Below are 461,373 nucleotides of genomic sequence, written 5' to 3'. Positions count from 1 at the left end.
CAAAAATATATGAAGATAAATTAATACTATTAAATGTTTTGCTTGAAGCAATTTTTAACTCACCTTTTAATAAATCATCACTAAAACTATCTTTTAAATTTTTAAGTTCTAAATAAGGCTTTATAGCCTTATTTTTAAAAAATCTTCCTCTTTCATTTAATACTAACTTCTTTCCTACTCTATCAAAAAGATTTTCTCCAATTTTTTTTTCTAAGCTATTTAATGAAATTGAGATTGCTGATTGTGTTAAGTTGACTTGTTTTGCAAGATTTGAAATATGAGAGTTTTCACAAAGTTTAAAAAATATATCTAACTCTTTTAAAGTAAACATAATATTCCTTATTAAAAATATTTATGATTATAACAAAAATAATTAATTTTACAAATTAAAAAATAAATTATATACTTTCACAAATATTAAGGAAACTTATAATGAAAAATAATTTTAATAATAAAAATTTCTATATTGGACTTGCTTTTTTAGCACTGCTTACTACTTTGGCAAAATATATTTCAAGTTTACAAATAGTTCAAAATTTGGGATTTTCTTTTTTGATTGTTGCAATATTGATTGGAATGATTTTTACAAATATCTTTAAAGTAAAAATTAGTCCAAAATTTGAAAATTCATTTTCATTTGCTACAAAGACATTACTTCGTACAGCAATTGTTTTTTATGGATTTAGATTAACATTTACAGAAATATATGATGTTGGATTTCAAGCAATTATTGTTGCAGTTATAGTAGTATTTTCAACTTTTGTATTGGGATATTTTATTGGAATAAAGATATTAAAACTAGATAAAGAAATAACAATTTTGACAAGTGCAGGAAGTGCTATTTGTGGAGCAGCAGCAGTTTTAGCAACAGAAGCTGTTTTAAAAAACAAAGCTTATAAAAGTTCAATTGCAGTTTCAACTGTAGTTTTATTTGGAACAGTTGCAATGTTTTTATATCCATATTTGTATAGTATTGATTTTATAAACTTTTTACCAAAAAGTATGGCTATGTATATAGGAGGAACTTTACATGAAGTTGCTCATGTAGTTGGTGCAGCAAATAGTATTTCAAATGATATTATTGCAAAAGATGCTGTTGTTGTTAAGATGATAAGAGTTATGTTAATAGCTCCTTTTTTGATTATATTAATGTTTTTTTTAGCAAAAACATCAACATCAAAAGAAAAAACAAAAATTACAATTCCTTGGTTTGCCATATTTTTTATATTAGTTGCATTATTTAATTCATTTAATTTTATTGATAGTTCAATCATAAATAAAATAAACTATATTGATACTTTTTGTTTAGCAATGGCTATGATGGCATTGGGAATAAATACAGACTTTAAGTCTTTTTTTAAAGTGGGATTAAAACCTGTTATTTTAGCTTCTATACTATTTATTTGGTTAAGTGTAGGTGGATATTTTATAGTAAATTTTGTTATAACACTTTAATACACATATTATAAACAAAATTTGTATAAAATATGTTTTTTAAAGGAAGAGGCGTTATGAAAGTTTTATTATTAGAAGATGATAGTGCTTTAAGTGATTTACTTAGTTTTCATCTTGAAGATAAAGGCTATGAAGTTATTGCAAAAACAAATGGGCAAGATGCTTTGGAATATTTAATTGATAATAAAGTAGATTTTGCACTTTTTGATATAAATACTCCTTTAATGTCAGGTTTAGAAGTTTTAAAAGCATTAAGAGAAGATTACAAAAATAGAACACCAATAATTGTATTAACTGCATATCAAGATACTAAGCATTTAAAAGAGTCTTTTGAAAATGGAGTTGATGATTATATTAAAAAGCCTTTTGATTTAGAAGAGCTTGACCAAAGAATTATGAAACTTTGCAAGGTATTTTTTATTAATCAAGATGAAGAGTTAAAACTTTGTGAAAATATAAGTTTTTTCCCTAATTCTTGTGAACTTAAAATTGATAATAGTATAAAAAAAATAGCCTTAAAAGAAAGAGATATTTTAAAATATTTTTGTGCACATAAAAATAGAGTTATTTCAAGTGAAGAGTTGCTTCAAAATGTTTGGACTTATGAAGATATGCCAACAGATGCAACAATAAGAGTTTATATAAAAAACTTAAGAGAGTTGCTTGGAAAAGATAGAATAAAAACAATTAGAGCAGTAGGATATAAATTTGAATAAAGATGAAAGAAAAGCACTTATTAGTTTTTTATCTATTTACGTGGGTTCTGTAATACTTCTTGTTGGATTATTATTGTATTTTTATTATAAAAATGAATTAAAATCAGTTGCAGAACATTGTAATATGCAAATGTCAAATGCAGCAAATGAAATAAAATCACAAATATTAAACTCATACATGAATAAAGAAAAGCTAAAACCAATAAAATTAAAACATAAAGATATACAATATGCACTTTTTGATGAAAATAAAAAATTAATTTTTTCAAATATGCACAAAGAACAAGAGCTTACTTTGAAAAAAGATTTATATGAAACTCAAGAGTATACATATTATGTGACATATCTTTATGAAAAGAATATTCCTATTAGATATATTGCAATACAAACTTGTACAGGAGTACAAGATAAAAATAAATTAAAAATTATTATGGGTTTAATACTTATTTTTAGTTCTATATTTGTAGGTTGTATAGCTTATTTATTAGCAAAACTTCTTTTAAAGCCAGTACGTGAAAAAGTTGAATCTATGGATAAATTTATAAAAGATTCAGCGCATGAACTAAACACACCTATTTTAGTGCTTATGACTTCTGTTTCTATGCTTAAAAAAGGTAAAAATCCTGAAAAAATGATGAAATATATAATAAGTAGTTCAAAACAAATCTCACAGCTTTATAATGATATACATTTTTCAACTTTTGAAAAAAATGATGAAAGTTTAGAAGAAGAGTTTTGTTTAAGTGAACTTATAAGTCATAGTGTTGAGTATTTTAATGATATATCTATCACAAAAAATATTACTATAAAAGCAAGTGTTGAGCCTTGTAAAATAAAAGTAGATAAAAATAAAATGCAAAAAGTAGTGAATAATCTAATTTCAAATGCAATTAAATATAGTCATAATAACTCTAATATAATTGTTACATTAAAAGATGCAGTTTTAACTGTTCAAGATTTTGGAATAGGAATAAGTAAAGAAGAACAGGCTCAAATTTTTAAAAGATATAAAAGAGGTAATAATAATGAAGGTGGTTTTGGAATAGGACTTGATATCGTAAAAGGAATTGTAAAAGAGTACAATTTAAACTTGAGTTTAAAATCTATAGAAAACGAAGGTTCATTATTTTCTATAGATTTTACTAAGGTTTTAGTATAAATCAATTAAAAGCATTGCTTTTAATTGTTCATTACTCCTACTTATTTTTAAGTCACTTCTGATTTTATGTTTATTTAAAGCTCCTTCTAAAGTTTGAAAAATATGCCAAAATCTTTCATTAAAAGGTGCATCTATCTCTTTTATTTCTCTTTTTAGTATAACTTCTACAATTGTTTCAATACAATGAAAATAAAAAATCTTATTTTTTGCCCTTTGGATTTTGTATTCTCTCATTATTTTAAGATTATTAATAAATGTTTCTCTTTCTATATTGCTTAATACAAGATTATGTTCTATACTATCTTCTTCATTGTCTAAGTGAATTAAATAGTTATTTATCTCTTTGTTCATTGTTTCTTCTAAATCTGGATGATACTTTATTAAAATATCTATGATTTCTTGAGGAGAGATTCTTTGTTCTTTTAATTCATGGGAGTACTTTCTTTTTTTTTCATGTTCATGGTCAATTGCTAATAAAATATCAATTGCATATTCTAAGTAAGCAAATTTATCTTCTTTGCCATCTTTAAAACATACTCCATGCTCATTTATCATAGGTTTTAAACCTGCATACTCTAGTTTCATAACTAGTGTCTCCTTTTATGGTATGATTAATTGTAACATATCTATTTTTATTTTAAAATGTTTTTTAGAAAAAAGTATATAAAATAGATAAAACCCTAAAAAGAAGAGACATGAATACAAAAATCACCAACTTTAAAACTCAAATATTAAATGAGACAAAATTTGTACATCCTGTAAAGATAACCTTTGAACAAGATGGAAAAAGTAGAAGTTGGGAAGCCGTAAAATGCTTTGACTCTGTTGCTATTTTACTATATCATGAAGAAAAACATGCTTTTTTACTTGTAAAACAGTTTAGACCTCCTGTGTATTTAAATGATAAATCAAAAACTTTTACATATGAACTTTGTGCTGGCTTAGTTGATAAAAATAAAGATTTAAATCAAATAGTAAAAGAAGAAATAGATGAAGAGTGTGGATATGATGTACCTTTGAAAAATATAGAAAAAGTCACTTCTTTTTATACAAATGTTGGTATAAGTGGAGGTTGCCAAAACTTATATTTTGCAGAAATTAATGAATCTATGAAAGTTCATGGTGGTGGAGGAATAAATGATGAACAAATTGAACTTATTTTTATACCATTTGATGATTTTAAAGATTTTATTTACGATGAATCAAAAGCAAAAACTCCAGGATTGATGTTTTCTTATTATTGGTTTTTAGATACGAAAATATCAAAAATTACTACTTAATAAAAATAATAAAGTTAAAAATTACTCTAATACTGTAAAATTTGAACTTTTTGTATCTAAAATTTGTAAAATTTCAGAAAAAAATTGATAACTTTTATCAGAAATAAATTAATAAAATATTAAGATAATAATAATTTATTTCTTATAAAATAATAATAAATAATACCTACAAATAATAAAGATATGGAAAGGAAATTTTATGTCATTTTTTAAAAAGTTTTTAAACATGAATTCAAATCCCACTGATAATGAATTAGTTGAAGCGATAAAACAAGATAATGTAAAAAAAGTTGAAAAGCTACTTGATATTGAGGATATAAACAAAGAAGATGAGGACTTTAAAAGACCAATTGATTTTGCATTGGAGTATTCAAGTGTAAAAGTTATGAAATATTTGATTGAAAATAATGCTATCTTAGAAGATACTATCCAAGGTGATAATATCATGTCTTATCTTATAAAAAAAGATGCATCTTTGGAAATGCTTGAATATATGCATAGTATAAATAGTAGTGATAGTACTGTTAATGGAAAAGTTTTGATAGAACTTGCTTTAAATAATACAAATAGTTTCGATACTTTTAAATTTATTTTTGAAAACTTTGGTGTAGAAAGAGAAGAGGGTAAAAGATATCTTATTCATGATATTGTTGATTCTAAAAAGTTTGATTTAAATTTAAAAGTTAAACTTTTAAAACTACTAATTGAAGAGTATGATTTTGATATAAATCATAGCCAAAATGAACTTCCTGCTTCTTCTAGAGTTTTTAACCAAAGAGATATGGAGCTTTTAAAAGAATTAATAAAATTAGGTGTGTGTATAAACGCTATAGCAAAACAGCTTTCTAGCTTTTTAGAACAAAAAGAGATAAAAAAATTAAGTCCTTATGTTTTGAAAAATAAACTTAACAAACCTGAGTATATTTTAGGCTTATTGGATTTTGATTCATTTAAAGAGTATATAGAGCTTTTAGAAGATGTAAAAGATAAAGAGTTATTAATAAATATTAGTAAAAGTATGATGCTTCATGATAAAGAAAAAGTTAAATTAGCTCAACTTGCATTACAAAAGGGTGCAAATATAAATGAGTTAAATAATGATGGACACAGAGTCAATGCTTTATATACATATACAGCTTATTTTTCAGTGCAATCAAATACAACTTTTATAGATTTTTTATTGGAAAATGGTGCACAAATAGAGTGCAATGGACACTCTGCATTTTTTAATGTAGTAAATGACAATGATATAAAATGTACTAAGTATCTTATAAGTAAAGGTGCAAATATAAACTTTGTTAACTATTTTGATAATACAGTTATGAATTTTATTATTCATCCAAAAGCTAATTTTAAAAATGCACAAGAAAGAGTGCAAATGTTTGATTTATTGCTTGAAAATGGTTTAGATATAAATTTACCAATATCTCACTATCAAGATTCAAGTAGTAATACTACACCAATTTTAGAAGCTGTTGCTGATGTAGCACCTAGTGAACTTCTTGAACATATTATTGATAAATTCTCTTCATTGGAAGTTAATTCTTTGACAATGGAATATGTAATAAAAAGAAAAGATATACCTTTAGAAGTAAAAAAAAGAGTAATTGCAAAAAATCCTTATGTAGTATTTGAAAATGAAGAGTATTGTAAAGTTAGAAGTGAAAGTTTTGCTTCAAATATTTTAGGTATGGCTCTTTTTGAAAAAGATGAAGAGCTTGTAAATTATATATTAGATACATATATTGATATAAAAGCTTACTCAGAAGCAAACTCTTATATTATGAAAGCTGTTTATTATCAATTTGATATTCAAACAATTAAAAAACTTATAAAAGCAGACCCTGATTTAAATAGAGTATATTATATCTTTCCAGATGAACCAGAAACACAAACAGTTGTTTCAAGTTTAATACGAGGTTATGATAATTTTGAAATTGATGAAGATTTTAAAGTTGAGATTTTACAATGTTTAAAAGATAATGGTGCAATTATTGATACTTATCTTGAGCGTATTAATAAAACTAAAACACATCTTGATAGTGTTGGAATATTAATAAACCAAGTTGTAAATAGATTAAAATTTGAACCAAAAGTTTTAGACTTTCTTTTAGATAATGGAGTTGACCCATATAAACCAGTAGCTAACTTAAATGAGTCTCAAATGCATTCAATAGTTAATAGATTTAGATTAGCTTCTGATGAGCTTTGTTTACAACATTTGGAATATTTTGAAAGCAAAGGTTATAAAGTAGATTTAGAACATAAAAATAGCTTTGATACAGATATTTTCCTTGGTGCTTGTATGATGAATAGACCAAAAGTTTTAAAATGGCTAATAAACAAAGGTGCAAATATACATGTAATTGGAGGTTTTGATAATTCACCTGCATTACATAAAGCTATATCAAACTACAATGACAATGATAATATTGCAAGAGCAGAGAGTGTAAGAGTATTAGTTGAAGCAGGTTGTGATATAGAGCAAATTGATGTTGAACAATTTACTCCTTTAATGAGTGCTGCAAATTATGGATGTTTTGAAGCTTTACGAGTTTTACTTGAGTTAAATGCAAATGCAGACTTTTTCAATGAAGAGGGGCAAAGTGCAGCTCATAGAGCAATTTTAGGAAATGAAACATATGAGGATGAAGAAAACCCTGAATTAATAAGAGCAAAAATGTTAGCTGCATTAAAAGATGCAGGTGCAAACTTAGATAAAGGTTCAAAAAATATAGTACCTGTTTTACATATGAGTATTTTAGAAAATAAACAACAAATATTTAATACTTTATTAAAACTAGAACTAGATTTAAATGCACAAGATATGAATGGAAGAACACCTATTATGATAGCAATTGCTTATGGTGATATGTATTATGTAAATAGACTTATGAATAATAAAGAAATAGATTTTAAAGTTATTGATTTTAATAATGAATCTATTCACTTTAGTGCTGTTATGCGATCTGATAAAACTAGTGCAAAAATGTTGAAATTCTTCTTACAGCAAGGTATTGAAATTACAAGTGGAAGAGATGGATTATCACTACTTCATGTAGTTGGATACTATGCAAATGAGTATGTTTTAGATATTGTAAAAGAGTTTTTTGAAGATATGAATATTAAAGATTCACAAGGTTTTACACCTTTAATGTGGGCTTCTTATAGTAACTTAGATATTGAACAAGATAAAAGAGTTGAGGTTATTAAGCAGTTCTTAGAAAATGGTGCAAATATAAATGAAAGATTAGATAATGGAATGAATGCTTTAGCATTAAGTGTTTTAGCTGGTTTTGTTGATGTAACAGATGAACTTATATCACAAGGTTGTGATATTCAAGTTGCTTTAAATAGTTTAAATCAAATAGAAGAAGTTCCAACAGACGCTTTAGAGTATTTAAAAAGTAGATTATAATGTCATTTTTAGATAAGCTGTTTAATGACAATAAAAAAGAAGAGGAATCTTCTTTTTTTGATGATTCATCTTCTTTTTTACATGAAGATAGTTTAGAAGATATCATAAAAAATAAGAGTATTGATTTTATAAAAACAAAAATAGATAGTTCAAACTTTGCAAAAGAAGATGAAGATAATAAAAAAGCATTATATTATGCAACAATACACAAAAGAGTTGATGTATTAAACTACTTATTTGAACTTGGAAGTGATTTCCAAGATGCAAAGGAAACTAAAGGTAGTAGTGCAATAAGTACTATTATCCAATCAAAAAGTATTGATGTTTTAAGTACATTTATAAACTATGGATATAAAATAGAAGTAGAATCTTTAAGTGTTTTAGCAATTGCTTCAAAACTGGCACCTTTAGAATTTATCAAGTTTTTAATAAAACTTGATGTTCCTATGATTAGTTATGAAGATGGTTTTGATAAATTTACTCCTTTAGAGTGTGCTTTGATGAATAAAAGAGAGTATCATATTTTTGAAGCGCTTATACAAGCTGGATGCCCTTTAAATGAAGAAGATAACACCTCTTTTGTATGTCAATTAATATATTCAACTCTTGAGCCAAATACAAAAGCAAAAGTTTTACATCTACTTCATAATCTAAATAAACTTGATTTAAACCAAGTAGATAAAGACAACAATAGCTTATTAAAACTTGCTATACGAAGTGGAGATACTAGATCTTTAAAAGAGTTGATTCTTTTAGGAGCTGATTATAAAGATTTTCACCATGAAATAAAAAGAATGCTTTGTGTGAAAGATTTAGAAGACATAGCCATAGAGTTTGAGAAAAAAGCACAAAGCATTGAAGAGTTTTTATCTTTATTACCAAAATCAAGTGTGGAAAACTATATTGATAAAACTAAAGATTTAAGTAATAAAACAACTGTTTATCAAATAGTTACAAATGCAAGATTAACTGAAGTTGAAAAACTCTACCTTTTACAAAAAGCAGTAAGTAAAAATGCAAGTATAGAATTGACTGAAAAAAAAGATACAAATGTACTTTATGAAGTTTGTAAAAGTTTAGATATTTCAAAAGATATTTGTGTTGCTAGGTTTTTACTTGAAAAAGGTGCAAAAATAGAAACTAGTGAACATAGTGCTCTTTTTTATGCAGTCTATAATTATCATCTACCTTTAATAAACCTTCTTTTAGAGTTTAAAGCTAATGTAAACTTTATAGATAAGAATAATGAAGGAGTAATAAAATATTTTTATAAAGAAAATAGTGTTGTAAATAGTATTAGTAAAAAAAGAGAAGTTTTAAAGCTTTTAGTTGATTATGGTTTAAATATCAATACAAAGTGTTCTTGTGAAGATTTTTTTAAAGAAACAAAAAAAGAAGAGGAAGAGTATAAAGAGGATTTTATCTCTTTTTTTACTCTTTTTATAATACACAATGAGCATAAAGTATTGGAGTATATTTTAGATGATTTAAGATTAGAAATAACAGATGATGATTCTATATTTTATGCAATTGTTTATCTAAGAAAAGATGAAATATTAAAAAAAATCATAAAAATAAATCCATACTATATAAAAAAAGATTTTTATAAATATGAAGAAAAAACAGAAGATGCAAATATAATACTTTTAGGTTCAATATATTTATCTTTAAAATCCCTTGAATACCTTGTGGATACATATAGCAATTTAAAAGCTTATAGTGAAATAAAACCAATTATTTTAGAGTTTTATGAGCATAGATTTTTTACTTTAGAGTTTATTGAAAAAATGATAAAAAAAGATTCTAATATAAATAGATACTATACTTTTAAAGATGAATATGGCAATTTACAAAAGCAAACAATATTATCTTATATAGTAAAAAAAGCTGCAACTGCAAATAGTGAACATAAAAGTTTTAAAGTAGTTGAACTACTTTTAAAAAATGGTGCAGATGTAAATTGTCATACAATTTGTGCAAATAATATTAACTCTATTAAAAATATATCTATTTTTATTGAAGCTTTTAATAAAGAAAAGTTTAATAAACATCTTTTAGATTTACTTTATGAGTATGGTGCTAGTTTAGCTACTCCTATAAAAGAAAGCCTAAATGAGATGCCTATTCAATCACTTATTCAAAGATACATTACAAATGATGATTTAGCTTTTGAGTATTTAGAATATTGTTTTAATAAAGATACTTTTGATTTAGAACATAAAAATAGTCATGATACAACTATTTTCTTATCAGCTTCAATGTCTTGTTTGCCTAAAACATTAACATATTTGGCAAATAAAGGTGCAAATATAAAAATAACTGGTGGAGTTGATAATTTAGATGCTTTACATAAAGCTATTGTAACTTATCCTCATGTTGCAACTCTTCAAAGAGCAAAAGCAGTTGTTACTTTAGTAAAACTTGGTTTAGATATTGAGAAATTTAGTGCAGAACAAAAAACTGCATTAATGGCAGCTTGTAATGTAGGTGCAAGGGAAGTTGTAAAAGAGTTGATTCTTTTAGGTGCAAATGTAAATGCTATAAATGATAGTAATCAAAATGCAGTACATCATGCAGTAATTGGTCAAGATAGCTATGATTTTTCTTTTAGATTTGAGACTAATAAAAGTAAAATCATAATTGACTTAGCAAAAGCTGGTGCAAATATAAATCTTTGTGAATATGCTGGTGCTACACCACTTATTTATGCAATAAAATCAAATTGTAAAGAGATATTTGATACTTTACTTAATCTAAATGTAGATATAAATACTTTTGATTATACTGATACTTTACCTTTATATTATGCACTTTTAATTAAAGACTTATACTTTATAAATATGCTTTATAAAACTAAAAAACTTGAGGTAAATAAAGCAAATAAATTTAACTATACAGTCTTACATCAACTTCTAGTTTTAGATTTTCATAATAAAATTTTTGAAGAGATTTTAGAAACTTTGATTAATATGGATTTTGATATAAACTATCATCAAGGTATTGAACCAGCTCTTTTGATGTATGTAAAAACTATGAATTTTGTAAGTCAACGTAGTGTTGGTTTTGTAAAAAGTGAAAAAAAACCAAAAGAGAACGAAGATAAAATAGCAAAACTATTTGTAAAATATAAAGCAGATGTTCAACTTTGTATTGATATTGCAAACAAGCAAAATGAATCAGATGATATAATAAACTACTTGCAAACTTTAATAAACTTATAAAACTTTTTGTGTTGGTTTGTAACCAACACAATTTGTATTTGATACTTTAATTATGTTAAAATAATTTATCTTTTATTTTTGATGGAGAAAATGTGAAAAATAATATTATTAAAGTATTAATACTTACACTATTTTTTAGTATTAGTTTATTTGCACAAGAAAAAATAACCTTACAGTTAAAGTGGTTTCATCAGTTTCAATTTGCTGGATATTATGCTGCAAAAGAGAAAGGCTTTTATAAAGAAGTCGGTTTAGATGTAGAGATAAAACAAAGAGATTTAAGCAAAAATTACATTGAAGAAGTATTAAATAATGATTCATATTATGGAATTGCAGATTCAATACTTTTATTATACAAATCAAGAAAAAAATCAGTAGTATTAGTAAGTCCTATTTTTCAGCACTCTGCTAGTGTTTTACTATCTTTAAAAAATAATAAAATAGATTCTCCTTATAAACTTGATAATAAAGATATGCTCTTTTATGAAAATGATACAGATGGTTTTACTCTTTTAGCATTGTTAAAAAAACTTAATGTAAAACCAAATTTAATTAGAAAAAGAGAAAAAGATGATTATAAAAAAATAATTGATGGTAAAGTAGATGTTATGCCTGCATATATTTCAAATGAACCTTATTATTTTAAAAAGAAAAATTTAGATATAAATATTATAAACCCTGCAAACTATGGTTTTGATTTTTATGGAGATATGATTTTTACAAGTAAAAAAGAGGTGCAAAATAATCCATCTCGTGTAGAAAAGTTCAAAGAAGCAACTTTAAGGGGTTGGAAATATGCTTTAGAGAATAAAGAAGAGGTTATAAAACTAATAATTCAAAAGTATTCAAAAAGAAAAAGTGTAGAGCATTTAAGATTAGAAGCAGCTGCCATTGATAGGTTGATTTCAAAAGATATTATTCCTTTGGGTAGCTTAGATAAGGGCCGATTAAAATATATAAATGATATTTTTAAAGAGTATTCAAAAGAAAAAATAAATGATTTAGACTTTGAAAGTTTTGTATTTGAAAAAGATTTTGATAAATTTAATTTTACTAAAGAAGAGTTAGAATTTATAAAAAATAATCCAGTTTTAAAAGTTCAAAATCTTAGCTTTTTCCCTCCTTACAATTTTGTTGAAAATGGCAAACCCAAAGGTTTTATTGTGGATTATTTAAACTATATAAGTAGTTTAACTAATATGAAGTTTCAATTTGTAAATAGTTCATCTTGGAGTAGTTATGAAAAGATGCTTAAGAATAAAGAAATTGATATAATCCCAAATATTGCAATAACTGAAAATAGAAAAAAATATGTTTTATATAGCAATTTTAATTACATTTCTTATTCACCTGCAATAGTTGGAGATAAAAATATAAATTTTAATAATAAACTTGAAGATTTAGAAGATAAAATCATAGCTGTTTTAAATAACTCATTTTTACATAATCTTATTAAGAAAAATTATCCAAATTTAACTTTACTAGCTGTACCTTCATCAAGTAAGGCAGTCGAAATGGTTTTAGAAAATAAGGCTGATTTAGCTTTAGGTAATTTATCTACATTACAATATATTGTTCAAAAAAATTGGTACACGAATCTTAAAACCTTGAAACTTTCATCTAATATTATTCCTACAAAAGTAAATTTACATATGGGATATTTAAAAGATAATATTTTATTAAAATCAATATTTGAAAAAATAAATAGTACAATTTCTATTTCAACAATTGATAAAATACAAGACAAATGGTCTAAACTTGAAATAGAGAAAAATAACTTAGTTTTAACTGAAAAAGAAAAAAACTATTTGGATAACAAAAAAGAAATAAAAGTATGTGTTGATCCTGAATGGATGCCTTTTGAAAAAATTAAAGATAATAAACTACTTGGTATGTCTTCTGATTATCTTAAAATCTTTGAAAATAAATTAGATATACCTTTTACTTTGGTTTCTACAAAAAGTTGGACAAAAACACTAAATAATCTAGAAAATAGAAGTTGTGATTTAATTCCAATGATTTCTGAAGAAGAAAAAAGAAAACAATATTTAGATTTTTCGAAAGCATATTTAAGCTTTCCTTTGGTATTAGCTACAAGGTTAGAAGAGCCGTTTATAAGTAATGTATCTGACACTTATGGAGAAAAGCTAGGATATATTAAAGATTATGCATATGTAAGTATACTAGAAAAAAAATATCCAAAAATTCAACTTGTTGAAGTTGAGTCAATGAAAGTTGGATTAGAAAAAGTAAAAAATAAAGAGCTTTTTGGTTTAGTAGGGATTCTTCCTAGTATTGGTTACTATGTACAAAAAGACTATTTTGGAGATTTGAAAGTTTCTGGTAAGTTTGATGATGACTGGAGTTTTTCTGTTGGAAGTAGAAATGATGAAACTGATTTAAATTCAATAATGAATAAAGTTCTTGAAACTATAACTGTTCAAGAGCATAAAAAGATTTATGAAAATTGGGTAGCTGTAAAATATGAAGAGAATATTGATTATAGAAAAATAATTGCAATAAGTAGTTTTTTAATGTTGATTATATTTATAATTTTATACAAAAATAGAACAATTAACAGTATAAATAGAAAAATGAGAAAGTATCTAGATATTATAGATAAAAATGTTTTGACAACAAGTACAGATACAAAAGGAAATATAACATATGTTTCAAAAGCATTCTTAAATATAAGTCAATTTAAAAAAGAAGAACTTATTGGTAAAAATCACAATATAGTAAGACATAAAGATATGAACAATATAGTTTTCAAAGATTTATGGGATACAATTGAATCAGGGAAAGAGTGGAAAGGTGAAATCAAAAATAAGAAAAAAGATGGTGGATATTTTTGGACAAATACTGTAATTACTCCTGAGTTTAATAAGGGTAAACTTGTATCTTATACAGCAATAAGAGAAGATATAACAGATAAAAAAATAATCGAAGAGATATCTATTACTGATGGTTTGACAGATATTTACAATAGACGACACTTTGATAAGATATTGCCAGATTATATAAATAATGCAAAAAGAAATAATGAGATTATAACTTTTGTGATGATGGATATTGATCACTTTAAACAGTACAATGATAATTATGGGCATCAAAAAGGAGATGAAGTTCTTATTGATGTTGCAAAAGTATTAACAGAGTATATGAAAAGAGCAGATGATTATTGTTTTAGACTAGGTGGAGAAGAGTTTGGATTATTGTATAAGTCAAATGATATTTCAAAATCAAAAGAGTTTGCACTAAAAATCTTAAATGGTATTGAAAAAATGAAAATTAAACATAAATATAACAGTGTAAGTGACTATATTACTGTCTCTATGGGTGTATCTTGTCAAGAAGCATCAAGTATAAGTAATGTAGATAATTTGTATAAAACTACTGATGATTTACTTTATAAATCAAAAAAAGAAGGAAGAAATAGAGTTTCTTTTAATACTTGATATATTTTATAGACTTTTATAATTACATAAAAACTGTTCGTGCTTAGCTACTCTAAAACACTTAGTGCAGTAAAACTTGGGTTTTTTTATCTCTTTTAAAATTTGTTTTTTTAAAGACTCAAGTTCTGCTTTTTTTATCTTGCATAACTTCTTCATTTTAAATCCTTTAGTTTAATATTAAGACAATAAAAATATAAAGAAAATAAAGATAGAAAACTAATTTTTCATGTAATAAAAAAATAGTGTTAAATTTGCTAAAATATTCAATCTTAAAAAAAGGGTAACTTTGCCAAGAAAAAAGTTGAAAAAATTACTACCATCACATGAAAAAGTAAAACAACAAAAATACTTAAAAGTTTTTGGAAAACTTTTGCATAAAACTGAAATTTGGGGATTATCAAGAAGAAAAGTATCAACTGGTGTTTTTATTGGTGTTTTTGTAGCTTGTTTACCCATGCCTTTTCAAATGATTTTAGCTTGTCTTTTAGCAATTGTGTTAAATGCAAATTTACCCATAAGTTTTGCTTTAATATTTATAAGTAATCCTATTACAATGCCACCACTTTTTTATTTTGAGTATCAAATAGGAAAACTAATCTTCCAGCCTGAAAATCCTGTTGAGTTTAACTTTGATTCTATGTACGACAATTTTGAGCAAATAGCTTTGTGTTTATGGAGTGGAGCAATAATATTAGGAGTAATAAGTGCTTCTATATCAATGTACTTAATTAGTTTTATATGGATTAAAACAGTTAGAAAAAATAGAAAAAATAAAGGCTCTTCTAGTTAGAAGAGCTTTGTTTTATTTTTTTTAGTAAGTTTAACTTTGTCGTCCAAAGTTTTTGGGATAAATCAACATAATATTTGTGAGGATTCTCAAATCTTAACATCTCATCCCATAAGTGATTTAACTCATTTTTTGTATGTTCTTTTATTTCTTCTATTGAAGGTATTTTATATACTAACTCTCCATTTTTATAAATAGGTAGTTTTAAATCTTTTAAAATATAGTTTTCAAAAGTTTTTGTTTTCCAAGTATGCACAGGATCAAAAATAGTCAATGGCTCTTTTTCATCATATACTTCATCATGCACAGTAATTAAATCAGCTTTTGCTTTGTTTGTTTCTTTGTCATAGATTCTATATAGTTTTTTAAAGTGTGGAGTTGTTATTTTTACTGGATTATCACTTATTTTTATTTTAGGAATAATCTTTTCATTCTCTTCTATTGCAGCAAGTTTATAAACACCTCCAAAAACTGGATTGCTTTTTGCTGTTACAAGTCTTTCTCCTACTCCAAAGATATCTATTGGAGCACCTTGATTTAGTAATGTTTCAATTAAAATCTCATCAAGTGCATTACTTACAACAATCTTACAGTTTTCAAGTCCTGCTTCATCTAGCATTTTTCTTGACTCTTTTGATAAGTATGTTAAATCTCCTGAGTCTATACGAACTGCAAAATCTTTGATACCCTTTGGCAATAACTCCTCTTTGATTACTTTTATTGCATTTGGTATTCCACTTCTTAAAGTATCATATGTGTCAACTAGTAAAGTTGTATTATTTGGATAAGTTTTAGCATAAACTCTAAAAGCTTCTTCTTCACTTTCAAACATTTGAATCCAAGAGTGAGCCATAGTTCCACTACATGGAATACCATATAAACAACTAGCCAAAGTATTACTTGTAGCATCAATCCCTGCAATATATGCTGCCCTTGAGCCACTATTTGCACTACTAATTCCATGGGCTCTTCTTGCTCCCATCTCTAGTACAGTTCTACCTTTTGCTGCATTTTTAATTCTACTAGCCTTTGTTGCAATTAAAGATTGGTGATTAAAGCTAAGAAGTAAAAAAGTCTCTAATATTTGTGCTTGGACAATATTTGCCCGTACAGTTAAAACAGGTTCATTTGGAAAAATTACAGTACCTTCTTTTACACTATAAATATCTCCTGTAAATTTAAAATCTTCTAAGTAGTTGATAAATTCATCACTAAAAAGATTGTAGCTTTTTAAATACTCTAAATCCTCTTGTGAAAATTTTATATTCTCAATATAATTTATAATACTTTCAAGTCCTGCAAATATAGCATAACCACCATTGTCAGGTACTCTTCTAAAGGATAAATCAAAATAGACAATTTTATCTTTTAGTTCTGAATTAAAATACCCATTTGCCATTGTAAACTCATAAAAATCTATTAACATTGTTTCATTTTTGTTATTCATTATTCTCTTTCTTGGTTATTTTATTTTATGCATTATATTAAAATAAGTATAAATTGCTTCTAGTAAAAATATATTTGTATAGAAAATAATTTTAGATTAAACTGTTACTTTTGAAATAAAACTTAAAAAATAAATCTAATTTAGAGTAAAATTAAGACTACTTAAAGACAAAAAACACTTTAATTTTATATAAAAATTCAGATTTCTTATAAAATTATTATTTATAATGAATAATAAAAGAGTTTATCTTATAGAATTATTTTTTCTAATAGATGATTTGTGGGAAGGTTAGGTTTTAGTAGAGTTTATGTAAAAGAAGTAAGATGATAAGAGAATTAAAAGATAAAATTAAAATTGATTATATGAGTTTGATATTTAACTTAATAGATATTGATACAGTAGATTTAAATACAAACATTGCTTTACTTGCATCAAAAGAATCAGATATCCAAGACGGATATTATGATATAACACACTTTACTACAAATGATGGAAATAAAAATCAAGCATATTATGAGAAAAATTCAAATGATTCTATGAATGTTGCTTTTACAAATACAGATGAAAATCTATTATTAAGTACTCTTTTTTGTCCAACTTCTTTATTACAAAGAGAAAATCTTTACTCACTTAGTTTATTAAGCTCCCACAAGATTTTATCTTCAAGCCTTGAATTAGAAAAAAATAAAATACTTAATAATAGATTTTATGAAAGAATTGAACGGAGAGTTGCATAAATGGAAAAAGCAATAGATAATAAAGATGAAGTAGTTTTTGAAATACTTGACTATAGTTATATTTTTACAGAATTAGGACTTTTTAGTGTGGGGATATTTTCAGCTATTGTTATATGTATATATAATGGATCAATTCATGAAGCATATTCAAGTTTAACTCCATTTGGACAGTTTGTATTTGCTTATTTGATTTTAAGAGGATTGAGTATCTCTTATTTAGCTTTTGTATCTAAAAACTATAAAATAATATTTTATCAAAATAGAATAAAAAGGACAAAAACAAATGAGATAAGAGATTTAGATAACTTTAAAAATGCTTATAATGTTTTTTGGCAAATTGCAACAGATAAAACGGCATATTGGAATCCTTTTAAAGTTATTTTTTTAATAATAGCAATACCAGGACAAATTTTTATTATGTTTTTAGTTATAACAAAATGGATAGGAACAATGATATATTCAAAAAGGTTTTTAGCAAATCAATATTCATTAGTAGTTGTATTTAATGATGAAAAGTTAATTAATCTTTCATATGGATTTTTAAATAATGAAGAGAAGAAATTTATTGAAGAGTATTTTTCTAAATATTTTAATATAAAAAATTTAGAAAAAGGATTTTTAATGCTTCCATCTGAACAAGGAGAAGAAAATGAGTGATGGAAAATTAGGGTCAGGTGATAACGATAACTTGAAAGTAGAATAGAAATTTTTTATAATAGCATTACAAAATATAATCAAGATAATTATTAATAAGAAAGTTCATTAAAATAATACTCTTGCTATAATTATTTGAAAATAGGGCTCAGTTGCCAAATTAGGTTTAGGGTTATTGTTATCACCTGACCCTTTTACTTTTTTACTTTGATAATTGTTATCAAATATATAATTATCTTTATTGTGACTTTTTAATAACTTATGAGGGAAGATGAGAATGACAAATAATATAACGACAGATAAATTAACAAGGTTAAAGTAGATGAGATTTTTATTTAGGAAATTAAAATTAAAATATATAATTTCTATTATAATAAAAATTAGGGTCAGGTGATAACGATAACTAAAATGTAGAAGAGAAATTTTTTTATAATAGCGTTATAAAATATAATTAAGGTAATTATTAATAAGAAAGTTTCTTAAAATAATACTCTTGCTATAATCATTTGGGAATAGGGCTCAGTTGCCAAATTAGGTTTAGGGTTATTGTTACTTAAATTCTGACTCTTAAATTCCATCTATTGCATCTATTGCAAAGATAAATATTATGTAAATAATATTTATCTTAACTAAGCAATATAAAAAGTAATTCTATAAATTAGAATTTATACTTAAAAGACAAAGTGAAAGCTTTTTCAGTTAAATCTTCATATTCTGTTTTATCTTCCACTATAAATGATACCTCATCATACTTTATGTATCTAAAATCTATTTGAATTGAAAGATTATTCTCTAGAAAATGTTCAAGACCAAGACCATATAAATTTCCATCTACATTGTCATTTAATTCTTTGAGTAATGTTGTACCATTAGTATTATACATTTTTCTTGTGATATCTGCTTTTGCTTTACCAATAGAAATATAAAATAAATTTTCTTCATTTATTAAATACCCCAGCCGTAACTTTAAAGAAGTAACTTTATTAATTTCTGATGTGTAGTGCCAAGGATTTGCACCTCCTGCTTGAATATCTCTTTTTTCATCTGAATCAACTTTATAACCATCAAATTCTAATCCAATTAAGAAATTATCAAAATAATGATCATATCCAAGTAATCCACCATAAATCAAATCAATTTCCTCAATGCTTTGGCTATAACCACTATCTATATTTGTAGCAGTAAAAGTCTCTTTTCCATAATCTTTTGTTTTAGATTTACCAATCAAACCACCTATGTAGAACCCAGAATCTTTTGCATAAAGGGATGCTGTTAAACTAAAACCTAACACAAACAAAATAATTTTATTTTTCATATAATCTCCTCAATATTATAATTATATAAATTATATCATAATAATAATATGTTGATTTACTAAGTCCTCTAAAAATAAGAAAATAAGGGTCAGGTGATAACGATAACTAGATAACTAAAAGAGTTATTAATAATATTGCAAAATGTAATTAATTTAATTATAAAGAAATAATTGGGTTAAAATACTCTTATCTTATTGTAAGAGGTGTGAGTATGGCAAGAAGACCTAGAATAGAAATATCAGGATATTATCATATAGTAAATAGAGGAGTAGAAAGAAGAGTTGTTTTTTATGATAAAGATGACTTTGAATATTTTCTAAGTTTATTATCAGATTGTTGCGAAAAGTTTAATATAACTTTGCATAACTACTGTCTAATGAATAATCATTACCATCTACTTATTGAAGTAAAAGAAGGAAACCTTTCAAAATTCATGAGATATCTAAATTCTATATATGCAATATACTTTAATAAAAAGTATAAAAGAAGTGGGCATTTGTGGCAAGGAAGATTTAAATCATGGTATGTGGCAAATGAAGCTTACCTTTATATCCTGATGAGATATATTGAACAAAACCCATTAAAAGCAAAAATAGTTGAAAAAATAGAATATTATCCATATAGTTCAAGTTACTATTTTTATAAAGAAGAAAAAGTTCCTGTATGTTTGCAAAATTCATGGATAATAAAAACATATGGAAAAAATATTAAAGAGATAAAAGACTTTTTTACTTTAGAAATAGATAGTGCAGATTTAAAAGAATTAATAAAAGCTTCAAGTTTAGTAGATGCACCAGATATTGATAAAAAAGTCAATAGAGGCAAATTAATAAAATTTTTTGACGGAATTAAAGATAAGCAAACAAGAAATAAATATATAGTAAAAGCATATGAGCAAGGGTATTCCCAATATATAATTGCTAAAATAATTGGTATATCTCAACCCGCAGTCAATAAAATAATTAAGAGAAGTAGTTGATAAAGTTATCGTTATCACCTGACCCTCTTAAAACCTATCTTGAAAAGGCGATACCTATACCTATTTTATTTATATCTTCATCATAATCAATCAAGCTATCTGCGTATCCACTAAATACTTGAAAGTATCCAAAGCTATTTGGTAGATTTAAAAAGCTTGGTAGTGGGAAAGTCCAGTTGAACTCTACTGCGCCTTTATTATCTTCACTAAGTCTTAGGTTGTTTCTTAGTTTTAATTCAAATGTGTGTTTTTTGTATGGAAAAAATAGGGTTAAATCTCCATATCCTAGATATTTTTGAATATCTTTATTGTCATCATTTCTTTCTTGTTCTGGTATTCTATACCAAACTCTTGGAATTACAAAGAGATTGGAAAACTGAAAGAAACTCTCTAAATACAATCTATTCCATGACCTTGATTTTTCACCATCTTGCCCATTTGATTCATGAAGTAAAGATATTTTATATGCTTTTAAAGATGAGTTTTCTTCTTTATAGGGAAATGTTAAAAATACTTCTGGTTGATAGTTTGATTCTCTAAAGGGTGCAGATTCTCTTGAGGTTTGCCAATAAGATTTTTGTGTATATGCAAAAGATAGTGTTTCATCTAAACCAAATATATTATAAGTTAGTGGTTTTTCAAAACTTAATTGAAATTTTGTTTCATATTGATTTCTTCCATCTTTATTTTTTGTATCATAAGTTACAGGAAGTAGATAGTTTGTTTTATATGTATATAGACCAAAGTCTTTGACAATCAACTGTTCTATTGTATTTGCTGTCTCTTTATCCTTTATCTTATCAATATTTCTTTTGAAAAAATTACCTCTTAAAGCTTTGAATTTTTCTTCTTTTTGTAAAAGCTCTTTTTTCACCAATGTTTCTTCTAATGAAGTTTTTTCAGTGTTTGAATTTTCATCTTTTAAATTCTTTTTTGCAAGTTGTTTATAGATTTGCATAGCTTTTTTAAACTCACCATTTTTTTCATAAATAGAAGCTTTTTTATAAAGTTCTTGTATGTTATTGCCATAAAGTGTAGTTACAAAAAATGTAATTACAAAAAAACTATATTTTTTCATGTATAGTTCCAATTGTATAGTTTAAGTTTGCCAAGTTTGTTAAGTATGCATAGTAGATATTTACAAGTGAACTTTTTGCTTGTGTGTATTCAAGTTTTGCATCATTTAACTCAATTAAGTCATTTAATCCTGCTTTATATCTTTCATCAGCTAAGCTTAGATTTTCTGTTGCTAGTTTTACATTTAAAAGTCCAATATTTAAACTATCAATGCTCTCTTTTACATTTAAATAAGCAGATGTCACTTCTTGTTTTATATCAAGGATTTGTTGTTGAAGTTGTTTTTTTGCGCTACTTAAATTTGAAAGGGCTATTTTATTATCTGCAACTGTTGAAAGACCTGTAAAGAAGTTCCATTTTAGATTTAATGCAACTGATGATTGTTCTATATCTTGTGTTGCTATTTTATCTGATTGGCTATTTGTATATGAAGCATCTACATCTATTCTTGGAAGATAATCAGCACTTGCTACATTTTTTTGTTCTTTTGCTGTTTGGATTTTTGCTTTGTATTTTTTTATTTCATCTCTTTTTTCTAAGCCTAATGTTATTAGTTTTTCTAAAGAGTAGTTTTTATATTCTGTATTTCTTACAAGTGTTGTGATATCTTTGTTGTGAAATTTGATATTTATGCTACTTCCTAAATCTTTACCTAAAAGTGATACAAGTTTTGTTTCTGTTGTTTTTAAATTGTACTTTGCTTGTATAAGTTTTAATTTTGAGTTTGATAATCTAAGCTTTGCATTTGTTACATCAATTTTTGTTCTAACACCTGCTTTAAAGTACTCATTTGCTTGATTTAATTGTAGCTCATCAAGTTTTACAGACTCTTTTGCAACTTCTATTTGTTGATACTTATTTAAAATATCATAATATGTAGAGGTAACTTGAAAAATAGTTTTTGAAATAGTTGCTTTTACATCACTTTTTGATTCATCATAACTATATTTTGATGAGTCAATGTTACTTGTAGTTTTTCCAAAATCATAGATTAATTGATTTGCATTAACTGCCACACTATTCACATCATCATCTATTTTATTTCCTTGTTGTTCTATATCTTTCCTTGCTGTTGAAGCATTTAGTGATAAGTTTGGTAAATAAGTTGAAGTAGCTTTGTTTATTTGCTCTTTTTTTATATTTGATTGTTCTTTTGATAATTCAATATTTGTATTGTTTTTTAAAGCAATTATTATTAAATCTTCAAGGTTTAAATCATTTGCAAAACTTGATGAAACAACTAGGCTAAAAGAAGCAATAATTGATAGTTTTTTTAATAATCTATTATTCATTGATTTTTCCTTTTTTCTCTCTTAATCTTTGAAGTACTACAAAAAGTACAGGTGTTAAAAGAAGTGTTAAAAATGTTGACATTACCATTCCTCCAAATACTGCTGTACCTAAAGATTGTCTTGAAACTGCACCTGCGCCACTTGCAAAAACTAAAGGTAATATACCAAGTAAAAATGAGAAAATAGTCATTAATATAGCTCTTAGTCTTAATAGTGAAGCATTTATAGCAGCTTCTACTATACTTTGTCCTTGTTCTCTTAAATCTTTTGCAAACTCTACAATTAAGATTGCATTTTTTGAACTCATTCCAATTAAAAGTACAAGTCCTATTTGGGTATAAGTATTATTTAAAAGCCCTGCAAGCATATTTGCTCCTAAAGCTCCAAACATAACAGTTGGAATTGGAAGCATAATCATAAAAGGCATCATCCAAGATTCATATTGAGCTGATAGAAATAAAAATACCATCAAAATAGATAAAAGGAAAATATACATTGCTGCATTTCCTGCTTCTTTTTCTTGTAAACTCATACCTGCAAATTCATAGCCTACTTCACTACCTAAAGTCTCTTTTGCAATTTGTTCAATTGCACTTATAGCATCACCTGAACTATATCCACCTTTTACATTATGAACACCATTTATTGCAATACTTTGATATGAGTTAAAGTGTGTAATAGTACTTACTCCACTTGTTCTTTTTATATCAACTATTGCACTTAATGGAACAATATCTCCTTTTGTGCTTTTTACAAAAAAGTTATTGATAGAGTTTTTTTCAGTTCTATAGTCTTGATCTGCTTGTAAAAACACTCTGTATGTTTTTCCATATTTATTAAAATCATTTACATAAAGTGAACCAAGATATGTTTGAAGTACTGAAAATACTTCATTTAGTTTTAGGTCTAAGGTTGCGACTTTATCTCTATTTATATCAATATAGTATTGAGGATAACTACTATTAAAACTAGTATATGCCATCATAATAGCTTCGTGTTCATTTAATTTTTGAATAAAATCTTTTGCTTTTTTCTCAAAATCTTTTATATTTATTGCTTGAAGATTTTGAAGTTTTACTTCAAATCCACCAACAGCTGAAATTCCAGGAATTGATGGCATATTAAATACTCTAACACTTGCAGTTTTAATTTGCTCATTTGCTTTTTGATTTACTATATTAGTTATTGCATCAATAGATGTATCTTTTGTTGTTCTTTTTTCCCAATCTTCTAAAACTAAAAAAACTGTAGCACGAGAAGAGTCTAAAGCACCACTAATTAAATCAAATCCAGCAACTGAAATAACATCTCTTACACCTTTTGTCTCTTTTATAAGTTGCACAATTTTTTCTGTTGTATCTTCTGTTTTATTTAGAGTTGTTCCAGCTTGTAATGATACAGAAGCTACAAGGGTACCTTGGTCTTCATTTGGTATAAAACCAGTTGGAAGAGTCTGAAATGCATAATAAGTTGCTCCTAAAAGTAAAGCATACACAAGTGCTGCTATATACCAAAATTTGATAAGTTTTTCTAAAGTTTTTTTATAGACTTTTTTAAAACTCTCTAGGGCATTGTCAAATTTTTCAAAAATAATGCCTTTTTTATCTTCTTGTTTATTTTTTTGTTTCCTTTTTAAAAGTGTTGCACAAAGTGCTGGTGAAAGTGTAAGTGCATTTATTGAAGATATAATAACTGCAAAAGCAATTGTTGTTGCAAATTGTTGATATAAAGCACCAGAAATTCCAGGAATAAATGTAACTGGTACAAATACAGCTAATAGAACCAAGGTTGTTGAAATAACAGGTGCAAAAACCTCTTTCATCGCTATTTTTGTTGCTTCTTTTACACTTAAATCAGGATTCTTTTCCAAATTACTTTCTACATTTTCAACAACAATAATAGCATCATCAACAACAATTCCAATAGCAAGTATAAGACCAAATAAAGTTAAAGTATTAATTGAAAAGTCCATTGCTAAAAGTAGGGCAAATGTACCTATTAAAGATACAGGAATAGCAATTGCTGGAATAATTGTTGTTCTAAATGATTGTAAGAAAAAATAAACTACAAATAGTACTAAAAGTAAAGCTTCAAATAGTGTTACAATAACTTCTTTAATAGAAATTTCCACAAATTTAGTTGTATCATATGTTTGATTTACTTCAACTCCATCTGGGAATCTTTGTTTTAACTCATCTATTTTTTTAGCAACTTCTTGGGCTACTTCAAGTGCATTTGCACCTGGAAGTTGATAAATACCTAAAAGTGCAGTTGCTTGATTGTTTAGTTTTGCTGACCAACTATAGTTTTCAGCTCCTAATTCAACTCTTGCTATGTCTTTGATTCTTACTTTGCTTCCATCACTATTTTGTTTTATAATAATATCTTCAAACTCTTTTGCTGATTCTAGTTTTGTTTTCGATGTAAGAGTATATTGGAATTTATTTGATGAAGAGTTTGGACTTGAACCAATAGAACCAAGAGCTGCTTGAGTATTTTGCTCTTTAATTGCTGCTATTATTTCATTGATACTTAGATTTAAGTTTGATAGTTTATCTGGGTTTATCCAAATTCTCATAGAGTATTTTCTCTCTCCTAAGTTTTGAACATCTCCCACTCCATCAATTCTTTTTAACTCTTCTGCAATATTTATGCTTGCAAAGTTTGACAAAAATAAAGCATCATGTTGTGGATTTGTTGATTCAACTGTTAAGATTTGTACCATTGAAGTAGATTTTTTCTTTGTTGTTACTCCAATTTGTTTTACACTATCAGGTAAAATAGGTGTTGCAAGAGATACTCTATTTTGAACATCAATAGCTGCAACATCTAAATCATATCCTGACTCAAAATACAAATTTATAGTAGATTTTCCATCTGATGAGGAAGTTGAATCCATATAAATCATACCCTCAATACCATTTAACTGCTCTTCAATAGGTGTAGTAACAGAAGTTTCAACAACTTGTGCACTTCCTCCTGTATATGTAGCACTTACTTGAATTGTTGGAGGTGTGATTTGTGGAAATTGAGCAATAGGAAGTAAATAAAGAGCAATAACTCCAACTATTACTATAAAAATAGAAATAACTTTTGCAAAAATAGGACGGTTTATAAAAAATATTGAAAACATAAAAAATCCTATAATTTTATTGGGTTTGCAACTTCTGTAGTTTCAGCCGTTACACCATTTTTAAGTTTAGTTATATCACTTACAATTACCTTATCACCTTCTTTTAAGCCTTTTGAGATGATTATTAAATCTTTATTACTATAATTTAGTTTAAGTTGTCTTGTCTCTATTTTATTGTTTTCATTTACAACTAGTACATATGAACCTAATTGGTTTTGACCAATATTATTTGGGCTTACTGCAATTACTGGTATTTCATCAGTAATAAATAGATTTATTTCAACAAAAGTTCCAGGAAGTAAAAGATTCTCATCATTGTTTATTATAGCTCTCATTGCAACTGTACCTGTTGTTTCACTTGTCACATTATCAATAAAATCAACATGTCCTGTTGTTTTTACTGTATTGTACTCATTTTGTGATTGTATTACTTCAACTTTTGGTTTATTTTCTGATTTATACTTCTTAATTAGTGAAACTTCATCTGTACTTGGATTAAAGTTTACATATAAAGGGTTTGATTGAACTATTTTAGCTAATTTTGTAGAAGAGGCATTTATCATATTTCCAATATCAACTAAAGGTTTTCCTATAACTCCATCAATTGTAGCTTTTATTAGGGTATATTCCACATCAAGTTTTGCTTGTTTAAGTGCTGCAAAATCTGCATCAACTACTGCTTTTAACTGTTTTTGTTCTGCTATTAGTTGGTCCAATTTTTCTTTTGGTGCAAGACCTTTTTTTACTAAGGGTGTATATCTTTTTACATTTGCTATTGCTAGATTTAAACTTGCTTTATCTTTTTCTAAAGTAGCTTGTTTTTGTTCTACAATATTTTTGTATTTGGTATCATCTATTTTAAATAATAGTTGATCTTTTTTTACAAAATCTCCTGCTTCAAAATGCCTATTTTCAAGTTCACCTGTTACTCTTGAAGTAATAGCTACATTTTTGTAAGCTTGTGTTTTCCCTGAAAAATTAACCCAAATAGGATAAGTTTGTTTTTTTAATGTATGAACATCAACTTTTACTGTTTTTACTTTTTCTTCAGTATTTTCATTTTGTTTTTTATCTTGGCATGCTGTAGTAAATATAGCTAAGATAAAAGTAAAAATAAGCACAGTGATTCTTTTTGATAAATACATAAATAAACCTTTTTTATATTTTTAATTATTATTTGTATATTATAATAGTATAGTTTTGTTGAAAAAGGAAATAAATATTGCAAAATAAATTGAAGAATATAGTAGTTTGTAAAGATTGTGCCTTAGTTTTAAATAAACCACAAACAGATTACAAACATCAGTTTCATTGCCCAAGATGTAACGCACTCATTTATAAGTTTGGTCAAGATTATCAAACTGTACTATTACTTGCAATTACTTCTATTATACTATTTTTCCCTGCAATACTTTTACCAATACTTACACTTGAAGTTTTAGATTTAAAACAAACAACAACATTAGTTGAAACTTTATTGATTTTTTTTAAAAGTGGATATGTGGCTATTTCTATTTTTATCACATTTATTGGTATAGTCGTGCCTTTTTTTATGCTTTTGCTTATTTTATCTATTTTAACTCCTTTGAAATTTGGAAAAAATTCAAAGTATGTATCAAAATTTTTGAAATTATATGAACACTTATTAGAGTGGCAAATGGCTGAAGTTTATATGATAAGTATTGTTGTGGCTATTATCAAACTTCAAAAAATGGCAACTTTACATATTGGTTTGGGATTGTATTTTTTCTTCGGATTTTTAATTATGATGTTTTTAACAATGTCTTTATTTAATCCACAAGATATTTGGAATGAAGAATGAAATATAAAAATGATAAAGATTTAGGCTTAGTTCTTTGTATGCATTGTATGAAGGTTTTAGAAAGTAAGCAAAAAGTATGTCCTAAATGTAATAGTAAATTAAAGCAAAGAGATGAGTATTCATATTTAAAAACACTTAGTTTTAGCCTTGTTGCTATCATATTTCTTTTTCCTGCAAATTTATTGCCAATGATGGAAGTTACAACCTTGGGTGTAGTGGAAAAAAGTACTATTTTTGATGGGATTTTATATTTTTTTCAAACAAAATCTTATTTTATTGCAATAGTCATTTTTATAGCTAGTATTGCAGTTCCTATATTTAAGCTTGCTGTACTTTTATATCTTTTGTATGTTACAAGATATAATAAAATTTCACTTGCTAAAAATGCTACAAAATATTATCGAATTATAAAATTTATAGGAAAATGGTCAATGCTTGATATTTTTGTAGTGGCTTTAATGATTGTAATGGTGCAGTTTGGAAATCTTACTAATATAAGTGCAGGTTTAGCAGCAATTGCATTTACTGTTGTTGTAATTTCAACTATGTTAGCAACACAAAGTTTTGATACTAGATTATTATGGGATAAGGATTAATATGATTGAACAAGTAGAACACAATAGTGTTAAAAAAAGTAGTAAGTTTGTATTTATTATTTGGCTTTTGCCTTTTATTGCCTTGCTTATTTCATCTTGGATGTTATATAAACATTTTGATGACCAAGGAGAAAAGATTAGTGTTTATTTCAATAATGCAGAGGGTTTTGTAGCTGGAAAAACACCTTTGAAATATAAAGGCATAAAAATAGGTATTATTTCAAGTATTGAAGTTGATGAAAAAAATATAAATAGATTTTTAGTAAAAATAGAAGTACATAAAAAAGCCTTACCTTTAGTTGCTACAAAAGGAGCTAAGTTTTGGAAAGTTGAACCAAAAGCTACAATTACAGAAATTTCAGGACTTGATACAATTCTTAGTGGAGTATATATAGAAGCAATGCCAATGGTTCAAAATATACAAGAGATAAAAAAATTAAAATCCCAATATACCTTTGAAGCTGTTAGTGAAAAACCAATAAACTATTTTGATGATGGAGTATTTTTGACATTGAAGTCTGAAAAAGGAACTTTAGAAGTTGGTTCTTCAGTCTTATACAAAAGTTTTATTGTAGGTAAAATAGTAAAGAAAAACCTTATTAAAAATGATATATTCTATACAATATTTATAGAAAATGATTATAAGGATTTAGTAAAAGAAGATAGTAACTTTTGGAATATTAGTGGTGTTGAATTAAAAGCTTCATTAAGTGGTATAAAATTTAAAATAGATACATTAGCCTCACTAGTTGCAGGCGGAATAGAGTTTGATTCAGATGACTTTAGTCCTACTTTAAAAGATAAAACAAAAGTGTTTAATTTATATGATAATAAAGAAGAAATAGAATACTTAAAAGATTATGTGATTTTAGAGACTAAAAAAGAGCATGGCTTACAAAAAGAGTTTAGTAAAGTTTATTATAATGGCATAGAAGTAGCTTATGTAGATGATATGAGCTATATGTTAAATGATAATAAAGGCTATTTATTTATAAAATTCAAAAAACAGTTTGCTTCTTTATTGGAACATAATCCATACTTTCAATTAATCTCACCAGAAATTTCCCTTGAAAAGTTAGAAAATATCTCTTCTTTGATAAAAGGAAATCATATAAAAGTTTTTAAAACTTCAAGTAAAAAACAAAATAAAAAAGAGATTTATAGCTTACATTCATTGCCAATGGCAAAAGAGGTTTATACTATTGTTTTAAAAAGTGATGAAGGAATAAAAGTATCAAAAAATGCACCTGTTTATTTTAAAGATATAAAAGTTGGAAGAGTTAAAAGTAAAAAACTTCATAAAAATTCAGATGAATTAAGACTTGAAGTAGAGATTTTTAAAAAGTATCAATATTTAGTAAATCAAACTACAAATTTTTATATGCAATCACCAGTTGAGTTTAAGGCTTCACTAGAAAATATTAGTTTTAAAACAGCTCCTTTAAGTGGTTTTATTAACTCATCTATTGCCTTTGAAACTAGTGATGTAAAAGCTAAAAAACTTTCAAATAGATTTTATTTATTTGAAAGTTATGACAAGATGTTAAAAGATAAATATCTTCAACAAAAAGGTGAAAGATTTACAATAAATATAGATGATGCTTCAAAAATATCTCAAAAAAGTAGTGTTTACTATAAGGGTGTAGAAGCTGGAAAAATAATTGATAAAAAATATAATGAAAAAAGTAATAGTGTAGATGTTGAGGTTTTTATATTTGATAAATTTGCAAAACATATAAATGAGTCTACTAAGTTTTATTCAATTGGAGGAATTGATGTTGATTTTTCATTGAAAAAAATAGATATAAAGACAACTTCTTTAAATACTTTAATAAAAGGTGGAGTATCTTTTGTGACTTTAAATGAAAAAGCAAAAAGTGTAAATAGGTATTTTAATTTTAGTTTTTATGATAGTTTAAAAGATATTTATAAAGAACAAAACTTTAATAATGATGGTTTAAGAGTTATTGTAAAAGCAAAAAGAAAAAGTTCTTTAAAAGTTAATTCTCCTGTTTATTATAGACAATTTAAAATAGGGCTTGTTGAAAAGTTTGAACTTTCAAATGATGGAACACATGTGAAACTTCAACTTTATATAAATAAAAAGTTTAAACATCTAGTTAGAGAAAACTCTATTTTTTATAATGCAACAGCTTTTGGTATGGATATTAGTCTGTTTGGAGTAAAAGTTACAACTGAAACTTTAGAAACTTTAATTTCAGGAGGAATCTCTCTTGTAACACCTACAAAATATGAGAAAAAAGCACAAAATTTACAAGAGTTTATTTTGTATGATGATGTAAAAAATGAGTGGTTAGAGTGGAATCCTAAGTTTGAAAAGCTATAAAAGATTAAAATAGCTTTTCAAGAAAAACAATGGTATAATTTCCTTAAAAATTTTATTAAAGGTATTATTTATGCTTGTTGCACCCTCTATATTATCAGCAGATTTTGGGAAATTAGATGAAGAAATAAAAGCAATTTGTGATGGTGGATGTGATTTGATTCATGTTGATGTAATGGATGGACATTTTGTTCCAAATATGACAATAGGCCCTGTTGTAGTTACTCCTGTAGCAAAGGTTGCTACTAAACCACTTGATGTTCATCTTATGGTTGAAAATAACACATTTTTTGTAGATTTATTTGCACCATTAAAACCAGAATATATATCTTTTCATATAGAAAGTGAAAAGCATCCCCATAGACTTATTCAAAAAATTAGAAGCTATGGTATAAAACCGGCAATTGTTTTAAATCCCCATTCAACTCCTGAAAGTATAGAGTATTTGCTTGAAGACTTAGATATGGTTTTACTAATGTCTGTAAATCCAGGTTTTGGTGGACAAAAATTTATTTCAAGTGTTATAGAAAAAACACAAAAGTTAAAACAACTTATCAATAAAAGAAATCCAAACTGTCTTATTCAAGTTGATGGAGGAGTAAATGATAAAAATATCCATGAACTTAAAGATGCTGGTGTTGATGTAGTTGTTGCTGGAAGTTATGTATTTGGAAATGGTGATTATTCAAAAGCTATAAAAAGTTTACAAATTTAGTAAGATAGTTTAAATTAAATAAAAAATGATATAATCCAAAAAAATCAATGAGAGTTTAGAAACATGAGAGTGAAAATTTGTGGTATAACAAACTTAGAAGATGCCTTAGAAGCTATCAAAGCAGGTGCAAATGCACTTGGATTTGTTTTTTATGAAAAAAGCCCAAGATATATCTCTGCACTAGAAGCAAAGAAAATAGTTGATAAACTTCCTCCTTTTATACAAACTGTAGGTCTTTTTGTAAATGAATCCTCAAAACATATAAATGATATATGTTTTCTTGCTGGAATGCAATTAGCTCAAATAATTGATGATGAAGATAAAACTGAGTTTGATAATTTAAATGTTAAATATATTGAAGTAATAAGAGCAAAATCAAAAGAAGATTTAGAAAATTTAGAAGAATCTTATTATTTAATTGATGCTTTTGTTGAAGAGTTTGGAGGGGCTGGTAAAAGGGTCGCTTTAGAGTGGTTTGACAAAATAGATTGTTCAAAAATTATTTTAGCAGGTGGATTAAAAGCTTCAAATTTAAAAGAGTTAAAAAACTATAATTTTTTTGCTGTTGATGTTAGTAGTGGAGTTGAATCATCAAAAGGTAAAAAAGATAAAGAAAAAATGAAAGAGTTTATACAAAAAGCACATGAGATCTAAAAATAGAAAAAATAGAAATAGAAAAAGTACTCACGTTTCAAATATCGATAAATTAATAGCAAAATTAAATAAAAAAGATATGCCATTAGATGAGTTTTTAGCTACATTAGATAGTTTTAAAGATACTTTTTATGAAAATGCAGAATTAGAAATGGAATTACTATTATCAAATGGTTTACCAATAGAACTTGAGGGTGAAAATATCTTTTTAAAGACAAATAAAACACCTTTTAAAGAGCAGACTTTTTGTATAGTTGATATAGAAACAAATGGTTCTGATGTAAATAAAGGGCAAATAATTGAACTTGGTGCTGTTAAGTATAAAAATGGAAAAATAATTGATAGTTTTGATTCTTTGGTTTTTGCAAAAAGTATACCAAGATATATTCAAGAAGTTACAAATATCACACCTAAAATGTTAGAAAATGCACCCGTTGTTGAAAAAGTATTAAAAGAGTTTAAACTTTTTTTAGAAGATGATGTTTTTGTTGCTCATGATATAAAATTTGATTACAATTTTATATCTGATTCTTTAAAAAAATATCATTTGGGTCAATTAGAAAATAGAAAGCTTTGTACTATTGCTCTTGCACGAAGAACAATTGATGCTCAAAGGTATGGTTTAGATTTTTTAAAGGAACTTTTACATATAAAAATAGATAATTTACATAGAGCTTACAGTGATGCTTTAAGTACAACATATATATTAAAAGAGTCTTTAAAAAGTTTACCAAATAATGTTTTGACAACAGAAGAGTTAATAAACTTTTCAAAATCTGATAACATTATAAATAAAGGAAGATAATATGTTTTCTCAAGAAGAGTATTTAAAAGCTTTAAGATTTGCAGCAAAAGCACATAAAGAGCAAAAAACACCTTATGATTTGCCGTATTTAACACATGTTACAAGTGTAGCAATGGAAGTGATTCATGCAAGTATAGAGTCAAAACTTGATGATGATAAAGCAAATAAAGCAATATCATGTGCACTTTTACATGATGTACTTGAAGATACATCTTTTACTTTTGATGATATTTTTGATGAGTTTGGTTTAGATATAGCTGAGGGGGTAGAAGCTTTAAGTAAAAACTCTGATTTACCTAAAAAAGAGCAAATGCAAGATAGTTTAAATAGAATTTTAGAACAACCATATGAAGTACAATTAGTAAAACTTGCAGATAGAATAACAAACTTACAAAAGCCACCAAAACATTGGGATAATGAAAAGAAAAAAGCTTATTTAAAAGAGGCTAAATTTATTCTTTCATGTTTAAAAAATTCAAACCTTTATTTATCAGCAAGATTAGAAAAGAAAATAGAAGATTATAATCAATATATTGATTAAGATTTAAGATAAAGCTTTTAAAAGTAGTTTATTTAAAAGCTTTTGTTCTTCCTTGTCTAATTTATCAAAATATTTATCTTCAAGTTCTACTATTTGTTTTAAAGATTTTTTTGTTATGTCTTTACCCAGATTTGTTAGTTGTACAAGTTTACTTCTTTTATCTAATATATTATCAATTCTTTTAATATACTCTTTTTGTTCAAGTTTTTTTAGTACTTTTGTCATTCCACCTGAAGAAAAAAACATTACATCATATAAATCTGTAGGACTCATAGTAAAGTTATTTTCAGCCTTATAATAAAGCGTTGATAATATATCAAGTTCACTTTGATTTAATAAAAAGTTTTTCTTTAAAAACTTATCTCCATGTTCAAATATTTTTCTATGTAAAATAAAAAATGGAATAGTAATATTCATACTGTCTTTATAAACTTCTGGTGTTAATTTTTTTACATTTTCAAGATTGGTTTCAAAGGATTTTAAATTCATAAAGAGATTATAACATAAATAAATTTATCTTTCCTAGAAAGGTAAAATTAAGTAAAAATATAATATCTTTCCAAGAAAGATAGATATTTAAAGGAGAATCTATGTCAGCATGGATTTATTTGATTTTAGCAGGTGTTTTAGAAATAGGTTTTGCCTCAATGCTAAAACTAACAGAAAATTTTACAAAACTTATACCAACTTTGATTTTTGTACTCTTTGCCTTAGGAAGTTTTATTAGTCTAACAAAAGCATTAGAGTCTATTCCAATAGGAACAGCTTATGCAATTTGGACAGGAATAGGTGCATTTGGTACTATTATAATAGGAATTTTATTTTATAAAGAACCAGCTAGTATGATGAGACTATTTTTTTTATTTACACTTATTTCATCAATTATTGGTTTAAAATTAGTAACAAATTAATTTAGAAGCTAATTGCTTCTAAATTAACTATCTTTTATTGCTTCTTCTGCGTATTTTAAGCCTAAATCAAAAGCTTTATTATTTATATCATGTACTTTTGCTGGAACTTTAGAAAGCATTGTTTTTCTTAATATTTCATTATCAACTGTATTATTTGTCATGTAGTTTGCAATTGATAAAGCTATTACTGATTGTGTAATTACATTGCCTACTTCTTCTTTTGCAATTGTAATAATTGGAATTTCATATATTTTGAATATTTTTTTATCTTCTGGTGTTGGTTTTACAAGATTTGGTTCAATTACTATAATTCCACCAGGTTTTACTCCATTTTTAAATTGATCATAAGAGATTTGTGCAACTGAAAGCATAAAATCAATCTCACCATCATTTGCATATGGAAATAAAATAGGTTCATTTTCTAATGTAATATCAACAACTGTTGGACCACCTCTTACTTGTGATGTATAAGTTGCTGTTTTTAATCCATAGCCTCCAGCTTCAATTTTAGCAGCAGCAAAAATTTCTCCTGCTAGTAAAACGCCTTGCCCACCAACTCCTGTAAATCTCATTAATGTTCTAGCCATTTTATCTCCTAAAGCTCAACTTTTGTATTGTTTTGATGTGCTAGTTTTACTTTTTCATAAGAGTCACAATACTCTAAAGCTTCTGTATTTTGTTTTAGCACACCTGTTGGAAATTTTCCTACTTTATCTTCATCTTCTAGTTTATCAAACTTTGTTTTTGCAAGAGAAATAGAATCAATCCACTCCAAGTTTTGCATTGCAGTACCCATTTTGTTTTTTCTTCCTAAATTTATATGACAATTAGAGAATATATCAAAAAATGAATAACCTTTATGTTGAAAACCTTTTACAAAAATTCTTTCAAGTTTTTTTGGATCAAGCATTGTTTCTCTTGCTACAAAACTAGCTCCTGCACCAATTGCTAAATTACATGCATCAAAAGTAGGATCTATATTACCTCTTTTTGCTGTAACTGTCCACATACCTTGTGGAGTTGTTGGGCTTGTTTGTGAATTTGTAAGTCCATAAATAAAATTATTTACAACTATGTGATTTAAATCAATATTTCTTCTACACCCATGAATAGTATGATTCCCACCAATTGCTAATCCATCTCCATCACCAGTAACACAAATTACATGTTTATCAGGGTTTGCAAGTTTTATTCCTGTTGCATAAGCAATAGTTCTTCCATGTGTGGTATGAACTGTATTACAGTTTATATATGATGAAAATCTACCAGAACATCCAATTCCTGATACAACACATACATCATTCATATCCCAACCAATTTTTTCAATGGCTCTAATTAGTGCTTTTAAAATAACACCATCACCACAACCCCAGCACCAAAGTGTTGGCATTTTATCTACTCTTAGGTATTTATCATAATTAAAAGCCATATTACATTCCTTTGATTTTTTCGATTATTTCAATTGGAGCTATTGGTCTTCCATTTGCTTTAAATAAAGTAGCAAAATCTTTTCTTTGACTTGCTCTTTGTATTTCTTGAAAATATTGACCTTTATTTAGCTCTGTTACTAAAACTTTGTCTATTTTTTGACAATACTCATATATTTTTTCTTCAGGACTTGGCCAAAGAGTAATTGGTCTAAATAGTCCTATTTTTATACCTTCTTTTCTAAGCCTTTTTATAGCTTCTTTTGCAGAAAGTGCCACTGAACCATATGCTATAATCATAATTTGTGCATCATCAAGCATATACTCTTCATATTGATTAACTTCATCTAAATGTAAATTAACTTTATCAAAAAGCCTATCTATTAGTTTTTGACAAGTATCACCATCTTCTGTTGGGTGACCTGTTGGTCCATGATGCAATCCTGTAAAGTGATATTTGTATCCTTTAAACATTGGATTTAATATAGCAGGTTCATCATGTGGTACATCATAAGGTTTATACTCTTTTGGATCACCCTCATAAACTCTTCTTGGTTTAATTGAAGCTTGAATCTCTTCTAAATCTGGGATTACAGCTTTTCCACTCATATGTCCAATAGTTTCATCAAGTAGTAAAAAAACAGGTTGCATAAATCTATCTGCTAAATCAAAAGCTTTAATTGTTTGTGTATAACACTCTTCAAGTGTAGAAGCACAAAGTGTAATAGAGTTATAATCTCCATGAGTTGGTGCTTTTGCTTGAAGAATATCACCTTGTTGAACTCTTGTTGGAAGACCAGTTGATGGGCCTCCTCTCATAACATTTATAATTACAAGTGGAACTTCAGCAATATAACCTAATCCAATATTTTCAGCTTTTAGTGAAATTCCTGGACCACTTGTTGCTGTAAGTGCTCTTTTCCCACTCATTGCTGCACCTAGTGCTGCACATACTCCTGCTATTTCATCTTCCATTTGGATAGCAGCTCCACCATTTGCAGGTAATAAATCTGAAATTGTATGCATTACTTCACTTGATGGAGTAATTGGATAACCTGCAAAAAATTCACATTTTGCATCAACTGCTGCCATTGCAGCTAAATTATTTCCCGTTGATATTATTTCTCTTGCCATTTAATAAATCCTTGTATTAGCTAAGTATTCTATAGTTGTTATTTTTTATTGCAATACTTCTTTGTTTTGCTTCATCTGTTAATTTTGCAAATTTAAACTCTTTTTTATCTGCTACAAAAATCGCAAAATCAGGACAAGACAATTCACAGTCCATACATCCAATACATGAATCTTTATTCTCAACACTAACCATTGAGCCTAGTGTAGAGCCAGGCTCAAGTCTCATTGCCAATACTCCAGCAGGGCAAACAGATACACAAACATCACATGCTTTGCATCTACTTTCATCTACCCAAACAGGTGTATTTTCTGGCGCCTGTATAGTTTCCATATTATTTTCCTCTTTTGTAATAATTAATTGTAATTATTTCTAAATTTTATAAAAGTATAATAACTTAAACCAATTATAAATAATAATTAAACTTTAGACAATACATACTTAAAAGATACTTTACTAGAGCCATTTTTAGCCAATAGTTTTACTCAAGATTAAGTAAATATTTACTTTTTTTATCCTTCTTTAGTTCTTTAAATCTATTATTTGGTTTATTTGCTATAATACAAAAAAATTTAAAGGTTAAATATTGCTTCTTTATCAGCCAAAAGATGGTTATTGTTACAATAGTGACACTCATTTTTTATATGACTTTATAATAAGAAATTTAAATCAATTTAAAAATATTAATGGTGAAATTTTGGATATTGGTAGTGGTAGTGGGATACTTGGTCTTTTAGTTGCAAGAGATAATCCAAAGCTTAGTTTAAATCAGTCTGAAATTCAAGAGGAGTTTCAGTTTTTAAGTCAAATAAATAGCAAATGCAATAAAATAGAAGCTAAAATGTATAAAGGTTCATTTTTACAGTTAGAGTTTGATAAAAAATTTGATATTTGTATTTCAAATCCGCCTTTTTATCATAGTAATGTAATAAAAAGCGAAAATGAAAACTTGAAAATTGCAAGATATAATGATTCTATGCCTTTAGAAGATTTCATATCAAAAACAAACAGAGTTTTAAAGCCAAAAGGGAAGTTTTTCTTTTGTTATGATGTAAAACAAATAAATGAGATATTGTTACTTTTAAAAAAATATAAATTCAATGTTGAAAGTATGCAGTTTGTTCATCCTAAAAAAGACAAAGACGCAACTTTGGTTTTGGTTTATGCAAGAAAAGATTCAAAATCTTTAACAAAAGTTTTATCTGCAATGACTGTTTTTGAAAAAGATGAGTTTTCAAAAGAGGTTTTAAAGATTTATGAAAAATCTTTAACTCATAGTATAAAAGTAGAAATATGATATTAAAAGAAAAAGGTTATAATTATTGCTTTGACGCAAATGTTTGTTCAAGTTGTCAAGGTAATTGCTGTATTGGTGAAAGTGGTTATATTTGGATAACTAAGGAAGAAATAGATAATCTAAGTAAATATTTAGATATAAGCTTAGAAGAATTAAGACTAAAGTATTTAAAAAAAATAACATATAAATATAGTTTAAAAGAGATAAAACTAGAAGAGAATAATTATGCATGTGTTTTTTTTGATTTAGAAAAAAGACAATGTTCTATTTATGAAGCAAGACCAACACAATGTAGAACTTTCCCTTTTTGGGACTATTTTAAAAATAATGAAAAAGAGGTGTATGAAGAGTGCCCAGCTATAAAACCCTTGTAATAATAATCTTATCACTGTTTTTTGTATCTTGTGTAGGAAATAATAATTTACAAAGAAAAGATATCAAACTATTTGAAGCAGAAGATCAGTATATACTTTTTGCATTAGAATATGAAAAAAATAGAGATTTTTATAAAGCAAGACAAGTATATTTTGAACTATTTGATAAAACAAATAGATATGAGTATTTATTGAGATTTTTAACTATAAGTATGCAACTTTCAAGATTTGAAGATGTAAAAGAGTATAGTTATAAATACTTAGATGAAGATACACCTTATTATGAAGATGTATTAAGATTTTATGCAATATCTTTATTGAAATTAGGTGAATTAGATGAAGCTTTAAAGGTATCACTACAACTTCTTGAAAAATTTAATAATTCTGATAATTATGAATTAACTGCAAATGTCTATTTTGAAAAAGAACAATATAAACAAGCAGAAGAGTATTTCGAAAGTGCCTATATTTCAAATGTTAGTGGAGATACACTTACAAATCTTGTAGATGTTTTATACTCATATTTAAATAAAAAAGAGAAAGCAATATCATATTTAGAAACACATATTAGGCTTTATGGTTGCCAAGGTGGAGTTTGCACAAAACTTTTTTCTTTTTATTCAGAACAAAAAAATATTGATGGAATTATTTCTGTTCTTAAAAAATCATATTTTGAAAATAAAGCAAAAGGTGATTTGTTTTCTATGAATAGAACTTATAAGTATTTAATCGCTTATTTAGAACAAAAAAATATTGATGAAGCAATAAGATTTTTAGAAGAGAATAGAGTAGATGATTTTAAACTATTAACTTTATATCAAAAAAAAGATGATAAAAAAAATGCACTTAAACTTTTAAAGGAACTTTATAAAAGCACTGGAAATATAGACCTTTTAGCACAAATTGCTATTTTTGAATTTGAAGTTGCAAAAGATAAAAGAAAAGTACTAAAAGAGGTTATTGAAAACTTTGAGAGTGCATTAATGATTTTAGATAATCATATTTATCAAAACTATTTAGGCTATTTACTAATAGATTATGAAGTTGATATAAAAAAAGGTGTTTTATTAATTGAAAAAGCATTAAAGAAAGCTCCTAACAATGTAGCATATATTGACTCATATGCATGGGGTTTATATAAAGAAAAAAGATGCAAAGAAGCTTATATTCAAATGAAAAAAGTAGTAGATGCAATAGGACTTGATGAACCAGAAATTAAAATGCATTGGAATAAAATTAAGGAGTGTAAATAAGTGATTTTAGATGAAATTATTGAAAAAACAAAAGAGGATTTAGAAAGAAGAAAAGTTGAAATTCCTCTTGATTTACTTGGTAGAAGTTTAGCTTCAAATCCTTATGCCCCAAGAGATGTAAAAAAGTATCTTGCATCTACAAAAGATGAACCCATAAGAGTAATAGCTGAAGTTAAAAAAGCAAGTCCTAGTAAAGGTATAATAAAAGAGGATTTTGATCCACTTGCAATTGCACAAGAGTATAGTGCAAATGGTGCAAATGCAATTTCAGTTTTGACTGAACCTCACTATTTTAAAGGTGATTTGGAGTATTTAACTCAAATAAGAAGATATGTTTCAACACCACTTTTAAGAAAAGATTTTATTGTAGATAAATATCAAATTGTTGAAGCTTTAGTTTATGGAGCTGATTTTATATTACTTATAGCAAAAGCTTTAAGTACAAAAGAGCTTAAAGAGTTATATGAGTATGCTTTATATATAGGACTTGAGGTTTTAGTTGAAATTCATGATAAAGAAGATTTAACAAAAGCTATGAAATGTGGTGCAAATATAGTAGGAATTAATCATAGAAATTTAGATACTTTTGAAATGGATATGCAACTTTGTGATAAATTAATTCCAATGATACCAAATGGAAAAATTATAGTTGCAGAAAGTGGAGTAAGTAACACTGAAACTATCAAAAGACTTAGCTCAATTGGAGCAGATGCTTTTTTAATTGGGGAACACTTTATGAAAGTTCCATCTATTAAAGATGAGCTTGAAACTTTTAAAAATGCTACTAAATAAAGAAGAGAGTTATTCTTTCTTCTTTTTATTAAATAATCTACAAATATATACTACAAATACCTTTTTTTACATTATAATTATAAAAAAGAGTTTATTACAAAATCATTTTTCAAAAAATTTCTTTATTTTGTAAAACTTGAAAAAAGGTCAAATAGTTAAATCTAAATTTGATGAATATAATAGGAGTAGGAACAAGACAAAGTTTAACTACATATATAAGTAAAAGAGGGATGGTTTGTCAAAAGTTTATAGGACATAAAAATTGAATTTAGATGAATTGGCTAAGTTAGCTTTGGAGTGCTCAAATTATAATATTACTTATGAAGAGAGTATTTTTTAAAGTAAAAAAATTGAGAAATCATCTTAATAAAGTGAGTAAGAAAATATTACTAACATTCAAACTGAGATAATAAATTTCTTAAAGTGTTACTAAAATACTCATGTAATAAGAAATTTCAAACTTTGTAAAAATAAAACCTATAAAAATGCCGATTTAGTCCCATATATAAATAGAGGGAAATTTGATTTATATTTATAAGTTTTATAATGTGTAAGGTTGAAGTTGACAAAAGATGATGTTTTATATAAAATAAATATGTTTAATAGATATGTTAAAAAATAATATAAAAATTAAAGCAAAGATTAAGATTATATTTGTTATAATTTTATGTTAATATGTATGAAAGGTAAATTATGAAAAAATGTATTGTTAAAAGGAGTTTGGAAAAAAAGTAATTAAAGACATACTTTATACAAAATCTACTTATTGAAATTCTCTCAAAAATCAATCATTTAAATTACAATGTTAAAATCAAGCAAACAAAGCTTTTAAATTGTCTTAGGGCAAGGCTTAACTATGTTTGAAAAAGTGTTATTGCACTAGTTGCAAGAATAAAGTATATCTAAAAAAAGGAGGTATTATTATGTAAAATTTAACTTGACAAAAGAGTCAAGATTTTGAAAGTGTTTAATAAATTGTTAATAGAATGATACTTACATTCTTCTAAATACTTTCTTAAACCCACTCTTTTTAATGCTACTTGTGCAGTAGAACGGCTTTAAAAAATCAAAAGTCTTATCATTGTTAAAACAGTTGTTAGTAGGGCATTAGTATTGCCTGAAAATATAAGTTAATTGGTACTAATATAGTTATAAACTGTAGTAGTAATTAAATGATTTTAAATAAGGATATAAATGGAAAATCAAGAAAAAAATGAAGTATTTAATAAACAATGTGAGTATTATACTGAGGTAAAGAAAGAAAGAAATTTAATGGGGTTAAATAGTTTTATAAAACCTATGCCTATTATAATAGAAAAATGTACACATCCTGAGGTAGTACAAAGAACTAGATTTTTCTATTGTGAACCTGATATACACGAATGGTGTCCATATTATAATAGTGGATTAACAAATAAAGATAGGGATTAGCCCTATCTTTATATAAGTAAAGGAAAAAAATGGAAATTATAGAAAAAATTAAACTAAATGATGAGGTTATTGATTCAGTTTTTGCTTTTTATAAAGGTGCTGAGGTATTACTTAATGATGATAAATCAAACTTTGATACAATCTATGCTTATTTATTACTTCAAGCTACTTTAATAGAAAGGTTACAAAAAATTGTATATATGGTTGATTTTTATGATAAAAATAAAAAACAAGTAACTGATAAAGAATTAAAAAATAGTTTAGGACATAATATATCAGATATTCATAAAAAATTTTTTGTTAACTATATTGAAAAAAAGGATAGTATATATATTGAAAAATCGTTAGATATTTTAACTAAAATAGTAACAGTAAAAGGAGGATATCGATATATAAACTTTAATCTTCAAAATAATGAAATGTTTGATATGGGGGAATATATAGGAAGTATTTTTGATGTGGTATCTTTAATTAATATAAAAAATTGCAGTATAAATGATCTTAAAAAACATAGTATAGCATCTTTAAATATTATACATATAATATTAAAAAAGTATACTGCAATTTTAATAAACTTACTTTGGAATAGAAAAATAGGAAATGGTGAAGTAACTCTTATTCCTTTTCAAGAGCTTGTAACAAAAGGTTTTTATCAAATTAATTTAGAAATTGAAATAAGGGATATTTTATTAAAATATAAATTTTACGATTAATTCTCTTTTTATTCAAAATATTTGCATTTATTTTCTGCAAATCCATTTTTTTTGAATATAATTGCATTTTAGATTAAATAAGGAAAAATTTTATGAGATTATACATCCTATCAAGAAACGAAGAACTTTACTCAACAAAAAGACTTGTAGAAGCTGGTAAACAAAGAGGTTGGGAAGTTAGAGTTATTGATTATTTAAAGTGTAGTATTGAGATTATGAAAGGTGAACTAAAAATTAGCTATTTTGGAGAAGAGTTGCCTAAACCTGATGCTATTATTCCAAGAATTGGAGCAAGTAGGACATTTTATGGAACTGCAATGGTAAGGCACTTTGAGATGATGGATGTGTTTACAGTTACAGGAAGTTTAGCTATTAAAAGAAGTAGAGATAAATTAAGAAGTTTACAAATACTTTCAAAAAAGTCAATAGATATGCCAAAAACAGTTTTTGCTTCAAATGAATCAAGTGCAAAAGATGTAATAGCCTTAAGTGGTGGAGCACCTCTTGTTTTGAAAATACTTGAAGGAACTCAAGGCGTAGGTGTTGTATTAGTTGAGAGTGAAAAAGCAGCAAAATCAGTACTTGATGCTTTTTATGGGATGGATGTAAACTTACTTGTACAAGAGTTTATAGAAGAGGCAAATGGTTCTGATATAAGAGTTTTAGTAGTAGGTGGTGAAGTTGTAGGAGCTATGAAAAGACAAGGTGCTGAAGGTGATTTTAGGTCAAACTTACATCAAGGTGGAACAGCAATGGCACATAAACTTACAAGAAAAGAAAAAGCAACTGCAATTGCAGCAGCAAAAGCTATGGGATTGGGTGTTTGTGGAGTTGATATGATTCCCTCAAAAAGAGGACCTCTTGTAATGGAAGTAAACTCTTCTCCTGGTTTAGAAGGAATTGAAACATCAACAAACCTTGATATCGCAGGTAAAATTATGGATTATATTGGTCAAAATGTAACACCAAATGATGATTTACTTAGAAAAAGAAAATTAAAAAAAGATAATATTGGAGCATAATAAAATGGATAAAGATTTTATAACTTTAGGAGAACAAAATATTCCTAAAGGGGTAAACATCACAATAAATATAGAGCTTCCAAAACTTTATAATACTCCAACAAAACTTCCTATACATGTAATTAGGGGCAAAAAAGATGGTCCAGTTGTATTTGTAAGTGCTGCTGTACATGGTGATGAATTAAATGGTATAGAAATAATTAGAAGATTAAGAAAATTAAATATTTTAAAAAGATTAAAAGGTACACTTATTCTTGTTCCAATTGTAAATGTTTATGGAACTATGACTTTATCTAGATATATGCCAGATAGAAGAGATTTAAATAGAAGTTTCCCAGGTTCTGTTAAAGGTTCACTTGCAAGTAGGGTGGCTAATATATTTTTTAAAGAGATTGTTTCAAAATGCGATTTGGGTATTGATTTGCATACTGCTTCTATTCACAAATCAAACTTGCCTCAAATTAGAACAAATACAAAAGATGAGTTTACTTATAAACTTGCAAAAGCTTTTGAAGCACCTGTTGTTTTGCACTCAGAATTAAGAGATGGTTCTTTAAGACAAGTGGCACAAGAAGATGGTATCCCTATTTTATTATATGAAGCAGGGGAAGCTTTGAGATTTGATGAAACATGTATTAGAATAGGTGTAAAGGGCATTGTAAATGTATTAAGAGAATTAAACATGCTTCCTATTTCAAAAAGAAAATCTAAAAGATTACCAGTTATTACAAGAAGTAGTCAATGGATAAGAGCAAGTGAAAGTGGAGTTTTAAGAACAATCAAAGCCTTAGGAGATATTGTAAAAAAAGATGAAATCATTGCTTTTATAGATGAACCATTTGGTGATGCTTCTTTTGAAATAAAATCAATATTTGATGGAATAATCATTGGAAAATCAGAAATACCTTTAGTTCAAGAAGGTGATGCAATTTTTCATATAGCTAAGTTTAAAAATCTAGAAGCTGCTGAAACAAAAATAGAGTATTTTAATGAAGAAATTTTAAATGAAAGTGAGTTTTTTGAACTTAATAATGAAGAGATAATCGAAGAGTAAAGATAGGGAGTGTTAGAAATTTTGTGTCAGTCTGATAGAATTTATTCTAGAGGATTTAACAGGTGCATTTGAACAATTAAAATCTGATGCAAAAGATACTAAATATGTAGTTTCAGCTCCTCTTATTAAACAGCTTACAAAAGTGATTTTTGTTATTCAAAAAGTCTTAAGGGTTTAAAAGAATCTATAAATTCTACTTATTGAACACTTTTTGGAACAAATTATATCTCTATATAAAGGTTGTAAAGCCAGTAAGTAAGATTTTCTAATATAAGAAGTTGTAGAGTGAACCAAAAATATTGTTTACGGGAGATTTCCAGTGGTGGTATATATTTACCATAGTTTGACACATATTATCCCCCCCCTTTATATATTGATGTTTAAGGTAAATAATTATACCTAAAATCACCTATATATGGATTTACTTATGATTTTCTATGTGTAAAAGTTGAGATTTATAATTAATGTTGATTTAACATATATTATATTATAAAATAATTCCAACATAGTTTGTTAAATAAATTTATATATAGAGTATAGTAGTTATGAAGATTTTAATAATTGAAGATGATAAAGATATTGCAAATTTCCTAAAAAGAGGATTTGAAGAATTACATTATACTATTGAAATTTCAAATGATGGGGAAGAAGGAGAGTATCTTTCTATCATTAACAAATATGACGTAATTATATTAGACTGGATGCTACCTAAAAAAAATGGTATCGAAATCTTAAACAATTTAAGACAAAAGAACATTTTTACACCGATATTAATGTTAACAGCAAAAGATGCAGTTGAAGATAAGATAACAGGTTTAAAAACAGGTTGTGATGATTATCTATCTAAACCTTTTTCATTTGAAGAATTAGAGGCTAGAGTAACTTCACTGTATAGAAGAAGTTCACAAATGAGTAATATAATGGAATTTTCTAATCTAAAAGTAAATTTAGATACCAAAGAGGTTTTAAAAGATAATTCTATTATTAATTTATCTATAAGAGAATATGAACTTTTGTTATTGTTAATTAAAAACAAAAACTCCTATATTTCAAAAGATACTATTGAGGAAATGCTATATAGTAATGAGGAGTTTCTCAATAGCAATGTGATTCAAGTTACAATATATAATTTAAGAAAGAAAGTAGGTAAAGAACTTATTAAAAGTTTTAGAGGCATAGGGTATAAAATTGAGATTTAAAAGTATTAAACATAAAATTCTTTTTTGGTTTTCAAGTGTAATTTTTATTATACTTTTTATTTTTAGTTATGCTTTATATTATTTACTTGAAGAAAGTATTAACAAGCGCATACTTGAACAACTAGAGCAATATGCAATTTCATTACATCTTGATTTAAAAGAAAATAAATTTAATACAAACATAATTATTGATGAAACACTAAAAGACGTAGAAGTTGCTATTCTAAAAAAAAATAAATTAATATATCAAACGAAAAAATTTACATTAAAGAATTATGAAACATTATATCAAGAGCCTCAGTTATATATTAATGAAATCAATAACTTTGAAGTAGATGCAATATATTCATATAAATTTACAAATCCCTTTGTAGGAAATATTCTTTTATATAAAAAAAATATACATAATCAAGCAGAAGACATTGAGCATATTTTACTCGGCACAATTCCTATATTATTGATAGTATTAATGTTTCTTGCAAATAAGATTATTGATAAAATATTAATACCAATTAAAAACATTACAAGAGATGCTAAAAATATTACAGTTTCAGATTTATCAACTTCAATTGAAAACCCATCTAATAAAGATGAAATATCTGAATTAATTTCATCATTTAATAGTATGATTTCTCGTCTAAAAGAAGGAGTTTCCAAATTAGATACCTTTAATAAAAATGTTTCTCATGAATTTAGAACTCCATTGACTATCATAAAAGGTGAAGCTGAAGTTACATTGAAAAATATTCGAGAACCTGATTACTATATTAAAAGTTTAGAAGTTATATTAAAAGCGGTAAACCAATTATCAAACATTACTGATGAAATGCTGTTCTACACAAAATATACAAAATATAATGTAAAAAACTCTTTTAGTTGGTGTCAATTAGATTCTATTATTATGAATATAATTGAACAGTATAACAATGATTTAAAAAATAAGAATATCAATTTAACTTTGAAAGAGTTTCATTCATTAAAATATTTGGGCAATCATAATCTTCTTCATACCATTTTTAAGAACTTAGTTGATAATGCAATTAAATATAGTCATAACAATTCTAATATCAATATTGAACTTTATTTAGAAGAAAACTATGCTATTTTCAAAATTCAAGATGAAGGGATTGGTATTCCAAAAGACAAAATAGAAAAAGTTACAGATGAATTTTTTAGAGTTGAAGAATCAAGAAATAAAAATATACAAGGAGTTGGATTAGGATTATTCATTGTTAAATCTTGTATTGACCTTCATAAAGGAATATTACAAATCAATTCTACTAATCAAGGTACCTTAGTAACCGTTAAACTCCCATTATAAATTAGTAAAACTATATACACTGGGAGTGTAAATAAAACTGTGTAAATTCCAAATTAGATAAAATCTAAGAAGGAGATTTACATGATAGATAAAGAAGCAATCAAAGAGGCTTACAAGAGTGGACAGATAAAGTCCTTAGATGATGTCAATGATGTTATGAAGTCGATGGTTAAAGATGTTATTGAAGTTTTAACCGAACAAGAAATAACACACCATTTGGGCTATGAGAAGCATCAAAGTTCTCAAATTGACAATTACCGTAATGGTCATAATGATAAATCACTGAACTCCAAGTTTGGTGTTATAGATGTCTCAATTCCAAGAGATAGAAACTCTGATTTTCACCCTGAAATCATTAAAAAAAGACAAACAGATATTCATGGTATTGAAGATGCTGTAATATCACTTTATGCTAAAGAAATGAGTACCAGAGATATTCAATCCCATATTGAAGAACTCTATGATCATAATATCTCTCATGAATCCATTTCCAATATCACTGATGCAGTTATTGAAAAAGCCAAAGAGTGGCAAATAAGACCATTAGAATCAATCTATGCCATTATCTTTATGGATGCCACATTTTTAAAAGTAAGACTTGAAGGACAAGTCAGAAATGTAGCTGCTTATTTGATGATTGGAATTACCCTTGATGGACATAAAGATGTCTTAGGTGTTTGGATTGCTAAGACTGAATCATCCAAGTATTGGTTAGGTGTTTTAAATGAACTGAAGAATAGAGGTGTAAATGATGTTCTTATCTTTGCAGTAGATGGATTAAATGGATTCTCTAATGCTATTCAAGTAGTTTATCCTCACTCTGAAGTTCAAAGATGTATTGTACATCAAATTAGAAACTCTTTGAAGTTTGTCTCATGGAAAGATAGAAAAGAGCTTGCAGATGATTTAAAATTCATCTATAAAGCAGTAAATGAAAAATCAGCATTAAATGCTTTAAAAGAGTTTGAAGATAAGTGGGCTAAAACTTATCCTCATATTATCACTATACACTATACACTATACCCTTTTCATTTTCATTTCATTTTCATAATTTAATATTCTACTTTATTTTAATTGGAGAAGAGTATTGATGAGAATCTTTAAAACATTGGCAATACATTATTTAATAATGATAGGTATACTTTTTATTGGACGTTTATGTCTGTTTATTATGTACTTTGATAATTTTAGTAATCACACAGATGTTAATTACTGGCTGACTTTTATTTATGGATTGAGAATGGATACTATTAGTGTCTCTATCATTCTAATTATTCCTTTATTTATGATGACTTTATTACCTAAATATGCATCTAAGTTTTATGAATCCACATTAAAATATTACTTTGTCATTACAATATCTTGTATGATATATATTGAAGTTGCCACTTTTCCTTTTATCTTAGAATATGATGTTCGTCCAAATTATTTATTTGTGGAATACTTAGTATATCCACAAGAAGTTTTCTCTATGATTTTTGCAGAATATAAATTAGAACTATTTTTTGCAGTCTTATTAATTTCTATATTTATTATAGGATATTTAAAACTTTTCAAATTTTATTTTAAAGGACTCTTTGACATTCATTATATAAAAAGACTTGCATTATTTTTGCCATTATCAATACTTTTATTTATAGGTATTCGTTCATCATTTGGACATCGACCTGCAAATCAATCTGATGCAATGTATTCATCAAATAGAATACTAAATGAGATTACAAAAAATTCATTGTACAGTATAGGATATGCTATTTATATCAATAAAAAGAATAATAACAAAGCTTTATTAAAGCAGTACGGTAATATGCCTATAGATGAAGCATTGAATCGAGTTCAAAAAAGATTAAATATAAGTAGTAACAATGTAAAATTGCCTTTTTCAAGAGTTCAACCAACGAATTTTCATGATGTTTCATCAAAAAATCTGGTTATTTTTATACAAGAGAGTTTAGGTGCACAATTTGTAGAAGCTGTAGGTGGTGAAAAAGGAATTACTCCCAATATAAATCGTTTAAGTAAAGAGGGTATTTTATTTACAGATTTATATTCAAATGGTACACGAAGTGTACGAGGAATAGCTGGGTGTATGGCTGGAAACTTTGCAATTCCAGGTAAAGGGGTAATCAAAAGAAATAAATCTCAAAGAGATTTCTTTACCATCGCTTCTTTATTAAAACCGTATGGTTATCATACTTCTTTTATTTATGGTGGTGAAAGTCGATTTGATAATATGAGAGGATGGTTTTTAGGAAATGGTTTTGATGAAATTATTGACCAACCACGTTTTAATAATCCTTCTTTTACTGGCACGTGGGGTGTTAGTGATGAAGATATGGTTATTAGAGCTAATAATGAATTTGCTAAACATTATAAAAATAATCAAAAGTTTGCTAGTGTAATGTTCTCAACTTCAAATCATTCACCTTTTGATTTCCCAAATAATAAAATAGAACTTATTGATAATGTACCTAAAAAAAGTGTCAAAAATGCAATTAAATATGCAGATTTTGCAATTGGAAAGTTTTTTGAATTAGCAAAACAAGAATCTTATTATAAAGACACCGTTTTTGTTGTCGTAGCAGATCATAACATACGTGTGTATGGAGAAGATGTAATTCCTGTAAATATGTTTCATATACCAGGATTTATAATTTCAGAAAGCGTGAAGCCAATGAAGTATGACAAGATAACAACACAGCCAGATATCTTAGCAACAGCACTTGATTTAATCGGTATTGACTTGAATTTCCCTATTCTTGGACATTCAATTTTTAGTGATAAAAAACAGAATCTCTCTTTTATGCAGTTTCATAACTCTTATGCTTTACGAGTAAATGATAGTATTGCTATAATTCAACCTGGGAAAAAACCGGTAACGTATAAATATAAAAATAAGCATCTTTTAGAAACTGTTTCTGATACAGAATTAGAACAAGATGCATTGGCATTTATTATTACACTGGATTATTTATATCAAAATAAGCTTTATAAATAAAATAAATATATTTTCATTAAGGAAAAAACTTGAGAAATCAACCAAAATATAATTTTCTAAAAAATACTATGTATGCAATAAAAGGTTTATTAGATTTAGTAAAAACTGAAACATCTTTTAAAATTGAACTAATTATTACATTAATTTTATTTCCATATATAATAATAATTGATACTACTTTAATATATAAACTAATTATGTTTATTACCTTATTTGGGATGTTACTTGCAGAAGCAACAAATAGTGCCATAGAAAGAGTTGTTGACTTAGTTACATTAGAACACCATCATATGGCAGGAAGAGCAAAAGATGTTGGAAGTGCTATTGTATTTATTAGTATTATAGTCTTTATTTTTTCGTGGGGATCTATAATATTAGATCTTTATTTATAATTTACTGTTACTTTATAAGGAATCATATTTTGAAAATACGACAACAAACCCTACTTATATTTTTGGTTGCACTTTGGATTGGACTATTTAGTAATAATGCGTTTTTTAAACACTTATTTGAAATCTATCCATTCTCAGATAACATTATATTTGATATAACAGTCATTATAAACTCCATTTTGTTTATGAACTTAGTATTTCTACTGTTCTCTTCAAAATATACAACGAAACCTCTATTGATTTTGATGTTGCTTACAGCTGCTTTTAGTAATTACTTTATGACAACGTATGATGTAGTTATTGACCATAGTATGATTGAAAACGCAGTTGAAACAAGTATGAAAGAATCTCTTGATTTATTCAGTTTAAACATGGTGCTATATATTCTATTCTTATTTGTTCTCCCATCTATTTTTATCTATTTTACACCACTGCAATTTGGTAGTTTAAAAATGGAACTCAAAAGAAAAGCACAATCATTTATTTTAAGTTTATTGGTGATTGTTATTACCATTGTATCTCAAGGGGATTACTATGCAACGTTCTTTAGAGAACACAAACAAATACGATATTATGCCACGCCAACTTTTCAAATCTATAGCGTAAAAAAATTTATCAAAGAGAAGTATTTTCATAAAAGTGTTGAGTTTCAACATGTCGCCATGGATGCTAAAATTGATGAACCAATTCCTGAGAGAGAATTGATTGTCATGGTTGTAGGAGAGACTGCACGAGCAGATAGATTCTCACTTAATGGATATGCAAAGCAAACCAACCCTTTACTGGAGCAAGAAGATATTATCAATTTTCCACAAGTCAGTTCATGTGGTACTGCCACTGCTAAATCCGTACCTTGTATGTTCTCCCTGACACAAAAGAAAGACTACGATTCAACAGCAGTTAGAAATACAGATAATGTTTTGGACATTTTAAAACGATCTGGTGTCAATGTCTTATGGAGAGATAATAATTCTGATTCAAAGGGTGTTGCCCTACGAGTTGATTATGAAGATTTCCAAAGCTCTGACACAAACCCTATTTGTGATATAGAGTGTAGAGATGAAGGAATGTTATCTGGATTACAAGAGTATATCAATACTCATCCCAAAGGTGATATCATGATTGTTTTACATCAAATGGGAAATCATGGGCCAGCTTATTATAAGCGATATCCAAAACGATTTGAGAAATTTACCCCTGTATGTACAACCAATCAACTTGAAGAGTGTAGTAAAGAAGAGATTGATAATGCCTATGATAATGCGATTTTATATACCGATTACTTTTTGAAAAAAGTCATTGACCTTCTAAAACGGAATAATGATTTTGAAACAGCAATGGTCTATATGAGTGATCATGGGGAATCATTAGGAGAGCATGGAATTTATTTACATGGAATGCCTGACTTATTAGCTCCTATTGAGCAAACACACGTGCCATCAGTTTTATGGTTTGGAGATAAAGTCAAGGGTGAATTAAAAGTTGATGAACTCAAAGCCAATAGCAAAAACAGCTATTCACAAGATAATCTTTCTCATACCCTTTTAGGATTATTTGAAGTGCAGAGTGAATATTATAAAAAAGAGTTAGACATTTTAGAACCATTTAGAAAAGAAGAGGATTAGTTTTCTGTCAACACTAAATAGGGTATCAAACAAGTTATAAAAACAAATTCCAAAACCTGTAATATTTGGAACAATTTGACTAAGTAAGTTTAACATGCTAAATTTTAAGATTATCAAACTTTGACACAAAATTCTGAACAGTCTCTAAAGATACAACTATTTAGTTGTATCTTTTTTTCTATTTTTAAGTAAAACAATTATTCCAAATAATCCAAGTAAAAGACCTAATACACTTAAAATTTTCATGTATCTTTCATAAGGTGTTTTTTCAAACTCTTTAACTTTTTGGTTCTCATCTATAGTGATTTTAAAATCTTTAATATGTGCTCCATGATCACTTCCTACATTTATAACTACTCTCCATTGACCATGGCTATCAGGCATAAATGCAAAGTTTCCATTTACATCTGTTTTACCTTTTGTAAATGGAAGTGAAGCTTCTGGTGCATAAATAGTAATATCTGCATCACTAATTGCTATATTATTAGGTGCAGTTACTCTAACTCCAATTGCCCCATCAACTAGTTCATAAAATACACCATGTGCAAATGCACTTAGGTTTAATAATAATGCTGTAATTATAGCTCTTATAATCATACTATTTTACTTCAAACGAAATACTACTTTGAATAGTAATACTATTTACATTTATATCACTTACTTCATCACCTACAAAAACAGCTGCAATAATTTGTAAACCTTTGTTTTTTACTGGGATATTAGCAATTCCATACTTATTTGTTTTAACATTTAAATCACCATAATCAGAAGTTTCAAATGATGCATTTTCAAAAGCTTTTCCATCTTTTAATACTAATACTGGAAGTTTTTCTCCTACTTTGATATTTAGTGGATTAATTAAAGGAATTACTTCAAGTTTCATTCCAATTGGATTTAAGAAACTATCACTCCATTGAAAATATCTTTTTCCGTATTTAATACTTTTTAAACTATTATAAACAATACCTTTATATTTTGATGGGTTTTTTATAGCTTCATAGCCATTATCTCCCTCAACCCAATAACCAGCATCAAAAGTTAAACTAATCATTGCAGGTTTTTTAGCAGTTAAAAGTGTAGTACCTTTTGAGTAATCAATTCCTGTTTTAATAATATTATTGTTTAAATCATAAGCAGTTGCACCTTTTAGTTGCTTTGCTTCAAATTTTTGATATTTCCCATGTGCCCAAAATTGAGCTTGGTAAGTGTTGTTCTCAGCTTTTTTTGCAGTAATTTGGTGAGCAAACATTGTAGATGTTGCAAGAACTAAAGCTAACGTGAACTTTTTCATAAAATCTCCTTAATTTATTTTTATAAGTAGATTTTAATCTATAAAACATAAACTATTCATAATAAAAGTTAACTCTTATGTATTTTTAGCACAAAATAATAAAAAAATATAAGAGAAAAAATTTCTCTTATTTAAAAAGGCTTGAACCAACTCTTATCATATTTGAGCCACACTTTATTGCAAGTTTAAAATCATTGCTCATACCCATTGAACAATATTTTGCTCCAAGTGGTTTTAATTCATCAAAAATAATTTTTGTTGTATTAAAACTTTTTTCAATAATTTCTTCATCTTGTACATGTGCTCCAATACTCATAACACCTTTTAGTGTGATATTTGAACAAGTTTGTATAATTTGCTTGTAAATTTCTATTGCATCTTCTGGCATAACACCTGCTTTACTATCTTCTTTAGCAGAGTTTATTTGAAGTAAGCAGTTCATCTTTTTATCTTTTGCTTCAAGTTTTTTGTTTAATTCTTCTGCTAATTCAATTGAATCTAGACTTTGCATAAGTGTTGGCTTTAAATCAATAAGATTATTGATTTTATTTTTTTGTAATCTTCCTACAAAGTGCCATTCAAGAGGAAAATCTTCTAAATCAATCATTTTTTGTTTTAGATCTTGTACTTTATTTTCTCCAAAAGCTCTTTGCCCAGCTTTATATAAACTAGAAACATCTTCGCTTGAATTATATTTACTAATTCCAACTATCTTAACAATATGGTGTTCAGAAAGTTGAAGTCTTGCATCTTCAACATCTGCAATTAGCTTATCTAAGTTATCAATTGCTTTTTGTATTTGCATAATATTAACCTTTTAAAAATATTCTATTTATGTCGTTATATATACCTAATAACATCAGTGAGCCTAATATAAACCATCCTAAAAGTGTTAAGTACATAAATACTTTATCACTTGGCTTTCTTCTTGTAATTATTTCATATAAATTAAACATTATATGCCCACCATCAAGTGCAGGAATTGGAAGAAGATTTAATACACCAAGATTAACTGAAATCAATGCACTTATTGCTAAAAGCGCAATAAAACTTGATTCACTAGCATCTGATATTACTTTACCAATAGTTATAACTCCACCAATTTCACTACTTGGGATTATTCCTTGAATTAATTTTTGAACACCTTTAAAAATCATTGTCGATGATTCGATTGTTTTATCATATGCATATGAAATAGCTTCAATAGGTGAGTGATAAATAGTTACAAGTTTAGGTGCTGGAGCAATTCCAATCATTCTTTTTTTGATTTTTTCTCTAAAAATATTTTCTGAATCATTTATTTCAGGATTTATTACAAAAGTTCTAAGCTCATTATTTCTTTGAACATAAAACTTCAAGGCTGTTTTTGTTTGTGTTATTGTTTCACCAATTTGTTTCCAAGTTTTTATATCAGTATCATTTATTCTAACTATTTTATCTTCAGTTTGAAGTCCAGCTCTTTGAGCAGGAGAATCTTTAATGATTTTTCCAATTGTTGGAGATAAAGAGTTTGCTCCTAAGATTGCTATTGAAAAGTATAATACTGCCGCTAATAAAAAGTTTGCTAAAGGTCCAGCAAAAAGAATAATAATTCTTTGCCAAGGTTTTTTGTTATTATATGAATCATTTCCATTTTCTACAAGACCTGGTTTTGTATCATCTTGACCTTTCATCTTTACATAACCACCAAGTGGCACTAATGCAAACTGCCATTCAGTTCCCATCCATTGTTTTGAATAAAGTTTTTTCCCAAATCCAATAGAAAATACATGAACTGTCACTCCAAAATATCTTGCTGCTAAAAAATGTCCTAATTCATGTATAAATACAAGAATTGATAGAACAATTAAAAAAGTAATAGTACCCAATATAATCTCCAATTAATCTTTATAATAATCTCTTAAATATTCATATCCAGAATATAAAGTTAGTATAACAGCCAACCATAAAAGCTGTGTTGCATATGGCCAATTCATAAGTAAAAATCCAATTGCAATCATTTGAACAACTGTTTTTATTTTACCTATCATCGTCGAAGCTACATTTCTTCCCTCATCAGCTGCTACAACTCTAAGTCCTGTAATGAAAAATTCTCTTGAAAGTATTAAAAAAACTGCCCATGCAGAGGCTCTATCTATTACCATAAGTCCTAGAAAACCTGCAAGAATAAGCATCTTATCTGCAAGTGGATCAAGAATAGCTCCAAGTTTAGTCATTTGATTCCAGCTTCTTGCTATATATCCATCAAAAAAATCTGTAACAGAAGCAATAACAAAAATTAAACCAGCAAAATAGTCTAACCATGTTGGATGCCAAGAAGAGAAAATTATATTTTCTCTATCTACTAAAAACCATAGCATTAGTGGGGCTAATGCTATTCTAAAAAGTGCTAATATATTTGGTAAATTAAACATAAACTATTTAAATGTAGTCCCACCATCTACAATTAACGTATGTCCTGTTACCCATGATGCTTCTTTTGTACATAAGAAGTAACAAGCACTTGCTAAGTCAGTTGGTTGTCCCATTCTATTTAGTGGAGATAATTCTGCTGTTTTTTCTCTAACTTCTTCATAGTTTGTAAATGCTTTAAGTGCATCTGTATCAATTGGACCACCACTTACAGCATTTACTCGAATTCCCATATCTCCTAGTTCTGTTGCTGCATATTTAACCATTGCTTCTACTGCTGCTTTATTTGTTCCATGTCCAGCATAGTTTTCAATATATACTAAGTTTCCAGTACTACTTAAACTAACAATTGAACCACCACCTGTTTTTTCCATTCTTTTTGCAGCTTGTTGTGCTCCACAAACAAAGGCATTAACAGTTGCAGTGTAGATATTATTTAGTCCTCTTGGTTTAAGTTTCATAAATCTACCATATCCACCAACAACTGCTCTTCCATAAATCATAGCATTTGAAATAAAAAAATCAATTCTATCAAAATCTTTGTCAATTTCTAAAAATAGTTCTTTATATTTTTCAGGCTCAAGTATATTAAAAGGGTAACATCTACACTTTACCCCAAATTTTGATTCTACATCATCAGCTATTTCTTGTGCTACTTGAGCATTTGAATTATAAGTAAAAGCTACATTTGCTCCCTCTTGTGCAAATCTATAAACGCATGCTTTCCCTATACCTTTTGTTCCTCCAGAAATTACTAGAGTTTTACCTTTTTTGTTTTCTTTCATTATTTAATTACCTCATAACCTTTTAATACATCTTCTAATTTATTCATTGTCTCTCTACTTGGAGGAGTTAATGGTAATCTATACTCTAATGTATCAATCAGCCCAGCAAGATACATAGCAGCTTTTATTGGAATAGGATTACTTTCAACAAAAAGTGCTTTATTTATAGAGTATAAATCATCATTTATTTTTTTTGCAGTGTCAAAATCTTTATTAAATACACTATCAACTAATTTACTTTTATAGTTTGGTAAAAGATTTGCTGTAACAGAGATAATACCTTTACCTCCATTTGCAAGCATTGCATAATCAATTGAGTCTTCACCTGAGATTACACAAAAATCTGGTCTTTTTGAACTTAATTCAATAGCTCTTTCAAGTGATCCAGTAGCTTCTTTTATAGCATAGATATTTGATACATCATCAAATAATCTAATAGCTGTATCAGCTTCTATATCAACACCTGTTCTACCTGGTACATTATAAATCATAAATGGTATTTCTACTGAACTTGCAATAGTTTTGTAGTGTTGATATAAACCTTCTTGACTTGGTTTATTATAATATGGCGCAACAGATAAAAGTCCATCAGCTCCAACTTTTTGAGCATGTTGTGCAATACCTACTGCTTCATGTGTTGCATTTGAACCAGCACCTGCTATTACTTTTACATCTGTATTTTTACATGCAGCAACTGCTATTTCAATACATAATCTATGCTCTTCATGTGATAAAGTTGCACTCTCTCCTGTTGTTCCAACTGGAACAACTACATCTATACCTTGAGCTATTTGTCTTTTGATAAGTTCTTCATATTTTGCTGTATCTACTTTTCCATTTTTAAATGGTGTTATAAGTGCGGTCATCGCACCAATAATATTTTCCATTGAACGATCCTTTATATATTTGCTTTTTTTCTATTTTTAGTTGTAATCTTAAAGCTCTTTTTTTTCATCTTTCTCTCCCTTTTTTAAAATCACTGTTGTAGAGTTATCTTTTATAAGATATTTTTTAGCAACTTCAATAATATCACTTTTTTTCAGTTTTTCTATATCTTCTTCATATTCAAAAAGTGGTTTTATATTATCTCTTACAAAGTAACTTCCTAAAAGAGAAGCAACTGAACTTGAGTTTTCAAGTGAGAAAATAAAATCTGCTTTTGTATTGATTTTTATTTTTTCAATATCTTTTTTAGAAATATTTCCTTTTTTAATATCTTTTATTATTTTTAATATCTCTTTTTCTACAGTCTTTGTTTTAACATCTTGATTACAAACAGCAAAGAATAAAAATAATCCAGGGTCTTTAAGTTCAATATTATATGCATATATAGAATTAACTAATTTCTTTTCATTCACTAAAACTTTATGTAAAATTGAACTTTTACCTGAACTTAGTAATTCACTTAAGGCACTAAGTGCAACTTGATCTTTATGTTCAAAGCTTGGAATATGATAAGCCATAGCAAGCATTTCAACTTGACTATCTTTTTTTACAATTAATCTTTTTGCACCATCTTGTTTTGGCTCAACTGTATATGATTGTCTTACTATTTCTTTATCATTTTTAATATTGTTAAAATATTTTTTTGTTTGTTCAAAAACTTCATCTTTATTAATATCTCCAGCAACTACAACTATTGCATTTTTTGGTTGATAAAATGTACTATGGAAGTTTTTAATATCTTTTATATCCCAATTTTTAATATCATTCATAAATCCAATTGGAGTCCAATGATATGGATGGTATATATAAGCATTATTAAAAAGCCTAAACTGCATATATCCCATAGGGTTATTGTCTGTTCTCCATCTTCTTTCTTCTGCTACAACATCTCTTTCTGGTTGAAATTCTTCATCTTTTAAAGTAAGATTCTCCATAAGTTCAGCAAACAGTTCAAGAGATTTAGCCATATTTTTTGAACTTGATTTTATATAATAATGAGTGTAATCAAAACTTGTACTAGCATTGTTTACCCCTCCAAAACCTTTTACAATCTCATCAAACTCACCAGACTTTAGGTTTTTTGTTGATTTGAAATTTAAATGTTCTAGCATATGAGCAATTCCACTTTTGCCCATTTTCTCATCTTTGCTTCCAACTTTATAGAAAATATCAGTTGATACAACATTTGAGCCATTGTCCATAGGAATAGCTACAATTTGTAGTCCATTTTCTAGGCTTTTTGTATAATATTTTGGTAAGCTATTACTACTCATAAGTTCCCCCATAAATATAGTGAAAAACAGTAGATATAAAATAGAACTATTCGTTCTTTTTATAACATTTTTAAGTTTCATTTTTTTCACCTTTTAGTTATTTTTTAAATCTGCTCCAATAGCTTCACTAATGTGGCTATATCCATCTTTTTCCATAAGTTCTAAAATACCTTCATTTATATTTTTTACAGCCGAAGGTCCCTCAAAAATCATTCCAGTATATATTTGTACTAAACTAGCACCTGCTTTAATTCTTTTGTAGGCTTCTTGTGCTGAGCTTATACCACCAACTGAAATTAAAACAGTTTTATCAAATAGCTCATTTGCTATTTCTTTAAATAGTTCGTATGATTTTTGTGTTAATACTTCTCCACTTAACCCACCAAAATCTTTGCATCCTGGAAGTAAATCATAATCAATAGTTGTATTTGTTGCAATAATTCCAGCAGCACCAGCATTAACAGCTGTTTTACATAAGTTTATAGCTGCTTGTGCTTGCATATCTGGAGCTATTTTTAATAAAATCGGTTTATTTGTAAGCTCTTTTGCCATTTCAAATAATGCAGTGATAAACTCTTCATTTTGTAAATCTCTAAGATTTGGTGTATTTGGACTAGAGATATTAATTGCTATATAATCACTTGTTTTTTCAAATTTTTTAATTAATGTTTTATAATCACTTAAAGCATACTCTTCAGGTGTTGTTTTATTTTTTCCAATATTTACTCCAATTGGTAAAACAAAAGGATAAACTTTTTCAAGATTTTTAAGTACTGCATGTGCACCTTCATTATTGAATCCCATTGCATTTTGTACTGAATTATTTTTTGGATATCTAAACATTCTAGGTTTTGGATTTCCATCTTGTGGTCTTGGTGTCATTGTTCCAATTTCAGTATATCCAAAGCCAAGTGCTGGCATTGATTTTACCATAGTACAATTTTTATCAAAACCTGCTGCTAGTCCTACTGGGTTTATAAATTTTACATTGAAAACTTCTTGTGTAAGTTTTGGATCACTTACAAAATTTCTTTTTGTCAAGTAATTTGTTATAATTCTGCATTTTGGAAGTGCTCTTAATCCAAGCTCTGCAATATTGTGGGCTGTTTCTGGTTGAAATAAAAATAGTACTTTTTTTAAATTTTTATAATTAAACACTATATTACCTTTTTGAAAATTTCATTATTTTATCCAAATTAGATTAAAAAGTCGTTTTAATATCATAGCAAGCCTCAAGATGAGGCTTGAAAGTTAGAAATTTGCTAAATTATATAGTCTTTTATACTCTTTACACTCTTCTTTTAGTTTTGATTCGTTACCAATACACACAATTTTACCTTTACTGAAAACTGCTATATTTGTTGCATGTTTTACTGTGCTTAATCTATGCGCAATTACAAAAGTGATTTTATCTTTACTTATTTCATCTATTACTTCTGAAATTATAGATTCGCTCTCATTATCAAGTGCTGATGTTGCTTCATCAAGTATAAGTATTTGTGGGTTTTTATACAAAGCTCTAGCAATTGCAATTCTTTGTCTTTGTCCACCACTTAAATTTGTACCAAACTCATCTAACTTAGTATAAATTCCATCTTCCATATCTTTTATAAAATCATATGCATGGGATTGTTTTAATGCTTTTATTACTCTTTGTTCATCTATTTCTTGTCCATAGGCAATATTAGCACAAACAGTATCATTAAAAATATAAACTCTTTGTGTAACTATTGAGATATTATCTCTTAGTGATTTTATATCAAACCCTTTAATATTTTTATTATTGAACTTAATTTCACCACTGTGTGTTTCATAAAATCTAACTATTAAATTTACTAAAGAAGATTTTCCTCCTCCACTATCACCAACAAGTGCAAGAGTTTCTCCTTGGTTGACTTCAAGATTGATATTTTTAAGTGCAGGAATATCATCATATTTTAAATTTACATTTTCTAAAGTTATTTTCTTTATCTCTTCATTTAGTATTTCATTACCAGATGGAATATTACTTTTTATGTCAAATAGTGAATTGATTCTATCATTTGCAGCAAGGGCAGCTTGCATTTTATTATATAAAGATGATAACTTTTTAATAGGTGTATAAAGCATAAATAATGCAGTCATAAAAGAGAAAAATTCACCAACAGTTAAATCCCCATCAATAACTTTAGTACCACCAAGCACAATAACAGTAGCAATTGCTAAAGCCCCAAGAGTTTCCATTATTGGAGATACTAACTCATTGGTTTTTACACTTTTTATTGAAATATCAAAATATTTTTTATTGTGTTTTTGAAATTTGTCTGTTTCCGTTTTTTCTGTTGAATTTGCTTTTATTATTTCTATATTGTTAAAAATCTCACTTAAATGACTTGTAATATCAGAAATACTTTCTTGCGAAGCATAAGATAGTTTTTTCATTTTTTTAGCAAGTCTTGAAAGAGGAATAACTGCAATTGGCATAATAACTAAACCATAAAAAGCAAGTTCTGGACTTTGGTAAATTACAACAAAAATTAAAGCAAAAATAGTTAGTGATTCTCTAATTAGTTCAGCAATTTGACTAGATACAGCTGATTGGATTTTGTTTATATCATTTGTAATTCTTGATATAAGTTCTCCACCTTGTTTTTTTTGAAAAAAATCAATATCCAAAGTCAAAGTATGACCAAGTAATTTATCTCTGATTTTTCTAATTATATCTTGTCCTATATATGAAATATAATAAGATTGAATATATTTCCCAAAACCTTTTGCAAAATATAATAAGATAACTAAAGCAGGTATTGTATAAAGTAAATCTAAATCTTTAGCTATAAAGATTTCATCAAGTAATGGCTTAACCACATAAGCAGAACCAGCAGTCCCTCCAGCAGCCAATGCCATACCTATAAATGCGTAAAAAAATTTAAGTTTATAGTCCTTGTAATATGGTATGTATTGTTTTAAAAATTGTTTCATAAAAATCCTAATCTAAAAATTAAAGCTGTAATTATAGCAAAGATTTGTTTGTAAAAAGATTGAGGAATTTACTTAGTCCAAACTCTTTAATAGTTAAATAAAATAAAATAAACCCACTAAGTGTACTTGCTAATGCAAGTCCAGCTGCTTCATAAGGAATAATTAAAGCTAGTGAAAATACAATATTCCAAGCTAATGCTTTCATTGATATTTTTGCTGCTAAAAACTGTTTTTCATGGGAATATAACCAAAGTGAAAAAATTTTAGCTATTCCAAAAGGTAAAAGACCTATTAAATACATAATTAAAATTAGGGCTGTATTTTGTGTATCTATTTGTGTAAAAGCACCTCTTTGAAAAAGTAACCATATTATAAATTCATTGAATATTATTCCAATTATTGTTGCAATACTTAATAAAATAAAAAGTATAAAAGTTGATTTTTTTAAAAGTCGCAGTGCTTTTTGTTCATCTTTATTTTTTATAGCTTTTGAAATCATTGGAAAAAGTGCAATTGATGTAGCAATTGCAAAAAGAGCTAATGGTAGTTGAAAAACTCTATTTGCATAATAAAGATAAGAAATAGATCCACTAACTAAAAATGAAGCTAACCAAGTATCTAAAAATGCTGAAATATGCGCTGTTGAGCTTCCTATTGTTGCACCTAAGAAACTTTTATAAAATCTGTTTTCTTCTTTTTTCTTTCTATCAAAAGTGAAAATTTTTAATAAATTTTTCTTTTTAATTGCAATTATATGAGCTATAACTTGTAAAAAACCACCAATTAAAACACCATAAGATAAATAGTATGTTATTTGGTACTTATCTAAATCTTTTGAGACTAATAAAGCTGCTATTAATGCTAAATTTAAAAGAGCCGTTGAAAATGCAGTTGTAGCAAAATGATTTTTATATTGTAATAAAGCAGCCATAAATGTAACTATGAATATTAAAGGTAAATAGTAAAAATTGATAGCTACAAGTGGTGCTGCTAGTTTTACAGTTTTTTCATCAAATCCTAATGCAATTGCTTTTGTTATTAATTCTGAAAAAAGTGTAACAAATAAAGATAAAATCAATAAAAAACCAATAAGTTGTAAAAAAATAATTGATGAAAATCTAATTTTATGTTTTGCTTTTGCATATGCTGGGATAAAGGCTTGTGTAAATGCACCTTCTGCAAAAATTCTTCTAAAAAGGTTAGGTAATTTAAAAGCAACAAAAAATATATCACTATAAATATTTGCTCCCAAAATTGAGGCAGTTAGTAAATCTCTTATAAAACCTAAAATTCTTGAAAATAAAATACCACTACTATTTGTAAAAATTGATTTAATTAACATTTTGATATATTAGCCAAATCTTGCTTTAGAGGTTCAAAGAAATTATTGTATAATTATATAAAATTTAAATAAGGAATGTTTTGTTTTGAGTTATGAAGAGATTTTTATTTTAGGTTGGTTAGCAAATATTTTTATGATATTTGCAAATATTCTAGTTGTTTTAATGGTTGTGAAGACAAATGATACTGAAAAATTAAAAGAGCAAAGTATTCAATTAAATGAATTAAAAAAAGAGTACGATATATATTATCCATATCATAAACAAATGACATTGTTGGCTTATATGCTTCCTTTTACAGGCTTTTTCAAAGTAGGCTTTAAGTTATTTGAAATGTTTTTATTTTTATCAAAAAATAAAGAAGCAAATGTTTATAATTTTATTGAATATAAATATACAAAAGAGATACAAAAAGCTAAAGATGCTTAATAAGTATCTTTTGTTTATTTATAATTATGGTAATCCTAACTGACCTTTATATTTTATTGGAAATTCATCTGAATTTAATTGTAGTTCGTAGCCTTTTTGGATTATATTGTTTGGGATTTTCCATTCATCTTGTAATACTTTTAAAACTGAACTTTTTGTATACTTTGTATCTATTAATGCTATAGAATAAGCACTTGCTTTAATATCTTCTTTTAAATCTTCATGGTAAAAAGTTGCAAAACTTTGATAAGTAGATTGATGATTTAATCTAATTGCTTTTTTATACCATTTTTCAGCTTCTTTATAATCTTTAATTTTTGAAGAATATAAATATCCTAAATTATTTGCAGATAAACCATCTTTAGTTTTATTATATGATTGTTTATAATATTTAATTGCTTCATAATATCTTTTATTATCTTCATAAACTGTTGCTAATAATGGCAATGCTTTATCCCATTTTAAATCAATAGCTTTTTTACACCAACTAATTGCTTCATCATATCTTTTTAACTTTTGCAATGCATAACATGCAAAATATGAATTCTCTTCTAAAGGTATCATCGAATCAGCATATTTATACCACTCTAAGGCTTTTTCATAATCTTTTAGTTCTTCTGAATATGCATATCCTATTTTCATCGCTGGGATTGGGTCTTTTTTTGCATCATGCCAATTATTATAATAATTATGAATGATTTTATCTGCTTTTTTATCCCATTCTGGCATAGGCAAAGATGCTTTATACTTAACTTCTTTTTTATTTGTTGTTTCATTATTTTCACAAGATATAAAACTTAATGCTACTATTCCTATTAGTACTATTTTTATTAATCTACTCATCTAAATCTAATTTACCTTTATATTTTATTGGAAATTCATCTGAATTTAGTTGTAACTCATAGCCTTTTTGGATTATATCATTTGGTATTTTCATGTCATTCTGTAGAACCCTTAGAACTGAAGCTTTTGTATATTTTGTATCTATTACTGCTATTGCATAAGCTGAAGCTTTTATATCATTTTTTAATTTTTCATGATATAAACTCGAAATATTTTTATATGATTCATAATTATTTAATTTTATTGCTTCTTTATACCATTTTTCAGCTTTTTGATAATTATTTAATTTTTTAGAAAAAATAAATCCTAAATTATTTGCAGACATTTTATCTTTTGTTTTTTCAAATGATTGTTTATAATAAAATACTGCCTTATCATAATCATTTAGTTCCTTATAAATATCTCCTATTCTAAATAAAGCTTTATCCCATTTTAAATCAATAGCTTTTTTACACCAACTAATTGCTTCATCATATCTTTTTAACTTTTGCAATGCATAACATGCAAAATATGAATTCTCTCCTAATGCAATCATCGAATCAGCATATTTATACCACTCTAAGGCTTTTTCATAATCATGTAACTTTTCTGAATATGCATATCCTATCTTCATAGCTGGGACTGGGTCTTTTTTTGCATTAGATAATTGACTTAATTTAAAATATTTATTTATATATTCTTCTTTAACATCAGGCATAGGTAAAGAAGGAGTAAATTTAATTTCCTTTTCTTTTGTATTATTTGAACTTTTATTATCTTCACATGCAGTTAAGTTTAGACTTATTATTGCTATTATTAATATATTTATTATTGTTTTTACTTTCATTTAATTCCTCTTTTTTTATATTATTCTAAGTATTTTATATCTTTAGGTATAAAACTTATCTGTTCTAATGATTCTATTTCTATTTTGCAATTCATTTTTGGTAGAAAATCTGATGAAGTTTCTATTTTATTTAAATCTTTAAATACTACTTTATATTTTAAATCTATTAAAGAGCTTGTAACTATTATATATGAGCTATGATTTTCTTTTTTTATTTTATTTGTAAAATTATTTAAAATAAAATAAGAATTTTCTTTTGGGAAAAAATTAAATATACCATTAGTATCAATTAATGCTGCTTTATTTATTTCTAAATACTCATCTCCATAGGGAGAAAAGAAAAGTTTAAACTCTTTATCATCTGCAATTATTTTTGGTATCTTTAATCCTTCATAAGCATAAAAATCTATTTCATAACCATTTACTGTTTTTACTTTTTGATGACTTTTTATTTCTTCTTTATCTAATTTGAATCCATACATAACAGACTGTAAAAAGCTTAATTCATTTTTTAGTGCTATATCAAAATACGACTCATTTGTTTTATAATTTTCTCCTATAAAATTTGTTATATTTTTAGCACTTCTAAATCCTTCACTATTTATAGTTTTTAGTTCTTCTTTTCTATTTGTTGTTTCTAATAGATATTTTGAAGGAAAGCCTTTTATATTTTTATCTTTACTTTCTAGATATATATCATCTTTATAAAACAATGACTTTTTTAAATAGCTTTCAAATGCACTATCAACAAACTTTAACATTACAATTGCATATGCAATTGAACTTATTGATACAAACGTAATTAAAGGTGTTCCACTAGTTACTAAAAATGCCACTACATTTAAAGTTATCATCCCAACACTTACAGCTAAAGCATCATAATCTTCATTTTTCTCATATTTTATTGCATCTACTATAGCAATAATTATTACTGTGTATGCTGATACTTTTGCAAAGAATTTGCCACTTGCTGTTAAAAAGTCATTATTTGCAAGGTTTATTTTTATTAGATTTTTACCAGCTGATTTTTTATTCATTTTATTTAAAAAAGTTTGTGCTATATTTTCAAACTTTTCATTTTGCAATATTCCTATTAAAGCACTATTTAATCCTGCGAAATCATTTACAAAGCCTATTGTTGATTTTATATCTTTATTTTTATTATCGTAGATATACTCTTTTATTGATGCTATTGCTAACATAGAAGCGTAGGCTTTAAATGCTAAACCTAATTGCAAAGCTCTTGTTTTTGACACTCCTTTTACTTGATATGTTTCATCATTTGAGTATTCTTCCAAAAACTTATCCAAACTTTTATCAATTAAATCTGTTATTCCACACATAAATTTTAAAACAAAATGTACCTCTTTTTCTGATTTTTTAATATCATTATCTAAATCTAAAGGTTCTATTTTTTCATTTTCATCTTCATTATTTTTATCTTTTTTTACTGTTTTTTCATCTTTTTTCTTTTTTTCTTTTTTTGCTAAGTTATGATATTTATCAAAAAACTTTTGAGCTTTTTCTTTTGCTATATTACTTGATTTTAGAAAAAGTAGTTCATTTAAAAGTTGTTTTATAAGATACTCATCAAAATGTTCTGATATTTGATAATTTCCTAAAATAAGCTCTTTTTTAGTATCTTCTAATTTAATTTTTTTGTCTACTATATCATCTGTAAAATTTAAAAGGTATTTAATATCTTCACTAGCAAATATTCCATTTACTAATACTTCTTCATCTAAAGGAATTTTACAAGAACAAAGAGAATAGATAATATTCATACCTCCCACTACATATTCAAAACTGTCTATATTACAACTTTGATATTTTAAAAGTAACTTTTCTAATTTTCCTTCTAAAAACTTTGTTTTAATAGTTTTTAAAATAGTTTTAGGCGATTTGACTGCTTTTTCTTGATAATACTTTATATCTTTTGGAATATAAAGTAAATCGCTTTTATAGCTTATTTTATATGAGTAATCAAAAGATTTCATAATGTGATGATTATCCAATTGTTTATAATCTTTTAAGAAGTGATTATTTTTTTCATTATTTGAAAAAATCTTTTTAATAAAGTTTTTCTTATTTCTTGTTGTTTGACTATTTTTAAATACTGTTTCATTATAGAATTCTTGATTTTCTACAACTGATTTTACATTTGAAATTTTTCCATATCCTATATTTGGTAAAGGAATAATTCTTCTATATGCGATTAAAAAATCATTTCTTATTTTTATAAATTTTTGATAATCTATTAAAGGTTTAATATCATCTTTAAAATCATCTAAAAAAAACAAACAAAAAACAATATGAGCCAAAACTTGTTCTGCATCTTCTTTGACTAGTGTATAATCATCATTTCCTGTAAATCTCATCAATGATTCTTTTTTAACATTTGTAGAGTAAAAAAATTTGATATTATCTAACATAATAAATTCATTATTAAAATAAATGTTTTTTTTTAAATAATGTTTTTTTATTTTTGATTTATTTTCATCTTCAAAATATATAAAGCTATGATCAAAAAATCCTTTTGAATAGTTTGTTAGCATCTTTATGTACGAAAATGCTTTTTTCTTTACATCTTTATGAACAATATTTTCAATATCTTTAAATTTTAAAACATAGTTATATAGTTCTTTATTAAGAAATATCATCTCAATAAATTCTTTATAACAATCTCTTAATGTAAATAAATTTTTTCTATATTTTTCCTCTTCAAAGTCAGAAACATAAAAATAATCTACAAGATTTGCAATAGTATATGCATATGAGTTTCTCTTTTTTATATCATCAAAAATATTTTGATTATAACTATATGCTAATTTATAATTTGTATAATACTCTTCATATAAATCTTCTATTTCTCCTATAGGATCTTCTATAAATCCAACTATAATATTTAAATTTTTTTCTTCATTTTTACTTTTTTGTACATCTAGAAGTTTTTGTTCAATTTTATTTTTATTGATACTATCTATATCTTTTATATAAATTCCACTTTTACTATCTAGGGATTTGGTATCTATTTTTAGTTCAGAAAGTTTTTGTATATCGCTTAGGTTATTTAATTTGAAATTACTATAATAAATTTGATATGAACTTTTTTCTTTAAGTGGAATAAATTTTCTTATTATTTCAGTTTTTGTATCTTGATACCTTATATCTTTTAATTCTTCTGCATTTATTCCGCCATTATTATAAATTTTATATTCTGAATATTCACTTCCTTTTACAACATATACAAAAGCTAAGGTATGAGAATATATATTATCAAATTCTGATTCTTCTTTATTAGTTACATAGGTTTCATCTGCTTTTCTAAATCCTCTTGAAGGTCTTATTGGTTTATATATTTTTTGTGATTTTCTTATTAAATAAAGTTCATAATTTTCTATAGTTTTATCTTCTTGTTTTACATATTCTTCTTCAATCATTTTTTTATTTGCAATTACATCTTCATTTTCTATACTTGGTGGGGCAATTATTTTTGAAGTTGTTTGTCCTGGACTTACTAATACAACTGCTCTTCCTTTATCTGTTTTAAATCATCTGTTCTTAATAAAAAATGATTAGCAGTTGATTTTACATTTGTTTCTGTCCCTGCTGTTGATATTGAAGCTACTTTTGTACATTTATTTTTACTTCTTGGGCAAGCTACTGGGGCTCCTATTATATCTTTTAGGTATAAAGGCTTTGCTCCTGCTATTCGTTCTACTTTTGCTGTTGAAGTTAATGTTACTTTACCTCCACAAGCGCATTGTATAACCCCTGCTTCTATTACATTATATGTATTGCCCATTTTTATAACCTAATTGTAATTTATGGTATTTTAGTTTAAAATAATTTAATTTGTTATTAAAGGAGCTAGTTTTTTGGAAACTTATTTAATATTTATTTTAATTCTCCATCAAGTTCATATTTATTTAAGTATCTCAAAATCGCTTTTTTTATAAATTACAAGTTGTGGTTTTTGTCTAAAATAGCCAATATGAGCTTTTTTTAAAAGAAGTTTCGTATTGTCTTTTGGAATTAGTTCTTTATTTTTGAAGTATATGCTAATTTTATTTTTATTGAAATATGCATATCTTTTTTTATAAGTAACTTTTAACCCTTTTATTATTTCATTTTGAAATTTTATATTAGTTAAATCTTTTGTATTATTTAAATAATATTCATCAATATTATCAAGTTTATTTTTTTCATTAATAATAGCAAGGCTTTTTATCTCTTTTAATCCATGAAAACTCTCAATTGAAAAGATTTTTAAGTCATAATTATAAAACGCTTTTAAATTTTTAGCATTATAAACAAAAATTGCACGATTATTTTTTTGTTTTATAATAGCACTTTTCCCATTTTTATATATTACTACCGCATCTTTTATGATTAAAGGTTTATTTATATTATTTACTTTATACAAATCTTTTATTGAAGTTACATTTTGAGCTTCAGTTTTATATGCATTTACATTAAAACTTGCAATTATAGGAAGGTGATCTGAATAACCTTTATTTTGATGTACTCCTCTTTTTACTTTCCAATTATTTATTTGTTTATTTTTATATAAATAATTTGGTTTAAAAACTTTAAAACTTCCATTTATGTAAGATATTTTTTTTCCATCAAATAAAGAGTAGGGTAGAAGTATATTATCAGGTGTTGTATTTCTTCCTCTATATTTATAAGAGAATCTTTTTTGATATGCTAACTCTAACCAAAGATTATAATGAACTCTTTTTTCTTCTGTTTTAATAGATGTTTTATTTATAAATGTATTATCTTCTTTTATAGTATTTAAAATATCGTTTATTCCAGTGATATTTAAACTATCATCAAGATTTTTATTTAAGTAAAGTGTTTGTTTTTCATCATAATTTGAATTTAAGTCACCTAAGATTATATAATCATAATCTTTTGGTAGTTCTTTTATTCTATTTAAAAGTGTGTAAGCATATTTTATTCTATAACTCTCTTGTGCTTTTTTTGAAGGCCAATGATTATTAAAAATCTTAAATTTTATATTTTCATAATAAAAAGTTGTTTCCATTATAGGCCGAAAGATTTTATTATTAAATTTTACAGAAATTTTTTTATTGTGCAAGATTTTTATATCACTTAAAAAGCCAAGACCAACCGCACCATTTTTATATTTTAAAAGTGATGTATATCTATATCTTGGAAGTTGTTTTTTTAAATCTTTTAAAACTTGTATTGATTCAATTTCTTGTAATGCAATAATATTTGCATCCAAATCTTTTAGAACTTTTGCTAGATTTTTTATTTTGGTATTATATGTATTTTTATTCCAATTTGATTTTGTATTTGGTATGTATTGTTTGTATTCAGTTTTATCATATTTTAAATCAAAAAGGTTTTGAACATTATATGATGCAACTTTAAATTCATTTGCAAAAGAAAAAGATAATAAAAATGTAAATAAAAATAGATATTTTTTCATGTTTAGTTTATTGATAATAAAGTAGAGAGTTCTCTACTTTATTTTTTTGTATTTTGTCTTGATTGATATTCTTGAGGGTGTTTGCATACTGGGCACATTTTTAAAGCTTTTTTACCTCTGTGTACATGTCCACATACTTCACAAATCCACTCTTCCTCATCATCTTCACTTTCAAACTCTTTTCCTGCTTCTAATCTTTCAAGAAGTTCTTTATACATGTTCTCATGTTCAATTTCGATTTTTCCAATCATTTCAAGCATTTTAGAGATTTGTCTATGTCCTTCTTCTTTTGCAATTTCTGCAAAATCTGGATACATAGTTTCATTTTCATAATTTTCACCTGCAATTGCAATTTTTAAATTACCAATAGTATCTTCAAACTCTTTGCCAGTTAGCAATTCATTACAGGCTTTAAGTTCAAGTTTTGCATGCATTTTTTCATTGTTTGCAGCTCTTTGGAAGTGTTCTGCAATATCTCTAAATCCCTCTTTTTGAGCAATCTTCGCAAAGTATTCATATTTGTTTCTTGCCATTGATTCGCCAGCAAAAGCTTTCATAAGATTAACAGCAGTTAAATTCTGCGTAATCATCTCCATTTTTTCGCCACAGCAGTGTAGTTCACCTCCACCTACTGTTTGTACTTCAACAACATTTCCACATTTATTACACTTATAAGATTCATACTGTCTCATTTTAACTCCTGGTATATTTTATATAATGTTTAGATGAATATTCATCATTAGTGATTATAATTCATCTAAACTTAAAAAAGACAATATGATTAAGATATAGAGGCTTTAATCATCCAAATATTTTTTTCTAAATGTGCAATATTATCATCAGCAAATGCCACTGTTGTATTATCACCATTTTCATCTGCAAGTTCTGAAAGTTTTTTAAACTCTTTTAAAAATTTTTCAAAATCTTCTAATATATTTGATAATACATATTTTGCATCAAAATCTGTTTTTTTATCTTCTTTAATAAATGAGTTTTCAGTTATTTCACTTATTAATATTAGAGGTTTTTCATTTAATTGAAGCAATCTTTCTGCTGCATCATCATAAATTGTACTAAATTCACCATATATTTTTTCAGTCATTTCATGAATTGCAAAGAATTGCAAACCTTTTATATTCCAGTGGTAATTGTGAACTTTAGTGTACATTACTAAAGAACTTCCTTGTATTAATTTTAGTTGTTTTAACAATTTTTTCATTTTGATCTCCTTTGGATAATTTTTTTCTTTAGAGAAATTATATCAATAAAAACTTAAAGGAAAATTATTTTCCTTTAATAGTTTTTAATACTTATCTAATTTTTTTATTTTTTTAAATAAACTTATAATAACAAAAAAATTAGGAAATTAAAAGATATATATAGTAATATTTCACGAAAGGTATAAAAGGGTACAAAAATGATTAATTATACAATTTTACTAAAAGAGTATGATTTAAAAGTTACTCCTCAAAGAGTAGCAATAGTTGAAGAGCTTTATTCAAACGGTCATATGAATATTGATGACTTATATAAAAAATTATTAGAAAAGTTTCCATCTATTTCTTTAGCAACTATTTATAAAAATATAAATGCAATGATAGAAAAAGTATTTTTAAATGAAGTTAAAATACCAAATGCAAAATCAGTTTATGAATTAGTAAAAGATGAGCATTCACATTTAGTGTGTTCATCTTGTGGAAAAATAGAAGATGTAGATTTAGATATTTCTAATTTAGTGAAAGAAGCAAGTTCTTCAAAAAATTATACTATAAATCAAGCAAGTATTATTTTTGCTGGAGTTTGTCCAGATTGTTCAAAGTAGTTTAGTTTAAACTAAACTATTTTGAATTACAAGAGCTAATACTACAAGTAGTGCAATACCAGCAGATTTATTATAAAGTTTATTTGCTGTTATAAACACAAGCATTAATGATACTATAAATGCAGCTGCTATATCAAAAAAGTTTTTAGATAAATCTACATTTAATACACTTACAATAGAACTAACACCTAAAACCATAGTAAAATTTGCTACATTTGAACCAATAATATTACCAATTGCTAAATCAGCATTGTTTTTTAGTGCAGATTTAATAGAAATTGTAAGTTCAGGTAAACTTGTCCCAAATGCGATTAAGAATAATCCAATAGCCCATTCACTAATTCCAAATGTTCTTGCAATATTTGATGCACTATCAATTGCAAAATCAGCACCTACTACAACAAAAACAAATCCTATTAATAAAAGCACAATACTTTTTTTCCAATCAAATTTCTCTTTAGCAAGTTCTTCATCTATTTGTTCAACTTGATTTGAACCAATTAAGAATATAACATATCCTGCCATTAATAATAAAAATAAAATTCCATCAATAGCATTTAATTTTCCATCAATTGCCATAAGAATAAAAATTAATATTGGAAATAGTGACCAAGCAGAATCTTTTGCAAATAAATCTCTATCTGGAGATATTTTTTTAGCAACTAAAAATACTGCACCTAAAACAAGGGAAATATTAAATATTGTACTTCCAATTACATTTGCAACAGCTATATCTGCATTACCTTTAATAGCAGCAGACATTGATACTGCCATTTCAGGTAAACTTGTTCCTACTGCTACTAAAGTTGCTCCAATAACAAAATGTGAAATATTATAGTGAAGTGCGATTTTTTCACTTTGTTGTATAATAAAATCAGCACCATAAATAAGTGCAGCCATAGAGATAGTGAAAATTAAAAAATCCATTTTTACGAGTTCCTTACAATTAAACTATTTGGTAAATTATACTTTTTGATTAGTTCTTCTTCTTTTAATCTATGTTCACCATTATCAATTTCATGGTCATATCCTAAAAGGTGAAGAAGACCGTGTATAAATAAAAGAGTAAACTCATCTTGTATTGAATGATTATACTCTTTTGCTTTTTCTTGAACGAATTCATTTGATATAACAATAGAACCTAAAGGCATATTTGGCATATCAAACTCCAGTGGAAAACTTAAAACATCAGTTGGCATATCTTTTTGTCTATGCTCTTTGTTTATTTCTTGAATTTCATCATTATTTGTGATGATTAATTCAATATCTTTATTTGTTAAATCTAAAGTAATCTCTTCAATTTTTTTTGTATCTACTTCAAATTCTACACGATTGTCTAAATCAACCATTAATTGTCCTATTTTTTTTGAAATAATATCTAAAATAGATTGAAATAAGATTAAAAAAATATTTAAGCAGGATTTAACTTGATAAGCATTAGGCTTAGAAAGTTGTCCAAAAAAATAAAAACTAAAAAAGGAGAACATTATGACTAAAAAAGAACTTTATCAAAAAAAAATTGAGGGTAGACTTGAAGAGTTAAAAGACGAGATAGTTATTTTAAAAACAAGAGTTGATAATGCAAAAAACGATGTGCAACTTGAGTATATAAATCAAATAGAAAAACTTAAAAAATTAGAAAAAGAAGCAGAAGAGAAACTTAGTGAATTCAAACAAAAGGGTGATGATTCTTGGGAGAGTTTTAAAGAATCAGTTGAACACAATTGGGATAAACTAAGTGATGAAATAACAAATTTAAAGAAAAAATTCAAAGATGAGGAGTCTTCAAAATGAGAATATTAAAACTATTTTATTTTTTAGTTGTTAGTTTTGTTGTGATTGCTATTCCTTTAAGTGCAAATGATATTACTATTAAGGATATTAAGCAAGATACAAAAGAGTTGGTAAGTACAATTAAAAACTACTCTTTTGATAAAAAAGAACAATTAGTAAAAAAGAGTGAAAAAAGTTTAGAAAAACTAGATAAAAGAATAGATAACTTAGAAAGTAAAGTTGATAAAAACTTTACAAAAATGAGTACAAAAGCAAAAGAAAAATCTAGAGAAACTTTAAAAGAGTTACGAAAACAAAGAGTTGAATTAGCTGAAAATTTAGGACAATTAAAATCTAGTTCTTTAGATGCTTGGCAAACTATTAAAAATGGTTTTGAACAAGCTTATAAAAGAGTTGAGCTTTCTTGGCAAAAAGCTGAAAAAGAGTTGGAAAATATAGATAAATAAAATTAAAAGCTCTTTTGAGCTTTTAATTATTAAAATAGTTCTAACATTTTTGTAACTTCATCAACAGCAAAAACTTTTATTTCAAGTTTTGTTGATGGCTTTTGTGCACATATTGCTTTTTTTATTCCTTGTGCTTGAGCCTCTTTTAATCTCATATCAATTGAATATACATCTTTTATCTCACCAGTTAATGAAACTTCACCAATAAATGCAGACTCTTTTGATAATGGTCTATCTCTAAAAGAGCTTATAATACTTGCAATTACTGCTAAATCAGCAGAACTCTCTTTTATTCTTATTCCTCCACTTATATTTACAAATACATCATAATGGTTTAAAGGTAAATCAATTTTTTTCTCAAGTAGTGCTAAAAGCATATTTAATCTATTTGCATCAAAGCCTGTGGCACTTCTTTTTGGATTTGGATGGGTACTTTCTGTAACTAAAGCTTGAACTTCAAGAATAAGTGCACGACTTCCTTCCATAGCAACTGTCAAAGCAGAACCACTTTGTGGTTTAGATTTATCAAAAAATTTTGAAGCTATATCTTTTGCACTAACTAATCCCTCATTTGTCATTTCAAAAATACCTATTTCTGATGTTGAGCCAAATCTATTTTTAAAACCTCTTAGCATTCGTATTTCTTTACTTGCATCACCTTCAAAATATAAAACAGTATCAACCATATGCTCTAATACTCTTGGACCTGCAATTGCACCATCTTTAGTAATATGTCCAATAATAAACATAGCAATATCAGTATCTTTTGCTTTTCTCATAAGTTCAAAAGTTATCTCTCTTACTTGTGAAACTGAACCAGGAGCTGAAGTTAAAGCTGCTGAATAAATTGTTTGTATAGAGTCAATAATTACTACTTCATAATTTTCTCTTAATAATTCATCCATTATCTCTTCAAGTTTAATTTCACTTAATAAATATAAGTCATCATGATTTGCTTCAAGTCTATTTGCTCTTAGTTTTATTTGTCCCGCACTCTCTTCTCCTGAAACATATAAAACTTTTTTATTACTTTGTGCGATATTTCCAGCTACTTTTAAAAGTAAAGTTGATTTTCCAACACCTGGACTTCCTCCAATTAATGTTAAGCTTCCAGGAACTATACCTCCTCCTAAAACTAAGTCAAATTCACTGTTATTTGAACTAAATCTTGTGATATCATCTTGCTTGACTTGAGTGATTGATTTTGCTTTTGATGTTGTAGATACTAGTTTTGTTGTTTTTTTTAAAACTTCTTGTTGTTCTTCATTTAATTCTATAAAGCTATCCCAAGCACCACAATTAGGACATTTTCCTAACCACTTTGTTGCTTGTTCTCCACAGTGTTGACATTCAAATAAAGATCTTTTCTTTTTCGCCATTTTATATTACCTTTAGCTTTTCTATATGAAATAATACACAAAAAAATCTTATTAGAAATAAAATATTTCAAATTGCAATAAAATGATATGGTCAAAAAAAAGTTACACTTTTGTTACAAACTGAAGCACAACTTATAAAATACTATTAAATTTTATAATTTAAACTAAAATTTAATTTCAATATATATATGATACTCAAGCTAGGAGGAAAGAGATGGCGATGTTTAATAGTATAAAAAGTAAATTGTTAACACTTGTAGTATTACCTGTATTTTTTGCAATACTGATTACTACAATTATTACAGTAAACTTAACATATAAAAATAGTGAGGAGACAGTTAATGATTTTGAAAGCTCTGTTGTAAATGAAAAAAAAGAGTTACTTAAAAATCAAATAATGACTATACATACAATAGTCCAAGGTGTCATAAATAGTAGTGATACAAAAAAAGAAGCAAAAGAAAAGGTTATAGAGCTTATATCAAAAGCAAGATTTCTAGATGGTAGTGGATATTTTTTTGCATATGAAAAAAAACAAGATGGATACTATTTTGGATTTCATGGTGCAAAGCCTGAACTAAACGGTACAAAAACTGATTTATCAAAGACTGATATTAAAGGTTTTGCCTTTAGAGAAGCATTAGTTGAAAATGCAAAAGATGATAATCATTTTGTTGAATATTTTTATAAGAAACCAAATACCAATAAACTTATAAAAAAGATGGCTTTTTCAAAAAATATAGATAAATTTAATTGGACTTTAGTTACTGGAATTTATCTTGATGATGTTCAAGAAAAAGTAATTAAAATTGAAAAAAGAGTTGATGATAATGTAAGTAGTTTGATTATTACGCTTATTTCAATTATTGTTGTTATATTAATAATTTTAGTTTTAATAGTTTCATATATTTCAAAGGTATCATTAATACAGCCTTTAGAAGTTTTTGAAAAAGGTTTACTTTCATTTTTATCTTTTTTAAATAAAGAGAAAAAAAGTGTTGAACTTATTGAAGTTACAACAAAAGATGAAATAGGGAAAATGACAAAACAAATAAATGAAAATATCAAAAAAATCAAGCAAACAATTGAACAAGATGATATCGTTTTACAAGATGTATCAAAAGTTGTTAGTGATGTAAGTTCAGGTATTTTATCAAATAGAGTTAAAGCAACAACATCAAATGCTGTTATAAATGAGCTAACACATGATTTAAATATAATGATTACTAATTTAGAAACTACAATTATGCATACAATTGAAGTGTTAAAATCATATGAACAAAGAGATTTCACAAAAGTTACTAATATGTCATGTGAGGGACACCTTTGTACTTTGATGAGTGGGGTTAATAATTTAGGTATTGAAATTTCAAAGATGTTAAATATAAACTTACACAATGGAGAGACATTACGTGAAAGTTCAGACACCTTATCTTCAAATATGAATAGATTATCAACAAGTGCAAATGAAGAAGCAGTTTCTCTAGAGGAAAGTGCTGCAAATCTTGAAGAAATAACACAAACTATGAGAGAAAATAGTAAATATACAAATGAACTTGCAAAAAATTCAAATACTTTAAAAGATGAAGTATCAAAAGGTAAAGAATTATCAAGAAAAACAACAAATTCAATGGAAGATATAAATAATCATGTTCAAGCAATTATTGAATCAATTACAATAATTGACCAAATATCTTTTCAAACAAATATTCTTTCTCTAAACGCAGCAGTAGAGGCAGCAACTGCAGGGGAAGCTGGAAAAGGTTTTGCAGTTGTAGCTGCTGAAGTTAGAAACTTAGCAAATAGAAGTGCTCAAGCTGCAAGTAAAATTAAAGAGCTAGTTGAAAGTGCAACAATTAGTACAACTAGTGGTAAAGAAGTTGTTGAGCAAATGTATAAAGGCTTTGAAAGTTTAAATGATAATATTATACATACAACAAAAATAGTTGAAACAGTAACAACTAATTCAAGTGAACAAATGAAAGGTTTAGAACAAATTAATAGTGCAATTTCCCAGTTAGACAAAACTACACAAGAGAATGCTTTGATTGCAACACAAACAAATGAAGTAGTAAAAACTGTTGAGGGTATGTCTAAAGAGATTGAAAATGAAGTTAAAAAGAATAAATTCATTCAAAAATAGTATCTTTTTTTAAGATACTATTTTAATTTTTATTTAAAATCTAACTTATAAATAAATCAAAAGTACTCTCTTATTATAATTTTGTTAATATTTAATATTTAATGGAGATTATTATTGAATAAAAACAATTATTTTATGCAACTTCATAAAGCGCTTAATAGTTACTCCACTATTAGTGATGAAACCTTTAATGAATTTAAAAAGTTTTGCACATTAAATGTGATAAAAAAAGGTGAAACATTACTTTACTTAGGTGATAAAGCAAAATATATTCATTTTATATGTAAAGGTTTATTAAGAACTTATTTTTTAGATGAAAATGGTGCTTTATATAATAAAAATCTTTTTTTTGAAAACTTCTTTTCTGCATCTGTTGTATCCTTATTAACAAAACAAGAGTCTTACTTAGGTATTGAAAGTTTAGAAGATAGTATTGTTATTGATATTGATTTTGAATTGTATAAAGAATTGATAAATAAAAACAATGAATTAAAAGATTTTTATATTGCATATATTGAAAAAAATTGGATTATTGAAAAAGAAAATATCGAAATATCTTTAGTTATAGATGATGCAAAAAAAAGATATTTGAATTTTATTAATAAACACCCCAATATTGAAAGTAGGGTTGCACAACACCATATCGCTTCTCATATTGGTATATCAGCTACGCAATTAAGTAGAATTAGAAAAAGCATCAACATATGTAAATGACAAAAACTTTTTTATTTACTAAAATTTCAAAAAAATCAAGGATTATTATTGAAAAATACTTCAACTTTACAAGCACATATGTATGTATTATTTGCTACTTTTTTAGTAGCAGGTTCATTTTTAGCTTCACAAAGACTAGCAAATGTTGTTAACCCTTTGTCTTTAACTTTTCTTAGATTTATTGGAGCTATAATTATAATGGCACCATTTATTTTATTTAGAAAATCATTAAGAGATGGTATCTTGAAAACTTTACCAAGAGCACTTGTTATTAGTCTTTTTTATTCTTTGTATTTTATGGGAATGTTTGAGGCTTTAAAATTAACAACTGTATTAAATACTGGAACTTTATATACACTTGTTCCTTTAATGACTGCAATTTTAGCACTGTTTATATTTAAAGAAAAAATTAGTTTTAATAAATTACTTGTATATCTTATTGGTTTAATTGGAACCTTATGGGTTATTTTTAAAGGAAATCTTGAATTACTTTTATCTTTTTCTTTAAATGATGGTGATTATATATTTATAATAGGTTCTTTTTGTATGTGTTGTTACTCAATTTCTATTAAACTTTTATATAGAAATGATAATCCTTTAGTTCTTGTATTTTGTACATTAATTGGTGGGGCAATTTGGATGGCACTTGGAATGATGATTTTTCAAAAGCCACTAAATTGGGAATTAATTGAAGGTAACTTGATTTATCATATGCTTTATTTAATAATTGGAACAACAATTATAACTTTGTTTTTATATCAAAAAAGTACTGTGATTTTAGGACCTACAAAAGTTATGTCATATATATATTTAAATCCTGTTGCTGTTGCTATTTTACTTTTAATTATTGATCATAAAAGTATTGAAACTATAGTTATCCCAGGTATTATAATTACTTCTATTGCAACATTTTTATTACAAAAAAACAAAAGGCTTAAAAAATGATAATTTATATACATGGTTTTGGAAGTAGTGGACATGGAGGAAAAGCCACTTTATTTAAAGAGTTTTTTAAAAATGATATTATAACTCCTTCTTTATCTTATGTTCCTACTTTAGCAATTGATACTTTAGAACAATTAATAAAAGCTTTTCAATTAAAAGGTGAAACAATAAATCTTATTGGTTCATCTTTAGGTGGATATTACTCTATTTATTTAGCAAATAAGTATAACTTAAAAGCAGTATTAATAAATCCAGCAATCTTTCCATATAAAATATTAGGTAAAATTGGTATGGCAAAGAACTATTTTGATGAAACATCTTTTGAAGTAACTTTAATACATATGCAACAATTAAAACAAATAGAAGTTAAAAGTATAGAAAATGAAAAGAATTTTTTAACATTGCTTCAAACTGGTGATGAAATTTTAGATTATAAACAAGCTATTAAAAAACTTCCAAATAGCTATTTGGAAGTTTATGAAGGAGGGAATCACTCTTTTTGTAATATAGAAAACTATTTTTTTAAAATTGATTCTTTTTTTAATAAATAGTAAGCGCTTGCTTACTATTTACCATTTTTGATTTTATTTAAGTCAAGTCCTAAAGCTTTAAAATTGCTTTCAACTGTGTGTTTTTCTTCAAATACTTTAGAGTTATAATAGCCCATTTCTTCTTTTGGTAGAAGTCTTTTCTTAAGATCAAATGAGTCTCTTTCTTGTGCATTCATATATAAAACAACATCTGCTACATCTTGATCACTCATGCTATTTCCTTGTCCTAAAGGCATATTTGATTTAACCCATGCTGCTGCTTTATCTAGTTTACTCATTCCTGCACCTGTATTATAACTTAACCAATTTCCATTTGCATCTTTACCCCATAATGGTGGAAATGTTGCAAGACCTTCCCCATTTACTCCATGACATGATGCACATTGATTTTTATAAATCTCTTTTCCTGCAAGATAATTTTCATGTGTGGCATTTTTTTGTATTTTTTTGAAATGTTTTACAGCTTTTGGATATAACTTAGTATTATGTTCACTCCAAGGACCTTTTGCATTCATTTTGATTTTACTACCTTCTGATAACCAAGTTATATAAGCAGCAATAGCAATACTTGCTTCTGTATCAATAATTGGTCTTTTCCCATTCATACTTCTCATAAAACAGTTATTTGATCTATCTTGTAATGTTTGAACTGTTTTTTCTCTTTTTGACCATGCTGGGAATGTTGCTGCTGTACCAATCCAACTAGATATACCTTTTCCTGTACCCACTTTGCCATCTGCACCTTTTAAGTGACAACTTTTACATTGTAGTTTATTTCCTACAAAATCTTTTGTTAAAGGATGTGTATCTGTGTTATTTACAATATCTTCACCTAATTTAACAATTTTACCAATTTCTCCTTTTGGATAAGTCTTTGGTGCAGCCATTTCTTGTGCTGCATATGCAAATGATGAAAGTAAAGTAATTAATGCTGTTGTAACAACTAATTTTTTCTTATTCATGGTAGCTCCTTTTATTTATAAGTTATTATATAAATATAAAGTTACTTTTATGTTTACTTTTAATAGTATAAATTAAGTATTAGTTAAGAATGTGTAGGTAAAACTTGTACCAATTTCTTTTGTTGAACTTAGTTTTATTTTAATATTATTTAATTTGCAAATATTTTCTACAATATTCAAACCTATACCAAAGCCCCCCTTTATATGGTTTTCTTTATAGTATCTATTAAAAACTGTTTTAGTATCTTTTATGGGATTTGAGAAGTTATGTACACTAAAAATGGTATTATTTTTATCATCACTTTTTAAAGTTATTGTTATATTTGTATCTTTATAAGAGTATTTTATTGCATTTGAGATTGTATTATCTATGATTCTTTGTAGATGAGTTCTATTTATATAAATATTAATATTATCTTTTATATTTAAGATAAATTTTAAATTTTTTGTAACACTTAAACTTTCAAATTGATCAATTCTTTGTTTCAAAATATAGCTAAAGTCAACTTCTTCTTTATTGTACTTTACGCTTTTTTGTTTAATTAAGTATTCTATATCTTCATAAACTAAAAAAAGATTTTTGACAGCATTAATTGAGCGATTTATCTCTTTTGTATTTGCTTGTTTTTCATCCAATATCTCTAAGTTTAACTGTATTACACCCAAAGGAGTTTTTAACTCATGCATGGCATCATTGAAAAAAGCGTCTAAATATTCATTTGCTTTTTTATATGGCTCAATACTTGCTTTTATAATTAAATATATAGATATGAATACAAATAATCCAATACATAAAATAAGTACTAAAATCTTTAAATATATTTCTTCATAAGAGAGTTGTTTTTCAACTTTTAGATATTTTGCATTTAATCTATTTTTTGCTAATTCTATTTTTATACTTAATTTAGAGTTTTTATTAATATTTATATTTCTTGTTTTATATATATTTTCTTTTTCTTTTGAGATTAATGTCGCTTCAAATTTAAAAGATTTAGGAAAATTAAATGTATTACTTTTTGAACTTGAAAAATCATATATTGCTCTTTGTATTTTTTGTGCATGTTCTATTAGAAGTCTATCTTGATTGTTTTTGTAATTTTCTAACTCTAAGTTTGTATAAAAATATATAGGAATGGCAATAAATATAAAAAATATTGTTGTATAAAAAAACGATATTTTAAATATAAAATGTTTATTCTTCTCTATCAATTTTATATCCTATTCCCCTTTGATTTATTATAAAATCTTTTGAGGTTTTATCTCTTATCTTCTTGATACAAACTCTAATATCTGCTTCACAAATATATCTATCATCCCAAACTTCACTTCTTAGTTTATCTATGCTTACAAATTGATTTTTATTCGTAATCAAACAAAAAACAACTTCAGATTCTTTTTTTGTTAACTGTATTAATTCTGAATTTTGAAAGAGTTGTTTTTTTAAAATATCATATGTAAATTCTAATTTTAATTTTATTTTATCACTGTTTTCATTTGTATAAAAAAGTTTTAAAAGTTGTTCAACTCTATATTTTAACTCTTTAGGTGAAAAAGGTTTTTTAATATAATCATTGCAACCAAGCTCATATCCTAAACTTAGATTATTTATATCAGTAAGCGAGGTAATATAGATAACAGGTGTATTATCACCATTTTCTCTTATGTTTTTTACTACTTCATAGCCATTTATATTTGGAACTCTAATATCTAAAATTAACAAATGATATTTGTTTTCATATATTGCACTTAAGGCATCTTCTCCATCATCAAAATCATCAATTTCATATCCTAAAGATTCCAAATAGTCTTTTATGCTAAGTTTGTATTCTAAGTCATCTTCAAGTAATAAAAGTCTCATTTTATCTGCACCTTTGTGTTGCTATTAATCTCTTCATAATCAAAAGAGTTATTTAGATTTATTTTATTTTTATTTAGAATTGATGTAAATATATAACCTAAATGTTTATTGTCTAAGTCATAATATGAAAAGTATGCAAAGGAGTGTTTTTTTGTTGAAACGTATCCATAATCTTTTAAGTTATTCAAATCCAAGTCTTTTAAATCTTCTATATCTACACTGTTTACTAAAAGATAATTATCTATTTTGGGATTATCTTTTAAGTTAGTAGCAATATTCAAATATTTTTTATTTAATAATACATAAAGAGTAGAACCTTTTTGTTTTAGTTGCTTTGTCAAATATTTAAACCCAACAATAACTTCAAGCGAACCAATATATTTTCCATTATTTTTTATAGGAGATATGGCTTTTATATTTAATCTTTTACCAAGTTCTATTGAAACAATAGGTTTTTTTTCTTCTTTTACTTTTACAAGTCCTTTTCTAAAACTTGAAAGAGGTATATCTTTTATGCTTAAATCCCAACTTCTTAAATATGTACTTAAATCTTTGTTATGAATTTGAACTTCTAAATTACTATTTTGAAGTTTTTTCAGTGTTTTTATTTTTCTATTTACTACATTAAAAGTTTCAACTCTATTGTTATTTAAAAAGCTGTTTACAATCTCTTTATCTTCTGATAATAAAATAGATAATGATAAAGCATATCTTTTCTGTTCTTCAAAGAGATTTTTAGTAGTATTTAAAGAGTTTTCTAGATTATTTAATAAATCATCACTATTATTTAAATGTTTTAAAAAATAAAATGTTAGTAAGATAAAAAATGAGGTTACAAATACAATTATTATTAAGTATTTATTTGCTTTAAAAAATTGCAATATTCACCTCATGTTTTATGTTTTATTGTTCTTTTGTATAGATTTCATCCAATAAACTATCAACAAATTCATCAGGACTAAACTCTATTAAATCATCTTGTTTTTCCCCAACCCCCACATAAAATATTGGTAGTTCAAGTCTGTTTGAGATAGAAAATAAAGCTCCACCTTTTGCTGTTCCATCAAGTTTTGTTACAATAATTCCATCAACTTGAACCATCTCATTAAAAGCTTGTGCTTGAGAAATTGCACTATTTCCTTGTGTTCCATCTATTATAAGTAATTTTTGATGAGGAGCACCCTCATATGCTTTATTACAAACTTTTACAATTTTCTTAAGTTCATTATTTAGATTTGTTTGAGTTTGCAATCTTCCTGCTGTATCAATAATAACATTATCAATTCCTCTTGCAACAGCAGATGAAATTGTATCAAATGCAACAGCACTTGGATCATGTCCTTGTTTTGTTTTTATAATTGGAACATCAATTTTATCAGCCCAAGATGAAAGCTGTTCAATAGCAGCCGCTCTAAATGTATCTCCTGCACCTAAAATAACACTTTTATTCTCTTTTTTTGATTTTGTAGCAAGTTTTGCTATTGTTGTTGTTTTACCTGCACCATTTACTCCAATTATCAGTCTTACAAATGGTTTTGGAAGGTTTGATAAATCTACATCAGGAGCATGTTCAAAAAGCATCACAAGTCTGTGTCTTAATTGTTTTCTTGTAATCATCTCAGGAAGTCCATCCATAGCTTTTTCTATTATTTCGTATTCAACATCTGCTTCAATTAAAAGTTCTTCAATGTCATCAAAACTTATCTTCTCTTTTTTATGGGGAACTACAGTTTTAATATTTGCAAAAGTTTTTTCTAAAGCTTTTGAGAAAAAACCTTTGTGTTCTTCTTCATTATTATCTTGAATTTTTTCTTCATCTAAAGCTTTTTGAGTAGTTTGTTCAACTTCTTCTTTTGGTATTTCTTCTTTAATCTCTTCATTTTTTTTCTTAAAAAAACTAAACATTATTTGTCCTCAAGCTCTTTTTTTATATCTGTTTCTATCATCTCTTCTGGAATAATACCTGTGTATTTTTGTTTAATGTTACCTTTTTTATCAATTAAAAACATTGTAGGAATAGTTTTTATCTCTCCTAATGCACTTGCAAGGTTGTATTTTTCTTCACTATTTACTATTTTATATTGAATATTGTATTTATTTTTAAATGATTCTAAAGCTTCATTTGTAGTTTGTTTTTCATTTTTTTTCTCCAAACTTACAGCAACAATTTCTAAATCTTCTTGATATTTTTTTATCAAATTATTAAAGTGAGGTATCTCTGCTATACAAGGATTGCACCATGTTCCAAAAAAGTTTAATAATACTATCTTTTTTTTAGGCCAATCAAATATAACCTTTTCACCTTCTTTATTTATTGTAAAAGTAGTTCCGTCAATATTGCTTAATTGAAATTTAGTTTGTATTTTAGCTTCAGTTTTACCATCTTCATTTACTTTTGAATCACCACAACCTGTGAAAAAAAGTATAGATAAAATTGCTATAAATGCTATATTCTTAAACTGCATTTTAATTCCTTTTGGTAAAATAATTTGCTGGGTAAGAATTTTATCCAAGTAAGGCTTAAATATGGAAGAGAGTCACAAGCGTGATTTTAGAAAATCGTGTATTAAAAGATTAGAATTTGAGAGTCGTTTTTCAAAGATTTATAAAGATAAAAAAGTAGTAAGAAATTTACATATATTAATAAAACAATATAAAGCAAAAAGTGTACTTTTATATATTCCAATGGGAATTGAAGTTGATGTTTTACCACTAATAAATAAACTCCGCAAAGAGAGGGTGTGTGAAGTTTATGTTCCTTATATGATAGGTGATAGTTTTAAAGCAGTCAAATATAGATTACCATTGAAGAAAAAAAAGTTTGGTATAAAAGAACCACCAAATTCTAACTTCAAAGCAAAAAAGATTGATTTAGCAATAGTTCCTGTAGTGGGAGTAGATGGACTATGTAAAAGAATTGGCTTTGGAAAAGGAATGTATGATAGGTTCTTTTATCGTTTAGGCTATACTCCATGTATGGTTTTTACACAACTGAAACTTTGTAAAACGCCAAAAATATTATCTAATGATTACGATATTCAAGCTAATTATATAATTACAAATTAAGGTTTTGAATATGGATTTAATAATGATGGAATCAATTGTTGTAGGTGTTATAACAGCACTTCTTACAGCTTTGATTAGTGTATTAATAGTAAAAAAGTTTTATAGTGCTAAGTTTGATATTTTAATCGAACAAGCAAAAGCAAAAGCAAAAGTTATTGAGCATGAAGCAGAAGTAATATTAAAAGATGCTCAAGTTAAAGCAAAAAGAGATTATGACAAAGAGTTTAGAGCAGCAAAGAAAGAGTATGATGATATGCTTTTTCAAATTGAAAAAAAAGAAAAAGAGCTAAATAAACATTTAGAATCTGAACTTAAAGTTATAAAAGAACAAAAAGCTGAAATTGTGGAAAAAAATAAAAAAATAACTACAATTAAAGAAGGCTTAAAAAAACAACAAAAAACTTATGATGAAAAAATAAGTAAAGCAATAAAAGTTCTAGAAAATGCCTCTGGACTTACTCTTGAAGAGGCAAAAAAACTTATGCTTGAAAAAGTTAAAGAAGATAGTAGAGCTCAAATAGCTTCTATTTTTAGAAGACAATACAAAGCAGCAGAAACTAACGCAAAAGATGAGATAAATAATATGTTATCTCAAGCAGTTACAAGATATGCAGGTGAGTTTGCTGCTGAGAGGCTGATTAATAATTTACCATTAAGTGATGAAGAAACTAAAGGTAAAATTATTGGTAAAGAAGGAAGAAATATAAAAGCTTTAGAGATGCTTTTAGGTGTAGATATTATTATTGATGATACTCCAAATACAATTACTATTTCTTCTTTTAATCTATACAGAAGAGCAATAGCTACAAGAACGATAGAAGAGTTGCTAGAAGATGGAAGAATTCAACCAGCAAGAATAGAAGAGATTTATAAAAAAGTAAAACATGAGTTTGATAAAAATATCTTAAAAGAGGGTGAAGATGTTATTTTAGAACTTGGAATTACTTCTATGCACCCAGAACTTGTGAAACTAGTAGGAAGACTAAGATATAGAGCTTCATATGGTCAAAACGCTTTAAAACATACTTTAGAAGTTGCAAATTTAGCTGGATTATTAGCTGCACAAATGGGTGGAGATACAATCCTAGCAAGAAGAGCAGGACTTTTACATGATATAGGAAAAGCTTTAACTCATGATATGCCAGGTTCACATGTACATTTAGGTGCAGAAATGTGTAAACGATATGATGAAAATGAAACTGTAATCAATGCAATTTATGCTCATCATGGACATGAAGAACCAATAAATGTAGAAAGTGCAGCAGTATGTGCAGCTGATGCTTTAAGTGCTGCAAGACCTGGGGCTAGAAGAGAAGTATTAGAAAGCTTTTTAAGAAGAGTAGAAGAGGTTGAAAATATTTCAACTAGTAAAACAGGTGTGTTAAATGCATTTGCAATTAACGCAGGAAGGGAAGTGAGAGTTATCGTAAAAGCAGAATTGATAAATGATGATGAAGCGGTACTTCTTGCAAATGAAATTGCACAAGATATTGAAACAAAAGTTCAATATCCTGGCGAAATTAAAGTTAATGTTATTAGAGAATCACGAGCAGAAAGTTATGCTAGATAAATAACTTAAAAATATAATCTTATGCAAAATGCATAAGATTATATATATAAAAATAAAGCTATTAAAATAATTCCTAAAAGAGTTAAATAAACTCCCCTTTGTCTAAATCCATTTTTTCCTTTAACCATAAAAATAGCAGATATTGCTAAGAAAAAAAGTATTACTGAATATGTCAATGAAAGGTATAACCATTTGTCTTGTGATGATGATTTATGGGCATCAATAAAAGGCTTAATAAAAGTAGGGTAAGCGCTAATAGAGTATATTACCTCTCCACTATTTTTATAATAAGTTATGGTTTTCAAATCTTTTTTTCTAGAAATTTGATATTTTATATATGTATCTGTATTTTCTATTTGTTTTAGTGAATCAATAACTGATTTTTTAACTACATGACTTGGTAAATTTGATTTTTCTTCATTTTTTATAAAACTATCTATGAAACTATCTTCTGGATTTTTTAGATTTTTTTCAATTTTACTTGTAAGCATATACTCTTTTTCAAAAATATGTAGATCTCTAAATGATAACATAATCCCTGAAAGAGAATATACAATTGTAATTCCTATAACTAAATAACCTAAATCTCTATGCCACTTTCTAAATGTTTGTGATAAATTAAATTTTTTTTTCACTTCTTTTTTACTCCTTGTTTTTTTTAATTGTACATTTTTTTTCTTAATGAATATTTATTCATTTATTAACAAAGTTTAAACAGAAGCCATTTTATCTTGGGTGAACAACTTTTAAAGAAGGACTTGATATAATATAGTACTAAATGACAATTTACTAACTTAAAATGCTTGGTGCTATTTTTTAATAGCAAAAATTTATATGGAGAAATTATTAATGGATAAAAACTTTAACTATTCAAGGTTAAAATTAGGAATTATAGGTGGGGGACAATTAGGTAGAATAATGTCTCAAAAAGCAAAAAAAATGGGTTTTCATGTGACAATTTTAGATCCAACACCTAATTGTCCTGCTGCTCAAGTTTCAGATAAACAAATTATTGCTGGATTTTATGATAAAGAAAAACTAACAAAAATAGTAGAAGAGAGTGATGTTACTACATTTGAATTAGAGCATATTGATACATCTGTTTTAAAAGAGTTATTTGATAAAGGGCATAATATTCATCCTTCTCCTTATGTAATGGAGTTAATACAAAATAAATATGAACAAAAAAAACTTCTTAATGATAAAGGTATTGCTGTTCCTGCATATAAAGATGTAAAAACTCAAGAGGACTTAGCTTCTTTTGGTTTCCCTGTAATCCAAAAAACTAAATTTGGTGGTTATGATGGAAAAGGTGTTCAAATGTTAAAAACACCAGAAGATATGAAAAATTGTATAAAAACTGAATCATTTATTGAAGAATTAGTTGATATTGATAAAGAGTTGGCAATTATTGTTGCTAGAAATATTGAGGGTGAGATTAAATGTTATCCAGTAGTTGAAATGTTATTTGATGAAAGAGTAAATATTTGTGATAGTGTGATGGCTCCTGCTAGAATTTCAAAAGAGATTGAAGAAAAAGCCATTGAAATATCTACACAATCAATTAAAGCACTTGATGGTGTTGGTATTTTTGGAGTTGAGTTATTTTTAACTAAAAAAGGCGAGGTTTTAGTAAATGAGATAGCTCCAAGACCTCATAATTCAGGTCATTATACAGTTGAATCATGTGCTACATCTCAGTTTGAACAGATAATTAGAGCTGTTACAAACTTACCTTTAGGTTCAACAAAACTTATATCTGCTTCTGTGATGGTTAATTTACTTGGAGAAGAGGGATATGAGGGTGAGCCATTTATTGAAGGAATTCATGAAGCACTTGCTATTCCTGAGTTATCTTTTCATTTTTATGGAAAAAGTGTAACAAAGCCATTTAGAAAAATGGGACATATTACTGTTTTAGATGATGATATAAATAAAGCTTTAGAAAAAGCAAATAAAGCAAAAAATATTTTAAAGATTAAAGGGAGCAAAAAAATATGAGTAAGCCATTAGTTGGAATTATTATGGGAAGTGATTCTGATCTTCCAGTTATGAAAGCAGCTGCACAAATGTGTGAAGAGTTTGGTATTGAGTATGAAGTTACAATAGTATCAGCACATAGAACACCAAAAAGATTAGTGAAATATTCAGAAAGTGCAGAAAAAAGAGGACTTCGAGTAATTATTGCTGGTGCTGGTGGTGCTGCACATTTACCTGGTATGGTTGCTTCACTTACACCACTTCCTGTAATTGGTGTACCTGTGAAAGGTTCTTCTTTAGAGGGTATGGATTCACTTTTATCTATTGTTCAAATGCCAGGAGGAGTTCCTGTTGCAACAGTTGCAATCAATGGTGCAAAAAATGCAGGAATATTAGCTGCCCAAATACTTGGTGTAAAAAGCAAAGATACTAGAAAAAAAATCAAAGAGTATAAAGAAAAAATGCTTGATGAGGTACAAACAAAGATTGATAAACTAGAAGATGTTAAATACGAACAGTATTTAAAAACAATGTAATTTTAAAGATAAGTTTTAGGAAATATGAAAAATAACAATATATTAACAACACAAATAATAGCAGGAAAATATAAGGGTAAAAAGATTGAACTTCCATCTCTTGATGTTACAAGAAGTTCAAAAGCAAGATTAAAAGAGTCATTTTTTAATGTATTGCAGTTTGATATAATAGATAAGATTTTTATAGAAGCATTTGCTGGAAGTGGAAGTATAGGCTTAGAAGCAATAAGTAGAGATGCTAAAAGAGCATATTTTGTAGAAAAAGATAAAAACTCTTATTCAACATTAGTTAGAAATTGTAACTTAATAGAAGCAAGTAAGTGTCAAACAATGCATGCAGATACTTTTATTCAATTACCATCAATACTTAATAGTCTAAAAAATTCAAGTGATGAATTAATTGTTTATATTGATCCTCCATTTGATTTTAGAGATGGGATGGATGATATTTATGAAAACTCTTTTGAAATTGTAAGAAATATAAAAAATGAAAATATTTATATGATTACTTTTGAACATGTAACAAGCTTAGAAATGCCAGAAGAATTAGGGCTTTTTAAACTTAAGAAAACAAAAAAATTTGGTAAAAGTTCATTATCATATTATATTTATAAATAAGAGTTAGTCAATGTTTAAAATTGCAGTTGTTATACTTGTATCACTGATATTAATGGTATTTTTTCTTCCATATATTTATACTACATCTGCATATGCATTAAATCCAAGTGAGATTTTGTCTTCACCTTCTCTTTCTCATCCTTTAGGAACTGATAGATTAGGAAGGGATATTCTAGCAAGGGTTCTTCAAGGTGGACAAACATCACTAATTATAGGGTTTTTATCTGCAATTATTACTTCATTGATTGGACTTTTTATTGGAATAAATGCTGGATACTTTAAAGGTAAAATAGATAAATCAATAATAATTTTGATTGATTTATTTTTAACTTTTCCTACATTTTTTTTACTTTTAGCATTGGTTTCATATATTCAAGCTTCAACAATAATCTTAATTATTGTTATTTCAATAACAGGATGGATGGGAATGGCAAGACTTATTAGAAGTGAAAGTTTTGCTATTTCCAATAAGCCATATATTAAAATATTAAAATTAGCAAAGGTATCAAATAGTAAGATAATATTTAAATATTTTGCTCCACTTTTAGCACCACTTTTTTTAATATCTTTTACTTTTACAGTAGGCGGTGCAATTTTAGCAGAGTCTGGACTTTCATTTTTAGGACTTGGTATTAATCCTCCAAATATGTCTTGGGGTAGTTTATTAAGTGATGGAAAAGCTGTAATTGATATAGCTTGGTGGGTTAGTTTTTTCCCTGGTCTTATGATATTTCTTGTTACTTTTTCTTTAATTCAAATTTCAGATTTTTTACAACAAAAAGCAAATACCAAAGATATTTTATAATAATCATAGCTTTTATTTAAAGTAATTGAAACTTACAAATAACAATTAAATGATTTTTATGTTAAAATAGCAAAATTTTTTAAACGGAGATTTTAATTTGAATAGATTAACAAAAAGCGTGTTGTTAGTAGCATTTTTACCCGTAATGCTATTAGCTGATAAGAATGCTAATGCTGAATTGTTTGGAGTGTGGACCTTACTTCCTCCTTTGGTTGCAATTGTATTAGCTTTTATTACTAGAAATGTGATTTTTTCACTATTTATGGGTATTTTTGTGGGAACATTTATGGTAAATGTAGTGGATGGAAATATTTTTCAAGCATTTGCAGGTGCGTTTGTGGATCTAGTTAGAAAGATGATTGGATCAATGGCTGACTCATGGAATGCAGGAATTATTCTACAAGTTCTTACTATTGGTGGACTAATTGCAGTAATTACTAAAATGGGTGGCCCAAGAGCAATTGCACAAAAACTTGCAAAAAAAGCAAAAACACCTGCTAGTGCTCAAATATATACTTGGTTAATGGGGTTTTTTATCTTTTTTGATGATTATGCAAACTCTTTAATTATTGGTCCAATTATGAGACCTGTTACAGATAAGTTAAAAATTGCAAGGGAAAAGTTAGCATTTGTTATTGATGCAACTGCTGCGCCAATTGCTGGTATTGCACTTATTTCTACATGGATAGGATATGAAATTTCACTTATAAAAGATGCTTATGTAATGATTGGACAACCTAATATAAATGCTTATGCTATTTTTGTTGAAACTATTCCATATAGATTTTACAATATTTTAATGCTAGCATTTGTTTTCTTCTCTGCATATTTTTTAAGAGAGTTTGGACCTATGAGAACAGCTGCAATTAGAGCTGCTAATACAGGTAAGGTTTCAAGACATAAAAGACAAGAAGAACACTTAAATCAAGAATCATCAACTCTTGCTCCTAAAGAAGATGTTGAATATTCAATGTGGAATGCTATAATTCCTATTTTTTCATTGATTATTGTTGCATTTTTAGGATTTTATTTTAATGGAATGAGTTCTTTAGAGGGTGAAACATTAAAAGCTGTTCAAGCTAATCCATATGCATTTAGTTCAATTAGAGATTGTTTTGGTGCTGCTGATGCTTCTATTGTACTTTTTGAAGCTGCACTTTTTGCTTCAATTGTGGCTATTGCAATGGGGATGCAACAGAAAATATTTAATTTAAGTGAAGCACTTGAAACATGGGTATTAGGAGTAAAGGCTTTAGTTATTACTGCTGTTATTTTAATTTTAGCTTGGTCAATCTCTGCTATTATTAAAGATCTTGGAACATCAGTTTATTTGGTATCTTTATTATCTGATTCTACTCCTCAATTTATTTTACCATCTATTATTTTTATATTAGGTTCGATTATTTCATTTTCAACTGGTACATCATATGGTACTATGGGAATTTTGATGCCTTTGACTATTCCTTTAGCAAATGCTGTTGGACTTCATGTTGGTTTAGAACCTGTTGCTTTAGGTGATTATATTATTTTAAATATTGGTGCTGTTTTAACAGGTGCGATTTTTGGAGATCACTGTTCACCAATCTCTGATACTTCAATTCTTTCATCAATGGGTGCTAGTTGTGACCATATGGATCATATTTCTACACAGTTACCATACGCTTTATTTGTAGGTGCTGTTGCTATTATTTTTGGATATATTCCAGCGGCATTAGGATACTCAGCTACTATTTTACTTCCTTTAGGAATCGTTGTTATTATTTTAACAATTAGATTTTATGGGAAACCCTTTTTAAATCAAAAAGCATAAATAAAAAAAGAGTTTTACTCTTTTTTTATACTATACTCTATTTAATAGTTTATCAAGTAAATTTGTACTTAAAACTCTTTTTGCAAAACCTAAAATATGTGTAGCTTTAGTCACATAGTATCTAGGTTTTGGCTTTTTACTATTCATTATTTTTAATACTACATTTGCAACAGAAGTTGCAGGAAGATTAAAAGGTGCTTTTGTATCATCAGTTGATTCTAACCTTTTTTTTACTTCATTTTTATATGTAGATTCAAAAAAACTATCTTCAATTATTATATTTTTATTAAACATTTTTAAAGCATTTTCTCTAAACTTTGAAGTAACAGGTCCTGTATTAATCAAACTCACACTTATATTACTTCCAATTAACTCTTGTCTTAAAGTATCAGTAAGACCTTCAATTGCATATTTACTTGAATTATATGCACCTCTAAATTTAAGTGAAATTATACCTAGTACTGAACTATGTTGAATTATTTTTCCAAAACCTTGTTTTCTAAATATCTTCATAGTTTGAATTGTCATTTCGTGTAAACCAAAAAGATTTGTTTCAAATTGTTCTTTTAAAACTTCTGTTTTTACATCTTCAACAGCTCCTGGTTGTCCATAACCTGCATTATTAAAAACAGCAGATAATTTTCCATCTTCTTTTAATATTTTATCAAGAATATCTTTTATATTTTCAGGTTTTGTTATATCTAATTTATAACTTATAAATCCTAAATTTTTTAAAATTTCTACATCTTTTTCTTTTCTTGCTGTTGCATAAACTTTAAATCCATGATTTTTTAACACTTTTGCAGTTTCAAAACCAATGCCTGTAGAACAGCCTGTTATTAAAATATTTTCCATTAATTTTTACCTAAATTATTATAAATAATAATTATTTTTTTTGTTTGTTTATATTTCATTTAATCTCTTTTTATATTATATCGTTGTTATTATACCAAATGAAAAACTTTTAATTAAGTTAATCAAAATATTAAATTAATTATTAGAAAAAATAATTTAATTATAAGATTTTTTGGCAAAGAAAATTTAATAAAAACTTGGATAAAATAAAAAAACTTAACACAAATAGGGAAAATTATGTCAGAAACAATAGGCTTGCCTATAATAGTACTTTTACCGTTTATTGCAGCACCCTTTGTTGCTTATTTAGCAAAGTATAATAGACTCGCTTCTGCATGGGGAGCGGGAGTTAGTACGATACTATCTTTTTTAGTATTACTACAATATATAAAGCTTCCTTTTGATGGTATTACTACAATACAATCTTGGGTATGGATTGAATCACTTGGATTAGATTTTGCTTTTAGACTAGATGGTTTAGGACTTTTATTTGCATGTTTGATTTTAGGTATTGGACTTTTAGTAATTATATATGCTAGATATTATATAAGTGAAAAAGATTGTATGGGTAGATTTTATTCATATTTACTTCTATTTATGGGCTCAATGCTTGGTATTGTTTTATCAGAAAATATATTGCAATTAGTTGTTTTTTGGGAGTTGACTTCTCTTAGCTCTTTTTTACTAATTAGTTATTGGCAACATAAAGCTGAGGGTAGAGATGGTGCAAAAATGGCACTTACTATCACTGGTGCTGGTGGTCTTGCAATGCTTGGTGGGGTTTTAATGCTTGGGCATATAGTAGGTAGTTATAATTTAACTGATATACTTGCAAATGCAGAACTTATAAAATCCCATGAACTTTATACCCCAATTATTTTTTTAATACTTTTAGGAGTATTTACAAAATCAGCACAATTTCCTTTCCATTTTTGGCTTCCTCATGCAATGTCTGCACCAACACCAGTTTCAGCATATTTACACTCTGCAACAATGGTAAAAGCAGGAATCTTTTTACTAGCTAGATTATATCCATCTTTAAGTGGAACAACAGAATGGGTTTTAATTGTTGGTATTGGAGGATTGTTGACTTTATTAATAGGTGCTTTTAGTGCTATGTTTAAACATGATATAAAGGGATTATTAGCTTATTCAACAATTAGTCACTTGGGTTTAATTACATTTTTATTTGGTCTATCAACTCCCCTTGCAACAGTTGCAGCAATATTTCATATTATAAATCATGCAACATTTAAGGCATCATTATTTATGGTTGCAGGAATAATTGACCATGAAGCAGGAACTAGAGATATGCGAAAATTAAGTGGACTTTGGGCATATATGCCTCATACTGCCACCCTTGCAATGGTTGCAGCATCTGCAATGGCAGGAGTTCCTTTATTAAATGGATTTTTATCCAAAGAGATGTTTTTTGAAAGAGCATTAAAAGATGCTGAATTATTTAATATCATTACACCTTTATTAGCAATATTAGCAGCAATTTTTTCTGTGGCTTATTCTTTAAGATTTATTCATGATATCTTTTTTAATGGTAAATTAAAAGATTTACCAAAACAACCCCATGAACCTCCAATATTTATGAAAATTCCTGTTGATTTACTTGTAATTACTTGTCTTGTTGTTGGATCTATTCCTGCTTTTACTATTGCACCTTTACTAGCAACTGCTGTTATGGGATCTTTACAAACTCCTTTACCTGAGTATTCACTTGCAATTTGGCATGGTTTTAATGCACCTTTAATTATGAGTATTCTTGCCTTTTTAGGTGGTATCTTTTTATATTCAAAAAGAGAAAAAAGTTATTTATTATATGAAAAATATGTTGCAAGAATAGATGCAAGAGTTCCTTTTGATGGAACAATTAATTTCATATTTTCTTTTGCAAGTAAAGTTACTTCATTTTTTGATAAAAACTCACTTCAAAGTATGATAAGTTGGTTCTTAGTCGCTTCTTTATTTGTAGGTTTCTTTGGATTTAATTATGGGGATTCTTCATTACTTGGGAATAGAGAATTTTTAAGTATAGATTGGGTTAGTATAGTTGCTGTTTGTATTTTGATAGTTTCCACTTTTGTAACTGCAATCTATCATCATAAAAAATTGCTTGCATTAATATCAATTGGAGTAGTGGGACTAATTGTATCTTTGATATTTATTAAATTTTCAGCTCCTGATTTAGCACTAACACAATTAAGTGTAGAAGTAGTAACGATAATATTAATACTATTAGCATTATATTATTTGCCACAAACTACTCCAAAAGAGTCATCAAACACAAGAATTAATAAAGATTTGATTATCTCAATTTTAGCTGCAATGGGAGTTTTTGTTTTAACTTTAGCAGTATTAAGTAGAGAATATACAACAATAGGGAATTTCTTTTTAGAAAACTCTGTATCAGGTGGTGGTGGAACTAATGTTGTTAATGTAATATTAGTTGATTTTAGAGGATTTGATACATTAGGAGAAATAACAGTTTTAGCAATAGCAGGACTTGGAATTTTTTCTATGCTTCAAGGTCTTAAACTTTATGCACCAAAATATGATGATAGAGGTTTTGCTTGGTCAACAGATATGCATCCACCTATGATGCAAACTGTAACAAGACTAGTTCTTCCTTTAATGTTGATGGTTGCTGTTTATATCTTTTTAAGAGGACATAATTTACCAGGTGGTGGATTTATTGCAGGATTAATTGCAGCAGTTGCTTTAATTGTGCAGTATTTAGCAAATGGAATTGATTGGACAAAAGCTAGATTAAGATTTGAAAAAGAGACTTTAATTTCATTTGGTTTGTTAATAGCAACACTTACAGGTTTAGTTTCAATGGTGATAGATTATCCATTTTTAACTACTACCTTTACTCATGTTCATTGGCCAATTGTAGGCGAGTTTGAACTTGCAAGTGCAATTGCCTTTGATTTAGGTGTATTTTTAGTTGTTGTTGGCTCAACTGTTTTAATACTTTTACAACTTGGTAAGTTAAGTAAAGAGTCTCATTTACAAAGTGAAGAAAATAATAATAAAGAAGGTGAAAACTAATGGAAATATTATTAGCATTAATTATTGCAGTACTAACAGGTGTTGGAGTTTTCTTAACACTAAGAGCTAGAACATTTCCTGTAGTTTTAGGATTGACTTTCTTAGCTTATGCAGTTAACTTATTTTTATTTGCAATGGGTAGATTAAATATAAATCAAGCAGCAATAATACAAGAAAATGTATCAAACTATTCAGATCCATTGCCTCAAGCTTTAGTATTAACAGCTATTGTGATTAGTTTTGGTATGACAGCTTTTGTGATTGTTTTATCTTTAAAAGCATATGGTGAATTAAAAAGTGACCATGTAGATGGAAAAGTTTTAGATAAGGATGGAGATAAATAATGACACATACACCAATAATACCTATTCTAATACCTTTAATAGCTGCTTTTTCAATTCTTATTACTAAAAGGTATGGATTTAAAGTAGGGCAAACAATTTCACTTTTATCTATCATAGCTTTAATTTTTGTATCTATTTTTACATTAATAGATATCACTTCAACAGAAGAAGTTTTAGTTTATAAACTAGGTAATTGGGAAGCTCCTTTTGGGATTGTATTAGTTTTAGACTCATTGTCAATTTTGATGGTTAGTATTACATCACTTTTAGCTTTTGGTGCATTATGGTATGCAATAAGTGAAAAGATAGATAAAGAGGGAGTACATTTTCACTCTTTATTTCAATTACAAATATTTGGATTAAATGGGGCATTTTTAACAGGAGATATTTTTAATCTATTTGTATTCTTTGAAATCTTACTTTTAGCAAGTTATAGTTTACTTTTACATGGAAAAGCAGAAGGAAGAACAAAAGCAGGTTTGCATTATGTGATTATTAATCTAATAGGTTCAACACTATTTTTATTTGCAGTTGGTACTTTATATGGAATTTTAGGTACTTTAAATATTGCTGATATGGCATACAAAGTTTCATTATTGGATTCAGAAAATATAAGTGTAGTAGCTGCTGCTGGTTTATTGTTACTTGTAGTTTTTGGATTGAAATCAGCTATGTTTCCTTTATATTTATGGTTGCCAAGTGCATATGGAAAGACAAGTGCTCCAGTAGCAGCACTATTTGCAATTATGACAAAAGTAGGTTTATATGCAATCATTAGAGTGCATGGAACAATATTTGGTGAAAATGCAGGTGAATTAGCATACTATTATATACCTTGGGTTTTAAACATAGGACTTATAACATTAACTTTAGCAACATTTGGTGTCCTAGCTTCAAAAGAGATTAGAAATCAAGTTGCATATTTAGTATTGACTTCTGTTAGTATTTTATTAATAGCAATTGGAATTAATTCTCAAGATGCTTTGGGTGGAGCAATTTATTATATGATTCATTCAACTTTTCTTGCAGCTGGATTTTTCTTAGTTGCAGATGTAATACTAAAAGCTAGAACTACAGGATATTTTGATAAACAAATGCCAATATTTAAAGAAGCAATTATTATTGGTGCATTATTTTTTATATTTGCAGTTGCAGTTGCTGGATTACCACCTTTATCAGGATTCTTTGGAAAAATAATGATTTTATCAGCTTCTTTAGAACATACACATACAGCAATAATTTTATCAGTAGTTCTTATTAGTAGTTTATTGATTATTATAGCTTTATCAAAAAGTGGTTCAGCAATATTTTATGATACAACTTTAGATGTAGAGCCTTTAGATGAGTACAAGCTATCAAAATCAACTTTAGCTTCAATATTCTTTTTATTTTTATTTGCTCCATTATTAGTAATATTTGCAAACCCAATTACAGAATTTACAAATACAATAGCAGCAAATCTATTTGATACAAGTAAGTATATAACAACTGTAATCAATATTGAAGAGGTAATAAAATGAAAAATAAAAATAGAATTTTACCCCACCCAATTTTAAGTATTATTTTAGTAGTGATTTGGCTTTTATTAAATAATACTATTGCACCTGGGCATATATTATTAGGTGCATTTTTGGCTGTATTAATTCCTTGGTTTACATCAAGTTTTTGGCCAGAAACAGTCTATATTAGAAATCCATTAACTTTTTTAAAGTTTTCACTTCTTGTGATTTATGATATAGTTGTTGCTAATTTAACAGTTGCAAAACAAGTAATTGGACCAAATAGTAATTTGAAACCAACTTTTTTTAATTTACCTCTTGATATAAAGCACCCTTTAGGTATTAGTACACTTGCAAGTACTATATCACTAACTCCTGGAACAGTTAGTTGTGATTTAAGTGAAGATAGAAAATACTTAATTATTCATGGTTTAGTTATTGATGATGAAAAAAAGACAATAAAAGAGATAAAAAAAAGGTATGAAAAACCTTTGATGGAGGTATTTAAATCATGTTAGAATTTGTATTACCAATAGCATTTGTAATGATTACAATAGCAATGATATTTAATATATATAGATTGATTGTTGGTCCAAGTGTTGCTGATAGAATACTTTCACTTGATACACTATATATTAATTCAATAGCACTTTTAATAATATATAGTTTACATCTTGGAAACACATTATATTTTGAAGCTGCATTATTAATTGCAGTTATGGGATTTGTAGGAACAGTTGCGCTTAGTAAATATTTGTTGCGTGGCGATATTATGGAATAACAGGAGATTTTATGTTTGAATTTATCATATCATTACTTATTTTTTTAGGTGCTTTTTTTACTCTTGTTGGTTCTATAGGATTAGTAAAATTACCTGATTTCTTTACAAGATTACATGCCCCTACAAAAGCAACAACTTTAGGAGTAGGTGCAGTTTTAGTAGCCTCAACATTGTATTTTACATTTACAACAGGAGAGCTTAGTTTACATGAAGTTTTAATAACATTGTTTTTATTTATAACAGCGCCAATTAGTGCTCACTTGATGGCAAAGTCTGCAATACATATCAAAAAAAATGAAGAAAAAATTAAAGAAGCAGAAGAAAAATAGATAAAATTATCTGTTTTTCTTTAAAAATAATAGTTACTTTTTATTACTACATATAAAATAAATTTTTTAGGCAAAATAATGCAAGATATCAAAAAACTTTTAGATAGTGAAGTTTGCACAAGAAATAGCGATTGTGAACTTTCATATGAAAAACCTGACCCACTTTTAGTAGCAAGTAGATACAAAGATGAATATACAATTTTATTATGCGCACTTTTTGGATATGGAAAAGCCTCTTTAATAGTAAAGTTTTTAGATAGTTTAAACTTTGAACTTTTAGATGAAAAAGAAGAAGTTATTGAAAAAGAACTTGATAAGTTTTATTATAGGTTTCAAAATAGTACTGATGTAAAAACAATCTTTAAAACATTTAGAAGATTAAAACAAACAAATAGTTTGAATGATATCTTTTTACAAGGTTATAAAAAAGAAAACAGCATTTTAGACGGTCTAGATACATTGATAAAACAAATCCATGAAGTATCAAACTATAACTCACAAGGCTTTACTTTTTTAGTATCAAGCCCATTTAAAAGAGATAAAAACTTACAAATCAAACAAATAGGAAACGCCCCATATAAAAGATGGAATATGTTTTTAAGATGGATGGTAAGAGATGATAACTTAGATTTAGGATTATGGAAAAAAGTTGATAAAAAAGACTTGATAATCCCCCTTGATACACACACCTTTAAAGTATCACAAAAATTAGGACTACTTCAAAGAAAAACATATGATCTAAAATCTGCAATATTACTAACACAAAAACTAAAAGAGTTCGATAATCAAGACCCAATAAAATATGATTTTGCACTATATAGAATTGGGCAAGAACAAATACTATAAATTGAGTTTTTCAACAACTCCTACTATTCACCAAAAAGAATGTTCTCTTTTTGATGAATCATTTTTGAAGTAAAAAAGCTAACTATTAGTATGGTTAGTGCTGGAATAAAGAAAAAATATAGTAAAAGTATATCGGCTCTAAAATTCCAGTATGACTCAAAGAGTATTGTACTTATAATATAAGAGCCTATGCTTCCTAAAACTATTCCTAATGTACTTGCACTAAAAGAGATAAGACCAAACTCTATTAAAAAAGAGTTTCTGATGGTTTTATTTTTTACTCCAATCATTTTTAGTCTTAGTATATTGTTTTTTTGTAAATTCATTTGGTATTGAATGATAATAAAACTCATAAGAAGACCAACGATGATAGAATATAAACTCATCTTCTCAGTTACATTAGTGACATTTTTTACAAGGCTTGTAAAAGTTTCAAATAGATTTTTTACATCTATAACAGTTAAGGTTGGAAAAAGATCTGTGAGTTTTAAAAGCATACTTGAGGCATCATAATCTCCTGTTGATATTGTGGCTAAAATAGTTTTTGGTGCATCATCAATGGCTCCTTTTTGTAATATCAAAAAGAAGTTTGGTACAAATTCTGTCCAGTTTACTGTTCTTATATTAACTACAACTGCTTTTAGTTTTAATCCTAAAACATCAAATACAAGAGTATCTCCTAAGTTTATTCCTCTTCTGTTTGCATATCTTTCTTCAACACTTACTTCTATTGGTTTTGAAAAGTCTTTTGAGTTATAAACTCCTTTAAACTCTCTGCCTTGAACAATCTCTTCGCTATTTTTTAATTTAGTTCTATATGAGAGATTAACAGCTGTATTTTCAAGCTCTTCTTTATTGTTTATTTTTACTACTCTTCCTCTAATCATGGGTGAGATATTTTCTAATTTTGCATTCATACTATTAACTGCATTTTTTATATCTTTAATCTGCTCTTCTTTTGCATCTATAACAAAAAAGCGAGGTCTTTCATCAATACTTTGAGTTAAGGCAGTTGATAGTGATGATCCTATTTGAGGGATTAGACTAAAAAATGTTGTACATAAAACAATTGCAGTAAATAAAGTCAATGATGTTTTTCTTTGTCTAATAATATTTTTCAAGGCTAAAGATAATGATAAGTTTTCTAAATGTCCTACAAAATCAAATCTTTTTAAAATAAATGAGCCAATTGTAAAAAACAAAATAATAAGTAAAAGCATTGCTATAGCAAATATAAGTCCTACATTTTTACTAGGTGTTACAAAGTGTGATATAAGTAGTAGTAGTAAAACAAAAGGAGTAAAACTAAAAATAGTTTTTGAAAATGATTGTTTTTCTCTTTGAAGTAGAGGTAAAATCAAAGGAAGTCCTATACTTAAACTTAAAAGCAATAATACTAATGAAGATTTTAAGAAAAAATAGTAATCCAATGATAAATTAAAATTAAAATCTATAAGTTTTTCAAGTATTGGACTTATAAATTGTGCAGATATTGCCATAAGTGAAAAAACAATAATACTTGAAATTGTTATTAGTATAAATAGATGAAGAATATATGTAATTGCTAAATTTTTTTTGCTCAAACCCAAATCACTCAAGATTGTAATATCTTTTTGATGTTTTCTTAAAAAACCTGAATATAAATAAATAAGCCCCACAAGTCCTAAAAAGAACGAAACAAGAGAGACTAAAGACAAAAAGTCTGTAAGGAAGTTTAAAACACGCAATAAACGGTCTTTCCCATCATTTGGAGAGAGTACTCTTAGGTTTTGTTCAATACTTTTTTCTAATTTATTTTCAATTTTTTCCAATGTGTCATTGTCTAGATTATCTTGGAAAAGAAAGTTTAGTTTGTATCTAGCAGTAGAACCAAACTGCAAAAGCTCTGTTTTTTCTAAGCCTTTTTCACTTATATAAATTTTGGGCATGAAGCCAGAAAAATTTATTGTTTTTAAGCTATCTTCTTCAATGATTTTCTTTATGATAAAGTTTTCTTTACCTATTTTTATCTTTTCTAAAAGTTTTAAGCCAAGAAGGTCAATAACTTCTTGGGAAACCCAAACTTCATTTGCTTTTGGTAAAGGTTCACCTTTTGGATAGATTGTTTTGTCTTTAAAAACCAATCCTCCATAGTAAGGGTAAGACTCATTTATTTTTACAACTTCCATCAATCTAGCTCTTTTAGATGAAGAGATCATACTAACAGTAGAAACTCCTTGTGAAAAATCTTTTATTTTTGGAAGTTTGTTTTTTATGTTTTCTATTTGTTGTGGTGTTATAGGAAATCTTGAAGATACCACAAGATCAGAACCAAGTAATATTTTTGCTTTTGTATCTAGTGAGCTTTCCATACTTCCTTTGAAAAATTGTAAATAAGAGAGTGATGCTATGGTTAAACAAAAGTTTAATATAAATATCAAGCTAAAAGATTTTGAGCGTGCAAGTGCTTTTGAAACAAGATCCAATACTAGCATTTAGTCAAATCTCCCAATACAAGTTCATAAGTTTCTTCACAACGTTTTGCAACATCTTTTGAGTGTGTCACTAAAATCAAAGTAGTGTTGTTTTTTTTGATTAGTTCAAAAAGTTTATCCATAACAGCAATGCCTGTTTCTTCATCTAAGTTTCCACTTGGCTCATCTGCTAAGATTATTTTAGGATTATGAATAAGTGCTCTTGCTATTGCAACTCGTTGTTTTTCACCACCACTTAGTTGTGAAGGAAGATGATTTAATCTATGCTCTAAGCCTACATCTTTTAGAAGTTCTATAGCTTTTTCTTTTGGATTTGAAATACCACAAACTTTTGCAGGAAGCATTACATTTTCCAAAGCATTTAAGTAAGAAACTAAATGAAAATTTTGAAAAACAAAACCTATATTTGAAGCTCTAAAATCATTTAACTGGCTCTCTTTTAAATCTTTATAAGAAACTTTATCAAGAATTATATCTCCATTATTTGGCTTGATTATTCCTGATATCAATGAAAGTAGTGTGGATTTACCACTTCCTGATTTACCCATAATAGCAACTGTTTGTGCTTTTTGTACTTGAAAATTCAAATCTTGAAAAATATCAATAGTTTCTAAACCTTGAGAGTATGATTTTTTTAGTGATTTTATTTTTAGCATTATAACTCTTCCTTTAAAAACTTATAAACTTCTTTTGCGATATATTTGTGTCCTTGAGCATTTGGATGAATTCCATCTGATTGATTAAGCTCTTTTTCTCCAGCAACACCATCTAGTAAAAAAGGCATACTTTTAAGTTTGTATTTATCTTTTATCTCTTCATACATCTTTTTAAAACGCTTCGCGTATTCAGGACCATAATTAGGAGGTATTAGCATTCCTGCTAACAATACTTTTGCCTTTGATTTTTGTGCAAACTCTACAATCTCTTCAAGATTCTTTTGACTTTGTTGAAGATTTAGACCTCTTAATCCATCATTAGCTCCAAGAGCAATAAATACTATATCTGGCTTTCTTTTTAAATACCATTTAAGTCTAGATAAACCATCACTTGTAGTTGAGCCACTTACACCACCGTTTATAATTTTGATATCTTTTTTTAGTTTTGTTTTAATCATATTTTCCACTAAGTTTGGAAATACATCTTTTTGTGCAACTCCTAAGCCTTCTGTTAATGAATCACCTAAAAAAAGAATAGTTTTAGTATTTGAATTTGCACTTACAATTTGTAAGGTGATTAAAAATAGAGTTAATATAATTTTTTTCATGATTGATACTATCCCAAATGATAATTTTTTTTATTAAGATAAAGTATATAAAGAAAAAGTTAACAGAAGTTTAAGACTTGATATACAAACAAAACATATATGAGCAAAAAAGTAAAAGAGAAGAGTTTTGTATATAGAGTATTCTCTTTTCTAACATTTAAATGACTTTTGTATGATATCATTATACTGTCACTAAATTAAAAAGTTATTTTTTGAAAAAAAAGTAATAATAAAAAACTAAATATTACTATATCGTGTGTGAGTGTAAGTGATATTGTTACTAAAATATTATTTTTCTTTTCTAATAATATTTAGTAATTGTTTGATAAAATTCGAACTAATAGTGACATTATTATAGGGGAAATATGAAGAAGTTAATTATTTTTATTTTTATTTTTTTTAACACACTTAATGCTCAAAATTTAGATTCTTTACTTAAAAACTATAAAGAAACTTCAGAAAAATCTTTGCAAACTGTTGATGAAAATTTAGGTCATGTTTTTGTCTATTCACAAAAAGATATTAGACTTATGCAGTATACAAAATTAAGTGATATATTAAAAGAATTACCTTTAATTAACTTCAATCATAATAGATATGGTATACCAAGTCTTTCTTTAGCAGGTACAAAGACAACTGTTAGTGGCTTTTTTAGATTCTTTATCAATGACCATGAGATTTCTTCTGTTCATTCTCAATCACCTTTTCTTAGTTGGGGTAATTTGCCTTTAGATTTTGTGGATTATATTGAGGTTTATTATGGAGATAGCTCTTTTGCTTTGGGAAATGATACAGGTATTTATTTTATTAGAATTTACACAAAAAAGGCTTACAAAGAAAATGCAAGTGAGCTAAGAGTTAGTGCTCAAAAGCAAGGAACAAATTCACAATCAATTGTTCATTCACAAACTTTTGAAAATGGTTGGTCTTATCTTACTTTTTTGAAAAATTTAGATTCAAATAAAGATGCAAACTATAAGTCTGAAGAGTTAAAAAATCATTCAAAAAGAAGATATTTTTATCTTGATATTAGTAATGATAAAACAGATATAAACATAGGCTATGCTGATGTAAAAAAAGACAACTTCATGGGACTTTCACTTGATGTAGTACCAAATGAGGGAGAAATAAAATCAAAAGATTTTTTTATTGATTTTACAAGAAAATTTTTATATGACAACTCTTTAAAATTATCTTTATCTTTAGATATAAATACTAGAAAATATTATGAAGAAAATGATGAAGGAATAGGCTTAATACCTGTATTAGATTTAAAAAATATGGGTATGACTATACCCAAAAAATTTAAAGAAGATTTAACTTTAAAGAAGTTTCATGCGCATTTATCTAAAACACACAATTATAAAAACAACTCCTTATTAGCAGGAATAAACTTTTCAAAGAAAAAATATGAAGTCAATAATAGAAAAACTGTAAATTTTTTAAATCAGACTACAAATGTAGGAGAATATCATGATTTTGATGAGGAAAATATTTATTCGTTACTTTTACAAGATAAGCTTAAAATAAATGAAAAATTATCTTTTGTTGCTAATGCAAAATTTGATAGATATGAACGAAGTGGATTTTTGGATGATGCCTCAGAAGAACTTTATAGAATAGGTGCTATTTTTACTCCTTTTGATAATTTTGGCTTAAAAGCATTTTATACTAAAACTTTTTTACCTCCTTCATTTTATGATGTTGATTCTGCAAGAAAAGACAAGCCATATTTAAATACACAAAAATATAACTTTTATACATTAGAAGGTGTCTATACGACAACAAATTCAAAATATAGAGTGAAGTATAGTAATGTGAAAATTAATGATTTTATTTATTTTTCTCCTATTGGAACAATGAATATTGATCATACAATTAAAAGCGAAGGTCTTATTTTTAATTATGAATATCTTTTTGAAAATAATAATAAGTTTGAGATTAGTTACTATACTACAAAATTAAGTGAAGAACTAAATAATTCAAATAAAGGTGGATATGTAAAGTATATGGGTAAAAGAGATAAGTGGGAATATTTCGCTTCACTTATTTACAAAAATTCATATAGTTATTTGGATGTTGATGTTGATGCAAGTTATGATTTAAATTTAGGTGCTACATACTACTTTAGTGATGATTTAAGTTTAAGTATTAAGGGTATTAATATCTTAGATAAATCTACAGAATCTTTATATAAAGATGGTTTTCCAGGAGATGATTTTGCTTTTGAAGATCATGGTAAAAACTTTAATGTTTCTATGAAGTGGGTGTTCTAATGAGAGCTTTAATTTTAATGTTAACACTTATTTCATTTGCTACATCAGACCAATATACATTTTTGATAAATAAATATAATAAAGAAATGGAATTGGAAGCAAAAATTATTGCAAATATCGCAACTTTAGCAACCAAAGGTGAAATAAAGCTTTTTATCCCAAATATTTCAAAAGTTGAAAAAAAGGTATATTCGAAAATTTTCACTTTAGTTGATAAATGTGAAAAGTCAAATTTTGTTTTTGTAAAGAAAAATATAAAAATAGATCCAAAATGCTTAAATAACAAAAGATTGTTTTTTACAAATAATTATAAAAAATTATTAAATAAAGATATATATTTTGGGGCATTTTTTTGGAGTAAAAGTAGACCCAATATAGTATTTATAAAAAATAGACTAAGAACTAAAAAAATACTATTACCAAAAAGCTATAATAAATTTATTGAGGATTTTTAGTTTGAAAACTTTTTTTGAATTAAAGGATTCACATCTTTTAATTATATTTGCTGTTATTATATCGTTTATTTTATTTCTACTTCTTTTAGGAACAATAAAACTTGAAGAAAATATAGAAAAAAAGATGATTCAGATTTCAACTGCTGATGTTAAATCAATTGTTTTAAATAGTGCTAAGAGTATAAAAGAAACATTAGATAAAGATAAAAATTATGTTGAACAAATATTAGAAAATAGAAATTTTCATAATAAAATAGAAACAAACTTAGAAACTTTAGTTACGCAAAATATAAAATATGCATATTTACTTTATAAAGATAACAGGGGTGTATTTAGATTTTTAGTTGATGGTGCAAAAGGTCTAAATAAAGCTTTCCCTAATCAAAAGTTTGACATAGATAATAAAAAATGGCTAATGTTATTTGATACTAAAGCACCTATAATTATTCAAAATAAATATTTAAAACAGATTTCAATTACATATTTAGTTCCGATTATCCAAAATAATGAAGTAATTTTAATTTTAGCAATTGATTTTTCAATAAAAAAAGTTAAAGAGATAAATGATATTATCTCTATAATAAAAGATACTATAATTATAGTAATTTTTATACTTTTATTATTTTTATTTGTTTTATTAATTCAATCAAAAAGATATATTTCAGTCAAACAAAGTGCGTATACAGATAAATTAACAAATGTTTTTAATAGAAACTATTTACAAGAGTATGAAGAGTTTATAAATTTAGATGATTATATTATTGCAGCAATTGATATTGATAATTTTAAACTTGTAAATGATAATTATGGACATAATATTGGAGATAAAATATTAAAACAAGTTGCTGTTATTATTTTAAAATCTACACGAAAAAAAGATGATATTGTTATTAGATATGGTGGAGAAGAGTTTCTTATCTTTGCAAAAGTTAAACGAAATGATAATTTAATAGCTTTAAATGTCATTGAAAGGATATTTACAAATATTCAAAAAGAAAAATTTCCTATTTCAAATAAGTCTAATTTGGATATTACTGTATCTATTGGAGTTAATTTACAACCAGCAAAATCAAAAAACTTTGAAGAAGCTTTTAAACTAGCAGATAAAGCTCTATACTTAGCTAAAGACAAAGGTCGAAACAATATTCAAATTTACAATGAAAACTCTCAAGTTCACGATGATAATAAACTATCTATAAATGAAATAAAAGAAGCTTTAGATGAAAAAAGAGTCTTTTGCTTTTATCAAAAAGTTGTAGATACTTATACTAAAGAAGAAATTTTTTCAGAAGCATTATTAAGAATCAGAAAAAAAGATAATTCAATTGCTGAACCAATAGATATTATTTCTTCTATAAAAGGAACTTTTATTCTAAGAAATATTTCAAAAAGAGTTTTAAAAATTTGTTTTGAAAGATTAAGAAAGAATAAGACTATGTTTTTAAATGTAAATTTAAACTCTCAGGATATAAAAAATGATTCAATAATAAAATTACTTGAAAAGAATGCATTTTTAGATAAAGATATATCAAATAGATTAGGCTTAGAAATTATATTAAATGAAAAAATTGTAAAAGATAATAAAGTAAAAGAAAATCTTTTAAAATTAAAAGAATTGGGTTATAAAATATATATAGATAATTTTGGAGTGGGATATTCAAATTTACATTATCTATGTTCAATAAAAGTTGATTATATAAAAATTGATGGTGATATTATAAAATCTATTTTAGAAGATAAAATAGCTTATCTTTTTGTAAAAAATATTATAAATTTTGCAAAAGAAGCAGATATTAAAGTTATTGCAAAACATGTATTTTCAAATGAACTTTATGAAAAGTTAAAAATTTTAAATGTTGATTATTGTCAAGGTTTTTTATTTGATAAACCTAAATCTTTTGATGATTAGATATATAAAGATATATCTACTTCATCTATTTGTTCTTTTTTTAGGTATTTTTGAGCATACTCTTTATATGCGCCTGAGCTTAGAAATAGTCTAAAAATATCTTCATCAATATGTTTTTCTTTTACCATAAGACTAAGTATACCAATAGCTTCACTTAATGTTTTTGCTTTTTTATATGGTCTATCTGATGCTGTTAAAGCTTCAAAAATATCAGTGATAGCCATGATTCTAGCTGGGATTGACATGTCTTGTTTTTTTAATTTTTTGGGATATCCTGTACCAATAAGAGTTTCATGATGTGCTCCTGCATATTCTGGAACTCTTTTTAAGTTGTCACTAAAAGGGAGTTGTTCAAGCATGATAATTGACATAATGATATGTTCATTGATTTTGTACCTTTCTTCATTTGTAAGTGTGCCTTTTTTAATACATAGATTATATACTTCTCCTAAATTATAAAGATCTTTTGGTACATCAATTTTAAAATTGTATTTATCATAATCTTTAATGTCATCTTTATTTCTTTTTATTATATGCTCTTTTTTATCACTTAATAAATACTCTTTGCATGGAGTTTGTATTTTATTTTTATCTACTCTTGATTCTTCATCTTGTGATAAACCTATTGTCTTATCAAAATATCTTGTCCATTGTTTTTTTGATATTTGTTTAATTTTTTCTATATCTTCATCACTCATAAATTCAGAACCAATATTTGCCTTCGCAACAATTTTATACTCTTCTTGTAGATTATTTAACTTCTGCTTTAAAAGGTTTTCTTCTTCTTTTTTATCTTTTCCATCTAAGATATTTTTGTACATTTGAATAGTCATATCTCTATAAATAACTTCAAATCTAGTTCTTATTTCATGGATTCTATTATATATAGTTTCAAGTTTAGTCGCTTTATCAACAACATATTCAGGAGTAGTAACTTTTCCACAATCATGTAACCAAGCGGCAATACTTAGTTCTCTTTTTTCTTCTTCATTTTTAAAAGTAAAATCTTTAAATATGCTTTCATTGCTTTGATGTGCCTTATTTGCTATTAACATAGTAAGTATTGGAACTCTTGCACAATGTGCCCCTGTATATTTTGATTTTGCATCAATAGCACTTGCAATAAGTTTGATAAATGAATCCATTAGTTCTTGTTGTTTATCTTCATATTCTTTAAGAGATTTAGACATATTTACAAGAGATTTTGAAAGTTCATCTAACTCTTTAATATTTGTATTTATATCTTCTACTTTTGTGAATTCTCTTCTTAATATTTTGTTATTTTGTTCTTCAAGTTTTTCTATTGGATTTACTAAAATTTTCGTAGAGTACCAAATAAGAGGTATAATAAAACTAAGAAGACCTATAGTCATCAAGAATGAATAAAAAATTCTATTTGTGTATGGTTGCATAATTATATCTTGAGGCACTGTAATTAGAAGATAATCTTTATTTTTATAAATTGATTCAATTTTAGAAAAATATATAAAATAATTTATATCATTGATTTTCATGCTAAAAGATTTGTAAGCTATTTGAGTATTTATTATTTTTGTTATTTTCTCTTTTAAAGTACTATCAATCTTTTTATCTTTTATATTCTTTCCTGCTTTTGAGATTATTTTCATATCTTTTTTTATCAAGTATATTCCTTGTTTATCAATATGAATTTGTTTTTTAAGAAAATTATCAAGACTTTGAAGTGATAAATCAAGACCAATTACAGATTTAGTACTAGTAACCTTTTTTGCATAAGTTACTCCAAAATTATCTAAATTTGTAAATAAATATGGCTCAGTTCTTATTATAGAATTATCCTTTATTGCTTCTTTGTACCAAGGTCTTGAAGTAGGGCGGTAACTTGTTTTACTTTCTATACTTCTTATTTGTATTAAGTTTTTGTTTAGATATTCATCATATCTTACATGAGTTCCATTTTTATCATAAATTTTTACTATAAGCCATCTTTCTTCTTTATTTGCATTATATTTTTTTCTTAGTTTTTCATTTATATTTAGATTTATTACTTCATAAAAAGTATTATCTTCATGACCTACATATAAAGCATAGATATGCTTATTGTTATTTAATGCAGTTGTGATAAGTTTCAAAAGAGGGTGGCGTTTATTTTTTTGTGGTGTTTGTTTTATTTCTTTGTAAAGTTGAAGTATGGATATTAAATCATTATGACGCTTATCTAAATTTTGTAGTCTCTCTTCAACGTTTTCAGAGATTTGTGAAAAATTATCTTTTGTTGCATTTTTGGCTAAATCTAAAGAGAAATTATATTGTAAAAGTAAGGTTATAGATATAACAGAAATTATTAAAAATACCAAAATAAATGAGATTGTAGGTCTAATCTTTATGTAAAATTTCTTTTTCATAATAGCTTCTTTTATTATTTACACTATTTTAACATAATATAAACAATAAAAGTATATAAAACTATAAAATTATTTCTAAATTATAAAATTTAAAAAATAAGAATTAATCTTACTTTATATGACTGTATTATCTTCAAGTATAATTTTATTTCTACCTTCTTCTTTTGCTTTATATAAAAGCATATCTGCTTTTTGTATTGCACTATCATATGACTCATGGTCATTTCTAATAGTAACCCCAGCTGAAAAAGTGATTTTTATCTTTTTCTTTTCATAGATAAAATTATTTTGTGTAACTATACTTTTGATTCTTTTTAGATATTTTAGAAGTTCTCTTTTAAGATTAAAATGAATTATAGCAATAAACTCTTCTCCTCCATATCTTCCTACAATATCCATATCTCTTGTATATTTACTTAAGATTTTTCCAAAAGTAGATAGTATCATGTCACCACCTGCGTGACCATATTTGTCATTGATTGCTTTAAAGTGGTCAATGTCAAAAAATACTATTGCATACTGTGTATCATTTCTTTTATAATTTTCTTCTGTTTTTTTAGCTTCATATTCATATGCTTTTCTAGTAAGTAAGCCTGTTAAATGATCTTTTAAATTCTCTTCTTTTGTTTTAGAAAGTTGTTCTTCAAGTGTTTTTACTTTATCTTCAAGCTCTTGAACTTTATCTTTTCCAGAAGATAATTTTTCCCCTACATTTGTCATCTCATTTTCTATTGACATTGCTGCATTTATAAGTTTACTTTGTAGTGTTGTTAATTCTTTTATTCCATTATCTGTAAGATTTATAGCTTGAATTTCATCTTTTATATTTGATACTTCAACACCACTATCTCCACTACTTGAAATAGCTTCATTTAAGTGCTTACCCATAAGTGTTACAAGCTTTGCAATTTCTGCTGTTTTTTCTTGAACTACTTTTTTATCAGCTTCAAATCTATTTGTGATGAAGCTTTGCATCTCTTTTTGAATCTCTTCTTCAAAAAGTAGTGCTGGAGAATTTCCTATTTTAACAGAAAATTTTGTTATCTTATCATCTAAACCAATTGAAATAGATGGTGTCATAGATTCTTTAAAAAGTGATGTCAAAGTTTTTAAGTTTTTTGTAGCAACTCTATTTAAAAGTATGGGAATCATATCTTCAAAAGTAGTTATATTTTTACTTTTTATCTCTTCTTGTTCTTCATTATTTAATCTACTTACTAATTCTTTAAATTGAGTGCATTCTTTCGCATTTAATTTATACTCTTTAGCAATTATACAAAACTCTTTATGATACTCATTTGGAGTTGGTTCAATATTTTTTATAAATAGATTTTTAATAGTTTTTTTTGCTACTTCTTTGATATCATTTCCCATAATATAATCCTTTTATGATAAAAGTTTTTTTACTATTTCATTGATTCTTTTTCCATCTGCAACTCCTGCAAATTTCTTTGTTGCTGTCCCCATAACTTTACCCATATCTTTGATACTTTCTGCTTTTACTTCTGCTATTATGTCTTTGATTCTAGCTTCTAATTCTGCATCATCTAATTGTTTTGGTAAGTATTGTTTAAATATATCAATTTGTTCTTGTTCTTTTTCTACAAGCTCATCTCTTTGTGCATCTTTGTATTGAATAATAGCTTCTTGTCTTTGTTTAATACCTTTTTGAATAAGTTTTAAAATATCTTCATCATTTAATTCTTTTCTTTCATCAACTTCAATTTGTTTAATCATTGTATTTATTGCTCTTATTGAGTCTCTTTTTACTAACTCTTTTGCTCTCATTGCATCTTTTAAATCAGTTTTTAATTGTTCTTTTAAACTCATGAATATCCTTGTTTTTTATTTATTATATCTTTTTATGAATTAAAGCTTTCTATTAGTTCTTCAAGCTCTAAAAATCTTTCTACTTTTGTTTCATAGACACTTTTTACTTCTTCTAATTCTTGTGATACTATGACAATACCTTTTTGTTCATAACATTTTGGATTTGCAAGGCAGTTATTTATCTCTTCAATTTTATTTTCTAACTCTTCTATCTCATCTGGCAGTTTGTCATATTCGACTTGATCTTTGTAGCTTAGTTTATTTTGCTTTTTTGGTTGAGATCTCTTTTTTTCTTCATTTTGACTTGTTTTTTGAAGCTCTTTTTCATAATCTTCTAAGTCTTTTATCTCTTTTTCTACTTCAAGATACTCTGTATATGGTTGATAACTCTCTTCAACTAGTCCTTCAATTCCTCTAAATACAAATAGTTTTGTTGCAATTTTATCTACAAAATATCTATCATGACTTACAAATATAAGCGCACCTTGAAAATTTTGTAAATACTCTTCTAAGATATTTATTGTTGGAATATCCAAATCATTTGTAGGCTCATCAAGTATCAAACAATCATAATTTTTTGTAAATAAAAGTGCTAAAGCAACTCTATTTTTTTCTCCACCACTTAATAATCCAATTTTTTTATCAAGATACTCTCTTGGAAATAAAAAGTTTTTCAAGTATCCAAATACATGCATATTTCTTCCATCATCTAAAACAACTCTATCTCCACCATTTGGACAAAAAATATCCATAATTGTTTTTGAATCATCAAGCATTTCTCTGTGTTGGTCAAAATATCCAATAGTAAAATCACCCTTTTTAAATCTACCTTCATCAATTTGTAGTTTTTGTGTAAATAGTTTTAGCATTGTTGATTTTCCAGTTCCATTTGGACCAACTATTGCAATAACATCTTTTTGTAAAATTCTTGTAGTGAAGTTTTTGATAAGAAGTTTATTCCCTAAAGATTTTTTTATCTTATCAAGTTCAAAAAGCATTTTTCTTTTATTTTTATTTTGTCCCTCAGGTGCATTAAACGCTTTTTGTTCTCTTTGAAGTTCTAAAGACATCTTTTTTATTTGTGCAGGGTTTGATTTTGCCTTTTTCTTCAAATCAAAATATTCTGATTTTCTTCTTTCATTTCTTTTTCTTCTAGCTGTAACGCCTCTTTGCATCCAATGGGCTTCTCTTTTTACAAGTCTTATTAAATTTTCATGCTCTTTTTGCATGTTTGATAATAACTCTTCTTTTTGACCTAAATAATCACTATATCCACCATTGAATTTTCTTAGGTTTCCATTTTCTATTTCAACAATATTTGTAGCAATATTATCAATAAAATATCTATCATGAGAGATAAATAGTAAAGTAAAGTTATTCTTCATTAGAAGTGATTCTAAAAACTCTACCATATAAACATCAAGATGGTTTGTAGGTTCATCTAAAAGTAAAATATCAGGTTTTTTAAGTAATAAGGTTGCAAGGCTAACTCTTCTTTGTTCTCCTCCACTTAAAAGATTTACATCTTTAAATTCAAACTCTTTTAATTGAAACTCTTTTAAGACTCTTTCAATCATATTGTCCAAATCCCAAGCATTGTGAAAATCTATATAAGTAGCTAGTTTACTTTGCTCTTGTAACAAATCATTGTTTTCATAATCAATTGCAAGTTCTTGTGCAACTTCTTCATATCTTTTTTTTGCTGTGTTTATTTCTGTTAGTTGTTGCTCAATTGCTTCTCTTACTGTAAGCTCTGGTTCAAACTTTGGTTGTTGAGCTAACATCTCTATTTTTATAGATTTATCAATTGATTTTTCACCAGAATCTACTTCAACCTCACCCATAATAACTTTTAGTAAAGTTGACTTGCCTTGACCATTTTGACCAATTACCGCAATTCTTTGTCCAGGTGTTAAAGTAAAGTTTACATCTTTTAATATTACTTTTGTATCGTATTGTTTAGTTATGTTTTGTAAGTCTATTAATGCCATTTATTCTTCTTCTTTCTTTAAAATGCACTTTTAAAATTTATAAAATATTATATCTTTGTTGATCTATAAATTGAACTATCAAAACTCTATTTTTATAGATAAAATTATTAATTTAAGTAGTTGGGATGATATCTAAAAAACAGTCATATTATGCTTAATAATACTATGTCCTTTAGGATAGAATTTTAGTTGGATTTTACAATTATACTTATTCGTTTACTTTGAAAAATTCGCATATAGGTATATCAAATATTATTGATAATTTATGCAATTGATTTAAGTTAAATTTTTTATTTGATGTATTTGATTCTGCATTTGTAATAAATGATGGATTAGAAAACCCCAATGCTATACTCACATCTAATTGTGTTAATTTTTTTTCTCTTCTTATTTTTCTTACATTTTTTGAAATATTTTGATGAAATTTCACTGAATCTTCTTCAGTTATTTCTGACAACAACATTATTCTCCTTATAGTTTCACTAGAATGATATTACTTATAGGTAATATTTAATAATACCCTATGGTAATATTTGATATTATTGAATAATAATTGAATTCAGGAGTAAAAATGGGCGATATTAATAAATTATTTTTTGAAATAATTGATAATTTTCAAAATGGATTTATTGTTACAAATGAAAAGGGCGATATTTTATATGTAAATTCTACTTTCTGTGATTTATTAGGTTATGAAAAAAGTAATATTGTAAATAATAAAAAAATATGGGAATTAAATTATAATATTAATACCTATGCTTTATTTAATAAAAAAATACAAGATTTAGAACATATAAATAATTCTAAAAAATACTATACCTATATAAAAAAAGATGGCACCTTGTTAAGTTGTATGATACAAAACTGTATTTATAAAGATGTCAAAAGTGAAAAAACATATTACTTCTCAATAATCCACAATACTAGCACTACATTATATGCAGAAAACTATTTCTCTTTTAAAAAAGAAATTACTAATGATATAGAAAAGTTAAAAATCCCATTATTTACTATTATGACTTCAGTTAGCGCATTTAGATTAAAAGATGAATTAAATTTAAAACTAACAGATGATGATGTAAAATTAAATCTTGATGCCATAGAAAATAGTGCAAATAGATTAAATAATTTAATAAAAAATCTTAATACCTAGAATTCAATTAAAAATTTTATCTAAATTTTCTTATAAAAATGACACTTACGACACTTCTTTTTTTATTATCATAAATTTATTATTTATTTTCAAATAATTTCAAAAAAATATTAAAGAAAAATGCTTTTATGTAAGTAATATAGGTTTATGTAGTTGAAGTAATTATATAATTTATTTTAGTATATAAAAAAATAATTTTTATAAAAGTGAGTTTAAAAGCTACACAAAAAGTGTAACTTTTAAGAATTATACGAAAAATTTAGTATCAAGTGTATCAACAAGCTCTTTTACAGAGTCAATAGATTTTGCAAATTCAGCTGTTTGTTTTTCATCAAGTTTTAACTCAATTACTTCTTCAACTCCATTTTTACCCAGTCTTACAGGAACACCAGCAACGATATCTTCATATCCATATTCACCCTCTAGCATAACTGCACAAGGATATACTTTTTTATTATTAGATAAGATTGCTTCTACCATAAGTGATGCTGAGTATGCAGGTGCATAATATGCAGAGCCAGTTTCAAGTAGTTTTACTATTTGAGCACCACCATGTCTAGTTTTATTGATTATTTTTTCAATTTGTTCTTCATTTAAAATTTTATCTAGTGGTTTTCCCTCAACTGTTGAGTAGTTTGCTAATGGAACCATATCATCACCATGTCCACCCATTACTGAAGCATCAATCTCACCTTCTCCATATCCTAACTCTTCAAAAATAAAGTGACTCATTCTAGCACTATCTAAAATCCCTGCCATTCCTAGAACTTTATTTTTGTCAAGTTTAGATGCTTTAAGTGCTGTATAAACCATCGCATCAAGTGGATTTGATACAATAATATAAATAGCATTTGGATTTTGTTCATTTATATCATTTATTACTGATGTCATGATTTTTGCATTTGTTAGAAGTAAATCATCTCTACTCATTCCTGGTTTTCTTGGTATTCCAGCAGTAATAACAATCACATCACAATTTGCAAAGTTTTCATTATTATGTGCAAAACCTACTTTTGTTTTTGAATTAGCTGCATTTGCAGATTGTGAAATATCTAAGGCCATTGCCTCAACAATATTTTCTCTTAAATCTTTAAGAACTATTTCATTACAAAGACTCTTTGAAGCCAAGTTAAAAGCTAAAGTAGCTCCTACATTTCCTACGCCAATGATTCCAACTTTTTTATTATTCAAGTTTTATCCTTTCTTTTATATAGTATTTTTTTCGTTTGATAAGTATTCATGCGCTAAGTAAGAACTTCTAGCATATGGAGTACTATGTACAAAATCAAAACCAAGATCTAAAGCAATTTGTTTATATCTTTCAAACTGTTCTGGTTTTACAAACTCTTTTACTGTTTCATAATCTCCTGATGGAGCTAAATATTGTCCAATACTTAAAAATTTGCATCCAACTTCAAGTAAGTCTTTAAACACTTGAACCATCTCTTCTTCTGTTTCTCCAAGTCCTACCATCAAAGCACTTTTTGTTTTGATTTTATCGCCACCTAACTCTTTTAATCTTTTTAAAACTTGTAAACTTCTTTTGTAAGAAGCATTTTTTCTTACACGATAAAGTGAGGGTACTGTTTCTACATTGTGTCCAATTATAACAGCACCACTATCAACAACAGTTTTTAAAGAGTCCTCTTTTGCTTGAAAATCAGGTATTAATATCTCAACTTGTGTACCTGGAGATTTCTCTAAAATATTTTTAGTAACTCTATAAAACTGTTGTGCTCCACCATCTTTTAAATCATCTCTTGCTGGACTTGTAATAACAACAAACTTAAGTCCTAATTTAAGTACAGATTCTGTAACTCCATCAACTTCTGCTATATCAACTTCTGTTGGTTTTCCTGTGTGTACATTACAGTATGTACATCTTCTTGTACAGATATTCCCCAATATTAAAAATGTAGCATTCTTTTTAGCATAACATTCACTAATATTTGGACATTTTGCTTCTTGGCAGATTGTATGAAGTCCATGTTTCCCTAACAGTGCTTCCATCTCTTTTTGAGCTGTTGGAACTAGTTTTTTTCTAAGCCAATCTGGTTTTTTAAAATTTACTTTTTTTGCTACTGTCATTTATTTTCCTCTAATAGTTTTACTAGTTTGTCATTCTCTTTACTTGTTAAAGAAGATTCTTTCAATGTTGCTTCAAAACTTTTTTCAAAGGCCTTGATTACTTTTTCTATGGCTTCTTCAAAACTAAGATTTATATTAAAATCTTCTAATGTTGAACCAATCTTCTTATCATTATTTACACCTTTTATTGGAATTGAACCATGTTGGAAAATTACTCTTTTTGTTCTTTTTTGAGCATTTCCACCTATTTTAGTTTCATTTACTAAAATATCATAAGCTTCAAATCCAACTTGACAAAACTCACTTTTACTTAGTGTAACATGTGGTGAGTCTTTTGCAAAACAGCTATTTAAACCTAAGTTTTTATAAAATAGCAATAAAAACTGACAAATTTTTTCATAACTTTGTTTTACACTCAAGTCTTGAAAATCACTACTTGGCAGGACTAAACTATATGATAAGTCATGTCCATGAAAAAGTACTCCACCACCTGTAATTCTCTTTGCACAGTTGTTTTTATACTCTTTTATATAAGTAGGATAATCTTCACATTTTTGAGATAATCCAACTGTAAAAGATTTTTGCCATGTATAAAGACGTAATATCGGTAGATTATCATTTTCAAATGAATTTACTAGGACTTTATCTATTCCCATGTTAATTTTTGCATTTTCATTAGTAGAAAGAATTAATCTAAAAATTTTATTTTTCTTCATGACTCACTTTCAAAATTTAAATTTCTCTTTTAAAAATCAAATTTTTTATGTAAAATTATAGCTGTTATTGAAGGCAAATGCATTAAGCCTTAGGCATTAGCAAAAAAATTTAATTTATGATTAAATTTATAGGCATTTTTAAACATAATAAATACATAATTTAACATTTTATAAGCATTATAACAAATCAAACTATTCAAAATGGTTACATTCTTATTAAATACTTAAAATTTTTTATTAATATTATAAAAAAAAGAAAATTTTTTTGATATATTACTGTTATGTAACCTTTGTTTCTTATAATGTTTTAATACTTTAAACAAATAACTATTAAATAAGTTAATTATTGTATTATTTTAATATTATTTGCTAGTGAACCCAAATAAAATTTAAAAGGAGTATATATGTCAGATATACAATTAAAAGATATTGACCCTAACGAAACTAAAGAATGGTTAGAGGCACTTGATACAATTATCGAAGAAGATGGGACAGATAGAGCTCACTACTTACTTGAAAAACTTATTGATAAAGCAAGAAGAAGTGGAGGATATCTTCCTTTTAAAGCTACGACTGCATATTTAAATACTATTCCTGTGCATCAAGAACCTAAGATGCCAGCAAATTTATTATTAGAAAGAAAAATTAGATCAATTATTAGATGGAATGCACAAACTATGGTTTTAAGAGCTTCAAAAAAGAACTTAGAACTAGGTGGACATATTGCATCTTTTGCATCTTCTGCAACTTTATATGATGTTGGATTTAACCACTTCTTTAGAGCACCAAGTGAAAAAGATGGTGGAGATTTGATATTTTTCCAAGGACATATTTCTCCTGGTATTTATGCAAGAAGTTTTGTAGAGGGTAGAATTTCAGAAGAACAAATGGATAACTTTAGACAAGAAGTAGATGGAAAAGGTCTTTCATCATATCCACATCCAAAACTAATGCCAGAGTATTGGCAATTTCCTACTGTATCTATGGGACTTGGACCAATACAAGCAATTTATCAAGCTAGATTTTTAAAATACTTAACTGATAGAGGTATTAAAGATTGTAGTAATCAAAAAGTTTATTGTTTCATGGGTGATGGTGAGTGTGATGAGCCTGAATCTTTAGGTGCAATTGGACTTGCTGGACGTGAGGGATTAGATAACTTAATTTTTGTTGTAAATTGTAACTTACAAAGACTTGATGGGCCTGTAAGAGGTAATGGAAAAATCATTCAAGAGCTTGAGGGTGAATTTAGAGGTGCAAAATGGGAAGTTATTAAAGTTATTTGGGGAAGATACTGGGATCCTTTATTAGAAAAAGATAAATCAGGTAAATTAATAAAAGTTATGAATGAAACTGTTGATGGTGAGTATCAAAACTATAAACAAAAAGGTGGAGCTTACACAAGAGAGAATTTCTTTAATAAGTATGAAGAAACAAAAGAATTAGTTGCAAATATGGGTGATGATGAAATCTGGAGATTAAACAGAGGTGGACACGACCCTGTAAAAGTATATGCAGCTTATAAAAAAGCCAATGAGACAAAAGGAAGACCAACTGTAATATTAGCAAAAACTGTTAAAGGTTATGGTATGGGTGATGCTGCTGAGGGTAAAAATATTGCTCATGGTGTTAAAAAGATTGATTTTGATACATTAAGAAAATTTAGAGATAGATTTGATATTCCTATTTCAGATGAACAGATAAAAGAGCTTCCTTATTATAAACCAGCTGAAGATAGCGAAGAAATGCAATACTTAAGAGAAAGAAGAGCAGCTCTTGGTGGATATGTTCCTCAAAGAAGAAAAGAGTTTAGTGATAAGTTAACTATTCCAAAACTTGATGCATTTGACGCAATATTAAAAGGAAGTGGTGATAGAGAAGTTTCTACTACTATGGTACTTGTAAGAATTTTAAGTTCACTAGTAAAAGACAAATCAATTGGAAAAAGCATTGTTCCTATTGTTCCAGATGAAGCTAGAACATTTGGTATGGAAGGTATGTTTAGACAAATTGGTATTTATGCTCACGAAGGACAAAAATATGTTCCTCAAGATAGAGATCAAGTAGCATACTATAAAGAAGATAAAAAAGGACAAGTACTTCAAGAAGGTATCAATGAGCTTGGAGCAATGGGTTCATGGGTTGCTGCAGCTACTTCATACTCTGTAAATGATTGTCCAATGATTCCATTTTATGTATATTATTCAATGTTTGGATTCCAAAGAATTGGTGATATGGCATGGGCAGCGGGAGATTTACAAGCAAGAGGTTTCTTAGTTGGTGGAACATCAGGTAGAACTACATTAAATGGTGAGGGATTACAACATCAAGATGGACACTCTCATATTTTAGCAAATACTATACCAAATTGTATTTCATATGACCCAACTTATGGTTATGAACTGGCTGTTATAGTACAAAATGGTATTGAAAGAATGTATGGTGAAAAACAAGAAAATGTATTCTATTACTTAACAACACTAAATGAAAACTATAAACAACCTGAACTTCCAGAAGGTGTAGAAGAGGGTATTATAAAAGGTATTTATAAATTAGAAGATGTAAAAGCAAAAGAAAACTACAATGTAAAACTACTTGGTTGTGGTTCTATTTTAGAGCAAGTAAGACAAGCTGCACAAATTTTATCTGATGATTATGGAATCTCTTCTGAGGTTTACTCAGTTACTTCATTTAATGAATTAACAAGAGAAGCACAAGATATTGATAGATACAATACTTTACACCCAGATGAAGAGAAAAAAGTACCATTTATTACTGAAACTTTAGGTGATAATGAAGACAATATTATTGTTTCTGCAACTGATTATATTAAATTATACTCAGAACAAGTAAGAGCTTATGTAAAAGGAAGCTTTAAAGCATTAGGAACTGATGGATTTGGTAGATCTGATAGTAGAGAGAATTTAAGAGCTCACTTTGAAGTTGATTCAAGATTTATTGTATTTACTACGATTTCTCAATTAGTAGAAAAAGGAATACTTGAAAAATCAGTATTATTAGATACAATTAAAAAATTTAAAATCAATACAGAAAAAGTAAACCCATTAAAAGCATAAGGTGAAGTAATGAGTATAGAAGAAATTAAACTACCAGATGTTGGTGGAGAAGAAGTAGAAGTAATTGAAGTTTGTGTTAAATCTGGAGATTCAATTGAAGAAGAAGAGGCTATTATTGTTGTAGAAACAGAAAAAGCTTCTATGGATATTCCTGCAAATTTTGGCGGAACTATTGAATCAATTAGTGTAAAAGCTGGAGATAAACTTTCTGAGGGTGATTTAGTGTGTACTATGAAAAAAGAAGATAGTACACAAGATGAACAGCCAAAAGAAGATACTAAAGAAGAACCAAAAGAAGAAGTAAAACAAGAAGAAACACAAAAAGAAGAAGAGCCAAAAGAAGAAAAACAAGAAGAGTCTCAAAGTGTTGAAACTTCAAGTGTTGTAGAAGATATAGTTGTTCCTGATTTAGGTGAAGATGGTGAAGTTGATGTAATTGAAATATCTGTTAGTGCAGGTGATGAAGTTGAAGAAGAAGATGGACTTATTACTTTAGAAACAGAAAAAGCAACTATGGATGTTCCATCACCAGCTAAAGGAAAAATAGTTGAATTAACTGTTAAAGCAGGAGATAAAGTATCTACTGGAACAGTTATTGGTAAAATTGAAAAAACAGTTGAAAAAACAGTTGCTTCAAAACCTGCTACTAAAAAAGAGACAAAAGAGCCTACAGCAAAAGTAGAAGCTGAAGAAGTAAAAGAAGAATCAAAAGAGCAAAACAGTTCATCTCAAACTCAAGCAGAACCTGTAAAAACAACTGGAAAAGTTTATGCTTCTCCATCTGTTAGAAGAATTGCAAGAGAGTTTGGTGTTGATTTATCAAAAGTTAGTGGAACAGGAAGAAAAAATAGAATTTTAAAAGAAGATGTAAGACTATTTATCAAATCAGAATTAAGTAAACCATCATCTCAATCTTCTGGAAATGCTGATTCGGGTCTTGGCTTTGATTTACCAAAATTAAAACCAGTTGACTTTTCAAAATTTGGTGAAATTGAAACTGTTGAAATGACTAGAATACAAAAAATATCTGGACCTAGTTTACATAGAAACTGGCTTGGAATTCCTCATATTACACAGTTTGATGAAGCTGATATTTCTGAACTTGAAGAGTTTAGAAAAGCACAAAATGAACTTTTAGCTAAAAAAGAGAATGGTGTTAAGATTTCTCCTCTTGTATTTGCTTTAAAAGCTGTTGCAAAAGCACTAGAATTGCATCCTAATTTTAATTCATCATTAAGTCCTGATGGTCAAAGTATTATTCTTAAAAAGTATATCAATATAGCAGTTGCAGTTGATACACCAAATGGACTTGTAGTTCCTGTACTTAAAGATGTTGATAAAAAAGGAATTGAAGAGTTATCTTTAGAGTTAAAAGAGATTTCTATTAAAGCAAGAGATGGAAAATTAAAAGCACAAGATATGCAAGGTGCTTGTTTTACAATCTCTAGTCTTGGTGGAATTGGAGGAACTGCATTTACTCCAATTATTAATGCACCAGAAGTTGCTATTTTAGGTTTATCAAAATCTGAAATGAAACCAAAATGGGATGGTGAGAAATTTGAGCCAAGATTAATGCTTCCATTATCATTATCATATGACCATAGAGTTATTGATGGTGCAGATGGCGCTAGATTTACAACAACACTATCAAAATTACTAAGTGATATTAGATTATTACTTTTATAATAAATCGAGGTAAATATGAGTAAAGAAGTTAAAGGACAAGTATTAGTAATAGGAGCAGGGCCAGCTGGATACTCTGCTGCTTTTAGAAGTGCTGATTTAGGTTTTGATGTAGTTTTAGTAGAAAAGCACAATACTTTAGGTGGAGTTTGTTTAAATGTTGGATGTATTCCATCAAAAGCACTTTTACATGTAGCTAAAGTTATTGAAGAAGCAGAAGAGATTTCACACCATGGTGTAAATTTTTCAAAACCAAATATTGAGTTAGATAAAGTTGGATCATACAAAGATGGCGTAGTAAAAAAACTAACAGATGGTTTATCTGCTATGGCTAAAATGAGAAAAGTTACGGTTGTTAATGGAAATGCAACTTTTATTGATAAAAATAGTGTATCAGTTAAAAATGGTGATGAAGAAACAATCGTAAAATTTGATAATGCAATTATTGCAGCTGGTTCAAGACCTATTGAACTACCATTTATTCCCCATGAAGATCCAAGAATTTGGGATTCAACTGATGCTTTAAGATTAAAAGAAGTTCCAAAAAAACTACTTATTATGGGTGGTGGAATTATTGGACTTGAAATGGGTACAGTTTATCAAAAATTAGGTTCTTCTATTGATGTTGTTGAGATGCAAGATCAGTTAGTTCCAGTTGCTGATAAAGATGTAATCAAAGCATATACAAAAGCAAACAAAGATAGATTTAATATTATGTTAAATACAAAAGTTGCTAAAGTAGAAGCAAAAGATGATGGAATTCATGTTTCTATGGAAGGTGAGGGTGTTAGTGCTGAACCTATTGTATATGATGCTGTTTTAGTTGCTATTGGAAGAGCTGCAAATGGAAAAATGTTAGGACTTGAAAATGCAGGTGTTAATGTAAATGATTGGGGTATTATTGAAGTTGATAAACAACTAAGAACAAATGTAGATAATATCTTTGCAGTTGGTGATATTGTTGGTCAACCAATGCTTGCACATAAAGGTGTTCATGAGGGTCATGTTGCAGCTGAGGTAATTGCTGGTAAAAAACATTTCTTTGAACCAAAAATGATTCCTTCAATTGCTTATACTTTCCCAGAAATTGCATGGGCAGGATTGACTGAAAAAGAGGCAAAAGAGGCTGGAATTGATTATGAAGTTTCAACTTTCCCTTGGTCTGCTTCTGGTAGAGCATTAGCAAGTGATGTAAGTGAAAATGCTTTTACAAAGCTTATCTTTGATAAAAAAGACAACACTTTAGTTGGTGGAGCAATTGTTGGAGATAATGCTGGTGAGTTATTAGGTGAAATTGGACTTGCACTTGAGATGGATTGCGATGCAGAAGATATCGCTCTTACAATACATGCTCATCCAACACTGCATGAATCTGTTGGTTTAACAGCAGAGATTTATGAGGGAAGTATAACTGATCTTCCAAATGCAAAAGCAAAAAAGAGTAAATAATTTACTCTTTTTTGTAAAATATTAAAAAAAACATAGTTTATACTTATAATTTTAATTTTTTTAAGTTATAATTGTGAACTAAAATTTTAAAAGGAGTAGCTATGAAACCTATTGGTTTTGGAAAAAACTATTTTTCACTGTCATCAATACTTGCTTATGCAGTAGAACAAAGACTTCATGGCATGGCTACAACTTTTAAAAAATATCTTAATATTGAAAAGTTTAGTTTTTCTGATGAAAATGAAGATGAATCAGTCTGCAATGAAGAATTAACACTAATAAACTGCTTTGTTATAAAAAGCAAACCTTGTCATTGTGATTGTGTATTTAGAAAAAAAGCACGTTTAGCTGTTGCACTTTTTAAATTTATTCCAAGATGTCCTTACTATTGTAAGTTCTTTGCGTTTAGAAGAACTGGCGTACACCCACCACAAACTATCTAATTTTTAATTATATAACAAAAAATCATATCAAAATAAAATAATAAAAATATAAGGATAAAGTAATGTCTAAAAATTATGTTATCGGATTTCCAAGAATTGGAGAAAAAAGAGAGCTTAAAAAAGTTTTAGAGAGTTTTTGGTCAGGTGAAGTTGACTTTGGTGAAGTTAAATATGTAGCAAATGAGTTAAAAAAGAGGCATTGGGCATATCAAAAAAGTGCAAAGGTTGAGTATATCTCATCAAATGATTTTTCATATTATGATAATATGCTTGATACTACAATCTTACTTGGAGCAATTCCACAAAGATTTGAAAACTTAGAAGATGAAGAGTTATATTTTGCAATGGCAAGGGGTAATAAAGAAGCTGTTGCAATGGAAATGACAAAGTGGTTTAATACAAATTATCACTATATCGTTCCAGAGATTTCAAAAAATACAAAGTTTAAATTAAATAGTAAAAAAGTAATTAGTGAGTTTAAAGAAGCAAAAGATTTTGCACTAAAAACAAAGATAAATTTAGTAGGGCCTATTACATATTTAGGTCTTTCAAAATCAGTTGATAATAGTGATACTTTTTTACATATAAATAGTGTAGTTGAGCAGTATTGCAAACTTTTAGAAGAGCTTAGTTTACTTGATGATGAGATAATTGTTCAGTTTGATGAGCCTTTATTTGTAAAGGATTTAGATTCAAAGGTATTATCTTTAATAAAACCTGTGTATGACAAGCTTGCAAAGGTTTCATCAAATATAAAAGTAGTAGTTGCAACATATTTTGAACACTCAAATGAAGCAACAAAAATTTTAGTAAATAGTCCAATTTGGGCACTTGCACTTGATTTTGTATATGGAAGTAAAAACTTTGAAGTATTAGAAGAAATTGAAGCTTCAAATAAAGTTTTAATTGCTGGTGTTGTTGATGGAAGAAATGTATGGAAAAGTGATATTTCAAAAAAAGTTGAACTTTTAGATGAAATAGCTAAAAAGGTTTCAAAAAGCAAGATTTTAGTATCTACTTCTTGTTCACTTTTACATGTGCCTTTTACTTTAGAGTATGAAACAGCACTTGATAGTGATATAAAATCTTGGCTTAGTTTTGCAAAAGAGAAACTTCTTGAATTAAAACTTATCTCTAAACTATTTTTTAATGAAGAGTTGAGTTTAGAAGATAAATCACAATTAAAAAGAAACCAAGAAGATAATGAAAGTAGAAAAGACTCTACAAAAATTCATAATAAAAAAGTTCAAGAAGAGTTATCAAAACTAAAAATAAATGAGAGAAAAGAAGCCTTTGAAGATAGAATAAAAGCACAAAGAGAGTTTTTTAAATATGAAGATTTGGCAACTACAACAATTGGTTCTTTTCCTCAAACACAAGAAATTAGGAAAAATAGAAGAGAGTATAAAAACAGTCTTATTTCAAAAGAACAGTATGAGCTTCAAATAAAAGAGTATATTGATGATTGTATAGCTTTTCAAGAAAGTATAGGACTTGATGTATTAGTTCATGGTGAACCAGAAAGAAATGATATGGTTGAGTATTTTGGAGAGTTACTTGATGGATTTGCTTTTACTAAAAATGCATGGGTTCAATCTTATGGAAGTAGATGCGTTAAACCACCATTGATTTTTGGTGATGTTACAAGAGAAAATCCAATGACAGTAGAGTGGATTAAATACGCACAAAGCAAAACTAAAAAGATAGTAAAAGGTATGTTAACAGGTCCTGTAACAATTTTAAATTGGTCTTTTGTAAGAGATGATAAACCAAGAAATGAAGTTGCACGTCAAATAGCTTTAGCAATTGCAAAAGAGGTTGATGATTTACAAAATGCTGGTATAAAGATGATTCAAGTTGATGAGGCTGCATTTAAAGAGGGATATCCTTTAAGAGATGAAAATATTAGCAAGTATGAAAAATGGGCAGTTGAAAACTTTAGATTAAGTGTTAGTAAGGCTAAAATAGATACTCAAATTCATACTCACATGTGTTATAGTGAGTTTAATGATATCATTAAAACAATAGAAGCAATGGATGCAGATGTAATCTCTATTGAAACAGCAAGAAGTGGAAATGAATTACTGAAAATATTTAAGAAAGTAGGATACAAACAAGAAGTTGGTCCTGGTGTTTATGATATTCATAGTCCAAGAGTTCCAAGTGTAGAAGAGATGGTTGTACAAATTAAAGCTTTACTTGAAGTTTTACCAAAAGAGCAATTATGGATAAATCCAGATTGTGGCTTAAAAACTAGAAAATGGCCAGAGGTAAAACAAAGTTTAGAGAATATGGTAAAGGCTGTAAAACAAGTAAGAAACGAAAAATAACAAAAAGAGGATATTTTATATCCTCTTTTTATATATACTCAATAGTACTTTAACTTTAGCAACTATCTCCTCTTAAAAAAACCATTTTAGATTAATAAAAAAACTACTATAATAAAATAAAATTGCCATGGTAAAGGATGAGTATGGGAAGACGTGGACTTAAAACAAAAGTATTAGCAATTGTATCTATATGTATTATTGTTGCTTTTACTTTTTTAGCATATGATAGTGCAAGTAGTGAGTATAATTCACAATATAATAATATTAAACAAAGAGAGTTACAATTAGCTTCTGATAGTTCAAATTATATTCAGAGTTTTTTTCAAGCAAAAATTGATATTGTAAATGCATTAGCGCAAGAATTACCTTCTTCTAATATTTCTCATGAAAATAAAGAAGTTATTGATAAATTAAATTTAGCAATAAAAGCTGGTAAATTTTATGATATATATTTAGGAATGAATAATGATGGTAGATTAATACAATCAGATAGGACAATCTTAAGTATTGAAAAAGATGATTATGATTCACGAACAAGACCTTGGTATAAACAAGCTATAAAAGATAAAAAAGCAGGAATTTCTAAACCTTATATTGATGTACAAACAAAAAAATTAGTTGTTACTGTTTATACACCATTTATCAAAAATGGAGAAGTTCTTGGTGTAATAGGTTCTGATATTTTCATAGATACAATTGTTGAATCAGTATTAAATATAAAATTAAAAAACACAGGGTTTGGTTATTTAGTTCATGATGATGGTACATTATTAATTCATAAAAATAAAGATTTAGTAAATAAACAAAGTGAAGTTTTCAAACAAATAAAAAAAGAGGGTGAAAAAACTGCTTTTTATGAAGCTACATTAAAAAATAAAGATTTATTAGCTGCATATAGTAGTATTGAATCAACTGGTTGGAATTTTGTAATACAATTAGACAAAGATGAAATTTATGATGAGATAATTTCAAGTATTACAAAACAAATTATTTTATATGTAATTTTACTTGCAATTATTTTATCTATCTTGCTATTTACACTAATTAAGTTACTTTCTCCTTTACAAACTTTAGAAGATGGATTGAATTTCTTTTTTAAATACTTAAAAGGTGAAGAAAAAGAGATAAAAGTTTTAGATATAAAAAGTAATGATGAATTTGAAAGTATGGCTTCTACACTAAATGAAGAGATGAATCAAGTTGCAAAAAGTTTTGAAGAAGATAAAATACTTATAGAAGAAGTAAAAACAGTTGTAAATTACATCAATAAAGGTAAGCTTGATGTATTAGTAAATAAATCTACATCAAATAAATCTTTAAATGAGTTAAAAGATATTTTAAATGAAATGATAAAAACTATTAACGCAAATGTAAATAGTGACATCAATCCAATTTTAAATGTTTTAGAAGAGTACTCAAAACTTAACTTTGTAAATATGATAAATAATCCTGATGGTAAAGTATCTAAAGGATTAAATAATTTATGTGAAATCATAAATGAAATGTTAAGAGAAAATAAAGACAATGGTCAAAATTTAGAAAAAAGTTCAAAAACATTGCTTTATAATGTAGATATACTAAATAAAGCTTCAAATGATACAGCAGTTTCACTTGAAGAAACAGCAGCAGCAGTTGAAGAAATTACAAGTACAATTATAAATAATACAAATAGAATAGGGGATATGTCAGGACACTCAAATGATTTACTTAATTCTATTAATCAAGGTAATAAATTAGCAAACTCAACTGCTAAATCAATGGATGATATCAATGAGCAAACTCAATCAATAGCAGAAGCAATTACAGTTATTGATCAAATAGCATTCCAAACAAATATTCTTTCACTTAATGCAGCAGTTGAAGCAGCAACAGCAGGTGAAAGTGGAAAAGGCTTTGCAGTTGTTGCAGGTGAAGTAAGAAACCTTGCAAGTAGAAGTGCAGAAGCAGCTAATCAAATTAAATCAATAGTTGAAAATGCAACGCAAAAAGCCAATGAAGGTAAAGCAATTTCTTCTGAAATGATAGAGGGATATAAATCTTTAAATGAGAATATAAATAAAACTACAGAAGCTATTAAAGATATTTCTGAAGCTTCAAAAGAGCAAAAAATTAGTATTGAGCAGATTAATGATGTAATTACTAGACTTGATCAACAAACACAGAAAAATGCTTCTGTTGCAAGTGAAACACATAATATTGCAATAAATACAGCTACAATTGCTAGTGAAATTTTAAGTGCTGTTAATGAGAAAAAGTTTAAGGAGTAATCTATTGAATAAAGAAGAGGCTTCTCTTCTTTATTTTTTAGTTGAATTTTTTATCTTTAAGATTTAATACTATTTCTTTTGAAATATTATCATTATTTGTTGCTATCTCTTTTGTTTGTGCTGCAATTGATGCATTTTTTTGAGTTTGTTTATCTAAAAGATTAATTGCATCATTGATTTGTGAGATACTATTTTCTTGCTCTTGTGAAGCAGTTGCTATATCTTTTATTGTTTTATTTGTCTTCTCAATATTTTCTAATAATTTTTCGTATCCTTCAATCATTTTATCACTTGTGTCTTTTCCTGTTGTTGCTTTAGAAGTTGCAATCTCAACAATATCTTTTATCTCTTTTGCTGCTTGGGCACTTCTATTTGCAAGGTTTCTTACTTCACCTGCAACAACTGCAAAGCCTTTTCCACTTTCACCTGCTGTTGCTGCTTCAACTGCTGCATTAAGTGAAAGTATATTTGTTTGGAATGCTATTTGATCGATAACTGTAATTGCTGTATTTATTGTACTTACTTGCTCTTCAATTTGCGTCATTGAAATAGATGTATCTTTTGCTAAGTTTTGTCCTTCTTTTGCTGAACTATCAACTTGTAAAGATAGTTGTGTCATATTTACTACATTGTTTGAGTTGCTTTTTACACTTTGAGTAATCTCATCTAATGATGCTGAAGTTTGTTCAAGTGAAGCTGCTGCTTCATTTGAACTAATATTTAACTCATTTACATTTTCTATAAGTAAGCTTGATGATTTATCTAATGTTTTACCCACTTGTAATGACTGTTTTAAAAGTTTTGATATTATATCACCAAGTTCATTTATAGCAATAGAAACTTTCTCTTTTGCGTTTGGAAATCTTACTGTAAAGTCATGCTCTTTATAACTTTTTAGAACATTTAAAAGCAAAGGAATATCTCTTGCAATATTTATTTCCAATTCTGATTGCATTTTTGTTAATATATTTTTTAACTCTTGTAATGAGTCTGTACTTGTATTTGCTTCAATTTTAGAACAAAGATTACCTTCTCCAATATCTTTTGCAAACCTTGCTATATCTTTTACAAAAAGTTCATCTTGTTTTATAGATTTTTCAGTTTTTTGAATATTGTGATTTATAATTTTTGCCATTTGTCCCAACTCATCTTTTGAATTAAGATCAATTAAGTTTGTGTTAGGTGTTTGTTTATTTATAAAGCTAAAGAAGTCTTCTAAGCCATTTTGTACTTTTTGAACTGATTTTATTAATTGGCTTGAAATAAAATATGCAATTAAAACACCTAAAACTAAAGCAATACTTAGAATTGTAATCATTGTATATGAAAAGCTACTTGCTACTTCTCTTGCTTTTGGTGTTGCAATTTGGTTTTTATTTTCTTGATAATCAATAAATTCATTTATTACTTTAAGCCAGTTTGTAAAATTGTCTTTTGCTTCAAAAAGAAGTATATCTTTTGCTTTTTGATTATCTCCTTCTTGTTTTAATTTTATTATTTTATCAACTAAAGGAAGAGTAGATTTTTCTATATCTTTTATTTTTGAAAGAATTATTTTCTCTTCAGAATCTACATTTAGTCCTTCTTGAAATATTTTATCTAATGGTTTTGCAGATTTTATATAAAATTTCTCTAATCTTTTTATATCATCAAGTGATTTTTTAAATAATAAATCTTGACTATTCTGTGCTAAAACTAAATCTCTAATGGCAATAGCTCTATCATGAACACTACCTCTAAAGTTTATAGCATATCTTTGTTTTACTGAGTTTATTTCAACTACTTCATTTAATGTTTCATCAATAAATTTAACTTTTATTATTCCAATTGTAGAAATTAAAATAATAATTAGAAGCATAAAAGCAAATCCTGTGTATAGTTTTTTAGAAATAGTAATATTTTTAAACATAATTTCTCCTAAATTATAAAAATTTTCTAAGGAAAATTTTTTTCTTTTATAGTATAGAAATTATACTTAAATCATATATAAATAATTGATCTATTTTTTGATTAGAAGCTTTATTTGATGATAAAGAAAATGTGTACTTTAGTTATTTTTCTTTATTTACTTGTGAGTCATCATATGGATCCATATGGATATTTATAACCCAATCTCTTTTTTCATCAAGTTTTTTTATTTGTTCTTCAATTTTATCAGAGGTTCTATGTGCATCCATTAGAGTAATTAAACAATCAAAGACTAAGTGTACTTCAACAAAGGTTTGACTCCCTGCTTCTCTTGTTTTTAATAAATGATATGTATTTACTTTTTGAGTTGTTCTGATTATATTTTCTATACCTTTTACTATTTCATCATCAACTGCTCTATCAAGAAGTATTAAAACTCCATCTTTTATTAGTTCAAAAGCTGAGTATATAATAAAAAGTGCTATACATCCACCAACAATAGCATCAACTATTTCATAACCTGTAAGATTTACTAAAACTAGTGATACTAATACAGCAACATTTGTATATACATCAGTTTTGTAGTGTAAAGCATCTGCTTTTATTACCATATTATTTGTTTTTTTTGCTACAAAATTTAAATATAGAACCAATGATATTGTAATTATAAGTGAAATAATCATAACAGTTAGTGATATATTTAAATATTGTGAAACTTCATTTGTATATGCTTTTTTTATTGCTTGATAAAGTAAAAATATACCAGATAAGGTGATAATTGTACCCTCAATTACAGAAGCTAAGGCTTCAATTTTTCCTCTTCCATAATTAAATGTTTTATCAGCAGGTTTTTCAGCATTCGAAATAGCAAAATAATTAAATATTGATACAAACATATCTAAAACAGAATCAACAGCAGAAGCTAAAACAGCAACTGAACCACTTGCAATACCAATAATTAATTTGATTAGTGTTAAAAGAGCAGCTACGCTTGAAGATACAAGCGTAGCTTTTTTTTGAAGTGTCATTTTAATATTTTTCGATAAATTTTTTGATTCTTTTTATACCTTTTTCTATACTTTCTAAATCAGTAGCAAAAGAGAATCTAAAGTATCCCTCTGCTCCAAAAGCAAGTCCAGGAACTACTGCAACACCTTCTTCTTCAAGAAGTTGTTCACAGAATTTTATAGAATTATCTGTTACTTCTTTGATATTAACAAATAAATAAAATGAACCTTTAGGTACAACACATGATACACCTTTTATTGCATTAAAAGCTTTTACTGCAATATCTCTTCTTTTTTCAAATTTTGCTCTCATGATAGCAATACTTTTATCAGCTTTACCCTCAAGTGCAGGGATAGCTGCATATTGTGTCATAGTATTAACATTTGATGTTACTTGACCTTGAAATTTTATCATTGCTTTAACAATTTTTATTTTAGGTGTTGCGATATAACCAAATCTCCATCCAGTCATAGCAACAGCTTTACTTAAGCCATTTATAGTAACTGTTCTTTCAAACATATCTTCACTTACTTGTGCAGCAGAAGTAAATTCGCTACCATCGTAAATGATTTTTTCATACATTTCATCTGATAATACTACTATATCAGTTCCCTCAAGTACTTTTCCTATCTCTTCTAACTCTTTTTTAGAATAAACAGCACCCGTTGGATTTGATGGTGAATTTAAAAGTAGTGCTTTTGTTTTTGGTGTAATTGCTTTTTTTAATTGCTCAGCAGTAATTTTAAATTTTGTTGAATCATCAGTTTCTATAAGTACTGGAACTCCATCAGAAAATTTAACTTGTTCTGGATAAGTTACCCAACAAGGAGCTGGCATAACTACTTCATCACCTTTATTTATTAATAATTGAAAAAGATTAAATAATGAATGTTTTGCTCCATTACTAATAACAATATGTTCTAATTTATAATCAAGTCCATGATCTCTTTTTAGCTTGTTTATTATTGCTTGTTTAGTTTCTGTGATACCTTCAACAGATGTATATTTAGTCTTTCCTTCATTAATAGCTTTAATAGCAGCTTTTTTAATAATATCTGGAGTGTCAAAATCAGGTTCCCCTGCACTAAAACTTAAAATGTCTCTACCTTGTGCTTTTAGTTCTCTACCTAAAGCAGTAATAGCCATTGTAACTGACGGAGATAATTTCTCCATTCTCTGGGCAATTTTCATTAGCTTTCTTCCTCTAAATAATTTTCATTATGTTAATATTATGCTCGTAATATAACGAAAAAATTTTACCTAATACTAGCTTAAGGAACCACTTGGAATTTGAAATAAAAATTAATAATAAGCCAATAACAGTTAAATTAGAAAAAAGAAATGGCATGAAACACTGTTATTTACGCATTTTAAATAGTGAAGTGTTACAAATTAGAGCAAATAGATATTTTACTATAGATGATGCAAAAAAATTAATAGAAAAAAAGTTAAATTGGATAGAAAAAAATATTGAAAGATTATCTTTAAATAAGCTAAAAAAAGATGAATTTTACTATTTGGGGATAAAACATAAAAATTTAGATGATAGAAATTTGGATATTTTTTATAAAAATGAAGCAAAAAGATTAATCCCTCTAATTGTTGAAAAATATTCTAATGAAATGAATCTTTTTCCTACATTGATTAAATATAGAAAAAATAAAAGAACATGGGGCTCATGTAATTATAAAAATGAAATCAATTTTAATATATTACTTGTGAAGTTTCCCCTTGAAGTAATAGAATATGTAGTAATTCATGAATTAGCACATATTAAGCATAAAAATCATTCTAAAAATTTTTGGGATTTTGTAAAAATTTATTGTGAAGATTATAAAAGAAGAGAAGAGTTGCTTAAGAGCTTTTTATAACTTTTCTAATCTCTTCAAATAATTTGTGAAGTTTTGGGTCTTTTATGTTGTTTTGGAAAATACCATAAGACCTTTCATCATACTTTTCATATACAATATTTTCTTCTTGCTTTTTTTCTCTTTTATTAGTTACAAAAAATTTTATATCATTAATATTGGTCATATGCGCACTACTTAATAGTGAATTTATTAAAGCTTTGTTATACTCAAATTCCATTTTATAAACAGGATGAGTTAATACAAAGTATAAGGTTTCATTTTTTATGTAAGTAAACTTTATACCTTTTTTTAGTTTCAAAGGTAATACATTAATTAACCTTTGCATAGCTTCATTGGTATTGATTTTCCTGAATTCAGGATTTTGTTTAAGATGATTAAGAATTGTAGAAACTTTTTTCATATTGCTATTATAGCAGTTTTTTTATTAGCTTTAAATGGATGCGGATATAAAGCCAAACCTATTTATGATGATAATAAAATAGAAGCTAAAAAATAATGCAAATATATGACTATTTAATTATAGGTTCTGGTGTTGCTGGATTAAATGCAGCAAGACTGATTCCTAAAGATAAGAAAGTATTACTAGTATGTAAAAAATCTCCTTGGGATTGTAATACTTTTTGGGCTCAAGGCGGAGTAGCTACGGCTGTAGATGATAAAGATATACCTCTTCATATCCAAGATACTTTAACAGCAGGTGTTAATTATAATGATAAAAATGCTGTTGAAATACTTAGTAAAAATTCATTAAGTGCAATACATAATTTAATTGATGCTGGTTTGAAGTTTGACTTAAATTCTAAAGGAGAGTTGGCTTTTACAAAAGAAGCAGCTCACTCTAGAAGTAGAATTTTACATGCAGATGGTGATGCTACTGGTAGAATGATTCATATGTTTTTAATTGAACAGTTTTCTCATGAAATACTAACAGAAGCTGTTGTTTCTGATTTATTAATAGAAGATGATGTCTGTTATGGCGCACAATTTTTTATAAATGAAACAGAAGAAAAAGTTATATATGCACACAATACAATCATTGCAAGTGGTGGTGTTGGTTCATTATATAAATATCATACTAATTCAACTACAATTGCAGGAGAAGTGCAAGGTATTTGTTTAGAAAAGGGTATACAATTAAAAGATATGGAAATGATACAGTTTCATCCGACTGTTGTAAAAGGTACACATTTTGCTAGAAAGCCACTTTTAAGTGAAGCTTTAAGAGGAGAGGGTGCACATATCGTAGATGAAGATGGAAAAAGATTTGTCTTTGATTATCATGAAGATGGTGAATTAGCACCAAGAGATGTAGTTAGCCGAGCAATATTTGATTATGCTAAAAAAAATAGAAAAAAGGTATTTTTATCATTTGAAAACTTTGAAAAAGAGTTCTTTATTAAAAGATTTCCAAATATTTATGCAAATTTAAAAGACATAGGTTTTGAGTTACCTTTTGAAAGAGTTCCTATTTCACCTGCTTTTCATTATACTATGGGTGGAATTCCTACTGATTCTAATGCAAAAATAAATAATATGAAAAACCTTTATGTAGTAGGTGAGGCTGCTTGTACAGGAGTTCACGGAGCAAATAGGCTTGCCTCAAACTCTTTATTGGAGGGTATTGTATTTTCAAAGATTGCCGTTGAACATAGTTTGAAAAATAATTTTAAAATATCATATAAAAATTATAATAAAAAGATATTATCTTATATTAGAAATAATGAAATTGATAAAAATATTAAAAATTCACTTAGAAAACTTATGTGGGAAAATGCTGCAATTGTAAGAAAACAGAGTAATTTAGAGTATGCTTTAAATGAAGTTCAAAAGTTTTTACAGCAAGATGTTGGAAGACTTTTAAGATTGAGACTATTAACTGCACAATCAATACTTCAAGCAGCAGTAAATAGAAAAGAGTCTTTAGGGGCTCACTTTTTAGAAGAAGAAAGATAATAAGTTTATAATAAAACTATAAAATTAAATTATATAACATCGAGGAGAATTAATGTTAAAGATTATGTTATCAATGATATTTTGTTCATTAGCTGCATTTGCATCAAGTTCAGCTAGTACAACACAAATACCTGATTTAACAATGACATGGATTGGGTTTGCATCACTAATAATATTTGTGATTGGATATTATTTTGTTGCAGCAGAAGAGAAGTATCATATTGATAAAGCAAAACCTGCTTTATTTATCGGTACTTTTATTTTTATTTTAATTGCTATTTATTATGCACTTAATGATTTAAATATGGATTTAGTTCATACACAAGCACAACATTTGATTTTAGAAATCGCAGAGATTTTCTTTTTCTTATTTGTTGCAATGACTTATATTGAATCTTTGATTCATATGAATGTGTTTGATAGATTGAAATATAACTTAGTTTCAAAAGGTTTTACTTATAGAAAACTTTTTTGGGCTACTGGTTTTATCGCATTTTTCTTATCTCCAATTGCAGATAACTTAACAACTGCATTGATTTTATCAACTGTATTAATTACTATTGAAAAAGATAGAAGAGATTTCTTAGTTCCTGGTGCAATAAATATTGTAGTTGCAGCAAATGCTGGTGGTGCTTGGTCTCCTTTTGGTGATATTACAACACTTATGGCATGGACAGCAAAAAAAGGTGCATTTTCTGATTTCTTATTTTTATTTCCAGCTGCAATTGTTGGTTATTTAATAACTGCATTTTTATTATCTAGATTTGTTCCAAATGAAGTTCCAGTTTTTGATGCTACAAAAGAGAAAAGACCTGAACTTGGTGATGGTGCAAAAACTATAATGGGACTTGGAATATTTACAATTGTTTGTGCTGTAATATCACATCAAGTATTACATTTACCTGCTATGTGGGGTATGATGTTTGGTCTTGCTTTACTTAAAGTTTATTCTTATGGACTTAATAGAAAATATGGTAAAGATCACTTTAATATTTTTGACTCAATTGCAAAAATTGAAAATAATACACTGCTATTTTTCTTTGGTATTTTAGCAGCTGTTGGTGGATTGTATTTCTTAGGATGGTTAGGATTAGCAGCTATTGTTTATGACCCATCTGTATTGGGACCAACTTGGTCAAATATTGGTGTTGGGTTCTTGTCTGCAATTGTTGATAATATTCCAGTAATGTCAGCTGTATTAAAAGCTAGTCCAGATATGGGACTTGAACAATGGATGCTTGTAACATTAACAGCTGGTATTGGTGGTTCTATGATTTCATTTGGTAGTGCTGCTGGTGTTGGTGTTATGGGGAAATTACATGGAATTTATACATTTGGATCTCATATGAAATATGCTTGGACAATTGTATTGGGATATTTTGCTTCTATTGGAGTATGGTATTTACAATATCAAGTTCTAGGAATAGGGCATTAGATTATTTTAATAAAACTAAAAAAGCCACTAAGTTTACTTAGTGGCTTTTTTTATATACAAAGGTTTGTTTATGTTTGGATGGCTATTTAATAAAAATAAAAATAAAAAAATAAAAAGAACTAATACTTTTGTATGTAAACATTGTAAATACAGTTGTGAAACATGTGATACAAAATTTTGTTACTCTTGCTATAGTGATAAAGGAAATCCTTGTCCTAAGTGTGGAAAAACAAATCTTCAAGAAAAAGAAAATTCTTAAACTATTTTATGATTAACTAAAAATTTACTACTTTTTAGCTATCATAACAGCTAAAATAAAAAGTAATATTAATCACTCCAAGTGTTAAAATCAATTAAGGAAAATAATATATGAAACATGTACCAATTGTTGTATTGGATTTTGGTAGTCAATATACTCAAATCATTGCTAGAAAACTAAGAGAGTCTGGAGTATATAGTGAAATTGTTCCATTTAATGAAAATATCGAAGATATTAAGGCTAGAACTCCTAAAGGAATAATTTTAAGTGGTGGACCAGCGTCTGTTTATGGTAAAGATGCTTATCATCCAGATGAAGAGATTTTTAATTTAGGTCTTCCTATTTTAGGTATTTGTTATGGAATGCAGTTAATTTCACAACATTTTGGAGGAAGTGTAATTCCAGCAGACCACCATGAATATGGAAAAGCACAACTAAAATTTGAAAAAGAAAGTGATATCTTCAAAGATACAACTGATGGCCAAATAGTTTGGATGTCACATGGAGATAGAGTAGAAAAAATCCCAGAAGGATTTGAAAAAATAGCAACTAGTGAAAACTCTTCATATGCAGCTATTGCAGATATGAATAGACTTGTATATGCATTTCAATTTCATCCTGAAGTATATCATTCAAAAGAGGGTGCAAAACTACTTAAGAACTTTGCAAAACATATATGTGGTTGCGAATCTACTTGGAATATGGGATCTTTTGCAAAAGAACAAATTGCAAAAATTCAAGATAAAGTAGGAAATAAAAAAGTACTTTGTGGAGTAAGTGGAGGAGTTGATTCTTCTGTTGTGGCAACACTTTTAGCAGAAGCAATAGGTGAACAACTTATTCCTGTATTTGTAGACAATGGACTTTTAAGAGCAAATGAAAAAGAACAAGTTCAAACAATGTTTAAAACAAGAGGTGTTGATCTTATTACTGTTGATGCAAGTGAACTTTTTCTAGAAAGATTAACTGGAATTACAGACCCTGAAAGAAAAAGAAAAATCATTGGAGAAACATTTGTTGAAGTATTTGATAAAGAAGCAAAAAAACATGATGGAATAGAGTTTTTAGCTCAAGGAACTTTATATACTGATGTAATTGAATCAGTATCAGTTAAAGGACCTTCAAAAACAATCAAATCTCACCACAATGTAGGTGGACTTCCAGATTGGATGACATTTGAACTAATTGAACCTTTAAGAGAAATCTTTAAAGATGAAGTAAGACTTTTAGGATTAGAATTAGGACTTCCAAGAGATATGATAGGCAGACATCCTTTCCCTGGACCAGGACTTGCTATTAGAGTTATGGGAGACGTAAATAAACCTGATTTAGAATTATTAAGAAAAGCAGATGTTATTATGCTTGATGTTCTAAGATCAACTGGATATTATGACAAAACATGGCAAGCATTTACAGTACTATTAAATGTAAAATCAGTAGGTGTTATGGGTGATAATAGAACTTATGATAATACTGTTTGTGTAAGAATAGTAGAAGCAACAGATGGAATGACAGCAACATTTGCACATATTCCACATGATATCTTAGAAACTATTTCTAGAAGAATCATCAATGAAGTTGATGGAATCAACAGAGTTGTTTATGATATCTCATCTAAACCACCTGCAACTATTGAGTGGGAATAAAAGCGAATAGCTTTTATTCATCTTGTACTAGATTTAGATTTGAGGTACCTTTAGTACATCTTCATCTAAATCTAGCACAATCTAAACAAAAGCTATCTCTTTATTTGAAAATAAAGCTGATACTGCGTCAGATAATAAAATCAGCTCAATCATATACTCAATGAATGCTCAATCGTTGATTTTCTTCTCTTCCGTCTTCATCTATAGTTAAAACTACAAGAATATACTTTCTCTCTTTGCTCTTAAAGCTTGAATATTTTGCTCTTTTAGTGATATATTTAAAACTTGTTCATATAAAAATAATATTGCATTGAACGCTTGGTTTTCTAAAAGATAGTGCAAGCACAAGGGTGTTTTTTCTTATGATAAATAATAAATCTTTTAGCCCAGCCTATATAGCTTTACTTAGTTTTTATACTGTAGTGCTTAAATCGTATTTTGTCCCTCATTATATCAAGTAATTTTTTACCCATTTTTTACTTTTAACATACATTATGTATATTAAAGTTCTAAGTATCGATATAAAATAAACAAAAAAATTATAACTTATAATAAAAATATAGATAAAAATTATTGCATATTGTAATATATTTTTTATAAATATCCTTCAATTAAGCTTTTTGGGAAATATATAATAAATAAGTAGATTTAAGTACTTTATTTATATAATGTATATTCAATAAATAGTTAAAATGACTAAAGGAGCATAGGAAATATGCCTTATATATTTTATCACTCGACAGGATATGTTAATAATCACACTCATATTAATTCTAATGGCGTTCAAAGTATTCGTTGTAGAAAACTTGATCTATATAGAGCCATGATTACGGTAGGAAATCCTAGTTTTATTTCTAGACAAAAAATACGAGATTTTGGTCTACCCAGAGCAATTTATAATTCAATAATTGAAAAAGTTGGTACTGTATGGGAAAATATTGAATCTGATAGAGTTGGAATGCGATTACACCCAATCTACCATTCTCATGTTAGTGACAAAAAGAGAATCGTTAGTTATAATCTTGGAATGGCATTTGCAAAGTTTTATGCAGAAAAATTATTAGACATTCCAAACCTGACACATGTAGAAAGCTTAAAAGAATTTGGTGCTATTGATTTCCACACTGCTGTATCTGGAAGAGGACGAGAACCTGATTTAGTAGGGCAATGCACAAATGGTCATTGGCATGTTTTGAAGCTAAAGGGATGTCTTCAAATAATTTAAAGACACAAATTATTTCTGCTAAAGAACAGGTTCAAAGAGTGGCTTCTATTCAAGGAATTGCACCTGAAACACTAAATGCTTGTGCTACATATTTCAATGATGAACAAGTTTTAACCTATTTGCAAGACCCTGAAAGTATAAATGAAAAAATTATCCATGTAAATCAAGAAAAATTTGCAGATAGTCTCTATAAGCCATTATTTTTGATGCGTGATGCAACCAATGAGCGTTTTGAATTAAGACGAGAGGATGGTTTTAATTACTATTCAATTGATTTAGAAGCAAAAGGATTAAATCTAAGGGTTGGAGTAGATGAAGAAGTTCACGATTTGATTATGCAAAAAGAATTTAGTAGTTTAAATTCAATATCAAAACAAAAATTTAAAAAGTATTCTAATGATATGGTGCTTGAAAACTATTCCGTAGGTCTAGATGGAATTGTAGTTAAATATCGTGACTATTAATCATTTAACAAATCAAAGGAGTTAGTATTGGGTGTTAAAGTAAATAATGTTTTAGACAAGCATACATTAGAAGAAGTTAATGTAAAAAATGGTTATCATGGTGATTTTATTTGTAAAACAAAAAATTGTAATGCTGATATGATATTTGTGAGAGAACATGAAAAAAGAAGATTAGAAAAAACTATTTTTGTTCCTTCATTTTTTAAATTAAAATCAAATAAAAATCAACATGATGAAAATTGTTCTTTTAATACAAAAGGTATTATGAAAGTGATTGCAAGGAATTCTGATTCAAATATTTTGAAATCATTGGATGAAAATAAATATGAATTTAGTCTTCAAATATTACATAAACCAGCAAAAAAAAGTTCTTCAATAGAACCAACAACAGATAATGAAAATTATAACAATACTCCTACAAAAAGAAAAACTACACAATATGTAAATAAAGGTACTGCTAGTAGTTATATAAAAACTCTTAAATCTATTCTTGAATTAAGAGCAAAGATTGAGGAAGAGAATGAACTAGCTTCCATTATTACATTAAAATATAATAGTAAAAAGATTTATTGGAATAAGTTCTTTTTTAATCATACTCGATATATTGAAGCATACAAACTTAATCAAAACTCACCTATTAAATATCCAATTTGTATCCATGGTAAAGTTTCTAAAGTTATTAAGAAAAATGATAAGTTTAAATTTGATAAAATTAAGTTACATAATCCATATATAGAGTTATTGAGTAAAATAACTGAAATGCCAAGTATCGAATTATTAATTTCATCTGAAGATGTTGAATTGGATAAGTTTAAAAACGATACGGAAATTTTAATATATGGTCAAGCTCAATTTTCAACATCTCAATTATGGACACCACTAGAAGAAAGAGAGCAAGAAGAGCCAAAAAAAGTACGATTTTTAAAAATTGAACTTTGGATTAATTATAACGAACAAATTATGCTGTTATAAATTTTAACAAAACATAGAAAAAAAGAAGCTATCCATGGGCTTTTAAGTAGTTTGGAGTTAGAATTTTAAATCAACTTTGAAGTAAAAGCAAATATCTAAAAGGGTACCATGTTTTTTAATCCAGTCGTTAGATACAAAATAATATGGAGGAAAACCATTAATGCAAACATTAGGAATACTTGAAGAAAAAAGACTTAAATTTATTCCTCATCAATATTGGAAAGAACATGAATTCTGCTTTTTTTTACATGATCGCTTAGTTCAGCTTTTAATTGAATATGAGAATAGTGGTATCAAAGAACAAGTAAGTGATGCATTTAATGAAGGCATAATTAAAAATAATGCTAATCCAGATGATATAGATATTCTTGAGTTTATGAAAAATCATAAATTAATAGAACCATATAAACATCATATTAGAAGTCATGTTACATTAGCATTAACTTCAGATATGCTTCATTTTTTATACGAAGCACTTAGCTGTTTTGAAAAAAGAAAATTTTCAGTTGCTTTTTCTCTTTTAAGAAAACCACTTAAAGAACACATTTTTTTCCTATCTTGGTTACTTGCAGATGAAGATGATTTTATATCTAGGTTTGAAGCAAATAATCATACTACATTTAATAGAATTTCAAAAGAAAAGAAAATTGAAGTTTTTAATAAAGCTATAGATAAATTTGCAATTAATGAGACATTTGATGCTGAATTAATTTGGGATATGATTTATTCAAAATCACATCATAATGGATTTGAACCAATATTGCAACGTGCTACCCATTTAATAACCTCACAAGGAGAATTATTAAAAACAGAAGACTACTCATTCAATTTCATATTTGAAGATTCTCAGGATAATTATCATTACGAATTTCTTTATTCAAAATTACCATATTTACTTATGTTTACAACACACTTATTACTTGAAAGTTTCAATAAAGTTTCAGCCGTTAATGAACATACATTTAATCATTCTCTAATAACAACAATGGGTTGTTATGAAGCATTATTTATTGATGGACGATCACAAACAATTTCTAGAATGTTAAAAAAACAATTAGGTTCTTTGCTTAAATGTATCCATTGTAAAGAACCTATCAAAATTAATAAACAAAATGCATTAGGTTTTTATTTGAAAGAAGAAATAAACTGTGTTCATTGTGGATTACAAACAGAATTTCCACTGTATTGGATTCTCTCAATGTCTAATTTATTAATTACTAAAAAATAATGTTCAACCATAAACGATGAAAAAAGTAAAAAGCAGGGTCAGTTGATAACGAAAAAGCAGGGTCAGTTGATAACGATAACTTAATAGTAGAATAGAAATGATTTTATAATTGCATTGTAAAATTTATCAAAATAATTATTAACAAAAAACATTTAATACTAAATTAAATTCAAATATAGTACTATATTAAAACGATATCTTAAAAAGGTTGCACTTATGCATTTAAGTCAAGATATAAAACCAATTAGCTATTTAAAATCGAAGACAGCTGATGTAATAAACGCGGAAATTATCCTTTCTTTTAGATAACGATATATGTGTCCGTGGGTAGGCGATAACACAGACCTAGGTGAGCGAGATGCATTAGAACAACTACTTGCTGACTCTACTTCGATGGTTGAAAAAGAGTTTGAAGAAAAATATTTGTTAGAAATAGCACGTTTAAAAAGACGCATTGAAGGAAAAATATTTTCAGTGGCTGATAATGATGATTACTATGAATCATTCAGCAATACAATAATTGAAATTTTAAGTTTAATAAATCCCAAAAATCTTTATGATTTCGATGATGGTGAATAAAAATATAACAAATCGAATCAATTGACAAAAATAGCTGTCACGAATTTTGTTTCCCAAAATGTAGTATTAGATATTTTTGCAACTGTTTTAAACGCTAAATATTAAGAACTTACAGAAATTTTATGAAACTAAATAAACGGGTAGGGGAAGTGTTTTCCCCTTTAGATTAAAAACTTTCCCACTCATTGTAGTTTGTGCTATCACTTTTAGCTTCTTGTTTTATTGTACTTTGTGATGACATTTTACTTTTATTACTAGTCTTTTTTTGAGTAGATATTATAGCGTTATTGTTTATAACTTCAATTTTCTTAGCTTTTATATCATTTTTTCCTATAAACTCTTTTTCGTCTGCACTTTGTACAATAGTTTGTGCAATTTGAGAAGTTTGATCAGCTATATTTTTTGTTTGACTTGCTATCTCTGCATTTTGTTGAGTTTGTTGATCAAGCGAATTCACAGCATCATTGATTTGAACTATTCCTGTTTGTTGTTCTTTACTAGCTACTGATACATCACTTATTAGTTCAATAGTTTTATTAATATTTTCATTTAGTCCACTATATCCTTTAATCATACCATCAGCAATAGTTTTCCCTTCATTTGCTTTTTTTGTTGCATTTTCTACAAGTGTTTTAATTTCACTTGCTGCTTCTGCTGATCTTGCTGCAAGATTTCTAACTTCTCCAGCAACTACAGCAAATCCTTTACCTGCTTCCCCAGCTGTTGCAGCTTCTACAGCTGCATTTAATGATAAAATATTTGTTTGAAATGCGATTTGATCAATGATTGAAATTGCCTCATTAATTGCTGTTACTTGTTTATCAATCTCATCCATTGCATCAGTAGTTTTAGAAGCTAATTCTTGACCTTGACTAGCTGAATTTGTAACTTTTTCTGCAAGAGAAGACATACTTCCAATTTTTTCAGAATTTGTATTTACAGTTCCTGTGATTTCTTCAAGAGCAGCTGCTGTTTCTTCTAAAGATACAGCGGCTTCATTTGATGCCTTATTTAATTTATCTACATTAGATAATAATATTGTAGAAGACTCTTGTAAAGTTACCCCATTGGTTTTATTGTCTATCAACATTTGAGTTGTAGCATTACCTAAAGAATTTACTCCATTTGCAAGTTTTTCAAGATGAGCTTTTATTCCTGAAGTATTAACTTTATTTATATAGTTATAGTTTGAATATTGATCAAGTATATCTAATACCCCATCTATATTTTTTTCAATATTATCACCCATTTTATTTAATAATTCTGTTAATTCTTGTAAAGATTTATTTGAACAATTTACATGGATTCTTTGAGATAAATCACCTTGCTCAAATTCTGCTAAAACTTTGATAGTATCATCTATTACTTGTCTATCTTCTTCGATACCCTTTTTAGCTTTAACAATATTTTCATTTACAACTTTTGCCATTAGTCCAATTTCATCAAACTTATCTGTATGAAGTTCTTTTATATCACTTGTTTCTCTATTCAAGTAATTAAAGAATCCCATTAGACCTTCTTGAAAAACAAGAAGTCTATTTACAACCATTTTATTGATAATAATAACTGCTGAAATAGCAACAATACTTAAAATAACAAGTGCCATTATAAAAATAAGAGTTGCGATATTATTTGGTCTTAGTAGGACTTCGGCTTCATCAATCTCTGAGATAATTGCCCAATGAAAATCTTGCCCTATCATGATGTATGAATAAGATGAAAGAACCTGATTTCCATTATAGTCAGTTATTATTTCAGTATTTGTTTTTTTATCTAGGCCATTTCTTGATGCAACTGTATTTATATTAGATGTATTTGGATTTGCAAAAGATGCTTTGACAGAATGTCCTTTTGGATCAATAAAACTGTCACTTCTCATAAGTTTATCTGGACCTACTAAATAATCCTCTTGAGAATCATTATAGCCTTTTCTAAACTGCATAATTTTATTTATATTTTTATCTGATATTTGAAATACAAGTACAGCTTTTAAATCACCATCTATATTAATTGGTGAAGCTAAAAACATTGCAGGTTCATTATTACTTGGAGCATAAGGTTTCATATCAATAAAAACTCCTCTTTTTAACTCTCTTGCTTTTTTCCAAGCCTCACCTAGACCACTATTTCTTAGGCTACCTGAACTAATATTTGCTCCATAGTCAGATTCTCTTGCTTGGGAATACATAACATGACCATTTAGATTTATTATAAAAATATCATAATATCCATACTCTTTTGCATAGTTTTGAAAAAACTGATCATATATTGCTGTTTTATCTTTTACTATTTTATTTTTTACAGGATATGGCTCATTTTCATTCACATTTAGTTCTTGTTCAAGTTTAAGAAGCTCTTGAGTCGCCTCTTTAATATCTTCACTTTCTGCTAAGACACTTATATCTGCTACTCTTTCAGTAAAAAAGTTTGTTATTTGGTTTGCCTTTGAATCTTTTGCAGCTGTAAGCTTCGCATAGCTCTCTTCCATTAGTGCACTTTCAACATTTACAACGGCAAAAACACCCAATACAATAGTCAATGCTGATAAAGCACCCATAATTAAAACTATCAATTTAGCTTTTATAGTTAAATCTTTTTTCATGATATTTCCTTAAACGTATAGTATGAAATTCTAGCCTAATATTATTTCATTTTAAAGATTCTAGCCTAATATTAATTTATATGCAAGATAAACTAACTAAAAGATTTCTTTATGTCTAAACAGTAATTTATTATTTTCTGAAAGTGTAATTCTTTTAAAGGTAGTGACTATATTATATTGAACTTTATTATTTTAATATATGTTATTCCTTGGTTTTCAGGTTAATACTTATATAATATGTGTTTAGCAAATACTTAAAAATAAGAGAAATAAAGCTCAAAATTTGAGTCTTAATACTTATTACTTTAAACATTATATATGATATATTGAGGTCAATATGAAAAAAATTTTATTAGCAGGATCAACTGGTTATTTGGGAGTTTATATTGCGAAAGAACTTATAAGACAGTCTTATTTTTTTAAAGCTATTGTTCGAACTTCTGAAAAACTTGAACAAAATGATATAAAAGCCAATGAATTACTTAAAGCAAAATTAACTGATTCAGAATCTATCAAAGGTTGTTGTAAAGGTATTGATATAGTTATCTCAACTGTTGGTATTACAAAACAAAAAGATGATTATACTTATATGGATGTAGACTATCAAGCTAATATGAACTTACTAAAAGAAGCTAAAAAAAGTGGAGTCAAAAAGTTTATTTATGTTTCAGTTTTAAATGGTCAAAAGCTAAGAAATTTAAAAATATGCGATGCAAAAGAGTTATTTGTTGAGCAGTTGAAACACTCAGGGATAGATTATTGTATTATTCGCCCAAATGGATTTTTCTCAGATATATCAGAATTTTTTAATATGGCAAAAAAGGGGAAAATATATCTTTTTGGAAATGGAGAAATAAAAGCAAATCCAATCCATGGTGCAGATTTAGCTGTTGTTTGTGTAGATGCTATTGATAGTATTGATAAAGAAATTGAAATTGGAGGTCCTGAAATATTAACTCAAAATGAGATTGCATCAATGGCCTTTGATGTTTTAGGTAGTAAAAAGAATATAACTTATATCCCCAATTGGATAAGAATAATAGTTCTCAAACTGCTAAAATTGTTTACTAATAGTAAAATTTATGGACCAGTAGAGTTTTTTATGACAGTTATGACGATTGATATGATTGCACCAAAGTATGGTAAACATAGCTTAAAAGAATATTTTAAAAAATTAAAAAATATAACTTAAAAGAGTATTATTATGATTGTGTTTTTGCTAATAATGCTTTCATTAATTGAGCTGTATTTTCTAATTCACCATAGCCGTTATCTTTTATCCAATTACCAATGAATTCTTTTCTATGAGCAAGTTCTCTCTCTTTGTAAGCTGTTGCTTCTGCTTCTACATCCCAATTTCCATTTTCATCTAAAAATGATTCCTGTGCATAAACACCTTCTAATGTAATTTTAGTAGGTATTCTATTGTTATTTTCATCAAAAGTAAATCCATCAAGTTGAACATATTTAGAAGAAGGAGGAGTATAAGCTTCAGTACTTATAACATTCATTATATCATTAAAGTCTGCTAATTCTTTAGGTTTATTAACTCTTAGATTAATTGGTTCTTTAGTGCTAATTTTAGTACTGAAAAAACCAACATTAAAATTATCTACTATATCATTAATTTCAGACATGAAAAGTTCCTTGCACTTTTATATGCTAAATTTTAACTTAATAAACTTAAATATATTAGAATAATTTATTTTAAAGTTTAATAAATATGTTAAAAGATAAGAAATAAGGACTAATGATAAAAAGTTAAAGATGCAATTAAAGATATTTGTATTATGTATAATATCTATTGATTTTTAGAGTGTTTTATATATAATTAGATTGATTAAATACTTGGGTAGGGAGAAATCATGAAAGCAAAAATCAGTATTATTACGCTTGGTGTGGAGGATTTGGAGAGGGCAACTCGTTTCTATGGCGAAGGTCTTGGTCTACCAAAGTATGATTTTGAGGGCAATATATCTTTTTTCAGTTTAGAAGGAACCTGGTTAGCACTATATCCTAAAGAGGAACTGGCTAAGGATATTGGATTACCCATTCTTCCTCAGGCTGGTTTTTCTGGCATTACCTTGGCTCATAATGTTAAGAGTAAGTCAGAAGTTGATGATGTCCTTACTCAAGCAGTATCAGCTGGAGCACAACTTATCAAGCCAGCGGTAGATGTTTTTTGGGGTGGCTATTCTGGTTACTTCCAAGATCCAGAAGGTCATTATTGGGAAGTAGCTTATAATCCTTATGAGGACTTAACATAAATTGGAAGTTTTTAATCATACTAAACAATTTAAATAAAAGCTAAATTGGTGTCATATAATAAGGAGAAAGAATGGCAATAAAATTATGCCCTATTGGTGGAAAAATAAATGCTTTTTTATTTGAAAATGAGAATATAAATTTACCTTTATCTCTTTTTTTATCAATTAGAATAGATTTAGAAGAGTTCCAATTTCAAAGTGAATTTGAAGATACGTGTATCCAGCTTGATTTTATTAAGATGAAGTTTAATTCTTTTTTGGATATAGAAAATAAAGAGATTGAGTTTGCTTTAAATCCTGAAGATGGGTATATTGATGGGTCTATTTATCTTGATAGCCAGCATGTGCCAGTTGATATTAGTAAGATAAGTTTTAGTTCATTTGATAAAGATAATATCAATGCTAAATTTAAAGGAGTGGTATTGTTTGATTATTGTGGTTATGAAGATTTAAATCAAGAGTTTATTATTGAAACTACTTTAAATTTTTAGAATATATTTATACCCTCTGATATAATTTCTCCAAGTATACAAAATCTTGAAATAGCCAAGAAAAAGCTTAGTGAGTTTTTTGCTATTAGTGAATTAACAGATCCAGTTATAGAAAATAATGGCTTTTGTGATGTAATTGCATTTCACAAGTTGGCATAATAATATAAAATTATTTTAAAAAAGAAACACAGTTTGAATACTGATTATAAACTAAATCCAAATATTACATACAAAGAGTTTAAATTAAAAAGTTGTAAAATAAAAAGATAAATATTTAACTTAATTTTAGGATATTAAATGAGTAGTGAAGTTATTGCGTATGCAGTAGATAGAAAAAAGATTAAAGAGATATATGCTTGTAAAAACAAAGATTTTATTAGTGATTTTATGAGTGAATTTTGTGATGAGATTGAAGAGTTAGCAGAGGATTTTGATGTAAAGCCTAGTGATTTTGAAAGTAGGTTAGATTTAATAGTAAATGCTAAGCCTTATGGTGAAGATGATAATGTTTGGATTTACAACTCTTTATATGAGATGTTTTGCCAAAAATATGGAGAATTGATTGAGCATGAAGAGTTTATGTGTTATTTAGAAGATGCTATTGATGATACACCAAGAACAGCTTTTTTACAAATTCCAGCAGATAAAGATTTTGAGGGTGCAGATTATTATAGTATTGCTTATGAAGATTTAGAAAAGCTAAGAGAGATATTTTTAACTAAGCCATCTTATGCAAATGAAGATTATTATATGGATGAGGTTAACAATATTTTTGATTTTGCAAAAGAAAATAAGAAAGATTTAGTGTTTTTCGCATATTGATTTTTATTATTATCTTCATATTAGACTTTTTTCATATAATATAATATATTTTATGGAGGTATTTTGTGATTTTTTATAAAAAAAATAGAGAGTTGGATGTAGATATTGGAAATCATCATATTGTTATTTGCTAAAGTGGTACTTAGTTGCTTATATCAAGTAGTGCATAATTAATCATAGAACTTCTAATAAAAATTAAAATAAGCTATTATACACTAATATACTATTAGATATTTCATTAATTTAAGAGTTTTAAATATATAATATTATATTAATAATAAATTTTAAATATGTTAATTTTTTAAATTTTACTTTTGTAAGTATTTTTAGATAAAAGAATCTTTCAATTCATAGATATTCCAACATTATTTTATTAATTAGTTATTAAAAATATTAAGGAATATTCTAATGAATATAGAACTAAGTGATTCAAAAAAACTACTAGCACTTAATAAGCCAAAAGGTTATATTGTTACGCGATCTGATGATCTTGGACGAAAAACTGTTTATGATCTTTTACCTGATTGGGTTTTTTCTGATGGTTGGATGCCAATAGGTCGTCTTGATTTAGAATCAAAGGGGCTTTTGCTATTTACAAGAGATGGAAAAATTGGTAATTTATTGACTAAACCTAAAAATTGTATTAAGGTTTATGAGATTTGGGTTAGAGGTCATGTAACACATGAGCATATTCTAAAAACTATAAAAGGTGTAGAGAGTCCTTATGGATTATTGAAAGCTTTAGAAGTAGAAAAAATAGGTATGGCTAAAGCAAAAACTAAGCTTAGAGTAAAAATAGATGAGGGCAAAAATCGTCATATTCGTAGACTTTTTGGAAGTTTAAAAGACCCAAAATTTAAAACTTCATTGAAGGTTTTAAGTTTAAGTAGAGTAAGTATTGGTGATTTTAAGCTTGATATTAAAAGTGGTGAATGGCGTTTTCTTTCTATAAAAGAAGAAAAAGCATTAATGAAAAATTTATAAGAAACAAAAAGGAAATTATGTGTCATTTAAAGTATTTACTTTATCTCAAGAACTTTATAAAGCATTAGAAAAAAATAGTTATATTACTCCAACACCAATACAAGAAAAGGTGATTCCTCTTGTAAAAAAAGGTGCTGATGTCTTAGCACAAGCTCAAACAGGAAGTGGTAAAACAGCTAGTTTTGTTATTCCTGTATTAGAACTTTTAAAAGATGAAATAACATCTAAAAAATCAAAAATTAAGGTTTTAGTTTTAACGCCTACTAGAGAGCTTACTTTACAAGTTGCACAGACTTTTTCAACAATGAGTTCATTTTTTAAACACACACCTTTAATAGTTCCTGTTATTGGTGGAGAAAAAATTGGTGAACAACTTTTAAAGATACAAAAAGGGTGTGATATTGTAGTCGCAACTTCTGGAAGATTAATTGATATTATTGATAAAAAACAGATAGATTTATCACAAATTGAATATTTCATACTTGATGAAGCAGATAAAATGTTGGATTTTGGTTTTGCTGAAGAGCTTGATATTATTTTAAATGTGATTGCAAAACAAAGACAAAACCTTATGTTTTCTGCGACATATTCACCAAAAGTACTAGATATTGCTTTAAAAATAACTACAAAAGCTACAAATGTAAAAATAGAAAATACAAAATCATATGTAGAGCAAATAACACAAAGAGCTATTTTGGTAAATAAAGAGAATAAAAGTGCATTATTAAGACAACTAATAAAGCAAAATCAGTTTAAATCAGTATTAGTATTTATGTCAAGTAAAAGAGCAGCTGATAACATAGCAGTTAAATTTAGAAAGTATGGTTTAGAAGCTGATTCATTTCATGGTGATTTGACACAAGAAGAGAGAATTTATACTCTTGAAGAGTTTAAAAATAAAAAGATTAATATTTTGTTTTCAACTGATATAGCTTCAAGAGGATTACATATAGAAGATATTGATTGTGTTATTAATTATGATTTGCCAAGAAGTACACAAACTTATATTCATCGTATAGGAAGAACAGCAAGAGCTGGAAAAAGTGGAGCTGCCATATCATTTTTAGATGATGAGAATTTGAATCATTTTAAACTTATAGAAAAAAGAAATGAATTAGATATAAAAAAAGAGCAAATTGAGGGATTTGAGTTTAAAAGCTATGGCAGTGTAAAGCAAAAAGGAAGCAAGCCTATTAAAGGTAAAAGAAAAAGTAAAAAAGATAAATTAAGAGAACAAGGACTTAAATAAAATTATATGAGTGAAAAAAACAGTATATTACAAAAAATAAAATTGATAGATAAAGGTGTACTTTTTATGCTTTTAAGTGCTTTGATTTCAGCACTAAATGGAGCAGTAGCTAAAGTACTATCTAATAGTATGCATCCAATTGAGATAGTATTTTATAGGAACTTCTTAGGAATTTTGATACTTTTATATAGTTTTAAAAAGGTAAATGTTTTAATAGATAAGTCTAAACTACACTTACTTTTTTTACGAGGTTTTTTTGGTAGTTTAGCTATGCTTTTATTTTTTTATACAATTGCAACTATTCCTTTGGGTGAAGCTGTTGTACTAAATAAAACATCACCTTTTTTTGTAACTATTCTTGCTTATTATTTAATGAAAGAGTCTATTGGTCTTAATACGTTTTTTGCTTTGATTATTGGTTTTTTAGGAATTGTATTTGTTATGAAACCTTTTGGTGTTGAAATATCAATTGAACATATTATGGGTGTATTAGGAGGTTTTTTCTCAGCTGCTGCTTATGCAACTATAAAGAAAATCAAAGATATTTATGATGCAAGAGTTATTATGCTTTCTTTTATGGGAGTTGGTATAATTATTCCAATTGGATTCTTTTTATTTAGTTCTTATGTTGAATTTAAAATTTATACTGATATTTATATTTGGTTGCTTATATTTTTTATGGCAATTATCTCTACTGCTTCACAATGGTTTTTAACTAGGGCATATAGTTTAAGTAAGGCTAGTATTATTGGTGTGATAAGTTATACAAATATACCTTTTGCTATTGGTTTTGGGGTTATGTTAGGGGATTCATTACCTGATATATATACATTTTTAGGTATTATTCTTATTATAATAGGTGGAGTTTTAGTTAGTAAAAAAGGCAAAAAATGAAAGTAAATATTCCTGGAAAGCAAGAAATAGAGATTAAAAATATTGTATTTGATTATAATGGTACGATTGCTATTGATGGTAAATTAATTGATGGTGTTAAAGAAAATATAAATGAACTTTCAAATAAGTTTAATTTTTTTGTGATTACTGCTGATACTTTTGGAAGTGTTGAGCAAGAGCTTAAGTCAGTAAATTGCAAAATTATCAAGATTGAAAAATCTTTACAAGATATAAGTAAAGAAAAGTTTATAAAAGAACTAGGTTCAAATACGGCTTTGTGTGTTGGCAATGGAAGAAATGATAAATTGATGTTAAAAGAGGCTATTTTAGGTATTGCAATTTTGCAAGATGAGGGTATATGTACACAGACATTGTTAAATTCTGATATTTTAGTAAAATCAATTTTGGATGTTTTTGGGTTTTTAAATGATAAAAATAGGCTAATAGCCACATTGAGAAATTAAAAGTGAGATATTAAGTAGCAAAAAATGCTACTTAAAAAGTCTTATAGACCTGTAACGTTTTCTGCTTGAGGACCTTTTTGTCCTTCACCTAACTCAAAAGTTACTTCTTGACCATCATTTAATGATGCTCTATCATATCCATTAGTGTTGATTTGACTATAGTGTACAAATACATCTTTCCCGCCGTCTTTTTGTTCGATAAAACCGAAACCTTTTTCACTATTGAACCATTTTACAGTTCCGTTTACTAATGTTGCCATTGTAATTCCTTTGTTGTTTTGTGTTAAAAGTATAATATGAGAAATTCTTTTAGATTGATTGTACTGTAACTATAAGTTGTCAATATAACGCAGACTAAAGATGTAACTCGAACCATCTTTTGTTGGTAACAGTATACATGAATTTTTCACTTATAATCTTAAAATAAACTTAAATTTCAATAAAAATAGATTAATTTGAAATTTATTTAGCTTTGTTATACTGAATAGATATTTAAGATAATATTTATTTTGAATAATATTAAATGAAAAAAACAAAGGAAGCAAATGGCGAAAAAAAATTACAACTATGAGAAAAGAGCAAGAGAGATAGAAAAACAAAAAAAGAAAGAAGAGAAGCTTAAGAAGAAACAAGCTAAAAATAATCCAGAAAATCCAGAAAATGTAGAAAATAATGAAGAGATAGAAAGTATAGAAGATAAAGAGTAGTTTTATAGTTTTATTTTAAAAATGATAAAATTCAAATAAAAAAGAGAATAATGTTTGATATCAATGATTATTGGGAAGAAGAGTTTAAAGATTATAAAGCAAAAGAGTTAAACTCTATTTATTTTGATAACTGTACTTTTATTAACTGTACTTTTTCAAGTGCTACTATTAGCAACTGCAAGTTTACAGAGTGTATATTTGTTAGTTGTGACTTATCTCTTTGTATTTTAAAATCTTCTACTTTTAATGATGTAACTTTTAAAAAGTCTAAACTTATTGGTATTTCTTGGAGCAATTGTGAAGAGCCTTTTGATATAAGTTTTATTTCTTGTAATATTTCTCAAAACTCTTTTCATTTACTTGATTTAAAGAAAATGAAATTTGTTGATTCAATCATTAAAGATAGTGGATTTGAAGAATGCAATCTTGAAAAAGCTGTTTTTGAAAGATGTGATTTAGAACTTACCACTTTTTATAAAAACAACTTAAATAAAGCAAATTTTCAAACTTCAAAAAATTACTTAATAGATCCTACTCAAAATAGTATAGAAAAAGCTGAGTTTTCACTTCCTGAAGTATTGAGTTTTTTAAGTTTGTTACCTATAAAAATCAAATAAGGCATGATAGTGATTAGAGAGTTTAAAAATAAAGATATGAATGATATTTTGGATATCTGGTTAAGTGTTTCTATTAAGGCGCACAGTTTTGTTAAAAGTTCTTACTGGCAATCTCAAGTAAAAAATATGAGAGATATTTATATACCAAGCGCAAAAACTTTTGTTATTTTAAAAGATTATAAAATAGTTGGTTTTTACTCATTATATGAAAATACTTTAGCTGCAATCTTTGTAAAAAATGAGTTTCAAGGATTAGGATTGGGGAAAAAACTTTTAGAACATGCCAAAGAACAAACAGATGAACTTTTTTTAACTGTTTATAAAAAAAATACTTCTTCTTATAATTTTTATCTTTCACAAGGTTTTAAAGTTATAAAAGAACAAATTGATGAGGGTAGTTTGGAGTACGAATATAAAATGAGATTTGAAAGATAGTAAAATATCCCAAATTGGGATATTAATTACTTTTTATTTGTAAAATCAAATGATTCAATATGCTCATCTATATGTTGTGCCAATAGATTTTTATACTCTTTTGTAAAGTATTCTATAATCTCTTCTTTTGAATCTTTCATATCTTGTGCCGAATCAAAATCTGTTGCTGCAACCCATGCATTGAATCTTGCTAATCCATACATAAAAGAAGCACTAGCTTCTCCTGGAGTTATCATCTTTTCACTCATTTGTTTGTTTGCTAAGATTATATGTTCATCAGCTCTTTGTACAAATGCTTCTTTATTATTCATGATTAATATCCTTACTTTATTTTTCTGGATTTTAGCAAAATTAACTTAAATAGTTCAAAATTTAGATAAAATGCAAAAATATTAATAATGATTGATAAATTTAAGCAAAGAGAAACTATGAAAAAAGTATTTAAATTAGAAGATGAAAAAAAGCATCCTGATAGAGTTATAGAAGCAATAAAGCATGAAGTTAGAAAGTATATAAAAAGAGAAAAAAAGAAAACTTTACCTGAGGGTGTTGATTTTTGGAAGTTTGAATGTAAAAGTGCAATTGATGATGAAGAAGTAAAAGAGATTGATTTTTTAGAAATCACAAAAGCAATTGATGAAGCTTCTATTAAAAAAGCAAAAACTTTATATTTAGAGATTATTGCAACAAATGGTTATAAAGAAAAAAAAGAGAATAATGAAGAGACTGAAACAGAATAAAGAGTTTTGTTTATGAAAGAGAAGATTTATTTAATTCCTGGGCTTATGACAGATGAAAGACTTTGGCAAAGAATTACTCCTTTATTAAAAGAGTATGAGTTAATTCATATTCCTATTCCTGCAATTACAGATTTTGATAAAATGAACGAGTTTTTAAAAAAGAAATTTGAAAGTGAAAAAAAAGTAAATCTTTTGGGTTTTTCTCTTGGAGGATATATTGCAACATATTTTGCAATTAAAAATCCAAGTTTCATAAATAGGCTTTTTATTGTTGGAGGAACGCCAAGTGGTACAAATGAAACAGAAATAAAAAGAAGAAAACAAAAACTTCTTCAAATAGAAAAAAAAGGTTTTTCTACACTTTCTTATGAAAAAGCACTCTCTTTGGTAGAAGAAAAAAATAAAAATGACGAAGAATTAATCAATATTATGATTGATATGTTTACAAAGCTTGGTGAACATGAGTTTACTTCTCAGCTTACAAGTACTTTTTATAGAAAAGACTTACATGATGAGTTGAAAGATTTGAAGTTTTTAATTTATTATTTTTTTAGTAATAAAGATAGACTTTTAAATCATGAATCTATTGAAAAACTAGAGCAAATGAACTTGGAACATATAAAAGTCATATTAAGGGATGGCACAAGTCATAATATTCCTTTAGAGGATCCTTTAACTTTAACAAAATATATAAAAGAGTGGATGAAAAGCAGATTAATCTAAATTAAACTGCTTTTTGTAATTTTCTTCAAGTGAAGTTTTATCTTTATAGCTAATAATATTCCCTATTTTAATTTCAATAATTAAATTTTCTGTTCTTTTTTCAATTGCTTCTTTTAAAATATCATTTGCATTTGATTTTATAAAAACAGGTAAAATATCAAGTCTATTCTTAAGAGCAATTATTCTTGAGCCTTCTTTAAAACTACTAATTGGAGTATTTTCTTTATTTCTAGTACCTTCTGGAAAAATAAATATTGATTGATTATTTTTTACTACTTCTTTTGTTTTTTTAAAGAAAGAAGACATATTATTAGATTCTCTATCAAGTAAAATTGTACCAGCATTTCTTGTGAATGTTCCAAAAAATGATGAGTTGTATAACTCTTTTTTTGCAACCCAATACCCTTTTATATCACTATCTTTTAAAGTTTGTTCAATTATTAAAGGGTCAATTATACTTCTATGATTTGAAATCAATAAGTATTGTCCTTGAGTTGGTATTTTGTCTTTGTTTTCTATTTGTACTTTTATATTTAGTTTTGATAGAAGTTCTTCTGAATAATTTAATCTTAAATCCATTTTTTCTTTAGAAGTTTTAGTTTTTTTTAGCTTTATTCCATACTTATTGGTTAAGTACATAGCATATATTGCCATTTTTATTTTTTTTAGATTCAAAATATTGTAACTATCCCTTTCATTTTTTTCATTATTAAATCATAAATTTACTTTTAATTTGATTAGTATTAAATACTTGATTAATATCAATAATAAAAAATAGATTTTTTATTACACTATAAGAAAATAAAAGAGATAAAATGAGCATGAAAAACAGTAAAAATATACAAGAAGTAGATTTTATAGCTATTTTAAAAAATTATAATTTTTCATTAGATGATGGAAAAAAACTTGCTTCTTTACATGATATTATTGTCAAATATGAAGATAGTCTAATAATAAAATTTTATGAGTTTATTTTTAATTTTGAATATGCTAAAAGTTTTTTAAAAGATAAAGATACTTTAAAAAGACATGAAGAGGGAATTAAAAATTGGTATAAGAATCTTTTTTGTGGAAAATATGAACTTTCATATTTTGAGAATTTGAATTTTATTAGTGAAGTACATGTTCGTATTGGTTTACCTGCACATTATGTAAATGCTGCTTTTAGTTTTATTCGTGGCTTTTTAATTGAAGTTTTGATTAGTGAAAATAAGATTGGATTTATTGATTCTTTAAACAAAATTATTGATATAAATCTTGATATTTTAACTTTATCTTACAGACAAGTTGAACAATCAAAACTTTTAAAAGATGTGCTTTTTTTAAAAAAAGTTGTAGAAAGTGGTTCCATTGAACCATATTTGCAAGCTATCTTTAATACAAAGACTATGAAGATTGAAAAATATGAGAGTCTAATGAGATTGATTGATATCTCATCTTTTGAAGCATATTCTGTTTTTCCTTATTTAGAGGTTTCAAAAAAAATAAAACTTTATGAAAAAATGATGAGAATGATGATAGAAAAAACTTTTCTTTTTTTCAATGATAAAGAAGTAGAGTTTAGCATTAATTTATCTTATGAAGATATCTCAAATAAATCGTTTATTGATTTTTTATATAAAATGATTAGTTCTTTTAAAAGACCATCAAATATAATTTTTGAAATTTTAGAAACAGATTTTATTGAAGATTTTGATATTGTAGTAGAATTTACAAAATCTGTTCGAATGTATGGGTGTAAAATTGCAATTGATGATTTTGGTAGTGGTTTTTCTAGTATGGAAAATATTTTAAAATTGAAGCCAGAATATATAAAAATTGATGGCTCTCTTATAAAAAACTTGCATATATCAAAAGAGTCTCAGACTCTAGTAAAAAATATAACAAATATAGCAAAAGATTTAAATTGTAAAACAGTAGCTGAGTATGTACATTGTAAAGAAGTTTTTACAATAGTAAAAGAACTAAATGTAGATTATTTACAAGGTTTTTATCTTCATAAGCCTGAAAAACTCTAAAATGCCTTTCTTTCATAATCTATTTATACTAAAAGAGTATAATTAAGTTAGAATTGAAATTTATGGAGGATAAGATGAGTAAAGTGAAAAATGTAGTTGTTGCTATTGATACTTCAATCATGGCAAATGAGGTTTTAAAAAGAGCTTTTGACTTTGCAAACAAAGATATTGAATTGCATATTGTTCATTGTATTGATATTCCTTGGATAAATAAATTAAAAGAGAAAAAAGATATAGTCCTTCAAACTAAAAAAAAGTTAAAAGATAATATTGAAAAATTAAATAAACAGAATAAATCTTTTAAATTAATTGTTAAAAAAGGAACACCCTCAACTGTTATTGTAAAAGAAGCAAAAAAATTAGATGCAAAATTAATAATAATAGGTGCATATTCAAAAGAGAATTTAAAAACAAAAATTTTAGGTTCAAATGCTCATAATATTGCACAAAAAAGTAATTTACCAGTTTTAATAGTAAAAAATATGTTTGTAGAAAAGTATAGTAGTGCAATTGCATTTACTGATTTATCTAAAGTATCTAAAAAAAGTATAAGATTTACACAAAAGTTTTTTAAAGATTTGGATATAAAGCTTGTGCATGCTTCTAAAAAAATAAGTGATTTTACATTGGATTTTTATAAAATAAACGACCAAACTGACTTTTTGATTAAAGAAGCAAAAAAACAAAAAGAAAAACAAATTGATAAGTTTAAAAAAGATATTTGTATAAATGATATTGAAGTCTTAGAAGAGTCAGGTTCATATAATGAAGCTTTACTTTCATATGCAAATAAAGAAGATAAAGATCTAGTTATATTAGGTTCAAGAGGAGTTAAAACAGCAAGTTCTATGTTGTTTGGTTCTAAAAGTTCATTTTTGATGAAATCTGTCTCTTCTGATGTGTTAGTTTACGTTCCACTTACAAAATAAGTCATAAGCAAAAATCAACATATTATTGACTACAATTTTGTTATGGAAAAAATAGATTTAATTAATAAAAAATTTTTAAGAAAAGATTTGATTTTAACAATAGCAAAATATCAAATCTATTATCAAATGGCACTTGGGGTTTTGGTTAAAGAGACTTGTTTTGATAAAGATGAGATAGAAAAAAAGTTAAAACAACTGCAACTTGATATTGATGTTGAAAATGTCTTAAATGTAATGATAGAACTTATTGACTCTTTTTATAATGATGATGAGTTTGAAATCATATTTGAAGATAATATAAAAGTAAACGCATTTTTGCATTCTTTAAAAGACTTTATTGAAAAAAATGATGATTTAACTAATAAAGAAAAAGTTCATATTTCATATAAAGAGAAAATAATGGATGATGCTTTTTTTGATGCAAAAATGCAGTTACATTTTGATGATGAATTAAAACATAGAGTTAACTATTGGGAAGAGTTAATTACAGAAAAAATAGCAGATGAAATAAAAGAGTCTGCTTTAAATATTATTAAAAGGTAAAATCAATGAAATCATTAATTTTAAGTATGTTATTACTTTTATCTTTAAATGCAGGAATGAATAATAATAATGAAGAAGAGTTAAAAGAAAAAATAAAAGCAATGTCTATAGAAAAGTTTGCTAGAACCTTAGCAAATAAAACTGCAAGTGCTGTTCCAATTAAGATTGATGCAATCACAACAGTTACTAAAGTTGTAGCTTTAGAAAATAGTGTAAGTTATTTTAAAAGTATTGATTTAAATCATGAAATCATGAAAGGTAAATGGGAAAATAAATCAGAATATTTTAAAACTGTTATGTTTGACCAAGATTCAAAAATAGTATGTAGGGTGGACTTTTTAAATCATATGATTGTAAATAAAGGCTTAGTATTAAAATATTATTACACAGATACAGAACATAGACCTTTATTTAGTTATACTGTAAATAAACAAGATTGTTTGGAGCTTGAGAACTAAAGAGTTTAAAGAATTTTCAAATTCTTTTTTTAAACTCTTGTATTTTTGTTCCCTTTAAGTTTATGTGACTATAATCTGCATTCAACTTAACGCGGAATAGAGCAGTCAGGTAGCTCGTCGGGCTCATAACCCGAAGGTCACAAGTTCAAATCTTGTTTCCGCAACCAATCAAAAAACTTACTTAAAATTTAAATCAAATTCTTCCCGTTATTTCTATTAAGTGAAATCCAAATTGAGTCTTAACCGGTCCATGTATTTTATTTAAATCTTTACTAAATACAACATCATCAAACTCTTTTACCATATCACCTTTTTTAAACATTCCAAGTTCACCACCTTTTTTGCCTGATGGGCATTTTGAAAACTTTTTTGCAGCTTTTTCAAAACTTATTTCTTTATTATTTATCTCTTTTTGTATCTTTTTTGCTAACTTTTCAGTATTTACTAAAATATGTCTTGCTGTTGCTTGTTTTGCCATATAAAATCCTTTTCAAAGTAAATAGTAGCTAAAAGATTTTTTAAGTATAATTATATGAATGAATAAACTACCAATATATGAAATCTTAGATGATTTAAAATCAAAGCTAAGAACAAATAAAACAGTTATTTTACAAGCAACAACGGGTGCAGGTAAAAGTACAGTTGTTCCTACAGAACTTTTAAATGAAACTTTTTTAAAAAATAAAAAAATCATAGTTTTAGAACCAAGACGAGTAGCTGCAAGAGTTATTGCAAATAAATTAGCACAAAATCTAGGTGAAAAAGTAGGGCAAACAGTAGGCTATGAGATTAAACTTGATAGTTGTGTTTCTAAACAAACAAAAATATTAGTTCTAACAGAAGCTATTTTGATTAGAAAAATACAAGCAAATCAAAGTATTGATGATATTGGTTTAATAATTTTTGATGAGTTTCATGAAAGAAGTATTTATACAGATTTGTCATTGGCTTTTTCTTTACAAATACAAGATTATTTAAGAGATGATTTGAAACTTTTAATAATGTCTGCAACATTAAATAGCAAAAAGTTATCTAATTTTTTAGATGCACCTATAATAACTTCAATTGCAAAAAATTATGAAGTAAAAAGTATATATTTAAATCCTGATGTAAAACAACCAAGTTATAGTGATACTTCTTTGGTAGTTGATACTATTTATAAAGCTTTAAGAGATAGTAAAAAAGATATTTTAGTTTTTTTAGCTGGTGTAAAACAGATAAATGAAGTAAGAAGTAGTTTAAATATAAGTGAAGATATCTTAGTATTGCCTTTGTATTCAAATCTTGATAAAAAGCAACAAGATGATGCAATACAAGAACAAAGTAAAAGAAAAGTAATACTCTCAACAAATATTGCACAAACCTCTTTAACTATAAAAGGAGTTAATGTAGTAATTGATACAGGATTAGAAAAGGTTTCAAAATATGATAGTTCAAATAGTATGAACCATTTGAACTTAAGTTTTATTTCTTATGAATCATCTATTCAAAGGCAAGGTAGAGCTGGAAGATTAGAAAATGGAGTTTGTTATAAGTTGTGGCATGAGTCAAAACTTTTAGAAAAAACATCAGAACCAGAGATTTTAAGAGTAGATTTAACACAAACTCTTTTGGAACTTTCTTTATGGCAAATAGATAATTTTGATGATTTAAATTGGTTAGATATACCAAATGAGACATCTATTTTACATGCTAAAGAGCTTTTAATAAGTCTAAATATGATTGATAAAGAGTACAAAATTACAACTTTTGGTAAAAAAGCCATAAGTTTGGGAATTCATCCTAGGTTTGCCTATATGATTTTAAAAGCAAATGAGCTTGGATTTGCTTATGAAGCTTGTATTTTAGCATCAATTTTAAATGCAAATAGTTTACAAGGCGATATCTTATCTACTTTTATAGATTGTTATGAAAAAGATAAAAACTCAATACTTTTAAAAGAGGCAAGACAATACTTTATAAAATTAAAAAAATTTGAGTTTATTAAAAAAGAGAAATTTTCTTATGAGCTTTTGGGCGTATTAGCTTTATATGCTTATCCTGATAGATTAGCAAAGTTAAGAGAAGAAAATGATACAAGATACAAGCTTAGCAATAATAAAGGTGCAAAACTTCATAAAGATAGCTATTTGTTTAATGAAGTTTTTTTAGTTGTAGTTAATATAAATGCTAAAGCAAAAGATTCTTTTATAAATCAAGCTTTAAAAATAGAATTTAAACATATAAAAAAGTATTTTAGTACACATATAAAAAAAGAACAAGAAGTAAGTTTTGATAAACAAAATAATAAACTTATCTCAAGAGAAGTGATTAGTTTCTTACACTTACAATTAGATGTAAAGCCTTGTAAATTAGATGATACAAAATTAACAAAGCTAATAATAAATGTTATAAAAAATGAAGGCTTAGAGTTATTAAATTGGGATAAGAAATCTCTTTTATTAAAACAAAGAGTTGATTTTATAAACTATCATGATAAAAGTCTAAAGTTTCCTTCTTTTGAAAAAAAATATTTATTAGATAGTTTAGATGAATGGTTAGGTATATATTTAAGCGCTATAAAAACAATAGAGCAGTTAAAGAAATTGGATTTATATAATATACTACTTAATCTTTTATCTTGGCAACAACAACAAATTTTAAATGAGTTAGTACCTGCTTTTTTTGAAGCACCAAGTGGTTCAAAGATAAAAATAGATTACTCAAATATTGAAGTTGCAAAACTAAGTATAAAAATACAAGAGATATTTGGAGTATATGAAACACCAAAAGTTTTAAATAATAAACTTGCTTTACAAATTGAGTTATTAACTCCTGCTCAAAGACCAATACAAATTACTTATGATTTGAAAAGTTTTTGGGAAAACTCTTATGATGAGGTAAGAAAAGAGCTTCGTGGTAAATACAAGAAGCACTATTGGCCACAAAATCCTTATGAAGCACAAGCTACAAATAAAACAAAAAAGATGATGAAATAGTACTAATACTTAGTTTATAAATTTATAAGTTATTTAATGTATTATTGTTAAAATATAAAAGTTTTAATTTTCTATAAAATATAAGGAATAAAAATGAAGAAGACAATATTTTTTGTTATGATTATTCTTGCAAGTAATTTATTTGCTTCTTTTAAAGCTTCGAAAATAGTTGAAGCAAAAAGCATAATTTGGGGAATGGATTTTTATGATAAGAGTAAAGCAATAGTCAGTTTTAAAAATGGTTTTTTTGCTATTTTAGATACAAATAGTAATACCTTGAAATATATTAAAAAGTTAGATGTATATGAAAAAGGACAGGCTGGGTTACTTGATGTAAAAGCCTCTTTAAATTTTAAAAATGATAATACAATATTTTTTACATATGTTAAAAATATAAATAATATGGGTGTGACTACACTTGCAAAAGCAAAATTAATAAATGAAAAACTTGTTAATATAGAAGATATTTTAGTTACTAAAAGTGCAACAAATACTACAAGACATTTTGGAAGTAGAATAACTTTTGATGAACATCATATCTATTTTAGCGTTGGAGATAGGGGAGAAAGAGATAATGCTCAAACCTTAAGCAATCATGCAGGATCTATTATAAGATTGAATTTAGATGGCACAGTGCCAAAAACTAATCCTTTTTTTTACAATAAAGATATTTTAAAAGAGATTTATAGTTATGGGCATAGGAATCCTCAAGGGCTTTTTTATGATAAAAATACAAAAATCCTTTTTTCAAATGAACATGGTCCAAGAGGTGGAGATGAAATAAACATAATTAAAAAAGCACAAAATTATGGATGGCCAAGAGTATCTTTGGGAAAAGAGTATTGGGCTCCTATTAGTGTAGGTAAAACTCAAGAAAAAGGCTTGATTGATCCTATTAAACATTATACTCCTTCAATTGCACCAAGTTCACTAATAGTTTATAGTGGAAAAAAATACAAAAGTTTAAAGGGTGCATTAATTTCTACAGCATTAAAACTAACTCATATAAATATTATAAGATTAGATGAAAATCTTAAGCCAATAGATGAAAAAAGAGTTTTTAGTAAACTAAATGAAAGAATAAGAGTAGTAACAGAAGATATTTCTGGAAATATATATTTTGCAACTGATAGTGGAAATATATATAAAATAGTAGAAGTTAAAGAGAAAACTCTTTAACTATTTACTTATTTAATTGAGCACTTTTTAGTGATACTACATAAAGGACAGAAGTTTATAACTCCTGCTAATAGAGGTATTACACCTAAGAAAAACCAAGGATTTTGAATAATAACTCCAATAGTAATTAGTACTACTCCTACTATAATTCTTATTGGTCTACATATTCCTCTAATCTTTTCATAGATATTCATATATTATCCTTTGTTATAAAGTTAATATAATTATATCTTATGTATTATTAAATAAATTTGATAAGAAAAACTTATTTAATAGATTTTATTTTTGCTTATATATTTTTTTCTAATTCATTTTTATTTTTGTATATTTGTTTAGGTCTAAATTTTAAAAAATCATCTAAATAATTTTCATAATCATATTTATATGTAGATAGTTTTATTTTGATTATTACATCTTCTTTTGTATTATAGTTTATATCTATTGTGTAAATTGGTTTTAAAAAAGGAGTTGTATTGTACTTTGATTTTAAAGATAATATGGTTTGTCTTAAAGTTTTAAAATCTACATCTACTGTATTTACATACTCTTTTAATTTTTTTCTTGTTTGCTTTACATATTGGTCAAAATCAAAATCATTGCTTACAATGTATTTAAACTCAATATAATCTAAATCTATGATTACTTTATGGATAATTTCTGATTCATTTAATGTTTTATTTTCAAGTGAAAGTAATTGACCTGTTTTTTGATTTTTATATATTGTTTTAAATAGATTAACTTTTGTTATCTTGCATATTTCATTTGGTGTATCCTTAAAATAAAATTCCATCCCCTCATATATAGTTGTTAAAACAGATGATTTATAAGCTAAACCTAGAAATATATTGTTTAATTGCTCTTTTATTGAAAAAAGTAAAATTAGTATTAATGCCGATAATACAGGTACTATAACAGTTAAATTATTTTGAGATATAATAATAAATGAACTCAATAAAAACAGTATCATATATACTTTAAGTAAATTTTGTCTTTTCAAATTTAGTGTTGCTTCTAAATTTATTTTTTTTAATTCTATTTTGGTTTTATTTATTTTACTTTTGTGATATCGATTTAAAAAGATGATATGAATTATATAAATCACAAGTAATGTTACTACTAATAATATCAACTTACTATAATCAAAATTATTTAATAAATTTAATAAATTTTCTAAATCTGTAAATAAATTTTTTAAAATATTCATTTTATTATTCCACGCTTTATATTTATTATGTATTATACTTTAAAATCAATATTAAAAAAGTTTAATTACTTAACATTTTACTTTTTGTTATATTTATCTCTTTTTTTGATATAGATGATTGATAAACAATTACTTCAACTCCTTCTTGTATAACTTCTTGAAAAGTTTCATAATATTTAGGATCAATCTCTTTTGCAATTTTAAACTCTTTATCATCTGTTCTTTGAATAACATATAACATTACAGCTCTATGACCTTCTTTTACCATATCTCTTAATTCATTTAGATGTTTTGTGCCTCTACTTGTAACTGCATCTGGAAAAGCCAATGTATCATCAAGTTTTAAGCTTACGCTTTTTATTTCTACATAGCACTTTTTATTATCATGGTCACTTTCTAAAAGTATATCAATTCTACTGTTTTTACCATATTTTTGTTCTGGTTTTAAGCTATCATAACCTTGAAGTTCTTTTATTTTTCCATTATTTATTGCTTCAATTGCTATTTTATTTGCAACTGTTGTATTCGTACATATTAAATTGTTTTCCATTTGTGTAAGTTCTAATGTATATTTTAATTTTCTTTTTGGATTGTCATGGTAAGTAACCCAAACTGGACAGTCTTGTTCAATACAAGAAGTCATAGCACCACTATTTGGAACATGTGCAGTTATCTCTTCTCCTGTATCTAATTTAATATCTGCTAAAAATCTTTTATATCTTTTTATTAATTTTCCCTCATATAATTTATCAAATTTCATAACTTGCCTTTTGTTTTTCTTATTTTATATAAATTTACTTATTTATATCTAAAGTTATTAAAAACATCTATAAAAAGTAAATATAAGAAAAATTAGTGATATACTTCGTTTATGGAAAAAATAATATATAAACTATTTGTAGATGGAAGTGTTAATCCTCAAAAAAATATTGGTTTTGGGGCATATCTTTTTTGCAAAGAGTTAAACACTTGCAAAGAACAAAAAATCTTTACAAAAAAATTTGAAGACACTTCTTCTACAAAATTAGAAGTTCAAACATTTATTTGGGCTGTAACACAAATTGATTGTAGTGAAAAGTTTATAGTTTATACAGACTGTCAAAATATTTTATCACTACTAAATAGAAGAGAAAAGTTACAAAATAGTAATTACACCACAAAAACAGGTAAAAAAGTTAAAAACGAAGAACTTTATAAAGAGTTTTTTTTACTTTATGATAAATATAATTTTGAAATTATAAAAGTAAAAGGGCACAAAAAAGCATCGACAAAAGATGAAATAGATGATTGCTTTTTTTTAGTGGATAAAGAATCAAGAGCTAAATTAAGAAATGAAATAATTTTATAATATTGTTATTATTTTATATTTTGGCTATAATTACACCAATTTTAAAAATTGGTTTTATAAATATCATTCTACCAAAAAGACTTTGTCTGAACTAGTACAATCTACTTTTAATACCATAATTTAAAGATTTCAACAATAAATCATATTAAGGTATTATATGTCTCAAGAAAATAACTATCGAATAAAGTATCAAACTATTGAAGTTGGTACTTTAGATATTCACTTAAAAACTTTAAAAGATAAACAACAATTTTTTGATAAAGATGATATTGCACAAAAACTTGGAATTTCTTCTGCACAGTGGCCAATCTTTGGTATTTTATGGGAAGCTGGGGAAGTATTGGCAAATTTAATGTTAACTTATGAAATAGAAGGTAAGCGTATTTTAGAACTAGGTTGTGGTCTTGCTTTGGCAAGTATGGTTTTAAATTTAAGAGGTGCAAATATAACAGCAACAGATTATCACCCAGAAGTAGCAAGTTTTTTAAAATATAATAGCTTATTAAATAGTAAAAAAGATATTCCATACTTTCAAGCTAGTTGGGATGATAAGGTATCAATTGTTGAAAAATTTGATGTTATTATAGGAAGTGATGTTTTATATGAAAGAACCCATGTAAATTTACTTTCATCTTTTATTGAACTTTATGCAAATGAAAAATGTGAAATAATTATTATAGATCCTGCAAGGGGAAATCATAATGCATTTTGTAGAAAAATGGAAACATTTGGTTTTTCTTCAAGAAATGAAAAACCAATAACAGATTATTTACCAAAAGCTTTTAAAGGTAAAATCCTATATTTAAATAGATAATTTATTACTAAAAGTTACTATATAGGACAAAAATTGTCTTAAAATAAAAATTAGTTTCTTTGTATAATAATTCTTTCAATCAAATAGGAGTATTCTTTACTTATCAAAACAATAATTTACAAAAGGATAACAAAATGAAACATGAATTAATGACTTTACCTTATGAGAAAGATGCATTAGAACCATTAATGTCAAAAGAGACTTTAGAATTCCATTATGGGAAACACCATCAAACATATGTAAACAAATTAAACGAACTTATTGCTGGTAGTAAACATGAAGACTCTTCTTTAGTTGATATTATCAAAGATTCTGAAGGTGGAGTTTTTAATAATGCTGCTCAAGTATTTAATCATGATTTCTTCTGGAATGGATTAACTCCAAATGAGACATCAATCTCAAAAGAGTTAGAAGATGCAATAGTTGCAAATTTTGGTTCAGTAGAAGAGTTTAAAACAGAATTTACAAATAAAGCAGTAACTCACTTTGGTTCAGGTTGGGCTTGGTTAGTTAAAGATGAAGCTGGAAAATTAAGTATTATTTCTACTTCAAATGCACAAACTCCAATTACTGAAGGTTTAACACCATTATTAACATGTGATGTTTGGGAACATGCATACTACATCGACTGTAGAAACGCAAGACCAGCATACTTAGAAAACTTTTGGAAACTAGTAAACTGGGATTTTGTTGCACAAAATCTAACTAAATAATTACCTATAAAGAGTCATATCTTCTTTGACTCTTTATATTCATGTATCGCTTTTACTGCTTGTACAGCTGCTGGAAGTAATGCTTCACTTAAAGCAGGATGAATATATAACATCTCCTTTAAATTTCTAATATCATTTTGAAGATGCATTATTGCTAAAACTTGATGTATCATAGTAGCACTTTCATATCCAATTAGATGACAACCCAAAATTTCATATGTATCTGGATTTAGAATAAATTTAGTTCTTGGATATTTGATTTTTAGTGCTTGAGCTTTTGCACTTGCAAGCCAACTTGTAGTTGATGTAACATATTTTATATTTTGTTCTTTTGCTTTTTTTTCTGTTAATCCAACACTTGCAACTTCTGGATGACTAAATACAGCATGGGGCATGTATTTGAATTTTAAAGGCTCTTTCTCATCTTCAAATAACATTTTAAATAGGTGATTCATTTCAAATGCAGCAGCGTGTTGAAGCATATGTTCTCCACTTGCATCACCTACTACATAAACACCTTCAACATCAGTTTGAAAAAACTCATCTCTTTTAATAAAACCTTTTTCATTTAATTTTATATTAGTATTTTCAAGTTTTAAAGTATCAGCATTTGAAGCTCTTCCTATTGCAAAAAGTAAAGCATCATTTTTATATGTTTCATCATTATCTAACTCTATTTCAAAAGAGTTGTTTTTATATAATGCATTTTTAATAGATATATTAAATTTTACATTTACATTTTTGCAGTATTGTTCTTTGAAAATTTCACTTATTTCTTCATCTTCATTTTCTAAAAGAGTATCACCTCTTACTAATTGCGTTGTTTCTACTCCAATTGCATCAAAAAAGTTTGCTAATTCACAAGCTATAAAACCACCTCCAACTATTGTTATAGAATCAGGTATCTCTTTTATCAAAGGAAAAATATCATCACTTGTCCATGCATTTTCAAAAGGAACTTTTGTTGGTCTTGTTCCTGTTGCAATTATTATTTTAGGTGCAGTTAGTTTTGTGTTGTTTACTTTTACTATTTTATTATCTAAAAAGCTTCCCTCCCCTTTGAATATAGTTACATTATCATTTAATTTCTTTTTATAATTTTCTTCAACACTGTAAATATACTCATTTGTGCGTTTAAATATCTCTTCTTGGTCTATATCATCTATTATTGCTCTAATAAAGTGCTTTTTTGACTCTTTTATTTCTCTAATTTTTTGGGCATAGCCTATTAGAAGTTTTGATGGAACACAGCCTCTATTTGGACATGTGCCTCCCAGAGTAGACTTTTCAATAAGCGCTACTTTTTTACCAAGTTTTCCAGCTTTTGCAGCAATATTACTAGCTCTTCCTGCTCCAATTATTATCAAATCAAAATTTTGCATATTCTATCCTTTTAAAAACTATTGTTCCACAAATATCTATTAAAATAATTCTAACAAATAAAAAGGATTTCAACGTGAAAAAAAACTTACTTTCAATTTTTTTGATGATAAATTTACTTTTAGGTACACAAATTTCAAGTTTTAATAAAAGTGAGTTAAAAGAGTTTAAAAATATGGATAAAATTTAAAGATAAAATTTATAAGTATAACTTATTTAAAGATTATAATATCATACAAGGTAAAATATTTTATAAGCAAAAAAGGAGTACACTAAATGCAAAGATAGATAAGGTGAACTTATTATTATCTTTTAATTGAATTATAAAGGAGTAAAATGTTGTCAAATTTAAAAGGCGACTTTTTTGGTGGTTTAACAGCTGCAATTATTGCACTACCCTTAGCTTTAGCCTTTGGTGTAGCAAGTGGTGCTGGTGCAGTTGCTGGACTATATGGAGCAATAATATTAGGTTTTTTCGCTTCTTTATTTGGTGGTACTTCTTCTCAAATATCTGGACCTACTGGTCCAATGACAGTAGTTGTTGCAAGTGCTATTGTTATGTTTCATAATGATATTAATGCAGTGATGAGTGTTGTACTTCTTTCAGGTATTTTTCAGATTTTATTTGGAGTTTTAAAAATAGGTAAATTTGTAAGATACATCCCTTATCCAGTGATTTCTGGATTTATGAGTGGAATTGGAATTATAATTATAATTTTACAAATCAATCCTTTTTTAGGAGTTGATTCTGAAAGTTCTGTATTAAAAACTATATTTGAATTGCCATCGACTTTTACGAACTTAAGCTTTGAATCACTGATATTATCATTTTTTACCTTGTTAATTATGCTTATAACTCCAAAAAAAGTTGCAAAGCTTGTGCCTCCTGCACTTTTGGCCTTAACTATTATGACAATTATTAGTGTATTTTTTAGTTTTGATGTAAAAACAATAGGTGAGATTCCAACTAGTTTGCCAGAGTTTACTATGCCAGTTTTTGAATTTTCAAAATCTAAAGATATAATTCTTCTAGCAATAACTTTAGCGCTTTTAGGAACTATAGATACTTTATTAACATCATTAGTTGCAGACTCAATTACTAAAACAAAACATAGTTCTAATAAAGAGTTAATTGGACAAGGAATTGGAAATACCCTTGTAGCTTTTGTTGGTGGAATACCAGGAGCTGGTGCCACTATGAGAACTGTTGTTAATGTAAAAAGTGGTGGGAGAACAAAACTTTCAGGAATAATTCATGCTTTAGTTCTTGTATTAATTGTACTATTTTTAGCTCCTATTGCTTCCCAAATTCCATTAGCTGTATTAGCAGGAATTTTAATGAAAGTAGGGCTTGATATTTTAGATTATAAATTTTTAAAAGTTGCAAAATATGCACCTAGAAATGATTTAATTGTTATGGTAATTGTTTTCTTATTAACTGTTTTTGTTGACTTAATAATGGCAGTTGGAGTAGGTATTACTTTAGCCTCACTTTTAATAGTATATAGAATTTCAAAAGAGGCCAAATTAAATATCTCATTGGAAAAAGAAGTTTTTTCAGAAGAAAAAGGAAATGAAAAAGTAAGAGTTTTAGATATAAATGGCGCTTTTTTCTTTGGTTCAGCATCTTTTTTTGAAGAAGAAATAAATAAATTATTGGATACTGAAAAATTAATTATAAACTGCACAAACGTTCCTTTTATGGATATCTCTGCAATTTTTACATTAGAAGAGTTAATTTTAAAACTTAAAGATTTAAATATAGAGATTTGTCTAGTTTTAAAACAAAGACATGTAGATAAAATACAAACAGTAGATAAAAGAGAAATTTTTAAAGATATAGCTATTTATAAAACAGTACAAGAGGCTTTTGCCTAATAATTAATTTATTTTGTTAATATCACTTTATATCCATAAGTTGTTGTTTCTATTGAATCTTTAGGCAGTTTCATACGAAGTCTTTTTATAAGTGATCTAATACTCATTGTTGAAGCCATTTCTCCTTCCCATACATATTGTTCTATAAGTTCTAAAGATATAGATTGGGAAGGATATTTTGAAGCTAATATTAAAAACTGTTTCTCTTTATGCGTTAAATGTATTTCTTTATTTAAATTATTATAAAGTATTTCCTCATTTGTATTAAAATAGAAATCATTATTTAAATAAATAATAGTATCTTTTTTACATAATAAATCTATTTTTGCTTCTAGTTCATAAATATAAAAAGGTTTTTTTAAAAAGTCATTGCAACCTTTTATATATGCATTTTTAATTGTATTTAATTCAATATTAGAACTTATTATTATAACAGGTATTGATATATCATAATCTCTAATTGTTTTAAGTAGAGTTAATCCATCAATATTAGGTACATTTATATCTAATATGAAACAATCATATCCATTCATAAAATTGTCAAGTACTAAATTACCATCATTGAAAGAATCAACTTTATAATTTTTTTCTTCAAGCATTTCTTTTATAATATTTGCTAAATTGAAGTTATCTTCAAGAATTAAGATTTTCATCATTTTCTTTACCTTTAGGTAGTGTGATAATAAATTTTGCTCCAACAATATTATTATATGCTTTTATTATTCCGTTCATTTTATTTTCAATAATAAGTTTTGCCATATATAATCCAATACCAATTCCATCATTTTTTGTTGTAAAGTAAGGATTAAATATTTTATTCTCTATATTATTAGTAAAGCCTAATCCATCATCAACAATTTTTATTTTTACACTCTCTTCTATTTGTGTTAAAATAATTTTTATCTCACCTTGTATATTACTTTTTTCCTTTTTTCTTTTTTCTAAGATTGAATCTTTTGCATTATTAATAAGATTTAGAATAACTTGCTTAAATTCATTTGGATATCCATGAATAAAAATATTTTTTTCTAAAACATTAATATATTCAGCTTGAATATTATTATATTTTAATGAATCTTTTAATATATCAAGTATCTCACTTATCCCTAAGCTTATATCAAAGCTAATAGCTTTATTTGATGCTTTGATAAAACCTCTAAAAGAGTCCATTGTTTCACTCATGAAAACTGTTTGTTTCATAATTATATTATAAAAATCATCAATATCTTTATCATTTAGTCTCTTTTTTTTATTATAATAATGCATTTTATGAGCAACTGCTGATAGTTCAACAAGAGGAGTTTTCCATTGATGAATTAAAGCTGAAAGAGTTTCTCCTATTTCTGTTAGTTTAGATTGTTGAATTAGAAATTGTTTATTTATTTCTGCTTGTTTTTTTTCTGTAATATTTGTTATTATTGTAACTGCTTCTAGATTTCTATTTTCATCTTCAACATATTTATTTTTTACCAAATAGTCTTTTTTTAAATAATTAAATTCAAATTGTTCATAGTTAAATATTTTTTCTTTAGAAATATATTTTTTTAAAAATAAAAAAATATTATCAATATCTTTGCTAATAATTTGTGATGAATCTCTTTTAACAAATTTATTAAATGAACTATTACAACCTTTTATTTTGCCATTTGTATCTATCCAAAAAATAGAACTTTCTAAATTATTTAATTGAGCTTCTGAAAGCTTTTTTTGAGCTTCTAGCTTTTTTTGAGCTTTTGTTTTTAAAATAATACTAATTATAGCAATGATTAAAGTAATAAGAATAAAAGGAAAAATTATAAAAATTATATTTATTATCCTATTATATTTTTCAAAAAAGCTTTTTGGAGAGTTTATAATTGTAGCATTATCAGGTAGTTTTATATTTTCTAAATTATATTTTTTTAATACCTTATAATCAAAATACCATAAAGCATCAGCTGTAACAGGTTTAGAAAAGTCAATATATTTTTTTTCTAAAAATTTGATTGCTAATTTTGCTGCTTCTTTACCTTGTTCATAACCTGTTGATAGTTTACCACCTATAACTCCTTTGCCTAGATGGGAATCTGTTAGGGAAAAAACAGGTACGGTAGATTTGTTTATTAAGTCATTAACTTGATAATAAGGAATATATTTGCCTTTTTCATCTATAAATAATGAACCAAATAAAATTGCTGAATTTTCAGGTAATTTCAATAAGTCATTTTCTATTTTTTTTAAGTTACCGTGAAGCGACAAACTAATATTTAATTTTTTATTTATTTTATTTGTTGATTCTTCAAATTTTTTATTTATTAACCGTGAAGATAAAGATAAGTCATTTATTAAATAAAGTTCTTTTAAATTTGGTAAAATTTTTGATATATATTCTATATTTGTATTTAATTGTTTATTTTCTAAAACTACAGGGATATGTTCTTTTAATGCTTTTTTTACATTAATTCCTGGTAAGTCTTTATCTAAACCACAAAAAACTAATTTAGAGTTTTTAAAAATTTTATTTTTATATTTTAGTACAAAATCAATTGCATAATTATCAGCAACAATGACTACATCATATTGCTGATATTTATATTTTTGTAAAAAAAGATTATAAAGTGCGCTAATATAATCTTTAGAGTGGTATTTTTTACTATCCATATATTGTGTAGTTAATTCATACCTTTTATAGTTTATTAATACTTCTTCCACACCTTTCGATAAATCATCACTCCATTTCAATCCTTTATTATAAGATTGCAAAAGAAGTATTTGTTTATTTGCTGCTTCTAAATTTATTAATAAGAGTAGAATTAAAACTATTTTTTTCATTTTTTACCGTAAATATTTTTCTTTTGAAAATAGTTAACTAAAGTTTTTTCTTCTTTTGGCGATAAACCTGCTTGTTCTGCCATAGAGTTAATCAAAGAAGGAAACTCTCCAGCAAAATGACTACTTGGAGCTGGTATTTCATGACAACCACTACATCTTTGACTTGCAAAAGCTGATTCGTCATTCCATATAGATTTAAAATTATTTGTTAAATCTTTATTCATTATAAAACCTTGAATACTATTTTCAATCCATATTTCTTCATAGTCATCTTCTTTAGTTTGATAAATTTTTCTTTTAGGTGAATTTTCATTACGTGTTGCTAATGTAACAGTTACTCCATATTTAAAAAAAATCTCATCATTAGGTTCATCTTCATATGACCAACCTTTAATTTGAACCAAACTCTTATCTTTATATTTTTCTAAAATTTTAACTTTAGTACCTTTTGTAATTATAGCTATTTTATCATTATTTTTATTCAATAAATTTGCTTGTTTTGTCAAAAATTTATTTTGTGCAAATAGTGATGAAGAAAAAAATACAATAGCAGTTATTATTAAAAGTCTCATGTTCTTCCTTTGTTGTTTTTTATTATTAAAGAGAGAAGAATCTCTCTTTAAATAGTTTTTGGAGGAGTAAATACTTTTATTTGAGGTAATTCTCCTGTATATTTTTCAAAGTCAACTAAAGCTGTGTGGGCAATATTTCCTTGTGCAAGTTTTGATGTTCCTTTATCTATTGTCAATACATTTACATGCCCATGAATGCAAGAAGTATCACCATTTTGTAAATCAGCTGGATCATACCAAGCTCCTTCACATAATTGGACAACATTTTTTCTTATATTTGAAGTGACTACTGCACCAGCTAAAACTGAACCTCTATCATTGAAAACTTTTACAACATCTCCATCTTTTATCCCTTTTTCTTTTGCATCTTCGATATTTATTAAAATTGGTTCTCTTCCTTTTACTTCATATACATTTCTTAACCAAGTATTATTTAGTTGAGAGTGAAGTCTATATTTAGGATGAGGAGAAACAATATGATATGGATATTTATTTGCTTTTTTACTTCCTAAATATTCCATTGGTTCATACCATTTTGGATGTGGAGCACAATCATCATAGTTATAGCTTTCTATAGTTTTAGAAAAAATCTCAAATTTTCCAGATGGCGTTCCTAATCTATTTTTTCTTTTATTTTTTATAAAACTTTTAAAAGAAACATAGTTTTTTGCTTTTTGAGAAATTTTGAAGTCTGTATGTCCTTTTTCCCAAAAATCATCAAATTCAAGCATAGGGATATTTTTGTCTTTTGCTTGTTTTAAAGAGTTATTATAAAACTCTTTAATCCAATCCATTTCATCTTTTTTCCCTTCTGTATATAACTCTTTTAATCCTAATTTATCCATTATTCCTACTGCAATATCATAATCATTTTTTGATTCAGCAATTGGTTCTACTGCTTTTTTCATAGCCATAATAGATTCATGTGAACCATGACCAAAAAATGTAATATCATTTCTTTCAAAAGTTGTAGTAGCAGGAAGCACTATATCTGCCATTCTTGCACTTGCTGTCCAGTAAGGTTCTATAAATATAATTGATTCAGGTTTTTGCCATGCTTTTATCAATTTGTTAACATCTTGATGATGGTGAAAAGGATTTCCTCCTGCCCAGTAAATCATTTTTATATCTGGATATGTTAGTTTTTTCCCATTATAATCAAATTTTTCACCTGGATTTAATAGCATATCTGCAATTCTTGCTACAGGAATATATTTTGATTTTTTATTTACCCAAGGAATATCTTTAGTATTTTTAAAATTAATTGGAAATGCACTCAATCCTGGTCCTGTTGCAGCAGGTGCACCGATGTTAGAGTAGTGTCCTGAAAAAGTAAATCCTCCTCCTTCTTGACCAATTTGACCTATCATACAAGCCAAAGTTACCATCATCCAATGTGATTGTTCTCCTGAATCCATTCTTTGAATAGCCCAACCACCCATAAGCGTTGTTTTTCCTTTTGCAAATAGTTTTGCTAATAATTCAATGTCTTTTTCAGAAATTCCTGTAATTTTTGATGCCCATTGTGGTGTTTTATCTATATTATCTTCTTCTCCAATTAGATATTTGAAAAATTGTTTTCTACCATATGTATATTTTTTCATAAATTTTTCATTATAAAGTTTATTTTTATACATATAATTAGCAATTCCTAACATTAAAGCAACATCAGTTCCTGGTTTTAATGATACTTGTTTTGCATTAAGTTTTTGTGCTGTTTCTGTATAAACAGGATTAATATTAATTATATTTATTTTTCTTTTTTTACTCTCTTCTTTTAAATCTTCCATATAATCATAATATCTATGATCTGCACTTGTCCATGCTATTTGATTTGTAACATATGGGTCTGCTCCAATTATTACTAAATTATCAACATTTTTTATTACTGTAGGCCAAGCAGAAGGTTTATAATAACCACTCGCACTTCCTGTTACATATGGCAAAATTACTCTAATTGCACCAGTAGAGTAAGTATTTACATCATCAACAAATCCACCTGTTAGTTTTAACATTCTTTGTGCAATATTTCTTACATTATGCATATTTCCTGAAGTCCACCAACCATAACAACCTGCATAAATAGAGTCTGGTCCTGTAGTTTTTTGTACTCTTTTAATCTCTTTTGCAACTAGTTCAAAGGCTTTATCCCAAGATACTCTTACAAATTTTTCTTTTCCTCTTTTTGTTGTATCACTTTTGTGTTCATGTTTTAAAAATCCTTCTCTTACATAAGGATATTTAACCCTTGTTGGAGTATAAACTCTATCTGGCATTGCTTCAATCATTGGGCTTGGATGATTGTCTTTTTCATATGGAATAGTTCTAACAAACTTTCCATCTTCAACAACTGCATAAAATGCTCCATAATGTGAAGTTGTTAAAATCTTTTTTGCATTATTAATTACCATGGCATTTAATGCTGGATTAATTGATGCTAAAGTCACGACTGCACTTGTACTTTTAAGAAAATCTCTTCTTGATAAATTTTTCATAATCTCACCTTTTTGTAAATTATGTGAGAAGTTTAGCAATTACAATTGGCAAAATGTTGTCAATATGTAAAATTAATTTTATGAAGTGAATATAATATGTATAATTTGAATATTATTATTGTTTTTAGATTAAGAGTTTACTCTTTATCTAAGCCATCTACTATAATAGCACCTATTGAAGCTGGCATTGATATTACAATTATTCGTTTAATTGCAAGTAGGGTGTCCGTAAATAGTGGTAGTTTGTTAAGTGCAAAAAGTGTTAAACTTACAACTAAGATAGTTATAAAATAAGCTATGAAAATTCTAAATATAAATATAAAAACTCTTGATTTAATATTTGTTTGGAAAATACTTCCATATGTATAAATACTTAAGAAACAAACTGTTAAAAATATTAATAAACTTAAGTTTAAATTAGGAAGAGTTTGCGCTATATCCCATGCTTCTTGTGAAAAAGATATTGGCACACATAATGCAAATGCACCAATTATTAATTGTGAAATATCTTCAGTATTAAATCTTAAGTTTCTCAAATTTAACCTTTATTTTTTACATCATCAAAATCTTCTCTTACTATATCAATCTCTTCTTGAAATGATTTTGCATCACCATAATCAAAAAATTTGTTATATCTTGAGTGAGTGTCTTTTGTTTTATCTGCATGTTTAATAGGACACCAATATTGTTCTGTTCTTCCAGCAACTTCTCTAACATATCCCATTAGACCATTGAAATATTCACAATATAGACAGTTTATTTGTTGTATTTTATTTAAATAAAATAGATTATATCTATCAATGATTATGTAATCTTTTCTATTTACTTTAGGAATTCTATAGATTGGAAAACATATTGCTTGATATAAAGAAACAATAATATCAAGTAAAAAAGCAGGAATTAAAACTGACCAAATTATAGGAATTGTAAGAATAATACTTATTCTTTCTCTCCATAAATATTTAAATGAATTTATAACCTTACTTTTATATTCATTTATATACTCTCTATCAAATTGAAATTTTTTATTAAAATTTTTGTCAAAGTAAAATTTTTCTTTATTTTTTTCATACTCTTTTTTTAAGTCTTCTTCTAAACTTTTAATCTTTGTATAGATTTCATTTATTCTGCTATTGTTTGACATATTTTCCCTTTTTAAATTTAATTATCATAGCTTTAAATAGCTTAACTGTAAGTTATTAAATCATCTTTTTATGCTCTTTAGATACAATAAAAAATGAGAAAAGAGTTAATAACACAAATGGGGTTTAAAAAGTTTTTAGATGAGTTTAATAATCTTCTAAAAATAGAAAAGCCATATTGGGTAAAAGAAAAAGAAATAGCTGCCCAATTTGGAGATAGAAGTGAAAATGCAGAGTATATAAGTGCAAAAGAACAAATAAGAAATATTGATAAAAGGCTTAGATTTTTAGATAAAATTATAAAAAATACTGAAGCTATAAAAACAGAAGAACTTTCCCATGAGAAAGTAAATTTTGGTTCACAAGTTACAATACTTAATTTAGATACAAATGAAGAAAAAATGTATATTATTGTAGGCACATATGAAACAAATCCAAGTGAAAATATGATTTCAAATAAGTCACCTTTAGGTAAAGTTCTTTTAAATAAATCAATAAATGAAGAGTTTGAATTTATAATAAATAATGAGACTTTTGTATATGAGATTTTAGATATTAAAAAATATAATTTTAAAGTAGATTGATGAATATATCAAGTTTAGAAAAGATAATAGATGAAAGTTTAAAAAATAAAACGCAAGAGTATAAAAGATTATTTCATGGAAGAGGTAATTTTTATGAAGATTTTAACTATTTAACAATAGATAGCATTGATGATATTATATTTGCAACAATTTTTGAAGAAATAAATAAAGATATAGAAAAAGAGATTATTGATTTTTTAGAAAAAATATATGAAAACTATAACTATAAAACATTAGTTTTACAAAGAAGATATTTAAATAATGGTGAAAATGAAGTTTTAAAAGGAACTTTAAATAAACAAAATCATGCAATAGAAAATGGTTTAAAATATAGTATTAATTTTTCAAATAAAAATATTGGATTTTTTGCAGATATGAAAAAAGGTCGTCAATTTGTATATGAAAATGCAAAAGATAAAAAAGTATTAAATCTTTTTTCTTATACATGCTCTTTTAGTGTTTGTGCAATTAAAGGTGAAGCAAAAGAAATTGTCAATATTGATATGGCAAAAAATGCATTAAATACTGGACGTTTAAATCACCAAATAAATAATCTTGATACCAAAAATGTAAAATTTCTACCCCATAATATACTAAAATCATGGGGAAAAATAAAAAAATCTGGACCTTATGATATTATAATTATTGATCCACCTTCTTTTCAAAAAGGAAGTTTTGCTGCAACAAAGGATTATGAAAAAATAATTAAAAGATTAGACTCTTTAGCTTTTGAAAAATGCATAATTTTAAGCTGTTTAAATGCCCCAGAATTAGATACAAGTTTTATTAAAAACTTATTTGAAAAGTTTGCACCTGAGTTTAAATATGTAAAAAGATTAGATAATTTAGAAGAGTTTATTTCAAAAGATAAAGAAAAAAGTTTAAAAAATATGATATTTGAAAAATCATAAAATTATATTTTTAGCCCCATAGCATTATGAGGCTATATTAGTATTTGGATTTATACACTCTTTTAATATTGTTACACTTGTATAAATAAAAAACATTACACTAATTGCTACAAAAGATAAACCTGCTTTAATCATTTTGAATCCTTTCTTAATTTATTTTATTCTTAAAATTTTATAATTTAAGTATTACAAAATGGTTGCAATTTAAAACTAAGAAAGTGCAAAAATTTAAATTAATTTACAAAAAATGGCATAAAGTTTTAAAATAAAATAAAATTTTGTTATACTTTTGCTTTTAAATTTTAAAATTAGATAATAATAAAATTATAGTGATAGGATTTATATGGCTCAAAATGGTTTACTACAAAAATATCTCAATGGAAATTTAGTCTTACAAATTTTAATAGGTATTATTCTTGGTGTTGTTGTTGGTTTTTTATCGAAGGATTTGGCAAATGCCGTTTCTATTCTTGGAGTTTTATTTGTTGGAGCATTAAAAGCAATAGCTCCTATATTAGTTTTCATTTTAGTATCAACTGCAATTGCAACAAAAGAGATGGGAGTTCAGACTAAAATAAAACCAATTATAATTTTATATTTAGTAGGTACATTTCTAGCTGCATTAGTTGCTGTTAGTGCAAGTTTTTTATTTCCTATTGAATTAGTTCTTCCTGATGCACAAGAAAGTGTGTTAACTCCTCCTGATAGTGTAATATCTGTATTAAAAGGTGTTTTATTTAATATGGTAGACAATCCAATAAATGCTCTTCAAACTGGAAATTTTATAGGTATTTTAGTTTGGGCAATTGCATTGGGGTTTGCCATGCACTATAGTAGTGAAGATACTAAAAATGTATTTTTTGATATATCTTTAGGTGTTACAAAAATTGTAAAATTTATTATTAAACTTGCACCTTTAGGTATTTTTGGTCTTGTTGCAAATACTTTTGCAAAAACAGGATTTGATGCACTTTTTAGTTATGGAAAAATCTTAGCTTTATTAGTAGGAACAATGCTTTTTATAGCATTTGTAGTAAATCCTATAATTGTATTTATTAAAACACAAAAAAATCCTTTTCCTTTAATTTTTACTTGTATAAAAGATAGTGCGATAACTGCATTCTTTACAAGAAGTAGTGCTGCTAATATTCCTGTAAATATGAATCTTTGTAAAAAATTGAATCTTGATGAAAATACTTACTCTGTTTCTATTCCTTTAGGTGCTAGTACAAATATGGCAGGTGCTGCTGTTACTATTACTATTTTAACTTTAGCAACTGTACATACTTTAGGAATTACTGTTGATTTGGGAACTGCACTTTTACTTAGTATTATATCAGCATTAGCTGCTTGTGGAGCTTCTGGTGTTGCTGGTGGTTCACTTCTTTTAATACCACTTGCTTGTTCACTTTTTGGAATCTCAAATGATATTGCGCTTCAAGTAGTTGCAATTGGTTTTGTAATTGGAGTGGTTCAAGATTCACTTGAAACGGCATTAAACTCTTCAACTGATGTACTTTTTACTGCAAGTTGTGCTTCAAAGGCTTAATTAAGCTCTTTGAGTATATGCTATAACCTAATAAATTATTAAAAGGGTTCTAGCATATGAGTATTATTTCTTCTATTATTATATTTTCTTTACTCTCAGGAATTACAGTCTTTTTTGGGGGATTGCTTGCATTCTTTTTTGAAAAAAAATTTAAAAAAGGATTTTTAAAAGAAGAAATCATTCACTTATTTATAGCTTTTGGTACTGGTATAATGCTTAGTGCAATCTCCTTTGTCTTAGTGCCTCATGGTTTGGAAAAGACACATATATTAATTGCTATTTTTTTAATTCTTTTAGGTGGAATTATATTTTACTATCTAGATGGTTATATTCAAAAGAAAGCTAAGCATACCGCTCAAATCATGGCTATGCTTCTTGATTTTATTCCAGAATCAATTGCTCTTGGAGCTTTATTTGCATATGATTATAAGTTAGGAATGGTTTTAGCTTTATTTATTGCACTACAAAATCTTCCAGAATCTTTTAATTCATACTTAGAACTTAGAAGTTCAGGGTTTAAAATAAAAAAATTGTTAATTATACTTTTTCTTCTAAGTTTTATAGGAGTTATTTTTTCTCTTTTAGGATATTATTTATTATCAGAAAATCCTTTTATTACTTCTGCTTTGATGCTTTTTGCAAGTGGAGGAATTTTGTATTTAATTTTTCAAGATATTGCTCCTAGTTTAAAATATAAAAATAATAGACTTATTGCAATAGGAGTTAATATTGGTTTTATTGTAGGCATTTATGGGAATAGTTTCACTTAATTGATGAGTATATATTAACAAAAGTTATAATATATACTGTTTTATGTTTGTTTATGATAAAATTTTCACCTAATTTTACTTAAAAATCATGGGGAAATATATGAAAAAAAATCGTTGGCTTATGGCTCTTGCTGCTGTTGGTGTGCATATTTGTATAGGGTCTGTTTATGCTTGGAGTGTTTATGTAAATCCTATTCAAGAACAAATGAAGTGGGATTTAACTGATGTAACAATTGCTTTTAGTATTGCTATATTCTTTCTTGGCTTATCTGCTGCACTTATGGGAAAATTTGTTGAAAAAAATGGACCTAGAGTATCTGCTACAATTGCAGCTTTTGCTTTTGGTATAGGAACTGCTGGTTCTGGACTTGCCATTTTAATGGAATCAAAACTTTTACTTTATTTCTTTTATGGAGTCTTAGGTGGATGTGGATTAGGAATAGGTTATATTTCACCAGTATCAACTTTAGTAAAATGGTTTCCTGATAAAAGAGGTCTTGCAACAGGACTTGCAATTATGGGATTTGGTTTTGCTTCAGCTATTTCAGGTCCAGCAATAAAGTTATTAATTGGTTCTGTGGGAATTGCAAATACATTCTTTATTTTAGGAAGTGTTTATTTTATCGTAATATTTATTTCAGCAATGTATTTGCAAGCTCCAAAAGAGGGCTACATGCCAAAGAAATTTAAGAAGAAAATCAAAGAGGGTAAAAAGAAAATCAAAAAAGATTTATCTAGTATGGGCTTAAATGAAGCTATAAAAACACCTAGGTTTTATGGTCTATGGATTATGTTATTTATAAATGTAACATGTGGAATTGCAATAATTGGAGTTGCTTCTCCTCTTCTTGAAGAAGTTATGGGTATTACGGCCCTTGCAGCTGCTGCTGCAGTTGGATTAATGGGTGTCTTTAATGGACTTGGAAGAATTTTTTGGGCTAGTATTTCTGATTTTTTAACAAGACCTATTGTTTATATAATATTTTTTGCAACACAAACAGTTGCTTTTTATGCCTTACCAAATATAAGTGAACTTATACTATTTCAAGTTGTCTTATATTTTATAATGTCTTGTTATGGTGGTGGATTTGCTTCAATTCCTGCTTATATTGGAGATATTTTTGGAACAAAAGAGTTAGGTGCTATTCATGGATATATTTTAACTGCTTGGGCAGCAGCTGGACTTGTAGGGCCTTTAATTATCTCAAATGTAAAAGATATAACAGGAAGTTATTCTCAAACACTATATGTATTTTCAGGTTTTTTCTGTATTGCATTAGTTGTTTCTATTTCAATGCTTTTAAATATAAAAAAATTGAAAAAACAGTTAGAAGATTAAAACAAAAAGGTAAAAATCCTTTTTGTTTGTCAAAATGTATAATTTAATAGATATATTAGTACTATTTTTATATTATACACAGTCAAAAATACAATAAGGTTTACTTTGGTTGAAATTAAAAATTTAAATAAATATTATGGGCAGATGAAAGTACTAAATGATATTAACCTTACTATTGAAAAAGGTGATATTTTTGCTATTGTAGGGCATAGTGGTGCTGGAAAATCTACACTTTTAAGATGTATTAATGGACTTGAAGGTTATCATGATGGTTCACTTATAGTAAATAATAAAGAAGTAAAAACATTAAAAGGTAGTGTGTTAAATGAGTTTAGAAAAAAAATTGGAATGATTTTTCAACATTTTTCACTTCTTCAAAGAAAAACAGTTTATGAAAATGTATCTTTACCAATGGAAGTTTGGGGATATAAAGAGAATGAAATAAAGAAGAAAGTTGATGATTTATTGCATCTTGTTGGACTTTCTAATAAAGCTAAGTCTTATCCAAAAGAACTAAGTGGTGGACAAAAACAAAGAGTTGCAATTGCAAGAGCACTAACACTTGATCCTGATATTTTATTAAGTGATGAAGCAACTTCAGCCCTTGATCCAAATACTACAACATCAATTTTAAATCTTTTAAAAAAGATTAATACAGAATTAAATATTACTATTATTTTAGTAACTCATGAAATGGAAGTAGTAAAACAAATAGCGCAAAAAGCTTTACTTTTAGAGTATGGAAATATAATAGGTTTAGATGTAACAGAAGATCTATTTTTACAACCTGATACAAAAATGAAAAGATTTTTGGGTGAGGATGAAGTAGTACCACAAGAGGGAGTAAATATAAAAATATACTTTCCAAAAGATAATGCACATCAATCACTTATTACTTCAATGGCAAGAGAATTAAATATGGATTTCAATATTGTTTGGGGAAAACTTGAAGAGATTAATACTCATATTATTGGGAACATGGTTATAAATATTCAAAATGAGCAAAAAGATACGGTTTGTAAATATTTAGAAAATAAGCAAATTACTTGGGAGATATTAAAATGATAAATATTTTATTGCCAGCAATTTGGGAAACTATATATATGAGTGTAGTTTCTACTTCAATTGCTGTTATTATAGGTTTTTTTACTGCTATTGTTTTAATACTTACACAAAAAGATGGATTGATGGAGAATATACAACTATATAGAGTTTTAGATGTAGTTATAAATACTTTAAGATCTTTTCCTTTTATTATTTTGATGATTGTATTATTTCCTGTAACTAAAATGATAGTTGGAAAAAGTATTGGAACAACTGCTGCTATAGTTCCACTTACAATTGGTGCTGCTCCTTTTATTGCAAGATTAATAGAGAGTGCTTTAAAAGAGGTTGATCAAGGTGTTATTGAAGCTGCAAAATCGTTTGGAGCTGGAAATTTCCAGATAATATTTAGAATAATGTTAGTTGAAGCATTGCCTGGTATTATTTCAGCCATAACTTTAACTTTAATTACTGTTGTTGGGTTTTCTGCAATGGCTGGAGCCGTTGGAGGAGGGGGACTTGGTGATGTAGCAATCAAATATGGCTACTACAGATTCCAAACTGATATTATGATGTACACTGTATTAGTTTTAATCATAATAGTACAGATATTTCAAAGTTTAGGTGATTATTTATACAAAATTACAAAAAAATAAAGGAAGGAAATAAATGAATAATTTTTTTAAAGTTGTTTTAGTTGCACTAGTTGCATTATTTTTAGGTGCTTGTTCAGATAGTAATGATAAGCAAGAGCAGAAAGTTCAAGAAAAGAAAGTTATAAAAGTTGGAGCTACTCCAATTCCACATGCAGAGATTTTACAAGAAGTAAAAAAAATCTTAGCAAAAGATGGTTATACATTAGAAATTGTTGAGTTTACAGATTATGTAACTCCAAATATTGCTGTTGAAGAGGGTGAATTAGATGCTAACTTCTTCCAACATTTACCATATATGGATGAGTTTAACAAAAATAAGAATACTCACTTAGTTAAAACTGTAAATGTTCACTTAGAGCCAATGGGAATCTATTCAAACAAAATAAAATCATTAAAAGAGATTAAAGAGGGTGATACAATAGCTGTACCAAATGATCCAACAAATGAGAGTAGAGCCTTAGATATTTTACAAAGAGAAGGTTTATTAACATTTAATGATGTAGAATTAAAAACTGCAAAAGATATTTTAGATAATCCAAAAAATCTTAAAATTGAAGAGTTAGATGCTCCTCAATTACCAAGAGTTTTAGATGAAGTAACAGCAGCAGTTATTAATACAAACTATGCTTTATTATCAAATCTTAATCCATTAAAAGATGCTTTAGCAATTGAATCAAAAGATTCTCCTTATGCAAATATTGTAACTATTAAAGCAGGTAATGAAAACAAAGAATATATTAAAGCTTTAAATAAAGCAATAACTTCTGAAGAGATTAAAAACTTTATTAGAACAAAATATGAAGGTTCAATTATAGAAGCTTTCTAAAATTGTTAAAAAAAGGGGTTATTCTCCTCTTTTTTAACAATTAACTACTATTTTCTTTACAATAAATTTCCCTTTAGGTATAATCTTATAAATAAATATGAGGGAAAAGTATCATATGATACAAAACTAATAACTTGCAAGAATTTAAAATTACAGACGAAATAAAAAACTTAGATTTAACAAATATCAGAAGCAATCTATTTCATTATAAATATGATAATAAATATTTGAAAAATCTTTATACAAAAGATGGAACTTTAAAAGAGGAGTCAAAAGAGAGTCCTACTTATCATAGTTTCAAAGGTGAAGTGTTTGAGAATATTATTTATGAACATTTATTAAGATTTGCTCAAAACAATGATGAGATAAAACGTTTTATTTTAAAAGGTCCACATCAAAATAAAAATAATATATTTAAAAAAAATGGACTTTTAATAGATAAAGGTGCTCAAATTGTCTATAAATCAGTGTATAAAGATATTAGTGAATTCGATGCATTGTTTTTTACAAAAGATAGTATATATTTTGTAGAAATGAGTAAATCAAAAAAAACTTCGGGTTTAAATAAAAGATTATTTAAAAAATTTGCTTTATTAAAATTACTATTTCCAAGTTTTGAAATTAAAGCTCTTATTGTATTAACACAAGGTTCTATTGGTCTTAGTAGATTTCCAGATTATTGTACAATTTGGATTACTAAAGAGTTTGATGATGAACAGATTTTAAAAGAGCTTATTTTAAATAAAGAGAGAAAAGAGACTTTAGTAGAATATAAAGATAAAAAATTTATTGAAGCTATAAATGTAAGGTATAAAAAGTTTTCTTACTTTGAAACATTGGAGTGGATTTTACATAAAAGTAGGGCTCACCAAACTCATGCTGTTGATTTGAGTTTTTTTAAATGTAAAAAACTATTTTTATATTTTGATATTTTCACTAAACTTTATATAGGTTTTATTACTATAAAAGATTTTAAACAACTTGTTCCTTATGAGGGTGATGCTAAAGAGGATAGAGTTCTTGTAACAATAGAAAAAATAAATCAAAAAAAGTTTGAAATTGTTTATTATTTGAGACAGACAAATCATAAATTAAAAAGAGTATCTTATTCAAAAGAAAAATTATCTATAGAAGATAAAGATCCAGAAGGATTTACTAATAAAGAGACAAGATTTATCTCTAAAATTTTACTACCTGAACATAGACTTTTAATAAAAAATATAAACAATTTAAGTAAGAAACTAGAAGAGAAATATTTAGTAAGTTTGTAATTCTTATATAATAAGAACTTCTTTTATTCTTTTTTTATTAAAAGCTAATATAATAGCGAAAAAATTTGGAGATTTTATGTTATTACTTGAAGCTTTTGGTGCTATCTTTTCTATTTTAGGTGCATATTTAATGTCCCTTAGCACTAAACATAATCAAAGACCTTTATACTTAGCTTTTATAAGTTTTTTAGCTGCAAACCTATCTTTATTTGCATTCTTTTTATTTGCAGGTAAAGTACCAATGATTATACAATTAGTATTTTTTTATGCTGGAGCCTTTTTAGGGATTATTAAAAAATCACCAAATCCTAAAAGAGATTTTAAAATTGTAACGACTATTTCAATAATCTATTTTTCAATACTTGCAATAATTTTATATTTTCAATCTATCTCTTCAATTGATTTTGAAGTATTGATTTTAGATAGTACTGCTGCATCTATGGCAATCATGGGAAATTTCTTCTTATCAAGTAGAAGTCATATTAGAAGATCATATGCATTTATACTATTTTTTATAGCTGATGTTTTATATGTATATGTGGGATATGCAAATGGATTCTATTTCTTTATGGCACAATCAATGTTTTTTATATATACATCTTTTAATGGATATAAAAATACAATGAAAGAAGAAATTGATGATTTTATAATCAGATTTAAGAGTAGGTTTTAACTCTTAAATCTCTTTTTTTACTACATTTTATTTGATAATTAACTAAATTCTCAAATGGTAGTAAAAAACTATCTAAGTATTTTGAATCAATATTTTCAATATTATGTTTATTTAATAAGTAAAGAATCTCTTTTGTGGATTCAATTGTTGAAAGACAATACTCTTGTGGTTGTGTTTTAAATCTATATGCAGATTGTTTAGTTGTTTTAAAACTTATTTTAGGTAAATCTTGTAAATTTAAACTTCTTTTTAAAATTGCTTTTGAACATGCCCATGTAGAATCTATAATAAATATAAGTTGCTTTTTTTTACTTTTTATAGTTGTTGTATTTATCAAAATTGATTCTTTTCCAGGATACAAAATAAAGCATTCATACTCTTTTATATACTTATTTATTTCTTCATGTTTTGTAAAGTCAATACCAATATAAATCTTAGAATTATTAAGTTGTAAGTTAGTTATCTTACCTGTTGTATTTTTTGTCTTTCTGTACTCTTTTGGGTGCATCAATATGATAAATTTAGTATTTGTATCAAAACTATTTATGTACTGACATAAACATGAGGTTTTTGGTCTATTGCATTTATAACAATATTCTCTTTGAGTAAGTATATTTTCCAATAATTTTCCTTTGCTGATATTATAGTAAAAAAAACTAGAAAGGATAATTATAGAAAAGCATATAATATCAATAACCATTATCAATATACTTTAAGCTTTGATATGCTAAAGTTTTATAATTAAACACAAAAGGCTAAATATGAGTACAAATATTTTTATAGATGATAAATTGACAAATAAAAATCTTTCTTTAAAAAAATTAATTTTTAGTGGTTTAGATATTAATCATCAAGATTCACAAGGTTGGTGCATACTTTTTGAAACTATTGTTTATAATGAAAATATTGAAGCAGTATTATCTTTAAATCCTGATATTGATTTAAGAGATAAAAAAGGTAGAAATGCACTTTATTGGGCTATTAAGTATAAGAATTTTAAAGCTGTAAAATTATTGATTTCTAAAGGAATTGATATGTATGTAACTCCTACTCTTTATGCTGTACATTTTGCAGTTTACAATGATGATGTAAAAATGTTAAAGTGTTTAAAAAATTGTGATGTTGATATAAACTATTTAGATGAGATTAATGCAACTGCATTAATATATGCAGTTTTATACAATAAAGTGCATTGTGTAGATTATTTGATAAATAATAATGCTAATATCTATCAAGTTGATATTTTAGGTAATAGCGCATATACTTTAGCCTATGAGTTACAAATGAAAAATTTGATAAAAAAGTTTGATAAACTAATCAAATAACAAAAAAACTATATTTAAATACTTTTTTTATGGTTATAATAGAATAAAAGGAGTATTTATGCAAACATTTACAAAACAAACTTATATAAATACAAGTTTAGAAGAGTTATTTAAGTTTCACTTAGATTCAAATAATCTTATAAAAATCACTCCTAAAAATATTAAAGCAGAACTTTTAACAAAAGATGTAAGCCCAAAAGAGGGTGCAATTTTAAAAATAAAAACTACAAAAAACTTTATTCCCTTTACTTGGGAAGTGAAAATAAAAAAAATGGATTATCCTAATATGTTTATTGATGTAGCTATAAAATCACCTTTTAAATTTTGGGAACATTCACATATATTTGAGCAAGAAGATGATAAGGTTTTGTTAAAAGATGTGGTAAGATATAAGTTGCCTTTTGGTTTTTTAGGTTCTTTGTTAGATGGCTTTATAAAAAAAGATTTAGAGCAAATGTTTGAGTTTAGACATGAAGTAACTAAAAAAATTTTAGAAGGGGAAATATGAGACTATTGATAATTATTACTTTATTGGTAAGTTCACTAATAGGAGCTAATATGAAAAATATATATGATATTGAAGTTGAGACTATAGATGGAAAGAAAATTAGTATAAATGAGTATAAAAACAAAGTTTTACTAATAGTAAATGTAGCTAGTAAGTGTGGATTTACTTCACAATATGAAGGTTTAGAAAAGTTATATGATAAGTATAAAAATAAAGATTTTGTTGTTTTAGGCTTTCCTTGTAATCAATTTATGAATCAAGAACCAGGCACAAATGAAGAAATAAAAGAGTTTTGTAGTTTAACTTATGATGTTAGTTTTCCAATGTTTTCAAAAATCGATGTTAATGGCGATGAAACTCATCCATTATATAAATTTTTAAAAAGTGAAGCTTCAGGTTTTTTAGGAACAGAAGCTATTAAATGGAATTTTACAAAATTTTTAATTGACAAAAATGGAAATATTATAAATAGATATTCTCCTTCTACAACACCAAAAAGTTTAGAAGATGATATAGAAAAATTACTTTAGGAGAAATTTATGGACTTAAGTTCTATGAGAGAAGAGTACGTAAATAATGGATTAAGAAGAAAGGATTTAGATCAAAATCCTATAAAACAGTTTGAACAATGGTTTGAACAAGCAATGAGTGCAGATTTAATAGAAGCAAATGCAATGACTTTAGCAACTGTAGGTAATGATATGATGCCCTCAGTAAGAACTGTATTATTGAAATTTTTTGATGAAACTGGTTTTGTTTTCTTTTCAAATTATGAAAGTGTAAAATCAAAGCATATGGAAGAAAATTCTAAAGTCGCACTTCATTTTGCTTGGCTTGGCTTAGAAAGACAAGTAAAAATTGAGGGTAGGGCTGAAAAAATATCTTCATCAAAATCATTAAAATATTTTTTGTCAAGACCTAAGGGAAGTCAAATTGGAGCTTGGGTTTCACAACAAAGTCAAGTTGTTAGTTCAAGGTCAGTTTTAGAAGCTAAGTTCAATGAAATAAAAAATAAATTTGTAAAAGGTGAAATTCCTTTTCCTTCTTTTTGGGGAGGTTATATAGTAAAGCCTGAGAAAATTGAATTTTGGCAAGGTGCTAAACATAGATTACATGATAGATTTCAATATACTTTACAAGAAAATAATAGTTGGCAAATTGATAGACTAGCCCCTTAGGGCTAGTTTTTAATAGCTTAAATTTTTATAGTCATTATTTAATAAATCTTTTGAAACATCCATTGGTTTAGCAACAGTGATATTTGACATTAAATCAGTTTTTTGAAGATTTTTATTTGGTAAATATAAAGGACAAACTTTAACACTTGCGCCTTTATTTATTATTGCTTTTAGCATCATTTTTGGAGATTTATTCATTGGTTTTAAAGTTTCACTTTTACTATTTTTAAGTGCTAAATCACCAGCTTTTGAACACAGTACCATATTCACTTTTTTATTTTGTTTTAAAGTCATCATTGATAAAACCATTGACATCATTTGTGTTTGAGCATTATCTGATGTAACTAAAACATTTAATCCTTTTGCACTAGTTGCAAATGCAGAAGTAGTTAAAAATAGACCAAGAGTAGAAACTGCAAGTAATTTTTTCATAATTATTCCTTATATTTAAGTATTAGGAATTATTATAATTAATAATGTCTTATATATAAGTTAAAATTATTATTTACTTGTGTGACCTTTTTGATTATCTCTTTGAATTAACTCATCAAAATTCTTACCACCAATATTATAAGCTCTACCAAAACCAAATACTGCTTCACCATAATTGACTTCTAATTCAAATAGGTGAAAATCATTCATTTTTCTTGTCATTTTGACTGTTTTTTCATCTAGTTTCTCAAACTTATCTAATATTAATTCAAATTTATCTGAACCTCTTTGAAGTATTGAACTATTTGCTTGAAATACTACTCTTTTTCTTGCAAAAATATTTTCACAATTATTTTCATCTTCTATAAAAAATATTGATACTTTAGGATTTGATTTTAAGTTTCTTGCATGTTTTGCCATATCACTTAAATAGACATAATATTTATTATTATATTTAATAAATGGTGCATAACTATTAAAAGGAGAGTTGTTCTCATCCATTGTTGCAAGTATTATAGATTTGAAATTGTTAATAAATTGATTTAGCATATTTTTGTAACCTTTTTATATAGATAAAAAGAAAGAGTATTGATTTTACTCTTTTTCTCTTTCTTTTCTTTTAGCTTTCATTTTATTTAATGCAAGTCTTCTCATATCTGCTGTTGTATCAAGTTCATCCATTATTTCAAGACCTAATAATGTTTCAATACAATCTTCTAATGTCACAAGTCCTTCTGTTTGGTCATAGTTGTCCAAAACAATAAACATGTGTTCTTTTTTTTGTATAAACTTACTTAATGCTTTTCCTACTGGAATATTTTCATTTAAAGCAAAAACTGGTGTCATGATTCTTTCAATAGGAACATTTTTATCTTTAATTGCTTGTCTAAAAAGTTTTTTGGTTAATACAACACCAACAATATTATCAATTGATTCATCATAAACAGGAACTCTTGAAAACTTATATGTTCGTTTATCTTCTAATATATCTTTTATAAAAGCATCTTTTTGAACCGCGTACATAACTGATCTTGGAGTTAAAATATCTTTTACTTTTACTGCATTTAAAGTTAATGTATTTTCAATGATATCTGATTCTAAATCACCAATTACTCCTTCTTCTTCACTTAAAAGTGTAGAATGAATTAATTCTTCTCTTGAAAAAGAATCATTATTTGAAGAGTTTTTAGATATCTTTTTTGTTACAAATTGTGTTATTATTATTATAGGATAAGTAATAAATACAAAAACGTTGATTATTCTTGCTGCTACTGCTGCTAGTTCTTTCCAATAAACTGCACCAATTGTTTTAGGAATAATTTCTGCAAAAAACAGAATCATAAAAGTCAAAATTATAGAAATAATCATTACTAATGTTTTGTCACCACTAAATACATTTTGTGCTTGAACACCAATAGCTGTTGCACCTAATGTATTTGCAATTGTGTTAATAATTAAAATTGATGCAATTGTAATATCAATTTCTGATTTTAATTTTTTTAGTAATTTTCCAGCAGTAGGATTTTTATTTTCTATTACTGAAACATATGAAACTGTTGTTGATAGAATTACTGATTCTAAAACTGAACATAAAAACGATGTGCCTATTACAATAAAAAATAGAAGTATTAATATTTCCATTTTATATCACCTGTAATAATCTTGCACCTCTGGGAACTGTCTTCCAATTAATTTCTCCTTAAATTAAATAGTAATAAATCATACTATTTTGAAAAAAATACAACGTATCATAGCAAAATTTAACTTTATTTAAAAAATATTTGACAAAAGTTTGCTTTTTTATATATAATAAAGAATACATTCAAAGTGATAACTTTAAAAAGGAGGTTGCTATGGAGTATGGACTAATTCCAAAACTTGAATCTTACAGTAATGACCAATCACTTCAAATACAAAAGGTACAACCTTCAAATTCTATTTCTCAAGTAATTGAGGGAAAAGAGTCTTCAAAAGTAAAAGAAGAGTTTTTAAAACTTGATGAAACTAAACAAACAAATAAAACATCTGATTCTAAAGTTTCAAATCTTATTGAGTATAACTTAACAAATTTAAACTTTGGTTATAATCGTAACTCAAAAGATTTTTATGTAAAAGTACAAAGAGGTGATTCAGAAAGTCAATACCCAACAGATGAGATGATGAGATTAAAAGCATTTTTATTGAAAAACCAGCAGCAAGAAGCTGCTAATTTTTCTTAGGCATTACTAGTTTTATTTATTTCATTTTGTGTATATTCATCTACTATAACTGCACAAGCTGCATCACCTGTAATATTTAATGCTGTTCTTGTCATATCAAATATTCTATCAAGTGCAAAAAGTAAAGGTAATCCTTCAATTGGTATTCCAGCTGCAATAAGTACTGCAACAACTAAAAATGAAGGTCCAGGAACTCCTGCTTGTCCAATTGCTCCAATAGTTGCAGTAAGTATAATTGCTGCATATTCTGTAAATCCTAAATCTACATTAAATATTTGTGCAAAAAATATTGCTACAAGACCATAATAAATTGCATTACCACTCATATTAATAGTAGCACCCAATGGTAAAACAAATGATGATGTACTTTTAGAGATTTTTAATTCTTCTTCACAAACTTCCATAGTAACAGGAAGTGTTCCCATTGATGAGGCTGTAGATAAGGCAACTGTTTGAGGTTTTTTCATTGCACTTATAAATTTTCTAACACTCATTGTTGAAAATAGTTTAATTAATAAAGGAAAGAAAATAAAACCAAAAATTAAAATTGCCGCAAAATAAACTAGAACTAAATTTGTAATTAGTTGCAGTACGTCAAATCCAAATGTACCTATAGCATCTGCCATTAGACCAAATACACCAATAGGTGCAAATTTCATTACTACATGAATCATCCAAATAAAAGCTTCTACAAGAGCATTAATCCCACCAAGTAATGACTCTGATTTCTTTTTTTCTAGTTTTGAAATGGCAATTCCTAAAAATAAACAGAAAAATAGTATTTGTAAAATATTTGCATTGTTTAGTGATACAAAAATATTTGTAGGAATAATTCCTGTAATAGTTTCAAAAAATCCTGGAAGTTCACCTTTTGATGCATATTCATTTGAGAACATTCCCTCAACGCTACTTAAGTCAACTCCAATTCCAGGTGTAAAGTATTCTCCCATTGTTAAAGCTAAAGCAACTGCAAATCCTGAAGTAATTAGGAAAAATGCAAAAGTTAAGGCTCCTATCTTCCCAGCTGATTTAGTTCCACCAATACTTGCTGCCCCACTTATAATAGAAATTGCAATCAATGGAATAACTAACATTTTAATCAAGTGAATAAAAATTGTTCCAAGAGGTGCAAATACTACTGCATCGTGTTTCATAATAACACCTACAATAGTACCTAAAACCATTGCAATTATAATTTGAATACCTATATTAGAAAAGATACTCTTTTTGGTTTGTGACATAATAATGTTTCCTTTATTTCAATAAATTATAGAGAATTATATATTTATTGCTTTTAGTATAAACTTATATAGTGCAATATTCTTAAGTTAATTTTGTAATTTAAGTTAATATAAAGCTAATCTGTCAATTCTTCTTTTTTTTCTTCAAGAATTTTACAAGCATAAAAGAATCGATTTTTATTATTTATTTTTGCATTAGTTAATAAAGGTTTATATTTTAAATATACTGGCCATACTTTTTTAAAGCCATCAGGTCTTTTTTTGATATGGTATAAGGCAAGTGCTGTTGCTCCATTAATCAAACCTTGTATGGCTTTTGCTTCAAGTTTTAAACCTTGTTTTTTAAAAGTTTTCCAGTCATCTTCAAGTATTTCATGAGCCTCTACAAATTTGTGTTCTTGTAAAGCCTCTATAAAATTATCAATTGGCTTTTTGTTGTTCATTTAGTTCTTTTTCTAAATAATAACCTGTATAAGATTTTGTTTTTTTATGAGTTTTTGCTAACTCTTCAGGTGTTCCTTGGGCTACTATTTTACCACCTTTACTTCCACCTTCTGGACCAATATCAATAACCCAATCAGAGTTTTTAATAATATCAAGATTATGCTCAATTACTAAAACTGAATTCCCAACTTCTACAAGGTGATGTAAAACTTTTGTTAGCCTATCTACATCTGCAAAGTGTAATCCAGTTGTTGGTTCATCTAAAATATATAAAGTGTTTCCTGTGTCTTTTTTGCTTAATTCTTTACTTAATTTTATTCTTTGTGCTTCCCCACCACTTAATGTAACTGCATTTTGTCCAAGAGTAATATATCCAAGTCCCACATCACTTAAAGTTTTTAATTTTGCATGAATCTTTGGAACTTTTGCAAAGAACTCTAAAGCTTCATCTACACTCATACTTAATACATCAGCAATACTTTTTGATTTATATAATATTTCTAAAGTTTGTCTATTGTATCTTTGTCCATGACATTCATCACATTTAACCATAATATCAGGCAAGAAGTGCATTTCAATTTTTATTTCACCTTCACCTTGGCATTTTTCACATCTTCCACCTTTTACATTAAATGAAAATCTTCCTATTTTATAGCCTCTTAAACTAGCCTCTTTAGTTTTAGAAAATAGTGTTCTAATCTCATCCATTAAACCTGTATAAGTTGCAGGGTTACTTCTTGGAGTTCTACCAATTGGACTTTGATCAAGATAAATTACTTTATCTAAATTTTCCAAGCCATTTATTTCAACCCCATCAACTTTTTTAACTTTTTTTGCATGATTTAAAAGTTCTTTTGCAACAGGTAGAAGTGTTTGTAATATTAAAGATGATTTTCCACTACCACTAACACCTGTTATTGATACTAAATTTTTCAATGGCAATTGAACATCAAGATTTTTAATATTATTAATAGTTACATTTTTAATTTCAATAAATTTTTCTTGTGGTCTATTATGTACATAAGCAATTTGTTTTTTACCTGAAACAAATTTTGATGTTAAAGTATTTGCTTTAAGCATTTGTTTTAAAGTACCTGCAAAAACTATTTCACCACCATATTTACCAGCATTTGGACCAATGTCAACAATAAAATCTGCTTCTTTAATTGTTTCTTTATCATGTTCTACAACTATTACAGTATTGCCTTTTTCTTGTAAAGCTTTTAATGTTTTGATAAGTTTATTTGTATCTCTTTCATGAAGACCAATTGATGGTTCATCAAGTACATACATAACACCTGTAAGTCCAGAACCAATTTGACTTGCAACTCTGATTCTTTGAGCTTCACCTCCTGAGATTGTTCTTGCATCTCTTCCTAAAGTAATATATCCAAGACCTACGTCATTTAAAAAGAAAACTCTCTCTTTTATCTCTTTTAATATTGGAGCTGAAATCATTCTATTTTGTTCATTAAAGTATTCAAAGTTTTTATCATCTTGAAAAAATGTGTGTGCATCTTCAATAGGTAAATTTATAATATCAGAGATTGTTTTATTTGCAACATATACACTTTGTGAAGATGGTTTTAATCTATTGCCATTACATGAATCACAAGTTTTTTCAGTCATATAATCTGCCATGTCTTTTTCATCTTTTACCATATTATATGCAATAGTTACAATACCTTCCCATTTTCTTTTTAGCTTGTGTCTTTTCCATGTAAAAACAGCTTCATCAACACCACCATGTAAAATAGCTTTTTGTTCATGGTCTTTTAGTTCACTAAAAGTTTTATTCATATCAATATTAGCAGCTTCACAAAATGCTGTTAGCATTTTAAAATAGTAACCTTTGTTAAAGCCATATATGATTTTAATAGCTCCATCTTTTAAAGTTAAATCTTCATCTATGATTTTTTTCATATCAAGTGAATATCTAATACCTAATCCATCACAAGATGAACATGCACCTTTTGGTGAATTAAATGAGAAACTTAACGGCTCTAATGGTTCAAAAGATATTTTACAGTCAAAACAAGCCATATGCTCAGAATAGTGAACATGTTTTTCACAATCTAAATCTTTATGATTTAATATTTCAATTTCAAGTTCTCCAAAACTCTCTTTTAAAGCTTTTTCAACATCTTGAGCAATTCTATCTCGATTTTCTTCTTTTATAACAACTCTATCTATTACTATTTTAATAGTGTGCATTTTGTTTTTTTCAAGCTCTATTTCTTCATCTAGCCTTACCATCACACCATCAATCATAGCTCTTACATAACCTTTATTTCTAAGTGATTCTAAAAGATCTGCAAAAGTTCCTTTTTTTCTGTTGATTAATGGTGCAAGAATTATGATTTTTGCACTATTTGGTAAAGATAAAACTTGCTCAATAACATCAGAAGAGCTCATTTGAGAAATTGGTTGTCCACATTTATGGCAATGTTGTTTTCCAACCCTTGCGTATAAAAGTCTAAAATAATCGTAAACTTCTGTAATCGTTCCTACTGTAGAACGAGGATTTTTTGATGTAGTTTTTTGATCAATAGCAATTGCAGGAGTTAAACCCTCAATTCTTTCAACATCAGGTTTTCCAACTTTATCTAAAAATTGTCTTGCATATGCAGACAAAGATTCTATATATCTTCTTTGACCCTCAGCATAAAGAGTATCAAAGGCTAATGTGGACTTTCCTGAACCAGAAAGTCCAGTAAAAACTATAAGCTTATTTTTGGGAATTTCCAAATTTATATTTTTTAAGTTGTTTTCTTTTGCGTTGTAAATTTTAATTGAATCTTTCATAAATAATAATCCGTTTTTTAATAGGTTTGTAAAAAATAAAGCCTTTATTATACCAAAGAAAGATGAAACTAAATATATAAAAAATGTAAGTTTATAAATTTGTACATTTTATAAGTATTTTTATAATTTAATATAGAAAATAAACTAAGGAGTAACATGAAACTAATAATAAAAATTATATCTTTATTTATAGTATCATTTTTAATAGTATCAATTGTTTCATTTGTAATAGAGCCAAGAGCAATTAAAAAAATATACTCTTGGCAAGAAATTTTTAAATAAATTTTATTTAAAAAATAGTTTTCTTGGATAATCACAAAGTGATTCATATCCAGTATCTGTAATTAAAATACTTTCAGTTATCTCTATCCCCCAGTCATCTTGCCAAATACCTGGCATAAAGTGAAAAGTCATTCCTGCTTTAAGTATTGTATTATCAGAAGCTCTAATACTAAATGTTCTCTCACCCCAATCAGGAGGATAACTAACACCTATTGGATATCCACACCTAGCGCCATGTCTATCTATGCCATATTTAAGCATTACATTATCAAGTGCTTTTGCAATGTCACTTGCTTTATTACCTGGTTTTGCTTGTTCAAGTCCTGTATCAATTGCTTCAAGCAATGCTTTTTCAGCATTCAAAAATCTTTCAGATGGTTTTCCCATATAAAGTGTTCTTGACATTGGACAATGATACCTTTTATAACATCCTGAAACTTCAAAAAAAGTTCCTTCATTTGCTTTAAAGGGTTTATTATCCCAAGTGATATGAGAAGCAGAAGCTTCTTTCCCAGATGGAAGTAAAGGAACAATTGAAGGGTAATCACCACTATATCCATCAACTCCTTCAATTGCTGTTTCATATATTTGTGCAACAACAAAACTTTTTGGTATTCCAACTCTTGCAACATCTAGTATTCTTTGATGAATTTTAGATGTAATTCTTCCTGCAATTTTCATATACTCAATCTCTTTTTCAGATTTTATACATCTAGCCCAGTTTACAAGGTTTTGGCTATCTACAAATCTTGCTTTCCAAAGATTTGATACTAAACTTAAATGGGCTTGTGCAGAATAGTAATAATTATCCATCTCTGTTGCAATTGTTGCATCATGCCAACCTCTAGCAAAGAAGATATTCTTTGCTAGCCATTCCATTGGATGTTTATGGAGATTTTGAACATACTCTTCAGGGTAAGCAACTAATTTATCATCTTTCATATAACATCTAAGAAGTGCTGCACTTCTATCCATAGCTCTTCCAAACCAAATAGGTTCTTCTTCATCTAAAGATACAATTACCCCTTGATGCACATAAAATGACCAACCATCATATCCTGTTAACCAATTCATATTTCCAGGATCAGTTGCAAGAAGTACATCAATGCCTTTTCTTCGCATTTCTCTTTGTACTTTTTTTACTCTTTTTACATATTCTGCTTTAGGAAAAGCTAATTTCATTTTTGCTCCTTAATAAGAAGTAAACTACCCTTTAGCTGGACCTACCCAAACTTGTTGTGTGTTTACAAACATTTTTATACCATGTGGTCCCAACTCTTTACCAATTCCTGATTTTTTAACTCCTCCACTTGGAAGTCTTGGATCAGATTTTACAATGCCATTTATAGAAACTTGTCCTGTAACAATTTTTTTTGCTAACTCTTTTCCTTTTTGAGTGTCACCTGTCCAAATTGAACCACCAAGACCATATTCAGTATCATTTGCTACTTTTATAGCTTCTTTTTCATCTTTTACTTTGATAATTGCTGCAATAGGTCCAAATGTTTCTTGACAAGATACTACCATTCCAGGTTCAACATCTGCAAGAATTGTAAGGGGAAAGAAAAAACCTTTTCCTTCATATCTTTGTCCCCCAAGTATCAATCTTGCACCTGCTGCAACTGACTTATCTACTTGTTCATGCATTTGGTCTACTAACTCTTTTCTTGCAATTGGACCTATTGTCGTTGTTTCATCTTTTGGATCACCTAGTTTCAATTTTTCAAATCTTTGTTTAAGTAATTCAATAAATTTTTCATATATTGGTTCTTCTACAATAATTCTTTTAGCTGCTATACAAGATTGTCCTGCATTTATATATCTTGAAAGAGTAATAATATCAGCAGCTTTTTCTAAATCTTGTGTATCTTTTAAAATAATAGCAGGATCACTTCCTCCTAATTCTAAAACAACAGGTTTAATCTCACTACCAGCAATTGCACCCACAGAAGTACCTGCTTTTGATGAACCAGTTAAAGAAATACCTTTTACAATAGGATTTCTAATTATTGTTTCTAAACTAGAGTGTCCTACAACTAAATTTTGAACTACATTTTTAGGAAAACCGGCTTTTTGAAAAGCTTCAATTATTCTTATTGCACATAAAGGAGTATGCGAATCATGTTTCATAATACAAGTATTTCCAGACATAAGAGCTGGTGCTAAATATCTAAAAGCTAACCAAAATGGTGCATTCCAAGGTAAAATACCTAAAGTTACACCTAAAGGTAAATATTGAACATAACTTTCAGTAGCATCAGATTCTAAATATTCAGTTTTTAAATAATCTTCTCCAAATTCTGCATAGTGTTCTGCTGCTAGAGCAGCTTTATTTACTTCTCCTCTTGCTTCATTTATTGGCTTTCCCATCTCTTCTGTCATAGGTAAGGCATAATAATCAAGATTATCTTTCATCTGTTTTGCAACAGCATTTAAAAGCTTTGCTCTTTGCTCATAGGTTGTATCTTGCCACTCATTACAAAATGCTTCTTGAGCATTTTGTAAAATTTCAGTAGTTTCTTGCGTATCATGCATTTTAACTTCATATACATCTTCTTGTGTATATGGATTTATTGATTTAAAGTGTGTTGTACTATATCCCATAATATTTCCCCTTATGATAAAATTGCTTCAACAGAAGCAGTGAATCTTTCTAAACCTTTATTTAATTCTTCATCTGTAATAGTTAAAGGAGGAATAAACTTAATAATTTCACCTGTAGAGCAAGCTCCTATAATCAGACCATTTTCATATGTTTTTGCTGTAATTTCTTTTACTGTTGCTGCACTATCAAACTCAATTGCTAACATCAAACCTTTTTGTCTTACATCAACTACTTTTTCATATTTTGAATTTAGTTTATCTAAAACTTTTCTTACTATATCACCTTTTCTTTTTGTTTCTTCATTGAATTGTTCATTTTTAAAATATTCAAGTCCAATTTTCCCTGCAACAAAAGAGAAACCTTGTCCTCTAAAAGTACCTGTGTGTTGACCTGGACTCCAAGCTTTATCAACTTCTGGTTTATTTACTAACATTGCAATTGGAGTACCAAATCCACCTAAGCCTTTTGCTAGGATTATAATATCAGGATCAACATCTAAATCATCAAAACTAAAGTAACTTCCACATCTTCCACAACCGCATTGAATACTATCTAAAATAAAAAGTGCACCTGTATCTTTTGCAAGTTGTTGAACTCCTTGAAGCCACTCTTTAGTAGCAATTCTAACACCACCTTCTGCTTGAACAGGTTCAACTATAAATGCAGCAGGAGGAAGCATACCAGAAGCTAAATCAAACATTTTTTGTCTTAAATTTTCTAAAGCATCCATATCATTAAATGTATCTCTAATTACATGATTTAAAGGAACTCCAGAACTACTTCTAAAAGCATTATTTGCAGTGCAAGCTAATGCTGCTAAAGTCATACCATGAAAACCTCTATTAAAAGCAACCACTTCTGTTCTTCCTGTGATTTTTCTAGCTAACTTTAATGCTGCTTCTACAGCATTTGTTCCTGTAGGACCAGTAAATTGAAGTTTTCTGTCTTCCCATCCTCTTGGTTTTAAAACTGTATCTACAAATGTTTTAATAAAATCTCTTTTTACATCAGTAAACATATCTAATGAATGAGCAACTCCATCTCTTTGTATAAACTCTATTAATTCTTCTTTCATCTTTGGGTTATTGTGTCCAAAGTTTAAAACTCCAGCACCGCCAAAAAAGTCTATAAACTCTTTATCATCTTCATCAATCATTGTCGCATTTGATGAAGATTTAAATACAGTAGGTACTGCTCTACAATATGCTCTAATTTCTGATTCATATGTTTCAAAAATTGTTTTATCATTATTTAACATTTTAAACTCCTTATTTATATAAATTCACATTCTAAGTTTGCAAGTTTTGTAAATACCTTACAAACAGGTTCAATAAGCTCATCATTAAAATCATAATATGCATTGTGACAAGGCTTAGTGTGTTTTTCTTGACCATCATTACTTCCAATTAATGCAAATGCACCTGGTATTTCTTGTAAATAATAACTAAAATCCTCAGATGCCATAATTGGTGTAGCAATATCGCTTTTATAATCTTTTCCTAATACTTCTTCTAATTTTTCTCTCATGCTTGAAGCTGCATTTTCATGATTTATTGTAGGAGAATATCTATTCCTAAATTCTACAATTGCTTCTGTATTATATGCTTTTGCAGTATTTTGAGCAATTTCTTTAATTGATTTTGCAACTTCATCTCTTGTTTTTAAATCTGGTATTCTAATACTTCCTTCAATTTTTGCGTGAGATGGAATTGTTGTAAGACCACTTCTTGCATCGATTGAAGTAACTGAAACTACACCTGCTTTTTGAGGAGCTATTCTTCTACTTACTATTTGTTGTAATGCCATTGTAATAGCACTAGCAGCAAGGACTGGATCTTTTGATATTTCAGGTTGAGAAGAGTGACCTCCTTGACCATTTATATCAATATGAAAAGTTCCATTACCTGCCATTACTACTCCATCTGGGCATATTGCTTGACCAAATTTAATTGCTGGCCAGTTATGCCATCCATAGATAAATTCAACACCTTTTAATGCCTCTTCCTCAAGCATTTTTTTCGCTCCATGACCACCTTCTTCAGCAGGCTGAAAAACTAAAGAAACAGGACCTGGCAGCTGATCTTCATACTGTTTTAACCAAATTGCAGTGGCTAAAAGTGTTGCTGTATGACCATCATGGCCACATGCATGCATACAATTGGGTTTTTGTGATTTATACGGAACTGTTGTTTGTTCATCTATTTCTAAAGCATCAATATCGCCTCTTAGTGCAATATGTGTGCCTTTTGCATTTGGCGCAAGGGTAACAACAGTCCCTGTATGGGCAAACTCTTTATAGGGGGTGTAGTGGGCTTTTAGTGTCGCTCTAATTGCTTTTGCAGTATCTATTTCTTCCCAAGTCAGCTCAGGATTTTTATGTAACTCTTTTCTAAATTTTTTTGCAAACTCTATTATTTCTATCCATTTAAGTTTCATAATTTATCCTTACATTAATAGCTAAAATAAAAAATTGTATCATATTAAACAGTAATTTACAACAACTTTACTATTAAGAGTAATTATTATTTTTATTTTGATAAATTCTATTGGATTTGAAACTAAAAATTTATAAATAATTGTCCATTATAGAAGCAATTTATTGGTCCATGATTAATAAGTGAGAAAAATAGTTACTTTATGAAACTTTATATTGTTTTGTAAATCATCATAAATAAAACACTTATATTTAGAAGTAAAATATACTTTTTATATGAATTTGAATGTATTAAGGTTTTTACTTTTATTCCAAAATAAACACCAATAAGTGATGCTATACCAACTGTTGCACCTTCTGTAAGTAATATTTGTCCATGAAACCAAAGAGAAGAAAATCCAGCAATTGATGAAAAAACTACGAAGAAAAGCCCTAATGCAGTTGCTCTTTTTAAACTATAATGCATAAAACCTACTAAAATAGGAGTTAACATAATAGACCCACCAACTCCAATACTCATTGCTATTAAGCCTATAAAAAAACCAATTAAAATAAGAATAAATTTATTTTGTTTTCTTTCTTCTTTTATAGGTTCAGCTGGAGAAAAAAATATTCTTAAAATTGAAAAAATAACAATAATAATAAATAGGTATTGTAAAAATGTATTTGAAAAGCTTGAAACAATATAGCCACTAAATAAGCCTCCAAGCATTCCTCCAATACCAATAAAAAAACCATCTTTAAATACAGCAGAACTTTTTTTGATATTTAAAAAACTTCCAAAGATTGAACTAAATACCATTTGCATAATAGATATTGCAATTGCTGCTTTCATTTCAAAACCTGAAACTATTAGTAAAGGAACAAGAATCATTCCTCCACCAACTCCAAAAAAACCAGAAGTAAATCCAGTTAATGTTCCTAAGACTAAAAGTTCTATCATTTTATTGTTTTATTGAGTTCATTGCTTGGATAAATCTTTCGTAGATGTCTTCAAGGTCTTTATCTTCACTGCTTAAATCAATACCTTCATATTTTTTAACAGCATTTTCAAGTACAGCAACTCTTTTTAATAAATAATCAAACATCTCTTTATTTATATCTGGCAAGTCATTATGAGATAATTTGCATTTTTTATCATCTCTTTTAATGACTTTTGCAGGAACTCCAACTGCTGTAGAGTTTTTAGGTACATCGCAAATTACAACTGAATTTGCTCCAATTCTTGAGTTTTTACCCACTATTATGTTTCCTAAAACTTTAGCTCCACTACCAATTACAGAATTAGACTTAATAGTTGGATGTCTTTTCCCTTTATTTAAAGATACTCCCCCAAGAGTTACTCCTTGATAAATAAGCACATCGTTTTCTACAATAGTAGTTTCACCTATTACTACACCTATTGCATGGTCAATAAATACTCTTCTTCCTATTTGACATCCAGGATGAATGTCTGTTTTTGTTAAAAAAGTAGATATACCACTAATAACTCTTGAAAGTCTTTTAAAACCCTTTTTATGTAAAGCATTTGCAACTCTATAATTTATTATTGCCCAAACTCCTGGATAATTAAAAAAAAGTTCTAAACTTGATTGAAGTGCAGGGTCATTTTGTTTTGGGACAGAGAAATCCTCTTTGATTAACTTCCAAAGGGATAACTCTTCTTCATTCTGTTTTGTCATATTAACTCCAAGTTGTCTTTAAATATGAATTATCATATAAATATTTTTCTAATATAGCATAAGTATCTTTATCAAGTTTTTCATTTAAAATAGCTTTAATTTCATTTGTATCATAATCAATATCTTCTAATATATCAATAATTTTTTGAGATTCTATAATATGTTCTAATTCAACTTCATCATTTTCATTAAAAAGTACATTTACCTCTGTTGGGTGAGAAAATAAATTATGTTTCATTCCTAATACGTCTTGATATGCACCAACTTGGAAAAATCCTATAAAATACTCTTCTTCATCTAAATTTACATCATGTAGATATAAAGGTTTAGTGGGATCAAATTCAATTTCACCATCACTATCACAAGTAATATCCCATATAGAAGCACTTCTAGTTGGTTTTTTGTCTAAGTGTGTAATTGGCATTATTGGAAACTCTTGCTTTATTCCCCAAAAATCAGGTAGCGATTGAAAGATTGAGAAATTCAATAAATACTTTTCTTGAATTTTATTATCAATTCTTTTTAACTCTTCATAATCATCAACTTCTAAAAATGAAATAGCTTTTTTTATTATTAGGTTTGCTAAAATTTCTGCATTTGATCTATCTTCTAAATCAATATAACCTAAATCAAATAGTTTTAAAAGTGAATCAAGGTGATCGATACTATCATGCATATATTCCAATGCATTTTTCTTTTTCATATCTTTATAAAGTTCATTAAGTTCTTCAATTAAAGGCGGATTTTTCTTTTTTAATCTTAAATGTACAGCTTCATATTCAGCTGAAAAAAGTTCCAATACAGGTGCTATTAAAACAGCACTAGATGCAGATATAAATCTTCCCGATTCTGTGAAAATATTTGGTTCTTCTACGCCTTTTTGTTTAGCAATATTTTTAAGAGTAAAGATTACATCACTTGCAAATTCATGTAAAGAGTAGTTAATTGTTCTATTAAATTGAGAATATTCAATAGCAAGACCCCCTCCAATATTAATAGCACTTAAATTAGTAGCACCTAAATTTTTTAATTCTGCATAAATATGACCTGACTCTTTTAATGCATTTTTTAAAGGTTTGATACTATTCATAGATGATCCAATATGAAAATGAATCATTGTTAAATACTCACAAAGGTTATTCTTTTCTAATTGATCATAAGCTTCTAATATTTCTGTTGAACTTAAGCCAAATTTTGAATCAATTCCACCTGATTTTGCCCATGCACCACTTCCACTGTTAAATAGTCTTACTCTAACTCCTATATTAGGTGGTTGAAGTTTTGTCTCTTTTGCAACATCAATTATTGTTTCAAGTTCATTTAAACCTTCAATAATTAAAGTTATATTGTGACCCATTTTTTTAGCAATAAAACCTAAATGAATCATCTCTTTATCTTTAAAACCATTTACAGTAATTGGTGCATTTTTATTGTAAGTCATTGCAATAAAAAGTTCAGCTTTACTTCCCGCTTCTAAACCGTAATTGTGTTTTTGTCCAGCTTTAATTAAAGGTTTTACAAAAGTAGGGTACTGATTTACTTTTAAAGGAAACACTGCATTAAATGAACCTTTATATGAATACTCTTTTATAGCTTTTGTATATGTATCATAAAGTCTATCTATTTGCTTTTCAATTAAGTGGGGAAACCTAAAAAGTAAAGGACCTTTATAATCTTTTTTTCTTATGCTATTTACTAAAGAAATCAATGAGGGTTTACTTTTATAATTAAGTTTTAATTTTCCCTCTTCAATAATAAAGTTATTATTGCTCCAAATATCAATTCCAAAATCATTCAATATTAAAAATCCTCAAGTTTTATTTTTGTTTCTTCTTTTGTATCTATATTCTTCATATAAACAGTGCCATCTTTTAATTCATCTTCGCCAACTAATACAACAATATTTGCATTTGATTTTTCTGCTAATTTAAAATGTTTTGCAAAACTTCTTGGAGTATATTCCATAAAGGTTTGATTTGTTTTTCTTTTTATATTGCATAGTTTTGTAACTTGATTTAAAGTATTTTGACTTAATGCACCAATATAATATATGTCTTCTTTTGATTCTTTCATTTTAACTAATTCAAGCAATCTTTCAATACCAATAGCAAATCCAATTCCAGGAGTTTCTCTCCCTCCTAAAAACTCAACTAATCTATCATATCTTCCACCACCTGCTATTGCACTTTGTGCTCCTATTTCATCACTTACAAATTCAAATGCAGTTTTAGAATAGTAGTCTAATCCTCTAACAAGATTACTGTCTACTTCATAAGAGATATTATTAAAATCTAATATTTCTTTTAATTTTTCAAAATCTGTATCACAAGAATTACATAAATTATTTGTGATTTTAGGTGCATTTATAAGTAAAGATTGACACTTTTCAATTTTGCAATCTAGGACTCTTATTGGGTTTGTTTCTATTCTTTTATTACAATCTTCACATAGTTCGCTTTTAAAACTATTTAAATGTGCAATAAGATTTTCTTTATAAGGAGGCATACACTCTTTACAACCCAATGAGTTTAATTGTAGTTTATAAGAGATACCAAAAAACTCTAAAATATCTTTTAACATCATGATGATATTTGCATCTTCATAAACAGAATTAACACCAAATACTTCTGCTCCAAATTGGTGAAACTCTCTTAATCTACCTTTTTGAGGTCGTTCATATCTAAACATTGGTCCGTGGTAATACCATCTTTTAACTCCACCAGCTCTATCAAGTTTATTTTGAATAAAGCTTCTTACAACCCCTGCTGTTCCCTCAGGTCTTAAACATACATCATTTTCACCCTTATCAATAAATTGATACATCTCTTTATTTACAATATCAGAGCTTTCTCCAACACTTCTTTTAAAAAGTGCAGTTTCTTCTAAAATAGGTGTTTCTATATATTCGAAACCATAATTTCGTGCTATCTTTGCAGCATTTTCGCAAAAATAAGTAAATAGTTTGCTATCATTATCTAAAATATCTTTCATACCTCTTAGGCTTTGTATCATATTTTGTTTACTCATTTAAAAAATCCTCTATATCTTTTGAAATTTTTTCGATACTTAAACTTGCATCTATAAAAATATAATTTAAATTTAATTCTTTTATTGTCTCTTCCATTCTATTTTGAATATCTATTAAATAATCAATTCCTCTTGCTTCTATAGAATCATGCTCTTTTTGTGAAAGTCTATTTTCTAACTCTTTCTTTGATAGTTTTAATAAAATCACATGACTTGGCAAGACATTATTTGTTGAAATAAGATTCAAATCTATTACTGTTTTTAAAGGTAAGTTTTGTGCATAAGCAATACCTGATATCATTGATCTATCAGAAATAACCATTTTATCTTTATTTTTTAAAACTATTTCTTGCATATGTTCAGCTCTATCTGCTAAAAATAAAAACATTTCAGCAAGTTTAGAGTTTGCTTCTCCTGTTAAAACCATTTGTCTTAATTTAGAACCAATAGGTGTTCCTCCTGGTTCTTTTGTAAAGACTGCATTATTATATTTTTTAGCAAGAATTTCTAATTGTGTAGATTTTCCTGCTGTATCAATTCCTTCAATTACTACATACATTTTAATACCTCTTTTGGTACAAGATGACAAAAGCTTCCATTAAACATAATCAATTCTCTAACAATTGTAGAGCTAACAAATGCATTTTTTAAAGTTGGCATAAGATAAAGAGTCTCTAAGTCTTTGTTTATAGAAGAGTTTGCATAACCCATTTGTAATTCATATTCAAAGTCACTAACAGCTCTTAATCCCCTAATAATAGTATTTATTTTCATTTGTGTTGCAAGTTCTACAAGTAAAATATCAAAGCCTACAACTGTAACTTTTTCAAGATCTTTTGTTGCTTCTTTTGCAAAATTGACTCTTTGCTCATGGGAGAACATTGGATTTTTTCTTTCACTTTTTGCTACTGCTACAATTACTTCTTCAAAAATACTTGTAGCTCTTCTTACAATATCCATATGACCATTTGTTATAGGATCAAAAGTTCCACTATAAATAGCTTTTTTATATGTTCCACCATTATTTGTTTTTTCTTTATTTTGCATATTTATTCCCATCTTTTGTATAAATTATTATCAATTCCTAATAAATCAAACCATTTACCAATTAAAAAGTATTCCATATCTTCTAAAGTTTGTTGGCTTGAATAGTAACCTAAACTTGGAGGAGCGATAATCACTCCTAATTGAGATAATTTAAGCATATTTTCTAAGATAATTGTATTATAAGGCATCTCTCTTGGTGCAATAATTATGTCTTTTTTTTGTTTAAGCATTACTGTAAAAGCTCTTGTTATTAAGCTATCTGAAATTCCAATAGAACATTTTGCAAGTGTATTCATAGAACAGGGTAAGATTATCATCTTATCTATACCAAATGAACCAGAAGCTATTGAAGCTGAAATATCACTATCATTTAAAATTGTTAAGTTTTTTTTGCTTTTGAAATAATTAGAAATCGAAATATTTTCTTCAAGCTTTAAAGCAATTTTTGCACTTTTTGAAGCTACTAAAAATACTTCTACATTTTCAGGAATATTATCAACAAATTTAAGAGCTAAACTTGCTCCACTAGCACCAGTAATGGCAACAGTTAATTTCAATACAAATCCTTTAAGAATTATCTTATTAAGAAAATATTTTATCTAACTTTTACTTTATTGCAAATCAAAAAAAAACAAATAATAAAAAACTCAAAGGAGGTGTAAAGATTTGCCAATTTGAATTTTTCAAAATGTATAACACATAATTGTATAAAAACAGTAACACAAGTATAGAAAAAAGCTATTTTTGAAGCCTTAGTTAAGCTTTGTCTTATTAAAACTATACTAACATTTCGTATAACAAAAAATATTATAAATATAACAATATGTTAAATAATTTATTTATAATAATACTTATTGTAAAAGGATTTAAAGTGTCTAAAATTTTTAGTTTTGTTCGAATAAATAAAAACAATGAGGTGTATACCAAACAACAAAATGATGTTCTAAATGAGTATATAAAAAAACAAAATATCAAGATTTATCAAAGTATTGAAATAGAAATAAATACTCCTAGTGATGAAAAAAACATGCTAGATTTTCTAAAAAATTCCCAAAGTAAATCAACTTTATTAGTTGCAGATTTAAATGTTTTTGGAAGAACAGTTGAAACAATTTTAGAGATAGTTAAATTTTTATTAAGTAATAAAATCAGAATTATTGTAATAAAACAAAATCTAGATTTAATAGATGATAATGATATGTTAACTCAAATGATTTTAGGTGTAATCTCTATGACTTTAAAACTTGAAAAAGAGCTTATGAGTATAAGAACTAAAGAAGCACTTACTGCAAAAAAATTAGAAGGTGCTCATCTTGGAAAACCAAAAGGTACAATTCAAAAATCAAAATTTGATAATCAAAGAGAAAAAATAGAAGAGTTATTATCTGTTGGTTTATCAGTAAGAAAGATTGCAAAACTTTTAGGTTATAGCAATCATATTGGATTAAATAATTATGTCAAAAAAAGAAGTATTAGAGAAAATTTGAGAAATACTCTTGATATTGCAAGTTAATATCAAGAGTATAATTTTTATACTTTAAAGAAATAAAATCAGAGAATAAAGTGTCAATATATACTTTATTCTCTTTTTTTATTTAAATAGTTAATTTTCTTTAACTAATAATTTTAATATTTATTCTAATCATTTATATTGACTTCATTAAACTTATTGTAGAATAGTAACTATTTATTTATATGGAGATATTTTATGAAAGTTTTATTAACAAAAGATGTAAAAAGCTTAGGTAAAGCAGGTGAAGTTAAAGAAGTAAAAGATGGATATGGAAAAAACTTCTTAATTGGGAAAGGTCTTGCTTTACATGCAACAAATGATGTAATAAGAAAATATGAAGCACAAAAGAAAAGAGAGCAAGAACAAATAGCTATAGAAATTGATGAGGCTACAAAACTAGCAGAAACTTTAAATTCTACAAAATTAACAATCAAACATAAAGCTGGTGCAAATGGACATCTAATAGGTTCAGTTACAAATAAAGAGATAAGTGAAGCTTTAAATGATGAGTTCGAAATTAAGATTGATAAGAAAAATATATCTTTAGATAAAAAAATAAAAGCACCTGGTATTTATGAAGTTGATTGTAAATTAGGCCATGCTGTTCATGCAACTTTAAAAGTTGACATTATAGGAGAGTAGTTAATGTTTGAAGCAACTACAATATTAGCCTACAAAGGTGAAAAAGAAGCCGTAATTGGTGGAGATGGACAGGTTACTTTTGGTAATTCTGTTTTAAAAGGAAATGCTACTAAAATTAGAACTTTATATAACGGAAAAATTTTAGCAGGTTTTGCAGGTAGCACAGCTGATGCTTTCAATCTTTTTGATATGTTTGAAGAACATTTACAAACTACTAAAGGTGATTTGTTAAAAGCAGTAATTGCTTTTTCTAAAGCTTGGCGAAAAGATAAAGTTTTAAGAAGACTAGAAGCAATGATGATTGTTTTAAATAAAGAGCATATATTTATTTTAAGTGGAAACGGTGATGTGGTAGAGCCAGAAGATGGAAAAATTGCTTCAATTGGAAGTGGTGGAAATTTTGCAATCTCTGCTGCAAGGGCTTTAGATAAACATGCAAGTTTACCTGCACAAGATTTAGTAAAAGAATCATTGATGATTGCAGGTGAATTATGTATTTATACGAATCAAAATATTAAAATTTTAACAATAGAGGAATAGTATAGTATGGATTTAACTCCTAAACAAATAGTTAAGTATCTTGATGATTATATTATTGGACAAGATGACGCAAAAAAGACAATTGCATTAGCACTAAGAAATAGATTTAGAAGAATGCAAGTTGAACCAGTACTTCAAGAAGAGATAATGCCTAAAAATATTCTTATGATAGGAAGTACAGGTGTGGGGAAAACTGAAATTGCTAGAAGATTAGCTAAGATGATGGGATTGCCATTTGTAAAAGTTGAAGCTAGTAAATATACAGAAGTTGGATTTGTAGGTAGAGATGTTGAATCAATGATTAGAGACTTAGTTTATGAATCAATAAACTTAGTAACAAAAGAGTATGAAGAAAAAATTGTTGATAAAATTGATGGAGAAGTTAATAGAAAAATAATAGAAAAACTTGTTCCACCTTTACCAGAAACAGCAACTGAAACTGCAAAAGAATCATTTATTAAAACATATAATAAAATGGAAGAAAAATTATTAAGTGGTGCTTTAGATGATAAAAAAATAGAGATTGAACTTCCTAAGAAAACACATGTTGAAATAATTGACTCTTCAATGCCAATGGATATGAGTTCAATGCAAGAGAGTCTTTCTAAAATGTTAGGCGGACTAAATAAAGAAAAAGTTAAAAAAGAAGTAACAATAAAAGATGCAAGGGTTTTATTAAGAGATGAAGCAAGTGAGAATTTACTTGATCATGAAGCTATAAAAATTGAAGCAATTAAAAGAACTGAAAATGGTGGAATTATATTTTTAGATGAAATTGATAAAATTGCCACAGGAACAAAATCTCAAAATCAAGATCCTTCAAAAGAAGGTGTTCAAAGAGATTTACTTCCAATTGTTGAGGGAAGCTCTGTTCAAACTAAATTTGGTCAAGTTAAAACTGATCATATTTTATTTATTGCTGCTGGAGCATTTCATGTAAGTAAACCAAGTGATTTACTTCCTGAACTTCAAGGAAGATTTCCTTTAAGAGTAGAGTTAAGCTCATTAGATGAAGATGCATTATATAAAATATTAACAAATACAAAAAATTCTCTTTTAAGACAATATGAGGCATTATTAAAAGTTGAAGATGTAACATTGGAATTTAGTGATGATGCAATTCATGCCTTTGCAAAATATTCAGTAACTGCAAATGAGAAAACTGAAGATATTGGTGCAAGAAGACTTCATACTGTAATTGAAAAGGTTATTGAAGATATTAGTTTTAGTGCTGATGAGAAAAAAGGTGAAACTATTATAGTTGACAAAGATTTAGTTGAGAAGAAACTAGAGGATATTGTTGAAAATGAAGATACTGCAAGGTATATCTTGTAATATTTTAATTTTTTATTTGATAGAATAGTAAAAGTATAAGAAAACAGGGAGTAGTTATGAATATAGTAACATTTTGTGATGTAGATGATTCTTTAATAGATAATAAGCATAGTGTAGAGCATTATGATAGTGGAATTACGCAAAAAGCAGATATTGCAATTTTAGATATTAATTCTATTTTTGATTTTGAAGAGAATAAACATGAAGCTTGCAAAGAAAAATATGTATCACTTGCAGTAATTGATGATGATAGTGATTATGATGCATTTAAAAACTTTGGAGTTGATGCTTGGATTAAGGGTGAGGATATTCAAGATATTAATGCACTTATAAATCTTGTTGAAAAGAGATTCCTATCATAATAATTGATACACATTGTCATCTTGATAATGAAATGTATTGTCAAGATGTACATGAAGTAATAGCAAATGCATTAGATTCAAATGTAAAAGGTTTTTTAATACCTGGAGCAGATCCAAAAGATTTACCTAAGGCTGTTGAATTAGCACAACAGTATGATGAGGTATTCTTTTCTGTAGGAGTACATCCTTATGATGCAAAAGCTTATGATGAAGAAGTACTTAAAAAATATGTTACTCACCCAAAATGTATAGCTATTGGAGAATGTGGTCTAGATTATTTTAGACTCCCTGAAGATGAAAATGAAAAAGAAGAAGAGATAAAAAGACAAAAAGAGGTATTTTCAAAGCAAGTGAAATTTGCAACAGAAGTTAATAAACCTCTTATTGTTCATGTAAGAAATGCTTCAAATGATTCTAAAAAAATATTATTAGATAATAATGCAGGTAAAGTTGGTGGAGTTTTACACTGTTTTAATGCTGATGAACAACTTTTGAGTTTAGCTAATGAAAATTTTTATTTTGGAATAGGAGGAGTTTTAACTTTTAAAAATGCTAGAAAACTTGTTCAAGTTTTAAGTAAAATTCCAAAAGAAAAAATTGTTGTAGAAACAGATGGACCTTATTTAACTCCACATCCTTTTAGAGGAAAAAGAAATGAACCATCTTACACAAACTATGTAGTTGAAAAAATATCTGAACTTTTAGAGATGGAAGTTGATGAAGTGAAAACTTTAACTACACATAATGCTAAAACTTTATTTAAGGAGTTCTCTAATATAAATTAGATAAAATATATGCTATTTTAACAATTAGGAATGTATTTGTATAAGTTAGTCATATTTTTATTTATATTAGTAAATTACTCATGGGCTTCTTTAATAGGAGCTAATTATAACCAAAGAGACATGCAAATATTAGAGGATTTACAAATTAAATCCTCTTTTATTACAGATTATAAACTTCAAAAAACATATAATAATCTATTAAGAAAACATAATCAAAACAATTATGTAAGAAAATTAAGTGATGCATCACTGTTTGTACCTAAAATCAAAAAGATATTAAGAGAAGAAGAGATACCTTCTGTTTTTTTGTATATGGCAATGGCAGAATCTGATTTTACAATTGATGCTAAATCAAATGTAAAGGCAACTGGTATTTGGCAATTTATGTCAGAAACAGGAAAACATTTTGATTTAAATATTAATTTATATGTTGATGAAAGAATGGATCTTGTTAAATCAACTAAAGCTGCAACACAATATTTGAAATATTTACACAAAAGATTTGACAAATGGTATTTAGCTGCACTTGCTTATAATTGTGGTGAGGGAAGAGTAATTGAAGCAATTACAAGAGCTACAATTGATAAATATGTAGAAGAAAATCCAAAAGAAAAAAATAGTAGCAAAATTCAAGAGTTTAGACATACAATTTACTCTTATCAAAGAGGAAGAGAACCTTTTTATAAATTAAATAGAGTTTATAAAAAGATTAGAAAGTGGGATGTTTCATTGGATATTGATGATTTTTTAAGAGTACAAAAAAATATCACAAGACAATATATCCCAAGTGAAAGTAGAATGTATATTAGAAAAATTATTGCACTTGGTATGATGAATAATCAAAGTTTTATTACAGAAAATGACAATGCTCATCTTTTAAATATAGGAGCTACTTCTTCTGTTGCAACTATACCTGTTAAAGGTGGTTTGCATTTAAAATCAATTTCAAATGCTGTTGGAATAGATTATAAAGAGATTAAAAATTTAAATAAGCATTTAAAATTACAAATAGTACCTCCATATGAAAAAACTTATGATATTTATATTCCTTATAGTAGGCTTGCTAGATATCAAGCAAATAAAAATCTAATTAAAGATAGTAAATATTTAGTATATATAGTTAAAAGAGGTGACTCTTTACATAGAATTGGTAATAAATATAATATCTCATATAAAATAATTAAAGATTTTAACAAATTAAATACAAATGTTTTATCTTTAAAACAAAAACTAATTATTCCTATTAGTTCAAATAAATCTAATAGTAGTAGTATAAAATTAGCAAAAGCAAATACTAAAACTACACTTATATATAAAGTTAAAAATGGAGATACTTTATACTCAATTGCTAGAAAATATAATATTGATTTAAAAAAACTAATGAGTGATAATGAATTAAAATCAAATTTTATAAATATTGGAGATAAAATTGTTATTAAAAAATAGTTTTTTTAAAAGTGGTGTTATTTTAAGTGCAACTTTTTTATTCACTGGTTGTTTTTCATCTTTTAGTAATCAAAATTATTCTTTTGGAAATTCAAATAATTATTCAGGTTATAAATCAATTCCAAAAGAAAAAATGAGAAACTCAAAAGCTATGCATAAAGCTACTATGCGACCGTATCAGATTGCTGGAAAATGGTATTATCCAACTTTAGCTAAAGTTGGGAATGTTCAAGATGGTATAGCTTCTTGGTATGGCCCAAATTTTCATGCTAAAAAAACATCAAATGGTGAAACTTATAATATGTATGCTATGACAGCAGCACATAAAACTTTACCTATGAATACTATGGTAAAAGTTAATAATCTTGAAAATGGAAAATCAACAGTTGTTAGAATTAATGATAGAGGACCTTTTGTAACTGGAAGAATTATTGATTTATCAAATAAAGCTGCGCATGCAGTTGATATGGTAAAAAAAGGAACAGCAAGAGTGAAAATTACTGTCTTAGGTTTTCATGGTAAAGTTGCGCAAACAAAATCTGAGAAAAATGAAACTATGTCTGTTGGAAAATATTTTGTACAAGTTGGGGCATTTAGAAATCTTTCTGGTGCAAAAATAACAAAAAGAAAATTTGAAAATATTATTGGAAATAATTATACTGTAGTAATAAAAGATGGGTATTATGATAATGCACCTATAAATAGAGTTTGGGTAAGTGGTTTTAGAAGTGAAGAGGAAGCCATTGATTTTAAAACAAAACTTGGAATTAGTGGTGCTATGATTATTGCACAATAGGGAGAAAATATGGTTGAGTTAAGTAGAAAAACAAAAGAAACTGATATAAAGTGTAAACTTAATATTAATGGAAGTGGTACAAATAAAATAGAAACTGGTATTGGTTTTTTTGATCATATGTTAGAAGCACTTAGTAAACATAGTGGAATTGATATAGAATTGAGTTGCAAGGGTGATTTGCATATTGATTATCACCATAGTGTTGAAGATTGTGGTATTGTATTGGGAAAAGCTTTAAAAGAAGCAATTTTTCCAATACAAGCAGTTGAAAGATATGGAAATGCAACTGTTGTTATGGATGAAGCAGCTGTTTCATGTGCTCTTGATTTAAGTAATAGACCTTTTTTGGTATATGATGTAAACTTAAGTGAAAAAGTAGGTGAGTTTGATGTAGAACTTGTAGAAGAGTTTTTTCATGCATTTGTTATGAATGCAGGACTTACTTGTCATATAATTTATGAAAGAGGAAAAAATAAACACCATATTCTAGAAGCAGCATTTAAAGCTGTTGCAGTTGCTCTTAGACGTGCCATGGTTAAAAATGAAAAGATTGGTATTCCTAGTACTAAAGGTGTTTTATGATTGAACTACTTGTTTTAGATGTTGATGGAACATTAACTGATGGTAAAATAACTTATACAAATAGTGGTGATGAGTTGAAATCTTTTGATGTGGCTGATGGCTTAGCTATTGCAACATGGAGTAAAAAACTAGGGAAAAAAGTTGCTATAATTACAGGAAGAACATCTAAAATAGTAGAAAAAAGAGCTTCTGATTTACAAATAGAGTATCTTTATCAAAAAGTTCATAATAAAGATGAAGTTTTAGAAGAAATTTTAAAAAAAGAAAATTTAGATTGGAGTCAAGTTGCTGCAATTGGTGATGATTTAAATGATTTTAAAATGTTAAAAAAAGTTGGTCTTTCATTTACTCCTTCTAATGGAACACATTATTTAAAAAATTTTGTTGATGTTATTTGCCAAAATAGTGGTGGTAATGGAGCTGTTAGAGAAATGATAGAGTATATAGTAAAAAAAGACAATATTGAGCAGGAGTTTATAAACTCATGGTTATAAAGGCATTTACATATATACTTTTAACTGTAGCAGTTGGGGTTTATTTTATTCCTATTGATAAAGTTAACAATAAATTAGATGAGAAAGATATTGCATTAGTAACTTTTAATGATTCAACTATGTACACTTTAAATGAACAAACAACAACAAAAATTGTAAATTCAAAAAGAGTTTCAAGATATAAAACAAAAGATATTATGTATGAGGGTGATTTTATATTAAAAGCAAATGACAAAAAAATAGAACACGCTACAGACTATATCAGTGCAAATGTAATAATTAAAAAGAATGATGATTTTACTTTTTTGGATGATGTAAAGTTTAGAAGAAATGATTTTATTTCTTTAGATACACAAGAACTTTACTATAATGATAAAACACAAATAGCAAAAAATAGTGTTCCTTTTAAAGGAACTTATTATAATCATAAAATTGATGGGAAAAATTTGTATTTAGATATGAAAAAAGAGATTATGAAAGCAAAAAATTCACACTTTGAAATAGAAACAACAAAATAATAAGGATCAAAATGAAATATTTATTTTTAACTTTTTTAGCTGCTTTAACATTAATGGCAAATGAAGGTAAATTAATAATAGATGCAAAAAAGTTTGAAGCAAACGATGCAAAAGGGATATCAATTTTTACAGGTAATGTAAAATTGAAAAAAGCAGAAGATAGATTGAATTCGGATAGGCTTGATGTATACATGTCTGCAAAGTCTTCAACTAAGAAGAGGTCTCCTTTAAAGTATATAGCAACAGGAAATGTGACTTTTGAAATTGTTTCTCAAGATAAACATTATGAGGGTAAAGGAGATAAAGTTATTTATTATCCAAGTAAGCAACAATATGAAATTATTGGAAATGGTTTTATTAAAGAAAAAATTGAAGATAGAAAAATTTATGGAAATAAGATTTATATCAATCAAATAACAGGCGAAGCAAAAGTTAGTGGAACAGATAGTAAACCTGTTAGATTTATTATTAATATTGAAGATAAAAAAGAGAAAAAGGCTGATAAATAATGAAAATAGTTGAAGCAACATTTTTAACTTCGGCACAAAGTATAAATGATTCACCAACTCCTAATATGGCAGAAGTTGCTTTTCTAGGAAGAAGTAATGTAGGTAAATCATCTTTATTAAATACATTAACAAATAGAAAAGGTTTAGCTAAATCATCTTCAACACCAGGAAAAACTCAGCTTATTAACTATTTTGATATTAAGTTTAAAACACAAAGTGAGGAGTTACCTTATCTTTTTGCAAGATTTGTTGATTTACCAGGTTTTGGTTATGCAAAAGTATCAAAAGGCTTGAAAAAAGATTGGAATAAAAACTTAACTGGTTATTTAGAAGAGAGACCTTGTTTACAAGTTTTTGTTCATTTGATTGATTCAAGACATACAACATTGGATATTGATAAAAATGTAGATGAATTTTTAGATCTTATAAAAAGAGGGGATCAAAAAATCATTCATGCATTTACAAAAACAGATAAACTAAAACAGAATGATTTAGCAAAATTAAAAAGAGCATATCCTGAGGGTATTTTTATCTCTAACTTGAAAAAAAGAGGGATGATGGATCTTCAAGATGCAATCACGGAGCATTTATTTGGAAATCAAATTTTTTAAACCAACAGTTAAACATATTAAGCAAATGCAAGAGCTTGTAAAACCAGAAGTTGAAAGTGGTAATATTTTACTAAGAACAGAAGATGAAATGGCAAATACAATTAGGTCATATACTGTTGTTAGTGTTGATGGTAAACTAGCTGGATTCACTGCTTTACATATTCATTCTTATAGATTAGCAGAAGTTAGAAGTCTAATTGTTTCAAAAGATTTCAGAGGCTTAAAATTAGGTAAAAAGCTTGTTGAAGCTTGTATAAGTGAGGGTAAAAAATATGATTTAGAACAAATTTTATCTTTAACTTATGAAGAAGGCTTTTTTGAAAGTTTGGGTTTTAAAAAAATAGAAAAAGAGAATATTCCAGAGCACAAAATTTGGGCTGATTGTATTAGATGTAAACATTTCCCAATTTGTGAAGAAATAGCTATGGTTTATGACTTATAGTTATTTTTAATCAATCCACCATAGTCTTGCAAATAATCCAAAAGTTGAAGTATATCCTACTTCACTAAATTTCAAATTTTTATTTTTATCATAAATTAGTGTTGTAGGAAAGGCTTTAATATTGAATTTTCTTGAAAAGTATCCATCTGTATCATCAACTACTTTAAAGCTTAATTCGTTATTTTTCAAGTATTGTTTTATATTTTCTTTATTTCCTGATTGTACTGCTATAGTTAAAACTTCATAATCTTTTGAAAGTCTTTGTATATTTGGTGCTTCTATTTTGCAAGTAGGACACCATGTCGCCCAAAAATGAATAATAAGTGGTTTATCCTTAGGTATATTATAAGTTTGCTTATTTAGTAGTTTAAAACTCTTTATAGAGAGTTTTTCTTTATTTAACTCAAGAGATCTATAATAACTAACAATATTTAATATAATTGTTAAAGAAACAATAAAAAATATTATCTCTTTTACATACTTTTTTAATTTTTCTTTCATTTATTTTCCTTAAAAATCTAATAATTGTGTTTTAATTATTAGATTTTAGCAGTTCTTTGTAAAGTTAGTGTTTATTAAAGAAGTTTTTTCATATGGTTTTTAATAATTACTGGAACAAAAAAGATTGATACTATATATGAAATTAAAGTCCCACCAATAAGTGCAACTCCTAAACCTCCAAAAACAGCATCACTTGCAAGTAGGGATGAAGCAAATACCATAGTTAATACTGTAAGAATAATAGGTTTTGATCTTGTTGCTGTTGCTTTTGCAATAGCTTTATTTATAGGCATTCCTTGCTCTAATATTAACTGTTTAGAAAAGTCAATTATTAGTGTTGAGTTTCTTGAATTTATTCCTATTAATCCAATAAAACCAATTAATGATGTTGCAGTTAAATAAAAAGTATTTTGAGTAAATATATCCATAACAATATGTGCTAAAATAACTCCAATTATAGATATAAAACTTGCAAGTATAATACCTCCTGAAATAGCATAACTTTTATAATAAACAACCATCAAAAAGAATATTAAAATAAGTGCAATAATAAATGCTGTTCCTAAATCTTTGAAAGTATCAAGGGTTACTTTAAGTTCTCCATCAAAAACTAAATCAAATTTTTCATTTGTATTTTTATCAATAAAAGATAGATTTAACATATCTGTTTTTATTACTTTATAATCACTACTTAATTGTTCTATCATTTGTGTTCTAGCTTCTAATAAAGGATAAATTTGACTGTCTTTATTTGTCTCTGCTATTACATTTATCATCTTTTTTAAATTTTTAGATGTTAATTCTGGCTCTTTAACACTTTTTTTTACCCTTACAAGTTCTGAGACACTAATCATTTGATTGTATTGATTTTTTAATTTTAGATTTTTTAATCTATTTTTTAATGATTGTTCTGTTTTTTCATTTATAAGTCTTGTATCATCTAATCTTAGAAAAATTGGTATTTGATTTTGTGCATGACTATCATTTACTACTGAAATTGGCATTCCTTCGTATGCAAGATAAATTATTTGTTTAATTTGTTCTAGGTTAATACCACTTTTTTTAATTTTTTCATTTTCTAAAATTAACTCATATTTTGCATAATCTTTACTTGCCATTACATCTATATCTACAAGGGTTTTTTGTGCATTAAAAATCTTTGCAATTTTGTAAGCAAACTCTCTTTGTGTATTGAAATCTTCTCCTCCATAGATTTCTGCAACTATAGAAGCAAGAACAGGTGGTCCTGCAGGAAGTTCTATAAATTTTATATTTGCATTATACATATTGCATTTTTCTTTTATAATGGGTCGTAATTTTGAAACTAAATTAAAACTTGAAATATCTCTATTTGATTCTCTTTTTATATTCACCATCATTTCTGCTTGCCATTGTTTATCTTTTAAGGCACTTTGTTTAACAAGTGCAGCAAAATCTAAAGGTTGTCCCTCACTTATAAAAACAGATATATTTGTGACTATATCATTTTCTTGTAATTTTCTTGCAATACAATCAGTCACTTCTTTTGTATATTTTTTACTATATCCATCTTTTAAATCAACATATACAGAAAATGTATCAGAATCTTTGCTTGGAAGCATTTTTGCTTTTATGATTTTTGTTGGAAAGGTTGATACACTTAATAAGAATAATATTAAAGTAATCGCATAAACTAACATTGATTTAGATTTTGATTCTAAAATTTGATAAATAAAGTTTTCTAATTTAATCATCTAAAATCCTATAGAAATTTTTTTATTAAATATGGTGTAAATGAATAAGCAATAACAAGAGAAACAATAAGTGCAATTGGTACAAAAACAGGAAGTGGATTCATAAATTGTCCCATCATGTCACCTACAAAGAACATAGGTAGAAAAGTCATGATGATAGCTATTGTTGCAATATTTGTAGCATTTCCTATCTCATTTGTTGCATTAATAGAAATAATTGTAATATCAGCGTTTGGACTCTCTTTTCTATGTCTATGTATATTTTCAATAACAATTATTGCTGCATCAACTAGCATTCCAAGAGATACAATTAATGCAAATAGTGTAATCCTATTTATTGTTTCATCAAGTAAAAAACCTATAAATAATGTTAATGATAAAATCATAGGAACAGTAAGCGATACAATCATAGCTTCTTTAAATCCAAGTGTAAAAATAAGTAAAATGGCAATAATTACTATAGAAATCAAAAGGTTTTTTACAAGGGAATTTACTGCATTATTTGCAGTATATCCATCATCTCGTGTAATTGTATATTTGATATTTTTATCTAAAAGTTCTTGTTTCATATCTTGCATAAAAGAAAAAATATTTTTATTTATATCAACAGAATTTGTACCTTTTAGTTTTGAAATCATCATTGTAACTTGTGCAGTTTCTTCTATTTTATTATTGATATTTTTTGTGTATAAGTAAGCTTCTTTATTGTTTTGTATGTCATATGATTTTTCTACTTTTGCAATATCTTTTAGATAAACTGCTGAACCATTTTTATAGCTTATTATTAAATTTTGTATATCTTTTTTTGATTCAATTGCTTGTTTTATTCCAAAAACTATTAATTTATTCTCTTTTGTATTACCTTGGATATTAGGAGTATTATAAGCTAAAGTTTGTACACTTTTAACTACTTCATTTAATGAAATTTTATATTGTGATATTTTGTTTGAATCTATTAAAATATTATATTGTTCTTTTTTCTCACCTTTTAATTCTATAAGTGCAACATTATCTATTTGGTTGATTTTTTTAGTTAATTTATCTATTTCTTTAAATATCTCAGTTTGAGAAATTAGATTCTTTCCCTTGTCTTTTTTTGAATAAAAAGCAATTGTAGCTATAGGAATATCGGTATCTATATCCATGGTTTTGACAATAGGTGTTAGGGCTTTTTTAGGCATTAAATCCATATTTCTCATAACTTGATCATATAGTTTTAAGTTTGAACTTTCTTTATCTTCTCCAATGAAATATTGAACCTGGACAATTCCTACTGAATCTTTTGCAAATGAGTAAATATGTTCTATTCCTTTTATTTCTCTTAATTTTTTTTCTAATGGATCAATTATTACTTTTTGAATTTCACTTGGTTTTGCTCCTGGAAGTCCTACTATAACTGCACCACCACTTACTTTTATTTGTGGATTTTCTTCTCTTGGCATAATAATTAGTGAAATATAGCCTAAAACAAGTATTAAAAATATTGTAATAGCAGTTAAAGGGTGATTTATAAAACTAAGGGATAGTTTACCTGCAATATTTAAATTTGGATTGATATGTTTTGAAAAATCATTATTTTTCATTTTTAATCCTGTTTGTTTTAATTACTAGTTTTGCATACATACCTGGATATATTACTTGTTCTTTTTTGTCAAAAGAGATTTTTATTATAAATGAGTGTGATGTATTATCAACACTAGGAATAATTGCATCAATTATTCCAGTTGTTTCAAAGTTAATTGAAGGGAAAATAATTTCTACTTTTTGAGATTTTTTTATATTTATTAAATCACTTTCATTTATTGAAGTTTTTATTTTCAGATTTTCTAAATCTGTAAGTACTAGTGCTATAGCACCTGGCATAGCCATTTCACCCTCTTTGATGCTTTTTTTTATAACCATTGAATCATTTGATGCTTTTACATTTAAATAGTTGTATTCATTGTTTATTTGAGTAAGTTTTGCTTTTGCTATTGATACAAGATTTTTTAAATTTAAAAGATTCAATTCCAGTTGTTCCAAATCATATTTTGCAATTAAATCATCTTTATACAATCTTTTATATCTTTTATAATTTAATTTTATATTAGCAAGTTTATTTTCTAAAATAGCAAGATTAGATTTTGCTTCATTTTTTAAAGAGTCTAATTTTGAAGAATCAATTTTATATAAAATTTGATTTTTTTTAACAAATGAACCCTCTTGTATAAATACTTTTTTTATATAGCCAAAGTGCCTACTTGTAACGATTTTTTCATTATTTGATATTACTGTACCTGATGTTTCTATATCTTTTGCATAAGATGAGATAAATAATAAGATAATCAATAAAACTTTTATCATTTTAATCCTTCAAAATTTATATTAATGATTTTTGCAATTTTTGCAATAGCTAAAGCTTTGGCAAATTTTGCTTGTATTAATTGTGCTTTTGCTTGTTCGTATTTAGCTTTTTGTTCAAGTAAATTTGTCATTGATATTAGGTGGTTTTTATACATTTTTTCTGATTGTTTAAAAATTAAATTAGTAAGATTTAAAAATTGTTTTTTTTCTTTTTGAATTACTTTTTTAGATTTTAGATTTTCAAGAGCATTTGATAACTCTAATTTTATATAATCCTTTTGTTTTTCATAGTTTATTGAAGCTTTATGATGTAGTATTCTATTCTTTTGATAATTTGCATCTCTTGTATTATCAAAAAGTGTATATTTTACAGCAATTACAGCATTATAGTAATCTTTTTCATCTGAAAAATTCACTCTATTATCATTATATCCATATTCTAAGTGAGAATAAATTTGTGGATAATATGAACTTTTTGCAATATCTATATTTTTTTTACTAATTTGTTTATATAACTTCATTGCTTTTAGTTCATCTTTTTGATTTAAAGCTTTTGTTAAAAGTGCATTTTTATTTAAAAAATCTAAATTAAAACTTTTAAATGATTTTACATCACTTATTTTATCATTTGAACTTAAAAATCTAAGGTATGCTAAGTTAAAATTTAAACTCTTTTTTGCTTCTGATAATTTTGCATTTATTTCATATATATAAGCTTTTGCTTGTTTAACATCAATTGATGTTATTAAACCTTCTTTATGAAAAGCTTGAGCTCTTTTAAATACTTGAGTAATTGTATATTTTGATTCTTTTAATGCTTTAATATACTCTTTTGCAACTACTGTACTATTGTAAGCTTTAAAGACTTCAAGTGATAATTCAGTTTTATTCATATTATATTTTAATTTATTAATTTTTTTTTCAAGTTTTAATATATCTTTTTGTGTTTTTATCTTGTAACCTGTAAATAAAGGAATATCATATGTAAGTTTTGTATTTATGTTTGTTCTGCTTGAGGGATAATTCAAGTCTTTTGGTTGAGTATTTATAGGTTCATTCATTTGAGCAAATCCAAAATCTTTAAAAGTTGCTTCTCTTGAAGATAATTTTGAATTAAATACATAACCTGAATGATTAGTTCTATTTGTTTCATTTATGATTGATAGTTTTCCAAAACTTAGTGCTTCAAGCTTTTTAACATTTAATTCACTAAGATCAATATTTAATTTAGAAGTTTTTAAATCTTTATTATTTTTTAGAGTATAAGACAATAACTCATTGAAATTTACAGTTTGTGCAAAAGAAAAAGAAACAAGAAAAAAATATAAGCTTAGTTTATACATTAGTACTCCACATATTTATAATATGGCATATTATAATGCATAAAGATAAAAACAAATGTTAAAAAAAGCAATTAATAGTATAAAAATTAATTATATTATTAAGCCTTATATTTATAATAAAATATTATTATTTAAAGGATTGTGCAAGATTTCCTATAATTAAAAACCATCCATCAATTACAATAAAGAAAATAAGTTTAATAGGCAAGGATATCATAACAGGTGGAAGCATCATCATACCAAGACTCATTAAAATAGAAGATACAATAATATCAATAACTAAAAAGGGTAAAAATATTAGAAATCCTATTTCAAAAGCAGTTCTTAGTTCACTTACAATAAATGCAGGCATTAGCAAAGTTAAAGGTACTTCATCTATATTTTTAGGATTTTCTTCTTTTTTTATTCTATAAAATAAAGCAAGGTCAGTTTCTCTTGTATTTTTAATCATAAACTCTTTAAAGGGTTTAACACCTTTTTCAAAAGCTACCTCATATCCTATTTGTTCATCCATATAAGGCACAATTGCATCTTCCCAAGATTTTTTTGCATAAGGTTCCATAATAAAAAAAGTCAATATTAAAGCCATTGATACAATAACTTGAGATGGAGGAGTTTGCTGTAATCCTAAAGCTTGTTTTAGAAGTGAAAATACTATTAAAAATCTCGTAAAACTTGTTACCATTAATAGTAAACTTGGTGCAAGTACTAATAATGCTAGTATGATTGCTATATTGATTGTTTTTACAAATTGTGCTGGTTCTTCAAGTGCTGCAACAGATAAATTTACAATTGGTGGTGAATCTGCTGCAAAAATAAGTGATGTAAAAAGCAATAAACTAACTAGTATTTTCAAATCAAATCCTCTTTTTTTCTGTGCGAAATAATAACTAAAAAAGCATTAAATGCCTATTTTTTAATATATCCCAAATCATATAATTTATCATATATTTTACTAACCATTGGCCCAGCAGCTGAACCACCATGCCCTCCATGTTCAATAAGTGCGACTACTGCATATTGAGGATTTTCATATGGTCCATAAGTATTAAGCCATGCATGTGAACGATGATAATACTCTAATTCACTCTCTTTCATTCTTTTCTTTTCTGATTGTGGAATAGAAATAACTTGTGCTGTTCCTGTTTTAGCAGCAATTGTTACTTTTGATCTTATATGTCTTTGTGCTGTACCAAATCTTTTATTTGCTACATCATACATACCTTGTCGAATAATTTTAAGATATTCAGGATCTGTTTGAACTTTTTTTGGTTCTTCATGATTGTCTTTATAAAAATGTGGTCTTGGTAGTTTACCTGTGGCTAAAAAAGCCGTATATCTAGCAACTTGCATTGGAGTTACTAATGTATAACCTTGACCTATTGAAGTAATTACTGTTTCACCTATATACCAAGGTTGATTATATTTTTCTCTTTTCCAATTTTTGTTTGGATTAACCCCTATAAATTCATTTATTTGATCAATCCCTGTTTCTTGACCAAATCCATATTTTTCTAAAGTTTTAGAGATTTTATTTATTCCAACTTTTAAGCTAGCTTTATAAAAGAAATCATCACAACTTTCTCTAAGTGCTTTTCTAAATCCAGTTCTTCCATGACCTCTTTGCTTCCAACACCTAAACTTTCTATTTCCTATTTGTAACTCACCATTACAATAGACAGAATAGCTTGGAGAAATACCATGTTCAAGTAATGCTAAAGCTACGCCCATTTTATGAACGGAACCTGGAGGATATAAACCATTTACTAATTTATTTGTAAAAGGGTGGTCAAAACTATTTCTCATTTTATCCCAATCTTTTTGAGAAATACCTCCTACAAAAATATTATTATCAAACTCAGGAAAAGATGCAGCAGCTAAAAGTTCGCCATTATTTACATCAATAACTATTACTGCACCACTTTTATGTGTAAATATTTTTTGAATATATTTTTGAAGTTTTATATCAATTGTAAGTTTTAAATTATTATCTTCATTTGGTTTTTTCTCTTTTAATACTTCAAGCTCTTTATTTAAGGCATTTACTTTAATATCTTTATATCCTAATGTACCTTGTAGTTTTTCATTATAATATTTTTCTAAACCATTTTTCCCAACAATACCACTATATTTTGAAAGTTCATTATTATTCATATTTTCTCTTGAAGCCTTACCAACATATCCTATAATGTGTGAAGCAGCATTATGAAATGGATAGTACCTTTTTACAGATGGTTCAACTTTTATATCTTCTATTGAGTTAAATAGAGTAAATTTTGAGAAAAAATCATCATAGGCTATATAATCTATTAAGTTTACATAATCATGTTTATATGGAGAATCTAGTTTTTTATATCTTTTTAATAATTTCTCTTCTTCATATTCAGGGAAGTGTTTTGCAATAATTTTTACAATATTATGTAATTTTTGTTTGTTTTTATATGACTTAAGGTGAGGTTTTACTGTGATTGAAAATCCTAAGTTATTTATAGCTAATGGTATGCCATTTCTATCTTCTATTAATCCTCTTGATGGTGCTTGGTATACTCTTTTTATATAGTTTTGCTTTGATAACTCTTCATAATAAGTATTTGATTTAATACTTAAAAAATAAACCCTTGATAATAAAACTATCATAAGAATACCAATAAATAGTAAAATAAAATTTAATCTTTTCATATCATTAATCCAACAACTATAAAATCAATTACAATATTAATAAAAATAGTAAAAAAAAGTTCATATGAATATGTATTATTCATAATGTATAAAATAGTAAAACCAAAATAAAATACTAATATATAAATATAATCATTAAGTTGTGAAAAAGATACTACTCTTTTTATGTATGATGCAATAAATGCATATACAAAAAAACTTAATAAAAGTAAACTAAAAGGTTTAAATCCATTATTTAACTCCAAAAATAACATTGCTAGTATTAAGAAAAAAGCGCTGTAATAATATTCTCTTTTTATGATATGCATAAAAGTTAAAAATAAAACACCTACTAAAAATATTGGATTAAAATAAATTGATGAAATAAAGTTTACTATAATAGTAAAAAAAAATACAAAAACAACTGTTAAAATATTATCAAAAATGTTTCTTTTCATTTGGCCATATTACTTCTTTTATTGATGGTCGATTATATTATAATAACTCTTATACTTATATCAATAAAAGATTTATTTTTCATTATTGTCTTTATTTTTCTTTGTTAAGTCATAAATAAAGCTAAATATCTCAGCAACAGCTTTATACATACTAGCTGGAATCTCTTTATCTATGTCTAACTTTGAAAGAAGTTCTATTAAATCTTCATCTTTTTTTATTGGGAGTTCATTCTCTTTTGCAATTTTTATAATATTTTTTGCAACTTGTTCTTGACCTTTTGCTATAAGTTTTGGTGCACTATCTTTTTCTAAATCATATTTAAGTGCTGCTGCTTTTTGAATTTTTTGTTTTTCCATATTATGCTCTTATATTTAGTCCCATTTGGAGATCACTATTTTTCTGAGAATATATATTTTGTGTTGTTTCTTGCTCTTTTTTTCTTTTTTCTAAATCAATTAGTTTTATATCTATTGGAATTAAACCAACACTATTTAGTGATTGTTTTAATTTTGTCAAGTGTTCTCTTAAAAGTTTTTTGAAAACATCTCTGGATGCAAAGATTGTTAAATCAATTTTATTTTTTTCATATAAAGCAAGAAGTAGCTGTACTTGCCCAAAATCTTTAAGTGTTAAATTAATCTCACAGTAAAATTTTTTTTCATTAATCTTTTTCATACTTATTGAACCATCTTCTAACATATCCCATAAAAAAGGCAAATAAACATAGTTTGAATTTGAACTTAAAGATAAAAGTTGATAATAATCAACTTGAAAAAGTAATTTTTCTATATTTTTTGAAGCTTCTGTAAGAGATTTTGCTTCTGAAGACTTTGAAGCAAGTTCTTCTTGTATTTGTAAAAGTATACTTTTCATGTCATTTTGAATTGTACTATTGTCATTTTTGTTATTTTGTAAACTTGTTGCTGTTAGAATACCTTCTTTTAATGCATTTTCAATTTTATCAACAGATTTTAATATTTCATTTTGTAAAAATGAAGAGTTTGGATTAGCTGAAGCATTTGAGATTGTTTCTTTTAAGTTTAACAAAAGACTATTTATATTTGATGAAAAATTGCTTTGAAAAGTTGATAAACTATTATTTTGTGATTGAAGTAGTTTAAAATCAGCTGGTAACTCTAAATTATCAAAAAGATTTTGCATATTCAAAAGTTTATCGATTGTTTGAACTAAAACCTTTGATTGTATAGTATTGTTTTGTAAAAGCTCATTTTTCAATAAATTTAAATTTTCTTTTATTTGGTTTAGTACACTAGCTTTTTCATTTGTTGTTATTTGATTATTTTGAATTTTATTTTCAATTGAAACAATATCATCACTTAAATTTTTTAATTGATTTACTAAATTTGTAACATTTGTATTTAAAATAGAGCTATTTTTCATCTCCGTACTAGTTAGAAGTTGGTTTAGAAGTGCTTTAGGTTCTAAGGTATTATTATTTAAAAAAATATCTTTTTGCGTTAAAATATTATCAATTTGTCTTAATAGTTTTTGTGGTTCAATATCTTTATTTGTTAATAATTCATTTTTTAATTGAAATAAAATATCTTTGACTTGACTTGTTATTTGTTGTTTTTGTTCATTTAAACTTTGAAGGTTTAAATTATTTAAATTTGAACTTTGTAAAGCCTGTGTTAATTTGTTTGATATTTCTTGAAGATTTGTATTTTTAATACTACTACTTTGAAAATCTAAAGAAGAGAGTATATTTGATAAACTACTTTTTATTTCTTGTTGATTAAAGTCCATGTTTTGTAAACTACTTAAATTTCTTAATACATTAACTGACTCTAAACTTTTCATTTGAGAAAGTTCAGTCTTTAGAATTGATATTAAATCTTTGATATTTTGTGTATTTGAACTATTTTGAAGTTTTGATTCAATTAGTTGAGCATCAATATTTATGCTTTTTAATTGATTTGTTAAATTATTTAGATTTTGTACATTTTTATCGCTTAGGTTTTTTGAAACCTCTTGTAGTAAATTTATCATTGATTTTATATCAGCTTGCATAGAGCTTGCTGTTTGATTAGGGCTTGTAGTTAATTTTGAAATAATTTCATTTATTTGTTTTGATTGAGGTGTATCTAGGGTTTTTATAATACTTTTTATTTGATTTAATAATTCTAATAGTTTTGGTGGTAAACTTGAACTGTTTGCTTTTTCTAGCATTTTTGATTCTAAAAAAATACCTGATTTTGAAAGTAATTCTTTTAAGTTGTTCTCATCTAAATTATCTATTTGAGTTAAAAATGATTCAAGCATAGGCTTGTATTTACTAAAAGAAGGCTCATTTGCTACTTGTGATAATAGTGTTTTTAAAGTATTTGTAAAATTTCCTAGGTCTTTAAATAGTGTAGAGTTTTTAAGTATATTTTGAATAGTTTCATTATTTTTATTTCCACTTTTTATATCTTCAAATAGATTTTTTAATACATCTTGAATAGATGAATTATTTTTCATCATACTATTTAGTGCTTTTGAATCAGCTTCTTTTAGCACATCTTTTAGTACCTTATTATCTTGATTTGGTAAAAGAATATTTAAAAGTGAATTATTTCCAACTAACATAAAATAAAGTATATCATAAATCTTTAACTTTTCTCAAATTGACTTATACAATTTGTTTTTGTAAAATGATTCATCTGTTTATAAAGGTTTAAACTTATGGAATATGATGTAGTAGTAAGTATTGATGGTTTTGAAGATGAAAAAGGATTTGTTCTTGAAAAAGTTGATGATTTTTTTTCAATTATAAAAGGTGTAGAAACTGAAGCTACATTAAGACTTATGAGTTTTGGCGCTTTAAAATCTTTAAATTTTGAATTACCAGATGAGTTTAAACAAAAATTAGAAATAACAGCTATTGAAGAGATATCTATTTATTATATTTTTGTATTACAAACACAAAATAATGATAATGGTTTAAATACTTTTGCTCCAATAATTACAAATGATAAAACGAAAAAAATGGGACAAATTCATCTAGATTTAAAAGAGTTGGGATTAGATGGCTTAAATGACTTGATACCAAGTTTTTAATATATTGCAATTTGTAATAATTTATATAGTATAAAAAAACTTTTGGTATAATCTTTTTAAAATTAGTAAAAGGATTATAATGCAAGATATAACTATTTGGCACAATCCAAGATGTAAAAAATCAAGAGATGCATTAAAACTACTTGAAGAGAAAAACTTAGATATTAAAATAGTAAAATATTTAGAACAAACACCAAATGAACAAGAGATAAAAGATGTTCTTTTAATGTTGGGAATTGCTGCAAAAGATCTTATTCGAACAAAAGAGGCTATTTATAAAGAGCTTGATTTGAAAAATGTAAAAAATGAAGAAGAGCTTATTAAAGCAATGGTAAATAATCCAAAACTTATAGAAAGACCTGTTGTTATAAAAGATGGAGATGCTGTAATTGCAAGACCTAAAGAAAATATACAAAAGTTGTTTATGTAATGCATGAAAAACAAGAAAGAATCAAATATATAAGAGTTTTAGAGAAGTTTTTTACTAGAACACTATCTTTACTTAGGTTAGATGATTTTAATACACAGTTATTTATACAAAGAACTAAAAAAAATTTTGAGGACTTAAATAGGGTGAAATCGGTTGATTTACATTCAAACTACTTGACTGAACTTAAAGATTTTATTAATAAAACAATGAGTTATATAAATAATCCAATAGATGATTTTCAAGAACAAAGATCAACCTTATTAAAAGATGCCAATTTGCTTCAAAAAGAGAAAAATAAAAAAAACTATAAAAAACAGAAGCATAAAAAATCAAAATTTGATGATGGATATTAATGGAAGAGCCAAAAAGTTTTAAATTATCAGGGGTAATAAAAAAAGTATTTTACAAAAATGATGAAACAAAATTTATATCAGCAGTTTTAGAAAACAATCAAAGAATTTGTGGTGTTTATTTTGACACTGATATTGAAAAAATTGTGGGAGAAGAGATAGTTCTTACTGGTAATTGGGTAACTCATAAAAAATATGGTGTTCAATTTATCTTTGATACTTTAGAAATAAAAGAAGCTGAACTTTATTTTTTTTTAACAAAGATTGTAAAAGGAATAGGGCAGAAGTTTGCAAAAGAGTTATTAGAAGAATATACAGAAGAAGAGTTAATAAAAGTTTTAAATGAAGCTCCAGAAAAGCTTTTAAAGTTTAAAGGTATAAAAGAAAAAAAATTAGAAAAGATAGTATCATCTTGGCAAAAATTTCAACACTTAAGAGAGCTTGGAAGCTTTCTTTCTAAGTATGGTGTTAGCTCAAGTTTAATTACTAAAATATACTCAAATTTTGGCGAAATTGAAGACTTGATTGATAAGATTAAAGAAAATCCATATATATTGATAAATATTAAGGGAATAGGTTTTAAAAAAGCTGATGAAATAGCTAAGTCTTTAGGAATTGATGAACGTTCAGAATTTAGAATAATGGCTTGTTTAAATTATACATTAAAAGAGTTTTGTGATAATAATGGAAACTCTTCAATTGATAAATATCATTTATACAAGCTTTTAGATGAATCTTTGGGTTTTAACAATGAAGAAATGCTTTATGAAAATAGTATTGTTCAAATGCTTGCAAATGAAGAGTTATTTACTACAAAAGAGAATAGAGTTGCTATTTCAATGTTGTATAGAGCAGAAAAAAAGATTTTAGAATTTTTTAAAAGACGAAAAGACGAAAGACATTTAAAAAATATAGTATCTAATATAGATGATTATTTAGAAAAAAAAGAAAAAACCTTAGGATTTAATTTAAGTCCTGAACAAAAAAAAGCAGTTAAACTTATAAATGAAGGTCAAAATACACTTTTTTTAATAGGTTATGCAGGAACAGGAAAATCTACTTCAAGTAGAGCTATTTTAGAATTATTAGAAGAGATTGTTGGATATGATGATATTATTACAATTGCACTAAGTGGAATTGCAAGTCAAAGAATTTCTGATACTACAGGATATGAAAGTTGCACAATTCAATCACTTTTAGTAAAACATAAAGAGAAAGATTTTTTTCCATATAAAGTTGTTTTATTAGATGAAGCCTCAATGGTTAATTCTGTAACATTTTATCAAATAGTTTCAAAAATTAGTGATGATACAATCTTTATAATTGTAGGTGATGATGGACAATTGCCTGCTATTGGTGCTGGAAATATCCTTTCAGATGCAATTAATTATAATCTTGCCTCAATTTGTAAACTAACAAAGATTTATAGACAAAATGAAAATCAAGCAATCGCAGTTATTGCAAATGATATAAGACAAGGGAAAGTGCCAAGTTATAAAGAAAATTATGAAGATTTTAAATTTATTGATGTATCTATTGATAATTATTATGCAACTAAGAATTCTGTTTCTTCTAATGATTTTGCTTCAATAAGAGTTCAAAATTCAGATATGATATTAAATAATATTTTGAATATATCTGCAAGTTATATTGAAAGATTTTATAGATTAATTAAAAATAAAGATATTTCAAAAGCATTAACTCTTTTTCAAGTTATTACACCTATGAAAAATGGAACCTTAGGTGTTGAAAATCTAAATATGCAACTTCAAAAATTATTTAATAGTTCAAGAGAACAGTCTGTAAAAACAAGACTTTATGAGTATAAACTAAGTGATAAGGTAATTCATATAAAAAATGAGAATATGAAATGTCAAACCATGAGTATGTATAAATCTAATTCTCAAGACTTTTTAGAAAGAAGAGTTTTTAATGGTCAATTAGGCTTGATTATTAAACTTGATTTTGATGAAAAAAAATGTATTGTTTTATATCCAAATGATGATATGGTAGTTTTTTATGATATGGATGATTTAAGCTCATTGTTGTCTTTAGCATACTGCTTAACTATACATAAAACCCAAGGAATGGAGTATGATAATGCTTTAATTCCTATGAGTTTTTCTCACTACATTATGCATAATACAAAGCTTTTATATACAGCAATTACAAGAGCAAAAAGTATGTGTTATATTGTAGGAGAAGATGATGCCTTTAAAGGGGCTTGTAAAAGAATAGAAACCACAATAAGAGAATCAGTTATAAATGATTTAATGCAAACTACAATTTAACGTAACTAAAAGCAACTTTTCTGTAATATATATTGAAAATTTTTAGAGGAATATATTATATGATAACTTGGATGCAAAGACATAAAAAGTGGCTAGTTAGTACTATTTGGATTAGTACAATAGCTTTTGTTGGTGCTGGATTTGTAGGATGGGGAAGCTATGATTTTGGTAAAAAAAGTGGAGCAGTCGCTGTAGTTGGTGATAGAGAAATTACAGTTAATGAATATCAAAGAGAATATTCTGCTTTATATGAACAATATGCAAAAATTTTTGGAGATAATTTCAGTAAAGAGATGGCAGAAAAGCTAAAACTAAAAGATTTGGCATATAAAATGTCTATTGAAAAAAATCTTATTTTGTCATATGCTGATGAAATAGGTTTAACTGTTACTGATGAAGATATTGCTAAAGAACTTTTAAAATATGAAGCATTTATAAAAAATGGAAAATTTGATAAAGATACTTATATAAAAGTTTTAAATAGAAATGGTACAACTGCAACTGAGTTTGAAGACTCTTTAAAAAGAAATACTTTACTTCAAAAAATTGAAAAACTTTTTGAGATTTCTGCGACTGATACAGAAATAAAACTTTTAAATCAACTTTTATTCTTAGAAGATAATGTTGATATTAAAATTTTAAATAAAGAAAATATTACTGTTTCATTAAATGAAGAAAAAATTAAAGAGTATTGGGAAAAAAATAAAGTAAATTATATGTCAGACAATTCGTATGATATAGATTATGCTATTGTTGATATAAAAAAAGGCAAACACTCTTTAGAAGATATGCAAAGTTATTATGAAAACTTTAAAACTGACTTTAGAAAAGAAAATGATAAAATAAAAAGTTTTGAAGAAGCAAAAGATGATATTCAATTTGCACTTGATCTAAAAGATACAAAAAAAGATGCTTTAAGAGAATACATAAAGTATAAAAAAAGTGAGAAAGATTTTACAAAAAATATAGTATTTTATGAAAATGAGTTACCATATGGTGAAAATAATACTATAATAAAAAAATCTAAAGCTGGTGATTTAAAAAAGCCATTTTTATATAATGATAAATTTATTATTGTAAAAGTTAATAAAAAAATCTTTCCAAAGCAGTTAAGTTTTGAACAAGCAAAACAAAATGTAACTCAAGATTTTATAAATAATGAAAAAACTTTAAAATTAAAAGCACTATCTAAGAAAGAGTTAGATAATTTTAAAGGTATAAATATAGGTTGGATTAATAGAACATCAGTTTCAAATTTAAATGGTTTAAACGAAATGGAAGCTTCACAATTTTTAAATAAGTTATTTGGAACAGATAGTAAAAAAGGTCAAATTGATTTAGGAAATAAAATTGTACTTTATAAGATAAATGATTCAAGATTTGCAAATTATGATAAAACACGAGATGAAAGTATCAAGCAAACTGTTGGAAATTTACAAAATACAGAGTTAATGAACAATCTAATCAAAAGACTTGAAAATAGATATGAAATTCAGTCTTCACTAAAGACAAAGGAATAGTAATTGAGTAATAAGACTCTTTTAGCCATAGATGTTGGTTCTACTAGTATAACAGCAGTAATAGCAAAGAATAACTTAGATGGCAAAATAAATATATTAGGTACGGGAACAAGTAAAAGTGAAGGTATAAATAAAGGGTCAATTACAAATATTGAAGTGGCTTCTAAAGCTATTAAAAATGCAGTTAATATAGCAAGAGGAAGTACATCAGAAGTAATTGACTCTTCTGCTATATCTATATCTGGTGCATATACAAAGGGTTTAAGAAGTTTAGGTTCAGTAAATGTTCCAAATGGGCTTATTACAGAAACTGAAATAAACCAAGTTATGCAAATGGCTTTATATAATGCAACTATTATTCCTGAATATGAAGTAGTACATGTATTACCAATATTTTTTAAAGTTGATGATTCAAAAGATGTTGAAAATCCTTTAAATATGAATGGCTCAAGACTTGAAGTTTCTGTTTATATTGTTACAGCTAAAAGAACAGCACTTACAAATGTTAAATCAGCGTTAAAACAAGCAGGAATTGAACTTACAAATTTTGTATTAGATGGATATGCAAGTGCCATATCACTTTTAGATGAACAACAAAATAAATTTGGAGCTACTGTTATTAATATAGGAGGCACAACAACTGAGTTTGTTTCTTATAAGGGTAGTTCAATAGTATTCAATGGATTTATACCTGTTGGTTCAAATCATATAACAAATGACTTATCTGTTATGTTACATACTCCTCCAAACGCAGCAGAAACATTAAAAATAAAATATGGTAATTTACTAAAATCAAACGAAAATGAAGATTTAACTATTAAGAAAGTCAAAATTCCAAGAATTGGAGATGAACAAAGTACATCTGAAGTTTCGTTAGATCATATTCAAACAATAATTCATGCAAGAGTAGAAGAAATTTTAGTACTTGTAAGAAATAAATTAAAACAAAGTGGAATACAAGAAAATATAGGTGCAGGTATTGTGATAACTGGTGGTATGAGTCAGTTGTCAGGAATAAAAGAACTTGCAACAAAAGTATTTGAAAATACTCCAATAAAAATTTCAAATCCAATTAATATTAAAAATGGATATATGAATTTTGATGATCCAACACTATCAACAACTGTTGGACTTCTTTTTTATGGTCTTGATGATAATAGAGCTTATGAATTAGATTCTAATAAGAAACTAATGAAAAGAGCTGTAAAGAAAGAAGAACTTACTATTCCTCCTATTCAAAAAGAGGAACCAGTAATAAAAGAAGAGAAGCTAAAAGAAAAAATCAATGAGACTTTAGAAAAAGAAGACAATACTAAACTTCCAACATTATCTAAAAAAGATAAAGGAAGAGGTATGTCTAGATTCTGGAGTAAAGTTTCGGAGTGGTTTTAATGGAAAACTTATTTAATGTGGATGATATTACAGTGGAAATGCCTAATCAAACAATCGGAGAAAATATAGCTAAGATTTCAGTAATTGGAGTTGGTGGAGGTGGTTGTAATATGATTAACCACATGATCCAAGAGGGAACTCATAAAATCGACTTAATTGCTGCAAATACAGATTTGCAAGTATTAAATATTTCAAGAGCACCTAAAAAAATACAGTTAGGAGTTAAGCTAACTAAAGGTTTAGGTGCTGGAATGAAACCAGAAGTTGGTAGAGATTCTGCCGTTGAGAGTTATGAAGATATTAAAAATGCTCTTAAGGGAACTGACATAATATTTATTGCAGCTGGTCTTGGTGGTGGAACTGGAACTGGTGCTGCTGCTATTATAGCAAAAGCAGCAAAAGAAGTGGGTGCTTTAACTGTTTCTGTTGTTACTAAACCTTTTACTTGGGAAGGTAAAAAAAGAGCAGGACTTGCAAATTTAGGTCTTGAAGAACTTAAAAAAGTTAGTGATTCAATAATTGTAGTTCCAAATGATAGATTACTTGACATTATAGATGAAAATGTTGGTATGAAAGATGCCTTTAAAATTATTGATAATATCTTGTATCAAGCAGTAAATGGAATGAGTGAGGTAATCTTAAATCCAGGAAACTCAGATATTAATACTGACTTTGCAGATGTTAAAACAATAATGCAACACAAGGGTATGGCTCTTATGGGTATTGGTAGAGCAAAAGGTGATGATGCAGCACTTAGAGCTTTAGAAGACGCTATTGACTCTCCTTTACTTGATAAAGTATCATTAAGTGGAGCAAAAGGTATTTTAATTCATTTTAATATTCATCCGCAGGTTTCGTTATTTGCTATTAATAATGTTATGGGTTCTATTCATGATAATATTGATTCTAATGCAGAGATTATATTTGGTACTACTACTGATAGTACACTTCAAACTGATGAAGTTAAAATTACAATTGTAGCAACAGGATTTGAATCTAAAAATGACACAGATGATGATTATGATAAAAACAGTGAAGGACAAGATAACTCAAACGCTAAGTTGTCTGTTAATGATGAAAATTACTTAGATATTCCGCCACTTATGAGAGAGTATGTAGTTCAATATCAAATATAAATGAAGAGTTAGCTACTCTTCAAATATAACTAAATCGTAAGAGCTTTTTTTAATTACTAAAGCTTTAGAGCTTGGAACAACTCCAAAATTATTTACTTCTTTTAATTTATTTTTATACATACTAACATCAGTTTCTAATTTTTCAATTTTTTTATTTAATCTTAAAATCAAATCAACTCCTGCTAGATTTATGCCTAATTCTCTTGTAAGTGTTAAAACATATTTTATATGATCTATATCTTTTTGAGAATAAAGTCTTATTTTTCCATTTGTACGAGAGGGTTTGATTAGTCCCTCTCTTTCATATTGTCTTAGAGTCTGCGGATGAATATTAAGTATTTGTGCAACCGCTGATATAAGGTAGACAGGTTCAGTGTATGCATTATTTTCCATTGCTTACTCCTTTGGTAATTTCTCTTTTAATAATTCAATCAAATCTTCATCAAGTTCTTGAACTTTTGGAAGTTTGATATTTGCTTTTAAGTGAAGATCCCCTCTTTTACCTGTTTTTCTATTAAATACTCCAAGCTCTTTTACTCTAAATTTTTGATTTTGTTTTGTATTCTCAGGAATTTTTAGAGTAATAGTTTTATGTATTGTCTTAATCTCTATTTTTCCTCCAAATAGTGCTGTACTAAGTGGTATATCAAAAGATTTAGTTAAAGTATCTTCTTCTCTTTCATATTCAGGACTAGAAGCTACATTTATTTTTATTATTAAATCCCCTCTTTGAGAACCTAAGGCTTTTCCTTTGCCTTTTGCTCTTATTTTTTGTCCATCTTTAATACCCTCTGGTATTTTTATATCAAAAGAGTCATTATTTAGTGAAATATGTTGTTTACCACCTAATATTGATGTATCAAATGCTATAGTAATTTGTGCATTCATATCCAAATCAGGTTCTTCATACCCACCAAATCCACTGTTGCTAAATCCACCTTGACCAAAGGCACTAGAGAAACCAGAAGCTCCTCCAAACCCACCTTGTTGTCCAAACATCTGTCTTAAAATTTCATCTAAATCAATTCCTGAACCTGCTTGACCTCTTGCAAAATCATGGAAGTTTTGACCTCCAAACATAGAATCACCAAATTGATCATATTGTTGCTTTTTTTCTTGGTCACTTAAAACCTCATATGCAGCATTAATCTCTTTGAATTTTTCTTCTGCTTTTGGGTCTTTATTCACGTCTGGATGATATTTTCTTGCTAATCTTCTGTAAGCTTTTTTTATTTCATCAACAGATGCATTTTCATTTGTTTCTAGTGTTTCATATAAACTTTTTGCCATTTATACTCCATTTATAATTGTTTGTATTTTATATTATTATATCAAAAAAGTTGAGTCAATGTCAATCAACTTAAAGATAAAAGTTAGCAGTAATGACTCAAAGATGCTTAATCTAGTGGAAGTGTTAGCTTAAAGCATGCTCCATACATATTTATATCTTTGTAATTAAAACTTTCATTACATACTTCAATTCTTCCATTCATACTAATTTCTATTAATTGATGTGTCATATAAAGTCCAAGTCCTGTTCCTACATCTTTATGTTTTGTTGTAAAATATGGTTCAAAAATTTTATCTATAATTGTTGGGTCAATACCTTTTGCATTGTCTTTGATTTTAATTATAAGATTATTATTTTTTGTATATATATTTATTAATATAAATCTTTTTGTTAAATCAACATTTTTATCTATAAAAGCATCTTTTGCATTATTTATTATATTTAAAAATGCTTGTGTTAATTCATTTGGGTAATTTTTAATTATGCAATTGTCATCACAATTTAAAACCAATTGTATTGATTGATTTTTTAATGCTCCTTCAAGAATAGAAATATTTCTTTGAATATTATCTTTTATATTAAATGATACTCTTTTTTTATCTATTTTTAAAAAATCTCTAAAGTCATCAATTGTTTGTGATAAATGCTTAGAATTTCTTGTAATTGCATCAATTGATTCTACAAATATATCTTCTGTTAAAATTTCTAATTCTTTATGCATTTTAAGTCCACTAGCTGCTGTTGTAATTGTACTTAAAGGTTGTCTCCATTGATGGGCAATATTTCCTATCATCTCTCCTAAAGCTGCCATTTTTGTTTGTTCTACTAAGAGTTTATCTTTTCTTTTTAATTCACTAAGATCCATTACTGTTAAAATTTTAAATCTTTTATTTTTTAATTTTGTATCTTTTATTTTAATTAAAGCAGGGAAAGTTGAACTATCTTTCCTTGACATCTTAATTTCAATAGGTTTGTTTTTTATTTTAGATATTTTTTCTAAAGACTTTGTATCAATAAATTCATAAATTTCTTTATTTATAACTTCATTTTTTTTTGAATAATTAAAAAGTTCTAGTGCAATATCATTTGCATTTGTACACTTATCATCTTCAAATAAAAAAATTGCTTCTAGTGTTGTATTTAATAATAAATTTATCTCTTCAAGTGAATCTTCTAAACTATTTTTTGTTTTTTCTAATTCATAGTTTGTTTCACACAATAAAGTATTATCATAAATATATAAAAATACTAATCTTTTATTTTTATCATATGGTGTTATTGTTATTGCTTGTTGCATATTTTCAAAAACTTTATTTGCAACTTTATTTAACTCTATATTTAATAAATATTTATTTATTCCTGTATGGTAAAATGTTGACGAGTTTAAAGCTAAAGAAGCTTTAATTTTTCTTTTTAGAGTGTTTTCGTTTATATCAAAGAAAAACTCTGTTAATTTTTTTGATATAATTTCTTCTGATTTTATGTTTGTTCTTGATTCTAACCAACTGTTCCAAAAATGTACATTTAAATCTTCATCTAATATTATTACACCATTGTCAACAGTATTGCATATAAATTCAAATTTTTTTATTGGCATGTCATATCTCATTAAGAATTTTATTTATAGTTTTTTTAATGTAATTAATAGACTTATCTGTTGTTAAAATCATCAGTTGTCCATCAATATCTAAATCTTCAAATTTAAGTCTTGTTGAAATTATAATTACATTTTGATACTTTTCAATAAATTGATTATCTAATTTATTTATATTATCAAGTATTTTTACATCAGGTGGAGAAAAAGAGACCATAGCTTTCATATCTTCTGCTAATTTACTAATAGTTGAAGAAGAGAGAATATTTGTAATTTCTAAAATTATATCACAAAGTTCAATTTCTGTTATTTCATCTTCTTCTAAGCCAAACTTTATTGCTATGTTTTTTGCTGAATTGTTATCAATTACAAATAAATTTTCTCCTGCAATTGGACCATTTATTTGTTGCATACAAACAAAATGAGTTGAATTTAAATTCACTTCTTTACTTAAGTGATTTTTTAAATTTTTTGTTTTAATAACTTCAATTCTAGGAATACTTAAAGTAGCAAAAGCATCAAGAATTTCAGTAATTGCTGCAGTTGCTGAACCATATGCAATATTCATTAATTCTTGTAAACAATCTTTTTCATCTTCATTTAGTATAATTTCATTACTCATTTTGTTTGGTTCCCTATAGAATTTTTTGAATTATTTGATTCATTTTTTCAATATTTATTGGTTTTTTAACAAAATCTATTGCACCAAATTCTCTTACTTTATCCATAGAAGTTTTTTGTATATCAGCTGAAACAACTATAACTTTAGCATCCTTATCATACTCTTTGATTTTTTGCAATGCTTCAAAACCATCCATTATAGGCATTGTTAAATCTAAAAATACCACATCTATATTCTCTTTTTGGTAAGTAGCTAAAGCTTCTTCTCCATTATTAACTTCTATAATATTTGCTTGTAGATTTTCACTTAGTGTCTCTTTTATTGTTTTTATAGCAATTTTTCTTGCCATTTTTGAGTCATCTGCAACAAGTATATTCATAAATTAAGCCTTATTTTGTAATCATTAGTTATTACTAAATTTTATCCAAAAAATAGTTAAATAGGTATGAAAATGTTAAAAAAAGATGAATGGACACAAGAAGAGTTATTTAAATATACACAACTACTAAAAGCAGATGGCATAAAAGTAGTTTTAATTGACACTATTTTGAAGCCATTAATAAATATTGAATCAATTACATATAATCCTTTTGAAATGAAAGAGTATCCAAAAGGAACAGTATTTGTTTTTTATTGTGATACTGGAAAGACAACAAAAGAGAGATTGAATTTTTATAGAAAAAAATTTCCTGATTATATTTGTATTAGTTTAAGAGGTGGAAAAGGTTATTGGCGACCAAATTTTCAACTTCAAAAAGAGATTGAAAAAAATGTATAAAAGTTATGATTATATAATAGTTGGAGCGGGTATTGCTGGGGTTTGTACTGCATATTTTTTATCAAAATATAGTAAGTCAGTTTTATTAATTGATAAAAATGATTGTTTATTAAGTGAAGCAAGTAGTGCAGCAGGAGCATTTTTATCTCCTCTTTTAGGAAAAGAGAATCCTTTTAAAACATTGGTATCAGATTCGTTAAAATTTTCAATTGATTTTTATAAAGAGATATTAAAAGAGGATTTTATAAATTGTGGGGTGTGTCGTGTTCCAAAAGATGAAAAAGATAAACAAAAGTTTGAAGAGTATGAAGCTTTTATGAATTTTGAGTATGAAAAAACGCATGAGGGATATTTTTTTAATATAGGTTCAAGAATTACACCAAAAGACTTTGCTCAAAAAATTAAAAATGAGTTTGAAACACAATTAAATTACAAAGTGTTTTCTTTAAAGCAAGATGAAAAGTTTATGTGGATTGTAAATGATGAGTTAATAACTTCAAATTTAATTCTTACAACAGGTCATAATATTAACTTAATTAAAGAAGATTATCTTAAAATTCGTCCTGTTTGGGGTCAAAAAATCGATGTATTAACTTCAAGTATTAATTGTATTAATTATCATAAAGAGTGTTCTGTTAGTTCTTCTTGCAAATATAAAAATAAGAATTTAGTATCAATTGGAGCAACACATCATAGATTTAATGAATCAAGTGATTTAGAATGCAAAAAGTTATTAAAGGAAATTGAAGAAGAAAATAATGAAAAACTTTTGAACTTAGCGCAAGATATAATTAATCTTAAAGATATTGAAATAATTGATGTAAAAGTTGGTGCAAGATCTTGTAGTGTTGATTATTTTCCAATGGTGGGAGAATTGATTGATAGTAAAGCAAGCATAGAAAAATATCCTCATTTAATAAATGGAAGTTTTGTTACTGATGATAAATTGATTAAAAAGAAAAACCTTTACATTATAAATGGAGTAGGTGGAAGAGGCTTTGTTTTATCTCCTTATTTAGCAAATAGTTTAGTAGAGTTTTTAATGAATAAAAAAGCTATTAACGAATCTATTTTAACTAATAGATTATTTAAACGATGGGTTAAGAAAATAAAGTTAAATAATCGTTAATATGAATTTGATAGAATTTCCAAAAAAGATAGGAATGTACAATGAAAAATATTTTAAAAATTGTAGTTTTAGGTGTTATTGCTTTTGGTATATTAGTTTATGCAACAGCAGACAAACCAGTTGATACTAAAACTCAAGTAAGTGATACAAGTTCATTAACTTTAACAAACTTGCCAAAAGAGTTTGAAATTGTAGGCAAAGATGGAAAAGTATCAAGAGAAGATTTGTTTCAAGCAGGTTCAAAGGCTTTGATAATTGTAGGGAATCATGACTCTTTATCAGTTGTAAGAGAACTTCCAAAGTATTATGATGTTCAAATTCCTTATGTTATGGTTGCAAATATTTCAAGTGCTCCTTGGTTTGTAAAAAAGATGTTTATACCTGGAAAATTAGAAGAGTTAGTTGAAGGTAGAGACACACCAATGATTTATGATTTTGATGGTGATACTATTAAAGCTTTAGGTGTTACAGATAATGAAAAAACAACTTACATAGCATACTTATTAAATGAAAATGGTTCAATTTCTAAAGTATTCAAAGGAAGTGTAAAAGAGGGTGCTTTAGATGGTACTATGAGTGAAGAAGAGATGAAAACAAATCTTGCTTCGTTAGTTGATTATATTAAGTAATTATTTTAGAATAAAAAAAAGGCAAAAGTTTAAAACTTTTGCCTTTTTTTATGTTCAATTTAAAAATTAAATTGAATCAATAATATTATTTAGTGTAGCTGATGGTCTCATAGCAGCTAATGCTTTTGTATCATCAGGTAAATAATATCCACCAATATCAGATGCTTTCCCATGATTTTCTACTAATTCTTTTACAATTAGTTCTTCATTTTCACTAAGTTCTTTTGCAACTTTTTCAAATTGTGCTTTAAGTTCTGTATCATCATTTTGAGCTGCAAGTTCTTGTGCCCAATATAATGTTAAATAAAAATGACTTCCTCTATTATCAATAGAACCAAGTTTTCTTGCAGGTGATTTGTCATTTTCTAAAAATGTTCCTGTAGCTTTATCTAATGTATTAGCTAAAACTCTAGCTTTTTCATTATCTTGACTATTTGCTAAGTGTTCTAAAGATGCAGCTAATGCCATAAATTCACCTAGTGAATCCCATCTTAAGTAAGACTCTTCAACAAACTGTTGTACATGTTTAGGAGCAGACCCTCCAGCACCAGTTTCAAATAATCCTCCACCTTTCATAAGTGGAACAATTGATAACATTTTAGCACTTGTTCCAAGTTCTAAAATAGGGAAAAGATCTGTATTGTAATCTCTTAAAACATTTCCTGTTACAGAAATAGTATCAAGTCCTTCTCTCATTCTTTTTAATGTTCTTTTAGTTGCTTCTAATGGAGACATGATTGAAATATCTAAACCATTTGTATCATGCTGTTTTAAATATTCATTTACTTTTTTAATTACTTGTGCATCATGAGCTCTATTTTCATCTAACCAAAAAATTGCAGGAGTATTTGAAAGTCTAGCTCTTGTAACTGCTAGTTTTACCCAGTCTTGAATTGGTGCATCTTTTGCTTGGCACATTCTAAAAATATCACCTTTTTCAACATCAAAAGAGAATACTTCATTTCCATTTTTATCAGTAACTTTAATAGTTCCATTATTTTCAGCTTGAAAAGTTTTATCATGACTTCCATACTCTTCTGCTTTTTTTGCCATAAGTCCAACATTTGGAACACTTCCCATAGTTTTTGGATCTAATGCACCATTTTCTTTACAATCATCAATAACTGCTTGAAATGTTGTTGCATAGCATCTATCTGGAATCATTGCTAGTGTATCTTCTTCTTTATCATTTGTATTCCACATCTTACCACCACCTCTAATCATAGCAGGCATAGATGCATCAATAATAACATCAGAAGGCACATGTAAGTTTGTAATACCTTTGTGTGAATTAACCATTGCAAGTCTTGGTTGTTTTTCATAAATAGCAGCTATATCAGCTTCAATTTCAGCTTTTTTATCTGCATCTATTTTATCTAAGTAGTAGTATAAATCACCAATACCATTATTGAAATTAACACCTAATTCATCAAATAATTCTTTATGTTTCTCAATTAAGTCTTTAAAGTAAACTTTAACTGCATATCCAAACATAATTGGATCAGATACTTTCATCATTGTAGCTTTTAAATGTAGTGATAATAATACATCTTTTTTCTTTGCTTCATCAATTGCTTCTTGATAAAACTCTTGTAAAGCTTTTGCACTCATTTTTGTAGCATCAATAACTTCACCTGCTTCTAAAGGAGTTGAAGCTTTTAATACTTTTTCATTTCCATTTTCATCAATGAAAGAAATTTTAACATCATTCTCTTTTTCCATTGTTGCTGAAAGTTCAGAACCATAAAAATCGTCTTTTTGCATATGTGCAACAGCAGTTTTAGAATCTTTATTCCATTCACCCATTCTATGAGGATTGTTTTTTGCATAATTTTTAACAGCACCTGGTGCTCTTCTATCAGAGTTCCCTTCTCTAAGTACTGGATTAACTGCACTTCCTAAGATTTTTGAGTATCTTTTTGTAATCTCTTCTGATTCATCATAGTTTGGTACATTAAAACCTTTTTCTTGTAGCTCTTTAATTGCAGCTTTTAATTGTGGAATAGAAGCTGATACATTTGGTAATTTAATTATATTTGCATTTGGATCTTGCGTTAATTCTCCAAGTATAGCTAAGTGATCGCTCATTTTTTGATCATCTGTTAGATTATCTGGGAAATTAGCAATAATTCTACCTGCTAGCGAAATATCTTTTGATACCATTTCAATATTTGAGCTTTTAGTAAAGGCTCTAATAATTGGTAAAAAAGAGTATGTTGCTAATGCTGGGGCTTCATCAACTTTTGTATAGATTATTTGTGATGTTTGTTTTGTCATATTTCTTCCTCATGTTTTAGTTCAATTAATTTAGGTTAAATCAACCAAATTCAAATGTACAATATAATAACATTTGTTTATTTGATAGCTTTTAAATCATGGCTTGTATTATAAGATAATGACATCTTTGTTTCATAAATTCACATTAACTATTTGACATTATCAAAAAGAGATTTTATTGATTTTGTGTTTTCTTTAGAATTGCTTTTAGGAAATACATAGAGTTCTTTTTTAGGGCTTTCTTTAGTTTTAGAATTGCTTTTTTTCTTTTGAATTTCTTGTTTTTTTTCTTTTGCTTTTTTCTTTAAATTTCTTTTAATTATTCTATTTTTATTGATATTATTTACATGCTCTTTGTAGCTTTTTGAAAAAGAGTGTAGACCATTTTTTTCATTTTTAACAAAATATAAATAATCTGTTTTAGCTGGAAAAATTGCAGCTTTTATTGCATCTAAACTTACAGCACAAATTGGATGTTCTGGAAGACCTCTATTTTTATAAGTATTATATGAGCTATTATCTTCTTTTATTCTTTGTGATGTGATTTTAATATGTGAATATTTACCATAATTTAAAGTTCCATCCATTTGTAGTTTCATGCCTTTTTTTAATCTATTGTGTATTACACTTGAAACAGTTGGCATTTCATCACTATTTGCAGCTTCTTTTTGAATTACAGAAGCTAAAGTGATATAGTAATACCATCTTTTTTTATCATACTCTCCAAATATTTTATTTGAGATACTTTCATATTGTTTATTTGTAGTTGAAAAAAGATAAAATAGAAGGTGATCTTCTTTCATTCCATAAGGTAAAGAGTATGTATCAGCTAAAATATTTCCATCATTTTTATATGCATATTTATCGTAAACTTTTTGAAGGTTTTTTCTTGAAAGATTCATTTTCTTTGATATATCATTTAAAAAAACATAAGAAGTTTCTCCTGGAATTAATGTAATATCTTTTAGCGCAGCTTTTGATGTAGTGATTTTATATAAAAAGTCAGCTTTTGTAAGGTAATTTTCTTTTATATCTATCCAACCACTTTGTGGGTAACCTAAAAATCTAAGATAAACTTTGTCTATAAGTCCTAGCTCATATCCTGATTTATTTAAATATGTTATAATACTATTTGTACTACCCTTAGGTATAAATATAACTTTTGTTGTACTTAATGGTAATGTTAAATAAAATAGTACAACTATAGAAAAGACAAGGATAAGTTCAGTAATGTCAAAAAGAATTAAACTCTTTATTCTCTCACTTGTCTGTTTAATTTTTGCATTTGTTTTTTTATTATTTTTTGGCATAAAAATTGATTCAATCTCTTTTGGTGAAGTTTCAGTTTCGAAATTGTATATAAAGTTTGATAAAAAACTTATTGTAAATATAAAACAGCTAACATTTAAATCAAAAAAACAAGAGACAAATAACTCTCTTGATAACCTAAAAACCAATATTAAGAGGCTTCCTTCTTTATTAGAATATTTTAAAGAAATTAATATTGAAACATTAAAAATAAATGATAATATTTTTACAATTTATTATGATAAAAAGCATCTTTATTTAGATAATCAATATTTAAACTTATCTTCAAAAATAGATGTTCATTCAAAAAGTATAACTTTAGACCTTTATTCTTTATATTTAAAAGATTTAAAACTTTTTTTCAAAGGTAAAGTAAAAGTTAATATGTTCAAAGAAGTTGTTACATATTTAGGAAAATATTCTTACAAAGATGTTTCAGGAGAATTGAACTTACAAGCTGATAAAGATTATTTGGATTTTTATATAAATACAAATGAATTAGATAATATTAAGTTTGTAAAAGATTTTGTACGTTTATCAAGTAATATTGCAGAAGCATGGATGTATGATAATGTAACTGGTAAAATGAAACTTAATTATTTTTATGGGAAATTAAAAACAGATACTTTTGAACCTGTATTAGACTCTTTTGAGGGTAATGCAACTATAGAAAATGCAAAGATAAGATTTCACAAAAATGCTAAAACTGTAAACACTAAAAAATTAAATGTTGATTATGAAGATGATAAATTAAAATTTACAATGGAAAAACCAACATATGATAAAACAAAACTATATGGAAGTTCTGTTGTAATTAACAATCTTACAAGTGAAGCAAATGGTGAAGTTGTTGTTAATATAAAAACAAAAAGTGCATTAAATGATGATATCTTAGGTATTTTAAAAGCATATGATATTTACTTACCCCTTAAGCAAACAAAAGGAGTTACAAACTCAACTTTTACTTTAGTTGTTCCATATTTATTAGAAAAAGATATGAAAACAACTGGTTATTTTGAAGCTAAAAATTCAACTTTTAAGTTACAAAACTTTGAATTTTTTACAAAAGATGCAAAAGTTCAATTGCAAGGTTCAAATGTAATTATTAAAAACTCACATATTAAACATCAAGATATGTTTGAGGGAAGATTAAATTTAAATATTGATACAAATAACTCTTTAGCAAATGGTGATGTTCTTTTAAACTCTTTGCAAATAAAAAGCTCTGATGAAGATATAATTAATGCAAAAGATTTAAAAACAGCAATTAATATTGATTTTTCAAAAGATACAATTTTAAAGTTTGATGATATAAATACACAACTAAGTATTAAAAATGATAGTATAGATATTAATATAGAAGAACTTTCACAAATTTATGAGTATTCTGCTTTATTAAAGAAATTGAATATAAAAAGTGGAAGTATTGATTTAGAAGTTTTTAACAATAATAAAATCGACTTTAATTTACTTCTTGATAATCTTGAATATCCTATTTTTAAAAATAATAAAAAAATAAATAAACTTAATCTCTTGGGTCAAATACGAAATGAAGATTTTTTTATATCAAGCCAAAAGAAAAATATAGTTATTGAAAAAATAGATAATATGCCCCTTGAAGTTAAGTTAAGCTCTTTTGATATAAATGCTGATGAATTTAAAAAAAGTTCAAGTAAAACAAATAATATATCAAATGAAAATATAAATTTACATATGAAAAATATGAATTTAATAATTGATAAAAATGAGTATTTTACCAACGAAGCCTTTGTAAATATAAAAGGTTCAAAAGTTAATTTCAAAGGAGATTTTGTTACTTCAACTTTTCCTTTTTATAAAGATGCAAAACAAATTACAAACTATAATTTAAATGGTGCTTATGATCTAAAAAAAGAGAATTTACAATTAAAAACAGATGATAAAAAAGTTGTATTATTTATTGTTCCAAATAAAAGTTTAAAATTAGATTTAGAAGATTATGATTTACATGTTAGAACTCAAGATGATAATAATGATTTAAGTAGTTTTGAAACTTTAGAAATAAATGCACAAAATTCAAATATCGTTATAAATGATGAGTATAAAGCATTGGCTAAAAAGTATCATATAAAAGCAGATGAAAATGAACAAAGTTTTACTTTAGAAAATAAGAAAACATTAGTTACTTATAAAAAAGATAAAGATAAAAAAATAAAAATAAAAGCTAATAATTTAAATGATAAGTTTATAAATACTTTAGCAAATAAAGAAGTTTTAAAAGGTGGTAGTGTTGTTTTTATTGCATCAGGAGATGAAGAAAATCTAAATGGAAAAGTTATCTTAAGTGAAAATAAGATTGAAAATCTTTCAATTATTACAAATATTGTAACATTAATTAATACTTCACCTGCATTGATAAATCCATTGTTAGCAATTCCATCGATTGCTTCAATGGCTTCAAGTGAGGGATTTGCTTTAAATGGTTATAAAGTAAATGATGGATATATAGATTTTACTTATAAGTTTGAAACAAACTTTTTAAACTTAAATGAGATTGTTACTATTGGTAATGGTATTGATTTTGAGGGTAAAATGATGGTTGATCTTGATTCAAGAGTAATTGATGGAAAATTAAATCTTATCTTTTTTAAGGGTTATTCAAGTGTTGTAGGTGCTATTCCTGTACTTAATTATGTATTTTTAGGAGATAATAAACGAGTTGAAACACAAATTGAATTAAGTGGAACTTTAGATAATCCTAAAATTGTATCAAATATTGCAAAAGATTCGATAAATGCTCCTGTAAATGTAATAAAAAGAATTATCAAATCGCCATTGAAACTATTTGAATAAATGAGTAGAAAAGTTTATTCTACTCATTTCTTAATACATCAATAACATCTATTTTAGTAGCTTTTTTAGCTGGATAATATGAAGATAAAGTAACAATAACTGCTGCACCAATAATAATTGAAATGAAGTCAATTGAGTCTAAATCAAGAGGAAGTTTTGATGTTCCATATACATCAGCAGGAAGAGAAATAATCTCAAAGGTATCTAATATCCACATTCCAAAAAATCCCAATAAAACTCCAATAACAATTCCTGAAAATCCAATAATAGTTCCAAGTTTTAAAAAGATTGATTTAATCTCTTTAGCACTAGCTCCCATAGATAAAAGTAGGGCGATTTCTTTTCTTCTACTCATAACTGTCATAAGAAGTGAAGAAATAATATTTAATGATGCAACAAGAATAATAAGCATAAGTACTATAAAAAGTGCTTTTTTCTCCATTTGCATTGCTGCAAAAAAGTTTCCATTTTGTTGCCACCATCCAACAATTCCAACTCCTTCTTTTTTCAAATCTTTTCTTAAAATCTCTATATCATCAAAAGCATTATCTGAATAAACATGTATTCCATCAAAGCTGTTTGAGTCTTTTTGCATTATAGTTTGTAGTGATTCAATTGAAGTATAAATATATGCTTTATCATAAGCGTGAAGACCTGAAGTAAATGCACTTTTATATTTGAATCTTTTCATTTTTGGCATCATAGAAAATCCACTTGGATTTAATGACGTGAAATATAAAGTTACTTTGTTATCTTTTAATAAAAATAAATCATCTTTAATACCTTGACCTACTACAATATCATACTTTTTTAAATCAAGATCTTTAACTGCTTCTTTATAAATTGAGTTTATATTTGCTTCTTTTTTTTGATCAACCCCAAAAATAACTGCACCACTCATTTTGTCACCACTTTGAACAATTGCCTGTGATGTTAAGTATGGAGAAAATTTTAAGTTCTGATATTTTTCTTCAAGTTTAGAAAGTAGTTTTTTATTAACACTATTTTGATATTTTGGATATATTGAAAGAGGGTAGTTCATTGTAAAAAGTTTTTTTTCAAACTCTTTTGCTGTACCATTCATAATAGCCATAGAAATAATTAATACCATTACTCCAATAGCCACACCAATAAATGCCAAAATGGCACTTACTGATATAAAAGGGTTTTTTTTATCAAACCTAAGATATTTTTTTACTATAAAGTTTACTAACTCTTTATTCAACATTAGTTTCCTGCTATTAAACCTCTTTTAGGTCCACTCTTTCCGCAACAATTTTTATATTTTTTACCAGAACCACAAGGACAAGGCTCATTTCTTGCTATTCTTTTCTCTTTTTTTTCAATTTTTTCTTCAAAATTAGTTTGTAAGTTTTCAGTAGCTTCTTCCATTTGAGCTCTCATCTTCTCAATAGCTTCTTGCTCTTTTTGCGCATCTTCTTTGTTTTGAAGTTGAATCGTAAATAAAATTTTTATAATTTCATGTTTAATTGAAGCAATTAAATCAATAAACATATTATAAGACTCTTTTTTATACTCAACTAATGGATCTTTTTGATTGTATCCTCTAAGTCCAATACCAGTTTTTAGTGTATCCATTGAGTATAAATGTTCTCTCCATGCATTATCTAAGATTTGTAAGTATAAAATTCTTTCAATTTCACTTCTTTGCTCAGGTGCGGCAATACTCATTTTATCTTCATAAACTGTTTTTATCATTTCAATTAGTTTGTTTTCCAATGATTCATAAGAATCACTTACAATATCATCTTTTTCAACTATTAAATTTAATTCTTCTTTTAATTTTTGAACTACAAAGTCATAATTAAAGTCTTCAGGTGCCATTCCGTCAATTATTTCAGCTTCACTTAGTAAAGTTTGAACATATTCAGCTCTATTTTCTTCAAGTTTACTATTAATATCAAAATTTGGGTCTAATAAATCATCTCTAAAACTATAAATTACTTTTCTTTGCTCATTAGCAACATCATCATACTCAAGTAGATGTTTTCTACTTTCAAAGTGCATTGATTCAACTTTTTTCTGTGCATTTTCAACAGCTCTTGTTACCATTTTAGATTCAATATGTTCACCTTCTTCAATACCAAGTCTATCCATGATTTTGCTGATTTTATCACTTCCAAAAATTCTAAGCAAGTTATCTTCTAATGATAAATAAAATTGTGATTCACCAACATCACCTTGTCTACCAGCTCTACCTCTTAATTGATTGTCAATTCTTCTTGATTCATGTCTTTCAGTACCAATGATTGCTAATCCACCAAGATCTAAAGTCTCTTTAGTAAGTTTAATATCAACTCCACGACCAGCCATATTTGTTGCAATTGTTACAGCACCTTTTTCACCAGCTTTTTCAATAATTTTCCCCTCTTTTTCATGCTGTTTTGCATTTAAAACTGTATGAGGAACTTTTTCTTTTGTTAATAAATTATGTAAAAGTTCTGATTTCTCAATTGAAGCTGTACCAACTAATACTGGTTGCCCTTTTTTATTGTATTCTTTTATTTTTGCAGAAACTGCATTGAACTTTTCTCTTTCACTTTTATAAATAAGATCATTTTTATCAAGTCTTGCAATTGGTACATTTGTAGGAATAGATACAACATCAAGATTATATATTTCTGCAAACTCTGTTGCTTCTGTTTGCGCAGTACCTGTCATACCAGCTAGTTTATTATACATTCTAAAGTAGTTTTGAAAAGTAACATCTGCTAGTGTTTGAGACTCTTCTTGAATAGCAACACCTTCTTTTGCTTCTAAAGCTTGATGTAGTCCATCACTAAATCTTCTACCCTCACTTAATCTTCCCGTAAACTCATCAACAATAATTACTTCATTATCTTTTACTACATAATCAACATCTTTTTCAAAAATATAGTTTGCTTTTAGTGCTTGGTCAAGATTATGAGAAAGCATTGCATTCTCTAATGAGTACATATTATCAACACCGTATAGTTTTTCTGCTTTTGAAATACCTTCTTCTGTAATTAAAATAGTTCTATTTTTTTCATCAACTGTAAAGTCACCAGTTGAATATGGTTTTTCATCAGCAGATTTTGGCTCAATTAATTCACCTTTTTCTAATTTTAATGCAATCTCATTAGATCTTACATAATCAGAATTCTTATGATTTGCAGGTCCAGAGATAATAAGTGGAGTTCTTGCTTCATCAATTAAAATTGAGTCAACTTCATCAACTATTACAAAGTTATGACCTCTTTGAACCTTTTCTTCAATATCTAAAGTCATATTTGATCTTAAGTAATCAAATGCAAACTCATTATTTGTACCATAAGTAATATCACAATTATATTGTTCTTTTCTTTCTAAATCATCTTTGATTTCACCTAAGATAACACCTACACTAAAACCAAAAAAGTTATATAATTTTTCTAGTTCAAGAGCATCTCTTTGAGCTAGATAATCATTTACAGTCACAACGTGAACACCTTTTTTAGTCATTGCATTTAAAATAACTGGTAAAGTAGCAACTAATGTTTTACCCTCACCAGTTTTCATCTCTGCAATTCTTCCATCATGCAAAACCATACCACCAATTAGCTGTACATCAAAGTGTCTCATTCCCAAGATTCTTTTACTTGCTTCCCTTGTTAGGGCGAATGAGTCATTTAAAACATCATCTAAAGTTTTTTCTTCATTTAATACTGATTGTTTTAACTCTTCAAAGCTTTTTTGTAAAGCTTCGTCACTTTGATTTTCATATTTACTTTCTAAGGCTGTAATAGCATTTGCTCTTTTTTTATATCTTTTTACTTCTCTATCATTTTTATTACCAAATAGCATTGCAAATACATTTAACATAAAATAAATTCCTTTTCGTTATAATCACAAATATTATATAAAAATTAAGGTTAAAGTATGTTTTATAGGTTTATTTTTCTTTTAGGAATTTTTATTCTTTCAAGTAGTTTTGCAAATGTATTTAAAGATTTAAAAAGTTTTAAAGCTGATTTTACACAAGAGATTAAAAATAGTTCAAATAGTAGTATTAAATATAAAGGCGAAGTTTTTATAAAAAATAGTGGAAAGGTACTTTGGAAATATAAATCACCAGTACTTAAAAATGTCTATATAAATGAAGATTTTGCAATAGTTGATGAGCCTGATTTAGAACAAGCTATATTTAGTTCATTGGATAATAAAGTAGATATAATTAGACTTTTAAATAGTGCAAAGCAAATTAGTAAAAATAAGTATGAAACAAAACTTTATGAAACAAAATATGAAATAACAGTAAAAAATGAGAAAATATCAAAAATATCATATACAGACAATTTAGAAAACAAAATTACAATATCTTTTTTTAATATTGAACAAAATATCAAATTAGAAGATAGTATATTTAAATTTTTGGCCCCTGATTATTATGATATTATAAGAAAATAAAGATTATTTAGATAAGATTACAAAATATTAGGTACAACAGATGATAGCTTTTAATTAAGAGGAAAGTCCGAGCTGCTGTGAAGTATGGTTCCATTTAACGAATGGCTAGAGTAATCTAAGGGATAGTGCAACAGAGAATAAACCGCCCAATTTTTTGGGTAAGGGTGAAACGGTGAGGTAAGAGCTCACCAGACTTTTGAGTAATCTTAAGTGCTTTGTAAACCCAACCTGCAGCAAGAAGAGTGTGGTATTAACTTCACAATTATTGCTCTTCGCTAGAGTATTAAAGTAATTTAATACATAGATAAATTATCGTCAAAAACAAAACTCGGCTTATGTTGTGCCTAATACTTAATTAAATACTTTTTGATATAAAGAAGTATATGGATATTTTCCTTCGATATTTTTAACTTCAATATAAACTTTTTCTTTTATATAATTACAAAGTTCTTCTCTTTGTTTAGATGGGTTAGCATTATATAATCCTACACAAAGTGCATATGAATCTGCTAAAGCTTGTATATGAATCTTTCTTTGTTCATATTGAACTAACTCTTTTTTTATATTGTAAGAAAAAAACTTCACAAATAAATAAGCAAGTCCAAAACCTACAAATGATGATATAACTACTATTTTTAGATATTTTTTAAACATACATAATAATACAAAAAAAATCTAAATATTTATATTAAGTTGTATATTTATACAAATATAGATAAAATTACTTATGAAAAAAATGATTTTAAACTCAATAATAGTTCTATTTGTTTTCTTATTTACAGCTTGTAGTCAAAAAGTAAACTATAAAGCAAGTAGTGATTCAAATAATTATAAAGTATCAAAAAAATATTGTGTTAAGTCAAAGATTTTTAGTGATTATTCAAAAAAACAGATTAACTCTTTTTTATTAAAAGAGGCAAGAGAAGATGTTTTATTTGAGTTTTTAGATGAAAATATTATTTCTCAAAACAACTCTTATGAAGAGTTTTTATCTAATAAAGAAGTAAAAATAGATAAAAAAACAGATTATTTTACTGATGATTATAAAGATTATTGTATAGAGTTTGATGCAACAGTTGCAAATCCAGTTTTTTTCTTTAATGATGTAAATTTAGAAGAGTATTCAAGACAAAATTCAACTATTTAGTTATATTTTTTTGTCTCTTTGTTCTCTAAAAATATTTAAAAAATCTTCTCTTTTATATAAAGTAGCTCCTAAATCGAATTTATATTTCATATAAGGATGACCTAAATTCCAAAAGCTAAAACCACTTTCTTCTAAATATTTTGCTAATAAAACCAATTGAAGTTTCCCATAGTTATTAAATCTTCTTTCTTTGCTACTAAAACCACTTAAGCTTGTATATACAGTTCCTACTTTGTATCCAATCTCTCCTGCAATTATTTTTTTTGTGTTTTTATCTTCAATGCTACAAGCAAGTAACTCAAAATCAATATTACCTTTGTAGTTTTTTAAGTTTAAAAGTGTTTGTTTATACTCTTTTACAATCCAAGAATCACCATGATATTCATTTATTTTATCTATAATCTTTTCATAGTTTTCATGAACTTTAAACTCATAATCATTTTTTCTTAAAAGCTTTTCAACTTTTTTAGAGATATGAAGATTATCAAAAAACAGTACTGCATAATCAAATTGCATCTCTGGTAAAATAACAAACAGATTATCTTGTTCAAAAGATATACTAACAAAACCTTCATATGCAGCTTTTATATAAAAATCAATTGAAAAATCATCACTATAGTAATAATTACTTTTTTTATTATTACAAATATAATTTATTGTTAATTCATCATCTAAACAACTTTTTGTAATATAACTAATAATATTAAATCCTTTAAATTAATTGTTTTTTTACAAATTCTAAGTAGTGTCCTTCTTGATTTTGTAATTGTTCATGTGAACCAATTTGAACTACTTCTCCATCATTTAATACATAAATAATATCAGCATTTTTAACTGTACTTAATCTATGTGCAATTGTTATTACTGTTTTATTTTCTAGTATGGGTTTTAAGGCTTCGAAAAGTTTACTTTCTGTGTGTACATCAAGTGCTGATGTTGATTCATCAAAAATTACAACTTTTGGATTTGCTATTATCATTCTTGCTATTGATAGTCTTTGTCTTTGCCCACCACTTAATCTTACTCCATGTCTACCTACAATTGTATTAAGGCATTTTGGCATTTTTTCTATATCTTGTTTTAATTGTGCTATCTCTAATGCTTTATGAATCTGCTCATCAGATATTTTTTCATTGCCCATTGTAATATTAAATCGTAAACTGTTGTTAAATAAAATAGGCATTTGTAAAACAAGAAATATTGATTCTCTAAGTGATTGTTTATCAATTTCTTCAATACTTATTTCATCATATAAAAGTTCTCCTTTTGATTTTGCATAAAAACTTGAAATAACTTGTGCTAAAGTTGTTTTACCACTTCCACTTGCACCAATTAATGCTACTTTATCTTTTGTTTTTATATTTAGAGATATATTTTTCAAAGTTTGTTTATCTTTTGTATAACTAAAATATAAATTCTTAAGTTCTATATGAAGTCCATTATTTTCTGGAAGTTTTTTTACTCCATTTTTTTCTGTTTTTAAATCTAAAATTTTATTTATTCTATTAAGTGCAGTTTTTGCTTGTGCATATGAGTATTGCATTGATAAAATATCTTGAACAGGAGTCATAATAAACCAAATGTATCCAAACATTGCAAACATCATACCTATACTTAAATCACTATATGCAACCATTAAAAGTCCAGATGCTCTTAAAATTTCAAATGCTGCTAGAAAAACAGTAAATGAAAATCTTTCATAAGCAATGCTTTTATAATTAAACTCATTTGAAGTATCTTGTACTTGTTTTGCTTTTTTTATACTTGTATTAAAAAACTCTTTTTCTTTATTGCTAGCTTTGATTTGTCCAAATAACTCTAAAACTTCACCTACATTTTCTTGAAAATTTTCAATTGCATTATTCTCTTCTTTTTTAAGTGTACCAACGCTTTTAGCTATTTTTTTAGAAATAAGCATGATTATTGGTTGAATAATTAATATCATTAGACCTAAAATGGGATGAATAGCAATAAGTACAATTGATACTGCAATTAAAGTTAAAATAGATGCAACAAATTTACTTGCACTTGTTATTATAAAATTATCAAGAGTATTTACATCTGTTACAAGATTTGCTCCAATAGCTCCACTTCCTAAAGTTTCATACTCATTCATTGATACAACTTTTAGATGGTTTAAAAGTTTTTCTCTTATTTTAAATGTAATAAATTTTCCAAGTGCTGTAAAGATTCTTGTGATAATTGCACTAAAAATAAAATGTATAAATCTTAATAAAATAACAATTATTGTAACAATTGCAATATAATAAAATGCATTTCCACTTCCAAAAAAATCATTTATATTATTTACAAAAAAGTTTGGTTTATTTAATAATACTTCATCAACTAATACAGGAAGCATTAAAGGTATTGGAATACTAATAAGTATTGCAATAATAGTAATTAATTGTCCAAAAATAAGTTGTTTTCTTTTTTGAAGTAAAAGTTGCCAAATATATTTAAAGGTGATTTTGTTTTTTGTCATAATATGTCCATATTTTAATATAGTTATCTTTTACAATAAAAATATTAAATAGAATATTAAAAAAATAGCTAGTTATTAATGTAGTACAAAAGCCTAAGCTTTTATACTAGTTTTGTATATCAAATTTATACTGTTTTACAATATTTACAACATCTATTGATATTTTATTTGTTCCTTTTGCAATATCATTTGTTCTGTCTGCAATTGTTGCATTTTCTTGAGTGAATTTATCTAATTGGTTAACTGCATCTGCTATTTGTGTCATTCCTATTGTTTGTTCTTTTGCTGCGTTTGTAACATCATCAATTAATCTATTTGTATGATTTATTTTATCTTCTAATTGAATAAATCCTTCAATCATTGATGAGCTAATTTGTTTACCATCATTTGCTTTAATTGTTGCATTCTCAACAATTTTTTTAATTTCAGTTGCAGCTTGTGCACTTCTACTTGCAAGGTTTCTTACTTCTTGAGCAACAACTGCAAAGCCTTTACCTGCTTCTCCTGCTGTTGCTGCTTCTACTGCTGCATTTAAACTTAAAATATTTGTTTGAAATGCTATTTGATCAATTACAGTAATTGCTTGATTAATATCTGTAACTTGTGCATTTATTTCATCCATTGATTGGACAGTTTTTGAAGCTAGACTTTTACCTGTTTGTGCTGAGTTTTTTGTTTCTGAAGAAATAGAAAGCATCTCTTGAGCTTTCTCATTTGTATTTCTTATATTACTTGTTATTTCTTCAATACTTGCAGCTGTTTCTTCTAAACTCGCAGCTTGACTTGTAGCATTTTTGCTGATAACTTCAACATTTTGTGATAATTCATTTGAACTTTTTTCAAGTTTTTTACCATCTGTATCATTTTGAATTAACATTTTTGTAATCATTAAGTTTAATTGCATTACTTCATTACCAATTTTACCACATGTTTTAGTATCAAGTTTTTTTGTAAAATCATAATTTGAATAACTCTCTAATACTTCACTTAAATCATTGATATTAATACCAATTAAATCTTGAAGATTTTTTAACATGTCATTTATAAGATTTTTCAATTCATTTAAAGATTGTGAATCACTATTTTGAGTAACTCTTTTATCTAAGAAACCTTCGTTTACTGATTGCACAATATCTTTTACATTATCAATAAGTTTTGTATCTTGATCTAAGAATTTTTTTGTTTTTTCAATGTTTTCATTGACTACTTTAGACATATTTCCTATTTCATCATTTGCTAAAATTTCAAGTTTTTTTGCATCATTTGTTTCTTTATTTAAAAATCTAAAGAATTCTAAAAGTCCATCTTGGAATTTTGCAATTGGATTAATAATTACTTTGTTTGAAATAAATACGAAAAGTAAAGAAATAATAATTGCAACAATTAATGATAATAATATTGTATTAAATATCACATCGTTAATCTCTTCATTAGTTGCTTCTTTCATAATATCAACTTCTCTTTGTACATTATCTACATATGCTCCAGTTCCAATTATCCAATCCCAGTCTTTAAATCTTTGAACATATGAAAATTTTGGTTGAACTCCATCTATACCAGGTTTTGTCCATCCATACTTAACTAAACCACCATCTTCATTTGCATTTGCTGCTTTTACGATTTCTTGATAAATCATAACACCATTAGGATCTTTAGTATTAAACATGTTTTTACCAACTATTGAAGGTTTAACTGTATGCATAATTACTACATGATTTGAATCATTTATCCAAAAATATCCTGATTTTCCATAAGTCATACTTTTAACTACTTTTTTAGCAAGGGCTTTAATTTCATTTATATTTTTTGAATTGGCATTTTTTGCTAAATTTTTGACACTGTTTACTGCAGATTCTACATGGTTCTTTAATTCGTGTTCTTTTAGTTTATATGCCTCTTCTTCATATTTTTGTATATTCTTTTGAGAAATTTCTTGCATCGAATTAATTGAACTAACAATAATAATTATCGATATTGTAAATATAGTTAATATCACCAAGCCTAAAAGTTTTAGTTTAATTGAGGCATTTTTCATAACTTATCCTTTACATTGTTTTACATAGTTTATAACTAAAATTGTTAAAATTAGCTTGTTTAATATAGTGTCATAAAAAAGCTTATTGTGCTTTGTGCTATAGTTTATTTTTTATACATTTTTATTTTTTATTTTTAAATGAATAAAATATAATAATTATTTTGTTAGAATGTAATAATTTAAATAAGGAAAATTATGCGATATAAGTTGTCTAAAATAATATTTTATATAGTTTTTTGTATATCAATTTTTTCAATAGTTGTTATTGAGGTTTTTGATGTAAGTTATGAATACAGTCTTTATCAAGATAATTCTATTAGATTAGAAAAAGAATTTGTAAAAAAACAAAAACAAAATTTAAAATTAGAAGTTCAAAGAGCTATAGCTTTAATAGAGTATAACTACAATAAAAAAGAAAAAGTAATTAGTGAAAATGTAAAAGAAAGAACATATGAAGCTTATAGTCTAGCTAAAAGTTTATATGAAAAATACAAAGATACAAAAACAAAAGAAGAGATTTTAGAACTAATTAAAAATAGCTTGCGAAATATTAGGTTTTATGATGGTTATGGTTATTATTCAATTTATAGTTATGATGGTAAAACAATAATGCATGGTATAAATAAAGAGTATGAAAATAACTATAAATTAAAAGAGTATAAAGATTTAAATGGTAAAAAGATACTTGATACAATCATAAACGTTGCAAAGAAGAAAAATGAAGGTTATGTAAATTGGAGATTCTTGGATCCCATAAATAAAAAAGAAGATAGAAAAACAGGCTATTTAAAAGTATTTGAACCATACAATCTAATTATTGTAGCAGCAGATTATATATCAAGAATAGAAAAAGAGTTAAAAAAAGAGGCATTGGATAGAATTAGAAAAATCACATATGCAAATGATGGCTATATTTTTATTTTCGATTTAAAAGGAAATATTTTAGCTCATAAGTATAGTAAGTATGAAGGAAAACAACTTTCATTAATAAAAAATTCAAAAGAGAAGCAAGTAATTGAAAGCTTGATGAACGCTCTTGGAAGTAAAGATGAAACTTTTTTAACATACTCTTGGAATAGACCTAACTCAATTGACTTTACAGATAAGCTTACATATATAAAAAAGTTTGAAAAATGGGGATGGATTATTGGTACAGGTGCATATTTAGATACTATGCATAAGCTTTTAGAAAAAGAGAAACAAACTCTTCAAGAAAAAACCTTTTATAGACTTTTTTACTCTTTATGTATTTTTATTTTTTTATTGGTTTTTATTTATTTCACATTTAGAAAAATTTCAAAAGAAATGGATAAATCATTTTCTGTTTTTATAGATTTTTTTAAAAGAGCAAATATAACAAATGAAAAAATACAAACTAAAAATATAAAGTTTTATGAGTTTAAAGAGTTAGCAATATATGCTAATAAAATGATTGAATTAAAACTTCAAAATGAACATGAACTAGAATCAAAAAATAAAGAAGTACTTATTAATTTATCACTATTAAATGAGTATAAAAAAGCAGTGGATGCTAGTGCAATTGTTTCTAAAACAGATGAATTTGGTGTAATCACTTTTGCAAATGATAAGTTTTGTAATATTTCAGGTTTTACAAAAGAAGAATTAATTGGATCAAAACATAATTTAGTTAGACATCCAGATACAAAAAAAGAGGTATACAAAGATCTTTGGGAAACTATCTTAAATAAAAGAGTATGGAAAGGTGTTTTAAAGAATAAAACAAAAAAAGGTAAGACTTATTATGTTAAATCTACAATTGTACCTATTTTAGATATGGATAGTAATATTAAAGAGTTTATTGCAATAAGATATGATATTAGCGATTTGATTAATCAAGAAAAAAGAATTAAATTACAAACAACTGATATACTTACTAATCTTCCAAATAGGCAAAAACTTTTAGAAGATTTAGAGTTAAAAGATTGCTTGATTTTAAGTGTATTTAATATTTTAAGATTTAAAGAAGTCAATGAGTATTATGGTTTTGAAGTAGGGGATAAGTTATTATTAAGTGTTGCACAAAAACTTCGAAGTTTATTAAAAAATAATAATCTTTTTCTTTACAAACTTCAAGGAGATGAGTTTGCTATTTTAGTTAATAAAAATATTATCACATTAAAAGAGTTTAAAATCCAATGTGAAAACATTATACATAGTATTAAGCAAATTAAATTTGAAATTGAGGAAAATATCTTAGAAGTTAATTTAGTAGCTGGAATTTCAGCTGAGAAGAATTACTTTATAAATGCAGAAATGGCAAAAAATCATGCAAAAATTGAAAATAAAGATATTATAATATTTGATGAAAATAGAGAAATAAAAAGTAATCTAATAGAAAATATTAATTGGACACAGAAATTAAAAAAAGCATTAAATGAAGATAGAATAGTTATTTTTATTCAAGCTATCATTTCAAATGAAACACAAAAGGTTGAGAAATACGAGTGTTTAGTAAGAATGATAGATGAAGATGGAACAATTATCTCTCCTTTTAAGTTCTTAAATGTTGCAAAAAAATCTAAATTATATAATGAATTAACACAAAAAGTTATCAAAAAAGCTTTTGATTATTTTGCTAATAAAGATGTGGAGTTTTCAATAAATCTAAGTTTAGAAGATATTTTACATAAGCCAACAATAGAATTTTTAAAAGAGAAACTTGAAGAAAATAGAAATGCTGCACAAAGACTTATAGTAGAAATAGTTGAAGAAGAGGGAATAGAAAATTATCAAGAAATTTGTGATTTTATAGAAAAACTAAAAAGTTATGGGTGTAAAATTGCAATTGATGATTTTGGAACAGGATACTCAAACTTTGAATATTTGATGAAGTTAAATGTAGATATTGTAAAAATTGATGGTTCAATGATTAAGTATATAAATCAAGATTTGAATGCAAAAATAGTTACAGAACTTATAGTTACATTTGCTAAGAAGTTAAATATTAAAACTGTTGCAGAGTTTGTACATTCTCAAGAGATACATGAAATTGTTACAGATATGGGAATAGATTTTTCTCAAGGATTTTATTTAGGTGTTCCAAAGCCAATAGAGTAGAGCTTAAAGCTCTACTCTATAACCAATACCTGAAACATTTTTTATAATTGACTTATCAATTTTTCTTCTTAAGTCTTTTACAATAGAACGTAAAGCATCTTTAGTCATATCACCTTCCCAAATGATTTGATTAAATTCTTCATAACTTACAGCTCTATCTTTGTTTTTTATTAATAGATCAAAAAACTTAACTTCTTTAGAAGATAAAGAGATTAACTCTTCATTTTTTAATAAAGTTTTATTAAATTTATCATATGTCAATGTTTCTGATAATTTAATAATATTAGAACTATTTGAATCAATAGTTCTAATGCAATCTTTTAAAGAGTTTAGTAAAGTATTTAAATTAAATGGATAAATCAAATACTTAATTAAATGTAACCTAACTGCTTCATAAAGCATTTTTTTATCTAAATTGTCAGTTGTTACTATTACTTGTGCTTTTTTGTTTACACTTCTTATCTCTTCTATAAAACTTTTTTGTGAAGTCTTTTGAAAAGATACATTATAAATAATGATTTCTGGTTTTTCTTCTTTGTAAATCTTAATCGCATTTTCACAACAATTTGTTTCAATAAAATTGTTACAATAAGATTTCAATTCAGAAACAACATACTCTTCTTTGTCTTTCTTGTCATCTACATACAAGATTTTAATATGTTTTAATGCATTCATTCCCATTCCTAATAATAAGTCTTAAGTAATCTTAACTTTAAAATATTAAAATATAATTTAACTAAAAAAATGTAATTTTACTGTTTTTTAATAAAAATAAATAATAATAAATCCCAGAGTAACTATAATATGGTAAGTTTGCATATTATATAATTTATATTAATAATTTTTTTTAAGGAAAAAGAAATTTTTAAAAAAACACAAATGTGACTTTTTTACTCAAAAATAGTCACTAGATAGTCATAAATGTATATTTTGAAACTAATAAATTTTTAAGTATAATATGTAAATTTAAAGAAAAAGAGTTTAAATGTTGTTAAATAGAAATACTCAAATTAATGAACTTGAAAAAAATTATGCTGTGCCAAGCTCAAAGTTGCAGTTTATTTTTGGACGAAAATATATAGGGAAAACAGCTTTAGTTACTCATTTTTTAAAAAATAAAAACTCTATTTTTATTTCCTTAAATGATATGAGTAGTAATCTATTTTTTTCAGTAATAGCAGATGAAATAATAAATCACTTTGGTATTTACAACAGCAACCAAAAATTCACTACTTTTGAAGATGTTTTACTACTTTTATCAAAACAAGAAATAGAAGAAAAATTGATAATTGTTTTTGAAGATTTTCAAAATATTTTAAAGGTAGATAAAAATGCATTAGATGCATTGATTTTATATTGGAAAAAAAGATTAAGCAAAAAAAATATTTATTTTATTGTCACTAGTTCTATTATATTTAAAGAAGAGTATATTCAAAGTTTAGAAAAGATTTCATCAATGCTTTATTTAAGTAGTTTAAAATTTAACACTATAAACAATATTGTCAAAAATCTATCAAAAGTTGACCAATTGTGTTTATATACTTTATTAGGTACTTCTCCTAAGTATTTGAAATATTATAATAAAAACATGAATTTAGCAGAAAATATTTATGCAATATTTTTATCATCAAATTCATATTTATCAAATTTGGGTATTGATATATTAAAAGCTGAAATACAAGATATTGGAACATACTGCTCAATACTATATGCAATCTCTCTTGGAAAAACAAAAATAGGAGACATAGCTACTTTTTTAAATGTAAAGTCAACTTATCTTACAAGATATATTCAAAAGTTACTAGATATGATGATTATAATAAAGCAAATACCTATAAACTCTGATGAAAAAAGTACTAAATTTGGAAGATATCTAATAGAAGACAATGCTTTAAATTTTTGGTTTTATTATATTTATCCAAATAAAGCTGCTATTCAAAAAGAGAATTTGAATTTTATAACAAAAAAAATTCAAGAAGATTTTATGAGTAAAACAGTTCAAAGTAGTTATAAAAAATATATAAAAGAGTATATTAATAATAACAAAAGAGAAACATTAGGATATGAACCAACTAATATTGGAAGTTGGTGGGATAATAATGGAAATGTTATTGATTTGATTGCTTATGACAAAAAAACTATTACTTTTATTTTAATTTTGTGGCAAGATGAAGATATGGCTAAAATCTCATATGGAAAATTAAAAGTAATTTCAGAAAAAGTAGAAACAACATTACAAAAGAAATATATAATTGTTTCTAAAAATAGTTTTTTAAATAGTAATATAGGTGAGTAATTGAATAAGCAATTAAAAAGTGCAATTTTTTATCATGAAAATAAAGAGTTAAATAAAGCAAAAAATATTTATGAAGAAATTTTAAAAAATAAAATAGGGTTAGAAAAAAAAGAATTAGAAATTTTATATGTGAACTATGCAAATATTCTTTTTTTAGAAAAGAGCTTTGAAAAAAGTATAAGTTATTATAAAAAAGCATTAATATTAAATAATTTAGCACCAATTACATATTTTAATCTAGGTGTTGCATATTTACAATTAAATATTTTAAAAGAAGCAATTGAATCTTTTAATAAAGCTATAACTTTTAGAAGTGATTATTTAAGTGCATTTGTTAATCTTGGAGTTTGTTATAAAAGATTAGAAAACTACGAATTAGCTTTACAAACTTATAAAAAAGCAGCCTTATTAAATCCTAATGATATTGATGTAATTTTTAATTATTCAAATACTTTATATAATTTAGATAGATTCAATGAAGCCATAAAAGGCTTTAAAAAAGTAATATTTTTAGATAACACACATTATAAAGCTTATTATTCTTTAGGAATAGCATACTTAAATTTAGGAAAATATAGTGATGCACTTTTTTGTTATGAAAAAGCAATAGAGTTAAAACCAGATTATGCAGATGCTCATTTTGCAAAATCAAATATTCTTTTACTTTATGGAGATTATAAAAGGGGTTTTGAAGAGTATGAGTATAGATGGGAAGCAAAAAATGAATTAAAGAAGATATCATATGGTATACCTACTTATGATGGTGAGGACTTAACTAATAAAAGTATTTTGATTCAACAAGAACAAGGTTTTGGAGATAACATACAGTTTATTAGATTTCTTTCATTACTCTTACAAAAAGGTGCCAAAAAAGTCTATTGTGCAGTTAAAGAAGAGTTAAAAATAGTGTTTGAAAACTCTTTTGAACAAGTAAAGTTTGTATCAAATAACACAACTCTTGAAAATGTAGATTATTTTTGTTCACTTATTACCTTAGCAAAAGTTTTTGATATTAGAGTAAATAATTTAATTATAAATGAACCATATTTGAAACCATTGATAATAAAAAAAGAGGTTTTAAATAAAGAATTTAACTACCATATAGCCTTTGTATGGCAAGGAAATAAAGAACATAAAAATGATAAAAATCGTTCTGTTAATATAAGATATTTTAAACAACTTTTCAAAGAGTTTCCAAATATTGCTTTTTATTCACTTCAACTAAATGAAAAAGAGAACTTTTCTGATTATGATAATGTTTTTGATTATAGTAATTTTATATCTAATTTTAATGATACTGCACAAATTGTAGAAAGAATGAATTTAATTATATCTATTGATAGTAGTCTTGCTCATTTATGTGGAGCATTAAATAAAAAAACTTGGTTAGTCTTACCTTTTGTTCCAGATTTTAGATGGATGATTGATACAAGTATTAGTCCTTGGTATAGTAGCTTGAAACTATATAGACAAGATGAAACAAAAAACTACTCTAAAGTTTTTAAAAAAATAAAAAATGATTTACAAAAAGAGATTAATAAATATTAATTTTCTATTTAAGAATATTTTTATAAAAAAAACATAAAAAATAATCATTTTAAACTAGTATATGTTATTAAACATAATATTATTTACCTTAACATAAACTTCTCAAAATGGCTTTAATAAGTAAAAATAACTTAAAATAATTTTATATTATGTTTAACTACATATTAAATAATAAAAAAAACGTATAAATGATATAGATATACACTAAAATTAGATATAATAAGTACTAATAACACTAAAGTGACATTTAAGGTAGAAAAATGGCAAAAAGTAATGAGCTTGTTAAATATTTAGATAAAAAAGTACAAATTACAGGAAAACCACAAAGTGGTGAAAATATTGCAGTTTATGTAAGACCTGGAGATAAGATTGATTTTCAGTCAGTAGGTTTTAATTTAGAAGATGCAAAATATAAGCTTATTGGGGGAGATATAATTTTAGAGTTTCCTGATGGAGGAGTTTATACTTTTGTATCAATGGCCTTAATGGGTTATAATGATACTCCTCCAAGCTTTACTATTGGTGGGAAAGATTTAACTTTAAGTACTATTTTATCTGAAATTGATGAAATAAATAATTTGCCATTGGAAGCAGTTTTAGCTAATGAAGATGTTGATGTTGTACCTAGTTCTGCTGAAGAAGTAAAAGAACTTGAAGATGTTACTGAGAAAAATACAAATAGTGCTCCACCTGTAATAATTACTGAAGTTGAACTAGATGAAAATGAGTTTGATACTGAGTTTGAAGAGCCTTTAGATGTAGAAATTCCACCTGAAATTCCAGAAGAAACAGAACCTCCTGTTATTGCTGAGCCACCTGCTGATGATGGAACTCCTGAAAAAGAAGATGAAGTTAATGATGCACCTCCTTTAAAGTTTGAATTTTCTTTAGATATGAAACACGTTTTACAAACGCAAAGTGAATCTATTCAAGGAACGGGAGCAGATGCTAGCAGAGTATTAACTGTAGATGGTGGTGGTGGTTCATATTATGAAAATATTTATCCAAATAGTAATATTTCTGCAAATCCTTCTGAAATAGTTAAGCAAACAAATCAAGAAGAAATGTCTTATAAAAATACTGGAATTAATAATTATGATAGTGTTTTAATAAACTCTGATAATCCAGACTATTTTGGTGATGGATATACTTCAAGAACTATCACTTTAAATCCTACTCAAGGTGCAGGTTTTAAAATTCAAAAAGTTTGGATAAGTTCAGATGATTTACCTGATGGCTTTAAAGTACATAATGCTACTCAGTCTGGTAATAGTTGGTTAATACAAAGAGATAACCCTGATACAGATGAAATAGAAGGTTTTACTGTAGATGCACAGGGAAATATAAATATTATTATGACTATGAATACAGATGTTGATAAAGATTTTGCTTTGAATATAAAAGCACAAACTGTATTTGATATAAATAATATTGATCCAGAAATAAGACCAGATATAGAACCACCTAGTGAAACTACTCATGAATTTGATTTAACTGTTGGAGTAAACTTAAAAAAGATAAATGATGAAAGTGATTCAAGTGAGTATAAATATCAAGAGATTGATAATGATAATATTGATTTAATTGATGGACAATCAGAACAAACAGGTTTTGTTATTAGTTCAAATATTAATGATACAAAACTTTATGGTTCAACAACTTTAAAAAACACTATAAATGGTGGTATTTCAAATGATACTATTTATGCTGGAAATAATGATGATACTATTTATGGAAATAGTGGAGAAGACACAATTACTGCTTATGCAGGAGATGATACTATTGAATCAGGAACAGGAAATGATTTTATAGTTTCTGGATTAGGTGATGATACTATAGATGCTGGAGAGGGTAGTGATACAATAGATTTTTCTCATATTGATAGTGTTAATCCTGAGGGAATTATTGCAGATTTAGTAAATGGAACTATTACAGGTGATGGAAATGATACTATTTCAAATATTGAAAATGTAAATGGAACACAAGATATTGATATTATTATTGGTGATGATAAACAGAATATTTTAAATGGTAACAAAGGCTATGATACTATTAGTGGTGGAGCAGGAAATGATACTATTAATGGTGGATCAGGAAATGATACTCTTGCAGGAAATGTAGGAAATGACTTTATTGAAGGTGGAGTTGGAAGTGATACTGTAAGTTATGAAGATGCTATAAATAATGTAGATAATCAAGGTGTTGTAGTTACTTTAGACCAAGATTTTGAAGATGGTATTTATGGAACTGCTACAGGAATTGATGGAGCAGATGAATTAAAATCTATTGAAAATGTAATAGGCTCTAATTATGATGATACTATAACAGGGAATGCTTCAAAAAACACTATAAGTGCATTAGCAGGTGATGATACTATTTATGTTAGTTCAAATGATGATGTAATTGATGGGGGAACACATAATAGTAAAGGTGATACTATTGATGCATCAAATTCAAGTGTTGCTCATACAATAAATCTTAAAGAAGAATATATCTTAGGTGAAGGCTATACTCAAATTAAAAATGTTGAGAATGCCACAGGTTCAAGAGGTAGTGATACTATTATTGGTAATGATGATAATAATACACTAAAAGGTGGAATTAATAATGATACTTTAATTGGTAATGCTGGAGATGATTACTTAGATGGTGGAACAGAAAATGATACTTTAAGTGGTGGAGCAGGCGATGATATTTTAGATGGTGGAGCAGGTGATGATGATTATGCTGATTATAGTGATGAACAAAGCTCTATTAGTGTAGATTTATCTAAAACTACATCTCAAGATACAAAAGCTTCTGGAAATGATACTTTAAGAAATATTGAAAACTTAATTGGAACAGACTATGCAGATACACTAAAAGGTAATAGCCAAGATAACTCTATTTTTGGTGGACTTGGAAATGATACTATCTTAACAGGTGGTGGAGATGATTATGTAGATGGACAAAGTGGTTCTGATGATTGGATAAGTTTTGAAGGTGTAAGTGATACAGTAACTTTAGACTTAACAAAAACAGATAAACAATCTTCTGGATATGGGAATTTGACTGTTTTAAATGTTGAAAATATTTTTGGTGGAAGTGGAAATGATACTTTTAATGGGAACTCTTCAAATAATACAATTTTAGCAAATCAAGGAAGTGATTTAGTAAGAGGTGCTCAAGGAAAAGATTATATTGATGGTGGCTTAGATGATGATACTTTATATGGAGATAGTGGAGACGATACACTTTTAGGTAAAGAAGATGATGATACTTTATATGGTGGCTTAGGAAACGATTTTCTTGATGGTGGAAGTGGAAATGATACACTTTTAGGTGGAAGTGGAAGTGATATTTTAGATGGTGGAGAAGATATTGATTTAGTTGATTACTCTTTAGAAAATAGTTCTGTAAAATTAACATTAGGTGATAATGGAACACAAACAACTGCTACAGTAGGCTTAGAACAAGATATTATTAGAAATATAGAGAATGTAAAAGGCTCTACTGTTGATGATACTATTGTAGGTAATAACTTGGCAAATACTATTTATGGAAATAGTGGAGATGATACTCTTGAAGCAAAAGCCAATGATGATACTGTATTTGCTGGTTCAGGTGATGATTTGATTATTGCAGGTAATGGAAATGATGTTTATTATGGACAAGAAGGAAGTGATACAGTTGATTATAGTTTAGAAACTGGAAAAATTGATGTTACTTTAAATGAGAATAATCAAGTAGATTTAAATATAAATGGAGTAAAAAAAGACACTCTATCTTCAATTGAGAATGTAATTGGTGGTTCAAATGATGATACTATCATTGCAGATAGTAATAAGAATATTCTTGATGGTAATAGTGGAGATGATACTTTAGATGGAAAACAAGGGGATGATACACTTCTTGGAAGAGTTGGAAATGATACTTTAGTTGGTGGAGAAGGAAATGACTATATTGACGGTGGAGAAGATATTGATACGGTTGATTATAGTTATTTAGACTCAATTTTAGGAAACGATAAAGGTATAAATGCAGACTTATCAAATAATAGAGTAGATGACCAAGTTGGCGGAACTTTTGTTGGTGTTGATAGAGTACAAAATGTAGAAAATGTTATTGGTACAAAGTTTGATGATAGTATTACTGGAAATAGTAAAAATAATAAATTAGAAGGTAAAGCTGGAGATGATGTTCTAGTAGGTTTACAAGGAGATGATACTTTACTTGCACAAGATGGAGATGATACTTTAAAAGGTGGCTTGGGAGATGATATCTTAGATGGAGGAGATGGAGTTGATACTGCAGATTACTCTGATGCAACAGAAGATTTAAATATAGATTTAAACTCTCAAGGCTCAAAATCAATTAGTGTTAGTCAAGGAAGTGATACATTTATATCTATTGAAGGTGCAATTGGTGGAAGTGGTGATGATACTTTAAAAGGTACTACAGAAGCTAATACTTTAGTTGGTAATGATGGTAATGATACTTTACTTGGTTCTGGTGCTAATAGTGGAGTTGATTATATAGATGGTGGACTAGGTGAGGATTTTGCAAGTTTTGCTTTTACTTCAAATGATATAACTATTGATTTATCTTTAAATGATGTAGAGCAAAATACATCTGAGGGTAAAATTATTATTAAGAATGTTGAAAATCTTGATGGTGGAGCAGGAAATGATACTATTATTGGTAATGATGAGGTAAATACTTTAACTGGTGGAGCAGGAAATGATACTTTAATAGGAAAAGGTAAAAATGATACTTTAGATGGCGGAACAAATGCTTATAAATTAACAATTACACCACAAAATAATGGCACATTTACTTTGAATATTGCAGGAGTAACTGTAAGTTTTATTGCAAGTGCAACAACAAGTCTAGCTGAAATTTTAGATGGTTTAGTAACAAGTTTCAATAGTGATTCTATGGCTACAAATATTGGTAAAATCATGCATGATGGCACAAATATTTACTTAGAAACTAATGAGACTTTTTCTTCTAGTTCAAATGTTTCTTCAGAGTATAAACACTATACAGATACAGCTGATTACTCAATTGTATCAGGTACAAGTGGAATTAATGTTGATATGAACTTAGGGGATGACTCTTCACGAAATGAAGGTTTAGTAACTATTGATGGAGATAATGGAAGAGATACATTAGTAGATATAGAAAATATTATTGGTACAAAAAATGATGATAAAATCACTGGAGATAGTGATGATAATATAGATAATAAGTTTGAGGGACAAGCTGGAAATGATACTATAAGTGGTGGAAGTGGAAATGATACTCTTTTAGGTCAAGAAGATGATGATATTTTATATGGTAATACTGGAAATGATACTTTAGATGGTGGAAGTGGAGATGATACTCTTTATGCAGGTTTGGGACAAAATAGAGTTATTGGAGGTATAGGTTCTGATACAGTTGCTTATGATGTAGATAAAGCTATAGATGTTGATTTATCAAACCTTAGTGCACAGGATATTTTTAAAGATGGAACACAATTTGATACTATATCAGAAGTTGAAAATGTTATAGGAACAGCTCAAAATGATAAGATAAGTGGAAATAGTGATAAAAATATTTTAAATGGACAAGGTGGAGATGATACTTTAGATGGAAGAGTAGGAGATGATACTTTATATGGTGGAAGTGGAAATGATACATTAAAAGCTTCTACTGGAGATAATTTGCTTGATGGTGGAGAAGATATTGATACAGTTGATTATAGTGGTAATAAAGCTATAAATGTAAATTTATCAAATACAAGCTCACAAGATGTATTTAAAGACTCTACTCAAAATGATACCTTAGTAAATATAGAAAATGTTATAGGATCAAATGCCAAAGATACAATTAGTGGAAATATTTTAAATAACTCTCTTTTTGGTTCATCAAATGATGATATTTTAAGTGGTGAAGCTGGAAATGATATTTTAAATGGTGGTGATGGAACACAAGATATTGCTGATTATACTTCTTCAACTTCTGGGATTATTGTTGATTTAAATGATACAAATAGTGATGGCTTTCAAGTAATAAATGATGGCTTTGGAGATAAAGATAAACTAATTGATATAGAGATAATTAAAGCATCAAATAATAGTGATAGATTAAGTGGTTCAAATACAAATGATACTTTTATAGCAAATGATGGTGATGATACTTTAAAAGGTTTATTAGGTGATGATGTTTTAAATGGTAATAAAGGTAATGATACTTTTATAGCAGGAATTGATAGTAATAATGATGGTATTTTAGAAAGTGGTGATGATGGTGTTGATACTATTGATGGTGGAGAAAATAGTGATACTGTTGATTACTCAAATTTAGATAATACTCACTCAATTGATGTTAGTTTAGATGGTTCTACACAAGTTGATGTAGTAGTATCAAATGCTTCAAATGATAAGATAAAAAATATAGAGAATGTTTCTGGTACTCAAGGTGATGATAAAATTATTGGAGATAGTAAAGATAATACTTTATTAGGAAATGCTGGAGATGATATTTTAGAAGGTGCAGCAGGAAATGATATCCTAAATGGAGGAGATAATAACTCTAAAGGGGATACTGTATCTTATGAAACAGCACAAAGTTCAGTAAATGTAAATCTTGGCTTAGATGGGGTTGCTCAAAATATTAGTGCAGAACAAGGAAATGATACATTAATTGATATTGAAAATGTTATAGGTTCAAGCCATGAAGATAGTTTGATTGGTAATGCTTCAAATAATACCTTAGAAGGAAGAGATTCAAATGATATTTTAATTGGATTAGCAGGGGATGATAATTTAATTGGTGGAAAAGGAAATGATACTTTAAGAGGTGGAGCCAATGATGATATTTTAAATGGTGGAGAAGGAGTAGATACAGCTGATTATTCAAATGCCACTGAGGATTTAGATATAGATTTAAATTCACAAGGTTCAAAAGTAATAAGTGCTAGTCAAGGAAGTGATGAGTTTATCTCTATTGAGGGTGCAATTGGAGGAAGTGGAGATGATACTTTAAGAGGAACTTCTGGGGTTAATACTTTAATTGGTGGAGAAGGAAATGATACACTTCTAGGAGGTGGCGCTGGTGATGCTTTAAACTTCGATTATATTGAAGGTGGTGCTGGAAGTGAAGATTTTGTAAGTTATAGTTATATTGATGCTTTGGGACAAAAAGTTGTAATTGATTTAGCAAATAGTGAAGTTCAAGATACTGTTGGAGCTGGACATATAAAAATTAATACAGTAGAGAATCTTGAAGGTGGAGCTAAAGATGATACTTTATTTGGTAATGATAGTGAAAATACACTAATTGGTAGAGAAGGTAATGATTTATTTGCCAGTAAAGATGGAGATGATACTTTTATTGGTGGAAAAGCAACAATAGTAAACAATAAAGTAGTAGCAAATGATGATAATGAAAATGATACAGTAACATATTTGGATGCTTCTGGGCAAATTAGCGTTGATATGAATGTTGCATCAGAAGATGACACTACACTAAATATTGGTAGAGTAACTAATGATGGTTATAATAATGTAGATACTTTATATGGAATAGAAAATATCATTGGTTCAAATTATGCTGATAATATTATTGGTGATATAGATGATAATGTAAATAATAAGTTTGTTGGAGCAAATGGAGCAGATAGAATCTCAGGTGGAAGTGGTGATGATACTATTTATGGTGGATTTGATGATGCAACAGTAGAAACAACAAATGAAGAAGCTTTAAAAGATACTTTATATGGTGGAAGTGGTGATGATACTTTATATGGAAATAAAGGAGATGATACACTTTATGGTGAAGCTGGAAATGATGTATTAAGAGGTGATGAAGGCTTTGATACAGTTGATTACTCAAATGAAAATAAAATTGTAGTAAATTTAAGTGAAGGTGCAACAGTTACTATTGATAGTAACAATAACAGTACTTTTGAAAATGATGGAAGTGATGATAAAGATACTTTATATGGAATTGAAAATATCACTGGTTCAAACAGTGGAAACGATACAATAACAGGAGATAATAACTCAAATACTATAAAAGGTCTTTTAGGAGATGATACTTTAAGTGGAGCAGGTGGTGCTGATACTTTAGATGGTGGTTTAGGAAATGATACTGTTGATTTTTCATATTTAAATAGTGGTTCTTCAAAAGTAGTAGTTGATTTGTCAAATAGCAGCTCTACTGTTAATACAAGTAGTAATATTGCAACTTCAGATATTGATAGTTTAACTTCAATTGAGAATGTTCAAGGAAGTAAAAACGATGATACAATAACAGGAGATAGTCAAGCTAATACTTTATATGGTAATGGGGGTAATGATACTATTTATTCAAGCTCTAACAATGATACAATAGATGGAGGAACACAAACTTCAAAAGATATAATGAGCTATGAAAATAGTAGCTCTTCTATTACTTTAAGTTCTAATGTAAATGGTTATGATGTAATTAAACAAAGTGGAGGGCTTGATTCTTTAACAAATATTGAAGAGGTACATGGAAGTAACTATAAAGATACATTAATAGGTGGAACTTCAAATGATACTTTTAAAGCAGGTAGTGATGATGATATCTTAAGTGCTCAAGGTGGAAATAACTCTTTATATGGTGAAGCTGGAAATGATACTTTTATTACAGCGCAAGGAGATGACCTTTTTCATGGAGGAGATAATCAAGATTTAGTTGATTATAGCTCTATTACTACAAATAATACTAATCCTTCAAGTTCTCATACAGGTGTGGTTGTAAGTTTAGATAATGCAAATGCACAAAATGTACATAGTAGTGCAGGAAGTGATACTTTAGTAGATATTGAAAATATTAAAACAACTAATCTAAATGATTCTATTTTAGGAAATAATGATGCAAATACTATTTATAGTTTAGATGGAAATGATACTATAAATAGTGCAGGTGGAGATGATGTTGTTTTTGCTGGAAGTGGAGATGATACGATTGAAGGTGCTTTAGGTGCTGATGAATTATACGGTCAAGCAGGAGATGATACTTTTAAGTTTTCAGCTAACTCTAATGATGGAAAAAATGATGTTATTGATGGAGGAGATGAAGCTGATAATTCAAGAGGAAAAGATAGTTTAGATTATAGTTTATTAAATGAATCTATCTCTTTAGATTTAAATGATAATAGCACCTCTTATGTAAAAGTTGGAAGTGATAATTTTCATCATCAAGTAAAAAATATAGAGAATGTTATTGGTACAAGCCATGATGATACTATAAAAGGTGATAGTGCAGATAATTCACTTGAAGGAAGAGTGGGAAATGATACTTTAAGTGGAGAAACAGGAGATGATATACTTTTAGGTGGAACTGGAAGTGATATTTTATCAGGTGGTGCAGGCGATGATATTTTAGCAGGTGATGGAGATGGAACATCATCTTATACAAATGAAAATGGTGAAGTTGATACAGTAGATTATTCAAGTGAAAAAAATGAAGATTTAGTAATTGATATCTCTGATGGTGCACACTATATTAGTTCTTCTCAAGGTACAGATACTTTTTATGGTATTGAGGGTGTAATTGGGGGAGAAAAGAATGATACTTTAACAGGTAATACTCAAGCAAATAGTTTAGTTGGTAATAAAGGAAATGATACACTTTTAGGAGGAGGAGCTTCTTCTGGATATGATTATATTGACGGTGGGGAAGGTGATGCTGATTTTGTAAGTTTTGAATATACTGCAAAAGACATTACTGTTGATTTATCAAAAACAGATGCAATACAATCAACTGGTGATGGAGATTTGATAATCAAAAATATTGAAAATCTTGCTGGTGGATATGGAAATGATACTATTATAGGAAATACTTCAAATAATACTTTAGAAGGTGGAGCCGGAGATGATACTTTAATAGGAAACGCAGGAAATGATGTTTTAAGAGGTGGCAGTGGATATGCTCTTACAATAGCAGTTCTTACTTCTATTATTAGTTTTGAAGTAAACGGACAAACTATTAGTTTTGATAATACAAGTGCTTTAAAAACAAAAGCTGAGGTTTTAGATGAATTAGTAAAAATCTTTGAAGCAAATAGTGTTGCAAGTTCTAATAATACATCTGTAAAAGTTGAAGGTGAAACTTTACATATTAAAACACAAGAGAGTGTTACTGGAAATAGCAATTTAAATATAACAAAAGATAGTGATACAGTAGATTACTCTTCTTTAAATGCAGGAATAGGTATTGAAGTTGATTTAACTACACCAGATACAAATGGTTATAACGTATATAATGATGGTTTTGGAGCAAAAGATAGATTAGAAGGCATAGAAAATATTAATGGTAGTATTTACAAAGATATAATAAAAGCTGATGATAATAATAATACAATCTTTGGAAATTTAGGTAATGATACTATTGATGGACAAGGTGGAGATGATTATATAGATGGTGGAGCTGGTGATGATAAAATAATTGGTGCTGCTGGAAATGATGAACTTTATGGACAAGGTGGAGATGATACCTTTATTGCTTTACAAAATGACGGAGAAGATGTAATAAATGGAGGAAGTAATAGTAATATTGGAGATACTATTGATTATACACAAGCTTCACAAACCTCTTATCACTTAGAAGTTAATTTAAGCAATAACGAAGTAGCAAATATTGATGCAAATAGTGCAATCATGACAAATGGAACTACTTTTGTAAAAGATACTATTACAAATATAGAAAATGTTATTGGTACAAATGCAAATGATACTTTTGTGGGTAATAGTTTAAATAATAGTTTTAGTGGAGAAGGTGGTAGTGATACTATTAATTTTGCTAATTCAAATGATAAAGTAGTAGTTGATTTACAAAATAATAGTGCTTTTGGAAATGATATAGGAACTGATACAATCTCTTCTATTGAAAATGTTGTTGGTTCTAGTAGTGATGATACTATTATAATGTCAAATGAAAATGAGATAAATAGAGTTGATGGAGGTTCTCACGATACTACGGTTAGTGGTAAAGGGGATACTATCTCTTATGAAAATTATACAAGTTCAGTTCATGTTGATTTACAAAGTGGTGTAAATAATGTTGATGATACTATTTTAAATATTGAAAATATAACAGGTGGTATTAATAACGATATATTAAGAGCAGATGCAAATAAAAACTCACTTTTAGGTTCAAAAGGAGATGATACTTTACAAGGAAGAGGTGGAGATGATTTCCTTGATGGTGGAGAAAATAGTGATACAGCAGACTACTCAGATGCAACAGGAGATGTAGTAGTAGATTTACATAGTGCGACAAATACTGCAAGTGGAGCAGGTGTTGGTACAGATACTTTAAAAAATATAGAGAATATTCTTGGTTCAAATTTTGATGATACTTTTATTGGAAATATAGATAATGCAAATATTTTTGATGGTGCAGGAGCTATTGATACTGTTGATTATTCAAAATTGACTGATTTAAATAATGATAAAGTTGTAGTTGATTTATCAAATGAAATAGCAACAGTAATAAGTGGTGGAACAAAACCTAGTGATACTTTGAAAAATATTGAAAATGCAATTGGTACAGCAGGAAATGACACTTTTATTGGAAATAGTGTAAATAATGTATTTGATGGTGGAGTAGGAAATGAAAGTGATAAAGCTGATTATTCAAATGTAAGTAATACAGGTATTACAGTTGATTTATCACAAGCTGTACAAACTGTTAGTGTCTCTTCTTCTAATATTGATACTGTTAAAAATATTGAAGACTTTGATGGTTCAAATCAAGATGATGTTTTTATTATGAAAGGAAATGATACAACATCAAATGTAATTGATGGAAAAGCAGGAGTAGATACAATAAGCTATGAAGCATATTCAAACTCTGTTGAAGTGGATATGACTACAAATACAAATAATACTTCAGATAGTTTATTCAATATTGAAAATCTTAAAGGTGGAAGTAATGATGATACTTTAAGAGGAAATGATTTATCAAATAGTATTGAAGGTTTAAATGGAGCAGATACTTTTTATAGCTCTAAAGGTAGTGATACTTTAATTGGTGGAGATGATAACTCTATTGATATTGTAAGTTATGAAAAAGAGACAAAAAAAGTTGTAGTTAATGCAAATGCTGATGAGTATTTAGTAACAAAAGTAGCAAATAGTAATAATGAAGATGTTTTAAAAGGTATTGAAGAAGTTCATGGAAGTAACTATGAAGATGATTTTACTGGTGGAGATAACGCTGATACTTTTAAAGGTGGAAATTCAAATGATATTTTAAGAGGTGAAGGTGCTAATGATTCACTTTATGGACAAAGTGGTGATGATACTCTTTTAGGTGGTATTGGAAATGACTATTTAGATGGGGGAACAAATAGTTTAGTTGGTGATACTGTAAGTTATGAAAATAGAAATGAGAGTGTAAATGTTGATTTAACTTTAGGTGAAGCAACAGCAACTATTGGAAGTAGTGAAACAGACACATTAAAAGATATTGAAAATATCACAGGTTCTACTGTTAAAGATGAAATCACAGGTGATGAAAATAAGAATACTTTATTGGGTATGCAAGGCAATGATACTTTAAGTGGTGAAGCTGGAGATGATTATATTGATGGTGGAAGTGGTAATGATGAGATTATTGGTGGAGCTGGTGCTGATAGATTATATGGTGGAAGTGGAGATGATACTTTTAAAATCCATAGTGAGCAAAGTGAGTTAACAGGGGATATTATTGATGGACAAGAAGATATTGACACTCTTGATTATAGCAATATAAATAGTGGTGTTAATATTAGATTAAATGGTTCAACAAACTCAAAAGCTACTATTATTAGCTCTTCTGAAGAGCATACTATTAAAAATATTGAAAATGTAATTGGAACAACTGGAAATGATACAATTCAAGGAGATAGTAACAATAATATACTAAATGGTAAAGATGGAGTTGATACAATTAGCTTTGAAAATGCCACATCAAATATAAGTGCAAATATTGGAACAGATGATAAAACAATTGATTCAAATGTATTAAATGCAACTCAATCAACAGGTGATGGAAGTGTTGATACTATTGAAGAGTTTGAAAATATAATTGGTTCAAAACAAGATGATACTTTTGTAGGTAGTTCTAACTCAAATAAAATCACTGGAAATTTAGGTCAAGATACAATTTATGGACAAGCTGGTGCAGATGATTTAAGAGGTGGAGAAGGAAATGACCTTTTAAATGGAGGAAGTGGTGCAGATGATATTTATGGAGATGGCGGAACAGATACAGTAACTTATGAAGATGCTTCAAATGTAAATGTAAATTTAAGAGGTATAAGTAATGGTATTGCTAATGAAAACTATAATGGAACAACTTCAACTGATAAACTATATAGTATTGAAAATGTAATTGGCTCAAGTGGTGATGATACAATTGAAGGTAATGAAGAGGATAATACTTTAATTGGTGGAGCTGGAAATGATACAATTAGTTTTGAAAACTCTACAACAGGAGTAACTGTTGATTTAACAAATACTACATCAAAACAAAATACAAATGATGGTAATGATTTAATTCAAGGTTTTGATAATATACTTGGTTCAAAAAATAGTGATAATTTAACAGGAAATAGTAATGCTAATATTATTCATGCAGGTTTATTAGATGATACAATTGAAGGCTTAGCTGGAAATGATACTATTTATGGACAAGCAGGTGATGATGTTATTGATGGTTCTTCTGATTTAGATACTTTATATGGAGGAAGTGGAGATGATACTTTTATTGCATCTTTATTGGATGGAAATGATGTAATAAATGGTTTTGAAACAACAGGAACTGAAAGTAGTGATGATAAAGATACTATTGATTATAGTGCGATTGATGACTCTTCATATCATTTAGAAGTTAATTTAAGTAATAGCGATATTGCAGGAGTTTTAAATAATAGTGCAAATATAAAACAAGATTTAACTACTGAACAAACTGATACTATTTCAAATATTGAAAATATAATAGGAACAAATGGTAATGATACTATTATTGGAAGCAGTGAAGCTAACCAATTAAAAGGTGAAGCAGGTGATGATACTTTTATTGGTGGAGCTGGTAATGACCAGATAATTGGAGGAGCACATACTGTTGGTTTAAATGGTGGAGATTGGGTAGATTATAGCTACTCTTTAAATAATATCTATACAGATTTAAATTCAGAAAATAGAGTTTATATTGATACTGATGGTGTGACAGGCTTTGGTGTAAATGATGAAGTTGATACTTTAAGTCAAATAGAGAATATTAAAGGTTCTGATATAAATAGTAAAGCAGATACTATTATAGGAAATAGTGAAGATAACTCTATTTTAGGTTTAAAAGGTGATGATACTATTGATGGTGGAGCTGGAAGTGACTATTTAGATGGTGGTGAGGGAATAAATACTCTTTCTTTTGAAAGTCTTAATGAAGCTGTTAGTGTAGATTTAAGTAATTCAAGTGCTACTACAAGTAAACATAGCGATACTATAAAAAACTTTACAAATATTATTGGTACAGATTTATCATCTCAAGAAGATATTTTAATAGGTGATGATAATAATAATACAATAAAAGGTTTAGCAGGAAATGATACTTTAGAAGGTAAAGGTGGCGTTGATAATCTTTTTGGTGGAAGTGGAAATGATACTTTTATTTTAGGTATAAATGATGGAGAAGATACTATTGATGGAGAAGATGGCTCTTCTGATACAGTTGATTATAGTAGTTTAAACTCTTCTGAAAGTCTAAATTTAGACTTAGATACTTCAACAGCAACAACTGCTACTGTTACTAATGGAAGCACAACATTTACTGATAGTGTTGTAAATATTGAAAATATTAAAGGTGGATCTGGAGATGATAGATTAACTGGTGATGCTTTTAAAAATAGTTTATGGGGTAATGCTGGAGATGATATTTTGGATGGTGATTATGAAGATGATAAACTATTTGGTGGAAGTGGAAATGATACTTTACTTGGTGGTTTAGGAGATGATGAGTTATATGGTCAAGCAGGAGATGATAATTTAAGTGGTGGAGCAGGGAATGATATAATTGATGGTGGAGAAACAGATGAAATATTTGGTGATACTATTGATTACTCTTCAAAGACTACAAATTTAGATATTAATCTTAAAAAAACAGATGGCTCTTATGCAACTGCATACTTAGATACAGAACAAGATAAATTAGCAAACATTGAAAATATTGTAGGAACTATTTATGATGATAAAATCATAGGTGATGAGGGTAAAAACAGACTTGAAGGTAAAAAAGGTGATGATACATTAGCAGGAGATGCTGGTGATGATACTTTATTTGGAAATGAGGGGAATGATACTTTTATTGCTGGAATTTATGACAAAAATTTAGATGATTTTGTTTCTGGAAATGATGGAAATGATTATTATGATGGAGGAGAAGGTCAAGAAGATGGTAATGCAGATACTTTAGACTATTCTGCTTTTGATTCTTCAAAAAATATTGAAGTTGATTTAAGTGCAACTGATTCTTTAAATAGTGATTATGCTACTGTAAATGTAAATGATGGAACAACTGATTATGTTAAAAATATTGAAAATATTATAGGCTCTAAAGGTAATGATATTATTAGTGGAGATGCACAAAATAATATCTTAAATGGGTCATTAGGAGATGATACTTTAAAAGGTAATGCAGGAAATGATACTATTATTGGAGGAGAAGGACAAGATAAGGTTGATTACTCAGACGCGTTAAAAGGTATAGTTGTTGATTTAAGAGATGCTGTTGAAGTAAGTCAAGATGGATTTGATTTTCAAGATGATTTAAGTGGTATTGAAATTCTAGAAGGTTCTAATTTTGCTGATAGTTTAACAGGTTCTAATAGTAATGATACTTTTATTGGTGGTAATGGAAATGATAAGTTTTTCTCAACAAAAGGTAGTGATACTTTTTATGGAGGTAGTTTAGATACAAATGGTACTCATACTATTGAAGCTGGAGAATATAATAAAATTGACTATGAAGAAGAGAAAAGAATATATGTTGATTTAAGCCAAACTAAAACAGATAGTGATGGAAACATATACTCAGAAGTATTAAAATCAAATAGTAATTTAACAAGTGATGGTTTTACAAATTTAGAATCAACAGATAAAGTATATTCAATTGTAAATATTAATGGTACAACTAATGATGATACAATAATTGGAAATAGTGAAACAAACTTTTTTGAAGGAGATAGTGGAGCTGATAAGTTAGAAGGAAAAGGTGGAGATGATAACTTAAAAGGTGAAGCTGGAAATGATACTTTTGTAGCTACAAGTGCAGATGATGGAAGTGATACAATTGATGGTGGAGAAGATAGTGATACAATTGATTATTCAAAACTTACATCAAACTCTATTGAAGTATCTTTAGCAGAAGATTTTACAGTATCTACTGTATTTGTTAAAAATGCAAATAATGACTCAATTGTAAATATAGAAAATGTTATTGGTACACAAGTAGATGACACAATAACAGGAAATAGTAAAAACAATACTTTAATAGGTGAAGCAGGTGATGATACTTTAGAAGGTGGAAGAGGAGATGACCTTTTAGATGGTGGAATAAATAGTAGTAAAGGGGATACTGTTTCATACTCAAAAGCTAACTCATCAGTTAGTGTAGATTTAGGTTTAAATGGTATTTCACAAAATATAAGTGTAGAACAAGGAAATGATACTTTAACAGATATTGAAAATGTTATTGGAAGTGCTTATAATGATATATTCTACTCAAATGAGAATGCAAATAATAGTTTTGATGGAGGAATAACTGATAGTTTAGGTGGAGATACTGTTGATTACTCAAAACGTTTATTAGATAGTGATGATAAAATAGTTGCAAATTTAGAAACAAATAGTGTTCAAATAACAGATGATTTAGTTGTTACTGCAAATGATAGTTTAACATCTATTGAGAATATCACAGGTACAGCAGGGAATGATACAATAACAGGAAATAGTGATAAAAATACTTTAAAAGGTGAAGCTGGTGATGATATTATTGAAGGTGGAGCTGGAGATGACTATATAGATGGTGGAGTAGATAATCTAGGAGATACAGTCTATTATAATAATGCAACTTCTGGTGTTAATGTTGATTTAGGTATTGATGGAACTGCACAAACTGTGGGTGGAGGACAAGGTGTTGATACTTTAGTTGATATTGAACATGTAATAGGCTCTTCTTATGCAGATACATTTAAAGGAAACAATACTGAGTCAAATACTTTTGATGGTGGAAAAGATTTAGATTCAGGTATAGAAAATATCAATGATGAAAATGATACTGTTGATTACTCTAAGCTTACAAATAGTAGTGATAAAATTGTAGTTGATTTAAGTAATACAAATAAAGATAATGTAGCAGTAACAGTTGCAAATGTAGCACAAGGTAGCGATACTTTAATAAATATAGAAAATGTTATTGGTACAAGTGGAGATGATACATTTACTGGAAATAGTGATAGTAATAATCTTCAAGGTGGAGATGGAGATGATACTTTCTTTGTAAAAGATGCTTCATCAAGTAATGAAATTGATACTATTAATGGTGGAAATAATACAAGTGTTGGAGATACAGTAGATTTTAGTAAGGTAACAAACTATTATGTAGATGTAAATTTAAGTTCACAAGATTTACTTTTAAAAGACTCTTCTAATGTTGTAGTAAGAGATGATAATGTTTTAAATATTGAGAATATTACAGGTACTCAAAATGAAGATAAAATTATAGGAGATAGTTCTAAAAATATCCTAAAAGGAGAGGGCGGAACTGATACTATAAAAGGTGAAGCTGGTGATGATATTATTTATGGTTCAGATAATACAGATAATGCATTGTCTTCTACTGATTATGAACTTTTAGATGGTGGAGAAGATAATGATACTATTTATGGTGGAGCAGGAAATGACTCTATTTTAGGTGGAACAGGAGTTGGAGAAGATTCACTTTATGGAGAAGCAGGAAATGATATTATTAAAGGTGGAAGTGGTGTTGACTTTATTGATGGTGGAGATAATGACGATTATATAAATGGAGAAGCTGGAGTAGATGAATTAAGAGGTGGACTTGGAGCTGATGAGATATATGGTGGAACAGAAGGTGATACTATATATGGAGATAATATAGACTCTAATGATACTCAAACTTCAAATGATAATGATACTATTTTTGGAGAAGATGGTGTAGATTATATTTATGGTGGTTTTGGAGATGATACTTTAAGTGGTGGAGCAAATAATGACTATATTTATGGTGGTTTTTCACAAACTGAAGATTCAGGAACAAATGATACTGTAACTTATGAAAATGCAACAAACTCTGTAGTAGTTGATTTTGTTAATAATAAAGCAACAGGTGAAGGAACTGATGAATTGTATGGTATTGAAAATGCCATAGGTTCTAAATATGATGATACATTTATCTCAAAACTTACTGTATCAAATAGATTTGATGGTGGAGATGATGAAAGTGGTGAGATAAATGGAGATAGTATTAGTTATGAAGAAGTAAATGTTGATAGTACTGATGATAAAGTAGTAATTGACTTGTCAACTAGTGCAGATGCTCAAGGTTATTATAAAGCTGATATTTATCAAGATGGAGCAGTAGTTACAAGTGATTATTTGAAAAATATGGAGAATATCACAGGAACTAATGGAAATGATACTATTACAGGTGATGATGATAAAAACACCTTAGTTGGCTTAGATGGTGATGATACTTTAAGTGGACAAGGTGGGAATGATGTAATAAACGGAGGAGCTGGAAATGATACAGCTTCATTTATTGAAAAAAATGTAGCTGTTGAGGTAGATTTTAAAACAAATAAGGCTACAACTTCAACTGAAACTGATACTTTAATAGATATTGAAAATGCAATTGGTGGTAGTTCTTCTGATACTTTTAAAATGAATGAAGATAATAAAACTAATATCATAAATGGAGGAGATACAGCTCAAGAAGATACAGTATCTTATGAATATTATACTACAAATGGTGTAACTGTAAATCTAAGTACAACACAAGCTCAAACTGTTGTTGATAGTAGTGGAACTACTGATATTGATACTATTTTAAATATACAAAATATTATAGGTTCATCTAAAGATGATAAAGTCATTGGAAGCAGTGAAGATAACTCTATTATTTTAGGAAGTGGAAATGATACTTTTATTGCTGGAACTGATACAAATAATGATGGTATTTTAGAAAGTGGTGATGATGGAGTTGACTATTTTGATGGGGGAGTTGGCACATCAGATTGGGCAGATTATTCTGTAGTATTAGATGATTTAAACTCTTCTACAAATGGTATTGAAGTAACTTTAGATGGGGCAAATGAGGCTCAAGTAAATGTAAATGGACAAACAAGTAGTGATACTATATTAAACGTAGAACATATAAAAGGTACTCAAGATAGTGATAGTATTAAAGGTGATGTTCAAAATAACTCATTAGTTGGACAAGCAGGTAATGATATTTTAAGTGGTGAAGCTGGAATTGATAGACTACAAGGTGAAATAGGAGATGATACCTTACTTGGTGGAAGTGGAGATGACATCTTAGAAGGTGGAGATGGAAATGATACTTTAACAGGTGGAGTTGGAAGTGATAAAATATATGGTGGAACATATGATGATAATAGTTCAACTCATACTGATACTGGAAATGGAGTAGATACTGTTGATTATACAAATGCTTTAGAGTCTTTAACTATTGATTTAGATGTAAATGCCACTGGTGGATTAGATGCAAATGGTACAGAAGAAGGTCGTTCTGATGGTGCAATAGGAGACCAAGGTCAAGGTATTGATGAATTATATGGAATAGAGAATGTAATAGGTTCAAACTTTGCATCAGATACAATTTTTGGTAGTGATGAAGCTAATATTATTGAGTCTAAGGCTTATGATGATTATGTGGAAACAAGAGCTGGGAATGATACTGTATATGCTGGAAGTGGTGATGATACAATTGTTGCAACTAATGCAAATGATGGGGTTGATTATATTGATGGTTCTAGTGGTGTAGATACTATTGATTATAGTAAATTAAATGAGAGTATAAATCTTGATTTAAGTGGTGCAGCAAGTGTTGCTTTTGATGGAGGAGTTGTTAAGGATTCTTGGGAAGTTACAGTTTCTAATGGAGACAATGATGTTGTAAAAGATGTTGAAAATATTATTGGTTCTAGTGTTGATGATACAATTATAGGTAACTCAAAAGCAAATGAGATTCAAGGTAGTTTAGGTGCAGATTTCTTATCAGGTAATGGTGGAAATGATGAAATTTATGGATATAAAAAAGGCCAAAGTGAAACTACAATTGAATATGACACTGTAAGTTATGAGTATCTAACTTCAAAATCAGTTGATATTGATTTACAAGCAGGAACGGCTGTTGTAGATACTAATGATAAAGATAATTTATATTCAATAGAGAATGTAATTGGTGGTAACTCAAATGATAAAATAGCTGGTAGTGATGTAAAAAATATTTTACAAGGAAATAGTGGAGATGATAGCTTTATTAGTTCTTTATCAGATGATATTATTTATGGAGGAAAACTACAAACTGATGGTTCTCATATTGATACAAGTAATTCAGATACGATTGATTATAGTAATGAAATAAATGATAATAATAAAATATTTGTTGATTTAGGAACAACTTTAGCTGATGGCTCTTCACAAATAAAAGTCTCTTCCTCTTCTGATATGGATTTTACTACACCTAATTATACTGATAAAGTATATGGTATAGAAAATATTAATGGTACTAATAATAATGATACAATTTCAGGTAATGATGAGACTAATACTTTAGAAGGAAATGGTGGTTCTGATACTTTAAAAGGTGCTGGTGGAGCTGATAAACTTATTGGTGGAAGTGGCGATGATATGTTTATTATTGATAATACTGCTGATGCTACTGGTGATGAGATTATTGGTGGAGATAATTACGATACTGTAAATTATCAAGGCGTTGATCAAGGTATTACTGTAAATCTTGATGGAGTAACAACTGCAACTGTTGATATTGCTGGAAATACTCATACTTTAACACAAATTGAGTATGTAATTGGTACTGAATACAATGATGATATTACTGGTGATTTTAATCTAAATAAAATCCAAGGTATGGGTGGTGATGATACTATAAGTGGACAAGCTGGAAGTGATAAACTTTATGGTGGAGCTGATATTGCAAATAGTACAAACTCAGGAAATGATACTTTAGATGGAAAAGCGGGTGATGATACTATATATGCTGGAGATGGTGATGACAAACTTCTTGGTGGAGATGGTAAAGATATTTTATATGCTGAAGAAGGAGCAGATGAAATAAATGCCGAAAATGGCGATGATACTGTTTATGCTGGAAGTGGTGATGATGAAATAAATGGTGGTTTAGGTGCAGATACTATTTATGCAGGATTGGGTAATGATACTATTACTTTTGAACAAGCTGATAATAAACAAGATATAGTTTATGGAGGCGATGAATCTAATGATAGTGGTATTGATACAGTTGATTACTCTCAAGCAATTACAGGAATGACTGTAAATTTAGCAGAAGATAATGAAGAAGGAACAGCAACTTCTCAAGACCAAGGTACAGATAAACTTTATGGAATAGAAAATATTGTTGGTTCAAATCTAGGAAAAGATACTATTACTGGAAATAGTGAGAAAAATATTATTTCAGGTATGGGTGCAGATGATACTGTATATGCAAAAGAGGGTGAAGACACTATTTATGGTGGAGATAATAATGATTTACTATATGGTGGAGAAGGTAATGATAGTATTGATGGTCAAACAGGAAATGATACAGTTTATGGACAAGAAGGAGATGATACATTAACTGGAGGAAGTGGAGATGATATTTTTAAAGCTACATATACAACAGATATTTTTGATGGGAATGATAAAATAGATGGAGGAGAAGATAGTGATACTATTGATTATAGTGCAATAGTTGATGTTCAATACTATGCTAATATTGATTTAACTTCTCAAACAGCAAATATCTATGACTCTAATAATTCAAACACTATTGTAAAAAGTGATACTATTGTTTCAATAGAGAATGCAATTGGAACAAGTGGAGATGATACTTTTAGAGGAAATGATAGAGTAAACTCATTAAATGGTTCAACAGGAGTTGATACTGTACTTTATACATATGCTGCTTTAACAGCAGGAATTGTTGCAAACTTAGATGCACAAACAACAACTAAAGAAGTTAATGGAAATATTTTAACAGATACAATCACACAAATAGAAAATGTTGTTGGAACAGATTTTGATGATACTTTTATTACAAAATTAGATACTACAAATATTATTGATGCTTCAGAATCAAATACAAACTCTCAAGGTCTTGAATCAAGAGGAGATACTATTGATTATAGTTCAAATGGTGCAACAAAAATAGTAGTTGATTTAGACTCTATTGATACGCAAGATTACTCAACTGTAACAGTAAGTGGAATAAACTCTTCAAATGATAAGATAAAAGATATTGAAAATATTACAGGAACAGCAGGAAATGATACTATTTTAGGTAATGCTGATAATAATACTTTATTTGGAATGGCAGGAAATGACTCTTTAGATGGTAAAGCAGGAGTAGATTATATAGATGGTGGAGCAGGTGATGATACTATAACAGGTGGAAGCTCTGGCGATAGACTTTATGGAAGTTCTGGAAATGATATTTTTATTGATAATGATTTTACAGCAGATATTATTGATGGTGGAAATGAAGATGATAGTACAAGAGGTAGTGATACAGTAGATTATAGCTCATTAGATACTACATCAATGACTACAGGAGTTAATGTAACATTAAATGATTCAACAGTATCAACAGTTACAGTAAATAGTGATACTTCAAATCATACAATAGTAAATATAGAGAATATTTATGGAACAAATAAAGCAGATATAATCACAGGAGATAGTGGAAATAATACATTAAAAGGTAATCAAGGTACTGATTATATTGATGGAAGTTTAGGAAATGATGTAATTGATGGTGGAGATAATATATCAGGAACAGAGACTTTAATTGGTGGAAGTGGACTTGATACTATTTATGGAGATGATGGAGTTGATTATATTGAAGGTGGAGATGACAATGATATTATTTATGGAGATGATAAAAATAGTAGCGCAAGTTTAGTAAATGATGATACTTTAAGTGGTGGAGCAGGAGAAGATACACTATTTGGAGGTTATGGAGATGATACACTAATTGGTGGAGCAAATGATGATAAGCTTAAAGGTGGTGAAGGAAGTGATACTGCTGATTATAGTAATGAAAGTTCATCAATAAATGCAAATATATCTAACTCAATAGCTGTTGGAGCAAGTATTGGTATTGATACTTTTGAGTCAATAGAAAATATTACAGGTACTAATCTTGCTGTTGATGCTGATACAATAGTTGGTAATTCATTAAATAATACATTAAAAGGTTTAGCTGGGGATGATACTATTTCTGAACTTGCAGGAGAAGATGTTGTTGAAGGTGGAGCTGGTAATGACTATATAATTGCTGGGGCTGGAGATGATATTTTAAATGGTGATGATAATGATGATACAACACAAAATGGAACAAGTGATACTTTAGATTATAGTACTATTGCTATAAATGATGATACTTCTGATAATAGATATGTAGGAGATGAGGTAGCAAATGATTTATACAGTGGTATAGAAGTTGATTTAACAGTTTCATCTGCACAAAGAGTTCATAATGAATATGGAGTAGATACTATTACAAATATTGAAAATATTATAGGCTCTGATAAAAATGATTATATTAAAGGTAATAGTGATAATAATACTTTAGAAGGAAGAAGTGGAGATGATTATTTAGTTGGTCTTCAAGGTGCTGATAAAATAATAGGTGGAGCTGGAATTGATACAGCAAATTTTGAAGCAGGTACTGAAAATGTAATTATTGATATGACAAAGACACAAGTTGAAGGAAGTGAAGGCACTTATAGAGTTGAAAATGATGGCTTTGGTAATAAAGAGTTTTTAGATGGTGTTGAAAATATAATAAGTGGAGATAAAGACGATACTATTTATGCAGATAGTGCTTCAAATGATATTAAAACTGGAAGTGGAAATGATACTATTAGAGGTGGTGAAGGTGCCGATGTTATAGATGGTGGAGATGATATTGATACAGCAGATTTCTCAGATTTAGCTTTTGGTGTAACTGTTGATTTAGACTTAGATAATGATAGCTCAAATAGTGCAGAAGGAACAGCAACTTCAAATAGCAAAACAGATACTTTAAGAAATATTGAAAATGTAATAGGTACAGAAGCAAATGATAATATCATAGCAGATGAAAAAGATAATACACTAATTGGCTTAGGTGGAAATGATAGCTTTAAAGGTTTAGAAGGAAGTGATTATATTGATGGTGGAGAAGGAAATGATGATACTATTGATTTTTCTGATGGAACACAAGGTATAAAAGTTGATTTAACTGCTTCTCAAACTTTAGGAACACAATCTTCTTATAAAGTTCAAGATGATGGATATGGAAACCAAGAGTTTATCTCTGGAATTGAGAATATAGTTGGAACAAATTCAAAAGATATAATTATTGGAGATTCAAGTGATAATAAGTTTGAAGGTGGAGATGAGCAAGATACTCTTTATGGAAATGCTGGTTCTGATACTTTAATTGGTGGAGATGGAAGTGATACTTTTAGAGGTGGAACAGGTGATGATATTATTTATGGAAATAATGAAAATATTTCAAGTAAAGATTCAAGTAGAGATTTAGTTGATTATAGTAACTCTTCAACTGGTGTAAAAGTAAATCTATCTGAAACAAACTCAAATATAGACTTTTTTGAGGAGTCAATACTTAATCTAGCAACACAAACTTCTACAGGAGAAGGAGTTGATAGATTATATGATATACAAGATTTAAATGGTTCAAATCAAGAAGATATTTTAGCAGGAAATAGTGAATCAAATATCATAAAAGCAGGTGCTTCAAACGATACTATTATTGGTGCAGGTGGTGCTGATACTTTAATGGGAGAAGATGGTAATGATACTATTTTAGGTGGTTTAGACTCTGATACTATATATGGTGGAGATGAAACAACAGATACAGGAAATGATACTGTTGATTACTCTTATATTAAAAATGATAATGCTATTAATGTAAATTTATCAAGAGCAAACGACCAAGTTCAGCTTGTTACAGATGCAACTATAAGTGATACTTTAAATGGTATAGAAAACGTAAAAGGAACAAAAAATAGTGATATTATCAAAGGTGATGATGATATAAATAGTATAAATATTTTAGATGGATATAAAGCAGATGACTCATTTATCTCTTCAAAAGGTAGCGATACTATTTTAGGTGGTGAAGGTATTGATACAGTTGATTATAGTAATGTAGATTTAGCAAATGGTGGAAATGCTGTTATTGTTGATTTAGGTTTACAAGAAGCAACAGATGATGGTTATCAAAATGCTGGAGTTGCTGTAAAAGATAGATTAGAAAGTATTGAAAGAGTTATTGGAACAACAGGTGATGATAAACTTTATGGAGATAGCAATAGTAATACACTAATAGGAAATGCAGGAAATGATATTATCAACTCAAGAGAAGGTGATGATAGTATTAGTGGAGAAGCTGGAAATGATGAGTTAAAAGGTGGAACTGGAAAAGATATAATTTCAGGTGGAAGTGATGATGATACACTTTATGGTAATGAAGGTAATGATACTTTAAAAGGTGACTCAGGAGCTGATACACTTTATGGAGGTACTGGAAATGATACCTTTGAAGGTGGAAGTGATGTAGATACTTTAAGTTATACTAATTCAGATTCAGGAATTACTGTAACTTTAAATGAGGGTAATGGAGATTATGGTCTTATTTCAAGTACTACAGATGGTGAAGATACTTTAAATGATCATATAGAAATAATCAAAGGTTCAAACTATGCAGATGTAATTTCAGGGTTTAATGGAACTGCTCTTGCAGGAGAAAATTATAATGATACATTTTATGGTGAAAGTAACAATGATACTATAAATGGTGGAATTGGAGATGATAGTATTGATGGTGGAGCAGGAAATGATACTATTAATGGTCAAGCAGGAAATGATGTAATTGATGGAAGTAGTGGTACAGATACTCTTGATTTTAGTGATGCAAATAGTAGTGTAAAAGTATATCTTGGAAAAATAGATGACAATAAAAATACAGTTGCACATGAAGTTATGGATGATGGATTTGGAACACAAGATGATGTAACTGATATTGAGAATATTATAGGTTCAAATAATAATGATACTATTATGGGAACATCTTCAACAAATGATATTAAAGCTGGAAGTGGTGATGATACTATCATTGCAACAGATGGTGGAGATAGTATAGATGGTGGAACAAACAGTACAACTTCTGGTGGAGGAGATTGGTTAAGTTTTAAAGCTATTGATTCTAGTGTAACAGTTAGTATGCAAGATGGAACTATTTCTGGTGGATTAGGAAATACAACAATTTTGGATATTGAGAATATTTTTGGTTCAAAATTTGATGATAGTATTACAGGTGATGAGCATAATAACTCATTAGATGGATATGAAGGTAATGATATTATCATTGGTGCAGGTGGAAATGATGCTTTAAAAGGTGGAGCAGGAGATGATACTTTAAGAGGTGGAACTGGAATTGACTCATATGATGGTGGAGAAGATGAAGATATAATCGATTTTTATGATACTACTTCAAAAGTTATTGTTGATTTATCAAACTCAAAAGTAATTGATGATGGATATGGAAATGAAGAGAGTTCTATTGTAAATATTGAAAATATTGGTGGAACTTTAAATTATGCGGATACTTTAACAGGAAATAATAACAATAATAAGATTTTTGGATATGGAGGCGAAGATAAACTTTCAGGTTTAGGTGGAGTTGATACTATTTATGGTGGAGATAATAACGACATAATCTCAACTGGTGCAGGAGTTCAAGATATTGCTTTTGGTGATGCAGGAGTTGATACTTTAACAGGTGGACTTGATGGAGATATTTTAATAGGTGCAAATGCCATTGAAGATATAGAAGAAGATTGGATTGATTATAGTTCATCTAATAATGGAATTATTGTAAATTTAGATGAAACAATTGATGAAGCAAATGATAATGCTTTAGATGCAATTTTAGAAGAGACTTATTCAAAAGTTATAAATAGTAATGATTCAAATCAAGTAGATTACATAACACAAATTGAGAATATTAATGGCTCAAATAATGCTGATACTTTAGGTGGGAATAGTGAAGATAACTCAATTTTTGCAAATGGTGGAGATGATACACTTTACTTATCAGCTGGAGAAGATATTTTAAATGGTGGAACACATGTAAATGGTGATTGGCTAAGTTTAGAGTATTATACTAGCGGTAATATTGATTTACAAAGTGCTTGGGCTAATGATTCTCGTATTTATGATATAGAAAATGTAATTGATAATAGTGCAAATAATAGCCAAGTAGTAAGAGGAAGTAATATAGATAATACTTTTATTATGTATGGTGGAAATGATACTCTTGATGGTAGAGATGGAAATGACTTATATGATGCAGGTTTGGGTAATGATAGAATTTATGCAAATTATGGAAATGATACAATAATTGGTGCAGATGGAATAGATACACTTGATTATGATGGAGAGAATGGCTACTCAGGAGAAAATCAAGGTTCAGTAATAATCTTAAAGAATATTGATTTAAATGGTGATGGAGATACAAATGATAGTAATGAATCTATCTTAACATCATCTATAAATATTAATGGAATTGATTCTTTAAGTGATGGCACTTATGATTTTTATCAAGTTAAAGATGGTAGAGGTGCAACTGATTATTTATATAAAAATAGTGATGGAACAGTTGATATTGAAAATTTTGATTTGACTGATTATAAAGACATTATGAGTGCTGATGATAATAAAAATATTATTGACGCAGAAAATGGTAATGATACAATCTATGCAAATGGTGGAGATGATACTATTTATGGAGATAATGGAAATGATTACTTAAATGGTGGCTCTGGAAATGATGATATTAATGCTGGAAATGGAAATGATACAATCTATGCAGAATCAGGAAATGATGATTTAGATGGTGGCTCTGGAAATGATTATTTAGATGGTGGTTCTAATGATGATATTTTAAGAGGTGATACTGGAAATGATACTTTAATTGGTGGAACAGGAAATGATAGTTTATATGGAGGCTTAGACAGTGATACTTTAATTAGTGATGAAGGTGTTGATTTAATAAATGGTGGTTCAAATGCAGATGGTTTAGATGTTGATACACTACAATTTAAAGAAGGAACACAAGGAGTTGTTGTAAATATAAGTGATACTTCAATCTCTTATGATGGTGGGGTATTAAATTCAAATAGATTAATTGATTCTTTTTCTAATGAAGAGAGTGTAGTAAATATAGAGAATATTGAAGGTACTTCATATAATGATACTTTTGCTGGTAGTGTTGATATAAATAAAATCACTGGTGGAAGTGGAGATGATTATTTTTATGTTTCATTAGGAAATGACCAAATTATAGGTGGTTTAGGAGATGAAGATACTCTTGATTTTTCAATTATTGATACAGTAGATGGTGTTGCTGTTGATTTGCAAACACAAGATAATGCAGTATTTACAAACGCAGGAACACAATATAATCAAGCCTTAGTAAGTATTGAGAATGTTATAGGTTCTTCTAAAGATGATAAGATAACAGGTACAGATTCAAGTTCAAATGGTAATACATTAAAAGGGAATGCTGGTAATGATGAAATATATGGACTTGATGGAGATGATACTTTAGATGGTGGAGATGATAATGATACACTAATTGGTGGAAATGGAAATGATAGACTAATTGGTGGAGAGGGAAATGATACTATTGATTATACAGCTTCAAATGCTGGAGTAAAAGTAAACATAGATAATATAACTCAAGGTGGATTATCTGCAAATCAAGCAACAGGTGAGGGAACTGATAGTTTAAGTTCAATTGAGAATGTAATTGGAAGTAATTCAAATGATACTATTTATGGAAATGCAAATAGTAATACCTTAAGTGGTAATGCAAGTGATGATAAACTTTATGGTATGTCAGGAGTTGATACTTTAAATGGAGATGGTGGAGCTGATATATTAGATGGTGGAGTTGATAATGATGTATTAAATGGTGGCGATGGAAATGATATTTTCATTGCAAAATCTGGAGATGGAGATGATGAAATAAATGGTGGGAACAATACAGATATTGTTGATTATAGCTCTTTTTCTTCATCTTTAAATGTAACTTTAGATGCTTTGGGAAATGCAAATATAAATCTTGCAGGAAATGATACTTTAACAAGTATTGAAGGTTTTTATGGAACTTTAGCAAATGATAGTATTACAGGAAATGATGATAAAAATGTATTTGAAGGAAGAGATGGAGCTGATATTTTAACTGGAAATGGTGGAGATGATACTATTGATGGTGGCTCTGGAAATGATACTATTTATTCAGGAAGTGGAAATGATAAAATTATTGGTGGTACAGGAGAGGATTGGATTGATTACTCTATTAGTGATTTAGGTGCAAATACTTCATCAAATGTAAATTTAAGAACACAAACAGCAAGTGGAGATAATGGAAATGATGTTATTTCACAAGTTGAGCATGTAAAAGTAGGAAATGGTACAAATACTGTTGAAGGGAACTCTTTAAACAATTCACTTATAGCAGGAAACTCTAATAACGATACCTTAAGTTATAGTGGTGCTGCTTCTTCTGTTAGAGTTGATATAACAAATGGTACTTCAACAGGAGATGGAAATGATACTTTTGCAAACTTTGAGAACTATATTGGTTCAAATCAAGAAGATACATTTATAAATGATTCTATAGATAATCTTGAAATTGATGGTGGAAACTCAAATGATTTAGTTGATTATTCAACTGCAATAAATCAAAACCTAACTGTAACAATTGATGGAATAAATCCTACTACTGTTACAAATGGTACAAATAGTGATATATTAAAAAATATTGAGAGTATAAAAACTTCAAATGGTGATGACAATTTTATTTTAAGTTCAACACAAAATCTTGATATTTTAGATGCTCAAGAAGGAACTGATACTTTAACCTTAAGTAAAGATTTAGACTTATCAAATGTTACGTTATTGAATTTTGAAAAAATTGTAGTACAAGATGGGGATACTTTAACTTTAAGTGCAAGAGATTTAGATAATAAAGATATGCAAATAGAACTTCAAGGTGATGCAAACTTAATAGTTGAAGCAACATCAAATCCAAGTGAGCATGATTTTGCAAATATTTCAATTACAAAAGGAACTGGAACTGTAACTCTTGATGTAAAACAAGATGTTGATTTAAGTTCAAGAAACCTAGGAAATAATAACCTATTTGATGTTTTTGCTGTAAGTGCAGCTGTTACATTAATATTAAGTGAGGCACAAGCAGTTTCAAAAGTTATAAATGGTTCAGGAAGTGCAGTTATTGAAGTTGATTCTAATAGTTCAACAGATTTCAGTTCAATATTAAACTTAGATAATAGTATTAATGAAATAATAGAGTTTAGTTCAACTACTACTTTTACAGGAAACTTAGGTGATTCAAAAGTAAAAGTAGTAAATAATGCAGTATTAAATATAGATGCATCAAAAGTAACTAATAAAGAGTTTATAGGAGAAGGTTCTTTAAATATTACAAATCTTCATGCAACACCAGATGCAGATTTTTCATCTGTTTTAGGAAGTTTAAATGTAAATGCTTTCTCAAATGCTAATGTTGTTTATACTGGCAATTTAGAAAATGTAGATATTTTAACAATAGCAAATGGTACAACATTTACAACAGATGCTTCAGTTATAAGTGCAAAAATTGTAAATGGTGCTGGAACTTTAAGTGTTACAAATCTTGATGAGATGCTAAATACTAACTTTACAAATATAAATCCAGATACATTAAATGTAGATTGGTCAGGAACTGGTGTATATATTGGTAATTTAACTAATGTAGATAAATTGACAATTAGTTCAGGAACTATGAAGGTAGATGCAAATATTTTAAATAGTGCTACAACAATTACAAATAATTCAATTTTAAATATAAATAATTTAGAGTTAGCTACTTCAATGGATTTAACAAAAATAAGTGGAAATAATGCAAATGTAGATTGGTCAGGTACAGGAACATTTACAGGAAATTTAGGTAGTTCAAATTTAACAATTAGCAATGGAGTAATGACTATTTCTGATGGTGCAACTATAAATAGTGCGAACTCAATCATAGTAGATTCACAACTAATTGTAAATGCTAGTAAAATAGATGCTTCTACAATAAGTGGAAATGGAGTATTAACAGTAAATAATTTACAAGATGCTTTATCTATGGACTTTAGTGATTTAACAGTTGATACTATAAATGTAAACTGGTTGGGAACTGCAACTTATAGTGGAAACTTAACTAATGTTGATAGTATAAATATTAGTTCTGGAACAATGAGTTTAGATGATTCTATTTTAGGCAATACATCTGTAACAGGAAATGGAAATTTAATAGTAAATGCAGATGATTCTAGTTTAGACTTAAGTAATGTAAGTAGTACTTTAGGAACTGTTACTATAAATGATAGTGCATCAAATGTTACTATTCAAGGAAGTAGTAATAATGATATTTTAAATTTAAGTAGTGGTGATGATGTAGCAAATTTAGGTGCTGGAGATGATACTGTAAATGTAGGTATAAATAATCTTACATTAAATGATACTATAAATGCACAAGGTGGGAATGATAGTTTAAATATAACTAGTTCAGGAACAATTGATTCTGATGTTTTAACAAATGTAAGTGGTTTTGAGAATTTAAATCTATCAAATGGCAATGATATTATTTTATTTGATGATACAACACAGTTTAATGATTTTAATACAAACTTTAATAGTATAGATGCAAATGGTGGAAGTGATACTATTGAGTTTGATAATAGTTCAGTTAATGGAAATTTAGACTTTTCAAATCTAAGTAGTTTTGAAAATCTAAATCTTTCTAGTGCTTCAGATAATATTGTTTTAGACTTGGATGAACCAAGTAATATTGATGGAAAAGCTGGAGATGATAACTTCTCTTTAGATTTTAGTAATATTGGTAACTTTAATATTGAAGGTGGAGCTAATAGTGATACTATTTCATTAAGTGGTAATGGAATTGAAGTAACTAATGATTTAGATAAATTATTTGGAAACTTGGAAAACTTTAATGGTATTGAGAATATTGATATTTCATCACTTAATGGTGGAGCAGGCTTTAGTAGTGATTTAGATAAAGAGTTTGAGCTTACAAATAGTATGGTTGAAGATTGGTTAGGAAATTCAAGTGGTGATTTAAAACTTTCATTAACTAAAGAACAAGCTGAAAATTTAAGCTTCACAACTTCAGATTCACAAGAGCATAATAGTTCTGTTTCAGGAAGTGCTAACTCTATTGATGATGGTGGAGTTTATAATTTAGATGGTGACACTACTTTAACGATAGATTTAATAGATGTACCTTAGCCTCTATTTTAGAAGCTAAAATAAAAAATGGGAATAATATATGTTAAAAAATTTACTTGAAAATGATGAATTTAATAGATTAGTAAAAGCAAAAGATGGATATGTGCTTTATAATAAAAATGATGTTTATATTGGAAAATCAATTGAGGAGTATGGAGAGTTTTCTTACCATGAGGCAGCTTTATTTGAACAAATTTGTAAAGAAGGAGATGTTGTAATTGAAGTAGGAGCAAATATAGGAGCTCATACAATTGCATTATCAAAATTAGTAAAACAAAGTGGTGTAGTTTTAGCTTTTGAACCTCAAAGAGTGGTTTTTCAAACATTATGTGCAAACCTAGCTTTAAATAGTATTACTAATGTACATACTTTTCAAACGGCACTTTCAAATGAACAAGGTTATGTTGCTATGCCTGATATTGATTATTCAAAGCAGGGTAATTTTGGAGGTGTGAGTGTAGATGGATTTAAAAAAGGTACACCTGTAAGAAAAGAGAAACTTGATGATTATAAAGATAAAATATCAAGATTAAAGTTTTTAAAAATTGATGTTGAGGGTATGGAGATTGAAGTTTTAAAGGGCGCAAAAAATATAATACAAAAATTTAAGCCTATTATTTACGTAGAAAATGATAGGCAAAAACACTCAAAAGAGTTAATTGACTTAATAAAATCATATGATTATAGACTTTATTGGCATTTACCAACTTTATATAATAGACAAAATTTTGCCAATAATGAAAAAAATATTTTTAATAATATAGTATCTGTAAATATGGTTTGTATTCATAAAAGTTTTAATATAAATGTTGAAAAAATGATTGAGGTTAAGGATTCTAATTTTCATCCATTAAAAAGGGAAAAAAGTGACTAAAATAATTGAGAGTTTAAATAAACAAGCATTAGAAGCATATAATAAAAAAGATTTAAAAACAGCACAAGAAAAGTATGAAGAGTTGATAAAAAAAGAACCAAATACTTCAGAAAACTATTGTAATTTAGGTGTTGTTTTAAAAGCTTTAAAAAAATATCAAGAAGCTTACAATGTTTATATAAAAGCTTTAAAACTTAATAATAAAAATCAATTGGTTTTAAATAATCTTGGAAACTTATTTAAAGAGATAAAAGATTATAAAAAGGCTATAAGAGCTTTTAGTGATGCTATTAGATTAAATCCAAAAGATTTCAATGCTTATAATAATTTAGGTATAGTTTATGAAGCTATAAATGATTATGACAAAGCAATTGTTGCATACAAACAAGCAGTTAAAATTAAACCAAATTATTCAAAAGCTGTTAATAATATAGGTGTTGTTCTATATAAGCAAAAAAAGTATAAAGAAGCAATTGAAATTTTTAAAATAGCTCTTAAAATTGATCCTGAATATAACGAACTTTATAGTAATATTGGAGCTTGTTATAATAAACTAAAACAGTATGAATATGCAATAGAAAATTTGAATAAAGCAATAGAATTAAACCCAAATAATGCAGGGGCATATACAAATTTAGGAAATGTATATAATAAAATACATGATTATAAAAAAGCTGCATCTTTACATGAAAAATCTATAGTTTTAGAGCCAAATGGAGTAAATGCACATAGTAATCTAGGAACCTCTTATAAAAACTTAGGATATACAAATAAAGCAATACAAAGTTATAAAAAAGCAATACAATTAGATTCAAACTTTGAAAATGCACACTTTGATTTAGCTACAATTTATCTTTCAAAAAATGACTTTAAAAATGGCTGGAGCGAATATGAGTGGAGATTCAAAAAAGAGGAGATGTTATCTCACATTGTAAATAATAAAGATATATTTTCAAAACCTATGTTAAAAAAAGATGATAATATAGAAGGTAAAATTTTACTTTTACACTCTGAGCAAGGCTTTGGTGATTCTATACAGTTTATTAGATTTTTGCCTTTATTAAAAGATAAATTCAAGTGTAAAATAGCAGTAAAGTGTAGAGATGAGTTAAAAGAGCTTTTTAAAACAATAGAAGAAATTGATATTTTAGTAAATAGAAGTGAAGATACTCCTATTTTTGACTATCATCTTCCTATTATGAGTATGCCTTTTATTTTGAATATGAAATCTTTAAATGATTTACCAAAACAAATGCCATATTTAAAAGCTTTAGATGATGAATCTTTAAAAATCAAAAAAGATAAAAAGAAGATTGATATAGGAATTTGTTGGTCAGCTTCAATAACAGGTGAGAGTTATGATGGTAAAGTTTTTGATTTAAAATATTTAGAACCTTTGATAAATCATCCTAAAATAAATCTATACTCTTTACAAGTTGGGAAAGAGAATGAACATATAAAAAAGTATGGATATGAAAATGAAATTATTGATTTAACAGATAAATTAACAGATTTTTCAAAAACTGCAAGTTTAATAAAACAACTTGATTTAGTTATCTCATCAGATACTTCAGTTGCACATCTTTGTGGTGCTATTAATGCACCTGTTTGGATTCCTTTACAAAAGTATCCAGATTGGAGATGGACAAACAAAGGAGAGTCTACAAAGTGGTATCCAAGTGCTAAATTATTTAGACAAAAAAGCAATAGAGCTTGGGATAGTGTATTTCAGTCTCTTTACGCTAAACTATCTAAACAATTTAAGATAAAAGATATAAGGTTTTAATTGGAAAAAATAGAAGATAACGTAGAAGATATAGATGAAAAAATAAGCCCTAAAGAGTATCCTTTACTATTTTCATTTAAATATATATTAGATTTTTATTTTGGAGATATCTCTTTAGAAACCATATTAACACTTAGTGCAAATAGTGAAAAAGGTTTTACAAATCAAACTGCAATTGATGTTGCTCATGAAGTCGGACTTTATGCAGTTTATAAAGATATAAGTGCTTTGAATATTCCTAAACACTTCTTGCCTTGCATTATATTTGATAAAGAGAATAAACCTTTTATTCTTACAAATAAAGCAAAAGAGGCATCTTTACTGGATATTAGTACAAATGAAACTATTACTATTGATTCTTCAAAACTAAAAGAGTATAAAAAAGCAATTTTGATTTTTAGAGATAAAAATAAAAGTGAATTGATAGATAGTACAAAAACAGGTAATTGGTTTTGGCAACCAGTAAAGAGTTTTTGGCGTTCATATATTGAAATTGGGATTTTAACTTTATTTATTAATATTTTTGCTTTGGCAGTTCCTTTATTTACTATGAGTGTTTATGATAGAGTTGTTCCAAATAATGCAATTGAGACTTTATTTGTACTTGCAAGCGGAGTTGTGATAATTTTGATTTTTGATGTTTATTTTAAAAGTGTTAGAAATCATATAATAGAAAATGTTGGTAAAAAATTAGGGGTTTATTTAGAAGAAGAGTTAATGAAAAGAATGTTAACTTTAAAATCTCAATATGATACTTTATTGGTTGGTTCTAAAGCAAATTTATTTAAAGAATTAAATCAAATAAGAGATTTTTTTGCAACAAAATCTGTTTTACAAGTAATTGACTTGCCATTTTTCTTTATTGCTATTATTGTAATTTTTCTTATATCACCAGCTGTTGCAGCTGTTCCTTTTACAATTGCTATTTTAATACTAATATTTAATGTAATTATGCAAATTCCAATCTCTAATTTGAGTAAAAAAAATGTTCAAAATACACAAGCTAAGCATAGTTATTTAGTTGAGACTATTCAAGGAAGTGAAATAATTAAACTTTCAAATGCAACTTCAACAAAGTTATTTAATTGGAGAAATATTGTTGCAGTTACTGATTCTATTTCTCAAAAGATACAGTCTTTAAATGTATTTTCAATGAACTTATCACAAACAGTAATTCAGTTTGTAACAATGCTTGTAATTGTAGTAGGAGTTTTTGAAATAGCAAATAAAAACCTAACAATTGGTGGACTTATTGCTGTTACAATTCTTTCAAGCCGTGCAATGGTTCCTGTAATACAAACTTCAATGATGGTGATTAGATTTAAAGAGGTAAAAGAGTCTTTAAACAATATCAATGAGTTTTGGCATTTACCAGTTGAAAATGAAAAAAATCTTGAAGTTGGTGTTGGAGAACTTAAGGGAGATATTGAATTTAAAGATATAAGTTTTTATTACAAAGATAGTAAATATGCATCAATTGATGAATTTAATTTGACAATAAAAGCAGGGGATAGAGTAGGTATTATTGGACAAACAGGAGCTGGTAAAAGTACATTTTTAAGAATGCTTACAGGATTAGAAGCTCCTACTAAAGGAAGTATTTATTTAGATGGACATGAGATTTCAACTATGCATCCTGTTGAATTAAGACAAAATATAGGAGTTATGCCTCAAGAACCTTTTTTATTTTCTGGAACTTTAAAAGAGAATATTGAATTATCTCATCCTATAAGTAAAGAAAGAATGATGCAACTTATTAAAATTATAGGTTTAGAAGAGCTTGTTAAAAAAAGCGGTCAAGGTGATGGTTTACAAGTTGGTGAAAGAGGGTCTAACTTATCTGTTGGACAAAGACATTTAGTTGCACTGGCAAGGGCAATTTTAAATAATCCTCCAATTTTAGTTTTAGATGAACCAACAACAGGTCTTGATGTTGGCTTAGAAAAGAGTTTGGTAAACCATGTAAATAAAATCGCACAAGATAAAACCTTGATAGTAATTACTCATAGATTTGCAGCTTTAGAAATGGTTGATAGAGTAATAGTTTTAAATAATGGGAAAATTGTTGCTGATGGACCTAAAGATAAGATTTTAAATGCATTATCACAAAAGAAGATTTAATTATGAATAGATTATTTGAAGAACAAAAATGGAATTACTATGTATCTGTTATTCCTATAATGATATTTTTTATTATTTTTCTAATTTGGGCTAGTTTTAGTGAGGTTGATGAAGTTGTAAGAGGTGAGGGGAAAGTAGTTCCTTCTGGGCAAACAAAAGTTTTACAAAACTTTGAGGGTGGAATTATTTCAAAAATTTTATTAACTGAGGGTGATAAAGTAAAAAAAGGTGATATAATTTATAATCTCTCAAATGCTTTTTTTAAAGCAGATTTAAAAACAAAAGAGATTGAACTTCTATCTTTTGAAGCAAGTGCTATTAGATTAAAATCTTCTATTGCAAATAAAAAGAGTATAGAGTTTCCACAAGAAATGAAAGATAAAATTCCAGATATTATTGAAAATGAAAAAAGAATTTTTATTGAAGACTTGGATAATAGAATAAGAAAAATAGAGATAGAAAAAGATAAAGTCTCTCAAAAGAAATTAGCTTTAAAAGAGGCTGAAAATAAGTTTGATAATTTAAGTTTGGAGCTTAATTTAGCTCAATCAAATATGAGTATTTTAGAAAACTTATACAAAAAGAAAGTAGTTTCAAGAAAAGAGTATTTATCTGAACTATCAAAAAAACAAAGTATTGTTACAAGACTTGATGAAACAAGAAATAGATTGCCTATTTTAAAAGAAGAAATAGAAGAAGCAAAAAAAAGAGTTGAAAGTGTAAAATCACAAATAAGAAGTAAACTTTTAAAACAATACTCTTCTTTAAAAATAGAAATAAATAAACTTATTGAAAAAAATAGAGCAAATAAAGATAGAGATTTAAGAAAATCTGTTGTCTCACCTGTAAATGGGGTAATAAATAAACTATATTTTCATACTATTGGAGGAATTGTAAAGCCAGGTGATAAAATGGCAGAAATTACACCAATTGATGACACTTTAACTATTGAAGCTAAAATTAAAACTTCAGATAGAGCATTAGTTTGGAGTGGACAAGATGTATCAATTGAAATAACAGCATATGATTTTTCAAAATATGGATTATTAAAAGGAAAATTAGTTTCAATTTCACCTGATAGTTTTGAAGATAGAAGTGGAAATGTTTTTTATATAGCTAAAATAAAAGCCAATGATTATGAATTTGCGCCAGATCTTCCAATACTTCCAGGAATGGTTGCTAATGTGAATATTTTGACTGGAAAAAAGACAATTATTGAGTATATTTTAAAGCCACTAAAAAATATAAAAAGAAATGCTTTAAGTGAACAATAAATTACAAGTAATTTAAAACTTAAAATAAAATAATAATTATTTAATAATATAATAAGATAAACTGTTATAACATATTATAGTTATTATAAGGATGGGAAATATATAAATGTTTAGTTTTATTAAAATGCTTCAAAATTTTTTGAGAAATTTAAAAAAGAATAAGGGACTTTGGTTTACAACCCTTTCTGTAATATCTATCTTAGGAATATCATTTTCTATGTATATTTTGATGACTATGACTCAAAATGTGTCAAAAGAAGTCTATATTACTATGTCAGAAACATATGAAACTAGTTTAAAAAATAGAATAAATAAAAAAGAAGAAAACTTTAAAAAACTTGTAGCTTCAATATATGCAAATAATAATATATTAACAGCAATGGAACAAAATAATATAAATGCTGTGGAAAGTATAGTAAATACTTACAATGAGAATTTTTTAAAAGCAGGCTTCAATGAATTGTCAATGAAGTTTTATCCTTCCTCAAATCAAATTAATCAATATAGAAATAGTATAAATTCAGTAATAACAAACAAAACTAAAGTTTTCGGAGTTGAAGTTTTAAATGATGGAATTTTTGTAATTTTAGTTGAACCAATTTTAAAAGATGATAATTTAATAGGTGTAGTAGAAATAAAAGAATCAATCCATACTTTAAAAGCAGAATTTGAAAAAGATAATTCTATTTTTGTTTTTTTGCTTGATGAAAAAATGATGGGAAAACTATCTTTAAAAGCAAAAACTGGCAAATATAGAGATGTTGTAAATGAGTACAAAGTAGAAGAGAAAAAGTATGATGGAAACTTTTTTGGAAAACTAATATCAAATGGCAAAGAAGGTTTTAAAAAGTTAGAAGATAAAGGTTATTTGGTTGATGATACTTATTATAAAACATATAAAAAAATCTCAGACATAAATGGAGCTACAATAGGACTTGCAATTTTAGGAGAGCAGGTTGAGGGAAGTGGTGCCTTTGTAAATATTGTAGATAAAATGACTAAAACAGTAACTACAGTTGCTCTTGGTTTAGTTATCTCTATTTTATTATTTATGTTTTAAAGGCAGTGTATGCGAAGAATTAAGATATTAAAAATATTTGTTATATTTCTGCTTTTTTTGGTCTTTTTGATATATTCAAACTTTTCTTTGATATCATCATTTTTTATGGCTACATTAAATTTTAATATAGCTATTTTAACGGTGTTTTTAATTGGTCTTTTAGTTGTATATCAATCTGCCATAAGACTTACAATGCTTGCAGGTACCTTTGGTATATTAGCTTATAAAAAAGGAAAAGATTTAGAGTTTTATTTGCAAGGTATAACAGAATTGATGCCAGCAACAATTGCTCATATGTTTAATAGAAGAGCTCAAAAAGGAGTTTTATATTTTACTGAAAATGAAGCAAAAGATGTAACTGTTTGGTTATCTGATCAATTTTTTAATCAAAAAAGTTATACTAGTTTCTTTGTTGGAACTTCACTTATGTTAGGGCTTTTTGGTACTTTTACAGGTTTACTTGTTGCTATTGATGAAATGGGTTCAATAATTTTATCTTTAGGTGGCGATGATATTGATATAGCTGAAATTATGACAGGCTTTTCAGGACCCTTAGGTGGTATGGCTATTGGTTTTGCTTCTTCACTTTTTGGAGTTGCTTCTGCAATTATTTTAAATGTAATGCAATATATTTTAACAAGAAATCAAGCAGCTTTTTTAGAAGATGTTGAGGATTGGTTAAAAGGTAAAATAATCGAGTCTCAATCTTCTGATGTTTTAGAAGAGATTGGTACTGCTTTTTCAAAAGAAGGAAAGGTTATCTCACAAGCTCCAACACAAGGTGCAGGTGGTTTACCCTCTGGATTTATTGATATTTTTATTGATACAATGGGTAGTTTTACAGAAAAACTTGAAAAGTCAAATAAATCATCACAAGAGTTATATGAAATTATTACATCAAATTTAAGTGAAAATACAAAAGCTAGTGAACATGAATCATTGATTTTAGAAAGTGTTGATAATTCATTAAAAGAGTTAAATGTAAATCAATTTTCAAATGCTGGTATGATGGAAGACTCTCTTCAAGAAATTTCAAATGTAATTTTAGCAGAACATAAAACAATCAAAAAGAGTTTAGCTTTACAAGAAGAAAACAATAAACTATTAGTTCAATTAGTTGAATCTTTAAATCAAAAGATTGAAACTTTGGAAGAAAAAGTTAAGTAGGTTTGTATGGCAAGATGTGAAGATGATTTTAATCCTTGGCCCTCATTTGTAGATATCTTTTCATCTGTAATTTTAGTTATGTTGCTTTTTTTATTGGTTACACTAGTAAATCTAGGTTATTATGCTCAATTTAAATTTAAAGTTTCATATACAGGCTCTATTGCAACAGATGACTTAATACTTAATAGTAATCCAAGTCAAGAAAAAGACCCTGTAAATGAAAAAGTTTTGCGTTCAAAACAAGAGGTTCAAGATGTAGTTAATAAGTTGCAAAAAAAGATTGTTGTTTTAGAAAAAGAATTAAAGCAAACTAAATCAACAGCAGCAAATACAAAAAATCTTGAATCTCCAGGAATTGATTATGCTGAAAAAATTGATGATCAAAAAGAGTCTGCTCAAAAGACTTTTAAAAATGACAAATACATGATAGTTACTTTTAAAGGTAATGAGGTATTTGTTGATGATGCAACAAATAAAAAGATAAAAGCTTTTACAAAAGAGATAAAAGAAAAAATAGGAGAACATAAAATTTATATTACAGCAGTTGACCCCAAAAATCATGTTAGTGCAACAATATCAAAACAGATATCATTAGGTAGAACAATAAGTACAAGAAATTTGATTAGAAAATTCGGATATGAAAAAAAAGATGTAAGAGTTGATTTGCTTTCAACTGTACAAATAAAAGAAAAAATAGATGATAAAAACGGTTATATCGTAATTAGAGTTAAAAAGTAGATATATGAGAAAAATTTGTCTGAGTCTAATATTTATTTCGCAACTATTTTCAAATGATGATATTATTTTAGATGAGCAAAAAAATAATATTCAAATTAGTGATGAACCTAAAGTAGAAGAAAAGCCAATAAAAAGAGTTCAAAATAAGCTAGAATATAAAGGTACGGTGGTTAAAAAAGTTGAAAGATTAAGAAACTCAAATATTAATTTTTCAAATGAAACTGCATTGGGGAAGTTAAAAAAAGTATCTTTAAATGATGTCGTTTTAGAAACATTATCAAATAGTGATATGATAAGATCTGCTCGTGAAAAAGTTATACAATCACAATTAAAACTAGATGATGGTTTGGCTGATTATTATCCTACTTTAAATTTTGAATATACATATAGCAAAACAAGACATTATCCAGGAGAAGATGATAAAAGTCAATATAAATTTTATAATGATAGAAATTATAGATTTGTGATGGCTCAAAACCTTTTTGCAGGTGGTGCTACTTATTATAATGTAAAGAGTTTAAGAGAGTCATTACTTGTTCAAAGAAATATGTATAAATTGACAGTTCAAGAAGAACTTAATAAAGCTATTAAAGCTTATTTTGGAGTTGTTTTTAGTAAAAAAGCAGTTGAAACAAATAAAAAACATATGATTAAACTTCAAAAAATACTTGATATTGTAACAATAAAGTATGATAATGGAGCTAGTTCAATTGGTGATTTGACTTCTATAAAAGCAAATGTTTCAAATGCACAAACAAAACTTATAAAAGATAAATCAAAACTAGAAGAAGCATTGAGATATTATGAGTATATAGTTGGTAAAAAGTTTTCTAAAACATTACCTTATGAAAGAGATTTCAATATAAAAATAGCACAGTTTGATAAACTTTTTCAAAGAGCTGTTTCACAAAATCCAAATTTAAAAAACTACTATTTAAATATAGAAGCTGAAAAGTATAAAGTTCAAAATGCTCAATCAAAATTTAGTCCTAAAGTTGATTTAGAAGTTACATATAATGATATTCAAGACCAAGAAGATTATGAAGGTGATGAAAATGATTTTACTGGACGAGTAAAACTTACATATAATCTTTTTAATGGTGGCAAGGACAAAAATAAAGTCCTTAGAAGTTATAGTATTTTAAGGGATTTAAAATTTAGATTAAATGAAGAAATAAAAAAGTTAAAATGGAATTTATCAAAACTTCACACATCAATAAATAGTGTAAAAGATGCTTTAAAAAGTACAAAAAGTGAAGTGTCATCTTCACAAGAAGCTGTTGAAGCTTATTGGGAAGCTTTTAAACTTGGAGAACAAGATTTAAATGTTTTATTACAAGGTCAAAGGCAATTAAATAGTGCAGAGCTTGAATTAATCAAATTTGAAAGAAGTAATATACAAGACTTTTTCTTATTACTTGGCTATACAGGGGATTTATTAGCATATTTTAATATTGATCCTGAAAATAACAAGTTTGTAAATTTTTCTACAAGTACTTATAATAAAAAATTATATGATGATTTAAAAGATAAAAAACTTCTTTTTGATGAAGAGGTAAAAGAAAAAACAGTAGATAAAAAAGAGAAAAAAGAACAAAAACAAAAAGAGATAGAAAAAGAGCCTTCATTAAATGAGAATATTGATCTTTTTATAAAAAGCTTTTTACAAGCTGATGAAAACTCTTTTATGATTATTATTAAAGAGTTTGATAATGTATATGATGCTTTTGATTTTATAAAAGAACAAAAAATATCAAAAGAGGCATTTGCTTTTGATATTTTAAAAAAGTATAAAATAAAAACTATAATTGCAAGAAAAATATTTGATAATGAATTAGATGCAAAACAAGAAATGGAAAAAATGTCTAAAACTACCAATAAAAGCTTGGAGTTAAAAACTATAAAAGATATAAAAGAGTTGTATATTAAGTATTTAGAAGGCTTAGAAGTAAAAGTTAAAGAACCTAAGCCAAAAGTTAAGATAGTAGAAAAAATACAAATGTTAAAAAAACAACAATCTTTTAAAACCAATGAAGATTTTAAAAAGAAATTTTTAGAAGCAAATAAAGAGAACTATACTATAAATATAGCAACTTTTACTTCAATGAAAGAGGCAATCTCTTTTGTGAAAAAAGAACAAATTTATGATAACTCTTTTGTTTTTAAATATATTGAAGGAAAAGAGTTAGTTAAAGTAATGTATGGAGTTTTTGAAAACTATCAAGATGCAGTAATATCTCTTGATATCCTTGATGACATAAAACAAAAATATTATCCAGTAATAGAAAAAATACAGACTAAACAAAAACTATATAAACAAAATAAAAAGTTGAATGAAAAAGAAAATAAAACTCAAGAGTATGAAATAGTTACTAAATCAAAAATAGTTGACTCAACAGAAGATAAAAAAAATGATTTAAAAGAGAATAAAACAAAGAGCCTAAATGATTTTGAAGCTTTATTTTTAGATGTTCCTAAAAACTATTATACTATTAATTTAGCAACAATTAATACAAAAGAAGAAGCAAAAGAGTTTACTTTGAAACATGGTATTGAAGATACTAGCTTTGTTTTTTCATTTGGAGATAAAAACCTAGCAAAGGTAATGTATGGAGTTTTTGAAAACTATGAACAAGCAAAAAAAGCTTTAGATGAGCTACCTTTAAACTTAAGAAAAAATTCACCATATATAGAAAAAATAGGTAAAAAACAGGATTTATATAATAAATATCACTCTTTAGGAAAAGAAAAATGATAAACCTAAAGAAAAAAGTATTAAATAAAGATTCATATATTATTGCTAAAAATATAACAATAGTTATAATTAGTTTTGCAATACTTTTTTCTCTGACTTTTTTTATTATATTTATTGATTTTAAAGATAAACTAATTAAAGAGACAAAAATAAAATATGATTTACAAACAAAAAGTCACTCCTTAATTATAAAACCATATGTATTAAATCATAATATAAAATTGTTAAATGAACAAATTGAAAAAACTATTTTGACTAATGATTTTAAATCAATTAGATTAAAGTTTAATGAGTTGATTTTTACAAAAGAAGCACTAATAAATAATACTCCAAATTTTAGTGATATAAGTAGTTCAATAAGTGATGTTGTAATAGATATTAGATATGGAAAAATTGAAAAATTAAGTGATAACTATTTTTACTTTACACCCTCATTAGCTTTTAACAAACAAGATTATATAAGTATTAGATACCAAGCATATAAAGACAATGAAGTTAAAAATTTATTTGCAAGTTTTGATTTTAAAAACTTACAAATAAATGAACCTAATATAGAAAATAGAATCAAATTTCCATTTTGGTTAGATCTGATTTTTGATGAAAAGTTTGAAAATATACAAAAACAGCTTTACTACAAAGATAAAAAAATTGCAACTATTGATTATATTCTTGATATGTATAATATTAAATACGAAGTATATTCATTTACAAGAAGTCTATTCTTTTATGCATTTTTTATGTTTTTCCCTGTTTTGATATTTTTTAGATTTTATAATTACTATATATTTAAAAAATATGTTACAAAACCTATTCATAAATTAAATACTTTACTTGATGATATTTTAGAAAATAAGTTTCATAAAATAAGAACAAAAGAGTTTGATGGAACACAAGAGTTGAAAGATATGATTGAAAAAGTATCAGCGTTATCAAGTAAATTAGCTTCTAATGTAAATGAACTTAATATTAGTAAAGAAACAATTAAAAGAAAAAAATCAACAGATACTTTAACAGGATTAGAAAATCAAAAGATTTTTGAGCAAGATATCAAATCAATGTTTGTATCTTCAATTTCTGGATATGTAATAATATTGAGACTTCCTTCACTAAAAGAGTTCTCAGAATTAAATGGAAGTAATACTACAGATACTTTTATTGAAAATTTTGTAAATATAATAAAAAATATAGTGTATAGATTTAGTAAAATTGATATTACTATGTATAGATTTTATGGTTCAGAATTTGCAATTATTGCAAAAAGGTTTGATAGTATAAAAGCGAATCAATTATGTGAAGCCATAATTCATACTTCTATTAATAAATTATCACAAAAATACAATCTTCCTGAAAATTTTTTAACTATAGGTGGAACTCCTTTTGATTTATATGGAACATTAAATTCAATTTTAAAGTCTGCAAATGAAGCTTATACTGTTGCAAAACAAAAAACAAATAGTTATCATTTGATAACAGAAGAACAAATTGAACATAATTACACAACATTAGAAAAAGTTGTTTCAACAGTTATTCATGATGCAAATTTTGATGTTGATTATGCTTCAAATAGTTATAGTTTTGATGATGAAAAGCTTGTTATGCAAGAAGTTTCTCCCTTGATTTATGATAATAATCAACAAAAGCTTCCTATTGGTTCTTTTGTTTCAATTGCAGAAAAGATAAATGAAATAATTACTTTTGATAAACTTGTTATTCAAAAAGTTATTGAGTATTTAAAATACTCTAAAGCTAGCCATGAAATTGCTATAAATTTAGCTGTTGATACTATTTCAAATAAAGATTTTAATAAATGGCTTGAAGATATTTTAAATGCAAATGTAAACTTAAAGAAAAAAATAGTTTTTAGTATTACTTCTTATACAGCATCATTGCATAAGCATAAATTTAAAAAATTTGTAAAACATATAAATCAATTAGAAGCGAAAGTTTTATTGAAAAGATATAATACAAATGATTATCCATTAGAAGAGTTAGAAGATATTAAAGTTGATTATCTAAGAATAGATAAAGAGTATACAAATAATCTTGCAAATGATAAAATAAAAAGACATAAAGTTAAAAATATTTTGATATTTGCGCAATTAAATAATATGGAAATTTTAACAGAAAATGTAAAATCAGATAATGATTATGCATTTTTAGAAAGGCTTGGGGTTTATGCTACAAGTAAGTAAGGAATATTTATGAGAATTTACTTTTTGATATTAGCCTTTTTTATCTTTTTTAGTGGCTGCAGTTTAAAAAATAGCAGTTTAGATAGTGCTGATTTAATTAATGCAAAGATTATAAAATCTTCAAAAAGAGAGTTTGATAAGATTTCAAAGGATGCTGTACTAGAAGCAATTAAAAAGAGTTTTGCATTAAGTAATAAAACTAAACAGTTCCAAATAAATTCATATAGAAATTATATATTAGTTCAACGAATAAATTTTGATTATTTGATTTTTGCTTCTAATGTAAAGGTTGAAAATTGGTTATTTGAACTTGAACAAAAAGATAATAAAACTTATGTAACCTTATCTATTTTTGATGAAAATAAGTTTGATGATAAAATAAAAAGATATTATTCTAGTAATTATCATGAACTAATTTGGAATAGAATAGAGCACTTATTAGGCTTAGATAACAAGTGGATAAATTGCAAAGGCTACATATGCTCAGTTTTTTCTTCAAATAAGCCTTTAGATAAAGATTATATAAAAGATGTGCTTATATCTCAAAGAAAAGCTAAATTACAAGCTATTTTAAATGCAAAGATTGAAGAGAAAAAGAAAAAAATACAAGAAGAGATTCTAAAAGAGTATGAAGCATATTTGGATTTTGAAGAAAAAGAGCAAGAAAAGAAAAAACAAGATCCTCAATCAATCAAAATTAAAGAAGAGTTTGATGATTTACTTTTATTAAAAGATAAAAAAAGTTTGAAAAAAGACAGACAAGTTGATAAAATAGATACTAAATTAGAGAAAATAAATACAAATTAATAGAGGAAATATGAAAGCTTTTATTTTACTTTTTATAACAACTGTTTTTTTATATGCATCACTTTTTGATGAGGCGGTTAAGGATTTAAATAATAAAAAATATTTAAGCGCTTATGATAAGTTTAGTAAAGTGGCCTTATCACAAGATAATCCTATTGCACAATATAATATTGCATTGATGAACTATAAAGGTTTAGGAATTCCTGTAAATAAACAACTCGCTTTTCAATGGTATGAAATGGCTGCACAAAATGGTAATATGCAAGCACAAAATAATCTTGCGCATATGTATTATTTGGGAAATGTTGTAAAAAAAGATAAAGAAAAAGCTATATATTGGTATAAAAAAAGTGCTAAACAAAATTATGCTTTAGCTCAGTTAAATTTAGGAATGATATATGAAAGAAATCATACAAAACCTAGTTTAAAAAAATCTTTTAAGTGGTATAAGGAAGCTGCATTAAATGGAGTGATTTTTGCACAAAATAATCTTGGTAGAATGTATTATTTTGGTCAAGGAACAAAAAAGGATTTAAAAGAAGCTTTTTATTGGTTTGAAAAAAGTGCTTTAAGTGGAAATGCCTTAGCACAAATTAATCTAGCTATGATGTATTATAGTGGTGATTATGTAAGTAGAGATTATGAAAAAGCAAGAGTATGGTTTGAAAAAAGTGCTAAACAAGGAAATAAAACAGCAATTATTAAACTAGCTGATTTATATAGAAAAGATTCAAAAATAAATCAAGATTATGAAAAAGCATTTTATTGGTATAACATTGCAGTTGAAAAATATGATAATTTAAAATCTATGTATTATCTAGGATATTTTTATTATAATGGATTAGGAGTAAATAAAGATAAAAAACAAGGTGAATATTGGATAAAAAAAGCAGCTTCAAAAGGGCATGAACGTTCAAAGAACTTTTTAAAAATTCATAAAATAAATAACTAAGTAATAATTTTACTTAGCTATTTTTTTGCATACATCTGTTTTCATATTTTCATGATAAGTACAATTTAAGCCACATTTATAAGAGGCTTTTTTTGTTAAATTAAGTTCTTCAATTTTATTTATTGAAGCTTGTTTACACTCTTCTAAGCTTTTATAAACACCATTTTTCATGCTTCTTTTTGTATTGCTTTTATCAGGATATACCCATGATGTCCACTCTTCTTTTTTTGTCTCATTTGAACATGCATTTAATAAAAATACTAAAGAAGCTAAAACAATTAGATTTTTTATCATACTCTCTCTTTTTAATTTAGTTAAATTATTTTATTATAAAAACTATTAAATCAACTACTTTACTTTACTATTATTCTACAATTATTATGTTAGTATTACTTTTTAAAACAAAAAAGAGAGAAAAGATGAAAATAATTATTGCCTTTTTATTAGCCTGTACAATAAGTTTTGCAAAAACTGATTATTCTGAGATGAGTACACAAGAGTTAATAGCTATTATGGGATATGTAAAAAAAAGTGAAGAAAATAAATTTAATAATGAGCTAAGAAGTAGAATTCCTACTATGAATGAAAAAGAGAAAAAAGAGTATTTAAAAAATAAAAAGAAGCAAAACAAATAACATGAAACAGAAATTACTTTTATTAGAAGATGACATTACACTTAGTGAAACTATAGTAGAGTATTTTGAAGATGAGGGCTTTGAAGTAGAGCAATCTTTTGATGGGGAAGAGGCTTTAAGTTATGTATATGAAACAAAATATGATTTACTTTTACTTGATGTAAATGTTCCTTTATTAAATGGTTTTGAGCTTTTAAAACAAATAAGAGAAAAGCAAGATAAAACACCTGCTATATTTATTACATCATTGAATTCTATGGACTCTTTAGAAGAGGGTTTTAATAGTGGTTGTGATGATTATATAAAAAAACCATTTGAATTAAAAGAGCTTTTATTAAGAGTAAAAACCATATTAAAAAGAGAGTACTTTAATAAAGAAGAGGTTTTAAAAATAGGAACTGAGCTAACTTTTAATATGACTTCATATGAATTAAAAAATGGTGAAGAAAAACTAAATTTAAACAATAAAGAGTTAAAGTTATTGAAACTATTTTTATTAAATCAAAATGAACTTTTAGATCATGAAAGAATATATGATTATGTTTGGGATTATGATGAAGAACCTAGTGATAACTCACTTAGAACATATATTAAAAATCTTAGAAAAATTATAGGGAAAGAAAGAATTGTTAGTCTTAAAAAACTTGGATATAGATTTATTTCGTAGTGAAAAAAAGACTCTTTTAGGTTTTTTTTCACTTTATACTATACTTTGTATAGTTATTTTAATATTTATTTCATATCTTTATTACTCTTTTCAAAAAGATTTAATGCTACAAGAGCAAAGGGTAAAACTTCAAGAGTATTCAAGTGATTTTGTCTTTAGATTAAAAGATTTACATATAAATTTTGATAAATACAAATATTATCCACGAGATGAAAAATTTAAATCAGCAATTTATGATAGCTCAAAAAAAAGAATTTTTTCTACTTTAAAATCAAATGAGATAAATTTTGATAAAGTAATTTATATCACTGATGATAAAATACATTTTATTACTCAACCTGAATCATATTATCTTGGAACAAAATATATAATAATAGAGATACCAGAAGATAAAGCATGGCTAGAAAATGTGTATAGCTTTTTATTCTATTTTGTATTTATTGCTTTATTTTTTATGCTTATTTTAGGATATTTTTTATTGAAACTATTTTTAAAACCTATGAAAGATGCCTTGTATTTACTTGATAGATTTATAAAAGACACTACTCATGAATTAAATACTCCTGTTAGTACTATTGTTACAAATATTGAGATGATTAAAAAAGCTAGTTTAGATGAAAAGCTAAGTAAAAAAATAAACAGAATTGATATTGGTGCAAAAACTATTTCAAATATTTATGATGATTTAACATATTTAACTTTAAATAATAAAATTATTTCAAATAATAAAAATGTAAACTTATCAAGATTAATAGAACAAAGAGTAGAGTATTTTCACACCTTAGCAAATGCAAAAAGAATCGATTTTGTAGTAAATATCAAAAATGATGTATATCTTTTTATTGATGAAAAAAAATTATCAAAATTATTAGATAATCTACTTTCCAATGCAATCAAATACAATAAATTATCAGGAGTAATAAAAGTTACATTAAATGAAAAGCATTTAAGCATTCAAGATAGTGGAAAAGGTATGAGTAAACATGAACTTGAAAATCTTTTTATTAGATATAAAAGATTTGATAGTAGTGTAGGGGGATTTGGTATTGGGCTTAGTATTGTCTCTTTAATTGCAAAAGAGTATGAGTTAGATATTAAGTTTACTTCAAAACTTGATAAGGGAACAAAGGTGATAATTACATGGTAAAAAAAATAATCTTTTCTATTTTGATATTTTTTGTTAGTTTAAATGCAAATATATATGAATCAAATTGTGTTAGTTGTCATAAAAAACTTCCTGTTACTATAGATAAATATTTTTATAGATATTTGCTAAAATATAGTTCAGAATCTAATGTAAAAAATGCAATGCTTGAATATATGAAAAGTCCTACAAAAGATAAAACTATAATGCCAGAAGCATTTATTTTGCGTTTTGGTATAAAAAAACCTTCAAATCTTTCAAATAAACAGTTAAAAGAGGCTTTAGATATTTACTGGAATGAATATAAAGTTTTTGGAAAATTAAAATAGTTTAATCTTTTCACAATCTATCCACAATTAGATTTTATACTTTCAATATAAAAATTAAGGAGTATAAAATGACTACTACAAAAAAAATCTTAGTTTCAATTGCTATTTTAGGTTCAATAACACTTTTTGCAAATAGTGGTGAATCTTTATATAAAGCTTGTGCATCTTGCCATGGAGCAAATGGAGAAAAAGCTGCACTTGGGAAAAGTGAAGTTATTAAAGGTTGGGACTCTAAAAAGGTTCAAAACGCATTGCATGGCTATAAAGATGGAACATATGGCAAAGTGATGAAAGGTGTAATGAAAGGTCAAGTTGCAAGACTTAGCGATGAGGATATCAAAGCTTTAGGTGATTATATTGCTACATTTAAATAAGTAGAGTTTAAAACTCTACTTTTAAGGAAAAATTATGAAAAAGCTAATTATTTTAATTGTTTTATTTACTAGCTTATTATTTGCAAATAAAACTCAAAATTTATATGATTTTATTGATGTTGATTATAGCGAAGCAATTTATAAATATATAACTGTTAAAGAGCCAATACAAGAGTGCTATGAACAAGAGTATAAACAAAGAGTTGATATTAATTCTAGCTATGATAATAACTCAATAGGTTTAGATACTATAATAGGAGCAACTGCTGGTGTTGTTATTGGTAATCAAATAGGTAAAGGAAATGGCAATACAGCTGCTAAAATTGTGGGTGGTTTACTTGGTGGAAAAATAGCAAATGAAATAAGAGGTTCAAACTCTGATGATTACTATTATGAAACAAAAACAAGAACAAAATGTGTTACAAAATATATAAATGCTACTAAAAAAAAGATTATTCAAGGGTATAAAAATCATTTTACATATGATGGAATTAAATATGTAAAAGTTACAAAAAAACCTCAAGAACAAATAAAAGTTACTAAAATCATAAGTTATTAAAACACTTGAGTTTTCTCAAGTGTTTATGTCAAAAGTCTCATAACAGATTGTTGCGTTATATTAAATTGAGATTGAGTATAAGCTCCAACTTGTGATAATACATTTTGTTTATCAAAAGTTGCAATCTCTTGTGCCATATTTGCACCACTTAATTCAGATTGTGCAGCTCTTGTTTGAATCTCTTGAGATATTGTATTTCTACCTGTACTTGCTAACTCATTTTGTGTTGAGCCAAGTTCTGCTCTATAATTATTTAACACTCCAATTGCATCATCAACTTTTGATAGATAATCACTTGCATCTTCTGCTGTAAAACTATCAGGTGAATTAGTTACTAAATCATTTAATCCAACTCCTAAAGTATTTGATTGAATTGATGTAGAGTTTGATGTATCAGACTCTTGTGTACCCACTTGAAAAGTTTGTGAACTTGATGGTGCTTGACTTGATTGAGATGCTTGAAGTAGTGTTTGATCATTATACTTTGTTGCACTAGCTATTGCATCAAAACCTTTAAGTGTATTTTGTATATCTTTAAAAATAGCCTCTCTTGCTTCTTGAGAAGTTGTATCTGTTGAAGCTTGTAGTAATTTTTCTTTTACATTATCTAACATATTTGATTGCTCTTTTATAGCAGAATCTGCTATTTGTGTAGAAGCAATAGCACTGTTTGTATTTTGTAGTGCTTGCACATATCCATTTGCTTGAGTTCTTAGATTGTCTGCAATAGAGAGTGCAGAAGCATTATTTGAAGCTTTATTTAGTTCTAGACCAGTTGCAATTTTTTCTAATGTTTTGTTTTGGTCTATATAGGGGCTTTGATACTGTGAAATATTATTGTTAATTTCCATAACAAACTCCTTTTTGCGTATATACAAATTGTATAGCAAAAAGGATTAAAGTAAATTTAAGTTATTTATGTAGTTTCTGTTGTTTCTTGACGATATTTTTTTAATAGATTCACAAATTTTTTATTGTCATTTAAACTATCAAACTCTTCTTCATTTTCTATTTCTTCAATATATTGTTCGTTTAATTTAAGTGCTTTTTCTAAGTCATTGATTGAAAAGTCATTATATCCTAAAACTGCATGTGCTTTTGCTCTTTGATAAAAGGCATTTGGATAATCATCATCAATTTTCAATGCTTGATTTGCAAGATGTAGTGCCCAGTTTGCTTCACTTAATTCAAGTGCTGCTTCTGCTTTATATGTTAATGCTTCTGGATCATTTGGTCTTAAATTTAAAACATCATCATATATTTCAATTTTACCACTAGGTGTTGTTTCTTGAGCTGCTCTTATCCATAATGATTGTATTATATTAGTTTTTTCAATCTCTTTTTGGTTTTCTAATACTTGTTTTGAACGTTTATCTAAATCTTTTTCAATTAAACTCATTCTTGTTTCATAATCATCAATTACTTTAGATACTTTTTCGTCTACAATATTTCTAATCTTTTGGTTTATATCTCTTATTGAGTTAAGTCCAATAACTACTAAAAGTGATGTAGCAGCAGCAATAATATAGAAAATATTATTGATTGTTGAAGTAGCATAACTTATGGCATTTGAAGATATTTCTACTTCTTTTTCAGCCAATCTTTTATAAAGCTCTACTTTTAGTTTTTTATTCTCTTCTCTTAATTTTCTTAAGTCATTTAGAATATAATTTTCTACAAAGGGTGTATATAGAGGTTTTTCTAATTTATCTAATCTTTGTTTAACTTCTTTTTTTTCTTCTTGTGTCAACTCTTTAGCATTTAGAGTTGACAACAAGATAATTGGCACTAAAAGTAGTAGCAATCTTATCATTTAATCTCCTATTAACAAATACAATTATTATCTTTTGTTAATAACTTTTCATATAATGTCTCCAATGCAATATCAGAGATATTTTGAGATACTCCTATGTGAAATGAAATTTTAGAAGGACTCATATCAAACATCTCAAATGCGATATTATTCTCTTTTAAAGCAGTGATTGCATCTACAATAGTAAATGAGTCTTCTTTTAATCCAATTCCAACAAGAGTGATTACAGATAAAGAATAAGTTACAATAATATTATCTGGCTTTAATCTTTTATCTATTTCTCTTCTTAAGTTATTAATATTTCCTTTTAAATCTTCTTGCTCTACTAATATAGCTAAATCATCCTTATCTGTTGGATAATGATAAGTATTTATATGGAATTCTCCAAAAATTTTCAATAATTCAGCAGTAAATCCAATCTCTTCTCCAAGCATATCTTTTTGAATATGAATAGATGCCATATTATCAAGTTTTGCAACTCCCACTAATTTTTCCATAGGAACTCTTTCACTTAAGATTAAAGTTCCTTTGTTTGTTGGGTTATTAGTATTTCTTACTCTAATTGGTATTTTACTTTTTTTACAATTTAACATTGCATTAAAGTGAAATACATTAAAACCTTTTGAACTAAGTAGTCTTAACTCTTTAAATGTTAATCTTGGAATTACTTTTGCATCAGGAATTACTCTTGGGTCAACTTCATATACACCATTTGTATCTGTCCAATTTTCGTACATACTTGCATCTAATGCATAGGCTAATTCACCACCAGTTAAATCTGAACCACCTCTACTCATAACTGCAATTTCATTTTTTTCTGTTACTCCATAAAATCCTGGAACCACAACTTTTTCATTATCTTTTAAAACAAAATGTTTTTTAACATTGTCATATGTTTTTGCTTGAACTTTTCCATCTGTATATGTATCATCTAAAATAAATCCAAACTCTTCTGGTAGCATTAGTTTTACATTTAGACCTGATTTTTTCATGTAATCTGAGATTATTTTTGCATTGTAGTGTTCACCTCTTGATAAAAAGAATGCCGTTTTTTTATCATCTTTAAAATCACAATTATTTAATTCATTTTCAAGAGAGTCTAAAATTTTCTTTTTTGCAATACCTAAATCATCACAAAGTTTTGTATATTTTTTGATTATTGCATTAAAACTATCATCTTTTGAAATTTCAATTTTTTGTTCTAAAAAGTGATTCCCCTCTGTTGCTAAATTTAAAAGGTGATCTGTTATTTTTTCATCAAAATCATCATCTCTTCCTGGTGCAGAAACTACAATAACTTGTCTTTTTTCATCTCTTTTTACTATATCTACTATTTTTTTTATTTGTGTGGAATTTTTAACTGAACTACCACCAAATTTGCATACTTTCATTATTTTTTCCCTTAGTGTAATTTTTTATTTTATTTGTTCTAGATACATTTTACATTTTATTTCTCAATATGCTTTATAGTTGTCAATAAATATATCTTTTAAAGATTTATTTTCATGACTTCCTTTTATCAAAAAAAGAGGTTTTCTCAATGGAAAGTAATCTCTTTTTAAATTTAATACTTCTTCTTTTGAAAAAAGGTTTTCAAGAACCATAAAAGATATTTCTTTATGATTCTTTAACTTTTTTTCATTTATTGAGCATGTATCTATATTTTTTTTACTAAAACCTATGTTATTTATACTATTTATAATCTTTTCTTTTATACAAAATAGATAAAAATCAATAATTTTTTTCATACTTAAAGTATTATCTCTTTTTTATTTTTATTTGCAAAAATTAAAATAAGTTTTTTTTCATTTTTAAGTATTTTTGAAATTTGAGTTATTCTTATTTTTTGATTTTGTTTAAAATAAGATTTTATCACTTCTTTTATAGTTTCAAAGTTTTGATTTTTACTAAATTCAAGAATAAGTGATTTATCACTTAAAATAATTTTTTGGTTTGAGGGAACAAAAGATTTTTCAATTAAAAAATTGAAAAAATCTTTTTTTTGTTCTTTTGTTGTTTGATTTAAATAGTTTTCAATATAAAGAAAATACATTATTAATCCTCTAAAGGATAAACTCCATTCTCATCATGGTTTTCAGTTCCTTTAATTGGAGGGTTGAATACGCATATTAATCTCATATCTTCACTTCCACCATACAAGTTATGGTCATCATGCTCATTTAATGCATACATTACACCATCATAAATTTCATGAGTTTCACCTGTTTTTAAATCTTCAATTTTTCCATTCCCAGCTACACAATAAACAGCTTCTAAATGGTTTTGGTAGTGAATATGTGTTTTTGTATTTGCTTTAATGATTGTTTCATGAAAAGAAAATCCCATATTATCATCTTTTAAAAGCATTCTTCTACTTGTCCACTGACCTTCTTTAGCATGAACTTCTTTTTCAGTTCCTATAATATCTTTGTTTATATCTCTAATAATCATATATTAAAATTCCTCCGTTAATTTTTCTTTTTTGTCTGCAACTAGTTTTCCAATTGCAGTATCAAGACGATTAAGACCTTCTATTAATGTTTCTTCATCAATAATTAATGGTGGTAAAAATTTTACTACTTGATCTTCACTACCACAAGTCTCAACGATTAATTTTTCTTCAAATGCATATTTTGAAATTTCACCAGCAACTGAATTGTCACCTTTAATTTCAAATCCATAAGCTAATCCTCTACCTCTAATTTCTACTTCAAAAGTATCTTTATATTTTTCAGCAATTTTTTCTAATGTATCTTTTAATAGTTTCTCTTTATATCTAACTGCATTTGATAAATCATCATTTTGCCAATAATGCTCAATAGCAACTTTTGCTGCAACGAAAGCTAAGTTGTTTCCTCTAAATGTACCTGTATGCTCACCTGGCTTCCATTGGTCTAAATCTGGTTTTAGTAATACAATTGCCATTGGTAAACCACCACCAATTGATTTTGAAACAGTTACAATATCTGGATTAATTCCTGCAAATTCAAATGAGAAAAATTCACCAGTTCTACCATTACCAACTTGAATATCATCAATAATTAATAAAATATCATACTCTCTACAAATTGATTCTAACTCTTGTAACCACTCTTTAGAAGCTACATTAATTCCACCTTCACCTTGAATAGTTTCAATTATTACAGCTGCTGGAATATCAAGTCCACTACTACTATCTTCTAGAAATTTTCTAAAAATAGCCATAGTATTCATGTCACCAAAATAACCATCAAAAGGCATAAATGATACATTTGATCTACTAATATAACTTTCATCTCTGTAATCATCATTTCCTGTAACTGATGATGAACCTTGAGTAAGTCCATGGAAACCATTTGTAAAAGAAACAACATTACTTCTACCTTTTACTAATCTTGCAAGTTTAAGTGCAGTTTCAACTGCATTTGTTCCTGTAGGCCCTGTGAATTGAATTTTATAATCTAAGTTTCTTGGAACTAATATTGTGTCGTTAAATGTTTGTAAAAAATCTTTTTTAGCACTTGTTGCCATGTCAAGTCCATGAATAACACCATCTTTTTGAATATATTCAATTAATGCTTTACTAATTAATTCATTATTATGTCCATAATTTAATGTTCCAGCACCAGCAAAGAAATCAATATGATCTTCACCTTGTTCATTTGTTAAAATAGCTCCCTTTGATGTTTCAAATATTGTTGGGAAACTCCTAATATAACCTCTAACTTCTGACTCTAAATTTTCAAATATTCTCATTATTTTTTTCCTTTATTAAATGGGCCTATTTTAAATAGTACCTCTTTTTCATGACCTTCACTGAAATCTTCATTATCAAATAATACTGAAGTTTCAATATTTGCATCTAAGTTTTTTGCAAATTTTTCAAAAAATCTTTTTGATGACTCGTTATCTGGTGATATAGTTGTATGAATATACTCAACGTCTTTACAAAAATCTCTGTCAAGTATCTCTTGAAGTAATCTTTTAGCTACAGATTTACCTCTAGCTCTTTCATCAACTGCAACCTGCCAAATAAAAAGTACATTTTTTTCATTTGGTGCTAAATAACCAGATATAAATCCTATAGCATCATTGTCTAATGTTGCAACACTACAAGTATCTTTGAAGTATGTACTTTGTAGTAAATATAAGTATTCAGAATTTACATCTAGCGGTTTACATCTATTAATTAAATTAAAGATATTCTTTCCGTCACTTTTTACCGGTTCTCTTAATTTAATTTCCGTTTCCATTCTTTATCCTTTTACATATTGAATGTAAAATAAAAACAAGATAATTGTTAATTATTTACATCTTGGGTGTAAATTTAGCATAATAAACTTATAGAAATATTAATTCATAATGTTAAATTTAAACAATTTATTTAAAAGATAACTTCAAAATAGTAATTTTTTTTTAAGTACACCTTGCTATAATTTATTAATAAAGCATGATGTTATAATAATATACAAGGATTACAAATGGGTAACTTTATAATGCCAGAAAATATAAATAATTATAATGGTAAAGAAAGAAAAGTAGGATATGAACTAGAGTTTTCAAATATAAATATGAATGAAATATTATCTTTATTAAAAGAAACATATTCATTAAAAGAAAAAAAAATAAACAGTTTTTTTTATAAATTGGAATCAGAATATGGTGATTTTGTTTTAGAACTTGACTTTGAACTTTTAACAAAGCAAAAGATAAAAACAAATGCAATCGATTTTTTTGAAAAAGTTGGAATACAAATTGATGAAAAAAGACTTGATGAAGTTGAAAATATTCTAGGAACAATATCTAAGGATTTAGTTCCTTATGAAATAAGTACTCCACCAATACCTTTGAGTAAAATGCAATTAGTTGATGACTTAAGTACAAAACTAACAAATGCAGGTGCTCATGGAACTAAAAAAAGAGTCTATAATGCTTTTGGTTTACATATAAATGTAGAATTGATTTCTTTAAAAGCAAAATCAATTTTAAATTATTTAAGAGCATATGTTATATTACAAGATTTTTTGAACAAAGATGCAAAGGTTGATATTGCAAGAAAAATCACTCCATATATAGATAATTTTCCAAAAGAGTATATTTTAAAGATTTTAAATAGTAAATATGATCCAAATATGGATGATTTAATTGATGATTATTTATATTTTAATCCAACACGAAATAGATCTTTAGATATGTTGCCAGTTTTTGCATATATTGATGAAAAAAGAGTTAGAGAAAAACTACCAAAAGAAAAAATTAAACCAAGACCTGCATTTCACTATCGTTTATCAAACTCACTTGTTGATGAGAATGATTGGAAAATATCAGATGAATGGAATAGATGGTTATTGGTAGAAAGCCTTGCAAATAATGAAAAAAATCTAAAACTACTAAGCAATGAATATATTGAGTATTTAAATAAACCAATAAATTTAAATAGATGGGTTGAAAGAGTAGAAAAATGGCTAAAAAACCATTAATTGGTATATGCTTACCTAATAAAGGCAACTTTTTTGCAGAGTTGTTTATAAGGCTGAATCTATATTTATCTGGAGCTAAAAGCGTAAGTTTAAGAGCTAATAATCATATATCAAAAGATAAAATTGATGGTATGATATTAAGTGGAGGAAGTGATATAAACCCTGTTTTATATGGTGGAAGAAAAGATGCACATAATACAAAACTAGATAAAAAAAGAGATGCTTTTGAGCTTGATATGATTTCATATGCTGTAAAAAGAAAAATACCAATTTTTGGAATATGTCGTGGAGCCCAACTTTTGAACATATTTTTTGAGGGAGATTTATATCCAACTATATTAGATTTTGATGAATATATTATCCATCAAAACTCTATATTCCCTATAAAAGATGTATATGTAAAAAAGAAGACTAAACTTTTTGATATTTTAAAAAAGGATAAAATTAAAGCAAATAGTATCCATAATCAAGCAATAAACAAAGTAGGGGAGTCTTTGAAAGTTACTGCTGAACATGAGGGCTTAATTCAAGCAATAGAAAAAAGAAATTATCCCTTTATGCTTGCTGTGCAATGGCATCCTGAATATCTTTTTTATATAAAAGAACATAGAGAACTTTTTAATGATTTTGTTAAAGCATGTAATAAAAAGAAGGGTTGAAATTTTTTTGTTAGTTTAATAGAACTTATATTCGTACTATATGAAAGAATTTACTCTCCATTTAAAACAGAAAGAACCGTTGACCTACTAGTTTTTAATTCTTTAGTGATTTTAATAATATTAATGTCTCCATTTTCTGTGTAATATTCTTCATCATCTAACATTTTTAATATCATATCTTTTTTCTCTAGTATCTCTTTAGATGTTTGTTTTGTTTTAAAGGTAAACTCTTCTTCACTCATATAAAGAAGAGCCTCTAAATCTCTTTTTATAGTAGGAATAGTAACTTTTAGCTCTTTTGCTAACTCTTTTGGATTATCAATTCCTCTATTTAATAGTTCACGTAAAGCTATTCTTCTAGTTTTAATTTTACGTCTACGATGATATGAAATCTTCACAATTTTCTTCTTTAATGATTTGTTATTTATACAAACTTTGAAGATAATTCATTTAAAATTTTTGTTGACTCAAAAGAATCACCATTATATTTTACAAGTTTAATACCTTCACTAGTGAATGATCTTGCAGTGTTTTTACAAGCTTTTTCTACTACTATATAATCACATTCTTTTAAAACTCTTCCCATTTTATTGTGTTGTTCAATATGCTCAGCATCATCGTGTGAATGATTACAAGCATGTTCTGCTTCTGGATTAGTATGGTCTATATCATTTCTTGGGTTTTGCTTTATTTCATCTAGGTTAAATGATTTAAACATTCCTGAACCAGTCATTGTATATACAGCAAACTTTGGAGTATGCCCCGCATTTGGGAAAAAGTTTAAATTCTCATCTTTTACTGGTATTGCTATTTTCATTTTTTTTCCTTGAAATTTTCTTTTTACTATTTTATCGCTTTAATTTTATACAAGTATTAACTTTTTAATAAAGTATATTTTTTTATACTCTTTAGAAGTAAATTCAAAATTGAACTCTTTGTATACAAACTTTTGGGTAATAATCTAAGAGTTCTCATATTTAACGTATTTATTCTCTTTTTCAAAATAAATTTTGTAAAGAGTTAAGAATTTTTTTAATGCTAAATTAATCAAATCTAAAATATCAACTATTAATAAAGAACTAAAGCTATCAAGAAAAACTAAATCGCCATTTATATATCTATAAATATAAATTTTTGCATCAATATTAGAGTTGTCATATAATACTAGTGAGTATTCAGGCATTAGTTTTACATCTTTTATTAACTCTTTTATCATAGCAAAATCAAAAACTTTACCTTCATTTGTATTTGGTACTAAATATAAATTTTTTTCTACAAAGTCAAACTTTTTTCCACTAAACTCTTCTACAATATAGTAATTTTTTAAAAAAGATATATTATGTGTTTCTGTACTACCATCAATAAGTTCAATATCAATTCTTTTGGTATTGTCAATTATCTCTACAATTTCACTATCGTGTATCTCATTTTTTATATCAACTTCATTTAAATTATCTTCATCTTCTGGAATAATTTTTAGTGATAATTTTTTTGTACTTATAAACTCTTCTAATTTCTTGTAAAAATCAATATATTTTATGACACTGTTTTCATCATTTTTAACTATCTTTAATGAACCATTATTTAATAAAAAATTATAAATTTTTTTAGAATCATCAAAGCCTTCATTTAAAATCAATCTCAAGATAGTATATTGTGAGTTTAAAAAAACTTTATTTATATTGTGTTCTTCATAAGCTTTTTTAAAATATTTTAATAGAAAATTTCTATATGTAAAAACTGAAATATCAATATCTAACTCTTTTTTAATTTTAGTAACTTGCTGTTTTAAACTATTGTTTGATTTTAGATACATCGTGATTTTATCTTTATTTGTTAATAAAATCCTATCTCTATCTTTTAAAAAATCAATTTCTTCTTGATTTAAAAAATCACATAAATTATAAATTTCTTTTTCCATATAAAAGCCTTTCTTATAAATAAAACTATTTTAAAACAAATAATACTATTATTTTAACAAAATAAAACAAAAAATAAAATAAATAAAAGGTATTTCAATATAATAATATTTGTTTTTGTTTGATTTTATTTTTTGAAGATTTGATTATTCTTGATTTATTGTTACTGACCAGTTTTTGTATTTTGGATTTGTTTTTATATCATCAATTTCTTTTTGATTTAAATCTAAATATTTCATTGCCTTGCCATCCCAAATAATACAAGGATAAGTTTTCTTTTTAAATATTGATTTAATTTTTTCTAACATAATTACTCCTATTGGTAGATTTTATAAGGTGGCGACTTTTATATTACTTAGAGTTATGAAACTATTGATAAATAAAGTATTGTTTAAAGTTATGTAATGAACTTGAAAAATTAGTGTCAATAAATTTGCTATTAATCTTATTTGGAATATAAAATATATTTTTAAGTGTTGATTTATTATTGTAAGATAAGATGGTACCTGTGGAGGGACTCGAACCCTCAAGACCTAAGTCATCGGATTTTGAATCCGACGTGTTTACCAGTTTCACCACACAGGCTTGATACATTAAAAAAAGCCTATCCAAGTAAATGGATAGACTTTCAAACGATGCGATAACTATTTGTTAGCTACTGCTTCTTTTAAAGCTTTACCAACTTTAAATTTTGCAACTGTAGTAGCAGGTACTGTTACAGTTCTATCTGTTCCAGGAACTTTTGCTGTTCTTTCAGCTCTATCTGAAGTTGAGAATGTTCCAAAACCAATGAAACTTACTGTGTCTCTTTTAACTAAAGTCTCTGTAATAGTATCTAATACTGCGTCAACAGAATTTTTTGCGTCTTTTTTTGATAAACCAGCTTTTGCAGCTACTGCATCGATAAATTCAGCCTTGTTCATAGAAGAACTCCTTGTTTAAATTAAAATGTTATCAAACTTTATAGTATTTAACCTTTAAAAAAGCTAAAAGTATGCGTATATTGGGCTTTTATGGATAATATTTTAGAAAAAATTAATATTTTACTGGTAAGATGACCTAATACTTAACAATCTACAACTATTTTCCATGATAGCAATTTTCCTTACAAGTTCATTTATATCTCTATCATATATATACATACCAACACCTTTTATTATCATTACATTTGAGTGAGATTCTTTTAAATACTTTGTAATTTCAAGCGCGTTTCTATCATACCATGTATCATAATTACCTGGTTTAATTATAGGAACTTCGCCAAAAGTTGTTTTCCCAAAATAATCATCAAAAACAATTGAGTCATGATCTAAAGTATATGCTGTTGTAAAAATTGGTACTCCAAATGCAATATATTTTGCTTCATGTATATTATTGTATATAGTTGCATGTATATGTGATTCAATACTTGCAATATTCCAACGGTAATCTTGTTTGGTTGTGCTTAAATGACAAAATGAATTTTCGCTCATTTCATCAAAAATTGCATCTGATGTATTTATTATAAATGAGTTATGATCAACTTTTGCAGATATAGCCCCATGGTATATTCCAAAAAAGTTTTTCCTAAACATTGTTAGAGATAAATTACTTAATAATTTAACTATTTTTGTATTAATCATTTTAAAATGCCTTAAATCAAAATTTAGGTATTATATATAAAATTTAATAAGGACCTTTTTAATATGGATATTCCACATGTTCCCGTCTTATATCAAGAGACCTTAGAAGCGTTCGCTGATATTGAAGATGGATATATAATTGATTGTACAACAGGCTATGCTGGACACAGCTTAGGAATTATTTCTCAAAATGAAAATATAAAACTAATATGTAATGACCAAGATGATGAAGCTTTAGCTTTTTCAAAAAATAGATTAAAAGATTATGAAAATAGAGTTATTTTCAATAAAGGTAACTTTGAACATGTTTTAGACAAGTTTAAAGATTATAATATAAAAGGTATTTTAGCTGATATTGGTGTTTCTTCTTTGCAACTTGATAAACTTCAAAGAGGTTTTGGTTTTGAAAGTGATACTTTAGATATGAGAATGGATCAAACACAAGAATTAGATGCAAATATCGTTGTAAATAGCTACTCTCAAGTAGAATTAGAAAATATATTTAAAGAGTATGGTGAAGTAAGAGAGTACAAAAAAGTTGCTTCATTAATAGTAAATAACAGACCTTTTAGCTCAGCAAAAGAGCTTGCAGAGTTTTTATATAAAAATATGCATAAAGGTAAAATACACCCAGCAACACTTCCTTTTCAAGGAATAAGAATAGAAGTTAATGATGAATTGGGAGTTTTAAAAAGATTATTTGAATCAATTGAGTTAATAAAACCAAAAAATTGTATCATCGCAATAATCTCTTTTCATTCACTAGAAGATAGAATTGTAAAAAATTATTTTAAAAAATGGACAAAATCTTGTGTATGCCCACCAGAAGCTTTTAGATGTACTTGTGGAAATGATAATGCTTTAGGTAAGATTCTTACTAAAAAACCAATCACCCCAACAAAAGCTGAAATAAAGCAAAATCCAAGAAGTAGAAGTTCAAAATTAAGGGTTTTTAAATTTGATTAAGCTTAATGCTAGAAATTCATTAACGATTGCTTTTAGTTTATTAACGATTGCTTTGTTATTATATATACCAAAGATTTATCTAACAAATAATATATATTATGTAAGTAAAGACGTAAATAAACTTTATGCTCATTATATATCTTTAAAAGAAGAAAATCGATTTCTAGCACAGCAACTTGAAGATATGAAATTTAAAAATCAAATTGTTGATTCAATTATAATAAAATCACTAGAAGAGAAAAAATGATACAAAACTTGATAGAGTTTGCATTAAGAAAACCAGTATTAAATCATATGTTATTGGTCTTTTTGCTTATCATATCAATTTTTTCGTATAATAATATTCCAAAAGAAATTTTTCCTCCTTCTTCCCTTGATGCAGTTGCAATAACTGGCTCATATAGTGGAGCTAGTTCTGATTTACTTGATAAAATTGCTGTTGAAGATATTGAAGATGAACTTTTAGGTATTAGTGAAGCAAAAAAAATTACTTCTGTAATTAAAAATGGTTTTTTTACTATAAAAGTTGATTTAAAAGATGGTGAAGATCCAAATTTAGTTGTTGATGATGTAAAAGATATTATTGCGCAAGTTAAAACAAATCTTCCAACAGATATGGATGAGCCAACTGTTAAAACGATTGAACATACTTTTCCTTTAATTACAGTTTCTTTATACTCAAAAGATGGTTCAAAAAATAAAAATCAATTATTAGAAATAGCAGATGATGTAAAATCAACGATTATGCAACTAAAAGATTTATCTGAAGTTACTGTATTTAGTAAAACAGATAAAGAATTACTTATTAGTTTTGATGAGAATAAAATTGAAGCATTGGGCTTAAATAAAGTGGAAGTAATAAATGCTGTACAAAAGATAAGCTCTATTTTTCCAGTTGGAATTATAAAAGATACTTCAAGACACTATTATCTAAGTACTTTCAATGGTCAAAAAGATATAAAAGATATAAAAAATACTATTTTAAAAGTAAGCAATAAAAAATTATATTTAAAAGATATTGCAAATGTTGAGTTTCAACTTGCAGACGTAGATGATATATCTCATTTTAATGCCAAAAGAAATGTTGCAATAGGAATAAATAAAGGTTTTGAGGGTGACTCAATTGAATTAGTAAAAAAGATAAAGCAAATTACTAAAAATTATGAAGAAGTTTATTCTGATATTGAGTTTGATACTTACATTGATACTTCTATTTGGATTAAAAATAGACTTAATACTGTAGTTTCTAATATACTATTTGGTTTGATTTTGCTTTTTATTGCTTTACTTTTATTTATTAATGTAAGAATTGCAATAGTTATTGCAATTGGTATTCCAACTTCTTTTATGATTGCTTTAATTGGAGCAGATTATTTAGGTTATAGCTTAAATATGCTTTCACTTTTGGGTGCTTTAATTGCCCTTGGAATGCTTGTAGATGAAGCAATTGTTGTTGCAGAAAATATATATAGACATATGGAAATGGGTAAAGATAGATTTACTGCTGCACGAGATGGAGCTTTAGAGATGTTTCCTGCTGTTTTAACTGCAACTGCAACTACAATTTTTGCATTTTTACCTATACTTATTATGAGTGGAGAGACGGGAAAGTTTATGCAAATACTTCCTATTATGATAACAATACTATTATTGTCTTCTTTACTTGAAGCATTTTTCTTTTTACCATTGCATTCTATGCAGATTTTAAAAGTAAGCAATGAAAGTAGGAGATCACATAAAGTATGGGATTTTAATAAAAAACTCTATTCAAAAGTTTTAGATTTTTTATTAAAAGGTAAATATCTTACTTTAGTTATTATGATAAGTGTAATATTTTCAATAACATTTATTTTATTTAAAAGCTTAAAATTCCAGTTTATGCCATCATTTGATACTACACAAGTATATATAAGTGGTTCTGTAGGTGTAGGAAACAAAATAGAACAAACAGAAAAGTCTGTTTTAAAAATAGAGAAATTATTACTTAATAGTATAGATTTTGACACAGAAGTAAGTTCTATTAGTTCTGTTATTGGAATGAAACTAGATGGAAAAAATCAACCTCAAAATGAAGAGTTTTATTTTCAACTTTTTGTAAACTTAAATGAAAGAGCACCACAAAACTTTTTTGATAAATATATAAATCCATATTTATCACCAAAATATGATGATTCAAATATGATTAGACAATCAAGCGCACAAGGATTAGAAAAAAAGATTAAAAGTATCATAGATAAAAATATAGATACCTCAAAGTTTGATGAGTTAAAAATATTTACTCCAAAAGCAGGTATTGTTAAAAATGATATTGAAATAGCAATATCAGGAGAAAATAAAAAAGTTCATGAAGCAGTAGATAAGTTAAAAAAGAAGCTGTCTTTAATAAAAGGAGTCTCAAATATAGCAGATGATGCACTTTTGGGAAATTTTGAATTAAAATTTAAGGTAAATAGATATGGGCAGCAAATAGGAGTTGATGAAGAGACTATTCTTAATCAATTAAGACCTTTTTATTCAAAAGCAGCATACTCAAAAATGTTTGATAAAAAAGGTATTGTTGAAGTTGTCTTTGAAAGTAAAAATAAAGATTTATTAACTAGTTTAGATGGCTTTGAAATAGTATTAAATGATGGGAAGAGGGTACTTTTAAAAGATGTAGCAAGTTTTGTTAAAATACCTGCATACTCTCAAATATTTAAAGAAAATAATGAAAGAATTACAAGTGTAACAGCTTCTATTACTGATACTACATCTTCTGATGTATATGAAGAGTTAACACCTGTTTTAAATAGTTTAAAAGGTGTAGTAAAACTAGATATAAAAGGTGAACAAGAAGAGAATTCAAAGGTTCAAAAAGAGATGGCAGAAGCTGCTTTAATAGCGATTATTCTTATTTTTATAGCTCTTGTTTGGATGTTTGATTCTATGGTTAAACCACTAATAATTATAAGTACTATTCCACTTTCTATTTTAGGTGTATTAGTAGGGCATGTAATAATGGGAATAAACCTTACAATGCCAGGACTTATAGGTATAGTGGGACTTGCTGGAGTTATTGTAAATGATGGGATTATTATGATGGATTTTATTAAAAAAGCAAAAACATTAAAACAAATGGAAGAACAAGCTTTATTAAGATTAAGACCAATTTTACTTACTTCAATTACTACAGTTTTAGGTTTGAGTTCTCTTATTTTCTTTGCTTCAGGACAAGCTTTAATTCTTCAACCAATGGCTGTTGCATTAGGTTTTGGTATTTTATGGGCTACAATATTAAATTTATATTATGTTCCAATGGTATATAGATTAATTTATTTAAGAAAGTGTGAAAAATAGTACAAAAAGAGATTAACTCTTTTTGTAAAAATTTTCTTGAAGATAGTTTTTAAATAGCGATTGAAGTTTTTTAGTTATCTCTCCAATTTTTTGATTATTGATTGAGATATCATTGATTTTTACTATTGGTGTAACTTCAAGGGTTGTTCCTGTTAAAAAAGCTTCATCAATACTTTTTAGTTTGTCTATAGTTAAAGGAAACTCTTTAAGTTTAAAACCATTTTCATTGCATAAATCAATAACAAAATTTCTTGTTATACCACTTAAAATTCTATTTGTTGCTGCATGAGTATATATAATATTATCTTTTACAAAAAAAACATTAGAAGCAGTAGCTTCAGTTATTACTCCATCATGAACAAACAAAGCATCATCAAAACCCTCATCAATAGCATTTTGTTTTGCAAGACAGTTTGCAGTTAATGAGATACATTTTATGTCACATCTTGCCCATCTATTATCAGGTGCTGTACAAACTTTTAAACCTTCATTATAAGCTTTTTCATTTAAATCTTTTTTTGATACAAAAGCATAAATTCCTATTTCTGTTTTTTCTTTTGGAAACGCATGGTCTCTTAAAGCTACGCCTCTTGTAATTTGAATATAATAAAATAGTTCATCACTATTTTTGTAAGAGTTTTTTTCAAATAACTTCTCAAAAATTGTTTCTATTTCATCTGTTAATGTATGTGAAATTTTTAATTCATTTAGACTTCTTTGAAATCTTTGTTTATGCTCTTTTAATTTAAAAATCTTTCCATTATATACTCTAAAACCTTCATATACACCATCTGCAAGAAGATAGCCTCTGTCATTTACATTTATATTTGCTTCATTATCTTTTAAATATTTTCCATTTACAAATACAATCATTTTTTACCTTTCATCTAAAATAATAATACCCTCTATTTTATCTAAAACAGTATTCATATTTTCATAAGTCTCTAATTCTTTTCCAAACTCTAAACTACTAATTATATTTTTTCCAATTATATTTCTTCCTTCTTTGTTTAAAAAAACTCTTGTTTTGACTCCCCAAACATTATGCATTACTAAAGGTTCACCTTTTATATTTCCAATATAAAGCATTATATGTCCTTTTAGATATATTAAACTTTTAAAAGCTTTTCCATGCTTTATAATAAACTTTTTCTTATTTTCACTGGTAAAGTTTTTTATTTTATAATATTTCCCATTTTTTATTTGTTGTTTTGAGTTTCTATCAAGATATATTCCAAAACTTGAGAAAAAATCTTGAGTAAAACTTGAACAATCTCTAAAGCCCAAAATTCCACCCCAACCATACTGCTCTTTGATAAGTTCTTGTGCAATTTTCCTAAGGTTTTTGCTATTAAATTGTAGAGGTTTTAAAGAGATATAGTTTTTATTTATTTTAATAGTTTTTATAAAAGCTTTTTGGTTTTTGTCCTTTACTGCAATGAAGAATTTATTTTTTTTATATGGAAAAATAGTTCCTAATTGTATATTTTCTATAAAATGGTCTTTATAGATATTAAATTTATCTTTTATTGCAACTGCATAATTGTTTGTTTTAAACTTTTTAATAAAGTATTCATCAACAAAAGCAATATTTCTTATATCTATCCAACCAAAATATGAAGAGGTTTTTATAAAAGCCCATGCTTTGTCTTTTGATAAGTGAGATACTAAAATTGGAGTATTTATTTTGATAAAAGAGTTTTGATTATAGTCAAAAGGAAAGCCTTGTCCTGCATTGTATGGATTATAAAACATCATTTGTTTTGTTGGAAATACTCTTATATTACTATTTTTTATAGTAATTGCTTTTTGAAGCTTTGATTTAAACTCTTTAAAGTTAGAGTTTTGTATTTGATTATTAAACCACTGTTTTGATGCTTTTGAATAATTTTGTAAATATATTTGTTTGTTTTTGTATAAAAAGCCCCATGAAGCATCTTTTTTACTTATTTCAATTTTTGGATTATCCCAAACTAAAAAATAGTTTTTATAAAACCTTTTATTATAAGAGCTTTGATTTTTAAATGTAAACGATTCATTTTTTAAATACTCATTTGGATTTTGAGAGTAAGTTTTTAAATCTTGGATTTCTATATTTTTATTAGAGCAAGCTGTAAAAAATAAAATAATAAGTAGAAAAAAAATAGCTTTAAATAGTTTATTCATGCTGTTACAATCTCCTAATATAATTTAGCAGATTGTAACACAAGCTATGTTTTTAAAAGTTGAATTTTCTTTTTAGTTTAAAGAAATATATTATAGTTCTATATTGTATAAACATAAATGGCAACATTAATACAAAATATGCAATAGAGTATTTATCAACTACTTCATTAAATGTTAATCCAAAATTTATAAAAAACATACCAAATACAAAAAAAGCAACACCTGGACAAATAAGAGCAAAAGATACAGGTGAACGGTCTTCACTTTCAATATATTTTTCAAAATAACCAATTTGTTTCATTACTTTATAACCTAAAAGACCAAAAATAATTTGAAGTGATACTATTACAGCTGTTAATGTAAAAAGTGAAGATTTAGCAAGTGGCGAATTAAAGTGATGGTCTAATCCAAAGCTAATTCTAATCATAGCAATACCAAGTAGTGTAAGAATTGGAAGAATTATCCAAAGTGATGGAGATGCTTCAACTGAAATACCTTGTTCAAACATATTTTTAAATCCCATTGTTAATTTTAATATTAATAATAAAATTGAAATAGCTGCAAAAAACAGTGAACCAAAAATACCAATTGCATTTATTGTAAGGTTACTACTCATAGCCCCAGGAGCTGCATAACCTACAGATACCATTGCAAATGCAAAAATAGAAATCATTTGTGATAAGTTATTGTTTTTTGTAAAGTCAAAATCACCATTTGTAATAATTCTACTAAAATAATCAATAAATATTTTTAGAGCAAAATATCCAGCAACTGTAAAGCCAATCAAAGCAAATGGGAACATATATTCAACTATACTCCATAAATTTGGTACAAAAACAGCACCTAAAACAAAACATACATTAATAGTCATTGCATATGTTAAAGGTATAGTCATTAAAGAAACTTCGCCATTTGATGAAATTAAACTTTTATATTTATCTGTTTTTTTAAACTCTAAAAACTGTTTTGTATTCCAAATAAGAAATTTAAAGTGTAAAAAAGCAAAAGTTATGATAAATACCAAAGAAAAAGCAATAACAAAAGATAGCCATGAACCTTCCATTAATTTTGGAAAAATTTGTTCAAAAATAGGCATTGGAGTCTCTTTGTGCGGCACTAGAAACATTAAATACATAAAAAATGATACAGATAATCCACCTGCGCCAAGTGCTCCTAAAAAACACATTGGAGTAAATTTTTCCCTTAAGTTCATATAAGAACTCCTTATAATTAATTTTTAGTATATTAGTAAAACTAATATTAAAATACGATAAAATTTAATATTTGTTTTTCTTATGATTAATTTTCTTTATTTTACTTATTAAGTATTTTATTGCTAAGATTTGATTATGTTTAAAATTTCTATAGATAAAAATTTATTTGAAGATATATTATTAAAAAAAGATAAAATACTAAAAAAAGATGCATCAAAATACTGGAAAAAAGAGTTAATAGAACCAATAATTAAAGATGATAAGATATCTTATACTATTAAACAAGTTGATAAACTTATATTAACTAATGGCTTAGGTGAAGATAAACCCTCAATTGCAATAGAGTGTAAAAGAGTTGATTATAGTGCAAAATCTAATCAATTTATATTTGACTTAGGCAAAATTTATGAACAAAAAAATATTGAAATTGAAGATGATTATAAAGACACCTTAATTGAGCAACTGTTAAAAGAAAAAGCTATTTTAGAAGAGAGTATAAATAAAGATGCTTTAACAAAAACATATAATATAAAAAAAATGCAAGAAGACTTATCAAAATTTCAAGAACAAGAAAATTCATATTTATTAAATGCAGTTTTAATAAATATAGATAAATTTAAAAATATAAATGATACATTTGGATATGAGTATGCAGATAAAGTATTAGAGTATTTAGGTACAAAACTATTAAATTACGCAACTATTTTAAATGGAGAAGTTTATAGATATGATTCAAAAGAGTTTTTAATACTTTGTTTTTGTAAAAAAGAGTTTTTACTAGAAAATCTCAAATCTTTACAAGCTGAAATAAAATTTCAAAGAGTTTTTCATCCAAATAGACCTATTGATGTAACTGTAAGTATGGGAGTTTCATTTTTTGATAATTGTATAGATAAAAATAGGTTTATACAAAAAGCAAAAGAGGGTGTTTTATTGGCAAAAAATAATGGGAGAGATAGAATTGAGTTCATAAGATAATAGCAAAAGCTATTACCTTATAAAAGAATTATTTTATGATATGATTAGCTAATGCTTCAATATCAGCATCACTTAAAGAAGCCACTTGACCTTTCATTAGACCTTTCATTGGTCCACCATAAGATCCATCTTTGTAACCTTTCATTGCTGCAATAAAATTTGCTTTAGACATATCTTTAATTACTTTACTTTTACCTAAAGCTACTTTTTCACCATTTGCCCCATGGCAAGTTGCACACTTTTTATATAATGCTGCTCCATCAGAAGCAAATAATGCACATGCGAAAAGCGAAGTTGCAATCAAAATCTTTTTCATTTCTACAATCCTTTTTTGTTTAATTAAAGTATTTTATATAAACAATTCTTTTAAAGCTTTGATTTATATCAAAAATTAAACCAAATTTAAGAAAACAAGCGTATTTTATACTCATTTAAATATTATTCATAATATTTTCTTTTAATATCTCTTTATTTATCTTATTTTTATCACTTGGAACTAATGGTAATGATCTATTATAAATAATTTTATTAGGTATCATATATGATGCTAGATGATTTTTTAACTCAAATAAAATCTCATTTACTGGGATTTCATTTTTACTTGAATAAACTAATACAATCTCTTCTTCAATCTCTTGATTTTCAATAGAAAAAACTGCACATTGTTCAATTTGAGGAATATTTTTTGATACAACTGATTCTATTTCATATGGACTTACTCTAAAACCTCTTGTTTTTATCATATCATCTCGTCTTGAAACAAAGTATAAGTAACCCTCTTCATCTTTATATACATAATCACCACTTGCAACAACAATCTCATCACAAAGCTGTCCTTCAAGATTGATTACATTTTTTAAAATATCAATTGATTTAAATCTCTCTTTTGTCTCAACAGGAGCATTCCAATATCCTTTATAGATATATCCACCTCTATGAATAAGCTCTCCTATTTCTCTTGTTTTGCACTCATATCCTTCTTCATTTATAACATATAACTCAACATCTGGAATTGCTTTTCCTATTGAATCTGGTCGAATCCAAATCTGTGCTGGTTCTAAATAAGTTGATCTAAAAGCTTCTGTTAATCCATGCATTGAATAAAACTTTGCATCAGGAAAGTATTTATCTAAATCTTTTAACATCTTAGCAGTTACATTTCCTCCTGATGAAGTAATAACTCTAATATTTGAAAGTAATTCTGCACTTGGAAGTTTGTATTCATCTTCATCAAACATTTGTGTTATATTTATTGGCATTATAGGTAATACTGTAACTTTATCTTTTATGATGTGATTGAAAAAATCACCCGCTAAAATAAATCTATGTAGTGCTAGAGTAGCTCTTTTATATAAAGAACAAAAGATTTGATTTAATCCATAGTCAAGATTAAAAATAAGAGTTCCAGAGATTACATCTTCTTCTTTTAATTTTAAATATTGAGATACAACTCTTGCTGAGTCTATTAAATTTCTATGAGAAATTACTATACCTTTTGGTTTTCCAGTAAGTCCAAAAGAGTAAGTAATAACTGCGTTATCATGTCCATTTACATCACAAGTATAAGGTTTGTTATAATATTTATAAATCTCTTCAAATGAAGCTAAATTGTGCTCAGTCCTTTCATAAGAGATGATTTGTCCATTAAAGTTACTCTCTTGAATCTTTTCAATTTTTACTTTATCTGTAATAATACATTTTATATCACAATCATCTATTATATATTCAACTTGTTCAGGTTGAAGAAGTCTAGTTAATGGAACTAGAATATAATCAGTTGAAAGAATTGCAAGTATTGCTATTACTTGATCAATCGATTTTGTTGAATAAATACCAATTCTACTATCTTTAGGTAAATCAAGCTCTTTTAGATAAAATGCTACTTGATTCACTCTTTTAAACAACTCTTCGTAAGTTATTTTTTTATCATTATGTACTAATGCAATTTTATCTTTATGAGAAATATTGGCATCTTCTAGAAGTGTTCTTATACAATTTATAGACATTTTATCTCCTTATTTTTGTGTTATACCTAAAGTCCAAATTTCATAATTGCTATCTAATACAATATTTGGCTTTATTTGTGAGTTTAAGATTTTTTTATAAAAAAATCCTACAATATCTTCAACCTCTTCATCTTTTAAAACTTTTGTAATACCACCTGTTAGTACGATTGATTTTAGTAGATTTAGTTTTAGATGAACATATTGAGGATGGGCTTCTGAAACTTTATATAAAACTAAAAATATTGCTAATTTCATTAATACTTTTATAGCTTTATCACTTTGTTCTTCAAAAATATTTTCTGTAACATTCATATTGGCTAATAGTTCGTAAACAAACTCATTGTTTTTTGCTGCAAATATTAAAGACTCTTTTGATTTAAAAACACCTAATTTTTTAAACACTAATCTATCATATTCGTTATTTTTTATCATATTGTCATTTACTAAAGTAGTACTATAATGAATATCTGTTGTCGCACCTCCAATATCAACTAAAATAAAAGGATCTGCAACTTTTAACATATTATTTATAACTGGCAAAGTTTTATTTACAATATATGGAGTTGGATAGATTTGATTTGATGTAATATCATATAAGTGTTTGATATCCTCTTTTCCCATAATATCAGCTTGATAAAGGTTTGTTAAATACTCTTTTAATTCATCTTCATTTACTTGAAGTTTATTATTGATAATATTTGGTAAAACAACCAAGTTTTCAATTTTTTTAGATAATTCTTCACTGTCATTTTTATTTCCTACATAGACAATATTAGAGTAGTTTATCTGTTCTAAATAGTTAAATAACTCTTCATCAAAAAGCTTGCTAACACTATCAATACCACCTGCTATTATAACTACATCAATTAAATCACTAGGAATTGAAGTTGTTTTTATATCTTGATATAAAACTGTATCTATTATATTAATACCAGAATTAAATGCAATATTTGTAGCAAACTTCAATGAAAATGAATTACTTGTACCAATAATAAGTGTACTTAAACCACCATTTGCAGAAGAACAAATATAAATATCCTCTTTTTTATATTTTTCTAAAATTTCATTACATTTATACTTTAAATCATCAAATATATCTTTGTTGAAATCTCTAAAGTGTTGTTGTAAGTTTTCGTTATCACTAACTTTAAAATAGGTACTTCCTATATCTATTAATAACTTATTTTTCATTGCATAATCCCTATATCATGTATAATATCGTTTACTATTGATGTAGCATCTTTATTTAAATTGCATTTTGATTTTTCATATTCAAAACACTTATCACTAATAGGAAGATTACCTCTTTTTATAATTCTTATGTTTTTATCTTTATCTCTTACTGTTACTACTTCGTTGTTATTTATAATATGAGGAGAGAAGGGTACATCTATTGTTCCATTTTTGATTGAGTTAAAAACTTTTCTCCATAAAGTATCAGCACTATCATTGAAAACAGCTTCCATTATACTTTTTACTTCTTGTGTTAAAATCTCTTCTTCTTGTTCATTTATAATATTTGGTAAACCTTGTAGTATTCTAAGTGTATATTGTGTATTTGCAACAGTTTTTGCATTTGCTTCTTTTGTAGGAATACCAAAAGCTTCATCTCTTGTTTTTGTGATGATTTTATCTGCTTTTACTAAAGCTGCAATTACAGTTGATGTATTTATAAGTGACTCTGAATAATCTTTATTTGATGGAAATGCTCCCATCCATTGATGATATACAAGGTTGATTTGTGCATCTTCACAATCAATTTCTTTTGCATAATATTTAGCCATTTTTTTCAAAACAGCACTTGTTACAATATCTTGATTTACTGAACCTGTTTGAGAAAAAGAGACTGAAAATGATTTAACACCTTCTTCTAAAGATAATAACATCTCTAAAAGTTGAATAACAATAGTAATACATGGTGGAACTAAAGTTGCTGTTAAAGGACCAAAAGATTCTCTATTTATTGGTTCATTTAGTTTTGAGTAGTTCGCACATACTCTTTCTACATATTTCCAATATAAAAAAGCCTTATCTAAAGGAAAGTTCTTTGAATAAGGTAAAAGGTAAGTAATTGGACCACCTTCTATCTCAAAAATTCCTGAAGCAATAGCTGTTTCAATTAACAACCTTGCATCTGGTGTTCCATGTCTTAAACTAACTGGTTTATCAAAATGAGTAATCATTTTTCTTGTAGTTCTATATCCATGATTTACAAGGGGATAGCCATTTAGCATATCAACTTCATTTTCTTCACTTAATCTTAACATTTTTTTTGCCATTGCATAGTCATTAAGTCTTGTATTTGAATCAATTGTTAAAGGTAAAACATCAACATTTGCTTTAACAAAAAATTCATTTAATGCAAACTGTTTTTCATAAGTTGGAAAACCACCTCTTGGTTGTACTAGCATTTTATTTTTATTTTTAAAGTTGTGGGAAATAAATAGATTTTTGCTAGCATTTTTTACAAACTCTTCAATCTCTTGAAAATCAAAGCTATCTGCATACTCATTTTGAACTATTATTTCTCTCTCTTCTTGCAGTAAACTCATCTATTTGCCTTAATATATTTTTCTAATTCATCTAAGCCTGTATTTAAATCAACTTGGTGAAAAACTAAATCAAATCCATAATCTTTAAACTTTGGCACAATCTCTTGTGTTGTTCCTTCTCCAACTGCTAAGTTTCCACCTAGCATAAAAACAACATCTTTTAATTGCTTATATTTAGATTTTAGAATATTTAGTTCTCTACACCAACCCTCAGCTTCACCATTTAGTGATGAGATTAGTAATATATTAGCATCTGTTTCTATAACTGCATCTATAAACTCTTCAAGATAAGTATTAACTCCCAAATTAAATACTTCAAAACCTCTTGCTTGTAGTGATATTTCAATAAGTCTGTTTGCTACTACATGAATATCATTGCCTACTACTCCTGTTACTACTTTCATATATAAACCTATTCTTTTTTTTCATGTGTAATTATTATTATAAGAAAATATATTAGCTTATTTTTGGTAAATTTAAGATAAGTAAAATATAATGAATATAATTAGTTATTCAAGGAGTTTTTTTTATGTATTTATTTGGTTTTGGTTCTTTAATAAATATAAAAAGTGCACAAAAATCGTTTAAAAGAGTTTTAAAACAAGAAGATTTAATACCTGTAACTGCTAAAGGTGTAAAGAAAGTTTGGAACTCAATAGAGTTTATTGATTTTGAAGACAAAGCAAATGTAAATGGGGTTTTTTTAAATCTTGAAATAGATGAAAGTTCAAGTGCAAATGGGGTTGTTGTAAAAGTAAGTGATGAAGAGTTTGAACTATTAAAATTAAGAGAGAAAAACTACTCTAGTGTTATTATAAAAAAACAGAATATTATAGGCTGCAATTTAGATGATGATGTTATTGCTTTTATGACTACAAATGATAGTAAAATAGCAAAGCAAGGAGATGAAAACTGTTATATTCCCTCAAAATATTTGGATTTGTTAACACAAAGTTTTAAGTTTTATGATGATGCTTTTGTAGAAAAGTATAAAGAAGAAACATTAAAAGATTTCCCTTTTGAACTAAAAGAGGGCAGTTATAAATTTTCTGATCCATTGCAAAATAAATTGGCAAAAGAAGGTGTGAATGAATCAAAATAATTGTGATATTATTGCTTCACAACTTTGTAAAACAAATAGAAAAACAAAAAATGATGATATTGTTTTAAAACAAGATAATATAATAGATATTACTTATATTCATAGTGATACTTTAGAGTCATTTGAATCAAGTATTTACTCTATATGTGGAAATTCTTCAAATTTTTATAGTTTAAGAAAAAAAGTATCTTCATATATTTTTTCTATAATCTCCGTATTTGTTATTATGTTTGCACTTATTTCTGCATCTATATATGAAGATATTTTTAAAAAGATAATTTTTGAATTTCCTTTTCAATGGCAGCTTAATGATACAGTTGCAATACTTTTTGTAAGCTTCTTTTTCATTGGCTTAGTTATGATGCCATCAATTTTAGATGGTGAAAGTTCTCAATTTAGAAATCTTCTTCAATCATGGTTTAATAAAGAAACAAGAAGACTTAAAAAACTAAATGTTGCTCTTGATTTTCTTGATAAAAAAACACAAATTAATCTTTATAATTTTGATTTAGTTGATGAAGAACATTGGCTTTGGAAAGTTATTGTAGTAGCTATTTTAAAAAGATTTAATAATGTAAACTTTTATATAAGAAATGATCAAAGTAAAAATATGTATAAAAGATTGAAAAGTTTTGGTATTTTAAATATTCAAATAAAAAAAGATTTTGAAGGTTTTAAAAAATGCAATGTTGATACGCTTTTATCAGTTAAAGAACAAAAACTTTATTCTTTATTGCAACTAAGTTCTTCTTTAATTATTGAAAAAAACGACAATAATTTTATTTCATTGGAAATGTTTGAGTATTGTGGAAGAAACTTTTTAGAAGATACAAAAGAGAAATCAACACAAATAATTTCTGGTTTTCAAAACTTTATAAATAGGGCTTTTGATGATTTTTTCTTTTTAAAACAAGAAAAATCAATGCAAATTTATTTTACACAAAATGCAAAAATAAAAAAATTAGAAGATGAACAAAGAAGATTGTCTTATCATTTGAGAAATCATATAGAAGAGTGTGTTGAGATTTTTGATAATCCAATATCCCTTTTGATTTTATACTATTATGTAAAAGATATAGTTTTAGATGAAAAACGATATTTAATCATTTTAGAAAAATTTATAGATGCTGTATTTAAAAAGCAACACTATGAGTTAATAGATGAATATTGGTTTAAAATAGCCAATAAAATGTTTGATTCGTCAAAATTAGATAACTTTGAACTTACAAATGACTCTTTATATAGAAAACTTTCAATTGAATCTTTAGATAAGTTAATTTTTCTTTTTGAAAGAAATGGACATTTTAATCAAGCATTACTTTTGGCAAATTATTTATATGAAATAAATCCAAATAGATACTCTGTAAGTATTTGTTCTTTATATGAAAGAATGGGGCAGTTTGATAAAGCATATGATAGTTTACCTAAAACGCTAGAGATAAAAAATGCAAGCAAACCTTTAGATACACAAGTTAGATTTTTTCAAAGAAAAGCTTGGATTATTGTAAGTCAAAGAAAAGAGCAGAAAAAACAAGAAGGTTTAGATTTGATATTTAAACTAAAAGAGTTATTATTTGCACACAATGAAGATAATGAACCTTTATGGCTATGGCATTTTTATAATATAAAAGCAAATTATGCAGAGTGGGATTGTGATTATGAAAAAGCAGTGAGTTATTATAAAAAATGTTTATCAATACCAGCACTTGGTGCTTTTGAATATGGTGCGACTTTTTTAAATATGTCAATTGCTTATAGATTTATCTATCTTAATAAACAAAACAAAGATGAAGATTTAATCACAAAATGTATTAATCTTGGTTCAATTGGAGTAGCTTTAAAAGATTCAGTTGGAGATAGAGATGAAATGCCAGTTGTTCTACACAATCAAGCATTAAATATATTAAATAAAATGCAATTATCAAAAGAAGAATTAAATACAATTATAACTATGACAGATACAGGAATTGAAACATTAAATAGAACAAACTCTATTAAAAGATTAGGAATGTTATTAGTTGAAAATTATTTAGCAAAAAGTATGTTGTTGCTTCCTTGTGAAGAAATAGAACAATTACTAAAACAACACTGGCAAAACATGGATAATAATGAACATGAACAGATATTAAATATCTACAAACTATTTAAAAATAATCATAATATTACAAGTTTAAATTTTTTAGATAATTTAAGTTAATAAAGGTGAGACAATGGAATATAAAACAGGCACTATAAATTTACAAGAGGGTACAATTGAAGAAAAAAGAGAAGAGATTAAAGAGTATTTTCTTCAAGCTTATGAATTAGATGAAAAGCTGTTTGACCTACTAAAAGATAAAAAATCAATCTATGAACAACCAAATAGATTAAGACATCCTTTGATTTTTTATTATGGGCATACTTCAACATTTTTTATAAATAAACTAATGGTTAGTAAAATTATAAATAAAAGAGTAAACAAATACTTTGAATCAATATTTGCAATTGGTGTTGATGAAATGAGTTGGGATGATTTAAATAGTAAAAACTATGCTTGGCCAGCTTTTGAAGAAGTTAAGGCATATAGAGATGAAGTAAAAAAAATTGTTTTAGATTTGATTGATACTATTGAGTTTACAATGCCAATAAATTGGGATAGTCCAATGTGGATTATTTTGATGGGAATTGAGCATGAAAATATTCATATCGAGACTTCTTCTGTACTTTTAAGAGAATTAGAAATATCTCACTTTAAAAATGAGGAATCTTTTTTATATTGTAAAGAGTATAAAGATGATTATTTAAAAAATGAACTTCTTGATGTAAGTGCAGGAGAAATAGTTTTACAAAAAGATAGAAAAAATCCTATTTATTATGGATGGGATAATGAATTTTCTTATCATAAGGCAAATATTAAAGATTTTAAAGCAAGTAAATACTTAGTATCAAACGGTGAGTTCTTAGAGTTTGTAAAAGATGGTGGATATTCAAAATTAAAATACTTTTCAGAAGATGGTTTAAGATGGTTGGATTTTACACAAACAAAAATGCCAATATTTTGGATAAAAAAAGATGAAAAATATTTTCTAAGACAAATAAATAATATTGTTTCTCTTCCTTTAAATTATCCTGTGGATATAAATATATATGAAGCAGAAGCTTTTTGTAAATATAAAAGTGAAAAATTAGGTTTTGAAGTTAGACTTCCTACTGAAGATGAATATTATAGATTGTATGATTATGTAAATGCAGGTAATAAAAAAGCAAATATAGGCTTGAAATACTTTAATCAAACACCAGTTGATAAATACAAATTTGGTGAGTTTTATGATGTAATAGGAAATGTTTGGCAATGGAGTATAACACCTACTTACCCTTTTGATGATTTTCAAGCACACCCTATATATGATGATTTTACAACACCAACTTTTGATGATAGACATGCTCTTATGAAAGGTGGTTCTTTTATCTCTTTAGGAAATGAAACACTTAAAAGTGCAAGATATGCTTTTAGAAAACATTTTTTTCAACATGCAGGTTTTAGATATGTTAAATCTGACAATGAGTGTAGAACAAAATTAAATAATAATGTTTATGAAACAGATGAGTTGATTTCTCAATATTGTGAGTTTCATTATGGAGAAGAGTTTTTTAATGTAAAAAACTTTGCTAAAGCATCAGTTGATATTTTAAAACCATATTTAAATAATATCAAAACAAAAAAAGCATTAGATTTAGGATGTTCTGTTGGAAGAAGTAGCTTTGAATTAGCAAAAGTATTTGATGAAGTACTTGGGATTGATTTTAGTGCTAATTTTATTAATGTTGGGGTTAAACTTAAAAAATATGATAACTTAACATTTAAATTAAAATCTGAGGGTGAAATATTTGAAGATAAAACTATTTCATTAAAAGATTTAGGTTTAGGAGATATTAAAGATAAAGTTGAATTTATGCAAGGTGATGCTTGTAATTTAAAAACTTTATATACAGGTTATGATTTGATATTTTGTTCAAATTTAATAGATAGACTATACTATCCACAAAAATTTTTAGATGATATCCCAAATAGGGTAAATGAGGGTGGATTACTTGTTCTTTTATCTCCATATACTTGGCTTGAAGATTATACTCCAAAAGCAAACTGGCTTGGAGGATATTATAAAGATAATAAACTGATTAAAACTATTGATACTTTAAAGAAAAATTTTGAAGATAAATATGAGCTTCTTAAATTAATTGATGTTCCATTTGTCATAAAAGAGACATCAAGAAAATATCAACATACAATTTCACAAATGAGTATTTGGAAGAGAAAATAAAAAGTAGCATAAGCTACTTTTTATAATTATATAAACTTTTTAAACTCATTTTAATACTAAAATAATAAAATACATGCTCTACAAAGGTTAAACACTACAATGACAAAAAAAAGAAAACTTAAAGTAATATTTATAAGTAGTTTTTTTATATTATTAACTTTAATGTATAACTTTAGTCATAAATATTTTATTGGTAACTATGAAGTAATCGAAACAATTCATAACAAAAAAAGTATTGAAAATCTAGTAAAAAATTTAAATATGCAATTGGATTTTATAAATACAACTGCAAAAATATATAGTAAATGGGACGATGCATATGATTTTTTAGCCAATAAAAATCATAAATTTGCTTATAGAAACTTTAGAAATAATAAAATACTGGAAAACTTACCAGTAGATTTTATCTTTTATACTGATTTAAAAAACAATATTAAGCTAAAATTTTCTTCATTAAATCATAATAGTAAATTTTATGATAAAGTAGTAAAGTTATTGCCTATTGACAAAGAGACTCAATCTGTTTTTTTAGAAAAAAGCAATATTTATTATGTATTAAAATCTAAAGTTTTACAAACTGATTATAGTGGTAAAAAAACAGGATATATGTATGCTGGTAAATTATTTGACAAAAATCTTTTTAATTATATAAATTCAAACTTTTATAAAATAGATTTAGTACAAAAAGAACTTTATAATTATGATAGTGCAATATCTTATAATAGCTTAAATAATATCCGATATAAAGTTGAAAAAACAAAAACAAAAATAATAAACTATTTAGAAATAAGAGATGATAAGAATAAGTACATTGTAACTATTAAAGCCATTAGTGATAGAGATTATATGATGCAAGGAAGAAATACAATATTATTGTTCAATATAATAATTGCAGTTATTTTATTGATAATTTTTTATTTTTCATATAGATATCAAATTATATTAGAAAGTAATACTCAAAAATTAGAATATAGTGTAGCAAAAAGAACAAATGAACTTGAAAAATCAAATAAAGAGTTGCATGATTTAGCTTATAAAGATTATTTGACAAAACTTGATAATAGAAGAAGTTTCTTTTCAAAAGTTCAAAGATTACTTAAAGATACAGTTTTTAGAAAAGATTTAGTTCATATAGTAATGATAGATATTGATAACTTTAAACAAATAAATGATACATATAGTCATGATGTAGGAGATGTTGTCCTTAAAAAATTTGCACAAATACTTAAAAACAATATTTCCAATAAAGATATTTGTGCAAGACTTGGTGGAGAAGAGTTTGTTATTGCTTTTCATAATCTAAAAACTAAAGAGGTTTTAGAAAAGGTTGAAAGAATAAGAAAAGAGACAGAAGAAACACCAATAATAGTAAATAAAGATAAAACATTTAACTTTACCGCAAGTTTTGGTATAAGTGATAATAGAAAGAGCAATAATATAGATAAAATACTTCATACTGCTGATTCATATCTTTATGAAGTAAAAACTACAGGAAAGAATAATATAAGATATAGATAATAAATAATATTATTTTTTATTTTTTGCTGATATAATTATTCGTATGAAGAATGAAGCAATAAGTCTAATAAAAAACAAAAGTGAACTAACTTTTGCTTTTGTTATAATATTATCTATTTTTTTATTGAATATTTTTTATGAATATTCAAAATATCAAGAGCTTACAAATGATGAAGTTTTCTTTTCTTCTGCAACTATTTTAAATAAGTATGAAAAGAGTAATTACTATATTTATAAACTAAAAATAGACACTTATAGTACTTTTTATACAAGGTTGAGTAAAGAGTATTATTATGAAAAGTTTGAAAAAGTAAATATTTTATTTATTTCTAAATATATTGGTTTTTATGACTATTTAAAAGGTTTTTTTGCAAAAACTTTATTTATTGAAAAGGAAAAGTCAAAAAACTTCAATCTTCGTTTTTATTTAAGCGATAAAATAGACTCAGCCCATGATAATAGTAAAATAAGTGAACTATTTAATGCACTTTTTTTAGCTTTGCCTATTTCAAAAGATTTAAGAGAGTTTTGTTCAAATCTTGGAATTTCTCATTTGATTGCAATATCAGGTTTTCACCTTGGTTTATTTTCTATAATAATATACTTTATACTAAATCTTTTTTATACCTATATTCATCAAAAATATTTTAATCATAGAAATAAAAAATTTGATATATTAATAATAAGCTCTCTTATTCTTTTATTCTATTTGATTTTAATAGATATGATACCTTCTTTTTTAAGAAGTTTTATTATGTTCGTTTTAGCAATACTATTTTTACGTTCTAATATAAAAGTTCTATCTTTTAATACACTTTTTATTACTTTTTTATTCATAATTGCACTTTTCCCTAATTATATATTTTCATTGTCATTGTGGTTTTCTATACTTGGAGTTTTTTATATATTTTTATTTTTACACTATTTTAAAAATCTTCCTAAGATGTACATGATTTTGATATTTAATTTTTGGATATTTTTAGCTGTTAATCCTATTGTTCATTATGTTTTTTCTCAAACTTCCCATTTACAGCTTTTTTCTCCTATTATTACATTGATTTTTACTATATTTTATCCATTGGAATTGTTTTTGCATTTATTTGGAATATCATATATATTAGATGATGTTTTAGAGATGTTTTTAGCTATAAATTATGTAACTTATAGTGTACAAACGCCTTTATGGTTTTTAGTAATATATTTATGTTTTTCAGTTTTTGCAGTAGTAAAAAAAGAGTTCTTTTATGGAGTGAATATTTTATTGGTTTTTTTTAATTTGTATATTTATATGTAAAGGTAGAAACCTTTACATATTATATTATTCCAAGTTTATTTAAAAATAGTGTGACAATAGCAATTGGTACAATAAATTTAATTAAAAAATACCAAATATTAAATGCAGTTACTGATACATGTGCAGTAAAGATTCTTTTTAATAACTCTTTTTCTACAAAATAACCTAAAAATACACAAGTTAAAATCGCTGCAAGAGGCATCATAACAGAAGAAGTCATAAAATCCATCCAGTCAAATGCATTTTTACCAAAAAATGTTAATGAATCTTTAAAGGCAATTGTCATTGAAAGTAGGGCAATAATACCAAGAATATAAAAAATTCCACCACAAAGGATAGTTGCTTTTTTTCTTGTAAAATTAAATCTTTCAATAAAAAATTTCAAAGATGGTTCAATCATAGAAACAGCAGATGTAATACCTGCAAATACTAATGCAACAAAAAATGAAATAGAAATAACTTGTCCTAAAACTCCCCAACCTGAAAAAATAACAGGTAGTGAAATAAATACAAGTCCAGGACCAGCAGAACTTTGAGCTCCTGCTTCAAATAAAAATGAGAAAATTATTAAACCAGCAGTTATTGCAATAGCAGTATCAACAATTGCAACAATAATTGATGATTTTACAAAATTGGCATTTTTAGGTAATGATGCAGAATAAGTCATAATCGCACCAACTCCAAGAGAAAGTGTAAAAAATGCTTGTCCTAGTGCTGCAAGTAGGGCATTACTATCAATTTTACTCCAATCAGGATAAAACATAAAGTTAAGTGCAGTTGAAAAGCTATCTAATGTAAAAGAGTAAAATAAAAGTCCTAGTAAAATTAATCCTAATAATGGCATCAAAATAAGATTTATTTTTTCAATACCTCTTTTTATACCTTTTAAGACAATAAAAATAACTGAACCTGCAATAACAGTATGATATATTATTTGTGATGCTATATCTTTTGAAATTAAAGTTTCAAAAGCACTTCCTGCTGTTTTTGAATCAGTTGGCAATGTTCCAAAAGATGTAAATACATAATTTAAAATCCATCCTAATACTACTGAATAAAATGATAGTATTATTAAACCTGAAAAGATTATAAAACCAGCAAATTTCCAGTTTTTATTTTTTGATTTTGATGTTTTTATAAAAGAAGTTGCAACATCTGATTGGGCATTTTGACCAATTACTGCTTCTGCTAAAAAAACTGTCAATCCAATAAATAAAATAGCTAGTAAGTAAACTAATACAAAAGCTCCTCCACCATATTCACCTGTAACATAAGGAAACTTCCATATATTACCTAAACCAACAGCTGAACCAGCAGCTGCTAAAATAAAACCAACTCTTGAAAAATGATTCTTCAAATATACCCCTCTTTTTAAATTTAAATTTTACTAAGTACTTTTTCTAAAGTGTATTTTAAATCTTCATCCAAATCTAAATTACTTTTCATCCAGTTTAAATATCCACTATCTTCTTTAGCAACTTCAACTACTTCTTTACCTTTGTATTTTCCAAACTTGAAAGTTGTTATAAATACAGGTGTTTTTGAAAGTTCAACTAATTTTTCCATAGGATTATAATCAGGATATTGTTTTCTACACTCTTTTACAAGTTTTGATAAAAAAAGTTTCATTACCAAAACATCACCAATAGCATCATGGGCTTTTATAGTAATATTGTGTTTTTTTGCTTCTATTTGTTCAACCTTGTAAAGTTCTAATGCATATCTTAAGTATTGAAGTCTATGATAAGGCATTTGTGGGAACAGATGTTTTGCACATCTTAGCGTATCAATAATTTGAAAATGGTTTTCAAAGCCTTCTTTTTCAATCATTCCTAAATCAAACTTTATATTATGTGCTATTAAAAAGTTATCTTCATTGTTTAATTCTAAAAGTTTTTTATAAAATATAGTTTCAGTTGCTTTTGGTTTATTTTCAATCATATCAGGTGTGATATTATGAACTTCCATAGCTTCTATTTTTATTGGTATATCACTTTGACAAAACTCATCATAAGCTTCTACTTTACCAGTTTGATCAACTATCATTGCTCCAAATTGAATAACTCTATCTTCCTCTTGATTTCCAGTAGTCTCAGTATCAAAAAGTACATATTTTGGCATGTATTCTTTCCTTGCTTTTGTTTATATTATTAACATTCCATCGCCATATGAATAAAACCTGTATTTTTCATTTATAGCTTCTTCATAAATTTCTAAAGTTTTTTCTAAACCTACAAAAGAAGCAATTAGCATTATTAAAGTAGATTTAGGCAAATGGAAATTTGTAAGTAAATGGTTTACTTTTATTGGAGTGTTTGATGGATTTAAAAATAAATCACACTCACCTTGTATCTTGTTTGTTCTTGCATAGTATTCTATAGTTCTTGTTACAGTTGTTCCTACTGCTAATACTTTTTTTGAATTATCTAATGATTTTTTTGAATTTTCATTTATTTCAAAATATTCACTATGCATAGGGTGATTTAATATCTTTTCTGTATCAACAGGTTTAAAAGTTCCAGCGCCTACATGTAGGGTTAAATAATCTATATTAAATTTATTTTCAAGTTTTTTAAATAACTCAGGAGTAAAATGTAATGAAGCAGTTGGTGCTGCAACTGCACCATATTTTTTTGCAAAAAGTGTTTGATAGTTTTCATTGTCTTTTTCTTCATCTTCTCTATTCATATAAGGAGGTAAAGGCAAGTGTCCTATATCATTTAAAATATCTACTAACTCTAAAAACTCTAAGTTCTCTTTTTCATTTAAGAAGAACTTTACAACTCTACTTCCATCTTCACTTACTTCTAAAACTTCTGCTTTTAAATTTTTATCAAAAGTTAAAACTGTTCCAACCTTGACCTTACCTCTAATCATCACTAAATATCTATTCATAAATAAAGGTTTATTTAATAAAAGCTCAACTTTTCCACCTGAGTCTTTATGTCCAAAAATTCTTGCTTTGATAACTTTTGTATCATTTAAAAAAATATTTACATCATTAGGAATAAAGTCAAGAAGATTCTTGAAAGTACTATGGATTATTTTGTCAGTTTTTCTATCATAAACCAAAAGCCTAGCACTATCTGCTGGGCTTACTGGATGTGTTGCTATAAGTTCTTTAGGAAGTGTATAATCATAACTTGAAGTCTTTAATGGATCTAATAAACTATTCTTCGTCATCATCTTCTTCATCTAAATCTTTTGCTGGGTTAAATACTTTTGCAATATAAATTGAAACACAATAAAGTATAATTAGTGGACCTGCCATTAAAAATTGTGTTAAAACATCTGGTGGAGTTAAAAGCGAAGCTACAATAAATATAATTACAACTGCATATTTAAAGAAGTCTTTTAACATTTTGTCATCAACAAGTCCAATTTTTGCTAAGAAAAAAGTAACTACGGGTAACTCAAATGCAATTCCAAAACCTAATAATAATTTTGTAAAAAAACCTACATATTTACCAATACTTGGTAATACTGTTACAACTGTTGAACCAAAATTAATTAAAAACTCAAATCCATAAGGAATAACAATATAATAAGCAAATGATGCACCAATTAAAAACATTAGTGTTCCAAAAAATACAAATGGAATTACTAATTTTTTTTCATGGTCATAAAGACCTGGAGCTAAAAATAGCCATAATTGCCAAAAAATAACAGGTAATACTAGAATAAATCCAGAGAAAAATGCAACTTTTAATGCAGTAAAGAATGTCTCTTGAACTTCAATTGCAACCATTTGAGATTTTTCTGGTAATACAGCTTCAACTGGTACCATCATCCACTCTAAAATTGGTTCATAAAAGAAAAAACATACAATAAAACCTAGTACAAGTGCAATTGTTGCATTAACTAATCTTTTTCTAAGGTCAGCAATATGGGGTTTTAAATCTTCTAACATTAACTATCTTCCTTTACTTTCTCATCATCAAATTTAACTTTAAATTTGTTTGATGGGTCTTCGTTTTTTGAAACTTCATCTTTTGTTGAAATTTCTTCTTGATTTGTTTCAAGATTTTTAATCTCATCTTTTTCTTGAGATTTCTTTTTTTTCTTTTTTTCTTTTTTAGAAGTCACTTCTTTTTTTGAAGCTACTTCATTTTCTTCATAATTAGTATCATTCATAATATCATTTAGTCCTAAATCCATATTATTTACATTTACTGATGATTTTGCATCTTCAATTTGAGCTTTAAATTTGTTAGCTTCTTCTCTCATCTCAGATATACTTAATTCATTGTCAAGTGTAGATTTTGCATCTTCTACACCAGATTTAAATTTCTTTAAAAATCTAGCTATTTCTACCATAGCTTTAGGTAATTTTTCAGGTCCTAATGCAATAATTGCAATTACTGCAACTAGCGTTATTTCAAAAAAGCCCATTCCAAACATATAATTCTCCAAAATAGTATTAAAAGAAAAAATTTTATCTAATTTTTGATAAAATCTCCCTATTAATTAAATAATATGTTTAAGGGAAATTTATGAAACTTATAGTTCTATTGATTATTGCAGTTATATTGTATTTTATAGCACGAAGTTATAAAACAGAAAAGTTCGCAAATATTAAGTTGGATATCAAAGAAAAATTTGAAGGCGATCTTATGCAACACGAAGCAGGCTTGCTTGTAGCGTTGATGGCAAAGGTTGCAAAAGCAGATGGAGAAGTATGTGAACTTGAAGCACAACTTTTAAAACATACGTTAAATGATATTTCAAGACATTTTGAAAATCAAGATGAAATTAGAGAAAAATTAAAAGATATTTATAAAAAAGAGAAAGAGAGCTTTAACAATACTCTTGAAATTTGTCAAAATTTATACAAATTAACTAAAAACAATTATCAAAAAAGAGTTAAAATAATGGAGTATTTATTAAATCTTGCATTTATTGATAAAGATTTTTCAAATACAGAGTTTATGATAACAGAAGATATTGCAAAAGCATTGCAAATTAAAACAGAAGATTTTCAAAAACTAGTAAATGCTTTTGAGACGTTTTATAAAAAGCAAAAAGAAGCAGAGGGAATATCGTTAGAAAAAGCATATGAAGTTTTAGAAGCAAGAAAAGATGATGATAGTAATATTATTAAGAAAAAATATAGAACTTTAGTAAAAAAACATCATCCAGATATAATTGCAGGTCAAGGAGCAAGTCAAAATATTATTGATGAAGCAACAAATAAACTTCAAGAAATTAACGAAGCTTATGAAATAATAAAAAAATCAAGAGGCGAATAATTGCAAAGTTTTGATGACGCTTATGAAGTTTGTAATTGTAAAAATGTTACTGTTAGGGACATAAAAAAAGTTATTAGTTACAAAAACTGTAATTTAGGTAAAATACAAGAGCTTACAAACGCAGGAACTGAGTGTAGATTTTGCCTTATGAAAGAGACTGACTTTGGTAAAATTAAAAAGAAAGTTTATTGTAAAGATATTTTAAATGATTATATAAGGAGAATTGATGGCTAAAAGTTTCCCTCATTCTTATGAAGTTTGTAATTGCAAACATGTAACTTTAGGTGAAATTATTTATGCAATTAAAGAAAGAGATGCAAGTACATTAGAAGATTTAGGTCATTTAACTGATGCTGGGACTTGTTGTAAATGTTGTCAAGATTCAAGTTGTGACATTGGTGAAGAAAAAATGGAACTATACTTAACACAAATATTAAAAAAATTTAAGAAATGATTATGGAAGAAAAAAAAGAATTAATTGAAGAAATAAAAAAACTTATAGTAGTAAATAAAGATGAAACAGTAGATATAAATCCAAGTTTTTTAGAATATTTTGAAATAGATGAATTATTATCAATAAAAAATGAATTAAAAGTTAAAAAAAGTAATATTTCGCAAACTAGTTTAGGATATTTAGATGAGCTTTATGAAAAAACAAAAAAAGATGAGATATAATTATTGTCAAAGGATAAAAATTGATTAACTGGAATGATATAGAGAAACAATTAATAGAATTTTTAAAGAACCAACTAAGTAAAACTGGACTTTCTAAAGTTACAGTTGGGCTGTCAGGTGGTTTAGATTCTGCAGTGGTTGCAGTATTATGTAAAAAAGCTTTCAAAGAAAATATAAAATGTGTACTTATGCCCTCACAATTTTCAAGTAAAAGTAGTGTCGAAGATGCAAAAAAGCTTTGCGAAACTTTTTCTATTGATTATGAGATAGTTGATATTACACCAATGATAAATGCATATATTGATAAAATGGACAATGATAAACTTAGAATTGGAAACTATTCTGCAAGAGTAAGAATGTCTGTACTTTATGATATATCTTCAAGAGATTCATCAATTGTAGTAGGAACATCAAATAAAAGTGAACTACTATTAGGATATGGAACAATATTTGGTGATATTGCGTGTGCAATTAATCCTATTGGAGAAATTTATAAAAGTGATGAATTTGAATTTGCTAAATACTTAAATGTTATTGATGAAATAATCAATAAAAAACCAAGTGCAGATTTATGGGAAAATCAAACAGATGAAGAAGAATTAGGTTACACATATAAACAAATGGATGATGCACTAAAGTTATTAGTTGATGAAAAGAAAACTAAAGAAGAGATTGTATCTTTAGGACATGATGATAAGTTAGTAGATATGTTGAAATACAGAATTAAAGCAAATGAATTCAAAGGTAAATTACCTATAATTGCAAATATAAAATGGAGTTAACACATGAAAGAAATATTATTTTATAACTCTTCTGTTAATGAAGAAGAGTTAAATCAAATTAAATCAGTTTTAGAAAACAGTAAAGATGGTTCAAAGGTTTTAGAGTTTGAAGAAAACATGGCAAAATTTGTTGGTGCAAGACATGCAATTGCAACTTGTAACTCAACTTCTGCAATACACCTTGCATTAAGTTCAATCAAGCTAAAAAGAGGGGACAAAATCTTGATGTCTGTTAACTCTTTTGTGAATATTCCTGAAGTTGTAAGACATTTTGATGCAGAACCTATTTTTATTGATATAAATAATGATGATATGAATATTGATTTAAATAAATTTGAAAAAACTTTAGAAGAGAATAAATCAAAAAAACTAAGAGGTGCAATTATTTCATTTATTGCAGGACAAACTCCAGATTTAAATAGATTATATGATATTTGTGAAAAATATGGAATTATATTAATAGAAGATGCAACTTGTGCATTGGGAGTAACTTATAATGATGAAACAGTTGGTTCATTAAGAGCTGATATGACTATTTTTTCTACTAACCCATCAAATGGTAAGCATGCTTTAAGTAGATCAGGAATTATTGTTACAAATAATGAAGAAATAGCTAATAGAGCAAGATTATTAAGAACTCATGCTATTACTACAACATATGATGATTATGGAAACTTAGATTATATTTATGATGTTGTTGATATAGGTCATAAGTATGATATGAGTGAGCTTGATGCAGCATTTTCTTTAGCACAACTTCAAAAAACAAATAAATTTATTAAAAGAAGAAAAGAGATAGCGAAAATCTATCAAGAAAGATTATCTAATGTAAAACATATAACTATTGCTTCTTCAAAAGAAGAACATATTTTTACTCATTTTATTATTAAGATATCAAGAAATAGAGATGCTTTTGCAAGAGCTTTAAAAGAAAAAGGAATTGCAACAGGATTACACTATATTCCTTTACATTTATTAAGTTATTATAAAAGTAAATACTCAATTAAAATTACAGAGTTCCCAGCTGCACTTACTTCATATCAGCAAATTTTATCAATACCTATGTATCCTAGTTTAACAAATGAAGAAGTTAACTATATTTGTGATACGATTATTGATATTGCTTCTGAATGGATATAAATAGTTGAAACAAAAGCTTTTTTTATGGATAGAAGATTATCTCTTCTATCCTAATACTTTGCAAAAAATCATATCTTTTTTATTTTTACCTCTAACTTTAATATATCTTTTTATTATTTTAATAAAAAGAGGCTTGTCAAAACCTCAAGATTTTGGCATACCTGTAATTAGTGTAGGTAATTTGATTGCAGGTGGGAGTGGAAAAACTCCTTTGACAATCGCACTTGTAAAAAACAAAGAAGATGCTTGTGTAATACTTAGGGGTTATGGCAGGAAGTCCAAAGGTCTTTATATAATATCAAATAAAGGTAAGATTCTTCAAGATATAGATGTAAGTGGTGATGAAGCAATGCTTTTAGCAAATTCACTTCCTGAAGCTACAGTTATTGTAAGTGAAGATAGGGTAGAAGCAATAAAAAAAGCAAAAGAGCTAGGTTGTAAAATAGTATTTTTAGATGATGGTTTTTCAAAATATAATATAAATAAATTCGATATCTTAATTAAACCAAAAGATGAGCCAACAAATATATTTTGTCTTCCAAGTGGTGGTTATAGAGAACCAAGAATGTTCTACTCATTTGCACAAATTGTTTTACAAGAAGGCAAGAGTTTTAAAAGATTTGTTTCATATAGTTTAAACCAAAAGAATGTAAATGTTCTCCCACATAAACTACTTTTACTTACAGCAATTTCAAAACCAAAAAGACTACTTGATTATCTACCAAAAGGTGTGAAAGTTGTAGCTTTTGAAGATCACCATACTTTTACAAATGAAGAAATAGAAAAAATCAAAAATGAATATAAAGGCTACTTTATAGTTACTACACAAAAAGATTATGTAAAATTAAAAAAGTTTGATTTAGGTGATGTTTATTTGATGAACTTAGAGTTACAACTAGATAATAAAAATATTGATTTTTCTTTAATGAATGATTATATAAATAGCTATAAGAAGATAAATGAATAATATATATTATTTGGAAGAAGAGATTTTAAATCACTATGATGGTGCAAAAGTTATAAAATCTTTATTGTGGAAACTCATGTATAAAAGAGTTCAAAAAAAACTAAAAAAATCAACAATAACAGTTGAAAATGTTAGAAAAATTTTGCATAATTCTCATAATTCAATAGGGTGTACTATTGATGCACCTCTAAATTATGTGATGTTTAGAAATGAGCCGATTTGGTATTATGTTGAGGGCGAAAGAGAATACTATATTCCTTTGAGTATTGGTTTTGCAAATACAAAAGCCTCTTATGATATAGTATTAATCAATGGAGAATTAGACATTAGAGATACTTCTATTAGAAGACTAAGACCAAAAGATAGATTAAGTCATTCTCCTGTTTTATCTGTAAAAAACTTTAGAATAATAGAGCAAAGTTTTAAACTATTATTATCTCATATTGAAAAAGAAAATGAGTTATATAAAAAGGATAAACCAAAGATTTAAATCTTTGGTTTATTTGATGATATGTCCTACAAATTTAGACATATTGTCTAAAATCTTTTCACCTCTTCTAAATCCTAATCCACAAGCTTCATATGCAAAAAATACGCCAGCTTGATATGTCATACCTTGTTCGTCTTTAGGTAGTTCTACATACTCTTGATAAATTGCTTTATGACCTTCATATGCACCGTCAGTTTCTACATCAATAGAACCATCTTTGTTTATGATTTTAGTGTTTGCACCTTCTCTTCCAAAACATCTTTTTTCAACTTGTTTTTTGTCCTGTAAAGGTTCAAATGAAGTTTCTAAAAGTAATGGATGATTTGGGTATAAGTCCCATAAAATCTTCATAAATCCTTTTGACTGAAACATCAAAGTATAAGCTGGGTTAAAAATAATCGCTTTTCTATTTTCAAGTATTTCTGTTAATAATAAGGCTAACTCATTTTCATCAATAGCTATATCTTCCCATGGAATTAATTTAAACCAAAATTCAAAACTTTGTTCTTTTGCAAAAATCCCATCATCACTAAACTCAACTTTATCTATATACTCAAAGTCTGTATTAAAGCCAGCTTCTGTTGCAATATGTTGAAGTAGTTTTGTTGTATTTTCATCTTCGATTGAACCTGCAATTGATGAAAATAGTATCTTCCAACCTAACTCTTGATAATGTTCTTCAAATTTTTCTATATCTGTATCAAGTGTAATTATTCTTTTAAAGTTATCTTTCAATGCTTCATATACGTTATTAAATTGACTAGCTTCATCAAGTCCATTTGCTTTTAGTAAAGCCCATTGAATAATCGCAGTTTCAAATAGTGATGTTGGAGTATCAGCATTAAACTCTATTAATTTAATAGGTTTACCATCTATACCACCTGCTAAATCAAATCTTGAATACAAATGCCAATGAACATCATTTTCCCAAGACTCTTTAATAGCATCAACTAAGTTAAAAGGAATATTTATTTCATGAAATAGATTATTTTCTATTACATAATCACCAGCTTCACAAAACATATCATATAACTCATTGCAAGCTTCATAATATGACTCTGCTTCTTCTTGAGTGATTTGAACTACTTCGTTTGCAATATAAGAAGTTTTATCTTCATCCGTGTGCCAAATAAAACCAATAGACTCCAAATATTCATTTGTAAGAGCTTCTAGTTTTTCTAATTTCATTTTGTACCTTTAATATAATTATCCACCAAAAAATGAACTTGATGATCTAGTAGATGAAGATTTGCTTCCAAAAAATCCACTTCTTTTTGTAGAACTTGTTCTATTTGCTGAACTTGCAGCTTTTTTAAACGAACTTTGTGATCTACTGTATGTTTGTGGAGACTTGTATTGAGTCTTTCTTTGGTTTTGATAGTTTTGATTATTAAATAGTTTATTACCAATCCAAGAACCAATCATAGCCCCAGCAATTGAAGATAATAATACTCCACCTAATCCCATACTTCCACTTGATACCTCAGGATTTGTAAGTGGTGATGTTCCATTGTCAATTCTTTGTGCTTCTTGTTTTACTAATTGATCAATTTCATTTTGTGTTAATATTCTTTCTGTTCCATCTGGCTTTCTTAAAACAATAGTAGTTTTATTTGCTGGAAATTCATCTACAATTGTATATCCACCATTGTTAGGTAGTTGTTCTACTACTACGAAGGCATCTTGTTTTTTAGAAGCATTTGAAAATGCTCCTTGTTGAGTTTGTTGTTGATCATTTGTTTTTTCTTGACAACCAACTAGCCCTGTCACTAAAAGTGCTCCAAGACCACCAACCATCGCATAATCTGATATTTTTTTAATATGACTTTTCTTTTTCAAGTTTAAAATCCTTTTATATTCTTATAGTTTAAAAGTTTATATATATTACTAAATAGTTGCTATGAAGTAGATGAAGAGGAAATATATAAATTTTTAAATAAGAAAGTACCTAGATTTTCAAAGATTAAAATTCTTATGTTATAATTGCGCGTAATAAATAAAGAAGGTTTTCAATTAATGGACAAAACAGAAATAAAAACACAAAAATTTATCATTAAATTTTTCCCAGAAGTTATGATCAAAGGTCAAAAAGCAAAAAGGCAAATGATTGCTCAAATTTATAATAATGTAAGATTATTGGTTAAAAGAGTTTCAGAAGAGATAACAATAAAAAAATTTTTCGATAAAGTTGAAGTTGTTTGCCCAATACAAGTAACACCAGAAATTAGACAATTATTAATAGAAACACCAGGAATAGAGCTGGTTTTAGAAGCTATTCAAATTGATGATGTAAATACTTTAGATGAAATAAAAGTAAAAGTAAATGAACATATGGCAAAAGAGATAATTGGTAAAACTTTTGTTATTAGAGCTAAAAGAACTGGTGAACAAGATTTTAAGTCAACAAATATAGAACAAACAGTTGGTGGATATATGCTTGCGCATAATGAAACTAAAGGTGTAAATTTAAAAAATGCAGAAGTAACTATAAATGTTGAGTTAATACATAATCAATTGAATATAATTACATTTAAACATAAAGGATTAGGCGGTTTTCCTTTAGGAACACAAGGAAGTATTCTTTCTTTGATGTCTGGAGGATTTGATTCAACAGTTGCAAGTTATATGACAATGAAAAGAGGAGTTAAAACTCACTTTATTTTCTTTAATCTTGGTGGAGTTGCCCATGAAATAGGGGTAAAACAAGTAGCATATTACTTATGGAAAAGATTTGGTTCTTCTCATAGAGTCTCTTTTATTTCTGTACCTTTTGATGATGTTGTAACTGAGATATTTAACTCAACAAGTGAACCATATATGGGAGTTACACTAAAAAGAGTGATGTTAAAAGCAGCAGAGAAAATAGCAAATGAGATGAAAATTGATGCACTTTTAACAGGTGAAAGTGTTGCTCAAGTATCAAGTCAAACTCTAAGAAATCTAGCATTAATTGATCAATTTACTAATAAATTAGTATTAAGACCTCTTTGTACTATGAATAAACCAGAAATCATGGATATAGCAGCAAAAATAGGAACTAAAAAATTTGCTGAAGCAATGCCTGAGTATTGCGGAGTAATTTCAAAATCACCAGTAACACACGGCTCATATGAAAGAATGGAAAAAGAGTCAAGTAAATTTGATTATTCAGTTGTTGATAAAGCAGTTGAAAATAGACAAATTACTAATATAAATGAAATAATAGCTGATATCTCAGAAATAGGGCAAATGGAAGTTGTAACAGATTTTGAAGAGTCTAAAAAATATACTATTATTGATATTAGACAAGGACAAGATTGTATCAAAGTAGAAAATCAAGAAGTTTTAAAAATCCCATTTTTTAATCTAAAAAGAGATTTCAAAAAACTTCCACAAGATAAAGAGTACCTTTTTTACTGTGAAAAAGGAATACTAAGCCAACTACATGGACAATACTTAAGAGATGCAGAAAACTACACAAATATCAAAGTTTATAGACCCAAAGAGTCTTAATAATAGATAATTATTGTACTTAATAGTGATAATGAAACTACTACATTAAGTGAAAGAACTGAACATTTTAAAGACATCATTAAAATATAAAAGAGATTTTTTAATATCTCTTTTATTTTAACCCAGATTGCCCAAAGTTTTATTTCAGAAAGTATAGGTTGTTGAACTTAAGGAACATTGTGTTTGTTATTTTTATATATGACATTTAACACACACTAGGTATTTAAGAAAACCGTATGTTTTTAGTAAATTTTCCTATTCTTATATATTCAAATATCTCTTTTTTATCTTGTCTTTTATTTAAAATTTATATTAATAGTGGGTTAATTCATCTCTCCCAGCTTTTAATCCAAAAAGAATTAATAACAAGATTAATGCGATTAATACTAAAAGTGCATTTGTCCATGATTTTGTTACATCAAATATAAAACCAATTAATATCGGTCCAACAGCTGCAAATAAATATCCAGCTGATTGTGACATACCTGAAAGCTCTGCAGCTTTTTTAACATGAGGAGTTCTTAATGATATAAATCCAATTGCTAAACTAATAGCACCACCAGTTCCAAGACCTATAAATATCATAGATAAAATAACACTAAATGTAGATTGCGCAAATAAAAGTGTAACTATTCCAAGTAAATAGATTAAAGAAATAATAGTAGCAATAAACTTTTGGTGTTTGATTTTATCTGCAATTATTGGAACAATTAGAGTAGCTGGTAATCCCACTAATTGAAATAACAATAACATCATTCCAGAAAAATGGCTATCAAAATCTTTAAATATAAGAATAGAAGGAATCCACGTAATTAAAGTATAAAACAATAAAGATTGTGTTCCCATATATAATGTTACCCACCATGCAAGAGGAGATTTCCATATTGATTTACTTTGCATAATTTCTTCTAGTTTTAAGTCATCACTATTATTATAGTTTTCACTTTTCCTAAGTTGAGGAAGCCATATTACTAAAGCAAGTAAAGCTAATATTACCCAAATTGCTAAAGATGTATTCCAACCAAAAATTTCGGTTGCAGGAATACTTAATCCTGAGCCTAAAGCTGCAAATATACACATGCCGGTAATATAAATACTTATAATACTTCCAACATTTTTTTCAAATTTATGTTTTATTACACTAGGTATTAATACGTTTCCAATAGCAATTCCTATTCCTATTAATATAGTACCTATGAATAATCCATAAACATTTGTATAAGAACGAACTAATTCTCCTATTATTATTAAAAGAAGTCCCGCAAACATAGTTAAACCATGACCAATTTTATGGTTTATCTTCGCAACAAAGGGAGAGAATATTGCAAAAGCTAATAATGGAAGAGTAGTAATGAATCCAGCCATACTACTGTTTAAATTATATTGCGCTTGGATCAAATCAATAACAGGACCTACTGATGTAATGGGTGCTCTTAAGTTAAATGATACAAAAATAATTCCTAAAAAAATTATTAATAAATGGGGATTTGATTTCATATTCTTAACTTTTTTTAAATTTCTAGAATTTTAATTATAATTTCTTCTGACTTCTCAATATTTTGAGAAGAGATTGCTTCAAAAAGTTCTATATGCAATTGATAAATCATTTTTTCTTCCATATTTGTTGATTTTAATCTTTGGGCTACGGAAGTACAAATATATTGAGATAAAGATTTATATAAATCGTAAAAAATTGAATTATGTGAAGCTTTTGCTATAGCTAAATGAAACTCTAAATCAGCTTCACTATTTTCTATGAAAGAACTTTTTGTCAAATTTCTTTGATTAAGTGCATTTTTAATATTTTCCAAATCATCGTCACTTCTTCTTTGTGCTGCTAGTTTAACAATTTCTTTTTCCAAACAGATACGAACTTCATGAACTTCTGAAGTTTTTGAGTTATTTAAACGATTTAAAATATTTGCTTCAAATTTACTTATTGCAATAACATAAGTTCCATTACCTTGTCGCGATTCTAAAACTCCTGCTTGTATTAAAGATTGAATAGCTTCACGAATTGTATTTCTACTAACCCCAAATTCTTTTACTAAATCAGGTTCAGAAGGAATTTTTTCTCCTATTTTAAATAATCCATTTTTTATAGCTTTTTCAATTTCAATTGATGTTTGTTTTGGTAGTGATATTCTAATTGGTTTTTTTATTTTCATGATTTCCCTATAGTTTTAATCATCCAATCATTGGACAAGTTAATAATAATAGAAATTAAAAGAAAAGTCAAATAAAATCCATTGAAAGCTTTATTAGATATTTTTTATTGGGAAAGTGCTTATTTTTGTATAAGTAGAATAATATTAGAGAAAAAGATTTAATCTGAGTACTAATTTCTGAACAGTCTCTTTTCCTCAACTTCTTACTTTTGAAGCAGTTTTTACTAAAAATAGCCTGTTCCAAAAAGAGTTGGAATTCGGATCATGTTCAATAAGTACAGGTTGTTGAATTTATTTTATAACTTATCTTTGTAGTAATTTTCTGTTCACATTACTTCTCATAATATATTTAACATTTTGCAGGTTTATTACGATATCACCTTAATATACAAACAATATGTACTATTATTGTCTAAATATCCATATTAAACATACATAAAAAGCATATCATAAACTTAAAAATCATCTCAATTTCCAATGTTTTTTATAATAATATCTGCAAAAACACCTTATTTAAGATGTTTGTAGGCATTTTGATATACGACATATTTTGTGTATGTTATTTGTTGATTTTCAGGCTATTTTATATATAATGTATGTTTAATAAATAGTTAGCTATAAAAGGAGTCTCGATTGAGCACTACAGATGAAATCAAGGAAGAACTCGATAGCTTGATTGACGACCAATCAAAACTAATTGAACTTGCGACAGATACTGACGATACGATTAAGTTTGGTACGAAATACCAAGCGTGGTACTCGCGCGCCATAAAAATCGTTGAGGCTCTAGCACCTGAAAGGCTTGAGGAATTTGGCAGTTATTACCTGATCGATCCAAAGAGAAAAGTTATGGATGTCAGTAACTACGTAATTCAAGATTACATCAAAGCAATCGGGGCAAGAAAAAATAGTTACGGCGAGGAACTCTGGGATTGCAACAACTTGATTCAAATACGAGTGGTTAATCAGGTTCAAATTTTGGCCTCTCTTCGCAGTCGTATCGATAGCGTCTTGCAAGATGTCACTGGCCACCTGTTCGCTGACCTACAAGACAAAGAGTTAGAGGCCGCATCAAAACTAATAAAGGCAAGTCCGAGAGCAGCGGGAGCATTGGCTGGTGTGGTTCTTGAACGCCATTTACAGCGTACAGCTGATAACCACGGAATAAAACTCCGTAAGAAGGCGCCAACAATTTCAGATCTCAACGATCCTCTCAAAGAAAAATCTGTTTATGGTTTGCCCGTCTGGCGAAAGATTCAGTTTCTTGCAGATATTCGTAATCTCTGTAGCCATCAAAAAGAAAATGAGCCAACTAAAGATCAGGTAATGGAGTTAATCGAAGGCGTCAATGGTGTCGTCAAAACTGTCTTCTAGAGAAACTCAGCTAACCAGGCGCTTGTATGGACAGCAAGAGGAGCGCGGTTTTAATTTTTAATAATAATTCGGCTGTAATGGCAATCAAGGTTTTCAGAAAGGTTCGTTTCTCTTGCTGCCACACAGCTTCACCGTTAGGCAAAATGGTGACTTATGAATAAAATTCAGTATGTTCCTCTAGATGAAATTGAACCAGAAAGATTTCTTCCGATACTAAATAAGCTAAGTACTCGTAAGCATCTTGTGGCGCACGATGAGTTTGATTCTGAGTCAGTTAAAAGCTGGATTGACAACAAACTAAACGAAAGCCGAATTGATGGCTGTACTGTTCGAGCTGTGGAGCTTGATGGGAATCTAGTTGGGTGGTGTGGTATTCAATCATCGGAGTTAGGCTTTGAAATTGCAATAGTGCTTGATGATGGTTGTTGGGGTATCGGTAAGGTGGTGTTTAAGTCACTTATGGCTTGGTCTAAAAACTATGGGCATGATTTGGTCTATATCCATTTGTTGCACACACGCCCAGAGTACGAATTTCTCCGTAGGTTGTCTCAAAAAGTGTTTTTGACAGAGATGCTAGGAGATAGGTTTACAACTTACGAGTTGAATGTTGAAGATTTTGCCTAACAAGGCGCTTAAGCAGACACTTCATGCTTGGCAGTTTTTCTCCGCAAAAGTATATGCCAAGGTTCCGTGCAGCTTAGCTAAGCGTTAGTTACTAAATCTCTTACTTTTGGAGCAGTTTTTCCTAAGAAAAACTGTTCATACTTTGTGTCCTATTTCTTATTTATAGATCAACTTTTACTTAAGTCAATGAAGTATAGACATAGCTTTCTATCTCAATATACTCTTCAGTTGACAAATCATGAGCTATGTCATAAGCTCCACAAATATTTTCAAGTATGTTGTATAAATATTCAATAGCATTAATAGCTAAAAAGTTATACTCTTTATTTGGATTCATTTGGTGTATTTCTTCTAGGTATAAATCTTTTAATTCTTGGTTATCATAAATATTTGATACAGTTTCAAAAAGAGTAATAACTTTGTCTTTTTTTAGAAGTGTTCTTGTTAAAATATCAGGCTCATTATGAAATGCAATTGCAATATCAAATAAATCTCTTGAATTACCTTTATCAGCTCTATAATAAATCTTCTTAGCAATAATTTCTTCTACTGTATCAATTAAAAGTTCATGACCCCATAGATTTACTTTAACATAAGGAATATATGATTTCTTAACAACATCAAAGAACTGAATTTTACATTCTTCATTTATAACTATCTCAGAATAGATTGGATGATTTCTAAAATTACCATTGTATCCAATTGACTTCATTTCACTTTTTACTTTTTTACTCCATGTAGATTCTTTTAATAGATGTTTTTTATCAACTTCATCATATATAAAAATATCAATATCAGTTGAGTATCTATGATTCCAATAATAAGAAGCCAAAGCAGTACCACCACCAAGTGTTGATACTTCACTTAAGTTATTTTCTTCTAAAAGTAATAAAGTTGCATCAAGCATAGCTTGTTGTTTAGAAAAATCATACATGAGTTAAGTTTTTTCTATTTAGAATATTTTGCAATGCAGATGGTATAGATTTTTTGTTTTCTGTATTTGAATCAATATGTTTTAATCTAAATCTTCTATCCCAAGTTTTTGCAACACCTTTTAAAGTTCTAAAAGGAGAAGAGGCATATATACTCTTTATATTTTTTTTTGATACATTAAAAGTTTTGATAAATTCATCTAATTCATTTGGTTCAAGTTCTTTAAAAAACTTTGAATAAATACTTTGTTCTTTTAGAGTTGCTTCATGATAATTTTTTCTATCAAAAGCTTTTCTTATATCATCTGCTGTAAATTTTGAATAGTTATTAATATTTCTATTTAGGATATGAAAGAATCTATGATTAGTTTTTTTACTTAATTTATTTTGTACTTCTTTTTCTTCAAGATTGATAAGAAGTTGATATAGTTTATTTCTATTGCTATCTTCTTTTTTCCAATCATTAAGTGTTGAACATGGTATATCTAAATATTTACTAATTTGTGCCTGAGTCATTTTATATCCTTTATATAATTACATTATATACGAATATCGTAATTTTGTCAATTGCTACTACAGAAGATTACATATACCTTTTTGAAGAGTATTTTAAAAAAGAAAAAGATATTAATATAAAGTAATGATTTAAATTAGTATTTTCTTTAATTCTAGTTATATTTTAAAATATTAAATATACTGATTATAATACAATTTAAGATAAAATAATTATATATAATATTTTAAAATAAGAAAGAGAATGCAGGATTTTATAAATAGAAGTTTCAAAGATTTAAAAACAAATAAAATTGTTTATTTTTCTGAATTATTGACTCAAAATATATCTGTAATACTTGGTGAACCCGCTTCTGGAAAAACATACCAATTAAGGCAATTTAAAAAAGAGAATAATGAAGTTGTTCATTTTGTAAATTTGATAAATATTGAGTCAGAAAAAAATTTAGAGTTGATACAGAATAAAAAATACATTTTACTTGATTCTATAGATGAAGCTTTGGTAGATTATAAAAACCACAAAAAATTACAAAAACAATTAACTGAATTTATTAAAAGCTACAGGAATCAAAATCCAAATATTAAATTTGTACTTACTTGTAGGCAACTTGAGTGGAATGATTACTTCAAAAGTGAGTTAGAAGAATTGGATAAAACACTTACTGTGTACCAAATTCAAGACCTAACAAAAGATGAAATAAATCAACTTCTTATTCAAGTTAAAATAGACACTGATGAGTTTTGGGAATTTATTTCTAAAAACTATTTAGACTTCTTATTGAAAAATATACTCGTAATATTTAATATAATTGATAATTATAAAGAGTATCAAAATAAAGAATTAAATTTCATAGATATTTATTTTGATTTGATTAAGGAGCATCTTTCTGTAAAAGGAGATGATAGGGAAGTACTTAGTTCTGAAACTTTAATAAGGTTGATTAATATATCTTCATCTTTAGCTACCTACATGCTATTAAATAGAAAGTCGTCTATATCTTTTAAAAATCCTAATAAATTGGTTGATGAGTTATACGAAATTGACAATAAACCTATAAAACAAGAAGAATTAGAAACTATTTTGAATACTTCCTTATTTAAAAAAGATGGCGGAAACTTTAGTTTTTTTCATAAATCTGTTCAAGAATTTTTAATGGCTCATTTTATCAATGAAAAAAAACTCGATTTGCAAACTATTAAAGAACTTTTTTCACATGAATTAAGATTTTATGAAGAGTTTGAGGAAGTTATTATTTACCTAACAAATTTAAATAATGATTTATTTAATAAATTTGTAGAGTTTGACCCATTTATTTTTAAAAGACATCCTAGTTTAACTAAGGAACAACAGCAAACACTTTTAACTTCAATGCTATATAAACTTAAAAATGAGAAATCTATGGCTTGGGGTAGATGGCATGATTTTGAAGGTACTACTTTAGTAAGATTTGACAAATTAAAACTATCAACTTTAATACAAAACTTTATAAAATCGTCAGATATTGACAAGTTGGTATTTGCCTATTTGATTGCACTGCTAGAATATAATTATTCAAAAGAGATGGAAGATTTGATATTTAAATATCTTGAAAATTATTCTAATGGCAATTTATCTTCAAATGAAGAATATGATGAAATATCTCATAGTAAATTTGCTGGAAATAAAAATCTTAGAGAACTAATTGAAGATAACTTCATAGATAATCTTGATTTTAATAAAAGACTTTTTGAATTTCTAAAATCAAAAAAACTCTTAAATTCAAATATGCATAAAATATCAATGTTGGATTTAGAAGTTCAACTTTTTGAATCTTTGTATGGGATTAAGTATATAATTAGATATGGAGATAATAAAAAAGCAGATTTCATAGATACAAAATTTGAATTTGAAAATTTAATAGAATTATTAGATGCTATACCAAATAGAGAACTAGAGTATATTGTTCCTTATTTAAAACCCATGGATACTTTAAAGTGGTTAGAGTATATAGAAAAAAAGAATGATAAAGAACATAACAATCATACTAATTTGTGGTGTGTTTATGCAGTATTTCTTCATAATAATTCTAAAGATTCAATTAAGAAGGTTTTTGAATTTCTAAATACTCATTTTATATATGTAGATAATATTGAAATAGAGCAAATGCCTTTTGATTTTAAAAAGATTTCTAATAATTTCTGGGAAATATATTTTTCAATAAATATTGAAAAAATTCATCATGTTGATGCTATTTTTAAATTCTTAAATATTTCTCTAGAAGATATAAAAAAAGTAACTTTGAAGTATCCTGTTGAAAATTATGTTAAGTATTATGAAAAGTTGAAATTTAATAAAGATATAGATAAATATTTAATGTCAAATAATACTTTTGAAGCTCATGTTAAAGCAACAAATAAATACTGGGAAGAAGAAAGAAAAAAACATAAACAAGAATTAGAAAATCAACTTCTAGAGGATGAAGTATATCAACAAAGAATTCAAAATAAGGCAAAGTATAAAAAAATATGTGAAGATAGCTTAAAAGCTTTAGCTATAAAACAAGATTTTTATAATGTCTTTATATGTGAAGAGATTTTTAGAGATGAAAATAGCAACAAATTATTTGAAATTTTAACACCTGAACAACATAAACAATTTTTGGATTTTATAAAAAATGATTTAGTCAAAGATGTATCGTATAAAAAGATCAAAGAAAATGTAAATGCAACTCAGTACAATGTTTTACCTACAGCTCTTTATATTTATTTTTTAGTAAATAATGATTCTTCAAAAATTGTGAGTTTAGAACAATCTAATTTGATTTTTGAGAAAATATTTTTTCATACTTTTAGATTTCACAAAATAAAAGAAAAGTATTTTATTTTATTGGCTAATGAATATTTTGATAATTTTATTTTACTAATCCAAGAGTTAGTTGAATTATCACTCGAACAAAGTGAACATAAAGACTTAATTTATTTATATGAATTTAGGGAAGTTATTGAAAAAATTAAAAAATTTAATAAAGAAAACTTATCACGTTTCATTCAAAGCTTATTAAATTTAGATAAAAATATTTTTAAAATCATTAAGGATGATTACAAAATTGAAGAGATACTAAAGATAATTTCACTAGAAGAAAAATCTTATGATTTTATAGATAATCTTAGAATCATTGATAGCGATAGAGCATATTTGTATTTGGAATATTTATTAAAAATTGACCCCAAAAGAGCTTTATCTAGTTATTTTTTAGAGTACAAAACAATACCAACAAAAATAAAATTTTACAAACTAAAAAAGCTTTTTAATCTCAAAATAAAAGATGAAGATAATAAAAATTCATATGACAAACAAAATATTAATCAATACAAAATTAAACTCTTTAAAGATTTAATTAGTGCTTTGAAAAAAAATAAAGGTATTGATTTTCTTAAAGATGAATATATTCATGTGATTATAAATGACTACTATCTGTTTTTCAATGAGTATCAAAGACCCACAGGTGTTTATTCCCCAGGAATATATGATGGCATGAATGAATATATCAATTATATTTGGAAAAGTATTGGTTCAGATAGTAATCATATTAACTTACTCAAACAATTATCCAACAATAGATGCAAAAGATTATCTGATTCGGCAAAGTATTATTTACAAGAAGCCTTTAATAATCAAAATAAAAATAGAAGCCATCTAAATAATTACTATAAAAAAATATTTGATAAGGATTATGTGATGAGTAAGTCAAATCTTGAAAAAATTAAAAACAAATGGGAAAAATTAACGATGTATCAAAAAATTACGATAACTGTAGCTATAATTGGAACTATAATATTACCTATTTGGTTAAACTTATCATCAACTAATGTTAAAATAAACAACAATAATCAAAGCCCAATTATTCAAGAAAATCATGGAAATATAATTTATAATATTGATAGTTCTAAAAATCAATCAATTTATAATAATGTTGAAATAACAAAAAAAATTGATAATCTAATTAATTTAACTACTATAAATATTCAGGGTAATAACCAGCAAGAACAGAAAGATATTAATACAAAGATTTATATTTTGAATGAAGCAAAAAGGATTAATGAGAAAAATATTTCAATTGCAGATAAAAATCAAGAATGTAAAAGCCAAGCTCTTAATTCAAAAAATTTCTTTGGATATGAAATAAACATTATGAATGAAATTTGTAATGAAATATTTAAATAAAAAGGTTTATATTTATTATTTCTTATATATATAGGTAGCTATAAGCTAGAAAAAAGAGGAATTCTATTCTCCTCTTAATCCTTTTCTCATTGCTTCAACTACCGAATTATCAGCTTTTGTGTTAGTAAAAAGTTCAAATGCAAGTAAGCCTTGATATAAAAGCATATCTTCGCCATCTTTTGTTTTTAGACCCTCTTTTTTTGCTAGGGCTAAAAATGGTGTTTCTTTTCCATATACACAGTCAAAAGCGTAGCTTGAATTTAAAAATACATTTTCTAATTGTGGTTTACTCATAGGAAGTTCATCATCTTTTAATCCTGCACTTGTTGAGTTAACTACTAAATCAAAATAATCAAGTCTAAAATCTTTCCATGTAAAACATTTGATATTTTTTTGTTTAAAAAAGTCAAGTTTTGAATCACTTCTATTTACGACTGTTACTTCTATATTTTTTTGCTGTAGTGCAAGTGCAATTGCTTTTGCAGTTCCTCCAGCTCCTAATACTAAAACTTTTTTTATATCTCCAAAGCTTTCAATTGCTTTTAGAAAACCTGGCGCATCTGTATTATAAGCAATAACTTTATCATCTTTTTTTATATATGTATTTACAGCTTCAATTTCATTTGCTATTCCTATAACTTCATCTGCTTGTTTAAAAGCTTGTTCTTTATGAGGAACTGTAATATTAGCACCAGTGTATAAATTATTTAAAAATTCATTTTTTAATTTTTTACCATCTTTTAAATGATGTTTTTTATAAACTGCATCAATATTTAAATGCTCAAAAGCGCTATTATGCATTTGAGGTGATTTAGAGTGTTCTACAGGATTACCAAAAATCGCATATGCTTTTGTGTTGTTTGTTATATTTTCCGACATTATCTACCTTTATGAAGACGTGATTTTATCTAAAATATTATAATATAAAATTAAATGAAAAAAGTTACAATTAAATAATTTCTTTAAAGGAGAGTATTTATGGAAGTTTTAAAAATTTTTACAAATAAAAAAGATGGGAATCTTGCTTATCATGTGAACGATAAAAAAGTAAATGTAGATAAAAATAGGCAAGATTTACAAAGATATGGTTTTACAATAAAAAACTTAAGATTTATGAATCAAATTCATAAAAATAATATTGAGATTATAAATAGTGATTCTTCAAAACTTATTGATAATTGTGATGCTTTGATAACAAATGAAAAAAATATTCCTTTATTAGTCATGGTTGCTGATTGTATACCTGTACTTTTATACGACAAAGAAAAAGGTGTAATTGCTGCTATTCACGCAGGTAGAAACTCAACTTTTTTAAATATTAGTGAAAAAACTGCTAAAAAAATGATAAAAGAGTTTGCTTGTGAAGCAAAAAATATAAAAGCAATATTAGGGCCTTCTATTCAAAAATGTTGTTATGAAGTAAGTCAAGAGTTAGCGAATATTGTAAAAACTTCTTTTGGAAAAGAGTTTGTAAATAATAGAAATATTGATTTACAAGGAATAAACAAACAGCAGTTAGAAAAAGTGGGTATTAAAGACATAGAGATTTCAAATCATTGTACAAAATGTACTGATAATAGTTACTTTTCATATAGGGTTTCAAGTAGTACTGGAAGATTTGCAGGAGTTATAGAATTAAAATAATATCTTATGTTTATTATAAAACTAAATTATGTGTAAGAATTATGTAAATTATAGCTAAAAATGAGCTTAAGTATATAAAAAATAGAGATTTTTAATAAAATATTCATAAAATTAAGTTTCGATTTGTTACAATTGCGCTTCAAATTACACTGAGAAAGGTTAGAGATGAGCGTTAAAGTTACAAAAGAAGAGGCTTTAGAATATCATAGAAGCCCAAATCCAGGAAAAGTTGCCATTGCAACAACAACAGAATTAAATAATCAAAGAGATTTATCCCTTGCATATTCACCAGGTGTTGCTTTTCCTTGCGAAGAAATTAAAAGAGATCCAAAGTTAGCATATGAATATACTGCAAAAAGTAATCTTGTAGCAGTAGTTTCAAATGGTACAGCTGTACTAGGTTTAGGTGATATTGGGGCACTTGCATCAAAACCTGTAATGGAAGGTAAAGCTGTATTATTTAAAAAATTTGCTGCTGTTGATTCATTTGATATTGAAGTAGATACAACAGATGTAGACAAGTTTTGTGAAGCTATAAAAGCAATTGCTCCTACATTTGGTGGTATTAATCTTGAAGATATAAAAGCACCTGAGTGTTTTGAAATTGAAAAAAGATTAGTTGATGAATTAAATATTCCAGTTATGCATGATGATCAACATGGAACAGCAATTATTACAAGTTCTGCTCTTTTAAATGCTAGTGAGATGATGAATAAAGCTATTGAAGATATCAAAATTGTAGTTGTTGGTGCGGGAGCTTCAGCTATTGCTTGTTCTACTATGTATAAAGAATTAGGTGTAAAAAACTTAATTATGTGTGATTCTAAAGGGGTTATTCATAAAGGAAGAAAAGATTTAAATAAATATAAAAAAGATTTTATGATTGATGAGCCTTTGACTTTAGAAGAAGCATTTACTAATGCTGATATGGTTCTTGGACTATCAAGACCGGGGACATTTACAAAAAAACATATTGCACTTATGAGTGAAGAACCAATTATTTTTACACTTGCAAATCCTACTCCTGAATTATTTCCAGAAGAAGTAAAAGAAGTAAGACCAAAAGCTATTATTGGAACAGGAAGAAGTGATTTCCCTAATCAAGTAAATAATGTTTTAGGTTTTCCTTTTATATTTAGAGGAGCGCTAGACGTAAAAACTAGAAAAATTAATATGACTATGAAAATTGCTGCTGCAAGAGCAATTGCTGATTTAGCTAAACAACCATTAACAGATGAATTAAAAGAGGCATTTGGTGATTTAGTTTATGGAAGAGAGTACATTATTCCAATTCCTTTTGATAAAAGACTTATGGTAGAAGTTTCAAGTGCTGTGGCAAATGCAGCAGTTGAAACAGGTGTTGCAAGAGTTACAGAGTTTGATTTAGAAGCTTATAGAAAAAATTTAGCAGCATTAGTATAATTTCAATTATCTATTAATCAATAAAATGGTATTATTCTCGTTTTAAACTTAATGAGAATAATACTAGGATAATGATGAAAGAGTACATACTTTTAATTGATACTACAGATGATAAAGGACTTGTTTATAATATTTCAAAAGTCCTTTACGCAAATAACTTAAATATAGAACAAAATTCAGAATACGTTGATCCAGATACACTAAAATTTTTCATGAGAACAGTTATAACTGGTGATATAAAAAAAGATATACTTCTAAAAGAGTTAAAAGAAGTTCTTCCTTTAAACTCTACAATAAAACTAAATGAAAAACAAAATAAAGATGTTGTGATATTAGCAACAAAAGAGTCGCATGTTTTAGGTGATTTATTAATTAGATATTTTGATGGCGAATTAAATGCAAATATAAAAGCTGTCATTGCAAATCATGAGCATTTAAGAGATTTAGTGGAGAAGTTTGATATTCCATTTTATTGTGTGAGTGCAGAGGGATTAAGTAGAGAAGAACATGAAGATAAGATGATTGAAAAAATTAATGAATTTGAACCAGAACTTATTGTCTTGGCAAAATATATGAGAATTTTAACTTCAAAATTTGTTAATACCTATCCAAAAAGAGTTTTAAATATTCACCACTCATTTTTACCTGCATTTATTGGTGCAAATCCATATAAACAAGCCTATGAAAGAGGTGTTAAAATTATAGGAGCAACTGCGCATTATGTTACTGATGATTTGGATGAAGGTCCAATTATCTTTCAAGATGTTGTAAGAGTTGATCATAGTTACTCTTGGCAAGAGATGAGAAATGCAGGAAGAAATGTTGAAAAGATTGTTTTATATAATGCTTTTCAACTTTTACTTGATGATAAGGTATTTGTATATAAAAATAAAACGGTGATTTTATAAAATGTTTAATATAGTACTTCACGAACCAAGAATTCCAGGAAATGTAGGAACAATAGGAAGACTTGCTTTTGCACTTAATTGTAAACTTCATCTAATAAAACCTTATGGTTTTGGTGAGATAAATGAAAAACAAGTAAGAAGAGCAGGGCTTGATTATTGGTATGATTTAGAAGTTTTTGAATATGAAAATATTGAAGAGTTTTGGGAAAAATATCCTATGAGTGATAGACATTTTTTTGCTACAACAAAAACTAAACAAGTCTATTTTGAACAAAAATTTAAAGAAGGCGATTTTTTTTATTTTGGTAGAGAAGATGCTGGACTTCCTGAGAGTTTTTTAACTAAAAATGAGCAAGGATGTATTACTATTCCTATGACAAATAACGCAAGAAGTCTAAATATTGCTAACTCTGTGTCTATTGTAGCTTATGAGGCTTTAAGACAAAACTTTGCTAACTTCAAATAAGTTTTTTGCTTTTTTTGATTAGCTGATTTACAGCTTCAAGTTTATTTTGAAGCTGTTTTTTATCACTTTTATTTGAAGTTCTTTTCTTTTGTTTTTTTAATTTAGCTTTTTTTATATATAACTCTTCTAAGACTTTTAATATTTTCTTTTTTTTGATATCTTTATTTTCTTCTGTTTGTTTTAAGAATTTTTTTACTTTTTTTATCAGTTCATTTAGAGGCATTGTTCTCTTCTCCTATCTCTTTTAGTAATTCATCTTCAATGAATAAAATCATCGCAACTTCTACTAATTTCTTTTGTATTGAGTAAACTGTTGCACTATCATTTATAAGTGAAGTTGCCATTGATGCTTTGATTTTTTGTGTTCTAATTAAAGTATCAATTGTTTCACTATTTGATAAATCATTTTTGTTCAATGTACTTTTTATAACTTCAATTTGAGTTATTTTATCAAGCTCACTTAAGTTTTCATTATTTAAGCCATTTATATCAATAAAAAGATTTCCTAATTCTTCTCTTAAATTATTATACTCTTTTTTAATATATTCATTTTTACTTTTTAAGTAAAAATCTAAGTTTTTTTGAACATCTCTTGTATCTTTTAGTACTTCAATTATTAATGTTGCACTTTTTTTGAAGTTACTAGCAACTTTGTGTTGAGAACTTGTCATGTGTTCTTGTGCAAAAGAAGAATATTGTATAATCTCACTATATAATAATTTTAGATTTGTTTGATAAATTTCATCAATATTTGTATTTGATTTTCTTATTTCATCCATTAGTTGTTTTTGTAAATCTTCTTTTGTTTTTAATTTTGTTGAGTGCAAATTAAGGGCATGAAGCATTGCTCTTTGGCAGTTTTCATAAAGATTTATACACTCTTTTTTAAGTGAAAGTAATGAACTGTTTGGAATTTCAATATTTGATTTTAACAGATATTTAGGTTTTGAACTTTTTGCAACTTTTTTCTTAATAATTCTTTTTGCTAAATTTACAATTATATTTATAAAAGGAGCAACTATGATTATTCCTAGTAGATTAAATATAGTATGAAATAGTGCAAGTTTCATACTAAAGCTTTCTGCACCAATCCCAAATAAAGGAGCTAAATAATCTACAAAATCTTTTAATGAATATATAAAGATTACAGCAACTAAAGCTGTAATTACATTGAATATAAGATGAGCAAAAGCTAAACGCTTCCCATTTTCATTTGATGCAAATGAGCCAATTATTGCTGTTACTGTTGTTCCAATATTTGCTCCAATTGCCAAAGCTAAAGCATTTATATAAATTATATTTCCTGCACTTAATGCTGTTATTATTATGGCCATAGTAGCACTACTTGATTGGATAACAATAGTTGCAACTGCACCAATTAGGATGTAAAGAATAATTCCTTTTATACCAGGTAATGAAAATTGAGCTAAATCAATTGAATCTTTTAAAGTATCAAATCCATCTTTCATATAAGAAATACCCAAAAAGATAAATCCAAGACCTAACAATACATTTCCCAAGCCTTTGTATGTATTGTTTTTAAAAAATCTAAGTACTACACCAAAGATTAACATAGGCATAGCATAAGCTGAGATTTTTATTTTTAATCCTACACTTGATACTATCCAAGCTGTTGTCGTACTACCTAGGTTTGAACCAAATACAATACCAATACCTTGTGCTAAGGTTAATAATTCAACTGATAAAAAGGAGATTACAATTACTGTAATTAAAGAAGAACTTTGCACAATAGAAGTGGCTAAAAAACCAGTTGTTATAGCCTTAAAAAGATTACTAGTAAATCTTTTTAAAATATTCTCTAGTGCACCACCTGAAAATAGTTTAAAACCATTTTCCATAAAATACATACCAATTAAAAAAATTGCAATACCACTCAAGATTATTTTTAGATTCTCAGATGACGAGATAAAATATGCTGTAATCAAGAATCCTAATGCAATTGCCAAGTTTTTAACCATAAAAAATCCTATATAATATAGTTTAATTATATATTATAACAAGATTTTTTATTAAATAAGGCTTGTTTAGATAAAATTTTACAGATTTTTAATAAAGAAAGTAATCATGAATAAAATATTAGTATTAGAAGACGATGAGCTTTTTGCTCAAACATTAGAAGATTTTTTAGAAGAAGAAAACTTTGAAGTAGATATTGCTTATGATGGACAAGAGGCTTTAGAGCTAAACTTTAATAGTAATTATGATTTATATTTACTTGATATTAATGTTCCTTTGATAAATGGATTAGATTTATTAAAAGAGTTAAGGGGAAGTGGAGATACAACTGCTACTATTTTTCTTACATCATATAAAGATAAGCAGACATTAGAAGAGGGATTTTTAAATGGTTGTGATGATTATTTAAAAAAGCCAGTTGATTTAGATGAGCTATTACTTAGGATTAAATCTGTACTTAAAAGATGTGGAAAGCCAGTAAAAGAGCTTGAGCTTTTTGATGAGTTAACTTTCAATCCTATTTTAAGACGAGTTTATAAAGAAGGAAAAGACTTAAATCTTCCCATAAAAATAGTTTCATTGCTTGAATTATTTTTGGAAAACCGTGATTCAATTGTTTCAAAAGAGATGATTATTTCTAGACTTTGGAGTGTTAGTGAAGAGTATAGTGAGGGTTCAATTAGAGTGTATATAAACAATCTAAAAAAGATTTTAGGAAAAGAGAAAATTACTAATATAAAAGGTATAGGATATAAAATTGAATTCTAAAATAAAAGATTTTTTAATTTCAATCTCAATTGTATTTACATTTACAACTATCTTGACTCTATTTATGAATTATATTTTGATTAGTTATTTTGGATTGAATAAAGATAATTTTATAATTATAGTTTTACCATTACTTGTGTGCTCTCTTGTTCTTTTTTTGGCTTTAAGCAAATCTATTCTTGAACCACTTTTTAAAAGTGATGAAAACTTACAAAAAACAGTAAAAAAGACTTTGCATGAGTTAAATATACCTGTTTCTACAATAATGTTAAATACTCAAATGCTTGAAAGAAAAATAACAGATGAAAAAGCTTTAAAAAGATTAGAAAGAATAAAAAAAGCTTCAAGTGATTTACTAAAATTATATGAAGATATGGAATATAGCATAAAAAAAGAGATTGACAATGTTGATAAAGATACATTCTTTTTATATGAAGTTGTCAATAATTCAATTGATAAGTTTGAAGATATAAAAAAAGATATAAGAATAGAAAATAATATTGATAAAGAACTCTTACTTAAGACTGATAAAAATGGTTTTTATAAAGTAATTGATAACCTTTTATCAAATGCCATAAAATATAATAAATCAGATGGATATGTAAAAATAGGATTAAAGGAGAATACTATTTTATTTATAGAAAATAGTGGTAATACAATAGATACAAAATATCTTTTTGATGTATTTGATACTTTCTTTCAAGAAGATAGTTCAAAAAAAGGTTTTGGCTTAGGACTTAGTATAGTAAAAGAGTTTTGTGATAAAAATAAAATAGCAATAAATATAATCCCCTTAAAAGACGGTTCAAGGTTTGAATTAAATTTAAAAAAACATTTTTTTAATAATCTTTCACAAGATACTAATATTTAATTAACATTTATTTAACACATTTAAATTAAAATCTATAAAATTTAATTTAGGTGAATTATGAATATTGAAGTATTAAAACACTTGATAGATTATGGAGTTATAGCATTATTGATTTTTATGAGTTTTATTTCTGTTTGGTTTTTTATTGAAAGAGTTATTTTTTATAAGAAACTTGATATAAATATATATAAAAATAAAAAAGCTTTAGAAATTGCTCTTACAAGACACTTGACAATTATAGGAACTATTGCTTCAAACTCTGTTTATATTGGTCTTCTTGGAACTGTGTTAGCTATCATGCTTACTTTTATGACTATGAGTGGCACAAATATTGAAGCTGAAAAAATAATGTCTTCTTTGGCTCTTGCACTTAAAGCAACAGCTGTTGGCTTAGTAGTAGCAATAGTTTCAATGATATTTTATAATATATTAAGCAGATATGCAGAAGTTCTGGAAAGTAAATATGAAATTAAAGAAATTTGATAGCATAAATGTATTGCCTTTTATTGATGTACTATTAGTACTTTTAACAATAATTCTTATGACTTCAACTTTTATCACAAAAGGGCTTATTCCTGTGTCTTTACCAAGTGCAAAGAGTACTAGTAATTTAAAAATAGATAAAAAGCTAGTAATTGTTATAAATAAAAAAGGAGAGTTTTTTTGTAATAATAATCTTGTAAATTCTAAAAATATGAAAAATCATATTTTAAAATTCAAAAAAGAGACACAAGTTTATATAAAAAGTGATAAGAATGCAAGATTTGATAGTTTTGTTCAAGTTCTTGATATATTAAAAAGTAATGATTTTCAAAACATATCAATAGTAACAAAAAAATGAAAAGATATATTAGCTCTTTTTTTATTGCACTATTTATATATATTAGTATAATTGCTAGTTTTTATGTTTTGTTTGCAAATGAAAAGATGATAATTAATAAAAAAAAGGATACAAAAAAAATCTCTTTAAATTATGTTCAAATAAAAAAAGAGATAAAAGAAAAAAATATTCAAAAAAAAAGCATAAAGAAAAAAGAGATAAAACAGACTATTAGAAAAAGTAAACTAATAAAAAATAAACCTAAAAAAAATAAGAAAATTATTAAAAAAGAGACAAAAATTGTTAAAGATACTATCAAAAAATCAAAAGATAATAAAAAAATAGTATCGAAATCATCTAAAAAAACATCAAAACCAAAAAATAATATAACTTCATCACAAGTAACTTTAAATCAATCAAAAATTTATATAGATAAAAATTTACTTCTAATTAGAAAATTGATTCAAAAAAATATAGTCTATTCAAAAAGAGCAAAAAGATTCAATATTCAAGGTGTAGTAAAAGTGAAGTTTAAAATATCAAAAGATGGTAAGATTAATAAAATAGATATTCTAAAAGGGCATAGCTTACTAAGAAAGTCAACTATTGAAGCTATAAAAAAAGCTTCTAAGAACTTTCCAAAGGTTCCTAAAAGCTTAATTATTACTCTACCTATTGAGTATAGATTAATTTAGTAAATTAAAAACTCTCCCATGAGTCATCATCTTTTAATGAAGATTTAAATTCTAAGGGTGCTTTTTCTTCTTTAGTTGTTTTTTCTTTTTTTATATCAACATGAAGTTGTTTTGCTTTTACACTATCTTTACCTTCAAACTCTTTTTCATTTGCATTTTCAACTACTTTTTTTGCAATTTCAGATGTATTTAATGCAACTTCTTGAGTTTGTGTTGCAATAAGTGCATTTTGCTGTGTTTGTTGATCTAAATTATTGATTGCATCATTGATTTGAATGATACCACTTTCTTGTTCTTTTGCTGCATTTGAAACATCAGAGATTAAAAAACTTGTTTTATTAATATCCTCTTTTAAATGGTTATAACCTTTTATCATTTCATTTGCAATATTTTTACCTTCATTTGTTTTAAGTGTAGCATTTTCAACTAACTCTTTAATCTCTTTTGCTGCTTGTGCACTTCTACTTGCAAGGTTTCTTACTTCTTGTGCTACAACTGCAAAACCTTTTCCTGCTTCACCTGCTGTTGCAGCTTCAACAGCTGCATTTAAACTTAAGATATTTGTTTGAAAAGCGATTTGGTCAATTACTGTTATTGCTTCATTTATTGAACTTACTTGTTCATTTATATCTTCCATAGAAGAAGTTGTTTTAATAGCTAAGTGTTCACCATTTAAAGTAGATGAAGAGACATCTTTTGTTAAAGTATCAATTTCTGAAATTTTATTTGTTGTTAATTTTATATTTCCTGTTATTTGTTCAATTGCTGCTGCAGTTTCTTCTAAACTTGTTGCAGCTTCATTTGAACTTGTATTTAATGTATCAACATTTTGTAATAAGATATTTGAACTTTCATTAAGAGTTAATCCATTTGCTTTATTCTCTAATAACATTTGTGTAATAGAAAGGCCTAAATTATTTACCCCTGTTGCAAGTTTTTCTAAATGTTTTTTTATTCCATGCGTATTTACTTTTTTTAGATAATTATATTTTGAAAACTCTTCTAAAACATCTAAGATATTATCTATATTATTTTCAAGATTTTGTCCCATATTGTTTAACACATCTTTTAACTCATTAAGTGCTGGATTTGTTACATTTGTTGAAATTCTTTGACATAAGTCTCCTTGTTGGAACTCATTTAAAACAGCAATTGTTTCATTTATAATGGCTCTATCTTCTTCAATAGAATTTTTAGTAATAGTAATATTTTTATTTACTACTTTGGACATAACTCCAAACTCATTATTTGAATTGTTTGTTAAAGGTTTTACTTCATTTGTTTCTCTATTTAAGTATCTAAAGAAGTTTAATAAGCCTTCTTGAAATTCATGAATTTGTGTATTTATATCTTTTGGAATATATGCACCAAGTAATAAAATAATTAAAAGAACAATTGCAGATAGTATTTCAATTGTTAATGTTAAACTTTTATTGATACTTTCTACTTGTGTTCCAACAAGCTTTTGTTCATTTTTAATTGATAATTTTATATCAGCAGTTATTTTTGCAATTTTAGGACCGATTGTTCTTAGTTCCTTAATTAATGTATTTTCCTTATCTATTATGAACATAAGTTTATCAACGCCTTGTTTATAAATATCAATTAAGTTTGTTGCATTGTTTAACTTTTGAATATTTGCATTAGAATACAATGTAGGTTTTATTTTATTTATTTGTGTTCGTAAAGTATCAAACTTTTTTATTACTTCGTAATTATGCTCTTTTTTATTTGATGTAACAAATTTAAGTGCATAAAGTCTTCCTAAAAGTAGAGTTCTGATAGCTTTTGCAGTTTTTAAAGAAGCATTTACATTATTTTGTTTGTTAGAACTTAACATGATTTCATTTAAAAGTTGTTCTATTTTTTTACCATTAATTGCTAAATTATTTTCTACAATGCCATTGTTTTGACTTCTATAATCATTTAGTTCATAAAAATTCACACTATAGACTTCTAATAATTGTGCTAAAGTATCTACAAGTTTCTTTTCTTTAGGATTTTTAGTACTGTTTTTTAGTTGTTTTTCAAAATCACTAGTTTTTTTATAATATTGTTCAAAACGGTTTAGACTAAAGTTTTCATTTTTATTAATAAAGTCCTTTACTTCCATCCTTACCATAAGCATATTTTCTTGAACACTACTTGCAAGGTTACTATTATTTGCCATATTTTTATATTTATCAAAGCCATTTGAAGATTTTGATAAACCATATATACTATATGCAGCCAATGAAATAATTAGTAAACTAATAGTGATAAATGAGACTATTAATTTTAATTTAATAGATAGATTTTTCATAGAATATTTCTCCTCAAAAATAAGTGCATTATGACAAGCATTATTATTCAAGCTTAGTTTAAAATACAACTTATTTTTTATTTAAGTTACAAATATACATATAAAAATTATTTATAAAGGATTAAATTTTATTTATTCTTTCTCAATTATTATTTTTATTAACCATTAAATCTATTTTGCTTAAGTTTTGAAAACTTTAAAAGATATATTTATTGTTTTTGATACAAGCTTTTTTGTAAGAAATTTTATTATATCTTTTAAATAGGTCTTATTTTCTCTAAAAGGTAAAAAGTAGATTTTTTCGTTAGTTGTTCTATATATCATATAGTAAGGATGTTTTTTCTTTTTAGTTAAAGTCTCAATTGAAATAAAGAAGAATTTATCTTGTTCTTTTTCTTTCATTAAAAAAAATCCTTCAAATAATTTTATTATATATTTTGTGTTTTAAAATTATATATAAAAATAGTATCAATATATTAACACTTTTTAAATTATTTAAAATTATTTATTTAAGGATAAAAAATTATTATTTAAATTTTTCTATGATTTTTGCTTCTAATTCTTGTATAGTTTCAATAGCATCTTCTTCATGGTCTGAAAAGCCCCAGTTAACTAAAACTGAATCAACATTTGCTTTAGCAGCTGCCATTGTATCTTTTAAGCTATCTCCTATTAGTTGTGCATTTGTATTTAAAATACTATGTTTATCAAGAATTTTTTGCACCATTTCTGGGTGAGGTTTTGGATTTGTAACGCTATCATATCCTAAGATTGTAGGAAATAATGAGCCAATTCCCACATGGTCTAGCATCTTTTTTGCATATTGTGAGTTTGCATTTGTTGCAACAGCAAGTGTAAAGTCGTTTTTTAAATCATCAAGTAAAGTTGCTATTCCATCATATAGTTCCAAATCAGTCAAACAGTGTTCATTATAATAGTTTTCAAATAAGTGCACTTGTTCATCTGTAAACTCTTTTGTTCCATAAAAGAACTCTGCTGAGTTGATTTCTGGTTTATTAATATGCTCTAAAATATACTTATCTTCTAATCTATGAAGTCCAGTATTCTCTCTAACGTAGTTTATAGTATTTGTGATGGCTTTTGAACTATTTACTAAAGTTCCATCCATATCAAACATGATTAATCTCATTTAATTCTCTTTATAAAAAATTTATCTTATTATACGCTTTTGAGCTCAAATATTAGGTTAAGTAAGAAAATTAACACTTACTTAACAAACAGAAGTTATAATTATTTTACAAAACAAGAATTAGATTCCTCCTACACAATTTAATATCTTGCGGATTTTTTATATATCAGGTTAGCTTCACTTTAAGTGAAGCTTATTTTTAATAAAGTTTAAATAAGATAATAAAATGATTTTTAAAGTTTTTTTTACAATATTTTTTACAATTTTTTTAGGATTTTGTTTTATTTTCTATTTTGACTTTTCTTACAATAAAGAAGATAAATACAATAAGTTAAATAGCATGGTATCATTAACAAACAGCTTTAAAATATCTTTTTCCAATGCTTATAGTGAAGATAACTCTCAACTTCAAAATAAACCATATCTATTTCATAAAAGTACTAATCACATGGATTTCATATATGTTAAATAAATCTTTTTATAGTTTTTTATTTCTTATGCTTTTTATTCATAGAAGTAAGCACTTTTCTATATTTGTCATCTCAATAATTTTAGTTTTTATTTTAAGTTCTGTGATGTTTATCTCAACTTCATTATCAAAAGATATTCAGTACACATTAGATTCACAAGCTGATTTTGTAGTTCAAAAAATGAAAGCAGGGGAAGTTATTGATATTGATCTATCATTGATTGAAAAAATTGAACAAATTTATGGTGTAAAAAATGTAACTTCAAGAGTATATGGCAAGTACTTTTTCAAACCATTAAAACAAAGTTTTACAATCGTTGGAGTAGATTTTTTTGAAGAGCAAAATAGTAAAAACCTAAAAACATTATCTAAAAAACTTGATATGTCAAAATTTTTAGAAAAAGAGTACATGATAATAGGAAGTGGAGTTAAAAAACTTTTTGATAAGTTTAAATATGAAAAGAGTTATTTTTTTACAACACCTTTAGGTGAATCAATAGAAGTTGAAATTTATGATGCTTTTGATGATACAACCTCACTTCTTTCAAATGATATGATAATTTTACCAAAAGAGTTAGCAAAAATAGTTTTAGGCGTAGATGAGTATAAAACTTCTGATATTGCATTGAATGTTCCTAATGAGTTAGAAAGAGCAAATGCAAAAGTAGAAATTATATTAAAAGATGATAACTTAAGAGTAATTTCAAAAGATGATATGAAATCATACTATTTAAATCTTTTTAATTATAAAACTGGACTTTTTTTAGTGCTTTATATTGTTGCTATTCTTACATTTTTACTAATACTATATCAAAGATATTCTATGATAAATTCAAGTGATAAAAAAGAGATAGCAATACTTAAAGCAGTAGGGTGGAGTATTAAAGATATATTAAAACTAAAAGTTTTCGAAAACTTTTTAGTTGCATTTTTCTCTTTTAGTATTGGAATTATCTTATCTTTTATTTATATATTTGTGACAAAAGCACCTTTTTTAATGCAAATATTTTTAGGTTTTTCAAATTTAGATTTTAGTTATGAATTAACACCTTATATACCATTTGGTTCAATTGTAACTTTGTTTATATTTTATGTGGTACCATTTTTATGTGTAATTTTAATTCCTGTGTGGAAAATAGCTACAGTTGATGTAATAAAGAGTATAAAATGATAGAAGTTAAAAATCTTTATAAAATCTTTAATCAAAATAGAAAAAATGAGTTTACCGCACTTGAAAATGTAAGTTTATTTATTCCAAAAGAGCAAATTGTTCTTTTAAAAGGTGTAAGTGGTAGTGGAAAATCTACTTTATTATCTATAATCTCAAGTTTACAAAAACCTACAAGTGGTGATGTTATTGTAGATGATGAGCATATTGCAAAACTACCTGATTTGCATGCTTCAAAATTTAGAAACAAAAAAATAGGGTATGTTTTTCAAGATTTCAATTTGATAAATAGTTTAAATGTATTTCATAATGTAATGACTCCTTTAATAGTTCAAAATCTTTCTAAAGATGAAATAAAAGCAAAAGTTATACATGCCTTATCTTTAGCTAATATAAAACATAAAAAAGATGAATTTGTATCAAATTTAAGTGGAGGAGAAAAACAAAGAGTAGCAATAGCAAGGGCTTTAGTTTGTGATGCTAATATCTTACTTTTTGATGAACCAACAGCAAATTTAGATAAACAAAACTCTTTAAAATTTTTATCTTTACTAGAGGATTTTAAAAAGCTTAAAAAAACAGTTATTATAGCTACTCATGACTCTATTTTTGAACAAAGTAATGTTTTATTTGAAACTATAAATATGCAAGATGGAAAAATAGTTTAAATGTTTAATGAAGTTTTATTATCAAATGAAGTGATAATCTATCTTATATCACAAACTATACTTTTAATATTGCAAGTATTTGCTTTATTTTGGGTTTTTGATATTGTAAAGAATTGGGATTTTAATAGTACAAAACCAAAACAGTATAGTTTAGAAAAGAAGTCTTATTTAGTAATGCTTATAATATTTTTTGCACTAATTGTAAAAATAGCATTGATTCCATATTTTGCTTATGTTATTGATAACTTATCAAATATTGTTCCAGGAGCCATGTGTGCAGCAGGAGTGATTAGTGCAAATGATTATGGAGTAAAGCTTCTTGCTTTAAAAGTTTTTATAGTGTTTTTTAATTCTATTTGGATTATTGTAAATAGTGAGGATTTAAAAGAGAAAAACTACCCATATATAAAAATAAAACTATATTTTTTTATGTTTATATTTTTTCTTGTTTTAATAGAGTATATCTTAGATATTTTATATTTTACAAATATTTCATTAGATGAGATTGTGCTTTGTTGTTCTGTGATATTTGGTGTACAAGGAGAGAACACTCTTCCTTTAGGTTTAGATACAACAAAGTTATTGATACTTTTTTATCTGTTTTATTTATTGAATATCATGGCAAATATATCAAAACAAGCTTTACTTAGTTTTGTAGTTAATATAATCTTTTTGTATGTTGCATATTTAAGTGTGGTTGAGTTCTTTGGAACATATATTTATGAACTTCCAACTCATAAATGTCCTTTTTGTATGTTGCAAAAAGAGTATTATTATATAGGGTATTTATTATGGAGTATGTTGTTTTTAGGTGTATTTTATGCAATAAGTTCCTTTGTGCTAAAATTTCTAATTAAAAAAGAGTTGGCTTATACATATAAATATTCAATAATATTTAATACAATTTTTGTACTAATTTGTACTTTATATGTTGGGATTTACTATTTAAAAAATGGAGTATTTTTATAATGAAAAAATTAATACCAATATTAAGCGTTTTTGTTGTTATAGCAATAATTATAACAATATTTTTATCAATGAGTGAACAAAAAAAGATGGTGGTAATTCATAGTGGAAATCATGAAAAAAAACCTATAGATATTACACTAAATCATTTTCAAGATACACAATGTGGAATGACTATTACAACAAAAGAAAACTCTGCACAAGCTGTATCTCCTGATGGTAAAACATGGTTTTTTGATGATGTTGGCTGTATGGCTTTGTGGTTTAAAGATATTGATTTTAAAGATGAAGCAACAATTTGGGTATATTCTCATGATACAAATAAATACATAGATGGTAGAACTGCTTGGTACAGTAGAGTATCAAAAACACCTATGTCTTATGGTTTTGGTGCATATGAAAAGAAAAAAGATGGTTTTATAAATTTTAATCAAATGCTTTTATATATGTTAAGAGGTGAGAACTTAACTGACCCATATGTAAAACAAAAATTGTTAGGTAAATAATGGAAACAATAAGTATAGTAACTATAATAACAATTGCTTTTTTAGGCTCTTTTGGGCACTGTGTTGGAATGTGTGGTGGAATTGTTGTTGCTTATTCAAGCACAAAGGTAAAAAGTGGATGGAGTAAGCAACTTCAAGCTCTTTCTCATCTTTTATACTCTTTTGGAAGAATAACAACTTATGTAATACTTGGCTTTATTTTTGGATATGTTGGAGGAGTAGTTACTTTTGATAATCTTACAAGTGGTATTTTACTACTAACTACAGGATTTTTGATGGTGCTAATTGGTCTTTCTTTAAGTGGGAAAATCAAGTTCTTAACAAATCTTGAACATTCAGTTTCAAAATCACCTTTATATCAAAAAACATTTAAATCATTAATTGGTTCAGATTCTTTGACTAGCTTTTATCTTTTAGGGATGTTAAATGGTCTTTTGCCATGTGGTTTTGTATATGTTTTTGCTATTACAGCTGCAAGTACAGGAAGTCCTTTGTGGGGAGCATTTGTAATGTTGATTTTTGGACTTAGTACAATTCCAGCACTTTTTTCTTTAGGCTTTTTTGTATCTATTTTTAAACAAACAGCATTAAGAAATACCATGATAAAAATAGCCTCTCTTGTTGTTATTGGATTTGGGATTTATATTGCATATTTAGGATATGAATATATAGTAGATCCTACAAAAACAATACTTAGTTGTCATATCTAAGAAAGATTAACTTTCTTAGATAGCAATATTTATTTTAATTCTCCATCAAGTTCATATTTATTTAAATATCCCCTTGGAGTTAGGACTTGATTATTTTTTGTTAATTTTGAATTTGAATTACAAATTATAATAAGTGTTGACATTGAAACAGCTTCATGTTCTATATCTTTGTTTATTAAATCTTGTGCAGTTGTTATTGTGATTTTTTCTTTTTCTACTCTTCCTACATTTGAAGCAATTATTGTAATTCTATTTTCATATCCATTTTCTAAAGCTTTTAAGAAATTTTGATATGGTTTAATTCTTTTTTTTGATTTTGGATTATAAATTCCTAGAACAAAATCACATTCAAGTGCTGCTTTTACTCTTTTATCTATTAAATTTATATCTGTTAATCTATCTGATAATGAAATAATAGAAAAGTCTTGAGATACAGGAGCTCCTGCTTTACTAGCTGCTGCTAAAAAAGAAGTAACTCCAGGAAGTGAAATAAGTTCAATTTCATCCCATAAATCTTTTTCATCCATTATTTCAACAATTAATGTTGCCATTCCATATACATTGACATCTCCGTTTGAGATGATTGAAGTTGTTTTTCCACTTTTTGCATATTGTATTGCTTGATTACATCTTTGTATTTCATGTGTCATACCTGATGTATAAACTTCTTTTTCTTTTAATAACTCTTTTAGTTCTCGTGCATATTTACTATATGAGACTATAACTTCACTATTTTCTATTGCTTTTGTTGCTTCTGGTGTGATATATGAAGTTCCTCCTGCTCCTGAACTTACTATATATAATCTTTTTGCCATATTTAAATTGCTCCTGCGATTGTTATTTTTTTATTATATACTTCTTTTTTTAGTATTAGTTCTTTATATTTTGAAAGTAAAATTGCTGATGGCTCAGCTACACCTTTTAAATTAAAAAACTTTGTTGCTTGTGATGGAGAAAAATCTGCTTGAAGTGAGTTTATTTGCTCTTTGTTATAAAATTTTATATCAAAACTATATTTTGAAGCAAATTCTAAAAGTCCTACCTCATCAGCTTTTGCTTCAAATGAAGCTATATTTTCTATTTGATGTTTGCTTAAGTTGTATTTATCTAAAAAGCACAAAAAGGCTTTTTCAATTTCTTGAAAAGTTGTATTTTTATTACAACCCATTCCTAGATAAACTTTTGGTTTTAAAGTTAGATTCTTGTTCGAAAATGGAGTTATATTTACACAAAGTTCTAAACTTTGTTCATCTACTCTTTTTAAATTTGTTTTATCAGGGATTGTTTCAAAGATGCTTTTATAAGTTTTAACTTCAACTTCTTTATTGTTTAATAATGCATTTGAGATTTTTGCTAAACATTGTAGGTTTTGTATTTCAAAGTTATTTTTCTTTGCAAATATATCAAAAGCAAAAGTATTTGTTTGATCTGTTGCAGTTGAGATAAAATTTATACACCCTTTAATTCTTGAAGCAATTAAGTCACTTAGTTCATTTGCTCCACCAATATGACCACTTAAAAGAGGAATAATCTTACTTAAATCCATACTCATAACAATAATTGCAGGATCTGTAGCCTTATTTTTTAAAAAAGGAGCAATCTTTCTTACAACAATTCCCATAGCTAAAATACAAATAATTGCATCATATTTTTTCCAAGCATTTTCTAATACAGTATCTATTTTTTCATAGATTATAAGATTTGAAAGATTATGATTTAAATCTTTTTTACCATATACATCAACTTCAAAATCATCTAAGTATTTTAAAAGTTCACAAGCACTATTTAAACTTGGTTGATTTATTGATACAACTGCAATCTTTAGTTTATTGCTCATTGTCTGCCTTTAACTCTTTAACTAGTGGTTTTACATACAAATGTGATTCTTGAGTCTCTTCTTGTTTTAAAAAATCTCCCAAAAGAATTAGTGCTACACCTTTTATATGAGATACTTGTTCTTGTATATTTGAAATTGTTCCTTTGAAAATTTGTTCTTCTTTCCATGTTGCTTTTTCAACTACCCAACAAGGTGTATCTTTGCTATATCCTAACTTCAAAGCTTTTTTCTTTAATTTTTCAAGAAGTAAAATAGATAAATAAAATACCAACGAAGAGTTTTTACAAGCTAATATATTCTCAAGACTTTCAGGATTTGGTGTTTTTCCTTCAACTCTTGTTAAAATCATGGTTTGTGAAACTCCTGGAATTGTATATTCAATTCCTAAACTAGCAGCTGCTCCAAAAGCAGCTGTAATTCCTGGTATTACTTCATATGATATATTTTCTTTTTGTAAAAACTCAATCTGTTTTGCAATAGTTGAGTAAATAGAAGGATCGCCTGTATGAACTCTTGCTACAACTTTATCTTTTTGCTTTTTTAAAAAAGCAAAAATCTCAGGATATTTCATACCTTGAGAATCTTCTATAATTGCATCAGCTTTGCACCAAGAAAGAACCTCTTTTGGAACTAATGAACCAGTATATAAAACAGCATCAGCTTTTTGAAGTATTTTTTGTGCTTTTACTGTAACTAAATCTGGATCTCCACATCCAGCACCTATAAAATATATCATTTTTTATTTACCTTTATTTGAAATAATTGTCTTTCAGGCTCTACTAAATCAAGTTTACCTTTATATGTTGTAAGAGAGATAGAGTAAACTTCATATTCAATCTTTGCTTCATTTAAAACAGTTAGCATAAGATTTAGATGTTTTAAGGTAATTGCATTTATCAATAAAATCCCTTTTTCATCTAATATTTCATAAAGTTTTGGAAGTTGTTTTATAACCTCAATTCCTCCACCTCCTACAAATATCCTTTGAGGTGTCTCTTTAAGTGTTTGAAAGAGAACTTGTGCTTCTCCACTTAAAAGTTTTGTATCAATTACATAATGATTTTTTAAATTCTGTTTTATAAAATCTATTCTTGTTTCATTTTTTTCAAAAAGTATTGTTTTTACTTTATATCTTTTAAAAGCTTCTATTGCGCAACTTCCACTTCCTGCACCAATATCCCACAGTAGATTATTTGCTTGTAAATCTAGATTTTGTAAAGTAAGTTGTCTTTTGTATTTTTTTGTAATCATTCCTCTTTGTGTTTCAAACTCAATATCTTCACTAATTATATTTTTATTTTTAAACTCTTTTTTAATAAGTAAAACAAAAGGAGCTGTTAAATCAAGTAAATGCTCATCAAAATTTAATAAATCAATTTTTTCAATTTTCTCTTCATTAAATCCAAGTTTATATCCAAGTATAGTAGAAATAGAGTTTGCTTCAAAATAGCATAGGGCAGTTTTTAATCTTGAGATAGTAGATTTATCACAAAGTATAAAAGTATATTTATTTTGTAAAAATTTAGTTAAATCAATATCAACTCTTCCATGTAAAGATATTGTATTTACATCTGTTTCACTAATAAATAGTTTTTCTAACAAATAGCTTTTTGAAGATGTGTTGTTTATGATTTTTACTTTATTTTTTGGTAAATTTTTTGCAATAATAGTTCCTGCACTATAAAATAAAGGTGAACCAGTTACTACATATAAAATCTCTTCTTTTTCATAGTTTTGCAAAATATACTCTTTTGCTTGTTTGTATTTTAATTTTAGAATATTTTTACCGTCTTCTAAAAAATTTAAATCACAAATAACTTTATCAAATTTTGATATATCAAAATCAAGATTTGAAAAATCATACTCTCCCATTCCATTTCCTGCAATAGTTACCATCCTAAAACCTCTTTTTCTTCTAATATTATGGCTTTTACATTTGAAGTTTTAAACCACTTTTTTATTTGTTTATTTGCTTTTAATGTTATCATCTCATAAAACTCTTTTACTAAACCTGCTTTTTCAAGTTCTTGAGATATTCCTTTTACGGTTAAAGTAGCTTCTATATCCACTTCATAATTAAGATTTCTTTTTATATCAGCTTGTAATTTATCAAAATCAATCACACCAAATCTATTATGTGTATTTTTAAAACCTTGATAGACTTTTGTCATTTTCCCAATTCCACATAAAAATATCACTTCTTTTGCATTTTGATTTGTTGCTACTTCAATAGAATCATATACAAAATTACCTATTTCAATAATTGCTTCTTTATTTGCTTTTGAACAAGCTATATTAAAAGCAGAATTACCTAGTGTAAAATAGATAGTTTCATATCTATTTTGTATGGCAAACTCTATTTGTGTTTTAACTGAATCAATATAAGCAGAACTTGAAACAGGTTTTACAACTCCTGTTGTTCCTAATATTGAAATACCCTCAAGAACACCAACTTTTGCATTAGCTGTTTGTTTAGCTATTTCTTGTCCATTTACAACACTTATACAACATTTTAAATGTAAGTGTTGTCTCTTGTTTGTTTTTATCTTAAAATAGTCTTGTATCGCATTTAAAGGAGCAGGATTGATTGCTGGGTAGGGTGGTGGAACTTTTAAACCTTTTTTTGTAACTACTCCAACTCCAATTCCTGCATAAATTTCCAAACTATTTGTTTCACATTTAAATAGTTGTGCTTTTTGAAATGTAGGATTTAATAAAAAATTTTCAATAGAAAAGTCTAAACTTACAATAATCTCACAACCTTTTGTTACATCTAAGTCATCATTATCAATTTTTGTTGTTTTTGTAATACACGCTTTATTTGTAACAAGCAATGTATCTAAACAACTTCTAAATGATGCAACAGTGTGTGTACCTGTTGTATAGCCTTTTCTTAAAACTTTTTGGTTTCTCATTTATAAAAACTTGGATCACTCATTGGTACTTGTTCAAACTCATCAATTTCATCAATATTTCTATTTTCTTTTAATGAAATAAAAAGTCTTTTCCATTTATCTTTATCATATTTATGAATATTTTTAAGCCAAATTCCATTGTTATTAATATTCCCATTGATTTTAGTATTTTCATAAATATTTGCAACACTTCTAAATCTACAAGCTCCAAAACATCCTGTTCTAACTATTTTGATTCTATCTTTTCCTTTTGATAGATTTAACTCTTTTAATACTTCTCTTAATGTTGCAGCGATATTTTCATCTTTATGAGCTTTTCCACATCTTTCATCATCACAAATAAAAAGTTGTGTTTTTAAGTGCATTATTGGCTTATTTGCATCAAAATTTTTTGGTTTGCATGTAAAACCATCAGCAACTTCACTTCCCATTGCATTAAATAGCTTTTTATTTTCCATTATATTTATCATCCTTATCATAATCTTTTATTAGTTTATAAATAGCATGAAGTGTGGCTACACTCATAGTTGAACTTCCAAATCTTCCTTGCATAATAATTCCAGCTACATTAAAAGTATCGCAAAATTTTCTTGCATAAGCTTTTGATTCAACTACATTTACAAATCCAACTGGAAATAGTAATAAAGCAACATTGTTTAAATCTACTTTTTGCTCTATTAAAGTATTAATAGCTGCATAAATAAATGTAGGAGCATTCCCACAAACAAGAACTAGTGGTTTGTCTTTATGTCTTTTAATAGCTTCAACTACAGCTGCATAACTTCTTGTGGTTTTATTTTTTTGTGCATTTTCATAAGTAAAAGACTCATTTATATAACAAATAACTTCATTGTCATACTTTTTTAAGTAAAAATCACTAAGCCCAACTTTTATCATATTTACATCAACTATTATTTTTGCTTCATTTAAAAGCAATGTTTGTACTTTTTTAATAGAATCTTTTGAAAAATAGATATTATTTAGTACTTCATCAAAGCAAGTAGTTGTATGAATTAATCTACTTATTACCTCTTGTTGCTCTTTTGTAAACTCATCTATTTTTTCATAATCTTTTAGTTCATTGTTTATTATTTCAAATGATTTATTTGAGATATCTGCACCTAAATTTATAGGTGGTTGTTCCATTTTAAATTCCAAAGTAATCCTTCAATATATTTAAATTATTTCTAAACATTGTATGTAAATATGTGCCATATACATTCTCTTTTTTCCAAGCTCCAAACTCTCCTTTAGAATTCTTTTTTTTGCTTAAAATATCAATTGCATTTTTAGTATCAATTGGTTTTGTATAGTGAAAAGCATGACCTTTTAATCCCTTTTGATTATAATAATAACCTAATCGATTTCTTTTATTTGTAAGGGTAAAACTAACATCTAAAATATTCATCATTTTCTTATCATCAACATTTTTTGAAAGAAATAATAATCCAGCACATTCAGCATAAACGTACCTTTTATCTTTAACATGTCTTAATAAAGAGTCTTTAAAATTCTTTGAATTCTTAATCTTATCATATGCTTTTTGTGTTTCAATATAGCCCCCTAAGATATATACAAAATCTGAATCTTTGCTTATTTGTTCATCTTTACTGGGGTTAACTATTTCCACTTTATTGAAAAGCTCTTTTAAAACTTTCAAGTTATCATAATATAAAAATGAAAAATTCCCATCTTTTATAATAGTTGCTTTTTTATTTACTTTTTCAATTTTTTCAAAGGGATAATTATTATTTTTCTTTTTTGTATAAACTGAAATCTTTTGAAGTTTTTCTAAATCTATATGTTTTAAAACTTCTTTTGATAGCTTTTGTAAAGTGTCTTTTTTTGCATCATTTAAATCAAGTCCTAAGTGTGTATCTTTTAAGCAAGGAAGATTTTTTTCTATCCATCCTAAAATTTCAATATCATCAAAATCTTCATTTACTTGTCTTTTTATTAACTCATAATGCATACTTGATGAAATATTATTTAATACAATTGCTTTGATTGTATTGTCTTTTTTATAAGTTTTTAATCCTTTCAAAACTGCACTAATAGTTATATAAGATCCACTAGCATCAAGAATTAAAATAGTAGGTATTTTTAAAAGTTTTGAAACATCATAAGCAGAACAAGCTTTGTCCATTCCATCATAAAAACCCATTACACCCTCAACAATACAAATATCTTTATTGTTATATTTATTAAAAATCCATTTGACTTGAGATTTATTCATCATAAAAGTATCAAGATTTATTGAATTTGTATCACAAATAGTTTTATGAAATTGTGGGTCTATATAATCTGGACCTATTTTGAAAGGACGCACACTTTTTCTGTAATTATAAAGTAATGCAGTAGTTAAAATAGTTTTACCTTGATTTGATGCAATAGCAGATATTACAAAAGCTTTCATTTTACCTCTTTATAAAAAATTTTAGCTAAAATTTAGCTATGAAAAATCTTAGAGGGTATAATAAGCGTTATTTTAAATTGTCAACAATTGCGATGTTCTCGACAATTAATAAATTATGTACAGCAGAAACTAATAATAATTTATACCACAAAAGAGCTTATGAAAACGAAATAAACTCTTTAGACCCACCAAAAAAATCCCAAATTTTACTATTATTAACAAAATAATCATTACTTAACATACAAATATTTCATAATTGAAATTTATATACAATAAAGGACTATCTATGCATATAGAAGCAGGAGTTGTGCAAGGCGCAAAAATGGTTTTAAGTTATGGAACGGCTGCCGTTTCATTTGGTATTGCTACAAAATTAGCAATCAATAGTATTAAACAAAGTGGATTTTTACCTACAATTGTAAAAACTGTTTTAGCTACGGTTTTTGTATTTATGTTTTTTGAGCTTTTACCTCATCATGGAGTAGGTGTTTCAGAAGTACATCTTATTTTAGGTTCAACACTGTTTTTAATCTTTGGAGCTGCACCTACTGCTTTTGGTTTAGCTTTTGGTTTATTAATTCAAGGCTTATTTTTTGCACCATTTGATTTACCTCAATATACTATAAATGTAACTACTTTATTAATGCCTTTATTTGCAATGATGTATATTGCTAATAAAATTATTCCTAAAAAAACAGCATATAAAGATATAAAATATAAAGATGCTTTAAAACTTTCAGTTATGTATCAAGGTGGAATTGTTTCTTGGGTTGCCTTTTGGGCACTTTATGGACAAGGTTTTGGTATTGAAAACTTAAGTTCTGTATTGAGTTTTGCTCTTGCTTATATGAGTGTTGTTATTTTAGAACCATTTATTGATTTAGCAGTTCTTGCAGGTGCAAAAAGTTTAAATACATTAAAATCAAGTGCTTATGTTGAAGCAAGATTATATAATAGCGTGAAGTAATTAATGAAAAGATTTAGACACTATAATAGAAAAAGAGCTATTGTTTTAGCTTGTTTTGGTTCAGTAATAGAACAACAAAAGTATTTAGATTTAGAAGATAAAGTAAAACAAACATATCCAGACTGTGAGGTTTTTACCTCATTTTCTTCAAGAATGGTAATAAAACTTCTAAAGAAAAAGAAAAAAGAAGTTTATAAAAATCTTCCTCAAACTTTAGCTGATGTTGATATGCAAGGCTTTAAGCATGTTGTAATAGTATCTGTTAATATATATCCAACTGATGAACATGAGTTTTTAAAAAAGATTGTTGATGGCTTTAAGCAGTTTTCTATGGCAAACCTTGCAATTACAAATGCAATACTTACAACATCAAAAAATACAACTTCTTTTTTAACTTCTTTAAATGAACAAATAAGTAAAGATGATACTGCAAATTTATATATTATTCATGGAACACCAAAATTAAATACTATCGGAATTGATTCTATAAATTACACAAGTTCATTATTAGAAATGATTGACAAAAGAAATTTTACTTGCTCTTTAGAGGGGGCTTTCCCTTATTTTGTAGTAAATAATGTAATAAAAGAAAAAATAAAAGAAAAAGGCTTTAAAAAAGTTCAAATTGTACCACTTCTTTTGGTTAGTGGAAATCACTATATTAAAGATATGACTGAAATAAAAGAGGATTTAAGTGATAGTTTTGAATCTTTTATTACTCCTTCTTTAACACAAGGTGAGAATTTTAATCTTTTGGAGTTAGCAAAAACACAAGAGATTATATTAAGTAATATAAAAGAGTCTTTTAAAATGCTTGGTATTAGCCATAAAACAATGACTTATTAGGAAAATATATGAAATTAAATATGGTTTCTTTAGGGCCTGGTGATTATGAGTTAATTACATTAAAAGCATTAAAGGCTTTACAATCTTGTGATGCGATTTGTATTCCTACAAAAAGTGCAAATAATAGTTTTGAAAAGTCAATGACTTATAAAATAGTAAAAAAACTAATGGATGAGTTTAGTTTTGAAAAAACAATAATTCCTATGTATTCTCCTATGCGCTTTAAACAAGAAGATTGGCAAAGACAAGTGGATATAGTTTTTGATTCATTTAAATTATATGAAGACTTATGTTTTGTAACTTTAGGAGATAGTGCAGTTTATAGTACTGTTTATTATCTTCTTGATATAATAAAAGAACAAAATAGGGCTATTTATGATAACTGTGAGGTAATACCTGGAGTTACTTCTTTTTCCCATGCTTCTGCAAAAGTTAAAAAGCCTTTATGTGTTGGAGACAGTAGTTTTATTATAAGACCTTTACATAAAAGGAAAGTTCCTTTTACAACAGTTTATATGCGTCCAAAAGTAGGTATGCAAACAGATATTATAAAAGATAAAAAAGATATTTATACTTTTGAGAATTTAAATTATGAAGGTGAAGAGATCTTAAATTATAAGAAAGAAAGAGTTGATAAGTATATGACTTTATTTATTGATTTTGTGTAATTATGGGTGTAAAAACAAAATTAGATTTAAAACAGATAAATAGTTTTTTTGATAATTATATATTTGTAGATATAAAAAAGACAAAAGAGGGAATTTCTGATACGGTTTATATTTTAAAAGATATAAATAATAAATCCTATGTTTTAAAGTTATATGAAACTAATAGCTTTAAAAAAGTAGAAGAAGAAATAAAAATTTTAAACTCAATTAAACACTTACAAACTCCTATTGTTTTGGATGTTTCAAGAAAATATATTAAACCTTTGGTACTTTTTTCATTTAAAAAAGGGGAGATAAAAAAAGAAGCAAGTCTTCAAAACCTTAAGCAAGTAGCTACTTTTTTTAAACAACTTCATAGAATAAATTTAGATTTTAAGACAAGTAATGATTTTGATTTAAAATCCTTAATAAATAAGCTTGATAATAATGAAGAGTTTATACAAAGGTATAAACATATAAAAGATATTAAAGTAGAAAAAAACTCTTTAATTCATGCTGATTTATTTTTTGATAATGTACTATTTTACAAGGATAATTTAAATACAGTTTTAGATTTCTCAAACTCATGTATTAGTGATTATAGATTTGATTTAGCAATTATAGTTTTGACTTGGTGTTATGATAAAAATAGTATCAATGAAAACAAAGCAAACTTTTTTTTACAAGAATATGATAAAAAAATAACACTAAAGTGTATAAAATACTATCTTTTGTATGTATGTTTATACTATGCTTTAAAAAGATATATTAACTTAAAAGAAGGAATCTATAAAGATGTATGTTATAAAGAGTTTCTTTTAAAATATGATGAAATATTTTCTAATAGTTTTAATTAAATAAGAGTTAATTTTTAAACAATATAATTTTAAAAATTTTTAAAGGAGAGAAGTTTGAAAAAGCAAAGAAGATATTTTACGCTATTTACTATTTTATTGGCAACTGTAGAATCTAAAATATTAAGCTTATATAGTTTGATTTTTACATTAAACAAATATACTTTTGTAAAAGTGCATAAAATACTTTTATTAAGACAATTGAAACCAATAAAACTTTATTCAACAAATAATATAATCTAGGGAGAATTAATCACACAATGAAACAGAATAAGAAACTATCTACAAGCTTAGTAGCAAGCTTACTAATAGCTACAACAACTGCATGTGCAAAATATGATATTACACCAATTACTATTACAAGTGCTTCTAAAACAGAGCAATCAATAAAAGATGTAACAGCTAATGTTGAAGTAATTACAAAAGAAGAGATTGAAGAGAAAAGATTTACTACTGTTAGTGAAGCTTTAAATTCAATAGCAGGAGTTTCATTCACTTCAAATGGTTCAATAGGAAATAGTTCAAGTATTTTTGTAAGGGGAATGTCTAGTAATAGAGTACTTGTATTAGTAGATGGAATAAGGTATCAAGACCCATCAAATACAAGTGGAGCTTCTTTTGAAAATTTAATGGCTTCTGATATTGAAAGAATAGAGCTTATAAAAGGTGCTTATAGTGGTATTTATGGTTCTGATGCAAGTGCAGGTGTTATAAATATAATTACAAGTTCAGCTAAGAAAGGTTTAAATGCTTCTGTTAATTTAGAAGCTGGAAGTTACCTAACAAAAAAATATGGTTTTGTTTTATCAAATAAAGAAGATAATTATGATTTTAAAGTTAGTGCAAATAGATTTTTAACTGATGGCTTTTCTTCTCAAACAGAAGATAAAAAAAGTGAAAAAGCATTTGAAAGAGATGGTTATCAAAATACAAATATTGGTATAAAAACAAACTATTATTTTACTCAAGATGATAGGGTAGGGTTTATTTATAATTATATTAATTCAAATGTAGAGTATGATGCTTTTAATGCTCCAAATGCAATACAAAGAGCAACAAGCAGAACAAATCTATATTCAGTTTTTTATACAAAAAAGTATAAGGGTCATGATATTAAAGTTAAGTATGAACTTTCAAAATTTAAAAAAACAAATTTAGATACAAGCTTTGGTGTTAAAGATTATCAAGGTAAAACGAAAATATTAGAGTTAACAGATACTATTTTTTATAATAAAAAAGATTTTATAATTGCTGGTTTTTCAAATGAGAAGTATGAAGTAGATTATAATCAAGTAGATAAAACTACAAATGAAGATGAAAATACAAATAAAGCAATCTTTCTGTCAAATACAAATACTTTTGATAAATTAATTTTGAATCAAACTTTAAGAAAAGATAGTTATTCAAATTTTGATGATAAAGTAACTGGAAAAATTGGGTTTAAATATAACTTTATGAAAGAACTTTCATTTTCTGGAAACTATGGAACAGCATATAATGCACCAAATATTATTAAGATTTTAAATCCTTGGGGAACTTCAAATCCTGATTTAAAACCTGAAAAATCAAAAGGTTATGATTTAACACTTGATTATAAAAATTTAAGTTTTACTTATTTTAATAATAAGGTTGAAGATTTAGTTTCATGGGAATCAAATCAATATGTTAATACTTCAGGAAATTCAAGATTTAAAGGTATAGAAATAAAATATACAAATCAAATTTTTCAAGATACTTTACTTTCTTTAAATTATACTCACTTAAGTGCTGAAAATGAAGATAAAGAGCCTTTAGCTAGAAGACCCAAAAGACAATTAGGTTTTTCTTTAGATTATTATGGTTTTTCAAAAATTCATTTAAATTTAAATGGTTCTTATATAGGTACAAGATATGATGAAGCTGATACTAAAGGTGAACAAACAGGTAGATATACACTTTTTAACTCTGTAATTAATTACTCAATCAATGATAAAACAAAACTATATTTAAAACTTGATAATATAACAGATAAATATTACCAAACAGTAGATGGCTATGCAACAGCAGGAAGAAGTGCTTATGTTGGTTTAAAGGTTAGCTTTTAATGAGATTTTTCATACTTTTAGTTTGTGTTATTAGTATTAGTTTAGCAAACCAAAGAATTGTAACCTTGTCTCCTTCAATAAATGAGATAGTTTATGCTTTAAATAAAGGCGAAGAAGTAGTTGCAAATACAGCTTATTGCAACTATCCAAAGGAATCAAAAAAAGTTAAAAAAGTAGGTGGATATGCAAATATATCTTTAGAAAAAATACTTAAAGTAAAACCTACACTTGTTTTAACACAAAACTATAATCAAAAACTAATAAACAATCTAAAAGCTTTGGGAATTAAAACTTTAGTTTTTAAAACTGATACAATAGAGTCAATTAAACATACAATTAAAACTTTAGGTAAAGAGTTTGATAAACAAAAAAAAGCAAATGAGCTTATTTACTCAATAGATAAAAGTTTAAAAAGTATAGAGAATATAATCACAAATCAAAAGATAATGATTGTAATTCATCCTAGTAAAAATTTAAAAAAGAGTATTTTTATTGCAGGAAATAATCTATATTTCAATGATATTTTAAAAGCATCAGGCAATAAAAATGCATATATTTCTAAAAATCAAGCTCAACCTGTATTAAATGTAGAAAAAATAATAGCTTTAAATCCGGATATTGTTATAATATTAGCAGCTTTTTTTGAAAACGATAAAAAAGCTCTTGATGAGGTAATAAATGTATGGAAAAAATTACCAATAAAGGCAAGTATAAAAGATAATATTTATGCTATTGATAAAGAATATGCTGGTATTCCAAGTCATAGAGTTAAATATTTTATTAAAGATTATAAAAAGATATTAGTTGATGTTAAAAATAAGTAATTATAGTAATTTTATTTTAAAAAATATAAGTTTTTTTTTAAATGAAAATGAAAATTTAGTAGTTTTAGGAGAGAATGGAGCTGGTAAAAGTACTCTTGCAAAAGTTATTTGTGGACTTATTGAAAGTGAAGCTATTGAGCTTTATGAAAAAAATCTAAATAGTTTAAGTCAACAAGAACGCGCAAACTTTATAAACTATATCCCACCTAAATTATCAATTTTTGATGAGTATATTACATTAAAAGAGTTTTTAGAGCTTTCAAGTATAAATAGTGTAGATGCAAAAAGATTAAAAAAAGTAATTTTATTATTAAATTTAAAGAAATTAGAAAATAGATACTGCAATGATTTAAGTTCAGGAGAAAAACAACTTTTATTATTAGCTTCAAGTTTAATGCATAATGCAAAAATCACTATTTTTGATGAATTAACAGCAAATTTAGATATAAATAGATTAAAAGAAGTCTTTGATATTTTTAAATCAAACTTTTTAAATCAAAAAATAGTTATTACACATAATCTTGATTTAGCATATGCATTAAAGTTTAAAATTCTTTTTTTAAAAGATGGAAAAATAGAGTTTTTTGGTGAGAATGAAGAGTTTTTTACAAATAAGAATTTAAACAAATTTTATAAAAATTCAATATCAAAAGTAAATGACCACTTGGTGGTAAACTTATGAAAAAGAGTCTTTTATATATTTTTTCCATAATAATTTTATTAATAACTCCTTTTTTAGGAGAGGTGGATTTAGATTTTACGAATTTATTTTCAAAAGATACTTTAGATTATAAGATATTTTGGGACTTAAGAGTTCCTAGAAGTTTACTTGCTTTTTTTGTTGGGGCTATTTTGGCTTTAAGTGGTTTGATTTTTCAAATAATTTTTAAAAATCAACTTATTACTCCATATACTTTAGGAATTGCAAGTGGAACTACTTTGTTTACTGCAATTTCTATTGTATTTTTTCCAACACTTGTTTTGTCTATTTCAGGAGTAGTTGGCTCAATCTTTACGATTTTAATTTTATATTTTATATCAAGATATATAAATAAAAATCAAATAGCAGTCTCTACAAATACAATCTTGCTTATTGGTATCTCTTTATCTTATTTTTATTCATCTGCTTTGATGTTGGTTTTTTATATTAGTAATTTACAAGAAAACTATTCGATTGTTAGATTTACTCTTGGGAGCTTAGATACGGTTGGTTTTTTTGATTCTTTTGTAGTTTTTATTTTTTCAATTATTTTATATTTTGTGATATTTAAAAATAGATTTAATATAAAACTTCTTTTAGTATCAAATGATACAGCATTTTTAAAAGGATTAAATGTACAAAAAACAAATATTACTTTACTTGTAGTAATTTCTTTAAGTGTTGGTGTATCTATAAGCATAGTTGGTCCTATTGGCTTTATAGGTCTTATTGTTCCTCATATTATTAAACTTATATACAAAAAAAGTGCAGAAAAGCTTATTTTCCCTGTTTTTTTCTTTGGAGGAATTTTTTTAGTTATTTGTGATTTGATTGCAAGAAATTTAAATACAGATTCGGCTTTACCTATTGGAGTTGTTACTGCATTTGTAGGAGCACCATTTTTTATATATTTGTTAATTAGAAGAAATAAAAAACTAAATTAAATTTTCCAGTGTTTGATTTTTTTAGTATTTATTTCTTTTTTTACAATATCACAAAGCATAGGAAAAAACTCTAAGAAATCTTCTTCTAATAAAATGATATTATCGCAAACAGCATTATAATAACTAATTGTTGTATCCCTTGCTAGAAGTCTTTTTGATAATCTTAAATCGATTCTTTCAAAAGCTATTTTAAGATGTTCTAAATCCTGATATTTATTTAAAAGATCTCTTTTTATAAGACCTTTTATAAGAGTATTTGCTTTTTTGGGGAAATAAATAGCTCTTTTATTTGCTTTTGTATAAAAATCATATGAAAATTTTTCAATTGGGATATTACAAAATTTTTCCCAGTTTTTTGTAAGTAAATAATCATAAGTCAAATCAATAACAATTGATTTTAATAAACCTTTCTCTTTTAGTCTTGCTTTACTTTTTGTTACTATTTTATTTGAGTCTGTATATGAATCGATAATTTTATGTACTCTAACACCTTCTTTTAACTCTTTGCTTGCATGATTCCAAAGTCTAGTTTTAAGAGGGTCTGCTAAGAAATTACCCAATTGAAAATCAATATGTTGTTCTGATAAAAAAATATGTGCTAACCAATTCATTAAATACCTTTTAAATATTATTTTAACATAAAAAAATAAATGAAAAATCAATGATTATAATCTAAGCTTATATATAAGTAAAATTTATTTAAGAATGATAAGTTATAATTATGTTTTAATTAGCATAAAGGCTTAATCTTTGCTTTTAGTTTTTTTGGAATATGTGCAAATGCAATAGTGCTATTTTTGATAAATAGATTTTTTTCATAAATAGCTACATCTAAATTCATACTATTTGGATTTATATTTAACAGCTTAAGGTTTTGACCTCTATCATTATCAAAAGATAGGTTTTGTTTGTTTAATTTAACTAAAGCTTTTTTTGCCATATAAAATCCTTTTTTTGCTAATTATAAATAATTTTATCTTAAAAGGTTTTTTTAATGAGCGATGAAACAATAAAATCTATTCCATCAAATAGATTACAGTTTTTTCCAGTTATGATGTTTGCTGTTATAATGGGACTTGGTGGATTAACATTGGTTTATGAAAGAGCACATGAAGTTTTAGGATTAAGTTCTCTTTTTTATTTAGTGCTTAAATCTATAACAACAGTAATATTTATTTTTGTAGTATTAACATATATAATTAAACTATTTATGTATTTAGATGAAGTAAAAAAAGAGTTTTCTCATCCAATTAGAATAAACTTTTTTGCAGCAATTTCAATCTCTTTTTTATTAATGTCTGCCATTTATAAAAATAGTATTGATATTTCAAATATACTTTTTTATTTTGGATTATTTTTACATCTATTTTTTACTTTAAATACATTGAAATACTGGATTAATAATAACTTAGAGATGAAACACTCAAATCCTGCTTGGTTTATTCCTATTGTTGGAAATTTAATTGTTCCTGTTGTTGGTGCAAATCACTTAGATTCTATGTATTTGATGTTTTTCTTTTCAATTGGTATATTCTTTTGGATTATTATGTTATCAATTATTTTAAATAGAATAATTTTTCATAATCAATTTGCACCAAAATTTATGCCAACACTTTTTATTTTAATAGCACCACCATCTGTTGGGCTTATTGCATATTATAAAATGACACATAGTTTGGATTTTTTTGCTTTAATATTATTTAATTTGGGATTGTTTTTTACTTTTTTGATTTTTTTTATGTATAAAAATTTTGTAAAAATTAAATTTTTTATATCTTGGTGGGCATTTACCTTTCCTATGGCTACAATTGCCCTTGCTTCAATTTTGATGTATGAGTTAACAAACAAGGATATTTACGAGTTCTTTTCATACTTTTTTAGTCTTATTTTAACAATGATTGTTTTAGTAGTTGCATATAATACAATTGTGCATATGTTTAAAAAAGAGATATGTATAATGGAATAAAATAATATTTCTTATAATAATTTATGAAACCTTTTGTTATACTCATGCTAACTTATACAAAAGGTAATAGTTATTATGGAATATAGATATATAGGAAATAGTGGATTAAGAGTTACTCCAATTTGCTTAGGAACAATGACATTTGGAAGTACAACTACAAAAGAAGAAGCATTTAAAATAATGGATAAAGCATATGATTTGGGAATCAATTTTTTTGATACTGCTGAGCTTTATCCTGTTCCACCTAATGCTAAAGATGCAGGAATTACAGAAGAAATAGTAGGACAATGGATAAAAACAAAGCCAAGAGATTCTATAATTCTAGCTACAAAAGTAGCAGGGGCTGCTTCTGGATGGTTTGTTCCTCCTATTAGACATGGGCTTACTGCAATTGACTCTTTTCATATAAAAAGAGCAGTTGAAAAAAGTTTAAAAAAACTAGATACAGATTATATAGATCTTTACCAAGTGCATTGGCCAGATACAATTGTACCTATTGAAGAGTCTTTAAAGGCATTTGATGAGCTTATAAAAGAGGGAAAAGTAAGGTATATTGGTACTTCAAATGATAGTGCTTATGGACTTACGAAAGCAAATGAAACTTCAAAACATAAAAACTTAGCAAGATTTCAATCAATTCAGAATAACTTTTCATTATTAAATCCAAGATTTTTAGATGAATTAGCAAATGTTTGTAAAAAAGAGAATATCTCACTACTTCCTTATTCTCCAATTGCAGGAGGAGTATTAGCAGGAAAATACAATAGTGGACTTTATCCTGATGATGCTAGATTTGGTATTTATATGAAAAATAAAAGTCCTAGAGTTCAAGCTATGGCAAAAAGATTTGTAAATGATAAAACTATTGAGGCTACAAAAAGATATGTAACTTTAGCAAATGAGTATGGAATTTCACCAGTAACATTAGCAGTTGCTTATTCTAAGCATTTTGATTTTGTTGCCTCTACAATTATTGGAGCTAGAAAACATGAACAATTGGATGATTCTTTAAAAGCATTGAACTTTAAAATAGATAAAGAGTTATTAGAAAATATACAGAAAATACAAAATGAGATTTTATATCCTATGGGATAACTAAGGAACAAAATGGAATTATATTTTTTCGTTCTTCTTTTTGCTTTATTAGTTATGCAATACTTTAGTGTATTAACTAGATTTAGAATATTTAAAATATCAAGAAAAGTTTTTGATAAAAAGTTGAAAATAGCTCAAGTAAAATTAATTGATTCTACTTTTCCACTTTTTCCTATTATTGATGGCAATAAGTTTGTTACTTTACTTGATTTAAAAGATAATGAGCTTTTTTCTTTTCTTGTTGAAACAAGTGATGGAGAACAAGAAATAGTAAAGAAAATTGTAAAGTCTCGTGATGAAAAAAATAAATTAATAAAAGAATCAAAAGAGTTTTGTTCTTTATTAGAAAAAAATATAAAAGATAGTTTCTTTGTAAATTTAGAGCTTGTAGACTTACCAAAAAGTTTAAATAAAGGCATTAATAAAGAAGTAATTATATTTATTGATGAAAACTTACTTCATGAAACAAAACTTTGTATTAGTTTTGAGTTTATAAAATATTTTGTTAAATATTATGATGATGTTATATTTAAATTTTATTCTAATTTACAAAAAAATAGTTTTGAGAAGATTATTGAAAAAGGCTATTTAGGTAAATATGAAAAAATAGATACAAAAATTTTGGATTCAAATAAAATTTGTATAGATAAATTATCAGAATATTTATATAGCATAAGAAATAAAAAGTATAACTACTATAATAAGATATTTGATAAAAATGAAAAATTAAGTGCACATCAAAATTTAAGAAAGACTATTTATAATGAAAGTTTTAAGAAGAACTATTTTTTAAATGAAGAAGAGATATATTTAGAAGTAGGTGAAGACTTGAGACAAATTGTGAAAAAACAGTTTCAAGTGATTCTTTTTAGGGATAAAGTATTTGAGTTAGAAACATTTATAACAAAAGAAAAAGATAGCTTTATCTTAGAAACATATATTCCAGAAGATGACATGAAAATCAAAAAAATTACTTTTAACTTTAAAGAAAAAAGCTTTAGTGTTGAATAGCCTATTTTTAATAAAAAATTATAATTATTTTTCTTAATTTTAAACTTATATTAATTATTACAAACTATAATAGTGACAAAAAAGTCACTAATTGTATCATGCATAATGATTGATAAATAACTTTTAAATACATTACTTACATATACAACAATTTTTTTAGGATTTTAATGATAGAAAATAGCGCAGAAAAAAAGCTTTTATTATTAGTAAAGTATGCAATGCCACTTGTAACAATTCTTGTTTCATTTATATTTACACTTTTTATGATATTTAATAATATTGAAGAGTTTAAAAAAGATTCAAAAGATTTAAAAGATGATTATATTAAAAACCAAAAAGTTTTGATGAAGAGTGAAGTAAAAAGAGTTTACGATAGAATTTTAAAAAACCAAACTAATGTTAGAGCAACAATAAAAAAAAATATAAAAAATAGAATTAATGAATCTTATGAAATTGCTATGAATATTTATAAAGAGCATAAAAACAAAAAAACTAATAATCAAATAATAAAACTAATAGGTGACTCTTTAAGAGGTGTAAAGTTTAATGAGAATAGGGGATACTATTATATTTTTGATTTAAAGGGAAATTGTATTTTATATCCTCCCAATAGAGAACTTGAAAATAACAACTATTTAAACTATAAAGATCCAAATGGTTTTAAAATAATAAAAGAATCCATAAAAATTGCAAAGACAAAAAAAGAGGGTTATTTAGAATTTCAATGGAAAAAACCAAAAAAAAACAAATTTTCAACAAAACTTTCATATATAAAAGCAATTGATGAACTAGGAATATATATAGGAACAGGAGAATATATAAAAGATTTTGAAGATTCAATAAAAAAGAAAACTATTGAAAATTTGCAAAATCTAAGATATGGACTTAATAATTTTGTCTTTTTAGTTGATTATAAAGGTACTTATTTATCTCATTTAAAAAACGACTATGTAGGTTTAAATAGAATTGATTTACAAGATAAAAATGGCACTTATATTACAAAAAAGATTATTGATACTGCTAAAAGTGGCGATGGTTTTATAAGTTATATCTCTACAATAATGCCAGAAACAAATAAACCAGCTCAAAAAACTACTTATGTTAAAGGTTTTAACAAATGGGAAATAGCTATTGCCTCAGGTTTTTACAATAAAAAAATAGAAGAACAAATTGTACTTAAAGAGAGAAGTTTAAATAAAAGAAACAGTGAATATATATTAAAAATACTATTTATTTCTATTATTATTACAATATTTCTATTTGGAATATCCTTATATGTATCTTATTATTTGGAAAAATATTTTTTAAAATATAGAAAAAAGATTTTTGAAGAAATAGAAAAGAATAAGAAAAAAGATTTAATTCTTGCACATCAAACAAAAATGGTAGCAATGGGCGAAATGATTGAAAATATAGCTCATCAATGGAGACAGCCTTTATCTGTAATAACAACTAGTGCTAGTGGAATGCAACTTAGCAAAGAGATGGGAATACTAAGCGATGAGAACCAAAAAGAGTCTCTTGATATTATTATTTTAAATGCAAATCATCTTTCCCAAACAATTGATGATTTTAGAAATTTTTTAAGTACTAAACATGATGCAAAAACTTTTGAATTTCAAGTAGTTTATGATAAAACATTAAAATTAATAAGTTCAAAACTAAAATCAAATGAAATCCAAATTGATACAAATATTGAAGATATAAAAATTAAAGCATATGAAAATGAGTTAATTCAAGTACTTATGAATTTATTTAATAATAGTCTTGATGCTTTTAAGATTAAAAAAATAAAAAATAAGAAAATTAATTTTAATGTATTTAAAAAAAGTAAAAATGTAATTATTGAATTTAGTGATAATGCAGGTGGAATTGATGAAGAGCTGATTACTAGGATATTTGAACCTTACTTTACAACAAAACATAAGTTCAATGGAACAGGAATAGGGCTTTATATGTCCCAACAAATTATTAATAAACAATTCAATGGTGAAATAAAAGTAAAAAATATAAAAAAAGAAGAGAGTATAGTTGGTGTAATGTTTACAATAAAGCTACCAATTAATTAGAAGTTTATAATAGATTAATCAACAAAAGTTAAGTATAATTATAATTATTAAGGGAAAAAAATGAAGATTAGAGTGTATTATGAGGATACAGATGTAGGTGGTGTTGTATATTATGCTAATTACTTGAAGTTTTGTGAAAGAGCTAGAAGTGAACTTTTTTTTAAAAAAGGTTTAAGTCCTCATATAAATGACAATGAATTTTTTGTTGTAAAAGAAGTCAATGCAAAATATATAAAACCTGCTAAATTTGGTGATTTACTTGATGTTAGTGCAAGGCTTGATGTTAAAAAAAGTGCTTCATTGATAATGTATCAAGAAGTAAAAAGAGATAATGAAGTTTTATTTACTGCTACATTTAAATTGGCTTTTTTGAAAAATTTTAAACCAACAAAAATTCCCAATGAGCTTTATGAAGTGTTTTATGATTAGAAAATATATTTTTTTAATTTTTATATTTTCTGCATTTTTATATTCAAAGAATGTGCTCATATTAAACTCCTATCATCCCTCTTTTTCTTGGACAAAAATACAAGTTGATAGTATTGTTAATACTTTGCTTGATTCAAAACAAGATATTGATATATATATTGAATATATGGATACAAAAAGAAATAATCCAGCTTTAATGTATAAATACAAATTCTTAACTCTTTTAAAATATAAATATTTAAATAAAAAGATTGATTTAGTTATTTCAACAGATGATAATGCTATAAATTTTTTAAAAATGTTTAGAAATGAACTTTTTTCTAATAGTAAGATAGTTTTTAGTGGCATAAATAATCTAAATATCCTAGATGATTATAAAAAAGATGATATTACTGGTGTTTTTGAAAGAATGACTCCTCTTGTTAACTATGAATTAGCAAAAAAAATCGCTTTAAAGTTAGATAAACTTTATTTAATAGGAGATGATTCCGTAACTTTTAATGTACTTAAAAAGCTAGTATTAAAAGAATTAAATAAAACTAAAATAGATTATGAATTTATTAGTAATAAAAGTATTGATGATTTAATTAGCAAATTAAAAAATACAGATAAAAACTCCATGGCAATGTTAATAATGTCGGCTAGTTATGTTGATAAAAATAAAAATCCAATTACAATGGAAAATGCATTAAAAAAAATTAGTCAAGCTTATAAAAATCCTATAATATCCACTGCAAGAGTTTTCAATCATGGAGGGAAAATAATTGGAGGTTATGTTGTTGATGGAAATAGGCAAGGAGTTTTAGCAGCAAAAATGGCATTGGAAATTTTAAATGATCCAAATTTAAAAATCAAGCCAATTTTAAATGGTACTAACTCTTATGTATTTGATTACAATGCTTTAAAATTTTTTGGTATAGATATTGAAAAATATTTGCCATCTGAAAGTATAAAAGTTTTAAATAAGCCAATCTCTTTTTTTGAACACTTTAAACATATAATTTTAATTATATCTATTATCGCCATATCTTTAATTGTAATTCTTCTTATATCTTTGATATATAATTTTAAATTAAAAAAAGTAAATAAAAGACTGGAAAAATCAAATAAAAATATTCAAATATTTATTGATAATATTTTAGAAGGTATTATTATTTCAGTTGATGGTATTTGTATTGATTTGAATAAAGAAGCTATTAAGCTTTTAGGATATGAAAATAAAAATGAGTTAATAGATAAAAATATACTTGAACTTCTTTCTGAAAATCAAAAAAACTTTTTTGATACTGAAAATGCTGGTGAAACAATTTTTATTAAAAAGAATAAAGAACAAATTAATGTATTAGCAATGAATAAAAAAGTAAGTTTTGAAGATAGGCGAGTAAGTGTAACTTCTTTTGTTGATTTGACGCATTCTAAAAAAAGAGAAAAACTACTATTTGAACAAAGCAAATTAGCTTCAATGGGTGAAATGATAGGAAATATTGCACATCAGTGGAGACAACCTTTATCTGCAATATCTACTTGTGCATCTGGATTAAAATTGCAACATGAAGTTAATGTTTTAGATGATGAAAATTTAAACAAATCTTTAGATACGATTATGAAAAGTACAAATTATTTGTCAAATACCATAGACGATTTTAAAAACTACATAAAAGGTGAAAAGATTATAACAAAATTTTCTGTTTCACATGCAGTTGAAAATAGTATAGATTTATTGAGTGCTTCATTTAAAAATTATGGAATTAATATAGTTAAAAATTTTGATGATGTTCAGATTTATAGTTGTTTTAATGAATTGATTCAAATTTTTATAAATATTTTAAATAATTCAAAAGATGCTTTAAATAAAAATTGTAAAAAAGATAAAGTTATTTTTATAAGCATAAAAGATGAACAAAATTCAGTTACAATAGAATTAGTTGATAATGCTTTTGGGGTGGAAGAAAAAATTATAAATAAAATTTTTGAACCATATTTTACAACTAAAGAGAAGATGCAAGGAACGGGACTTGGACTTTATATGAGTTATACATTAATAACAGAGAGTTTAAAAGGAATCATTGTTGCATCGAATAAAGAGTTTATTTATAATTCAAAAGATGCAAAAGGTTTATGTATGCAAATAACACTACCTAAATATATTGAAAAAAAGGATGATAATTAATGAAAAAAGTTTTTTTATGTATTTTTTTGATTTTTACAATTTTAAATGCAAAAGATAGCTTATACTATTTGCCAGATGAGTCTAATATTGCTATTAAAGAAGTAGAAACTCTTTTAAAAGAAAGTAAGAAATCTATAGATATTGCAATGTATAACTTCACATATAAAAAATTTGCCAAGCTACTTAAAGATAGTGTAAAAAGGGGTGTTAGAGTAACTGTAATTTTAGATAAGAAAAAAGCTTTAGAAGAGAAAAAAACTCAATATGATTATCTTGTTAAAAATGGAATAGATGTTATTTTATTAGAGAATAAACTACATATTAAAATGGCTATTATAGATAAAAGAAATGTTATATTCGGAAGTGCAAATTGGAAGAAAAAATCTTTTAAAAATGATTATGAAATATTGTATATTTCAGATGATAAGAAAATGTTATCAAGATTTAATCATATTTTTAAAGAGCTACTACAAGAGTATAAGTAATCTATACTCTTTACTAATCTACAAGTACAAAAACTGTATTATTCAAATTAATTATCAATATAAAAAAGGATAGATGTGTTAGAAATATTTGTAATTGCATATTGTTTATATTTTATAGTAAATATATACACTTCATTTATGCAAGTAGGCTTTGTTAGTAAAGCAAAAAATATGCCAGCAATTATACTTGAGGATAACAAATACCTTGAGGCTGGAAATTATAGTATAGAAAAGGAAAAAATTTCAATACTTTCAACATTTTATGATTTTGTAATTTTTATGCTTTGGATAGGTTTTGGACTTAAATTTTTAGATTCACTTATAGTAGTTGATCAAGGTTGGCTAAAAGCTATTTTGTTTATTGATGCTTTTATTATAATAAACTGGATTTTATCTTTACCTTTTGAGTTATATACAACTTTTAAACTTGATAAAAAGTATGGTTTTTCAAATATGACTCCTGCTTTATATATCAAAGATACAATTAAAAGTGCTATTTTATTTTTAGTTTTTGGAAGTTTAATAATTGCAGGAATTGCACTTATTATTGATAATCTTCCTTTTTGGTGGATATGGGGATTTGTTTTTATTTTTACTGTTATTATATTAATAAATATGATTTATCCATTAGTAAGAGATAAGATGTTTGATAAGTTTGAACTTTTAAAAGATAAAGAGCTTGAATCAAAGATTGAAAAACTTTTAGATGAAGTGGGATTTAAAAGTAGTGGAGTATTTTCTGTTGATGCGAGTAAAAGAGACAATAGACTTAATGCTTATTTTGGAGGACTTGGAAGTACTAAAAGAGTAGTTTTATTTGATACATTAATTCAAAAATTAACTCATAATGAATTACTAGCAGTTTTAGGTCATGAATTAGGACATTTTAAAAATGGAGATATCTTAAAGAATATAGGAATTATGGGTATAGTAATGCTTATATTTTTTGCTATTTTTGGAAATTTAAATGATGAGTTATTTTTAGGACTTTCATTAAATAATGAACCATATGCAATTATTGCAGTATTTTTACTATTTTCTCCAATTTTATCATTTTTCTTGATGCCTTTAGTTTCACTAATTTCTAGACATAATGAGTATGCAGCTGATGAGTTTGGTTCAAATTTACAATCAAAAGATGATTTAGTAAATGCTTTATTGAAATTAGCAAATGAAAATAAATCATTTCCATTATCACACCCTTTATATGTTTTCTTTTATTATTCTCATCCACCATTAGTTGAAAGGTTTAAAGAGTTAGGTTATGATGTATATAAAGTAAATAATGCAAAAGAAGCAATGAAAGATGATTTTAAAATAGATGAATGATATTAACTTATATTCTATTATAGCTTTTAGTGTAGGCTTTGTTGTATCAGGTTTTATATTTTACTTTTTAATTAAAGTAAAATATGAAGCTAAACTTCAAAGCTTAACAAATGAAGCAAATATAAAACTTCAATCAATGAATGATAAAATAAATTCACAAAGAGAGCTTTATGAGCAAAAACTACAAAATAAACAAAGAGAGTTTGAATTAAAACAAGAGAGCTTTCAAGAAAAAATAGATCTTTTAGAAACTTCAAAGATTAAGATGAAAGAAGAGTTTGAAAATCTTGCAAATAGACTTTTTGAACAAAGTAGCAAAAAATCAAATGAAAATATTAATCAAATTTTGACTCCTTTTAAAGAACAAATTAATAATTTTGGGAAAAGAGTAAATGATATTTATTCAGAAGAGACAAAACAAAGAAGTTATTTATTAAATGAAATAAAAAATCTAAAAGAGCTAAATACACAAATCTCAAATGATGCAATAAATTTAACAAAAGCATTAAAAGGTGACAATAAAACTCAAGGTGATTGGGGCGAGTTAATCCTTGAAAAAGTCTTGGAACAAAGTGGATTAAGAGAGGGTATTGAATACACTACTCAAAGTTCATTTTCAAATGAAGGTAAGAGATTAAGACCAGATGTTATTGTTCATCTTCCTTTACAAAAAGATATTGTAATTGACTCTAAAGTCTCTTTAAACTCATATATTAATTATACACAAGCTGAAGATGAACAAAATAGACAAAAAGCAATTAAAGAGTTAATCTCTTCATTAAAAGCTCATATTAAAGGTTTAAGTATAAAAAGATATGAAGATATCAAAGAAGTTAGAACATTAGATTTTGTGCTTATGTTTATACCAATTGAATCTGCTTTTTTACTTGCAATTTCAAATGAAAATAATCTTTTTAAACTAGCTTTTGAAAACAATATAATGCTTGTTTCTCCATCAACTTTATATGTCTCTTTAAGAACAATAGAAAATATTTGGAAAATAGAGTATCAAAATCAAAATGCAGAATTAATCTCTAAAAAAGCAGCAAACCTATATGATAAGTTTGCACTGTTTGTAAAAGATATTGAAGATATAGGAATGCATATTAATAGAACTTCAAAGTCTTATGATAATGCATTAAACAAGCTTTCAAAAGGAAAAGGCAATCTTTTAAATAAAAGTCAAGAGTTTATACAATTAGGTGTGAAACCAAATAAGCAAATAAATATTACAAATCATATATAATTAAGTTTAAGACAAATTAAACAAAATTATAATAAGGATTTGTTTCCATGACACTGCGAAAAATCTTATTTCCTATATCATCACTTTTCTTTTCTATTGCTTTTTTAGCAATAGGATATGGTATGATATTAACTTTTGTTGGGGTATACCTAAAAGAGTTACAAGTTAGTAATACAGTAATTGGTATTATTAACGCATCTTTCTTTTTAGGAGCTGTAAGCTCTTCTATTTTTAGTCAAAAAATCATTTCAACAGTAGGACATATAAGAAGCTTTGCTGCATTTGCTTCAATTATGGTAGTCTCATTTTTACTTCATTCTGTATTCTTCAATGAATTTTTATGGGCTTTTTTACGTTTAATTTCAGGTTTTTCATTTTTTGGACTTTTAATTATACTTGAAAGTTGGCTAAATGAAAAAAGCAGTGAAAAGGATAGGGGAAAGATTTTAGCTATTTATACTATAATTTTTTATCTCTCTACTGCAATTGGACAACTTTTTTTAAACATTGATGAGCATTTTAAACAAGCTATCTTTACGATAGGTTCAGTATTAGTACTTTTTTCAGTAGTTATAATTGCTTTAACAAAAATAAAAGAGCCTAAACTTGCAGAATTTGAAAAATATAGTGTTCCAAAAATCTTTTCAATAGTTCCACTTGCTACGGTTTCAAGTTTTATTGGTGGGTTTTTTGTTGGTGGATTTTTCACTATGGTTCCTGTATATATATTAATGCAAGGACAATCAATTGAAGTTGTTTCATATTTTATGCTTATTACATTGATTGGTGGATTAATTTCACAATGGCCAATAGGACTTTTATCTGATAAGTATGGAAGAAGAAAACTTATTGCATTTTCAGCATTTTTTTCAGCTGTTATTTCAACTTTATTTATAGTTTTTAATTTAGATAATCAAACTTTATATATATTAGGATTTTTGTTAGGGTTTTCAATCTTTTCAGTATATCCTTTAGCAGTAGCAAGAGCAAATGATGTTGTAGATGAAAATAAAGATATTGTAGAAATAAGTAGAGCTTTACTTTTTGCATATGGTATAGGCTCATTTATCTCACCATTACTTATTGGATTTGGATTAAGTTATATGCCACAGTTCTTATTTACTTGCTTTGCAATATTAGGTATATTTTTATGCTTTTATTCTCTTTCTAAAAAGAGAATTGCCGATGATGATTTAAGTACTTTTGTAAATATGCCAGTTGCATCAGGAGCTGAGTTACCTGAGCTTGATCCAAGGCAAGATGAACATACACCAACACCTTAGATTTTTAATGCAACTATCTTTTAGATAAAAATAGTGATAGGTAAATACCTATTGCTATAAAGCAAGCTCCAAAAAGATGATAAATTTCTACTTTTTCCCCTAAGAAAAAATAAGCTAAAATAGCTCCAAACAAAGGCATTAAATGTGCAAATTGACTTGATTTTTCAGGACCTATTTGAGCAATTGCATTATTCCAAAAATAAAACGATAATACTGATGCAAAAAAAGATACATAAATAATAATTGGCCAATTTTGTTTTATCATTATTATTTCTCTTTGAATACTATATCCTTGATAAAAGTAAATAGGACTAAGATATATTATTCCTAAAAATACTAAAGTAGTAAAAAGTTCAACATGATTTAACTCTTTTGGTTTGAATCTAAGTAAAATTGAGTATAAAGCCCAAATTGTAGCACTTAATATTATCCACAAATCTCCATTTTTTAAATTCAATTCTAGGATTTTAGCTATGTTTCCTTCTAAAACTAAAAATACAACTCCAAAGGTAGATGATAAAAAACCTAAAATTTGAATCTTATTAATAGGATTTTTTAATATAAGCACTCCTAAAATAAGAACAAGTAATGGAGTTACAGAATTAATCAAAAGAGCATTTGTAGCTTGTGTTGTTTGCAAAGCAACATAAACAATTGTGTTAAATAAGCTTATTCCTAAAATTGCTAAAATTGATAGTATTAAAAAATGCTCTTTTGTACTTTTAATACACTTTTTAATATTCATATATTTTATAGAAAAAGGAAGAATTAAAATAAAAGCAAGAACCCATCTAAAAAAAGCAAGTTCTAAAGGTTCTATTTCATCTTTTATAAATCTTCCTAAGATAAAGTTTCCAGACCAAAAAAGTACACAAAGAGTTAGTAAAAAATATACTTTATATACTTTTTGCATTTGTATCATTTTAATTGGTTTAATAGTAAAATATCTACCATATCTCCAGCTTTGATATCTTTACTATCATCTTCTTGAATTAATAAGGCAGGACTTTCAAGCATATTTGTTAATATTGCACTTGTTCCTTTTTTCTTACCTTCAAAATTAACTTGATAAATTCCATCTTTATATTCAACATTGCAAGCTGTAAAGACTGTTTTTGGCATTCTTCTTGGAAAATCTTGATTGATTTTTGCTTTTACTATTGGTAAGCTTTGATTTGCTTGCTTTAATCTATAAATAAAAGGAAGTACATATAAAATAGCACAAACTGTTGAAGAGTAAGCAAAACCTGGAAGAGCAATAATTAATTTCCCATCTTTAATAGCTGCTAAAAGATGCATTCCTGGTTTGATTGTAACTCCATGAAATAGTACTTGAGCTTTTAGTTTATCTTTTATTACATCTTGAACAAAATCATAATCTCCAACACTAACTCCACCTGTTGTTATAATGATATCAGCTTTTTCAAGACCTTTTTCTAGCAGTTGTGTAATAGAGTCTATATCATCTTTTACTATTCCCATTTGTATAGTATTAGCACCTGCTTTTTTACATAAAGCTTCAATTGTCAAGTGGTTTGAACTTCTAATTTGAGAATCATTTGTTTGTATTTGACCCAAATCTAGTATTTCACTACCTGTACTTGCAATTGCAACTGATGGAGAAACAAATACAGGAACTTGTGCAATATTAAGAGATGCTAATACACCAACTTCTGCAAAACTTACAATTGTTCCTTTTTTTATAAGAACCTCATCTTTTTTGTAGTTTTCTCCAATATCTCTTACTGCAAAGCCAAAAGGAACTTTTTTTACAATTTTTATTTCATCATCATTTACTTCAACATTTTCAATAGGAATTAAAGTATCGCTTCCCTTAGGCATTAGTGAACCTGTAAAAGTTTTAATACATACTCCATTTGTAACAACTGATTCTACTACACTTCCTGCTGGATTTTTATCTATTATTTTTATTTTTTCTTTTATTAAATCTTCTGCTTTTAAAGCATAACCATCCATTGCTGAAGTTGCAAACTCTGGACTGTTATGGTCTGCAATAATATCTTCTGCTACTACATATCCTAATGCTTGTGTTAAAAACATTTTTTCAATTGGGGGTGTTTTTATATCTATTTTTTCTAATATTTCTAAAGATTGTTTATAACTAATAAAATTTCTCATATTTATTCTCCAAAATTAATGCAAAATCTTATCAAAAACTAGGCAAATATGCAATCTTTTAAAGCCTAAATTTTAAATAATTAAAAAGAAAATGAAAATTTTATGAGTTAAAAGCTTGACTAAAATTAATAAAAGTGTAATAATTATGTAATTTTCTTAATAAAAGGATATGAAATGGCTAAAAATAAAAAAAAGATAGGTATTCATGAAGCTTATTATAATGATCCTATAAAAGCAGATTTAGAGTTATTTGGTAGAGAAACAGACTCTTCTAGAAGAGGATTTTTAAGAAAAAGTTCTTTAATTGCAATGGCTGCAATAGTAGGCTCAAATATTCCTTTTGCAGATAAAATGCCTTCAGGATTAATACCTGCAGCACTTGCTAATAGTCAAGAGCCTTTTAAAATTGAAGGTAAAGAGGGGTTAATATATTTAAATGATAGACCAGTAAATGCAGAAACTCCACCTCATTTATTAAATGATGAGTTTACCCAAGCTAAATATATGTTTATTAGAAATAATGGTATACCTCCTAAAAAAAGTGAAATTGACCTAGAAAATTGGACTTTGGAGATTTCTGGTGAGTCTTGCAAAAAGCCAATGAAGTTCTCAATAAATGAATTGAAGAAAAAATTTAAACACTATACATATGCTTTACAATTAGAGTGTGGAGGAAATGGAAGAAGTGAGTACAATCCACCAGCAAAAGGTAATCAATGGACAACTGGAGCTGTAGCTTGTGGTAGATGGACAGGAGTTAGATTAAAAGATGTTTTAGAATATTGTGGAATAAAAAAAGATGCTGTATATATTGGATATTATGGAGCAGATAAACACTTAAGTGGTGATTTATCTAAAGAACCAATTAGTAGAGGAGCACCAATAAGTAAAGCTTTAGAAAATGAAAGTTTAATAGCTTGGGCATATGAAGGAGAAAATATTCCATTATATAATGGATATCCATTAAGATTAGTAATGGGTGGTTGGCCTGCTTCTGTTTCTGGAAAATGGTTAAATAAGATAGTAATTAGAAATAAAGTACATGATGGAAAAAAGATGGCGGGTCAATCATATAGAGTTCCTTGTAATACAGTTGCTCCAGGTACAAAAGTTGCAGATGAAGATATGTGTATTATTGAGTCAATGCCCGTTAAATCTTTAATTACTTTTCCTAAATCTGGTATTAAACATGATTTAAATAAAAAATTTAAATTTAATGGAAAAGCTTGGGCAGGAGATTTGGAAGTTAAACAAATGGAAGTATCTATTGATTTTGGTGCTACATGGAAAAAAGTAAAAAAATTAGATAAACCAATAAATAGATTGGCATGGCAAACTTGGTATGCTACTTTAAAATTTCCTAAGAAAGGTTACTATGAGGTTTGGGCAAGAGCAACAGATAGTAATAACAAAAAACAACCAACAATTTTACCAGGGTGGAATCCTAGAGGCTATTTAAATAATGCTTGTCATAGAATTGCCGTGCAAGTAGTATAAAGGATATATTATGAAAAGATTTAAAATTATACTTCTTTTTGTTCTTATTTCATCTTTTGCTACTTTTTCATTAACAGCAAAAGAGATTGACAAACAAACAGGATTAAAAATAGATAAAGGTTTTGAACAAGTGAAAGCAAATTGTACTGTATGTCATAGTGCTAAGTTTATTACTTTTCAAAAAGGAGATAGACAAACTTGGTTATCTATGATAAGGTGGATGCAAAGAACACAAGGACTTTGGGAGTTTGATAAAAAAACAGAAAATCTTATTTTAGATTATTTAGAGAAGAATTATCCCCCAGGAAAAGCCTCAAGAAGACCAAATTTAAAACCTAAAGATTTACCTAAATTATAGAAGATTGATAAAGGTAGTTTTCTACCTTTATTAGTGAGCATTTCTTTGAATATACTCTTTATATTTATTTGCAGTATTGTAACTAACTTGAGCCTCTTTCGCAACACTATAAACAGTTATTTTTTGATTGAACAGTCTCATCATATTTACTGTACTTTCAATTTTCTTTCTTGCTGTATCTTGTCTGACTTTTGTAGCTTTTTGAGTAGCTTTTGTTTTTTTTACAGTTCTACTTTTTATAGATTTATGCTCTTCATGTGAGAGTTTGTTAAATAGTTCTTGTTTATCATTTTCTAAACAAAGTTTTTGTAATTCGTGTAACTCTTTATGAGTGAGTGTAATTCTCACCTTTAAAACCTTTATATTTTTTTTGGGACGGAATTATATCAACACTTGTTTAATTTATGATAAAATAATATAAATATTCTTTATTTCATTATAACGAAGTGAAGTGTATTTAATTTTTATAGTAGTTACTTAAGGGTATTAAACACTATACAAAAAAATATTGTATAGTGTTATAGGTCTTTTATAGTTCTACGAAAATATCTTTATTTACTCGATAACCTTCTCCATAAATATTTTTAATCATATCAGTTGGAATCTTTTTTCTAATTCTTTTAATTAATGATTTTATAGAATCAATACTTAGTTCTTTGTCAAATTTATCACTAAACAATGTATTGTAAATATCTTCATTTGAAAATGTTATATATGGGTTATTTATAAGTAAATTTAGTAAAACTGTTTCACTTGAAGATAGCTTTACTTCTTTCCCTTTTTTTAAAAGTGTTTTATTCTCTTTATTCCAAACAAAATTTTCTATAAAAAATACTTTTTCAGAAGCCTCTTTTGAGTTATTTATTCTTCTACATATATTTAATAAAGGATCAATTAACTGATCAATAATTAAAGGTTTTTGAACAAAATTATTAACTCCTAAATTTATCAATTCAATAAGATATTTTGAATCTTCATATGCAGAAATTACAATTACATCTTGATCTTTATTTATTTTAAGAATATCTTTTGTTAATTCAATACCATTTTTTTTCGGCATTTTTATATCTGTTATTATTATATCGTAATAATAATTTTTTTCTTCGTAGAACTTTAAATATTTTTCTAGACCTTCTTTTCCATCAGTTGCTAAATCAACTTGATTAAAAAGAGTTCTGAAAATTTTTTCACTTTGATGTCTTAGGTCTTCATCATCTTCAATAAAAAGTATATTTAAAGCACTAGATTCTTTTTGTAGTTGTTTATATTTATTCATATATTGTCCTAATACTTTTATCTTTATAAAATTATTAGATAAATAGAGTTAAACTAATCTTAATAAAAAGTAAATAAACTATAAATTTCGTTATTTCTTGTTATTTTTTTAGTTTAACTCAAAGGATATGTTATAAAATCAAATTCAAAAGCATATAAATTTGCCTTACTTGCTATCTTTTTATGGTCAACAGTTGCAACTGCTTTTAAAATTTCACTAGAGTTTTTAACTCCTGAGATGTTAGTTTTATTAGCTTCTATAGCATCAACAATTGTTTTATTTATAATTTTACTATATGAAAAAAGATTAAATTTAGTAAAAATTCATATAAAGAATAATTTAAAATTAACTCTTGCCATGGGGATTTTAAATCCATTTTTATACTATTTGGTTTTATTTAAAGCATATGATTTATTGCCTGCACAAGAAGCACAAGCAATAAACTATACTTGGGCTCTTATGTTAGCTTATCTTGCAGTTCCATTTTTAAAACAAAAATTAACTTTATCAGACATTGTTGCAGGGATTATTTGTTATTTTGGAGTACTTGTAATTTCTACAAGAGGAGAACCTTTTTCTCTAAACTTTTCAAATCTTTATGGAGTAGGTCTTGCATTATTTAGCACAATTTTGTGGGCAATGTATTGGATTTTTAATACAAAGTCTAAAGCATATCCTGAAGTTGGCTTATTTGCTAACTTTTTAATTGCATTACCTTTTATTCTTTGTTATTTGTATTTTACAGATGGATTTTTTATTCCTGAACTAAAAGGAATAATAGCAGCTTCATATGTTGGTGTTTTTGAAATGGGAATTACATTTATGCTTTGGTTAAAAGCTATGCAATATACAACAAGTACTTCTAAAATTGCTAATTTGATATTTATTTCACCTTTTTTATCTTTAATTTTTATCTATTTTATTTTAGGAGAAAAAATTTATTTATCAACTTTATTTGGTTTGGGCTTAATAATTTTAGGTTTAGTAATTCAACAAAAAGGCACAAGAGTAGCACAAGAATAGCATTTTATACAAAATATGGGAAGAAATTGAAAATTGGTTAAAAAATACACAATAATGACATAAAATTTAAGACTCAGCTAAGTTTTGCTGTGAAATAATGATATAAGTTTTTGGTACTACTTTTAGTACTACTAAATTTTTATTAGGATTTTTAAGTAATGGCAAAACAAAAACATAAAAGAAAAATTATTAGAAGTGTAATTGATAAACATACTAAAAATGGTAAAAAAGAGATTTCACAATTAACAATTAAGATTGACAAAAAGTTAGATAATGCTCTAATTATACTTTCAAATGAAATAAATATTTCTAAAAATAGACTTATTGAAGATATATTATACGAAAGTGGTATACTTGAAGAAGTTGATGAAAACTATGAAGGAGAGTTTAGATGAATAATTTTCCTTCACAAGAGAAAGTCATCAAGTGTGTTATTGATGGAATCACAACTGCAAAAAACAATTTTACTTTTTGGACTGCTGATGAATTATATTTATCATATGCGCCACCTAGATTTTTGACTATTCATGTGTCACAAGAAATAGCAAAATTAAATAATGCTCCAGAAATTTTTATTGATGCAACTATTGCAGATATTCTTAGATGTTCTTTGCCATCAAGAGATACTTTTAGAGAATTTATGAAGCAAAGATATTTAACACAAGATGTTTTGTGTTTAACTTTAGATGAAAGATTTGAACACAAAAGTGATAATGACTCTATATCAAGAGTAATTATGAGTTTAAAAAATGGTGTTAGAAATGTAAAAGAAGAATACAAATATGAAATTGAAAAAATATGTAAGATGCTTTATAGAAATAAACTAGAAGACTCTACTTTAGACTATGGTATTTTTGCATTTTATTTAGATATTTCAAGTAGTGCTAGAAAAAAAAGCGAACAAAGAATAAAAGAGATTACAGAATCTTTTGATAAAATAGTAAACTCATTTGAAAACTTACAATCAAAATTAGAAGGAGGCAAGATAAATATTATACCAAATATTGGTGAATGGGCAGTTTGTTGTTATATAATCGAGCCAAAATTTAAATAAAATAAAGGAGAAAAAATGAGAAAATTCAAGAAAGTTGCAAAAGCTATTGCTTTAAGTGCAATAGTAGCAAGTTCAAGTTTACTTGCAGATACAGTAAAAATTGGTGTTCAAGCACCAATTACAGGAAAGTATGCAAATGAGGGTCAAGGAATTGAACAGTTTGTAAAACTTATAGTTAATGAAAAAAATGCTCAAGGTGGTTTACTTGGTAAGCAAATTGAAGTAGTAACTTGTGATGATGAAGCAAAAGCACAAAAAGCTGCAGTTTGTGCAAGAAAACTTGTAAATGCAGGTGTATTTGCTGTAATTGGTTCTTATACATCAGGTGCGACAGAAGCAGCACAAGCAACATATTATAGAAATAAAGTATTACAAACAAGTGATGGAACTAGTGACTCATTAATTAAAAGAAAATATTGGACTTTCTTTAGAAACTCTTTTCCAAACTCAGCACAAAGTGATTTTACAGCAGATTATTTTGTAAATCAAAAGAATTATAAAAGAATAGTTGTTTTATCTGATTATTCATCATATTCAGAAGGTCTTGGTGATGCAACAGAAGAATCAATTAAAAATATTGGTGGAAATGTAATTTTTAGAGGAAAAATCAAATCAGGTACTCAAAACTTTACTGCAATGCTTACAAAAATAAAATCAATGAATCCAGATGTAATTTATTATTCAGGTTATTATACTGATGGAGGTCTTTTGAGATCTCAACAAAAACAACTTGGAATTGACGCTGATTTTGTTGGTGGAGATTCAAATGATAATCCAGACTTCTTAAAATTAGCAGGAAGTGCAGCTGAGGGTACAGTACTAATAAACTTCCCAACACCAGATATCTTACCATATAAAGAAGCTAAAAAATACTTAAAAGCTTACGAAGATACATATAACATGAAACCACCTTCAATTTGGGCAGTTGTTAATGCAGATGGTTTAAGAGCAATTATGCATGGTGTTGAACAAACAAAATCTTTTGATACTAAAAAAATCTCTGATTTTTTACATAACTTAAAAGACTTTCCAGGAATTACTGGACCAGTTACTTTTAGAGAAGATGGTGAAAGAATTGGAGCTAAATTTATTGTTTATGAAATTCAAAAAGATGGTTCATATAAAGTTTTAGGGAAATAAGGTAAATAATGGATACTTTTCTTCAACAGTTAATTAATGGTTTAACTATTGGAAGTTTATATGCATTGGTAGCTTTAGGTTATACAATGGTTTACGGTGTGATGAAGTTAATTAACTTCGCACACGGTGACTTAGTTGCCTTTTCTGCTTATGTAGGGCTTACAATATTTTCTCAGTTTTTTGGAGCTAGTGCAAACTCATTGATTAATGTAGTAATTATATTTTTATTTACAGCAATTATTGTTGCATTTGTAGGTGTTCTTCTTGAGCGTCTTGCCTATAGGCCTTTAAGAACGGCACCAAGATTAAGTGCCGTTGTTTCAGCACTGGGTGCATCCCTTGTAATTCAAAATGCAATTATGCTAATTTGGGGTCCAAATATGAAAATTTTCCCAGCTGATTTATTACCAAATACAATTTGGGAAGTTGGTGGAGTAATTTTAACATTTACACAAGTACTTATTTTGATTTTATCAGCTGTACTAATGCTAGGTTTATACTTTTTTATTAATAAAACAAAAATAGGAACTGCAATTCGTGCAACTGCAATTGATCAAGATGCAGCAAAATTAATGGGTATTAATGTAAATAGAATTATTACGATTATATTTGTTGTTGGTTCAGCATTGGGTGCTGTAGGTGGATTATTTATTGGTATTTATTATAGAGGTCTTACTTTTGATATGGGATGGCTTTATGGTTTAAATGCTTTTATTGCAGCGATTATAGGTGGTATTGGTAACATTCCAGGTGCAATGCTTGGAGGATTATTACTAGGATTATTTAATGCAATGATATCAGGATATATATCAACAGAATGGGCTGAAACATTTACATTTATGCTTTTAATTATAATTTTAATTGTTAGACCAACTGGTATTCTTGGTGAAAAAATAGCGGAGAAAGTATAATGAATAAAACAACAATTATAGCAACATTATTTATTGCTGTTATGGCATTTTTTCCGTTTTTAGTTGATTCTGCTTGGTTAAGTATTGGTATTACATTCTTGATTTTTGCAGTTGTAGCTTTTTCTCAAGATATCATTTTAGGTAGAGCTGGTATTTTTAATATGGGGCATGCAATATTTTTTGGTATTGGTGCTTATGCTACTGCAATCTTAAATGTTCACTTTGGACTTGAAATTATTGAGACTTTACCATTTGCTATTATTTTACCAGTTATTGTTTCTATTTTATTAGCTGGTCCTATTATTCATCTAAGAGGTGATTATTTACTTGTTGCCACAATTGGATTTAATATTATTTTTGAACAAGTGTTATCAAATAATCCTTTTGATTTAACAGGTGGACCAAATGGAATTTTTGGAATAGATGTGGTAAGAATTTTTGGATATGAGCTATTTTCTCAAACATCAATATATTATATTGCGTTTGGTTTATTAATAGTTACTTTATTTATAATTAGAAATTTAGATAATTCTAAATATGGTAGAGCGCTTTATTATATAAATAAAGATGAGATTGCAGCTAAATCAATGGGAATAAATGTTTCTTATTACAAACTATTTGCTTTTGCTTTAGGTGCAGCAATAGCAGGAGCTGCTGGTTCGGTATTTGCTATTCAATATTCAGCTGTATCTCCGGAATCATTTAACTTTATGCAATCTGTTATGTTCTTTGCAATTGTGCTTGTTGGTGGTTCTGCTTCACTTCCTGGTATTATCATTGGTACATTTGTGATGTTTGTACTTCCTGAACTATTTACAGAGTTTAAAGAATCAAGATACTTAATCTTTGGTGCTGCTATGATTTTGACAATGATTTTAAGACCAAATGGTGTTTGGCCTGCGACTTTTGGGAATATTCCAAACTATTTAAAAAGAAAAGCAGCTAAGCTTAAAGGAGAAAAGTAATGAAATATGTATTAGAGATTGAAAATGTTTCAAAACTATTCTTTGGTTTGGTTGCAATTGATGATTTGACTATAAAAGTTAAACCAGGACAAATTTATGGAATTATTGGTCCAAATGGAGCAGGGAAAACTACACTTTTTAACTGCGTAACTGGGATTTATAAACCAGAAAAAGGGACTATTAAATACAAAGGTGAAGATATTACTGGAATGCCAGCACATAAAATTGCTCAAAAAGGTGTTTTAAGAACTTTCCAAAATATTAGACTCTTTAAAGAGATGAGTGTAGCAGAAAATATAATGGCTGGATGCCATACAAAATCAAAACAAAAATGGTATCACTCTATCATTCATACTCCTTTTTATAAAAAAGACAATGACAAAAGTTGGAAAAAAGTAGAAGAACTTATGGATTTCTTTAATCTTACAAAGTTTGCGATGATTCCAACAGGTGATTTATCATATGGAAATCAAAGAAAAGTAGAAATGGCAAGAGCATTAGCTGCTGAACCAGAACTTTTAATATTAGATGAACCAGCAGCTGGTCTAAATGAAAATGAAACAATAGAACTTACAAATATCATCTTAAAAATTAAGGAAATGGGTCTTGGAATCATGATGATTGAGCATGATATGGATATGGTTATGAAATTAACAGATTATATAACTGTAATTAATTTTGGAAAAGAGATATCTCAAGGTGAACCAGATTTTGTTCAAGATGACCCAAGAGTAATTGAAGCTTATATTGGTAGTGATGATGACGAGGATGAAGAGTAATGCAAAATGAAATTTTATTAGATGTAAGAGATTTACATGTAAGTTACGGAGCAATTGCTGCAATTAAAGGGATTTCTTTAAAAGTTCATAAAGGTGAAGTTGTAACGATTCTTGGAGCAAATGGTGCTGGTAAAACAACAACATTAAAGACTATCTCAGGATTATTAAAATCAAAATCAGGAAATATTATTTTTGATAAAAATGATATTACAAATACAGCAGCACATGATATTGTAAGTTTAGGTATGTCTCACTCACCTGAGGGAAGAAGAGTTTTTGGAACACTTACAGTTGAAGAAAATCTTATGATGGGAGCATATACTTTAAAAGACCATGATAAGGAAACATTAGAGTGGATTTATGATATTTTACCAAGATTAAAAGAGAGAAGAAAACAACTTGCAGGTACTTTAAGTGGTGGTGAGCAACAAATGCTTGCAATTGGTAGAGCTATTATGAGTAAGCCAAAACTTCTTATCTTAGATGAACCAAGTTTGGGTCTTGCACCAATTTTAATAAAATCTATATTTAAAGCAGTAAAAGAGATTGCATTAAGTGGGGTAACAGTTTTAATAGTTGAACAAAATGCAAAAGCTGCATTAAAATTGGCAAATAGAGGTTATGTACTTGAAGTTGGAAAAATAACTCATGAGGGAACATCAGAAGAGTTGTTAAGTTCAAAAGCAATTCAAGAAGCATATTTAGGTAAAAAGCATTAGGTTATAAGTAGCATGAGGGCATACTTGGCGGTTGTACCCTCAAAACACATTAAAGTGCGTGTAAAGCTACTTAAAATTTATTTAAAATACAATTAATTTTAAGGATATTGCATGAAAAATGAACAAGAATTAATAGAAAAAACTATAAATTTAGCAGAAAGATGGCAAAACAAGTCAACTACACTTATAAGTGATTGGGATAAAGACTTTTCTATAAAAATGAAAAAGATGCTTGCTCATCCAGAGGATAAAGCACTTTTGATTGAGTTAATGGATCAGTGTTTTAGAACAAACTCTAATAAAAGAGTAGCCGATCAAATAATTTTCTTACTTGAAAAGCATGGAATGGCACATTTTTTTACTACTAAAGATAAAACACTTTTATGGCTTTTCCAAAACTTTGGTAAATACTTGCCAGACCTTTCAGTTCCTTTATTTGTTAATCAAATTAGAGAAGATACTAAAACTGTTGTAATTAAAGGTGAAGATGAACCTTTTAATGAACATTTGGAAAAAAGGAAAAAAGAAGGAACAAGAATCAATATTAATCTTATTGGTGAAGTTGTTCTTGGAGAAAATGAAGCAGAAGAGCGAATCCAAAAATATTTAAAAGCTTTAGAAAATCCAAATATTGATTATATTTCTATTAAGATATCAACAATTTATTCTCAAATCAACTCAATGGATTTTGAAGGTACAGTAGCAATTTTAGTTAAAAAATTAACAAGAATTTATGAACAAGCAAAAAAATATCCTTATATAGCACCTGATGGAACAAAAATAAATAAATTTATTAATCTTGATATGGAAGAGTATAAGGATTTGGCAATTACTGTTGAAGTATTTAAAAGAACACTATCATTACCACAATTTAAAGATTTTTATGCAGGAATTGTACTTCAAGCTTATATTCCAGATTCATTTTTAGTACAAAAAGATTTATGTCAATGGGCAAAACAAAGAGTAAGTGAGGGTGGAAGTCCTATTAAGTTTAGGTTAGTAAAAGGTGCAAATATGGAGATGGAAGAAACAGAAGCCTCTCAAAAGCACTGGGATATGGTAACATATACAAATAAAAGCCATACTGATGCAAACTATAAAAGAATGGTTAAGTTTGCACTTGATAAAGACAATGCTCCTTATATGCATGTAGGAACTGCTTCACACAATCTATTTGAACTAGCATTTGCAACGGTTTTAGCAGAGCATAATGCAACTACTAAATTTCATACATTAGAGATGCTAGAAGGAATGAGCGAATCTGCAAGATTGGCAATTAATGAAATTTCAAAAGATGTGATTTTATATGCACCAACTGCGGCAAAAGAACAGTTTACAAATGCTATTGCATATTTAGTTAGAAGATTAGATGAAAATACAGGACCAAATAATTTTATTAGATACTCTTTTGGATTAAAAGTTGGAACAAAAGATTGGAATGACCAAAAAGCATTATTTATTAAATCATTTGAGTTGGAAGATGAAGCATTTGTAGGTAGTTTTAGAACACAAAACAGATTAACTGAAAAATGGGATACTTTTAATAATTCATCTTATGATACTAGTGCTTATCATGCAGAACCAGATACAGACTTTATCTTATCTCAAAATCAAGAATGGGCTAAAGAAATTGTAAAAAAATGGAAATTTTCTAAAGATACTGAACATGAAACTAAACCAATAGTAGTTGCAGGCAAAGAGATAGTTACAGGAAGAAAAGTTTATAAAGCAATAGATAAATCTCAACTAAAAGATGAAGTTCTAGCAGGTAAATTTGCTATGGCAAATGAAGATGATTTAAAAAGAGCAGTTGAAACTGCTAAGATTGATATTGATGGGTGGAGAAGTAAAACTTATGCTCAAAGACATGAACTTTTAAAACAAGCAGCTATAAAAGTTCGTGAAAGAAGAGATGACTTAATAGGTGTAGCAGCTGCAGAAGTTGGAAAAGTATTTACAGAAACTGATGTAGAAGTTAGTGAAGCAGTTGATTTTATTGAATTTTATGCACACTCATCAAGATATTTTGAAGAGTATACAAATTTAAAGTTTAAAGGAAAAGGTGTTGGTGTTGTAATCCCTCCATGGAATTTCCCTGTTGCAATTCCTTTAGGAGGTGTAGCAGCTACTTTAGCAGCTGGAAACACAGTAATTATTAAACCTGCAACAGTTGCAGCCTTAACAGCTTATGAAATGTGCAAATGTTTTTGGGATGCTGGAATATCAAAAAATGTATTACAATTTGTTCCTTGTCCTGGAGTATTAGCAGGTGAGCATTTAGTTGGAAATAAAGATGTTGATTATGTAATTTTAACAGGTGGAGAAGACACAGCTGCCTCAATGCTTAAAACAAGACCAGATTTACTTTTAACTGCTGAAACAGGTGGAAAAGATGCGACTATTGTTACAAATATGGCAGATAGAGATCAAGCAATTAAAAATGTTTGTCAAAGTGCATTTGGAAACTCTGGACAAAAATGTAGTGCTACATCATTGCTTGTATTAGAAGAAGAAGTTTATAATGATGAAAATTTCAAAAAAGCATTAATTGATACAGCAAAATCAATGAGTGTTGGTTCTATTTGGGATTTAAAAAATAGAATTGGTACTTTAGCAAATAGTGTATCTGGAAAATTAAAAGAAGCAATTGAAAATCTGGAAGAGGGTGAAGAGTGGGCATTAGCACCATCATATGCAGAAGATAATGAGTATATGTTAAAACCTTCAATTAAATGGAACGTAAAAGAGGGTAGTTTTATTCATATGAATGAACTTTTTGGACCAGTTTTAGCAGTTATTAAAGCAAGAAATGTAAAACATGCTGTTGATATTGTAAATGCAACTGGATATGGATTAACTTCAGGAATTGAATCTTTAGATGAAAGAGAAGTTAATTACTGGAGAGAAAATATTAAATCTGGAAATCTTTATATTAATAGAGGAACAACAGGTGCTATTGTTTTAAGACAACCTTTTGGTGGAATGGGTAAATCAGCAATTGGAGCAGGAAGAAAAGTTGGTATTTATAACTATATAACACAGTTTGTTGATTTTGAAGAAGTGGGTAAACCTGAAATTATAAAAAACTTTCACACAGATCTAACAAGATTTATTAGCCATTGTAAAGATAAATATACAAATGAAAAAGAAGAGTTTGAAAAGCTTGAAATAGCAGTACAATCATATTATCATAATTTTCATACAGAGTTTAATGTTGAAAAAGATTATATAAAAGTAAGAGGTGAAGATAATCATTTTAGATATCTTCCTTTAAATAGAGTAATTATTAGAGTAAGTAATGATGACTCTTTCTTTGATATTATAAGTAGAGTTTTAGCTGCAAAAATATCTGGGGTACATTTTACAGTATCAATTGATAATAATGAAAGAATAGAGGAGTTCTTAAAAGATGCAACAGTTTTATTTACTTCAAAAGATAGAATTGTAAAACATACAAATGAAAAGCTTGCTGATGTGATTGGAAGTTATGAAAGAGTGATTTATTCTGATATATCAAAAGTTCCAGAGTCAATATTTGAAGCTGCAAGTAAACATCTTGGAACATTTATTATAAGAATGAAACCTATGATGGAAGGAAGAATAGAATTACTTAATTACTTTAAAGAACAAAGTATTTCTCATTCATATCATAGATATGGTAATATTGGAGCAAGAGAGTATGGTAAAAAGTAAGAATATATTTAATTCTTACTTTTAGAAGTTTGTCTTAGAAAAAAGTACTCTTTTTTCTGGGTCAGACTCTTTATATTTAACTTTATCTATCTTTTTAAATCTTCTTTGAGCACCAATACCATTTGCTATTTGTATAGCTAAACCTGGTCTTGCATTAAGTTCTAAAACTAAAGGACCTTTATTTTTATCAATTACAATATCAGCACCTAAATAGCCCATATTAGTCATATCATAACATTTTGAAGCAAGAAGTAATATATCATCCCAAAAAGGAACCTTTAACTCTTTTAGAGGCTTTTGTGTATCAGGATGAACTTGCACAGGTCTATCAAATTGGACTGCATTTAAAGCTTTACCTGTTTTAATATCAATACCAACGCCTACAGCACCTTGATGAAGATTTGCTTTCCCATCACTATTTGAAGTAGATAATCTCATCATAGCAAGAGCGGGATAACCTTTATAAACAACAACTCTAACATCAGGAACACCTTCATAGCTAAAGCCATCAAATACAGAATCAAACTCTACTAGTTTTTCAAAGACTGCTACATCATTTTTTCCACCAAGTGAGTAAAGACCACTTAATATATTTGAAATATGTCTTTTAATATCAGAATATCCAACTTCAACTCCATTTGGCTTAATAAATTTATTTCCAACTGTTTTTATTATAACTAGGATTCCTTTTCCACCACTTCCTTGTGCTGGTTTGATAACAAATCCATTTTCATTTTTTATATAATGCTTAAAGTTATTAATTTGTACTTGATATTCTATAAATCCCAATAACTCAGGAACTGCAATATTATGTTCTTGTGCAATTTGTTTAGTTTTTAACTTATCATCAACCAAAGGGAAGTTTTTTCTTTTATTTAACTTACCTATATAGTTGATATTTCTATTATTCATACCTAAAATACCAAGTTCTTTTAGTTTAAAAGGGTTAGCAAAGAACATCTTAATCAACCATTGATTTAAATCTATAAAGTTCACTTAATCTATATCCACTATATCTTCCAAGTAGTATAATTACTCCAAGTACAGCTAATAAAACCTCAGGAAAATTAAATGTTATAAAGCTAAGTACACTATTTGTCATTGCAAAAAATGCTAAAATTGATACAAGTAATGAACCACTACCTTGTAAAAGAACTTCTTTTGGTCCATCTTCTTCCCAAATAATAGACATTCTTTCTATTGTCCAAGCTAAAATGATGATTGGAAAAAATGTAATGCTTGTAGCATATTGAAGGCCTAGTTTTTGTGATAATATGGCAACAAATGCCATAATTCCTACAACTACAATTAATACAGCAGATATCCTTGCTACTAATAAAAGATTTAAGTAAGATAAGTATGACCTCACAACAAGTCCAATGGTAACTACTAAAATAAACATCAAAATACCAGGAAGAAGTTGAGTCTCAATAAATGCCATTGATAATAAAATTGGCATGAATGTTCCTGATGTTTTAATTCCAACAAAAACTCTCATAATTACTACTACTAATGCACCAAGAGGCACTAATAAAAGTAGTTTAAATGTATTTTGAGCTTCATTTGGTAGTACAAATAATGAAAAATCTAATAAAGTATTTTGGTTTTTTACATCTTTTGATAATGCTGCACTTCTAGCAGGAACAATATTTTTTGTTACAGAAAATCTAACATCTGAATTTCTAACTCCTTCTGCATCTAATAAATATTGAGAACCTCTTTGCCAAATAAAAATATTACTGTTTTTTGATATTTCACCTTTGTTTATATCAAATAAATGCCATTTATCTTTATAAAAAACTTCAAGCATATGAGTTAACTCAATATTTCTTTGTCTATCTTTTAAATATAATGCTCCAATAGTTCTTACTTTATATTCCATTTTATCTATTAATTGAACTAATGTATCTCTTTTTTGTTTATTTGTTTTCATAAAATTATTTTTTATCATTGTTGTTGCTTGAGAGGGTTCTTTTAAGTTAAACTCTTTTATTAATAAAGATGTAAAGCTAACACCATTTGCACTTTTTTCATAAATACTATTTAATAATGAAGTTGAAGCTTGTGCAAAAGCAGTTGAGACTTCTTTTCTAAAAATTCTTTCATCTATTTCATCTTTTTGTTCTACTTTAAAAAATGGGTCTTTTATTACATCTATTGAATAATATAATACTTGTTCCCCTTGAACTTCTCTTTTTGTCCAATTTCCTTTTTTCAAACCATTAATAAAACTATTTGAGTATCCAAAATTTGCAGAACTTGATTCTTCATTTATAATCATTAAACCATCTTGTTTTGATGGTAAAGTCATAGAAATTGAAGCACTTTGCTCTTTTCTTGCATTAAAAGTGATTTTTGCTTCGATATTCCAAATATTAACTGTTTCATCTTGGAATAAAGGAAAATTCAAATATTTAATTTTATATGTCATAAGAGACAAGGCTGCAATAATTAAAAGAAAAGAAAAGATGATTATATTATTTTTTAATTTCATTTTTACTCATTTTAGGTTTAGTTATATATTTTTTTGAAACATCAACTAAAAATAAGCCATTTAAATAGTTTTTCCCAATTAATACAGGATATGTAAATTTACTTCTGTTTGTTAGTGATACTTCAACAAGTTGGCTAATATTAGCTAGATTGATTTTCATTTGCACAACATATCTTTTTTGATTTTTTGTGCCATGTCGTTTTATTTTTACAATTCTATGTAATGGAAGATTTTTATTTATTAAATTACCATCTTTATCTTGTAAATCAAATTTTATCCACTTTTTCCCATCTCTTTCAAACTCTTTAATATTTAAAGCATGCATTGATGATGTTGTTGCACCTGTATCAATTTTTGCTTTTAATAATACATCTGAAGATGGAATATAGACTTTTTCAGCAGTTCCTATTACAATCATAGAATCTTTTATAACAGGTTTTTTAATTATAATATTCTTTACTATTTTTTTTATAATTTTAGGCTGTTCTTCTTTTTGTTCTATTTCTTCTTTTTTTATTTCATTTTCTTTTTTAATCTCTTGCTCTTTTATTTCTTTTTTCTCAATTTGCTCTTTTTTTTCTTTGGATTTTTCTTGATACTGTTTTTGTTTTGTAGTATCTTTTTCATTATTTGTTGGTGTATTAGTAGCTGCACAACCACTAATAAATGCACATATTATAAGTACTGTTATTGTTTTAAGATAACTATTCATTGGTTTACCTTATTATTTAGTATAATTTAAGAATGGAATTATATTATTTTTATTTAAAATTGTAGTAAAAGTAGATAAAAAGAGTTAACTCTCTTTACCATATTTTAAAAACCTAATTTGCTCTAATAGCATATCTGCAAAACCTGATGGTAAACTTTGATTTTGATTTTGTACAGTTTGCACTAAACTTTTTATTTGTTCTTCTGTCATATTTTGAGCATATGGCATAATTGTTTCTTTTATCTTTTCAATAAATTCTTGTTCTTCTTCTTTTGTCATAAATTCAGCTCTCTTAAATAATTTTGAAGATAAAATTATATTGTTTTAACCTAAATTTAGAGTAAAACTCCCTTCTTTTATCTCAATATTAAATAAAAAAACAATATAATAAAAAGTAATTAATTTACATTTAATGTGTTATTTATTTCATTTTAAATAACTAAATAAAAATACTTACACAAGGAACACTATGTTTAATCCCGTTGTTGTCGCAGTACTACTGATGATTGGTTTGAGTCTATTTAGAATCAATGTAGTTATTGCTTTAATTTTTAGTGCTATTATTGGAGGTTTAGTTTCAGGTTTATCTTTACTTGATACAATTGATGCTTTTAGTAGTGGTCTTGGTGGAGGTGCAAGTATTGCACTTAATTATGCAATGCTTGGAGCATTTGCAGTGGCTATTTCTAAATCAGGAATAACTGATTTACTTGCAAAGAAAATTATTTCAAAAATGAAAAGTGATGCAACTAGGAAAGAGATTATTTGGTTTAAGACTATTTTATTAACTTTAATCTTATTAGCTTCTGTTTCATCTCAAAATTTAATTCCTGTACATATTGCATTTATTCCTATTTTAATTCCTCCTTTACTACATGTTTTTGCAGAATATAAAATTGATAGAAGATTAATTGCTTGTGTATTAACATTTGGTTTAACAGCAACTTATATGCTACTTCCTGTTGGATTTGGGGGAATATTTTTAAATAATATTTTACATAAAAATCTTGTTGAAAATGGAGCTACTATTGCAGTTGAACAACTTCCTTTAATTATGGCCATTCCAGTTTCTGGGATGTTTTTAGGACTTTTAATCGCAATATTTTTTACATATAAAAAACCAAGAGATTATTCTATAAAAAAAATCAAAGATATTGAACCTGAGAATCAAGAGATGAAAGCTTCATATATTTTTACTGCCTTAATTGCTATTGTTGCAGCCTTATCTTTACAATTATACACTAACTCAATTATTGTTGGTTCTCTTGTTGGTTTTATAATTTTTATGATGGGGGGAGTTATAAAAGTAGATGAAACACAAGATGTTTTTACTAAGGGTGTTCATATGATGGCAATGATTGGTTTTATAATGATTGCAGCTTCTGGATTTGCAGAAGTTATGAAAGCAACACAAGGAATTGAAAGTTTAGTTACATCTATTACTTCTGTAATTGGTGATAATAAATCTTTAGCTGCATTATTTATGTTAGTTGTTGGTTTATTTGTTACTATGGGAATTGGCTCATCTTTTTCAACTATTCCAATTATAGCAGTAATTTATGTTCCTTTAGCAATGCAATTTGGCTTTTCTCCTTTAGCTGTTGCTGTTTTAGTAGGGACAGCTGCAGCCTTAGGTGATGCAGGAAGCCCAGCATCTGACTCAACACTTGGACCCACATCTGGTTTGGGAGTAGATGGACAGCATGATCATATTTGGGATAGTGTTGTTCCTACATTTATACATTATAATATACCACTAATTTTATTTGGTTGGTTAGCTGCTTTATACTTATAATAAATCTACTACCTTTTTAGGTAGTGGACTTATTATATTTCTAAATACTTTTATAAATTAAATCTATTTTATTTCATTTTTTAAACTTTTTGATATAATTGCGAAAAAATTGATAGATAGGAAATTTAAATTGGTAGAATTAAGTAAAAAAATTTCAAAACTTGTTGGTAAAACTAATGCAGAGTATGGCTTAATTAAAGAAGGTGATAAGGTATTGGTTGGATTTAGTGGAGGTAAAGACTCTACAACTCTTCTTCATGCATTAAAACATCTACAAAGAGTTGCACCTTTTAAATTTGAATTTAAAGCTGTAACTGTAACTTATGGAATGGGTGAACAAATACAATTTTTATCAGATCACTGTAAAAAATATGAAATTGAACATGAAATAGTAGATACTGAAATTTTTGAAATTGCTGGTGAAAAAATTAGAAAAAATTCATCTTTTTGTTCATTTTTTTCAAGAATGAGAAGAGGGTACTTATATACAACAGCACAAGAGCAAGGATATAATAAATTAGCTTTAGGGCACCATTTAGATGATGCAATGGAGTCATTTTTTATGAACTTCTTATATAATGGTGCTTTAAGATCAATGCCACCAATATATCAAGCAGAAAATGGTTTAGAAGTTATTAGACCACTTATTTTTTGTAGAGAGAGACAACTAAGAGCATTTGCCCAATCAAATGAGATTAGTGTAATTGGAGATGAAGCTTGTCCAGCAATGAGATTTGATATTAAAATGCCTCATGCAAGAGAAAAAACAAAAAAATTGTTAGAACAAATGGAAGAAGAGAATCCTCAAATGTTTATTTCAATGAAAGCTGCATTTAATAATATTCAAACTTCTACATTTTTCCAAAAAGAGTTCTTAGACAATAATAAACAGGACTAATATTGAATATATTAATTTCTTCTTGTCTTTTAGGTGAAGAGGTAAGGTATGATGGAAAAAGTTCAAGTTCTTCTATAAAAAACAAAGAACTCTTTTTAAAAATTATAAATGAGTTTAATGTTTTTTCTATTTGCCCAGAGCTTAGTGGAGGCTTAACAACTCCAAGAGCTCCTGCTGAAATAATTAAAGAAAAAGTTATTACAACTAATGGCTTAGATGTAACTTACATGTTTAATCAAGGTGCTTTAAATACTTTATCTTATTGTAAAAAAAATAGCATAAAAATTGCCATATTAAAATCAAACTCTCCCTCATGTGGAAATAATAAAATTTATGATGGAACTTTTAACTCAGTGTTAAAAGAAGGGGAGGGTGTAACTGTTAAACTTTTAAGACAAAATGGGATAAAAGTATTCAATGAAAATGAATTAGAACAATTTTGTGACCTTATAAAGAGTAATTTAAAATAAATTATATTATATTAAATAATTATTTTATATAAGGAGAACAAATGAAAAAACTTCTGATACTCTTACTATTAAGTGCATCTTACTTATTTTCTTTTGATAAAGTAGGTATTGGATATTCAACTACTAGTTATGATTCAAATATTTATGATGTTTCTTTGATAAAAGATACAAATTATAAACTTTTTAATCTTCCTATATCTTTAGAGTTTGCATTTGATTATATGGATTCTACAAATACTAGTGATGAACTATATATTACAAGCTTTCAGCCAGTTATAACTTATGATTTTAATAAGCAGTTTTTTATTCAAGGTGCTTTAGGAGTTGCTTATTTAAGTAATAAGTCTTTTGAACATAGAAATTTTGGAATGAACTTTCAATTTAAAGAGAGTGTTGTATTTGGTTATAACATAAACAAACATTTATCGACTACTTTAAGATATAATCATATATCAAATGCAGATTTAGATGATGATAATAGTGGTTTAGATATCTTTGGTCTTAATTTAATCTATAAGTTTTAAACTTATAGATTTTCATTTACTAAACTAGAAAGTTTTAATGGATCTAATGCACCATTAACTCTTTTTATTTCATTGCCTTCTTTAAATATAGCAATTGTTGGAATTGATTTAATTAGAAACTTTGAAGCTAATGTTTGTTCTATTTCTGTATTTACTTTTACAAATAATGCTTTTAAAGCATATTTGTTTGAAACTTCATTAAAAATTGGAGTCATCATTTTACATGGTCCACACCAAGGTGCCCAAAAATCAATTATAACTGGAATATCAGAATTTACTACAACATGATCGAATGTTTCTTGTGTTAATTCAATAGGTGTTGTATCTAATAAAGAGTTTTTACACTCCCCACAGTTTGCTTTTATATATGAATCCTTTTTAGGAATCTTATTTACTTTTAAACAGTGAGGACAAACTATATTTATTTTATCCATTCTTTATGCCTTTATATTTAATAACATACTTGAAGTTTCATTTTGTGTTTGTATTGCATTTGCATTTGCGCTGTATGCTATTGTATTTGGAATTTGTGAAGTAATAGCATCAATTAAATCTTGAGTTACTTCTTGATTTTGAGGATCAGCTACTACATTTGACATATCTGCAATTGTTTGTGCATTTTGTGTAACTTGTGCTTGTGTTGCAACCATTGCATTTAGGTTCATACTGTTATCAATTCGCATTTTCTACTCCTTGTTCTTTGCTTAAAAGAAGCATTTTATTTAAATTTGCAGCTCTTGCTATTGAAGCATCTGCACTACTTAATCCATCTGGTGCAGCTGAAGCTTTTTGAAGCTTATCCAACTTTGCAATTGCTGCAGCTTCATCTTTTGGTATGGAAGTATCAAGTCTTACATGACCACCTGTAGCATATAATTTTCCATCAGGTCCCATTTGATAGTTATAAGAAATCGCACCCTTTGTATGTGCAAGAGATGCATGCAATTGCTCATGTGACCTAGTTTTTGAATCAAGATTTTCAAATTTATCTAAAACTCTTTGATAATCTTCCTCATCATAATTTCCACTATTTGTTAAGTTAACTGAATCACTCTTTTCATAAAAAGATTTTGTTAAATCTTCTTTGTCAAGATTTGCAAGCTCTGCTTTTTTTTGAGCAATTTGTTGATAAATTGATGAAACAGTTAAATTATCATTTATTAGCATAACATACTCTTTTTTTTATTTTATTAAGTTTAGCATATTTAATATTGTTTTGTAAAGTATTATTGACAATCAAAAAATTAATAATGGTTAAACTTATTTTGGATATAATTTTTACTATGAAGAATAAATTTTTTAAATCATTATCTTTTAAACTTTTACTTTTAGTAACAATTATTATTTTTGCTTTAATCAGTGCTAGTTTTTTATTTAATTCACAAATTGACAGACTAAAAAAACAAATTGATAATATATATTTTGGAAATTTTGTTCCTTTGATAACTTTAGATTTAGTTTTAAAAAATTATCAGACTATAATTCAATGTAAAAAAATAACAAATAATAAGTGTAATATAGAAGCAGAAAAAACTGTAATTTTAAAAAATTGGAATAATTATAATAAAGCATACAAAACTAAACAAGAAAGAAAAATTGTAAGTGATATAGATAAGTTTATTGTAAACTCTTTTAAACTTGATAAAATAAAAATCTATGAATTAGTAATAAAACAAATTAACTTTTTAAAAGATCATGAAGTTGATATAGCGTATAAACAAAGAAGGGAATTTTTAGTTGATTATTCAAGTATGAAAGATTATCTTTTTTATAATTTTATAGCTATAATTATATTTTCTTTTGCTATAATAATTTTTATAATCTATCAAATAATAAAAAAAGATAATCAATTAACAATATTAACAAAAAAATATAAAATTGAATCAATCACTGATTCGATGACAAAATTATATAATAGAAAGTACTTTGATAATATTTTTGATAACTTACCTTTTATTTCAAATGCAAATAATTGGAAAAGTGCTTTTATTATGGTAGATATTGATTTTTTTAAGCAGTATAATGATACATATGGTCATGATTTAGGTGATCAAACATTAAAAAAAGTTGCAAAGGCTTTAAAAGAGTACTTTAATAAAGAGTATGAATATGTTTTCAGACTTGGTGGCGAAGAGTTTGGAGTAGTTTTATTTGATACTGATGAAGATATATTGATTGAATGTTTAACAGATATAAATAAAAAAATAATTAATTTAAATATTGAACATAAATCAAGTAAAATTTTAAATATTGTATCAATTTCAACTGGTGCAGTTATTTATGAGCCTAACAGTTATATTTCAGCAAATAAATTGTATAAAATTGCTGATGAAAACTTATATAAATCAAAACAAAATGGTAGAAACCAGTTTACACTTTAAAAGGAGAGTAATTGACTTTTTTATTTAATAAAAATAATCATTTTAACTTAGCAAATACAGTGACATTTTTCAATATCGCTTCAGGTATTTTAGCTATTTATTTTCTTACACACAATCAGTTTTTTGGAGCAGCGCTTTTTGCTTGGCTTGCAGGTGGATTTGATATCTTAGATGGAAAAATTGCAAGAAAGTATAATCTATCTACAGATTTTGGGGTTCAACTCGATTCTTATGCAGATTTTTTATCTTTTGTTATTGTTCCTACAATGTTTATATATTTTGCAATAATCGATGGTAAAGAGCTTATTTTATTTACACCATTAGTTGTGTTTGCATTTATTTTTTATATTATTTCAGGACTTAGACGATTGATTCAATTTAATTTAAATGCAGATGTTGGAGAAGTAGAAAAATATTTTACTGGTATACCTACTCCTTTGGGAGCTATCTTACTTTGGGTTGTTTATCTTATTTGGTTAAGTGGATTTATTTCAGAAGAGTTTGTTCTTATTTCGATGATAATAATCGGATATTTATTAAATTCAAAAATTAAAATCCCTCATCCCTAATGGAGAAAGTTGTTGCAATAGATTTAGGCTCAAACTCATTTAGAGTTTTAGTCTATGATTGTTTAAATCATAAAATTATTTCAGAATTTAATCAAGTTGTTGGAATGGCTGATGGTTTAGTTGATACTGGAGTTATTTCAAAAGAAGCACAAGAAAGAGTAATTAATACAATTAACTACTCAAGTGAGAAACTAAATTACAATCCCAAAGAAGCAATTTGTGTTACAACAGCTGCTATGAGAATGGCAAATAATTCAAAAGAAGTTCTTCAATATTTTTCAAAAGAGACTGGTGCTAAATTTAAAATTATAGATGGTAATGAAGAAGCAAGACTTACTTTACTTGCCGTTAAATATGCATTAAAAAGAGAAAAACTAAAATCAGAAAAATTTGTTTTACTTGATATTGGTGGTGGTTCTACTGAAATTATAGTAAATACTAAAAATGATTATAAAGCGCATAGTTTTAATTTTGGTATAGTAACTTTAACTCAAAAGTTCAATGATTATAAACTTTTAGAAGATAACTTGAATTTAAGAAAAAAAGAAATTAGAAACTTTATTGATACTTTACAAATAGATTTAGAAGAATATACTTTTGTAGCAACAGCTGGTACACCTACTACTATTGCTGCAATTAAACTAGGCCAAGATTTTTTTCATTATGATAAAAGTTTAGTTAATGGAACAATAGTAGATTTAAATGATTTAAATGAATGTTTAGAGCTTTTTAGAAACTCTTCAAAACAAACAATCACAAGTCTTGTTGGAAGTGGAAGAGTTGAGTTTATTGAAGTTGGCGTATATATTTACAAAGCTATTTTTGAAGCATTAAATAAAAAAGAATCGATTGTTTTAGATGATGGCTTAAGAGAAGGTGTAGCAATAAATCAATGTCTAATTAAATAAATTATGACAATAATCTAACGCTTTGTTCTTGAACGATATTCGCTTGTGAAACTGCTAAATAACCCATATTTGCAAAAAGATTGTTTTTTGTAAAATCACTTGTTTCTTTACCAAAATTTATGTTATTAGTTTGATTATTAGTAACTAAATTTTGTTGTTGTTTTAATATATCTTTTGCATTTTCTTGTATTTGTTGTGATGTTTGATCAAATTGATTAGATAAATCATTTAAGTACTTTTCACTTGTATTAAGTTTACCAACAATAGTATTTACAGTTTCTTCATTATTTAAATCACTATTTTGTATATCATTTGCTAATTCATTTGATATTACAGGTGTATTTACTTTATTTATTTCTAAATAAGCTTCTTTTGTGTCAATTGTAAAATTATTATTTTCTTGATTTGAGTCTTGTGTAGATAAAATAGACTCTCTTTTATATTTTGTTTCAAGTGCGATAGAAGTAAAATCTTTTAATTGATTTGTAAGTTGCTCTTTTAATTGATTTTTGTCTTCAATTTTATCATCAGTTATCGTTTTTTCAATATTTGAAAGAATTTCTTGTTGTTTTTGTATCCCATTTTTAGCAATAGCAGTTATTGCAATACCTTCATTAAATGTTTGTAGCGAGTTTGATAATTCATCTCTTTTGAGATTGTAAGCTTCACTTATAGATAAGTTTAATGCATCATTAGAAATAGGCTCAATTCTAGTATTTTGAGAAGTTCTATTTAACTGCTGTTGAGGCAAAGAATTGAGGTTTGAAACATTACTACTGATACTATTTACATCCATAATGTGTAACTCCTATTTTATATTTAGTTATTTTACTTAAAAATTACTAAATTTTAGCTAAATTAAATAGGCAAAGATGCTGATTAAAGGCAGTTTAATGAATGTTTTTGTACAATTTACGCTTTAATTAAACGAGGGAGAAAGAATTATGAAAATGACTGGCGCAAAAATGGTTATTGAATCATTACACCAAGAAGGGGTTAAAACTGTTTTTGGTTACCCTGGGGGCGCTATTATGAATGTCTATGATGAAATATATAAACAAAATCATTTTGAACATATTTTAAATAGACATGAACAAGCATCTATACACGCAGCAGAAGGTTACGCAAGATCAACAGGAAAAGTTGGTGTTGCAATAGTTACAAGTGGACCAGGATTTACAAATGCAGTAACTGGTCTAGCAACTGCCTATATGGATTCTATTCCTCTCGTCGTTATTTCAGGACAAGTTCCTACTGCTATAATAGGGACAGATGGCTTTCAAGAAATTGATGCAGTTGGTATTTCAAGACCATGTACTAAACATAATTACTTAGTAAATAAAATTGAAGATTTACCTAGAATTATAAAAGAAGCATTTCATATTGCAAGTACAGGAAGACCTGGACCTGTTCATATTGATATTCCAAAAGATATTACAGCAGAAACTGGAAATTTTGAATATCCAAAAGAGATTAATTTGCCTACATATAAGCCAACGGTAAATTATAATAAAAGACAATTAAAAAAAGCAATGACTGCTATTTCAAAATCAAAAAAACCATTACTATATGTTGGTGGTGGAGCAATATTAGCAAATTGCGGACATGAAATAAGAGAATTTGCAAAAAAAGCTAATATACCAGTTGTGGAAACTCTTATGGCAAGAGGTATTATGGGTCATGACAATCCACTATTAATTGGAATGTTAGGTATGCATGGTGAGTTTGCTGCTAATATGGCAGCATATGAAACTGATCTTTTAATCTCATTGGGAGCAAGGTTTGATGATAGAGTAACAGGAAGACTTGATGAGTTTGCATCAAAAGCAAAAGTTATACATGTTGATATTGATCCAGCAACTATTGCAAAACTTGTAAGAGCTGATTATCCTATTGTAGGGGATTTAAAAGTTACTGTTGCAGGTATGATAAATACAATGGGTGATTTTGAATTTAATGATTATATAAATTGGGTTGCTTTACTTAAAGAGTATAGAGAAAAAGAGCCTTTAAGATATATTGATTCAAATACTGTTATTAAGCCTCAATGGCCAATACAAAGAGTTGGTGAAATTTTAGGAAGCAAGGCAATTGTTTCAACTGATGTTGGTCAACATCAAATGTGGACAGCACAATTTTATCCATTCTCTTTTCCAAGACAGTTTATAACTAGTGGTGGTTTAGGAACAATGGGATTTGGTCTTCCTTCTGCAATGGGTGTTGCAAAAGGTAATCCTGATAAAATATCTATTAATTTTACAGGTGATGGATCAATATTGATGAATATTCAAGAACTTATGACTTGTGTTGAATCTAATTTACCAGTAATTACTATTATTTTAAATAATAACTATTTGGGAATGGTAAGACAATGGCAAACAATGTTTTATGAAAATAGATTATCTGAAACTGACCTTTCAATGCAACCAGATTTTAAAATGCTTATAGAAGCATTTGGAGGAATTGGTTATAGAGTTTCAACAAAAGAAGAGTTTGATAAAGCCTTAAAAGATGCTGTTGAAAAGAAAAAGCCAGCTATGATTGAAGTTATCGTTGAAAGAAATGAAGAAGTATTACCAATGGTTCCAAATGGCCATGCTTTAAATGAGATGACACTAATAGGAGATAACAATGAATAATTTTAACCATTACTATGATACAGAAACCATAAGACAAGTTATTTCTGTTATTGTCTTAAATGAGCATAATGCTTTATCAAGAATTGTAGGACTTTTTTCAGCGCGTGGATATAATATTGATTCATTAACAGTCGCTCCTATTTCTGATACACAATACTCTAGAATGACTATTGTCACTACAGGTGATAAAAGAATTATTGATCAAATTGTAAAACAATTGAATAAATTAATACCTGTACTTAAAGTAAATGAACATAGAAATGTTATCGAAAAAGAAACAGTACTAGTTAAAATACCAATTGATCAGCCAATAAGTGATGTAGAAGTTATAGCAAGAGCTTATAATGGACATATTCAAAATGTTACAGAGGAGGCTATTGTGATATCTGCAACAGATGAACCACATAGAATAGCAAATTTTACAAATATAATGAATACAAGATTTAACCCACTTGAAGTTGTAAAAAGTGGTGTTGTTGCAATGGAAAGATAGAAGAAAACCTCTTCTATCTTCTTTTGCTTGAAAGGATAAAAATGAATTTAAAAAATATAGCTCAAGCATTAGATATAAAATGTGAATATGATTTAGAAATTACTTCTTTAAATACACTATTAGATTCAAATAAAAATGAATTAACTTTTTTAGAAAATAAAAAATATATAAATGATTTAGAAAAAACTAAAGCTGGTGCAGTTTTAGTTAAAAAAGAGTTTTTAAATAAAGTACCTCAAGATACAATAGCTTTAGTTTGTGAAGAGCCTTATGTGGCTTTAGCAAAAGCTAGTAAATATTTTGCTCCAAATGTAGTAGAAACTATAGGGAAAGATGCAATTGTTGGTGAAAATACTAAAGTATTAGATAATGTATATATAGGAAAAAACACACAAATAGGTAATGATTGTACAATTATGCCAGGTGTTTTTATTGGGGATAATGTAAAAATAGGTAATAATACTATTTTATACCCAAATGTATGTATTTACAGAGATTGCGAAGTAGGAAATGACTGTATAATTCATGCTGGAACTATAGTAGGTAGTGATGGTTTTGGGTTTGCAATTTCTGGAGCTGATTACATAAAAATTTATCAAAATGGAAATGTAATTATAAAAAACAATGTTGATATAGGTTCTAATTGTGCAATTGATAGGGCTGCATTTAAATCTACAATAATAGAAGATAATGTAAGACTTGATAATTTAGTACATATTGCACATAATTGTAAGCTAGGAAAGGGTACAATTCTTACTGGACAAGTAGGGCTTTCAGGTTCGACTATACTTCATGAATATGTAGTGATGGGTGGACAAAGTGCTACAGCAGGACATTTAGAAATAGCACCTTTTACAACAATAGCTGCAAGAGGTGGAGTAACTAAAAGTATTACTACTCCTAAAAAGTTTTGGGCAGGATTTCCTTTAATGGAACATAAAACATGGCTAAGGCTTCAAGGTAAAATATCAAAACTTTTGAAAAAATAAAGGCTTTAAAATAGTTAAAAAAATATTATCACTAATTTTTCTTTTTATAATTTTTTATTTAGAATATTCAATATTTGTTTCAACACAACAAAGTGTTGGAAAAATAGGTTATTTATTCGCACAGATGTCACACAATTATTTTGGATATTTATCATATGTATATCTATTTTTATTTCTATATCCTTTGTATTTAATAAATTATAAAGAGTATTTTGATTTAGGCGATTTCTCTTTAAAAGTAATGGTTATGTTGCTTTTATTGTTTAGTTCTTTAACTTTACAATCACTAGTTGTAACAACAAAACAACATAGTGGATTAATTGGAAATATAATTGTGAGTGACCTAAGTCCTTTTATTGGAAATGCTGGTTTATGGATTTTTGTATTGGTAGGATTTGTTATTACTTTTACAGTAATTTTTGAAAGTAATGAGATATCTATGAATTCAATTAAAAATAAAATTCCTACTTTTTCATTACCTAAATCAAATGAAAAGCAAAATAGTGCAAATCGAGCAAAAATTAAAAAAGCTGAAGAGACAAAAAGAAAATTAAAAAATAAATCTGTAAAAAAAGAAAATCTTCGTAATGAAGCTGTTAGTGTAAAAGAAGTAGGAGATACAGCAGAGATTGTTATTGAACCAACACTTGATAATATTGAAAAATTAGAAGAATTAAAAGATATTATAAAAGAAGAAAATGTTAATACTAATAATAAAGATTTAGAAAATTTAGAAGAGATAGGTTCAATTGAAGAACTAACTACACAACATGGAATTATTGTTGATGAGTTAGAAGAGAATAAAAGACTTTTAGATGATATAGAATTAGGTAAAACTGAAAAACCAAAAGATTTTGAGTTACCTCCTACTAAGTTTTTTCAAAACTCACCAAAAGATAAAAAATCAAAAGTTTCAGAAGCAGTAATTGATCAAAAAATTGGAGATTTGCTTGAAAAACTTCTAATGTTTAAAATTGAAGGTGATGTAGTCAGAACTTATACAGGACCTGTTGTTACAACTTTTGAATTTAAACCAGCACCTAATGTAAAGGTGTCAAAAATATTAAATCTACAAGATGATTTAGCAATGGCACTTAAAGCACAAACAATTAGAATTCAAGCTCCAATTCCAGGTAAAGATGTTGTTGGAATTGAAGTTCCAAATGAAGATATGCAAACAATTTTTATTAAAGAGTTACTTGAAAGTGAAATTTTTCAAAATTCAAAATCTCCTTTAACTATGATTTTAGGTAAAGATATTGTGGGAAAACCTTTTATAACTGATTTAAAAAAACTTCCGCATTTACTAATTGCAGGAACTACAGGTTCAGGAAAATCAGTTGGTATTAATGCAATGATTTTATCTCTTTTATATAAAAATTCACCAGATAATTTAAAACTTGTAATGATAGATCCAAAAATGTTAGAGTTTTCTATGTACAATGATATTCCACATTTATTGACACCAGTAATTACAAAACCAACTGATGCAATTAATGCTTTATCAAATATGGTTGCGGAGATGGAAAGAAGATATACTTTGATGTCTCAAACAAAAACTAAAAATATAGAAAATTATAATGAAAAAGCAAAAAAAGATAAGTATGAGCCATTTCCTTATATTGTTGTAGTTATTGATGAGTTGGCAGATTTAATGATGACAAGTGGAAAAGATGTAGAACACTCAATTGCAAGATTAGCACAAATGGCAAGAGCAAGTGGAATTCATTTAATTGTAGCAACACAAAGACCTTCTGTTGATGTAGTTACAGGTTTAATAAAAGCAAATTTACCTAGTAGATTATCATATAAAGTAGGGCAAAAAGTTGATTCTAAAATTATTTTAGATTCAATGGGAGCAGAATCATTACTTGGAAGAGGGGATATGTTATTTACTCCTCCTGGTATGTCAGGACTAGTAAGAATACATGCTCCTTGGTCTATGGAAACAGAAATAGAAAAAGTTGTTGAATTTTTAAAAGAGCAAAAAGAAGTTGAATATGATATGAATTTTGTAAAAGATAGAAACTCTTCTAATATCTCTGACTCAAGTGGAATTGAACTTGGTGAACTTGATGAATTATATGAAGATGCAAAGCAAGTAGTTTTAACAGATAAAAAAACTTCTATATCTTATATACAAAGAAAATTAAGAATTGGTTACAATCGAGCTGCAACAATAGTTGAACAATTGGAAAAATCTGGTGTATTATCAGAACCAAATGCAAAAGGCAATAGAGAAATTCTTATTTAATACTACTTAGTTGAATAAATAACAAAAATAACAACAGACTTTTATTTTGTTTATGTTAAAATTAATAAAATATATATAAAGGAGTATGTTATGAATACAAGTATTGTAGGAAGACACATAGAATTAACAGAACCAATCAAAGATTATATTAATAGTTCAGTAGAGATTTTTAAAAAATATAATTTAGATATAATATCAGTTAACTCAATAATTGCACAAGATGAGAAGAACGGGAAAAAAGCATTTACATTTGAGTTTACGATAAATGTTGCTCATCTTGATACGATTGTTGTAAAACAAAAAGATAAAGACTTATACTCTGCAGTTGATATTGCAGTAGATAGAGTTAATAAAGTATTAAGAAGACACCATGACAAAATCACTACTCATAAAGCAACTAAATTAACAGAAGTTGAGGCTGCTGCTGTTGAAGATCAAATTGCTATTGAGCTTGAAAAGTTTGAAAATGAAATAATTCCAGTTAAATTGGCTTCATATAAACCAATTGATATTGAAGAAGCATTGGAAACTTTAAAAGCTGGTGAAGATTTATTTAAAGTATTTTACGACAAAGATGATAATTTAAGAGTACTTTATAAAACAAAAGTTGAAGGTAAATTTGGTCTATATTAATAGACTAAGTAAATCTTCGCTATTAAGGTATTAGCTTTTTGCTAATGCCTTTTTTAATTTTAAATATTAGGATATAGTTTAAATGGAAAAACAACTAAAAAAAATTGCTTTAATTGGACAACCAAATGTTGGTAAAAGTTCACTTTTTAATAGAATTGCAAAAAAAAGAATTGCTATTGTATCAGATTTAGCAGGTACTACAAGAGATATTAGAAAACATGAAATTGAAATACTTGGAAAAGAAGCTTTGATGCTTGATACTGGAGGTATTGATGAAACAGATGATGCAATATTTAGTAATGTAAAAAGAAAAGCAGTTGAGTGTGCAAAAGAAGCTGATATAATACTTTTTATGGTAGATGGCAAAAAAATACCTGATGATAAAGATAAAGAACTATTTTATGAGCTTCAAAACCTTGGTAAAAAATTGGCACTAGTTGTTAATAAAATAGATAATGATAATGAAAAAGAAAGACTTTGGTCTTTTTATGAATTTGGAATTGATGATAATAATCTTTTTGGAATTTCTGTATCTCATAATAGAGGAACAAAAAGACTTTTTGATTGGATAGCTGAAGAATTACCTGAAATAGAAGAAGAATCTAACAATAGTGATATTATAGACTTTAAAGAGTTAGATACGGGAATTGAAGATTTTATAAATCCAGAAGATGATATAAATAAAAAAGTTGAAAGTAATGATATAAATGTAGCTATCATTGGAAGAACAAATGTTGGTAAAAGTTCTATTTTAAATGCTTTAATTGGAGAAGAACGTTCTGTTGTTTCTCCTATATCTGGGACTACTGTTGATCCAGTTGATGAGTCTTTTGAATACAAAGATAAAAAAATTACATTTGTTGATACTGCTGGTCTTAGAAGAAGAGGTAAAATAGAAGGAATTGAAAAGTTTGCACTAATGAGAACAAAAGATATGTTACAAAAAGCAAATTTAGCATTAGTTGTACTTGATGCCTCAGAAGAGTTATATGATTTAGATGAAAAAATTGCAGGATTAGTTGATCAATATGGTCTTGGAACAATAATTGTTTTAAATAAATGGGATGAGAATATAGAGACTTTTAAAGAATTGGAAACTAAAATAAGAAGAAAATTTAAATTTTTATTATATGCTCCAATTATTGCAGTTTCTGCAAAAACTGGAAGAAGTATTGAAAGACTAAAAGATAAAATTATTGATATTTTCAACAATTATTCGCAAAGAATACCTACTTCTATGTTAAATAAAATAGTAGAAGAAGCACTAATAAGACATGCTTTACCTAGTCCTAATGGAAACTATTTAAGAATATATTATGCAACACAATTTGAATCAAATCCACCTAGAATTGCACTTATTATGAATAAACCTAACTTATTACACTTCTCATATAAAAGATATTTAATTAATTATTTAAGAGATAATATCAATTTTGAGGGTACGCCAATACATATAATTGTAAGAAAAAAAGGTGAAAGAGAAGAAGATAATTCAAATGATACTTATTTTCAAGGTTAATAAACAATGAAAAAAATATATTTGCTAAATAATCTTTCTTTTAATAATATTGAAAATTTAGAGGTTTTTAAAATAAGATATATAAAAAAAGATATTGATTTTAGCAAATATGATGCAATTATTTTTACTTCAAAAAATGCTGTTTACTCAATAGATTCTTTTTCAAGTGATTGGAAAAAGATTCCTTGTTATGCAATTGCACCCAAAACAGCAAAGATTATTGAAAGCTTAAATGGAAAAGTTGAGTATATAGGTAAAAGTGGCCATGGAAATGATTATGCAAAAGAGTTAATTAATCATTTAGAAAATAAAAAAACTTTATATTTAAGAGCTTCAAAAACTGTATCTAATCTTATTTCGATTTTAAAAGAAAATAAGATAAATATTGATGATGAGATTATATATGAAACTATTTGTAATGATGAACTAAAAAAAAGAGATTTTGAATTAAACTCTATTTTTATTTTCACATCACCATCAAGTGTAGAGTGTTTTTTTAAAAAATTCAATTGGCATGATAGCTTTACTGCTATCGTAATTGGAAATACTACAGCTAAGTTTTTACCAAATGAAGTTGATTTTTTTGTAAGCTCATCTACGAGTGTTGAAGAGTGTGTAAAACTTGCTCAGAAACTTTAGTTTTAATCTTTACTTCAACCACATTTAGCTAAAATAAATTCATCTAAGTAGTACGGGATTTCCATTGTTGAGGGTCCGATACTTTATTTGTGTGAGTAGTTGTAATACTATGGTGTGTAATGCTTCTTTTGTTTGCATTCCTAAAATAGTGTTCTTACTCCTATCGTTGGCTTTTGTGGGCCATTTGATGGTTAACGGCTACTTGGATATTTAAACTACAAATTTTAAGGAAATCTAGTGAATATATTAATTCTTGGGAGTGGTGGAAGAGAGTATTCCATAGGTCTTAGTATCTACAAAGAAGAAAAACATAACTTATTTTTTATGCCAGGAAATGGTGCTACTGAAGATTTAGGTAAGAATATTAATATAAAAGATTATAATGAGTTGGCTTTTTGGGCGAAAGAAAATAACATTGATTTAACAATTGTAGGTCCCGAGGCTCCATTGGTTGATGGTGTAGTTGATATATTTAAAAAAGAAAATTTAACTATTTTTGGGCCAAGTAAAGCTGCAGCTATGCTTGAGGGTTCAAAAGTTTATATGAAAAATATACTAAAAAAATATAATATTCCAACAGCTGCTTTTCTAGAAACAAATAACGAAAATGAAGCTCATGATTTTATTGATACTATGAATGAACCAATAGTTGTAAAAGCAGATGGTTTATGTGCAGGTAAAGGTGTAATTATTGCTCAATCAAAAGATGAAGCAAAAAAAGCAGCCTCTGACATGCTAAGTGGAGACTCTTTTGGCGATGCAGGTACAAATGTTGTTATTGAAGAGTTTTTAGATGGATATGAACTATCTATTTTTGCAATTTGTGATGGTGAAAATTATAAAATATTACCAGCAGCTCAAGATCATAAAAGAATAGGCGATGGTGATA

At 26.8% G+C, this 461,373-nt stretch carries 423 protein-coding genes, 2 tRNA genes and 1 other RNA gene (2 of these 426 cut by a window edge); 248 read left to right on the top strand and 178 right to left on the bottom strand.

Features of this window, described 5'->3' with window-relative positions:
• Nucleotides 1-331: the 5' portion of a LysR substrate-binding domain-containing protein gene (locus tag AMRN_RS09250; protein WP_099312010.1), read on the bottom strand. The gene continues 548 nt to the left of window position 1, outside the view; only the first 331 of its 879 coding nucleotides appear in the window; the start codon lies at nt 329-331; its stop codon lies off the left edge, out of view.
• A gap of 101 nt (nt 332-432) precedes the next feature.
• On the opposite strand from AMRN_RS09250, the gene AMRN_RS09245 reads away from it, so the two are divergent.
• From AMRN_RS09245 to AMRN_RS09235, 3 genes are read left to right on the top strand one after another with little or no spacing between them, the layout of a single operon-like run.
• Nucleotides 433-1,455, top strand: a complete 1,023-nt coding sequence (locus AMRN_RS09245; protein WP_099312012.1) for a YeiH family protein — start codon at nt 433-435, stop codon at nt 1,453-1,455.
• 56 nt (nt 1,456-1,511) lie between these two features.
• A complete protein-coding gene (locus AMRN_RS09240) occupies nt 1,512-2,171 on the top strand; it encodes a response regulator transcription factor (protein ID WP_099312014.1) in 660 nt (219 codons plus the stop codon).
• On the top strand, nt 2,164-3,330 hold the full coding sequence (locus AMRN_RS09235) for a sensor histidine kinase (protein ID WP_099312016.1): 1,167 nt from the start codon (nt 2,164-2,166) through the stop codon (nt 3,328-3,330). The genes AMRN_RS09240 and AMRN_RS09235 overlap by 8 nt, the downstream gene beginning before the upstream one ends.
• On the opposite strand, the gene AMRN_RS09230 is transcribed toward AMRN_RS09235, so the two are convergent.
• Complete coding sequence (locus AMRN_RS09230; RefSeq protein WP_099312018.1) at nt 3,322-3,915, bottom strand: hypothetical protein; 594 nt, start codon at nt 3,913-3,915, stop codon at nt 3,322-3,324. The two genes, AMRN_RS09235 and AMRN_RS09230, sit on opposite strands and share 9 nt — an antisense overlap.
• A 110-nt stretch (nt 3,916-4,025) precedes the next feature.
• Between AMRN_RS09230 and AMRN_RS09225 the strand changes: the two genes are divergently transcribed.
• The 5 genes from AMRN_RS09225 (at nt 4,026) to AMRN_RS09205 (ending at nt 15,497) form a co-directional block, all read left to right on the top strand.
• Nucleotides 4,026-4,610 carry an NUDIX hydrolase gene (locus AMRN_RS09225; protein WP_099312020.1) on the top strand — a complete coding sequence of 195 codons (585 nt, stop codon included), beginning with the start codon at nt 4,026-4,028 and terminating at the stop codon, nt 4,608-4,610.
• Between the two features lie 199 nt (nt 4,611-4,809).
• On the top strand, nt 4,810-8,028 hold the full coding sequence (locus tag AMRN_RS09220) for an ankyrin repeat domain-containing protein (RefSeq protein WP_099312022.1): 3,219 nt from the start codon (nt 4,810-4,812) through the stop codon (nt 8,026-8,028).
• Entirely contained in the window at nt 8,028-11,249 is a 3,222-nt protein-coding gene (locus tag AMRN_RS09215; RefSeq protein ID WP_099312024.1) for an ankyrin repeat domain-containing protein, read from the top strand. The genes AMRN_RS09220 and AMRN_RS09215 overlap by 1 nt, the downstream gene beginning before the upstream one ends.
• A 92-nt stretch (nt 11,250-11,341) precedes the next feature.
• Complete coding sequence (locus AMRN_RS09210; RefSeq protein WP_099312025.1) at nt 11,342-14,707, top strand: diguanylate cyclase; 3,366 nt, start codon at nt 11,342-11,344, stop codon at nt 14,705-14,707.
• Between the two features lie 301 nt (nt 14,708-15,008).
• On the top strand, nt 15,009-15,497 hold the full coding sequence (locus tag AMRN_RS09205) for a DUF2062 domain-containing protein (RefSeq protein ID WP_228199125.1): 489 nt from the start codon (nt 15,009-15,011) through the stop codon (nt 15,495-15,497).
• On the opposite strand, the gene AMRN_RS09200 is transcribed toward AMRN_RS09205, so the two are convergent.
• The gene (locus tag AMRN_RS09200) at nt 15,490-16,941 is read right to left on the bottom strand and encodes a nicotinate phosphoribosyltransferase (RefSeq protein ID WP_099312029.1); all 1,452 of its coding nucleotides are present in this window, start codon (nt 16,939-16,941) and stop codon (nt 15,490-15,492) included. The two genes, AMRN_RS09205 and AMRN_RS09200, sit on opposite strands and share 8 nt — an antisense overlap.
• Nucleotides 16,942-17,264: 323 nt before the next feature.
• Here AMRN_RS09200 and AMRN_RS09195 point away from each other — a divergent pair, with 323 nt between their 5' ends.
• Nucleotides 17,265-17,678 (top strand): hypothetical protein, encoded by a 414-nt coding sequence (locus AMRN_RS09195; protein WP_099312031.1) that lies wholly within the window; start codon nt 17,265-17,267, stop codon nt 17,676-17,678.
• Nucleotides 17,679-18,335, top strand: a complete 657-nt coding sequence (locus tag AMRN_RS09190) for a hypothetical protein (protein ID WP_099312033.1) — start codon at nt 17,679-17,681, stop codon at nt 18,333-18,335. It begins immediately after the preceding gene.
• 655 nt (nt 18,336-18,990) lie between these two features.
• Here AMRN_RS09190 and AMRN_RS09185 read toward each other — a convergent pair.
• Nucleotides 18,991-19,647 (bottom strand): outer membrane protein, encoded by a 657-nt coding sequence (locus AMRN_RS09185; protein ID WP_099312034.1) that lies wholly within the window; start codon nt 19,645-19,647, stop codon nt 18,991-18,993.
• Between the two features lie 212 nt (nt 19,648-19,859).
• Here AMRN_RS09185 and AMRN_RS09180 point away from each other — a divergent pair, with 212 nt between their 5' ends.
• Entirely contained in the window at nt 19,860-20,627 is a 768-nt protein-coding gene (locus AMRN_RS09180) for a transposase (RefSeq protein ID WP_099312036.1), read from the top strand.
• Between the two features lie 34 nt (nt 20,628-20,661).
• On the opposite strand, the gene AMRN_RS09175 is transcribed toward AMRN_RS09180, so the two are convergent.
• The 4 genes from AMRN_RS09175 to AMRN_RS09160 are packed head-to-tail and all read right to left on the bottom strand — an operon-like array spanning nt 20,662 to nt 27,274.
• Nucleotides 20,662-21,705, bottom strand: coding sequence for a phospholipase A (locus tag AMRN_RS09175; protein WP_099312038.1), 1,044 nt, complete (start codon nt 21,703-21,705; stop codon nt 20,662-20,664).
• Nucleotides 21,692-22,996: a TolC family protein gene (locus AMRN_RS09170; protein WP_099312040.1), complete on the bottom strand. Its 1,305-nt coding sequence runs from the start codon at nt 22,994-22,996 to the stop codon at nt 21,692-21,694. The genes AMRN_RS09175 and AMRN_RS09170 overlap by 14 nt, the downstream gene beginning before the upstream one ends.
• Nucleotides 22,989-26,129, bottom strand: coding sequence for an efflux RND transporter permease subunit (locus AMRN_RS09165; protein WP_099312042.1), 3,141 nt, complete (start codon nt 26,127-26,129; stop codon nt 22,989-22,991). Before AMRN_RS09165 ends, AMRN_RS09170 begins: the two co-directional genes overlap by 8 nt.
• An 8-nt stretch (nt 26,130-26,137) precedes the next feature.
• Nucleotides 26,138-27,274: an efflux RND transporter periplasmic adaptor subunit gene (locus AMRN_RS09160; protein ID WP_099312044.1), complete on the bottom strand. Its 1,137-nt coding sequence runs from the start codon at nt 27,272-27,274 to the stop codon at nt 26,138-26,140.
• Between the two features lie 77 nt (nt 27,275-27,351).
• On the opposite strand from AMRN_RS09160, the gene AMRN_RS09155 reads away from it, so the two are divergent.
• From AMRN_RS09155 to AMRN_RS09125, 7 genes are all read left to right on the top strand, one after another.
• The gene (locus tag AMRN_RS09155; RefSeq protein WP_165772855.1) at nt 27,352-27,951 is read left to right on the top strand and encodes a paraquat-inducible protein A; all 600 of its coding nucleotides are present in this window, start codon (nt 27,352-27,354) and stop codon (nt 27,949-27,951) included.
• The gene (locus tag AMRN_RS09150) at nt 27,948-28,547 is read left to right on the top strand and encodes a paraquat-inducible protein A (protein ID WP_099312048.1); all 600 of its coding nucleotides are present in this window, start codon (nt 27,948-27,950) and stop codon (nt 28,545-28,547) included. Before AMRN_RS09155 ends, AMRN_RS09150 begins: the two co-directional genes overlap by 4 nt.
• Nucleotide 28,548: 1 nt before the next feature.
• On the top strand, nt 28,549-30,894 hold the full coding sequence (locus AMRN_RS09145) for an MlaD family protein (RefSeq protein ID WP_099312050.1): 2,346 nt from the start codon (nt 28,549-28,551) through the stop codon (nt 30,892-30,894).
• Between the two features lie 70 nt (nt 30,895-30,964).
• On the top strand, nt 30,965-31,606 hold the full coding sequence (gene rpe / locus AMRN_RS09140) for a ribulose-phosphate 3-epimerase (RefSeq protein ID WP_099312052.1): 642 nt from the start codon (nt 30,965-30,967) through the stop codon (nt 31,604-31,606).
• 63 nt (nt 31,607-31,669) lie between these two features.
• Nucleotides 31,670-32,260 carry a phosphoribosylanthranilate isomerase gene (locus AMRN_RS09135; protein ID WP_099312054.1) on the top strand — a complete coding sequence of 197 codons (591 nt, stop codon included), beginning with the start codon at nt 31,670-31,672 and terminating at the stop codon, nt 32,258-32,260.
• Nucleotides 32,250-33,065, top strand: a complete 816-nt coding sequence (locus AMRN_RS09130; RefSeq protein ID WP_099312056.1) for a 3'-5' exonuclease — start codon at nt 32,250-32,252, stop codon at nt 33,063-33,065. Before AMRN_RS09135 ends, AMRN_RS09130 begins: the two co-directional genes overlap by 11 nt.
• Before the next feature lies 1 nt (nt 33,066).
• On the top strand, nt 33,067-33,606 hold the full coding sequence (locus tag AMRN_RS09125) for an HD domain-containing protein (RefSeq protein ID WP_099312057.1): 540 nt from the start codon (nt 33,067-33,069) through the stop codon (nt 33,604-33,606).
• 3 nt (nt 33,607-33,609) lie between these two features.
• Here the strand turns inward: AMRN_RS09125 and AMRN_RS09120 are convergent, their stop codons facing one another.
• Complete coding sequence (locus AMRN_RS09120) at nt 33,610-34,095, bottom strand: MarR family transcriptional regulator (RefSeq protein ID WP_191282109.1); 486 nt, start codon at nt 34,093-34,095, stop codon at nt 33,610-33,612.
• A 101-nt stretch (nt 34,096-34,196) separates the two neighbouring features.
• Here AMRN_RS09120 and AMRN_RS09115 point away from each other — a divergent pair, with 101 nt between their 5' ends.
• On the top strand, nt 34,197-34,517 hold the full coding sequence (locus AMRN_RS09115) for a DMT family transporter (RefSeq protein WP_099312059.1): 321 nt from the start codon (nt 34,197-34,199) through the stop codon (nt 34,515-34,517).
• A 23-nt stretch (nt 34,518-34,540) separates the two neighbouring features.
• On the opposite strand, the gene AMRN_RS09110 is transcribed toward AMRN_RS09115, so the two are convergent.
• From AMRN_RS09110 to AMRN_RS09095, 4 genes are read right to left on the bottom strand one after another with little or no spacing between them, the layout of a single operon-like run.
• Nucleotides 34,541-35,104 carry a 2-oxoacid:acceptor oxidoreductase family protein gene (locus AMRN_RS09110; protein WP_099312061.1) on the bottom strand — a complete coding sequence of 188 codons (564 nt, stop codon included), beginning with the start codon at nt 35,102-35,104 and terminating at the stop codon, nt 34,541-34,543.
• An 8-nt stretch (nt 35,105-35,112) separates the two neighbouring features.
• A complete protein-coding gene (locus AMRN_RS09105; protein ID WP_099312062.1) occupies nt 35,113-35,946 on the bottom strand; it encodes a 2-oxoglutarate ferredoxin oxidoreductase subunit beta in 834 nt (277 codons plus the stop codon).
• A gap of 1 nt (nt 35,947) precedes the next feature.
• Nucleotides 35,948-37,078, bottom strand: coding sequence for a 2-oxoglutarate synthase subunit alpha (locus AMRN_RS09100; RefSeq protein ID WP_099312064.1), 1,131 nt, complete (start codon nt 37,076-37,078; stop codon nt 35,948-35,950).
• A gap of 16 nt (nt 37,079-37,094) precedes the next feature.
• On the bottom strand, nt 37,095-37,409 hold the full coding sequence (locus AMRN_RS09095; protein WP_099312066.1) for a 4Fe-4S binding protein: 315 nt from the start codon (nt 37,407-37,409) through the stop codon (nt 37,095-37,097).
• A 253-nt stretch (nt 37,410-37,662) separates the two neighbouring features.
• On the opposite strand from AMRN_RS09095, the gene AMRN_RS09090 reads away from it, so the two are divergent.
• The 14 genes from AMRN_RS09090 to AMRN_RS09025 all read left to right on the top strand — a co-directional run bounded on the left by AMRN_RS09090 (nt 37,663) and on the right by AMRN_RS09025 (nt 52,547).
• Nucleotides 37,663-38,373, top strand: a complete 711-nt coding sequence (locus AMRN_RS09090) for a tRNA1(Val) (adenine(37)-N6)-methyltransferase (RefSeq protein WP_099312068.1) — start codon at nt 37,663-37,665, stop codon at nt 38,371-38,373.
• On the top strand, nt 38,370-38,747 hold the full coding sequence (locus AMRN_RS09085) for a YkgJ family cysteine cluster protein (RefSeq protein ID WP_099312070.1): 378 nt from the start codon (nt 38,370-38,372) through the stop codon (nt 38,745-38,747). The genes AMRN_RS09090 and AMRN_RS09085 overlap by 4 nt, the downstream gene beginning before the upstream one ends.
• Nucleotides 38,723-40,000 carry a tetratricopeptide repeat protein gene (locus AMRN_RS09080; protein ID WP_118897419.1) on the top strand — a complete coding sequence of 426 codons (1,278 nt, stop codon included), beginning with the start codon at nt 38,723-38,725 and terminating at the stop codon, nt 39,998-40,000. The genes AMRN_RS09085 and AMRN_RS09080 overlap by 25 nt, the downstream gene beginning before the upstream one ends.
• Entirely contained in the window at nt 40,001-40,792 is a 792-nt protein-coding gene (gene trpC, locus AMRN_RS09075; RefSeq protein ID WP_099312074.1) for an indole-3-glycerol phosphate synthase TrpC, read from the top strand.
• Between the two features lie 1,194 nt (nt 40,793-41,986).
• On the top strand, nt 41,987-42,223 hold the full coding sequence (locus tag AMRN_RS09070; RefSeq protein ID WP_099312076.1) for a hypothetical protein: 237 nt from the start codon (nt 41,987-41,989) through the stop codon (nt 42,221-42,223).
• 29 nt (nt 42,224-42,252) lie between these two features.
• Complete coding sequence (locus AMRN_RS09065) at nt 42,253-42,936, top strand: hypothetical protein (RefSeq protein ID WP_099312078.1); 684 nt, start codon at nt 42,253-42,255, stop codon at nt 42,934-42,936.
• 92 nt (nt 42,937-43,028) lie between these two features.
• On the top strand, nt 43,029-43,958 hold the full coding sequence (gene rimK, locus AMRN_RS09060) for a 30S ribosomal protein S6--L-glutamate ligase (RefSeq protein ID WP_099312080.1): 930 nt from the start codon (nt 43,029-43,031) through the stop codon (nt 43,956-43,958).
• Nucleotides 43,959-43,962: 4 nt separating this feature from the next.
• Nucleotides 43,963-45,012, top strand: a complete 1,050-nt coding sequence (locus AMRN_RS09055) for a succinylglutamate desuccinylase/aspartoacylase family protein (protein ID WP_191282107.1) — start codon at nt 43,963-43,965, stop codon at nt 45,010-45,012.
• 545 nt (nt 45,013-45,557) lie between these two features.
• Nucleotides 45,558-46,211 carry a response regulator transcription factor gene (locus tag AMRN_RS09050; protein WP_099312082.1) on the top strand — a complete coding sequence of 218 codons (654 nt, stop codon included), beginning with the start codon at nt 45,558-45,560 and terminating at the stop codon, nt 46,209-46,211.
• Nucleotides 46,201-47,532, top strand: coding sequence for a sensor histidine kinase (locus AMRN_RS09045; protein ID WP_079578541.1), 1,332 nt, complete (start codon nt 46,201-46,203; stop codon nt 47,530-47,532). The genes AMRN_RS09050 and AMRN_RS09045 overlap by 11 nt, the downstream gene beginning before the upstream one ends.
• Nucleotides 47,533-47,613: 81 nt before the next feature.
• Nucleotides 47,614-48,588: an IS256 family transposase gene (locus AMRN_RS09040; RefSeq protein ID WP_099312084.1), complete on the top strand. Its 975-nt coding sequence runs from the start codon at nt 47,614-47,616 to the stop codon at nt 48,586-48,588.
• Between the two features lie 184 nt (nt 48,589-48,772).
• The gene (locus tag AMRN_RS09035; RefSeq protein ID WP_228145322.1) at nt 48,773-50,530 is read left to right on the top strand and encodes an LTA synthase family protein; all 1,758 of its coding nucleotides are present in this window, start codon (nt 48,773-48,775) and stop codon (nt 50,528-50,530) included.
• A 29-nt stretch (nt 50,531-50,559) separates the two neighbouring features.
• Nucleotides 50,560-50,922 carry a diacylglycerol kinase gene (locus AMRN_RS09030; protein ID WP_079578536.1) on the top strand — a complete coding sequence of 121 codons (363 nt, stop codon included), beginning with the start codon at nt 50,560-50,562 and terminating at the stop codon, nt 50,920-50,922.
• 29 nt (nt 50,923-50,951) lie between these two features.
• Complete coding sequence (locus AMRN_RS09025) at nt 50,952-52,547, top strand: phosphoethanolamine transferase (RefSeq protein WP_079578534.1); 1,596 nt, start codon at nt 50,952-50,954, stop codon at nt 52,545-52,547.
• Nucleotides 52,548-52,703: 156 nt separating this feature from the next.
• Here the strand turns inward: AMRN_RS09025 and AMRN_RS09020 are convergent, their stop codons facing one another.
• From AMRN_RS09020 to murJ, 11 genes are all read right to left on the bottom strand, one after another.
• The gene (locus AMRN_RS09020) at nt 52,704-53,144 is read right to left on the bottom strand and encodes a hypothetical protein (RefSeq protein ID WP_099312086.1); all 441 of its coding nucleotides are present in this window, start codon (nt 53,142-53,144) and stop codon (nt 52,704-52,706) included.
• Nucleotide 53,145: 1 nt separating this feature from the next.
• Nucleotides 53,146-53,838: a DUF4198 domain-containing protein gene (locus tag AMRN_RS09015; RefSeq protein WP_099312088.1), complete on the bottom strand. Its 693-nt coding sequence runs from the start codon at nt 53,836-53,838 to the stop codon at nt 53,146-53,148.
• Between the two features lie 127 nt (nt 53,839-53,965).
• The gene (locus AMRN_RS09010) at nt 53,966-54,643 is read right to left on the bottom strand and encodes a YggS family pyridoxal phosphate-dependent enzyme (protein ID WP_099312090.1); all 678 of its coding nucleotides are present in this window, start codon (nt 54,641-54,643) and stop codon (nt 53,966-53,968) included.
• 4 nt (nt 54,644-54,647) lie between these two features.
• Nucleotides 54,648-55,706, bottom strand: a complete 1,059-nt coding sequence (rseP, locus tag AMRN_RS09005) for an RIP metalloprotease RseP (RefSeq protein ID WP_099312116.1) — start codon at nt 55,704-55,706, stop codon at nt 54,648-54,650.
• 12 nt (nt 55,707-55,718) lie between these two features.
• Nucleotides 55,719-56,252 carry a CDP-diacylglycerol--glycerol-3-phosphate 3-phosphatidyltransferase gene (gene pgsA, locus AMRN_RS09000; RefSeq protein ID WP_099312092.1) on the bottom strand — a complete coding sequence of 178 codons (534 nt, stop codon included), beginning with the start codon at nt 56,250-56,252 and terminating at the stop codon, nt 55,719-55,721.
• 3 nt (nt 56,253-56,255) lie between these two features.
• A complete protein-coding gene (locus AMRN_RS08995) occupies nt 56,256-57,035 on the bottom strand; it encodes an enoyl-ACP reductase (RefSeq protein ID WP_099312094.1) in 780 nt (259 codons plus the stop codon).
• Complete coding sequence (dapA, locus tag AMRN_RS08990; protein ID WP_099312096.1) at nt 57,035-57,922, bottom strand: 4-hydroxy-tetrahydrodipicolinate synthase; 888 nt, start codon at nt 57,920-57,922, stop codon at nt 57,035-57,037. The genes AMRN_RS08995 and dapA overlap by 1 nt, the downstream gene beginning before the upstream one ends.
• Nucleotides 57,923-57,970: 48 nt before the next feature.
• Nucleotides 57,971-59,266, bottom strand: a complete 1,296-nt coding sequence (locus AMRN_RS08985; protein WP_409454895.1) for a M16 family metallopeptidase — start codon at nt 59,264-59,266, stop codon at nt 57,971-57,973.
• 81 nt (nt 59,267-59,347) lie between these two features.
• On the bottom strand, nt 59,348-60,412 hold the full coding sequence (locus tag AMRN_RS08980) for a quinone-dependent dihydroorotate dehydrogenase (RefSeq protein ID WP_099312098.1): 1,065 nt from the start codon (nt 60,410-60,412) through the stop codon (nt 59,348-59,350).
• Between the two features lie 93 nt (nt 60,413-60,505).
• On the bottom strand, nt 60,506-62,215 hold the full coding sequence (locus AMRN_RS08975; protein ID WP_099312100.1) for an ABC transporter ATP-binding protein: 1,710 nt from the start codon (nt 62,213-62,215) through the stop codon (nt 60,506-60,508).
• Nucleotides 62,216-62,246: 31 nt separating this feature from the next.
• Nucleotides 62,247-63,557, bottom strand: coding sequence for a murein biosynthesis integral membrane protein MurJ (gene murJ, locus AMRN_RS08970; protein WP_099312102.1), 1,311 nt, complete (start codon nt 63,555-63,557; stop codon nt 62,247-62,249).
• An 85-nt stretch (nt 63,558-63,642) separates the two neighbouring features.
• Here murJ and AMRN_RS08965 point away from each other — a divergent pair, with 85 nt between their 5' ends.
• Nucleotides 63,643-63,984, top strand: a complete 342-nt coding sequence (locus tag AMRN_RS08965; RefSeq protein ID WP_099312104.1) for a hypothetical protein — start codon at nt 63,643-63,645, stop codon at nt 63,982-63,984.
• Nucleotides 63,985-64,008: 24 nt separating this feature from the next.
• Here the strand turns inward: AMRN_RS08965 and AMRN_RS08960 are convergent, their stop codons facing one another.
• The 7 genes from AMRN_RS08960 to AMRN_RS08930 form a co-directional block, all read right to left on the bottom strand.
• Nucleotides 64,009-64,827 (bottom strand): tetratricopeptide repeat protein, encoded by an 819-nt coding sequence (locus tag AMRN_RS08960; protein WP_118897417.1) that lies wholly within the window; start codon nt 64,825-64,827, stop codon nt 64,009-64,011.
• Nucleotides 64,820-65,653, bottom strand: coding sequence for a tetratricopeptide repeat protein (locus AMRN_RS08955; protein WP_118897415.1), 834 nt, complete (start codon nt 65,651-65,653; stop codon nt 64,820-64,822). Before AMRN_RS08955 ends, AMRN_RS08960 begins: the two co-directional genes overlap by 8 nt.
• A gap of 20 nt (nt 65,654-65,673) precedes the next feature.
• A complete protein-coding gene (locus AMRN_RS08950) occupies nt 65,674-69,093 on the bottom strand; it encodes a hypothetical protein (protein WP_099310140.1) in 3,420 nt (1,139 codons plus the stop codon).
• A gap of 77 nt (nt 69,094-69,170) precedes the next feature.
• The gene (locus tag AMRN_RS08945; protein ID WP_118897413.1) at nt 69,171-69,458 is read right to left on the bottom strand and encodes a hypothetical protein; all 288 of its coding nucleotides are present in this window, start codon (nt 69,456-69,458) and stop codon (nt 69,171-69,173) included.
• 120 nt (nt 69,459-69,578) lie between these two features.
• Entirely contained in the window at nt 69,579-71,117 is a 1,539-nt protein-coding gene (locus AMRN_RS08940; protein ID WP_099310329.1) for an endonuclease/exonuclease/phosphatase family protein, read from the bottom strand.
• A gap of 38 nt (nt 71,118-71,155) precedes the next feature.
• Complete coding sequence (locus tag AMRN_RS08935) at nt 71,156-71,809, bottom strand: ferritin family protein (protein ID WP_099310328.1); 654 nt, start codon at nt 71,807-71,809, stop codon at nt 71,156-71,158.
• Nucleotides 71,810-71,898: 89 nt separating this feature from the next.
• Nucleotides 71,899-72,336, bottom strand: coding sequence for a Dps family protein (locus tag AMRN_RS08930; protein ID WP_099310327.1), 438 nt, complete (start codon nt 72,334-72,336; stop codon nt 71,899-71,901).
• A 198-nt stretch (nt 72,337-72,534) separates the two neighbouring features.
• On the opposite strand from AMRN_RS08930, the gene AMRN_RS08925 reads away from it, so the two are divergent.
• The gene (locus AMRN_RS08925) at nt 72,535-72,939 is read left to right on the top strand and encodes a Fur family transcriptional regulator (RefSeq protein ID WP_099310326.1); all 405 of its coding nucleotides are present in this window, start codon (nt 72,535-72,537) and stop codon (nt 72,937-72,939) included.
• 6 nt (nt 72,940-72,945) lie between these two features.
• On the opposite strand, the gene AMRN_RS08920 is transcribed toward AMRN_RS08925, so the two are convergent.
• Complete coding sequence (locus tag AMRN_RS08920; protein ID WP_099310325.1) at nt 72,946-73,866, bottom strand: calcium/sodium antiporter; 921 nt, start codon at nt 73,864-73,866, stop codon at nt 72,946-72,948.
• A 2-nt stretch (nt 73,867-73,868) separates the two neighbouring features.
• Complete coding sequence (gene ybeY, locus AMRN_RS08915) at nt 73,869-74,288, bottom strand: rRNA maturation RNase YbeY (RefSeq protein ID WP_099310334.1); 420 nt, start codon at nt 74,286-74,288, stop codon at nt 73,869-73,871.
• A 139-nt stretch (nt 74,289-74,427) separates the two neighbouring features.
• On the opposite strand from ybeY, the gene AMRN_RS08910 reads away from it, so the two are divergent.
• Together AMRN_RS08910 and AMRN_RS08905 are read left to right on the top strand one after the other, a co-directional pair.
• Nucleotides 74,428-74,733: a sll1863 family stress response protein gene (locus AMRN_RS08910; RefSeq protein ID WP_099310324.1), complete on the top strand. Its 306-nt coding sequence runs from the start codon at nt 74,428-74,430 to the stop codon at nt 74,731-74,733.
• Nucleotides 74,730-75,179, top strand: coding sequence for a sll1863 family stress response protein (locus tag AMRN_RS08905; RefSeq protein WP_099310323.1), 450 nt, complete (start codon nt 74,730-74,732; stop codon nt 75,177-75,179). The genes AMRN_RS08910 and AMRN_RS08905 overlap by 4 nt, the downstream gene beginning before the upstream one ends.
• A 29-nt stretch (nt 75,180-75,208) precedes the next feature.
• On the opposite strand, the gene radA is transcribed toward AMRN_RS08905, so the two are convergent.
• Nucleotides 75,209-76,558, bottom strand: coding sequence for a DNA repair protein RadA (gene radA, locus AMRN_RS08900; protein ID WP_099310322.1), 1,350 nt, complete (start codon nt 76,556-76,558; stop codon nt 75,209-75,211).
• A 220-nt stretch (nt 76,559-76,778) separates the two neighbouring features.
• On the opposite strand from radA, the gene AMRN_RS08895 reads away from it, so the two are divergent.
• From AMRN_RS08895 to AMRN_RS08880, 4 genes are all read left to right on the top strand, one after another.
• Nucleotides 76,779-78,701, top strand: a complete 1,923-nt coding sequence (locus AMRN_RS08895; RefSeq protein ID WP_165772830.1) for a methyl-accepting chemotaxis protein — start codon at nt 76,779-76,781, stop codon at nt 78,699-78,701.
• Between the two features lie 114 nt (nt 78,702-78,815).
• Complete coding sequence (locus tag AMRN_RS08890) at nt 78,816-79,415, top strand: Crp/Fnr family transcriptional regulator (protein ID WP_196778517.1); 600 nt, start codon at nt 78,816-78,818, stop codon at nt 79,413-79,415.
• A gap of 48 nt (nt 79,416-79,463) precedes the next feature.
• Nucleotides 79,464-80,360 (top strand): DMT family transporter, encoded by an 897-nt coding sequence (locus AMRN_RS08885; RefSeq protein WP_228150788.1) that lies wholly within the window; start codon nt 79,464-79,466, stop codon nt 80,358-80,360.
• Nucleotides 80,357-80,911, top strand: coding sequence for a YqiA/YcfP family alpha/beta fold hydrolase (locus tag AMRN_RS08880; RefSeq protein WP_099310320.1), 555 nt, complete (start codon nt 80,357-80,359; stop codon nt 80,909-80,911). The genes AMRN_RS08885 and AMRN_RS08880 overlap by 4 nt, the downstream gene beginning before the upstream one ends.
• 14 nt (nt 80,912-80,925) lie before the next feature.
• Here the strand turns inward: AMRN_RS08880 and AMRN_RS08875 are convergent, their stop codons facing one another.
• The 6 genes from AMRN_RS08875 to AMRN_RS08850 form a co-directional block, all read right to left on the bottom strand.
• Complete coding sequence (locus tag AMRN_RS08875) at nt 80,926-81,873, bottom strand: c-type cytochrome (RefSeq protein WP_099310319.1); 948 nt, start codon at nt 81,871-81,873, stop codon at nt 80,926-80,928.
• A gap of 72 nt (nt 81,874-81,945) precedes the next feature.
• Nucleotides 81,946-83,082 carry a sensor histidine kinase gene (locus tag AMRN_RS08870; protein WP_099310318.1) on the bottom strand — a complete coding sequence of 379 codons (1,137 nt, stop codon included), beginning with the start codon at nt 83,080-83,082 and terminating at the stop codon, nt 81,946-81,948.
• Entirely contained in the window at nt 83,066-83,731 is a 666-nt protein-coding gene (locus AMRN_RS08865) for a response regulator transcription factor (RefSeq protein WP_099310317.1), read from the bottom strand. Before AMRN_RS08865 ends, AMRN_RS08870 begins: the two co-directional genes overlap by 17 nt.
• Entirely contained in the window at nt 83,728-84,612 is an 885-nt protein-coding gene (locus AMRN_RS08860; RefSeq protein WP_165772829.1) for a cache domain-containing protein, read from the bottom strand. Before AMRN_RS08860 ends, AMRN_RS08865 begins: the two co-directional genes overlap by 4 nt.
• A gap of 22 nt (nt 84,613-84,634) precedes the next feature.
• Complete coding sequence (gene ftsY / locus AMRN_RS08855; protein ID WP_099310315.1) at nt 84,635-85,636, bottom strand: signal recognition particle-docking protein FtsY; 1,002 nt, start codon at nt 85,634-85,636, stop codon at nt 84,635-84,637.
• Nucleotides 85,636-86,196, bottom strand: coding sequence for a TlpA family protein disulfide reductase (locus AMRN_RS08850; protein WP_099310314.1), 561 nt, complete (start codon nt 86,194-86,196; stop codon nt 85,636-85,638). Before AMRN_RS08850 ends, ftsY begins: the two co-directional genes overlap by 1 nt.
• A gap of 61 nt (nt 86,197-86,257) precedes the next feature.
• On the opposite strand from AMRN_RS08850, the gene AMRN_RS08845 reads away from it, so the two are divergent.
• Both AMRN_RS08845 and rny read left to right on the top strand, forming a co-directional pair.
• On the top strand, nt 86,258-86,797 hold the full coding sequence (locus AMRN_RS08845; RefSeq protein ID WP_099310313.1) for a 5-formyltetrahydrofolate cyclo-ligase: 540 nt from the start codon (nt 86,258-86,260) through the stop codon (nt 86,795-86,797).
• A gap of 25 nt (nt 86,798-86,822) precedes the next feature.
• Nucleotides 86,823-88,367, top strand: coding sequence for a ribonuclease Y (rny, locus tag AMRN_RS08840; RefSeq protein WP_099310331.1), 1,545 nt, complete (start codon nt 86,823-86,825; stop codon nt 88,365-88,367).
• Nucleotides 88,368-88,405: 38 nt separating this feature from the next.
• Here the strand turns inward: rny and AMRN_RS08835 are convergent, their stop codons facing one another.
• The gene (locus AMRN_RS08835; RefSeq protein ID WP_079577462.1) at nt 88,406-89,002 is read right to left on the bottom strand and encodes a hypothetical protein; all 597 of its coding nucleotides are present in this window, start codon (nt 89,000-89,002) and stop codon (nt 88,406-88,408) included.
• A 199-nt stretch (nt 89,003-89,201) separates the two neighbouring features.
• Here AMRN_RS08835 and AMRN_RS08830 point away from each other — a divergent pair, with 199 nt between their 5' ends.
• The 5 genes from AMRN_RS08830 (at nt 89,202) to AMRN_RS08810 (ending at nt 94,116) form a co-directional block, all read left to right on the top strand.
• Nucleotides 89,202-90,368 (top strand): 5-(carboxyamino)imidazole ribonucleotide synthase, encoded by a 1,167-nt coding sequence (locus AMRN_RS08830; RefSeq protein ID WP_228199124.1) that lies wholly within the window; start codon nt 89,202-89,204, stop codon nt 90,366-90,368.
• On the top strand, nt 90,365-90,883 hold the full coding sequence (purE, locus tag AMRN_RS08825; protein WP_099310311.1) for a 5-(carboxyamino)imidazole ribonucleotide mutase: 519 nt from the start codon (nt 90,365-90,367) through the stop codon (nt 90,881-90,883). Before AMRN_RS08830 ends, purE begins: the two co-directional genes overlap by 4 nt.
• A gap of 24 nt (nt 90,884-90,907) precedes the next feature.
• Nucleotides 90,908-91,501 (top strand): 16S rRNA (guanine(966)-N(2))-methyltransferase RsmD, encoded by a 594-nt coding sequence (gene rsmD / locus AMRN_RS08820; RefSeq protein WP_099310310.1) that lies wholly within the window; start codon nt 90,908-90,910, stop codon nt 91,499-91,501.
• Between the two features lie 10 nt (nt 91,502-91,511).
• Nucleotides 91,512-92,306, top strand: coding sequence for an ABC transporter permease (locus AMRN_RS08815; RefSeq protein ID WP_099310309.1), 795 nt, complete (start codon nt 91,512-91,514; stop codon nt 92,304-92,306).
• Nucleotides 92,307-92,451: 145 nt separating this feature from the next.
• Nucleotides 92,452-94,116 (top strand): Na+/H+ antiporter NhaC family protein, encoded by a 1,665-nt coding sequence (locus AMRN_RS08810; protein WP_099310330.1) that lies wholly within the window; start codon nt 92,452-92,454, stop codon nt 94,114-94,116.
• A gap of 30 nt (nt 94,117-94,146) precedes the next feature.
• Here the strand turns inward: AMRN_RS08810 and AMRN_RS08805 are convergent, their stop codons facing one another.
• Nucleotides 94,147-94,971 (bottom strand): SDR family NAD(P)-dependent oxidoreductase, encoded by an 825-nt coding sequence (locus AMRN_RS08805; protein WP_099310308.1) that lies wholly within the window; start codon nt 94,969-94,971, stop codon nt 94,147-94,149.
• 237 nt (nt 94,972-95,208) lie between these two features.
• Here AMRN_RS08805 and AMRN_RS08800 point away from each other — a divergent pair, with 237 nt between their 5' ends.
• From AMRN_RS08800 to AMRN_RS08770, 7 genes are all read left to right on the top strand, one after another.
• Nucleotides 95,209-98,034, top strand: coding sequence for a monovalent cation/H+ antiporter subunit A (locus AMRN_RS08800; RefSeq protein WP_099310307.1), 2,826 nt, complete (start codon nt 95,209-95,211; stop codon nt 98,032-98,034).
• A complete protein-coding gene (locus AMRN_RS08795; RefSeq protein WP_099310306.1) occupies nt 98,034-98,378 on the top strand; it encodes a Na+/H+ antiporter subunit C in 345 nt (114 codons plus the stop codon). Before AMRN_RS08800 ends, AMRN_RS08795 begins: the two co-directional genes overlap by 1 nt.
• Nucleotides 98,378-99,898 (top strand): monovalent cation/H+ antiporter subunit D, encoded by a 1,521-nt coding sequence (locus tag AMRN_RS08790; protein WP_099310305.1) that lies wholly within the window; start codon nt 98,378-98,380, stop codon nt 99,896-99,898. Before AMRN_RS08795 ends, AMRN_RS08790 begins: the two co-directional genes overlap by 1 nt.
• Entirely contained in the window at nt 99,895-100,395 is a 501-nt protein-coding gene (locus AMRN_RS08785; protein WP_099310304.1) for a Na+/H+ antiporter subunit E, read from the top strand. Before AMRN_RS08790 ends, AMRN_RS08785 begins: the two co-directional genes overlap by 4 nt.
• On the top strand, nt 100,389-100,658 hold the full coding sequence (locus tag AMRN_RS08780) for a K+/H+ antiporter subunit F (RefSeq protein ID WP_099310303.1): 270 nt from the start codon (nt 100,389-100,391) through the stop codon (nt 100,656-100,658). Before AMRN_RS08785 ends, AMRN_RS08780 begins: the two co-directional genes overlap by 7 nt.
• Nucleotides 100,659-100,669: 11 nt before the next feature.
• Nucleotides 100,670-100,987 (top strand): Na+/H+ antiporter subunit G, encoded by a 318-nt coding sequence (locus AMRN_RS08775; protein WP_099310302.1) that lies wholly within the window; start codon nt 100,670-100,672, stop codon nt 100,985-100,987.
• 78 nt (nt 100,988-101,065) lie between these two features.
• A complete protein-coding gene (locus tag AMRN_RS08770) occupies nt 101,066-101,833 on the top strand; it encodes a TIGR02757 family protein (RefSeq protein WP_099310301.1) in 768 nt (255 codons plus the stop codon).
• Between the two features lie 23 nt (nt 101,834-101,856).
• On the opposite strand, the gene AMRN_RS08765 is transcribed toward AMRN_RS08770, so the two are convergent.
• From AMRN_RS08765 to AMRN_RS08755, 3 genes are all read right to left on the bottom strand, one after another.
• Nucleotides 101,857-104,184: an ABC transporter permease gene (locus AMRN_RS08765; RefSeq protein ID WP_165772828.1), complete on the bottom strand. Its 2,328-nt coding sequence runs from the start codon at nt 104,182-104,184 to the stop codon at nt 101,857-101,859.
• A gap of 116 nt (nt 104,185-104,300) precedes the next feature.
• Nucleotides 104,301-104,963, bottom strand: a complete 663-nt coding sequence (locus AMRN_RS08760) for an ABC transporter ATP-binding protein (protein ID WP_196778516.1) — start codon at nt 104,961-104,963, stop codon at nt 104,301-104,303.
• Entirely contained in the window at nt 104,963-105,571 is a 609-nt protein-coding gene (locus tag AMRN_RS08755) for an arylesterase (RefSeq protein WP_099310298.1), read from the bottom strand. The genes AMRN_RS08760 and AMRN_RS08755 overlap by 1 nt, the downstream gene beginning before the upstream one ends.
• 365 nt (nt 105,572-105,936) lie before the next feature.
• On the opposite strand from AMRN_RS08755, the gene AMRN_RS08750 reads away from it, so the two are divergent.
• The 3 genes from AMRN_RS08750 to AMRN_RS08740 are packed head-to-tail and all read left to right on the top strand — an operon-like array spanning nt 105,937 to nt 110,211.
• Nucleotides 105,937-107,847, top strand: coding sequence for a TonB-dependent receptor plug domain-containing protein (locus AMRN_RS08750; protein ID WP_099310297.1), 1,911 nt, complete (start codon nt 105,937-105,939; stop codon nt 107,845-107,847).
• Nucleotides 107,847-108,302, top strand: a complete 456-nt coding sequence (locus AMRN_RS08745; RefSeq protein ID WP_099310296.1) for a hypothetical protein — start codon at nt 107,847-107,849, stop codon at nt 108,300-108,302. The genes AMRN_RS08750 and AMRN_RS08745 overlap by 1 nt, the downstream gene beginning before the upstream one ends.
• A 1-nt stretch (nt 108,303) precedes the next feature.
• Complete coding sequence (locus AMRN_RS08740) at nt 108,304-110,211, top strand: EAL domain-containing protein (RefSeq protein WP_118897411.1); 1,908 nt, start codon at nt 108,304-108,306, stop codon at nt 110,209-110,211.
• Here the strand turns inward: AMRN_RS08740 and AMRN_RS08735 are convergent.
• The 5 genes from AMRN_RS08735 to AMRN_RS08715 form a co-directional block, all read right to left on the bottom strand.
• Nucleotides 110,208-112,595 (bottom strand): HD domain-containing phosphohydrolase, encoded by a 2,388-nt coding sequence (locus AMRN_RS08735; protein WP_099312123.1) that lies wholly within the window; start codon nt 112,593-112,595, stop codon nt 110,208-110,210. The genes AMRN_RS08740 and AMRN_RS08735 overlap by 4 nt on opposite strands.
• A gap of 114 nt (nt 112,596-112,709) precedes the next feature.
• On the bottom strand, nt 112,710-113,969 hold the full coding sequence (locus tag AMRN_RS08730) for a GGDEF domain-containing protein (protein ID WP_099312125.1): 1,260 nt from the start codon (nt 113,967-113,969) through the stop codon (nt 112,710-112,712).
• Nucleotides 113,970-113,981: 12 nt separating this feature from the next.
• Nucleotides 113,982-114,425 (bottom strand): GatB/YqeY domain-containing protein, encoded by a 444-nt coding sequence (locus AMRN_RS08725; RefSeq protein WP_099312127.1) that lies wholly within the window; start codon nt 114,423-114,425, stop codon nt 113,982-113,984.
• Between the two features lie 32 nt (nt 114,426-114,457).
• Nucleotides 114,458-116,416, bottom strand: coding sequence for a ribosomal protection-like ABC-F family protein (abc-f, locus tag AMRN_RS08720; RefSeq protein WP_099312129.1), 1,959 nt, complete (start codon nt 116,414-116,416; stop codon nt 114,458-114,460).
• Between the two features lie 208 nt (nt 116,417-116,624).
• Nucleotides 116,625-116,879 (bottom strand): helix-turn-helix domain-containing protein, encoded by a 255-nt coding sequence (locus tag AMRN_RS08715; RefSeq protein WP_099312131.1) that lies wholly within the window; start codon nt 116,877-116,879, stop codon nt 116,625-116,627.
• A 108-nt stretch (nt 116,880-116,987) separates the two neighbouring features.
• On the opposite strand from AMRN_RS08715, the gene AMRN_RS08710 reads away from it, so the two are divergent.
• Nucleotides 116,988-117,569, top strand: a complete 582-nt coding sequence (locus tag AMRN_RS08710; protein ID WP_099312133.1) for a PAS domain-containing protein — start codon at nt 116,988-116,990, stop codon at nt 117,567-117,569.
• 246 nt (nt 117,570-117,815) lie between these two features.
• Here the strand turns inward: AMRN_RS08710 and mdh are convergent, their stop codons facing one another.
• From mdh to AMRN_RS08695, 3 genes are read right to left on the bottom strand one after another with little or no spacing between them, the layout of a single operon-like run.
• Nucleotides 117,816-118,760, bottom strand: a complete 945-nt coding sequence (mdh, locus tag AMRN_RS08705; RefSeq protein ID WP_099312135.1) for a malate dehydrogenase — start codon at nt 118,758-118,760, stop codon at nt 117,816-117,818.
• 15 nt (nt 118,761-118,775) lie between these two features.
• Nucleotides 118,776-119,657, bottom strand: a complete 882-nt coding sequence (lipA, locus tag AMRN_RS08700) for a lipoyl synthase (RefSeq protein ID WP_099312137.1) — start codon at nt 119,655-119,657, stop codon at nt 118,776-118,778.
• Entirely contained in the window at nt 119,654-120,373 is a 720-nt protein-coding gene (locus tag AMRN_RS08695) for a lipoate--protein ligase family protein (protein ID WP_099312139.1), read from the bottom strand. Before AMRN_RS08695 ends, lipA begins: the two co-directional genes overlap by 4 nt.
• 404 nt (nt 120,374-120,777) lie before the next feature.
• Between AMRN_RS08695 and aceE the strand changes: the two genes are divergently transcribed.
• The 6 genes from aceE to AMRN_RS08665 all read left to right on the top strand — a co-directional run bounded on the left by aceE (nt 120,778) and on the right by AMRN_RS08665 (nt 131,622).
• On the top strand, nt 120,778-123,450 hold the full coding sequence (gene aceE, locus AMRN_RS08690) for a pyruvate dehydrogenase (acetyl-transferring), homodimeric type (protein ID WP_099312141.1): 2,673 nt from the start codon (nt 120,778-120,780) through the stop codon (nt 123,448-123,450).
• Between the two features lie 9 nt (nt 123,451-123,459).
• The gene (gene aceF, locus AMRN_RS08685) at nt 123,460-125,136 is read left to right on the top strand and encodes a dihydrolipoyllysine-residue acetyltransferase (RefSeq protein WP_099312143.1); all 1,677 of its coding nucleotides are present in this window, start codon (nt 123,460-123,462) and stop codon (nt 125,134-125,136) included.
• 15 nt (nt 125,137-125,151) lie between these two features.
• A complete protein-coding gene (gene lpdA, locus AMRN_RS08680; RefSeq protein WP_099312145.1) occupies nt 125,152-126,582 on the top strand; it encodes a dihydrolipoyl dehydrogenase in 1,431 nt (476 codons plus the stop codon).
• A 101-nt stretch (nt 126,583-126,683) separates the two neighbouring features.
• Nucleotides 126,684-127,025 carry a hypothetical protein gene (locus AMRN_RS08675; protein WP_079577506.1) on the top strand — a complete coding sequence of 114 codons (342 nt, stop codon included), beginning with the start codon at nt 126,684-126,686 and terminating at the stop codon, nt 127,023-127,025.
• Nucleotides 127,026-127,087: 62 nt separating this feature from the next.
• Nucleotides 127,088-129,355 carry a 5-methyltetrahydropteroyltriglutamate--homocysteine S-methyltransferase gene (gene metE, locus AMRN_RS08670; RefSeq protein WP_099312147.1) on the top strand — a complete coding sequence of 756 codons (2,268 nt, stop codon included), beginning with the start codon at nt 127,088-127,090 and terminating at the stop codon, nt 129,353-129,355.
• Between the two features lie 143 nt (nt 129,356-129,498).
• Entirely contained in the window at nt 129,499-131,622 is a 2,124-nt protein-coding gene (locus AMRN_RS08665) for a methyl-accepting chemotaxis protein (RefSeq protein ID WP_118897409.1), read from the top strand.
• Between the two features lie 37 nt (nt 131,623-131,659).
• Here the strand turns inward: AMRN_RS08665 and AMRN_RS08660 are convergent, their stop codons facing one another.
• The 3 genes from AMRN_RS08660 to AMRN_RS08650 all read right to left on the bottom strand — a co-directional run bounded on the left by AMRN_RS08660 (nt 131,660) and on the right by AMRN_RS08650 (nt 135,729).
• Nucleotides 131,660-133,531, bottom strand: coding sequence for a methyl-accepting chemotaxis protein (locus AMRN_RS08660; protein WP_118897407.1), 1,872 nt, complete (start codon nt 133,529-133,531; stop codon nt 131,660-131,662).
• A gap of 142 nt (nt 133,532-133,673) precedes the next feature.
• The gene (locus AMRN_RS08655) at nt 133,674-134,558 is read right to left on the bottom strand and encodes a cation diffusion facilitator family transporter (RefSeq protein ID WP_099310211.1); all 885 of its coding nucleotides are present in this window, start codon (nt 134,556-134,558) and stop codon (nt 133,674-133,676) included.
• A 1-nt stretch (nt 134,559) separates the two neighbouring features.
• On the bottom strand, nt 134,560-135,729 hold the full coding sequence (locus tag AMRN_RS08650; RefSeq protein WP_099310212.1) for a pyridoxal phosphate-dependent aminotransferase: 1,170 nt from the start codon (nt 135,727-135,729) through the stop codon (nt 134,560-134,562).
• A gap of 92 nt (nt 135,730-135,821) precedes the next feature.
• Between AMRN_RS08650 and AMRN_RS08645 the strand changes: the two genes are divergently transcribed.
• On the top strand, nt 135,822-136,409 hold the full coding sequence (locus AMRN_RS08645; protein ID WP_099310213.1) for a M48 family metallopeptidase: 588 nt from the start codon (nt 135,822-135,824) through the stop codon (nt 136,407-136,409).
• Here AMRN_RS08645 and AMRN_RS08640 read toward each other — a convergent pair.
• Entirely contained in the window at nt 136,393-136,734 is a 342-nt protein-coding gene (locus tag AMRN_RS08640; protein WP_322862347.1) for a DUF721 domain-containing protein, read from the bottom strand. The two genes, AMRN_RS08645 and AMRN_RS08640, sit on opposite strands and share 17 nt — an antisense overlap.
• Before the next feature lie 45 nt (nt 136,735-136,779).
• On the opposite strand from AMRN_RS08640, the gene AMRN_RS14345 reads away from it, so the two are divergent.
• The 10 genes from AMRN_RS14345 (at nt 136,780) to AMRN_RS08585 (ending at nt 146,170) form a co-directional block, all read left to right on the top strand.
• Nucleotides 136,780-136,905, top strand: coding sequence for a hypothetical protein (locus tag AMRN_RS14345; RefSeq protein ID WP_265734371.1), 126 nt, complete (start codon nt 136,780-136,782; stop codon nt 136,903-136,905).
• A complete protein-coding gene (nadB, locus tag AMRN_RS08635; RefSeq protein ID WP_099310215.1) occupies nt 136,905-138,362 on the top strand; it encodes an L-aspartate oxidase in 1,458 nt (485 codons plus the stop codon). Before AMRN_RS14345 ends, nadB begins: the two co-directional genes overlap by 1 nt.
• 52 nt (nt 138,363-138,414) lie before the next feature.
• A complete protein-coding gene (gene nhaD, locus AMRN_RS08630) occupies nt 138,415-139,797 on the top strand; it encodes a sodium:proton antiporter NhaD (protein WP_099310216.1) in 1,383 nt (460 codons plus the stop codon).
• Between the two features lie 70 nt (nt 139,798-139,867).
• Nucleotides 139,868-140,056, top strand: a complete 189-nt coding sequence (locus AMRN_RS08625; protein WP_099310217.1) for a hypothetical protein — start codon at nt 139,868-139,870, stop codon at nt 140,054-140,056.
• Between the two features lie 110 nt (nt 140,057-140,166).
• Nucleotides 140,167-141,702, top strand: coding sequence for a glutamine-hydrolyzing GMP synthase (gene guaA, locus AMRN_RS08620; RefSeq protein ID WP_099310218.1), 1,536 nt, complete (start codon nt 140,167-140,169; stop codon nt 141,700-141,702).
• Nucleotides 141,703-142,417: 715 nt separating this feature from the next.
• Nucleotides 142,418-142,927 (top strand): hypothetical protein, encoded by a 510-nt coding sequence (locus AMRN_RS08610; RefSeq protein ID WP_099310219.1) that lies wholly within the window; start codon nt 142,418-142,420, stop codon nt 142,925-142,927.
• Entirely contained in the window at nt 142,870-143,391 is a 522-nt protein-coding gene (locus AMRN_RS08605; RefSeq protein ID WP_191282105.1) for a hypothetical protein, read from the top strand. Before AMRN_RS08610 ends, AMRN_RS08605 begins: the two co-directional genes overlap by 58 nt.
• Nucleotides 143,392-143,418: 27 nt before the next feature.
• Nucleotides 143,419-144,363 carry a hypothetical protein gene (locus AMRN_RS08600; RefSeq protein WP_099310221.1) on the top strand — a complete coding sequence of 315 codons (945 nt, stop codon included), beginning with the start codon at nt 143,419-143,421 and terminating at the stop codon, nt 144,361-144,363.
• A gap of 160 nt (nt 144,364-144,523) precedes the next feature.
• A complete protein-coding gene (locus AMRN_RS08595) occupies nt 144,524-145,591 on the top strand; it encodes a hypothetical protein (RefSeq protein WP_099310222.1) in 1,068 nt (355 codons plus the stop codon).
• Nucleotides 145,592-145,906: 315 nt separating this feature from the next.
• Nucleotides 145,907-146,170, top strand: coding sequence for a hypothetical protein (locus tag AMRN_RS08585; protein ID WP_099310223.1), 264 nt, complete (start codon nt 145,907-145,909; stop codon nt 146,168-146,170).
• 166 nt (nt 146,171-146,336) lie between these two features.
• On the opposite strand, the gene AMRN_RS08580 is transcribed toward AMRN_RS08585, so the two are convergent.
• Nucleotides 146,337-148,772, bottom strand: a complete 2,436-nt coding sequence (locus AMRN_RS08580; protein ID WP_228150783.1) for a methyl-accepting chemotaxis protein — start codon at nt 148,770-148,772, stop codon at nt 146,337-146,339.
• 337 nt (nt 148,773-149,109) lie between these two features.
• Between AMRN_RS08580 and AMRN_RS08575 the strand changes: the two genes are divergently transcribed.
• Complete coding sequence (locus AMRN_RS08575) at nt 149,110-149,964, top strand: SDR family oxidoreductase (RefSeq protein WP_099310224.1); 855 nt, start codon at nt 149,110-149,112, stop codon at nt 149,962-149,964.
• Nucleotides 149,965-149,974: 10 nt separating this feature from the next.
• On the opposite strand, the gene AMRN_RS08570 is transcribed toward AMRN_RS08575, so the two are convergent.
• Nucleotides 149,975-150,409 carry a hypothetical protein gene (locus AMRN_RS08570; RefSeq protein WP_099310225.1) on the bottom strand — a complete coding sequence of 145 codons (435 nt, stop codon included), beginning with the start codon at nt 150,407-150,409 and terminating at the stop codon, nt 149,975-149,977.
• Nucleotides 150,410-150,637: 228 nt separating this feature from the next.
• Here AMRN_RS08570 and AMRN_RS08565 point away from each other — a divergent pair, with 228 nt between their 5' ends.
• The 7 genes from AMRN_RS08565 (at nt 150,638) to AMRN_RS08535 (ending at nt 155,943) form a co-directional block, all read left to right on the top strand.
• Nucleotides 150,638-151,039 carry a VOC family protein gene (locus AMRN_RS08565; RefSeq protein WP_099310226.1) on the top strand — a complete coding sequence of 134 codons (402 nt, stop codon included), beginning with the start codon at nt 150,638-150,640 and terminating at the stop codon, nt 151,037-151,039.
• Between the two features lie 71 nt (nt 151,040-151,110).
• Nucleotides 151,111-151,530 carry a hypothetical protein gene (locus AMRN_RS08560; protein ID WP_196778513.1) on the top strand — a complete coding sequence of 140 codons (420 nt, stop codon included), beginning with the start codon at nt 151,111-151,113 and terminating at the stop codon, nt 151,528-151,530.
• A 297-nt stretch (nt 151,531-151,827) separates the two neighbouring features.
• Nucleotides 151,828-152,352, top strand: coding sequence for a DUF7691 family protein (locus tag AMRN_RS08555; protein ID WP_099310227.1), 525 nt, complete (start codon nt 151,828-151,830; stop codon nt 152,350-152,352).
• Nucleotides 152,353-152,760: 408 nt separating this feature from the next.
• Complete coding sequence (locus AMRN_RS08550) at nt 152,761-153,336, top strand: pseudouridine synthase (RefSeq protein ID WP_099310228.1); 576 nt, start codon at nt 152,761-152,763, stop codon at nt 153,334-153,336.
• 19 nt (nt 153,337-153,355) lie between these two features.
• The gene (locus AMRN_RS08545; RefSeq protein WP_099310229.1) at nt 153,356-154,585 is read left to right on the top strand and encodes a DEAD/DEAH box helicase; all 1,230 of its coding nucleotides are present in this window, start codon (nt 153,356-153,358) and stop codon (nt 154,583-154,585) included.
• A 6-nt stretch (nt 154,586-154,591) separates the two neighbouring features.
• A complete protein-coding gene (locus AMRN_RS08540; RefSeq protein ID WP_228150784.1) occupies nt 154,592-155,479 on the top strand; it encodes a DMT family transporter in 888 nt (295 codons plus the stop codon).
• Entirely contained in the window at nt 155,476-155,943 is a 468-nt protein-coding gene (locus AMRN_RS08535) for an HAD family hydrolase (RefSeq protein ID WP_099310230.1), read from the top strand. The genes AMRN_RS08540 and AMRN_RS08535 overlap by 4 nt, the downstream gene beginning before the upstream one ends.
• A gap of 41 nt (nt 155,944-155,984) precedes the next feature.
• Here AMRN_RS08535 and AMRN_RS08530 read toward each other — a convergent pair whose 3' ends face one another.
• Entirely contained in the window at nt 155,985-156,203 is a 219-nt protein-coding gene (locus AMRN_RS08530; RefSeq protein ID WP_099310231.1) for a cold-shock protein, read from the bottom strand.
• Between the two features lie 285 nt (nt 156,204-156,488).
• Between AMRN_RS08530 and AMRN_RS14240 the strand changes: the two genes are divergently transcribed.
• Genes AMRN_RS14240 through AMRN_RS08520 form a run of 3 tightly spaced genes read left to right on the top strand, consistent with a single transcriptional unit; the run spans nt 156,489 to nt 157,702 of the window.
• Nucleotides 156,489-156,650: a hypothetical protein gene (locus AMRN_RS14240; RefSeq protein ID WP_165772826.1), complete on the top strand. Its 162-nt coding sequence runs from the start codon at nt 156,489-156,491 to the stop codon at nt 156,648-156,650.
• A 50-nt stretch (nt 156,651-156,700) separates the two neighbouring features.
• Nucleotides 156,701-157,267 (top strand): pentapeptide repeat-containing protein, encoded by a 567-nt coding sequence (locus AMRN_RS08525; protein ID WP_099310232.1) that lies wholly within the window; start codon nt 156,701-156,703, stop codon nt 157,265-157,267.
• 9 nt (nt 157,268-157,276) lie between these two features.
• Entirely contained in the window at nt 157,277-157,702 is a 426-nt protein-coding gene (locus AMRN_RS08520; protein WP_099310233.1) for an N-acetyltransferase, read from the top strand.
• Nucleotides 157,703-157,728: 26 nt separating this feature from the next.
• On the opposite strand, the gene AMRN_RS08515 is transcribed toward AMRN_RS08520, so the two are convergent.
• Nucleotides 157,729-158,013 carry a DUF3144 domain-containing protein gene (locus tag AMRN_RS08515; protein ID WP_099310234.1) on the bottom strand — a complete coding sequence of 95 codons (285 nt, stop codon included), beginning with the start codon at nt 158,011-158,013 and terminating at the stop codon, nt 157,729-157,731.
• A gap of 87 nt (nt 158,014-158,100) precedes the next feature.
• On the opposite strand from AMRN_RS08515, the gene AMRN_RS08510 reads away from it, so the two are divergent.
• Nucleotides 158,101-158,442 (top strand): DUF6172 family protein, encoded by a 342-nt coding sequence (locus AMRN_RS08510; protein WP_099310235.1) that lies wholly within the window; start codon nt 158,101-158,103, stop codon nt 158,440-158,442.
• Between the two features lie 12 nt (nt 158,443-158,454).
• Nucleotides 158,455-159,165 (top strand): alpha/beta fold hydrolase, encoded by a 711-nt coding sequence (locus tag AMRN_RS08505; RefSeq protein WP_099310236.1) that lies wholly within the window; start codon nt 158,455-158,457, stop codon nt 159,163-159,165.
• On the opposite strand, the gene AMRN_RS08500 is transcribed toward AMRN_RS08505, so the two are convergent.
• Nucleotides 159,157-159,819 (bottom strand): lysophospholipid acyltransferase family protein, encoded by a 663-nt coding sequence (locus AMRN_RS08500; RefSeq protein ID WP_228199122.1) that lies wholly within the window; start codon nt 159,817-159,819, stop codon nt 159,157-159,159. The genes AMRN_RS08505 and AMRN_RS08500 overlap by 9 nt on opposite strands.
• Before the next feature lie 161 nt (nt 159,820-159,980).
• On the opposite strand from AMRN_RS08500, the gene AMRN_RS08495 reads away from it, so the two are divergent.
• From AMRN_RS08495 to AMRN_RS08475, 5 genes are all read left to right on the top strand, one after another.
• Entirely contained in the window at nt 159,981-161,183 is a 1,203-nt protein-coding gene (locus AMRN_RS08495; RefSeq protein ID WP_099310238.1) for an EAL domain-containing protein, read from the top strand.
• 74 nt (nt 161,184-161,257) lie between these two features.
• Entirely contained in the window at nt 161,258-162,112 is an 855-nt protein-coding gene (locus AMRN_RS08490; protein ID WP_165375175.1) for a universal stress protein, read from the top strand.
• A gap of 42 nt (nt 162,113-162,154) precedes the next feature.
• Nucleotides 162,155-162,655: a hypothetical protein gene (locus AMRN_RS08485; RefSeq protein ID WP_099310240.1), complete on the top strand. Its 501-nt coding sequence runs from the start codon at nt 162,155-162,157 to the stop codon at nt 162,653-162,655.
• A 5-nt stretch (nt 162,656-162,660) separates the two neighbouring features.
• The gene (locus AMRN_RS08480; protein WP_099310241.1) at nt 162,661-163,113 is read left to right on the top strand and encodes a hypothetical protein; all 453 of its coding nucleotides are present in this window, start codon (nt 162,661-162,663) and stop codon (nt 163,111-163,113) included.
• Between the two features lie 90 nt (nt 163,114-163,203).
• A tRNA-Met gene (locus tag AMRN_RS08475) sits at nt 163,204-163,280 on the top strand.
• Nucleotides 163,281-163,306: 26 nt separating this feature from the next.
• Here AMRN_RS08475 and AMRN_RS08470 read toward each other — a convergent pair.
• Nucleotides 163,307-163,591, bottom strand: a complete 285-nt coding sequence (locus tag AMRN_RS08470; RefSeq protein ID WP_079580202.1) for a peptidylprolyl isomerase — start codon at nt 163,589-163,591, stop codon at nt 163,307-163,309.
• Between the two features lie 58 nt (nt 163,592-163,649).
• Here AMRN_RS08470 and hrpB point away from each other — a divergent pair, with 58 nt between their 5' ends.
• Both hrpB and AMRN_RS08460 read left to right on the top strand, forming a co-directional pair.
• Nucleotides 163,650-166,091: an ATP-dependent helicase HrpB gene (gene hrpB, locus AMRN_RS08465; RefSeq protein WP_099310242.1), complete on the top strand. Its 2,442-nt coding sequence runs from the start codon at nt 163,650-163,652 to the stop codon at nt 166,089-166,091.
• 93 nt (nt 166,092-166,184) lie between these two features.
• Nucleotides 166,185-167,270 (top strand): PQQ-dependent sugar dehydrogenase, encoded by a 1,086-nt coding sequence (locus AMRN_RS08460; protein ID WP_196778515.1) that lies wholly within the window; start codon nt 166,185-166,187, stop codon nt 167,268-167,270.
• An 8-nt stretch (nt 167,271-167,278) separates the two neighbouring features.
• Here the strand turns inward: AMRN_RS08460 and AMRN_RS08455 are convergent, their stop codons facing one another.
• From AMRN_RS08455 to sfsA, 3 genes are all read right to left on the bottom strand, one after another.
• Entirely contained in the window at nt 167,279-167,464 is a 186-nt protein-coding gene (locus AMRN_RS08455) for a YgaP family membrane protein (protein WP_079580200.1), read from the bottom strand.
• 95 nt (nt 167,465-167,559) lie between these two features.
• Nucleotides 167,560-168,474: a hypothetical protein gene (locus tag AMRN_RS08450; protein ID WP_079580199.1), complete on the bottom strand. Its 915-nt coding sequence runs from the start codon at nt 168,472-168,474 to the stop codon at nt 167,560-167,562.
• A gap of 61 nt (nt 168,475-168,535) precedes the next feature.
• Complete coding sequence (sfsA, locus tag AMRN_RS08445; protein ID WP_099310244.1) at nt 168,536-169,234, bottom strand: DNA/RNA nuclease SfsA; 699 nt, start codon at nt 169,232-169,234, stop codon at nt 168,536-168,538.
• A gap of 111 nt (nt 169,235-169,345) precedes the next feature.
• On the opposite strand from sfsA, the gene AMRN_RS08440 reads away from it, so the two are divergent.
• The 3 genes from AMRN_RS08440 to AMRN_RS08430 all read left to right on the top strand — a co-directional run bounded on the left by AMRN_RS08440 (nt 169,346) and on the right by AMRN_RS08430 (nt 171,349).
• Nucleotides 169,346-169,822, top strand: a complete 477-nt coding sequence (locus tag AMRN_RS08440; RefSeq protein ID WP_099310245.1) for a ribonuclease HI — start codon at nt 169,346-169,348, stop codon at nt 169,820-169,822.
• A 157-nt stretch (nt 169,823-169,979) separates the two neighbouring features.
• Nucleotides 169,980-170,636 carry a class I SAM-dependent methyltransferase gene (locus AMRN_RS08435; RefSeq protein ID WP_099310246.1) on the top strand — a complete coding sequence of 219 codons (657 nt, stop codon included), beginning with the start codon at nt 169,980-169,982 and terminating at the stop codon, nt 170,634-170,636.
• 134 nt (nt 170,637-170,770) lie between these two features.
• Nucleotides 170,771-171,349, top strand: a complete 579-nt coding sequence (locus AMRN_RS08430; protein ID WP_079580195.1) for a superoxide dismutase — start codon at nt 170,771-170,773, stop codon at nt 171,347-171,349.
• Between the two features lie 14 nt (nt 171,350-171,363).
• Here the strand turns inward: AMRN_RS08430 and AMRN_RS08425 are convergent, their stop codons facing one another.
• Nucleotides 171,364-172,731, bottom strand: a complete 1,368-nt coding sequence (locus tag AMRN_RS08425; protein ID WP_099310247.1) for a dihydrolipoyl dehydrogenase family protein — start codon at nt 172,729-172,731, stop codon at nt 171,364-171,366.
• Nucleotides 172,732-173,065: 334 nt separating this feature from the next.
• Between AMRN_RS08425 and AMRN_RS08420 the strand changes: the two genes are divergently transcribed.
• Nucleotides 173,066-174,607: a SulP family inorganic anion transporter gene (locus AMRN_RS08420; RefSeq protein ID WP_099310248.1), complete on the top strand. Its 1,542-nt coding sequence runs from the start codon at nt 173,066-173,068 to the stop codon at nt 174,605-174,607.
• Between the two features lie 8 nt (nt 174,608-174,615).
• Here AMRN_RS08420 and AMRN_RS08415 read toward each other — a convergent pair whose 3' ends face one another.
• From AMRN_RS08415 to AMRN_RS08390, 6 genes are all read right to left on the bottom strand, one after another.
• Complete coding sequence (locus AMRN_RS08415; protein WP_322861803.1) at nt 174,616-175,263, bottom strand: response regulator transcription factor; 648 nt, start codon at nt 175,261-175,263, stop codon at nt 174,616-174,618.
• A complete protein-coding gene (locus AMRN_RS08410; RefSeq protein WP_099310249.1) occupies nt 175,241-177,418 on the bottom strand; it encodes a sensor histidine kinase in 2,178 nt (725 codons plus the stop codon). Before AMRN_RS08410 ends, AMRN_RS08415 begins: the two co-directional genes overlap by 23 nt.
• Nucleotides 177,415-177,990 (bottom strand): hypothetical protein, encoded by a 576-nt coding sequence (locus tag AMRN_RS08405; protein WP_099310250.1) that lies wholly within the window; start codon nt 177,988-177,990, stop codon nt 177,415-177,417. Before AMRN_RS08405 ends, AMRN_RS08410 begins: the two co-directional genes overlap by 4 nt.
• 47 nt (nt 177,991-178,037) lie before the next feature.
• Entirely contained in the window at nt 178,038-180,485 is a 2,448-nt protein-coding gene (gene torA, locus AMRN_RS08400; RefSeq protein ID WP_099310251.1) for a trimethylamine-N-oxide reductase TorA, read from the bottom strand.
• 137 nt (nt 180,486-180,622) lie between these two features.
• Nucleotides 180,623-181,021, bottom strand: a complete 399-nt coding sequence (locus AMRN_RS08395; protein ID WP_099310252.1) for a DUF2391 family protein — start codon at nt 181,019-181,021, stop codon at nt 180,623-180,625.
• Nucleotides 181,022-181,023: 2 nt separating this feature from the next.
• Nucleotides 181,024-181,629: a hypothetical protein gene (locus AMRN_RS08390; protein ID WP_099310253.1), complete on the bottom strand. Its 606-nt coding sequence runs from the start codon at nt 181,627-181,629 to the stop codon at nt 181,024-181,026.
• Nucleotides 181,630-181,722: 93 nt separating this feature from the next.
• Between AMRN_RS08390 and AMRN_RS08385 the strand changes: the two genes are divergently transcribed.
• The 10 genes from AMRN_RS08385 to AMRN_RS08340 all read left to right on the top strand — a co-directional run bounded on the left by AMRN_RS08385 (nt 181,723) and on the right by AMRN_RS08340 (nt 191,250).
• The gene (locus tag AMRN_RS08385; protein WP_099310254.1) at nt 181,723-182,211 is read left to right on the top strand and encodes a GreA/GreB family elongation factor; all 489 of its coding nucleotides are present in this window, start codon (nt 181,723-181,725) and stop codon (nt 182,209-182,211) included.
• Entirely contained in the window at nt 182,211-183,122 is a 912-nt protein-coding gene (locus tag AMRN_RS08380; protein ID WP_099310255.1) for a class I SAM-dependent methyltransferase, read from the top strand. Before AMRN_RS08385 ends, AMRN_RS08380 begins: the two co-directional genes overlap by 1 nt.
• A 343-nt stretch (nt 183,123-183,465) precedes the next feature.
• Nucleotides 183,466-184,671 (top strand): serine/threonine transporter SstT, encoded by a 1,206-nt coding sequence (gene sstT / locus AMRN_RS08375; protein ID WP_099310256.1) that lies wholly within the window; start codon nt 183,466-183,468, stop codon nt 184,669-184,671.
• Nucleotides 184,672-184,727: 56 nt separating this feature from the next.
• The gene (locus AMRN_RS08370) at nt 184,728-185,441 is read left to right on the top strand and encodes a ZIP family metal transporter (RefSeq protein ID WP_191282103.1); all 714 of its coding nucleotides are present in this window, start codon (nt 184,728-184,730) and stop codon (nt 185,439-185,441) included.
• 100 nt (nt 185,442-185,541) lie between these two features.
• Nucleotides 185,542-186,780, top strand: a complete 1,239-nt coding sequence (locus AMRN_RS08365) for an L-lactate MFS transporter (protein WP_099310257.1) — start codon at nt 185,542-185,544, stop codon at nt 186,778-186,780.
• 105 nt (nt 186,781-186,885) lie between these two features.
• Nucleotides 186,886-187,845, top strand: coding sequence for a methionine ABC transporter ATP-binding protein (locus AMRN_RS08360; protein WP_099310258.1), 960 nt, complete (start codon nt 186,886-186,888; stop codon nt 187,843-187,845).
• The gene (locus AMRN_RS08355) at nt 187,842-188,480 is read left to right on the top strand and encodes a methionine ABC transporter permease (protein WP_099310292.1); all 639 of its coding nucleotides are present in this window, start codon (nt 187,842-187,844) and stop codon (nt 188,478-188,480) included. Before AMRN_RS08360 ends, AMRN_RS08355 begins: the two co-directional genes overlap by 4 nt.
• 13 nt (nt 188,481-188,493) lie before the next feature.
• Nucleotides 188,494-189,306 carry a MetQ/NlpA family ABC transporter substrate-binding protein gene (locus AMRN_RS08350; protein WP_099310259.1) on the top strand — a complete coding sequence of 271 codons (813 nt, stop codon included), beginning with the start codon at nt 188,494-188,496 and terminating at the stop codon, nt 189,304-189,306.
• 134 nt (nt 189,307-189,440) lie between these two features.
• Nucleotides 189,441-190,577: a hypothetical protein gene (locus tag AMRN_RS08345; protein ID WP_099310260.1), complete on the top strand. Its 1,137-nt coding sequence runs from the start codon at nt 189,441-189,443 to the stop codon at nt 190,575-190,577.
• Nucleotides 190,578-190,653: 76 nt separating this feature from the next.
• The gene (locus tag AMRN_RS08340) at nt 190,654-191,250 is read left to right on the top strand and encodes a hypothetical protein (RefSeq protein ID WP_099310261.1); all 597 of its coding nucleotides are present in this window, start codon (nt 190,654-190,656) and stop codon (nt 191,248-191,250) included.
• On the opposite strand, the gene AMRN_RS08335 is transcribed toward AMRN_RS08340, so the two are convergent.
• Nucleotides 191,234-191,872, bottom strand: a complete 639-nt coding sequence (locus AMRN_RS08335) for a tRNA-uridine aminocarboxypropyltransferase (protein WP_228150786.1) — start codon at nt 191,870-191,872, stop codon at nt 191,234-191,236. The two genes, AMRN_RS08340 and AMRN_RS08335, sit on opposite strands and share 17 nt — an antisense overlap.
• Before the next feature lie 139 nt (nt 191,873-192,011).
• On the opposite strand from AMRN_RS08335, the gene AMRN_RS08330 reads away from it, so the two are divergent.
• Genes AMRN_RS08330 through pdxH form a run of 4 tightly spaced genes read left to right on the top strand, consistent with a single transcriptional unit; the run spans nt 192,012 to nt 194,261 of the window.
• Nucleotides 192,012-192,575: an ankyrin repeat domain-containing protein gene (locus AMRN_RS08330; RefSeq protein ID WP_099310263.1), complete on the top strand. Its 564-nt coding sequence runs from the start codon at nt 192,012-192,014 to the stop codon at nt 192,573-192,575.
• 58 nt (nt 192,576-192,633) lie between these two features.
• Nucleotides 192,634-193,083, top strand: coding sequence for an SRPBCC family protein (locus tag AMRN_RS08325; protein ID WP_099310264.1), 450 nt, complete (start codon nt 192,634-192,636; stop codon nt 193,081-193,083).
• Entirely contained in the window at nt 193,080-193,613 is a 534-nt protein-coding gene (locus tag AMRN_RS08320; RefSeq protein ID WP_165772827.1) for a glutathione peroxidase, read from the top strand. The genes AMRN_RS08325 and AMRN_RS08320 overlap by 4 nt, the downstream gene beginning before the upstream one ends.
• A 9-nt stretch (nt 193,614-193,622) precedes the next feature.
• On the top strand, nt 193,623-194,261 hold the full coding sequence (gene pdxH / locus AMRN_RS08315) for a pyridoxamine 5'-phosphate oxidase (protein WP_099310265.1): 639 nt from the start codon (nt 193,623-193,625) through the stop codon (nt 194,259-194,261).
• A gap of 9 nt (nt 194,262-194,270) precedes the next feature.
• On the opposite strand, the gene AMRN_RS08310 is transcribed toward pdxH, so the two are convergent.
• From AMRN_RS08310 to AMRN_RS08300, 3 genes are all read right to left on the bottom strand, one after another.
• The gene (locus AMRN_RS08310; RefSeq protein ID WP_099310266.1) at nt 194,271-194,693 is read right to left on the bottom strand and encodes a hypothetical protein; all 423 of its coding nucleotides are present in this window, start codon (nt 194,691-194,693) and stop codon (nt 194,271-194,273) included.
• Nucleotides 194,694-194,762: 69 nt separating this feature from the next.
• Nucleotides 194,763-195,242: a HugZ family pyridoxamine 5'-phosphate oxidase gene (locus tag AMRN_RS08305; protein ID WP_099310267.1), complete on the bottom strand. Its 480-nt coding sequence runs from the start codon at nt 195,240-195,242 to the stop codon at nt 194,763-194,765.
• 45 nt (nt 195,243-195,287) lie between these two features.
• Nucleotides 195,288-196,334: a CNNM domain-containing protein gene (locus AMRN_RS08300; RefSeq protein ID WP_099310268.1), complete on the bottom strand. Its 1,047-nt coding sequence runs from the start codon at nt 196,332-196,334 to the stop codon at nt 195,288-195,290.
• Between the two features lie 212 nt (nt 196,335-196,546).
• On the opposite strand from AMRN_RS08300, the gene AMRN_RS08295 reads away from it, so the two are divergent.
• Nucleotides 196,547-196,912 (top strand): hypothetical protein, encoded by a 366-nt coding sequence (locus AMRN_RS08295; protein ID WP_099310269.1) that lies wholly within the window; start codon nt 196,547-196,549, stop codon nt 196,910-196,912.
• On the opposite strand, the gene AMRN_RS08290 is transcribed toward AMRN_RS08295, so the two are convergent.
• From AMRN_RS08290 to uvrA, 3 genes are all read right to left on the bottom strand, one after another.
• Nucleotides 196,909-198,153: a dicarboxylate/amino acid:cation symporter gene (locus AMRN_RS08290; protein WP_079579906.1), complete on the bottom strand. Its 1,245-nt coding sequence runs from the start codon at nt 198,151-198,153 to the stop codon at nt 196,909-196,911. The two genes, AMRN_RS08295 and AMRN_RS08290, sit on opposite strands and share 4 nt — an antisense overlap.
• A gap of 116 nt (nt 198,154-198,269) precedes the next feature.
• Entirely contained in the window at nt 198,270-198,596 is a 327-nt protein-coding gene (locus AMRN_RS08285) for a DUF309 domain-containing protein (protein WP_099310270.1), read from the bottom strand.
• Nucleotides 198,574-201,402 carry an excinuclease ABC subunit UvrA gene (uvrA, locus tag AMRN_RS08280; RefSeq protein WP_099310271.1) on the bottom strand — a complete coding sequence of 943 codons (2,829 nt, stop codon included), beginning with the start codon at nt 201,400-201,402 and terminating at the stop codon, nt 198,574-198,576. The genes AMRN_RS08285 and uvrA overlap by 23 nt, the downstream gene beginning before the upstream one ends.
• A 156-nt stretch (nt 201,403-201,558) precedes the next feature.
• On the opposite strand from uvrA, the gene AMRN_RS14340 reads away from it, so the two are divergent.
• Nucleotides 201,559-201,684, top strand: coding sequence for a hypothetical protein (locus AMRN_RS14340; RefSeq protein WP_265734346.1), 126 nt, complete (start codon nt 201,559-201,561; stop codon nt 201,682-201,684).
• Between the two features lie 3 nt (nt 201,685-201,687).
• Here the strand turns inward: AMRN_RS14340 and AMRN_RS08270 are convergent, their stop codons facing one another.
• The 11 genes from AMRN_RS08270 to AMRN_RS08220 form a co-directional block, all read right to left on the bottom strand.
• Nucleotides 201,688-202,866 (bottom strand): M24 family metallopeptidase, encoded by a 1,179-nt coding sequence (locus AMRN_RS08270; RefSeq protein WP_099310273.1) that lies wholly within the window; start codon nt 202,864-202,866, stop codon nt 201,688-201,690.
• Between the two features lie 24 nt (nt 202,867-202,890).
• Entirely contained in the window at nt 202,891-204,288 is a 1,398-nt protein-coding gene (locus AMRN_RS08265; RefSeq protein ID WP_099310274.1) for an NAD-dependent succinate-semialdehyde dehydrogenase, read from the bottom strand.
• Between the two features lie 11 nt (nt 204,289-204,299).
• Nucleotides 204,300-205,547: a diaminobutyrate--2-oxoglutarate transaminase gene (locus tag AMRN_RS08260; protein WP_099310275.1), complete on the bottom strand. Its 1,248-nt coding sequence runs from the start codon at nt 205,545-205,547 to the stop codon at nt 204,300-204,302.
• 14 nt (nt 205,548-205,561) lie between these two features.
• The gene (gene doeB2 / locus AMRN_RS08255) at nt 205,562-206,725 is read right to left on the bottom strand and encodes a N(2)-acetyl-L-2,4-diaminobutanoate deacetylase DoeB2 (protein ID WP_099310276.1); all 1,164 of its coding nucleotides are present in this window, start codon (nt 206,723-206,725) and stop codon (nt 205,562-205,564) included.
• A 209-nt stretch (nt 206,726-206,934) separates the two neighbouring features.
• On the bottom strand, nt 206,935-207,666 hold the full coding sequence (locus AMRN_RS08250) for a sulfite exporter TauE/SafE family protein (RefSeq protein WP_099310277.1): 732 nt from the start codon (nt 207,664-207,666) through the stop codon (nt 206,935-206,937).
• 1 nt (nt 207,667) lies between these two features.
• Nucleotides 207,668-208,405 (bottom strand): serine O-acetyltransferase, encoded by a 738-nt coding sequence (gene cysE, locus AMRN_RS08245; RefSeq protein WP_099310278.1) that lies wholly within the window; start codon nt 208,403-208,405, stop codon nt 207,668-207,670.
• 1 nt (nt 208,406) lies between these two features.
• The gene (gene speA / locus AMRN_RS08240; protein ID WP_228150787.1) at nt 208,407-210,203 is read right to left on the bottom strand and encodes a biosynthetic arginine decarboxylase; all 1,797 of its coding nucleotides are present in this window, start codon (nt 210,201-210,203) and stop codon (nt 208,407-208,409) included.
• A gap of 2 nt (nt 210,204-210,205) precedes the next feature.
• Entirely contained in the window at nt 210,206-211,417 is a 1,212-nt protein-coding gene (gene hisS, locus AMRN_RS08235) for a histidine--tRNA ligase (RefSeq protein WP_099310294.1), read from the bottom strand.
• A 7-nt stretch (nt 211,418-211,424) separates the two neighbouring features.
• Nucleotides 211,425-211,991, bottom strand: a complete 567-nt coding sequence (gene tmk, locus AMRN_RS08230; RefSeq protein WP_099310280.1) for a dTMP kinase — start codon at nt 211,989-211,991, stop codon at nt 211,425-211,427.
• Nucleotides 211,982-212,479 carry a pantetheine-phosphate adenylyltransferase gene (coaD, locus tag AMRN_RS08225; protein ID WP_099310295.1) on the bottom strand — a complete coding sequence of 166 codons (498 nt, stop codon included), beginning with the start codon at nt 212,477-212,479 and terminating at the stop codon, nt 211,982-211,984. Before coaD ends, tmk begins: the two co-directional genes overlap by 10 nt.
• Before the next feature lie 2 nt (nt 212,480-212,481).
• Complete coding sequence (locus AMRN_RS08220; RefSeq protein ID WP_099310281.1) at nt 212,482-213,036, bottom strand: UbiX family flavin prenyltransferase; 555 nt, start codon at nt 213,034-213,036, stop codon at nt 212,482-212,484.
• 314 nt (nt 213,037-213,350) lie between these two features.
• Here AMRN_RS08220 and AMRN_RS08215 point away from each other — a divergent pair, with 314 nt between their 5' ends.
• The 14 genes from AMRN_RS08215 to AMRN_RS08150 all read left to right on the top strand — a co-directional run bounded on the left by AMRN_RS08215 (nt 213,351) and on the right by AMRN_RS08150 (nt 223,054).
• The gene (locus AMRN_RS08215) at nt 213,351-213,992 is read left to right on the top strand and encodes a recombinase family protein (RefSeq protein WP_099310282.1); all 642 of its coding nucleotides are present in this window, start codon (nt 213,351-213,353) and stop codon (nt 213,990-213,992) included.
• A 195-nt stretch (nt 213,993-214,187) separates the two neighbouring features.
• Nucleotides 214,188-214,634, top strand: coding sequence for a 50S ribosomal protein L9 (rplI, locus tag AMRN_RS08210; protein WP_099310283.1), 447 nt, complete (start codon nt 214,188-214,190; stop codon nt 214,632-214,634).
• Nucleotides 214,635-214,637: 3 nt separating this feature from the next.
• Entirely contained in the window at nt 214,638-215,174 is a 537-nt protein-coding gene (hslV, locus tag AMRN_RS08205) for an ATP-dependent protease subunit HslV (protein ID WP_099310284.1), read from the top strand.
• 6 nt (nt 215,175-215,180) lie between these two features.
• Nucleotides 215,181-216,509 carry an ATP-dependent protease ATPase subunit HslU gene (gene hslU / locus AMRN_RS08200; protein WP_079579890.1) on the top strand — a complete coding sequence of 443 codons (1,329 nt, stop codon included), beginning with the start codon at nt 215,181-215,183 and terminating at the stop codon, nt 216,507-216,509.
• Between the two features lie 56 nt (nt 216,510-216,565).
• Entirely contained in the window at nt 216,566-216,871 is a 306-nt protein-coding gene (locus tag AMRN_RS08195) for a hypothetical protein (protein ID WP_099310285.1), read from the top strand.
• A complete protein-coding gene (locus AMRN_RS08190) occupies nt 216,868-217,656 on the top strand; it encodes a TatD family hydrolase (RefSeq protein WP_099310286.1) in 789 nt (262 codons plus the stop codon). Before AMRN_RS08195 ends, AMRN_RS08190 begins: the two co-directional genes overlap by 4 nt.
• 36 nt (nt 217,657-217,692) lie before the next feature.
• Nucleotides 217,693-219,102, top strand: coding sequence for a lytic transglycosylase domain-containing protein (locus tag AMRN_RS08185; RefSeq protein WP_228199120.1), 1,410 nt, complete (start codon nt 217,693-217,695; stop codon nt 219,100-219,102).
• Nucleotides 219,086-219,898 (top strand): septal ring lytic transglycosylase RlpA family protein, encoded by an 813-nt coding sequence (locus tag AMRN_RS08180; RefSeq protein ID WP_099311225.1) that lies wholly within the window; start codon nt 219,086-219,088, stop codon nt 219,896-219,898. Before AMRN_RS08185 ends, AMRN_RS08180 begins: the two co-directional genes overlap by 17 nt.
• Before the next feature lie 9 nt (nt 219,899-219,907).
• Nucleotides 219,908-220,480: an imidazoleglycerol-phosphate dehydratase HisB gene (gene hisB, locus AMRN_RS08175; RefSeq protein ID WP_099311224.1), complete on the top strand. Its 573-nt coding sequence runs from the start codon at nt 219,908-219,910 to the stop codon at nt 220,478-220,480.
• Complete coding sequence (locus AMRN_RS08170; protein WP_099311223.1) at nt 220,477-220,974, top strand: KdsC family phosphatase; 498 nt, start codon at nt 220,477-220,479, stop codon at nt 220,972-220,974. The genes hisB and AMRN_RS08170 overlap by 4 nt, the downstream gene beginning before the upstream one ends.
• Nucleotides 220,965-221,492, top strand: coding sequence for a hypothetical protein (locus AMRN_RS08165; protein ID WP_099311222.1), 528 nt, complete (start codon nt 220,965-220,967; stop codon nt 221,490-221,492). Before AMRN_RS08170 ends, AMRN_RS08165 begins: the two co-directional genes overlap by 10 nt.
• A gap of 11 nt (nt 221,493-221,503) precedes the next feature.
• On the top strand, nt 221,504-222,001 hold the full coding sequence (gene lptA / locus AMRN_RS08160) for a lipopolysaccharide transport periplasmic protein LptA (protein ID WP_099311221.1): 498 nt from the start codon (nt 221,504-221,506) through the stop codon (nt 221,999-222,001).
• Nucleotides 222,001-222,612 (top strand): ribosome biogenesis GTP-binding protein YihA/YsxC, encoded by a 612-nt coding sequence (gene yihA, locus AMRN_RS08155; protein WP_099311220.1) that lies wholly within the window; start codon nt 222,001-222,003, stop codon nt 222,610-222,612. The genes lptA and yihA overlap by 1 nt, the downstream gene beginning before the upstream one ends.
• On the top strand, nt 222,593-223,054 hold the full coding sequence (locus AMRN_RS08150) for an N-acetyltransferase (protein WP_099311219.1): 462 nt from the start codon (nt 222,593-222,595) through the stop codon (nt 223,052-223,054). Before yihA ends, AMRN_RS08150 begins: the two co-directional genes overlap by 20 nt.
• Nucleotides 223,055-223,060: 6 nt before the next feature.
• Here the strand turns inward: AMRN_RS08150 and AMRN_RS08145 are convergent, their stop codons facing one another.
• From AMRN_RS08145 to fliK, 10 genes are all read right to left on the bottom strand, one after another.
• The gene (locus AMRN_RS08145; protein WP_099311218.1) at nt 223,061-223,555 is read right to left on the bottom strand and encodes a redoxin domain-containing protein; all 495 of its coding nucleotides are present in this window, start codon (nt 223,553-223,555) and stop codon (nt 223,061-223,063) included.
• 74 nt (nt 223,556-223,629) lie between these two features.
• Nucleotides 223,630-225,288: an efflux RND transporter permease subunit gene (locus AMRN_RS14335; protein WP_265734376.1), complete on the bottom strand. Its 1,659-nt coding sequence runs from the start codon at nt 225,286-225,288 to the stop codon at nt 223,630-223,632.
• A gap of 8 nt (nt 225,289-225,296) precedes the next feature.
• A complete protein-coding gene (locus AMRN_RS14330; RefSeq protein ID WP_099311217.1) occupies nt 225,297-226,871 on the bottom strand; it encodes an efflux RND transporter permease subunit in 1,575 nt (524 codons plus the stop codon).
• Complete coding sequence (locus AMRN_RS08130; RefSeq protein WP_099311216.1) at nt 226,861-227,631, bottom strand: efflux RND transporter periplasmic adaptor subunit; 771 nt, start codon at nt 227,629-227,631, stop codon at nt 226,861-226,863. The genes AMRN_RS14330 and AMRN_RS08130 overlap by 11 nt, the downstream gene beginning before the upstream one ends.
• Nucleotides 227,628-228,974 carry a TolC family protein gene (locus AMRN_RS08125; protein ID WP_099311215.1) on the bottom strand — a complete coding sequence of 449 codons (1,347 nt, stop codon included), beginning with the start codon at nt 228,972-228,974 and terminating at the stop codon, nt 227,628-227,630. The genes AMRN_RS08130 and AMRN_RS08125 overlap by 4 nt, the downstream gene beginning before the upstream one ends.
• A 127-nt stretch (nt 228,975-229,101) precedes the next feature.
• The gene (fliP, locus tag AMRN_RS08120; RefSeq protein ID WP_099311214.1) at nt 229,102-229,830 is read right to left on the bottom strand and encodes a flagellar type III secretion system pore protein FliP; all 729 of its coding nucleotides are present in this window, start codon (nt 229,828-229,830) and stop codon (nt 229,102-229,104) included.
• A 53-nt stretch (nt 229,831-229,883) separates the two neighbouring features.
• Nucleotides 229,884-231,653: a penicillin-binding protein 2 gene (mrdA, locus tag AMRN_RS08115; protein ID WP_099311213.1), complete on the bottom strand. Its 1,770-nt coding sequence runs from the start codon at nt 231,651-231,653 to the stop codon at nt 229,884-229,886.
• Entirely contained in the window at nt 231,650-232,090 is a 441-nt protein-coding gene (locus tag AMRN_RS08110) for a hypothetical protein (RefSeq protein WP_099311212.1), read from the bottom strand. The genes mrdA and AMRN_RS08110 overlap by 4 nt, the downstream gene beginning before the upstream one ends.
• 72 nt (nt 232,091-232,162) lie before the next feature.
• Entirely contained in the window at nt 232,163-232,447 is a 285-nt protein-coding gene (locus tag AMRN_RS08105; RefSeq protein WP_099311211.1) for an EscU/YscU/HrcU family type III secretion system export apparatus switch protein, read from the bottom strand.
• 1 nt (nt 232,448) lies between these two features.
• Nucleotides 232,449-234,680 carry a flagellar hook-length control protein FliK gene (fliK, locus tag AMRN_RS08100; RefSeq protein WP_099311210.1) on the bottom strand — a complete coding sequence of 744 codons (2,232 nt, stop codon included), beginning with the start codon at nt 234,678-234,680 and terminating at the stop codon, nt 232,449-232,451.
• Between the two features lie 96 nt (nt 234,681-234,776).
• Between fliK and fliW the strand changes: the two genes are divergently transcribed.
• The 7 genes from fliW to ftsZ all read left to right on the top strand — a co-directional run bounded on the left by fliW (nt 234,777) and on the right by ftsZ (nt 242,270).
• A complete protein-coding gene (gene fliW / locus AMRN_RS08095) occupies nt 234,777-235,151 on the top strand; it encodes a flagellar assembly protein FliW (protein WP_099311209.1) in 375 nt (124 codons plus the stop codon).
• A 79-nt stretch (nt 235,152-235,230) separates the two neighbouring features.
• Nucleotides 235,231-235,581 (top strand): arsenate reductase (glutaredoxin), encoded by a 351-nt coding sequence (gene arsC, locus AMRN_RS08090; protein ID WP_099311208.1) that lies wholly within the window; start codon nt 235,231-235,233, stop codon nt 235,579-235,581.
• A complete protein-coding gene (locus AMRN_RS08085; RefSeq protein ID WP_099311207.1) occupies nt 235,581-235,934 on the top strand; it encodes a hypothetical protein in 354 nt (117 codons plus the stop codon). The genes arsC and AMRN_RS08085 overlap by 1 nt, the downstream gene beginning before the upstream one ends.
• On the top strand, nt 235,934-238,222 hold the full coding sequence (locus tag AMRN_RS08080) for an AAA family ATPase (protein WP_099311206.1): 2,289 nt from the start codon (nt 235,934-235,936) through the stop codon (nt 238,220-238,222). The genes AMRN_RS08085 and AMRN_RS08080 overlap by 1 nt, the downstream gene beginning before the upstream one ends.
• 59 nt (nt 238,223-238,281) lie before the next feature.
• Nucleotides 238,282-239,742, top strand: a complete 1,461-nt coding sequence (locus AMRN_RS08075) for a peptidylprolyl isomerase (RefSeq protein WP_099311205.1) — start codon at nt 238,282-238,284, stop codon at nt 239,740-239,742.
• A gap of 3 nt (nt 239,743-239,745) precedes the next feature.
• Nucleotides 239,746-241,134 (top strand): cell division protein FtsA, encoded by a 1,389-nt coding sequence (ftsA, locus tag AMRN_RS08070; protein ID WP_099311204.1) that lies wholly within the window; start codon nt 239,746-239,748, stop codon nt 241,132-241,134.
• A complete protein-coding gene (gene ftsZ, locus AMRN_RS08065) occupies nt 241,134-242,270 on the top strand; it encodes a cell division protein FtsZ (RefSeq protein WP_099311203.1) in 1,137 nt (378 codons plus the stop codon). The genes ftsA and ftsZ overlap by 1 nt, the downstream gene beginning before the upstream one ends.
• A 12-nt stretch (nt 242,271-242,282) precedes the next feature.
• Here ftsZ and AMRN_RS08060 read toward each other — a convergent pair whose 3' ends face one another.
• The 5 genes from AMRN_RS08060 to AMRN_RS08040 all read right to left on the bottom strand — a co-directional run bounded on the left by AMRN_RS08060 (nt 242,283) and on the right by AMRN_RS08040 (nt 246,156).
• A complete protein-coding gene (locus AMRN_RS08060; protein ID WP_099311202.1) occupies nt 242,283-242,663 on the bottom strand; it encodes a heat shock protein transcriptional repressor HspR in 381 nt (126 codons plus the stop codon).
• A 3-nt stretch (nt 242,664-242,666) separates the two neighbouring features.
• Nucleotides 242,667-243,560 carry a DnaJ C-terminal domain-containing protein gene (locus AMRN_RS08055; RefSeq protein ID WP_099311201.1) on the bottom strand — a complete coding sequence of 298 codons (894 nt, stop codon included), beginning with the start codon at nt 243,558-243,560 and terminating at the stop codon, nt 242,667-242,669.
• Between the two features lie 107 nt (nt 243,561-243,667).
• The gene (locus tag AMRN_RS08050; protein WP_099311200.1) at nt 243,668-245,170 is read right to left on the bottom strand and encodes a PAS domain-containing sensor histidine kinase; all 1,503 of its coding nucleotides are present in this window, start codon (nt 245,168-245,170) and stop codon (nt 243,668-243,670) included.
• Nucleotides 245,160-245,777, bottom strand: a complete 618-nt coding sequence (locus AMRN_RS08045; protein WP_099311199.1) for a chemotaxis protein CheX — start codon at nt 245,775-245,777, stop codon at nt 245,160-245,162. Before AMRN_RS08045 ends, AMRN_RS08050 begins: the two co-directional genes overlap by 11 nt.
• 13 nt (nt 245,778-245,790) lie before the next feature.
• Nucleotides 245,791-246,156 carry a response regulator gene (locus AMRN_RS08040; protein ID WP_099311198.1) on the bottom strand — a complete coding sequence of 122 codons (366 nt, stop codon included), beginning with the start codon at nt 246,154-246,156 and terminating at the stop codon, nt 245,791-245,793.
• Nucleotides 246,157-246,228: 72 nt separating this feature from the next.
• On the opposite strand from AMRN_RS08040, the gene AMRN_RS08035 reads away from it, so the two are divergent.
• Genes AMRN_RS08035 through AMRN_RS08025 form a run of 3 tightly spaced genes read left to right on the top strand, consistent with a single transcriptional unit; the run spans nt 246,229 to nt 248,313 of the window.
• Nucleotides 246,229-246,555 (top strand): hypothetical protein, encoded by a 327-nt coding sequence (locus AMRN_RS08035; RefSeq protein ID WP_099311197.1) that lies wholly within the window; start codon nt 246,229-246,231, stop codon nt 246,553-246,555.
• Entirely contained in the window at nt 246,548-247,684 is a 1,137-nt protein-coding gene (locus AMRN_RS08030; protein WP_099311196.1) for an FAD-dependent oxidoreductase, read from the top strand. The genes AMRN_RS08035 and AMRN_RS08030 overlap by 8 nt, the downstream gene beginning before the upstream one ends.
• A 41-nt stretch (nt 247,685-247,725) precedes the next feature.
• Nucleotides 247,726-248,313, top strand: a complete 588-nt coding sequence (locus tag AMRN_RS08025; RefSeq protein WP_099311195.1) for a hypothetical protein — start codon at nt 247,726-247,728, stop codon at nt 248,311-248,313.
• Nucleotides 248,314-248,379: 66 nt separating this feature from the next.
• Here the strand turns inward: AMRN_RS08025 and AMRN_RS08020 are convergent, their stop codons facing one another.
• Both AMRN_RS08020 and mltG read right to left on the bottom strand, forming a co-directional pair.
• Nucleotides 248,380-250,590 carry an NADP-dependent isocitrate dehydrogenase gene (locus tag AMRN_RS08020; protein ID WP_099311194.1) on the bottom strand — a complete coding sequence of 737 codons (2,211 nt, stop codon included), beginning with the start codon at nt 250,588-250,590 and terminating at the stop codon, nt 248,380-248,382.
• Between the two features lie 149 nt (nt 250,591-250,739).
• On the bottom strand, nt 250,740-251,900 hold the full coding sequence (gene mltG, locus AMRN_RS08015; protein ID WP_099311193.1) for an endolytic transglycosylase MltG: 1,161 nt from the start codon (nt 251,898-251,900) through the stop codon (nt 250,740-250,742).
• Here mltG and AMRN_RS08010 point away from each other — a divergent pair.
• On the top strand, nt 251,821-254,730 hold the full coding sequence (locus AMRN_RS08010) for a YhdP family protein (protein ID WP_099311192.1): 2,910 nt from the start codon (nt 251,821-251,823) through the stop codon (nt 254,728-254,730). The two genes, mltG and AMRN_RS08010, sit on opposite strands and share 80 nt — an antisense overlap.
• Before the next feature lie 19 nt (nt 254,731-254,749).
• Here the strand turns inward: AMRN_RS08010 and AMRN_RS08005 are convergent, their stop codons facing one another.
• Together AMRN_RS08005 and secA are read right to left on the bottom strand one after the other, a co-directional pair.
• Complete coding sequence (locus AMRN_RS08005; RefSeq protein ID WP_099311226.1) at nt 254,750-255,955, bottom strand: ABC transporter permease; 1,206 nt, start codon at nt 255,953-255,955, stop codon at nt 254,750-254,752.
• Between the two features lie 2 nt (nt 255,956-255,957).
• Nucleotides 255,958-258,573 carry a preprotein translocase subunit SecA gene (gene secA / locus AMRN_RS08000; protein ID WP_099311191.1) on the bottom strand — a complete coding sequence of 872 codons (2,616 nt, stop codon included), beginning with the start codon at nt 258,571-258,573 and terminating at the stop codon, nt 255,958-255,960.
• A 57-nt stretch (nt 258,574-258,630) separates the two neighbouring features.
• Here secA and lolA point away from each other — a divergent pair, with 57 nt between their 5' ends.
• Nucleotides 258,631-259,158: a LolA-like outer membrane lipoprotein chaperone gene (gene lolA / locus AMRN_RS07995; RefSeq protein WP_099311190.1), complete on the top strand. Its 528-nt coding sequence runs from the start codon at nt 258,631-258,633 to the stop codon at nt 259,156-259,158.
• 28 nt (nt 259,159-259,186) lie between these two features.
• Nucleotides 259,187-259,509: RNase P RNA component class A (rnpB, locus tag AMRN_RS07990), an RNA gene on the top strand.
• Here rnpB and AMRN_RS07985 read toward each other — a convergent pair.
• Nucleotides 259,510-259,812, bottom strand: coding sequence for a hypothetical protein (locus AMRN_RS07985; RefSeq protein ID WP_079577754.1), 303 nt, complete (start codon nt 259,810-259,812; stop codon nt 259,510-259,512).
• A gap of 73 nt (nt 259,813-259,885) precedes the next feature.
• Between AMRN_RS07985 and AMRN_RS07980 the strand changes: the two genes are divergently transcribed.
• The gene (locus AMRN_RS07980; RefSeq protein WP_099311189.1) at nt 259,886-260,305 is read left to right on the top strand and encodes a hypothetical protein; all 420 of its coding nucleotides are present in this window, start codon (nt 259,886-259,888) and stop codon (nt 260,303-260,305) included.
• Here AMRN_RS07980 and AMRN_RS07975 read toward each other — a convergent pair whose 3' ends face one another.
• The 3 genes from AMRN_RS07975 to AMRN_RS07965 all read right to left on the bottom strand — a co-directional run bounded on the left by AMRN_RS07975 (nt 260,306) and on the right by AMRN_RS07965 (nt 264,825).
• The gene (locus AMRN_RS07975; RefSeq protein ID WP_265734377.1) at nt 260,306-260,893 is read right to left on the bottom strand and encodes a GNAT family protein; all 588 of its coding nucleotides are present in this window, start codon (nt 260,891-260,893) and stop codon (nt 260,306-260,308) included. It lies immediately after the preceding gene.
• A 124-nt stretch (nt 260,894-261,017) separates the two neighbouring features.
• Complete coding sequence (locus AMRN_RS07970) at nt 261,018-262,790, bottom strand: ABC transporter ATP-binding protein (RefSeq protein WP_099311187.1); 1,773 nt, start codon at nt 262,788-262,790, stop codon at nt 261,018-261,020.
• A gap of 106 nt (nt 262,791-262,896) precedes the next feature.
• Nucleotides 262,897-264,825 (bottom strand): methyl-accepting chemotaxis protein, encoded by a 1,929-nt coding sequence (locus AMRN_RS07965; RefSeq protein ID WP_099311186.1) that lies wholly within the window; start codon nt 264,823-264,825, stop codon nt 262,897-262,899.
• 195 nt (nt 264,826-265,020) lie between these two features.
• Here AMRN_RS07965 and AMRN_RS07960 point away from each other — a divergent pair, with 195 nt between their 5' ends.
• Nucleotides 265,021-267,903, top strand: coding sequence for a cache domain-containing protein (locus tag AMRN_RS07960; protein ID WP_099311185.1), 2,883 nt, complete (start codon nt 265,021-265,023; stop codon nt 267,901-267,903).
• A 3-nt stretch (nt 267,904-267,906) separates the two neighbouring features.
• On the opposite strand, the gene AMRN_RS07955 is transcribed toward AMRN_RS07960, so the two are convergent.
• Complete coding sequence (locus tag AMRN_RS07955) at nt 267,907-268,578, bottom strand: winged helix-turn-helix domain-containing protein (protein ID WP_165375177.1); 672 nt, start codon at nt 268,576-268,578, stop codon at nt 267,907-267,909.
• Nucleotides 268,579-268,888: 310 nt separating this feature from the next.
• Between AMRN_RS07955 and AMRN_RS07950 the strand changes: the two genes are divergently transcribed.
• The 14 genes from AMRN_RS07950 (at nt 268,889) to AMRN_RS07885 (ending at nt 320,163) form a co-directional block, all read left to right on the top strand.
• On the top strand, nt 268,889-270,199 hold the full coding sequence (locus tag AMRN_RS07950; protein WP_099311183.1) for an ATP-binding protein: 1,311 nt from the start codon (nt 268,889-268,891) through the stop codon (nt 270,197-270,199).
• Complete coding sequence (locus AMRN_RS07945) at nt 270,200-271,747, top strand: tetratricopeptide repeat protein (RefSeq protein ID WP_099311182.1); 1,548 nt, start codon at nt 270,200-270,202, stop codon at nt 271,745-271,747. It begins immediately after the preceding gene.
• Nucleotides 271,748-272,007: 260 nt separating this feature from the next.
• A complete protein-coding gene (locus tag AMRN_RS07940) occupies nt 272,008-304,437 on the top strand; it encodes a beta strand repeat-containing protein (protein ID WP_099311181.1) in 32,430 nt (10,809 codons plus the stop codon).
• A gap of 40 nt (nt 304,438-304,477) precedes the next feature.
• Complete coding sequence (locus AMRN_RS07935; RefSeq protein ID WP_099311180.1) at nt 304,478-305,311, top strand: FkbM family methyltransferase; 834 nt, start codon at nt 304,478-304,480, stop codon at nt 305,309-305,311.
• Entirely contained in the window at nt 305,304-307,097 is a 1,794-nt protein-coding gene (locus AMRN_RS07930) for a tetratricopeptide repeat protein (protein WP_099311179.1), read from the top strand. Before AMRN_RS07935 ends, AMRN_RS07930 begins: the two co-directional genes overlap by 8 nt.
• The gene (locus AMRN_RS07925) at nt 307,098-309,218 is read left to right on the top strand and encodes a type I secretion system permease/ATPase (protein WP_099311178.1); all 2,121 of its coding nucleotides are present in this window, start codon (nt 307,098-307,100) and stop codon (nt 309,216-309,218) included.
• Between the two features lie 2 nt (nt 309,219-309,220).
• A complete protein-coding gene (locus tag AMRN_RS07920; RefSeq protein WP_099311177.1) occupies nt 309,221-310,492 on the top strand; it encodes an HlyD family type I secretion periplasmic adaptor subunit in 1,272 nt (423 codons plus the stop codon).
• Nucleotides 310,493-310,598: 106 nt separating this feature from the next.
• Nucleotides 310,599-311,552, top strand: a complete 954-nt coding sequence (locus AMRN_RS07915) for a hypothetical protein (protein WP_099311176.1) — start codon at nt 310,599-310,601, stop codon at nt 311,550-311,552.
• 105 nt (nt 311,553-311,657) lie between these two features.
• Nucleotides 311,658-312,719: a hypothetical protein gene (locus AMRN_RS07910; protein ID WP_152031934.1), complete on the top strand. Its 1,062-nt coding sequence runs from the start codon at nt 311,658-311,660 to the stop codon at nt 312,717-312,719.
• A 6-nt stretch (nt 312,720-312,725) separates the two neighbouring features.
• Nucleotides 312,726-313,457: a hypothetical protein gene (locus tag AMRN_RS07905; protein WP_099311174.1), complete on the top strand. Its 732-nt coding sequence runs from the start codon at nt 312,726-312,728 to the stop codon at nt 313,455-313,457.
• Between the two features lie 4 nt (nt 313,458-313,461).
• On the top strand, nt 313,462-316,212 hold the full coding sequence (locus AMRN_RS07900; protein WP_099311173.1) for a TolC family outer membrane protein: 2,751 nt from the start codon (nt 313,462-313,464) through the stop codon (nt 316,210-316,212).
• Complete coding sequence (locus AMRN_RS07895) at nt 316,209-318,404, top strand: EAL domain-containing protein (RefSeq protein ID WP_099311172.1); 2,196 nt, start codon at nt 316,209-316,211, stop codon at nt 318,402-318,404. Before AMRN_RS07900 ends, AMRN_RS07895 begins: the two co-directional genes overlap by 4 nt.
• Nucleotides 318,405-318,413: 9 nt before the next feature.
• The gene (locus AMRN_RS07890; RefSeq protein WP_099311171.1) at nt 318,414-319,211 is read left to right on the top strand and encodes a hypothetical protein; all 798 of its coding nucleotides are present in this window, start codon (nt 318,414-318,416) and stop codon (nt 319,209-319,211) included.
• Between the two features lie 10 nt (nt 319,212-319,221).
• Nucleotides 319,222-320,163, top strand: coding sequence for an SEL1-like repeat protein (locus AMRN_RS07885; RefSeq protein WP_099311170.1), 942 nt, complete (start codon nt 319,222-319,224; stop codon nt 320,161-320,163).
• A gap of 9 nt (nt 320,164-320,172) precedes the next feature.
• Here AMRN_RS07885 and AMRN_RS07880 read toward each other — a convergent pair whose 3' ends face one another.
• Nucleotides 320,173-320,457, bottom strand: coding sequence for a hypothetical protein (locus tag AMRN_RS07880; protein ID WP_099311169.1), 285 nt, complete (start codon nt 320,455-320,457; stop codon nt 320,173-320,175).
• Nucleotides 320,458-320,582: 125 nt separating this feature from the next.
• On the opposite strand from AMRN_RS07880, the gene AMRN_RS07875 reads away from it, so the two are divergent.
• From AMRN_RS07875 to AMRN_RS07850, 6 genes are all read left to right on the top strand, one after another.
• Nucleotides 320,583-320,798 carry a DUF1104 domain-containing protein gene (locus AMRN_RS07875; protein WP_099311168.1) on the top strand — a complete coding sequence of 72 codons (216 nt, stop codon included), beginning with the start codon at nt 320,583-320,585 and terminating at the stop codon, nt 320,796-320,798.
• 1 nt (nt 320,799) lies between these two features.
• The gene (locus AMRN_RS07870) at nt 320,800-321,465 is read left to right on the top strand and encodes a response regulator transcription factor (RefSeq protein ID WP_099311167.1); all 666 of its coding nucleotides are present in this window, start codon (nt 320,800-320,802) and stop codon (nt 321,463-321,465) included.
• A gap of 103 nt (nt 321,466-321,568) precedes the next feature.
• Entirely contained in the window at nt 321,569-322,612 is a 1,044-nt protein-coding gene (locus tag AMRN_RS07865) for a sensor histidine kinase (protein WP_322862068.1), read from the top strand.
• The gene (locus AMRN_RS07860) at nt 322,606-322,938 is read left to right on the top strand and encodes a hypothetical protein (protein WP_099310922.1); all 333 of its coding nucleotides are present in this window, start codon (nt 322,606-322,608) and stop codon (nt 322,936-322,938) included. Before AMRN_RS07865 ends, AMRN_RS07860 begins: the two co-directional genes overlap by 7 nt.
• A gap of 68 nt (nt 322,939-323,006) precedes the next feature.
• Nucleotides 323,007-323,312: a c-type cytochrome gene (locus AMRN_RS07855; RefSeq protein ID WP_099310921.1), complete on the top strand. Its 306-nt coding sequence runs from the start codon at nt 323,007-323,009 to the stop codon at nt 323,310-323,312.
• Nucleotides 323,313-323,346: 34 nt separating this feature from the next.
• Nucleotides 323,347-323,871, top strand: a complete 525-nt coding sequence (locus AMRN_RS07850) for a glycine zipper 2TM domain-containing protein (RefSeq protein ID WP_099310920.1) — start codon at nt 323,347-323,349, stop codon at nt 323,869-323,871.
• A gap of 23 nt (nt 323,872-323,894) precedes the next feature.
• Here AMRN_RS07850 and AMRN_RS07845 read toward each other — a convergent pair whose 3' ends face one another.
• The 8 genes from AMRN_RS07845 to ectA all read right to left on the bottom strand — a co-directional run bounded on the left by AMRN_RS07845 (nt 323,895) and on the right by ectA (nt 329,916).
• The gene (locus tag AMRN_RS07845; protein WP_099310919.1) at nt 323,895-324,722 is read right to left on the bottom strand and encodes a flagellin; all 828 of its coding nucleotides are present in this window, start codon (nt 324,720-324,722) and stop codon (nt 323,895-323,897) included.
• Nucleotides 324,723-324,787: 65 nt separating this feature from the next.
• The gene (locus AMRN_RS07840) at nt 324,788-325,684 is read right to left on the bottom strand and encodes a TPR end-of-group domain-containing protein (RefSeq protein ID WP_099310918.1); all 897 of its coding nucleotides are present in this window, start codon (nt 325,682-325,684) and stop codon (nt 324,788-324,790) included.
• An 11-nt stretch (nt 325,685-325,695) separates the two neighbouring features.
• Complete coding sequence (locus tag AMRN_RS07835; RefSeq protein WP_099310917.1) at nt 325,696-327,075, bottom strand: aspartate kinase; 1,380 nt, start codon at nt 327,073-327,075, stop codon at nt 325,696-325,698.
• 63 nt (nt 327,076-327,138) lie between these two features.
• The gene (locus tag AMRN_RS07830; protein ID WP_099310916.1) at nt 327,139-327,432 is read right to left on the bottom strand and encodes a hypothetical protein; all 294 of its coding nucleotides are present in this window, start codon (nt 327,430-327,432) and stop codon (nt 327,139-327,141) included.
• Between the two features lie 2 nt (nt 327,433-327,434).
• On the bottom strand, nt 327,435-327,737 hold the full coding sequence (locus tag AMRN_RS07825) for a hypothetical protein (protein ID WP_099310915.1): 303 nt from the start codon (nt 327,735-327,737) through the stop codon (nt 327,435-327,437).
• A 2-nt stretch (nt 327,738-327,739) separates the two neighbouring features.
• Nucleotides 327,740-328,135 (bottom strand): ectoine synthase, encoded by a 396-nt coding sequence (locus AMRN_RS07820; protein WP_099310914.1) that lies wholly within the window; start codon nt 328,133-328,135, stop codon nt 327,740-327,742.
• 3 nt (nt 328,136-328,138) lie between these two features.
• Complete coding sequence (gene ectB / locus AMRN_RS07815) at nt 328,139-329,419, bottom strand: diaminobutyrate--2-oxoglutarate transaminase (protein WP_099310913.1); 1,281 nt, start codon at nt 329,417-329,419, stop codon at nt 328,139-328,141.
• Nucleotides 329,419-329,916 carry a diaminobutyrate acetyltransferase gene (gene ectA, locus AMRN_RS07810; protein WP_099310912.1) on the bottom strand — a complete coding sequence of 166 codons (498 nt, stop codon included), beginning with the start codon at nt 329,914-329,916 and terminating at the stop codon, nt 329,419-329,421. The genes ectB and ectA overlap by 1 nt, the downstream gene beginning before the upstream one ends.
• A 228-nt stretch (nt 329,917-330,144) precedes the next feature.
• Here ectA and AMRN_RS07805 point away from each other — a divergent pair, with 228 nt between their 5' ends.
• Nucleotides 330,145-331,143 (top strand): amidoligase family protein, encoded by a 999-nt coding sequence (locus tag AMRN_RS07805; RefSeq protein ID WP_099310911.1) that lies wholly within the window; start codon nt 330,145-330,147, stop codon nt 331,141-331,143.
• Nucleotides 331,125-331,802, top strand: a complete 678-nt coding sequence (locus tag AMRN_RS07800; RefSeq protein ID WP_099310910.1) for a gamma-glutamyl-gamma-aminobutyrate hydrolase family protein — start codon at nt 331,125-331,127, stop codon at nt 331,800-331,802. Before AMRN_RS07805 ends, AMRN_RS07800 begins: the two co-directional genes overlap by 19 nt.
• 50 nt (nt 331,803-331,852) lie before the next feature.
• On the opposite strand, the gene AMRN_RS07795 is transcribed toward AMRN_RS07800, so the two are convergent.
• From AMRN_RS07795 to AMRN_RS07770, 7 genes are all read right to left on the bottom strand, one after another.
• Nucleotides 331,853-332,200, bottom strand: coding sequence for a hypothetical protein (locus AMRN_RS07795; RefSeq protein WP_099310909.1), 348 nt, complete (start codon nt 332,198-332,200; stop codon nt 331,853-331,855).
• A 26-nt stretch (nt 332,201-332,226) separates the two neighbouring features.
• On the bottom strand, nt 332,227-332,619 hold the full coding sequence (locus AMRN_RS07790; protein WP_099310908.1) for a NifB/NifX family molybdenum-iron cluster-binding protein: 393 nt from the start codon (nt 332,617-332,619) through the stop codon (nt 332,227-332,229).
• A gap of 144 nt (nt 332,620-332,763) precedes the next feature.
• Entirely contained in the window at nt 332,764-333,723 is a 960-nt protein-coding gene (locus tag AMRN_RS07785; protein ID WP_099310907.1) for a hypothetical protein, read from the bottom strand.
• 144 nt (nt 333,724-333,867) lie between these two features.
• Nucleotides 333,868-334,029 (bottom strand): hypothetical protein, encoded by a 162-nt coding sequence (locus AMRN_RS14235; RefSeq protein WP_165772838.1) that lies wholly within the window; start codon nt 334,027-334,029, stop codon nt 333,868-333,870.
• Nucleotides 334,030-334,221: 192 nt separating this feature from the next.
• Nucleotides 334,222-334,306 (bottom strand) — tRNA-Leu (locus AMRN_RS07780).
• Nucleotides 334,307-334,365: 59 nt separating this feature from the next.
• Nucleotides 334,366-334,644 (bottom strand): HU family DNA-binding protein, encoded by a 279-nt coding sequence (locus tag AMRN_RS07775; protein ID WP_079578515.1) that lies wholly within the window; start codon nt 334,642-334,644, stop codon nt 334,366-334,368.
• 120 nt (nt 334,645-334,764) lie between these two features.
• Entirely contained in the window at nt 334,765-335,343 is a 579-nt protein-coding gene (locus AMRN_RS07770) for a class II aldolase and adducin N-terminal domain-containing protein (RefSeq protein WP_099310906.1), read from the bottom strand.
• Between the two features lie 63 nt (nt 335,344-335,406).
• Between AMRN_RS07770 and rsmH the strand changes: the two genes are divergently transcribed.
• From rsmH to AMRN_RS07755, 3 genes are read left to right on the top strand one after another with little or no spacing between them, the layout of a single operon-like run.
• Nucleotides 335,407-336,309, top strand: coding sequence for a 16S rRNA (cytosine(1402)-N(4))-methyltransferase RsmH (rsmH, locus tag AMRN_RS07765; RefSeq protein WP_099310905.1), 903 nt, complete (start codon nt 335,407-335,409; stop codon nt 336,307-336,309).
• On the top strand, nt 336,302-336,556 hold the full coding sequence (locus AMRN_RS07760; protein WP_099310904.1) for a hypothetical protein: 255 nt from the start codon (nt 336,302-336,304) through the stop codon (nt 336,554-336,556). The genes rsmH and AMRN_RS07760 overlap by 8 nt, the downstream gene beginning before the upstream one ends.
• The gene (locus AMRN_RS07755) at nt 336,553-339,645 is read left to right on the top strand and encodes an efflux RND transporter permease subunit (RefSeq protein WP_099310903.1); all 3,093 of its coding nucleotides are present in this window, start codon (nt 336,553-336,555) and stop codon (nt 339,643-339,645) included. The genes AMRN_RS07760 and AMRN_RS07755 overlap by 4 nt, the downstream gene beginning before the upstream one ends.
• Before the next feature lie 12 nt (nt 339,646-339,657).
• On the opposite strand, the gene AMRN_RS07750 is transcribed toward AMRN_RS07755, so the two are convergent.
• Genes AMRN_RS07750 through AMRN_RS07740 form a run of 3 tightly spaced genes read right to left on the bottom strand, consistent with a single transcriptional unit; the run spans nt 339,658 to nt 343,024 of the window.
• On the bottom strand, nt 339,658-340,518 hold the full coding sequence (locus AMRN_RS07750; RefSeq protein WP_099310902.1) for an aminotransferase class IV: 861 nt from the start codon (nt 340,516-340,518) through the stop codon (nt 339,658-339,660).
• A 3-nt stretch (nt 340,519-340,521) separates the two neighbouring features.
• The gene (locus AMRN_RS07745) at nt 340,522-341,811 is read right to left on the bottom strand and encodes an SH3 domain-containing C40 family peptidase (RefSeq protein ID WP_099310901.1); all 1,290 of its coding nucleotides are present in this window, start codon (nt 341,809-341,811) and stop codon (nt 340,522-340,524) included.
• A gap of 52 nt (nt 341,812-341,863) precedes the next feature.
• On the bottom strand, nt 341,864-343,024 hold the full coding sequence (locus tag AMRN_RS07740) for a TsoY family (seleno)protein (RefSeq protein ID WP_099310900.1): 1,161 nt from the start codon (nt 343,022-343,024) through the stop codon (nt 341,864-341,866).
• A 136-nt stretch (nt 343,025-343,160) separates the two neighbouring features.
• Between AMRN_RS07740 and AMRN_RS07735 the strand changes: the two genes are divergently transcribed.
• The gene (locus AMRN_RS07735; protein ID WP_099310899.1) at nt 343,161-344,003 is read left to right on the top strand and encodes a GGDEF domain-containing protein; all 843 of its coding nucleotides are present in this window, start codon (nt 343,161-343,163) and stop codon (nt 344,001-344,003) included.
• Between the two features lie 28 nt (nt 344,004-344,031).
• Here AMRN_RS07735 and AMRN_RS07730 read toward each other — a convergent pair whose 3' ends face one another.
• The 5 genes from AMRN_RS07730 to glmS all read right to left on the bottom strand — a co-directional run bounded on the left by AMRN_RS07730 (nt 344,032) and on the right by glmS (nt 348,965).
• Complete coding sequence (locus AMRN_RS07730; protein ID WP_099310898.1) at nt 344,032-344,319, bottom strand: c-type cytochrome; 288 nt, start codon at nt 344,317-344,319, stop codon at nt 344,032-344,034.
• Between the two features lie 115 nt (nt 344,320-344,434).
• Nucleotides 344,435-346,009 carry an AMP-binding protein gene (locus AMRN_RS07725; protein WP_099310897.1) on the bottom strand — a complete coding sequence of 525 codons (1,575 nt, stop codon included), beginning with the start codon at nt 346,007-346,009 and terminating at the stop codon, nt 344,435-344,437.
• Nucleotides 346,010-346,018: 9 nt separating this feature from the next.
• On the bottom strand, nt 346,019-347,200 hold the full coding sequence (locus AMRN_RS07720) for a glutamate mutase L (RefSeq protein WP_099310896.1): 1,182 nt from the start codon (nt 347,198-347,200) through the stop codon (nt 346,019-346,021).
• Complete coding sequence (locus tag AMRN_RS07715; protein ID WP_099310895.1) at nt 347,197-348,561, bottom strand: methylaspartate mutase; 1,365 nt, start codon at nt 348,559-348,561, stop codon at nt 347,197-347,199. The genes AMRN_RS07720 and AMRN_RS07715 overlap by 4 nt, the downstream gene beginning before the upstream one ends.
• Nucleotides 348,558-348,965 carry a methylaspartate mutase subunit S gene (gene glmS / locus AMRN_RS07710; protein WP_099310894.1) on the bottom strand — a complete coding sequence of 136 codons (408 nt, stop codon included), beginning with the start codon at nt 348,963-348,965 and terminating at the stop codon, nt 348,558-348,560. The genes AMRN_RS07715 and glmS overlap by 4 nt, the downstream gene beginning before the upstream one ends.
• Nucleotides 348,966-349,090: 125 nt before the next feature.
• On the opposite strand from glmS, the gene AMRN_RS07705 reads away from it, so the two are divergent.
• The 5 genes from AMRN_RS07705 (at nt 349,091) to AMRN_RS07685 (ending at nt 356,776) form a co-directional block, all read left to right on the top strand.
• On the top strand, nt 349,091-349,663 hold the full coding sequence (locus tag AMRN_RS07705) for a gamma-glutamylcyclotransferase (RefSeq protein ID WP_099310893.1): 573 nt from the start codon (nt 349,091-349,093) through the stop codon (nt 349,661-349,663).
• Nucleotides 349,650-351,860 (top strand): tetratricopeptide repeat protein, encoded by a 2,211-nt coding sequence (locus AMRN_RS07700; RefSeq protein WP_099310892.1) that lies wholly within the window; start codon nt 349,650-349,652, stop codon nt 351,858-351,860. Before AMRN_RS07705 ends, AMRN_RS07700 begins: the two co-directional genes overlap by 14 nt.
• A 13-nt stretch (nt 351,861-351,873) precedes the next feature.
• The gene (gene ovoA, locus AMRN_RS07695) at nt 351,874-353,964 is read left to right on the top strand and encodes a 5-histidylcysteine sulfoxide synthase (protein WP_099310891.1); all 2,091 of its coding nucleotides are present in this window, start codon (nt 351,874-351,876) and stop codon (nt 353,962-353,964) included.
• Nucleotides 353,965-354,063: 99 nt separating this feature from the next.
• Nucleotides 354,064-355,482, top strand: coding sequence for a sensor domain-containing diguanylate cyclase (locus AMRN_RS07690; RefSeq protein ID WP_099310890.1), 1,419 nt, complete (start codon nt 354,064-354,066; stop codon nt 355,480-355,482).
• A 43-nt stretch (nt 355,483-355,525) separates the two neighbouring features.
• Nucleotides 355,526-356,776, top strand: a complete 1,251-nt coding sequence (locus tag AMRN_RS07685) for a ComEC/Rec2 family competence protein (RefSeq protein WP_228150812.1) — start codon at nt 355,526-355,528, stop codon at nt 356,774-356,776.
• A 19-nt stretch (nt 356,777-356,795) separates the two neighbouring features.
• On the opposite strand, the gene AMRN_RS07680 is transcribed toward AMRN_RS07685, so the two are convergent.
• From AMRN_RS07680 to tatB, 5 genes are read right to left on the bottom strand one after another with little or no spacing between them, the layout of a single operon-like run.
• Nucleotides 356,796-358,133 (bottom strand): sodium-dependent transporter, encoded by a 1,338-nt coding sequence (locus AMRN_RS07680; protein ID WP_099310889.1) that lies wholly within the window; start codon nt 358,131-358,133, stop codon nt 356,796-356,798.
• A gap of 20 nt (nt 358,134-358,153) precedes the next feature.
• Nucleotides 358,154-358,897, bottom strand: a complete 744-nt coding sequence (locus tag AMRN_RS07675) for a 3'-5' exonuclease (protein WP_099310888.1) — start codon at nt 358,895-358,897, stop codon at nt 358,154-358,156.
• Between the two features lie 21 nt (nt 358,898-358,918).
• On the bottom strand, nt 358,919-359,962 hold the full coding sequence (gene queA / locus AMRN_RS07670) for a tRNA preQ1(34) S-adenosylmethionine ribosyltransferase-isomerase QueA (RefSeq protein WP_409454891.1): 1,044 nt from the start codon (nt 359,960-359,962) through the stop codon (nt 358,919-358,921).
• On the bottom strand, nt 359,946-360,686 hold the full coding sequence (gene tatC / locus AMRN_RS07665; protein WP_099310887.1) for a twin-arginine translocase subunit TatC: 741 nt from the start codon (nt 360,684-360,686) through the stop codon (nt 359,946-359,948). The genes queA and tatC overlap by 17 nt, the downstream gene beginning before the upstream one ends.
• The gene (tatB, locus tag AMRN_RS07660) at nt 360,686-361,177 is read right to left on the bottom strand and encodes a Sec-independent protein translocase protein TatB (RefSeq protein WP_099310886.1); all 492 of its coding nucleotides are present in this window, start codon (nt 361,175-361,177) and stop codon (nt 360,686-360,688) included. The genes tatC and tatB overlap by 1 nt, the downstream gene beginning before the upstream one ends.
• A 92-nt stretch (nt 361,178-361,269) precedes the next feature.
• Here tatB and AMRN_RS07655 point away from each other — a divergent pair, with 92 nt between their 5' ends.
• The 8 genes from AMRN_RS07655 to AMRN_RS07620 are packed head-to-tail and all read left to right on the top strand — an operon-like array spanning nt 361,270 to nt 366,079.
• Complete coding sequence (locus tag AMRN_RS07655) at nt 361,270-362,025, top strand: TerB family tellurite resistance protein (protein ID WP_099310885.1); 756 nt, start codon at nt 361,270-361,272, stop codon at nt 362,023-362,025.
• Complete coding sequence (locus tag AMRN_RS07650; RefSeq protein WP_099310884.1) at nt 362,026-362,259, top strand: (2Fe-2S)-binding protein; 234 nt, start codon at nt 362,026-362,028, stop codon at nt 362,257-362,259.
• Nucleotides 362,252-362,479 (top strand): (2Fe-2S)-binding protein, encoded by a 228-nt coding sequence (locus AMRN_RS07645; protein WP_099310883.1) that lies wholly within the window; start codon nt 362,252-362,254, stop codon nt 362,477-362,479. The genes AMRN_RS07650 and AMRN_RS07645 overlap by 8 nt, the downstream gene beginning before the upstream one ends.
• Before the next feature lie 2 nt (nt 362,480-362,481).
• On the top strand, nt 362,482-362,700 hold the full coding sequence (locus AMRN_RS07640; protein ID WP_099310882.1) for a hypothetical protein: 219 nt from the start codon (nt 362,482-362,484) through the stop codon (nt 362,698-362,700).
• A gap of 20 nt (nt 362,701-362,720) precedes the next feature.
• A complete protein-coding gene (locus AMRN_RS07635; RefSeq protein WP_099310881.1) occupies nt 362,721-363,482 on the top strand; it encodes an NAD+ synthase in 762 nt (253 codons plus the stop codon).
• A gap of 3 nt (nt 363,483-363,485) precedes the next feature.
• The gene (locus AMRN_RS07630) at nt 363,486-364,622 is read left to right on the top strand and encodes a DegT/DnrJ/EryC1/StrS family aminotransferase (RefSeq protein ID WP_099310880.1); all 1,137 of its coding nucleotides are present in this window, start codon (nt 363,486-363,488) and stop codon (nt 364,620-364,622) included.
• Between the two features lie 4 nt (nt 364,623-364,626).
• Complete coding sequence (locus AMRN_RS07625; protein WP_099310879.1) at nt 364,627-365,589, top strand: tetraacyldisaccharide 4'-kinase; 963 nt, start codon at nt 364,627-364,629, stop codon at nt 365,587-365,589.
• Entirely contained in the window at nt 365,582-366,079 is a 498-nt protein-coding gene (locus tag AMRN_RS07620; RefSeq protein ID WP_099310878.1) for a hypothetical protein, read from the top strand. Before AMRN_RS07625 ends, AMRN_RS07620 begins: the two co-directional genes overlap by 8 nt.
• Nucleotides 366,080-366,088: 9 nt before the next feature.
• On the opposite strand, the gene AMRN_RS07615 is transcribed toward AMRN_RS07620, so the two are convergent.
• Together AMRN_RS07615 and AMRN_RS07610 are read right to left on the bottom strand one after the other, a co-directional pair.
• On the bottom strand, nt 366,089-367,267 hold the full coding sequence (locus AMRN_RS07615) for a glutathionylspermidine synthase family protein (protein ID WP_099310877.1): 1,179 nt from the start codon (nt 367,265-367,267) through the stop codon (nt 366,089-366,091).
• Nucleotides 367,268-367,285: 18 nt separating this feature from the next.
• Nucleotides 367,286-367,918: a UPF0323 family lipoprotein gene (locus AMRN_RS07610; protein WP_099310876.1), complete on the bottom strand. Its 633-nt coding sequence runs from the start codon at nt 367,916-367,918 to the stop codon at nt 367,286-367,288.
• Nucleotides 367,919-368,095: 177 nt separating this feature from the next.
• Here AMRN_RS07610 and thiI point away from each other — a divergent pair, with 177 nt between their 5' ends.
• Nucleotides 368,096-369,571 (top strand): tRNA uracil 4-sulfurtransferase ThiI, encoded by a 1,476-nt coding sequence (thiI, locus tag AMRN_RS07605; RefSeq protein WP_099310875.1) that lies wholly within the window; start codon nt 368,096-368,098, stop codon nt 369,569-369,571.
• Between the two features lie 312 nt (nt 369,572-369,883).
• Here the strand turns inward: thiI and AMRN_RS07600 are convergent, their stop codons facing one another.
• Together AMRN_RS07600 and AMRN_RS07595 are read right to left on the bottom strand one after the other, a co-directional pair.
• Nucleotides 369,884-371,068: a CynX/NimT family MFS transporter gene (locus tag AMRN_RS07600; RefSeq protein WP_099310874.1), complete on the bottom strand. Its 1,185-nt coding sequence runs from the start codon at nt 371,066-371,068 to the stop codon at nt 369,884-369,886.
• Nucleotides 371,069-371,082: 14 nt separating this feature from the next.
• Nucleotides 371,083-371,739: a FadR/GntR family transcriptional regulator gene (locus AMRN_RS07595; RefSeq protein WP_099310873.1), complete on the bottom strand. Its 657-nt coding sequence runs from the start codon at nt 371,737-371,739 to the stop codon at nt 371,083-371,085.
• A gap of 633 nt (nt 371,740-372,372) precedes the next feature.
• Between AMRN_RS07595 and AMRN_RS07590 the strand changes: the two genes are divergently transcribed.
• Complete coding sequence (locus AMRN_RS07590) at nt 372,373-373,113, top strand: DUF4145 domain-containing protein (protein WP_099310872.1); 741 nt, start codon at nt 372,373-372,375, stop codon at nt 373,111-373,113.
• A 153-nt stretch (nt 373,114-373,266) separates the two neighbouring features.
• Nucleotides 373,267-373,737, top strand: coding sequence for a GNAT family N-acetyltransferase (locus AMRN_RS07585; protein ID WP_099310871.1), 471 nt, complete (start codon nt 373,267-373,269; stop codon nt 373,735-373,737).
• A gap of 178 nt (nt 373,738-373,915) precedes the next feature.
• On the opposite strand, the gene AMRN_RS07580 is transcribed toward AMRN_RS07585, so the two are convergent.
• Complete coding sequence (locus AMRN_RS07580) at nt 373,916-374,671, bottom strand: nucleotidyl transferase AbiEii/AbiGii toxin family protein (RefSeq protein WP_099310870.1); 756 nt, start codon at nt 374,669-374,671, stop codon at nt 373,916-373,918.
• On the bottom strand, nt 374,664-375,185 hold the full coding sequence (locus tag AMRN_RS07575; protein ID WP_099310869.1) for a hypothetical protein: 522 nt from the start codon (nt 375,183-375,185) through the stop codon (nt 374,664-374,666). Before AMRN_RS07575 ends, AMRN_RS07580 begins: the two co-directional genes overlap by 8 nt.
• Nucleotides 375,186-375,426: 241 nt before the next feature.
• Between AMRN_RS07575 and AMRN_RS14230 the strand changes: the two genes are divergently transcribed.
• Nucleotides 375,427-379,386 carry an NACHT domain-containing protein gene (locus tag AMRN_RS14230; protein WP_165772837.1) on the top strand — a complete coding sequence of 1,320 codons (3,960 nt, stop codon included), beginning with the start codon at nt 375,427-375,429 and terminating at the stop codon, nt 379,384-379,386.
• A 63-nt stretch (nt 379,387-379,449) separates the two neighbouring features.
• Here the strand turns inward: AMRN_RS14230 and AMRN_RS07565 are convergent, their stop codons facing one another.
• Nucleotides 379,450-380,265: a shikimate dehydrogenase gene (locus tag AMRN_RS07565; RefSeq protein WP_099310868.1), complete on the bottom strand. Its 816-nt coding sequence runs from the start codon at nt 380,263-380,265 to the stop codon at nt 379,450-379,452.
• A 99-nt stretch (nt 380,266-380,364) separates the two neighbouring features.
• Between AMRN_RS07565 and pgeF the strand changes: the two genes are divergently transcribed.
• The 4 genes from pgeF to AMRN_RS07545 all read left to right on the top strand — a co-directional run bounded on the left by pgeF (nt 380,365) and on the right by AMRN_RS07545 (nt 383,826).
• Nucleotides 380,365-381,030, top strand: a complete 666-nt coding sequence (gene pgeF / locus AMRN_RS07560) for a peptidoglycan editing factor PgeF (RefSeq protein ID WP_099310867.1) — start codon at nt 380,365-380,367, stop codon at nt 381,028-381,030.
• A gap of 165 nt (nt 381,031-381,195) precedes the next feature.
• On the top strand, nt 381,196-382,452 hold the full coding sequence (locus tag AMRN_RS07555; protein WP_099310866.1) for a malic enzyme-like NAD(P)-binding protein: 1,257 nt from the start codon (nt 381,196-381,198) through the stop codon (nt 382,450-382,452).
• A 74-nt stretch (nt 382,453-382,526) separates the two neighbouring features.
• Complete coding sequence (gene purU / locus AMRN_RS07550; RefSeq protein ID WP_099310865.1) at nt 382,527-383,360, top strand: formyltetrahydrofolate deformylase; 834 nt, start codon at nt 382,527-382,529, stop codon at nt 383,358-383,360.
• 1 nt (nt 383,361) lies between these two features.
• Nucleotides 383,362-383,826, top strand: coding sequence for a tRNA (cytidine(34)-2'-O)-methyltransferase (locus AMRN_RS07545; protein WP_099310864.1), 465 nt, complete (start codon nt 383,362-383,364; stop codon nt 383,824-383,826).
• On the opposite strand, the gene AMRN_RS07540 is transcribed toward AMRN_RS07545, so the two are convergent.
• Nucleotides 383,819-384,049, bottom strand: coding sequence for a hypothetical protein (locus AMRN_RS07540; RefSeq protein ID WP_099310863.1), 231 nt, complete (start codon nt 384,047-384,049; stop codon nt 383,819-383,821). The two genes, AMRN_RS07545 and AMRN_RS07540, sit on opposite strands and share 8 nt — an antisense overlap.
• Complete coding sequence (locus AMRN_RS07535) at nt 384,036-385,805, bottom strand: Na/Pi cotransporter family protein (RefSeq protein WP_099310862.1); 1,770 nt, start codon at nt 385,803-385,805, stop codon at nt 384,036-384,038. Before AMRN_RS07535 ends, AMRN_RS07540 begins: the two co-directional genes overlap by 14 nt.
• Nucleotides 385,806-385,911: 106 nt before the next feature.
• Between AMRN_RS07535 and AMRN_RS07530 the strand changes: the two genes are divergently transcribed.
• The 5 genes from AMRN_RS07530 to AMRN_RS07510 are packed head-to-tail and all read left to right on the top strand — an operon-like array spanning nt 385,912 to nt 388,957.
• Nucleotides 385,912-386,571 (top strand): response regulator transcription factor, encoded by a 660-nt coding sequence (locus tag AMRN_RS07530; protein WP_099310861.1) that lies wholly within the window; start codon nt 385,912-385,914, stop codon nt 386,569-386,571.
• Nucleotides 386,561-387,442, top strand: a complete 882-nt coding sequence (locus tag AMRN_RS07525) for a sensor histidine kinase (protein WP_099310860.1) — start codon at nt 386,561-386,563, stop codon at nt 387,440-387,442. Before AMRN_RS07530 ends, AMRN_RS07525 begins: the two co-directional genes overlap by 11 nt.
• 57 nt (nt 387,443-387,499) lie before the next feature.
• Complete coding sequence (gene exbB / locus AMRN_RS07520) at nt 387,500-387,925, top strand: TonB-system energizer ExbB (protein WP_191282097.1); 426 nt, start codon at nt 387,500-387,502, stop codon at nt 387,923-387,925.
• Nucleotides 387,906-388,283, top strand: a complete 378-nt coding sequence (gene exbD, locus AMRN_RS07515) for a TonB system transport protein ExbD (protein ID WP_099310858.1) — start codon at nt 387,906-387,908, stop codon at nt 388,281-388,283. The genes exbB and exbD overlap by 20 nt, the downstream gene beginning before the upstream one ends.
• Nucleotides 388,280-388,957, top strand: a complete 678-nt coding sequence (locus AMRN_RS07510) for an energy transducer TonB (RefSeq protein WP_118897402.1) — start codon at nt 388,280-388,282, stop codon at nt 388,955-388,957. Before exbD ends, AMRN_RS07510 begins: the two co-directional genes overlap by 4 nt.
• A 4-nt stretch (nt 388,958-388,961) precedes the next feature.
• Here AMRN_RS07510 and AMRN_RS07505 read toward each other — a convergent pair whose 3' ends face one another.
• The 3 genes from AMRN_RS07505 to AMRN_RS07495 form a co-directional block, all read right to left on the bottom strand.
• Nucleotides 388,962-391,259, bottom strand: a complete 2,298-nt coding sequence (locus AMRN_RS07505) for a methyl-accepting chemotaxis protein (protein WP_099312736.1) — start codon at nt 391,257-391,259, stop codon at nt 388,962-388,964.
• Between the two features lie 180 nt (nt 391,260-391,439).
• Nucleotides 391,440-391,661: a hypothetical protein gene (locus AMRN_RS07500; protein WP_118897400.1), complete on the bottom strand. Its 222-nt coding sequence runs from the start codon at nt 391,659-391,661 to the stop codon at nt 391,440-391,442.
• Between the two features lie 124 nt (nt 391,662-391,785).
• Nucleotides 391,786-392,409, bottom strand: coding sequence for an HAD family hydrolase (locus AMRN_RS07495; protein ID WP_099311578.1), 624 nt, complete (start codon nt 392,407-392,409; stop codon nt 391,786-391,788).
• Nucleotides 392,410-392,635: 226 nt separating this feature from the next.
• Between AMRN_RS07495 and AMRN_RS14270 the strand changes: the two genes are divergently transcribed.
• Genes AMRN_RS14270 through AMRN_RS07465 form a run of 6 tightly spaced genes read left to right on the top strand, consistent with a single transcriptional unit; the run spans nt 392,636 to nt 396,896 of the window.
• Complete coding sequence (locus AMRN_RS14270) at nt 392,636-392,881, top strand: hypothetical protein (RefSeq protein ID WP_099311577.1); 246 nt, start codon at nt 392,636-392,638, stop codon at nt 392,879-392,881.
• Complete coding sequence (locus AMRN_RS07485) at nt 392,871-394,049, top strand: ABC transporter permease (protein ID WP_099311576.1); 1,179 nt, start codon at nt 392,871-392,873, stop codon at nt 394,047-394,049. The genes AMRN_RS14270 and AMRN_RS07485 overlap by 11 nt, the downstream gene beginning before the upstream one ends.
• On the top strand, nt 394,046-394,714 hold the full coding sequence (locus AMRN_RS07480; protein WP_099311575.1) for an ABC transporter ATP-binding protein: 669 nt from the start codon (nt 394,046-394,048) through the stop codon (nt 394,712-394,714). The genes AMRN_RS07485 and AMRN_RS07480 overlap by 4 nt, the downstream gene beginning before the upstream one ends.
• Nucleotides 394,715-395,683 (top strand): hypothetical protein, encoded by a 969-nt coding sequence (locus AMRN_RS07475; RefSeq protein ID WP_099311574.1) that lies wholly within the window; start codon nt 394,715-394,717, stop codon nt 395,681-395,683.
• The gene (locus tag AMRN_RS07470) at nt 395,683-396,186 is read left to right on the top strand and encodes a hypothetical protein (RefSeq protein ID WP_099311573.1); all 504 of its coding nucleotides are present in this window, start codon (nt 395,683-395,685) and stop codon (nt 396,184-396,186) included. The genes AMRN_RS07475 and AMRN_RS07470 overlap by 1 nt, the downstream gene beginning before the upstream one ends.
• On the top strand, nt 396,186-396,896 hold the full coding sequence (locus tag AMRN_RS07465; protein ID WP_099311572.1) for a sulfite exporter TauE/SafE family protein: 711 nt from the start codon (nt 396,186-396,188) through the stop codon (nt 396,894-396,896). Before AMRN_RS07470 ends, AMRN_RS07465 begins: the two co-directional genes overlap by 1 nt.
• Nucleotides 396,897-396,925: 29 nt before the next feature.
• Here AMRN_RS07465 and AMRN_RS07460 read toward each other — a convergent pair whose 3' ends face one another.
• The 8 genes from AMRN_RS07460 to AMRN_RS07425 are packed head-to-tail and all read right to left on the bottom strand — an operon-like array spanning nt 396,926 to nt 404,064.
• Complete coding sequence (locus AMRN_RS07460; RefSeq protein ID WP_099311571.1) at nt 396,926-397,711, bottom strand: precorrin-3B C(17)-methyltransferase; 786 nt, start codon at nt 397,709-397,711, stop codon at nt 396,926-396,928.
• A 2-nt stretch (nt 397,712-397,713) separates the two neighbouring features.
• Nucleotides 397,714-398,733 (bottom strand): cobalt-precorrin 5A hydrolase, encoded by a 1,020-nt coding sequence (locus tag AMRN_RS07455; RefSeq protein ID WP_099311570.1) that lies wholly within the window; start codon nt 398,731-398,733, stop codon nt 397,714-397,716.
• Nucleotides 398,723-399,469, bottom strand: coding sequence for a cobalt-precorrin-4/precorrin-4 C(11)-methyltransferase (locus tag AMRN_RS07450; protein WP_099311569.1), 747 nt, complete (start codon nt 399,467-399,469; stop codon nt 398,723-398,725). Before AMRN_RS07450 ends, AMRN_RS07455 begins: the two co-directional genes overlap by 11 nt.
• Nucleotides 399,466-400,629 carry a precorrin-6Y C5,15-methyltransferase (decarboxylating) subunit CbiT gene (gene cbiT, locus AMRN_RS07445; RefSeq protein ID WP_099311568.1) on the bottom strand — a complete coding sequence of 388 codons (1,164 nt, stop codon included), beginning with the start codon at nt 400,627-400,629 and terminating at the stop codon, nt 399,466-399,468. The genes AMRN_RS07450 and cbiT overlap by 4 nt, the downstream gene beginning before the upstream one ends.
• A complete protein-coding gene (gene cbiD / locus AMRN_RS07440; RefSeq protein ID WP_099311567.1) occupies nt 400,623-401,648 on the bottom strand; it encodes a cobalt-precorrin-5B (C(1))-methyltransferase CbiD in 1,026 nt (341 codons plus the stop codon). The genes cbiT and cbiD overlap by 7 nt, the downstream gene beginning before the upstream one ends.
• Nucleotides 401,645-402,106 carry a (2Fe-2S) ferredoxin domain-containing protein gene (locus AMRN_RS07435; protein WP_099311566.1) on the bottom strand — a complete coding sequence of 154 codons (462 nt, stop codon included), beginning with the start codon at nt 402,104-402,106 and terminating at the stop codon, nt 401,645-401,647. Before AMRN_RS07435 ends, cbiD begins: the two co-directional genes overlap by 4 nt.
• Nucleotides 402,096-402,806 carry a precorrin-8X methylmutase gene (locus AMRN_RS07430; RefSeq protein ID WP_099311565.1) on the bottom strand — a complete coding sequence of 237 codons (711 nt, stop codon included), beginning with the start codon at nt 402,804-402,806 and terminating at the stop codon, nt 402,096-402,098. Before AMRN_RS07430 ends, AMRN_RS07435 begins: the two co-directional genes overlap by 11 nt.
• On the bottom strand, nt 402,796-404,064 hold the full coding sequence (locus tag AMRN_RS07425; protein ID WP_099311564.1) for a cobyrinic acid a,c-diamide synthase CobB: 1,269 nt from the start codon (nt 404,062-404,064) through the stop codon (nt 402,796-402,798). The genes AMRN_RS07430 and AMRN_RS07425 overlap by 11 nt, the downstream gene beginning before the upstream one ends.
• Before the next feature lie 286 nt (nt 404,065-404,350).
• Between AMRN_RS07425 and AMRN_RS07420 the strand changes: the two genes are divergently transcribed.
• The 9 genes from AMRN_RS07420 to AMRN_RS07380 are packed head-to-tail and all read left to right on the top strand — an operon-like array spanning nt 404,351 to nt 411,930.
• Nucleotides 404,351-405,031, top strand: a complete 681-nt coding sequence (locus AMRN_RS07420; protein ID WP_099311563.1) for an energy-coupling factor ABC transporter permease — start codon at nt 404,351-404,353, stop codon at nt 405,029-405,031.
• Between the two features lie 3 nt (nt 405,032-405,034).
• A complete protein-coding gene (locus AMRN_RS07415) occupies nt 405,035-405,877 on the top strand; it encodes a sirohydrochlorin cobaltochelatase (protein ID WP_099311562.1) in 843 nt (280 codons plus the stop codon).
• A gap of 8 nt (nt 405,878-405,885) precedes the next feature.
• Nucleotides 405,886-406,545 carry a precorrin-2 C(20)-methyltransferase gene (locus tag AMRN_RS07410; protein WP_099311561.1) on the top strand — a complete coding sequence of 220 codons (660 nt, stop codon included), beginning with the start codon at nt 405,886-405,888 and terminating at the stop codon, nt 406,543-406,545.
• Between the two features lie 2 nt (nt 406,546-406,547).
• Nucleotides 406,548-407,381: a phosphotransferase gene (locus tag AMRN_RS07405; RefSeq protein ID WP_099311560.1), complete on the top strand. Its 834-nt coding sequence runs from the start codon at nt 406,548-406,550 to the stop codon at nt 407,379-407,381.
• 54 nt (nt 407,382-407,435) lie between these two features.
• On the top strand, nt 407,436-407,621 hold the full coding sequence (locus AMRN_RS07400) for a hypothetical protein (protein ID WP_099311559.1): 186 nt from the start codon (nt 407,436-407,438) through the stop codon (nt 407,619-407,621).
• 17 nt (nt 407,622-407,638) lie between these two features.
• Nucleotides 407,639-409,462 (top strand): TonB-dependent receptor plug domain-containing protein, encoded by a 1,824-nt coding sequence (locus tag AMRN_RS07395; protein WP_099311558.1) that lies wholly within the window; start codon nt 407,639-407,641, stop codon nt 409,460-409,462.
• The gene (locus AMRN_RS07390) at nt 409,462-410,286 is read left to right on the top strand and encodes an ABC transporter substrate-binding protein (protein ID WP_099311557.1); all 825 of its coding nucleotides are present in this window, start codon (nt 409,462-409,464) and stop codon (nt 410,284-410,286) included. Before AMRN_RS07395 ends, AMRN_RS07390 begins: the two co-directional genes overlap by 1 nt.
• The gene (locus tag AMRN_RS07385) at nt 410,270-410,968 is read left to right on the top strand and encodes an ATP-binding cassette domain-containing protein (protein ID WP_099311556.1); all 699 of its coding nucleotides are present in this window, start codon (nt 410,270-410,272) and stop codon (nt 410,966-410,968) included. Before AMRN_RS07390 ends, AMRN_RS07385 begins: the two co-directional genes overlap by 17 nt.
• Nucleotides 410,965-411,930 carry a FecCD family ABC transporter permease gene (locus AMRN_RS07380; RefSeq protein ID WP_099311555.1) on the top strand — a complete coding sequence of 322 codons (966 nt, stop codon included), beginning with the start codon at nt 410,965-410,967 and terminating at the stop codon, nt 411,928-411,930. The genes AMRN_RS07385 and AMRN_RS07380 overlap by 4 nt, the downstream gene beginning before the upstream one ends.
• On the opposite strand, the gene AMRN_RS07375 is transcribed toward AMRN_RS07380, so the two are convergent.
• Together AMRN_RS07375 and AMRN_RS07370 are read right to left on the bottom strand one after the other, a co-directional pair.
• Nucleotides 411,927-412,541 (bottom strand): acyl carrier protein phosphodiesterase, encoded by a 615-nt coding sequence (locus tag AMRN_RS07375; RefSeq protein WP_099311554.1) that lies wholly within the window; start codon nt 412,539-412,541, stop codon nt 411,927-411,929. The two genes, AMRN_RS07380 and AMRN_RS07375, sit on opposite strands and share 4 nt — an antisense overlap.
• A gap of 119 nt (nt 412,542-412,660) precedes the next feature.
• Nucleotides 412,661-412,870: a malate dehydrogenase gene (locus AMRN_RS07370; RefSeq protein ID WP_099311553.1), complete on the bottom strand. Its 210-nt coding sequence runs from the start codon at nt 412,868-412,870 to the stop codon at nt 412,661-412,663.
• A gap of 54 nt (nt 412,871-412,924) precedes the next feature.
• On the opposite strand from AMRN_RS07370, the gene AMRN_RS07365 reads away from it, so the two are divergent.
• The 10 genes from AMRN_RS07365 to AMRN_RS07320 all read left to right on the top strand — a co-directional run bounded on the left by AMRN_RS07365 (nt 412,925) and on the right by AMRN_RS07320 (nt 425,013).
• The gene (locus AMRN_RS07365; protein WP_099311552.1) at nt 412,925-413,896 is read left to right on the top strand and encodes an SLAC1 anion channel family protein; all 972 of its coding nucleotides are present in this window, start codon (nt 412,925-412,927) and stop codon (nt 413,894-413,896) included.
• A 75-nt stretch (nt 413,897-413,971) separates the two neighbouring features.
• Nucleotides 413,972-414,991, top strand: coding sequence for an aldo/keto reductase (locus AMRN_RS07360; protein WP_099311551.1), 1,020 nt, complete (start codon nt 413,972-413,974; stop codon nt 414,989-414,991).
• A 12-nt stretch (nt 414,992-415,003) separates the two neighbouring features.
• Nucleotides 415,004-416,002: a hypothetical protein gene (locus tag AMRN_RS07355; protein ID WP_099311550.1), complete on the top strand. Its 999-nt coding sequence runs from the start codon at nt 415,004-415,006 to the stop codon at nt 416,000-416,002.
• 167 nt (nt 416,003-416,169) lie between these two features.
• Nucleotides 416,170-418,071, top strand: coding sequence for a sensor histidine kinase (locus tag AMRN_RS07350; RefSeq protein ID WP_099311549.1), 1,902 nt, complete (start codon nt 416,170-416,172; stop codon nt 418,069-418,071).
• A gap of 60 nt (nt 418,072-418,131) precedes the next feature.
• Nucleotides 418,132-418,500, top strand: a complete 369-nt coding sequence (locus AMRN_RS07345; protein WP_099311548.1) for a YbgC/FadM family acyl-CoA thioesterase — start codon at nt 418,132-418,134, stop codon at nt 418,498-418,500.
• Nucleotides 418,493-420,670 carry a sensor histidine kinase gene (locus AMRN_RS07340; RefSeq protein ID WP_165772853.1) on the top strand — a complete coding sequence of 726 codons (2,178 nt, stop codon included), beginning with the start codon at nt 418,493-418,495 and terminating at the stop codon, nt 420,668-420,670. Before AMRN_RS07345 ends, AMRN_RS07340 begins: the two co-directional genes overlap by 8 nt.
• On the top strand, nt 420,670-421,155 hold the full coding sequence (locus AMRN_RS07335; RefSeq protein WP_099311546.1) for a phospholipase D-like domain-containing protein: 486 nt from the start codon (nt 420,670-420,672) through the stop codon (nt 421,153-421,155). Before AMRN_RS07340 ends, AMRN_RS07335 begins: the two co-directional genes overlap by 1 nt.
• Before the next feature lie 75 nt (nt 421,156-421,230).
• The gene (locus tag AMRN_RS07330) at nt 421,231-422,484 is read left to right on the top strand and encodes a M48 family metallopeptidase (protein WP_099311545.1); all 1,254 of its coding nucleotides are present in this window, start codon (nt 421,231-421,233) and stop codon (nt 422,482-422,484) included.
• Nucleotides 422,477-423,730 (top strand): DNA recombination protein RmuC, encoded by a 1,254-nt coding sequence (locus tag AMRN_RS07325; RefSeq protein WP_099311544.1) that lies wholly within the window; start codon nt 422,477-422,479, stop codon nt 423,728-423,730. The genes AMRN_RS07330 and AMRN_RS07325 overlap by 8 nt, the downstream gene beginning before the upstream one ends.
• 47 nt (nt 423,731-423,777) lie before the next feature.
• Complete coding sequence (locus AMRN_RS07320; protein WP_099311543.1) at nt 423,778-425,013, top strand: MFS transporter; 1,236 nt, start codon at nt 423,778-423,780, stop codon at nt 425,011-425,013.
• A gap of 13 nt (nt 425,014-425,026) precedes the next feature.
• On the opposite strand, the gene AMRN_RS07315 is transcribed toward AMRN_RS07320, so the two are convergent.
• Nucleotides 425,027-425,926: a DMT family transporter gene (locus AMRN_RS07315; protein ID WP_099311582.1), complete on the bottom strand. Its 900-nt coding sequence runs from the start codon at nt 425,924-425,926 to the stop codon at nt 425,027-425,029.
• A gap of 5 nt (nt 425,927-425,931) precedes the next feature.
• Entirely contained in the window at nt 425,932-427,152 is a 1,221-nt protein-coding gene (locus AMRN_RS07310; protein ID WP_099311542.1) for a molybdopterin molybdotransferase MoeA, read from the bottom strand.
• A gap of 174 nt (nt 427,153-427,326) precedes the next feature.
• On the opposite strand from AMRN_RS07310, the gene AMRN_RS07305 reads away from it, so the two are divergent.
• Nucleotides 427,327-428,649: a sulfite oxidase gene (locus AMRN_RS07305; protein WP_099311541.1), complete on the top strand. Its 1,323-nt coding sequence runs from the start codon at nt 427,327-427,329 to the stop codon at nt 428,647-428,649.
• Nucleotides 428,650-428,659: 10 nt separating this feature from the next.
• Complete coding sequence (locus tag AMRN_RS07300; RefSeq protein ID WP_196778527.1) at nt 428,660-429,007, top strand: cytochrome C; 348 nt, start codon at nt 428,660-428,662, stop codon at nt 429,005-429,007.
• Nucleotides 429,008-429,037: 30 nt separating this feature from the next.
• Here AMRN_RS07300 and AMRN_RS07295 read toward each other — a convergent pair whose 3' ends face one another.
• The gene (locus tag AMRN_RS07295; RefSeq protein WP_099311540.1) at nt 429,038-429,355 is read right to left on the bottom strand and encodes a hypothetical protein; all 318 of its coding nucleotides are present in this window, start codon (nt 429,353-429,355) and stop codon (nt 429,038-429,040) included.
• 181 nt (nt 429,356-429,536) lie between these two features.
• Entirely contained in the window at nt 429,537-430,283 is a 747-nt protein-coding gene (locus AMRN_RS07290; protein WP_099311539.1) for a response regulator transcription factor, read from the bottom strand.
• A 132-nt stretch (nt 430,284-430,415) separates the two neighbouring features.
• Here AMRN_RS07290 and AMRN_RS07285 point away from each other — a divergent pair, with 132 nt between their 5' ends.
• The 9 genes from AMRN_RS07285 to AMRN_RS07245 all read left to right on the top strand — a co-directional run bounded on the left by AMRN_RS07285 (nt 430,416) and on the right by AMRN_RS07245 (nt 440,567).
• Nucleotides 430,416-431,306: a DMT family transporter gene (locus AMRN_RS07285; protein WP_099311538.1), complete on the top strand. Its 891-nt coding sequence runs from the start codon at nt 430,416-430,418 to the stop codon at nt 431,304-431,306.
• A gap of 158 nt (nt 431,307-431,464) precedes the next feature.
• Entirely contained in the window at nt 431,465-431,701 is a 237-nt protein-coding gene (locus AMRN_RS07280; protein ID WP_099311537.1) for a hypothetical protein, read from the top strand.
• Complete coding sequence (locus tag AMRN_RS07275; RefSeq protein ID WP_099311536.1) at nt 431,698-432,360, top strand: hypothetical protein; 663 nt, start codon at nt 431,698-431,700, stop codon at nt 432,358-432,360. The genes AMRN_RS07280 and AMRN_RS07275 overlap by 4 nt, the downstream gene beginning before the upstream one ends.
• Before the next feature lie 15 nt (nt 432,361-432,375).
• The gene (locus AMRN_RS07270; RefSeq protein ID WP_099311535.1) at nt 432,376-433,500 is read left to right on the top strand and encodes a branched-chain amino acid ABC transporter substrate-binding protein; all 1,125 of its coding nucleotides are present in this window, start codon (nt 432,376-432,378) and stop codon (nt 433,498-433,500) included.
• An 8-nt stretch (nt 433,501-433,508) separates the two neighbouring features.
• Nucleotides 433,509-434,411 carry a branched-chain amino acid ABC transporter permease gene (locus AMRN_RS07265; protein WP_099311534.1) on the top strand — a complete coding sequence of 301 codons (903 nt, stop codon included), beginning with the start codon at nt 433,509-433,511 and terminating at the stop codon, nt 434,409-434,411.
• Nucleotides 434,411-435,376, top strand: a complete 966-nt coding sequence (locus AMRN_RS07260; protein ID WP_099311533.1) for a branched-chain amino acid ABC transporter permease — start codon at nt 434,411-434,413, stop codon at nt 435,374-435,376. Before AMRN_RS07265 ends, AMRN_RS07260 begins: the two co-directional genes overlap by 1 nt.
• The gene (locus AMRN_RS07255; RefSeq protein WP_099311532.1) at nt 435,376-436,155 is read left to right on the top strand and encodes an ABC transporter ATP-binding protein; all 780 of its coding nucleotides are present in this window, start codon (nt 435,376-435,378) and stop codon (nt 436,153-436,155) included. The genes AMRN_RS07260 and AMRN_RS07255 overlap by 1 nt, the downstream gene beginning before the upstream one ends.
• A complete protein-coding gene (locus tag AMRN_RS07250; protein ID WP_099311531.1) occupies nt 436,155-436,874 on the top strand; it encodes an ABC transporter ATP-binding protein in 720 nt (239 codons plus the stop codon). Before AMRN_RS07255 ends, AMRN_RS07250 begins: the two co-directional genes overlap by 1 nt.
• 111 nt (nt 436,875-436,985) lie before the next feature.
• Nucleotides 436,986-440,567: a proline dehydrogenase family protein gene (locus tag AMRN_RS07245; RefSeq protein ID WP_099311530.1), complete on the top strand. Its 3,582-nt coding sequence runs from the start codon at nt 436,986-436,988 to the stop codon at nt 440,565-440,567.
• A 21-nt stretch (nt 440,568-440,588) separates the two neighbouring features.
• Here the strand turns inward: AMRN_RS07245 and AMRN_RS07240 are convergent, their stop codons facing one another.
• The 4 genes from AMRN_RS07240 to AMRN_RS07225 all read right to left on the bottom strand — a co-directional run bounded on the left by AMRN_RS07240 (nt 440,589) and on the right by AMRN_RS07225 (nt 444,052).
• Nucleotides 440,589-441,563 carry an alpha-L-glutamate ligase-like protein gene (locus AMRN_RS07240; protein WP_228150840.1) on the bottom strand — a complete coding sequence of 325 codons (975 nt, stop codon included), beginning with the start codon at nt 441,561-441,563 and terminating at the stop codon, nt 440,589-440,591.
• Nucleotides 441,529-443,061, bottom strand: a complete 1,533-nt coding sequence (locus AMRN_RS07235) for a UUP1 family membrane protein (protein ID WP_099311528.1) — start codon at nt 443,059-443,061, stop codon at nt 441,529-441,531. Before AMRN_RS07235 ends, AMRN_RS07240 begins: the two co-directional genes overlap by 35 nt.
• Nucleotides 443,045-443,773 carry an ATP-dependent zinc protease family protein gene (locus AMRN_RS07230; RefSeq protein WP_118897398.1) on the bottom strand — a complete coding sequence of 243 codons (729 nt, stop codon included), beginning with the start codon at nt 443,771-443,773 and terminating at the stop codon, nt 443,045-443,047. Before AMRN_RS07230 ends, AMRN_RS07235 begins: the two co-directional genes overlap by 17 nt.
• Nucleotides 443,774-443,857: 84 nt before the next feature.
• A complete protein-coding gene (locus AMRN_RS07225) occupies nt 443,858-444,052 on the bottom strand; it encodes a hypothetical protein (protein WP_079577903.1) in 195 nt (64 codons plus the stop codon).
• Nucleotides 444,053-444,242: 190 nt separating this feature from the next.
• Between AMRN_RS07225 and AMRN_RS07220 the strand changes: the two genes are divergently transcribed.
• The 4 genes from AMRN_RS07220 to AMRN_RS07205 all read left to right on the top strand — a co-directional run bounded on the left by AMRN_RS07220 (nt 444,243) and on the right by AMRN_RS07205 (nt 447,460).
• Nucleotides 444,243-445,568, top strand: a complete 1,326-nt coding sequence (locus AMRN_RS07220; RefSeq protein WP_099311525.1) for a Na+/H+ antiporter family protein — start codon at nt 444,243-444,245, stop codon at nt 445,566-445,568.
• 130 nt (nt 445,569-445,698) lie between these two features.
• Complete coding sequence (locus tag AMRN_RS07215; RefSeq protein WP_079577905.1) at nt 445,699-446,466, top strand: tRNA 2-thiocytidine biosynthesis TtcA family protein; 768 nt, start codon at nt 445,699-445,701, stop codon at nt 446,464-446,466.
• A gap of 2 nt (nt 446,467-446,468) precedes the next feature.
• Nucleotides 446,469-446,936: a 2-thiouracil desulfurase family protein gene (locus AMRN_RS07210; RefSeq protein WP_099311524.1), complete on the top strand. Its 468-nt coding sequence runs from the start codon at nt 446,469-446,471 to the stop codon at nt 446,934-446,936.
• Nucleotides 446,937-446,977: 41 nt separating this feature from the next.
• Nucleotides 446,978-447,460 carry an acyloxyacyl hydrolase gene (locus tag AMRN_RS07205; RefSeq protein WP_099311523.1) on the top strand — a complete coding sequence of 161 codons (483 nt, stop codon included), beginning with the start codon at nt 446,978-446,980 and terminating at the stop codon, nt 447,458-447,460.
• Nucleotides 447,461-447,462: 2 nt separating this feature from the next.
• Here the strand turns inward: AMRN_RS07205 and trxC are convergent, their stop codons facing one another.
• Genes trxC through AMRN_RS07190 form a run of 3 tightly spaced genes read right to left on the bottom strand, consistent with a single transcriptional unit; the run spans nt 447,463 to nt 448,627 of the window.
• Nucleotides 447,463-447,894, bottom strand: a complete 432-nt coding sequence (gene trxC, locus AMRN_RS07200) for a thioredoxin TrxC (RefSeq protein ID WP_191282183.1) — start codon at nt 447,892-447,894, stop codon at nt 447,463-447,465.
• 3 nt (nt 447,895-447,897) lie between these two features.
• Nucleotides 447,898-448,143, bottom strand: a complete 246-nt coding sequence (locus AMRN_RS07195) for a hypothetical protein (protein WP_099311522.1) — start codon at nt 448,141-448,143, stop codon at nt 447,898-447,900.
• On the bottom strand, nt 448,133-448,627 hold the full coding sequence (locus tag AMRN_RS07190) for a putative metalloprotease CJM1_0395 family protein (RefSeq protein ID WP_099344927.1): 495 nt from the start codon (nt 448,625-448,627) through the stop codon (nt 448,133-448,135). Before AMRN_RS07190 ends, AMRN_RS07195 begins: the two co-directional genes overlap by 11 nt.
• Nucleotides 448,628-448,743: 116 nt before the next feature.
• On the opposite strand from AMRN_RS07190, the gene AMRN_RS07185 reads away from it, so the two are divergent.
• The 3 genes from AMRN_RS07185 to AMRN_RS07175 are packed head-to-tail and all read left to right on the top strand — an operon-like array spanning nt 448,744 to nt 451,318.
• Nucleotides 448,744-449,841 carry a GGDEF domain-containing protein gene (locus AMRN_RS07185; RefSeq protein WP_099311579.1) on the top strand — a complete coding sequence of 366 codons (1,098 nt, stop codon included), beginning with the start codon at nt 448,744-448,746 and terminating at the stop codon, nt 449,839-449,841.
• Nucleotides 449,842-449,852: 11 nt separating this feature from the next.
• On the top strand, nt 449,853-450,410 hold the full coding sequence (locus tag AMRN_RS07180; protein ID WP_099311520.1) for a CDP-alcohol phosphatidyltransferase family protein: 558 nt from the start codon (nt 449,853-449,855) through the stop codon (nt 450,408-450,410).
• The gene (locus tag AMRN_RS07175; RefSeq protein WP_099311519.1) at nt 450,410-451,318 is read left to right on the top strand and encodes a Ppx/GppA phosphatase family protein; all 909 of its coding nucleotides are present in this window, start codon (nt 450,410-450,412) and stop codon (nt 451,316-451,318) included. Before AMRN_RS07180 ends, AMRN_RS07175 begins: the two co-directional genes overlap by 1 nt.
• 1 nt (nt 451,319) lies before the next feature.
• Here the strand turns inward: AMRN_RS07175 and AMRN_RS07170 are convergent, their stop codons facing one another.
• Complete coding sequence (locus tag AMRN_RS07170; protein WP_099311518.1) at nt 451,320-452,114, bottom strand: hypothetical protein; 795 nt, start codon at nt 452,112-452,114, stop codon at nt 451,320-451,322.
• A 148-nt stretch (nt 452,115-452,262) separates the two neighbouring features.
• Between AMRN_RS07170 and AMRN_RS07165 the strand changes: the two genes are divergently transcribed.
• The 8 genes from AMRN_RS07165 to purD all read left to right on the top strand — a co-directional run.
• Nucleotides 452,263-453,957, top strand: a complete 1,695-nt coding sequence (locus AMRN_RS07165) for an acetolactate synthase large subunit (protein ID WP_099311517.1) — start codon at nt 452,263-452,265, stop codon at nt 453,955-453,957.
• On the top strand, nt 453,950-454,450 hold the full coding sequence (gene ilvN, locus AMRN_RS07160; RefSeq protein ID WP_099311516.1) for an acetolactate synthase small subunit: 501 nt from the start codon (nt 453,950-453,952) through the stop codon (nt 454,448-454,450). The genes AMRN_RS07165 and ilvN overlap by 8 nt, the downstream gene beginning before the upstream one ends.
• Nucleotides 454,451-454,491: 41 nt before the next feature.
• The gene (lpxD, locus tag AMRN_RS07155) at nt 454,492-455,439 is read left to right on the top strand and encodes a UDP-3-O-(3-hydroxymyristoyl)glucosamine N-acyltransferase (protein ID WP_099311515.1); all 948 of its coding nucleotides are present in this window, start codon (nt 454,492-454,494) and stop codon (nt 455,437-455,439) included.
• Between the two features lie 124 nt (nt 455,440-455,563).
• Complete coding sequence (locus AMRN_RS07150; protein ID WP_237673291.1) at nt 455,564-457,693, top strand: DNA translocase FtsK; 2,130 nt, start codon at nt 455,564-455,566, stop codon at nt 457,691-457,693.
• 90 nt (nt 457,694-457,783) lie between these two features.
• On the top strand, nt 457,784-458,326 hold the full coding sequence (gene hpf, locus AMRN_RS07145; protein ID WP_099311513.1) for a ribosome hibernation-promoting factor, HPF/YfiA family: 543 nt from the start codon (nt 457,784-457,786) through the stop codon (nt 458,324-458,326).
• An 82-nt stretch (nt 458,327-458,408) separates the two neighbouring features.
• Nucleotides 458,409-459,845, top strand: coding sequence for a ribosome biogenesis GTPase Der (der, locus tag AMRN_RS07140; protein ID WP_099311512.1), 1,437 nt, complete (start codon nt 458,409-458,411; stop codon nt 459,843-459,845).
• A gap of 6 nt (nt 459,846-459,851) precedes the next feature.
• The gene (locus AMRN_RS07135; RefSeq protein WP_099311511.1) at nt 459,852-460,484 is read left to right on the top strand and encodes a uroporphyrinogen-III synthase; all 633 of its coding nucleotides are present in this window, start codon (nt 459,852-459,854) and stop codon (nt 460,482-460,484) included.
• Nucleotides 460,485-460,721: 237 nt separating this feature from the next.
• A protein-coding gene (gene purD / locus AMRN_RS07130) for a phosphoribosylamine--glycine ligase (RefSeq protein ID WP_099311510.1) crosses the window boundary here: on the top strand, nt 460,722-461,373 show its 5' portion. It continues 614 nt past the right edge of the window; the window shows 652 of its 1,266 coding nt (coding positions 1-652); the start codon lies at nt 460,722-460,724; the stop codon falls past the right edge of the window.

Source organism: Malaciobacter marinus (assembly GCF_003544855.1).
GTDB lineage: Bacteria > Campylobacterota > Campylobacteria > Campylobacterales > Arcobacteraceae > Malaciobacter > Malaciobacter marinus.
The sequence above is the reverse complement of the archived record's forward strand: the minus strand, read 5'-3'. Positions and strand labels throughout refer to the sequence as shown.

Excerpts from the sequence above, each read along its gene's own strand:
- AMRN_RS09245 (WP_099312012.1), top strand. The coding sequence starts at position 433 with ATGAAAAATAATTTTAATAATAAAAATTTCTATATTGGACTTGCTTTT.
- AMRN_RS09240 (WP_099312014.1), top strand. The coding sequence starts at position 1,512 with ATGAAAGTTTTATTATTAGAAGATGATAGTGCTTTAAGTGATTTACTT.
- AMRN_RS09230 (WP_099312018.1), bottom strand. The coding sequence starts at position 3,915 with ATGAAACTAGAGTATGCAGGTTTAAAACCTATGATAAATGAGCATGGA.
- AMRN_RS09225 (WP_099312020.1), top strand. The coding sequence starts at position 4,026 with ATGAATACAAAAATCACCAACTTTAAAACTCAAATATTAAATGAGACA.
- AMRN_RS09220 (WP_099312022.1), top strand. The coding sequence starts at position 4,810 with ATGTCATTTTTTAAAAAGTTTTTAAACATGAATTCAAATCCCACTGAT.
- AMRN_RS09215 (WP_099312024.1), top strand. The coding sequence starts at position 8,028 with ATGTCATTTTTAGATAAGCTGTTTAATGACAATAAAAAAGAAGAGGAA.
- AMRN_RS09200 (WP_099312029.1), bottom strand. The coding sequence starts at position 16,941 with ATGAATAACAAAAATGAAACAATGTTAATAGATTTTTATGAGTTTACA.
- AMRN_RS09195 (WP_099312031.1), top strand. The coding sequence starts at position 17,265 with ATGATAAGAGAATTAAAAGATAAAATTAAAATTGATTATATGAGTTTG.
- AMRN_RS09190 (WP_099312033.1), top strand. The coding sequence starts at position 17,679 with ATGGAAAAAGCAATAGATAATAAAGATGAAGTAGTTTTTGAAATACTT.
- AMRN_RS09185 (WP_099312034.1), bottom strand. The coding sequence starts at position 19,647 with ATGAAAAATAAAATTATTTTGTTTGTGTTAGGTTTTAGTTTAACAGCA.
- AMRN_RS09180 (WP_099312036.1), top strand. The coding sequence starts at position 19,860 with ATGGCAAGAAGACCTAGAATAGAAATATCAGGATATTATCATATAGTA.
- AMRN_RS09175 (WP_099312038.1), bottom strand. The coding sequence starts at position 21,705 with ATGAAAAAATATAGTTTTTTTGTAATTACATTTTTTGTAACTACACTT.
- AMRN_RS09170 (WP_099312040.1), bottom strand. The coding sequence starts at position 22,996 with ATGAATAATAGATTATTAAAAAAACTATCAATTATTGCTTCTTTTAGC.
- AMRN_RS09165 (WP_099312042.1), bottom strand. The coding sequence starts at position 26,129 with ATGTTTTCAATATTTTTTATAAACCGTCCTATTTTTGCAAAAGTTATT.
- AMRN_RS09160 (WP_099312044.1), bottom strand. The coding sequence starts at position 27,274 with ATGTATTTATCAAAAAGAATCACTGTGCTTATTTTTACTTTTATCTTA.
- AMRN_RS09150 (WP_099312048.1), top strand. The coding sequence starts at position 27,948 with ATGAAATATAAAAATGATAAAGATTTAGGCTTAGTTCTTTGTATGCAT.
- AMRN_RS09145 (WP_099312050.1), top strand. The coding sequence starts at position 28,549 with ATGATTGAACAAGTAGAACACAATAGTGTTAAAAAAAGTAGTAAGTTT.
- rpe (WP_099312052.1), top strand. The coding sequence starts at position 30,965 with ATGCTTGTTGCACCCTCTATATTATCAGCAGATTTTGGGAAATTAGAT.
- AMRN_RS09135 (WP_099312054.1), top strand. The coding sequence starts at position 31,670 with ATGAGAGTGAAAATTTGTGGTATAACAAACTTAGAAGATGCCTTAGAA.
- AMRN_RS09130 (WP_099312056.1), top strand. The coding sequence starts at position 32,250 with ATGAGATCTAAAAATAGAAAAAATAGAAATAGAAAAAGTACTCACGTT.
- AMRN_RS09125 (WP_099312057.1), top strand. The coding sequence starts at position 33,067 with ATGTTTTCTCAAGAAGAGTATTTAAAAGCTTTAAGATTTGCAGCAAAA.
- AMRN_RS09120 (WP_191282109.1), bottom strand. The coding sequence starts at position 34,095 with ATGAATTTAAAATCCTTTGAAACCAATCTTGAAAATGTAAAAAAATTA.
- AMRN_RS09115 (WP_099312059.1), top strand. The coding sequence starts at position 34,197 with ATGTCAGCATGGATTTATTTGATTTTAGCAGGTGTTTTAGAAATAGGT.
- AMRN_RS09110 (WP_099312061.1), bottom strand. The coding sequence starts at position 35,104 with ATGGCTAGAACATTAATGAGATTTACAGGAGTTGGTGGGCAAGGCGTT.
- AMRN_RS09105 (WP_099312062.1), bottom strand. The coding sequence starts at position 35,946 with ATGGCTTTTAATTATGATAAATACCTAAGAGTAGATAAAATGCCAACA.
- AMRN_RS09100 (WP_099312064.1), bottom strand. The coding sequence starts at position 37,078 with ATGGCAAGAGAAATAATATCAACGGGAAATAATTTAGCTGCAATGGCA.
- AMRN_RS09095 (WP_099312066.1), bottom strand. The coding sequence starts at position 37,409 with ATGGAAACTATACAGGCGCCAGAAAATACACCTGTTTGGGTAGATGAA.
- AMRN_RS09085 (WP_099312070.1), top strand. The coding sequence starts at position 38,370 with ATGATATTAAAAGAAAAAGGTTATAATTATTGCTTTGACGCAAATGTT.
- AMRN_RS09070 (WP_099312076.1), top strand. The coding sequence starts at position 41,987 with ATGGAAAATCAAGAAAAAAATGAAGTATTTAATAAACAATGTGAGTAT.
- AMRN_RS09065 (WP_099312078.1), top strand. The coding sequence starts at position 42,253 with ATGGAAATTATAGAAAAAATTAAACTAAATGATGAGGTTATTGATTCA.
- rimK (WP_099312080.1), top strand. The coding sequence starts at position 43,029 with ATGAGATTATACATCCTATCAAGAAACGAAGAACTTTACTCAACAAAA.
- AMRN_RS09055 (WP_191282107.1), top strand. The coding sequence starts at position 43,963 with ATGGATAAAGATTTTATAACTTTAGGAGAACAAAATATTCCTAAAGGG.
- AMRN_RS09050 (WP_099312082.1), top strand. The coding sequence starts at position 45,558 with ATGAAGATTTTAATAATTGAAGATGATAAAGATATTGCAAATTTCCTA.
- AMRN_RS09040 (WP_099312084.1), top strand. The coding sequence starts at position 47,614 with ATGATAGATAAAGAAGCAATCAAAGAGGCTTACAAGAGTGGACAGATA.
- AMRN_RS09035 (WP_228145322.1), top strand. The coding sequence starts at position 48,773 with ATGGATACTATTAGTGTCTCTATCATTCTAATTATTCCTTTATTTATG.
- AMRN_RS09020 (WP_099312086.1), bottom strand. The coding sequence starts at position 53,144 with ATGATTATAAGAGCTATAATTACAGCATTATTATTAAACCTAAGTGCA.
- AMRN_RS09015 (WP_099312088.1), bottom strand. The coding sequence starts at position 53,838 with ATGAAAAAGTTCACGTTAGCTTTAGTTCTTGCAACATCTACAATGTTT.
- AMRN_RS09010 (WP_099312090.1), bottom strand. The coding sequence starts at position 54,643 with ATGCAAATACAAAAAGCAATTGATAACTTAGATAAGCTAATTGCAGAT.
- pgsA (WP_099312092.1), bottom strand. The coding sequence starts at position 56,252 with ATGTTTAATTTACCAAATATATTAGCACTTTTTAGAATAGCATTAGCC.
- AMRN_RS08995 (WP_099312094.1), bottom strand. The coding sequence starts at position 57,035 with ATGAAAGAAAACAAAAAAGGTAAAACTCTAGTAATTTCTGGAGGAACA.
- dapA (WP_099312096.1), bottom strand. The coding sequence starts at position 57,922 with ATGGAAAATATTATTGGTGCGATGACCGCACTTATAACACCATTTAAA.
- AMRN_RS08985 (WP_409454895.1), bottom strand. The coding sequence starts at position 59,266 with ATGGGGGAACTTATGAGTAGTAATAGCTTACCAAAATATTATACAAAA.
- AMRN_RS08975 (WP_099312100.1), bottom strand. The coding sequence starts at position 62,215 with ATGAAACAATTTTTAAAACAATACATACCATATTACAAGGACTATAAA.
- murJ (WP_099312102.1), bottom strand. The coding sequence starts at position 63,557 with ATGTTAATTAAATCAATTTTTACAAATAGTAGTGGTATTTTATTTTCA.
- AMRN_RS08960 (WP_118897417.1), bottom strand. The coding sequence starts at position 64,827 with ATGAGTAGATTAATAAAAATAGTACTAATAGGAATAGTAGCATTAAGT.
- AMRN_RS08955 (WP_118897415.1), bottom strand. The coding sequence starts at position 65,653 with ATGAAAGTAAAAACAATAATAAATATATTAATAATAGCAATAATAAGT.
- AMRN_RS08950 (WP_099310140.1), bottom strand. The coding sequence starts at position 69,093 with ATGATTGAAGAAGAATATGTAAAACAAGAAGATAAAACTATAGAAAAT.
- AMRN_RS08945 (WP_118897413.1), bottom strand. The coding sequence starts at position 69,458 with ATGGGCAATACATATAATGTAATAGAAGCAGGGGTTATACAATGCGCT.
- AMRN_RS08940 (WP_099310329.1), bottom strand. The coding sequence starts at position 71,117 with ATGAAAAAATATCTATTTTTATTTACATTTTTATTATCTTTTTCTTTT.
- AMRN_RS08935 (WP_099310328.1), bottom strand. The coding sequence starts at position 71,809 with ATGAGACAGTATGAATCTTATAAGTGTAATAAATGTGGAAATGTTGTT.
- AMRN_RS08930 (WP_099310327.1), bottom strand. The coding sequence starts at position 72,336 with ATGAAAAAATTGTTAAAACAACTAAAATTAATACAAGGAAGTTCTTTA.
- AMRN_RS08925 (WP_099310326.1), top strand. The coding sequence starts at position 72,535 with ATGATTAATTATACAATTTTACTAAAAGAGTATGATTTAAAAGTTACT.
- AMRN_RS08920 (WP_099310325.1), bottom strand. The coding sequence starts at position 73,866 with ATGGATTTTTTAATTTTCACTATCTCTATGGCTGCACTTATTTATGGT.
- ybeY (WP_099310334.1), bottom strand. The coding sequence starts at position 74,288 with ATGGTTGATTTAGACAATCGTGTAGAATTTGAAGTAGATACAAAAAAA.
- AMRN_RS08910 (WP_099310324.1), top strand. The coding sequence starts at position 74,428 with ATGACTAAAAAAGAACTTTATCAAAAAAAAATTGAGGGTAGACTTGAA.
- AMRN_RS08905 (WP_099310323.1), top strand. The coding sequence starts at position 74,730 with ATGAGAATATTAAAACTATTTTATTTTTTAGTTGTTAGTTTTGTTGTG.
- radA (WP_099310322.1), bottom strand. The coding sequence starts at position 76,558 with ATGGCGAAAAAGAAAAGATCTTTATTTGAATGTCAACACTGTGGAGAA.
- AMRN_RS08895 (WP_165772830.1), top strand. The coding sequence starts at position 76,779 with ATGTTTAATAGTATAAAAAGTAAATTGTTAACACTTGTAGTATTACCT.
- AMRN_RS08880 (WP_099310320.1), top strand. The coding sequence starts at position 80,357 with ATGATAATTTATATACATGGTTTTGGAAGTAGTGGACATGGAGGAAAA.
- AMRN_RS08875 (WP_099310319.1), bottom strand. The coding sequence starts at position 81,873 with ATGAATAAGAAAAAATTAGTTGTTACAACAGCATTAATTACTTTACTT.
- AMRN_RS08865 (WP_099310317.1), bottom strand. The coding sequence starts at position 83,731 with ATGAGACTTTTATTACTTGAAGATGACTTAGAATACAAACTTAGCATA.
- ftsY (WP_099310315.1), bottom strand. The coding sequence starts at position 85,636 with ATGTTTAGTTTTTTTAAGAAAAAAAATGAAGAGATTAAAGAAGAAATA.
- AMRN_RS08850 (WP_099310314.1), bottom strand. The coding sequence starts at position 86,196 with ATGCAGTTTAAGAATATAGCATTTATAGCAATTTTATCTATACTTTTT.
- AMRN_RS08845 (WP_099310313.1), top strand. The coding sequence starts at position 86,258 with ATGGAAGAGAGTCACAAGCGTGATTTTAGAAAATCGTGTATTAAAAGA.
- rny (WP_099310331.1), top strand. The coding sequence starts at position 86,823 with ATGGAATCAATTGTTGTAGGTGTTATAACAGCACTTCTTACAGCTTTG.
- AMRN_RS08830 (WP_228199124.1), top strand. The coding sequence starts at position 89,202 with ATGGAGAAATTATTAATGGATAAAAACTTTAACTATTCAAGGTTAAAA.
- purE (WP_099310311.1), top strand. The coding sequence starts at position 90,365 with ATGAGTAAGCCATTAGTTGGAATTATTATGGGAAGTGATTCTGATCTT.
- rsmD (WP_099310310.1), top strand. The coding sequence starts at position 90,908 with ATGAAAAATAACAATATATTAACAACACAAATAATAGCAGGAAAATAT.
- AMRN_RS08815 (WP_099310309.1), top strand. The coding sequence starts at position 91,512 with ATGTTTAAAATTGCAGTTGTTATACTTGTATCACTGATATTAATGGTA.
- AMRN_RS08810 (WP_099310330.1), top strand. The coding sequence starts at position 92,452 with ATGCTATTAGCTGATAAGAATGCTAATGCTGAATTGTTTGGAGTGTGG.
- AMRN_RS08805 (WP_099310308.1), bottom strand. The coding sequence starts at position 94,971 with ATGGAAAATATTTTAATAACAGGCTGTTCTACAGGCATTGGTTTTGAA.
- AMRN_RS08800 (WP_099310307.1), top strand. The coding sequence starts at position 95,209 with ATGTCAGAAACAATAGGCTTGCCTATAATAGTACTTTTACCGTTTATT.
- AMRN_RS08795 (WP_099310306.1), top strand. The coding sequence starts at position 98,034 with ATGGAAATATTATTAGCATTAATTATTGCAGTACTAACAGGTGTTGGA.
- AMRN_RS08790 (WP_099310305.1), top strand. The coding sequence starts at position 98,378 with ATGACACATACACCAATAATACCTATTCTAATACCTTTAATAGCTGCT.
- AMRN_RS08785 (WP_099310304.1), top strand. The coding sequence starts at position 99,895 with ATGAAAAATAAAAATAGAATTTTACCCCACCCAATTTTAAGTATTATT.
- AMRN_RS08780 (WP_099310303.1), top strand. The coding sequence starts at position 100,389 with ATGTTAGAATTTGTATTACCAATAGCATTTGTAATGATTACAATAGCA.
- AMRN_RS08775 (WP_099310302.1), top strand. The coding sequence starts at position 100,670 with ATGTTTGAATTTATCATATCATTACTTATTTTTTTAGGTGCTTTTTTT.
- AMRN_RS08770 (WP_099310301.1), top strand. The coding sequence starts at position 101,066 with ATGCAAGATATCAAAAAACTTTTAGATAGTGAAGTTTGCACAAGAAAT.
- AMRN_RS08765 (WP_165772828.1), bottom strand. The coding sequence starts at position 104,184 with ATGGAAAGCTCACTAGATACAAAAGCAAAAATATTACTTGGTTCTGAT.
- AMRN_RS08760 (WP_196778516.1), bottom strand. The coding sequence starts at position 104,963 with ATGCTAAAAATAAAATCACTAAAAAAATCATACTCTCAAGGTTTAGAA.
- AMRN_RS08755 (WP_099310298.1), bottom strand. The coding sequence starts at position 105,571 with ATGAAAAAAATTATATTAACTCTATTTTTAATCACCTTACAAATTGTA.
- AMRN_RS08750 (WP_099310297.1), top strand. The coding sequence starts at position 105,937 with ATGAAGAAGTTAATTATTTTTATTTTTATTTTTTTTAACACACTTAAT.
- AMRN_RS08745 (WP_099310296.1), top strand. The coding sequence starts at position 107,847 with ATGAGAGCTTTAATTTTAATGTTAACACTTATTTCATTTGCTACATCA.
- AMRN_RS08735 (WP_099312123.1), bottom strand. The coding sequence starts at position 112,595 with ATGAAAAAGAAATTTTACATAAAGATTAGACCTACAATCTCATTTATT.
- AMRN_RS08730 (WP_099312125.1), bottom strand. The coding sequence starts at position 113,969 with ATGGGAAATGATATCAAAGAAGTAGCAAAAAAAACTATTAAAAATCTA.
- AMRN_RS08725 (WP_099312127.1), bottom strand. The coding sequence starts at position 114,425 with ATGAGTTTAAAAGAACAATTAAAAACTGATTTAAAAGATGCAATGAGA.
- abc-f (WP_099312129.1), bottom strand. The coding sequence starts at position 116,416 with ATGGCATTAATAGACTTACAAAACATAACTAAACAATACGATACAAAA.
- AMRN_RS08715 (WP_099312131.1), bottom strand. The coding sequence starts at position 116,879 with ATGTTGTTGTCAGAAATAACTGAAGAAGATTCAGTGAAATTTCATCAA.
- AMRN_RS08710 (WP_099312133.1), top strand. The coding sequence starts at position 116,988 with ATGGGCGATATTAATAAATTATTTTTTGAAATAATTGATAATTTTCAA.
- lipA (WP_099312137.1), bottom strand. The coding sequence starts at position 119,657 with ATGACAGTAGCAAAAAAAGTAAATTTTAAAAAACCAGATTGGCTTAGA.
- AMRN_RS08695 (WP_099312139.1), bottom strand. The coding sequence starts at position 120,373 with ATGAAGAAAAATAAAATTTTTAGATTAATTCTTTCTACTAATGAAAAT.
- aceE (WP_099312141.1), top strand. The coding sequence starts at position 120,778 with ATGTCAGATATACAATTAAAAGATATTGACCCTAACGAAACTAAAGAA.
- aceF (WP_099312143.1), top strand. The coding sequence starts at position 123,460 with ATGAGTATAGAAGAAATTAAACTACCAGATGTTGGTGGAGAAGAAGTA.
- lpdA (WP_099312145.1), top strand. The coding sequence starts at position 125,152 with ATGAGTAAAGAAGTTAAAGGACAAGTATTAGTAATAGGAGCAGGGCCA.
- AMRN_RS08675 (WP_079577506.1), top strand. The coding sequence starts at position 126,684 with ATGAAACCTATTGGTTTTGGAAAAAACTATTTTTCACTGTCATCAATA.
- metE (WP_099312147.1), top strand. The coding sequence starts at position 127,088 with ATGTCTAAAAATTATGTTATCGGATTTCCAAGAATTGGAGAAAAAAGA.
- AMRN_RS08665 (WP_118897409.1), top strand. The coding sequence starts at position 129,499 with ATGGGAAGACGTGGACTTAAAACAAAAGTATTAGCAATTGTATCTATA.
- AMRN_RS08660 (WP_118897407.1), bottom strand. The coding sequence starts at position 133,531 with ATGTTTAAAAATATTACTATTTCTAAAAAACTATACACAGGATTTGCT.
- AMRN_RS08655 (WP_099310211.1), bottom strand. The coding sequence starts at position 134,558 with ATGACACTTCAAAAAAAAGCTACGCTTGTATCTTCAAGCGTAGCTGCT.
- AMRN_RS08650 (WP_099310212.1), bottom strand. The coding sequence starts at position 135,729 with ATGAAAATTGCCCAGAGAATGGAGAAATTATCTCCGTCAGTTACAATG.
- AMRN_RS08640 (WP_322862347.1), bottom strand. The coding sequence starts at position 136,734 with ATGCAAAGGTTAATTAATGTATTACCTTTGAAACTAAAAAAAGGTATA.
- AMRN_RS14345 (WP_265734371.1), top strand. The coding sequence starts at position 136,780 with ATGATTAAGAATTGTAGAAACTTTTTTCATATTGCTATTATAGCAGTT.
- nadB (WP_099310215.1), top strand. The coding sequence starts at position 136,905 with ATGCAAATATATGACTATTTAATTATAGGTTCTGGTGTTGCTGGATTA.
- nhaD (WP_099310216.1), top strand. The coding sequence starts at position 138,415 with ATGTTAAAGATTATGTTATCAATGATATTTTGTTCATTAGCTGCATTT.
- AMRN_RS08625 (WP_099310217.1), top strand. The coding sequence starts at position 139,868 with ATGTTTGGATGGCTATTTAATAAAAATAAAAATAAAAAAATAAAAAGA.
- guaA (WP_099310218.1), top strand. The coding sequence starts at position 140,167 with ATGAAACATGTACCAATTGTTGTATTGGATTTTGGTAGTCAATATACT.
- AMRN_RS08610 (WP_099310219.1), top strand. The coding sequence starts at position 142,418 with ATGCCTTATATATTTTATCACTCGACAGGATATGTTAATAATCACACT.
- AMRN_RS08605 (WP_191282105.1), top strand. The coding sequence starts at position 142,870 with ATGCACAAATGGTCATTGGCATGTTTTGAAGCTAAAGGGATGTCTTCA.
- AMRN_RS08595 (WP_099310222.1), top strand. The coding sequence starts at position 144,524 with ATGCAAACATTAGGAATACTTGAAGAAAAAAGACTTAAATTTATTCCT.
- AMRN_RS08585 (WP_099310223.1), top strand. The coding sequence starts at position 145,907 with ATGTGTCCGTGGGTAGGCGATAACACAGACCTAGGTGAGCGAGATGCA.
- AMRN_RS08580 (WP_228150783.1), bottom strand. The coding sequence starts at position 148,772 with ATGAAAAAAGATTTAACTATAAAAGCTAAATTGATAGTTTTAATTATG.
- AMRN_RS08575 (WP_099310224.1), top strand. The coding sequence starts at position 149,110 with ATGAAAAAAATTTTATTAGCAGGATCAACTGGTTATTTGGGAGTTTAT.
- AMRN_RS08570 (WP_099310225.1), bottom strand. The coding sequence starts at position 150,409 with ATGTCTGAAATTAATGATATAGTAGATAATTTTAATGTTGGTTTTTTC.
- AMRN_RS08565 (WP_099310226.1), top strand. The coding sequence starts at position 150,638 with ATGAAAGCAAAAATCAGTATTATTACGCTTGGTGTGGAGGATTTGGAG.
- AMRN_RS08560 (WP_196778513.1), top strand. The coding sequence starts at position 151,111 with ATGGCAATAAAATTATGCCCTATTGGTGGAAAAATAAATGCTTTTTTA.
- AMRN_RS08555 (WP_099310227.1), top strand. The coding sequence starts at position 151,828 with ATGAGTAGTGAAGTTATTGCGTATGCAGTAGATAGAAAAAAGATTAAA.
- AMRN_RS08550 (WP_099310228.1), top strand. The coding sequence starts at position 152,761 with ATGAATATAGAACTAAGTGATTCAAAAAAACTACTAGCACTTAATAAG.
- AMRN_RS08540 (WP_228150784.1), top strand. The coding sequence starts at position 154,592 with ATGAGTGAAAAAAACAGTATATTACAAAAAATAAAATTGATAGATAAA.
- AMRN_RS08535 (WP_099310230.1), top strand. The coding sequence starts at position 155,476 with ATGAAAGTAAATATTCCTGGAAAGCAAGAAATAGAGATTAAAAATATT.
- AMRN_RS08530 (WP_099310231.1), bottom strand. The coding sequence starts at position 156,203 with ATGGCAACATTAGTAAACGGAACTGTAAAATGGTTCAATAGTGAAAAA.
- AMRN_RS14240 (WP_165772826.1), top strand. The coding sequence starts at position 156,489 with ATGGCGAAAAAAAATTACAACTATGAGAAAAGAGCAAGAGAGATAGAA.
- AMRN_RS08525 (WP_099310232.1), top strand. The coding sequence starts at position 156,701 with ATGTTTGATATCAATGATTATTGGGAAGAAGAGTTTAAAGATTATAAA.
- AMRN_RS08515 (WP_099310234.1), bottom strand. The coding sequence starts at position 158,013 with ATGAATAATAAAGAAGCATTTGTACAAAGAGCTGATGAACATATAATC.
- AMRN_RS08510 (WP_099310235.1), top strand. The coding sequence starts at position 158,101 with ATGATTGATAAATTTAAGCAAAGAGAAACTATGAAAAAAGTATTTAAA.
- AMRN_RS08505 (WP_099310236.1), top strand. The coding sequence starts at position 158,455 with ATGAAAGAGAAGATTTATTTAATTCCTGGGCTTATGACAGATGAAAGA.
- AMRN_RS08500 (WP_228199122.1), bottom strand. The coding sequence starts at position 159,819 with ATGGCAATATATGCTATGTACTTAACCAATAAGTATGGAATAAAGCTA.
- AMRN_RS08495 (WP_099310238.1), top strand. The coding sequence starts at position 159,981 with ATGAGCATGAAAAACAGTAAAAATATACAAGAAGTAGATTTTATAGCT.
- AMRN_RS08490 (WP_165375175.1), top strand. The coding sequence starts at position 161,258 with ATGAGTAAAGTGAAAAATGTAGTTGTTGCTATTGATACTTCAATCATG.
- AMRN_RS08485 (WP_099310240.1), top strand. The coding sequence starts at position 162,155 with ATGGAAAAAATAGATTTAATTAATAAAAAATTTTTAAGAAAAGATTTG.
- AMRN_RS08480 (WP_099310241.1), top strand. The coding sequence starts at position 162,661 with ATGAAATCATTAATTTTAAGTATGTTATTACTTTTATCTTTAAATGCA.
- AMRN_RS08470 (WP_079580202.1), bottom strand. The coding sequence starts at position 163,591 with ATGGCAAAACAAGCAACAGCAAGACATATTTTAGTAAATACTGAAAAG.
- hrpB (WP_099310242.1), top strand. The coding sequence starts at position 163,650 with ATGAATAAACTACCAATATATGAAATCTTAGATGATTTAAAATCAAAG.
- AMRN_RS08460 (WP_196778515.1), top strand. The coding sequence starts at position 166,185 with ATGAAGAAGACAATATTTTTTGTTATGATTATTCTTGCAAGTAATTTA.
- AMRN_RS08455 (WP_079580200.1), bottom strand. The coding sequence starts at position 167,464 with ATGAATATCTATGAAAAGATTAGAGGAATATGTAGACCAATAAGAATT.
- AMRN_RS08450 (WP_079580199.1), bottom strand. The coding sequence starts at position 168,474 with ATGAATATTTTAAAAAATTTATTTACAGATTTAGAAAATTTATTAAAT.
- sfsA (WP_099310244.1), bottom strand. The coding sequence starts at position 169,234 with ATGAAATTTGATAAATTATATGAGGGAAAATTAATAAAAAGATATAAA.
- AMRN_RS08440 (WP_099310245.1), top strand. The coding sequence starts at position 169,346 with ATGGAAAAAATAATATATAAACTATTTGTAGATGGAAGTGTTAATCCT.
- AMRN_RS08435 (WP_099310246.1), top strand. The coding sequence starts at position 169,980 with ATGTCTCAAGAAAATAACTATCGAATAAAGTATCAAACTATTGAAGTT.
- AMRN_RS08430 (WP_079580195.1), top strand. The coding sequence starts at position 170,771 with ATGAAACATGAATTAATGACTTTACCTTATGAGAAAGATGCATTAGAA.
- AMRN_RS08425 (WP_099310247.1), bottom strand. The coding sequence starts at position 172,731 with ATGCAAAATTTTGATTTGATAATAATTGGAGCAGGAAGAGCTAGTAAT.
- AMRN_RS08420 (WP_099310248.1), top strand. The coding sequence starts at position 173,066 with ATGTTGTCAAATTTAAAAGGCGACTTTTTTGGTGGTTTAACAGCTGCA.
- AMRN_RS08415 (WP_322861803.1), bottom strand. The coding sequence starts at position 175,263 with ATGATGAAAATCTTAATTCTTGAAGATAACTTCAATTTAGCAAATATT.
- AMRN_RS08410 (WP_099310249.1), bottom strand. The coding sequence starts at position 177,418 with ATGAAAAAAATAGTTTTAATTCTACTCTTATTAATAAATTTAGAAGCA.
- AMRN_RS08405 (WP_099310250.1), bottom strand. The coding sequence starts at position 177,990 with ATGAGACTTTTAATAATAACTGCTATTGTATTTTTTTCTTCATCACTA.
- torA (WP_099310251.1), bottom strand. The coding sequence starts at position 180,485 with ATGAAAAATTTATCAAGAAGAGATTTTCTTAAAAGTACAAGTGCAGTC.
- AMRN_RS08390 (WP_099310253.1), bottom strand. The coding sequence starts at position 181,629 with ATGTCAAACAATAGCAGAATAAATGAAATCTATACAAAGATTAAAAGT.
- AMRN_RS08385 (WP_099310254.1), top strand. The coding sequence starts at position 181,723 with ATGAGAAAAGAGTTAATAACACAAATGGGGTTTAAAAAGTTTTTAGAT.
- AMRN_RS08380 (WP_099310255.1), top strand. The coding sequence starts at position 182,211 with ATGAATATATCAAGTTTAGAAAAGATAATAGATGAAAGTTTAAAAAAT.
- sstT (WP_099310256.1), top strand. The coding sequence starts at position 183,466 with ATGGCTCAAAATGGTTTACTACAAAAATATCTCAATGGAAATTTAGTC.
- AMRN_RS08370 (WP_191282103.1), top strand. The coding sequence starts at position 184,728 with ATGAGTATTATTTCTTCTATTATTATATTTTCTTTACTCTCAGGAATT.
- AMRN_RS08365 (WP_099310257.1), top strand. The coding sequence starts at position 185,542 with ATGAAAAAAAATCGTTGGCTTATGGCTCTTGCTGCTGTTGGTGTGCAT.
- AMRN_RS08355 (WP_099310292.1), top strand. The coding sequence starts at position 187,842 with ATGATAAATATTTTATTGCCAGCAATTTGGGAAACTATATATATGAGT.
- AMRN_RS08350 (WP_099310259.1), top strand. The coding sequence starts at position 188,494 with ATGAATAATTTTTTTAAAGTTGTTTTAGTTGCACTAGTTGCATTATTT.
- AMRN_RS08340 (WP_099310261.1), top strand. The coding sequence starts at position 190,654 with ATGTTATTACTTGAAGCTTTTGGTGCTATCTTTTCTATTTTAGGTGCA.
- AMRN_RS08330 (WP_099310263.1), top strand. The coding sequence starts at position 192,012 with ATGAGTACAAATATTTTTATAGATGATAAATTGACAAATAAAAATCTT.
- AMRN_RS08325 (WP_099310264.1), top strand. The coding sequence starts at position 192,634 with ATGCAAACATTTACAAAACAAACTTATATAAATACAAGTTTAGAAGAG.
- AMRN_RS08320 (WP_165772827.1), top strand. The coding sequence starts at position 193,080 with ATGAGACTATTGATAATTATTACTTTATTGGTAAGTTCACTAATAGGA.
- pdxH (WP_099310265.1), top strand. The coding sequence starts at position 193,623 with ATGGACTTAAGTTCTATGAGAGAAGAGTACGTAAATAATGGATTAAGA.
- AMRN_RS08310 (WP_099310266.1), bottom strand. The coding sequence starts at position 194,693 with ATGAAAAAATTACTTGCAGTTTCTACTCTTGGTCTATTTTTAACTACT.
- AMRN_RS08305 (WP_099310267.1), bottom strand. The coding sequence starts at position 195,242 with ATGCTAAATCAATTTATTAACAATTTCAAATCTATAATACTTGCAACA.
- AMRN_RS08300 (WP_099310268.1), bottom strand. The coding sequence starts at position 196,334 with ATGGAAATATTAATACTTCTATTTTTTATTGTAATAGGCACATCGTTT.
- AMRN_RS08295 (WP_099310269.1), top strand. The coding sequence starts at position 196,547 with ATGGAGTATGGACTAATTCCAAAACTTGAATCTTACAGTAATGACCAA.
- AMRN_RS08290 (WP_079579906.1), bottom strand. The coding sequence starts at position 198,153 with ATGTCACAAACCAAAAAGAGTATCTTTTCTAATATAGGTATTCAAATT.
- AMRN_RS08285 (WP_099310270.1), bottom strand. The coding sequence starts at position 198,596 with ATGAACAACAAAAAGCCAATTGATAATTTTATAGAGGCTTTACAAGAA.
- uvrA (WP_099310271.1), bottom strand. The coding sequence starts at position 201,402 with ATGAAAGATTCAATTAAAATTTACAACGCAAAAGAAAACAACTTAAAA.
- AMRN_RS14340 (WP_265734346.1), top strand. The coding sequence starts at position 201,559 with ATGAAACTAATAATAAAAATTATATCTTTATTTATAGTATCATTTTTA.
- AMRN_RS08270 (WP_099310273.1), bottom strand. The coding sequence starts at position 202,866 with ATGAAATTAGCTTTTCCTAAAGCAGAATATGTAAAAAGAGTAAAAAAA.
- AMRN_RS08265 (WP_099310274.1), bottom strand. The coding sequence starts at position 204,288 with ATGGGATATAGTACAACACACTTTAAATCAATAAATCCATATACACAA.
- AMRN_RS08260 (WP_099310275.1), bottom strand. The coding sequence starts at position 205,547 with ATGTTAAATAATGATAAAACAATTTTTGAAACATATGAATCAGAAATT.
- doeB2 (WP_099310276.1), bottom strand. The coding sequence starts at position 206,725 with ATGAAACTTAAATGGATAGAAATAATAGAGTTTGCAAAAAAATTTAGA.
- AMRN_RS08250 (WP_099310277.1), bottom strand. The coding sequence starts at position 207,666 with ATGATAGAACTTTTAGTCTTAGGAACATTAACTGGATTTACTTCTGGT.
- cysE (WP_099310278.1), bottom strand. The coding sequence starts at position 208,405 with ATGACAAAACAGAATGAAGAAGAGTTATCCCTTTGGAAGTTAATCAAA.
- hisS (WP_099310294.1), bottom strand. The coding sequence starts at position 211,417 with ATGATACAAAGCCTAAGAGGTATGAAAGATATTTTAGATAATGATAGC.
- tmk (WP_099310280.1), bottom strand. The coding sequence starts at position 211,991 with ATGTATGTAGTAATTGAAGGAATTGATACAGCAGGAAAATCTACACAA.
- coaD (WP_099310295.1), bottom strand. The coding sequence starts at position 212,479 with ATGCAAAATAAAGAAAAAACAAATAATGGTGGAACATATAAAAAAGCT.
- rplI (WP_099310283.1), top strand. The coding sequence starts at position 214,188 with ATGAAAGTTTTATTAACAAAAGATGTAAAAAGCTTAGGTAAAGCAGGT.
- hslV (WP_099310284.1), top strand. The coding sequence starts at position 214,638 with ATGTTTGAAGCAACTACAATATTAGCCTACAAAGGTGAAAAAGAAGCC.
- hslU (WP_079579890.1), top strand. The coding sequence starts at position 215,181 with ATGGATTTAACTCCTAAACAAATAGTTAAGTATCTTGATGATTATATT.
- AMRN_RS08195 (WP_099310285.1), top strand. The coding sequence starts at position 216,566 with ATGAATATAGTAACATTTTGTGATGTAGATGATTCTTTAATAGATAAT.
- hisB (WP_099311224.1), top strand. The coding sequence starts at position 219,908 with ATGGTTGAGTTAAGTAGAAAAACAAAAGAAACTGATATAAAGTGTAAA.
- AMRN_RS08170 (WP_099311223.1), top strand. The coding sequence starts at position 220,477 with ATGATTGAACTACTTGTTTTAGATGTTGATGGAACATTAACTGATGGT.
- AMRN_RS08165 (WP_099311222.1), top strand. The coding sequence starts at position 220,965 with ATGGTTATAAAGGCATTTACATATATACTTTTAACTGTAGCAGTTGGG.
- lptA (WP_099311221.1), top strand. The coding sequence starts at position 221,504 with ATGAAATATTTATTTTTAACTTTTTTAGCTGCTTTAACATTAATGGCA.
- yihA (WP_099311220.1), top strand. The coding sequence starts at position 222,001 with ATGAAAATAGTTGAAGCAACATTTTTAACTTCGGCACAAAGTATAAAT.
- AMRN_RS08145 (WP_099311218.1), bottom strand. The coding sequence starts at position 223,555 with ATGAAAGAAAAATTAAAAAAGTATGTAAAAGAGATAATATTTTTTATT.
- AMRN_RS14335 (WP_265734376.1), bottom strand. The coding sequence starts at position 225,288 with ATGATTAAATTAGAAAACTTTATTTATCAAATTTTAGAATCAAAATCT.
- AMRN_RS14330 (WP_099311217.1), bottom strand. The coding sequence starts at position 226,871 with ATGAAAAATAATGATTTTTCAAAACATATCAATCCAAATTTAAATATT.
- AMRN_RS08130 (WP_099311216.1), bottom strand. The coding sequence starts at position 227,631 with ATGATAAAAGTTTTATTGATTATCTTATTATTTATCTCATCTTATGCA.
- AMRN_RS08125 (WP_099311215.1), bottom strand. The coding sequence starts at position 228,974 with ATGTATAAACTAAGCTTATATTTTTTTCTTGTTTCTTTTTCTTTTGCA.
- mrdA (WP_099311213.1), bottom strand. The coding sequence starts at position 231,653 with ATGAAAAGATTAAATTTTATTTTACTATTTATTGGTATTCTTATGATA.
- AMRN_RS08110 (WP_099311212.1), bottom strand. The coding sequence starts at position 232,090 with ATGAAAAGAAACATTTTTGATAATATTTTAACAGTTGTTTTTGTATTT.
- AMRN_RS08105 (WP_099311211.1), bottom strand. The coding sequence starts at position 232,447 with ATGGAAAAACAAAAAATTCAAAAAGCAGCAGCACTTAAATATGATTTA.
- fliK (WP_099311210.1), bottom strand. The coding sequence starts at position 234,680 with ATGTTAGTTGGAAATAATTCACTTTTAAATATTCTTTTACCAAATCAA.
- fliW (WP_099311209.1), top strand. The coding sequence starts at position 234,777 with ATGGAATATGATGTAGTAGTAAGTATTGATGGTTTTGAAGATGAAAAA.
- arsC (WP_099311208.1), top strand. The coding sequence starts at position 235,231 with ATGCAAGATATAACTATTTGGCACAATCCAAGATGTAAAAAATCAAGA.
- AMRN_RS08085 (WP_099311207.1), top strand. The coding sequence starts at position 235,581 with ATGCATGAAAAACAAGAAAGAATCAAATATATAAGAGTTTTAGAGAAG.
- AMRN_RS08080 (WP_099311206.1), top strand. The coding sequence starts at position 235,934 with ATGGAAGAGCCAAAAAGTTTTAAATTATCAGGGGTAATAAAAAAAGTA.
- AMRN_RS08075 (WP_099311205.1), top strand. The coding sequence starts at position 238,282 with ATGATAACTTGGATGCAAAGACATAAAAAGTGGCTAGTTAGTACTATT.
- ftsZ (WP_099311203.1), top strand. The coding sequence starts at position 241,134 with ATGGAAAACTTATTTAATGTGGATGATATTACAGTGGAAATGCCTAAT.
- AMRN_RS08060 (WP_099311202.1), bottom strand. The coding sequence starts at position 242,663 with ATGGAAAATAATGCATACACTGAACCTGTCTACCTTATATCAGCGGTT.
- AMRN_RS08055 (WP_099311201.1), bottom strand. The coding sequence starts at position 243,560 with ATGGCAAAAAGTTTATATGAAACACTAGAAACAAATGAAAATGCATCT.
- AMRN_RS08050 (WP_099311200.1), bottom strand. The coding sequence starts at position 245,170 with ATGAGATATGACATGCCAATAAAAAAATTTGAATTTATATGCAATACT.
- AMRN_RS08045 (WP_099311199.1), bottom strand. The coding sequence starts at position 245,777 with ATGAGTAATGAAATTATACTAAATGAAGATGAAAAAGATTGTTTACAA.
- AMRN_RS08040 (WP_099311198.1), bottom strand. The coding sequence starts at position 246,156 with ATGAATATACTTGTTGCAGATGACTCAAAAATGGCAAGAAAAATTGCT.
- AMRN_RS08035 (WP_099311197.1), top strand. The coding sequence starts at position 246,229 with ATGTTAAAAAAAGATGAATGGACACAAGAAGAGTTATTTAAATATACA.
- AMRN_RS08030 (WP_099311196.1), top strand. The coding sequence starts at position 246,548 with ATGTATAAAAGTTATGATTATATAATAGTTGGAGCGGGTATTGCTGGG.
- AMRN_RS08025 (WP_099311195.1), top strand. The coding sequence starts at position 247,726 with ATGAAAAATATTTTAAAAATTGTAGTTTTAGGTGTTATTGCTTTTGGT.
- AMRN_RS08020 (WP_099311194.1), bottom strand. The coding sequence starts at position 250,590 with ATGACAAAACAAACATCACAAATAATCTATACAAAAGTTGATGAAGCC.
- AMRN_RS08010 (WP_099311192.1), top strand. The coding sequence starts at position 251,821 with ATGTCAAAAAGAATTAAACTCTTTATTCTCTCACTTGTCTGTTTAATT.
- mltG (WP_099311193.1), bottom strand. The coding sequence starts at position 251,900 with ATGCCAAAAAATAATAAAAAAACAAATGCAAAAATTAAACAGACAAGT.
- secA (WP_099311191.1), bottom strand. The coding sequence starts at position 258,573 with ATGTTAAATGTATTTGCAATGCTATTTGGTAATAAAAATGATAGAGAA.
- lolA (WP_099311190.1), top strand. The coding sequence starts at position 258,631 with ATGTTTTATAGGTTTATTTTTCTTTTAGGAATTTTTATTCTTTCAAGT.
- AMRN_RS07985 (WP_079577754.1), bottom strand. The coding sequence starts at position 259,812 with ATGTTTAAAAAATATCTAAAAATAGTAGTTATATCATCATTTGTAGGT.
- AMRN_RS07980 (WP_099311189.1), top strand. The coding sequence starts at position 259,886 with ATGAAAAAAATGATTTTAAACTCAATAATAGTTCTATTTGTTTTCTTA.
- AMRN_RS07970 (WP_099311187.1), bottom strand. The coding sequence starts at position 262,790 with ATGACAAAAAACAAAATCACCTTTAAATATATTTGGCAACTTTTACTT.
- AMRN_RS07965 (WP_099311186.1), bottom strand. The coding sequence starts at position 264,825 with ATGAAAAATGCCTCAATTAAACTAAAACTTTTAGGCTTGGTGATATTA.
- AMRN_RS07960 (WP_099311185.1), top strand. The coding sequence starts at position 265,021 with ATGCGATATAAGTTGTCTAAAATAATATTTTATATAGTTTTTTGTATA.
- AMRN_RS07955 (WP_165375177.1), bottom strand. The coding sequence starts at position 268,578 with ATGAATGCATTAAAACATATTAAAATCTTGTATGTAGATGACAAGAAA.
- AMRN_RS07950 (WP_099311183.1), top strand. The coding sequence starts at position 268,889 with ATGTTGTTAAATAGAAATACTCAAATTAATGAACTTGAAAAAAATTAT.
- AMRN_RS07940 (WP_099311181.1), top strand. The coding sequence starts at position 272,008 with ATGGCAAAAAGTAATGAGCTTGTTAAATATTTAGATAAAAAAGTACAA.
- AMRN_RS07935 (WP_099311180.1), top strand. The coding sequence starts at position 304,478 with ATGTTAAAAAATTTACTTGAAAATGATGAATTTAATAGATTAGTAAAA.
- AMRN_RS07920 (WP_099311177.1), top strand. The coding sequence starts at position 309,221 with ATGAATAGATTATTTGAAGAACAAAAATGGAATTACTATGTATCTGTT.
- AMRN_RS07915 (WP_099311176.1), top strand. The coding sequence starts at position 310,599 with ATGTTTAGTTTTATTAAAATGCTTCAAAATTTTTTGAGAAATTTAAAA.
- AMRN_RS07910 (WP_152031934.1), top strand. The coding sequence starts at position 311,658 with ATGGCTACATTAAATTTTAATATAGCTATTTTAACGGTGTTTTTAATT.
- AMRN_RS07905 (WP_099311174.1), top strand. The coding sequence starts at position 312,726 with ATGGCAAGATGTGAAGATGATTTTAATCCTTGGCCCTCATTTGTAGAT.
- AMRN_RS07900 (WP_099311173.1), top strand. The coding sequence starts at position 313,462 with ATGAGAAAAATTTGTCTGAGTCTAATATTTATTTCGCAACTATTTTCA.
- AMRN_RS07895 (WP_099311172.1), top strand. The coding sequence starts at position 316,209 with ATGATAAACCTAAAGAAAAAAGTATTAAATAAAGATTCATATATTATT.
- AMRN_RS07890 (WP_099311171.1), top strand. The coding sequence starts at position 318,414 with ATGAGAATTTACTTTTTGATATTAGCCTTTTTTATCTTTTTTAGTGGC.
- AMRN_RS07885 (WP_099311170.1), top strand. The coding sequence starts at position 319,222 with ATGAAAGCTTTTATTTTACTTTTTATAACAACTGTTTTTTTATATGCA.
- AMRN_RS07880 (WP_099311169.1), bottom strand. The coding sequence starts at position 320,457 with ATGATAAAAAATCTAATTGTTTTAGCTTCTTTAGTATTTTTATTAAAT.
- AMRN_RS07875 (WP_099311168.1), top strand. The coding sequence starts at position 320,583 with ATGAAAATAATTATTGCCTTTTTATTAGCCTGTACAATAAGTTTTGCA.
- AMRN_RS07870 (WP_099311167.1), top strand. The coding sequence starts at position 320,800 with ATGAAACAGAAATTACTTTTATTAGAAGATGACATTACACTTAGTGAA.
- AMRN_RS07865 (WP_322862068.1), top strand. The coding sequence starts at position 321,569 with ATGCTACAAGAGCAAAGGGTAAAACTTCAAGAGTATTCAAGTGATTTT.
- AMRN_RS07860 (WP_099310922.1), top strand. The coding sequence starts at position 322,606 with ATGGTAAAAAAAATAATCTTTTCTATTTTGATATTTTTTGTTAGTTTA.
- AMRN_RS07855 (WP_099310921.1), top strand. The coding sequence starts at position 323,007 with ATGACTACTACAAAAAAAATCTTAGTTTCAATTGCTATTTTAGGTTCA.
- AMRN_RS07850 (WP_099310920.1), top strand. The coding sequence starts at position 323,347 with ATGAAAAAGCTAATTATTTTAATTGTTTTATTTACTAGCTTATTATTT.
- AMRN_RS07845 (WP_099310919.1), bottom strand. The coding sequence starts at position 324,722 with ATGGAAATTAACAATAATATTTCACAGTATCAAAGCCCCTATATAGAC.
- AMRN_RS07840 (WP_099310918.1), bottom strand. The coding sequence starts at position 325,684 with ATGATAAGATTGCTACTACTTTTAGTGCCAATTATCTTGTTGTCAACT.
- AMRN_RS07835 (WP_099310917.1), bottom strand. The coding sequence starts at position 327,075 with ATGAAAGTATGCAAATTTGGTGGTAGTTCAGTTAAAAATTCCACACAA.
- AMRN_RS07830 (WP_099310916.1), bottom strand. The coding sequence starts at position 327,432 with ATGAAAAAAATTATTGATTTTTATCTATTTTGTATAAAAGAAAAGATT.
- AMRN_RS07825 (WP_099310915.1), bottom strand. The coding sequence starts at position 327,737 with ATGTATTTTCTTTATATTGAAAACTATTTAAATCAAACAACAAAAGAA.
- AMRN_RS07820 (WP_099310914.1), bottom strand. The coding sequence starts at position 328,135 with ATGATTATTAGAGATATAAACAAAGATATTATAGGAACTGAAAAAGAA.
- ectB (WP_099310913.1), bottom strand. The coding sequence starts at position 329,419 with ATGAGAATATTTGAAAATTTAGAGTCAGAAGTTAGAGGTTATATTAGG.
- ectA (WP_099310912.1), bottom strand. The coding sequence starts at position 329,916 with ATGGAAACGGAAATTAAATTAAGAGAACCGGTAAAAAGTGACGGAAAG.
- AMRN_RS07805 (WP_099310911.1), top strand. The coding sequence starts at position 330,145 with ATGGGTAACTTTATAATGCCAGAAAATATAAATAATTATAATGGTAAA.
- AMRN_RS07800 (WP_099310910.1), top strand. The coding sequence starts at position 331,125 with ATGGCTAAAAAACCATTAATTGGTATATGCTTACCTAATAAAGGCAAC.
- AMRN_RS07790 (WP_099310908.1), bottom strand. The coding sequence starts at position 332,619 with ATGAAAATAGCAATACCAGTAAAAGATGAGAATTTAAACTTTTTCCCA.
- AMRN_RS07785 (WP_099310907.1), bottom strand. The coding sequence starts at position 333,723 with ATGGAAAAAGAAATTTATAATTTATGTGATTTTTTAAATCAAGAAGAA.
- AMRN_RS14235 (WP_165772838.1), bottom strand. The coding sequence starts at position 334,029 with ATGTTAGAAAAAATTAAATCAATATTTAAAAAGAAAACTTATCCTTGT.
- AMRN_RS07775 (WP_079578515.1), bottom strand. The coding sequence starts at position 334,644 with ATGAACAAGGCTGAATTTATCGATGCAGTAGCTGCAAAAGCTGGTTTA.
- AMRN_RS07770 (WP_099310906.1), bottom strand. The coding sequence starts at position 335,343 with ATGATTAATACAAAAATAGTTAAATTATTAAGTAATTTATCTCTAACA.
- rsmH (WP_099310905.1), top strand. The coding sequence starts at position 335,407 with ATGGATATTCCACATGTTCCCGTCTTATATCAAGAGACCTTAGAAGCG.
- AMRN_RS07755 (WP_099310903.1), top strand. The coding sequence starts at position 336,553 with ATGATACAAAACTTGATAGAGTTTGCATTAAGAAAACCAGTATTAAAT.
- AMRN_RS07750 (WP_099310902.1), bottom strand. The coding sequence starts at position 340,518 with ATGATTGTATTTGTAAATGGAAAATATTTAAAAGATAATGAAGCAAAT.
- AMRN_RS07745 (WP_099310901.1), bottom strand. The coding sequence starts at position 341,811 with ATGAATAAACTATTTAAAGCTATTTTTTTTCTACTTATTATTTTATTT.
- AMRN_RS07740 (WP_099310900.1), bottom strand. The coding sequence starts at position 343,024 with ATGAACTTAAGGGAAAAATTTACTCCAATGTGTTTTTTAGGAGCACTT.
- AMRN_RS07735 (WP_099310899.1), top strand. The coding sequence starts at position 343,161 with ATGTTTAAAATTTCTATAGATAAAAATTTATTTGAAGATATATTATTA.
- AMRN_RS07730 (WP_099310898.1), bottom strand. The coding sequence starts at position 344,319 with ATGAAAAAGATTTTGATTGCAACTTCGCTTTTCGCATGTGCATTATTT.
- AMRN_RS07725 (WP_099310897.1), bottom strand. The coding sequence starts at position 346,009 with ATGTCTATAAATTGTATAAGAACACTTCTAGAAGATGCCAATATTTCT.
- AMRN_RS07720 (WP_099310896.1), bottom strand. The coding sequence starts at position 347,200 with ATGAAAAATAAGTTATTAATAGATATAGGAAGTACCTATTTTAAAGTT.
- AMRN_RS07715 (WP_099310895.1), bottom strand. The coding sequence starts at position 348,561 with ATGAGTTTACTGCAAGAAGAGAGAGAAATAATAGTTCAAAATGAGTAT.
- glmS (WP_099310894.1), bottom strand. The coding sequence starts at position 348,965 with ATGAAAGTAGTAACAGGAGTAGTAGGCAATGATATTCATGTAGTAGCA.
- AMRN_RS07705 (WP_099310893.1), top strand. The coding sequence starts at position 349,091 with ATGTATTTATTTGGTTTTGGTTCTTTAATAAATATAAAAAGTGCACAA.
- AMRN_RS07700 (WP_099310892.1), top strand. The coding sequence starts at position 349,650 with ATGAATCAAAATAATTGTGATATTATTGCTTCACAACTTTGTAAAACA.
- ovoA (WP_099310891.1), top strand. The coding sequence starts at position 351,874 with ATGGAATATAAAACAGGCACTATAAATTTACAAGAGGGTACAATTGAA.
- AMRN_RS07690 (WP_099310890.1), top strand. The coding sequence starts at position 354,064 with ATGACAAAAAAAAGAAAACTTAAAGTAATATTTATAAGTAGTTTTTTT.
- AMRN_RS07685 (WP_228150812.1), top strand. The coding sequence starts at position 355,526 with ATGAAGAATGAAGCAATAAGTCTAATAAAAAACAAAAGTGAACTAACT.
- AMRN_RS07675 (WP_099310888.1), bottom strand. The coding sequence starts at position 358,897 with ATGCCAAAATATGTACTTTTTGATACTGAGACTACTGGAAATCAAGAG.
- queA (WP_409454891.1), bottom strand. The coding sequence starts at position 359,962 with ATGATGACGAAGAATAGTTTATTAGATCCATTAAAGACTTCAAGTTAT.
- tatC (WP_099310887.1), bottom strand. The coding sequence starts at position 360,686 with ATGTTAGAAGATTTAAAACCCCATATTGCTGACCTTAGAAAAAGATTA.
- tatB (WP_099310886.1), bottom strand. The coding sequence starts at position 361,177 with ATGTTTGGAATGGGCTTTTTTGAAATAACGCTAGTTGCAGTAATTGCA.
- AMRN_RS07655 (WP_099310885.1), top strand. The coding sequence starts at position 361,270 with ATGAAACTTATAGTTCTATTGATTATTGCAGTTATATTGTATTTTATA.
- AMRN_RS07645 (WP_099310883.1), top strand. The coding sequence starts at position 362,252 with ATGGCTAAAAGTTTCCCTCATTCTTATGAAGTTTGTAATTGCAAACAT.
- AMRN_RS07640 (WP_099310882.1), top strand. The coding sequence starts at position 362,482 with ATGGAAGAAAAAAAAGAATTAATTGAAGAAATAAAAAAACTTATAGTA.
- AMRN_RS07630 (WP_099310880.1), top strand. The coding sequence starts at position 363,486 with ATGAAAGAAATATTATTTTATAACTCTTCTGTTAATGAAGAAGAGTTA.
- AMRN_RS07620 (WP_099310878.1), top strand. The coding sequence starts at position 365,582 with ATGAATAATATATATTATTTGGAAGAAGAGATTTTAAATCACTATGAT.
- AMRN_RS07615 (WP_099310877.1), bottom strand. The coding sequence starts at position 367,267 with ATGAAATTAGAAAAACTAGAAGCTCTTACAAATGAATATTTGGAGTCT.
- thiI (WP_099310875.1), top strand. The coding sequence starts at position 368,096 with ATGGACAAAACAGAAATAAAAACACAAAAATTTATCATTAAATTTTTC.
- AMRN_RS07600 (WP_099310874.1), bottom strand. The coding sequence starts at position 371,068 with ATGAAATCAAATCCCCATTTATTAATAATTTTTTTAGGAATTATTTTT.
- AMRN_RS07595 (WP_099310873.1), bottom strand. The coding sequence starts at position 371,739 with ATGAAAATAAAAAAACCAATTAGAATATCACTACCAAAACAAACATCA.
- AMRN_RS07585 (WP_099310871.1), top strand. The coding sequence starts at position 373,267 with ATGAATAAAATTCAGTATGTTCCTCTAGATGAAATTGAACCAGAAAGA.
- AMRN_RS07580 (WP_099310870.1), bottom strand. The coding sequence starts at position 374,671 with ATGTATGATTTTTCTAAACAACAAGCTATGCTTGATGCAACTTTATTA.
- AMRN_RS07575 (WP_099310869.1), bottom strand. The coding sequence starts at position 375,185 with ATGACTCAGGCACAAATTAGTAAATATTTAGATATACCATGTTCAACA.
- AMRN_RS14230 (WP_165772837.1), top strand. The coding sequence starts at position 375,427 with ATGCAGGATTTTATAAATAGAAGTTTCAAAGATTTAAAAACAAATAAA.
- AMRN_RS07565 (WP_099310868.1), bottom strand. The coding sequence starts at position 380,265 with ATGTCGGAAAATATAACAAACAACACAAAAGCATATGCGATTTTTGGT.
- pgeF (WP_099310867.1), top strand. The coding sequence starts at position 380,365 with ATGGAAGTTTTAAAAATTTTTACAAATAAAAAAGATGGGAATCTTGCT.
- AMRN_RS07555 (WP_099310866.1), top strand. The coding sequence starts at position 381,196 with ATGAGCGTTAAAGTTACAAAAGAAGAGGCTTTAGAATATCATAGAAGC.
- purU (WP_099310865.1), top strand. The coding sequence starts at position 382,527 with ATGAAAGAGTACATACTTTTAATTGATACTACAGATGATAAAGGACTT.
- AMRN_RS07545 (WP_099310864.1), top strand. The coding sequence starts at position 383,362 with ATGTTTAATATAGTACTTCACGAACCAAGAATTCCAGGAAATGTAGGA.
- AMRN_RS07540 (WP_099310863.1), bottom strand. The coding sequence starts at position 384,049 with ATGCCTCTAAATGAACTGATAAAAAAAGTAAAAAAATTCTTAAAACAA.
- AMRN_RS07535 (WP_099310862.1), bottom strand. The coding sequence starts at position 385,805 with ATGGTTAAAAACTTGGCAATTGCATTAGGATTCTTGATTACAGCATAT.
- AMRN_RS07530 (WP_099310861.1), top strand. The coding sequence starts at position 385,912 with ATGAATAAAATATTAGTATTAGAAGACGATGAGCTTTTTGCTCAAACA.
- exbB (WP_191282097.1), top strand. The coding sequence starts at position 387,500 with ATGAATATTGAAGTATTAAAACACTTGATAGATTATGGAGTTATAGCA.
- exbD (WP_099310858.1), top strand. The coding sequence starts at position 387,906 with ATGAAATTAAAGAAATTTGATAGCATAAATGTATTGCCTTTTATTGAT.
- AMRN_RS07510 (WP_118897402.1), top strand. The coding sequence starts at position 388,280 with ATGAAAAGATATATTAGCTCTTTTTTTATTGCACTATTTATATATATT.
- AMRN_RS07505 (WP_099312736.1), bottom strand. The coding sequence starts at position 391,259 with ATGAAAAATCTATCTATTAAATTAAAATTAATAGTCTCATTTATCACT.
- AMRN_RS07500 (WP_118897400.1), bottom strand. The coding sequence starts at position 391,661 with ATGAAAGAAAAAGAACAAGATAAATTCTTCTTTATTTCAATTGAGACT.
- AMRN_RS07495 (WP_099311578.1), bottom strand. The coding sequence starts at position 392,409 with ATGAGATTAATCATGTTTGATATGGATGGAACTTTAGTAAATAGTTCA.
- AMRN_RS14270 (WP_099311577.1), top strand. The coding sequence starts at position 392,636 with ATGATTTTTAAAGTTTTTTTTACAATATTTTTTACAATTTTTTTAGGA.
- AMRN_RS07485 (WP_099311576.1), top strand. The coding sequence starts at position 392,871 with ATGTTAAATAAATCTTTTTATAGTTTTTTATTTCTTATGCTTTTTATT.
- AMRN_RS07480 (WP_099311575.1), top strand. The coding sequence starts at position 394,046 with ATGATAGAAGTTAAAAATCTTTATAAAATCTTTAATCAAAATAGAAAA.
- AMRN_RS07475 (WP_099311574.1), top strand. The coding sequence starts at position 394,715 with ATGTTTAATGAAGTTTTATTATCAAATGAAGTGATAATCTATCTTATA.
- AMRN_RS07470 (WP_099311573.1), top strand. The coding sequence starts at position 395,683 with ATGAAAAAATTAATACCAATATTAAGCGTTTTTGTTGTTATAGCAATA.
- AMRN_RS07465 (WP_099311572.1), top strand. The coding sequence starts at position 396,186 with ATGGAAACAATAAGTATAGTAACTATAATAACAATTGCTTTTTTAGGC.
- AMRN_RS07460 (WP_099311571.1), bottom strand. The coding sequence starts at position 397,711 with ATGGCAAAAAGATTATATATAGTAAGTTCAGGAGCAGGAGGAACTTCA.
- AMRN_RS07455 (WP_099311570.1), bottom strand. The coding sequence starts at position 398,733 with ATGAGCAATAAACTAAAGATTGCAGTTGTATCAATAAATCAACCAAGT.
- AMRN_RS07450 (WP_099311569.1), bottom strand. The coding sequence starts at position 399,469 with ATGATATATTTTATAGGTGCTGGATGTGGAGATCCAGATTTAGTTACA.
- cbiT (WP_099311568.1), bottom strand. The coding sequence starts at position 400,629 with ATGGTAACTATTGCAGGAAATGGAATGGGAGAGTATGATTTTTCAAAT.
- cbiD (WP_099311567.1), bottom strand. The coding sequence starts at position 401,648 with ATGAGAAACCAAAAAGTTTTAAGAAAAGGCTATACAACAGGTACACAC.
- AMRN_RS07435 (WP_099311566.1), bottom strand. The coding sequence starts at position 402,106 with ATGGAAAATAAAAAGCTATTTAATGCAATGGGAAGTGAAGTTGCTGAT.
- AMRN_RS07425 (WP_099311564.1), bottom strand. The coding sequence starts at position 404,064 with ATGAAAGCTTTTGTAATATCTGCTATTGCATCAAATCAAGGTAAAACT.
- AMRN_RS07420 (WP_099311563.1), top strand. The coding sequence starts at position 404,351 with ATGCATATAGAAGCAGGAGTTGTGCAAGGCGCAAAAATGGTTTTAAGT.
- AMRN_RS07415 (WP_099311562.1), top strand. The coding sequence starts at position 405,035 with ATGAAAAGATTTAGACACTATAATAGAAAAAGAGCTATTGTTTTAGCT.
- AMRN_RS07410 (WP_099311561.1), top strand. The coding sequence starts at position 405,886 with ATGAAATTAAATATGGTTTCTTTAGGGCCTGGTGATTATGAGTTAATT.
- AMRN_RS07405 (WP_099311560.1), top strand. The coding sequence starts at position 406,548 with ATGGGTGTAAAAACAAAATTAGATTTAAAACAGATAAATAGTTTTTTT.
- AMRN_RS07395 (WP_099311558.1), top strand. The coding sequence starts at position 407,639 with ATGAAACAGAATAAGAAACTATCTACAAGCTTAGTAGCAAGCTTACTA.
- AMRN_RS07390 (WP_099311557.1), top strand. The coding sequence starts at position 409,462 with ATGAGATTTTTCATACTTTTAGTTTGTGTTATTAGTATTAGTTTAGCA.
- AMRN_RS07385 (WP_099311556.1), top strand. The coding sequence starts at position 410,270 with ATGTTAAAAATAAGTAATTATAGTAATTTTATTTTAAAAAATATAAGT.
- AMRN_RS07380 (WP_099311555.1), top strand. The coding sequence starts at position 410,965 with ATGAAAAAGAGTCTTTTATATATTTTTTCCATAATAATTTTATTAATA.
- AMRN_RS07375 (WP_099311554.1), bottom strand. The coding sequence starts at position 412,541 with ATGAATTGGTTAGCACATATTTTTTTATCAGAACAACATATTGATTTT.
- AMRN_RS07370 (WP_099311553.1), bottom strand. The coding sequence starts at position 412,870 with ATGGCAAAAAAAGCTTTAGTTAAATTAAACAAACAAAACCTATCTTTT.
- AMRN_RS07365 (WP_099311552.1), top strand. The coding sequence starts at position 412,925 with ATGAGCGATGAAACAATAAAATCTATTCCATCAAATAGATTACAGTTT.
- AMRN_RS07360 (WP_099311551.1), top strand. The coding sequence starts at position 413,972 with ATGGAATATAGATATATAGGAAATAGTGGATTAAGAGTTACTCCAATT.
- AMRN_RS07355 (WP_099311550.1), top strand. The coding sequence starts at position 415,004 with ATGGAATTATATTTTTTCGTTCTTCTTTTTGCTTTATTAGTTATGCAA.
- AMRN_RS07350 (WP_099311549.1), top strand. The coding sequence starts at position 416,170 with ATGATAGAAAATAGCGCAGAAAAAAAGCTTTTATTATTAGTAAAGTAT.
- AMRN_RS07345 (WP_099311548.1), top strand. The coding sequence starts at position 418,132 with ATGAAGATTAGAGTGTATTATGAGGATACAGATGTAGGTGGTGTTGTA.
- AMRN_RS07340 (WP_165772853.1), top strand. The coding sequence starts at position 418,493 with ATGATTAGAAAATATATTTTTTTAATTTTTATATTTTCTGCATTTTTA.
- AMRN_RS07335 (WP_099311546.1), top strand. The coding sequence starts at position 420,670 with ATGAAAAAAGTTTTTTTATGTATTTTTTTGATTTTTACAATTTTAAAT.
- AMRN_RS07325 (WP_099311544.1), top strand. The coding sequence starts at position 422,477 with ATGAATGATATTAACTTATATTCTATTATAGCTTTTAGTGTAGGCTTT.
- AMRN_RS07320 (WP_099311543.1), top strand. The coding sequence starts at position 423,778 with ATGACACTGCGAAAAATCTTATTTCCTATATCATCACTTTTCTTTTCT.
- AMRN_RS07315 (WP_099311582.1), bottom strand. The coding sequence starts at position 425,926 with ATGCAAAAAGTATATAAAGTATATTTTTTACTAACTCTTTGTGTACTT.
- AMRN_RS07310 (WP_099311542.1), bottom strand. The coding sequence starts at position 427,152 with ATGAGAAATTTTATTAGTTATAAACAATCTTTAGAAATATTAGAAAAA.
- AMRN_RS07305 (WP_099311541.1), top strand. The coding sequence starts at position 427,327 with ATGGCTAAAAATAAAAAAAAGATAGGTATTCATGAAGCTTATTATAAT.
- AMRN_RS07300 (WP_196778527.1), top strand. The coding sequence starts at position 428,660 with ATGAAAAGATTTAAAATTATACTTCTTTTTGTTCTTATTTCATCTTTT.
- AMRN_RS07290 (WP_099311539.1), bottom strand. The coding sequence starts at position 430,283 with ATGAATAAATATAAACAACTACAAAAAGAATCTAGTGCTTTAAATATA.
- AMRN_RS07280 (WP_099311537.1), top strand. The coding sequence starts at position 431,465 with ATGGCAAAACAAAAACATAAAAGAAAAATTATTAGAAGTGTAATTGAT.
- AMRN_RS07275 (WP_099311536.1), top strand. The coding sequence starts at position 431,698 with ATGAATAATTTTCCTTCACAAGAGAAAGTCATCAAGTGTGTTATTGAT.
- AMRN_RS07270 (WP_099311535.1), top strand. The coding sequence starts at position 432,376 with ATGAGAAAATTCAAGAAAGTTGCAAAAGCTATTGCTTTAAGTGCAATA.
- AMRN_RS07265 (WP_099311534.1), top strand. The coding sequence starts at position 433,509 with ATGGATACTTTTCTTCAACAGTTAATTAATGGTTTAACTATTGGAAGT.
- AMRN_RS07260 (WP_099311533.1), top strand. The coding sequence starts at position 434,411 with ATGAATAAAACAACAATTATAGCAACATTATTTATTGCTGTTATGGCA.
- AMRN_RS07255 (WP_099311532.1), top strand. The coding sequence starts at position 435,376 with ATGAAATATGTATTAGAGATTGAAAATGTTTCAAAACTATTCTTTGGT.
- AMRN_RS07250 (WP_099311531.1), top strand. The coding sequence starts at position 436,155 with ATGCAAAATGAAATTTTATTAGATGTAAGAGATTTACATGTAAGTTAC.
- AMRN_RS07245 (WP_099311530.1), top strand. The coding sequence starts at position 436,986 with ATGAAAAATGAACAAGAATTAATAGAAAAAACTATAAATTTAGCAGAA.
- AMRN_RS07235 (WP_099311528.1), bottom strand. The coding sequence starts at position 443,061 with ATGAAATTAAAAAATAATATAATCATCTTTTCTTTTCTTTTAATTATT.
- AMRN_RS07230 (WP_118897398.1), bottom strand. The coding sequence starts at position 443,773 with ATGAATAGTTATCTTAAAACAATAACAGTACTTATAATATGTGCATTT.
- AMRN_RS07225 (WP_079577903.1), bottom strand. The coding sequence starts at position 444,052 with ATGACAAAAGAAGAAGAACAAGAATTTATTGAAAAGATAAAAGAAACA.
- AMRN_RS07220 (WP_099311525.1), top strand. The coding sequence starts at position 444,243 with ATGTTTAATCCCGTTGTTGTCGCAGTACTACTGATGATTGGTTTGAGT.
- AMRN_RS07205 (WP_099311523.1), top strand. The coding sequence starts at position 446,978 with ATGAAAAAACTTCTGATACTCTTACTATTAAGTGCATCTTACTTATTT.
- trxC (WP_191282183.1), bottom strand. The coding sequence starts at position 447,894 with ATGGATAAAATAAATATAGTTTGTCCTCACTGTTTAAAAGTAAATAAG.
- AMRN_RS07195 (WP_099311522.1), bottom strand. The coding sequence starts at position 448,143 with ATGCGAATTGATAACAGTATGAACCTAAATGCAATGGTTGCAACACAA.
- AMRN_RS07190 (WP_099344927.1), bottom strand. The coding sequence starts at position 448,627 with ATGCTAATAAATGATAATTTAACTGTTTCATCAATTTATCAACAAATT.
- AMRN_RS07185 (WP_099311579.1), top strand. The coding sequence starts at position 448,744 with ATGAAGAATAAATTTTTTAAATCATTATCTTTTAAACTTTTACTTTTA.
- AMRN_RS07175 (WP_099311519.1), top strand. The coding sequence starts at position 450,410 with ATGGAGAAAGTTGTTGCAATAGATTTAGGCTCAAACTCATTTAGAGTT.
- AMRN_RS07170 (WP_099311518.1), bottom strand. The coding sequence starts at position 452,114 with ATGGATGTAAATAGTATCAGTAGTAATGTTTCAAACCTCAATTCTTTG.
- AMRN_RS07165 (WP_099311517.1), top strand. The coding sequence starts at position 452,263 with ATGAAAATGACTGGCGCAAAAATGGTTATTGAATCATTACACCAAGAA.
- ilvN (WP_099311516.1), top strand. The coding sequence starts at position 453,950 with ATGAATAATTTTAACCATTACTATGATACAGAAACCATAAGACAAGTT.
- lpxD (WP_099311515.1), top strand. The coding sequence starts at position 454,492 with ATGAATTTAAAAAATATAGCTCAAGCATTAGATATAAAATGTGAATAT.
- AMRN_RS07150 (WP_237673291.1), top strand. The coding sequence starts at position 455,564 with ATGTCACACAATTATTTTGGATATTTATCATATGTATATCTATTTTTA.
- hpf (WP_099311513.1), top strand. The coding sequence starts at position 457,784 with ATGAATACAAGTATTGTAGGAAGACACATAGAATTAACAGAACCAATC.
- der (WP_099311512.1), top strand. The coding sequence starts at position 458,409 with ATGGAAAAACAACTAAAAAAAATTGCTTTAATTGGACAACCAAATGTT.
- AMRN_RS07135 (WP_099311511.1), top strand. The coding sequence starts at position 459,852 with ATGAAAAAAATATATTTGCTAAATAATCTTTCTTTTAATAATATTGAA.